The sequence below is a fragment of the Nocardia puris genome, assembly GCF_036051655.1.
Taxonomy (GTDB): domain Bacteria; phylum Actinomycetota; class Actinomycetes; order Mycobacteriales; family Mycobacteriaceae; genus Nocardia; species Nocardia puris.
Genome location: NZ_CP107943.1, coordinates 3,035,538 through 3,485,042, shown reverse-complemented (window position 1 = coordinate 3,485,042; position 449,505 = coordinate 3,035,538). Strand labels below are relative to the sequence as shown.

Genomic DNA, 449,505 nt, shown 5'->3' with positions numbered 1-449,505 from the left:
GGCGTTGGACTGGTCCTGGTCGGCCAGTTTCTGGGTCGCCAGTTTGTAGGTATCGCGCATGAGAATGACCAGGTCAATATGCTTCTTCAACTGGTTGACTGCCGAGTCTTGGTCGCCGTCGGCCTTCTTCTCGAACTTCGACTGCAATGCGGTAGCCGAGGGCAGTTCTCCAAATCCGCTGAGCTGCCGGAGGTTGGTCGCCCGCCGCAGGAGTTCGGTCCGCAGACCATCGAGCAACGTGTCGCAACGCCCCTCCAGAGCACCACCCAGCTGAGAATCCAGTTTGAATTCTCCCGATTCAGCCTTCTGCTTGTATCCGCGCCACTGCGCCAGGGACTGATCGATAGAACTTCCCTGTGTCATGAGGCCACCTCCAGACACAATCCAAGAAACTCCCCGTACATTTCGCCACCATTCACGATCATGCTGGGAGATGGGGTTCGAAGTACTCCATGTGACGGACCGCCAAATCACACGGTGGCGTATCAGCAGTAGGCTGCGGCTCACCGTACAGCCATGTGATACCGAGCTCGAACATGCCTTGCGCAGCAGGAATACTCACATGACAGGTCAGTTCATCCGGATCATCGGGATTCGTGGTCACCACACCTGCTCGCGTACCGATGGTCACGTCACGGACGAAGCGACTTCGCTCATTCGATCTGCGCTCTTCCACCGTCCTCCGCGTCGAGAAGATACTGACGCCATAGGGGCCGTCGGTGGAGTCCCAATCGCAGATCTTCCACCAGCTGGGCGGACCGTCCTGCCTGTCCACGGTCACCTGCTTGGACGCAGGATCCAGATCGGCCCCCGCCAGCACCTCATCCGACAGATCAGTACAGGGATTGAACAGCGGGATCGACTCATCATGACTGGTCGGCGCACTCCCCTGCCCTTGCTCGGTAGCCGTCCCGTCAACCGTCGACGAACACCCGGCGAGCACCGCGACCGCCGCCACCCCGACAGCCGCCAAACGCACCGCACCCCGGCTCGTTCCACCAACCATCACGCCCGCACCCTCCTGATCTCAAGCGCACCCCGCACCGGGAGCAGGACGCAACCAGGCCCCCCGCAACTCCCACTCGGGCAGGACAAGGCTAACCGACCATCGACCCCCATCCAATCGGACGGTTGCACAATCCCACCCACAAACCTCCGCGCTTGCACCCCACACTCGCTGCCCCCAGCCGCCCACCACCACGAACAGCGGTACACCCCACCCTGGATTCGCAGGCCGCAACAAGCGCATTCTCACAGGCCGCCCCCACCCGGGCCTCACGCACCCACTCGATGCACCGCCGGTGAGGTGTTCGGTGCCAGCTCGTCGGAGCCGACCCGAACACGGCCGCCGATCACGCTCGGGAACTCGGCCGCAGCCGACCGTGGTAGGGCGCGAGACGGCGGGACAGCGGACGATGAGGCCGACCTCTCCTCGCGTATCTCGGATCGGCGAAAGAGAACTCGAGAAGATACTCGGTGGCGGTCGAGCCGCGCGGTGTGGTGGGCTGAGCGAATACGTGTGGACTCCGGATGATTCCTTCGCGGGACGTGCCGGCGGTGGATGGCGAGGGCTGTTGTGCGGATAGATGATGCTGCCTGGCAGGTGATTCTCGGCGCCGCCAGCGTTCCGGGGCAGCCTCCGACGACGCCGAACGAAATTCTCCGGCACTTCGGCGTCGAGGACGGGAAGCGACTCGGGCTCGACCTGATGGAAAGCACTGCGGCGCGGCGTGATCCCGACGATCTCGAAGCGGCCATGATCGTGGCGAGTCTCTTCGGGATCGATGCGGACCACGTCGAGATCTATCTCCGGCTGGCGACGGAAAATTGGCATCGAGCGCAGGAGAGCATCACGTTCCAGCTGGGCCTGTTCGGCGATCCCCGCGCGGTCGACGTGCTGCTCCGGCTGTGCGAATGGGTGCCGGATCACCTGGCCTGGGACGACAATCGGGCGCTGGCCTCGAAGGCTGTGCACGCCCTGGCGCGGATACCCGGCGACGACGCCGAGCGAGCGTTGCTGTCGGTGCTGTCGTCCGAGGATCCGACCGTCCGGGCCATGGCGCGCAGACAACATGACAAGCGAACTCGCCAATAATTCGTCGACGCCGAGAGGACCACGGCCCCAGCAGTTCGTGAACGGTCTCCGGACGCACCCGCGCCTCTCCGGCATCGAGGGCACGGGATACGACGTATACGTGGCCTTCCTGCCGGGCCTTCACTCGCGCACGGGATGGCCCCTGGCTCTACGACTTCCGCGAATACCTCGCCGACAGGTTCGGTGACGAGTGAGGCACACCCGAACGGCGCAGTCCAACGACGGATCGATGAAGTGAGAGTCCTGAACAGAGCAGTCCCCGGTAGTCTGCATCGAATCCATGAGCCTCAGTCGTCGCTGACGGCTCCGGTCTTCGACTGGCTTGCCGGGGGCCTGGCCGGATCTCTGGAGGATGTTTCGCGTTCTCCGAACGTCTTCTTCGAGCGTTGCGCACCCTTCGGTGTTCCGGTGTAGTTCCAGTGTCCTCCTCATCCGGCGGGAGTCAAGGGGTGGTCGCGGGAGATTTGCCCGGGGTTCGGTCCCGGTCCGGGACCCTCCGGCACCTCGGTGGAGTCGATGCTCAGGCGGCCCGCGCGGACCAGCCGTGATGGGTTTCCCGGGTGCGGGCGGGGACGGTGGCGACGGGTGCGCCGGAGCAGTCGTCGCTCGCGAAGACGAGGTAGCTGCGGGAGCTGCGGTTGTCGACGTCGATGTCGCGGGGGAAGCCGGAGGCCCAGCATTCGTCGAGGTTGCTGATCTCGAGCACGCCGTCGATGATCACCACCTGCCTGCCGTCACCGAACGAACCGGTGGGGATCGCCGACGCGGTGGGTGCGACGACGGCCGCGGCGGCGAGGACGAGCGCGCTTGTGCAAGACAGCATTCCGAGTTTCACACCGAGCATGCTACGAGCGCGAGGTGGGCACGTGCATCCGCCTCGAGGATGACGTTCGACGCGCACGCACCACCGGCGCCGGTGCCGCGAGCAGCCCGAACCGGGCGGCGCGCCGGCGCGATTCGGCCTGGTCCGCGCGAAGCGCCGCGCCACGACCGCAAGCCACGCACTAAGGCTGGTGCTCATCGCACGGTCTCGGAGAACTCGGTCATGGCCGGGTCGTCGGTGCAACTCCGGTCGAGCGGGTCCCCGAGGTTGGTGAAGGTGCGCGACGCACGTGAATCACCTTCGGCCAGAAGTACTTTCCCCGGACTCACGCGGACGCAGAATCGCGTCCCCCGCTTCCACGTACCTCTGGAACAGGTCGGTGACGTCGTTCAACCGCTCCCGCGCCCGCGGCCCGTCGGCGAGTTCCGCACCGTCGCGCAGCACGTCCACGAACCGCCGCGCCCGCTGCTGACTGGCCGCCAGGAGGTTCTCCAACCCGCCGCACGCCTCCACGAGCAGGCGTCGGCTACCGGGCTGCGGGATGGTGCGGGCGAGCCCCCAGGACACCAGCTCGCGGACGGCGGTGCTCACCGCGCCCGCGCTGGCCCCGGTGAGCGCGCCGAGGTGGTCGAGGCCGACCGGTTCGGATTCGAGCAGCAGCCTGCCGTAGACGCGGCCGGTGGCGCGGGCGAGGTGCCAGGCGGCGAACAGGTCGCCGAGTTGCTGGGCGAACTCCTCGCGTTCGTCGGCGCTCACCGCTCGATTCCCCGCAGGAAGTCGACGAGCACCGCACCGACGGCGTCGGGGGCGTCCAGCGGCGCGAGGTGGCCCGCGTCCGGGATGACGTGGTCGGCGACCCCCTCGGCTTCCGCCCATCGCCGCATCGCCGTGGCGATATTGCCGGTCCGGTCACGCTCGCCGCGAATCAGGCAGAGCGGCAACGGAATCCGATACCCCGGATCCGGATCCACCAGGCTCGCGGTGGCCCGCCAGACCTGGACGAACTCGGCCTTGCCGATCCGCGCGAACGCCTCGGCGGCGTAGGAGCGGGCCGCGGGCGTCTCCGCCGACGCGTCGGCCATCAGCCGGGGCAGCGATCGCGCCGGGATCAGCCGCAGCATCGGCGCCGCCAGGCGCAACAGCGCACGCTCCCCCGCCCGCAGCGGCCCGGAGTTCCACGTCGAGTCGATGACGACCAACCCCGCGAAGCGCTCCGGCGCCCGCCGCACCGCCGCTTGGCTCAGATTCCCACCCAGCGAATGCCCGACGAGCACCGGCCGGTCCAGGTCGAGGTGGTCGATCAACGCGGTGAGATCGGCCAGCGCCCGCTCGGCGGTGAATCCCGCGCGGTCCGGGCGCGATTCACCGTGGCCGCGCAGGTCCCAGCTCACCGCGCGGAAACCGGCCCGCACCACCGCGTCCACCTGCTGGTCGAACATGCGCGCATCGACACCGGCCCCGTGGGTGAACACCACCGGCAGACCTGTCTCGCCGCTGTCGCGGAACCGGAGGTCGCAACCCGAAAGAGCAAGCGTGTGCGTCATATTCATAATATTCTGAATATAGCGCAGATTGAAGGAGATGTCCGGTCGAACGGCACCCGGGAGGGACAGGTGCCGCCGACCGGGAACACGCTGGTTTCAGCTGACCTCGTCGAGCACTTCGTGGAGGACCCGGGCGAACGCCTCCGGCTCCCCCGCGTAGCCGGACTCGGGGCCCGTGAACCCGCCGTGATGGCTGGGGAAGACCGCCGGCTCGAGACCGAGCCGCGCGGCGACCGCCGTCGAAGTGCGTTCGGTGACCGTGCCCCTCGACTCCTCGCCGTAGCCGAGCACGATCCGGGTCGGCGCCGCGGTGAGCGCGGCGATATCGGGGCGGTAGCCGACGACGGCCCGGGACCGCTCCGACAGCAGCGGGTCGTCGCGCGAGCCGTCGTCCTCGGTGGGCAGGCCGAACATCGCGGGGTCCGCGGCGGGCGCGGCGAAGTACTCGTCGGTGTATTCGCCCTGCCAGGACGTCATCGCGATGAACGCCGCCATGCCCGCGCCGAAACCTTTGGCGGCGTAGGCGTTGCGGTATCCGTCGGCGGCGCGTTCGGCCGCCGCGGCGTCGGGGAGCACGGACAGCAGGGGCGGTTCGTGCGCGATGAGGGTGGTCACGTCGTCGGCGTGCGCGGTGACGAGCGCGAGCGCGACGATGGCCCCGCCGCTGCTGGCGAAGATCTCGACCGGGCCGGCGTCGAGGGCGCGGACGACGGCGTGCACGTCCTCGGCGTGGACGGCCGGGTCGTTGTCGACCGCGCCGTCGGTGCGGACGCTGCGCCCGAGGCCGCGCGGGTCGTAGGTGACAACCGTGCGCTCGGGGAAGTACGAGGCGAGCGTGGCGAACCCGCTCGCGTCCATCGGGAGTCCGGTCATGAGCAGCGGCGGCCGCCCGTCGGCGGTCGGGATGGGCCCGTGGACGTCGTAGGTGAGCGTGGCGCCGGGCACTTCGAGCTTGTGTGTCGTCATGCCGGTAGTGACGGGGCGGGTGGCGAGAACTCATCGGCGAGTGCCCGATCTTTGCCCGCGCCGGCGCGACGCCTGGACCGTCGACAACCCGGACATCCCTCGCCGCCCGACTTCGCCAGGGACCGATACTCGATCGAGCGGCGTCCTCGCCGGCATTCACGGATCACGCAACGTGCCGACGCTTCACGAACTCCTACAGCGACGCCGCCCCGCGCCCCGGATCGCGAGTGTCGATCCCCGCCTCGGCCCACGCATCCCGCAGCGCCCCCGCACCGCGCACCCGGACCCACGCGGCCTCCGTCGCCGTCACCGGCGTAACCGTCAGGTACCGAACGGGTTCCGCAGGTTCGGGCAGCGCCACGGCGGGAATGTCGCTGTCCCCCAGCAATACCGCGGTGAACACCGCGCCCTGCCACAGCGGTTCGCCCAGGTCCAGCAGCGCATCCGGTTGCAGGACAACACCTTCCACGGCGGGCGTCGCGACCAGGATGCCGAGCGATTTGGGCAGTCCCGGCTGCGCGGTGCCGATCCGCAGGCTCAGCACCAGCTCGGCGCGCGGCCCGCGCACCGGGTCGGCGTGCAGGTCGCCCGGATCGCCCATCGGGTGGCGGGAACCGCCGAGGGTGACGTAGTGGACGATCTCGCCGTCCGGAATGCGCAGGATCTCGATCGGCTCGAGCCCGAGAAAGGTCACCGAGGCGGAGTCGATGGCGCCGCGCTCCACCCCGAAGTGGTCCAGCACGCCGGTGCGGACCGCGTCGATCACGTCCATGCGCTCAGATCGCCAACCGCGCCAGCATGTCCCGCGCCTGCTCGGCCGACTTCGGGTCGCACAGCACGTCGTAACGGCCCGCCACCAGTTGCATGGTGGAGGCGAAGTCGCGCTGGCCCTTGGTGGCCGCGTACGGGATCGACGTCGAGATGACGCCGAAGATGATGCCGCCGACCAGGCCGACGAGCAGCGGGCCGAGGGTGCCGCTGGTGGTGAACAGGCTCAGCAGCAGACCGAGGAACAGGCCCAGCCACGCGCCCGACACCACGCCGCCGCCGATCACCTTGCCCCAGTTCAGGCGGTAGAGCACGCGCTCGACCTGCATGAGGTCGACGCCGACGATGGTCACGTCCTGCACCGGGAACTGGCTGTCGGCCAGGTAGTCGACCGCCCGCTGCGCCTCGGCGTAGGTCGGGTACGAGCCGACCGGCCACCCCGACGGCGGGGTCGGCAGGCCCTGGCGGGCACGATTCGAGTTCCCCAAGGGATTCGTCATAACACCATTCTGCTATCCGGAACCGTAGTTGGGTGGTGTGAAACGCGTCGTTCGCGCCATCCCGGCGGCCCGGCCCTTCTCGGCGATCACCTGCGCCATCTTGGCGCTGGCCTCATCGATCATCTCCGCACCCAGCATCACCGCGCCGCGCGCGCCGCCCTCGATCGACGTATGAAAGGCATAGGCGTCCAGGATTTCTTCCGCGCGATCGTAATCCGACTGGCGGGGGCTGAAGATCTCGTTGGCCGCGTCGATCTGGCCCGGGTGCAGCACCCACTTGCCGTCGAAACCCAGGGCGGCCGTGCGGGCCGCCGCCCGGCGGAAGCCGTCCACGTCGCGGATCTGCAGGTACGGGCCGTCGATGGCCTGCAACCCGTGCGCGCGGGCGGTGAGCAGGATCGTCATGAGGATGTGGTGGTAGGCGTCGCCGGTGTCGTAGCCCTCCGGCTGCTCGCCCACCACGAGTGTGCGCATGTTGATGCTGGCCATGAAGTCGGCGGGCCCGAACACCAGCGCCTGCACGCGCGGGCTCGCGGTGGCGATCTCGTCGATATTGCGCAGGCCGAGCGCGTTCTCCAGCTGCGGCTCGATGCCGATGCGGCCCGGCTCCAGGCCGTTGGCCTTCTCCAACTGCGTGAGCAGCAGGTCCAGTGCGCGCACCTGGCCGCCGTCGGTGACCTTGGGGAGCAGGATCGCGTCGATGGCCGAGCCCGCGCCGTCCACCGCGGCGATCACATCGGCGTAGGTCCACGGCGTGGTCCAGTCGTTGACGCGCACCACCCGCAACTGCCCGCCCCAGCCGGGCTGGTTCAGCGCCGCGACGATGTTCGCGCGGGCCGCCGCCTTGGCGGCGGGCGCGACCGCGTCCTCCAGATCCAGGAAGACCTCGTCGACGGGCAAGCCCTTGGCTTTCTCGATCATCTTCGGGTTGCTGCCGGGGACGGCGAGCACCGAACGACGCGGCCTCATCGAACACTCCTCCCGTGCCGTGGTGCGGTCTCCCGGCACGTCAACCTCTAGCCTGGGCAGCATGGCAGCTACCAGGGTGTACGTCGCCAGGCTTGCCGGATTGGCGGTTCTGGGACCCGACGGCGAGTCTATCGGCAGGGTCCGCGACGTCGTCGTGGCCGTCCGCTACGACCGTCAGCAACCCCGCGTGCACGGCTTGGTCGTCGAATTGCCGACCAGGCGAAGGATCTTCGTCCCGATGTTGCGCGTCACCTCGATCGAGCCCGGTTCCATCGCGCTCAACACCGGCACCGTGAGCCTGCGCCGCTTCCAGCAACGGCCCGGCGAGATGCTGGCGCTGGCGCAGATCGTGGATTCCACGGTGCGCGTGGAGGATCCGGAACTCACCGATCTGGCGGGCGTGGACGTGTTCGTGGTCGATCTCGGGCTGGAGCTGACCCGCACCAGGGACTGGCGGGTGTCGCGGGTCGCGGTGCGCGGGCACCGCAGGATCGGGCGGCGGCGCACGGTGCACGTGGTGGACTGGTCGACGGTCTCCGGTCTCACGCCGTACGAGATCGGCAGGCCGGGCCAGGACGTGACCCAGCTGCTCGAACGATTCGAGGGCCTGCGCCCGGCCGACGTGGCGCACCAGCTGCGCGAGCTGCCGGAGAAGCGCCGCATCGAGGTGGCCGAGGCGCTCGACGACGAACGCCTCGCCGACGTGGTGCAGGAACTCCCCGACGACGACCAGGTGGATCTGCTCGGCCACCTGGAGGTGCGCCGCGCCGCCGACGTGCTCGAGGCCATGGACCCCGACGACGCCGCCGACCTCCTCGGCGAACTGCCCACCGGCGAGCGCGAATCGCTGCTGGCGCTGATGGATCCGGAGGAATCCGAACCGGTGCGCCGGCTGCTGCAGCACTCGCCCGACACCGCGGGTGGCCTGATGACGCCCAAGCCGGTGATCCTGACGCCGGCCACCACGGTGGCGGAGGCGCTGGCCAGGGTGCGCAACCCCGACCTCACGCCCGCGCTGGCGTCGATGGTGTTCGTGGTGCGCCCGCCGACGGCCACGCCCACCGGCCGCTACCTCGGCTGCGTGCACATCCAGCAGTTGCTGCGCGAGCCGCCCGCGCACCTGGTGGGCGGGATCATCGACGCCGACCTCGCGCCGTTGGGCCCCGAGGTGCCGCTCACGGCGGTCACCCGCTATTTCGCGACCTACAACTTGGTGTGCGGGCCGGTGGTGGACGACGAGAACCACTTGCTGGGCGCGGTCAGCGTCGACGACGTCCTGGACCATCTGCTGCCGGAGGACTGGCGTGAAGAAGAACGGCACCAAGGGGTCGCGGTCCATGACTGAGAAGGGCGCGTGGCCGCGGCCGGGCACGAGCTCGGCGCGCCAGCGGCTGGAGACGCCGATGGAGTCGCGGTTCCGCTTCGACTGGGATGCCGAGGCCCTGGCCCGCAGCTCCGAGCGGGTGGCCCGATTCCTCGGCACCGGCCGGTACCTGGCGATCCAGACCGTGGTCGTGATCGTCTGGATCATCCTCAACGTGACCGTGGTGGCGCTGCGGTGGGACCCTTATCCGTTCATCCTGTTGAACCTGGCGTTCTCCACCCAGGCCGCCTACGCGGCGCCGCTGATCCTGCTGGCGCAGAACCGTCAGGACAACCGCGACCGGGTGGCGCTGGAGGAGGATCGGCAGCGCGCCGCGCAGACCAAAGCCGACACCGAGTTTCTCGCCCGCGAACTCGCGGCGTTGCGGTTGGCGGTCGGCGATGTGGCCACCCGCGACTACCTGCGCCGGGAGTTGGAGGAGCTGCGCGAAGTCCTCGACCGCATCGCGGTGGCGACCACCGACGGCGCGTCCGCGACACCCGAGACCACGGCTGGAAAGGTCAAACGCAAGAAATCCTCCGGTGGACGCGCCGCAACACCCCAGGTCGCGCCGCCGGTCTCCGATGATTGACCGGAAATGCTCTACAACATCCTGACCCCTGGGTAACCTGGACAGCGTTGTCCCGAGCGGGCCGGGTCGGGGGTTGCGAGGGCCGGGTAGACGCCCGTCCCAGCCGCCCCCTGTCGACACGCTCCCGTGACGTTGAAGGATTGGTGTGGCCGAATGCGAGTATCCGCCCCGATAACCATGTCGGCCCTCGTCGTCGCTGGTCTCGTCGCCTCGGGCTCGGCCGCCCAGCACGCGACCACCAGTGAGCCCCCCGCCGCGCCGGAGGCGTTGCTCGCCGCGTCCGCCCGGCCGAACGGCACCGGCGAGGAGGCCGCCGCCGACGGGGACGCCGCATTGTCCCGGACAGTGGGACTGCTCCCGGTCACCCCTGACTCCCCCCGCAAACTGCGAGCTATGAACCCGACGGCCGACGGTCTGCCGCCGTTCGCGGGCACCGTGCCGCTGCGGGAGATCTCGCTGCCCAACACCGGCGGGGCACTCGGCATCCCCGAGGTCGTGCTCGCCGCCTACCGCAACGCCGAACTCGCCATGCAGTCCTCGCAGCCGGGCTGCGGGCTCACCTGGAACCTGCTCGCCGGCATCGGCCGCATCGAGTCCGGGCACGCGGGCAGCGGGCGCACCGACGCGGCGGGCACCACCGTCACGCCGATCTTCGGCCCGGCGCTCGACGGCACGCTGCCCGGCAACGAAATCATCAAGGCGGCCGACGGCGGTTACGTGCGGGCGATCGGGCCCATGCAGTTCCTGCCCGGCACCTGGAGCCTCTACGCCGCCGACGGCAACGGCGACGGCGTGGCCGATCCGCACAACGTCTTCGACTCCGCGCTGGCCGCGGGCAAGTACCTCTGCTCGGGCGGGCTCGACCTGCGCGATCCGGCGCAGGAACTGCGCTCGGTATTGCGCTACAACAACTCGATGTCCTACGCCGCCGACGTGCTCAGCTGGTCGGCCGCCTACCGCACCGGCGGGTCGCCCAGCCAGGTGACCATCTCGCCCGATCTCATCCCGCCCGGCTCGGCACCCATCCAGGCGGGCCCGGACATGCAGGCCGTCGGCACCACGGTGCCCGGCGCGCCCACCTCGCCCGCCGACGCGCTGCCCTCGACCACCTACGTGGTGCCGCCGCAGCAGACCCCGACCCAGGTGATGATCACCATTCCCGGCCTGCCGCCGATCCCGTGCGGCATCTTCTGCCCGCCGCCACCCCCGCCGCCGAATCCCTGTGAGCCCGTGGTGGTTCCGGCGCCGATGCCGCAGCCCGGCGAGCCCGCGCGGCCCCTCGGTCCGGACGGCAAGCCGGTCGGCACCGAGCAGGAGTTCGGCGCGCAGGGCGATCCGGCGAACGCCCCGGAGCCGAACCCCGCGTGCGCGCCCGCGCCCGAACCGGGTCAGCCCGGTCCGCAGCAGGCCCAGGAACCGGCACCCGCCGCGCCGCCCGCGCCCGAGGTCACCAAGACCCCCGAGCCCGGCCCGGCCGAGGCTCCGCAGGACGTCCCGCCGCCCCCGCCGCCGGCCCCGGGCATCACCCTGCCGTTCGGAATCGTGATCCCGCTGCCGCCCGGCCCGCCCGCTCCGCCGCAGGGCTGAGACCAAACCTCAATCCAGATCACGAAGTAGTAACAAAAACGTCTCGAATACGGTAATCTCTCCTTCGTCCACGAAGGTGACCCAGCGCTCCCCGCGCACGGACACTTCGCGGAACGCAGAGCCTCAGCGCTATTGGAGGAGGGTCACCACACCGTGGGGCGTCACCGCAAGCAATCGCCTGCCACCGTCAAACGCGGCTCCGTTCTCGCACTGACAGGATTGGTTCCCACCGGATTCGTGGCCTGCGCCGCGGCATCCGATCTGAATTCCGGCCACACCGCCGTCCAGGAGGTCGCCGAGGAGGGCGGTCTCCTCGGCGCCCTCGGCGCCGCGGAGGTCACCGACGACGGTTACGTCGAACACGCGATGGCCGCACAGGGCGTCGCGGCCAAGCCGGTCGTGAAAACCGTTGCGCTGCCCACTGATCGGGCGAAGGCCGAACTCCCCGCCGGGCCGGGCGGCATCCCTGGCGTCGCGGTGGCGGCGTACCAGAACGCCGAGCAGTTGCTCGCCGCGCAGAACCCGGTCTGCAACATGGAGTGGACCCTGCTGGCCGGCATCGGCCGCGTCGAGTCCACGCACGTCTTCGGCGGCAAGGCCGATGCCGAGGGCAATCCGCTCGACCCCGTCTACGGTCCCGTCCTGGACGGCTCGCTGGCGGGCAACGCGGTCATCCACGACAGCGACGGCGGTGCCCTCGACGGGCTCGGCGGCTACGACCGCGCCGTGGGCCCCATGCAGTTCCTGCCCGAGACCTGGACGCGATACGCCGCCGACGGCAACGGCGACGGCATCGCCGACCCGCAGAACCTCTACGACGCCGCGCTGACGGCCGGAAAGTACCTCTGCGACGGCAATCTGGACATGCGGGATCTGTCCCAGCGCTCCCGCGCGATCCTGCGCTACAACAACTCGATGGCCTACGTCGCCAACGTCATGGCCTGGGCCAACTCCTACGGCACGGGGGTCGCACCCAAGCCCGCGGAGCTCCCCCGTATCTGAAGCCCGTAAAATTCGGATATGCCAGTGGTAACGGAAACGGACGTGCGGGGCGCGCTCGCGAAGGTCGACGATCCGGAGATCCGTAAACCGATCACCGAACTCGGCATGGTGAAGAGCATCGGGATCGATGCCGAGAGCAACGTCCACGTCGAGGTGTACCTGACGACGGCCGGGTGCCCGTTGCGCACCGAGATCATCCAGCGGGTCACCAAAGCGGTGGCCGATGTGCCGGGTGTGGGTGCCATCTCGGTCGACCTCGACGTGATGAACGACGAGCAGCGCACCGAACTGCGCAAGCAGTTGCGCGGCGATTCGGCCGAGCCGGTGATCCCGTTCGCTCAGCCCGGATCGCTCACCCGCGTGTACGCGGTCGCGTCGGGCAAGGGCGGCGTCGGCAAGTCCAGCGTGACCGTCAACCTGGCGGCGGCGATGGCGGCGCGCGGCCTGTCGGTCGGCGTGCTCGACGCCGATATCTACGGCCACTCGGTGCCGCGCATGCTCGGCACCGACGCGCGGCCCACGCAGGTGGAGCGGATGATCCTGCCGCCCGTCTCACACGACGTGAAGGTCATCTCCATCGCCATGTTCACCCAGGGCAACACGCCCGTGGTGTGGCGCGGCCCGATGCTGCACCGCGCGCTGCAGCAGTTCCTGGTGGACGTGTTCTGGGGCGATCTGGACGTGCTGCTGCTCGACCTGCCGCCCGGCACCGGCGACGTGGCCATCTCGCTGGCCCAGCTGATCCCCAACGCCGAGATCCTGGTGGTCACCACACCGCAGCTGGCCGCCGCCGAGGTGGCCGAGCGGGCCGGGTCGATCGCCCTGCAGACGCGGCAGCGGATCGTCGGCGTGGTGGAGAACATGTCGTGGCTGGACCTGCCCGACGGCACCCGCATGGACCTCTACGGCTCGGGCGGTGGCCAGACCGTGGCCGACAGCCTCACCCGCGCGGTCGGCGCGAATGTGCCGCTGCTGGGCCAGATCCCGATCGAGCAGGCGCTGCGCGAGGCGGGCGACGAAGGCACCCCGATCGTACTGCGCGACCCCGACAGCGCCTCGGCCAAGGCCCTGCTCTCCGTCGCCGACAAACTCGCCGTCCGCCGCCGCGGACTCGCGGGCATGTCGCTGGGCATCGATACCACCCGCCACCTGTAGGGGTCCGCGCCGGCGGGCTCTCGACCGGGGCAGTCGCGATCGCCGCTGGAGGGGTCTGCCCCGGCGAGCTCCCGGCCGGTCCGGTCGCGATCGCCGGGCGGTGAATTGGTGCTGCGGTGCTCGGTGCTGGAGAACCCGTTCGGCAGCGGGGGCGCGCGGTAGAAGGGTGCGCCCGTCCCGGGTGTCGGCGCGGCCAAATAAGCTCGGGGCATGCTCACGCTGCTGATGTACGTGGTGTTCGTCGGGCTGGTGGCCGCGGCGCTGTTCTTCGTCGCGAGCGCGATCTTCGGACGGGGTGAGGAACTGGGCCCGTTGCCGGAGGGCACGACGGCCACCGTGCTGCCCGCCGAGGGGATCACCGGCGCCGATGTGCGCGCGCTGCGGTTCCAGCAGGTGGTGCGCGGGTACAAGGCGGCCGAGGTGGACTGGGCGCTGGCCCGGCTGGCCGCCCGCATCGACGAGTTGCAGATCGAACTCGCGCAGGCGCGCTCCGTGCCCGCCCCGCGTCCGGCGACGGGCCGCGACTCCGAATCCCGGACCGGCGGTACGGCGTCCACACCCGAGCTCGCCAAGGACGACGTGGGCTTCAACGGCACGGCCGGGCAGACGTGGACTCCGGAGGCACCGGGCGGCACCGCGACGGGCCCGGGAACCACCCCCGACAACGGTGCCTCGAGCACAGCGACCGGGTACCGATATCCCACGGCCTGGAGTGCCACCGGCGAACCGGCCACCTCCGGCTACGACCAGCAGACCACACCGGCTGGCGGCACACCGACCAGCCCGGCAGCGAGCGGTGGCGACACCGCCGGATCGTCCGAGCAGACCACCACCGGCTGGGGCACCCCGCTCAGCCGCGACGAGCCGGCCGCCCCCGCCGCGCAGCCCGGCGCGACACCGTCCTCCGACAGGTGGGGCATCCCGTTCAACCTCGCGTCCGAGCCGGCCGAGGGCTCGCGGCCGCACCGGACCTCCGGCCCGTCATGAGCGACGACTTCACCCAGCCGCCCGACGGACGCGTGCGCTGTGAGTGGGCGGACGGGTCCGATCTCTACCGCGCCTATCACGACCGCGAGTGGGGCAAGCCCGTCCACGGCGACGACGCCTTGTTCGAACGGGTCTGCCTCGAGGCATTCCAATCCGGACTGGCGTGGATCACCATTCTGCGCAAGCGCCCGGCGTTCCGCGCCGCGTTCGCCGGCTTCTCGATCGAGCGCGTGGCAGGCTTCGGCGACGACGACGTGGCGCGCCTGATGGCCGACGCGGGCATCGTCCGCAATCGCGCGAAAATCGAGGCGGCCATCACCAACGCGCGCGCCGCACTCGCCCTGCCCGACGGGCTGGACCGGCTGATCTGGTCGTTCGCGCCGCCGCCGCGCCCGCGCCCGCGCACCCTCGCCGACGTCCCCGCCACCACGCCCGAATCCGTCGCTCTGGCAAAACAATTGAAGAAACAAGGCTTTCGTTTCGTGGGACCCACCACGGCGTACGCGCTGATGCAGGCCACGGGAATGGTCGACGACCACCTCGCGGACTGCTGGGTGGGCGGCGACCCCGGCGATACCGACCCGGCGGTCACATTTCGAACTCAGGTATCCGTCCACATCGGCGATAGGGAAGAATAGGACCGGTGTAGCTCGCCGAATACCGGCGAGCTGCCTGGTTGGTGACAACTGTAGTTCCAAGAAAGTGCGCAGAAGACCGCGCAGATCTGGAGGGAGCAGAGGATGGCGGCCATGAAGCCCCGCACCGGGGACGGTCCCCTCGAGGCAACCAAAGAAGGGCGTGGAATCGTGATGCGGGTTCCACTCGAGGGTGGCGGGCGTCTGGTCGTAGAGCTCACGCCGGATGAGGCGGCGGCGCTCGGTGACGAACTGAAGAGTGTCACCAGCTAGTCCCACGACACTCGCCGAGGTGGCCGGCCTGCTGGCCTGCCCGGAGTGCCACCTCGGCCTCGAGGTGGCCGACCGGGCGCTGCGCTGCGGCCGCGGCCACAGTTTCGACCTGGCCAAGCAGGGCTACGTCAGCCTGCTGACGGGTGCGTCGACCAAGATGACCGGCGATTCCGCCGCCATGCTCGACGCCCGCGCCGCCTTCCAGAGCGAAGGACATTTCGCGCCGATCGCCGATGCGGTGGCCGCCGCCGTCGGCGGGCACGCGCCCCTGCTCGAGGTCGGCGCGGGCACAGGCTACTACCTGGCCGCCGCGCTGGACGCCGCGCCCGAGGCGCGCGGTATCGCGCTGGACGTGGCCAAACCCGCCGCGCGCCGCTGTGCTCGCTCGCATCCGCGCGCCGCCGCGGTGCTGGCCGACGCCTGGCGCGGGCTGCCGGTCCGCGACGGCGTGCTCGGTGGTGTGCTCTCGGTGTTCGCGCCGCGCAACCCGTCGGAGGTGGCGCGGGTGCTCGGCGCGGACGGACGGTTCGTGGTCGCCGCGCCCACCGACCGTCATCTCGGCGAACTGGTCGAGCACCTGGGCATGGTCGGCGTGGACCCCGACAAGGACCGCCGCCTCGCCGAGACCATGGCGGGACACTTCGCGCCCGGCGACCGCACGGTGGTCGAGTACCCGATGAAGCTGGGCCGCGCGGCGGTCGCGGCGGTGGTCGGCATGGGGCCGTCGGCGCACCACGGCACGGACGAGCGCGCGGCCCGCCTGGCCGCACTCCCCGACCGGGTGGAGGTCACCGCGTCGGTGGTCGTGACGACCTACCGCCCGGTCTGAGCGGGGCTCGCCGCCGCCCTGACCGGGGTTCGCCCCGGCACCTGCACGCGCGCCGCGCATCCGGCACCATCCGTCACCGGCTGGCGCGGCGCGTACTCAACGGCTGGTACCCGGCCCGACAGGCGCCGGCTGGGCGCGAGGCGTACGCGGCGGCTGACCTCCAGGCCCCCGCACGCCTCCCGGCCCCCGCACGTCCACCCGGCCGCGACCTGGCTACTGCCCCGGCTGACCCACCCGCTCGGCGCGCGCGTGCCGGTACACCTCGACGGTGCGTTCCGCGATCCGGGACCAGTCGAATTCCGCGATGGCGCGGGCCCGCCCGGCCGCGCCGAACTCCGCCGCGCGGATCGGATCGCCGGCGACCTCGTTCACCGCGTCGGCCAGATCGCGTTCGTACTTCTCGACGGCGCCCGGGTCGTAGTGCACCAGCCGTCCGGTGTCGCCGTCGACGACCACCTCGGGGATGCCGCCCACGTCGGAGGCCACCACGGCGGTGGCGCAGGCCATCGCCTCCAGGTTGACGATGCCGAGCGGCTCGTAGACCGACGGGCAGACGAAAACGGTGGCGGCGGCGAGGATCTGGCGGATCTGCTCGGTGGGCAGCATCTCGCGCACCCAGAACACGTTGCCACGGCGGGCGCGCAGCTCCTCGACGGCGGCCGCGGTCTCTTCGGCGAGCTCCTCGGTGTCGGGCGCGCCCGCGCACAGCACCAGTTGGATGTCGGGCGCGAAATCGCGTGCGGCGGCGAGGAGGTGCCCCACGCCCTTCTGCCGCGTGATACGCCCGACGAACGCGGCGATGGGTTGGTCGGTGCGCACGCCCAGCTCGTCGAGTATGTGCCGGGAGCCGGGCTCGGCGGGCCCGGGCTGCCACAGCGTGGCGTCGATCCCGTTGTGCACCACGTGCACCCGGGCGGGGTCGATCGCGGGATAGGCGTCGAGCACGTCCCGGCGCATGCCTTCACTGACCGCGATGACGGCGTCGGCGTGCTCCATAGCGTTGCGTTCCGACCACGACGAGAGCCGATAGCCGCCGCCCAGCTGCTCCGCCTTCCACGGCCGTCGCGGCTCCAGCGAATGCGCGGTGAGTATGTGCGGGACGCCGTAGAGCGTGGCCGCCAGATGTCCGGCGAGGCCGGTGTACCAGGTATGCGAATGCACCACATCCACCTCGCCGACGGCGTCGGCCATCCGCAACTGGGTGGACATCATCTGCAACGCGGCGTTGGCGGCGTACAGCGACGGATCGGGTTGGTGCACCACGGCATCCGCGCGCTCGGCGCCCATGCAGTGCACCGTCACCTCGCACAGCCTGCGCAGCTCGGCGGTCAGCTGCGTGACGTGCACGCCGGCGCCCCCGTACACCTCAGGGGGATATTCGCGGGTCAGCATCGCGACGCGTAACAGGTCGCCGAGCTGCCCCGTCTCGCCGGAAACCGCCGTCGAGCGCCCGCCGTCCGTGCCGAAACTCACCGGTTCAAAGTAGACGCTCGACTGCGCAGGGGCCACCCGCGCCCGCACTTCACGGTAGTTTGTGGACTGTGAGGAGCCAGCCGCACGTATTAGGGATCGTGCTCGCCGGTGGCGAGGGCAAGCGCCTGTTCCCGCTCACCGCCGACCGGGCCAAGCCCGCGGTCCCGTTCGGGGGTGCGTACCGGCTCATCGACTTCGTGCTGAGCAACCTGGTCAACGCGGGCTTCCTGCGGCTGTGCGTGCTCACCCAGTACAAGTCGCATTCGCTGGACCGCCACATCTCCCAGACCTGGCGGCTGTCCGGGTTCGGCGGCGAGTACATCACGCCGGTGCCCGCGCAGCAGCGGCTCGGCCCGCGCTGGTACACGGGCAGCGCCGACGCGATCATGCAGTCGCTGAACCTGATCTACGACGAGGACCCCGACTACATCGTGGTGTTCGGCGCCGACCACGTGTACCGGATGGACCCCGAGCAGATGCTGGCGCACCACATCGAGTCCGGCGCGGGCGTCACGGTGGCGGGCATCCGGGTGCCGCGCAGCGAGGCGAGCGCGTTCGGCTGCATCGATTCCGACGAGTCCGGGCGCATCACCCAGTTCCTGGAGAAGCCGGCGCACCCGCCGGGCACCCCCGACGACCCCAATGTCACCTTCGCCTCGATGGGCAACTACGTGTTCACCACCAAGGTGCTGGTGGACTCGATCCGCGCCGACGCCGACAACTCCGACTCCGACCACGACATGGGCGGCGACATCATCCCCGCGCTGGTCGCGGCGGGCGAGGCGGGCGTCTACGACTTCGCCGACAACGAGGTGCCCGGCGCCACCGAACGCGACCGCGGCTACTGGCGCGACGTGGGCACCATCGACGCGTTCTACGACGCGCACATGGACCTGGTCTCGGTGCACCCGGTGTTCAACCTCTACAACAAGCACTGGCCCATCCGCGGCGCGGCCGAGAACCTGCCGCCCGCCAAGTTCGCCCAGGGCGGGCTGGCCCAGGAGTGCATCGTCGGGGCGGGCAGCATCCTGTCGGCGGCCACGGTGCGCACCTCGGTGCTCAGCTCCAACGTGATGGTCGACGACGGCGCCACCGTGGAGGGCTGCGTCCTCATGCCGGGCGTGCGGATCGGGCGCGGCGCGGTGGTGCGGCACGCGATTCTGGACAAGAACGTGGTGGTGGGCGAGGGCGAGATCATCGGCGTGGACCTCGAGCGCGACCGCGATCGCTTCGCCGTCAGCAACGGCGGTGTGGTGACCGTCGGCAAGGGTGTGTGGGTGTAGCCGTCAGGGCTGCGGCGCGATGCAGAACGGCTCGCACGGGCCCGGTGTGCGGGTCACCCCGGGCGAGGGCGCCTCGTCACCGAAATCGGCGGTGGAGACCAGCGCGGCCAGCACCACGGCGATCACCAGCAGGATCCCGAACACGACGGCCGCGCCAGCCCAGTCCTCCGGCCGGTTGCGCTGCTGATCGTCGTCGTTCCTGAACATCGGCTGCTGCCCTTCCGCCCCGGACCATCCGAACACATCGGCGTCGTCGCGGAAAGACCCCACGGTGTCGTAGCGGCCGCCGGACGGGCGTGGGCTCGGGTGGGCGCGCCGGATTCGCTGCTGTCGCTTCACTGACGATCCTTCGTGCGGAATGCCACGCCTCCCGGCGCGGCGGTCTATCTGTGCGCGTTGCGGGTGACCGCGCCGTCACCGCCACGAGTGTGCACCCGCGCGGCTACCCGCGCGACGCGCACAGCAGCCCGTCGCCCACCGGGATCAGCACGCTGGTGAGTTCGGGATGTTCGGCGATCGCCCGCGTGGCCGCGCGGACCGACTGGGTGGCCGGATCGCGCTGCGCCGGATCGGGCACCCGCCCGCCCAGCAGCGCGTTGTGCAGCACGATCGCGCCGCCCTCGCGCAACAGCCGCACACCCTGTTCCACGTATTCGGGGTGCTCGAGCGGCGCGGCATCGATGAAGACCAAGTCGTAGGCGCCGTCGGCGAGGCGGGGCAGCACGTCCAGGGCGCGACCGTTGATGAGCCTGGTGCGGGCGGGCGGGATATCGGCGGCCCGGAATGCCTCCTTGGCCGCCCGCTGATGCTCCGGTTCGGAATCGATGGTGGTCAGCGTGCCGTCCTCGCGCATGCCGTCGAGCAGCCACAGGCCGCTGATGCCCGCGCCGGTGCCGACCTCGACGACCGCCCGCGCGCCCAGCAGCTGGGCGTACATGCTCAGCAGCGCACCGACCGACGGCGGTACGGGTGCCGCACCCAATTCGGTGGCGCGCTCGCGCGCGCTGACGAGGATCTCGTCCTCCACGACGGATTCCTCCACGTAGGAGAGATTTCGCTCCAGGTTCGATGCCACGGGTATGAGGCTAATGCGGTGCGGCTCTCAGCGGCGTCCCGACAACGCGCTTTCCGCGCGGATCGGTTTTCTCAGGTGTCCCTCAGGATCTCCATATCCGGGCCATATCAGGACAGGAAAGAGTGAAGGCACCAGACCAGCCGACCGTGTCACACGGGGCTCGGGAACAACGACATACAGGTAGTCGGTTGTATCTCGTACGCGAGGGTCCGTGACCCGGACCCGCGTGCCGCCCCGAGTTCTACGGTCCTTAGCAGGAGGTAGCCCCATCCACATGGTCACAGGTTCGTTCGCGGCGCAGGGGCGCTCCGAGGTCGCCAAGGCGTCGCCCGCCCTGCCACCCGAGTACGCCACGCTGCCCGAGCAGATCGTCGCGCCCGAGGACGCCGACATCGATCCCGCCGACCTCACCGGCACCGCGGCCTTCGACGCGACCGGCGACCGGTCGGTCATGCCCTCCTGGGACGAGCTGGTCCGCGAGCACGCCGACCGCGTCTACCGGCTGGCCTACCGCCTCTCCGGCGACGCGCAGGACGCCGAGGACCTCACCCAGGAGACGTTCATCCGGGTGTTCCGGTCGCTGTCGAACTACCAGCCGGGCACCTTCGAGGGCTGGCTGCACCGCATCACGACCAACCTGTTCCTGGACATGGTCCGCCGCCGCAACCGCATCCGCATGGAAGCGCTGCCCGAGGACTACGACCGGGTGCCCGCCGAGGGACCCGGCCCCGAGCAGGTCTACCACGACGCCAGGCTCGATCCCGACCTGCAATCCGCCCTCGACGCCCTGGCGCCGGAGTTCCGCGCCGCGGTCGTGCTGTGTGACATCGAGGGCCTGTCCTACGAGGAGATCGGCGCCACGCTCGGCGTGAAGCTGGGCACCGTGCGCAGCCGCATCCACCGCGGGCGTCAGGCACTGCGCGAGCACCTTGCGCATAATGGAACACACCAGCGGTTCGCCGCTGACGCGAACATCGGGTGATCGGCCGGAAGGCGTCGCCCGGATCAGAGCACGTCGTCGGAAGGGTGAGCACCGCATGAGTGGCGAGTCCAGTACGTTCGGTCATCCGCCGCACGGGGCGGACCGGCGAACGCAGGGCCGCACGCCCCGGTTCGCGCCGACCGAGCACCTGGCCAGCGAGGCGGTCGTCGCCTACGTGGACGGCGAACTGCGCATGAACGCGTATCTGCGCGCCGCCCAGCACATCTCGGTCTGCCCGGAGTGCGCGGCCGAGGTGGACGCCCAGCAGCAGGCGCGCATCGCGCTGCGCCAGTCGGGCCCGATCTCCATCCCGCGCGGGCTGCACGACAGCCTGACCCGCATCCCGCTCGCCGAACTGCCCGGCGGCACCACCGAGGGGCGCGGCGTCGGCGGAAACACCCGCAACGAGGCTGTTTTCGGTTTTCTGCCGGATTCGCGCACCGCGACCCGGTGGGCAGCGTGGTGGCGCAAGTAGAGTTTTCCGCGTGACCACCGAAGCGAGGAACACCGGACCCGTGCCGGACGGGCGGCCCACCGAGGGCGACACCCCCGATTCGGCGGCCGACAGGGGGACCCTGAGGCCGCCGGACGCGCCCGTGCTCGGCCCCCGCCCGGTGGTACGTCCCCACATCGACAACCACACCGCGCACACGTTCCGCAGGCCGTCCGGCCAGAGCGGGTCGTTCGCACCCCGCGCCGCGACGCCCGCCGCGCCCGCGGTGCCGGATCTGCCGCAGGCCCGTCCGCCCGACGCGGTGCTGGCCGAGGCGTTCGGCCGCCCCGAGGGCTCCGACGAGCTGTTGCAGCGCGATCCCGGCGCCGCGGGTTCGGCCCCGGCCACCGCCGCGCCCGCCGATCCGTGGCGCGATCCGCACGCCGCCGCCCGTCTGGGCGCGCCCGCGATCCCCACGCCCGAACCGCAGCCGCTGCCGCAGTACCGCAAGCTCACCGCCCGCGAAGTCCTCTTCGGTTCTCGCGTGGCGCCCAAGGCGCTGGCGCTGCTGGCCGCCATCGCGCTCGGCATCGGTCTCCTCGGCGGCTTGGCGGGCCGGCTCACCGCCGAGCAGACCACCAATCTCACCTCCCGCAAGGTCACCCTGGAGCAGACCGAGGGCATCGAGCAGCCGCACGGCCAGATCGCCAAGGTCGCCGACGCGGTGCTGCCGTCGGTGGTGTCGATCCGGGTCACCGTGGGCGACAACGGCGCGACCGGTTCCGGCGTCGTCATCGACGGCGCGGGCTACGTGGTGACCAATAACCACGTCATCTCGATGGCCGCGCAGGACACCAGCGGCCGCGCCGTCATCCGGCTCACCTTCGCCGACGGCAGCCGCGTGCCCGCCGAGATCGTCGGCCGCGATCCCAAGACCGACCTCGCGGTGCTGAAGGTCGACGTCAAGAACCTCACGGTCGCCACGCTGGGCAAGTCCGACGAGGTCCAGGTCGGCGACGACGTGCTGGCCGTCGGTTCGCCACTGGGGCTGAGCAAGACCGTCACCTCGGGCATCGTCAGCGCCCTGCACCGCCCGGTGAAGCTGTCCGGCGAAGGCACCGACACCAACGCGGTGATCGACGCCGTGCAGACCGACGCCTCCATCAACCCGGGTAACTCCGGTGGCGCGCTGGTGGACATGCAGGGCCGCGTGGTGGGCATCAACACCGCCATCCGCAGCGAGACCGGCGGTTCGGTGGGCCTCGGCTTCGCCATCCCGGTCGACACCATGACCGAGGTGGCGCAGACCCTGATCCGCGACGGCGTGATGCACCATCCGATGATCGGCGTGGCCGCCAACACCCGCACCGTCGCCAACGAGGTGATGAGCGGCGCGGCCGTGGCCGATGTGGTGGCGGGCGGTCCCGCCGCCAAGGCGGGCATCGTCGAGGGCGATGTGATCGTGCGGGTGGGCGACCGCGAGGTCACCGGTCCGGACGAGCTGATCGTCGCGGTGCAGTCGCACGAGATCGGCGACACGGTGAACGTGCGGTTGATCCGTGATGGCAGGCAGGTGGATGTGCCTGTGACGTTGGAGTCCGACTGACCTTTCGCGCCGAAGTGCGGGTAGCCTGGTCTCGTGTTCAGCAACATCGGGTGGGGCGAGATGATGATCCTGCTCGTCGCCGCCCTCGTCATCCTCGGGCCGGAGCGGTTGCCCGGCGCCGTGCGCTGGACCACGCAGAGCCTGCGACAGATCCGCGACTACGCCAGCGGCGCCACCGCCCAGCTGAAGAACGAGCTCGGCCCGGAGTTCGAGGATCTGCGCAAACCGCTGGCCGACCTGAACGAGCTGCGCGGGATGACGCCGCGCTCGATGGTCACCAAGCACCTGCTCAACGGCGACGACTCGGTGCTGCGCAGCCTCGAGAAGGCGGTGCCCACCAAGGACGAGTTGTACGGCGCCAACAGCGGAATGCCGGATCACCCGAAGCCGAAGCTGGAAAAACCGTTGGCGCACAATGAACGTCCGCCGATCGATTCCGACGCCACCTGACCGGTGTGTCGCCCGGCGCGTCGTCGGAAAATGCCCGGTGAGGCCGAAACAGACTGGGCCGTCGCGCAGTACGCGATGTCAACGGCTCTAGACACCTGATGCTGTTCAGCTGTCTAGACTTCGCACATGTCGGCCGATGACGTGGCGCGAGTCTTCGCAATCGAGGACAAAGTCGAAAGACTCAAGGCGGCCACCGAGGGGGTGGCGGCGGCGCAGCAGACGATCAACGAACTCACGCGGATCCGCAGGGCGGTCATCAGGGAGCTCCACGCCGAGGGGTGGACGTTCGCCAGAATCGGTGCGGCCGCGGGACTTTCCCGTGCGCGCATCCACCAGGTGAGCACGCAGGGGCCCGCACCGGAGGGGTTGTTCTTCGGGCACGGGTCGCTCACGATCCTCACCCCCGAGGTGCGGGCCGGGCGGGTGCTCGGCGCACCCGATCCCAGCGCGTCGGCGCGGTTGGTGGAGCTGTTGCGCGAACTCGGGTTCGCCGTGTCGGTGGAGACTTTTGCGCCGGGACGGCCCGTGGACCTGAACCGGGACGGGCTGATCGTGCTCGGCGGGCCCGAGCTGTCGCCCAACCTGCGCCAGCTGGTGGCCGCCGATCCGCGCTTGCGGCGCACCGTGGTTCGGGCGGGCGACGCGCGGCGCGGCATCGAGGACCGGGCGGCCCGGCGCGTGTACCGGCCCGCGGGGCCGGAACCGCACGACATCGCGTACCTGGCGCGGCTGCCGCGGCCCGACGGGCGCGGGACCTGCCTGGTGATCGACGGGCTGCATCCGCCCGGTTCACTGGGGGCGGTGCGCCTGCTGGCCACCCGGCTGGCCACCCTGCACGAACGCGCGGCGACCCACCTGTTCTCGGTGCTGGTCGCCGTGCGCTACGACCGCACCAGCGGCGAACCGGTCGACGCGGATCTGCTCACCCCGGTGTACCGCCACGACGGCGATCATCGCCCCTTGCGGCCGCGCCCGCGCCGCTGATCGGATGCCGATCGATTGCCGGTGCACCGAAAGCGCCACGGGCGCACGCAGATAGAGCCGCGGCGGTTTTCCTGTGGCGCATGTCACCCCACCCTCTTATCGTCGTCTTACGAGTCGATGTTTAGATAGCCGTCGAGTAACTGTCGTCCGGGTAGGTGAGCATTCATGGCACACGAGACACGCACACACGCCGGCCGCGGCCCGAGCCGCCGTTGCGGGGAGTCGCGATGAACGTCCTCGTGATCGCCGGACTCCTGGTGTTCCTGCTGACTTTCATCGCGGTCCTGATCGGCGTCACCCGCCGCTCGAACTCCCCCGAAGGTCAGCTCACCGTCGCAGCCCTCCAGGCTCGCCTGGCGCGCGAATCCGACGCCCCCGAACCGTCCGACGAGGACGACGCGGAGGTTTCGTCGGCCGAAATCGAGGAGCCCGCCGACCGCTGACGCGGGCCGGTAAGGCCGTCATCGAGAGCCGCCTCGTCCGAGGTGAGGGGCTGGGTCCCGTGTTCGGCGGGCACCCGCCAGGCCTGGTTGCCGTATGTCGGCGCAGGCGGTGGCCCCGCTACGATCGCCGACGGCTGCCCGCCCGCCGGAGCCAGGCGCTGTCGCGGAGTCCGACCGGATCGGATTCCGTGGTTCGTTGTCGCCGCAGGGCAAGGCCGAGGAGGAGTCGATCACCGGGGCGTGCCGACAAGAACGCGGCCGAGGCCGGCCACGGCCGCCGGATGGAACTTCGCGGCGGGATCTAGCGGTGGATCGGGCCGTCGAGGTGGATGAGGGGGCGGGCGGTGGCGTTATTGCGGTCGGCGAGGATCTGGGCGGCGATCGAGATGGCGGTTTCCTCGGGGGTGCGGGCGTCGAGGTCGAGGCCGAGGGGGCTGCGGAGGCGGCGCAGAGCCGCCTCGGGGACGCCCTCTTCGCGGAGGCGGGCCAGGCGTTCGGCGTGGGTGCGGCGGGAGCCGAGAGCGCCGACGAAGGCGAGGTCGGGCAGGGCCAGGGCGGCGGCGAGCATGGGGACGTCGAATTTCTGGTCGTGGGCGAGCACGCACACCACCGTGCCGGCGTCGACCCGCCCCGCGGCGTGTTCGGCGGCCAGGTAGCGGTGCGGCCAGTCCACCACCACGTCGTGGGCGGCCGGGAAACGCGCCGGGGTGGCGAAGGTTTCGCGGGCGTCGACCACCGTGACGCGGTAGCCCAGCTGACGACCGGTGCGGCTGAGCGCGCGCACGAACTCGTTGGCTCCGGCCAGGATCATCCGCGCCGGCGCGGCCCACACCTGCACGAAGACGCGGGGGCGCCCCGCCGCGCACTCCTCGGTGCCGACGATCCCGCTGCGCCCGGCCGCCAGCGACGCCGCCGCATCCCGCTCGACACCGCGCCACGCGCCGGAATCGCCGGGCCGCAACACCTTCCACTCCCCGGCCGAGTCGAGCACGGTCGCCAGAGCGACCGGCCGACCGGCCGCGAGTTCCGCTCGCACGGCGGACAACTCGGGCAGCCGCGCGGCATCGACGCGCTCCACGAACACCTCGATCTCGCCGCCGCAGGTGAGCCCCACCGCCATCGCGTCGGCCGCCGCGTACCCGAACCGCTCGGTCACCGCTGCCCCGTCGCGCAGCACCGCGCGCGCCGTCTCCACGACCGCGCCTTCCACGCAGCCGCCCGACAGCGACCCGAACACCTCGCCGGATGCCGTCACGATCATCGCGGCCCCGATCTCCCGCGGCCCGGCCCCGGTGGTGTCCACCACCCGCGCCACCGCCACCGGCCCCGCCGCGACGAGCCCGATCAGCCGCTCCACCATTTCCCGCATCAACCCACCGGCCCTTCCTCGAACCGGATCGGCAACCATACCGATCCGCCCGGGCGCCGTTGCCCCCATGCTAGTTGTCCTGCGAATATCTGCCACGCCACCACCATCGGCGGCACGCATCGTTATCCGTCAGCTATCAATAGGCAATCATTGCCGACGGGCCGCGCCATCGCCGCATACCCGCACCGGACACGGCCGCGCACCCACAGTCGATCGCCGGTCCGTGCGAATGCTCGGCAATGTCGACCGGGGCCAGGGTTTCGGACAACGGTCCACCCTCGCCCCCGGTACCTGAGGCGAGTGCACGACTCGCGCGCGTGGCGCCCCGACCGAGAAGGGTTGCCCCACAGAGGCATCTGCCACTGACCGGGCCGCGCGCTCCGGCCGTGCCGCTCTCGTCCCGCGGCCGCTGCGATCGAGCGGGCCACGTCGCGAATCGGCCGACCGGGATGCGCGCGCAGGGATTCCCCCGGCATCACGCGAACCCCTACCGCGCCGCCGCCTCTCGCCCTACGCCGCCACTCGCGACGGGCGCAGGGTGTTCATCGGGGGCCGGTCGGCCAGCGACACTTCCGTGCTGTGCGGGGTGAAAGCGTTTTCCACCAAGGGGAATTGGGTGAGGGCGGCGCCGGAGTCCTGGATGCCGCTGCGGCCCAGGACGGTGCCGAGGATCTGCCTGCTCATCACGCCGAGGTCGGCGAGCGGGCGGTTGCGGTGGGTGCGCACGCCCAGATTGACCTGGCCGATGGCGGACAGGCCCAGGCGGTCGTAGGTGTCGAGCAGCAGCCCGATCTCCACGCCGTAACCGGGGGCGAAGGGTACCGAGGTGAGCAGTTCGCGGGTGCCCGCGTATTCGCCGCCGAGCGGTTGCAGCACCGAGCACAGCTGCGGGCGCAACGCCGCCAGCAGCGGCCGCGCGACGAGTTCGGTGACCCGCCCGCCGCCGTGCGCGTCGACGGACATGCCCTGACGCAGCGGCCGCCGGTAGTACGCCTTCACCAGGTGCATGTCATCGACCAGCAGCAGCGGGCCGAGCAGCTTCGGCACGAACGCCGGATCGGGATCGATGAGATCGGAGTCCACGAACGCCACCAGATCGCCGTCGGTGACCGCCAGCGACCGCCACAGCACCTCGCCCTTACCGGGCATCGGTTCGAGTTCGGGCACGGCCTGCTCCCGGGTGACGACGCGCGCCCCCGCCGCCCGCGCCCGCTCGGCGGTGGCGTCGGTGGAGCCCGAGTCGAGCACCACCAGTTCGTCCACGAGCGTGCCGAGCAGCGGCCGGATGCTGGCCACCACGTCGGCGACGGTGCGTTCCTCGTTCAGCGCGGGCAACACGACCGAGACCGTGCGCCCGCCCTTGGCGTCGATGAGTTCGTCGACCGACCAGCCGGGGGTGTCCCAGGTGTTCGTGGTGGCCCAAGCGGATTCGCGGTGGTGGATTGTCATACCAGACCTCGCAGGGTTCGTGCGGGGGGCCGGATGCCCTGGATCGCGGCGATCATGTCCACGACCCGCCGGGTTTCGGCGACCTCGTGTACGCGAAAGACGCGGGCGCCCGCGGCGGCCGACCACGCTGTCGCTGCCAATGTGCCCTCCAACCGTTCGGAAAGACCGACACCAAGAGTCTCCCCGATGAAATCCTTGTTGCTGAGCGCCATCAAGACCGGCCACCCGGTTTTTACGAGAACGTCGATTCCCCGCAACAACTCGAGCCCGTGATAGGTGTTCTTGCCGAAATCGTGGGTCGGGTCGATGAGGATCGCGTCCTCGCGCACGCCCGCCGCGCGCGCGTTCTCCGCGGCCCGCACCACCGTGTCGGTGACCTCGCGCACCACGTCGGCGTAGCGCACCCGGTGCGGGCGCGTGCGCGGCACCGCGCCGCCGGTGTGACTGCACACGATGCCGACGCCGAGTTCGGCGGCCACCCCCACCAGACCGGGATCCGCGCCCGCCCAGGTGTCGTTGATCAGGTCGGCGCCCTCGGCCACCGCCGCCCGCGCCACCTCCGAACGCCACGTGTCGACGCTGATCAACAGGTCCGGGTATTTGTCGCGGATGGCCGCGACGAACGGCACCACGCGCCGCGACTCCTCGGCCGCGTCCACGGTCTCGCCCGGCCCGGCCTTCACACCGCCGATATCGACGAGGTCGGCGCCCTCGTCCACCGCGCGGCCCACCGCGTCCATGGCGGCGGCGTCGCCGAAGGTGGCGCCCCGGTCGTAGAACGAGTCGGGCGTCCGGTTCACGATAGCCATCACCAGCGCCCGATCCGTCGCCACCGGCTTGCCGCACAGCGTGGGGAGCGGCACTGCGGTCGGGCTGAGCATGTCCTCGACTGTAGCGGCCCGGTGACCGTCGCCCGGTGCGGAGCCCGCGGCGGTCGGGTGCCGCTCACCCACCCGCGTCCGGTCTTCACGCACTGCCGCTACCTCGCCGGAGATCGCCCGCACAGGCCGGTCGTCCGATCTTCGCGACCGGCGGCAGGTGTCCGCCACCGGTCGCCAGGGTCCGTAGCGCCGGCGAGCTAGGCAGTGGGGGCCTTGCCCGCCGCCACGTCGTCGGCGTACCCGTCGTAAGCCGGGACGTAGCCCTCGGACCGCCCGGCCAGCACGTAGAGGGCGGTCTCGCCGTCCGGCGCGTAGCCCTGCTTGCGCAGTTCCACCTTGCGGCTCTTGAATGTGGAGGTCTGCTCGAGTTCGTCGACCACGCGCACGAACAGCGGCACCGCGTAACCGGGCAACTGCTCGAAGGCCTTCGCGGCCAGCGCGCGGCCGTCGAACTCGGCGCCGGGCTGCAAGGTGATCGCCGCCATGCCCGCCTTGCCGTCGGTGCCCGGGATGTCCACGCCGAACACCACGGCCTGCTCGACGGATTCGTGTGCGCCGATCGCGCCCTCGACCTCGGTGGTCGCGACGTTCTCGCCCTTCCAGCGGAACGTGTCGCCGAGCCGGTCCACGAACGCGATGTGCCACCAGCCCTGGTCGCGCACCAGGTCACCGGTGTCGAACCAGGCGTCGCCCTCGGCGAACGCGTCGCGCACGAGCTTGGATTCGGTGGCGTCGGCGTCGGTGTAGCCGTCGAAGGGCTGGCGGTTGTTCACCTTGGCCAGCAGCAGGCCGACCCCGCCCGAACCCACCTTGCGCAGCCGGCCGTCGGGCCCGCGCTTGGCCTTGCCGGTGGCGTCGTCGTACTCGACGATCGCGTACGGCAGGGGACCGAATCCGGCCGTGCGGTTCACCCCGAACGCGTTGACGAACGCGATCGGCGCCTCGCTGGCCCCGTAGAACTCCACCACGCGCCGCACGCCGAACCGGCTGGTGAAGTCGTCCCACAGTTCCGGACGCAGGCCGTTGCCCACCATCAACCGCACCTTGTGCTGCCGGTCGGTGATCCGCCGCGGCTGGTTGAGCAGGTACCGGCACAGCTCGCCGATGTAGATGAACGCGGTGGCGCGCTCACGGATGACCTCGTCCCAGAAGCCCGACGCCGAGAACTTGCGCCCGAGCGCGTAGGTCGCCCCGCCCGCGAGCACCGAGGACAGCGCCACCGTGAGCGCGTTGTTGTGGTACAGCGGCAGGCAGCAGTAGAGGGTGTCGTTGCCGCGCAACCGGACCCCGAGTCCGCCCAGCCCCGACATGCTCTTGGTCCAGCGCTGGTGGGTCATCACGCTGGCCTTCGGCAGGCCCGTGGTGCCGGAGGTGAAGATCAGGAAGGCCCGCTCCCCCGCCTCGATCCGCGCGGTCACGTCGGGATCGGCGGCGTCGGCGGTGCGCGCGGCGACCGCGAGTTCCTCGCTGGACAGCACGTTCGACAGCGGTTCGGGCAGCGAGCTGAGCGCCTGCGCGCATTCGTCGCCCACCACGTTCAGCACGCTGTCGAGCAGGCCGAAGCTGTGCGCGAGCACCTGGTCGCGCTGGTTGTGGTTCAACAGCCCCACGGTCGCACCGAGCTTCACGACGGCCAGCACCGTGAACATCGTCTCGGGCCGGTTCGTCATGAGCACGCCCACCACGTCGCCGCGGCCGACCCCGCGCTGGGACAGCACATCCGCGTACCGGTTGACCTCGGCGTTGGCCTCGCCATAGGTGTAGGCGCGTCCTTCGAACCGCAGGAAAACGCGGTGGGGATGGCGGTGCGCGTTGCGCTGGAAGAAGAGCCCGATGGAGGCCTTCGTCCCCGAGCGCACCAGCATGCCGGGCGCGTTGCGCAACATGCCCGGCGCGTCCAGCGCCATCCCGGGCAGGGCCGTGAGCAGATCGCGCAGGCGCACGGTCGAACGGCTGTCGGTACTCACTCGCTTCGTCTCCTAGCTTCGCGCGGCACTGACCCCCAGTGCCGTCGGTGTCTCCGGGTCAGCCCGGTCGCAGCGCCTCGAAGGCGCCGTGCAGATCGCCGGCCACGGTGATGCGGCCCAAGGCGCGGCCGTTGACGAACCCGCGGTCGCGCAGTCCGTCCACCCAGCGGAAGAGCCCCTCGTAGAAGCCGTCCTGATCCAGCACGACCACGGGTTTGCCGTGCTGGCCGAGATACCCGCCGGTCCACGTCTCGAAGAACTCCTCGAGCGTGCCGATGCCGCCGGGCAGGGTGAGGAACGCGTCGGCGCGGTCCTCCATGATCTGTTTGCGCTCGCGCATGGTGTCGGTGACGACGAGTTCGTCGGCGTCCACGTCGGCGACTTCCTGGTGCACCAGGTGTTTCGGGATCACGCCGATGGTGTTGGCGCCGCCGGCCCGCACCGCGGTGGCGACCGCGCCCATCATCGAGACGTGTCCGCCGCCCGACACCAATTGCCAACCGCGGCGGGCGATCTCGGTGCCCACCCGGGCCGCGAGCGCGAGCGCGTCGGGATCGGTGGTGCTGGCCGAGCAGTACACGCAGACCGAGTAGGGCGCCGGGCTCACCACTTGTCCTCCGTACCGAGGGTGTCGATATCGGCGCGCTCGGCGGCGGCGCGCGCGATGATGTCGACCACGTCCTCCACCCGGTCGGTCACGTGGATGAGGTCCAGATCGGTGTGCGAGATCTTGCCGGACCCCTCCAGGGAGCCGCGCATCCAGTCGACCAGCCCGCTCCAGTATTTGGTGCCGAACAGGATGATCGGGAACCGCGTGATCTTGCGGGTCTGCACCAGGGTGAGCGCCTCGAACAGTTCGTCGAGGGTGCCGAAACCGCCGGGCAGGCAGACGAACGCCTCGGAGTACTTCACGAACATCGTCTTGCGCACGAAGAAGTAGCGGAAGTTGATGCCCAGATCGACCCACTCGTTGAGGCTCTGCTCGAACGGCAATTCGATGCCGAGCCCGATCGAATAGCCGCCCACCTCGCAGGCGCCGCGGTTGGCGGCCTCCATCGCGCCGGGGCCGCCGCCGGTGATGACGGCGAATCCCGCTTCGGCCAGCGCCGCGCCGATCGCCATGCCCGCCTGGTACTCCGGGTGGTCGACGGTCGTGCGGGCCGAACCGAACACGGTGACCGCGCGCGGCACCTCGGCCAGCGCGCCGAAACCCTCCACGAACTCGGCCTGGATCCGTAGCACCCGCCACGGATCCGTGTGCACCCAGTCGCTGTCGCCGCGGCTGTCGAGCAGGTTGCGGTCGGCGGTGCCGACCCCCGGCCTGCGGTCGCGGCGGAACATGATGGGGCCGCGGAACTTGGCTGTCGACTTCGGCTTGCTGGAGACCTCGGGATCGGCGGCGTCGGCGGACATGCGGACCACGTTACCGGTCCGTAGGTTCACCTCGCGGTGCGACCGGTGAACGCTGTGCGGACTCCCGGTGGCGGCCGTGTCAGGCGGTGCCCTCCAGGTAGCTGCGGAGCATCGCGGTGACGGCGGTGATCTGGGCGGTGGGGACGCGCTCGTCGCGTTTGTGCGCCAGATTCGGGTCTCCGGGGCCGAAGTTGACGGCGGGGATGCCGCGCGCGGCGAAGCGGGAGACGTCGGTCCAGCCGTACTTGGCGCGCACGCCGCCGCCACCGTGGCGGTTCACGGCGGCGATCAGGTCGGCGGCGGCGGGGGCGGTGAGTCCCGGCAGCGCGCCGGGGGCGGAGTCGGTGAGCGCGATCTCGAGATCGAGGCCGTCGAAGACCTCGCGCACGTGCGCGAACGCCTGGTCGACGGTGCGGTCCGGCGCGAAGCGGAAGTTGACGTGCACCTCGGCCTCGTCGGGGATCACATTGCCCGCGACACCGCCCGACACCCGTACCGCCGAGAGCCCCTCGCGGTAGACGCAACCGTCGATGTCGACCTGGCGCGCCTCGTAGTCGGCGAGCCGGCTCAGGATCGGGGCCAGCTTGTGAATCGCGTTGTCCCCCATCCACGCCCGCGCCGAATGCGCGCGCACTCCGGTGGTGCTCAGCCACGCGCGCAGCGTGCCCTGGCAGCCCGCCTCGATCCAGCCGCCGGACGGTTCGCCGAGGATCGCCAGATCACCGTCCAGCCACTCGGGCAGGTCGCGTTCGATGTGGCCGAGGCCGTTGTACTCGGCGGCGATCTCCTCGCCGTCGTAGAAGATCAGCGTGAGGTCGTGCACCGGTTCGGCCACCGTCGCGGCGAGGTGCAGGAATACGGCGTCACCGGATTTCATATCGACGGTGCCGCACCCGAACAGCACCTCGGCACCGCTCTCGTCGGTGGTGTACCGGCTCGGCACGTTGTCGGCGATCGGCACGGTGTCCAGATGCCCCGCCAGGATCACCCGGCTCGGCAACCCCCGATTCGTCCGCGCCAGCACCACATTCCCGTGCCGCACCACCTCGAACCCCGCCGCCTGCGTGCGCAACGCCGCCTCCACCACATCCGCGATCACCCTCTCCTCCAGCGAAACGCTGGGGATATCGACGAGCGCGGCGGTCAGCGCGATGGGGTCGGCGGTCAGGTCGATGCTCACCCGCTTCACCCTACGGGCGGGCGACCGGCACGGACATGCCCACCTCGCTATCGTCTGGCGAACACGACAGGACCGAGCAAGGGGGGACCGTGACCGTCGAAGCCTTGCGCGACGATGCCCGCGCAGTGTCCGATCTCGGCGATCACATCAGCCGCGCCGCTGAAGCCGCCCGATGTTCAGTCTGAATCTGCGGCGGGCCGAAACCGGCAAAGACATCGTCATCGGTGTCTCCGTGCGCGGCTACAGCGAGAGCTTCCGGGCGGTCACTGTCCGGCTGCTCGACGATCGGATCGATTGGGAGTACACCCGCGGCCGGAGTATCGCCTACACGGCGAGCTCGATTTCCCTGGCCGACGTTCTCTTCGTACACCCCGTTGAACATCCACGCGGCGCACCGGAATACCTGTGGTTCGCCGCGCCCGACAACTATCCGTTCTATTCCCGGCGGCGAAAGTGGTGGTTTGCGGGTTCGAAATCTGTCTCGCGACATCGTCATCCCGAACCGCAGGCCGGAGCTGGCGGCCGAGGTGATCGCGCGGCGGATCCGGCGGTTCGAACGGATGCGGCGCGGCGGGTGGTAGATCAGTCGGCGAAGGGGGCATGCGTGGGCAGCGGCACAGAGGTGGGCGAACACTTCTGCGGCGGTGCTCGGTACCCTCTGTGGCGTGAGCATTCAGGGAGCAGCAGCAGTCGGTATCGCCAATGTGACCGCGGACGGCACCGTCCTGGACACCTGGTACCCGAGTCCCGAGCTCGGCGAGTTCGGGGAGACCGGCACCAAGCGCCTGGACGACGCCCCCGCCGAGTACGCGGCGCTGCTCGGGCCCGATGAGGCGCGCGGCGTCGAGGTGATCGCGGTGCGCACCGTCATCGCCGATCTGTCGGCCGCGCCGGTCGACGCGCACGACGTCTACCTGCGCCTGCACCTGCTCTCGCACCGGCTGGTCAAGCCGCACGAGGTGAACCTGGACGGCCAGTTCGGCCTGCTCAGCAACGTGGTGTGGACCAACCACGGCCCGGCCGCCGTCGAAGGGTTCGAGGCCACCCGCGCCAAGCTGCGCGCCCGCGGCCCCGTCACCGTCTACAGCATCGACAAGTTCCCGCGCATGGTCGACTACGTCATCCCCGCGGGTGTGCGCATCGGCGACGCCGACCGCGTGCGCCTCGGCGCGCACCTGGCCGCGGGTACCACCGTGATGCACGAGGGCTTCGTCAACTTCAACGCGGGCACGCTCGGCGCGTCCATGGTCGAGGGTCGCATCTCGGCGGGCGTCGTCGTGGGCGACGGCTCCGACGTGGGCGGCGGCGCCTCCATCATGGGCACCCTCTCCGGCGGCGGCACCACCGTCATTTCGATCGGCGAGCGCTCCCTGCTCGGCGCCAACGCCGGCGTCGGCATCCCCCTCGGCGACGACTGCGTGATCGAAGCCGGCCTCTACGTCACCGCAGGCACCAAGGTCACCACCCCCGACGGCACCGTGGTCAAGGCGTCCGAACTCAGCGGCCGCGACAACCTCCTGTTCCGCCGCAACTCCACCACCGGCGCGGTCGAGGTCGTCCCCCGCAAGGGCACCGGCATCGAACTCAACGCCGCCCTCCACGCCAACTAAGACCCTTCCGGCCGCGACCGCTCCCCTCCCCTGGTGAACACAAAGGTTGGGAAAGCGGCAGATCGCCACCACGACCGGTTCGGATCGAGCCATTCCTCGCCCGTCTCGAGATCGTCGGCGCGGGAACGATCGCCGCGAATCCGATTCCTGCCGAGCGGGTTCGGCTAGTCCAGGCCGAAGGCGATGATGCGGTCGGGGTGGAGGCGGATGAGGGGGGCCGGCTGGTCGGACAGGTAGGTGGGGACGGCGGTGAGGGGTTCGGCGGTGCCGCGGACTTCGACGCAGCGGACGCGCCACGGGGAGACCGAGACGATGTCGTCGACGACGAAGGAGACGCGGGGGTTGGTGGCGAGGTTGCGAAACTTCTTGGAGGCGGCCAAGTTGTGGCCCGCGATGTCGATGGTGCCGAGTTCCGGGTTGTAGCGGAAGCCGACCGGGTTGTTCTGCGGTGAGCCGTCGGGGCGCACGGTGGCGAGCCGGCCCAGCCGCTGGCCGTCCAGGTAGGCGATCTGCTCGGGGGTGAAGGTTGTCATGGAAACTACGGTAGGACCTCGAGCGAACTCGAGGTCAACACCTCAGCCGAGCTTCTTCTTCTGCACCTTGCCCATGGCGTTGCGCGGCAACGCGTCCACCACGCGCACCTCGCGCGGGCGCTTGTGCACCGAAAGCTGTTCGGCCACATGGTCGATCAGCTGCTTCTCCAGCTCCGCCCCGGCTTCCCCACGCGGCACCACGAACGCGACCACGCGCTGCCCCAGGTCGTGATCGGGCAGCCCGACCACCGCCGCCTCGGCGACCGCCGGATGCCCCAGCAGCACCGTCTCCACCTCGCCCGCACCGATGCGGTAACCACCGGACTTGATGAGGTCCACCGACTCCCGGCCCACGATGCGATGGAAGCTGTCCGCGTCGATGACGGCCACGTCGCCGGTCTTGAACCAGCCGTCGTCGGTCCAGTTCTCGGCCGTCACCTCCGGCCTGCCGAAGTACCCGTCGAACAGCATCGGACCGCGCACCTGGAGACCGCCGATGCTCTCGCCGTCGTGCGGAACGTCGGCGCCCGCCTCGTCCCGCAGCCGGGTTTCCACACCCCGCACCGGGAGGCCCACCCAGCCCGGCCTGCGTTCCCCATCGGCGCGGGTGGACAGCGTGATCATCGTTTCGCTCATCCCGTACCGCTCGACGGGCGCGTGCCCGGTCAGCTCGCGCAGCCGCTCGAACACCGGCACCGGCAGCGGCGCGCTTCCCGACACCAGCAGTCGAGCACCGGCCAATTCCTTTGCGACATCGGGATCTTCGACGATGCGCGACCACACCGTCGGCACACCGAAGTACAGCGAACCCTTCGCGTCGGCGTACGCGCGCGGCGTCGGTTTGCCGGTGTGGATCAGCGGGCTGCCGACGCGCAGCGGACCCAGCACACCCAGAATCAGGCCGTGCACGTGGAACAGCGGAAGTCCGTGCACCAGAACATCCCTCGATGTCCACTGCCACGCCTCGGCCAACGCGTCCAACCCGGCGGCAATCGCACCCCGACTGAGCACGACACCCTTCGGAAGGCCCGTCGTGCCCGAGGTGTACAGGATGAAAGCCGGTGCGGCAGAAGCGGTTTCGGGGTAGGTGTGCCAGGACCGCGCGTGCAGGCGCACCGGAATCACCGGTAGTTCAGTACCTTCCGGAGCCTCACCGAGCCACGCCTGCGCACCCGAATCCGCCAGCATGTGCGCGAGTTCGGCCGCACCGGAATCGGGCGGGATCGGCACCACGGTGACGCCGGCGATGAGCGACCCGACCACCGCCAGCACCGTGCGCGCGGTGGGCCGCGCGAGCACGGCGACCCGCTCGGCCCGCGCCACGCGCTCGGCCACCGACGTCGCCGCGCCGAGCAGATCACTGCGCGAGAGGGTGACGCCGTCGATGGTGATCGCGTCGGGAATGTCCGCGCCCGCGGCGACCGCGGCCGGATTCAGGGAACGCAGCAGCAACACCCGCCCAACCTACTGCGTCGCGGGGCGGCGGGCGGCGCGCGGGCTGCACGAACCACCTCGGGTTGCCGAGAACGGTGATGGCCCGACACGCCCGCATCACCGCGTCACGACAGGAAGACGGTTGCGCGGTCCCTGTTGACACCCTCACGAGACGGTGAGAAGGTCAATACACATCCTTCTCAACGACGAGAACGGGGTCCACGATGACCGCACCGCAGCGCGCGCACACCGCGCCCCCTACGGACTTCGACATCGAAAACCACCTGGACGGTTCCGCCGCTTTCTTCGGCGCCGCCGCGAACGTCATCATGCAGCTCAGTGCGCCGCCGGTCGGTTACGGCGTGCTCGAAAGCACCGTCGACAGCGGCAAGGTCATGCTGCACCCCATCAAACGCACGCGCACCACGCTGACCTATCTCGCCGTGGCGATGATGGGCACCGACGAGGAACGCACGGCCTATCGGGAGGCGGTGAACCTTTCCCATCGAGCGGTCCGGTCCACCGCGGGCAGCCCCGTGAAGTACAACGCGTTCGATCCGCAATTGCAGTTGTGGGTGGCGGCCTGCCTGTACTGGGGTGCGCGCGATCTCTACGAACGCATGCACGGGCCGATGGACGCGGCGACCGCCGACGAGTTCTATCGTCACGCGGAACGCCTCGGGACGACCCTGCAAATGAGGCCCGAGCAGTGGCCGCCCGACCGGGCCGCTTTCGACGCCTACTGGAACGCGCACCTATCGAAGACGGTCATAGACCCTCCGGTTCGCGAGTACTTCTGGGACCTCGTGAACCTGAAGATGTTCCCGCGGCCCGTCCAACTCGCCCTGGCACCTTTTCACCGCTGGGTCACGGCGGGCCTCCTACCCCCGCACCTGCGCACCCAGATGGGCATGCACTGGACTCCGCGCGATGACCGCCGCCTCGCCCGCATGCTCACCACGATCGGTGCCGTCGAGGGCCGTATGCCCAAGCAGATCAAGGCATTTCCCGTGAACGCCTTCCTCTGGGACATGCGCCTCCGCCGCCGCCTCGGCCGCAGCTTGGTGTGAACTCAGACCTCGCCGAGATCAATCTCCACCGCGAACGGCGCGGTCACCTTGACCGTGCCCGTATACATCTCGCCCTCGCGGTACACCATCGTCGCCGGATCGAGAACGTAGGTATAGACCAACGGAACCCCGGTCACCGCCTGCTCGACCCGCCAGTAGAAGGCGATACCGGCCTTCGCGTACTGGTCGACCTTCACGATCCGGTCCGTGGTCTCCGATCCAGGCGAGACGACCTCCACGACCATCAAGACATGCTCGGGACGAGTGGGAGTCACGTCGATGGTGTCCGCGCGGTATACGACCACGTCCGGGCGGCGGTTGTTGAGCGGGACATCCTGCAACCGGACGTCGAAATCCGTGTCCGCGTTCCAGTCCGGCCCGGCGGCCGCGTCCAAGGCATTGGCGAGGATTCGCGCCAGCCGGTTGTGCTGCTTGGACGCACTCGGGCTCACGACCACCATCCCGTCCACGATCTCGATGCCTGCACACTGCTCCTCGGACCAGGAGTCGTACTCCGCTGCCGTGATCTGCTGGTGCATCCATGCAGGGGTCACGATTTCAACAGTCATGACACCGCACCTCCCATGGCACCGTCGAGCCGGATCCCGCACGGACCAGTGTAAAGCGGTTTGCACATGATCCGGCCGCTACCCGCGGAGTACTTGCTCAGTCCGCGGTGGGTACCCGGAACGACACCACCACGTGGTCCCGGGCGAACTCTCGCAGCGCGGCGTCGTCGCCGAACGGGATCACCGTTTGCGGGGTGAGGGCGAGGGAGACGGCGGTGCGCGCGATCATTTCCGCCAGGGGTTCCGGGTCGTAGGCGGGGAGCTTGCCTTCAGCCTGGAGGCGGGCGATGAATTCGGCGACGTAGTCGCGGCCGAGTTCGATGACGGGGGCGCCCTTGGTGGTGAGGTAGGGCAGGACGAGTTCGGGTTCGGTGGCGAGGAGGCGGTGCACGAGCTTGTTGTCGCGCAATCCGTTGGCGAACGCGACGAACAGTTCGACGATCTGGTCCTGCGCGCTCGCGTCGCGGTCGACTTGGCGCGCGACCACCGCGTCCACGCTCTCGATGAACTCCCGGGTCTGGCGCAGCCCCACCGCCTGGATGAGATCGCTCTTGCTGGCGAAACGCCGGTACAGCGTGGCCAGCGACAGCCCGCAGCGCCGCGCCACCTCCACCATCGAGGTCCGCTTGATCCCGAAGTCCAGGAACGCCACCAGCGCCGCGTCCAGCACCGGCGCCTGCCCGCTGTCCTCCGGCCCCGACCCCCGCACCAACGGCAGCAATCTCGTCAGCCTCGCCATACCCCCACCCTACCCACCAGAACGACATGGTGAGGTACCTTCCCTCGCACCTCCTCACGTGCGATGCGTACCCTACGACTTGCTGACCAGTGCACGGAGGAAGAAGGTGAGGTTGGCGGGGCGTTCGGCGAGGCGGCGGGTGAGGTAGCCGTACCACTCGTCGCCGTAGGGCACGTAGACGCGGACGGTGGCACCCGCCTCGGCGAGGCGGCGCTGCTCGAGGTCGCGGACGCCGTAGAGCATCTGCTGTTCGTAGCGAGCGGGGGTGCGGCCGGTCTCGGCGGCGAGGCGTTCGGTGGCGAGGATGAGGACCGGGTCGTGGGTGGCGACCATCGGGTAGCCCTCGCCGCGCAGCAAGATCTCGAGGCAGCGCAGGTAGGAGTCGGTGACCTCGGCCGAGCGCTGGAAGGCGACCTCCGCCGGTTCGCGATACGCCCCCTTGCACAGGCGGATCCGCGACTCCGGCCCGGCGAACGCGGCGCAGTCGGCCTCGGTGCGGTGCAGGTACGCCTGGAGAACCGCACCCAGCCAAGGGAATTCGGGCCGCAGCGCGCGCACCGTGGCGAGCGTGGCGTCGGTGGTGGTGTGATCCTCGGCGTCGACGGTCACCCAGACGCCCGCCTCCACCGCCTTCGTGCACAGCGTGCGCAGGTTCTCGGTGGCGATGGCGGGCCCGTCCCCCGGCAGCGCCTGCCCGAGCGCGGAGAGCTTGACCGACACCTCCACCGCCCCCGCCGGCGCCCCGAACGACGCCAGATCGTTGATGAGCGAAAGGTATTCGGCGACGGTGGCGTCGGCGCGGGCCCGGTCGGTGGTGTTCTCGCCGAGGAAGTCGACGCTCACCGACCGCCCGCTCGCCAGCAACTCCCGCACCACGGGAATCAGTTCGGCCCGCGACTCCCCCGCCACGAAGCGCCGCACGATATCGGCCGTGATCGGCGCCCCGGTGAGCACGCGCTTCATCCGGGGCGAGGCCGCCGCCGCCAGGATCACCGGACGCAACGGGTTCATCGCCTCACCTCCTGACGCTCACGAATTCATGTGCGGGTAGCGGTAATCCACGGGTGGCACGAAGGTCTCCTTGAGCGTGCGCGGCGCCACCCAGCGCAGCAGGTTCAGCGGCGAACCCGCCTTGTCGTCGGTGCCCGACGCGCGCGCCCCGCCGAACGGCTGCTGCCCCACCACCGCACCCGTCGGCTTGTCGTTGACGTAGAAGTTGCCCGCCGCGTATCGCAGTGTGGTGGCGGCCTGTTCGATGGCGTGCCGGTCGTCGGCGAAGATCGCACCGGTGAGCGCGAACGGCGCGGCCGATTCCGCCTCCGCGAGAATCGTTGTGTACGCGGCAGGTTCGGCGTCGTCGTAGACGTGCACCGACAGCACCGGGCCGAAATACTCGGTACGGAAGGCCTCGTCAGATGGGTCGTCGGACAGCAGTACGGTGGGCCGCACGAACCAGCCCTCCTCGTCGGAGTACGTGCCGCCCACGGGGATCGTCAACCCCGCCGACCTGGCGCGCTCGATCGCGGCGACGTTCTTGTCGTAGGCGCGCTCATCGATCAGCGCCCCACCGAAATTCGACAGATCCGCGACGTCGCCGTAGTCGATCTCGGCGGTCTGGGTGAGGAAGTCGTCGCCCATCTCCCGCCACACCGAGCGCGGGATGTAGGCGCGCGAGGCCGCCGAACACTTCTGGCCCTGATATTCGAAGGCACCGCGAATCAGCGCCGTACGCAACACGTCCGGGTTCGCGGAGGGGTGCGCGATGATGAAATCCTTGCCGCCCGTCTCGCCGACGAGTCGCGGATACCCGTGGTACCCGGCGATATTCGCGCCCACCTGCTGCCACAGGTACTGGAAGGTCTTGGTGGAGCCGGTGAAGTGGATGCCGGCCAGGCGCGGATCGGTGAGCGCGACCTCCGACAGGTGCACCCCGTCGCCGGTGACCATGTTGATCACACCGGGCGGCAGTCCGGCGGCCTCCAGCAGGCGCATCGTGTAGAACGCCGAAAGCGTCTGCGTGGGTGAGGGTTTCCACACGACCGTGTTGCCCATGAGCGCGGGCGCGGTGGGCAGGTTGCCCGCTATGGCGGTGAAGTTGAAGGGCGTGATCGCGTAGACGAACCCTTCCAACGGCCGGTAGTCCATCCGGTTCCACACGCCGGGACTCGACTGCGGCTGCTGCGCCAGGATGTCGCGCGCGAAGGCGACGTTGAACCGCCAGAAGTCGATCAGTTCGCACGGCGCGTCGATCTCGGCCTGGGTGACCGATTTGGACTGGCCGAGCATGGTGGCGGCGGCGAGGGTCTCGCGCCAGGGGCCGGAGAGCAGGTCGGCGGCGCGCAGCAGGACCGCGGCGCGTTCGTCGAACGGCATGGCCCGCCAGCCGGGCGCGGCGGCGACGGCGGCCTCGATGGCACTGCGGGCCTCGTCGTGGGTGGTATTCGTGTAGGTCCCCAGCACGTGGCGATGCCGGTGCGGTGCGACGATCGGGCGGCGCTCACCGATCCCGGGACGGTGCTTACCACCGATGACCAGCGGCACGTCCACGGATTCGGCGGAGATCTCGGCGAGCTCGGCGACGATGCGCTCCCGCTCGGGACTGCCCGGCGCGTAGGTGTGCACCGGCTCGTTGGCGGGCGTGGGGACAACCGTGACAGCGTCCATAACTCAGGCTAGCCCCATTCCCGCACCCCGTGCGGGCCACGCCGGACCCGCGTGTCGTCGGCACTGGTCAGGAGCTGTCTGCCGCCTGAGGTCCCCACCGGCCGCCGACTCAACGCGGCCCGACAGCGATCACTCGACCGGATCGCCCCAGCCGTACCGGCCGCTGTCGACAGCCCGCCGCAGCGCCCAACTCGCCCCGGTGCCAGACCTCGCCGCAGCCGCGAGCTGACGGCTGCTGCCCAGCCAACTCTGCCCGGGCATCGGACCGTGGTTCAGGTCGTCAACCGCTGCGCCGCCGCCGCGACCCGCTCGTCGGTCGCCGTCAGCGCGATGCGCACGTGCTCACCCGAGGTGGGCCCGTAGAAGTCGCCGGGCGCGGCGAGGATGCCGCGCTCGGCCAGCCACTCGAGGGTGACGCGACAGTTCTCGCCGCGCGTGGACCACAGGTACAGCCCCGCCTCGGAGTGGTCGATGCGGAAACCGGCCTCGCGCAAAGCGTTTCGCAGGATCTCGCGGCGAGCGCGGTAGCGTTCGCGCTGCTGCGCCTCGTGCGCGTCGTCGCCGAGGGCGGCGGTCATGGCGGCCTGGATGGGGTAGGGCACCATCATGCCGGAGTGTTTGCGCACCTCGAGCAGTTCGGCGACCAGCTCCGGATCGCCCGCCACGAACCCGGCGCGGTAGCTGGCCAGGTTCGAGGTCTTGGACAGCGAGTGCACCGCCAGCAGGCCGGTGTGGTCGCCGTCGCTGACCCGCGGGTCCAGGATGGACACCGGTTCGGCGTCCCAGGAAAGCCCCAGGTAGCACTCGTCGGAGGCGACGATCACGCCGCGCTCGCGGGCGAACTCCACCACCTTGCGCAGGTGCTCCACGCCCAGCACCTTGCCGCTGGGGTTGGCGGGCGAGTTGAGGAAGATCAGCGCGGGCGACTGCGGGCCCAGACGGGTGAGGCCGTCCGCGCGCAGCACCTGCGCCCCTGCCAGCAGCGCGCCCACCTCGTAGGTCGGGTACGCCACCTCGGGGATGACCACGAGGTCGTTGGCGCCGAGCCCGAGCAGGCGCGGCAGACCGGCGATCAATTCTTTGGTGCCGATCACCGGCAGCACGGCCGCCGGATCGAGACCCGTGATGCCGTAACGACGTTTGAGTGCGTCCACCGCGGCGGCGCGCAGTTCGGGAGTGCCGTGCGTGGTGGGGTAGCCGGGCACTTCCGCGACCGAGTTCAGCGCGGCGCGGATGAGCGGGGCGACCGGATCGACGGGCGTGCCGACGGAGAGGTCGACGAGTCCACCGGGATGCGCGGCGGCCTTCGCCTTGACGGCCGCGATGGTGTCCCAAGGGAAATCGGGCAGCAGCGCACTGACCCGCGGACGCGAACCCACCCCGCGCTCACTCACCCATCGGAGGGAGTTCTTTGACGAACGGCGGGTCGTAGTCGACCTTGCCGACCTTCGTCGCGCCGCCCGGCGAACCCAGCTCGTCGAAGAAGTCGACGTTGGCGTTCACGTAGCCGGTCCACTGGTCCGGGGTGTCGTCCTCGTAGAAGATCGCCTCCACCGGGCAGACCGGTTCACATGCACCACAGTCCACGCACTCGTCCGGATGGATGTACAGCATGCGACCACCCTCGTAGATGCAGTCCACGGGGCATTCCTCGATGCATGCCTTGTCCTTCACGTCAACGCACGGTTCAGCGATGATGTACGGCACTGCCGTTCTCCTAGTCTGTCCTCACCTGCGGGGATGGTCCGCCACGCGAAACCCTATCCCGACCATCCCACGTTACTACCGGTCAGCCTGTCCTAACTTCCGCCGGCTCCGCCCCCATGTGGGACCGGCGCCGACCACCGCCGACGCCGCTGTCCAGTACTGCCGATGGTAGGCCCGATCCGCCCCGCGTGCGGGGCACGTGACAGGTCACACGGGGCGGTCGGGGCGGCATCACGACAGCGAGAGGGAAAGCGGCTTGGGCTTGGCGGGCACCGGGCCGTAGACGGTGTTGCGTTCGCGGGTGGGACGGCCGATGCCGTCGGCGATCTCGACGAGTTCGGCGACGGTCTTGGCGGAGCCGTGCTGGGAGCCCGCCATCCGGGAGATGGTCTCCTCCATGAGGGTTCCGCCCAGGTCGTTGGCGCCGCCGTTGAGCATCATGCGGGTGCCCGCGGTGCCGAGCTTCACCCAGCTGGTCTGGATATTGGCGATGCGGCCGTGCAGCATGATGCGGGCCAGCGCGTGTGCGGCGCGGTTGTCGCGGATGGTGGGGCCGGGCCTGGCCGCCCCCGCGAGGTAGAGCGGGGCGCTCTGGTGCACGAACGGCAGCAGCACGAATTCGGTGAAACCGCCTGTCTCGTCCTGGATTCCGCGCAGCACGCGCAGGTGGCCCACCCAATGCTTCGGGCTGTCCACGTGCCCGTACATCATGGTCGAGCTGGACCGCAGGCCCACCTGGTGGGCGGTGGTGATGACCTCCACCCACGCCGAGGTGGGCAGTTTGCCCTTGGTGAGCACCCAGCGCACCTCGTCGTCCAGGATCTCGGCGGCCGTGCCGGGGATGGTGTCGAGCCCGGCCTCCTTCAGCGCGACCAGCCAGTCCCGGATGCTCTGCCCGCCGCGCGAAGCCCCGTTGACGATCTCCATCGGGCTGAACGCGTGCACGTGCATCGACGGCACCCGCCGCTTCACCGCGCGCACCAGGTCGGCGTACCCGGTGACGGGCAGGTCGGGGTCGATGCCGCCCTGCATGCACACCTCGGTGGCGCCGTCCACGTGCGCTTCCCAGGCCCGGTCGGCGACCTCGTCGGTGCTCAGGGTGAACGCGTCGGCGTCGCCCTTGCGCTGGGCGAACGCGCAGAACCGGCAGCCGGTGTAGCAGATGTTGGTGAAGTTGATGTTCCGGTTCACCACGTAGGTGACGTCGTCGCCGACGGTGTCGCGGCGCAGCTGGTCGGCCAGCGCGGCGACCGCTTCCAGATCGGGGCCGTCAGCCGTGGCCAGCGCGAGGTACTGGTCGTCGGTGAGCCCGGCCGGGTCGCGTTCGGCCGCGCGCAGGGCGGCGAGCACGTCGGAGTCCAGGCGTTCGGGGGCGGCGGTGGCCAGGTCGCGGGCCTGTTCGCGAATGGTTTCCCAGTCGCCGAACGCGCCGACCACTTCCTGCCCGAGCCCGGAGTCGCTGCGGCTCTCGGTGTTGCGGCCCTCGGTGTCGATCGCGGTGTTCAGGTCGACGCGGCCCACCGAATCCCACGATTCGTCCGGTTCCTGCCAGGGCAGGCCGACGGGGATCGCGTCGGCCTCGGCCAACCCGGTCTCGGGATCGCTGAGCGCGGCCACGTGCGCGCCGATGCGCGGGTCCACCCACGGGTTGCCCGCGCGCACGTACTTCGGGTGCGCGGAGGTGCGCTCCACCAGGGTGAAGCCGGCGGCCTCGGTGAGCTCGCGCAACGTGTCCAGATTCGGCCAGGGCCGTTCGGGGTTCACGTGGTCGGGCGTCACGGGCGACACCCCGCCCCAGTCGTCGATCCCGGCGTCGAGCAGGGCCTGGCACTCCTCGAGCGACACCAGGTTCGGCGGCGCCTGCACCGGCACGTCGGGCCCGAGCAGCAGCCGGGTGACGGCGATGGTGGCGCGGAACTCCTCCAGGTTCGCGTCGGGCGCGCCGCGCATGGCGGTGTCGCTCTTGGCGCGGAAGTTCTGGATGATCACTTCCTGGATGTGTCCGAACGCCTTGTGCTGCTTGCGAATAGCCATGATGGACTCGGCGCGTTCGGCGATCGTCTCGCCGATACCCACCAGGATGCCGGTCGTGTACGGCACCGAGAGCCGGCCCGCGTCGGTGATGGCGCGCAGCCGCACCGCCGGGTCCTTGTCGGGGCTGCCGTAGTGGCACTGCCCCTTCTCGGTGAACAGCCGGGTGGAGGTGGTCTCGAGCATCATGCCCATGGACTGCGCCACCGGCTTGAGCCGCGCGATCTCCTCCCAGCTCATCACACCGGGGTTCAGGTGCGGCAGCAGCCCGGTCTCCTCGAGCACCATGATCGACACGGCGCGCAGGTAGTCCAGGGTGGAGTCGTAGCCGCGCTCGTCGAGCCACTGCGCCGCCTCCGGCCAGCGGTCCTCGGGGCGGTCACCGAGGGTGAACAGCGCCTCCTTGCACCCCAGCGCGGCGCCGGCGCGGGCGATGTCGAGCACCTCGTCGGGTTCGAGGAACATGCCCTTGCCCTCGGCGCGCAACTTGCCGGGCACCGTGACGAAGGTGCAGTAGTGGCATTTGTCCCGACACAGGCGGGTCAGCGGGATGAAGACGTTGCGGGAATAGGTGATGGTGCCCGGCCTGCCCGCGGATTCGAGGCCCGCGTCGCGCACCCGGGCCGCACTGCGGCTCAGATCCGCCAGGTCCTCGCCGCGCGCGTGCAGCAGCACGGCGGCCTCGTCCACGTTCAGTGTCACCCCGTCACGGGCCCGGCGCAGCGCCCGGCGCATGGCCGACGGGCTGGGCGGTGCGGGTGGAACGTTCGGGCTGGGTAGCTCGGTCACGCCCTCGATCATGCGCCAACCATCCTGGACTGTCTCCCTCCAAGGCTCGTGAGCCTTGACAACCTCCGCGCCCGGCGGGGTTATTCCACGGCGCGGCGCGCCGTCGCGCGTCACCGTGCAACCATGACAGGCATGTCGCAGCCGCGCACGATCATGGCCGATCCCGCTTGGCGTCCGAGCCCGAAGGCCAAACTGCTGTGGACGATCCAGGCGGTGCTCTCCTGGATCGCGCCGTTCGTCGCGCTGGCCGTGTGGGCGGTGCTCGACGACCAGCGCCGGGGCTGGCAACTGCTTGTGCTGCTGATCGTGCTGGCGTGGGCGGTGTTCAGCGTGGCGGTGGTGCCGTGGTGGCGGTACGCGGTGCACCGATGGGAGGTCACCGAGGAGGCCGTGTACACGCGGGTCGGCTGGTTCACGCAGGAGAGCCGGGTCGCGCCGATCTCGCGGGTGCAGACGGTCGACACCGAGCGCGGGCCGCTGGAGCGGCTGCTGGGATTGGCGACCGTCACGGTGACGACCGCGTCGTCGGCGGGCGCGGTGCAGATCACCGCGCTGGACCTGCCGATCGCCGAGCAGACCGTCACGCGCCTGACCGAGATCGCCGCCAGACACCGGGGAGACGCCACGTGACCGAGCCCTACCCGGCCCCGCCCGTGACCGAACAGCTGTGGGCGCGCCTGGACAAGCGGATGCTGCTGGTGCATCCGGTGACCGAGGTCGTGAAGTTCATTCCGGTGCTGATCGGTTCGGTCATCCTCGGCACCAGCAGCGGCAATCCGCTGTGGAGCGTGATCCCGCTGATCGCGATCGTCGGATTCGCGCTCACCCGCTGGTTCACCACCACCTACCGGGTGGGGCCCACGCACGTGGAGCTGCGGACGGGGCTGGTGCAGCGCCGGAAGCTGTCGGTGCCGCGCAGCCGGATCCGGTCGGTGGACATCGAATCCGATCTGCTGCACCGGGCGCTCGGGTTGTCGGTGGTGGTGATCGGGACCGGTCAGCAGGCCGAGGGCGGGGAGAAATTCGAACTGGACGCGCTGGACGCTCGCGTGGTGCCCGCGCTGCGCACCGAGTTGCTGGCACACACGGCGGTTCCTGCTGGTGCGCAACAGGTTTCCGATAGCCCTGCGCCCGGCCCGGAGCCCGAGGGTCGCGAGATCGGACACTGGGAGCCGGGATGGGTGCGCTACGCGCCGCTTTCGCTCACCGGGTTCGCCGTGGTGGCGCCGATCGTGGGCCTGGCGTTCCAATACGGGCTCGGGGAAAGGGTTTTCGACTCCGACGCCGCCCACGACATCGGTGAGCGGGCCGCCACCGGCATCGTGATCGCCATCGGGTTGCTGGTCGGCGCGGTGGTGCTGATCGTCAGCCTCGCCGCCTGCGCCCGCTACCTCGCGACCTATCACGGGCTGCGCGTCGTGGATTCCGGACGCACCCTGCACATCCGCCACGGCCTGTTCACCACCCGCCAGATCACGTTGGACCTCGCGCGGTTCCGCGGGGCGACCGTGAACGAGCCGCTGCTGTTGCGCTGGTCGGGCGCGGCGGAGCTGGAGGCGATCATGGTGGGGGAGAATCCGCGCCAGAAGATCCTGCCGCAGGCGCCGCGCGAGGCGGTGGAGCGGACGCTGTCGGAGTTGCTGGGGCCGCGTGCCGCCCAACCGGCGGCACACGTCTCCGACGCCGAGCGCCGGACGGCCTCCACTCCGAAAACGCCGGACGCACAGGGCGATTCTCCCGCACTGCCGCAAATGGCGGTCCCCCTCACCCCACACGGCCCCGCCGCGCGCCGCCGCCGCTACACCCGCGCCCTCGCCCTGCCGGCCCTCGTCGCCCTGGCCGTGCTCGTCCTCTCCGTCACTACCGATCTGTCCGTCTGGTGGTGGCTGCTCCCCCTCACCCTCCTCGCCCTCGCGATCGCCCTCGCCGAGGACCGCTACCGGGGCCTGGGCCACGCCGTCCTCCCCCGCACCCCCGCCGGCCCCGCCTGGCTCATCACCCGCTCCGGCTCCCTCGACCGCGACCGCGACTGCCTCGAATCCCCCGGCGTCATCGGCTGGACCGTCCGCCAGACCTTCTGGCAGCGCCGCGCCGGCCTGTCCACCGTCGTCGCCGCCACCGCCGCGGGCAAGAAGCGCTACCTGGTGATCGACATCCCCGTCGACCAGGCTTGGACGCTGATCGACGCCGTCACCCCGGGCCACCTCGGAAACCGTTGAGCGGCTTGCCGACTCACCCGCTCGGGCGGAGGGAGAGGGGGTCGTCGAGGAGGGGGGTGAAGGCCAGTTCGGCGGCGCCGATGAGGGTGGCGTCGCCGGCGAGGGCGGAGGTGCGCAGGCGGACGCCGTCGCGGACGGCGCGCAGGCCGTCGGTGGCGAGGCGGCTGCGGACCTGGGCGGCGGAGGCGAGGTAGATGCCGCGCAGGACGCCGCCGAAGACCACCATCGCGGGGTTGAAGATGTTCACCAGGTTGGCGACGCCGTAGCCGAGCCAGTCCCCCACCTGGTGCAGCGCGTCGCGGGCGGCCACGTCGCCGTGGGCGGCGGCCTCCACGATGGCGTCCACCACGGCCGCGCCCGGCGGATCGGTGCGCCCCGCGGCCGCGATGAGCGCGAGTTCGCCCGCCTCGGCCTCGAGGCACCCGCGGGAGCCGCACGCGCAGGCCCGCCCGCCCGGGTTCACGATCATGTGGCCCACTTCGCCGCTGTAGCCGCCCTGGCCGCCGAGCAGGTTGCCGCCCATGATGATTCCGCCGCCGATGCCGATATCGCCGTGCAGGTACAGCAGATCCGGCACGCCCGCGGCGACCCCGCGTTCCCGCTCCGCCAGCGCGCCGAGGTTGGCGTTATTGCCGACGGCCACGCGCACACCGAGATCGAGCCGCTCGGAAAGCAATTCGCCGAACGGCACGTCGGTCCAGCCGATGTTCGGCCCGTAGCGCACCACGGCGTCGGACTCGCGCACCATCCCGCAGAACGCCACACCCACCCCGACGCACTCGGCTCCCGGCGCCACCGACGCCATCAAGCCGCGCGCCATCTCGGTGAGCGCGCCGGCCACCTGTTCCGGATCGAACGCCCCGTCACCCCGGGGCGCCTCGGCGCGGCCCAGCACCGTGCCGCCGAGCCCTACCAGACCCGCCACCAGACGGTCGGCGCTCACATCGAGCGCGAGCACATACACCCGCTCCGATTCCGGGCGCACCACCAGCGAGGGGCGGCCCGCGCGGCCGGTCTGGCCCGGCAGCTGTTCGCTGACCAGACCGGCCGCCACCAGATCGGTGGTGAGGGCGAGAATCGTGCTGCGGTTCAACCCCATCCGCTCGGCGAGCACCGCCCGCGACAGTGGACCGTCACGGTGCACATGGCGCAGCAGCACGGCGAGGTTGCGCCGCCGGATCTCGTCGGGAGCGGGTGCCGCTCGCATTCACCTGACCTTCACCGATCGTCCGTATCGGGTCATCGCTGCGGTGCGGCGCGGGTGCGTGACAGGGCGTCCACACCGGCCGCCAGCAGCAGGACGAATCCTGTCACAATGAATTTCGTCCCCGCGCTGTACCCCATCAGGCCCATGCCGTTATTGATCACCGCCACCACGGCGGCGCCGAGTACGGCGTCGAGCATGCGCCCGCGCCCGCCGAACAGGCTCGTCCCGCCGATGACAGCCGCGCCGACGGCGGTCAGCAGCACATCGCTGCCGCCGGTGTTGGGGTCCACCGAATTGGCGCGCGAGGCCGCGATCAACCCGCCAACGGCCGCCATCGTCGAGCACAGCACGAACGCGGCGATCTTGATGCGGTCCACCGGGATACCGGCCCGCCGCGCGGCTTCGGCGTTGCCGCCGACTGCGTAGATGTGCCTGCCGAATGCCGTGCGGCGCAACACGAATGTCCACAGCAACAGCAGCGCCACGAGCAGCGGGACCACGATCGGCACGCCGCGCAACGAGTTCAGATCCGGATTGCGGCTGCGTTCCTGGTTGAGCACGAACACCGCGATCCCGGCGATCAGCGCCACCGCCGCGACCCGCAGCCCGACCACGGCGAGGGTGTCGCTGGTGAGCCCGCGCGCCGTGCGGGCGCGGTACGAACGCAGTTGCACCACAGCGAATCCCGCGACCAGCACCGCGCACAGCAGCCAGCCCAGCGCCGGTGGCACGTTCTTGTTCGCGATCGCCAGGACGGTCTGATCGGTGATCGAGATGTTGCGGCCGTTGTCCATGATCTCGAGCACGACCCCTTGCAGCGCGAGGAAGGCCGCCAGCGTCACCACGAACGACGGCACGCCCACCCGCACCACGATCGCGCCGATCGTCAACCCGATCACCGCACCGGTCAGCAACGACACCGCTACAGCCGCGTACCAGGGCCACCCCTGATCGGTGAGCAGCGTCGCCAGCACGGCCGCGCACACCCCGGAGGTGAAGCCCGCCGACAGGTCGATCTCCCCGAGCAACAGCACGAAGATCAGGCCCATGGCGATCACCGCGACCGCCGCACCCTGCGTGAACAGGTTGGCGAAATTGGCCTCGGTGAGAAACGCGGGCCGCGCGAGGGAGAACACCACCGTGAGCACCACCAGCGCCACCACCGACGGCAGCGCACCCATATCGCCGCTGCGCACCCGGCGCAGATACGCGCCCGCCGTCTCCGCGACGGGCGCGAACGAGGGCGGCAGCTCCCGCACAGTTACCGTCATCGCAGCGCTCCGTTCTGGTCGAGGCCGAGTTCCCCGCTGCGCCCCGCGGTGATCAACTCGACCACCTGGGCGTGCGTGACGTCGGTGGTGCGCACCTGCGCCGCCACCCGGCCCAGGTACAGGGCGGCGATCCGGTCCGACACGGCGAACACGTCGTTCATGTTGTGCGAGATCAACACCACCGCAAGGCCTTTGTCGGCCAGCCTGCGCACCAGCTCGAGCACCTGCTGGGTCTGCGCGACGCCGAGCGCCGCCGTCGGCTCGTCGAGGATCACCACCTTGCTGTTCCACAGCACGGCCTTGGCGATGGCGACGGTCTGGCGCTGCCCGCCCGACAGGCTCGAAACCGGTTGCCGCACCGAGCGAACCGTCCGCACGCCGAGCGAGGACAGGGTGCTCGCCGCCGACTCCTCCATCGAGTACTCGTCCAGCACCGCGCCGCGGCGCAGCTCCCGGCCGAGGAACATGTTCTCGGCGATGTCGAGGTTGTCGCACAACGCCAGGTCCTGGTAGACGATCTCGATGCCGAGGGCGGCGGCGTCGCGCGGATTGCGCACGTGCACCGGCACGCCGTCGAACAGGAACTCGCCCGCGTCGATGGGATGGGTGCCGCCGATGCACTTGACCAGCGTGGATTTACCCGCGCCGTTGTCGCCGACCAGCGCGGTCACCTCCCCCGCGTGGGCGCTGAAGCAGACGCCGTGCAATACCTGGACCGCGCCGAAACGCTTGTCCACACCGCGTAATTCGATGAGTGGGGACATGCCGGCTCGTCAGATGCCGTTCTCGGCGCACAACTGCGCGAATTCGTCACGGCACAGTTCCGCCTTGTCGACGAAGCCGTCGGCGACGACGTCCTTGACCTCGGCGCGGAAGATCGGCTTGGGCTCCAGCAGCACCGAGGGCACGTCCGATCCCGAAATCGGGTCCCGCACAGTGCCGTTGGTCTCGCCGGTGCGGCCCTCGAACAGCGCGACGGCCAGCGACGCCGCCGCCCGCGCCTCCTCACGGATCGCCTTGTACACGGTGAGGCACTGGTCGCCCGCCAGCACGTTCTGCAAGCCCTGCACGGTGGCGTCCTGCCCGGTCACCGGGATCTGGCCGTTGAGGCGCTGCTTCTTCAGCACCGCGATGGCGGCGTTGGCGAGCCCGTCGTTGGCCGCGACCACGCCGGCGATATTCGGTGTGCCGGTGAGCATCTGCTCGAAGATGGTGCCCGCCTTGGTGTTGTCCCACTCCGGGACGTCCTGGTCGGGGCCCTTCACGTATTCGCCCGAGGAGAACTTCGGGGCCAGCACGCCGTCGTAGCCGCTCTTGAACAGCGCCGCGTTATTGTCGGTCGGGCCGCCGTTGAGGTAGGCCACGACGGGCGCCTGCGCGTTGCGCTCGGACAGGCAGCGGGCCAGCGCGGTCACGGACGCGGTGCGTGAAGATGTAACCCCGACAGGTCAGCGCGGGGCGAGGGTTCCTTCGTTGACGCGGAAGTACACGTAAGCCATCGGCGGCGCGAGTCCGCAGACCAGCAGCAGCAGGGTCGGCCAGTCGCTCATGAGGACCAGATCGCCGCCCGGTCCGGCGACGGTGCAGGCGAGGAAGGCGAAGGTCCACGCGACCACCGGGAGCAGAGCCACGCGCAGGCTGTCGGTGAGGGTGCGGGCGGCGGCGACCAGGGCGACGTTCAGGACGCCGGCGAGCAAAGCGGTGATCGGGAAGACGAAGACGCCGTGGCCGGCCTGGGCGGCCAGCGGCGCGGCGACCAGGGTCTCGGTGCCGGTGCGCAGATCGGTGGAGCCCAGGTAGATCGGCAGGTACAGGACCTCGAACGCGAGCGTGAACACACCGCTGAGCGTGAGCAGCACCAGCAGGATCGCGCGGACGGGGGCGGGCCAGTCCGCGTCGGGTTCGGCGGGCGCGGCGGCGCGCTTGTCGAGATCGGTCACGAGACGGGCGGGTAGCCGAGGAGGGTCAGCAGGTGGCTCTGCATGTCGGCGAACGCGTGGAGCACCGACATGTACAGCTCGTGCTGCTGCTGCGCGCCGGGGCGCAGACTGTCCACGAAGGCCGCGATCGCGTCCTGGAGCTGCCAGTTGTACACGTCAGCAGTCTAGGCGCACGGATCCGGCGACCGTTCCGCCGCCGGACCTAGTCACCGTCCACCGGAAGGTTCGCCACCACCGGGAACTCACCCGTGTACCCACGCCGTTCCTGCGCGATCGCCAACACGCGCCCGCGGCACACGAACCACCCCACGATCAACGCGGGCACGATCAGCGCCAGCGTCGCGACCGTCCACGTGCCGACCGGATAGTCGATCCCCGTGAGTACCACCACGAAGAACAGGAAGACCAGCGTGACGATCCCCGTGTACGGCGCGCCGAACAGCCGGAACGCGGGCCGCTCGACGCGCCCCTGCTTCGACCACCGCCACAGCTGCAACTGACACAGCACGATCGTCGCCCACGACGCGATGATGCCCAGCGAAGCCATGTTCAGCACGATCTCGAACGCCGAATCCGGCACCACACCGTTGAGCGCGATGCCGAACAGCGCGATCAGACTGGTCAGCAGGATGCCGCCGTAGGGCACGCCGTTGCGGCCCATCACGCCGGTGAACTTGGGCGCGCTGCCGTTCATCGACATCGACCGCAGGATGCGCCCCGTCGAGTACAGCCCGGCGTTGAGGCTGGAGAACGCGGCCGTGAGCACCACGATGTTCATCACGCTGCCGATGCCGGGCACGCCCAGCGCGGTGAAGAACGTGACGAACGGGCTCTCCTTGGACGAGTACGCGGTGTAGGGCAGCAGCAGTCCGAGCAGCACCAGCGACCCCACGTAGAACACCGCGATCCGCACGATCACGGCGTTGATGGCGCGCGGCATGATCGCCGCCGGATTCTCCGTCTCGCCCGCCGCCGTGCCCACCAATTCGACCGCCGCGTAGGCGAACACGACGCCCGACACCACGACCACCAGCGGCAGCACGCCGGTCGGGAACAGTCCGCCGTGGTCGGCGATCACCTCGGGCCCGGTGGGCGCGCCCTGCACGGTGAACCGGCCGAGCAGGAAGACGGTGCCGATGATGAGGAAGGCGCTGAGCGCGAACACCTTCACCAGCGCCGCCCAGAACTCCATCTCGCCGAACCACTTCACCGACACCAGGTTGATGCCGAGCACGAGGAGCAGCGCGATCAGCGCCAGCACCCACTGCGGCACCGAGGTGAACCCGGACCAGTAGTGGAAGTACTGCGCGATCGCGGTGGTATCGGCGATACCGGTCATGGACCAGTTCAGGAAGTACATCCACCCCGCGACGAAAGCGGCCTTCTCCCCGAAGAATTCGCGCGCGTAGGAGACGAACGAACCCGAGGAGGGCCGATGCAGCACCAGCTCACCGAGGGCCCGCAGGATCAGGAACGCGAAGAACCCGCACACCGCGTAGACCAGGAACAGCCCCGGCCCGGCATTGGCGAGGCGCCCGCCCGCGCCGAGGAACAGGCCCGTGCCGATCGCGCCGCCGATGGCGATCATTTGCAGCTGCCGGGGTTTGAGGCTCTTGTGATAGCCCTCGTCCTCGGCGCCGAGGTGATTGCGGTCGCTGACTGTCGTCATGGAGCGTGGGTTCCTCCGCGTCGGGTCGTCTTGTGGACGAAGGCACCCTACCCGCACGCCGCCTAGCAGCAGATATCCAGCTACCCGTAATGACCTGGGATAACCGGCAATTCAGACAAGACCGGCAAACAGGTCGTGCTCCCGGCCGTCCGCCCCGGACGGACCGCGCCTGCCGCGCACCAGCACGTAGTGCTCCTCCGGCAGCACCGGCTGCGCGACCCCGTTGGACAGCGCGAACTCCCGCCCCGACGGCGCCACCGTGACCTGCGTGGCATGGGCCCGCAGCGCCGCGCGCTTGGCGGCCAGCACGTCCGACACCTCCACGACCGTGGTCACCGTATGACTTGGCACACAAGCCAGTTCGCCCACCGAAGGCAGCCGCCAGCCCTTGGGCAGCGCGCCCGGCAACCCTTCGGCGGTGCGGCGGGCCAGCGTGTCGGTGTGGACGCGCAGGAGATCGGCGTCGGTGACGGTCCAGTAGAACTTCGGCACATCCCAGCCGCGTCCGGCGGCCGCCTCGACCGCTCCGGTCGTGACCTCGTGCGCGCGGATGTGGTCGGGATGACCGTAGCCGCCCCTCGGGTCGTAGCCGATCACCACGCGCGGGCGAAGTTCCAGCAATACTTCGGTCAGCGCCTCGACGGCCTCGGCGCCGGAGCGCACGAACGCGCGGGGATGCTCCGCCGATGGCGTGCCCGCCATCCCCGAATCCCGCCAGTGACCCGCGCCGCCGAGAAAACGGGGCGGGCCCGCGTCCAGCGCGTCGAGCGCCCTGGTGAGTTCCAGCACGCGGTAGCCGCCCAGCTGGTCGGCGCGGTCGGCGGTGAGCTGCGCCCACTCCTCGCCGATCACCTCGCCCTCCTCGCCGAGCGTGCAGGTCACCACCGTCACCGGCACCCCGCGACGGCGATAGTGCGCGATGGTGCCGCCCGTGGTGATGGATTCGTCGTCGGGGTGCGCGTGCACCAGGACGATCCCGCCCGTGCTCATTGGATGCGGCGCCACATCGCGGCGTCCCCGAAGATGCCGACCTGGATCGCCCCGCTCAGCGACGCGCCGTCCACCCGCGGGCCCGCCGCCGCGACCACGTTGTCCTGCACGATCGGCAGCACGGTCCCCAGCGCCCACAGCGCCGGTTCGGCCGCGCCCAACGCCGCGGGCACGTCGATGCCGTGCAGGGCGGCGTCGATGGCGGGTTGCAGCACCGGATCGCACACGCCCGAGAGGTTGCTCGGCGCACGCCGCGCCGCTTCCACCGCGGCCTGCGCATCGTCGCCGTCCTCGGTGCCCACCGGGACGGGCGGGCAGCCGAACCGCGATGCCAGCACGGTCGCGGGATCGGTCCCGGCGACCTCCCAGCCGACGATCGCCTCCACGCCGCCTTCGACGAGTTCCTTGCCGTACAGGGCGTCGGCGTCCAGACTGCGCACGCTGGCATTGATACCGGCGCTGCGCAATTGGTCGGCGGCGGTGTTGGCGACGGCCAGCGCGGTCGCGTCACCGGTGACGGCGCCGATTCGGATCTCGAGCGCCCGCCCGTCCTTGGCCACCGGCCGCGGCTGCGGGGCGGGCGAGGTGGGCGACATCACCGGCGGCGGCTCCGGCGCCCGCGCGAAACCGGCCTCCTCCAGTAGGGCGAACGCCTCGTCGGTGGTCGGGCGCGGCGGCGCGGTCGCGGTATAGCCGGGGTCGGACGGGGTGAGGATCTGCGCGCGCACCGGCTCCACCCAGCCGCCCGTCTGCGCGCCGACGGTCGCCAGCAGCGCCGGATCGAGCAGCGCGAGCAGGCCGTGGCGCACCCGCCCGTCGACCAGATCGGCGTCGCGCCCGTTGAGCACCAGTTGCAGCTCCCGCGACTGCGGCATGATCGCCGTGCGCACCGAGGGGATCGCCGCCAGTTGGGCCTGCGTGGCGATGCCGCCGTGCACCAGCGCCATCTGCGCGTCGTCGGTGCGCAGCGAGTCGGCCAGCTGCGCGGGAGTTCCGCCGCGCCGCAACAGGATCTGGTCCGGCGCGGCGGGCGTACCCCAGTAGCGATCGTTGCGTTCCAGCAGGATCTCGTCGCGGCCGATGTCGACGGACTTGATCGCGAAGTTGCCGCCCGAGACCGGGATGCCCTCGGCCAGCCCGTTCATGAACCCGCCGGGCTGATCCTTGATCAGATGCGAGGGCAGCAGATTGGCGAACAGCTCCCGCCACGCCGGATACGGCCTGCCGAGCACCACGGTCACCGTCTTCCCGCCGCCGGAGGAGCCGACGTCGGTGATCAGCCGGTAGCCCGCCGGGTCCGCCACGCCGGGCTGGGTCACCATCTGCTGCCACAGGAAGCGGAAGTCCTCCGCCGCGATGGGCGCGCCGTCGGACCAGTTCGCGTGGTTGCGCAGCTTGTAGGTGACGGTGAACGGCTCCTGGGAGGTCACCTCCGCCGACTCGAGCAGCGCGGTGTCGGGCACCCACTCCGTCGCGCCCGGCACCGCCGGACTCGGCACCGGCCGGAACGGGCTCGGCAGCACCATCGAGCTCACCGCCGAGGTGGCGGGCGACTGATTGGCACGCAGATGCGGGTTGAACCCGATCCCGATGTCGTCGATCGCCACCACGACGGTGTTCTTCGTCGGCTTGGCCGGCGTGGTCTTGGGGCTGTCGGTGCTCTCGATCGGCGGCGGCGGGTTCGCGGTGCACCCGGCGAGCACCGTCACCGAGGCCGCGAACAGAACCGATAGTGCGCGCAGCGTCGCGCGTCGTCTTGCCCCCGAGCTCACCTTCGGCACTCTACAACGCGGCCCGGTCCCGTGCCTTCCGCCGCGACAGCTCGCGTGCGCGCTCGTTGGCGTTGAGGATGACCTTGCGCACCCGCACCACCTCCGGGCCCACCTCGACGCATTCGTCGCCCGCGCAGAATTCCAGCGCGCCCTCCAGGTCGAGCACCAGCGGCCGGGCCAGGGTCTCCAGCACGTCACCGGTGGAGCTGCGCATGTTCGTCAGCTTCTTCTCGCGGGTGACGTTGATGTCGAGATCCTCGGCGCGCGGGTTGATGCCCACGACCATGCCCTCGTAGGTGTCGGCGCCCGGCTCCACGAAGAAGGTGCCGCGGTCGGCCAGCTGCAACATCGCGTAAGCGGTGACGCTGCCCGCGCGGTCGGAGACCAGCGAGCCGGTGTGGCGCGAGCGGATCTCGCCCGCCCACGGCGCGTACCCGTGCGAGACGGCGTTGGCGATGCCGGTGCCGCGGGTCTCGGTGAGGAAGTCGGTGCGGAAGCCGATGAGCCCGCGCGAGGGCACGATGAACTCCATGCGCACCCAGCCGTGACCGTGGTTGGTCATCTGGACCATCTTGCCCTTGCGGGCGGCCAGCAGCTGGGTGACGGCGCCGAGGTGCTCCTCGGGCACGTCGATGGTCAGCTCCTCGAACGGCTCGTGGATCTTGCCGTCCACCACCCGGGTCACCACCTGCGGCTTGCCGACGGTGAGTTCGAAGCCCTCGCGGCGCATGGTCTCCACCAGGATGGCCAGCGCCAGCTCGCCGCGGCCCTGCACCTCCCAGGTGTCGGGGCGCTCGGTGGGCAGCACGCGCAGCGAGACGTTGCCGATGAGCTCCTGGTCCAGGCGCGCCTTGAGCAGGCGGGCGGTGAGCTTGGTGCCGCCGTTGCGCCCCGCCAGCGGCGAGGTGTTGATGCCGACGGTCACCGAGATGGCGGGCTCGTCGACGGTGATGCGCGGCAGCGCGACCGGGTTCTCCGCGTCGGCGAGGGTGTCGCCGATCATGATCTCCGGGATGCCCGCGACGGCGACGATGTCACCGGCCTCGGCCTCCTCGGCCGGATTGCGCTCGACGCCGACGGTGGTGAGCAGCTCGGTGATCTTGACGTTCTTGGTGCCCTCGGCGCTCATCCACGCGACGTTCTGGCCCTTGCGCAGGGTGCCGTTGTGGATGCGGACCAGCGCGAGCCTGCCCAGGAACGGCGAGGCGTCGAGGTTGGTGACGTGGGCTTGCAGCGGGGCCGACGCGTCGCCCTTGGGCGCGGGGACGTACTTCAGCAGCACGTCGAACAGCGCGTCGAGGTTCGGGGCGTCGGGCGCCTGCCCGTTCTCGGGCGCCTCGGTGGAGGCCTTGCCCTCGCGGCCGGAGGCATAGAGGACGGGCAGGTCCAGCGCCAGCTCGGCGGCCTCGGCGGCCTCGTCGTCCAGATCGGAGGCCAGGTCGAGCAGCAGATCGTGGCTCTCCTCGACGACCTCGGCGATGCGGGCGTCGGGGCGGTCGGTCTTGTTCACCACCAGGATCACCGGCAGCGAGGCGGCCAGCGCCTTGCGCAGCACGAACCGGGTCTGCGGCAGCGGGCCCTCGGACGCGTCGACCAGCAGGACGACGCCGTCGACCATGGACAGGCCGCGCTCGACCTCGCCGCCGAAGTCGGCGTGGCCGGGGGTGTCGATGACGTTGATGACGGTGACCGAACCGTCGGGGTGGTGCCGGTGAACGGCGGTGTTCTTGGCGAGAATGGTGATGCCCTTCTCGCGTTCGAGATCGCCGGAGTCCATCACGCGGTCGACGGGCTCGGCCCGCTCCGCGAAAGCGCCGGATTGGCGCAGCATGGCGTCGACGAGCGTCGTCTTGCCGTGGTCCACGTGGGCCACGATGGCGACGTTGCGGAAATCGCGTGCAGACGACACGCCTGGATCCTCCTGCTGTTTCGGTGTTCGTTGGGCGGGCGAGCCCGGGACCCTTCGCACCGGCGCAGGCCGCTGCCTCCGGGTCCATAGCTCGCACCGCGCGTTGGTGCCGGCCGACCCCTGCAAACAGGTGGACAATGAAAGACGCACCGGGCATCGCGGCCAGCTACACACTACCGGCAACCGAACTCCCCCCGGGAGTCAGGCGTTCGAGTAAGGGTACGGTAACCAACTGTGGGCAAGGTGAAGGCGAGCAAGGTTTCGAAGCTGAAACCGAAGAAGAAGTGCTGTCGGAAGAAGACGCGCTGCCTGAAATGCCCGGTTGTGATCATGCGGATGAAGAAGCAGGAAGCCGCCGGGGTGAAGGGCAAAGACCTGAAGAAGGCACTGAAGCAGGCCCGTGCGGCCTGACTTTCGCCGAACCCGGTGCACGCCCGGCAAACGGGGGTAGAACCGAGGTATGGCGCTCCTATCCGAATCCGACATCGCCGAGGGGCTGGCCACGGTCCCCGAATGGACGCGCGCGGGCGCGAGCATCAGCCGCACGGTCCAGGCACCCACCTTTCTCGCGGGCATCGATCTGGTGCGCGCCGTCGCCGCGGCGGCCGAGGCCGCCGATCACCATCCCGATATCGATATCCGCTGGCGCAAAGTGACTTTCACGCTGTCCACCCATTCCGCGGGCGGGCTCACGGCGCGTGATTTCGCCCTCGCGCGCGAGATAGATCAGCTGGCCGCGCGGCCGGACTGAACGGGCTCGGCCGGCTCCGCCGGGGACCGCCGCCGCAGCGTCACGCGGGGCGACCCGGCGGGTTCGGCGCGGCGCGGGCCCATCACGATCACCCAGACGAGGAACACCAGCACGCCCGCCACGTCGACCGCGCCGAGCCAGGCCAGCAGTCCCGGCCGCGAGATCTCCCAGATCGTCGGCTGGAAGAACGAGAGCACCCACGGCACGCCGATCAGCGTGGTCACCAACCAGTAGCCGGCCAGCAACCGCGCGCCCGGGGCGTCGCGCAGCGGTCCGTAGACCAGCCACAGCACGGTCGGCAGCAGCCACACCCAGTGGTGCGACCACGAGATCGGCGAGACCATCAGGCCGAACAGCTGCACCAGCAGCAGCGTGCCCAGCCGGTCGTCGGGGCCGAGCGCGCGCCAGGCGAACCACGCCAGCGCGGCCACCACCAGCACCGCGCCGATCCACACCGGGCCCGACTCCACGTCGTAGCCGAGGACGCGGCTGAGCGCCCCGCGCAGCGACTGATTCCACACCGAGCCGACCGGGCCGATGCGGTCGGCGTCGCCGAGCAGCGTGCCGAAGTAGCGGGTGGCCTCGTGATCGTTGATCAGGTAGCTCACGCCGACCGTCGCGCCGAACACCACCGCCGACCACACCGCGGTGCCCCAGCGCCGCCGCGCCACGAAGTACAGGCCGGTGATGGCCGGGGTGAGTTTGATGCCCGCGATGACGCCCACGAGTCCGCCCGCGATCCACCAGCGCGTGCTGCGCACCGCGAGCATCGCGCCGAGCACCAGGAACACGTTGACCTGTCCGTAGTCCATGGTGGTGCGCACCGGTTCCATCCACACGCCGACCGTCGTCCAGCCGACGGCCGCCACCCGCCACGGCGTCTCGCGCATCCGCTCGCGGCCGACGAGCAGTTCCAGCGCGATCCACACCACGCCGAACAGCGCCGCCACGATGGCCAGCAGCCATCCGATGGCTATCACCGTGAAGGGCAGGTAGTGCAGGGGGAAGAAGACCAGCGCCGCGAACGGCGGGTAGGTGAACGGCAGCGGGAAGTCCGGCGTCTTCTCCGCGTAGGTGAAGTCGTAGAGGCGATCGGTGAGCAGCGCCGCGGACCCGTCGACGTAGACGTGCAGATCGACCAGGTTCATCCCGTTGGGCGAGACCAGCATCCACAGCAACCGGGCCAGCACGGACACCCCGAGCAGCAGCACCGCCCAGCGCAGCAGGACGGCCGGACGGTGGTCCGACCGGGCGCGGTCTCGGTTCAAATCGCGGGCTTTCGCGTCGGGGAGGGCCGCGCCGCCGCGGCGACCCGCCGATGTCGGGGGTGTCGGCGCTGTGCCGAATGCTGGGACTAGATTAGCGGCAGCGCCCGATCGCCCCCGCGCAGGCATCGCATCACCGGTAACATTTGCATCAACTTTCACACCAGTAACAGCACGGCGCGCTACCTTCTGATAACACTGATCGTCCACCGCACTACGTGAGAACCGCGCCCGCTGTACAACTCGTGGGCGTTGTCCTTAGAGTGACCCACGAAACAATGGGTTTTCACCCCCCATTGCCCAGATGTACCCGAGGTAAGGACGGCTAGACCAGTGCTTCGCACCCGAGGATCGCGGATCGCCTTGACCGCACTCGCCCTGGCGGCGAGCGCTTCGCTCGCCATGCCGACCGCAGTAGCGGCACCGGCGCCCGCCCCCGCCGCGGTTCCCAGCGTTCCGATGGTGCCCGAGGGCGTCCCGGTGGACGCGATCGCCGCGCTCACCCCCGCCATCGTCGGCGCGATCGCCGGTCCGGCCGATATCGCCGAGGGCCCGCAGGCCGCGATCCTCGATCAAGCCCGCGCGCTGCTGGCCACCCTGAACCTGCCGCCGCAGATCAAGGCCACCCTGGAGCGGATCATCACGTTCCTCGACGGCAGTGGCGGCGGCGGTCCGGACATCCCACCGCAGGACGGCCCGGCCATCGCGCAGTTCCTGTACCCGACCATCGGCCGCGGCTGCATCAGCCCGACCGCCGACTCGGTGGGCACCGCACTCGCCGTGCCCGGCCCGGCCACCCTGCCGCCGCCCGGCCCCGCCGCGGGTCAGACCGGTTTCGTGTTCACCGCGCTGGGCACCAAAAAGCCCACGGCCGTGCAGAACCCGCCGATGACCGTGCAGTGGCTCAACCTCGACACCCGCCAGACGGGCGTCCAGGCGCTGACCGACGAGGCCAAGATCAACCCCGACGGCCCGGCCACCCTCTCGGCCATCGCGAACACCGGCTCCGGCCGCGTCGTTGCCGTCGTCGGCGGTTCGCTGACCACGCAGGCCGACGACGCCGAGCCGCGGACCTGCTCGTTCCTGCCGACGCTCGGGTTCTTCACCGTCGCCTGATCGCACCTCGGAGCCCGGTGGTCACCGCGACCGCCGGGCTTCGTCGTGTCCCGGCCCGACACGCTGCGCCCGAATCCCGGCGGATCGGCCACGACCCCCGAGGCGGTGTGGTAGACCGAGACCATGGCCACTGTCGCACGTCAGGTCCGGTCCGGCCGCTCCGTCCGGAGCAGGCATTCGCACCGATCGATCCTCTCGATCCGGTCGGAAGGCTCGATCCTGTCCATCGGCTCGGCCTACTCGATCCTGTCCATCGGCAGCGTGGGCTCGGTGCTGTCGATCGGCTCGGTGGGCTCGTTCGCCTCGGTGATCTCCTCGGGCTCGTTCGTCAGCCTGGGGTCGGCGCTGTCGGGGCTTTCGCGCTGGTCACTGCTGTCCTGGCTGGGCAACCACGACGCCCCCGACACCCGGCCGACGCTGCGCGTGGTGCCCGACGACGAGCCGGACCTGCGGGTCGACCCGGCCTGCCACTGCCAGACCTAGGGATTCACCACTGCCCGTATTCGGGCTTCAGGATGTTGTTGAGATCGATGCCGATGCCGTCGATGGCGCGCTTGTCGATCTCGAATTGGTGCAGGTGCGCGGCCGGGTGCACATAGCCCTTGGGCGTGCCCCAATTGTGCTGCCAGAACCAGGAACCCAGCCCGGCGGCGCGGGCCAGGTCGATGGTGGGGGTGTTGGCGTAGACGCCCACGTTCCGCTTGCCGAGCACCGCCTCCCAGCCCAGCAGATACGGCGCGATCATGGTCGCGAATTCGACGGCCGTCGGGTTGTCGTCGATGGAGGCGTAGATGGGCCGATCCTCCGGTCCGCCCGCGGCCAGATGCAATTCCAATCCGCGTTCGGCGTGCTTCTTACCGGCTTCCAATCCGCCGCGCCAATCGGCCGTCGGGCCCTTTCCGAATTGATAGCACGAGACAATTTTCAGGCCGGCTTCGTTGAGCGCTTCGACCTCGTTCGCGCGCAAGGGTTTACCCGCCATCCATTCCGCGCCGGGGCGCCGATCGGAGACATAGCGAATGACGCCGAGATGCCCGGCGTCGCGGATGGCGGTGGCCGACGGGACGCCGCCGGAATAGTCGATGAGGGTGCCGAGCGAGGCGGCCGAGGCCCGGCCGGCGGTCGCCGTGATGCCGACGGCGGCGGCCGCGGCGGTGTAGGCGAACAGCTTGCGCCGGGACAGATCTGAAGAACGCATCGCAGGACTCCTTCGCGCAACCCCCATCGGCTGGCAGCGTGCCCGGCGCACCTTCCCCAAGGCTCGTGCGCGCGCCGGGAGCCTCGAACGTGGACTCATTTCACCACAATCACAGGGGAACCGCCAGACCCATCGGGCACTCTCATCCCATTCGTCACACGGGTCACGGACGGGTCAGGCGAGGCCGTCCATCCGGGCCGCCACATCGATGGTCCGGCCGGAGCTGTCGGCGAGTTCGCCGCGCACCACCTCGGCCACCTGGGCCACCACTTGCTTGCGGATTCCGGCGATCGCGCCGAGCGTGGCGGCGCGCATGCCGTGTGCTTTGTACTCGAGTGTCAGATCCGCCGGATCGGGCGGCACGACGTCGATGACGATGAGCAGCGGATCGGCCGCCCGCGCCGTCAGCCGCAACGGGATGTCGACCTCCGCGCGGTACTTGTTGGCCTTGAACACCTGCACCGTGATGTCCAGGCCCACCGGCAGTGTCAGGTCGAAGCCGACGTGTTCGACCGCGTCGCGGTCGACCAGCACCGGCCGCTCGATCGCGCCCTGCACCGTGACGGTGGCCCGGTTCTTCGGCCCGGTGCGCAGCGGCCCCACCTCGATGGGACGGCCGGTCATCTTCTCCAGCACGTCGAACACGCGGTCGCGGGTGACGATGCGCTCGAAGAACCGGTGGCCGAACTCGCCATAGTCGATCCAGGTGAACTCCGCCCGCTCGCGGTGGGTGGATTCGACGCCGTCGATGATGGCCTCCACGTCGAACACGCGCCCGCTGCGGACCTGCGGTTCGGCCAGGATCGCGTTCACCCGGTTGGCCACCTCGCGCTGGACCATCCCCGCGATCGGCTCGAGCAGCCACTCCCAGGCCGCCTCCACGGCCTGGGCGCGCAGCACGAAACTCACGTCGCGGGTGGTCAGCGGCGGGATGTCGATGACGATCAGCAGCGGGTCGGCGGTGCGCGCGTGCAGGGTCAGATCGATCTCGACCACAGCGGCCAGGCGCAGTTTGCGCCCGCCGAGCAGCACTTTCACCGCGAGCGTGAGCGGGACCGTGACCTGGAAGACGACGTGCGGATCGTGGCGCAGCACCTTCGGCTCGCCCACCTTGCCCTCGGCCACGAATCCCGCGAGCCCGGCGGGGCCCAGGTTGAACGGCCCGATCGTCATCCCGCGCCCGGCCATGCCCGACACCGCGGCCACGATGCGCTCCTCGGTCACCGCGTGGGTGACGAAGCGTTCGCCGAACTCGGCGTAGTCGATCCAGCGCGGATCGTTCGTCGTTTCTCCGGTCGGCTGCATCAGAGTTCCGAAACCCTCACCTTTCAACGGACACCCGACACGGTACGCGACGAGATCGACGGCTCGGTGGCAGCGGCGGGGCCCTGTCCTGCTGATGAGGGGGTAGCAGGACAGGGCCCATACGGCAGCGCTGCCGGGCGCCACCACCCTCCATAGTACGACCGGCGCGACGTCCCGAGGAGGGCTCGCGGACCGGAATTCCGGCTGAAAGACCAGGGTTTCGGCGCTCAGAACCGGCCGATGCCGACCACGTCGCGCACCTGCGACAGCGTGAACCGGTGCAGGCGCACCTCGCCGAACTCGTTGCCGCCGATGGTGGTGACCTCACCCCCGGACGCCGCGAGCACGATATTGGTGTGCTGGGTGAACTGACTGTCCGGCCCGTAGAGCAGCACGTCACCGGTGCGCGGCTGGTAGTCGGCCCCGATCGGGACGAATCTGCCCTGGGCCTGGTAGTACTCCTGGAGCGTGTAGACGCCCGGGATGCGCCACGACCCCGAATGCGGGTTGGCCAGCGGGCGCCCCGCCTCGCGCATCACCCAGCTCACGAAATCGGCGCACCACGGTTCCTCCACGCCCTCGGCGTATTCGGTGCCCGCGCCGGGATCGGCGTACTCGCGTTCCAGCACCTCGACCAGCGCGGATTGCGACGAGTCCAGCGCGGACCGGTCGAGCGCCGGAAACGACGACGGGCTCTCCCCCACCACCGCCGGACGGTCGGACCCGATCAGCCACCAGCCGACGGCCACCGCGACCACCCCGGCCACGACGGCGAGCGCCAGCGCGGACCACAGCCCCGCGCGCATTCGTGTGGACATCCCGCTCCCCCGTTCTGCCTGGCGGGTCCGCGTGCGACCCACTCGAAGACTAGGACGAACGGGCGGGCCGATCGGTTCCCGCCCGGCGAGATCAGGTGTCCTTCTTGCCCATCGGGATGCACGCGGTGAGCACGATGGCCACGATCGACGCCGCCACCGCGATGTAGAAGGTGGTGTGGAACCCGTCGCGCGAGGGCAGCACGTGCGCGCCGAGCGAGACGGTCATGTGGGCGAGCACCACGCTCATCACGGCGGCCGAGGTGGAGGTGCCGATGGAGCGCATGAGCGAGTTGAGCCCGTTGGCGGCGGCGGTCTCGGTGATCGGCACCGCGCCCATGATCAGGGCGGGCATGGCGGCGAAGGCCAGGCCGACGCCGCCCGCGACGATCACGCCGGCCAGCACGATCTCCCAGACGCTGTTCATCAGCAGCACCGCGCACAGATAGCCGACGCCGATCACCGCCGCGCCGAGCATGAGCGTGACCTTCGGCCCGCGCGCCGCCGACAACCGCGCCGACACCGGGGAGAGCAGCATCATCACCACGCCGCCCGGGGCCAGCGCGAGGCCGGCCTGCACCATCGACAACCCGAACCCGTACCCGGTCTCCTCCGGAGCCATCAGCAACTGCGGGAACGTCAGCGACATGCCATAGAGCGAGAAGCCGACCGCGATCGACGCGAGATTGGTGAACAGCACCCGGGGGCGCGCCGACACCCGCAGGTCGACAAGTGGTGCCGCCCTGCGCAATTCGTAGTAGCCCCAGCCGAGGAACACCACCACCGACACCGTGAACAGCGTCAGAATCGAGGCGCTGGACCAACCCCAGTCCACGCCTTTGGTGATGCCGACCAGCAGCGCGAGCAGCGCTATGGACAACCCGATCGCGCCGAAGAAGTCGAAACGCGCGGGCGTGCGCACCGGCGACTCCGGCACGAACGCGAACACCAGCGCCGCGCACAGCACACCCATGCCCGCGGCCGCCCAGAACAGCACGTGCCAGTCGGCGTTCTGCGCGATCAGCGCGGCCACCGGCAGGCCGATCGCGCCGCCGACGCCCAGCGTCGCGCTCATGATCGCCATCGCCGAACCGACGCGCTCGGGCGGCAATTCGTCGCGCATGATGCTGATGCCGAGCGGGATCGCCCCGACCGCCGCGCCCTGCAACGCGCGCCCCGCGACGGCGGGCGCCAGCGCGGAGAAGCTCGCGCAGATCACCGAGCCCGTGATCAGGAAGAGCAGGTTGATCAGCAGCACGCGCCGCTTGCCGTACATATCGCCGAGCCGGCCGCTGATCGGGGTGAACACCGCGCCCGCCAGCAGCGTCGCGGTGATCACCCAGGACGCGTTGGCCGCCGAGGTGTCGAGCAGGGACGGCAGCACCGGGATGATCGGGATGACCAGCGTCTGCATCAGCGAGACGACGACACCGACGGTGCCGAGCGTGGCGATCAGCAGTCCGGGCGACGGGCGGCGTGTGGGCGTCGCCCCGGTGGCCGTGGCGGCCGCGTCGGCTGCGAGAGACATGAATGTGTACGGTACACATCATGTGTATGGGCCACAATTTGGTGCGCGCGTGACGGGCGCGACATAGTGGACGCCATGTCCGACCGGGACCCCACCGCGCTGGCGCGCCTCGCCTTCGAGCTGACGCTGTTCTCGCGCCATTTCCCCGCCTCCGTCCTGCGCCGCCCCGGCTTCCGGCTGGACCGTTCGGCGTTCCTGATCCTCACCCGGCTCGAGATCGACAGCCCGCTCAGCCTGCGCGAACTCGCCGACGCCTTCCGCCTGGACATCTCCACCATCAACCGCCAGGTCGGCGCGATGCTCAAACAGGGCCTGGTGGAACGGGTTTCCGATCCCGACGGCGGTATCGCGCGCAAGCTGCGCGCCAGCGCGGAAGGGCTGGCGCAGCTCGCCGCGGACCGCGCGCTCAGCCGGACGAACATCGGCACCGTGGTCTCGGACTGGAGCGATGACGACATCGCCCAGCTCAGCGGGCTCATCGCCCGGTTCAACGGGTCGATCGAACAGCTCGAGGAGAATCCCTGGCCGCGCCCGCCCGACGCGCGCTGAGCCGGATTCCGCCGAAATCGCCGCGCCGCCGGCGGATCCCACTAGGCTCCCCACGGTGGCAACACATCGCCGGTCCCGCCTGGCGTGGGACAACTTCCTGGTCGGCGTCATCGGCCTGGTCTTCGCCGTCGCCTTCGGCACGGCCGCCGCGATTCTCGCCGAGGCGGGCCACTATCCCGCCGCGATAGCGCTGGCCGTGGCCGCGGTGCTGTTCGCGCTGCCCGCGACCGTGCAAGCCCTCGGCGAACTGCTCACCGGGGTGCTGATGGTCGGGATGCTGCTCGGCTCCGTGGTGTTGCTGCCCGCGCTGCTGGTCAGTCCGTCGTTGCGCCGGTGGGCGAAGCGGTACTGGGCGCGCGCGACGGCCTGACGACCACACCATCCACCACATCGACCTCGGCCGTCAGGTACGTCTGCACGGTCGGCGCGATCCACTCCACGACCTGCTGCCGATCCATCCCCGCCAGCGGCGGGAACGCGAGCACGTACCGGCACAGCGCCATCCCCAGGATCTGAGACGCCGCCAGTCCCGCGCGGATCGGCGCCGAGCGCGGGTCCGGGTCCAGCTTCGTCACGACGGGTGCGAGCTGCGCGGCGAAGATCGTGCGCATGCGCTCGGCGACCGACTCGTCGACCACGCCGGCGCGCAACAGGATGATCAGCGCCTCGTCGCGCTCCCACCGCTCCACGAAGTGGCGGGCGACGGTCTCGCCGAGACGCTCGCGCGGCACATCCGATAGATCGGGCAGCTCTAGGTCGAAGTCCACGGCCGCCGCGAACAGCCCCTCCTTGTTGCCGAAGTAGCGCATCACCATCGCGGGATCGATCGCCGCGTCCTTGGCGATGGCACGGATGGTTGCCCGGTCGTACCCGTCGGCCGCGAACCGTTCGCGTGCCGCCGCCAGGATGACCGCCTTCGTCTCTTCCGCTGATCGCCTCATGTCAACGAGTGTAGGCCAACAACTGTTGACATAGCCAGCGGCGCGGGTCTACCGTAAGTCAACAGATGTTGGCCAACGATTGTTGACAAAGGAGTGGTCATGATTCCCACCACCACGGAGGTACTGATCGTCGGGGCGGGCCCGGTCGGACTCGCCGCCGCACTCGCACTCGTCCAGCGCGGCCACGACGTCACGATCGTGGACAACCAGGCCGAGGGCGCGAACACCTCGCGCGCGGCCGTGATCCACCCGCACACCCTCGAACTGCTCGAGCCCTACGGGGTCACGCCCGCACTGGTCGCGCGGGGCGTACACATCCCCACCTTCACCATTCGCGACCGCGACCGCGTGCTGGTCGAGGTGCCGTTCGACAACCTGCCGACCGCCTACCCCTACACGCTGATGATCTCCCAGGCCGACACCGAGGCGTTCCTGCTGGCGCGGCTGGAAGAGTTGGGCGGCAAGGTGATTCGACCGGCGACCGTCACCGCGGTCACGCAGGACGCCACCTCGGTGACCGCCACCTTCCAGGACGGGCACCAGGTCACGGCGCGCTACCTCATCGGCGCGGACGGCATGCACAGCACCGTCCGGGAGCAGGCCGGGATCGAGTTCACCGGCGGCACCTACGCCGATTCGTTCGTACTGGCCGACGTCCGGCTCTCCGGCGGCGTGCCGGCCGACGAGGTGATCCTCTACTTCTCACCGGCCGGGCTGGTGGTGCTGGCGGCGTTGCCGGACAACATGTTCCGCGTCGTTGCCACCGTCGAGGACGCGCCGCGCGAACCCGGCGCCGCGTTCGTCCAGCGGCTGCTGGACCAGCGCGGGCCGGAAGCGAATCCCGTGGTGGTCGAGGAGGTCGTCTGGAGTTCGCGGTTCCGCGTGCACCACCGCGTGGCCGCATCGTTCCGCGCCGGACGCGTCCTGCTGGCGGGCGACGCCGCGCACGTGCACTCCCCCGCGGGCGGCCAGGGCATGAACCTCGGCATCGAGGACGCGATAACCCTCGGCGACAACCTCTCTCGGGTGCTCGGCGGCGCGGACGACCAGCTGCTCGACGCGCACGCCACCGCCCGTCGCGCCGTCGCCGAACAGGTGGTCGGGTTGGCGAGCAGGCTCACGAAGCTCGCGACCGCGTCGGCGGGCAAGCGGCCCGCGCGCAACCTCCTCGTGAGCCTGGCCGGGCGGCTGCCCGTATTCCGGCGCAAGCTCGCTCGCCAACTGTCCGGCCTCGAGCGCCGCTGACATCCCCGCGGAGAAAGGCAACATCATGCGAATCATCAACGACCACCTGGCCGTTCCGGCCCGCCTCGGCGAATCCGACGACAACGGCTATCTGCTGCTCGCCGCCGAGGTCGGCGGCTGGCTCGGACTTTTTCCGCTGCCGAGCAAGACGCGCGCGCGGCTGGTCGACCGGGTCGCCGAACTCGCCGAGAAGCTGGACGCCCGCGCGGATGTGGTGCAGGCGGTCGCGTTCCGCGCGATCTTCCGCACGCCCGGCGAAGGCAGCGAACTGCTGCGCCGCCACGGCGTGCGGCCCGCCCGCTACGACGTGGCGGTGCTGATCAGGACCAAGACCGTCGAGGCGATCGACGATGTGCGCGCCGACAACGACTTCCGCGCCCTACGGGCCGCGCTGGCGGAGTCCGAGCGGGTGCACGAGGTCGCGAGCCGCAATATCGCACGGATCGCCGAGGTCGCGGTGGACGATCGGAAACCGTTTCTGTTCAACTACTTCCATGCCACCGATACCGAAACACTGATCGACGTCTGGCGATACACGGCCGGCTGGTTCCAGGAGAAGACGCATCTCCCGGATTCGACGCTCCTGCGGCCGATTCCCGGCGAACCCGGGGACTACGGCATCGTGAACTTCGCCAGCTGGCCCAACGTCCGGACGTTCCTGCCCAAGCTGGTCTTCCACCCGCAGTTCCGCCGGTTCGTGCTGGCCAACTTCGCCGCGAACGGCATTGCGGCGCAGCCGATCATCTACCGGCACGTCCCGGCGCGCTAGCCGCGCCCCTTCGGACGCACGCGCAGATGGGCACGCTCCCCCTGTTTGCCGAACAGGCTCAGGATCTCCGCCGGCTGATCACCGGCGGAGCCGAACCAGTGCGGGACGTGGGTGTCGAACTCGGCGGCCTCGCCGGGGCTCATCACGAAATCGTGCTCCCCGAGGAGCACGCGGAGCCGGCCGTCGAGTACGTACATCCACTCGTAGCCCTCGTGCGTCTGCAACCGGGGCGCGCGGCCCGGATCGGCGGGCGGGAGGATGATCTTGAACGCCTGCACGCCACCGGCCCTGCGCGAGAGCGGCACCATGGTCAGGCCGTTGCTGGTGACCGGCCGCATGTGCACGCGCGGGTCGCCGGTGGGCGGTGCGTCCACCAGTTCGTCCAGCGTCACGCCGTAGGCTCTGGCCAGCGGGAACAGCAGTTCCAGGGTCGGTTTGCGCGCGCCGGACTCCAGCCGGGAGAGCGTGCTCACCGAGATGCCGGTGGTGTCCGACAGCTCGGCCAACGTGGTGCCGCGGGCGCGGCGCAGGTCGCGCAGCCGGGGGCCGACCGCGCCGAGGGCATGATCGAGATCAGTGTCCACCCCTCCAGTTTGCCACGTCGGCAAATTACTTTGCCACGCCGCTGGGAGCCGACGCATAGTCGGACGCGGAGGTGGTCCAGTTGACCGAAAAGCTGAACAGCAGCTACGAAGTGGTGGTCGTCGGTGGTGGCCCGGCCGGGTTGAACGGCGCGCTGATGCTCGCGCGATCGCGCCGCTCGGTGGTGGTGATCGACGCGGGTGCGCCGCGCAACGCACCGGCCGACCGGGTGCACGGCCTGCTCGGCCGCGAGAACACCCCGCCCGGTGAGCTGCTGGCGCGCGGGCGCGAGGAGGTGCGCTCCTACGGCGGGCAGGTGGTGTCCGGCGAGGTGGTCGACGCGCGGCCCGACGGGGACGGGTTCGTCGTCACCCTCGCGGACGGGCGCACGACCCGGGCCCGCCGGCTGCTCGTCACCACGGGCCTGGTCGACGAACTACCCGACATCACCGGCCTGCGCGAACGGTGGGGCCGCGATGTTCTGCACTGCCCGTACTGCCACGGATGGGAGGTGCGCGACCGCGCGATCGGCGTGCTCGGCACCGGGCCGATGTCGGTGCACCAAGTGCTGATGTTCCGCCAGTTGAGCCCCGAGGTCACCTTCTTCCGCAACGGACTCGAGATCTCCTCCGAGGACGAAATCCGTTTGCGGGCAAGGGATATCACCGTCGTGAACCGCGAGGTGACCGGCCTCGACGTCGCGGACGACCACCTCACCGGCGTCCGCCTCGCCGACGGCACCTCCGTCGCCCTCGACGCCCTCGCCGTCGGCACCCGCATGGTCGCGCGCAGCGGCCTCCTCGACCGCCTCGGCCTGCGCCCCGAACAACACCCGATGGGCGAGTTCTACCCGTCCGAGCCGACGGGCCGCACCTCGGTACCGGGCGTCTGGCTGGCGGGCAACGTCACCGACCTGTCCGCCTTCGTCGGCGGCGCCGCCTCCGCGGGCGCCTTCACCGGCGCCCAGATCAACGCCGACCTCATCGCCGAAGAGACGGAGAGGACGGTCGCACGTTATCGGGCGGAGGAGTTGACGCCGGCAACAGATTAGTGAAACGTGCGCTGATCCCCTTGTGCACGAGCCGATCTCGCCGGCGACGGTGACGGCGAGATCCGGCGCACACCTCATGGCGCCTCATCGGCCAGGAGGGTCGGGGTCGCTCAGACCTCGAGGTCTTCTTCGATGCCCTTGAGGCGGTGGCGGGCCAGGGCGAGGTTGGCGCGGCCGCGGTCGAGGGCCAGGTAGAGGAACAGGCCCTTGGATTTGCGGCCGGTCATGGGGCGGATGATGTGGTACTGGCCGGAGAGCGTGATGAGGATGTCCTCGATGGCATCGTTGAGCCCGAGCTGTTCCATGGTGCGCAGCTTCGCGCGCACCACTTCGGTGTTGCCGGCTCCCGCGACCTGCAGGTCGAGTCCCTTGGAGCTGCCGAGCATCCCCAGCGACATCCCGCTGGTGTAGTCGACCACGGCGGCGCCTATCGCGCCGTCGATCACCATCATGTCCTTCAGGGCGACATCCATTGCGGACATATCATTCCTTTCCATCGGTGTTCGAAACTTGTTGTCTTCGTTGGTCTTTCGTGCGAGCCGCCAGATGCTCGCCGATCGCGCGGGCGGCTGGACGCGATTCCAGGTGCAGGCGGCCGACATTCACGCCCGGCCCGGCCAGCACGGTGAGCGCGGCCGCCCACCCGGCCGCGTAGATCACGACGTTGCCCGCGGACCCGTTCACCACCACCTCGTCGAAACCACCGCCGTGCGCGGTGGTCGCGACCCGATGCGAGAGCGACAACTGCGAGGCCGTGAGTGCGGCCATCCCGTTGGGTTCGATGTGCGGCGGCAGATCGTGCGCGATGAGCAGGCCGTCGGTCGAGGCCACCAGCGTGCCGGTCAGTTCGGGCACGCGATCGCCGAGTGCTTTGAGTTCGGCCAGCACGATCGCGCTCGGTTCGGGTCCGGTCGTCGGCATCTTGGTCAGCCTTCCTATCAGTTCACCGAATCGCTTCCTGCGCACCGCTATGTCAACTCCCGCAACGCGACTCGGAGCCGGACGAGCAGGTCTCGGTCGACCGGCTGCCACCGGTCCGCGGCCGGCACCGGCACACTCGCCTGCGCGCGGCGACGCAGCGGCAGCGCCGGAGATCCGGCCTGCGGGGGCGAATGACGCACGAGGCCAACGGAATCGGAGAACTCGGCCGATTCCACCCGAGCATGCCGCGGACCACGGCGGGCAACGCCGTCGCTGCCACGCGAAACCGCCTCGGCGGGAACAGCTTCCGGCGGCGCGATGAGACCGGCTTCGGTGAGGTCGCGCACCGCCACCAGGCATCCGTACGTCGTGCGGCCCAGTTCCCTGGCGATCCCGGCGATGCTGCGGCGCGCGTCGGCGGCGGCCAGCACTTCGGCCTGCCCACCGGTGAGCGTCACCCGCTCCTGCGGCACCCGTCGCGCGGGGACGACCGGCACGCGGTCGACCAGGTCCGCCAACCAGGGCCCGGAGTCCCCCCGCCGCACGCATTCGCGGACCAAGGCGCGCGGACGCACCCGGCACACCCCGGACAACCAATGCGGAGCCGTCGGCCGGAATTCGGGAGCGGCGTCGGAGGTCAGCACGAAATAGGCCGCGTCGTACACCGAGAGCACCGCCAGCGTTTCCAGCTTCGGCTTTTTCAGCAGCGGCGCGGCATCCCCAGATCCGGCGCGCCGCCAATCCTCGGTGGTCACCACCCCCGCTTCGACGGCGAGCCGCTCCAACCCGGTCGTGCGCGGGCAATCCACCGAGGTGATCGCGCCGTCCGAGAAATGGAAGACACCGTCGCCCGCACGCAGTACGCCGGTGCTGCCCTCCTCCTCGAGGCGACACAGTTCGCCGGCCAGATCAACGCTCATCGATGCCTCCGGCGAACTCTTCGAGAATTCCCCGCAGCCGGAATCTCGCCAGCGCGAGATTCCCGGTGTCTCCGTCGAAGACGACGTGCACGAACAGCCTGCCCTCGAAGTCGCCGTCGACCAGATTCACCAGGTGGAATCCGTGATCGCCGCTGACGACGATCTCGGTGACATCGTCGCCGTGATGGCCGTTCGCGAAAGCGGGACAAGCCAAGACGGCCCGGACGACGTCGGTCGTGGCGGCCGCGTCCTCGTGCTGGTCGGTGGGGCCGGGCAGGCCGGCCGAGGCGATCGCCAACCCGCTCGCACTGTCCGCCAAGGTCGCCCCCCGGGCTCCGGGAATCTCCATGATCCGATCCAGACAACCCTCGATACCGATCACCGCATCACCATTCGCCTACCTGCCTGCCATTGGCACGAGACGCTACAGGCAACCCCTCGGGAAATCGCGGGCTACTGCCGAATTTTTCGGAAAATAGGGGAAAGAATACCTTCCGGTATTTCATACCGGAAGGTATAAGATACCCCCCGGTAGCCCGTGTTCCGATAATAAACCGTACGGAACTCTATACCTCCTGGTCGCTTACCGATCGGTATTCGGTTCGGTTCGGAAACCATTCGGGTGCGGGACATTTCGATGTCCGAACTCCACGGTTGGCAAAATCGCAGCGTCCTGGACTGCGCGGGATTCATGCCGACCGGTCGGCAATGTTCTGGCTTCTTCCGGGCCGCGATCTTTCGAGTCGACATCCCGGATGGATATCGCAGAGTGCGCGATTCAAGTAGGTGAGCTCCGTTGCGAGTCCCGCTGTGGGCCACCGTCTCGAGCAGGTCGGCCATCGGCACTCGCCGCGTTCCCGTCGAGACCGCTGAACCGGGGGCTCGGGTCCGCGCCGGGTGCGCCGATCTCGGCAACGGTGCGCCGGCCCCTTCGACCGCACCGGACGCGCCGTCGCCGTCCACCTGCGCCGCCTGCACCCGGCTGCGGATCAAGGTCTCACCCACGCAGAGCCCCATGAACGCCGACGGGATTACCGCACACGCACACCACCGCACGCATATGACCACCCCGCCACACGCGCGTGCCCACCGGACGCCCAGGATCGCCAGGCGAGCACTGGCTTGCCGAGATCAGCTCAGCACCAATAGCTCTCGCAACTGCGCCGCCCCCTCCAGCAACGCCTCGGAGCGCGCGAGGATGCTCGCATCCCGAGCGGCCAGACCTTCCGCGACCTCCTCCCACCGCCGCGCACCGCGCAACCGCGGCATCAGCTGACGCAACGGTTCGATCCCATACCCGGCCAGGCGGAGTTGATGCACGATCCGCGCGTCCCGCACAGCGGCGGGCGGGTACTTCCGCGCTGCGCCCACCGAATCACGTTCGGGAACAACGAGTTCCATAGCATCCCAGTGCCGCAACGTCGACGTGCGCACACCGAGCGCTTCCGCCAGCTCGGCGATGCTCATCTCATCCGCGGCGACCGGTTCCACGATCGGCTCGTCTGCGATGAAACGCACTGCCGCCCGCGCGGATTCGAGATCCCGCCGTTCCGCGTGCAACCGCGCGTGCACCTCGTCGAGCAGAGCGAACATGCGGGGCGGTGACTCGTGCGCGGCCCGCATGATCCGCTTCGCCTCCACCGGCCCCGCACCACGCGCCAACGCCCGATACGCGCGCGCCGCCACCACGTGCGGACGTCCGTACACCCGGTATCCACTCGCTGTGCGCGCGGCAGCCGGCAGCACACCTTGCCCCTCCAGATTCCGGATCTGCTGCACCGAGAACCCGGCGGCCCGCGCCACGTCCGCCGTCCGCAATGCACCCGATTGGAGACTTTCCACAGATCCACCTCCAGAAACCGGCCAGAAGTCCACACGAGCACTTCAATGTAACGCTGGAACCATGACCATCGACGAGATCATCACCTACCTCGAATCCCTCGGCGGCACCCTCGTCCTGCGCCCGACCGAGGGCGACGGCTCCCCGGAGATCGCCTGGGGCGACGTCTTCTTCTACTACGCGCCCGACGGCAACGTCCCCACCACAACCCAACCCTTCGCCACGATCGTCACCAAGGACTACCCCGACGAACCGGCCTCCCGCCTCGACCGCCCCGGCGCCTTCCGCCTCAACATCAACGCGGGCCGCGACGCCTTCGTCCACCACACCGGCCACACACCCCGCGAAACCCCGAACCACCCCTTCGACCCAACCGCCGAAGACACCCTGTTCCCCCACCCGACCTACTTCTCAGCAGCCTGGCTCTCGGTCGTCAACCCCGGACCCGGCACTTCGGCCTCCGTCAACGACCTCCTGCACTCCGCCCACGAACGCGCCCGTGCTCGATACGAGCGCAAGGGGTAGTGCGTGGCGAACCCACCCGGCAAGGGGCACGCCCGCGATACACACCACGCCCGTTATCGGACGCCCCTGCGGTTGCCGACCAGGCCGTCACGGGCAGCCTCGTCACCTCCATTCCGACGCGAACCGGGTCGGGGTGTCGCCGCTCCGCTCCGCCCCGGACGGATCCCATCCCGATCCGCGCCGAAATACTCAGCGCACCAAGGTGATTCCGGCGTCGGTGCCGTCGCGCGTCCCACCGCGCCGGGTCGGATATGGCGGGCCACGCCACGTCCGCAGCCACCCGCCGGAACTGGCCACAGCGCATCCAGCGACGGCCGCGCGTCCCCGACCTCTTCGATCTGCCTGCTGGTCAGATGTCCACCTCGACCTCGACCTGACCCGACGAGGGCACTACGGTCCAGGATCGTGGGCCAGCCTCCGGAAGAATCGACACCGCCGACTATCTTTCGATCTTCGTGGGCCCGTTGGGCAGAGATGTTGTTGTTGGGCTTGATAGCGGTCGGGGGCGGCTGGTTGCTACTCGTGACGACCACGCCCGGCTCGCCGCTGATGTTTCCCGTGGTGGCGCCGATCATCGTAGGATCCCTCGCCCTCCTTCTCGTGCTGGACCGCGTCATCCGTCCCACACCAGAACTGGTAGTCGATGATCAGGGGCTGACGTTCAGCCCATTCGGCCGAATCCCGTGGGCTGCGATATCGCGCATCCATCTGATCACGGCCCACGGCACGAGGTACCTGGCCGTCGAACTGGTCGATCGCGGCCCGAAGGTCACCGAAAGCCGTTGGCCCAGATGGATTCTCGGACCGATAGGCAGACTTGCGGCCGGCTACCCGCGCACCCTCGCGGAACGCTGGCTACGCCCGGTATCGCTGGACGACATCGCCGCCGAACTACACAGCCGAAACCCCAGCCTGATCATCACAAGATCCGAACGCGGAGGCTTTCGACGCACTCGTCCGTAGCCGCTCGACCAGGCGAGTCAGGATGGTCACCGCCAATGGTCCGCGCGGGCGATGCCCTGACGCCAGTGACAAGTCGCCGCAGGTCAGGCGATCTGCATCAGCGGATGAGCTGCATCCGGTCAGAGCAAGCCATTGGAGCGCGCCCATGTCGGGAATTCGGATCCCTTGCAGGGCAGCCGCAATCCACTGTCATCCAACATATCGACCAGGTTCGAGGTCTCGCCTTCGGTGAGTTTGCCGTCGCTGCAGGCGCCCGCGAGCAGCCACAGCGTGCCGTGGACTTCCAGCCCGTGGTTCCTGGCCACCTTGATAGACGCCCGATCGTCGGTGATCGCGATACCGTTCAACAGCTCCGCCGCAGCGAAGACACTCGCCTCTCCCATATCGCGACTGCCTGCACCGATGCGCCGGACTCACCCGTCGAACGCGAGAAGTGCTTCGGCCGTGTCGAGTTGCTCGACGCTCAGCCGATCCGCTTCCGACGCACGGCGATTCCGGATACTGTCCGCAGCCGCCTCGCAGCTCCTCACGGACGAACTCCGTGGTCGAGCATTCATACTCGACCAGAACACATCCCAGAACATCCACGCGGTCGATGCGGGCGAAGCGCGCGAGACACGTTGTGTCGAAGACGAGCCGAGATCGTTCGCTCACGGCTCGTCCGCGCTGTCATCCTCCACGCCCAAGTCGTCGCGCGTGACCTGGCCGTGCATCAGCTCGATCACCCGCGCGACCGTGATCAGGTTGCCGGTCCACGCGGTGAGGACCGCATCGGCATACCCCGGTGGCACCCGTACTCGATCGAAGTCCGGGGGCGGAGTCCATTCGACCGCCTGTCTGATCTCGGCGTGCGTCGGCTTCGACGACGACAGCCAGCGGACCTCGTCCGAGGGGTCGATCAAGCCGGCAACGATGGCCTGCCTGATCGCCAACGTCCACGATGTGCGATACCTGGCCGCGAGCTCGATCAGGTAGGCGCGCGGGTCCCCGGTCGGCGGACCGCTCTGCCGGATCGCCGCCACCGGCAGCAGGAGTTCGGCGGCGAACGCATCGATGACCGCCTCTCGGTCGCGCCTGGCCGAGGCGACGCCGCCACCCAGGTCGCTCGAGTACTCGTCACCGAGCACCATGTGCCCGAGTTCGTGCGCCGCGGTCGCCCGCCGCCGCCCGGGATCACGCGTACTGCTGACCACCGCGACCGCGAGGTCGTCCTCGATCAGCGAGGCGCCGTCACCGGGAACGTCGACCACGAGCACGAGCTGGCCGGCCTTTTCGCACACCGACATCATCGTTTCGATGGGCCCCCGATCGAGACCCAGCTGCTTTCGCGTCCAGTTCGCCACACCACGCGCGTCGTCCGCGGTCTCGACGCTGCCTGGGTAACGCAACAGGGACGGCGGTTTCCACGAACCGAAGCCGAGGACATCCCGGACATCGCGCAACCACGCCGCCAGAACTGCCTCGACGCGATAGGACACTTGTGCCGTGGGCGAATTCGTATCGTCGACCAGCGGTGTCCGCTGGGAGATCACCTTCGGCCGAGCGTGGAGGAAGTGCCCCAACGGCATGCCCAGTTCGGTAGCCAGCCGCGTCAGTTCCACCGCACTGATCTGCCGCGCGCCCGCCTCGATCTTGGTGATCTTGCTGCGCTCCAGCCCGACACGCTGCGCCAACTCCCCCTGGGAGAACCCCGCGGCGAGCCGGCTCTCGCGTACGCGATCGCCGATCTCCGCCCACAGGCTTTCGTCCACCATGGTGCGATTTCGCACACCAGCGCCGTGCCGTCACCCGTCTCAGCAGTACGAATTCCGGGGATCTCGTCGGCCCGATAGGCAGGGTGGAGTGAACGCCGCCGACAGACAATCCTGTGTCCTCTGGGCTGACCATCGATGCGCAGGCCTTCAGAGCTTCCGGGCGGGTCACATCCTCACAGAGGCTAGTCCTCGGGCATTCCGACGATGCCGAACACGACGAAGAGCGCCACCACCACGACGAGCAGCAGCCCACCGACGACGATTCCGCCGATCGCAAGAGTTCTGCCCTGCTCACCGGTCCGGTTGATCTGTTGCAGCGCGATGATCCCGAGCGCGATCCCCGCGATCGACGCGAGCAGAGTAGCCGCGCCGAAGAAGAGCGCGCTCGCGGCGAGCCCGACCACCGGAGCAGCCACTGCGCCGATCGCCAGCCCGTTCGTACCGGGCCGTATGCCGAAACGCTCACTCATCCGTCGATGGGTAACGCCCGCCGTCGCGGCGCCTACTCCCTGGATTCAGACCCACGACTCCGCCCCATCCACCACGATGATGCGAGCGGAGAGGGCTGGGCACGTTGCGTTGAGGACGAGCCCACCGGATCGGGTCGGAACGTCAGACGTTGAACCTGAACTCGACCACGTCCCCGTCCACCATCACGTAATCCTTCCCCTCCATCCGCACTTTGCCCGCGGCCTTGGCGGCCGCCATGGAACCGGCGGCGACGAGGTCGGTGAAGGCGACGACTTCGGCTTTGATGAAGCCGCGTTCGAAGTCGGTGTGGATGACGCCGGCGGCTTTGGGGGCGGTGTCGCCTTGGTGGATGGTCCAGGCGCGGGCTTCTTTGGGGCCCGCGGTGAGGTAGGTCTGGAGGCCGAGGGTGTGGAAGCCGGCGCGGGCCAGTGCGTGCAGGCCGGGTTCGGTCTGGCCGATGGATTCGAGGAGTTCGGCGGCGGATTCGTCGTCGAGTTCGAGGAGTTCGGCTTCGACCTTGGCGTCGAGGAAGACGGCGTCGGCGGGGGCGACGGAGGCCGTCAGTTCGGCGATCTTGGCCTCGTCGGTGAGGACGGACTCGTCGGCGTTGAAGACGTAGAGGAAGGGCTTGGTGGTGAGCAGCGACAGCTCTTTGAGCAGGTCGGTGTCGACCTCGCCCTGCGCGGCGAAGAGGGTCTTGCCGCCGTTGAGGATCTCCTGGGCGGCCTTGGCGGCGTCGGCGACCGGCTTGCGGTCCTTCTTGACCTTCGCCTCCTTGTCGAGGCGCACGACGGCCTTCTCCAGGGTCTGCAGGTCGGCGAGGATCAGCTCGGTCTCGATGACCTCGATGTCGGCGGACGGGTCGACGCGCCCGTCCACGTGCACCACGTCGTCGTCGGCGAACACGCGCACCACCTGGCAGATGGCGTCGGCCTCGCGGATATTGGCGAGGAACTTGTTGCCCAGGCCCGCGCCCTCGGAGGCGCCCTTCACGATGCCGGCGATGTCGACGAACGACACGGTGGCGGGCACGATGCGTTCGGAACCGAAGATCTTCGCCAGCTCGTCGAGCCGCGGATCGGGCAGCGGCACCACGCCGACGTTCGGCTCGATCGTCGCGAACGGGTAGTTCGCCGCCAGCACGTCGTTCTTGGTCAGCGCGTTGAACAGCGTCGACTTTCCGACGTTGGGCAGGCCGACGATTCCGAGGGTGAGACTCACGAGATGGGGAGTCTACGCGCTGGTCTCCGCCCCTCGGACGTCGCCGTCCGCCGGATCCAGCTACCGGCCGAGGGAGCAGGCGCTGCCGACCCGCTCTCGGATCGGGATGCGACGCGAAGCCCGACGTCCCCACTCACGGAACCAGCACGACCTTCCCCAGATTCGCCCGCCCGGCGATCACCGCGTGCGCCTCTCCCGCGTCGTCCAACACGAACTCGGCGTGCACGGCGGGACGCAGCTGACCGGAGGCGAAGTACTGCCAAAGCTCTTGGCGCAGGTCGTCGTACACCTCGGGCGCCAGGCGCGCGATCTGGAAACCGATGATCGACTTGGCGTCGGTGAGCAGGTCGTCGGTGCCGACGGCGCCGCCACCGGAGCCGAACGCGACAAGTCGCCCACCCGGAGCGAGCGCGGACAGTGCCGGTGCCAGATGCCCGACACCGTCGAGGGCGTAGTCGACCGGCTCGGCCGGCGGCTCGGCGTAGACGATCACGTCGTCCACGCCGAGGTCGCGCAGGAAATCGCCCTTGGCCGGATCGGAGACCGCCGCGACCACGCGCTTGGCGCCGCGCACCCGCGCCAACTGCACCGCGAGATGACCGACACCGCTCGCCGCAGCCGTGACCAGCGCCGATTCCCCCGATTGGGGACTCGCCGCGTCGAGTGCGCCGAGCGCGACCAGTCCACCGCGCACCAGGGCGACGGCGTCGACGGCCGACGCGCCGTCGGGGATCGGCGAGGCCAGATCCTCGCGCAGGATCGCGTACTCGGCGTAGGCGTGCCCGGTACAGAGCCCGGTGACGCGGAAGCCGGGCGCGCAGGTGGTGACGCCCTCGCCGACCGCGATCACCTCGCCCGCGATCTCACCGGCGAGCACGGCCGGGTCGCGCACGACGGGCAGGGTGACGCCGATCGCGTCGACCTTCACCAGAAGTTCGCCGGCACCGGGCACCGGTGTCTCCGCCGTCTCCGGTTCGAGCACGTCACGACCACCATGGCGCTCATAACGGATTCGACGCATGACACCTCCACTCTTCCAGGACCGCGTAACGGTAACCGTCTGGCAACCGCATCTCACAGGCCGTGACCGGCCCGTGTGCGCGATCTCACCGCCCCGGTGAGCGCGGCGCGCGCCACTGCGCGAGCCCGCTCGAAGCCGTTTGCGGATCGCCCGCACGGGCGTACCGTGACGCGTATGGAGCCCACCACGGAGGTGGTGAGAGCACGCCCCGCGCCCGCGCTGGCCGGCTTCATCGACCACTACCTCGGCTACCGGATGACCGGTTACGCACCCGGTCTGCACCGAGGGCTGCCATCACGCCACATGACGTTCATCGTCGCGATCGGCCCGACCATAGATGTGGTGGCGCAGACCGATCCGGCACAAAGTCCGCAGGATTACCGCTGTGTGCTCAGCGGGTTGCAGGCGGCCTCGGCCTCGATCTCCCACACCGGGAATCAGGAGGGCGTCGCGATCGCGCTCACACCGTTGGGGTGCCGCACGCTGTTCAGTGCCCCCGCCCGCGCGCTGTGGAACATCTCGCTCGAATTCTCCGATCTGGTGGGCAACGTCGGGGACGAACTGTGGGAGCGCTTGCAGGGCCCGGCACCGTGGTCGCGGCGCTTCGCCATCTGCGACGAGGTGCTGACCGGGCTCGCCCACCCGGACCGCGCCGTGGGGCCCGAGCTCACCTGGGCTTGGCGCACCGTCACCCGCACCGACGGCACCGTGCCGATCGGTGCGCTCGCCGAGCGCGTCGGCTGGAGCAGACAACACCTGACCCGCCGGTTCGCGGCGGAATTCGGGCTCGGCCCGAAGCTGGCGGCGCGCATCGCCCGGTTCGAGAAGGCGCGGCGAATGCTGGAACGCACGCCCTCGTTCGTCACCATCGCGCAGGTCGCGGCCAGCTGCGGGTACTACGACCAGGCGCACCTGAACCGCGACTTCGCCGAGCTCGCCGGATGCAGCCCGACGGTGTGGCTGGGCGAGGAGATTCCATCCGTCCAAGACGAACCCGACCTGCGCGGATGAGGCTGAGACCATGACGAATACGACGAACACCACCCGTACCGCACTCTGGCCCTGTCTGTCGTTCCGCGATGCGCGGGCAATGGTCGACTTCCTCGTGAACGCCTTCGGTTTCCAGCAGACCGCGCTCTACGCGCGCGAAGGCGACCCATCCATCGTCGAACACGGTGAACTGCGCTGGCCGCTGGGCGGCGGCCTCATGTTCGGCAGCGCCGACAAGGACGACAGCCCGTTCAGCCGCCCGCCCGGCACCGACACTATTTACCTGGTCTGCGAGCACCCCGACGACCTGTTCGCCCGCGCAACGGCGGCCGGGGCCGAGGTCGTGCGCGGGATGCGCGATGAGGACTACGGCTCGCGCGGGTTCAGCGTGCGGGATCCGGAGGGCAATATCTGGAGCTTCGGGACGTACTGGGGCGAGTGATCTCCGGCGAGGTGTTGCGGTCGCGCGCGGGCTCGCGATGTTGAGGTGTGGAGCGGTTGGCTTCCACCTGCGGGCCCGCGGCGCGGGAGCGTCCGGACCGATCGGCACGGGGCGCGGTGGTGCCGGCCGTGAGCGATACGCGACCGGAGGCTGCTGATGATCACCGAAACACCCGTTCACCGCCGGGGTGACGGCATGTCCGGGAACGGGCGCGGTGATCGCGCGGCGCGGAGTCCCGGGAGATCCGCGGTGCGGACGCGCGGTTCGCGCTGCGTGGACGGGCCGTCGTGAACGACCGTCGCCCGGCCCGTGAGGTGCAGGTGTTGGTCGTGGGTGCGGGGCCCGCCGGGTTGACCGCGGCCGCGACGCTGGCCCGATACGGCGTGTCGACGTTGCTCGTGGACCGGCGCGCGGAGGTGGGTGCGGCGCCGCGCGCGACCGTGATCAGCCTGCGGTCGATGGAGATCTTCCGTGCGATGGGGTTGGAAGCCGAATTGCGTGGCGGCTCAGTCGATGTGGAGATGCTGGCCTGGCGATGTCGCACGCTCGCCGAGGTGGGGAACGGTGAGGCGTCCGATGTCGGGTTTCCGTCGCGCGGGCGGGCGGCGCGGCTGAGTCCCACCACACCGTTGTGCGCGCCGCAGGACCATCTCGAGCGGGTGCTGTCGCGCTATGTGGGCGCGTTGGCACCGGTCGAGGTGCGACGCGGGGTGGAACTCGTGGATCTGGAGGTCGGGCCGGACGGAGTGGACGCGCGGCTCTCGGATTCGACCCAGGTGCACGCGCGGTACCTCATCGCCGCCGACGGCGCGCACAGCACGGTGCGGAGCATGCTGGACATCGGAATGACCGGCCCACCAACAGAATTGACCGGGTTCACCGTCGTGATGCGGGCGCCTTTGTGGGATCGGATCGGGCCGCACCGGTATCTGATCTACAGCGTCGGTGCACCCGGAGCGGAGGGCGTATTCATTCCGGCGGGACCCGCCGACAGGTGGGTGTACGCGGCCGAGACCACCGCACCGGACTCGGAAGCCGCGGCGCTGGAACGTATTCGGGTCGCAGCCGGCGATGCTTCGCTGAGCGCGGAGATTCACGGCATCCACCGAGTGACCGCTGTTTCCCAACTCGCCGAACGCTTCCGGCACGACTCGGCGTTCCTGGTGGGCGATGCGGCGCACCGGGTGACGCCGCGCGGTGCCACCGGCATGAACACCGCCGTCCACGATGGCTTCGACCTCGGCTGGAAGCTGGGCTGGGTGCTCGCGGGGTGGGCACCCCCGCACCTGCTCGACACCTACGAGGCCGAGCGCCGCCCCGTCGCCGAACACAACGTGGCGCGCTCCGCCGACCCGACGGGCTCGTGGCGCAGTGCCGAACAGGAACTGCGCGCCGACCTCGGCGGCCGGCTCCCCCACGCCCGCCTGCGCGACGGCAGATCGACGCTGGACCTGCTCGGGCCGGGCTTGACGATCCTGCGCCGCCGCGCACCCGGCCGTCCACCGCCGCGCACTCCCGACAGCGCGGCCATGATCACGCGTCTGGTGGACGAAAAAGCCTCCCGGGCAATCGGACTCGATGAGAACGGCGTGATCGTCCGGCCCGACGGGAAGTACGTCCGCACTGCGCGCGCGGCCCGCATCAGGCACACGGCCCAATCAGACGCCGCCGTGCGCTGAGCCCGCGCCCGCCGCCTTCCGCACAAGCCCCCAACCTCACCGCCCACCCAACCCCGACATCGCCGTCCCGCGCAGGAACGCCCGCTGCGCGACGGCGTACACCGCGACCAACGGCGCGAGAATCACCATCGCCGCCGCCATCAGCAGCGGCCACTGCGAGTAGTACTGCCCTTGCAGGCGCACCAGACCCAAAGTGGCGGTGGCGTATTCATTCCGCTGGATCATCACCAGCGGCCAGAGGAAGTCGTTCCACACGGTGATCCAGGTGAGGACCGCCAGGACCATGAGGGCCGGGCGGGTGTGCGGGAGCAGGACGCGCCAGTAGACCTGCCAGGTGGTGCAGCCGTCGAGGATGGCCGCCTCCTCCAGTTCGTCGGGGAGCGTACGGAAGAACTGCCGCATGAGGTAGGTGCCGAAGGCGCTGCCGAACAGGCCGGGCACGATCATCGACCACGGCGTGTCCACCCACCCGAAGGCCCGCATGAGCAGGAACTGCGGGATAACGGTGACGGTGAGCGGCACCATCAGCGTGGCGAGGTATGCCAGGAACAGCACGTCCCGCCCGCGAAACCGCAAGCGCGCGAACGCGTATCCGGCCAGCGAGCAGAAGAACACCTGCCCCGCCGTGACGCACGCGGCGTAGACAGCGGTGTTGAGCAGCATCCGGCCCATCGGCAGCACCTCGAACACCCGCCCGAAGTTGGACCACCGCGGGCTCTCGGGCAGCACCGCCGGCTCGACGATCTCGCCGTCGGACTTCAACGCCCCCGACAGCGCCCACAGGATCGGCCCCAGCGCGCACCACGCGACGGCCACCAGCGCGAGGTAGACGCAGATGCCCTGCACCACCCTGCGCCGAACCCCCTGCTCGGCCCGGCCCTTCGGCATCACCGCCGGTCACCGGTCGCGGGCCGCCCGGACCCGGGTCCGGGTGCCCCGACAGCGTTCGGCTCGGGCACTCGCGCCTCGCGAATCAGCACCCTCACAGGTCACTCTCCGCCCGCCGCGCCAATCGCAGCTGGATCACCGTGAGCACCAGGAGAATCCCGAAGATCACCCACGCCAGCGCTGAGGCGTACCCGACCTCGTAGAACCCGAAGGCGTGCTGGAACAACATGATTCCCAGCAGGTACGTCCCCGTCTCCGGTCCGCCGTTGCCGCCGGTGAGCGCGTACGCCTGGTCAAACGCCTGCACCGAATTGATCACCGTGATCACGAAGACGAACGAGAGCGGTCCCCGGATGAGCGGCAGCGTGATCGACCGGAACCTCCGCAGCACACCCGCCCCGTCGATCTTCGCCGCCTCGTACAGCGTTTCGGGCACACCCTGCATCGCGGCCAACAGGATGACGGTCGCGAACGGCAGGCTCTTCCACACCGTGACGATGCTCAACGAGACCAGCGCCCAATCCGGATCGGTCAGCCAAGGCACGGCCGGTACGCCCGCCCAGCCGAGCATCACGTTCAGCAGCCCGCCGTCTGTGGTGAACATGAACCGCCACACCACCGCCATCGCCACAGTCGAAGCGACCAGCGGCAGGAACGCCATGGTCCGGAATACGCCTATCCCCGGCACTTTTCGATTGAGCAGACCCGCGATCCCCAACCCGATCACTACGGTCGGCACCAAGGTCAGCACCGTGAATACGGCGGTATTGCGCAGCGCGATGAGGAACAGCGGATCGGAGCCGAACAACCGACGGTAGTTCCGCAGTCCGACGAACTGCGGCGGGCTGAACAGATCCCACGAGTGGAAGCTCAGGTACAGCGAGAACACCAGCGGAAACACCAGGAACACCAGCACCGCCAGCAGATTCGGCGCGATGAACAACCACCCCGCCCGCTCCCGGGTCCGCGCGAGCGCGCCGGGACGTCCACCGGTGTCCGCCGAAGCCGGTGCCACCGCGCGCTTCTGCGACGCGCCGAGAACCCCCGCTCTCATCGCGCCTCCAGCAAAGCGTTCACGTCCGCCGTGAATCCGCCGCCCAGCGACTCCGCCGTCGCCGCGCCTCGCAGCACCCGGTTCCCGCCGCGCTCGAGCAGCGCCGACACCTTCCCCCACGTCGGCGTAATCGGCAGTGCCCGTGAACTTTCCGGCCCTTCGGTCAGCACCGCCAGGTTCGCGATATCGCGATGCGCCCGCGCGAACCCCGGCGACGCCATCGCCGATTTCAACACCGGCACGAACAATCCCGACGCCGCCACGATCTCCTGCCCCACCGGCCCCGTCGCGAACTTCACGAATTCCCAGGCCTGTTCGATACGCGGACTGTCGGCGGCGATGGCGAGCCCGGTGCAGCCCACGTCGGTGATCGCCCCGGGTCCACCGTCCGGACCGACCGGCAGTACCGTCAGATCGATGGGCAGGCCCTCGATCCCGGCGAATTCCGAATACAGCCAGTGCCCGCCCAACGCCACCCCGGCCCGCCCGCGCCGGAACAGATCGGGCGCCGAAATCGACTGCCGGTCATCGACTCTCGGCGCGACACGGTGCCGCACGGCAAGGTCGGCGTAGAACTGGAATCCCGCCGCGAATCCCGGGTCGTCGAAGTTGGCGCGCACCGGATCGACCGGGGGCGTGAACCATTCCGACCCGTTGTTCATGCCGAAGCAGGCGGCGGAGAAGTAGGGCACCCACGCGTCGGCGAAACCCCATCGCGTGCTGCGCCCGTCGTGCCGGGTGAGCGCGCGCGTGGCGTCCAGGAACTCCTCGTAGGTCCAGGCGTCGCGCCACCGCGCGGGCGGGCGCACACCGGCCGCAGCGCACAGGTCGCGGTTGTAATAGAGGAACACCCCGGACCACTGCTCGGGCAAGGCGTACTGCCCGCCTCGATAGGCGAACGTGTCGTAGAGCGTGGCATAGCTGTCGGCCCGCAGCGCCGCCGCGTACTCCGGCTCGCGGTCCAGCAGCGTGTTCAGATCCAGCAGCACACCCCGCGCCGCCAGGCCCGCGTAGAGCAGTTCCCACGCCATCAGCACGTCGGGGCATTTGCCGCCCGCGCAGTAGGTGAGCATCTGTTGCAGCGGATCGGGCCCGGACATGATCGTCCGCACCCGGATGTCGGGGTGGCGCGCCCGGAACTCGTCGATGATCCGCAGCCGCACCCGTGCCTCCTCCGGGCGGGCCTGGAAGAAGAAGGTGAGCGCGTCGTCGTCGGCGCCGCAGCCGCCCGCGAGCAGCGGCGCGGCCAGTGCCGCGCCGATCAGCGTCCGCCTGCGGAACCGGGCGGGCGACGGCGGGATCGATTCCAGTGCGGCTTCCTCCGGCGACGGCGGGCTGCGGACCGGGTGGGAGCATACGTCCGGCGGCTGTCGCGGTGGCCGACGACACACGAACAATATTTAACGGTTGTCCGGCGGCGACCCGATACGGCACGGCCCCGAACGGCGATCGGCTACCTTTTCACCTGTTTTCCGCAAGATCCTGTGCGTTTCGCAGGGGAGAGTAGGGCAGATGGCGACAATCGAATATCTGCGGACCGACCCCGGCCTGCCGCCCGTCGGCGTGGTCGACCGGACTCCGATGACTCCGGCCAAGAAGGCCGTGTTCGCGGGGATCGCGATACTCGGTGCGCTCGCCTGGGCCATCCTGGCCCTGGCGCGCGGGGAGAACGTCAACGCGGTGTGGATCGTCATCGCCGCGGTCTGCACCTACGTCATCGCCTACCGCTTCTACTCGAAATTCATCGAGTGGAAGATCACCAAACCGCGCGACGACGTCGCCACCCCGGCCGAGATCCTGGAGAACGGCAAGGATTTCATGCCGATGGACCGGCGGGTGCTCTACGGACACCACTTCGCCGCCATCGCGGGCGCCGGACCGCTGGTCGGCCCGGTGCTGGCCGCGCAGATGGGCTACCTGCCCGGCACGATCTGGATCGTGGTCGGCGTGTGCGTGGCCGGAGCGGTGCAGGACTACCTGGTGCTGTGGGCCTCCACCAAGCGCCGGGGCCGCAGCCTCGGGCAGATGGCGCGCGACGAACTCGGCGCGGTCGGCGGCGTGGCGGCCATCGTCGGCATCCTCGTCATCATGATGATCCTGCTGGCGGTGCTGGCGCTGGTCGTCGTGAACGCGCTCGGCGAGAGCCCGTGGGGCGTGTTCTCCATCGCGATGACCATCCCGATCGCGCTGTTCATGGGCGTCTACTTGCGGTACCTGCGGCCCGGCCGGGTCGGTGAGGTCTCCGCGATCGGCCTGGTCCTGCTGCTGCTGGCCATCGTGTCCGGCGGCTGGGTGGCCGAAACCGACTGGGGCACGGACTGGTTCACGCTCTCGCGCACCACCATCGCGTGGCTGCTCATCGGGTACGGGTTCCTGGCCTCGGTGCTGCCGGTGTGGCTGCTGCTGGCCCCGCGCGACTACCTGTCCACGTTCATGAAGATCGGCACCATCGCGCTGCTGGCCGTCGGCATCCTCATCACCATGCCGGTGCTCAACGCGCCCGCCGTCTCCGACTTCGCCATCTCCGGCACCGGACCGGCGTTCGCGGGCAGCCTGTTCCCGTTCCTATTCATCACCATCGCCTGCGGCGCGCTCTCCGGTTTCCACGCGCTGGTGTCCTCGGGCACCACGCCGAAACTGCTGGAGAAGGAATCCAACGCCAGGATGATCGGCTACGGCGGCATGCTGACCGAATCGTTCGTCGCGGTCATGGCGATCATCACCGCCTGCATCATCGACCAGCACCTGTACTTTGCCATGAACGCGCCGCTGGGCCTCACCGGCGGCACTCCGGAATCGGCCGCCGACTACACCAACTCGCTCGGCCTGTCCGGCCCGCCCGCGACGCCGGAGACGTTCTCCCAAGCCGCCGAGGACGTCGGCGAGGCCAGCGTCATCTCCCGCACGGGCGGCGCGCCCACCCTGGCCGTCGGCATCGCCGAGGTGTTCCACCAGTTCCTGGGCGGCGAGAGCATGAAGTCGTTCTGGTACCACTTCGCGATCATGTTCGAGGCGCTGTTCATCCTCACCACCATCGACGCGGGCACCCGCGTGGCGCGGTTCATGATGTCGGACGCGCTGGGCAACTTCGGCGGCCCGCTGCGCAAGTTCAAGGACCCGTCCTGGCGGGTGGGCGCGTGGGTGTGCTCGCTGCTCGTGGTGGCCGCGTGGGGTTCCATCCTGCTGATGGGCGTCACCGATCCGCTGGGCGGCATCAACGCCCTGTTCCCGCTGTTCGGCATCGCCAACCAGCTGCTGGCGGCGGTCGCGCTGATGGTGGTGCTCACGATCATCGTGAAGAAGGGCCTGGTGAAATGGGCCTGGATTCCCGGCATCCCGCTGGTGTGGGACCTGATCGTGACGATGACCGCGTCCTGGCAGAAGATCTTCTCCGCCGACCCCAAGGTGGGTTACTGGAAGCAGCACAGCATCTGCCAGCAGGCAAAGGAGGCCGGGCAGCTGTGCCTCACCGCCAAGACGCCCGAGGAAGTCGACACCGTCATCCGCAACACCTTCATCCAGGGCACGCTGTCCATCGTGTTCGCCGGACTGGTACTGGTGGTCACGGTGGTGGGTGCGCTGGTATGCCTGAAGGCGTGGCGTTCCGGCGGCACGTCCACCACCGAGTCGCCGGAGGAGCCGTCGAAGATCTTCGCGCCCAGCGGGTTCTTCGCGACCCCGGCGGAGAAGGCGGTGCAGAAGGAATGGGACGAGCTGATCGCCTCGGGCAAGGTGCGCGCGCCCGGCGCGGCGCTCACGAAGGCGGAGACGCACGCGTGAACGTCCCCGCGCCGCGGGACGCCCGGTCCGGACCGGGCGTCCTGCGGCGCGCGGGCGCGGGTGCGCGCGGCCTGCTGCGCTGGTTCGACGCGATCGTCGGCGGGCAGGACTACCAGCGCTACGTGGCGCACCTGCGCCGCACGCATCCGGACCGTCCGATTCCGACCGAGCGGCAGTACTGGCGCGAGCGGCACGACGCCGCCGACCGCAACCCCTCGAACCGCTGTTGCTGAGGGCGCCGGCACGGCTTCCGCGCAGGTGAGGCCACGTTCCTCGTACGCGTCCGTTTTCCGCTAGCACGGTCCGGCGGGAGCTGACATTGTGGAGGACGTGACCATCACGGGGTTGGATTTCGAACGATGCTATCGGGCGGTGTCGACGCGCGACTCGCGCTTCGACGGCCAGTTCTTCACGGCCGTGCGTACCACCGGAATCTATTGCCGCCCTTCATGTCCCGCGATCACGCCGAAGCGCGCCAACGTCACCTTCCTGCCGACGGCCGCGGCCGCGCAGCACGCGGGGTTCCGGGCCTGCCGCCGCTGCCTGCCCGACGCCGCGCCCGGTTCGCCGCTGTGGAACACGCGGGCCGATCTGGCGGCGCGGGCCATGCGGCTCATCGGCGACGGCGTCATCGAACGGGGTGGGGTGCCCGCGCTGGCCGCCACCCTCGGGTATTCGCAGCGCCAGCTCACGCGGGTGCTCACCACCGAACTCGGCGCCGGACCGCTGGCGCTGGCCAGGGCCCATCGCGCGCACACCGCGCGGCTGCTCATCCAGACCACCGACATGCCGATGTCGGATATCGCGTTCGCGGCCGGGTTCGCGAGCATCCGCCAGTTCAACGACACGGTGCGCGAGGTGTTCGCGGTGAGTCCCACCACCATGCGCACCGAGGCCCAGCGCGCGCAGCGGAATCCGGCCCGGTCCGCACCCGTGGCGAACGGCGTTCTCTCCCTGCGCCTTCCGTATCGGGAGCCGCTGGACAAGGCGTGGCTCGAATGGTTCCTCTCGGCGCACGTGGTGCCCGGTATGGAGCTGTGGGAGGACCGCGTCTACACCAGGAACCTGCGCACGCCGCACGGTCACGCGGCCGCCCGGCTCAGCTTCCAGCGCGATCACGTGCGCGCCGAGCTGGCACTGCACGACATGCGCGATCTCGCGCCGACCGTCGCCCGGGTGCGGCACCTGCTGGATCTGGACGCCGACCCGGTCGGGATCGATGAGGCGCTCGGGGTGTCGGGGCCCGACTCCGGTGGCGCCGCACCGGATGACGCCGGCGGCCGATCGAACGGTCGTTCCCGTCCCCAGCTGACGCCCGGCATCCGAGTGCCAGGCTGCCTCGACGGCCCGGAACTGTTGTTGCGCACCATGATCGGGCAGCAGATCTCGGTGTCGGCGGCCGCCACCCACACGGCCCGGCTGGTGGAGGCGCTCGGCGAACCCGTCGAGGGTCCGGTGCCGCGACTGTTCCCCACCCCGGCCGTGATCGCCGAGCGCGGAGCCGAGGTGCTCACCGGGCCCGCGCGCCGCATCCGCTCGATCGTGGGCGCGGCCGCCGCCCTGGCCTCCGGCGATCTGGTGCTGCACGCCGGGCGCACCGCCGCCGACCTGCGCCGCGACCTGCTCGCGCTGGACGGTGTGGGCCCGTGGACCGCCGATTACGTGACCATGCGCCTGCTGGCCGATCCCGACGTGCTGCTCGCCACCGACCTGGTGGTCCGCCAGGGCGCGGACCTGCTCGGCGTCGACCTCACCGACACGGGGCGCTGGGCGCCGTGGCGGTCCTATCTCTCCATGCACCTATGGCGCGCCGCGCTGCGTCAGCGCGCCGCCCGACCCTCGGATTCCCTTGCCGCACAGCCGAAAGCGAGCATCTCATGACCACCTCCAGCACCGCCGACTACGCCTTCGTCCAGACCAGGATCGGTCCGTTCACCACGATCGTGGACGGTGACGGCGCGGTCCTCGCGTCGGGCTGGACCGGCGATCCGGAGACGCTGCGAGGCCTCATCCACCCGAGCCTGCGGCCCGCCGACCTGCGGCCGCGCGACTCCCTCGGCGAGGTCACCGACGCGGTCGGCGCGTACCACGAGGGCGATATCGCGGCCATCGACGACATCCCCGTGCGCCAGCGCTCCGGCGAATTCCTCATGCACGCCTGGGACATCCTGCGCAAGGTACCCGCGGGCGCGCCCGTCACCTACACCGAGTTCGCCGCGCTCTCCGGCCGCCCCGACGCCACCCGCGCCGCCGCCAACGCCTGCGCCCGCAACGCCGCCGCCCTGTTCGTCCCGTGCCACCGGGTGACGCGCATCGGTGGTGCGCTGGGCGGGTTCCGCTGGGGATTGTACGCGAAGCGGTGGTTGCTGGCGCACGAGGAAGAGTAGGTCGGCGATCCCGACCTCTCGGTGCCGTCCGGTGCGCGCCAGCTCCCGCTGCGCCGCGAACGCCCGCTGCCAATGCTCGTCATCGGTCGGCAGGTACTCGTAGGACTCGCGACGGGCGCCGCGCACCCGCTCGTACTCCCCGGCGCCGCGCGCGCTGAACAGCTCAGGCGACAGTGGTGCGGAGGTGGGAGCCGGTGCGGTCGCGCAGGACGTGGAGGCGGCTGGGGATGCGCTGGCGCATTTCATCGACGTGGCTGACGATGCCGACGACGCGGCCGCCGGCGCGGAGTTCGTCGAGGACGCCCATGACGGCGTCGAGGGTGTCGGCGTCGAGGCCGCCGAAGCCCTCGTCGATGAACAGGGTGTCCAGGGCGATGCCGCCGGATTCGGCGGCGACGGTGTCGGCCAAGCCCAGCGCCATGGACAGCGACGCCATGAAGGTCTCGCCGCCGGAGAGGGTTTTGGCGGGGCGGATGGCGCCGGTGTAGTCGTCGCGGATGTCCAGGCCGAGGCCGCCGCGCCTGCCGTGGCGGCCCGCGCGGTCGGTGTGGACGAATTCGTAACGGCCACCGGACATTCGGCGCAGCCGCTCCGAGCCCGCCAGCGCCACTTCCTCGAGCCGGGCGGCCAGCACGTACGAGCGCAGCGACATCTTGCGGTTGTTCTCGCCGCGCCCCGCGACCACGTCGGCCACGCCCGCCAGTTCCTCGTAGGCCCGCCTGCGCGGACCGATCCGCTCCACCTCGGTCCACAGCTGGGCGCCGAGCTCCTCCAGCAACTGCACCCGCCGCGCCGCCTCGGACTGCGCGGCGGCCGCGGTCTCGAGGCGCTCGCGCGCCTCGTGCAAGCGGCGTTCCAGCTCGGCGGGGTCGTCGAGTTCGGCGGTGGCCGCGGCGGCGCTCTCCGGCTCGGCCAGAACCTGTTCGGCGTGCGCCCGGGCGTGCTCGGCGGCGGTGAGTTCGGACTCGATCTCCCGCTGTCGCTGGGGGGTTCGGGCCGCCGCCTTCACGACCGCGGCGTAGGCGGCGAGCAGGGCGATGTCGTCGCGGGGCGGGGTGGCCGAACCACGTTCCGCCGCAACGTTATCCGGTGCGGCGCCTGCCGAACCGGTCTCCGCGCGCACAGCGTCCGCCCCGGCGCGTACGCCATCCACGTGGAGTTGCGTGGAATCCGTCGCAACGGAATCGGGATCGGCGGCCGACTCCCCTTCGAGCAGGAAACCTGCGGCGCGGGCGAGGTTTTCGACGCGATCGGCGAGCGCGGTGACCTGTTCGCGGGCGGCGGTGGCGGCCGCGCGGGCGGCGCGCAGGGCGTCGGCGGCCGCGACCAGTGCGTCGAGGCGGGCACGGCGCGCTTCGACGGTCGTGTCCGCGCCCGCGGCGGCGCGCAGGCGTTCGGTGAGTTCGGCGAGGCGCGCTTCGCCGGCCGAGAGCCGGGCGGCCAGCGCGCTGCGGCGGGCTTCGGCGGCGCGCAGATCGTCGTGCAGGCGGGTTTCGTCGGTGCGCAGGCGGGTGACGTCGGCGGAGGCGGCCTCGATCTGTTCGGCGGCGTCGGCGGCGTCCTCGTAGCGGGCGGTGACGCCGCGCAGAGCGGCGGCGAGTTCGACGCGGTCGGTGTCGCCGCCGCGCGCGATCAGCGCCTCGATCTCGCGCTCCAAGCCGGTGACGACCGTCAGCGCGGTATCGCGCTCGGCTTCGGCGGCGCGCTCGGCCTCGGCCGCCTTCCGTTCCGCCGCGTCGGAGACCGCGCTCGCCCCGGGCGTCGCCGGATCGGGATGGTCCGGCGATCCGCACACCTTGCACGGATGGCCCGTGACCAACTGGCCCGCGAGCTCGGCCGCCATCCCGGACAGGCGGCGCTCGCGCAGGTCGAGCACCCGCTCCTTGGCGTCGTTGTGGGTGGCGCGGGCGGTCTCGTAGGTGACCCGGGCGCGGTCCAGATCCGTTCGGCGACCGGTCAATTCGACGGCCGCCGCGGTGGCCGATTGCAGACGTTCCAACTCGGCGCTCAGCGCGGGCAGCGTCGCGGCCGCGTCGGACACTTCGCGCATCCTGGCCTCGGCGGCGGCGATCGCCGCGGGCAACCGCTCCCGCGACGCCGCCAGCTCACCCATGCGCCGCGCCACCGCCTCCGATTCGGTGCGCAGGCCGGCCAGCTCGGCGGACAGCTGTTCGGCGGCCTTCGCGTCGGAGCGGACCTCGTCCAGCGCGCCGATGCGTTTGCCCCACCGCAAGATCGCGGCACCGAGATCGGCGTCCACGCGAATCCCCGGCTCGGTGGCGGGGCCGGCCCCTGTGCCTGATTGTTCAGGGTCGGCGGCGGATACACCGGTCAGCAGGTCCAGCCCACCGAGGTCCGCGGCGCGCGGGTCCAGCAGTGCGTCGGCGAGTTTCCGTGCGGCGGAATGCGCTTCGGATTCCCGCTTACGCGAGTTCATCACCGCGTCGCGCGCCTCATCGATGGCTTCCTTGACGGGCTGGGCGCGGCGGGCCAGGTCCAGCTCGGCGGCGAGGGCGGAGCGATGCGGCGCCCCGGCGGCGTAGTCGTCCAAACGATGCCGGGCGGCGTCCATGCGGCGGCGCTGTTCGGCGAGCCTGCGCTGTGCGTCGGCGTGCTCACTCAGGCGGGTGGATTCGGCGCGGCACCGTTCGACCTCGGCGGAGGCGGCGGTGAGGTCGGCGCGGGCGGCGGTGAGCAGGTCCTGGGACCAGCCGACGGCGTCCACGGTGCCCACCGAATCGGTCGCGCTCAGCCCGGCCGCGCCCCGGATCTGGGCGATGAGCCGCTCGATGTGCTCGCGCTGGGTGTCCAGTTCCGCGCCCGCCACGCGTTTGCGTTCCAGCAACCACTGTTCGGCGGTGCCGAAACGCTCGGTGTCGAAGAGCTTTTCGAGCAGCTTCTCGCGCTCCTCGTTCTCGGCGCGCAGGAACCGGGCGAAATCGCCCTGCGGGAGCAGCACCACCTGGAAGAACTGGTCGGCGCTCATGCCGAGCAGGCGGATGATCTCGTCGCCGATATCGCTGATGCGCGCCAGGTTGACCCCGGCGCCGTCCAGCCATTCCAGCGTGGCCTTCGCGGGCTCGGTGCGCATACCGGTGCCGCGCAGCTTCGGCCGCTCGAATTCTGGTGTGCGCGTGAGCCGCAGCCGCCGCCCGCCCAGCGTCGCCTCCAGCACCACGCGCGGCGGCGTCTGCGGGGACGCGTGATCCGAGTGCAGCCGCTTGCTCTCCCCCCGCGCGCCCGGGACCTTGCCGTACAGGGCGAACGCGATCGCGTCGAGCACGGTCGTCTTGCCCGCCCCGGTGTGCCCGTGCAGCAGGAACAGCCCGTCGGCGCCGAGGGCGTCGAAATCGACCACCGTGGGCGCGGCGAACGGGCCGAACGCCGTCATCTCCAACCGATGCAGCCTCACCTCACCACCCCGATCCCACCCGTCGAGCCGTGTGGCGGGCTCCCACGCTTCCCCGCGAACAGTGCCCGTCCTCGTCCGGGCGCTCGGGTCTCAGCGGCGGCACCGCCGCGTTCCATCGGCCGCGACATCCCTGCCGTGATCACCCACGTGCTCATGCCGCGCGCCCGCTCGTCTCGGCCACACGCGACGCACACCGGCAGCTCACCCACCCGCGCATTCATACGCACCGCGCCCGCTCGGCTCCAGCACGCGCGGAGCGCGCCAGCAGCTCACCCACGCGTCGTGCCCCCTCAGCGCAGGCGAAGCGCGTCAGCGGCTCACCCCACCCGCTCATGCCGTCAGCCCCTCCGTCACCGATCCGTCCTCGAGGACGACCGGAGCCGGCCGATCCGATTCGCGCACCGCCGCCGCCAGCGCGCGCTCCACCCACACCATCTCGCCCGCCGTGGGCTCGCGGCGCACATCGGTCAGAAAGCTCTGCGCCACTTCGGCATCGCGGCGGCCGCGCACACGCTCACGATAGTGCAGCTCCGGATTGCCGCCCGGCCGTTGCCATTCCACGTGCACGGCGTGCGGAAAACGTTCGCGCAGTTTGCGCAGCGCGTCGATCGGGCGGGTGTCGTCGGTGAGGATCGCGGACACGTAGTGGTCGACCACGGCCTCGTGCGTCGCGTCGGAAAGCAATTCCTCCAGGGTTCCGGTGAGGTTGCTCAACCCGCGCACAACGGGCAGATCGCGGCGCTCGACCGCACTCAGCCCCGACTCGTCCAGGTCCACGATCCACACGGCCTTGCGGTGGGAGTTCTCCGCGAACGAATACGGCAGGGGCGAGCCCGAATAGCGCACCGACTCCGAGAGTGCCTGTGGCGAATGCAGGTGCCCCAGCGCCACGTAATCGATGCCGTCGAACGCCGAGAGCGGGACCGTCTCGACCCCGCCCACCGAGATGGACCGCTCCGAACCGGTCGCCGCGCCGCCCACCACGAACGCGTGCGCGAGCACCACCGTGCGCACCCCCGGCCGCTCCGCGATATCGGCCCGGATCCGCGCCATCACGGCGTCGAGCACCTCGGCGTGCGAACGCGCCTGCGGCACACCGAGTTCGGCGCGCGTGACATCCGGCTCCAGGTACGGGATGCCGTAGAACGCGACCTCGCCGTGCGCGTCGGCGAGCAGCACCGGCCGGTGCGCCTCGGCGACGGTGGTGCGCAGGTGCAGCCCGCCGGCGGCCGCGAAACTCGCCCCCGCGCCCAGCCGGGTGGGCGAATCGTGATTGCCCGCCGTGGCCACGATGCGCGCGCCGGCCGCGCGGATCGCCTCGAAACCCCTATTGCACACCGCGATCGCGTCGGCACTCGGAATGGAGCGGTCGTACACGTCGCCGGGCACCACCACCACGTCCACCGATTCCGCCGCCACCAACTCGGCGACGGCCGCCAGCGAACACGCTTGATCGGCAAGCAGATCGACGCCGTGGAACGTCCGGCCGATATGCCAGTCCGAGGTGTGCAGGATCCGCATGGCCCGAAACCGTAGGCCCACCCACCGACAAGTGGCAATCGGCTGGCGTGTCGCCACGCGGACACGCGGGCAGGTCCGCGAACCTGTCGGTGGGGTGCGGCACTATCGGCGCCATGACCGCACCGATGCTCGTCGCGTTGCTGCTGGTGTTCGCCGCCGGGGCGGGCATCGGCTGGCTCGGCCACGCGGCGCGCGCGGGGCAGCGGGCCGTGGCCGCCGAGGCGCGGCTGGCGGCGGCGAGCGAGAACGAGCGGCTGCTGCGGCAATCGCTGCACGCGGCCAACGAGGATGCGGCGCGCAGGCATTCGCACGCGGTGGGCACGCTGGTGGAACCGCTGCGCGAGGCCGTCGGCGTGCTGAACCAGCAGATCCAGCAGGTGGAGCGCCACCGCGTCGACGCCTACGCCGGGCTGCGCGAGCAGGTGGCCACCATGCAGCGCACCTCGCACCAGCTGGCGGGCCAGACGAGTCAGCTGGTCGCGGCGCTGCGGGCGCCGCAGGTGCGCGGCCGGTGGGGCGAGATCCAGCTCGAGCGCGTCGTGGAACTGGCGGGGATGACCAAGCACTGTGATTTCTCCACCCAGGTGCATCGCGCGGCGGGCGACGAGCACCGCACCGGCGTGGTGCGGCCCGATCTGGTGGTGCACCTGTCCGGTGGCAGGCACATCGTGGTGGATGCCAAGGTCCCGTTCTCCGCGTATCTGGACGCGGCCACCACCGACGATCCCGACGTGCGCGCCGACCTACTCGCCCGCCACGCCAAACACTTGCGCGCCCACGTCGACCAGCTGGCCGACAAACAGTATTGGGCGGCGTTCGACCCGGCCCCCGAGTTCGTGGTGCTGTTCGTGCCCGGCGACCCGTTCCTCGACGCTGCACTCACCACCGATTCGGGCCTGCTGGAGTACGCGTTCGGCCGGAACGTGATCCTCGCTACTCCCACCACGCTCGTCGCCCTGCTGCGCACCATCGCGTTCGGCTGGCGCCAGGAGGCGGTCTCGCGGGATATGGCGGCGGTGCAGCGGCTGGGCCGCGAACTCCACACCCGGCTCGGCATGACGGGCAGGCACCTGGACCGCCTCGGCACCCAGCTGGGCAAGGCCGTGGACGCCTACAACTACGCCGTGGCCTCGGTCGAATCCCGGGTGATGGTCACCGCCCGCAAGCTCCACGACTTGGAGATCGCCGAACAGGAGGTACCCGCGATCGGCCGGGTGGACGTCCGGCCGCGAACGGTCGGTTTCGCCGACGTGGACGATCCACACTGACGGGCCGACGCCGCGCACCGCCGTAGGGAAGGCGCAGGTGCCCCTTCGGCCCTGCGTTGACACCCACCGCCGCCGTGGCGGTTAGTGTGCACTGTGTGGCTCCTTCCCAACGTGTGCGATCCGAGGTGCCCGCGCCGCAGCGTTCCATCCTGCCGACGGTGCCGGGTGTCCCGGCCTGGTCGGCGGTTCTGATCGCGGTCGCGTGCACGCTGCTCGGCTTCCTGATCGATGCCCACGGCGACCAGACCGACCTCACCGGCAGTTTCGCCGCGCTCTACGTCATCGGCTGTGTCGCCGCGGTGCTCGCCGTGCGCTACCGGGGGATCTTCACCACGCTGGTGTTACCGCCGCTGCTGTTGTTCCTCGCCGTGCCGCTGGCGTACCAGCAGCTCACCGGAAGCTCCTCCACCGGCATCAAGGACATCCTGTTCAACCTGGCGATCCCGCTGGTCAACCGGTTCCCGACGATGATGCTGGCCACCGCGCTGGTGCTGGCGATCGGCGCGGCGCGCATCCTGCTGCACCGGCGCGAGGCGGCGGCGGAGAAGTCGACCCAGGCCAGGCGGGGCACCAGCTGGGGCCGCAGTGCGATGGCGAAGCGCGAGGACAAGCGCTCGATGAAACGCGCGGAGAAGCGTCCGGAGCCGCGCGTCGCGAAGAAGGAGGCGCCGCAGGCGAAGCGCCGCCCGCGCAGGCCGCAGCCGGAGATCGATGATCCGGTGACCGACAAGTACGAACCCCCGCGCCCCGGCCGTCGCCCGCCCCGCGACGTCGCGGACGCGCCGCCCCGGGTAGGCGCGCGCGGACGGGAAGGCAGGCCCCCGGCACGCGGTGGCAGGCCCGCGGCGGTGCCGCGCGGCGAGGCCGAGCCCGCGCGCGGGGCGCGCGGACGAGCCGAGGCGCCACCCCATCCGCAGCCGAACGTCCGCTACCGCGACCGGGAACCCGGCCGCCCCCAGCGGCGCAAGCCGGAAAGTCTCTAGCGGCGGGCGGTGCGCAATTCGCGGGGCAGCGCGAACACCAGCGTCTCGTTGGCGGTGGTGACCGGCTGCACCTCGCCGAAGCCGTACTCGGCGAGCATGTCGAGCACGCCGCGCACCAGGATGTCGGGCACCGACGCGCCCGAGGTGATGCCGACCGTGCGCACGCCCTCCAGCCAGGCCGGGTCGACCTCGCGGGCGTAGTCCACCAGGTGGGCGGCCCGTGCGCCCGCGCCGAGCGCCACCTCGACCAGCCGCACCGAGTTCGACGAGTTGCGCGAGCCGACCACGATCACCAGATCGCACTCCGGCGCCATCGCCTTCACCGCGACCTGGCGGTTCTGGGTGGCGTAGCAGATGTCGTCGCTGGGCGGATCCTGCAGCGAGGGGAAGCGCTCCCGCAGCCGCTGCACGGTCTCCATGGTCTCGTCGACGCTCAGCGTGGTCTGGGAGAGCCAGATCACCTTGCTCTCGTCGCGGACGGTGACGCGGTCCACCGCGTCGGGACCGTCCACCAGCTGCACGTGGTCGGGCGCCTCACCGGCGGTGCCCTCGACCTCCTCATGGCCCTCGTGGCCGATGAGCAGGATGTCGAAGTCGTCGCGGGCGAAGCGCTTGGCCTCCTGGTGCACCTTGGTGACCAGCGGGCAGGTCGCATCGATCGTGTGCAGGTCGCGCGCGGCGGCGGCCTCGTGGACGGCCGGGGAGACGCCGTGCGCTGAGAACACCACGACCGCGCCGTGCGGCACCTCGTCGGTGTCGTCGACGAAGACCACGCCGCGCTCGCGCAGCGTCTCCACCACGTGGCGGTTGTGCACGATCTCCTTGCGCACGTAGATAGGGGCGCCGTGCTTCTCCAGCGCCTTCTCCACGGTTTCCACCGCGCGGTCGACGCCGGCGCAGTAGCCGCGCGGCTCGGCGAGCAGCACGCGCTTGCCACCGTCGGCCTCGGTTTTCACACCGCCCGCGGAGCGGGCGATTCCGACGTTCAGGGGGATGGCCGAAGACATGCCCCTCAGCTTACGTGGGCCGGGCGAGTGGCGAGCGCCCGGACGAAGGCCGGGCTGCGGCATCCGGCGGGCTTCCTACAGAATGTGTCTGTGACAGCAATTAACACTACGATCGGCGAGTACACCGGGTCACTCGACGCGCGCCCGCCCGGCCGCGGCACCCGGAGTCTTTGCAGATCACGACGTATCAGGCAGGCTATGACCATGTTTCGACCTCCGTTCGTGGCACGGGTCGCCGCCGGTGCCGCCGTCTACGCCATTGAAGAAACCCGCCGGCTACCGACCGTCGCGCTGAACTTCCCGATCACCGCGATCAGTCAGGTGCTGCAGACCACGATGCACGTCCAGCAGTTCGTGACCAGCCTCGCTCTCAAGGGCGACGGCGTGTTCGAGCGTCTGGGCGGCAAGCCGGTCGAGCAGCCCGAATGGGCCACCTTCGACGAGGATCTGACCAACGGGCAAACCTCCGGCGCCGCCGCACAGGTCAGCGCGTTCGACCTGTTCACCGCCGAGGAGCCGGTCTCGGCCAATGGCCACGCCGCCGCGCAGGCCGAGGTAACCGAGATCACACCGGAGCCGGTCGCGCCGGAGCCGGTGGAGATCGTGGTCCCCGAGATCGCGGTCCGCTACGACTACGACAACATGACCCTGGCCCAGCTGCGCGCCCGCCTGCGCATGCTGACCATCGACGACCTCACCGCGCTGCTGGACTACGAGCAGCAGACGCACGCCCGCGCGCCGTTCGTCACCATGCTGACGAACCGGATCGCCACCGTCCGGGCCCAGTGACCGCTGTCCCAGCGGCCACGCGGCGGGCCGGCCGAGCACGAACCGGTCGGACCCGCCGCGTATACCTGTCCGTATGACACAGAGCGGGCAGCAGACTCCGGCGAATTCCGCCGAGAATCCCTGGCCGGTGCGCTCGGTGGCCGTGAAGGTCATGCAGTGGATCGAGCGGCTCGGCAGCGTCTGGGTCGAGGGCCAGGTCACCCAGATCTCCCTGCGCCCCGGGGCGCGCACCGCCTTCCTGGTGCTGCGTGACCCGTCGGCCGATATGTCCCTGCAGGTCACTTGCGAGGCCGACCTGTTGCGCCGCTCACCCGTCCCGCTGCAAGAGGGCAGCCGGGTGGTGGTGTACGGCAAACTCACCTTCTTCACCGGGCGCGGCACGCTGTCGCTGCGGGTGGTCGAGATCCGGCCCGTCGGCGTCGGCGAACTGCTGGCCCGCATCGCGCGCTTGAAGGCGCTGCTGGATGCCGAGGGCCTGTTCGATCCGCGGCTCAAACGGCCCCTCCCGTTCCTGCCCCGCACCGTCGGGTTGATCACCGGACGCGCGAGCGCCGCCGAGCACGACGTGGTGAGCGTCGCCGAGAACCGGTGGCCCGCCGTGCGTTTCGCGATCCGCAACACCGCCGTGCAGGGGCCCACCGCGGTGCCGCAGATCCTGGAGGCGCTGGCCGAGCTGGATCGAGACCCGTCCGTCGACGTGATCGTGCTGGCGCGCGGCGGCGGCAGCGTGGAGGATCTGCTGCCGTTCTCCGACGAGGCGCTGTGCCGCGCCATCGTGGCCGCCACCACGCCGATCGTGAGCGCGATCGGTCACGAACCCGACAACCCGCTCTCGGACTACGTCGCCGACCTGCGCGCCGCCACCCCCACCGACGCCGCCAAACGCGTCGTGCCCGACGCCGCCGCCGAACTGGCCGGTGTGCGCGAACTGCGCGCCCGTTCGGCCGCCGCCCTGCGGGGCTGGGTGGACCGCGAGACCCGCGCGCTCGCGCAGCTGCGGTCGCGGCCCGTGCTGGCCGATCCGCTGCGCGAGATCGACCGGCGCGGCGAGGAGATCGCCCGGCTGCGCACCGCCGCCCGCCGCGATGTCGACCACCTGATCCGCGCCGAGTCCACCGCCACGCGGCATCTGCGCGAGAAGCTGACGGCGGTGGGCCCGGCCGCGACACTGGCCCGCGGCTACGCTGTCGTGCAGCGCGTGACCGGCGCCGAACGCCATGTCGTGCGCACCATCGAGGACGCGCCCGCGGGCAGCCAGCTGCGCATCCGGGTCGCCGACGGCGCGGTCACCGCCGCCGCCCTCGGTACCCGGGAACTCGGCGCCCGCCAGCACACAGGAGGGAAGTGACCTTGGCCGAGCCCGGCAAGGACGAACTGGCCGAGATCGCGACCTTCGGCTACGAACGCGCCCGCGACGAGCTGGTGAACGTCGTCAAGATGCTCGAGCAGGGCGGGCTGGACCTCGACGACTCGCTGGCGCTGTGGGAGCGCGGGGAGGCGCTGGCCAACCGGTGCGAGGAGCACCTGGCGGGCGCGCGCAAACGGGTCGAGGACGCGCTGAGCCATGGGGAATCCGAGAACGACTGACGCCGCAGACTGACCGTCCGGGGTCACGGCCACGGGTCGGTGGCGGGGTTCCTCGGCCGCACTCCGCCGCGCATCGCACACGCCGACGATCCGCGCGGTCCTCGCGACGACAACGGCCCGCGCTCCGATTCGGAACGCGGGCCGCGTATCGACGCCGATCAGGGCAGCGGCGGCACCGCGCCCTCGTCGCCGTCGAAGTCCACCGAGGAGTACTCGCGCAGCTTGGTCAGGCGGTGGTAGGCGTCGATCATGCGGACGGTGCCCGACTTGGAGCGCATCACGATCGACTGGGTGGACGCGCCGCCGCCGAAGTAGCGCACGCCGCGCAGCAGGTCGCCGTCGGTGACGCCGGTCGCGCAGAAGAAGACGTTCTCGCCGGCGACCAGGTCGGAGGTGGTGAGCACGCGGTCCAGATCGTGGCCCGCGTCGATCGCCTTCTGGCGCTCGTCGTCGTCCTTGGGGGCCAGCATGCCCTGCAGCTCGCCGCCCATGCAGCGGATCGCGGCCGCGGCGATGATGCCCTCGGGGGTGCCGCCGATACCGACCAGGATGTCGGTGCCGGATTCGGGACGGGCCGCGGCGATGGCGCCCGCGACGTCGCCGTCGGAGATGAGGCGGATGCGCGCGCCCGCGTCGCGGGTCTGCTGGATGAGCTCGGTGTGGCGGGGCCGGTCCAGGATGCAGACGGTGAGGTCGGAGACCGAGGAGTTCTTCGCCTTCGCGACGCGGCGGATGTTCTCGCCGATCGGGGCCGAGATATCGATCACATCGGCGGCCTCGGGGCCGACCGCGATCTTGTGCATGTAGAACACGGCCGACGGATCGAACATGGCGCCGCGCTCGGCCACCGCCAGCACCGAGATGGCGCCCGGCGAACCCTTCGACATCAGCGTGGTGCCGTCGATCGGGTCGACCGCGAAGTCCACGTCGGGGCCGGTGCCGTCGCCCACGGCCTCGCCGTTGTACAGCATGGGCGCCTCGTCCTTCTCGCCCTCGCCGATCACCACGACGCCGCGCATGGACACCGAACTGACCAGCTGCCGCATGGCGTCGACGGCCGCGCCGTCGCCACCTTCCTTGTCACCGCGGCCCACCCAGCGACCGGCGGCCATGGCGCCCGCCTCGGTCACGCGGACCAGTTCGAGCGCCAGGTTGCGGTCGGGCGCCTCGCGGCGGCTGGGAGCGGGGGAAGATGCCGTCATTGCGGGGTGCCTCCTCGGTTGGTACGTACCGGACGATTGTCTCATTCCGCGATGGCGCGCCCGTGCACCCCTGGTCGGAGCCGGTGGGGTGCCCGGCGACCGGCGATCCCGGCACCGTGGATACTGGGAGTGTGTCGTACCAAAAGCCACGCATCCTGCACAGCTACAAGGATCTGTTCTTCTCGCTGATCCCGCTGGTGCTGATCGTCGTGGTCTTCGCCGGGCTGGCCAGTCAGTGCACCTTCGCCGCGCAGGGCCCGACGCCGGGCCAGATCCCGAACTTCGATGTGGACGCCGCGCTCGGCTCCGACGCGCGCACGCTCTCGTTCCCGATCCGCAACCCCGACCTGCCCGAGGGCTGGACGCCGAACTCCGGCCGCCGCGACACCATCACCGGCGAGGGCGGCGGCGCCGTCAGCGTGGTCGGCTTCCTCACCCCGCAGGGCCGCTACATGCAGGTCGCGCAGAGCAGCGCCACCGAGGAGTCCTTCGCCCGGTTCCTGCTCGGCTCGCGCTACGCCACCGGCGCCGAGCAGATCGGCGAGCAGAAGTGGGTCGTGTACACCGAGCCCACCGAGGAAACCGCCTGGATCGCCGACTTCGGTGATGCCCGGATCGTCATCAAGGGCGCGGGCAACGACGAATCCTTCACCACCCTCGCCACCGCCCTCACCAACGCCACCCCCCTCCCCCGCACGCAGTAGGGACTGCCCGGCGGACAGGAGCACAGTAGGGCTGTCTCCGGGACGGGACCACCGCAGGAGCGCGCCGCTGCCCCGCACACGGCGGCGGCCGTCTCCCGGACGGGCACACTGCTGGAGCCACCTCCCGGTCGGCACACTGAAAGAGCCACGCATCCGGACAGGTACGGCCGTGGCCGGTACGCAGTAGAAGCCACCCTGGACAGGCAAAGAGCGAGAGCCGCCGCTTCCAGGGCGAGCACGGCCGCCCACGGTGACATGGTGCGCACCAATGGATCCGGGCAGGCCACCCGATAGCGGTGGTGTCGCGGCGGGATAGCGGGGATGTCGCATTGTGGATTCCGTATGGGGTTCGGGTGCGCGGGACCGGCGCGGCGGGGAAGATGGGGAGGTGATCGTCGGGCATGAATTACGTTTCAGCGCAATGGAACTCGTCAAAGAGACAGTTGCAGTGGGAGTCGGTGCGGGCGGGGGTCACGGGCCGCCCACCGTGCTGGTGGAACGGGCGGACGTTCTCGTCGTCCGGACCGGGGATGTGGTCGTGAAGGCGCACGCGACGGAAACCTGTGGGGTGGAATTGGTTTCGCGACTCACGCTGGCCGAGGAGTCGGGCGCGCACGGCCCGCTGTTGCGGCCCGTGCGGGTGGCCGGGGCCCTGATCACCTGGCGCAAGCGGCGGATGCTGACGGTGTGGCCGTACGGGAAACCGGTCGACCCGGTCGATCCCGACGTGGCGCCGTGGGAGGAGGCGGCCGCGCTCCTGGCGCGGTTACACGGAACCGAAACGCGGGGGCGGGGTTTGCCGCGAGCGGGCGGACCCGGCCGTGTGCGGCGCGCGGTGCGGCGGTTGCGGGACGCGGGCGACGCGGTGCACAGCGCCGCCGCCGAGGTCGTGTGCCACGCATTCGCTCGATTGCCGGAACTGAATTCGGCGGGCCGGGCGTTGACGCACGGCGACTTCCACCTGGGCCAGCTGGTGTGCGTGACGGACGGCGGCTGGCGGCTGATCGACATCGACGACCTCGGAATCGGCGATCCCGCTTGGGATCTCGCCCGCCCCGCCGCGATGTTCGCGGCCGGCGTGCTGGAACCGGCCGCCTGGCAGCGTTTTCTCACGGCGTACCGCGACGCGGGTGGTGTCGCGGTGCCCGCCGAGGGCGACGAATGGGCGGCGCTGGACCTCCCGGCACGAGCGGTCGCCGTGCAGGCGGCGGCGCTCGCGCTCGTCACCGCCGCCCTGTCTGGACGCGAATTGGATGATCTGGACACGGCTTTGGTGGACGCGTGCCGGCGGATTGCTGCCGTAGACGCCATATCGTGATGCGCGCATAGGTCGTCGGATCCGAGTAGCGTGGCCGGAATGCAGTGTCCGAAGTGTGGGTTTCATGCAGACCTACCACCGCAGCAGGGTGCAGATCGAGCAGTGCGGTAACTGCCGGGGGATCTCCTGGACTGCGGCGAGCTCGAGAATCTGACCCGCCTCGAGGCCGGCTACGCGGCTCCGCCGCCCCCCGGTCGCGCCCGTCGCGCCGCCCGCCGCCCCCGCCTGGGGCGCGCCCGCTCCGCACTACGGCTACGTCCATCACCACAAGCACCGCGCCTTCGGCAAGATGCTCTTCTCGTCCTGATCACTGTCCGCCGGAAACGGCAGCCGCGCACCGGCCGGAGAACGGCTCGCCGAGCAAGTCGCCCGCTCGGACCGGGGCACGCGACACGGAGCCGCCCGGGAGTCGGTTTCGACCCGACTTCCGGGGGCCGTTCCTGTGGCAAACCGCTCAGGCGTGGCAGCCCCACAGGCCCCGCGCGCGGCATAGGGTCGGGTTCATGACCGAGGAGACGCAGTACCGCATCGAGCACGACACCATGGGCGAGGTCCGGGTACCTGTGCACGCTCTGTGGCGGGCACAGACCCAGCGGGCCGTGGAGAACTTCCCGATCAGTGGACGCGGGCTGGAGCGGGCGCAGATTCGCGCGCTCGGATTGCTGAAAGCCGCGTGCGCGAAGGTGAACAAGGATCTCGGGCTGCTCGACGCCGCCAAGGCCGACGCCATCATCGCCGCCGCGACGGAGATCGCCGAGGGCAAGCACGACGACCAGTTCCCGATCGATGTGTTCCAGACCGGTTCGGGCACCAGCTCCAATATGAACGCCAACGAGGTGATCGCCTCCATCGCCAAGGCGAACGGCGTGGACGTGCACCCCAACGACGACGTGAACATGTCGCAGTCGTCCAATGACACCTTCCCCACCGCCACGCACCTGGCGGCCACCGAGGCCGTGATCAAGGAGCTGGTGCCCGCCCTGGACCACCTGCGCCTGGCGCTGCTGGACAAGTCGACCGAGTGGCGCACCGTGGTGAAGTCCGGCCGCACCCACCTGATGGACGCGGTGCCGGTGACGCTGGGCCAGGAGTTCGGCGGCTACACCCGCCAGATCGCGGCGGGCATCGAGCGCGCCATGGCCACGCTGCCGCGCGTGGGCGAACTGCCGATCGGCGGCACCGCGGTGGGCTCCGGGCTCAACGCCCCCGACAGTTTCGGCACCCGGGTGGTGGCCGAACTGGTCCGCACCACCGGCATCGACGCGCTGTCGGAGGCGCAGGACCACTTCGAGGCCCAGGCCGCCCGCGACGGCCTGGTCGAGCTGTCCGGCGCGCTGCGCGTGGTCGCGGTGAGCCTCACCAAGATCGCCAACGACATCCGCTGGATGGGGTCGGGCCCGCTCACCGGCCTGGCCGAACTCCAGCTCCCGGATCTGCAGCCGGGCAGCTCGATCATGCCGGGCAAGGTGAATCCGGTGCTGCCCGAGGCGGTGACGCAGGTGGCGGCGCAGGTGATCGGCAACGACGCGGCGGTCGCGTTCTCCGGCGCGAGCGGCGCGTTCGAGCTCAACGTCTACATCCCGGTGATGGCGCGCAACGTGCTCGAGTCGATCACGTTGCTGGCCAACGTGTCCCGCCTGTTCGCCGACAAGTGCGTGCGCGGCCTGACCGCCGACGTGGAGCGCCTGCGCACGCTGGCCGAGTCCTCGCCCTCCATCGTGACGCCGCTGAACTCGGCGATCGGCTACGAGGAGGCCGCGGCCGTGGCCAAGGAGGCGCTGAAGGAGAAGAAGACCATCCGCCAGACCGTCATCGACCGCGGCCTGATCGGCGACAAGCTCACCGAAGAGGAGCTGGACCGCCGCCTCGACGTGCTGTCCATGGCGAAGGTGCGCGAGCAGGGCTAGACACGGCGAAGGCCGGGCGGTGCGACACCGCCCGGCCTCCCACCGGATCTCACGCGGGCAGGAATTCCCGCAGGTACTCCAGCTCGGCGCGCGCCGTACGGCCCTCGTCACCGAGGTCGGTGCGCTCGAAGACGTTCCAGCGGCGCAGCAGCGGCGCGAACACCAGCTCACCCTCCTTGGCCGGATCGTAGATACCGGCCTCGGCCAGCAGCTCGTCGCTGGAACGGCCGTCGGGCAGCTGCGCGGTGGGCACGTGGAAATCGGCCACGCGATCGGCGATGGCGCGCATGGTCTGATCGGGCGTGAGCGCGAACGCCGCCGCCACCAGGTCGGCGAAGAACTCCGACTGCAGTTCGTCGTCGGCGGCGATGCGCTCGGCGATCGCGGTGACGATCGGGTTCTCGTTCAGCGCCGCGGTGTTGCGGTGCCGGATGCCGGAGGCCGCCTCCTCGAACGCGCAGTTGGCGAGCACATCGATCAGGTGCAGCGGCGGGCGGCGGAAGCCGTTGGTCATGTGCGCCATGCGCAGCCGCTCCAGTTCCACCGGATCCACCGACCGGGTGACCATGAGGTAGTTGCGGATCATGATCTCGTGCCGGTTCTCCTCGGCCGTCCAGCGGCCGACCCAGCGCCACCACGGCCCGATCCGCAGGTACTTGCCGATCTCGCGGTGGTAGGAGGGCAGGTTGTCGGCGATCAGCACGCTCACCGTCAGCGCCAGCTTGGCGACCTCGCTCAGCTCGGACTGCTCCGGCGACCAGTCGACGCCGCCGAGGAACTCGAAGTTGCGGCCGTCGTCCCAGGGCACGTAGTCGTGCGGCTGCCAGCCGTCGGCGACGGAGATGTGGCGACGCAGATTCAGTTCCACCTCGTCCGCCAGCTGCTCGAGCAGTTCGCGGTCGGTCCAGAGATTTTGCACCATGACAACCTAGCTGCTCGGGCCCCGCAGCGGGGCACTACGGACATCGAACCGTCACGACACCCGCGAACGGGCCGCGGGTGTCGTGACGAATCACTAATTCCGGGTGACGGTGATCTCGCCGTTGATCCAGGTGATGGTGCCGCCGGTGAACTCGCTCTGCTTGCCGCCGGGGACGTCGGTCTCGTCGCTGGTCGGATAGCCGAGGTCGCCGTTGGCGCCGCCGTTCTCCTCCCACGCCTCGCGGATCAGGCCCCACACGATGTGCGGTTCGCCCTCCTCCGGCTCGTAGATGGTGCCGCCGACGAAGTCCTGGTAGCGGCCGTTGTTCGGGCCGGTCTCCTCGGCCTCCTCGGGGGCGCCGAGCGGACCGGTCAGGCCGCCCGATTCGAGGTACTTCTCGTAGATGTCCCCGGAGATGGTGACCTCGGCGCCGCCCGGCGTGGCGATGGTGGTCTGCTCGCCCGCCGCACCGCCGGGGGCCGGCATCGCGGTGCCGTCCGGGGAGGTGGTGTGGTCGCCCGCGTGCGTGGTCGTGGCCGCGGCGGCGGTCGTGGTGGTGGCGCTGTCGCCGTCGCCGTCGGTGTCGTCGCCGCAACCGGCGATCAGCAGGCCGGCGGCCGCGAGTGCGATGGTGAATCCAGCCGTGCGTCGAGCGTGGTGCATGTGGTCCCCTCTCGAGTAGGCAACAACGGGCAACGGCCCGGCGAATCGTGAGACGACCCGCCGGACCGCGCCCGAACTGGGTAACTCGGCGGAGTCTACCCACCCGCTGTGGTGTGAAACACGCACCTGGCTATCACATGTTGGGCCCGTACTCCTCCAGCATCTCGGTGACGAGCGCCGCAATCGGCGAACGCTCGCTGCGGGTCAGCGTGATGTGCGCGAAAAGCGGGTGCCCCTTGAGCTTCTCGATCACCGCGGCCACACCGTCGTGCCTGCCGACGCGCAGGTTGTCGCGCTGGGCGACGTCGTGGGTGAGCACCACCCGCGATCCGGTGCCGAGCCTGCTGAGCACGGTGAGCAGCACATTGCGCTCCAGTGACTGCGCCTCGTCGACGATCACGAAGGAGTCGTGCAGCGAGCGGCCCCGAATGTGGGTGAGCGGCAACACCTCCAGCATGTCGCGGCTGAGCACCTCCTCCATCACCTCCGGCGAGGCCAGCCCGTCGAGGGTGTCGAAGACCGCCTGGGCCCACGGGCCCATCTTCTCGCTCTCGGTGCCGGGCAGGTAGCCCAGATCCTGGCCACCGACCGCGTACAGCGGGCGGAACACCACCACCTTGCGCTGGGTGCGGCGCTCCAGCACGGCCTCGAGACCGGCGGTCAGCGCCAGCGCCGACTTGCCGGTGCCCGCCTTGCCGCCGAGGGAGACGATGCCGACGCTCTCGTCGAGCAGCAGGTCCAGCGCGATGCGCTGTTCGGCGGAGCGGCCGTGCAGGCCGAACGCCTCGCGCTCGCGCACCAGCTGCACGCGCTTGTCCGCCGTGACCCGGCCCAGCGCACTGGAACTCGGGCCGAGCAGCCGGACGCCGGTGTGGCACGGCAGTTCTCGCGCCTCCTCCAGATCCACCACCGATTCGGCATAGAGCTGGTCGATGCGGTCGGTGACCACGTCGATCTCGGTCATACCGGTCCAGCCGGAGGTCACCACGTCCTGGGCGTGGTACTCGTCGGCGTGCAGACCGACCGCGCTCGCCTTGACGCGCAGCGGGATGTCCTTGGACACCATCACCACGCGGCGGCCCTCGGCGGAGAGGTTCAGCGCGCAGGCCAGGATGCGGGAATCGTTGCTGTCGGTGCGGAAGCCCACCGGGAGCACGGAGGGGTCGGTGTGATTGAGTTCCACCTGCAGCGTTCCGCCCTCGGTGCCGATCGGCACCCGCTGATCCAGCCTGCCGTGCTGCAGGCGCAGATCGTCCAGGTTGCGCAGGGCCTCCCGCGCGAACCAGCCCAGTTCGTGATGATGCCGCTTGCCTTCGAGTTCGCTGATGACGACCAGCGGAAGCACGACGTCGTGTTCGCCGAACCGGGTGAACGCCCAGGGATCGGAGAGCAGGACCGACGTATCGATGACGAACGTCTTGGCACCGGCGTGACGGGTGTGCGAGGGGCGGTCCCCCTTGGTGTCGGAAGAGACAGCGGCGTCCGAACCAGCGGAACGGGAGGGCGCCGAGGGGGCGGAAACGGAGCGTGCAGCAGTCACGGTGGGCTCCTTTTGTGTCCGCGCGGCACCCGTGCGGACGATCTCGCTGGACCGGTCCGTCCTGATGGACCCGACTTGCGTCAGATGCCACGAGGGCCGGGTGCCGGCCCCCTCGTACTGAGTAGCTCAGTCACGGTCAGGACCTCCCGTACGGACCACACCGACGCGACCCGCACCACCGACGCTACCGCCGACCACCCGGTCCGCGCTCGCCGACGAATAGGCGTGTCGGTGAAGATCCCGTTAACGGGCGCATCGCACGTCCCGTTCGCCAGGGTGTTCCCGCAGGTCACCCCCGCCGGATAGAGTCGCTGACATGGCCGGTCAGGAAGAACTCGAGAAGCTGTCGTCCAAGGAACTGCACGACCGCGCGGTGCGGCTGGCGGTGCGGCGCGGGGACGTCAAATACCTGTGGAAACTGCTCACCCGCATCCCCGCCGCGGAGGCCGCCGCGGGCAATCTCGGCGAGAGCGAGGCCGAGATCAAGTACGTGCTCCCGCTCATCGACGACTACATCCACGCCGGGGACGGGGCGCTTGCCGAACAGTTGCGGCCGTACTACCTGGACTACTTGGTCGAGCATTCCTGACGCTGGCGGCCGCGTCCCAGAGCGGCTCGTGCGGCGCCCACCGCGACCCCGCGCAGCAGGTTCTCCCAGCTGAAGTGGTCGTGCCACAGCGTGATTCGGCCGTCGCGTAGCTCGAACGTGCCCGCCACCCAGAACTCGACGCGCAGCGGGCCGAAGATCAGGATGTCGGTGCGGTCGGTGAGCACGACGTCGCGGTCGGCGGCAATGTGGTGGATGCGCACGTCGAAACCCAGCCACGGCCGCTCCAGGCCGCGCAGCACCCGCCCCACCATCGCACCGCGCATATCGGGGAGCGAGGTGTTCCGCCATACCGCGTCCGGGGCGAGCAGTTCCAGCGCCTCGTCGACGGCGCCGAGCCCGAGCGCGGCGAAGAACTCCCGCACCGTGGTGATCGAGTCCTGCTGGAGGTCGAGTTCCTCGGACATTTCTCGACTCTAGGCCGAGCCGGGCGTCGGCGGGTTCGAGATGGCCCGATTCGCGATCAGGGCGGCCAGGCCGTCGAGGATGCGGTCGATGCCGAAGTCCAGTGCGGCGCCGGAACTTTCCTGTTCGGCCTCCTCCGCGAACGCGGCGAGAACCGCGGGGTAGCGGTCGCCCGCGGCCGCGAAGGTGTCGCGATAAGCGGACTGGATGCGGTCGGCGCTGACGTCGTCGGAGGCGGTGCCCAGTTGCTGGGCGAGGGCGCGGACGTGGCCGCTGAGCAGGACGACGGTGTCGAGCCGCTCCGGGCCGGTCATCCCGGTGCCGTCCATGGCCCGCAACGCCGCGTCCAGCCAGCCCATCTCGTTCGGGCCGATCGGGCGCGGGCCGACGGCGAGTTCCAGGGCCCACGGGTGCGCGCGGTAGCGCGTGAACAACGCGTGCGCCCAGTCGCGCAGACCCGCTCGCCACGAGTCACTCGCGCGGGACGGCGGTTCCCCCATGGCCGCGTCCAGCATCAGGGCGGTGAGCTGCTCTTTTCCCGGCACGTAGCGGTACAGGGACATCTTCGTGAAGCCGAGACGCTCAGCGAGCCGCTGCATCGACAGGTTCGCCAGTCCGTCGGCGTCGGCCAGCCCGATCGCGGCGTCCACGATGCCGCCGAGCGTGAGCGCGGGTTTCGGACCGCGGCGGGCCGGTCGCGCGGTGCCCCATAGCAATTCGCCGGTGCTCGGCGACGTCATCGGCGGCTCCTCCGGGGGTTGACCAGGTAACTGTGTCTACCATACGCTAATTTGCGTCCATCGGAAACAGATTCCGTCGGACGCAGTAGATTGGAGACCTCATGCGCGCGCTCATCTCCGGTGCCGGTATCGCCGGGCCCGCGACGGCCTATTGGCTGCACGATTCGGTTGGACCGTCACCGTCGTGGAACGCGCCGCCGCGCCGCGACCGGGCGTGCAGGCCGTGGACTTCAAAGGCCGCACCCACCGCACCGTGCTGGAACGTATGGGCATCTGGGACGAGGTACATCGACAGCGCACCGGCACGACGGACTTCGTATTCGTCGACGAAAAGGATCGACGCCGCGCGACGCTGCCCGGCGAGTTCACCGGTGGCGATGTGGAGATCCAGCGCGGCGACCTCGCCGAAATCCTCTATCGCCACACGGCGGACACCTGCACGTACGTCTTCGGCGACACGATTGCGGACCTGTCGGAGGCGAGCGACGGTGTGCGGGTCACCTTCGAACACGGTGCGCCGCAGACGTTCGATCTGGTCATCGGCGCGGACGGAGTACATTCCCGGGTCAGGCATCTGGCGTTCGGGCCTGAGCGCGAACACGTCAAGCACCTGGGGTATTACAACTGCGTCGCCGCCGCGAGTCCGTGGGGTGATGAGCAGAACCGTGATCGCCTCACCGCATACGGCTTCAACGCGCCCGGCCGACTGGCGATGAGTGGCGGGCCGAAAGCCCAGCAATTCTACCTTTTCGCGTCCGACGAATTCGCCTATGCGCGACGATGTGGACGCGCAGCGACGTATCGTCCGGGAAGGCTTCGCGGGACTGGGTTGGGAGATCCCCCGCATGCTGACGCCGCTACGCCCAGCTCGGCGGGCAGACGAATCCCGGGCGGTTCCTGGCCCCGCGGACCGCGACGGGCATCCGGCTGCGCAACCGGTTCGTGAACTCGCCGCTGTTCGCGCTCATGACGCGGGGTCGGCGACAAAGCCGCCGAGGACATCGACCTGATCGACTATCCGGCCGTCGCGGCGCGGTGATCAGAGGTAGCGGTGATCAGAGGTAATCGATTGCGTTTCAGTGGAACCCGGCGGGGAGTGGGTGCGTCTATAGGGTCAAACGAGCACTGACGAAGGGGCGTCGAGATGACGGTGCGAGGCACGGACGGGCGGGCGATCACCGATCCCGAGAACGCGCACAGCCTCACCCACGCCGAGATCAAGGCCGCGGCCGACGGTATGGACCCCGGTGCGGCCGGTGCCGCGAGCCGAGCGTGGGCGGCACTGGCGGCCACGGTCGCGGGGGCGGGCGAGGAGTTCGGCGCGGCGGCGGCGCAGGCGATGGAACAGGGCTGGGAAGGCGAGGCGGCGGAGTCGGCCGCGCGGCACGTGCGCGAGTTCGTCGCGGGACTGGGAGACCTGGGCGCGGCGTTGGGGGCGCAGAGCGAGCCGATCGTCGCGGCGGGGGAAGCGGCTGCGCGGTTCAAGGCCGCCATTCCCGAACCGGGCGGGTCGGAAACTGCAGCGGGGGAACGTAATTCGGCGGAGGAACAGGCGCGCGACGATATGCACGCGCTGTATATCGAGCCGTTTCTGCGCGTCGCGGGGAGTCTGCCGACCTTGCCGGAGCCGTTCGCGTCTTCGTCGGGGGCGGGTGGTGGTTGGGGTCCGCTGCTCGGGGTGTGGAGCGGCGGATCCGGCGATCCGGGGGGCGAGGAGGGCTGGGGTACGGACGCCGGTCGCGAACCGGACAGCGGCGCGGATCAGGGAGCTGATGCCGGTCACGGAACCGGTGCGGGTCACGGAACTGATGCGGGCGAAGGAACCGGTACGGGTGCAGGCACCGATGCCGATCAGGGAATCGACGCGGATCAGGGTGCGAACTCGGAGGTGGATACGAATCCCGCCGGGGACGACGGTGACGGCGCAGGCGGGAATCGACCCGAAAATTCCACGCAAGGCTCGCAGGACTCCTTGCTGGGCGGCGACCAGCCCGGCGAACAGGGCCGGCCCGACGATCAATCCGAGGCCCAGGGCGATCCCGCCAACCAGTCGGGCGACGACCAGGCCGAGCCGGGTGCGACCCCCGAGAGCGAGTCGCCGGACCAGAACCCGGAGGATCCGGCCGCACAGGAGAATCCGAGCGGTACGGACCCCGTGACAGATCCGGACCACGCCACGGATGATCGATCGTCGGACGGTGTCCCGCGACCCGGTGGCGGCGAGACGAACTCCGGTGACCAACCGGGTAACAACCACCCGGCCCCGGGCACGTCCACACCGAACGACACCACCCCGTCGAACTCGGTTACCGCGCAGTCGCTTTCACAGCCACCCGCACACCAACCGCAGGGATACCAGCCCGGCCCAGCACCCACGTCACCCATCGGCACCACCCCCATCGCAAGCCCCACACCAACGCCCGCACCCGCATACACAGGCCAACCCGCACCGCCAGGCTTCTCCCCCACACCGGAAACCCCTTCCCGCCCAGGCATTCCGACGGGCAGCACCGGTCTCCCCACTCCCCCACCCGCGCCGGGCTCGTCGGTCGCCGCCACACCCACGACTCCCCAGCCACAGCCCGGCCAACCCCGACCTTCTCTTCCCGGCGCACCGGGTTACGCCGGTGCGTTCGCCGCCGCACCCCGGGCGCGAAAGGAGGAGGACGGCGAACACGACACGGCCCGGTACCTCCGCTCCGAAGAGCACGGTCGAGAACTGATCGGCGAGATCCCCAAGACGGTGCCGCCCGCCCTGGGGGCCGACTGATGAGCCGCTGGACGTTCTCGTCCGAGCAATTCGCGGCGCTGTGGTTCGGCACCGGACTGGATCGGATGCCGTTCCCGTTCCGCTTCACCAGCCGCTACCCCGGTCTGCGCGAATACCGCGACTACCAAAGGGATTTCCGCGCCGAACTGGAGGACGAGGAGCACACGCCGCTGCACCGCTGCCTGCACGTGCTGGCCCACCCCGACTGGCGCGTCGAACTCCTTGGCATCGACAACCGCAAGGGCGGGATCGAGATGCGCGGTATCGGCTGCGGGAACCGCGCGGGTGCGGGCATGGTCGCATTCCAGAACCCGGCGCCCGATGGCGGGAAGATCCAAGTGCGTCGCTGTCGCGTCGACCAGCTCGCTACCGAACTCGTGCGGCTGCTGCCCGATCCGCCGCCGGGCACCGTCGCCGAACGCGGCTACCTACTCGACGACATCGCAGGCGACCGCGCCGCCGACAACGACACCAGGGAGCGCTACCACCGCTTCTGGCGCCAGAAATACACCACCCGCGGCGCCGCCACCGTCCTGCTCGGCCCCCGCAATGCCACCCCACAACGCACGGGCCGCATCCGCTGGATCGACACCCCCGACGGCCGCTACTGCGAAGTCCCCGCCAACCGCTCCCTCATGATCCGCCCCGCCCGCAGCACCGACATCATCCGCTACCTGGACGAGTCCATAGTCCGCACCCGCGCCCGCCTCGACCGATGAGCGGACGCCCCGCTCGGGACAGCGATGCTCGTAACTTGCACAATCACCTGAGGGGTTCCCTGCCTGTCACTCGAATCGGTCCGGACGACGACGCCCTCGACAGGGCGACGCGTTCGATGGGAGCCACTACCGACGACGCCGTCAGCGCCGCACGCGGCGGCCTCCAGCGCGCGACGCGTGAACGCGGCGCGACGGCGGCGCGCACGCGGACAGCGTGGCGATTTCGAGCAGACGGCGACCGCGCACACTGCCGCGAAAGCCGCGCAGAAGAAGGTCTTCGAGCAGTGATCACCTGACGGCCAGCCCTTGAATTGGTCAGCTTATCTGACTATATTGATCAGATAAGCTGACCAACTCCCGAAGGGGTGACCCCATGGTGCACCGTGTGGAGCTGTTCGTCGATCCGGCGTGCCCGTACACCTGGATCGCGTACCGGTGGCTCAGCGAGGAAGTGCATCAGCGCAGGCCGATCGCGCTGCGCTTGCGCCTGATGAGCCTTCACCTGCTCAACACCGCCCCCGCACCCGACTACCGCGCGCAGCTAGCGGTCGCCGACCGGCTCACCCATCTCGCCGCCGGGATACGCGCCGCGCACGGGGAGGCCACGTTCACCCGGTTCTACCGCGAGTTCGGGCGCACATTCTTCACGCCCGCCCACACCGACATCGTCATCGCCGCCCGAGAAGATCAGCGGCCGTGGGCGACTCAGCTCACCACTGCCGTGGACGCCGCTCTCCACACCATCGGCCTCGAGCCACCGGCCGACATCACCGCCGCCGACGCCACCCTGCGCGCGGAGCACGCCGAGGCCATCGCGGCCGTCGGCACCGACGTCGGCACACCCGTCCTCCGCATCGACGGCGCGGCCTGCTTCGGCCCGGTGCTCAGCGCCGTCCCGCGCGGACGCGACGCCCTCGACCTCTTCGACGGCGTCCGCCTGCTCACCGCCCACCGGCACTTCTTCGAACTCAAACGAACCCGCCTGCGCGAGTTGAGTTTCCACTGAAACGCCGAGCGGCACCACCCACTTGTCGTCGGTTACAGCGAATCTCGGCATCCACTGAACGCCGACCGCCACCCACGTGAGCTACCGCGGAACTCGACCTCCACGGAAAACGCCGAGCGCCCCCGCACCAACGGCACGGGAGCGCTCGACGAAAACGGGCTCAGCCCAGCAGGTTCCAGTCTTCCAGACCCTGGTACAGCGGCACGCTCTGCGCGAGTTCGGTGACGCGGCCGCGCAGCGTCTCCACATCGGAACCGCCGGCGAGCGCGGTGGCGATGATGTCAGCGACCTCGGTGAACTCGGCGTCGCCGAAACCGCGGGTGGCCAGCGCGGCGGTGCCGATGCGCAGGCCGGAGGTGACCATCGGCGGGCGCGGGTCGAACGGAACGGCGTTGCGGTTCACCGTGATACCGATCTCGTGCAGCAGATCCTCGCCCTGCTGGCCGTCGAGCTGCGAGTTGCGCAGATCCACCAGCACCAGGTGCACATCGGTGCCGCCGGTCAGCACGCTGACCCCCTTGCCCGCCACATCGGCGCCGGTGAGGCGCTCGGCCAGGATCTTCGCGCCCGAGAGCGTGCGCTCCTGACGGTCACGGAACTCCGGGGTGCCCGCGATCTTGAACGCCACGGCCTTCGCGGCGATCGCGTGCATGAGCGGACCGCCCTGCTGGCCGGGGAACACGGCGCTGTTGAGCTTCTTGGCCCACTCCTGCTTGGCCAGGATCAGGCCGGAGCGCGGGCCGCCCAGGGTCTTGTGCACGGTGGAGGAGACCACGTCGGCGTAGGGCACCGGCGAGGGGTGCAGCCCGGCGGCCACCAGGCCGGCGAAGTGCGCCATATCGACCCACAGGTAGGCGCCGACCTCGTCGGCGATCTCGCGGAACGCGGCAAAATCCTGGTGGCGCGGGTAGGCCGACCAGCCCGCGACGATCACGCGCGGCTGCGCCTCCCGCGCGATCTTGCGGACCTCGTCCATGTCGATCCGGTGGTCTTCTTTGCTCACCCCGTAGGAGTGGACCTCGTAGAGCTTGCCCGAGAAGTTCAGGCGCATGCCGTGGGTCAGGTGACCGCCGTGCGCGAGGTCGAGGCCGAGCAGCTTCTCGCCGGGGTTCATCAGCGCCATCAGCACCGCGGCGTTGGCCTGCGCGCCGGAATGCGGCTGCACGTTGGCGAATTCGGCGCCGAAGAGTTCCTTGGCGCGGTCGCGGGCGAGCGTCTCGACGACGTCGACGTGCTCGCAGCCGCCGTAGTAGCGGCGGCCGGGGTAGCCCTCGGCGTACTTGTTGGTGAGCACGCTGCCCTGGGCCTGGAGCACCGCGCGGGGCACGAAGTTCTCCGAGGCGATCATCTCGAGGGTGTCGCGCTCCCTGGCGAGCTCGCCTGCCATCGCGGCAGCCAGCTCGGGATCGAGCTCACCGAGGGACTGGGAATTGACAGAGGCGGTCGTCTGCGTCACCGGCCCAGTCTATGGGGCCGCGTCGGCGCAGATCACGCGGGGTTCGACCGGTGACCGCGGGGTGATATGGCACACATCCGGCCTCAGGTCCGCGGCGGTCCGGCGTCGAGCAGCAGCGCGAGGTTGGCCGCCACGTCGTCGAGCGGGCGGGTCGTCTTGCCCGCGCGGGACTGCACGATGGCGCCCTCGATCGCGCTGATGACGAAGCTCGCCAGCGAGCGCGACCGTTCGGCGCCCACCCCGTGCTCGGCGAGAGCGGCGGCGAGCAGTTCGGTCCAGTCGCCGAAGACCTCGCCCGCAGCCGATTGCGCGCGCGGCTCCGATTCGGCCAGCGCCGCGCCCACCACCGGACAGCCCGCGGTGAAATCGCTGGTCTCCAGGGTCTGCTTCCACCAGTCGACGAGCGTCGCCAGCCAGTCGGCCGGCGCACCCTGCGCGGTGACGCCGGTGAGCAACGCCGACATCCGCCGCCCCGCCGCCTTGGTCGCCGCCTCGACCAGTTCGCCCTTGCCGGACGGGAAGTGCTGGTAGAGCGAATTGCGCGAGGTGTTGCTGCGTTCGAGCAGGGCGGCCAGTCCGGCGCCGTGCACCCCGTGTTCGCGCACCAGCTCGATGGCGCCCTCGATCAGCCGGTCGCGCGGCCCCATACCCATGCGTCGCTCCTTCCGCTTGCGTGGACCGATCGGTCCATGTTGCAATCATGACAGATGTGGACCGATCGGTTCACCGAAAGGACGGAATCACCCATGAGTACCGCCGCCCCGATCGATCCGGCCCAGCTCTCCGGGCTCGAATTGCTGCGCACCGCGCTGGCGCTGGAGGACCGCCCGCCCGTCATCGGCGATCTGCTCGGCTTCGAGGTCGAGGAGATCGAGCACGGCCGCGTGACGTTCGCGCTGCACACCCGGCCCGAGTTCGCCAACCCGCTGGGCACCACGCACGGCGGCATCTGCGCCACGCTGCTCGACTCGGTGATGGGCTGCGCCGTGCACACCACGCTGGAGGCCGGCGTCGGCTACAGCACGCTCGAACTCAAGATCAACTACATCCGCGCCGTCCCCACCGACGGGCGCAAGCTCACCGCCACCGGCACCACCATCCACGTGGGTCGCACCACCGCCACCGCCGAGGGCCGCGTCCTGGATGCCGAGGGCCGGCTCGTCGCGCACGCCACCACCACCTGCGTCATCTTCCGCTGAAGGAGCCCACCGTGCCGACCTCGACGAGTCTGCGAAAGTTCAAGCGGGAGCGGTTCATCGGCCGCTACCTCGCCAATCCGGCGGTCGCCGCGCTCGACCGCGTCGGCATCCGGTCCAAGCTGGTGTCCGAACTCGAGACGACCGGCGCGAAGACCGGACTGCCGCGCCGGGTGCCGGTGACCGCGACCTTCGACGACGACGGCGCCTGGGTCATCTGCCAGCACGGGCAGCGGGCGGGCTGGGCGCGCAATATCGCCGCCGACCCGCAGGTGCGCATCCGCCGCGGCGACCGCTGGTACACCGGCACCGCCGAATTCGTCCCGGACGACGACGTGGTGGCGCGGGCGCGGACCTTCGCCGACGGGCGGATCATGCGGTCGGCCGTCGCGTGGACGGTGCGGGCGCTGGAGACCGACCCGGTCTCGGTGCGCATCACCTTCACGTCCTGACCGGGGTCCGGCGATCACCCGTAGGCATCGCCCGGACCGAGCGAACCGCCCTGAGCTGGGAATACGTCTGTCGACCCGAATATTCGGGGCAGGACAACGGGTAACGAGAGGCCCGGCGCGGACCGGTCTACCGGGTGTACGTCACGCCCGACCATCCGAAGGAAGTGTCACCCATGCTGCACCCGGTCTCCGTGCCCAACAACCCGATCGAAGCGCTGCTGCGCACCATCTCCTGGCTGATCTGTTCGATCTCGTCCGGCCAGGGCTGCGCGATCATCCAGTGACGGCGCGGCCGCTCACATCCGGCGCACGGCGGCGGGTGTGAGCGGCTCGTCCAGCAGCCGCCGGAAGCGCTCGGCCCGGTCGTCGGCGTCGGCCGCGCGATCCAGCCACCCGCCGAGCAACCGATACCCTTCCACGTAGGTGCTGATGTAGGCCCGCCACAGCGGCGAGGAGAGGAACCGCAGCGATTGGCGCGCCCGCTCCGGCGGCAACAGATTCCACCGCTGGAGGAACTCCGCCACCTCGGTCTCGTCGAGGCGGCGGTCGTGCAGGAGCAGCGCCGCGTCCTGCCGCACACCGAGCAGTTGCGCCGACGCCTCGGCCAGCCGCTCGGCGCGTTCCCCGTCGAAACGCAAGCCGAGATCCGCGTAGATCTCCTGCGCCCACTTACCCCAGCCGGGGCCGACGATCGACCGCAGGGCCAGATCGGCCAGACCCTCCGCCATCAGGCACTGCGGCGTGTTCACCAGGAACAGCGTCTGTTCCGCCTGTCCCGCCGCCACCAACCCGGCCTCCTTGCGGCAGTGCTCGGTGTGGTGGCCCGGATAGGACTCGTGCGCGATCAGATGCGGCAGGTTCGCCATGTGCTGCTTCAGGTCCGAGTTGATCGCGACCGTCGACCGGTAATCGCCCAGGTAGTAGTTGAATCCGGACCACGGCTTGTCGCCGACCACCTCGTAGGCGACGTGTTCGTGGTCGGGCAGCGGATAGCGGGCGCGGACCAGTTCGCGCAGCGCGCCGGAGAACGCCTCCACGCAGTCGCGCAGCCGCTCCGGCGGGATCTCGTCGGCCTTGCGGTGCGCGGCGACGCGTTCGGCCAGCGTGCCGTCGCCGGCCAGCACCTCGTCCATGCGACGGTGCGCCTCGCGGTAGTCGGCCTCGTCGCCGGGCGCGATGTCGACGTCGAAGTAGGAGCGGACCTCCTCGACGAACGGGATGTCCTCGCCGGCGAACTTGCGCGCGGAGGTCTCCAGCGCGCGCAGGTGCGCGTCCAGGAATTCGGTGCGCTCCGGGACCAGGCCCGCGTCGGGCAGCGCCGAGCGCAGATCGGCGGCCTTGCGGGCCAGCTCGCGCGGCTGCGGCGCGGGTGCGTTCTCGCTGTCCCTGCGCAATTGGGGATCGCCGGTGTAGGCGTCCACGAAACCGGATTCGAGGCGATCGAAGGCTAGACCGAGCCGCAGGTACTCGGTGACGAGCGGATGCGCTTCCATACCGGCCGACCCTAGCGCGCACGCGCGCGCGTGTTAGGCGCTGTGATGATCACCGCACGTCCGGGCGGTTACCAACCGGTAGCGGGACCCCCCGTTTCACCCCGCGCCGGTACCGGGGGAACAATTCGTCCATGCGGCAAGAGCTGGACCGAATCTCACCGGGGGGACCCGACAGGAGTGCGTGTTTGCCGAAACGGAGCGTCGGGTAAGTGGCACGAATGAGCGAGCCGAGTCCGTATGTGGAATTCGACCGGAAGCAGTGGCGAACCCTTCGCAAATCGACTCCCCTGGTGCTCACCGAGGAAGAACTCATCGGTTTGCGCGGTCTCGGCGAACAGATCGACCTGGAGGAAGTGGCCGAGGTCTATCTGCCGCTCGCTCGTCTGATCCACCTCCAAGTCGCCGCCAGGCAACGGCTTTTCGCGGCCACCGCGACATTCCTCGGGGAGACGCATCCGGACCGCCAGGTGCCCTTCGTGATCGGCGTGGCGGGCAGTGTCGCGGTCGGGAAGTCCACCACGGCGCGTGTGTTGCAGGCGTTGCTGGCGCGCTGGGATCACCATCCGCGTGTGGATTTGGTCACAACCGACGGGTTCCTCTACCCGACCGCGGAACTCACCCGGCGTGGGATCATGCACCGCAAGGGATTCCCGGAGAGCTACGACCGCCGCAAGCTGCTGCGCTTCGTCACCGAGGTGAAATCCGGTGCGTCCGAGGTGTGCGCGCCGGTGTACTCGCACATCTCCTACGACATCGTGCCGGGCAAACTGCACTGCGTGCGCCATCCCGACATCCTGATCGTGGAGGGGCTCAACGTTTTACAGACGGGTCCGCGTTTGATGGTCTCGGATCTGTTCGATTTCTCCATCTACGTCGACGCCCGCATCGAGGACATCGAGAACTGGTACGTGCAAAGGTTTCTCACGCTGCGCGCCACCGCGTTCGCCGACCCCGACGCCCATTTCCACCACTACGCCAATTTCACCGACGAACAGGCCACCGCCGCCGCCAAGGAGATCTGGAACTCCACCAACCGCCCCAACCTCGTCGACAACATCCTGCCGACGCGGCCGCGCGCCACCCTCGTCCTGCGCAAGGACGCCGACCACAGCATCAACAGGCTCCGCTTGCGGAAACTCTGAAATATTCAGACATACCGGGCATTACAGGCACCGGCGCACCGAACACCCCGCGCGGCAGCGGGAATAGCTACATAGAATCGAATTCCACTGGGGTGCACAAACTCCCGATCTACAATGCCCAGGCCTGATCCAGGCGGGTCGCCACGTCGATATCGAGGACGGCGGCGATGTGAGGTTTGCGGAGTTCGGCGCTGAGATACGTGGCGACGAAGCGGCGGATCTCCTCGTCCACGCCCACCAGGTGACGAAGGAGCTGGGCGCGTTTCGTGCCCGCGGCCACGTTGACGCGCACGTCGCGCGGATGCGGGTCGGCGATGTCGATGAGCACGCGCAGGGGCTCGGCGGTGCGGGCGGCCAGGCGCAGCTGGATGGCGCCGTCCACCTCGAAGCGGTGCCGGTCGATACCGAGATCGACCAGCAGGCCCACGCGCAGCGGCAGCACCAACCCGAAGTCGATGATCTCGTCGACGCGACGGTGCACGAGCGGTTCCCCGAGCCGCACGTGGGCGGCGACCTTGGCCAGCCGGGCGGGCCCGACCCGGATCGGACCGACGTCGAAGGCGGTGCCGGTGAGCGCGGCGAACGCGGCCGCGATGCGCTCCTCGGAGACGGCGTACTCGAGGAAGCGGCGGCCGAACTCCTCGTAGCTGATCGGGCGCTCCGGTGCGGCAACCGGCACCCGCGGGGTCTGCGTCAGAACATGCACGGACCGGACGGTACTGGAATATTATCGTTTCAGATGCCGAAACGGCGATGACGGGCCGCGTAATCGCGCAACGCCCGCAAGAAGTCCACCCGGCGGAACTCCGGCCAGTACACCTCGGTGAACCAGATCTCGGAGTACGCGCTCTGCCACAGCAGGAACCCGGACAGCCGCTGCTCGCCCGAGGTGCGGATGACCAGATCCGGATCGGGCTGCCCGGAGGTGTAGAGATGCTGGCCGATGGCGTTCACCGTGATCGACTGGACCAGATCCTCCCCGGTCTCCCCCGCCGCGATCTCCTGGCGCACCAGCGAGCGCACCGCGTCGGTGATCTCCTGCCTGCCGCCGTAGCCGACCGCCACGTTCACGTGCACGCCCTGACGCCCCTCGGTGCGCTCGGCGGCGGTGCGCAGCCGCTTGGCGATCAGCTCGGGGAACCCGTCCAGCGAGCCGACGATCCGCACGCTCCACTCGCGATCCGGCGCCGACAGCTCCTCCACCACGTCGGTGATGACCTCGAAGAGCGTCTCCAGCTCGTCGGGATCGCGCTGCAGATTCTCCGTCGAGAGCAGGTAGACGGTGACCATCTCGATGCCGGCGTCCGAACACCAGCCGACCAGTTCCGCGATCTTCAGCGCGCCGACCCGATGGCCGTGGCTGACGTCGGTGAACCCGTTCTCGCGCGCCCAGCGGCGATTGCCGTCGCACATCACCGCGACGTGGCGTGGGTGTTGTTTTCCGGCCAGCTGCTTGGACAGCCGGGCCTCGTAGATGCGATACGGCAGCACGCGCACCCGACTCCGAAGCTCCACGGCGTCCAACAGTACGCCTCGCCGACGCGATACCGGCATCGACCGCGATAGCGTGGGGCGCTGGCGGAGACCGATAACCTACGCTAGCGTAGGTTACTCGCCGGTTCACCAGGAGGTTATCCGTGTCCGAACCCGTCGGCACCGCAGACCCGGAGCTGCTCGGCACGTCGCCCGCCGAAGCGCTGGCCGCGCTCGTCAAACCGAGCATGCGCGGCTGGATCCACACGTGGGCCGTCGGCATCGCCGCGATCGCGGTGGCGGTGCTGGTCGCCACCGCCGCCACCGTGTCGGCGACGGCGGGCTGGTCCACGTTCGTCTACGGCGTCACCGTGTGCGGCTTGTTCGGCATCAGCGCCGTCTACCACCGCATCACCTGGAAGTCGGTGCGCACTCGCATCCGGATGAAGCGCGCCGACCACTCGATGATCTTCCTGTTCATCGCGGGCAGCTACACCCCGTTCGCGCTGCTCGGCCTGCCGGGGCGCACCGGGCAGACGCTGCTGGCCGTGGTGTGGGCGGGCGCGCTCGCCGGCGTCGCGCTGAAGCTGCTGTGGCCCACCGCGCCACGCTGGGTGGGCGTACCGCTGTATCTGCTGCTGGGCTGGGCGATCGTGCCGGTGGCCGGGCAGCTCTACGACCGGATCGGGCTCGCGCCGCTGATCCTGCTCGTCATCGGCGGGCTCGTCTACAGCATCGGCGCCATCCTCTACGCCACCAAATGGCCCAACCCGTGGCCGGAGGTGTTCGGGCACCACGAGTTCTTCCACGCCGCCACCGTGCTCGCCGCGCTGTGCCACTACATCGCGATCTGGCTGGTCGTCTTGCGCTGACGCGTTCGCGCCCTCGGCGCGGGTGTGACGGATAAGCTCGTCGTTCGTGTCACCTGTCGCCCCGCGGCCGCCCGGCCGCACCCGTCTGCCGTGATCGCGAAGCTCGTCGTCTGGGCGCTCAAGGCGCGGTGGGGTCTGGCGACACTGTTGACCGCCGCCCACCTCAGCGGCCTCGCGGTGATCTTCACGCTGCTGGTGCTGAGCGGCTTCCTGGGCAGGCTCGGCACCGACTGGGTGCGCGCCCTGCTGATCATCGGCATCTACCCCGTGTTCGGCTTCGCGGTGGGCCTGGTGATGGCGGTGCATGACCGCGCCGCGTACTTCGGCTGGTTGGACCAGACCCGCAGACCGACCACGGAGGAGGCGCGCAGGCTGCTGCGCCTGCCGATGGCGGTGTCGCTGCGCGCGCTGGCGCTGTGGATTCCCGGCGTGGTGGTCGCGACCGTCACCTTCTCCCACCTCACCGAACACGATCCCGCCGTGACGGCCGCGCTGTTCACCATCGGCGCGTTCGAGACCGCCGCGGTGACGTTCCTGATGGTGGACCGGCTGATCCGCCCGACCATTCCCGTGCTCACGGCGGTGCTGGGCACCACCGTCCACTGGAGTTCGTCGGTGCTGGTGCGGCTGCTGCTCACCTGGGCGGTGGCGGGCGCGCTGCCGCTGCTCATGCTGATCGTGGTGCTGGCCGACAAGGTCGCCACACCCGCCGACCGCGTGCGCACCGGCATCTACCTGGCCGCCGTCAGCATCGGGGTGGGCGCGCTGGCGACGGCACTGCTGGCCCGCGCCGTCGCCTTCCCGCTGCGCACGCTGCGGTTGGCGCTGGATCTGATCGGGCGCGGCGAGCTGGAGGCGCGGGTGCCCGTCACCAGCAGCGGTGAGATCGGGCGGCTGGAGCATTCGGTGAACGAACTGGCCGCGAACCTGCGCGAACGCGAGCGCATGCGCGATCTGTTCGGCAGGCACGTCGGCGCGGAGGTGGCCGAGCGCGCGCTGGCCGGCGGCATGGACCTCACCGGCGACGTGCGGGTGGTCTCGGCGCTGTTCGTGGACGTGACGGGGTCGGTGGAGCTGTCGACCGGGCTGGCGCCGCAGGAGTTCGTGGCGAAGCTGAACCGGTTGCTCACCATCGTGGTGGCGGCCACCGAGGAGAACGGCGGGCTGGTCAACAAGTTCGAGGGCGACGCGGCGCTGTGCGTCTTCGGCGCGCCGATCGCGTTGCGCGACAACGCCACTCCCGCGCTGCGGGCGGCCCGGCGCATCCGCGACGAGGTGACCGAGGTCGGGGAACTCGACATCGGCATCGGCGTGGCGCACGGGCGGGTGTTCGCGGGCGACGTGGGCAGCGACACCCGCCTGGAATACACCGTCATCGGCGACGCCGTGAACGAAGCGGCTCGCCTGACCACCGAGGCGAAGACGGTGCCGCGTCGAATCCTGGTGAGCGGCGCGGTGATCGAGGCCGCCGACGCCGCCGAACGCGCCCGCTGGACCCGCTACGACGACATCCTGTTGCGCGGTATGGCGGAGCCGACCACCTGCTGGACCGACATCATCGGCGCGACACCGGTCCCGCCTCCGGTGGTCACGGAGGAACCGCCGGTCAGCGCGATGACCGAGATCCACGGGTCGGCGGCCGAACCCGAGGTGGGGTGATCACCTGCGGGCCAAGGACTCCTGAATCGCGTCGGCCGTCGTCACCGGGAGGTCGCACACCGAGCCCCGGCAGATGTAGGCGGCGGGGGCGGTGCCGACCAGCGGGCGTTCGGCCAGCAGCGGAGCCGAATCCGGTGGCGCGGCCAGGATCACCGAACCGCCCGGTGCCCAGTGGCGGGAGGCGGAGAGGAGTTCCGTTGCGGTGTCGGCGGTTTCGGCCGAGACGGCGATCGCGACCTGGATCGGGCCGCGCAGGGCGGCTTCGGCGACCGCCAGCCACTGACCGGCCGAGCGCGGGGCACGGGCGAGGACCACGGCACCGCGGGCGAGGGTCCGGTCGGCCAGGTCGCGGTAGCGGATCGCGCGGTCGGGGTCGCTGAGGGCCGCGGCGGTGAGCAGGGCTTCGGCAAGCGAGGACGCACCGGCCGGGGTGGCGCCGTCGACGGGATCGCGGGGGCGGGCGACGAGAACCTCCGCGTCATCGGCGGTGTCGAACCAGCTGCCGGGGGCGTCGGGATCGGCGAAATGCTCGATGGCCGAGTCCAGCAGACGTTGCGCGTCGGTGAGATGGCCCGGGTCGCCGTCGGCTTGATACAGCGCCAGCAGCCCGGTGACCAGCCACGCGTAGTCCTCCAGCACGCCGGGCGAGGCCCCCGCCCGCCCGCCGAGCGAGGCTCGCCGCACGCGACCGTCCACCACGTGCTCGGCCAGCAGGAACCGCGCGCAGCGGTCGGCGGCCGCGACCCAGTCCGGACGGCCCAGTGCCGCACCGGCTTCCGCGAGCGCGGTGATCGCCATGCCGTTCCACGCGGTGACCACCTTGTCGTCGCGCTCGGGCTGCGGGCGGGTGTCGCGTTCGGCGCTGAGCCGGGCCACCACGCGCTCGAGCAACTCGAGGTCGTCGGGGTCTCGGTAGCGGGTGAGCACCGAGGTGCCCTGCTCGAAGTTGCCTCCCGTGGAGACGCCGAAGAACTCCGCCGCCCAGGTGCCGTCGCGCGGGCCGAGCACACCGACGAGTTCGGCGGGCGTCCACACGTACGTGGCGCCCTCGACGCCGGGACCGCCCGGCTCCAGATGGGTGTCGGCGTCCAGCGCCGAGGCGAACCCGCCGTGCTCGGTGCCCAGATCCTTCAGCAGGAAGTCGACCGTCTCGCGAGCCACGCGCAGCGCCAACGCTTCTCGTTCCCCGCCGGGGAATCGGCGCGCGAGATGGGCGTAGACGCGCAGTAATTGGGCATTGTCATAGAGCATCTTCTCGAAATGCGGCACCACCCAGGCGGCGTCGACCGAGTAGCGCGCGAACCCGCCGCGCAGCTGGTCGTAGATGCCGCCGCGCGCCATCGCCTCCGCCGCGCGCCACACCACCTCGGCGATCCGGTCGTCGCCGGTGCGCTCCCAGCCGCGCAGCAGACCCTCCAGCAGCGCCGAGGGCGGGAACTTCGGCGCGCCGCCGAACCCGCCGTGCTCGGGGTCCTCGTCGCGCAGCACGGTGGCCGCGGTGTGGTTCAGCAGTTCGGCGGTGATGGTGAGATCGGCGTCGGGCAGGCCGGCGGTGTTCGCGCGCAGAGCCTCGGTGACCTGCGTCGATGCCTTGTCCACCTCGTCGCGGCGGGTGCGCCAGGTCTGGATGACGGCGGTCAGCAACTGCGTGAACGACGGCATGCCGCCGCGCGGCGCCTTCGGGTAGTACGTGCCGCAGTAGAACGGTTCCCCGGCCGGGGTGAGGAAGCACGTCATCGGCCACCCGCCCTGCCCGGTCATCGCGACGGTCGCGCTCATGTAGATCGCGTCCAGATCGGGCCGCTCCTCGCGATCCACCTTCACGCACACGTAGTTGTCGTTCATCAGCGCCGCTGTGGCCTCGTCCTCGAACGACTCGTGCGCCATCACATGGCACCAGTGGCAGCTCGCGTACCCGATCGACAGCAGAATCGGCACATCCCGCCGCGCCGCCTCCGCCAACGCCCCCGCATCCCACTCCCGCCAATGCACGGGATTGTCGGCATGCTGACGCAAATAGGGCGAGGTCGCACCGGCCAATCGATTCACCCTGCCAGCCTCCCACACCTCCCATGCGGCACACGAGATCCCGGCCAGTGCGATCCGGTCGTGACGCGAAATGGTCGTCCACGGCTCCGGCGGCGCGACGTGCGTCCTCGGACGACCGCCTCCAGCAGCGGGAACGCGCGGGTCACGGCCGGATGACGACCACTGAGCCTCCCACCAGCCCTGCGTGGGGTGCCTCCCAATCGGCGCACTCGATGATTCCCGCCCGGCATCATGCCTTCCCGGGCTCGCGGGAACTTCCCGAGAACCTACAAGTCGTCGGGCAGGAGCGTGAACGCCTTCGCCTGGGTCAGCGGGCGAATTGTTCGGAAGTCCCGGCGATCGAGTGTCAGCACCGCCTCGGTGCGGAACTTGGCGGCGAGGGCGACGCTCACCGCGACCGCCAGATCCAAATCCAAACCGGCGTAACGGCTTTGCACTGACCGAGCCAGCGGAAGCAGCTCCCGGTCCACGTCGGGGACGAGGAACCTCATACGCTCCACTTGCGTCAGGATCATGTCGATGATCTGTGTGCGTGCCGCGGAACCGAACCGCTTCTTGGCCAGATGATCGACTTCGGCCAGCACCAGGGGTGACACGATAACCGTCCCAGCCTGCTGCAGCACCGACCGGCAGGCGACCGATTCGGCGGCATTGCGATCGGAGGCGGCGATGATGCCCGATGTGTCAGCTACGAGTATCACGCCAGTCCGCCCCCTCAGCTACCGCTCTGGTCACATCATCCCCGGAAACGGGCTCCCCGTTCCCCTCGAAGGTCGGCCAGTCGAGCGATTCGTCCCACACACGATACGAGAGCGCCGCCAAATGAATGCCCTCGCGAATGATCTCCGCTTCCGCAATGCCCCGCTGCTTCGCGGCTTGCTTGATCAGCGCTAGATCCTCGGCATCGGCATAGACGTTAGTTCGCTTCATCGACATGTACCAAAGGTAGCACATGTACCAATGGCTACATACGCTACGCGGAGGCACCGCGCGACGACAACTCGTGCGATTCGCACTTTCGCAGCAACGACACGCCACGGCCTACGACACTCGCCGATTCACCGGACCCGAACACGGTTCCTGTATTCGGCTGACCAGGGAAGGCGAGGCCGCCGAAGCGGCGCTGGCGGTCTACTACTCCGCGCTGGGCCGGCGCGGTGCGCTCCAGCCTGTCGCGTTGACCGATATCGTGACGCACCCACGCGCCCTGCTCGCCCTCGCGACCGAATCGGAACCGGATGACGCGCGGGCGCATCTGTCACTGCTCGCGCTGGCGAGCCGTTTCAGGATCTCGCCGACAATGCCCAGGCGTTCATGGGTTCGCCGCAGAACGTGCGCGACCTGCACGAGGCCGACGTCGACGCCTTCCTCGCCTACGAGGACCGGCTCATCGAGTACCTGGAGCGGTTCATCAAGAATCTGGTCGGCACCGGGGCCGAGATCGCCGGTCTCGTCGTCGAACTCGACGGACGCCGGTTCGAAACCTGCTCGATCTGGCCGCGCTGCGCGAATCCGCCGAGACCGCACCGGACGGCACCGACGACTTCCGCGAGCGGGCGTTCGCGCGAGTACGGCCGAACAGGATCGGCGCCGACACACAACCCCGGGTGGACGAACTCTCGGTCCGATCAGCTCTTCACCGGCCATGAATGAGAATGCGCGGTCACCTCGACGCCGGTTTCGTGGACATACGGACGCTTGATTGGTGGTCACATAGACGGACTTCAGTGGTCGCTTGGACGCTGCCTCCAGCGTGGGCCGTGCCGCTCGGTCACCGTGCGCCCACGACGGCGATCGAAACATGGTCACCGGGCCGGCGATGAACGGCGCCGCAATCGTCCGGTCACCGATTCAGCTCGGGCCGCCGTCCGGCACCTCCACGTTCGTGTGCCACGTCCCTTCCGGATACGTGATGTACATCGGTCCCAGGTTGCACGGGTTGAGGCAGCCGGTGGGGGTGATGAGGGCGTCGGGGTGGTCGGTGCGTAGCGTGCGGTGGAGGGCGGCCGCGCCGTAGACCGTGCAGCGGGGGCCGCGGCAGACCAGGATGTGTTCGGTGTGCTCGGGGATCTGCGACCAGGCCGGGCTGCGGAAGGCGCGGGGGCTGGCGGTGACCGGGCTGCCCGGGGAATCCATCAGGCCGCGCACCACGTCGGCGAATCCGGCGGCCGCGTCGAGACTTTCGGCGATCCGCACCTCGTCATCAACCCCGCGGACCTCCTTCCAGTTCGCCACCGCCCGCGCGATCCAGGTCTCCAGGTACCGGTCGCGCGGCACGGCCAAGGGGATCAGGGTGACCGGCTCCCCCGCCGCGACCGCCTCGTCCAGCACGGTCCGGATGGTCGGCTCACCCTGATCGAGCAGGGCGTAGCCGATGCCGCACTCGGCGGCCAGCTTCTCGACGGCGGCGAGGTCGACACCCGAGGGCGTGGGCCGCGCGACCAGGACGTAGCGGCGGTTCATCGCGCCCGCACCGCCCGCGCGGCGGGGACCACCAGCGGGGTCCCGGTGGCCGGATCGTCGATGACCAGGCAGTCGAGCCCGAACACCTCGGCCACCAGGTCGGGCCGCACGACGGCCGCGGGCGCGCCGCTCGCGACGATCCCGCCGTCCTTCATCACGACCAGGTGGTCGGCGTAGCGGGCGGCCAGGTTCAGGTCGTGCAGCACTGCGATGATGGTGCGCGGCAACAGGTTTCGCAGCACCTCCAGCACGTCGAGCTGATGGGCCAGGTCCAGGAAGGTGGTCGGCTCGTCGAGCAGCATCACTTCCGGGTCCTGCGCGATGGCCAGCGCGATCCATACCCGCTGCTTCTGCCCGCCGGAGAGCAGGTCGACGGGGCGGTCGGCGAGGTCGAGGGCGTCGGTGAGTTCGAGGGCGCGGCGCACCGCGGCGTCGTCAGCGGCGGACCACTGCCGGAACCAGCGCTGATGCGGGTAGCGGCCGCGTCCGACGAGTTCGGCGACGCTGATCCCGTCGGGCGCCTGCGGCTGCTGGGGCAACATGCCGAGGCGGCGCGCCAGCGTGCGCGCCGGGGTGTCCGCGATGTCGGCGCCGTCGAGCAGCACCGCGCCCGCGGCCGGACGCACCAGCCGCGCCAAGCCGCGCAGCAGGGTCGACTTGCCGCAGCCGTTGCGTCCGACGATGACGGTGAGCTGCCCGGCGGGGAAATCCACGGTGGCGTCCGTGACGACGCGGCTGTCGCCGTAGGCGAGGCCGAGGCCCGCGGTCGTGAGATGTGCGGTCATCCTGCGTGTCCGATTCGAGTAGCGCGGGCAAGGAGATAGACGAGCACCGGCGCGCCGAGGATCGCGGTGACGACCCCGACGGGGAGCTCGGCGGGAAACAGCCGCCGGGCCGCGAGATCGGCCGCCGTCACGAGCAACGCGCCCGCCGCGGCCGCCGGAGCAAGCCCGGCACCGCGTTCGGCGAGCAACCGGCGCACGATCTGCGGCGCGACCAGCGCGACGAAGGCGATCGGCCCGGCCGCGGCGGTGGCCAGGCTCGCCGCGACGGCGGCCAGCACCGTCGAGGTCACGCGATGCGCGCCGCGCCGCCCGGCCAGGGCCGCGGCGAGATCGTCGCCCAGTTCCAGCAGCGGCAGCGTGCGGGCGAAGACCACCAGCGGCGGCACCACCGCGCCCACCGCCGCGGCGGCGAACCAGACGTGGGTCCAGTCGCGGTTGGCCAGGCTGCCGGTGAGCCACATCGCCGCCGTGTGCGCCTGGTAGGAATCGGCCCTGGTGAGCAGGAACGAGATCGCCGAGGTGAGCATGGCCGTCACCCCGACCCCGACCAGCACGAGCCGGTACCCGTGCAGACCGTCCTTCGTCGCCACCGCGACCACCAGCGCCATCGCCACGACCGCGCCGGCCAGCGCGCCCCCGACCATCGCCACCCCGGCGACGCCGAGCACGGTGCTCACCGCGAGCGCGCCGAGCGAGGCACCCGCGTTGATCCCGATGATCTCGGGACTGACCAGGGGATTCGACGCGATCCGCTGGAGGATCGCCCCCGAGATACCGAATGCCGCGCCGGTGCACAGCCCGGTGAGCACGCGGGGCAACCGGTCGGCGTAGACCACGTCGTATTCGATGAGCGTGCCGCCTCCGCCGAGCACCCGCACCACGTCGCCCGCGCCGAGCGGATAGTGCCCGACGGTCATCGACCACAGCGCCACACCCAGCGCGGCCGCCGCGAGCAGCACGGTGACCAGCACCGACCTGGTGTGCACCCGCACCACGACCCGGCGCCCGGGCGAACTCAGCAACACCGTGCCCGCGGGCAGCACTCCCTGCGCCCTCACAGCGTCGACACCTTCCGGTTGCGCACGAGGTAGAGGAAGAACGGCGACCCGGCGAGCGCGGTGACGATCCCGGCCTGGATCTCCTGCGGCGGCGCGACGACGCGCCCGAGCACATCGGCCAGCAGGAGCAGCGCCGGTCCGAGGACGGCGCACCAGGCCAGCACCCACCGGTAGTCCTGCCCGGCGAAGGCCCGCGCGACGTGCGGAACGACCAGCCCGACGAACCCGATCGGCCCGGCGATCGCCACCGCCGACCCGGCCAGCAGCACCACGCTCACCGCACCGGCCGCGCGCACCGTGGCGAGCCGGGCGCCCAGTGTGCGCGCCATATCGTCGCCGATGGCGAGGGCGTTCAGCGCCCGCGCCAGCGCCACGGCCAGCACCGCGCCCACCGCGACGAACGGCGCCGTCGCCGCCATGGTCTCGGTGTCGGCCCGGCTCAGCGACCCGACCACCCAGAACCGGAAGTCGTCGAAGACGTTGCGGTCCAGCAGGGTGACGGCCGTGGTGACCGACCCGCACAGCGCCGTGAACGCGGCCCCCGCGAGGACCAGCTTCACCGGCGTCGCGCCGCCCAGCCCCAGCGAACCGAGCGTGTAGACGAACACGGCGGCAACGGCCGCGCCGAGGAACGCGAACCAGACCAGCCCGGCCGGCGCCGTCATCCCCAGCCCGCCGATGGCCGCGACGATGGCCAGCGACGCGCCCGCGTTGATGCCGAGCAGACCGGGACCGGCCAGCGGATTGCGGGTCAGCCCCTGCATCACGGCACCCGCCAGCGCGAGCGCGGCACCGGCGAGCAGCCCGGCGACGGTGCGCGGCACCCGGATGTAGCGCACGATCCGGTCGGTGTCGGTGCCCTGGAAATCGGTGAACGCCGAGAACACCGCCGCCGGGGTGAGCGCGTGCCTGCCGACCAGCACCGACGCCAGGCAGGCGGCGGCGAGCCCGACGCCGGCGACCAGCAGGCCGACGCCGCGAGACGACGGGTTCACCCGCCGAACAGATCCGGGTGGATCAGCCGCGCCACCAGTTCGGTCGCGTGCGCGAGGCGGACCCCGGCGGCGCGGTCGGCGAACAGGAACGGGTGCACCGCGCGCTCCCGCACGGCCGTCAGGTTCGCGAACGCGGGATCGGTGAGGATCTTGTCGGCCTGCGGCTGGGCGTCGGCGCGCGTATAGGTCGCCTGGCAGCACAGGCTGGTCAGGATGATGTCCGGGTCGCGCGCGATCAGCTCCTCCGCGCCGATCTGGATATTGCGCCGTTCGGTGCGGTCCTCGAAGACGTTCACCCCGCCCGCGGCCTCGATGAGCTGGGTGACGAAGTCGATGCCGCTCGCGATGCTGTAGGTGCCGTCGTCGCGGGGCGTCACGACCGCCACCCGGGGCCGTTCGGCGCCCGCCACGGTCGCGCGCACCGCGTCGATGCGGGCGCTCAGATCGGTCACCACCTGCTCGGCCCGCTCGGACACACCCCACAGCGCGCCGAGATCGCGCAGGTCGGCGTAGACGTTGTCGAAGCGGACGGTGGCCGGGTCGATGGCCTCGTCGGCCAGGCCGTCGGCGCTCGGGCACAGCGGGCTCAGCACCCAGGTGCGCACGCCGAGACCGTGCAGGCTCGCGCGGGTGCCCACGCTGGACTGCGCCGACTCGGCGAACATCCCGTTGTAGCCGGACAGCACGAAATCCGGGTTCTGCGCGAGCAATTCGTCGCGGCTGGGCAGCCGCTCGACGTAGGCCGAGCGGGCCTGCGCCTCCTGGTACTCGGGCAGCACCGCCGCGTCCAGGAACGCCGTCCCGGCCAGCCGGTCGGTGACGCCGAGCGCGTGCGCGATCTCGATGGACGGCTGATACGCCGCGTAGATCCGCTGCGGCGGGCCGTCGACGGCGACCTCGATCCCGCAGTTCACCCGGGTCGCGGCGGCCTCGCCCGCCGCGGCCGGTTCGGGTGGTGCGGCACAACCGGCCAGCGCGAGTGCGCCGACGATGAGCGCGCCGAGACGCGGGCGCGCGAAAACAGATGGGGTCACCGTGACCGCCTTCCAGGTCCTCGTGGAGCGGGTAGCGCCGTGGCCGGTCTCCTGGCTGACGGGTGGTGCGCGGCGTATCTACCTTCCCAGGGCGGGCCCCAGTGGCTCCGGACGCGCGGGCGCCCGGGTCGATATGTCACTCCCGATCACAGTGGCGAGGGCCGCACCGGTTCCACACCGGTTTCCCGAACACCACGGCCCCGGGACCTTACCAAGGGCAATGAACCTCCGGGTGACCCAGCGGCCGTCTCACCACTTGCGGCCGGTGTAGGCGAGCAGCTTGCGGTGCGCGGGGGCGTCATCCTCGATGGGGACCTCGGCGTCGTAGATACCGGGGCGGCGGAAGACCTCGATGCCGCCGCCCGCGTACATGGCCGCGAGGAGTTCGGCGCACAGGCCGTCGTCGGCGAGGTCGGGGCGGTCGATGGCCAGGGCCAGATCGACGCCGTGGACCACCACCTCGGCCAGGTGGATGAGCGCCGCGGCGCGGCCGGGCAACGGGCCGAGCGACAGGTGCACGGTGGCGTCGGAGACGTCGGGCCGGTGCCAGGCGGCCCGGTCGACCTCGGCGGCCGCCGAATAGGCGCCCAGCGCGTCGCCGCCCAGCCAGTCGTCGCCGCGCGCCCCGCGCGGATCGATGCCGCACAGCGCCGCCGCGTGGGCGTGCATACCGCCCACGGTGTGGTTGAGCACGGCGCGCACATCCCAGTCGCTGCACGGCGTCGGCGCGGCGAGCATCTCGTCGTCGACGGCGGCGACGATCGTGCCGGTCATGTCGAGGGCGCGGTCGATCTGGCCGAGGAGAGTGTCCATGGAGGTCCTTCGGTCGAGCGGAGTTCCCGCATTGATAGCACAACCGAGTGACCACCGCCGGATGACGGAACGCGCCGTTGTGGTCCACCCCAATCGACACGAAAAGTATTGTGTCACCGCAAGTATCGCGTGGTGCGAGGTACGCGGACCGCGACCCTGGATGTCGGTGTTCGTACCGGTCCGCGAGGGTGTCCTCGATGTGAGCGGAGTCATGCCCGCCTGTCCAGATCCCTTGCCGCGCCGGCCCGGCGGCTCAGCCGGTCTGCGGCTTCCCGCCCGCTTGTGCGTCGGGCTTCTCGCGCGGCACCGCGCCGGGCTCGGTGCCTTCGTCGGCCGCTTGATCCGGCTCCGGATGCTCCGGCTCGAAGGTGTCGGGCAGGTTCTTCAGGTGGCGGTTCATCGACCGCACGAGCAGGAAGGTGCCGACGAGCAGGACGAGCACGATGGCCAGGCCCAGCGGCGAGGCCTTGCCGAACTCGGGACCGGTCGGGGTGTTCGGGGTCTGGGCGAGCAGAACGAGCATCACCGCGACGCGTCCTCGATACCGGCGAACAGATCGGTCTCCGGGATGGCCGTGCGCACGCGGGTCTTGGCCAGCTCGAACTCCTCGGTGGGCCACAGCCGCTGCTGCAACTCCAGCGGGATCGCGAAGAACGCGCCGTTCGGGTCGATCTGGGTGGCGTGCGCGCGCAGGGCGTCGTCGCGCTGCGGGAAGTACTTGCCGCACTCCACCTGGGTGGTGACCCGCGCCATCACGTCACCGCGCTCCACGGCGTGCGAGCGGATCCGGTCCAGCCAGTCCTGCAGCGGGAACGGCTCGCCCATGCGCTCGTACTCGGCGGCGAACACCTCGAGCCGCTTCATGCTGAACCCGTGGTCGTAGTAGAGCTTGAGCGGCGTCCACGGCTCCCCGGCCTCGGGGAACGCCTCCGGATCGCCCGCCGCGTCGAACGCGGCCACCGACACCTGATGGCAGCGGATGTGGTCGGGGTGCGGGTAGCCGCCGGTCTCGTCGTAGGTGGTGATGACGTGTGGTTTGAACTCGCGCACCACGCGCACCAGCGCCTCGGTGGCCTCCTCGAGCGGCACCAGCGCGAACGACCCCTCCGGCAGCGGGGGCAGCGGATCGCCCTCGGGCAGCCCCGAGTCCACGAAACCGAGCCAGGTCTGGCGCACGCCCAGCGCGCGCGCCGCCGCCGCCATCTCCTCGCGGCGCACCTCATCGATGCGTTCGAGCACGCCCGGGGTGTCCATCGCGGGGTTGAGAATGCTGCCGCGCTCACCGCCGGTCAACGTCACCACCAGGACCTCGTGGCCCTCGTCGGCGTACCGTGCGGTCGTCGCGGCTCCCTTGCTGGATTCGTCGTCCGGGTGGGCGTGCACCGCCATGAGGCGAAGGCCACTCACGTCTCGTTCACCATCGCTCTCGGTCGCGGGTGTCGGGTCTTCGTTCCCTATAGTTCCATTCGACCGACTTTCTGTTCCGACCCACCCCCGGGAGCGAGAAGATGAGCGATACTGCGCCCGGCGGCGACGCGGCCGCGCGACACGCCGACCGGTACGGCAGCGCACCGCCCGCCCGCCGCCGCGGACTCGCCATCGCGCTCGGTGTCGGTGTGCTCGCGGCCGGTGTGGGCGTCGCCTACCTGGGATTTCAGAAGTACGGGCCCGACGAGATCAACGCCGAACAGCTCGGCTACACCGTCGTCGACGATTCCACGCTGAGCGTGCGCGTGAAGGTCAGCCGCGACGATCCGGCCAAGCCCGTGGTGTGTTTCGTGCGGGCGATGGACCGCGATGGCGCCGAGGTGGGCCGGCGCGAGGTCCTGGTCGAGGCGTCGGACTCCGGCACTGTCCAGTTCACCACCACGGTCCGCGCGTCGAGCAGGCCCGCCGCGGGCAGCGTGTACGGGTGCAGTGACAGGGTGCCCGCGTACCTGCGCGCCCCGTAATCCGGCCGCCGGATTCGCGATGTCCGGCTACCGTCCCCGCGTTTTCACCCGCCCAGGCACCGCCCCCACGGGCGAAAACGCCGGGCGACGTCCGGAAAATTAACTCCGACCTGCATGTTTGTGATTCATGCTAAAATGGCGTCACACACGGTTCCGGGCCACGGAGCCGTGTTTGCTGCATTGGCGGCCAGCGCTGCTGCGTTCCGGGGTCGGGTTCACCCGGAACCGGGCCTGTCGGGGTTCGTAGAACTTCCCCAGGATCGCTCTAGCCGTCGGCTGGTGCATGCCCGCCTCCGGGTGGGTACTGCGGCAGTGATCAGGGAATCCCGGCTCGCGCCGGGAACAACTACTAGGGAGTGATCGAGATGACCGAGACGAATGTGACCTGGCTGACCCAGGAATCGCACGACAGGCTCAAGAGCGAACTCGACGCGCTCATCGCCAACCGTCCGGTCATCGCCGCCGAGATCAACGAACGCCGCGAAGAGGGCGATCTCAAGGAGAACGGCGGATACCACGCCGCGCGCGAGGAGCAGGGCCAGCAGGAGGCGCGCATCCGCCAGCTGCAGGAGCTGCTGAACAACGCCAAGGTCGGCGTCGCGCCCACCAAGTCCGGCGTCGCGCTGCCCGGCTCGGTCGTGAAGGTCTACTACGACGGCGACGAGTCCGATACCGAGACGTTCCTCATCGCGACCCGCGAGGAGGGCCTCGGCCACTCCGATCTCGAGACCTACTCGCCGAACTCCCCGCTCGGCGGCGCGCTCATCGACGCGAAGGTCGGCGAGACCAGGGAGTACACCCTGCCCAACGGCAACACCATGAAGGTCACGCTGGTCAGCGCGGAGCCGTACCACAGCTGACCGGTTCGGTCTCCGCGCCGCGGATCGGCACGACCCGCACTGCCGCATCCCGGCGCGTGGACACCGCCGCAGCACCGCGTGTCCGCCGGATCGGACCGCCGGCCGAAGGACGGTCGCCTCCTGATCGGCCGTTTCCGACCGGACGTGCGGTCTTTCCGGCGGTCTGGTGAGTGACGGACGGTCGAGCCCCGAGCTGGTTACGCCCGGGCGCCGCGACCCTCGACAGACGCGAGCGGCCGCACTCGATCTCGAGTGCGGCCGCTTCGTCGTCTTCATGCCGGTGTCAGGCCAGCGCCTGCTCGACGTCGGCCAGCAGATCGCTGACGTCCTCGATCCCCACCGAGAGCCGCACCAGATCGGCGGGCACCTCCAGCACGGACCCCTCGGTCGAGGCGTGGGTCATGGCGGCCGGATGCTCGATCAGCGACTCGACGCCGCCCAGCGATTCGGCGAGCGTGAAAATCTGTGTGCGCGAGCAGAAGTCGTGGGCCGCCTCGCGTCCGCCGTGCAGGCGCACCGAGATCATGCCGCCGAACCGGCGCATCTGCTTGTCGGCGACGCCGTGGCCGGGATGCTCGGCCAGGCCCGGGTAGATCACCTGGGAGATGGCCGGGTGGCCGGTGAAGAACTCGGCCAGCTTCTCGGCGTTGTCGCAGTGGCGCTCCATCCGCACCGCCAGCGTCTTGGTGCCGCGCAGGGTGAGGAACGCGTCGAACGGGCCGGGCACCGCGCCCGCGCCGTTCTGCAGGAAGGCGAACGCGGTGTCGAGTTCGGCGTCGTCGGTGACGAGCGCGCCGCCGACCACGTCGGAGTGGCCGCCCAGGTACTTGGTGGTGGAGTGCAGCACGATGTCGGCGCCCAGCGCCAGCGGCTGCTGCAGGTACGGGGTGGCGAAGGTGTTGTCGACCACCAGCTTCGCGCCCGCGGTGTGCGCGATGTCGGCCAGCGCGGGGATGTCACCGATGCTCAGCAACGGGTTGGTGGGCGTCTCGATCCAGACGAGCTTGGTGTTGGGGCGGATGGCCGCGCGCATCTCGTCGGTGTCGAAGACGTGCGCCGGGGAGTGCTCGATGCCCCACTGGCTGAACACCTTGTCGATGAGCCGGAAGGTGCCGCCGTAGGCGTCGTCGGGGATGACGATGTGGTCGCCGGGGCGCAGCAGGGCGCGCAGCGCACAGTCGGTGGCGGCCATGCCGGACGCGAAAGCCCTTCCGTAGCGGCCGGATTCGAGCGCGGCGAGGTTGGCTTCCAGCGCGGTGCGGGTCGGGTTGCCGGTGCGGGCGTACTCGTAGCCGCCGCGCAGGCCGCCGACGCCGTCCTGGGCGAAGGTGGAGCTCGCGTAGATGGGCACGTTGACCGCGCCGGTCTGGGGATCGGGATCGAAACCGGCGTGCACGGCCCGTGTGGAGAATCCCAGCTCACTCATGGCCACAGCCTAGATGCGGCGTTCGCGGGACTTTCGCCGGGGCACCCCCTTTCCCGCGCGAGGGTCTGCTGCGCGCCCGCGCCTGCCTTTAGGCTGAGGCCCATGGTGACTGTCGAGGAATTGTTCGCTATCGATACCCTGCTCTCCGCCGAGGAGCGCGAGATCCGGGACACGGTCGCGGCTTTCGCGGCGCAGCGGCTGCGCCCGCACATCGCGGACTGGTTCGAGGCGGGCACCTTCCCGGCCCGCGAGATCGCCCCCGAGCTGGGCAAACTCGGTCTGCTGGGGATGCATCTGGAGGGGTACGGCTGCGCCGGGATGTCGGCAACGGCGTACGGCCTGGCCTGCCAGGAGCTCGAGGCGGTGGACTCCGGCGTGCGCAGCATGGTGTCGGTGCAGGGGTCGCTGGCCATGACCGCGATTCACAAGTTCGGCTCCGAGGAGCAGAAGCAGCGGTGGTTGCCCGAGATGGCGGCGGGCACCGCGCTGGGCTGTTTCGGCCTCACCGAACCCGACTTCGGCTCCAACCCCGGCGGGATGCGCACCCGCGCGGTGCGCGACGGCGACGACTGGGTGCTCAATGGCGCGAAGATGTGGATCACCAACGGCACGGTCGCCGATGTCGCGGTGGTGTGGGCGTACGCGCACGAAGGCGACGCCAAGCCCGTGGTGCGCGGATTCCTGGTGCCGGCCGGCACGCCCGGATTCACCGCTCGTGAGATGCACCACAAGCTCTCGCTGCGGGCGTCGGTGACCGCCGAACTCGACTTCGACGACGTGCGGCTGCCCGCCGACGCGGTGCTGCCGGACTCGCGCGGGCTGAGCTCACCGCTGGCCTGCCTGAGCGAGGCGCGGTTCGGCATCGTCTTCGGGGCGCTGGGCGCGGCCCGCGACTGCCTGAGTGCGGCGATCGACTACTCCCGCACCCGCGAGGTGTTCGACAAGCCGCTGGCCGGCTACCAGCTCACCCAGGCCAAGCTGGCCGATATGGCGCTCGAGGTGGGCAAGGGGCAGCTGCTGGCGCTGCACCTGGGCCGGCTCAAGGATCGCGGCGAGATCACCGCCGAGCAGATCAGCGCGGGCAAGCTCAACAGCACCAGGGAGGCGATCGCCATCGCCCGCGAATGCCGCACCATCCTCGGCGCGAACGGCATCACGCTGGACTACCCCGTGCTGCGGCACGCGAACAATCTGGAGTCGGTGCTCACCTACGAGGGCACGGCCGAGGTGCACCAGCTCGTGCTCGGTAAGGCGCTCACCGACGCCAACGCGTTCCGCTGACCGATCGTTCACCCGAAGTGTCGCGCGCACCGGCGGCACCCCGACGCCGACCTGTTCCGCCGACCGATCGTTCGCCCAAAGTGTTCGCGCGCCGACAGCACCGCGACGCCGACGCATTCCGCTGACCCGATCGCCGGTCGTTTGCCCCAAGCGCCGCAGACGCCGCGCGGCGCTACGGGGTCACCGCGTAACCCGCTGATTGCCGGGCGCGCGGCCCGGATCAGCGAAAAGCCCTGCGGGACGGCGTGATCGAATCCGCGGGCCGGATCAGGCCGCCGCCGATCGCGACCGCCAGCGTCGCGCCCACGGTCACCAGAACCGTGACCAGGATCGGCACCGTGACCGACGCGGGAACACCGATCAGGGCCAGCGCGGCCACGGCTCCCGCGCCCCACACGAGCACCGCGGCGAACCGGCCCAGGATCCGTCCGTAGGGCGGCGCGCCCACCATCGAGGTGACGATCAGCCGCACCTCCTGTCCTACCACCGCCGCGACCACCGCGAGCACGATCGCCGCCGCGCACCTCGGCAACCAGGCCACCACGTCACCGAGCAGCGCGCCCACCGCGGTCGGCCCGAACACGCCCAGGCCGAGCCAGAGCGCGACCAGCAGAACGGTTCCGGCCGAGGCGGCCGTGAGCAGGCCGGTCGCGCCGTGACCGTACGGGAGCCCGCGCACGAGCCGGTCGAAGCCGGTCAGCCGCAGGACGCACGTCACGATCGCGGCGACGGCCCGCGCGACGAACCAGCCCGCGAGCAGGATCGCGAGGAACCCGGCGACCATGGTCAGGAAGGTCGCGACCGAACCCCACGCCTCGGCGAACCCCCACTCCGGATCGACCCCCGATCGAGAGGTGTGCACGGGCCCATCCCTTCGGAATCCGACGATGCCGAGCACGGTTGCCCGCCACGGCTCCAAGGCCGGTTATACCCCTGGAAGTGCTCGATCATAGGCAATTGCGATGAATTTGCCACATGCGTCGCCGCGACAGGCCCCGGTGCGCCGAAGCTGGACGGTCGTCCACAGCCGGACGCACGCGCTCACCGGAAAAGCCCACCGCCCGGACGCGTACGCCGACCGTCGCCGTCGGGCCCGAACTCAGGCGCCGATGCGCCCCGTGCTCAGGAACCCGAGCAGGTCGTGGCGGGTGATGACGCCCACGGGCTTGCCGTCCTCGACGACCATCAGCGCGTCGGTGTCCGACAGCGCCTTGGTGGCCGCCGAGATCGGCTCGCCCGACCCGATCAGCGGGAACGACGGGCTCATGTGCTCGGCCACCGAATCGGTGAGCTGGGCGCGGCCCTCGAACACCGCCGAGAGCAGATCGCGCTCGGTGACGCTGCCCGCCACCTCGCCCGCCATCACCGGCGGCTCCGCGCCGACGACCGGCATCTGCGACACCCCGTACTCGCGCAGGATCTCGATGGCGTCGCGCAGCGTCTCCGACGGGTGGGTGTGCACCAGGTCGGGCAGGCCGCCGGTCTTGCCGCGCAGGACGTCGCCGACCAGCGGCTCGGGGCTGCCGTCCAGGCGGCTGCGCAGGAAGCCGTAGGAGCTCATCCACCGGTCGTTGAAGATCTTCGAGAGGTAGCCGCGGCCGCCGTCGGGCAGCAGCACCACCACGACCGCGTCCGGATCGCGGCGCGCCACCTCGATGGCGGCCACCACGGCCATGCCGCAGGAGCCGCCCACCAGCAGGCCCTCCTCGCGGGCCAGCCTGCGGGTCATGTCGAAGGAGTCGGCGTCGGAGACGGCGATGATCTCGTCGGGCACGGCCGGGTCGTAGGCGGTGGGCCAGAAGTCCTCGCCCACGCCCTCCACCAAGTACGGGCGGCCGGTGCCGCCGGAGTACACCGAGCCCTCCGGATCGGCGCCGATGATCTTCACCTTCCCGCCGGAGACCTCCTTGAGGTAGCGGCCGGTGCCGGTGATGGTGCCGCCGGTGCCCACACCCGCGACGAAGTGCGTGACCTTGCCGTCGGTGTCGCGCCAGATCTCCGGGCCGGTGGTCTCGTAGTGGCTCTCGGGGCCGCCCGGGTTGGAGTACTGGTTCGGCTTCCAGGCGCCCTCGATCTCGTCGACCAGGCGGTCGGAGACGCTGTAGTAGCTGTCCGGGTGGTCCGGCGGCACGGCGGTCGGGCACACCACCACTTCGGCGCCGTAGGCGCGCAGCACGTTGCGCTTGTCCTCGGACACCTTGTCGGGGCACACGAACACGCACTTGTACCCGCGCTGCTGGGCGACCAGGGCGAGGCCGACGCCGGTGTTGCCGGACGTCGGCTCGACGATGGTGCCGCCCGGTTTCAGCAGGCCGTCCCGCTCGGCCGCCTCGATCATCTTGACGGCGATCCGGTCCTTGGAGCTGCCGCCCGGGTTGAGATATTCGATCTTGGCCGCGACCAGCCCGGCGTTCGGGCCGACGACGCTGTTCAACCGGACCAGGGGCGTGTTGCCGATGAGGTCCACGACATGATCCGCGATGCGCATTGCCCCATCGTTGCAGAAGGCTCCGGAGCGGGTTCGCCCACGCCACCCTCGAGGTGACGATTCCGACATCGAGGCACCGGCCGCGCTCCGCGCTTAGGATCGGGAGCCATGAGGCAGACCTCCATCACCAGGGCCGCCATCGTCCTCGCCGCATCGGCCGCCGCCACCGTCCTCGGATCCGGTGCGTCGGCGCACGCGGCCACCGTCGGCTTCCCGGACGTCCCGACGGTCGCGCGCGGCGGCCTGTGCTGGACCACCATCCAGACCTGGGCCGACACCAGCCCCGAATGGCCGGGCCGCGCCATCCTGAACATGCGCGCCGCGCCCGTCTCCGGCGTCGGCCCCGGCCGCTACCCGCTGGCCCCGCTGTGCGAGGTGAAGGCCACGGTGGCCTGGCGCAATGTGACCACCGGCGCGGCGGGCGTCTACGAGAACATCGTCGTCACCGGCATCTACGGCAGCATCCAGTACGCCCTGTTCCAGGACACCGGGCCCGGCCGCGTCGACGTCACCGTCACCACCGACGCGCCGAGCATCCCCGCCCACGCCTCCTTCGACGTCCCCGCCTGACCCATCCCGGCCCGCTCGCGTACCTCGTGAGCGGGCCGCTTGCTGCTCGGCGTACCGGGCGGTGCGGGCGCGTTGGCCCGACAGCCCCGAATACCGTCGACCCGCGCCGATCTCGCATCCTTCGGTCCCGGCGCGACGCGCGACCGTCGTCCCTGGTGAGCGGCCCGGGCGGGCGCGAGCACGTACCATGTCTGAACGTGGGCGCACCTAGGATCAGCTGGCGCACGGCCGCCGTGACCGGTGCCGCGACGCTGATCGCGGGATCGGGCGCGGGCACCGCGTCGTGGGTGGCGTATCGATGGTTGATGGCGCAGGCGGGGGCGGCGCGCGGCGTCATCGGACGCGACACCTCCAAGCCCCCGGAGGCCGACGGCATCTACACCGCGGGCTGCGCGGCGCCCGAACCGTGGCGCACCGGCAAGCACGCCGACCTGCACCTGATGATCTTCGGCGACTCCACCGCGGCCGGTGTGGGATGCGCCGACGCCGAGGGCGTACCCGGCGTGCGGATCGCCCGCGCGCTGACCGAGGCCACCGGCAAGCGAATCCGGTTGAGCACCAAGGCGATCTCCGGCGCCACCTCCAAGGGCCTCGCGGGCCAGGTGGACGCGATGTTCGTCGCGGGGCCGCCGCCCGACGCGGCCGTGATCTTCGTCGGCGCCAACGACATCACCAAGAAGCACTCGATCAGCGCCTCGGCGCGCAGGCTGGGCGCGGCGGTGGCCCGCCTGCACCTGGCGGGCAGCGTGGTCGTGGTGGGCACCTGTCCCGATCTGGGCACCGTCGCGGCCATCCCGCAGCCGCTGCGCACCATCGTCCACAACTGGAGCGTGCGGCTGGCCAAGGCGCAGTTCGCCGTCACCACGGCCGCGGGCGGGCACCCGGTGCAGATGGGCGTGCTCGGCCGCGAATTCCTCGCCGCGCCCGACGAGATGTTCTCCGCCGACGGCTTCCACCCGTCGGCGGCGGGCTACGAACTGGCGGCGGCGCAGATCCTTCCGGTGCTGCTCGAGGCGCTGGAACGGCGCGGCGTCGACACCGACGACGGCGCGGCGCGGGCCCGGCGCGGGCTCGCGGCGCGGCTGGTCGCGATGGTCGCCCAGAAACCGGCGGCCGACGCCGGAGCGCGCAATGGCCGGGGCGACGTTCCCGGCGCTCTCCACATTCGGTACACATAGAGGTGCCAGTACAAAACTGAGCAGCACGCACGAAGGAGCCCTCATGCCAGAGGCAGTTATCGTTTCGACCGCCCGCTCTCCCATCGGCCGCGCAGGCAAGGGTTCCCTGGTGAGCATGCGGCCGGACGACCTCGCCACCCAGATGGTCCGCGCCGCCCTGGACAAGGTGCCCGCGCTGGATCCCACCCAGATCGACGATCTGATGCTGGGCTGCGGCCAGCCCGGCGGTGAGGCCGGCTTCAACATGGCCAAGGTGGTGGCCACCCAGCTCGGCTACGACTTCCTGCCCGGCGTCACGCTGAACCGCTACTGTTCCTCGTCGCTGCAGACCACCCGCATGGCGCTGCACGCGATCAAGGCCGGCGAGGGCCACGTGTTCATCTCGGCCGGCGTCGAGACCGTGTCGCGCTTCCCGAAGGGCACCTCCGACGGCTGGCCCGACACCCACAACGAGCAGTTCGCCGAGGCCGAGGCCCGCACCGCCAAGCGCGCCGAGGGCGGCTCCGACGGCTGGGCCGACCCGCGCGAGGCGGGCGAGCTGCCCGACGTCTACATCGCGATGGGCCAGACCGCCGAGAACGTCGCCCAGTTCACCGGCATCTCCCGCGAGGACCAGGACCACTGGGGCGTGCGCTCGCAGAACCGCGCCGAGGAGGCCATCAAGTCCGGCTTCTTCGAGCGTGAGATCACTCCGGTGACGCTGCCCGACGGCACCGTCGTCTCCACCGACGACGGCCCGCGCCCCGGCACCACCTACGAGAAGATCTCGCAGCTCAAGCCGGTCTTCCGCCCCGACGGCACGGTCACCGCAGGCAACGCTTGCCCGCTCAACGACGGCGCGGCCGCGCTGGTCATCATGAGCGACGTGCGTGCCAAGGAGCTGGGCCTGACCCCGCTGGCGCGCATCGTGTCCACCGGCGTCTCGGGCCTGTCGCCCGAGATCATGGGCCTTGGCCCGATCGAGGCGGTCAAGAAGGCGCTGGCGCTGGCGGGCAAGACCGTCGGCGATATCGACCTGTTCGAGATCAACGAGGCGTTCGCCGTGCAGGTGCTCGGCTCGGCGCGCGCGCTGGGCATCGACGAGGACAAGCTGAACGTGTCCGGCGGCGCGATCGCGCTGGGCCACCCGTTCGGCATGACCGGCGCCCGCATCACCGCGACGCTGCTGAACAACCTCCAGACCTACGACAAGCAGTTCGGTGTGGAGACCATGTGCGTCGGCGGCGGCCAGGGCATGGCGATGGTGCTCGAGCGCCTGAGCTGAGCGCACCCCCGAGCCGAAGGGCGGTCACCGGTCGCGGTGGCCGCCCTTCCGCTTTACCTCGCGGGTAATCGACTCCGGCCTCGTCGCGCGGAAGTATGAAGGGCGACAAGCAACCCCATCGCCCAGGAGGCCACGATGCCCGCCTACGCCGTCGCGCATCTGCACAACGTCGATCTCGGACCCGGAATCGTCGAGTACCTCGAGCGGATCGACGCCACGCTCGCGCCGTTCGGCGGGAAGTTCCTGGTGCACGGCGCGGGCCAGGTGGTGAAGGAGGGGCCCGCCGACGGCAACGTGGTGGTGATCCAGTTCCCCGATATGGCCGCCGCGGAGGGCTGGTACGACTCGCCCGCGTACCGCGACATCCTCGCCCTGCGCACCGACAATTCGTCGGGCGTCGCGGTGCTGGCCCCGGATTGCGGCGACGACCACGTCGCCACCGACGTGTTGAAGGACCTCGGCTGAAGGTCCGGACGAACGAAGGGCGGCCACCGGAATTCCGGTGGCCGCCCTGTGCCGGTAGCGGGCGTGACCCGCGGTCGGCTAGTCGCTCTGGAAGTAGGTCAGCAGGCGCAGGATCTCGATGTAGAGCCAGACCAGCGTGACGGTCAGGCCCAGCGCCACGCCCCAGGCCGCCTTCTCCGGCGCCTGCGCGCGGATCAGCTGATCGGCGGCGTCGAAGTCGAGCAGGAAGCTGAACGCGGCGATCGCGATGCAGACCAGGCTGAAGATGATGGCGATCGGGCCGCCGTCCCGCAAGCCGAAGCCGCCGTCCATGAAGAAGCTCGCGACCAAGTTGCCCAGCATGAGCACCACGACGCCGATGGTGGCGCCGATGATCATGCGGGTGAAGCGCGGGGTGACGCGGATGGCGCCGGTCTTGTAGACCACGAGCATGCCCGCGAACACGCCGAACGTGCCGAGCACCGCCTGCGCGATCAGACCGCTGCCGCCGACGCCGCCGAAGGAGATGTCGGTGAACATGAACGACAGCGCTCCGAGGAACAAGCCCTCGGCCACCGCGTATCCCAGCACGAGGGCCGGGTTGTCCATTTTGTTGGCGAAGCTGGCGACCAGCACCAGCACCAGGCCGGTGAGGCCGCCGACGATCACGAACAGCGGCGCGAGACCGGTGTTCATCGAGGTGAGGGCGTAGGCGATGATCGCGCTGACGGCCAGGACACCCAGGGTGATGCCGGTCTTGGTCACCACGTCGTCGATGGTCATCGAGCGGGTGGCGGGGGCCTGCTGGTACGGCTGGCCGTACCCGGCGGGGTACTCACCGTACTGCTGCTGGCCGTACTGGTGCCCCATCTGGCCGGCACCCGCTACGCCCGACCCGAAGTTGGCGTAGCCGCCGCCCTCCTGCCGAGGGAGGTTTCGAAAAACCGGATTGCTTGTCGTGCGCACCGTCAGTGCCTTTCTGGAGTCGTTGCCGCTGTCTGTCGGGGCAGTGCCCGATATCCAACTGCCTTCTCCAACGTACGGGCACCCGTACCGAGTTCCCGTCACGTCGGGCGAGGCGGACAATTCGGACTCTACCGCTGCCGGACGTCGTGCAGACCACGCACCGACCGTGTCACGGTGAACTTCCGGTTCCGGCCGACCACATCGGTCCGCCCGACCATCCGCTCCACAACGCCACGATAGTCCAGATGGGTGTTGTACACAGTCCAGAGTTCGCCGCCGGGACGCAGCACCCGGCCGGTCTCGGCGAACATCTTGATGGCCGAGCCGGTGTGCACGGCCGCCCCGACGTGGAACGGCGGATTGCACAGCACCAGGTCGGCGCTGTTGTCGGCGGCCGAGGACATGGCGTCGTCGCGCACGACCGCCACCCGGTCGGCCAGGCCGTTGGCCGCGACGGTGGCGCGCGCCGAGGCGACCGCGGCGGCGGACTGGTCGGTGCCGGTGACCCGCAGCGCGGGCCGAGCCTTGGCCAGCGCCACCGCCAGGATGCCGGTGCCGCAGCCGAGATCGATGGCCTCGCGCGCGTCGGGCTTCATCAGCTTGAGGTGTTCGAGCAGGAAGCGGGTGCCGATGTCGAGCTTGGCGCCGGAGAACGCGGCCCCGTGCGCAACCACCTCGATGTCCAGCTCCCCGATTCGCTCGTACACCGGAAAGGGCGGCTCCCCAACGGTTTTCGGACCCGAGACGAACAGCGCGCGGGACTTCTGCCTGCCCAGGCTCGCGCGGACCTCCGAAAAGTATTCGCCCAGCACGTCGTTCATGGACTTGGTGAGATGCTTGTCACGCCCACCCGCGATGATGCGCACCCCGGGCGCGGCGTAACGGGCGATGGCGTCGGCGATCTCGGCGAGCCCCGACAGCGCGCGCGGCAGGCGCATCAGCACCACGGTCGCGCCGGTGAGCAGGCCGGGGCCGAGCGGATGGGCGGTGTAGCGGTCGGTGCGCCCGGCGGCTTTGGCGTTGTTCGCGAGCGCGAGTTCGCCGGTCAGCAGATCCTGGTGCACGCGCACGTCGCGCAGGTCGTGCGCGGCGATGGCGCCGAGCGTGAGCGCGCCGTAGCTGTCGCCGATAATGGCAACCTCCCCGCTACCGGCGCTCGCGAGGGTGTCGGCGGCCACGTCGAGGATCAGCCGATCGGCGGCGTCCACGGCATAGAGGTTCGCCGCCTCCACATCCGGATACCGCCGCAGGCGACCCAGCACATCCTCGACCTCGTCCACGACTCAAGTGTGCTAGATCGTTGCCCGATCGGCGCGACCACCCCGGGGATCGGGGTCGTAATGGCTTGTGCCCGCGTCGCGAGTCCGCGTTATGTCAACCGGCGCAAGCGAATTCGACAGGATCGCGCGATTACTTCCGACGCGAAAAATGCGCTGCCCCAACGACCGGCGTTCCGGACAGTGGGACGCGAACACGGTTTCGCCAGGACGCGCACGATTGCGAACCGCAACCTTCGTTTCGAATTCCGCCCGCACGCGTCCGAGACCCGTCGGGGCAGCGTCGCACCCCGCCGGAACCCCGGACGCGGAGGCGTCCGCCGTGCGGCTTTCCGGCATACCGCTGGCGACCACGCCGGCAGTCGGCGAAGCCATCGCGTTCCCCGGCAACGACTTTCACCACCCCGATGCGGGAACTTCCACTCGCGGAGCGAGTCTCGTCCTAGACTCGCGTGGGGACACATAACAGCACCACCGCCACACGCCGAGTCCCGGCGATCCCACCGCAACCCCCGCGCGTCTGAGTAGCATCTGTCACATGCGCAACAAGTTCTTGGTGGCGATCGCCGCGGTGGCGGCCCTGGTCGCGGGCTGCGACAGCGACAGCGGATCGTCCGCCGAACCCGGCACCACGGCGGTCGCGCCCACCTCGGACGCCGCACCGCCCGCCGACGCGCAGCCCAAGCGGGGCGAACACTCCCCCGGTGCCGCCCTCACCGTCACCGATATCCGCATCGGCACCCATTCCGGTTTCGACCGGGTGGTGTACGAGTTCGGCGGCACCGGGACGCCGGGCTGGCAGGTCGGCTACACCGACCGCGCGGTGCAGGACGGCAGCGGCGCCGTGCTCGACATCGCGGGTCAGTCGTTGCTGGAGGTGCGGATCACCGGCTCGGCGTATCCGTTCGACAGCGGCGTCACGCCGTACGAGGGCCCCGACCCCGCCACCGACGCCAGCGCGCCGCTCATCGCGGGCGTGTACCGCACCCTCGTCTTCGAGGGCACCACCCAGTCCTTCATCGGCGTGAACGACGAGCGCCCCGCCTTCGAGGTCACCACACTCACCAACCCCACCCGCCTGGTCATCGACATCGCCGCTCCTCACTAGCGGTTTTCGATACCAACAGGGGGTACAGGTAACCACCCACCCCACTCCTCTACACTGGCGGCCGTGGACCTCGAGCCCGCCCCGCAGCGCGCATCCGGACTCCTCCGGCTGCTGGGCCTGCTCGCCCTCATCACCGGCATCCTCGCGATGCACACGGGCCTCGTCACCGGCCACGGGTCGGCCGACGCGACGCGTGCCGGCCACCACCAGCCGGGGGCGGGCGACCTTACCGCCGCACGTTCCTCCGCCGCGTTCCCGGCCGACCCTCACCACGCTCTTCTCGACTCTCGCCAGGCGGCCACCGGCTCCGCTACGAGCTTTCCCGCCGAACCTGCGGCAGGCGCCGCCTCACTGACGTATCTGCCTGACGACGTTGCGGCCGGCGACCGCCCGCACGACCCCACCACCCTCACTCACGACCCGATCGCCGCCACCTGGGCCGAAGCTCTCACCGTGCCCGCCGACGCGTCGCTCACGCACGCCCACCACATCACCGACTCGCCAGTGAGCGAGCCAGGCTCGGCGAGCGCACCCACTGCCTTCTCCCCCGCTCCCGGGTGCGCGGACTGCGACGACAACCACGCCGGGCTGCACGCGTGCGTGTTCATCCTGACCATGCTCGCGCTGGCCGTGGCCCTCGTCGTGCTCTACCGCCTGGCCGTGGACCGGCCGGGCGGGGGTGTCACGCGGCCGCGACATTGGCGGCCGCGGCGGGAGCGCTCGCCACCGTGGACCGTGTTATCCCTGGCCGAATTGTCGATTCTGCGGATCTGATGGGCCTCCCGCGCCCGTGGCACAGCCACGCGGCGCGGTCGCAGCCTGCCCATTTCCGCACGAAGTCCCCAGGAGTACAGACATGTCCCGCACCCGTACCCGCGTCGCCGTCACCGCCGTCGCGGCCGCCGCCGCCCTGTTCGCCGCCGGCTGTAGCGACGACACCGAATCGACTACCACCGCCGACCACGGCACCCACGCGACGACCGCGTCCGCCACCACCGCACCCGCCGCGCGCACCGATTTCACCGACGCCGACGTGATGTTCCTCCAGATGATGTACCCGCATCACGCGCAGGCCGTCGAGATGGCGCAACTGGTGCCGTCGCGCACCCAGAACGCGGCGCTGCGCGATCTGGCCGCGAACGTGGAGGCGGCGCAAGCCCCCGAGATGGCGCAGATCAGCACCTTGCTGGTCGCGTTCGGCCAACCCGCGCCCACCGCCGACGCCAGCGCGCACGGCGACCACGGCATGGCGGGCATGATGACGCCGGAGCAGATGGCCGCGCTCGAGGCCGCCTCCGGTGACGCGTTCGACCGGATGTGGCTGGAGATGATGATCGAGCATCATCTCGGCGCGGTCGATATGGCGAAGACCGAACTCGCCGAAGGCGTCAATCCCGACGCCCAAGCGCTGGCCCGCACCGTGATCGCCGATCAAGAGGCGGAGATCACCACGATGCGCCAGATGCTCGGCCAGAACTGAGCCGACCTGCGCGCGGCGGGCCCCGACCGGCCCGCCGCGCACGGGGGGCGTATATCGGTTGGCCATCGATATCGGCACGCCGAGCCGACAGGGAACACCGGGAGAAGTAACGTCGAAGCCGACCCGGCGCGATCCGTTTACGCCGATGTATCGAGGGGAAGGCGAACAGACATGCGACGATTGGAACGCGCGGGCCTGACCGCCACCGTGGCCGCCACCGCTACGGGACTGATCTTTCTGGGGGCGTGTGCCGAGCAGGTGACCGGCACACCGGAGGTGAATCAGGCCGATCTGGCCGCGTACGCGTCGGAGGTCACCTCGTCGTCGGTGGCGGCGTCGTCGTCGCGGGCGGCGGCGGCCGCGCGGGCCGCCGAGAGCGCCTGCGAGACGTTCGGCACCGCGAACGAGAGTTCGGTGGACACCTTCAACGCCTACATCGACGCGGGCAATAACAATGCGCCCGACGTCGAGGCCAAGGCGAACGCCGCGGTCGAGACGCTGCGCGCGAACGCGCAGGAGGTCGACGAGGCGATCACCCGGGACCTGCCGAGCGATCTGTCGGACAAGCTGACCGCCTACCGCGACGACACCAACGCGCTCGCCGACACGCTGGAGCAGCGCGCCGACGTCGACACGCTCAACGCCGCGATCGACACGTTCAACGACACCAAGGACGCGCTGCGCGAAGCCTGCCGCGCGTACTAGGCGCTGTTGCGGGACTTCAGGCTACAGTCCAGTTCACCAGGTCGTGCCCGTGCGCGCGCCGGGCGCCGATCGCGTCCAGCACGCCCGTGAGAAACGGTGCGGGCCTTGGCAGTTCGTAGCCGGGCGGCCAGAGCCAGTGCCGTTCGTCGGCGGTGATCCTGCGCCCCTCGCTGAGCAGGGGCAGGGCGATCTGGTCACCCCATTCGGCGATCCGCACGCCCGCGTCGGCCAGGCGCGCGCGGTCGTGCGGTTCGCATTCGGGAATGCCGTCGGTCAGGAACACCCAGCGCGCGGCGGCGGGGTCGGCGTACACGGGCCCGGCGTCCTGTTCGGGCTGGAGCAGCCGCTGTACGAGTGAACCGAGCGGGTCCGGCATGGACACGGCGCCGACCGCGCCGATCCGCAGGACCACCTGTGTTCCGGCCAGCGCCACCGGTATCCGGTACAGCTGCCGGTAGGTCATGTACGTCTGCCGTACTGTCATCGTCGCAATCCGCCTTCCGAGGGACCGGCCACCGTGGCCGGGGCATCGCGACGCGGTCGCGCATACGTCGCGCAATCTCCGCTTCGATCGTGACCTGGGTCTCAGTCCTGCGGCAACGCGATCCGCGATCGCTGGGGATTTCACCAGCGGGCCGACCGCCGCCCTGGAGATCCCACAACGAGTCCTCGGGACCGGCTACTAGTATGCAACTTGTGTCTAAGACGTATTCATCGGCCGAGCAGGCCTATCGCGCGGTCAAGGAGCGCATTCTCACCGGCGCGCTGGCCGGCGGCGAGCTGATCAGCGAGGGCGAGGTCGCCGCCGAGCTGGGCACCTCGCGCACGCCCGTGCGGGAGGCGTTCCTGCGTCTGGAGACCGAGGGCTGGATGCGGCTCTACCCCAAGCGCGGCGCACTCGTGGTGCCGATCCCGCCGGACGAGGCCGAACACGTCGCGCACGCCAGGTACGTGGTCGAGACGGCGGCCGTGCGCGCACTGGCGGTCACCGACCGCGCGGGCATCGACGCGGCGCTGCGCGAGTCGCTGGCGCGGCAGCGGGAGCTCGCCACCGATCTGGACGCGTTCGCGCTCGCCGACACCGACTTCCACCGCGCCTACGTGGCCGCCGCGGGCAACCCGCTGCTCACCGGCTTCTACGACTCGCTGCGGGAGCGTCAGCGCCGGATGAACAGCCTCGCGCTGCGCCGCGGCCCGCTCGACGTGCCGCGGATCATCGACCAGCACGCGCACCTGGCCGCTCTGATCGCCGACGGCGACACCGCCGCCTTCGCGACCGCGCTCGTCGAGCACCTTTCCGGCGTGCACCAGCTCGCGCTGCGAGGGCTGTGATGGCCACGCTCACCACCACCGCCACGCCGCCCGCGCGCTCCGGCACCGCGCCGCGCGCCTGGTGGGGCGTGGCCGCCGCCGTGTTCGCCATCGCGTGGGGCGGCAACGAGTTCACACCGCTGCTCGTGATGTACAAGAGCCACGGCCTGGGGCTCACCACCGTGGACCTGCTGCTGTTCTACTACGTGCTCGGCATCGTGCCCGCGCTGCTGATCGGCGGGCCGCTCTCGGACCGATGCGGTCGCCGCCCCCTGCTGCTGCCCGCGCCGCTGATCGCGGCCACCGGCTCGCTGCTGCTCGCGTTCGGCGGGGATGCGGTGCCCGTGCTGACCGCGGGCCGGGTGCTGTGCGGCGTCGCGCTGGGGTTGGCGATGGCGGTGGGCGGCAGTTGGCTCAAGGAACTCGCCCAGCCGCCGTTCGGACCGGCGGCGCGCACCGGGGTCGGGGCACGCCGGTCGGCGATGAGCCTCACCGGCGGGTTCGCGGTCGGCGCGGGCGTGGCGGGTGTGCTGGCGCAGTGGGGGCCGCTCCCCGAGACGCTGCCGTACCTGCTCAACGCCGCCCTGTGCGTCGCCGCCGCCGCGTGGATGGCACGGGCTCCGGAAACTGTGGCACCACAGGCAGATCCGGGACGACTGGTGGACGACCTGAAGATTCCGGCGGCGGGGCAGCGGCGCTTCCTGCTGGTCGCGCTCCCCATCGCGCTGTGGCTGTTCACCTCCGCGGCCACCGCCTACGCCGTGCTGCCGACGCTCATGCTGCCGCACGTGGGCGGCGCGCCGATCGCGTTCTCCGCGTTGATCACCGTGATCACCCTCGGCTGCGGATTCGCCATCCAATCGGTGGCGCGCCGCATCGACCGGCCCGGCACCGCGCGGGCCGCCGTGGTCGGCCTGATCCTGGTCACCGCGGGCATGCTCGTCGCGAGCCTGGCCTCGGCGGCGCTCACCCTGTGGACGACGGTGCTCACCGCCGTGGTGCTCGGCGCGGGCTACGGCATCGGGCTCGTCGCGGGATTGCAGGAGATCGAGCGCCTCGCCCGCCCCGACGACCTCGCCGGCCTCACCGCGGTCTTCTACTCGGTGAGCTACCTGGGTTTCGGCATCCCCGCGGCACTGTCGTTCCTGCACCGCAGCACGGGGCTCGGCTACCCGATCATGTACGTGGGCCTGGCGGTCGTCGCGGCCGGCTGCCTGGCCACTGTGACGCGCCACTACCGGGCGCCCATGAACTCTCCGGCAAGGGAAGTCGGGGCGCAGGTGGGAGGCCGTTTCCGGTAACGCGCACCCGCCTCTTCCGATCTCACAACCGGGTCGAGGGAGACGGAGGACAGACGGTGCGGCGGTTCACGAAAATCCTTGCGGCTCTGGCTATCACACTTCTCGTGGCGACGACAGCCGGTAGTTTCCCCGGCACTGTGAGCGCCGCGCCCGCGGAGTTGCGCCGGTGCGCACTGCCCATGGGCCGCGACTTCCAGACCGCCACACCCGAGGAGGTCGGCCTCGACTCCGCCGCCCTCGCCCCGGTGCGCGCGATCATCGACGCGCCGACCCGGCTGAACGTCAAGATCTTCCGCAACAACTGCCTGATCGTCACCGGCCCGCGCAACGCCGCGACCGGCGGGCTGCCGTGGAACCTATGGAGCGCGACAAAGCCCGTGGTGGCGCTCGTCGCGGGGCTCGCGGTGGACGAGGGCCTGCTGGATCTGGACGCCCCCATCGACGCCTACCTGCCGCCCGGCCTCGGTGACGCCGAGCATCGCGCGCTTCTGGTGCGCAACCTGCTCACCGAATCGTCCGGGCTGCGAGTAGCCGTTGTCTCCGAAGGCTTTTCCGGCATCGCACACCTGGACTCGAATATCGTCGCGCAGGCTCTGGCCATTCCGTTCGAAGCGCCGCAGGGCACGGTGTGGAAGTACAGCCAGCGCGTGGTCGACCTACTCGCGTACGTCGTGCAGCAGGCGGTCGGCGAGGACTTCCAGTCCTACGCCCAGCGGAAGCTGTTCGACCCGTTGGGCATTCGACCCACCGACTACCACTGGGCGCGCGACCGCAGCGGAAACGCCTACGGCCACGCGCATCTCATCATGGCGCCCGACGATTTCGCCAAACTCGGCCTGCTCGTGGCGAATCGGGGCATGTGGAACGAGACGCGCGTACTCTCCGCCGGCTATCTCGCCGACACCGCGCGCCCGTCGGCGGCGATGCCCTGCTACGGCTATCTGTTCGTGGTGAACGGTCCGATCTGCGAACAGGAATTCCCCGGCCTGCCCGCCGACGCGCTGAAGATGAGCGGCATGATGCGCCAGGACAACTACATCGCGCCGAGCCTGGACCTGCTGGTGAGCTGGACCGGGATCACCACACCGGGCACCGACACCGCCTTCGCCTACCGCGTGATGGAGACCGTCACCGGCGCCTTCCGCGTACCCCGCCTGCCCACCCTGCCGCCGTTCATCGAGCCCACCGACGTCAGCGTCACCGACCCGATGATGACCAACCTGGACGCCACCCTCGCCGCCTTCGGCCTCGGCCCGTACGCCTACCCGGGCTGCGATCCCCTCGCCTGCCTCGGCAAACCCCTCCCGCCCCCGTTCGCGGACTGGCCCGCCGGCTGTTTCGTGATCGGCTGCTTCAACCCGCAACCCGGACGCCGCTGACCCCGTGCCGACGCGCCCGCCCACCGCCGGGCTACGGTGGTCGGGCCGTCGGTCACAGGAGCGAACTAAGGTGCGCTCCTCTTCGGAACGAATCACCCCGAACGGGTCCGTCTCCCACGTCACCGGCGACGTCGAACGCTGCCTCGCGGAGGACGGGGCGATCACCATTCCCTGTGCCGATGCCTTGCGGCGCGAATTCGATCTGCCGATATCGGTACATCACAGCGGTGAATTGCACAGAATACAAGCACCTTTGGCGGTTTGTCGCACGGAATCGTGCTACGGCTTGGCGCGGGGCTGGCTGGTTCACGAGGACGGTTCCGTTCCCGACGCGGTCGTCCTCGCCCACGAATACGACCGCGTCCGTCTCGCGCGCCTCGCGCCCGAAGCCCTCACGAATGCCGTCGTCGCGGGCGACCCGTGCTACGACCGCCTGTTCGCCAGTCGTGAACTGCGCGAACGGTATCGCGCGGTACTCGGCGCACCACCCGGCACCACGGTGGTCACACTGTCGTCCACCTGGGGCGCAGGCTCACCGCTCGGCAGGCACCCCGACCTGATCGATGATCTGATCAGCCAGCTCGACATGGACGAGCACGTCGTCGCCGCGATCGCCCACCCCAACGCGTGGTTCGCGCACGGACCGCCGCAGATGCGCGCCTGGTTCACCGACGCCCTGCGCGCCGGCCTCCGCCTCATTCCGCCGGAAAGAGGCTGGCAGCAAACGATTCTCGCGTCCGATCTGGTCACTGGCGACCACGGATCGGTCACCGGATACGCCGCCGCGCACGGCATTCCCACGATGCTTGCCTCATTCCCGCGCGAGGAGGTGGCCGGGGGGCACGGCCATCGACCTGCTCGGCCGCATCGCCCCCATGCTGGACACGGAAACCGCACTACCCGAATAGATTTCGCGGGGCATCACGACCTGCGATCGGGACGCACTCGCCCAAGTCGCACGACTCACCACCTCGCTCCCGGGTACCGGAGCCGACGCCCTGCGCACCGCCTTCTACCGGCTGATGATTCGGCGTCGGAGTCCGCCTCGGTTCCGGCGGACCTTGGTGGACGCAGAATTTCGGCACCCCCGCGTAGTTCCGAGGTCGATAGCGGCGCCCCGGTCTCGATGACCCGGGGCATCGCGCCACGACCGTGACGGCCTCGGTCTCTGCGCTCACTGCCGGACGCCCCGGCCCACAAAGGGCCGGGACGTCGCGCCACCCTTGACACCCGGTAAATGAAAGCGCACGCTTACGTATGTGACGGCTTTCGAAGATGTAGATCTGACCCTCCTCGGCGATCCGACGCGGAAGGTGATCTTCGAACGACTCGCCCGCACACCGTCCTCGGTCGGCGACCTGGCCGAGGCGCTGCCGATCACCCGGCAGGCGGTGTCTCAGCACCTTCGGGTGCTCAAGGAGGGCGGGCTCGTGATCGCGACACCGCAGGGCACCCGGCGCATCTACCGGGTGAATCCGGACGGGCTCGCCGCGTTCCAGGCGTACTTCCAGCAGCTGTGGGACCACGCGCTGAGCAGTTTCCAGAAAGCCGCCGAAACCGATTCCGAGCGGAAGGAACCGTCATGACCGTGCCCGTCTTGCGCCGCAGCACCGGCGTCGCGCTGCCCCTCGAGAAGGCCTTCGCCTTCTTCACCGAATCGTTCGGCTCCTGGTGGCCATCGGACTACCACATCGGTGCCGCCGAGGTCGCTGAGGCGATCCTCGAACCGCGCGCCGGCGGGCGCTGGTACGAGCGCGGTGTCGACGGCAGCGAATGCGACTGGGGGCGCGTCCTGGTGTGGGAGCCGCCGCACCGGCTGGTTGTCACCTGGCAGATCAACGGACAGTGGCGCTACGACCCAGATCCCGAGCGCGCCAGTGAGGTCGAGGTGCGCTTCACCGCCGACGGCCCCGACCGCACCACCGTCGAGCTCGAACACCGCCACCTCGACCGGCTCGTCGACGGCCGCGCCATGCACGACCGCGTCTCCGCCGAACCCGGCGGGTGGGGCACCTTGCTCGGCATCTTCGCCGAAACCGCAGGCGGACAAGGCTGACCGCCTACCGGGCGACTTGGATCACCGCGTACTCACCCGTCGTGCGCCAGGGTCGTCCGGTGGCGTCCAGTTCGCGGACGCACTCCGCGGTGAGTCCCGCGATCACATCGGATTTCAGGGTGCGCAGGGCGGCGACGGGAGTGGGGAAGTACGCCACGAGGTCGCCGAACACGGTGGTGGGTGGCCAGTTCCGGTCGCCCAGTAGACGCCGGTAGTTCAGGTCGCCCTTGAGGATGGTGAGAGTGGAGCGCGCCAACTCCGTCGCGAGATCTTCGGGCAGATCGCGGTAATCCAAGGGGGCGCAGAAGAATTCGTGTGTGCGGAGTTCCAGCTGCCCGTCGACCATCGCGTCGCGGAGCCGCCGCCCGATCGCCGCCGCACCCTCGAAGCGGCTGTCGATCATCACACGGAGCGTGGCCAGCAGGTCGGCCATTGTCGCATCGGAGACGTAGTAGGGCGCGGGTTTGAGATACAGCGAAACCCGCTGCGCGCGGCTGGTGTTGAGGAGGTGGTCGATCAGCACCAGGTCCGGCAGCAGTTCTCGCCCGGCATTATCGGCGATGACCGCGACTGCGGCATTTCCGTTGTGCGGCAACATATCCCAGAGCGCAGCGCTGTCGTCCACCAGCAGCGGTGCGCGGGTGGCCGCGGCGGTGACCAGTTGGAAGCTGAGGTCGGCCTGATTGCCCCACAGCGCCGACATCAGTAGCGCGGTGCGCGTCTCCTCGGTGTCGGGGAACTCCCCGAGCGCGGACAGCTCCGCCTCGACCTCGCCCCCGCACAGTTCGGCCCTCTTGGTGGGCGCGAACGGATCCACCCCGCACCAGATTCCAGGACGGTCGTACTCTACCGCCGCCAGAATCCGCCGGTAGAAATAACTCTCGCCCCACAGGAACGATGCCTCGCTCCACGGCCGCCCCCACATTCCCCGGCCCCACTCCTCCCATCGCGCCGCGTCGGCCGGATTCCCCGGAATCCGTTCGATCACGCCGCCGGTCGATTCCGCGAGCAGCTCACGCAACGCCGCCCGCTGCGCCGCCCCGTACGGGTGGGCGCCGATCACCTGCTCGATCAGCTTCGGGTGGCGTTCGTGGAACACGCTACGGGCGAACGAGTCCGGTGTTCCGAGGGAGATCGGCGGTGGCAGGTCCATGGAGATGATGGTGTCAGTTCACCGCCAGCGCGAACCACGCCGATGCGGCGAGCAGGATCACCGCGATGGCGTACACGGCGCGGGTTGTGTAGGTGTGGCGCATGATTACCCCGTTTCAGACGAAGTCGAAGCGTTCGGTGTGCACCCGTTCGGCCGGGATGCCGAGGGCGGCGAGCGCGTCTTCCACGGCGGTCACCATCGGCCCCGGCCCGCAGAGGAAGTACTGCATCCGCTCGCTGCCGGGCGGCAGGTGCCGGGCCAGCATGGCGCGGTCGAGGAATCCGCGTTCGCCCGTCCAGCCTTCGGGCGGGTGCTCCAGGACGCGGACGACCGTGACGTCCACGCGCTCTTCGAGAGCGCGGATCTCGTCGTCCAGGGTGGCGTCGGCCGGTGAGCGGTTCGCGTAGAACAGGAGGCAAGGCCTGCGGTCGCCCCGATCGGCCATGGTGCGCAGAATGCTGGTCATCGGGGTGATGCCGACGCCGCCGGCGATCAACACGAACCCCGCCCCTTCGTTGCGGTCGGGGCTGAAGACACCGTGCGGCCCGTCCACGAAAGCGCGTGTGCCCGGCGCGATTTCGCCGACCGTGGAGGTGAAGTCACCGAGCGATTTGATCGTCATCTGCACCGCGTCACGGCGTTCGGCGCTGGAGGAGAACGAGAACGGGTGCGCGGTGACCGAGAACGGCGAGCGGTCCACGACCAGCCAGCCGAACTGTCCCGGCTGGAACCGGAATCCCCCGTGGCCCACGGGTTTCAGGGTGAGCGTGTGCGCGTCGCCGCGCTCGGCGGTGACCTCGGCGACCTCCCACGGGCACCGCAACCGCAGCACGATCGGTTTCACCACCCGCACCCACGCCAGCAGACCGACCAGCGCCACCGTCATCGCGACCCACAGCAGCTTCTTCCACAGGTCGTCGAGGTAGTAGCCGACGAGCAGCATATGGGCGAGCGCGAACGCCACCACCAGGACCGACAGCCCGCCGTGCAGGACCTGCCAGGTCTCGTATCGCAACCGCAGCCGCTTGCGCCAGATCGACGTGCCGATCACGATCAGCAACAGCACCGTGGACGCCACCGCGAACCTCGCGCGCGGCGGCGCCTGCGCGAGGTTCAGCAGCGCGACGATGTCGGTGCCCGCGACCTGCAACAGCACCGGATGCGCCAGGATGAACGCCAGCGCGACGTAGGACACCTGCCGGTGGAACTGCACCAGCGCGTCCTCGCCGAACGGCGCCGCCACCGCCTGGAACCGCGCCACCAGCGCGAATTGCAGCCCCATCATGGACATGCCGACGAAGCCCAGCGCCACCGAGAATTCGGTGAGGAACCCCCGCCCCTCGGGCGCACCCCCGGCCACCGCGAACACCAGTGGCACCACCGCCACCACCAGATACAGGCCGAACCACGCGATACCACGAGTTACCAGCGACAACACATCCTCCTGACGGTCGCGCCCCGGCTACTGCAGTTCGGACACTTGCGATCGGAGATCGGTTGACGAGGAGTCTAGCTACGGGTGGTGCGGAAACGAGGGAAACGAGCCGCACTCGCCGCGCGCTCGTCGGCCTGCTTGCCGGGACCGTTCCGGTCGGAAACCCGGGACCGTTCCAGTCGGGAGCCGCAAGTCAGCGCGTCGGCCAGCACGGCGCCGACCGGGAGCCATGAGTCAGCGCTTCGGCCGGCACCGCACCGGTCGTGAGCCGCACGTCACCGCGTCGGCTGACGACCAGCGTCTCCCCCATCACCGGATGAGCCGGTGGGTGTCCTGCCTCGTCGCCTACAAAGTTCGCTCGATGAACACCCGAGCGGAGACGGCGCACAGCGGGCCACACGCTAGGAAGCGGGCAAGCCTTCCAATTCCGCTGCCGTCCTGGCGATTTCGGCGGCCTCGGCGGGCGGTACGCCCGAGGCGATGAGGGAGGCACGGGCGACGACGACGGCGGGCTGGGGGTCGGTCCAGGATTCGTTATTGCGCTCTTCGAGAAGGGTGAAGATCAAGGCGGTCTGGGTGCGGGCCAGCACATCGGGGGGTAGGTGGTCGGCGAAGTCGCCGCGCCGCTGGCCCTCGGCGATCAGTGCCCGGCACACCGCGTAGACCGGCGCGAGACGCTGTTCGATCCGCTGCTTCAGATCGGTCTCGGAGAGGCGCAGCAGCAGCCGGTACCTGTCCCCGACCTGCCACAGCGAGATCGTGTACCGCGCCGCGGTGACCCGGACCGGCTCACCGGGCTCGGGGTCGTGCAGCGCCTGCTCGATGTCGTCGAAGGCGCGGTCCACGATGCCGTCCAGCAGCGCGTCGCGGTTGGGGAAATGCCCGTAGAGCGTGCGGCGCACCACGCCCGCCGCCGCGGCGATGTCCTCCATGCTCGCCGACGGGTTCTCGGCGAGTTCGGTAGCCGCGACGTCGAGGATGCGACGCCGGTTGGCCTGGGCGCGCGCGCCACCCGGCGCGGTCATGGTTGCGGTCGAGCTCATGTGAATCCCTTCACTTCCTCCGCCGCCATAGTTGCACATCGGAGTGCAAATCTCCTAAATTGCACACAACTGAGCAATTTCACACCGGTGTGCATAAACGATGGAGGAACTCGGATGTCCCTGATAGTCACGACACCGGTCGCGCAGCTCGACCGGGCCTACGGCCGGCGCTGGGCCGCGCTCGCGGTGCTGTGCCTGAGCCTGCTCATCGTGGTGATGGCCAACACGTCGCTGATCGTGGCCGCCCCGGATATGACCATGGATCTCGGGCTGACCAGCAACGATCTGCAATGGATCATCGATGCCTACACCATCCCGTACGCCGCACTGATGCTGCTCATGGGCGCGATCGGCGACAAGTACAGCCGGCGCGGCATGCTGCTGGGCGGCCTGGCGATCTTCGCGGCGGGCGCGGTGCTCGGCTCGACCGTCGACGGCGTCACCGGCGTGATCGTCGCCAGGGCGGTGATGGGCGTGGCCGCCGCGATGATCATGCCCGCGACGCTGTCGCTACTGGTGGCGACATTCCCGAAGCGCGAGCGCGCGCTGGCGATCACCCTCTGGACCGCCACCTCGGGCTTGGCCATCGCCGCGGGCCCGCTGCTGGCCGGCGCGCTGCTGGAGGGCAACGGCTGGGCGTCGACCTTCCTGATCAACGTGCCGATCGCGCTCGCCGCCATCGTGGCGGCCGTGGCGCTGGTGCCGCCGTCGCGGGCGCAGTCGGCCGGGCAGCTGGACCTCGTCGGTGGGGCACTGTCGGTGATCGCGGTCGCGGCGCTGGTGTTCATGATCATCGAGGGGCCGCGCAACGGCTGGCACCTGTCGGCGGTCGTCGCGGGCGTCGTCTCGGCGGTCGCGCTGGCCGGGTTCGTCGCGTGGGAGCTGCGGCACCCGAATCCGATGCTCGACATCCGCAAGTTCCGCGACCGGGGCTTCGCGGGCGCGAATCTGGCGGTGCTGCTGTTCTTCCTGGCCGCCTTCGGCTCGATCTTCTTCATGGCGCAGCACCTGCAGTTCGTGCTCGGCTACAACGCGCTCGAGACCGGCATCCGGCTGCTGCCGCTGGCGGGCGCGGTGTTCGCGGGCGCCGCGATCACCGGTGTGGTGGCGCCGAAACTCGGCCTGCGGGCCACGGTCGTGACCGGGATGACGCTGGGCACCGGTTCGCTGGCGTGGCTGATCGCGGTGGACGCCGCGTCGGGCTACTCGACGTTCCTCGGGCCGCTGATCCTGCTCGGCCTGGCCATCGGACTCAGCGTCGCCCCCGCCACCGACGCCATCATGGACGCGTTCCCCGAGCGGCTGCTCGGCGTCGGCGGCGCCGTCAACGACACCTCGCTGGAGCTGGGCGGCACGCTCGGCATCGCCATCCTCGGCTCCCTGCTGTCGAGCGCCTACAGCTCCGAGCTGGCCCCGCAGGTGTCCGGCAGGCTCCCCGCCGAGGCCGCCGACGCGGCGCAGGACTCCATTGGCGGCGCCCTCATGGTCGCCGAACGGGTCAGCGCCGCGGGCATGCCCGATGCCGCCGCCCAACTGGTCGCGGCCGCCGAAACCGCTTTCGCCGGTGCGGTTTCCAGCGCCAGCGGGATCGCCGCCGTCATCCTGGCGGTGGGGACCGTGGTGGTCGCGGCGCTGCTGCCGCGCAAGAGTGCGGCGGAGCCGGATGCGGCCGACGCCGAGCCCCAGGCGGTGGTGGTACGGCAGTCGTAGGACCGGGCCGGAGCTGGTGACGGTCGGGCGGACGCAGCACCTCTAGAGTGCGAGTGCCCAGTGCACATCGATTGTGCACCGGGCATTTTCGCGTTGTCCTCCGCGAGCTACGGCACCAGCACCGCGGCCCCGTCGAACCTCCCGTGCGCGAGGTCGCGCAGCGCCTGATCGGCGCGGTCCAGGGAATAGGCGTGGGTCGAAACGTGCAGCCGATGCCCCTGGGCGAACGCCAGGAACTCGGCGGCCTGCCGCCGCGTATTCGAGGTGACGCTGCGAATCTGCCTCTCGCGGAACAGATGTCGCTGATAGTTCAACGGCGGGATGTCCGTCAGGTGGATGCCCGCCAGGGCGAGGGTGCCGCCCGCGTCCAGCGCCTCCAGCGCCGGCAACACCAGTTCCCCCACGGGTGCGAAGAGGATCGCCGAGTCCAGCGGTTCGGGCGGCGGGTCCGACGCCCCCTGCACCGAATGCGCTCCGAGCGCCGTCGCCAGTTCACGAGCCGCGGCGCCCCTGGTCATCACGTGCACCCGTGCGCCCCGCGCCAGCGCCACCTGCGCGGTGAGATGCGCACTACCGCCGAAACCGTAGATCCCCAGTACCCCCTTCTCTGGCAGATCGGCCCGCAGCAGCGCGTGATACCCGATGATCCCCGCGCACAACAGGGGCGCCACCTCTTCATCGCCGTAACCCGGCGGCAACCGCAGCGCGAAATCAGCTGACACCGTGGCATATTCGGCGTATCCACCGTCGGCGTCCCACCCGGTGTACCGCGAATTCGGACACAGATTCTCGGCGCCCCGCCGACAGTACCGACACTCCCCGCACGTGTACCGCAACCACGGAATCCCCACCCGCTCCCCCACCGTGAACCCCGCCGCCCCCTCGACCACCTCACCCACGATCTCGTGACCGGGCACCACCCCCGGCCGATGCACCGCCAGATCCCCCTCCACCACGTGCAGATCCGTCCGGCACACCCCACAAGCCAGCACCCGCACCAGCAACTCCCCGTCCCCCGCCTCCGGCACACCCACGGCCTCCATCACCACCGGCGCCCCATCCACCGGCCCCGGCTCCTTGACCCGCCATGCCCGCATCTTCCCACTGTGACAGCCCAGGCAGCCCGACGCACGCACCGCGGGCGTGCAACGGATTATCCGTCGACCCGACCGTGCGGCTGGCGCAGCCGTCCGGCCGGTCGCGTATAGGCCGTCAACGTCGAGCCACCTTCCTCGTACCGGCCGGGGAAGGTGGCTCGACGTAATCGGCGGTCACCTCACGCCAGGAAGAAGTACCACCGGCCGGACTCGAGCCAGCGATCGTTGAACTGCATCGGCGCATTCGGACTGAAGCAGTGGGAGATCGACCAGGCGAGGCCCGGGTGCGAGGATCCCGGGATCAGTTGATCCCGGGCGGCATTGCACTTCTTTGCTGTCGTAGGCACCGAAAGCGAGTTCGTCACTCCCCTTGGGAATGCAATTGACGGCGATCATTACGAGGGCGCCGCCGATCGTCGCGGCGATCGATCCGCCGGTGCCAGACCGCACGCGACTGCCATGCCAGCACATCGGCCTCGGGCGAATCGAGCAGTGCGGACGTGGCGCGCGGCCCCTCCGCGACGGCGGCGCGGCACAGCACCGCTGGACCGGCTGCTGACCGCCGTCGAGGATGTCGACACCGACGACGAACTGGACGACGAGGCGAAGGCGGCCGGTCTCCGGATCGCCGAACGACTGACACGGCGGTGGGCCGCGGACCCGAATCCGCCGATCGCGCTCGACGCCCGCCGGACCCGAATCCCGGCATGGACGACCACGATCCGCGCCGCCGCGTCCAGCACCGCGGCACCGATCCAGAAGGTGACCGACGCCGCGTCCGGACTCGAGTACATCAGGGCGCCCGGCAGCAGTTCCGGAACGCGGATCACCGTATCCGCTTCCGGCGATCTGCCTGCCGCCGCCGATCTCGTCCGTGTCCGCGTTCTGGACGGCGGAACGACACCCGATCTGCTGATCCCACTGTCCCCCACGGAGAACGACCGCCTCGCGGGCCGCGTCATCACCACCCGCATCGCGATGTCGGACGAACTCGAAGGGTCGATCGCCGACGTGTCGTCTCTGGACGCCGCGGACGCCCTCGCCATCACCGAATCCGTGCACGCGGCGCCGATCGCGGGCCGCAACGCCTGGCGCCGGATCGCCAAACGGTACCCCGACGACCACCCCGTCCGGGCGGCGGTCCTGGAGGGGCTCCGACGCCGGTGATCGGATCGGCGTCGCTGATCCACATGGTCACCGACGCCGACACATTCACCGCCGCGCGCGGTCGACGTCGCCGTCTCACCACAGTGATCGCCGAAGCGCTTGCCCCAGCGCATAGTTCGCACCCCATTCGACTCTCCCGGCCGGATTCGATGGCTGCCGAATTTCGGGCGGCGCGGCGTATCTACGCGTTCTTGTAGATCACCCCGTCCTTCATGATCACGTCGAAGTTGGTCGTCGGGTCGCCGATGAGGTCGATATCGGCCAGCGGGTCGCCGTTGACGAGGATCAGGTCGGCCAGGGCGTTGGGCTCGACGACGCCCAGCGTGCCTTGGTAGGGGCTGCGGAGGCCGCTGAGGGCCAGGAGGCCGGCGTTGTCGAGGGTGGCCAGGCGCAGGAGTTCGGCCGGGGCTGAACCATTCGGCGAGGGGGAGCAGGAAATTGTTCTGCTCGGCGTTCAATTCCGGCTCGAACAGGAAGTCGGTTCCCCAGGCCAGTTTCACGCCGGCGTTCTTGGCCATCGGCCAGACGACCGAATTCCCCTCCAGGACGGCTTGGCGCTTCGCGCGGCGCTCGGCCGACATGCTCTCGGTATTGGGGCGCAGGTATTGGCCGCTGAGCCAGACGCCGCGTTCGGCGAGCAGATTCACCGTCGGTTCGTCCAGCAGTTGCCCGTGCTCGACGCAGAGAACACCGGCTTCGACGGACCGCTGCACCGCTTTGGGCGTGTAGGCGTGCACCGCCACATAGGTGTTCCAGTCGCCGGCCGCGTCGACGGCGGCGCGTAATTCGTCGAGCGTGAACTGCGTGACGTCGACCGGGTCGTACGCCGAGGAGGTGCCGCCACCCGCAGTGAGTTTCAATTGGCTCGCGCCCATGCGCAGGTTCTCGCGCGCTGCCGTGAGTACTTCGTCGCGGCCGTCGACGATGAATGTCGCGCCGATTTCCTCGGCGCGCGACTGCTTTCCGGTGAAGCGGCGCGACCTTTCCTCGGGAGTGCGGAAGTCGCCGTGGCCCGAGGTCTGGGAAATCATCGCGCCCGACGGCCACACCCGCGGCCCCTTGGCCTGCCCCGCATCGATGGCCGCTTTGAGCGGGAAGATCGGGCCGCCCATATCCCGGACGGAGGTGAAACCGCGCATCAGCATCTCGCCGGCCGAGGTGAGTGCGGCGCGGGCGTAGAACTCCGGGGTCTTCTCGGGATCGTTCAGGTCGGCCATCGACGCGCTGCCGAACACCAGGTGCACGTGGTTGTCGATCAATCCGGGCATCAAGGTGCGGCCACGCCCGTCGATGACCTCGGTCTGGTCGGCGGCGGGCTGACCCGTGCCGATCGCCGAAATGGTATTGCCGCGAATCAGGACATCCGTCGGATCCCCCAGCACGCCCTGCCGGACATCGAGCACCCGCACATTGCGGAACAAGCTGTCCGGCTTGGGCGGCGGCGCGGGAGTCGTGGTCGCCTACACCGGACTCGGATCGTCCGACGTGCACGCGCTCGTCAGCACCGCGGCCCCGATCGATGCCACCCCCAGCACGGCGAAGAAATGCCGCCGAGTCAACCCTGCGGACAATCGACAGCTACACCCCGGAGATCGCGACATGGCAGCGTCCTTTTCCGTTCAGGGCCAGCACCACGTCCGGTTACCAAACAGTGAGCAGAGCGCCGGATGACCGATCGTCGAGTCCGGGGACAGATCCTTCGGGACGTGACACAACGCCGAGATGATCTTTCGGGCGTCAGAGTACGCCGCGCTGGTCGCGACCAGCGCCATTTGCTGCGAGGAAGTCCGGGGGCGACATCCGCCGGAGGAATTCGCACACCGCGCCGATGGCCTGCTCCGATTGCGGGTACACGCCGATCTCGGGGAAGAAGCCGTGAAATACCCCGTCGTAGCGAATGGCGGTGGCCGGGACTTCTTCCGCCGCCAGGCGCGCGGCGAAGGCTTCGGCGTCGTCGCGGATCGGGTCCACTTCGGCCGTCACGATCAATGCGGGCGGCAGGCCGCGTAATGATTCCGCCCGCATCGGGGCGGCCAGGGCATCGGAGAACTCGGCGCCGGCATATAGGCCGTAGCACCATTTCGCGTCGGCGGCGGTGAGCAAGGGGGCGTCGGCGAACTCCGTCCACGAGTGACGCGCGAACCGATTGTCGACGGCGGGATAGGCGAGCACCTGGGCGACCGGCATGGGCCCGCAGGCGTCGCGCTGCGCGAGACACAGTGCGGCCGCGAGGTTTCCGCCCGCCGAGTCGCCGCCGACGGCGATCGCGGCGGGATCGATCCCGAGGCTCGTCGCCGAGGCCCGGAGCCAGGCGAACGCGTCCACGGCGTCCTCGAGTGCGGCGGGGTACGGGGCTTCGGGGGCGAGCCGGTACTCGAGCGAGATCACCGCCCATCCGGTGCGCGCCGCGATCGCGCGGCACAGCTCGTCCACGCCGTCCAAGGTGCCGAGCACGAACCCGCCGCCGTGCAGATACAACAGGGCCGGCGCGCGCTCGGCCCGGCTTCGGCGATACAGGCGGGCCCTGGCCGCGCCCGCCCGGGTCGGAATCAGCATCACCTCGACCACGTCGACGGGCGTGCGCGGAGTATCCGCCGGTTGGGTCGCGAGCAGGGTTCTGGCGAGTTCCGGCCCCAGTTCGCGCAGCGGCGCGGGGAGTGCGGCGGCGATTGCCTCCGCTACCGCTCTCGCGTTGTCGTCCAAGAGATTCCAGCAGCTGGGCGGGCCCTCGCTCATCGCGGCCACCTTCCGTGTCGTTGACAAAGTGTGATCCGTACCGCACCATCATAGTCAAATGACCCAGACAAGCGACAATGTGGGACCGTGATCAACCGGCCCGCCGCGCACGCGATCCTGCCGAGTCGAAAGGACCGGAGATGACCGAAACCATCGCGCCACCGGCGCGCACCGCCGGAGCAGCCGCGGACGTCGAGGTGCGGCTCGAGGACGACGCGAGCCCGATCGTCCGCCTGATCGGCCGCACGCTGCGGGACTCGGTCCGCGCGGGCCACGCCCACACCACGTTGCGGGAGCTCAACGCCGTGGTGGCCCTTCGTTCCCACGACACACCACAGGCCGCGACGGTCGTGTTCGGGGGCGGTGTGATCGCGGTGTCGAGCGGCGTGTTCGTCGAGCCCGATGTGACGCTCGTGGTCGATCTGAACGCGCGATTCGCCCCCGCCGTCGACCCGGACGGCCCCGCCGACGTGGCGGCCGCCATCCTGGACGCCCTCCGCCCACCGGTGCCCGACTGGCGCGAGGCGGCCGCGAGCTTCTGGAGCGCCGCGCGCTCGCTGCGCGGCATCCCCGACGTGCTGATCGCGGTCGCCGCCGACGAGACGGGCGGCATCGAGACCGCCGTGCTCGGCGAGGGCGAGACCCAGTATCTGATCGCCGGTCCCCCGGACGCCCTGGCCGGGATCTTCAGCGGCGCCGACGATCTCGTCGCCGTTCTGGCGAGCGGCGCGATCGGGCTGCGCGGCACCATGTCTCAGCTATCGGTCGTGGCCGGCGCGTCCTGGAAGGTTCGTTACGATGTCTGACCTGCTCATCCCCACCGTCGAGAACGCCTCCGAGACAACGCGTCCCGGCGTGCGGGCCTACCGCCTCGAGGCCACGAACCACGACGGCTCGTTCCTCGGCAAGATGGTGGCGCCCAGGAAGTTCGCCGCGTGTTCGAGCTCGGGCTTCGCCTTCGCCGATCTCCTGTTCGGCCTCGATCTGGGCAACCAGCCGCATTTCGGCTTCGCCTACCCCTCCTGGCGCGGCCACCTCGAGGACCTCTACTTCCGCCCGGACATGGCGACGGCGGTCGCGTGGAGCCCCGAGGTGACCTCGGTGATCGGCGACTTCTGGCTGAAAACCGGTGAGCCGGTGTCGATCTGCCCGCGCAATCTGGTGCGCAAGATGGTGGACCGGCTCGGCGCGCTCGGCTACACCGCGACCATCGCCGTCGAGATCGAGACCACCCTGTTCGAGGAGTCGATCCACGAGGCGCGGGCGAAGGGCTACCGCGACCTGACGCCGCTCGGCGGCTCCGCGGGCACCGCGTATCACCTGGCCAGGTCCAAGGATTGGATCGACTACATGACGGCGGTGGAGCACCGCCTCGACGAGATCGGTCTCGAATGGGAGGCATGGAGCGACGAGGACGCGGCGGGCCAGGCCGAGCTCAATCTCGTTCCCGGAGCGCCGATCTCGGTCTGTGACGCGTGGGCGCGCGCTCGCCAGGTACTGCGCGAGGTGGCGTTCGAGCGCGGGCACACCGTGACGTTCATGGCCAAGCCCACCGCGGGCTACGGCCAGGCCTCGCACATCAACCTGTCGTTGCGGTGCGACGGCGCGAACGCGTTCTTCGCCGAGGAGGGCCCGTCGGAGGTGATGCGGCACGCCATCGGCGGCCTGCTCGCGACGATGCCGGGCGCCACCTCGATCGTGCTGCCCCAGATCACGTCGTTCCGGCGGCTCGTGGACCTCAGCGGTCCGCCGACCACCATCTCCTGGGGCATCAGCAACAAGACCACGTCGGTCCGCGCCGTCTGCGGCCACCCGGAGTACTCGCGCCTGGAGTATCGCGTGCCCGGCGCCGACGCCAACCTCTACCTGGCGGTCGCCGCCGTGCTGGCCGGCGTGATCGCCGGACTGGAACGCGCGATCGAACCGCCCGAGCCCGTGAGCGATATGGCGTGGTGCGTACCGCCGGGGCTGGGCATCGAACGGATCCCCGACACCATGTCGAAAGCGGCCGACGCCCTCGACGCGGACCCGGTCCTGCGCGAGATTCTGGGCGAGGAGTTCGTCGACTTCTGGGTCGGCTCGCGGCGCTGGGAGTGGATGCGGTTCCACACCGCGGGCGGCGATCCGTTCGCGGAGCTGTCGGAGTGGGAGTCCTTGCGCTACTTCGAGTTCCCGTGAGCGCCGACCGGAGGAAACCGCTGATCGGACTCACCGGCCGGCGGTTCCGGATGAATCTGATCAGCGGCAGCCACCCGGGCTACGGACACCGACTCACCGACAGTTTCATGTCCGATTTCGCGCACCGGATCGCGCGCGCGGGCGGCGTGCCGGTGATGCTGCCCTACGACGCCGATCCGCACGCCCTGTGCGATTGGTTGTCCGGCGTGGTGATCACCGGCGGCCAGGACGTGCACCCGAGCTGCTGGGGCGGAGACGAGTCGGCGGTCCGCGATATCGACCCGCTCTCGGATCCCGGCGTCCACGACCTGGACCGGGACATGTTCGAGACCGCGCTGACCACGGCCGCGCTGGACCGCGAGCTCCCGCTGCTCGGCGTGTGCCGCGGCATGCAGGTGCTCAACGTGACGCTCGGCGGCACGCTGATCCCCGACCTGCCCGCGGGCCCCGTGCGTCACCTCATGGCGACGGGGCCGCTGTCGGACGGCGACCCCGAGCACGTGGTGACATTCGATCCCGGCACCCGCGCGCACGCGGTGTTCGGCGACCGGCTGGTGACCAATTCGTGGCACCACCAGGCGATCGACATCTGCGGCAAGGGACTGGTCGTCACCGGCCGCACCGCGGACGGCGTCGCCGAAGCGGTGGAGCTCTCCGACGCGCCAGCGCTCGGGGTCCAGTGGCATCCGGAGTGGATGGTGGGCGACGACGGCGCACTGCGCTGGATCGTCGACGCGGCCGCCGCGCGACTCTGACCGACGCGAATGCCGCTGCCGCCCAAAGATAGTGGGCAGCAGCGGCATTCCGTCAGCTGACGCTCACCCAGGAGACGAGCGAACGCTTGGCCTGCGCGGGCTCCACCTCGGGAACCACGGCGGCGGGCCCGGACCCGGCACCGAGGTTCGCCGCCATCCACACATCGAGCGCGCCGAGGACGAGGTCGATCTGCCGCCGGGCCGCCGCGCTGTCGTCGAACACCAGCCAGTTGAGGGCGAACCCGTCGGAGAGCGCGGTCACGACATAGGCCAGTTCGTCGAGGGTGTCCGAATCGACCGTCCGGCCCGAGGCCGTGGCGTCGTTCTCGAGGATCGTCCGGATGGTCGCGAACGCCTCGTTGTAGACCATTTCGGCCTGCTCGCCCTCCTGGCGTTTGGCCCAGCTGATCAGCTCGACGATCGCCGCGCAGAACTCCCGGTTCTCCAGGTACCACTCCAGCACACCGCGCATCAGCCCGCGCGCGGTGGTCTCCAGGTCGCCGTGCACATCGCTGCGCACGAGCACGTCCCGATACTGCGCGGCGACGTATTCGAAGACCGCGGAGAACAGCACTTCTTTCGAGGAGAAGCAATAGTGCAGCGTGGCCAGCGGCGCGTTCGCCGCCTCCGCGATGCGGCGCGTGGTGGCGCCGTCCACCCCGTGGGTGGCGATCACGTGCACGGCGGCCGCCACCAGTTCGGCACTGCGTTCGGCGGCGGGAATGCGAGCCATACGTCTCTCCTGTCGAGCCGGTACTGAACAGATGATCAAGTCAAATCTACGTTACCAGTGTCTTCCGTTCGAATTTATCAGTCAAATGACTGGATCATTTGACTGCAATGGGCTACTGTCTATGACAGGCCTCACAGACCGATTCCCGCCGTGGCGCGTTCCGGCTCCCGACGTCGCGATCGGCCCGTCCGTCACCGTTCCAGCCCCGGAGAACCACATGACCGAAGTCGACTCCCTTCGCACCGAGCGCGAGACCGCGCTCGATCGCCTGGCGATGGATCCGCCGATCGACACCCTCGTGGGTCTGCTGGCACACCGGGCCGCCGAGTCGCCGGACCGCGAGTTCCTCCGGTTCGAGCGGGGATCCTGGTCCTTCGGCGCGATCGAGGAGTGGACCGCGCGCCTGGCGCGGCGCTTGGCGACCGAAGACGGGGTCCGCCCCGGCGACCGGGTCGCGATCATGTTGCCCAATGTCGTGGAGTGGCCGGTCGCCTGGTTCGCGATCCTGAAGGCGGCCGGCGTGGCGGTGCCGGTGAATTCGTCGTACCGCAGCGCGGATCTCGAATTCGTGCTCCGCGATTCGGGTGCGCGCGTGGTGTTCACCGACGCCGAGCACACCCCGCTGGTCGAGGAGGTGCGCGCCGCGAACGGCGAGCTGCGCGACCTCCGCATCGTCGAGGTCGCCTCGCGGAGTGAACTCGCGGGCTTTCCGGCGGCCGGGCCGCAGGTGGTCGTCGCCGCCGAGACCCTCGCGAACCTGCAATACACCTCGGGCACCACGGGATTCCCGAAGGCGTGCATGCTGACCCACGACTACTGGGTCCGGCTGGGCTGGATCTGCGCGGGCGCGGCCGGCCTCGGGCCCGACGACGTGGTGCTCACCTCGCAGCCGTACTCGTACATGGACCCGCAGTGGAACACTGCGCTGTGCCTGACGATCGGCGCGCCGCTGGTGGTGCTCCCCCGGTTCTCGGCCTCCGGCTTCCTGGCCGATGTCCGCAGGCACCGGGCCACCTTCTGCTACGTCCTCGGCTCGATGCCCACACTGCTGTTCAAGCAGCCGCCGACCCCGCAGGACCGGGACAACGACCTGCGCCTGGTGCTGTGCTCGGCGATCCCCGCCGCGCTGCACGCGCGGCTCGAACAGCGGTGGGGCGCGCCGTGGCGGGAGATCTACGGGATGACCGAGAGCGGGGCCGACCTGGTCAGCCTACCCGGGGACACGGCCGATGTCGGCAGCGGACGACTCGGAAATCCCATCCCCACCAAGCGGATTCGGATCGTCGATCCGGAGGGTCACGAGGTGGGCGAGGGCGAACCCGGCGAGCTGATCACCTCGGGCCGCCCGATGATGCTCGGCTACTGGAATCGCCCCGAGGACACCGCGAAGGTCCTGCGCGACGGCTGGCTGCGCACCGGCGATGTCGCCGTGCGCGACGCCGGCGGCTACCGCCTGGTCGGCCGGATCAAGGACATGGTCCGCCGGGGCGGGGAGAACATCGCGAGCGCCGAGGTCGAACGCGTCCTCGAACGCGACGACACCATCGTCGCCGCGGCGGTGGTGGGCGTCCCGGACGAGTTGTTCGGTGAGGAGGTCAAGGCCTTCGTGCAGCTGAAACCCGGCGTCGAGGAGAGCCACGCGACCGCGGAGCGGATCGTGAACGCCGCGCGGAACCAGTTGGCTCGCTTCAAAGTTCCGCGCTATGTCGAGTTCGTCGCCGACTTCCCGCGCACCCCGTCCGAACGGGTCTCCAAGCCCGCGTTGAAGGCGCGCGCCGCCGAGCATCCCGGCACCACCTACGACCTGCGGCCACCGCGCACCGGCAACTGAGGAGCCAGCCATGACCGACAGCTATCTGGACGAGCGCCTCGACCGCGACGTCGCCGTGCTCACCCTGAACCGCCCGGCGAAGCTCAACGCGATGGACGTCGCCACGCGCGTGCGGCTCGCGCGGGCGATACGCCGTTACGGGACAGGCGATCTCGTGCGCGGGATCGTGCTCACCGGCACGGGACGGGCGTTCTCCGCCGGCGAGGACCTCCAGTCGGTGCCGTCCACCTACGACGAGATCCGCGAGGCGTTCGCGACGTTCCACGACATCACCCGGGCCGTCCTCGCGACGAGGGTCCCGGTGATCGCGGCCGTGAACGGGATCGCGGTCGGCGGCGCCTCGGAGATCACGCTGTGCTGCGACGCGCGGATCGGCACGCCCGCCGCCGAGTACTACCAGCCCGAAAACCACCGCGGGATCATCATCTCCAACGCATCGAGCGTGCTCATGGGTCGTTTGGTGGGCAACCACGCGATGCGCGTCATCCTGGGCTCGCCCCGGATCGACGCCGAAGAGGCCCTGCGCATCGGGCTGCTGGACGAGATCGTGGCGCCGGAGGCACTGCTGGACCACGCCATCGACACGGTCGCGCAATGGAATTCGGACCCCCGCACCACAGCGCTGCACCTGGGCCTGCTGCGGCCGCGGCCTGAGGACATCGAGGCCGCCTTCGCCCGGGAGGACGACGCCGCCCGCCAGGCGTGGGAATCCGGCGCTTTCACCGAGGGCATCGGCGGCTTCTGGGCAGCCAAGAGCACCGCGCCGACGGCGCCCGAGACCAGCAACCGAGATCGGAGCCGATTGTGATCACCACCGAGGCAGCACTGCTCACCGCGCTGAACGAGCCGCTCGAATTCACCGACATCCTCGTCGACGATCCGCAACCGCACGAAGTGCGCGTCGCGGTCTCGAATGTGGGCCTGTGCCACAGCGATCTGCACTACATGACCGGCACCGTGCACGCCGACCTGCCGGTGGTCGTGGGCCACGAGGTGGCGGGCGTCGTCGAAACGGTGGGCGAGGCCGTGACCTCGTTGCGGCCGGGCGACCGCGTGGTCGGCGCGCTCACCCCCTCGTGCGGGCTGTGTCGCAACTGCGCGGTGGGCCGCTCGACGCAATGCGAGCGCGTCGCGGAGATCCGACGGCGGCCCCGCCCGGCGTTCCAGCTACCCGACGGCCGCGCCGTCGAACGGCTCGGCGACATCGGCGCGTTCTCCCGCCACACCCTCCTGCGGGAGAACTCGCTGGTCCGGGTGCCCGACGAGGTGGGCCTGCACGTCGGGTGCCTGCTCTCGTGCTGCGTGGTCACCGGCGTCGGCGCGGTGTTCCGTGGCGCGCGGGTGCGGCCGGGCGCCACGGTGGCCGTAATCGGCTGCGGCGGTGTAGGTTCGGCCATCATTCAGGGGGCACGCCTGGCCGGCGCCTCGGCGATCGTCGCCATCGATCTGGACGACGCCCGGCTGGCGGCGGCCCGGCGGTACGGCGCCACGCACGTCGTGAACGGCACGTCCGATGTGCCCGCCGAGATTCGCGAGGCGCTCGGCGACGGGGTGGACTACGCGTTCGAGGCCGTCGGTTCCGCGCGCACCGCGGCCACCGCGCTGGCGGTGCTGCGCGCCACGGGCACCGCCTGCCTGGTGGGCATCGCGCCCGACGGCACCGAACTCACCCTGCCCGCCGCCGACTTCTTCTTCGGCGAGAAGCGCCTGGTCGGCTCGTACATGGGGTCGGGCCAGGCGCGCGAGGACATCGCGCAGTTCGCGCGCCTGTATCTCCAGGGCCGACTGCTGCTCGACGAGATGGTCACCGACGTGATCCCGTTCCGCGCGATCGACAAGGGCTTCGAGGCGATGACGTCGGGCGAGGTGACCCGCATCGTCGCCGACCTGACCGTGTGACCACACCCCGACATAGGAGGCCGCAGATGTCGAATCCGTCACTGCCCCAACCGATCAACTACATCGCCGACGAGTGGTCCGAGTGCCGGACGGTCCCGGACGCGTGGAATCTCGACCCCAACTCGGGCGAACCCGTCCACCGCACCGTCACCACCGCCCCCGAGGATGTGGAGCGGGCCCTGCGGCATGCCGAGCGGTCCTACGGTTTCGACCGCTGGGAGGACGCCGCGAGCGAGGAGCGCGCGGCCGTCCTCGAGCGCGCGGCCGCGCTGCTCGAGACCCGGATCGAGGACATCGCCAGAACCGACGCCCTCACCAGCGGCGTCCCGATCGCGAAGGCCAGGATCATCGCGGGGTTCCTCCCGCACCGGATTCGCGCGACCGCCGCGGACCTGCGCGCGCTCCCGCGGCGCACGGCGCTGAAGTCCGACGGCCGCGACGTGCGGCTGTACAAGGTGCCGTGGGGGCCCGCGGCGATCCTCACCCCGTGGAACGGGCCGAGTTTCATCCCCGCGGCGAAAGTGGTGAGCGCGCTGGCGGCCGGGTGCCCGGTCATCCTCAAACCGTCCGAGCACGCGCCGAGCAGTGCGCAGATCGTGGTGGAGTGCTTCGTCCGGGCGGGGCTGCCCGCCGGCGCGCTCCAACTCGTCCACGGCGCGGGTGAGGTGGGCGCGGCGCTCACCGGCGATCACCGGGTGAAGGTCGTCTCGTTCACCGGCGGTCCGAACGCGGGCCGCGCGATCGCCCGCGCGGCCGCCGAGGACTTCAAGGTGCTCCAGCTCGAACTGGGCGGCAACAACCCGGCTCTCGTGCTGCACGACGCCGACATCGACGTGGCCGCCGACGGGATCCTCGAAGGCATGACCAAACTCAACGGCCAGTGGTGCGAAGGTCCGGGCAAAGTGTTGGCGCACAAGGACATTGCCCAACCGCTGCTGGACGCGCTACTCGACCGCATCGCCCGCGTCGACATCGGGCATTCCCTCGACGAGAGCACGCGGCTCGGCCCGATCTCGAACGCCCCGCACTTCACCACGCTGCGCAACCGGATCGAGGAACTGCGCGCCCTCGGCGCGACGATCCATCAGCCCGCGCGGCTCCCGGCCTTCGGCGGGTTCTTCCTCTCGCCCACCGTCGCTTCGGGAATCGACCCGTCGGCGGCGACCGCCGAACTGTTCGGACCGCTGATCAGCCTGCACGCCGTCGAGTCCGACGAGGAGGCACTGCGCGCGGCCAACGCCAACCCTTCGGGCCTGGACGCGTATGTGTTCGGTGGCGATCTGGATCGCGCGATCGAGATCGGCTCCCGGGTGCTGTCGGGCGAGGTGCGCGTGAACGGCGCCAAGATCGCTGATCTCGGTGACGATTCGGCCCAGAGTTTCTGGGGCACTTCGGGAATCGGCGGGCACGGGCCCGGCGAATCCGTTCGGGTGTTCTGCGGCGACCGCGTGGTGGGCGTGGATTCGCCCGACCTCCCCCTGTAGCGCGCACCCACCTCGGAACCCAGGGACACGCACACGCCGCGAATTAAGTCAATTGATCCAGTCTTAAGACCACTATTCAGAAAGTGCCGATGCCATGAACTCCACCCCCACCCCGGCTCCCGCGGTCGTCGATGTCATCGGCGTCGGCGCCGGCTTCTCCGGCCTCTACCTCGCGCACCGGCTCACCAACGCCGGCTGGACCTTCGCCGGTTTCGAAGCCGGACCCAGCGTCGGCGGCACCTGGTTCTGGAACACCTATCCAGGCGCCCGCTGCGACGTCGAGAGCATCTACTACTCGTACTCGTTCGATGAAGCGCTGCAACAGGAGTGGACGTGGAGCCAGCGGTTCGCGCCGCAGTCCGAGATCCTCGCCTACATCAATCACGTCGCCGACCGCTTCGACCTGCGCAAGCACTTCACGTTCGGCACACGCGTGGTCGGCGCCACCTGGCACGCGGACGAGCGGCTGTGGGAGGTGCGGCTGGACAGCGGCGAGACGCGGCGCGGCCGGTATCTGATCTCCGGAGCGGGCGGGCTGTCCACGCCCAAGGATTTCGACGTGCCTGGCCTCGAGAACTTCGCCGGCCTCCAGGTGTCGACCAGCAGCTGGAACATCTCGCTCGACGAGCTCGCGGGCAAGCGCGTCGCGGTGATCGGCACCGGATCTTCCGGCGTGCAGGCCATTCCGCTGATCGCGGAGGTCGCCGAGCACCTCACGGTCTTCCAGCGCACGCCGAACTACGTGATGCCCGCCCGCAACGCCGAACTCACGCCGGAGCAGGTGGAGGCGATCAAGAGCGCGTACCCGGAGATCCGTGAGGAATGCCGGCACTCCCCCGGCGGCATCCCCGACCGCCCCGCCACCGACCGGGCGTTCGACGTCTCGGACGAGGAGCGGCGGCGGCGCTACGAACGGGCCTACGAACTCAGCGGATTCAACGGCGTCGGCGCCGAATTCGCCGACCTGCTCACCGATCCCGAGGCGAACCGGACCGCCTCGGAGTTCATCCACGACAAGATCCGCGAGATCGTCCGTGACCCGGCCACCGCCGAACTGCTGGTGCCCAAGTACCACCCGCTGGGCGCCAAGCGCAGCTGTTTCGGCACGGCCTACTACGAGACCTACAACCGGCCGAACGTGTCGCTGGTGTCGTTGCGCCAGGAGCCGATTCAGACGATGACCGCGAACGCGATCGTCACGGCGGAGGGCACGTACGAGGTGGACGCCGTGGTGCTGGCCATCGGGTTCGACGCCTTCACCGGCCCGTTGTACGGGCTCAACCTCACCGGAGCTTCCGGACGGATGCTCCAGGAGGCGTGGCGCGACGGAGTCCGCACCTACCTCGGCATGATGACCGCCGACTTCCCCAATTTCTTCATGGTGGGTGGTCCGCTGAGCCCCGCGCTGGCCAGCAACGTGGTGATGACCATCGAACAGGCCGTCGACTGGATCGCCGACCTGCTCGACCACGCCCGCGAAGTCGGCGCCACCGTGGTCGAGGCGACCCCCGAGGGCCAGGACGACTGGGTGAACATCACCGAGGAGACCGTGGCCGCCACGCTGTACGCCACCACCGACTCCTGGTATCGCGGCTCCAACGTCGACGGCAAACCCAACACCTTCATGGGCTACGTGGGCGGCGTGGGCAAGTACCGCCGCATGTGCACCGAAATCGCCAAACGCGGCTATCCCGGCGTCGCGATCGACGGCGAAGCACAGGCCCGCACCCTCGGCCCGATCCACCAGGAGATCTCATGAGCACGGTCACGCATCGGCGCTACGTCGCCTTTTCCGACGCGCACTACGCCGGGAACCTGGTCGACGGCGCCTTCGCCTTGAAACTGTTCGGTGACGTCGGGACCAACCTGGCGATCGAGATCGACGGCCACGAAGGACTTTTCGCCGGCTACTCGTCGGTCGAGTTCCTCGAACCGGTGCGCGGCGGCGATGTCGTGGAGGCCCAGGCCACGCTGGTGAAGAAGGGAAATCGCAGCCGCACGGTCGATTTCGAACTCCGCGTGCTCTGCCGCGCCGCCGACGACACCGGCCGCTCCCAGGTGCTCGAGACGCCGCTCGTCGCGGTGCGCGCCCGCGGCACGGCCGTCGTTCCCGCGCAAGGGGCGTGATCGACATGCGACTTCTCCACGACACCGGCTGGGCCGGGCAACCTGCCACCGTCGAACCCCCGCCGTCCGGCGACCTCGACTGCGAGGTAGTCGTGATCGGTGGCGGCGGAGGCGGCATGTCGGCCGCGATTCGCCTCGCCGACAAGGGGATCGACGTGGTGCTGCTCGAGGCGAAGACCCTCGGCTGGGGCGCGACCTCTCGCAACGCCGGGTACATCACCAACTCGATCGCCGCCGATCCGGCGTTGCTGGGCCTGTTGCTGAAGCCCGAGCGGCTGCGCGCGCTGTACCGGTATGCCGAGAACGCCGTGCACTTCGCCGAGAGCGCCCTCGCGCGGCACCGCATCGACTGCGGCTACCGGTCCGAGGGCATCGTGATGGCCGCAGTGTCGAAAGGCCAACTGCGACATGCCCGGCGCAACGCGAAAGTCCTTGCGGCGGCGGGCTCTTCGGCCGAGTTCGTCGAGGGCCCCGACGCGGGGCTGCCGGAGGGCTTCCTCGGCGGCCTGCGCGAGGGCGTCGGCGGCACGCTCAATCCCGGCGAGTTCGCCCTCGGGCTGCGCGCCGCGACGCTCGCGGCCGGCGTGCGCGTCCACGAGTACACCCCCGCCCTCGATGTCGTCGACACCGTCGGCGGGGTGACCGTCGAGACGCCGCGCGGGCGGGTCCGCGCCCGAAAAGCGTTGCTGACCACCAACGCTCACACTCCGAGCTTGCCCGGGGCGCCGAAGAACCTCGCCACCCCGGTGTGGACTTCCCTGGTCGAGACCGAACCCGTCGCGCCCGAGCGACTGGACGAGATCGGCTGGACCAGCCGGGCCCCGCTGGTGACGCTGCACATGATCCTCGAGAGCTATCGCGTCACCCCGCGCGGGACCATCGCTTTCGGCACCCGCCGCGTGCAGGCCGGCCGCATCCCGCTGCCGGATCGCACCCCCGCGCGCCACGTCGCCGACGACCTCGTCCGCGGCTTCCGCGAGCGCTTTCCCGGACTGCGCGATATCGAGCCGCGCCGCGCCTGGGGCGGCTGGATCGGGATGAGCTCCACCTGGTTGCCGGTCGCCGGCGAGGCCTCCGACAACGTGCTCTACTCCCTGGCCTGCAACGGCCACGGCTTCGCCCAGGCGCAGTACGTCGGCCACCTGCTGGCCGACCGCCTCGCCGGCGCGGCGCCCCACGCGGACCTGGCGGCGATCTGGCACGGCCGAAAGCGCTTCTGGCCCAGCCTCGTCAGCGGTCCCGCGCTGTACGCGGGCTGGCTCGCCGACCGCGCCTCCGACCGGCTGGCAGCCCTCACGAAATAACCCTCGACACCGTCCGACCGGCGTCACCCCCGAAGGAGAAGGTCATGACCATCCGAGAGTCGCTCTTCATGGTCGCCGACATCTGGATGATCGCCGTTGGATTCATCTACGGCGTCAAATTCATCCGGCACTACCGGAACTATCTGCTCGGCCTCGAGTGGATCATCGTCGCGACGTCGGGGACGAACTTCCTGATCTACGGCATTCTCAAAGCCGGTCACGACAGCCCGATGTACACCGCGGCGTACTTCCTGGACGCCTTCTCCCGGTCGATCGGCATCACCCTGATCCTGGTCCTCGGACTGATGAAGGTGACCCACCGCTACAAACCTTCCGCCGCCGTGGACATCGGCGCGTTCGCGCTCGCGGGCGTGGTGGGGTTCTTCCTCAGCGTGTACGCCGAGGAGATCGGCACCCCCGGCAAGATCTTCTACATCGTGGCCAACGTGCTCACCACGGCGTTCCTGATCTACTTCGTGCGGCGGCTGTGGGAGATCGGCGAGCGCGGCCACGCGGTGTGGGCGGGTGTCGCCACGGCCTGCGGATTCGTCATCTCCGCCACCTACGACTTCGTCCACATCCCGGGCGACGATTCCGAGCGGACGATCTTCTACATCTTCGCGCTGTCCACCTGGGGCTTGCAGATGTTCGCCTACTTCCGGGCCTACCGGGCGTTCGACGCCCACAACAAGCGCGTCGACGCCCGGGTGGTCGCGGTCGGCGCTCCGGTCACGGCCTGAGCCGGACCTCTCCCTTCGATCGCCCCACGGGCAGGAGTCCCCATGACAACGCATGAAGTACACGACGTGGTCGTCGTCGGCGCCGGCATGGCGGGTTTGACGGCGGCGACCACCCTCGCGCCCGACGCTGACGTGGTGGTGCTCGAATCCACCGATCGCACGGGCGGACGCGTGGAGACCGTCCGGCGGGGCGACTACTGGATCAACCTCGGCACCCAATTCACCGAGGGCACCGGCACTTTGATCAAGGCGCTGCGCAGGCACGGCATCGAGATGGGCTCGCTGGCGGACAAGAGTGTCGCGCTCTACTTGAACGGCGCGATGGTCGATACCTCGAATCCCGCGCAGCTCGTGTTCGGTTCGCGGATGAGCCTGCTGGACCGGATCGGGATGGCCGTCGTCGGCGCGCGCATCCTCGCGGTCACACCGTTCATGGAGTCGGAAAGCCTTGTGGCGCAGCGTGTTCGGGCGAGGCTCGATACCAAGCTGGCCTCGTACCTGTTGAAGGGCGTCCGGTCGGAACTGGCCGCCACCGTCGTCCGGTCGTGGTCGGCGCAGTGGATGGGCTGCGAGGTGGAGGAGACGGCCGCCACGCAGTTCGTCACGTCGGTCGGCATCGCGCTGGCCGATCCCGCGAAAGTCCCGAACTTCTCACTTCCGGTGGGCGGCAACCAGACGCTGACCGACGTGCTGGCCGAGGACCTCGGCGACCGCATCCGACTGAACTCGACGGCGCGGTCGGTGGTCCGGGACGGTGACGGCGTGCTCGTCGACTATCTCGACGGCGATCGTCCGGTGCGGCTGCGAGCGAAGCGCGCGATCGTCACCGCGCCCGCCGACATCGCCGAGCGGATCATTCCCGACCTGCCGCAGCGGCACCGCAACGCCTTCAACGACATCACCTACGGCCGGTACGTGGTCGTCGGCTTCTTCACCGACGAAACCGGGCCGCAGCGCTGGGACGACCACTTCGCCGTCTCGACACCCCAGCTCTCCTTCCAGGCGATGTTCAACCACGCCGCGGCCCTGCGCGGCGAGGGCGACCGGAAACCGGGCGGAGCACTGGCCTGTTTCGCCGGCGGCGCGAGGGCCGACGACCTGCTCGACCGCTCCGACGACGAGATCGTGGCGCGCTTCGCCACCGACCTGCTCACCGTCTTCCCCGAGCTGGACGGGAAACTCGGCGAGGGCATCGTCCGCCGCCACCGCCGCGTGGTGCCCTTCTGGGCGCCGGGACGCCGGAATTCGCTGCCGGCACTGCGTGATCCGCTCGATGGGATCTACCTGGCCGGTGATTACCAGCTCGACCTGCCGTCGCTGGCGGATGCGGCGACGTCGGGTGAGCGGGCGGCGCAGGCGGTGCTGGAGAGTTTGGGACGTGTCCGGGGGCCACGCGGACGCCCGCACTGATCATCGCGAGGCGGAACGGCCGGCGGGCCGCGCAGTCGCGCAACGCGGCCTCGGTGGCATCGGGGTCGGCGGGCACCTGGCAGGTGATGATGTCTGACCAGCTCACGGGACCCGGTCGGTGCACGTGACGCACCCTGGTTTCGCGCTTCGACGAAAGGCCGGGTGAAGCACGCACATACATCCCGATTTGGCGCTACAGTCACGCAGCAGCGGTTCGGCGATCGGACGGAGGGCCCGATGCGAGAGGTGCAGGCGAGAGAGCAGTGGGGGTCGCGGGCCGGCTTCCTGTTGGCCGCGATCGGATCCGCGGTCGGCCTCGGCAATATCTGGCGATTTCCCTACGTCGCCTACGACAACGGTGGCGGCGCGTTTCTGCTCCCCTACCTGATCGCGCTGCTGACCGCCGGCATTCCGGTCCTGCTGTTCGAGTACGCCATCGGTCACAAGTTCCGGGGCTCGCCCCCGCGGGCCTTCCTGCGGCTGTCCCGGCCCGCGGCTGCGATCGGGTGGTGGCAGGTCGCGATCTGTTTCGTCATCGCCACCTATTACGCGGTGATCATCGCCTGGGCGGTGCGCTATGTCGGGTTCTCGGTCGGTCAGCAGTGGGGTGACGACACCGACGCCTTCTTCTCCGACTTCATCCACCAGGCCGACGAGCCGGGATTCAGCACCAACTACGTGGCCGGTGTGGCCGTACCGCTCATCGCCGTCTGGGCGATCACGCTGGGGGTGCTCGCATTCGGTGTACGGCGGGGGATCGAGACCGCCAGCAAGATCTTCATCCCGCTGCTGGCGGTGCTGTTCGCGATCTTGGTCGTGCGGGCCTTGTTCCTGCCCGGAGCGGCGCAAGGGCTGGACGCCTTCTTCACGCCCGACTGGTCGGCCATCACCGACGGCAGCGTCTGGGTCGCAGCGTACGGGCAGATCTTCTTCTCGCTGTCGGTCGGCTTCGGCATCATGATCACCTACTCCTCATACCTGCGCCGACGCGCGGATCTGACCGGTTCCGCGCTGGTGGCCGGGTTCGCCAACAGTTCGTTCGAGATCTTGGCCGGCATCGGCGTCTTCGCGGCTCTCGGGTTCATCGCCGCCCAATCCGGCGTCGCGGTGAACGAAGTCGCGACCAGCGGTATCGGGCTGGCGTTCGTAGCCTTCCCCGAAATCATCTCGCAGCTGACCTTCGGTGCGGGATGGTTCGGCCTGCTGTTCTTCGGATCGCTTGTCGTCGCCGGCCTGACGTCATTGATCAGCATCGTGCAGGTCATCATCGCCGCGGTCCAGGACCGCACCGGCATGACGCGGGTGCCGGCCGTTCTCATCGTCGGCGGCGCTACCGCCGCGGTCTCGATCGCGCTGTTCCCGACCGAAGGCGGACTGTTCCTGCTCGATGTGGCCGATCACTTCATCAATTCCTACGGCATCGCGCTCGCCGGCCTGATCGCGTTGATCGTCGTGGTGTGGCTGCTGCGCAAACTGCCGGTGCTGCAAGAGCATGTCGACGAGATCTCGGCGATCCGGCTCGGCCGAGTGTGGACGCTGACTCTCGGAGTGATCACTCCCGTCGTACTCGGCTGGATGATGATCGACACGCTGCGCGCCGAGTTCGCCGAGAACTACGGTGGGTACTCCACGGGTTTCCTGGTCATCGCGGGGTGGGGCGTCGCGATCGGCGCGGTGGTCGTCGGCGTTGTGCTGGCGATGATCCCGTGGCGCGACGTCGCCGCGGACGGTCCCGCGGTGACCCCGGAAACCGGTGGCGGTCAGGCGCAGACACGGAAGGCGGAGAACTGATGTCGGCGGGTGCGATCATCATGATGATCATCGCGATCACGGTGGTCTGGGGCGGCTTGGCCGCATCCATTCTGCTGTTGCGGCGTTTCCCTGAGGCGCCGGAGGACCAGGACTGATCGGATGCGCGGACGCTGAGCACCGGAGTGCGCGGCTACCGTGCGAGCAAGTGCGCGGTCACCGCGTTGGCCAGCCAATCGCGGTACTTGGTGGCCGGCCAAGCGCTTTCACGGCGCAGCAGCCGGAAGACGTGTGGCGAGGCGAGGGCGAAGAGGCTGTCGGCGGCGGTGTCGATGTCGATGTCCGGGCGCAGGGTGCCGCGCTCGGCGAGGCTGCGCACGAACGCCGCCCAGAAGGCCCGGGTGGCGGCCGCGCCCGCTTCGGCCCCGGATCTCATGGCGGGGTCGGCGGACGCCGCGTCCACGCCGACCATGATGAGATCCCCGGCACGTTCGAGCAGGCCAACGGTGTAGTCCACGATCCTGTCGACGGCCGCCCGCGGATCGGCTTCGGCCAGCGCGGCCTGGACTTCTGGTCGTTCGGCCACCGCGATCGGCTCCTCGTCGCCCACCGTAGCCACGTCGAGAGCGTGCCGGAACAGCGCGAGCTTGCTGGGGAAGGCGTCATAGAGTGTGCGTTCCCCGACTCCCGCCCGATGCGCGATCTCCCGCATCGGCGTGCCGGCATAGCCACGCTCGACGAACAGTTCACCGGCCGCCTGCCGAATCGCGGCCCTGGTCGCCGCGGCCCCCTCGGCGCGTTTGGTGGCCCGGTACGGCCTCTTGACGGGTTGGCTCACGAGGAGGATTCTAGCAACATTCACCGCAGTGGCACTGCGGCTAATTCGAGGAGGTGGCCCCGATGCCCGATCTCGCCGGCGTCCATCACGTCAAGATCCCGGTCTCCGACCTGCCCCGGTCGGTGCGGTGGTACCGCGAAGTCTTCGGCTTCCGCCCGACGATGCAGTTCGCCGACAGCGGCGACGGCGTTGTCCGCGGCGCGGCCGGCGACATCCCAGGCCTCGGCATGGTCGCCCTACGCGAGACGCTGACCCCTGAGAGTCCGTGGTCGCGATGCCGGATCGGACGATTCGCTCGAGCCCGGCGCCGTGCGGGAAGCCGGTGCTCGAACGGGGTTCGGACGCTGGTTGCCGGTGCCCCCAGTCGGATTCGAACCGACACTGAATGGATTTTAAGAACCTCCGGCCCGCCGTAAGCACACCCCGGCCACCTGCGTCAACAGTCGGCGCGCTGGTGCATCGCCGCAGGTGAGTGGCACTAATTGACCACCTACTGCGCATCGCTGCGCACCTACCGCGCACCGCTGACACCCCGCCCGGTGCCGGGGTGGTGCCGGGGTGCTCAGTCCTCAGGGACCGGAAGACCGTCCAGCAGTGCGCCGGGGGTCGTCTTGAGCCCGGCAGCGAACCGCACGATGTTCTCGATGCGGGAACTGCGATGCCCACGTTCCACCTGACCGAGATACGTCCAGTGGACGCCGATCTCGTGCGCGGCCCGCTCCTGACTCCAGCCCAGTTGCACGCGCGCGGCCCGTACGCGCTTGCCGTAGGCGCGCAGGGTCGCGTTGGCGGCTGGCTTCCGGTTGGGCTCTGGCATGACGAACCAAGCTCATCCGTCCCATGCACAAATGGCCAGAGCGTAAACGTCCTACTCCCAGGTGACGTGCTATTTTTCTCACACGGGTCGGGCAGTGCAGACAGCGAGGAAAACGTGAAGAAGTATGTGCTCGTCCTATGGGCGGCGGCGTTAGTCCTGAGCGGATGCGGCAACGACGACAGTGCGTCCGGCGATGCCACAGCAGCCCCGACGCCAACTACCACGACGACTACTGCGATGCCGCCGATATCGCTAGCGCAGGAGGCCCAGCCATACGCCGAAGCCGTCCATCAGCGCGTAGCGCCATGCTTTGACAACAACGGCGGGGTCAGCGCAGTACACGCGATATCACAGCAGTGCGCGGTGGCAATCACGTCGACAGTCGCCGCATTGAACGAGTGGTACGGACGCCTGCACAGCGGCGCCCCGAGTGCTCGCACGAGAATCCAGACTCACATCTCGAACCTCGAATACTGGCGCGACTTCTGCGTTCCCTCGCAGCCGAACTCGCCACAGCGGATGTCGTGCGTCACGTTCCTACCCACCAACGACATCGGTATCAGCATCATGTCGGCCTTTTCAGAGGACGCTAACCGAGGCCGGTAGCCTGCCCCGATCCCCGATGCACCGCCAAGACGCCGGCCGAGAAAGCGTTTAGCACCGCTCCGAGCCATCTACGGAGAATGCGTCGGGTACTGGCTTACGGAGTCGCCGACTGCCGGGGGACGCTTATAGCCTGGCCGGGGGTAGCGCAAGGCCATTCCCTGCGGGCCGAGTTCTTGCCTGCCGCTTGATGTGCCGCACTGGCAATGTTGGGGCGGGCTGGGCGGCTCATCGGCTTACGTCCGAACTCGACGGCCCGCCGCTCCCCTGGGAGAAGCGGCCGAGGTGCGCTTGCTGGCCTTGCTCCCGGCCGAAGCCTTCCGCGCCGGGTTCGGCTTCACCGTCACGGTGAGCGTGCGCGCAGGCTTATCCAGCTTCGGGGTGACATCCAGTTGCCGGTCAGGCTTGCCGTGGTACCCCACAATGGCTTTGGTGAGCACTCCGCGTCCGCCTGGTGTACGGAACTCCGCGCCCAGCTTCACACCCTTGTAGTCACCGCCCTGGCCGACTTCGAGATGCTTCTCGAAACTGCCGCTTACGTACGCGCCACGTGCACTGGACGCAGCCTTGCGCGCCCCTGTCGCAGCAGCCGACCGCGCCGCCCTGCGCGCTGCCGTGGCGGTTGCGCCAACCTTTGTTCCCGCCATCCGCGCGAACCGACCGCGCGCGTCGCGCTTATAGGTGCGGCGTGCCATCAGTCCTCCCCCGCAACACGTTTGCGGAGTTCCGCTAGCGCGGCAGGCTCGACCATCTTGGGCGAGATACCCCGATACCGCCCGCCCTGGCTTGGTGGAGCGTCCTCCAGACCGACCGGGGTATGCCCCCGACCCCATGAAAATTCCGCGGCGGCGTTCCGATGTGCGCTGTGCCTGTCGCGTTGCTGTGGTGTGGGCCGACTCATTGGAAATTCCTTCGGGCTGAGGCGAGTTGGGCATTCCCGCAAGCAGTCGCAAGCTGTGCCGGTCAGCGTCAGGACCACACGGGCGGGGTGTAGGTACTGTCCACAGTCACCTTGAGAACGGCAGCCGCACCCCGGTGCCGAACGCCGGTACCGAAACCACGAGCGAAGAACGAATCTTGTAGCGGGTATCGCTGATCGCGACCGGGGATGATCCGCAGACCCTGATACGCCGGATTGACATGCTGCCGCAGCGCCACCGGGTTCAGTTCGCTATTCGGCCCACCGGTCGCCACGCAGGCCACGTATCCGGCTGGCAAGTAGTACGACTGCACCACCCATGCAGGTCCATAGCTACCCGACACCGGCATCCCTGCGAACTCGCCGGGTGCGACCTGCCCAACGATGTTCTCCTCCGTGAGATAGGCGGGCGCTGCGGCACTCGGGATGAAGTCGTACTTCGGCATCACGTCACCGGTTTCGCCACCTTCGCGGGGGCGGCTCGGCTCACCACGCTTGAAGGTAGCGATGGCGTCGCCCTCAGCCGGGTTGCACAGGATGAGCAGTCGGGTGTTCAACTGAGTGCCGTAGCCCTTGCTGCGGACCGCCGTGATCAGCAACTCCAGATCGGCACTGTCGATGACGCTTGCGCCGCTGGCGAACATGTGGGTAGTGCTCCCGCTGAACTCCTGCCCGGCGAAGGGCGGCGGCACCATGCCGTCTGCGTTCCACAACGGGTACACCGGATGCTGAAATTCATTCGCGCCCTGCGCATTATCGAACAAGCGGCGCAGAATCGCACCGGTCACCAACCGGTTGTCCGCCGAAATTGCACTGTCGATGGCACCGCGCACCTGCTCGACGGTGGCATCTCGCAGGAACTTCCATGTGAAACGAGTAGCCAGGTCGTAGTCCTTGAAGTCATAACCGACTATCAGCGCCTCAGGACCCGCGCGCAGGCCGCTTGGTTCGCCGAACTCCGAAGCCTCCTCGAAATGGTCGGCGGCAATCACCTGCGGAATAGGGTCGGCTACCGATGTCGTCGCAAAACTCACCAGCGCGGCGAGCGCGGAACGGTCTCGGTTCGCCTCCGACAGGACGCCCGACAGCTCGTTCCAGATATCGTTAAGGTTCACACCGTCGCTCGTCCGGTCGACGAGGACGTCTCCTTCGGTCGCGTAGCCGCTGTCGCCGCCGAAAACCGGTAGCAGGAAAGGGTCGAGCAAGGTATCCATGGGTTCGCTCCATTCAGTGGGCCAAATTCTTAGCCTCGCAACGCGGGCACGTTGCGGGGATGGCCACGGGCCAGACAGTTCCGATCCCTGCGGGAGCACTGCTCGCATGCACCGGGCGGTACCTTCATTGTAAACCCTTGCAGTGCAACAGTTTTGACTACCAATACTGCATCGAACAGTCAACGCTTGCCACCTTTTGGCCGCACATGTATAACTGGGGTGTGTACTCGGCTGCCGCGCCGGAAGCTGAGCCAGTTCGGACCTGAGGTCCATCGCCAGGGCAGAGCCCACTGACTTCTTTCGATACTTCCGTCGAGAGCGTGTGCGCCAATGTGGCCCCTCTCGACGCATCGCCTTGAGAGGTAGTGGCAGCAAATGGGCAGAACAAACACCGTTGCTCGACGCACGGTTGAAGACTACTCGGAACTCCCGACGATCTACGGCGGCAAGGGGGTTATCGAATTCGCAGCACGCGAACTCGGCGTGTCTGTCACTCCAACACTCGTTCGCCGTGCTACGGAGGCGCGGCGCTTGCAGGTATTCAAAATCAGCACACGCAACGTCTATTCCGAACGTGGAATCTACAACTGGATTATGTCCATGGCACGGGGCGGCGCGAAATGATTTACGAACGCGGCGAGTCGCGTGAAGAGTACGTTCAGCGCATTATGAGCACCTACCGCGAGGCCACCCCGCTAGGCGAACAGATCGACGCGGCTCTTCGAGTAGGAGATTACGAGTCATTCACGCCCAGATGGGATTGCTTCCCGGAGGTAGTGAAGGCAGTCGACAGTGTGCGAAATATGCCCACGACTGTCCCTAACGAAGTGTGGTTGCGGAAGCATAGAGTCGATTGGCTGCACAGCAATCTGCCAGGGCGGAGGGTACTCCCTGCGCGATACGGCAACGGATACAACCTAACGGCCGAGTTCATCGGAAATGGAGAGAACGCCCCCGCCCGGCGCGCCGCGTTGCACGGAATCGAAGCCGAGTACGCGCGCGAGCTCGCCATTGCCATTACCGGGCCTGTGATGCCGCAGTGCGTCGCGATTTATGGCAAATCTGCACTTCGGTACGCACCGCCCGTCATAATAACCGAACTCGAAACTGGCGAGGTCGTTCGCATGAATACGTCAATTGTGGCGTGCCCAGTGCCGTACGGCTGGAGCCTTCTGCGCATTGCCCGAATGATGGCCGAACAAGCCACACATTGCTTCTGGTGCGCTCGAATTGGTGACATTGACGGCGATACTCGAATGCCCTTTGCTCTATTGGTCACGACGGGCACCCTACTACGGGTTTTTCCAGCGTGCACCAGTTGTCGCATAGCGTTCGATTCCAAATACGGATTCGACGGGCTGGACTGGCTACACCTGGACGACTGGGACCACGCAACCGGATATCCCGCCGAAGAGTTCCGCTGAATAGAGAGTGTCGGCCGGGTCATCACTACCGGCCGACACTTCCTGGAGAGCGGCTATTCTCCCTATTTCTGGCCTGGAGCGTTGGCCAATTGGTACAGCCTCCGAAAGAAGGACCATACCGTGAGCAATAGTAACACCGGCGGGTACCGCACACATACGCGTCGGATACGCGAGGGCGAATACGCAATTTCATTCCGCACCCACAATTTCCCGCCGTATATTCCCGAGGGACTGGCCGATATGCGCCCGGTCGACGCCGCCCTGGCCTACGCCGAGGCGGGATGGTACGTGCTGCCGGTGATACCCGGCACGAAGAGGCCGAGGCCGGATAAGTGGCATAAGCGTTCCAGCTTCAACCCCGAAGTGATCCGCGAGTGGTACCGAAGATGGCCGAATGACGGCGTCGCGCTGCACGCCGGTCGTTCGGGCGTCGTGATCTTCGACTTGGACAGACACGACCTAAATGAAGTTCCCGAGGAACTTCGGGAATCCTTGCGAAAAGGCAGGTTCCAACGCACTCGCGAGGGCGGAAGCGATCGCGGGCATTACGTATTCGCGGCACCGCGCGGCGAGAGCTACGGCAACGGCGCGGGGGCGTTCGCTCCATTTGGTGACGTGCGCGGGAAAAACGGTGTGATCGTCGTTGAGCCCACCACACACCCGTCTGAAGGCGGGCTGTACCACTGGCCTACGGCGGGTGCTGTACCCGCGCTGCCTGCGGCACTACAGGCGTGTCTAAAGGCTGCCAGCAACGAGGCCGAGCCCCTGCACGCGGCCGAGCTGGATGCGTTTTACGCCCGGCACACCGACAACCAGCGCCCCAAGGCGCTAGATGTATGAGGCCATGACGTTGGTGACGCCGGTGTCGAGGCGGCTGGCCGGGGGTCGGTCGCCGGCAGCAGTATGCGGCCGATGGTAGTTGTAGTGGACGTTCCAGATCCCGAGGGCCTCGCTGCGCTGCCGTTCGGAGGTCCATTCGCGGGCGTAGAGGAATTCCTCGGCCAGGATCCGGTTGTAGCGTTCCACCTTCCCGTTGTGGCGGGGCGTGTAGGGCTTGATGCGCTGGTGGCGGGCACCGTGCAGCACGGTCGCGAAGTCGTGGGCTCGGTAGCAGGACCCGTTGTCGGTGACGATCCGTTCGATGAACCTGATGCCGTGAGCAGCGAAGAACGCCCGGGCGCGGTGAGTGAATCCGATTGCTGTAGCAGCTTTCTCGTCGGTGAGTGCTTCGGTGTAGGCCAGTCTGGAGTAGCCGTCCACCGCTGAGTGGAGGTAGACGTATCCGGCTCGCGCGCCCTTCTTCTTGGCGCGGCCGACGGTTCTGGCTTGCGCTGATCCTTTGCCGTGGACGCGCCAGCCACCACCGTCGGGGATCCGTCCGACCTTCTTCACGTCCAGATGCATCATGTGACCGGGCCGGCGGGCTGTGATCCGGCGTGGTCTCCGGTTGTTCTCGCCGTTCGGGTCGATGAACCGGCGCCGGTGCAGTCCCAGGTGCTTCAACTGCCGGCCGACGGTCCGCACAGCGATCTCGACATCGTCGGTGGCGAGTTCGGTGGTGATCCGACGGGCGGACCACTTCTTGTCCCGCCGCAGCTTCTCGATCCGCACCACGACTTCTGGTCGGGTGGCCCTCGGTTGGTGGTGCGGAACGCTGGAGCGGTCCTGCAACCCGGCCTCACCGAACTGACGGTGACGGTTGACCCACTTCGATGCGCATTGCCGCGAGATGCCCATCTCGGCGGCGACATGGGCGATCGGGCGGGTTCGGCAGCGTTGCACGAGACGGCGGCGGCCTTCGATCGACAGCGGGGCATTACGGTGGGTCACGGACGGATCTTTCGGCTGGGGCGGATGGGGGATTGGCGTTTTCCATCCTGCCGCCGGGAGATCCGTCCCCCTTCAGCTCACCCCTGCCCCAGCGTCAACAACCTCATGACCCGCAACAGCTAGACGGGATTGTGAAGCGGTTCCGGGAAGAGGTGGACGACGGTAGCTCCCGACACGAAGCACTTGTGCGCGTGCTGCCGTGGGCTTTCCGCGAGGCGCGAATCGGTCGTTTTCCTGCGCAGGACGCCGCCGACCGATTGCGGGCTGCATACCTGGAGATGTTCGAAGGCGTCCCGGGGCGGCGACCCGAGCCGGGCGAATTCGACCGGCTCGCGAAATGGGCTGCTGCGCAGGCACTCACCGCCGAACCCGCCGAAATTCAGGCGCGGGTTGATCGAGACGCCCCGCCTACGCCGGAGCCGGCCGAGAAGCGGTTCACTATCTTCACGGCGGCTGAACTGGCCGAACCCGTGCCGCCGATGGAGTGGTCGGTTCGTGGGGTGTGGCCGCGCTATTCGTTCGGGCCGTGGGCTGGCGAGAAGAAGACCCTCAAGACGTACAACCTGCTCGCGCTGACGGTTGCCCTTGCCAGCGGCAAGCCGATGTTCGGGGAGTTCGAGGTTGTCGCGCCTGGCCCCGTGCTGTATTTCGTGGGTGAGGGCGGCAAGCACCCGTTCCAGCGCCGCCTACAGGCCGTGGCGCGAGCGTACGGCGTGGACCTGCGCGAGCTGGCTATTGGCGCGGTGTTCGACGTCGCTTCGCTGGCGAGTTCCGATTTCACGAATGCGCTCAAGCGCGGGCTGGACGAAATGCAGCCCGAGATGGTGATTGTCGACCCGCTGTATGCCTTTCACCCGCCGGGCGTTGAGGCGCAGAACCTGTACGAGCGCGGGCGGATGCTCGCCGAGCTGGGCGCAATCGTCAACGGCGAGACGGGGCTCATCGTTGCGGACCACTTCAAGAAGACCGGCTCCGCGGACCTGGACCTGGATTCCATCGCGCAGGCGGGCATGGGCCAATGGGCCGACAGCTGGGGACTGCAGCAGCACCGAATACCGCCTGACCTTGCCGCCGGGGAATACCGCCTTTCTGTGGAGTTCGGCTCACGGCAGTGGGGCGGCTCGCGCTACGAAATCGACTGGACCTTGCCCGCTGTGGGCGAACTCGAAGCGGGCGAAGCCACCTCCGCTGAAATCGCTTGGAGCGTCCGCCAGGGCGATGGGTCAGCGCGAAGCAAGGGAACTAGAGAAGACCTGAGCCGGGTGGTTGAGGAAATTCTGACCGACCATTCGTTTGAGCTCACCAAAACGCAGCTCATCAACGAAATGAAAGGGAACAGCAGAAAGGCGCGGGAAACCGTGGCCGCGATGATCGCCGTCGGGAAGGTGGAAATTCGCGACGTGGAGCGGGCCGAGAAGGACGGTAAAACGCGCAGTCGCAAGCTCATTGGGCTGAGCGATCAGCCGAAACTCAAGTTTGGGCGGGTTGGGTAGGCGGGCCACTGTTGGCCCGTGTTGGCCCGACCTTGACGCCGAAAGCAGCATATTGCCTGGTAGGTGGCCGTTTTGTATACGGGCCAGCGTTGGCCCGAGTACGAGCAGGCGGGTACCGGGTGCCCGGCGGCCCGGCAAACCCGGGCCACCCGGGCCAAACCCTTAGGCCCGTGTTTGTTTGGCCCGTGTTTGGCGGCAGGCCGCAAAACAGCTTTCACAACAAGGAAATTTAGGAAAAGGGAACGGAAATGGACGAGGCAACAGAGGAATTCGAGTTCGACAGGGAAGATTCGGCGGACGAGCCGAAGCAGCGACCGAAGGAGGTGGTCTGGGGCGACGGGCGGACACCCGATCCATCGCGGATTTGCAGCGCGCACCGCACCAACGGCGAACCGTGCCGAAAGACCGCGCTACGGGGGACCTATCCACCTTTGTGCGTGAGCCACGGCGCTGGCGCGCCCGCTGTGCGGCGCAGGGCGCGTATCCGCCTGGAGATGGCGGCCGACCGCATGGCGAAGGAACTGCTCGGCATCGCCACGGATGACAGCGCGCCTGTGCCCGTCAAGCTCGCTGCGATCAAGGATGCGCTGGACCGCGCAGGCGTCAGCGCCAAGACTGCGGTGGAAGTTGAGGTGACCGCGAAGCCTTATGAGAACGTGCTGGAGGCCGTACTGACGAGCGGCAGCCGGTCGGAAAGCCGTGCGGCACGGGGAATTCCGGAGAAATCGGACGGGGATCCACGGTGGGCGGAATACGTGGCGGACATCGTGGACGCGGAAGTGGTGGAGGAATACGAGCCGTCCGCACCCCCGGACCCCGCCAGCCAGAGCAGCAATCTCGGGGAGGACGACGCGCCACCACTCCTCAGCCTCGGCCTGGTCTCCATGGAGGATGCCGTGTCCGGGTTGGCCGCCCGGCAGCGTGCCGACGCGCTAGCCAAGCCGCACGAGTCGCGCGTGAGCCGCACAAGGCGCACGCAGCAGTAACCCCCGCCCCGGCAGTTGCCTACAACGCCAATCCCCGCCCCCTACCTTCGGATCTGGGGCAGTTGAGCGGCTGCCGGGTACGCGGGCCTACCTACGCGCGCAATACGCGGCATATCCGAAATCTGTTGTGTCGCAGGACTATTGATTGCATTCGAACGTATGTGCCCATACGTTGGGGCGCAGGGGGCGCACGCAGGGGCGCACCCCACGCACCCCAACAGCAGGAGGCAAGAGTGAAGGTCATCGGGTACGTGCGTGTCAGCACGAAGGAGCAAGGCGAGAGCGGGCTCGGCCTGGAGGCGCAGCGCGAAGCACTGGCGCAGTGGTGCGCAGCCCACGGACACGAACTGCTCACCGTCATCACGGACGTTATCGGCGGAGCCAAGAACGATTCCATGTTCGGGCGCGAGGTTGCTATCGCCGCAGTGGAATCAGGTGTGGCGCAAGGACTTCTGATCCGGGCACTGGACCGGGCGACCCGCGATCAGCTGGACGGCGCACAAATCATGAAGCGCGCCAACGATTATGGATGGCGGCTCGTAGATTGCGACGGCACTGACAGCGGCGACCCGAGTCAACGCCTGGTCGCAGACGTGCGGCTCGCAATGGCGGCGGAGGAACGCCGCAAGATCAGCACTCGCACCCGCGAAGCCCTCGAGCAGAAACGCAGCAAGGGCACGCCGGGCCTGATCAGCGTGAGCGCGCAGCGCCGTATCCAGGTGCTCGCCGGGCAAGGGCTCGGCGCGAAGGCGATAGCCGCCCAGCTCACCGCCGAGGGAATCCCTACCGCTACCGGCGGCGCGGTATGGCACTACAGCACCGTGCGGCGCGTGCTGGCCCGCATCAACGAAAAGGCGGCCTGACATGGCTTACCTTCGCACGCACGAAACCGCTCAGCGTCGCAACGGCAAGCCCGTGAAGCGGTACGAGGTCGTCTGGCGGGAGTTCGTCCGCGATGAGTTCGGGCTGCCGGTGCCGGTGAACCCAGACCGGCCCGAAGGCCGGAAGAAGATGCGCGCCTACCAGGAGACCTATCCCGACCGCGAGTCTGCCGAAGCCCGCCGTGACGAGTTGAACGCCGCGCGCCACACCACCGGCACAACCGCCCTGGCAGAAGCTCGCAAGGCGGGCGATCTGCCTTTCGGGTACTACGCGCGGGCGTGGTTGGACAGCCTGCAACTGAAGGTTGCGCAGGGCCGGTTGAAACAACGCACGCTCGACGGATACGAGGGATACCTCCATCGGTACGCGCTGAAAACGTTCCGCGCGAAGGCAATTGCCAGCATCACCCCGCACGACTGCGAACAGTTCCTTGCTGGGCTGGTGCGCCAGCAGTCGCGGCAAGGTTCGCAGGGCGACACGCTCTCCCCCGCCACGGTGAGACATGCATGGGGTGTGTTCGGCCGGGTGCTCAAGTATGCCATCCGGCATGACGCCATACCCTCAAATCCGGCCGACCGCGTGGACTTCGATACGCACCGCGCAACCGGCGATCATGAAGGCTTCGAACACAATCCGCTGACCGCCGAACAGGTGGCGCAAATCAGCACAGCCATCGCGGGCGAACTGGTGGTGACACCGGGCGGCGCTGAGGTGTGGCTACCCGCGTATCCCATTTACGCGCTGATGGTGGACTTCTTGGCTTACACCGGGCTGCGCGCCAGTGAGAACGCCGGGCTGGAAGTCCGAGACCTGGAGTTTCGCACCGCACCCACGACGGACTCGGCCGCCCCACAGATTCGGTGCGTGGTGCACATTCGCCGCACCAAAGAACGCAAGAACAGCGGAGTCCGCGCCAAACGCCTATGGGTAACCAGCACGCCCAAGTCCAAGCGCAGCAAGCGCGCCGTCCCCCTCCCGCCCTGGCTGGCTGCGCGCATGTATGCGTACCTGTTCGGGGGTGAGGGTGCGGACTCCGCTGTGCGGCATCCCCGTTCCGCGGAACCGACCGCACCACTGTGGCCGAGCCGCAAGAACGGAGGCGGGTACCGCCGCGCCGGACAGCGGTACGCGGTGCCGTACGACTGGACGCAGCCGATTGCGATGGGCACGTTTTACGACACCATTTTCCGCCCTGCGCTCGCGGCGGTGGGCCTGCCGGTCAGCGCGCCCACGATTCCCGCAACAGCCGACACCCCGGCGATACCAGCGACCCGCGGTGTACGGCTGCACGACCTGCGGCACACCTTCGCCGTCATGCAGTTGATGGCCGGCACGCACTTTATGCAAGTGTCGAAGTGGCTGGGGCACAGCACGTTCACCCTCACGCTGAACACCTACGGCGACTGGATTCCCGAGGAGGAGGGCGGAGGCGCAAATATGCTGCCCGAACCACCCGCCCCGGCTGTGCTTACGGCTCCGGCGGTTGAGGTTCCGTCGAATGTGGTGCCGCTTTTCGGCCGACGTACCGCTGGCTGACGACTGTCAGTTCACCTGGTCGGTCTGGGTGTTCATCTGCTGGCTGTTGTTCTGGTCGACGTTCTGGAGCTGGCCGATGGCGGCGAGATAGGCGTCGCGCATGGTTTCCACGATCTCGATGTGCTGGTCAATGCGGTACACGGCGTTGTCGTTTGCGTCGTGCTCCGGCGCACCCGCCGCCTTGGCCTCGAACTTGCGCTGGAGGTCCAGAGCGGAGGGCAGGCCGCCATACCCGCCGAGGTGGTTCAGTCGCTGGGCGTCGCGCTTGCACTCGTACAGGTTCTCTACCAGCGTGTTGCAGCGGTCCGCCAGCGCTTTGCCGATGTCGTATTCCATCTTGAAATCGCCGCTGATGCCCTGCTCTTTGTACTTCTGCCAGGTCTTCAGGTGTTCGCTCAGATTACCGTCGTCGGACATGTTGTCCCCCTTAATATTTGGCGACTACTTCGGTAGGTGCGGCTCGAGGTCTGTGGCGTGCTTAATGGCGAGTTCGCAGCGGTCGTGGGTGGGATTACTGGCCAGCCAGCCCACCGCGATTTCAAACATCCCCTGCTCGGCGGGCAGGCTCACGTAGCAGCTTTCGCCGTCCGGGTCTGATTTGTCTTGCGCGACAAGGCCGGACCGTGCATTGACCGTGATCTCGCGGAGGATGTTCAGGTTGGGGTTGGCGCGCGCCTCGTCAATAGTTTTGCTCGTGGACAGCAGGTCCATCCGGTACGGCAGATCGACCGACTTCCACCCGCAGATCCGCCACGCCGACGCGTCAGTGGGGTTGACGATGTCGCGCTCGGTGGAGGGATCGAGCCCGGTCTCGATCAGCCATTCGTCCGGGATATCGGTGCACGGGTTGAGCAGGTTGTCCGTTGCGGGCGTGGTCGGCGCGGCCGACGTCGGTTGTCCACCGATCTCGGTTCCACACCCGGCGACCAGCCCTAGGACCGCAGCCCCGGCGACAACGGCACGTGCAGCGATGGTGGTACGCATGTCCCTCCCTGGCGTCAGCAGATGGCCGTCACGATATAGGACGCAACCGGAGCGGCCACGGTTCCACCAACACGGGAACACGCGATACCTTGCCGCCGCCCCGAGCCCTCACCAACCCGCCGCCGTGCCGGGGTGGTGCCGGGGTGGTGGGGAGGGTGCGGACTGCCCACATCAACCGAAACCCGGTCTACCTGCGGTTTCATAGTGCCCCCAGTCGGATTCGAACCGACACTGAATGGATTTTAAGTCCACTGCCTCTGCCAATTGGGCTATAGGGGCTGCGCGGCCAGACTAGCCGACTCGTACGCCTGTACCGGAATGATCGGAGGGGTAGGTCTCGGAGGATGGGATCGGGCGGAGCGCCGGGGTTGCCGGAGAGCCGCCGGTTTCTAGTGGACGCCCGCCATGTAGCGACTGATCCACGGTGCCAGAGCCGCGACGATCAGGCCGACCCCGATCGCCACCGCACCGGTGATGCCAAAGTAGGCGACTTCGTTGTCCGTGTCGTAAAAACGAGCGAGAACGCCCGACATCGACGTACCAATACCGACGGAGAAGAAGTACAACGCCATCATTTGCGCCCGGAACGCCTCGGGGGCGAGCTGGGTGGTGACGGCCAGGCCGATCGGCGAGAGCAGCAGTTCCGACACCGCGAAGCCGCCCATGATGAACAGCACGAACAGCGCGGGCACCGAATCCAGCCCGGCCAGCGGCACGAACAGCAGGAACGCCGCGCCCATCCCGATCACGCCGTAGGCGAACTTGCGCGGTGTGCTGGGCGCGCGGTTGCCGAGCTTGGTCCACATCAGCGCGAACAGCGGGGAGAGCGCGATGATCCACACCGGCTCCACCGAGCCGATCCAGCTCGCCGGCGCGGTCCAGCCGAAGATGTTCCAGTTCATCCGCTCGTCGGAGTAGACCGCGAGCACGGTGAAGATCTGCTGGAACAGCGACCAGAACACCGCGTTGGCGAGGAACAGCGGGATGAACGCGCGTACCCGGCTGCGTTCGAGCTGATCCACCCTCGGGCTGGTCAGCATCACGGCGAAGTAGACGATCGAGGCCACGGCGATGACGCCCGCGGTGACGTCGGGCAAGTTGTCCAGGTCGACCAGGCCGGTCGCGAAGGCCGCCACCACGACGACGGCGGCCGCGACGACGAAACCGACGATCCGTACGATCTCGTTGCGCCGCAACGGGTTCGGCACGTCACGGCCCGCATCGCCCAGATTGCGCCGGAAGATCACGTACTGGGTGAGGCCCAGCGCCATGCCGATGGCGGCCGCGCCGAAGCCGTAGTGGAAGCCGAGGCGGGTCTGGAGCAGACCGGTGAGCAGCGGGCCGACGAACGCGCCGAGGTTGATGCCCAGATAGAACAGCGTGAATCCGCCGTCGATGCGGGCGTCGTCCTTGGGATAGAGGGTGCCCAGCAACGACGACGCGTTCGCCTTGAGCGCGCCGCTGCCCAGCGCCACCAGCACCAGACCGACGCCGACACCGGCCAATCCGGGCAGGATCGCCAGCGCGATGTGGCCGGCCATCACCACCACACCGCCGTAGAAGACGGTGCGCTCCATGCCCAGCACCCGGTCGGCAATCCAGCCGCCGAGCACGGTGGACAGGTAGACCAGGCCGCCGTAGGCGCCGACGATGCCGACGCCCGTGCTCTGGTCCAGCCCGAGCCCTCCGTCGGTCACCGAGTAGTACAGGTAGTACCCGAGGATGGTGACCATGCCGTAGAAGGAGAATCGCTCCCACAGCTCGACCCCGAACAAGTTCGTCAACCCGATCGGGTGACCGAACACCGTCCGGCCGGGTGACGGCCGGTCGGATTCCACTACTTGGGACATGACGAGCACCTTGACATAAATCGCAACTGTGCAGCAACTCACGTCTCCCGCGTCGCGCACATCGGATCACACGCCACGGGCGGCGCGGGGATTTCGGCCCTACGCTGGAACGCGGCGCCAGCCCAGACGAGCCGGAGGTGCGACCGTGTTGGATGCCGAACTGACCGTGCCGGTGAGCGCCCCCGCCGCCTTCGGCGTGCTCGCCGACGGGTGGCTCTATGCGAGCTGGGTGGTCGGCGCGTCCCACATCCGCGAGGTCGATCCCGGCTGGCCCGAGGTCGGCACCCGCATCCACTACAGCGTCGGACTGTGGCCGGTGATGGCGCGCGATGTGACCACCGTGCGCGCCGTCGACCCGCCCCGGCTGCTCGAACTGGAAGCGCGGCTGTGGCCGGTGGGCTCGGCGCGAATCCTGTTGGAGCTGGACGAGTTCCAGCCCGGCGAGACCAGGATCCGGATGACGGAGCACGCGGTGAGCGGGCCCGCCGCCCTCATTCCCGGCGACGTGCAACGCCTGGCCATCAAGCTCCGCAATCAGGAGTCCCTGTCCCGGCTGGCCCACCTCATCGTGGGCCGCGCCGCGCGCTGACGCGATCCGGCCGGATGGTCCGGCCGGATCGCGCCCGCCCTAACTGTGGATGCTGCGGTCCTTGGTCTCCACGATCAGATACGTGCACAGCACGCTGAGCGCGGAGAGTCCCGCCAGCAGCAACCCGACCCAGATCGCGCCGGGCCCGGCGATCAACGGCGCCGCGATCAGCGGGGGCAGCGCGCCGCCGAGGATGCCTGCCAGGTTGTAGCCCATGCCCGCGCCGGTGTAGCGGTAGCGCGCCTGGAACATCTCGGGCAGCAGCGCACCGGCCGGGCCGTAGGCGATCCCGAAGATCAGCAGGGTGCCGAGCAGGCCCACCGCGAAAGCCAATCCACCGCCGAGTTCCAGAATCGGGAAGAGCAGCAGCGCCCACACGACCGCGGCCGAGCAGGACACCAGGATGACCTTGCGCCGCCCGATCCGGTCCGACCACAGCGCCGAGGCCGCCGTCGACAGACCGAAGCAGACCGCGGCCACCATGCCCATGCCGAGCACGAAATCGCGGGACAGGTCCATGCTGTCGACGCCGTACTTGGTGAGGAACGCGGTGCCCATGTAGAACAGCGAGAACAGGCTGGCCAGCGCACCGGCGGCGATGAGGATCTCCCGGCTCTGGAAGCGCACCGCGTCCAGGAACGGCAGCTTGCGCGCGGCCGGTTCGGCGGCGGCGCGCTGTTCACGGAATACCGGCGTCTCGGCCACCGCGAGCCGCACCCACAGGCCCACGCCGACCAACGCGAAGGACAGGATGAACGGGATGCGCCAGCCGTAGTCGAGGAACGCGCTGGAGGAGGTGCCCAGCGTGCGGCTGGCGATCAGGAAGGTCGCGCTGGAGAGGAAGAACGCGAAGGCCGGTCCGAGCTGCGGGAACATCGCGTAGAGACCGCGTTTGCCCTGCGGCGCGTACTCGGCGGTGAGCAGTGTGGCGCCCGCCCATTCGCCGCCGACGGCGAACCCTTGCAGGAAGCGCATGGCCACCAGCAACACCGGCGCCCAGATCCCGATCCCGCCTTCGGCGAAGCCGAACACGCCGCTCTCGTAGCCGGGCAGCAGGCCGATGGCCACGGTGGCGAAACCCATGATCAGCAGGGTCCACACCAGGGTGCGCTTGCGCCCGATCCGGTCGCCGAAGTGGCCGAACAGCACCGCACCGACAGGACGGGCGAAGAACGCGACGGCGAAAGTCGCGAACGACGCCAGCGTCGCGGTGGTCGGATCGGCGGCCGGGAAGAACACCGTGGGGAAGACCAGCGCGGCGGCCGTGCCGTAGATGAAGAAGTCGTAGAACTCGATGGTCGTGCCGATGCTGCTGGCCGCCGCGACTCGGCGCAGACTGGTCTTGCCCCGCAACGTCTCCGGGGTCACCGGATCGGGCGGGGACGGCGGCGCGGATATGCGGGAGGTCGTCACCGTTGTCTCACTCTCTCGAAGCAGCCCAACGACTTCTTGGGCGTGGAGACCTCAAGGTAGTGATTCAGGTCACGTCGGGGTTACCCCCGAATGGGTGTAGGTCCGGTCCGCGCGGCAGGCGGATCAGGCGATGGACAGCGCGATCCCGTCGAGGATGTCGTGCTCGCTGACGATCAGCGCACCGATGTTCGCGCGCCGCGCGAGTTCCTCGGCGAGCACCTCGGTGATGAGCGCACCGCCGCCGATCACGTCGACCCGGCCCGGATGGATGGGCCCGAGCGCGGCGCGCTCGTCGTGGCTCATGGAGAGCAGCCGCGCGCACACGCCGTGTACGTCGTCGAGGGTGAGCTCGCTCAAATGCACACGGCTGGCGTCGTATTCGGGCAGGCGCAGCCCTACGGCGGCGAGCGTGGTCATGGTGCCCGCGACGCCGACCCAGGTGTGCGCCTGATCGACGGGCACCTTCGCGAACGCTTCGGTCAACCGCTCGGCCGCGAATTCCCGTGCGGCCGCGACCTGTTCGGCGGTGGGCGGATCGGAGTGCAAGCAGCGCTCGGTGATGCGCACGCAGCCGATGTCGGCGGAGAACGCCGCGCGCACGCCGTCACCGTCGCCGAGCACCAGTTCGGTGGAACCGCCACCCAGATCGACCACCACGAAAGGCCCTGCCGCGCTGGACAACTCACCGACCGCGCCGGTGAACGAGAGGCGCGCCTCCTCGTCGCCGGTGATCACCTCGGCCTGCGCGCCCGCCACCACGGTGCCGAGTTCGGCGCGCGCCATCGCGAAGAAGTCCTCGCGGTTGGCGGCGTCGCGGGTCGCGGAGGTGGCGACCATGCGCACCTTCGCCACACCGTGCTCGCGCATCAGCGCGACGTAGTCGGCCAGCGCGACCCGGGTGCGCTCGATGGCCTCCGGCGCGAGCGAACCCGTCGCGTCGACGCCCTGGCCCAGCCGCACGATGCGCATCTCGCGGTGCACGTCGGTGAGGCGGCCGTCGGCGCCGGAGTCCGCGATCAGCAGGCGAATGGAGTTCGTGCCGCAATCGACCGCGGCGACCCGCTCACTCATCGGTGCTTCCATCCTTCGGATAGTAGGCGGGCCAGTCGGCCGGCACCGCGGTGCCGCGCAACCCGTGATCGGCGGCGAGAGCGACGGATTCGTCGCCGAAGGGATTCACGCCCGGCCCCTTCGCGAGGCTGTGCGCGATGAGCACGTGCAGGCACTTCACCCGGTCGGGCATGCCGCCGCCGGTGAAATCGGTGCCCAGCGATTCGATGGCGTCGCGCTCGGCCAGGTAGCTCTCGTGCGCGGCGCGGTAGGCGGCGGCCAGCTCGGGATCGGCGGCCAGCCGCTCGGTCATCTCCCGCATCACCCCCGCCGACTCCTGCCTGCTCGCCTCGGCGGTGAGCCGGGGATCGGTGAGGTAGTACAGCGTCGGGAAGGGGGTGCCGTCCGGCAGGCGCGGCGCCGTCTTCACCACCGCGGGCACCCCGTCGGGGGTGCGGTAGGCGATGGCGAGCACCCCGCGCGGCTCCCGGCCGAGCTGGGCGGCGACGATCTCGAGATCGCGGTCTGTCGGTGCGGTCACCTGGGTCCTTCCGGTCCGGGCGGGGGCGGGGTGGTGGGAGACGGCGCGGGCTCGGTGGTCTGCGGCGGTTCGGAGATGGTGCGCCACAGATCCGTGTACCAGGGGTCGGGCACCTTCGACTTCGTCGGCGGGGCCGGGCGCGGCGGCGCCTCGATACCGGGCACCTGCACGATGTAGGGCGTCTCCCCCGGCATCACCAGGCGCAGCCGGTCCTTGGCCTCGGAGCGGATGTAGGCCGGATCCTGTTGCTGGGCACGGCGATCCCGCAGCCGCGCCAGATCCGCCTCCAGCTCCCTGCGCTCCTGCGCGAGCTGCGCGGCCTCGGCCCGCTGGCCGAAATAGGTGCGCATCGGCACCGACAGGGTCAGCGCCAGCGCGCACACCACCACCGCGAGCACCACGGCCTTCCCGGTGGACAGGCCCAGGATGGTGCGCTCGGGCTTGTCGGCGGAACGGGCCGCGATCTTGCGCGGCTCGGCCTTCTTCTTGTCGGCGCCCTCGCGCCTGCGGGCGCGTTTGGCGGCGGCGGGCCTGGCCGCGGACTCCGGGTCGGCGCCCGCCCGCGGGCGTGAACGCGCGGCGCGCGACGTGCGGCGGTCCCCGCGTCCGGCCGGACTGGTCCCACGCGCACGTCGCTCCGTCATCTCACACCTCGGTATCCGTGTTCACGACGCGGCCGAGGGTCTCGCGGTCGACCCGCCCCCGGACCGCATCGCCGTCAGCCCTCGAACGTGAAACGCGGGAACGCCACGTCGCCCGCGTACCTGGCCGAGTCGCCGAGCGCGTCCTCGATGCGCAGCAGCTGGTTGTACTTGGCCACCCGCTCGCTGCGCGCCGGGGCGCCGGTCTTGATCTGGCCGCTGCCGACCGCGACGGCGAGGTCGGCGATGGTGGTGTCCTCGGTCTCGCCGGACCGGTGCGACATCATCGTCTTGTAGCCGTTGCGGTGCGCGAGCTCCACCGCGTCCAGGGTCTCGGTGAGGGTGCCGATCTGGTTGACCTTCACCAGCAGCGCGTTGGCCGCGCCCTTGGCGATGCCCTCCTCGAGCCGCTCGGGGTTGGTGACGAACAGGTCGTCGCCGACGAGCTGGACCTTGTCGCCGATCTGGTCGGTCAGCACGACCCAGCCGTCCCAGTCGTCCTCCGACAGCGGGTCCTCGATGGAGACCAGCGGGTAGGCGGTGAGCAGCTCGGCGTAGAACTCCGCCATCTGGGCGGCCGTGCGGTCGCTGCCCTCGAACTTGTAGCCGGTGCCCGCGGTGTAGAACTCGGTGGCGGCCACGTCCAGCGCCAGCGCCACATCGCTGCCCAGCTTCAGGCCGGTCTTGGCGACGGCGGTGCTGATCAGGTCCAGCGCCTCGCGGGTGCCCGCCACGTCGGGGGCGAAACCGCCCTCGTCGCCGAGGCCGGTGGCCAGGCCCTTGGACTTCAGCACGGCCTTGAGCGCGTGGTAGACCTCCGCGCCCCAGCGCAGCGACTCCTTGAAGGTGGGCGCGCCGATCGGGGCGACCATGAACTCCTGCACGTCCACGCCGGTGTCGGCGTGCGCGCCGCCGTTGAGGATGTTCATCATCGGCACCGGCAGCACGTGCGCGTTCGGGCCGCCCAGGTAGCGGAACAGCTCCAGGCCCGAGGACTCGGCGGCGGCGCGGGCCACGGCCAGCGACACGCCGAGCAGGGCGTTCGCGCCGAGGCGGGACTTGTCGGGGGTGCCGTCCAGATCCAGCAGGACCTGGTCGACGGTGCGCTGCTCCACGGCGTCCAGGCCGATGACGGCGGGCGCGATCTCGTCGAGCACGCCCTCGACGGCCTTGCGCACACCCTTGCCCAGGTAGCGGTCGCCGCCGTCGCGCAGCTCGACGGCCTCGTGCTCACCGGTGGACGCGCCGGACGGGACGGCGGCACGGGTCAGCGTGCCGTCGTCGAGGGCGATTTCGACCTCGACGGTGGGGTTTCCGCGGGAATCCAGGATCTCGCGAGCTCCGACCTGTTCGATGATGGCCACGAAAACGACACTCCTTCGGCTGGCTGGCACGGTTTGTCTCACGGAAGGCCCGTGCGGTGCCGAGCCTAGCGCCCTCGGGCCGCGCGGGGTAACCGGCACTCCGGGGCGGCTCAGACGCGCCTGCCCACGCTGTAGGCGGCGGCGCGGTCGCGCACGGTGAGCAGATAGCTGTTGGAGCGGTTGTAGGTCATCAGGGCACCGTGCCAGCCGCGCTCCGAGGTGAGGTCGCCGCCGCTGGCGCACAGGTAGCGGGCGGCGGTCAGGGCCGCGTCATCGATGTTGTGCGGATCCGCGACGCCGTCGCCGTTGGCATCCACGCCCCAGCGCTGCCAGGTCTCGGGGATGAACTGCATGGGACCGACAGCGCGGTCGTAGACCGTGTCGCCGTCCAGCACGCCGTCGTCGGTGTCCTCGATGCGCGCGACACCGGGTGACCCGTCCAGCGGGATGCCGATGATGGGTGGGCTGACGTTGCCCGCGTCGTCGGCGGAGGCACCGCGGTGGGTGCCGTGCGCGCTCTCCACGCTGCCGATTCCAGCCAGCGTGGTCCAGGCTATGCCGCACTCCGGGCGGGAACGGGCCATCACCGCGGCCGCGTATCCGTACGCCTCCAACGCGATCCGGGGGATGCCGAGCGCGCCGGCCTGACCGTCGGCCCAGTCTCGCAGTTGCAGCGCGGTGCGGCCGGGACCGTCGACATCGATCAGCGGCAGCGGCACGCCGGGGCCCGGCGGGATGCCCTCGGGGATCGGTGGCAGATCACGGCCGACACCGCAACCGGCGAGCAGAACGGCCACCACAGCGGCGGCCACGGCGCCGGACTTTTTCGCGAACACCCTTTCCATCATCCAGACGCGCGGAAGTGCGCACCCGCGCGTCGCTCGCTCGCGCCGGTCACGGCGGATTTCCGCGCACGCGACCGTGTTTGTCGTCACGCTCGGGAGAATGGCGCCGGTCGCCCTGCCGACCATCGCGGGGGATTCCCTGGGCACTCACGGGCCGGATCGCGCGCGTTCCCCGCCGGAGTCGTCACGCGACCCGCGCGACCGCGGCCCGGCGCGATGGACCGGAATCGCGCCCCTGACGCACCGCCGCCGGAAGCTGCGGCACGCGCGCAATGACGACTCGCCACACCGGAAATCATTCTCGACGCCTGGAACACCCTGCCCCCGCAAGGAGTTCCACATCCGTTCGGTGCACCCAGCGACACCGCTCCAACCAGGGCAGGCTAGCCTAATTGCACTGTCCGCCTACGGATATGACGTCAGAGCGGTAGCACTCCCGCCGGTCACGGGCACGATGTCCGGGAAACGGCGTCGGCACTACCTCCGGGATTTAACCTCGGTGATACGCGCACGCTATTATCTCTCGCAGCAATTAGGCAAGCCTTGCTTAAGAGAGCAAGAGCCGCTAGCTTCGCAGATCGATCGTCACCACCCCGATTCTCGACCCGATGCGAAGAAGGGAACATCCGGTGAAAAGCGTTCTCTCCGAACGTAAGACGTTTCACCCGCATGATATCGAACGCCGCGAGCTGAGCGCCGCCACCGCCGCGGCGGTGCGCCGGATCGCCGGTGAGATCTGCGCCACATTACCGGACGGCCCGCGCGCGGCCGTGGCGCGCACCCTCACCGACCCCGCGCTGCTCACGCTGATCGAGGAAGGCACCGCCGATCTGCCCGAGGAGGTGCGCCACGCCATGCGCGCGCCGGGCGACGCGGGCGCCTGCGTGGTGCGCCGGATCCCGGTGACCGACGACGAATTCGGCCCCACCCCGCCCAGCTGGCGCGAGGCCGCCCGGTGGAGCGCGGATACCCGGCGCGGCAACTCTTTCCAGCTCGACGTCGTGCTGCTGCTGCTCGCGCGCGCCGCCGGTGAGCCGTTCGGCTGGCACGGCCAGCAGGACGGCCGCCTGGTCAATAACATCCTGCCGACGCCGGGCCACGAGGACGAGCAGTCCGGCGCGAGCAGCAAGACCCTGCTGTGCCCGCACACCGAGGACGCCTTCCACCCGGCCCGCGCCAACCTGCTGATGCTCGGCTGCCTGCGCAATCCGGACAGGGTGGGCACCACCGTGTCCTCGGTCCGCCGCGCCGAACTCACCGACGACGAGCGCGCGTTGCTGAGCACGCCGACGCTGCCGATCCTGCCCGACGTCTCCTACGGGACCGGGCACGAGAAATACACGCCGCCCCCGCTGCCGACCATGTGGGACGCCGCCGAAACGAGCGGCGGCGCTTCGGCTCCCACGCTGCGCTACGACCCCGCCTACACCCCGCTCGACGACGCCGATCCGGAATTCCGGCGCGCCTACACGCGACTCACCGCCGAATTGGAAAGGGTATGTGTCACCGCGGCGCTGGCCCCCGGCGAGCTGCTTCTGGTGGACAATGACGTCGCGGTGCACGGCCGGGTGCCGTTCACCGCGCGTTACGACGGCACCGACCGGTGGCTCAAGCGGGTCAATATCCGCTTGCCCGAACGGCCGCGCCGTCCCGCGGAAGCCGACGAGAATGGTTACGGGCAACGAATTGTCGCCCCGTTCCGGAACGGAAACGGCCGAGCGGAGACAGAGCGGGAAACGACGACACATGATCGAGGAACCGTTGAACACTCGTGATCGGAGCATGCCGCTGCGCGTGCTGAGCCGCAGCGACCTCGCGGACGTTCCCATCACCCCGCACGACGTGGTGCGCGCCGTCGAGGAGGCGTATCTCGCGCTGGCCGCGGGCGATTCGGACAACCCGCGCAAACTGAGCGTCGCCAACCCGGACGGCTGGTCGGTCGCCTACGCCATGCTCGGCCGCGACGGGCGCAGGCGCGTGGTGGCCATGAAGACCTCCTACAAGTTCGATCCGGGCCACGACCGCAGCACCAAGCGCTACTACACCACCATCACGCTCTACGACGACACCACCGGCGCGCCCATCGCGATGATGGACTGCGCCAGGGTCGGGGCGCTGCGCACGCCCGCCGTGTCGGCGCTGCTGGTGCGCGAGACCATGCGCCGCGGCGCGGAGAGCGTGCTGCTGATCGGCACCGGCACCCAGGGCCGCAACGCCCTGCCGCATCTGCTCGCCGCGAATCCGCAGCTGCGCAAGCTCATGGTGTACGGCACGCACGCCGAAGGACTCGCGGCGGTGCACAGTCATCTGGCCGCGCACAATCCGCACGCGGTGCTCGAGACCGTGCCCGACCCGCGCGCCGCCGCGGCCGCCGCCGATGTGGTGCTGGCGACCGCGGGGCCCGGCACCGAAGTGGCGCTGGAGGCCGACGATCTCGCGCCCGGCGCCACCGCCGTGCTGGTGGGATACGGCCTGGCGCCCTCCGCGCTGGTGCACGCCGACCGCGTGGTCGCCACCAGCGCCGAGCAGATGCGCCTGACCGGCACCGATATGGCGGGCCCCGACGGCACGCTGCGCGCCGTGGACGCCGAACTGCCGCACATCCTGACCCGCCGGGCCGTGGCCCGCCGCTCCGACGAGGAGAAGATCTTCGTCTACAACAGCGGTCTGGTGCTCACCGATATCGCGGTCGCGCACGCGCTCGCCGAGCGCGCCATCGCCGAGGGACGCGGCACGGAGGTGCCCCTGTGGGATTAGAGGTCGCCGCCGACAACGTCGCCGAGCCCGTCGACCCCGACGCCATGATGCTGTTCGACATCGACCCGCCACGCCAGGTGCGCGGCGGGTCCGCTGTGCCAAGCGATCGCGACGACCCGCTGCTGGAGTTCGCCCCGGTCCCTTGCCCTTTCGACGCACCCGCGCCACCGGCCCCCGGGAATCGCGACGACAGCACCTCGAACGCCTCACCGATGGATGTCGCGCTGCCGTTGCCGGAGCTGGAACATGTTGCGCCGCAGGTCATCGCGCCCGAACCGGCATCCGCGACTCCGGATCGTGCGCGCCCGCATACCGATACGCCCCCGCCGCGCACGATCGGCACCGCGCCGGAGGACAACGACACGCCCGCCCCGGAACGCGGCGGTGTGTCCGAACACGAACACGCGGAGACGAGCGCGGACCAGACGCCCACCGCCTCCGACGACTCCCCCCTGCTCGAGCTGGCGGCCGAGGAGATCGCGGCCGAGACCGCGCCCCACGGCATCACCGCCCCCGCCCTGCCCGCGCACCTGGACGAGTGGGAGCGGCGGGTGCTCGCCGATCCGGATCTGCTGGCCGATATCGCGTACGCGGTGGGCGGGCCGTTCCACCTGATGTATCCCGCGCGAGTCGGCCAGAACATCCGCGCGTTCCGTGACGCATTCGCCGCCGCGGGGGTCGACGGGGTCGTCTACTACGGCAAGAAGGCCAACAAGGCCGCGTGCGTCGCGCGGGCCTGCGCCGAGAACGGTGCGGGCATCGACGTTTCCAGCGTCGGCGAGCTGACCTCGGCGCTGGCGGGCGGGGTGCGTGGCGAGGACCTGGTGGTGACCGGTCCGGCCAAGGCGCGCGAGCTGCTGTGGCTGGCCGTGCGCCACGGCGCGCTGCTGGCCGTGGACGATCTGGACGAACTCGATCGCCTCGCCGAACTCGCCACCGCCGCGCTGCCCGCCCGGGTGCTGTTGCGCGTCCTGCCCCCGGGTTCGGCGAGCCGCTTCGGCATGTCCGCCGAGGAACTGGACGCGGCGCAGGCGGTGATCGCGGCGTCGGGTCCGGTCGGGCTGGAACCGATCCGCTTGGAGGGCTTCAGCTTCCACCTGTCCGGCTACGACGCCGTCGCCCGCGCGGAACTCGCCGCCGAGCTGATCGACCGCTGCGTCTCCGCCCGCGAATACGGCCATCCCGTCACCACCCTGTCCATCGGCGGCGGCTTCGGCGTCGACTATGTGCCGAAGGACGCGTGGGAAGAGTTCACGGAAGGCGTCGATCGCGCCTGGTTTCACGCCGGGAAGTCGTTCGGCTCCTACTACCCGTATCACTTCCCCACGCCCGGCGCCGCGATGCTCGCCGAGATTCTCGCGCACAACGACCTCGCGACAAAGCTGCGCGACAACGACATTCGCCTCGCCGTCGAACCGGGCCGCGCCCTGCTCGACCGCGCCGGCAGCACGGTGTTCCGGGTGCAGGGCGTGAGAACCCGTCGGGCGCACGGCGCCCCGTACGACTTGCTCACCGTGGACGGCAGCAGCCTGAGCCTGTCCGAGCAATGGTTCGACAGCGAATACCTGCCCGACCCGGTGCTGTGGCCGCGGCGCCCCGGCACGCCGACCCCGACGAGTGTCGGCGCGGCCAGCTGTCTGGAATCCGACATGCTCAGCTGGCGGCGGATCCCGTTGCCGCGGGCGGCCGCGGTGGGCGATCTGCTGGTCTACCCGAACACCGCCGGTTACCAGATGGATTCCAACGAATCGGGCTTCCACGAGTTGCCGATCCCGCCCAAGGTGGTACTCGCGGAAGAACCAGGCGGCCGCCGACGCTGGTCGCTGGACGCTCGATAACCCCACGCACCACAGGCCGCACCGCACCCGCCCCGGCGGTGCCGCCCGCCCGCACACCCGAGGAGACTCCCATGCCGATCGTCACGCGTGTCACGGACCTGATCGGTCGCACCCCGCTGTTCGAGCTGGCCACCACCGACACCGGCACCCGCCTGCTGCTCAAGCTCGAACCGTTCAACCCCACCGGCGCCGCCAAGATCCGGATGGCGCGCGCGATGGTGCTCGAGGCCGAGCGGCAGGGTTTGCTGCGAAGTGGCGGGCATATCATCGAGTCCACGTCCGGCAATACCGGACTCGGCCTCGCGGTGGTCGCCGCCGAACGCGGGTACCGGTTCACCGCCGTGGTCGACCACCACGCATGTAAGGACAAGCTGCGCGCGATGCGAGCGATGGGTGCGAAACTGGTGTTCGTCTCCGCCGAGGGCGACGACGACCTGGCCACCTCGGCGCGGGAGGACCTGGCCGAGGCCATGGCCGCCGAGCGCGCGGACGCCTACTTCACCGAACAGCACAACAACCCGGCCAACGCGCTGGGCTACCACGCTGTCGCCGAGGAGTTGCTGGAGGACCTGGATCGGGTCGACATCCTGCTCTCCGCGGTCGGCACCGGCGGGTCGCTGTTCGGCACCGCCGCCCGGCTGCGCCAACTCGGGCAACCCCCGTATGTCATAGGCGTGGAGCCGGTGGGCTCCATCGCGTTCGGCGGTCCCGGCGGCCCGTACTGGCAGTCCGGCACCGGCACCCCGCCCGGCGCCACCATCGGCACGGCCGTGGACTATTCGCTGCTGGACGAGGGTGTGAAGGTCTCCGACGAGGCCGCCTTCGCCACCGCGCGCGCCGTCGCCGCCAAGCTCGGACTCATGATCGGCGGGTCGGCGGGCGGCTCGGTGTACGAAGGGCTCACCCGGCTGTCCGACTTCCCGCCCGGCTCGACCATCGTCACCATCGTCTGCGACGGCGGCGAGAAATACCTCGACACCGTCTTCGACGACGAGTGGATGGCCGCGCGCGATCTGCTCGCCCCGGACACCGAACGCGCCGTGCTCGACCTCCTGGACCGCTACGCGCCCACGCGCCGAAAGCAATTGGTGGAGGTGCGGTGAACCTGGGCGAGTTCCGCGCCGACGGGCGACGGCTGGCCGCGCTGGCCACGCCGATCGCCATGACCCAACTGGCCCAGATCGCGGTGTCCACCACCAATATCGCGCTGATGGGCACGCTCGGCGTGCGGCAGGTGGCCGCGGGCGGGCTGGCGATCGTGCTGTTCAACCAGATCCGCACCATGTGCGTCGGATTGATCACCGGCACGGGCAACCAGATCGCGTCCGCGGTCAGCGCGGCGGGCAAGCGCGGCGAATCCGCCGACCGCGAGGTGCGGGAGGTGGTGCGCTCGAGCTTCCTGATCGCCACCCTCGCGGGCCTGCTCGGCGGTGTGCTGCTCGTCGGGCTGGGCTGGTCGCTGCAATGGCTCGGCCAGGACGCGGGCGTGCTCGCCGACGCGCGCCCGCTCATGGTCGCGCTCGCGCCGGGCTTGCTGCCATGCCTGTGGTTCCAGGTGCTGCGCCAGTACACCGTGGGCCTGCAACGGCCGCAGGCGCTGCTGCTGGTGACGCTCGGGTCGGTGGTGCTGAATCTGGTGCTGGCGCTGGCGTTCATGCACGGCTGGGCCGGGCTGCCCGCGCTCGGGCTCACCGGCATCGGCGTGGCCACCTCGCTGGTCTTCCTGATCACCTTCGCCGTGTTCTGGGCGATGGTGCGCCGCGACGCGGAACTCGGCCGCACGCTGGCGATCCGGCCGTGGCCGGTGCAGCGCGCCACCGTGGTGTCGGAGTTGAAGCTGGGCACGCCGATCGCGCTGACCTACGGGTCGGAGGCGGGCATGTTCTCGGTGCTGGCCCTGGTGATGGGCAGCATCGGCCCGGCGGCGCTGGCCGCGCACAATGTGGTGTACCAGATCATCTACATCGTGTTCCAGGTCGCGATCGGGCTCTCGCACGGCGCGTCCATCCTGGTCAGCCACGCCGTCGCGCGCGACGAGTACACGCACGCCAAGGCGCTGGCCTGGCTCGCCCTGCGCTACGCGGGCGTGATCGCGGTGGTCACCGGCCTGGCGTACGTGCTCGTGCCCGATCTGGTGCTGCGCCCGTTCCTCGATCCCGGCGACACCGGGACCGTCGAGTTGGCGCACACCCTGCTGTTGATCGGCATCGTGCTGCAATTCTTCGACTCGGCGCAGAACATCGGCACCGGATTGTTGCGCGGGCTCAAGGAGACCCGGATCGGATTCCGGCTCTCCCTGGTGGGGTACTGGATGGTCGGCCTGCCCAGCGCGCTGCTGCTCGCGTTCCCGGTGGGCCTGGGCGCGGCCGGTGTGTGGTGGGGCCTGACGGCCGGTCTGGCCACCACGGCCGTGCTCATGCTGTGGCGCTATTTCGCGCTGCTCGACGGCCGCGCCGCCGAATACCCGCGCCCGCTGCCCGGCCCGGCCGCCGAGCGCGAACTCACCCGGCGCCGCGGGGCCTGACCGCGACGAGAACCGCCCCCGGCTCGATCACGAACCGGGGGCGGACATCTCGCGTGGGTGCGACCTAAACGTTGACGCCGTAGTCGCGCGCGATACCGGCCAGGCCGGAGGCGTACCCCTGGCCGATGGCCCGGAACTTCCACTCCGCGCCGTGCCGGTACAGCTCGCCGAACACCATCGCGGTCTCGGTGGACGCGTCCTCGCTGAGGTCGTAACGGGCCAGCTCGGCGCCGGTGACGGCGTCGACGACGCGGATGAACGCGTTGCGGATCTGGCCGAACGACTGGCCGCGCGCGTCGGCGTCGTGGATCGAGACCGGGAAGAAGATGTTGGTGATCGTCGGCGGCGTGGCGGCCAGGTCGATGTTGATCACCTCGTCGTCACCCTCGCCCTCGCCGGTGAGGTTGTCACCGGTGTGCTCGATGGTGCCCTCCGGCGAACGCAGGTTGTTGTAGAAGATGAAGTGCTTGTCGGACAACACCTTCAGGTTCTGTCCCGTGGCGAGCGCACTCGCGTCGAGGTCGTAGTCCGCCCCCGTCGTAGTGCGCACGTCCCAGCCCAGGCCGACGGACACTTTGGTGAGATTCGGCGCCTGCTTGGACAGCGAGACGTTTCCGCCCTTGGCGAGTGTGACGCTCATGGTCCCCTTCCCTTCGGCGCGGGTGCGCCGCGTTTCCTCTTACAGTTTTACCCGGTTCAGTGGTCGTGCTCGCGCGCCCATTCCCTCAGCGTCTCGACCCGGCCCTGCAACGCCCGCAGCTCGGTCTGATCCAGCACGGTGCGCTGAATGCCCTTGTCGACCTCGAACGCCGACTGCCGGTGATCGTCGATCACCGCGACATCGATGCGCACGGCCACGTAGTCCGGCGCCTCGGGCATCGGATCGGCGATCACCTCGGCGGTGCCGCGCGCGCAGAGCGCGACGTTGCCGCCGCCGAGGATGACCAGGGCGACCTCGGGCCGCTCCCGCAGCCGGGCCAGCGAACCGCGATCGAACTTGAGGCTGATCAGGATTCGCCGGTCGCCCGCGCGCACGGGCCACGACACCGGGATGGCGTGCGGGGCCGGATCGGTGGTCACGAGGACGGCGATGGTCTCGCGGGGCCATTCCGGGAGCACGTCCAGCTCGGGATGTTCGGTCGAGTGGTCTTGACGTTGCGCTGGGCTCACTCCGGCTGCCATCTTCGTCACCTCGCGGATCGTCGCGCGCGACGGGCTGTGCCGCGCTGACAGCCAGTCTAAAACGCTGCGCCACATGCCCGCTGGCGCACCGAACTCCGAGCGGGGGATCTCAGGGAGATTTCAGGACCCGCCGGGGCCGCTCAGACGGCGGCCAGTTCGCGGATGGGCAGCGACCGCGCCCACTCGCGCGCCATGTCCTTCACCTTCACGTCGGTGGAGGCGTCGTGGCGCCCGTGCTCGCCGACTTGGACCGCGCCGCGCGCGGTCAGCTTCTCCGCGCAGATCTCGCCGCCGCGGTTGAACGTGTCCTCGTAGACCGAATCGCCCAGGCCGAACACGGCGAAGCGCAGGCCGGTGAGGTCGGGCTCGCGGGCGTCGAGCGCGTCGAAGAACGGCTCCGCGCCGGTGGGCAGGTCGCCGTCGCCGTAGGTGGAGCAGACGATGACGTGGAAGTCGGCGACGTCGAGGTCCTCGGGGTCGTAGTCGAGCATGTCGTAGAGGGACACGTCGTGGGCGGCCAGCTCGTCCGCCACGCTCTCGGCGGCGGACTCCGAGGTGCCCATCTCCGAACCGAACAGAATGACCACACGCACCGCGAACGCTCCTTTCCGTGCCGCCCCGGCCTGCGCCGGGACCCGCAGAATTCGTTTTGGCGAGGCTACCCTAATTTCGGCCCGAATGGGCAGCCGGGCCGGGCCCGATCGCCCCTGTTCGCGCCTCCGATTGACGGAATCCTCGCGCGGATGCATCATTTCTGGCAACGCCCTGTTCAACAGGGGTTCTTCTCCCGGTCGGCCGACGATTGCCCGACCGTCGCGCTGCCGCCGGTCCGGCCGCACCGCCGTATTCCGGTCCAGCGCTCCCGTCCACGTCGACGCTTCGGCGTCCCGCCGTAAGTGAGGTGAGAACTGGTGTCCCGATCGTTCGTCATCCGGCGTATCACCGCGTTCCTGCACTACGGCAGCGCTCCCCATTTCTGACTCCGCACCGCACCGGGTAAGGCCGTCCGCGACGCGACGCCGTCGCACGGCCCGCCCGGCTCCCGGTGCGGTGCGAACGAGCGCGCGGGCGAGTCATCCGACAGCGAAGTGGAGGCGAAGTGGACATCGAATCGGATACGGCGCGCGTGGGTTTCGGCACGGTCGGCGCACTGGCGGGCAATCTCGCCGTCGCGGAGACGACCGTCGCCGACCTCGGCTATCTGCGCGGACAGCTGGCGGCGGCCGAAGTGCCGTTCCTGCTGGTCCGCGACACGGGGCACCGGTTGATCCTGGCCGCCGACGCGGCGCACCGCGCCATGGTCGCGCGGGTGACCGAAGCCGCCGAGGCCGCGGGATTCGCCTGCGAGCCGGTGGGGTCCGGTGTGCTGCGGCTGGGCCGCGACCCCGATCCCGCGCACCACGTGGAGCTGGAACTGTGGGAGTACCACGGTGACACCGTCACCTGCCCGCGCCCGAACGCGTTGACGCGCACCGTATTCGACCTCGCCGATGTGGAGACGACCCAGATCCGGCTCTACGACCGGGTCTGGCCGACGCTGGCGGACATGTTCGCGCCGAATGTCACCGACGTGAACTTCGACATCGACATCGTCTTCTCCTGGGTCGACGGTTCCGATCCGGAGTTCCGCGCCCGCCGGGCCGGGATGATGGCGCAGGTCGTCGTGGGCGAGGGCGACGACGCCGACGCGCGCATCCGCCAGATCGAGGAACTGCGCTACGCGCTGCGCTCGGTGCACAAGAACGCGCCGTGGATCCGGCGCATCTTCATCGCCACCGACTCCCGCGTGCCCGACTGGCTCGCCGACCACCCGCGCGTCACGGTGGTGCGCGCCCTCGACCACTTCCGCGACACCGACGGGCTGCCCACCTTCAACTCGCACGCCGTGGAATCGCAGTTGCAGCACATCGAGGGGCTCAGCGAGCACTTCCTGTACTCCAACGACGACATGTTCTTCGCGCGGCCGGTGCGCCCGTCGATGTTCTTCACCCCGGCCGGCGTGAGCCGGTTCATCGAGGCCGACACCCGCATCGGCGCGGGCCGGAACAACGAGCGGCGCAGCGGATTCGAGAACGCCGCCCGGGTGAACCGGCAGCTGCTGGCGCGGCGTTTCGGGCACGTCATCACCCGGCACCTCGAGCACACGCCGGTGCCGCTGCGGCGAGATGTGCTGCTGGAGATGGAGACCGAGTTCGCCGAGGATTTCGCGCGCACGGCGGCGAGCCGATTCCGTTCGGCCACCGACATTTCCGTCACGAACTCGCTCTACCACTACTACGCGACGCTCACCGGGCGCGCGGTGCCGCAGGAGGCGGCGCGGGTGCGCTACGTGGACACCACCAGCCGGGCCGGCCTGGCGCTGCTCGACGAGCTGGCCGCGCACCGCGACGTGGACTTCTTCTGCCTCAACGACGGCAGCTTCCCCGAGATCCCGGAAAGCGAACGGGTGCGGGCGGTTTCGCAATTCCTGGCGCACTGGTTCCCGGAACCCGCGCCGTGGGAACGGATCAGCGCACCGCCCCGTCGCCCGCTTGCCGATCCGACGGCGGGCGCCGCATGACATGCGGGATGCGCGCGGCGGGCGGGATCACGATGCCCGCCGCGGCCAGCTTCTCGGCGGCCTGCTCGGGGGTGGCGGGCTCGCCGACGGTGGGGCCCGCGTCGATCGGGACCACCGTGTGCACCACGGTGTCCGGGTAGACGTGCACGAAGTTGAACGCCTGCGCGCCGTCGCGGCCGCGCAGGCCCCCCTCGGCGACGCCGAGGTCCTGGGTGTAGCAGGTGGCCGAGGACACCGACACCGGGATGCCCGCGAACGTGGCGAAGGTGGACAGGTGCACGTGACCGGCCAGGATCGCGCGCACGTCGGAGCCGTCCAGCACCGCGGCCAGCCTGCGCTGATCGCGTAGTTCCACGGTGACGGCCAGGTCCAGCACGCACGGCACCGGCGGGTGGTGCATGGCCAGGACGGTGCCGAACGGGGCCGGCTCGGCCAGCACCGACCGCAACCAGTCGAGCTGTCGGTCGCTGATCTCGCCGTAGTGGTGGCCGGGAACGGAGGTGTCGAGGGCGACGATCCGCAGTCCGTCGACCATGTGCACCCGGTCGAACGGCTCGTCGGAGGCGGTCTCGCCGAGCAGGCCGCTGCGCAGCGCGCCCCGGTCGTCATGATTGCCCATCACCCACACCACGGGCGCGCCGAGTTCCTCGGCGAACGGGTCCACCAGCGCGCGCAGTTTCGCGTATGCGCCGGGCTCGCCCCGGTCGGTGAGGTCGCCGGTGAACACCAGCGCGGTGGGGCGGATGCGGCTGGCCGCCGCGTGGTCGAGCAGCTGGCGCAACCGTCGCTCGGCGTCCACGGCGCCGTAGAGCGCGTCGTCACCGGCGATCAGATGGGTGTCGCTGAAATGGAAAAGCACATGATCCGGCCGCGGGTGCTCCGCGACTCTGCTGATGGGCACCGGACCGCAGTCCCTCCCGGCGGGTCTCCGCCATCGGCTTCGGGTCGCCGGACAGAATAGCGAACCCGTACCGTTCTTTTCTCCCCCACCACGGTGACGGCCCGCTTGCGCGCGGGTGAGAGTTCGGTGTCGACTCGGAATCCGCAGGTATCGCGCCCGTCGCGGGGTTGACTTGGAGTGCGCTCCAGGTCATAGCCTGGCGGCATGCGACTCGGAATTCATGTGCCGAACTTCGATATGCCCGGTGGACCGGGCGCGATCGCGCCGGAACTGGCGCGGGTGGGGGCCGCCGCCGAGGAGGCGGGCGCCGACTGGCTCTCCTTCATGGACCACTTCTTCCAGATCCCGCCGCGCGGCGAGGCCACCCAGCCGATGCTGGAGGGCTACACCTCGCTCGGCTACCTCGCGGCGCACACCTCGCGAATTCGCCTGGGCCTCTTGGTGACCGGTGTGACCTACCGGCACCCCGGCCTGCTGGCCAAGATCGTGACCACGCTCGACGTGCTGTCCGGCGGGCGGGCGACGCTCGGGATCGGCGCCGCGTGGTTCGAGCGCGAACACCTCGGGCTGGGAGTCGAGTTCCCGCCGCTGGCCGAACGGTTCGAGCGCCTGGAGGAGGCGCTGCGGATCGTCCAGCAGATGTGGGACCAGGGCGAGAACGGGCCGTTCGAGGGCAAGTACTACCGGCTCGCGGAGACGCTGTGCTCGCCGCCGCCGGTGACGCAGCCGCGCCCGCCGATCCTCATCGCGGGCGGTGGTGAACGCAAGACGCTGCGGCTGGTCGCCCAGTACGGGGACGGGTGCAACCTCTTCTTCGACACTCCCGAGGGCGTCGCGCACAAACTGGACGTGCTGCGCGCGCACTGCGACACCGTCGGCCGCGACTACGACGCGATCGAGAAGACCATGATCTACGCCGCCGGACAGCCGGGCCCCGACTTCGCCGACCGAATGAGCGATTACGCGCGGCTCGGCATCGATACGGTGATGGTCGCCCCGCCCGGCGACCACCCGGCGCAGTGGATCACCGACGTGTGCGCGCCGCTGGTACCGAAACTCGCGGATCTGCCCAGGAATTGAGCCAACGCCTTCAGTCGTAGGCGGGCCAGTGGGTGCGCCAGTCCTCCGGGGACAATGGAAGGCGTTCGCCCCGAACCGATTCCGCGGCGTCCTCGGCGGCGCGGATATCGGCGGCGAACGCCAATGTCGCCTTGCGCAGGCGTTCCTCGGCGCTCTCCGGCTCGCCGAGGTGCACGATGCGCAGGGTCTCGGGGACCAGATCGTCGGGCAGTCCGGCGCGCGCGCTGCGGGCGCGCACCTTCTCCGCCAGCGCGAGCGCGGGCTGCGCCATGGCGATGCCGTCCAGGCAGGAGCGGCGCGCCTTCTCCGTGGATTTGCGCTCCTCCCAGGCGCGTTCCTGCGCGGCGATCTTCTCCTCGACCGTCGCGTCCGGCCCCAGCTCCGACTCGCGCAGCAGCGGGCTGCGATGCACCAGCTTGGCCACCAGCGCGGCGGCCACGTCATCGACGGTGAATTCGCCTGCCGCTTCGGCGATCCGGGAGTGGAACAGCACCTGCAGCAGCAGGTCGCCCAGCTCCTCCTTGATGGTCTCGGCGTCGGCGTGCTGGATGGCGTCGAGCAGTTCGTAGGTCTCCTCGAGCAGGTAGGGGCGCAGCGAGTCGTGGGTCTGGGTGCGCTCCCAGCCGCCGAAATGCCAGAGCCGGTCCATCACCTCGACGGCGTCGGCCAGCCCCGCGGCCACCGTGCGGCGGGCCTCGTCGCGTTCGGCGCGCGTCACAGGCCCGCGCTCGCCTCGGTCGCGACCGTGAGATCCACGGCGCCCTGGGCCTTTCCGTCCAGCGCCAGCAGCAGATCCGCCACGAACTGCAACAGCCGCACGTCGCGCACCCGCTCCGCGCCCACGCTGTCCTCCACGCGCGGCAGCGGCAGCTGCACCACGCCGCTGGCGGGCTTGTAGCTCGCGCTCGGGTAGATCCGCTTGAGCCGCAGCTGTTTCGAGTCGGGCAGGTTCAGCATCGGCGAGATCTTCAATGTGGTTCCGGTGACGGCGATCTCGGTGACGCCGTACTCGCGGGCCAGCAGCCGCAGCTTGGCCACCGACACCAGCCTGCCCACCTCCACCGGCAGCGGGCCGTAGCGGTCGACCAGTTCCTCGATCACGGCGGCCAGCGCCGGATCGTCCTGTGCGGAGGCCAGTTTGCGGTATGCCTCCAGCCGCAGGCGGTCGCTGGCGATGTAGTCGGGCGGGATGTGCGCGTCCACCGGCAGATCGATGCGCACCTCCTTGACCTCCTCTTGCACGATCGGCTTGCCGTCGGCGGCCGCGCGATACGCCTCCACCGCCTCACCGACCAGCCGCACGTACAGATCGAAGCCGACGCCCGCCACGTGCCCGGACTGTTCGGCGCCCAGCACGTTGCCCGCGCCGCGAATCTCCAAGTCCTTCATGGCCACCGCCATGCCCGCGCCCAGATCGGAGTTCTGCGCGATGGTGGCCAGGCGGTCGTAGGCGGTCTCGGTGAGCGGCTTCTCCGGCGGATACAGGAAGTAGGCGTACCCGCGCTCGCGGCTGCGCCCGACGCGGCCGCGCAACTGGTGCAGCTGCGAAAGTCCCAGCGCGTCGGCGCGTTCCACGATGAGGGTGTTCGCGTTGGAGATGTCCAGGCCGGTCTCGATGATGGTGGTGCAGACCAGCACGTCGTATTCGCGCTGCCAGAAGCCCTGCACGGTCTGCTCGAGCATGTCCTCGTTCATCTGGCCGTGCGCGACCACCACCCGCGCCTCGGGCACCAGATCGCGAATCTGCTTGGCGGCCTTGTCGATCGAGGACACCCGGTTGTGCACGTAGAACACCTGGCCGTCGCGCAGCAGTTCGCGGCGGATAGCGGCGGTGACCTGTTTGTCGTTGTAGCCGCCGACGTAGGTGAGCACCGGATGGCGCTCCTCGGGCGGGGTGAGGATGGTCGACATCTCGCGGATGCCCGCCAGGCTCATCTCCAGGGTCCGCGGGATCGGGGTGGCCGACATGGTGAGCACGTCCACGTGCGTGCGCAGCGCCTTGATGTGCTCCTTGTGCTCCACACCGAAACGCTGCTCCTCGTCCACGACCACCAGGCCGAGGTTCTTCCACCGCACACCGGTCTGGAGCAGGCGGTGGGTGCCCACCACGATGTCGACGGAGCCGTCGGCCATCCCCTCCAGCACCGCGCGCGATTCGGCGGGATCGGTGAAGCGCGACAGGCCTTTCACGGTGACGGGGAAGCCCGCGACGCGCTCGGTGAACGTCTGGAGGTGCTGCTGGGCGAGCAGCGTGGTGGGCACCAGCACCACCACCTGCCTGCCGTCCTGCACGGCCTTGAACGCGGCGCGCACCGCGATCTCGGTCTTGCCGTACCCCACGTCGCCGCACACCACGCGGTCCATCGGGACCGGCTTCTCCATATCGGCCTTCACCTCGGCGATGGCCGTCATCTGGTCGACGGTCTCGGTGAACGCGAACGCGTCCTCCATCTCCTGCTGCCAGGGCGTGTCGGGTCCGAACGCGTGCCCGGGGGCCGCCTGGCGCGCGGCGTAGAGCTGCACCAGTTCGCCCGCGATCTCGCGAACGGCCTTGCGCGCCTTGCGTTTCGTGTTCGCCCAGTCCGAGCCGCCGAGTTTGGAGAGGCTGGGCATCTCACCGCCGACGTAGCGGGAGAGCTGGTCCAGCGACTCCATCGGCACGAACAGGCGATCGCCCGGCTGGCCGCGTTTGCCCGGCGCGTACTCGATGACGAGATACTCCCGGCGCGCGCCGCCGACGGTGCGCTCGATCATCTCCACGAACCGGCCGATGCCGTGCTGGTCGTGCACCACCATGTCGCCGGCATCGAGCGCGAGCGGGTCGACCTGGTTGCGCCGCTTGGCTGGCAGGCGCTTGCCCTCGGCGGGCGCGGTGACGCGGTTGCCGGTGAGGTCGGATTCGGCGACGACCACCAGTCCGGCGTCGTCGAAGATCACACCGTCGTGCAGCGAACCGCACAGCACCCCGACCACTCCGGGCGCGGGTTCGGCCCCCGGGTCCAGCGAGCCGGCAGGGACGTCGGCGTCGGACAGGCGCTCCAGCACGCGCTGCGCGGTGCCGTGACCCGCCACCACCACGACGGCGCGCCCGCCGGTGGCGACGTGCGCGCGCAGCGACGCGAAGATGGTGGCGACCAGCTCCTCGGACCCGCGCGCGGTGGGCCCGGCCAGCACCGGCAGCACCACCTCGGACGGGTCGCCCGAAGACAGCGGGCTCAGCGTCCACCAGGGCAGGCCGTGCCGGTCGGCGCTCTCGTGGATCTCGGGCAGCGCGCGATACGAGGAGGCCGCCAGGTCCAGGCCGTGCCCGCCCAGCGGGGCGGTGCCGCCGAACGACGCCGCCGTCCAGGACGCCTCCAGGAACTCCTCGCCGGTGCGCACCAGATCGGCCGCGCGGGTGCGGATCTTCTCCGGATCGCACAGCAGCACGTGCGTGCCCTCGGCCAGCTGATCGGTGAGCAGCCGCAGCTCACCGGGTTGCAGCACCGGCAGCAGCGCCTCCATGCCGTCCACGGGGATGCCCTCGGCGAGCTTGCTCAGCATCTCCACCAGCGCCGCGTCGGCGGCGTTCTCCTCCGCGACCAGGGCGGCGCGCTCCCGCACGGCCTCGGTGAGCAGCAGTTCGCGACACGGCGGGGCGACCACCACGTCGGCGGCGAGGTCGGTGAGCGAGCGCTGATCGGCGACGGCGAAGGGCCGCAGCTCGGTGATCTCGTCACCCCAGAACTCGACGCGCACCGGATGGTCGGCGGTGGGCGGGAACACGTCCAGGATGCCGCCGCGCACCGCGAACTCGCCGCGCTTGCCCACCATGTCGACCCGCGTGTAGGCGAATTCGACCAGGCGGGTGAGCAATTCGTCGAAGTCGAACTCGGCGCCGACCCGCAGCACGATCGGCTCGATGTCACCGAGGCCCGCCGCCATCGGCTGCATGAGCGAGCGCACCGTGGTCACCACCACCCGCAGCGGTTCCCCGAAGTTCGGGTCCTCGGGGTGGGCGAGGCGGCGCAGCACTTCGAGCCTGCGGCCGACGGTGTCGGCGCCCGGAGAGAGTCGCTCGTGCGGCAGCGTCTCCCAGGACGGGAACTGGGCGACCGATCCGCCGAGGATCTCGGTGAGCTCGACGGTCAGGTCGTCGGCCTCGCGGCCCGTCGCGGTCACCACGACCAGCGGGCGCTTCGCCGCCACGGCCGCCGCCACGAACGGCCGCACCGCCGAGGGCGCCACCAGCTCGACCGACGACTTGCCGACCAGCTCGGCGACGGTCCGCAGCGCGGCATCCGCACCGGCCGCCGCGGCCAGTCCTGCCAGTGGTGGACGGTGAGGCATCGACACAACTCCTGAGCTCGAGCGGGACACCCCGCCACTGGCGCGTTCACGGCCGGTCTATCAGTCGCCGCCACCACCTCCACACGACTAAGTCGGCAGGTCGAAGTGATGTTTCGGCGGTTAAAAACATACCTTGCCCGCCTCCCCGCGATTCTTGCCGGTCGTGGGAGCGGAGGCGCTTCGGGCACCGGGCCGGGGGTTGGCAGGGTGGTTGTGTTCTGGGCGTCGCATGCCCGCCTCCCCGCGATTCTCGCCGGTCGTGGGAGCGGAGGCGCTTCGGGCACCGGGCCGGGGGTTGGCAGGGTGGTTGTGTTCTGGGCGTCCCCGGTGAGTTACCCATGTTCGTGCGAAATCACGGGGGACTTGGATAGCTGGTGGGATGGGGCTCGATAGGTTTTCGTCCTGACTGGGGCAAGCACCGTTCAGTGCCAACGGGTCCCTCCGGCGTGTCCCCCGCTCCCCCGACTACGCGTCACACGGTCTCGCACGACCGTGGGTCACGCACCGGGTAGGCCCAAAAGGCTTGCAGTACACCGCTGTCGGACCTCACGCACTCCGACGACCGAGGGTTGGAAGGTGCAAAAGAACCATGTGATCTCGTACCTACATGGGTAACTCGTCGGGAACGCCCATAAGGCAACCAACCCCACCAACCGCCGGCCCGGCGAACCAACCCACCCCCACTCCCACGACCGGCGAAAAAACGCGGAGAGGCGGAGGAGCGCAGCCCTAGGGCACGTAGCGGCGGAGGCGGCGGGCGGCGAATTCCCTGAAGTACGAGAGCTTTTCCGCCGGCACGATGGACGGCAGCAGGAAGTACCAGGCCCGCTCCATGCGGGTCGCCATCTGGTCGATCGACTCCGTGCCGATGGCCACGATGTGCACGCCCGCGGTGATCTCCTGCAGCAGCATGCCGATGACCTCGGGGTCGAGGTCGGGTTCGAGATCGCCTTGGGCGATGGCGCGTTCGGACAGGACGCGGTAGGTGTCGCCCCAGTTCTTGGTGATGTTGTCACCGGAAGCGCCGCGGTAGTCACCGATCTGGTGGGTGAGCTTGAGCATGGCGCCGACCATCGGGTCGTTCATCGACAGGTCCGCCACCACGTAGGTGATGCCGATGCACGCCTCCAGCGCGGGGACCCGGGAATCGAAGAAGCCCTGGCACGAACTGACCAGTCGCTCGTTGCCCTGATCGACGACGGCACGCGCCAGTTCTTCCTTCGACCCGAAGTGAAAGTACAAGGCGCCCTTGGTCACGTTGGACTGCGCGATGATCTCGCTGAGGCTCGCGTTCGCGTACCCCAACCGCAGAAAGACATCGGCCGCGCCGGCGAGTACGGAATCGCGAGTGATCTCCGCGCGCGCTTGCCTAGCCATCAGCTCCGCCTGTCATTCCTGAAACCAGCCATCCTGAAGTAGACCGACATCTCGAACCAAGACCGACATACCGCCCGAACAGCACCCAGAGGTTGGGAGCACCGTACCACCAGCGCGGTGCGCGACAGTCACTTCGCGCGTTCCCCCCGGACGCCGGCGCAATCGTCCCGCTAATCATCGCGGCGTTCGGCCGCCGGCCATTCCGAGTCCAGCCGCGGGTCCGCCTCGAGGTGACTCAACCCGTTCCAGCACAGGTTCACCAGGTGGGCGGCCACCACCTCTTTGGAGGGTTCCCGCACGTCCAGCCACCACGTCGCCGCGGTCGACACCATGCCGACCAGCGCCTGCGCGTACAGGGTGGCCAGCCCGGTATCCAGATCACGCCGCTCGAAATCGCCCGCCAGGATGTGCGCGACCTGGTTCACGGCCTCGTTGAGCAGGCTGGAGTAGCGGCCGTCGTCGGTGGTGGCGGCCTGATCGCGCACCAGGATCCGGAACCCGTCGGTGCGCTCCTCGATATAGGTGAGCAGCGCCAACGCCACCTGCTCCAACCGCACCCGCGACCGATTCTGCGTCAACGACGAAGTGATCATGTCCAACAGCATCGACATCTCGCGGTCCACCACCACCGCGTACAGGCCTTCTTTGCCCCCGAAATGCTCGTACACCACGGGTTTCGACACCTGCGCCCGCGCGGCGATCTCCTCGATCGAGGTCGCGTCGTACCCGCGCTCGGCGAACAGGGCACGCCCGATCTCGATAAGTTGCTGCCGCCGCTGCGTACCGGTCATCCGCGGCCGCACCACTCCTCCGCCTCTCCGCGATTTTTCGCCGGTTGTAGGTGCCTCGGACGTTCGGTCGCCGGGCCGGCGGTAGGTATCCGGTCGGGTTCTGGGCGTTCCCGGCGAGTTACCCATGTACGTACGAGATCACGTGGTTCTTGTGCACCGGCAACCATTGCTGGTTGTCATGGTCGCACGGTGGGCGTCGGGCCGACAGCCATGTACGGCAAGCCTTTTGGGCCTACCTGACGGACATCCCGATCCGCGCGAGGTCAGGTGGTGCGATACGCAGACTAGCAGCGGAGACTCGGGTGGGGGACAGCTGACCCAGTCAGTCCGCCCGCTCCGCCTCCCTCTTCCTCACCGCATCCCGCGTTATCCCCGGCATCCCGCGAGAACTCGCTGGACCTGGCGAGCACCTGGACAGCCCTTCGCCCCACGAAAACGACCTGCTCCCCTCGCCCGCGTGATCTCGCGAAGACACAGGTAAACCGCCAGGAACGCCCAACATTCACCCCCACAGAAACAGCTGACCCGGGCCGAAGCCAACCACCGCCCCGCCACCAAACCTCCACCCACCCCCTCCCACCGACCCCAAAGCACCCCGTGATCTCGCAACAACATGGGTAACTCACCAGGGAACGGGCTAACCCACCCCCTCCACGACTGGACACGGCAACCAAACCCCACCCGCACCTGACGCAGCCGCCTTGAACGCGGAGAGGCGGGTTAGCCCTTGGGTGGGGTTTTGTGCGAGGATTCTTCGCGTGCCGAGGCAGCAGCGGCGGGTCGTGAGGACCGCCGGTGTGACGGTCCGCCGTAGTGTAATGGCAGCACCTCTGATTTTGGTTCAGATAGTTCAGGTTCGAGTCCTGGCGGCGGAGCACACCGGCACGGTGACTATCGTTGGCCCCGCACATCGCGACCACGCACAGCCAGCACGATGACAGGCAGCCGAGGGAGATCCATGCCACAGCAGACCGCCGTCGTCGTTCTCGCCGCCGGAGCCGGGACGCGGATGCGGTCGAAGACTCCCAAAGTTCTGCATTCGCTGGCCGGCCGGAGCATGCTCGCCCACGCGCTGCATGCCGCCGACGAGATCGACCCCGCGCACCTCATCACGGTGGTGGGCCACGACAGAGAGCAGGTGGGTGGCGCGGTCGCCGCGGTCGCCGCCGAACTCGGGCGCGAGATCACGCCCGCGCTCCAGGAGGAGCAGTTGGGCACCGGGCATGCCGTCCAGTGCGCGCTGCGGGCGTTGCCGGAGGACTTCACCGGCGATCTGCTCGTCACCTCGGCGGACGTGCCGCTGCTGGACGGGCACACGCTGTCCGCGCTGCTCGACGAACATCGCAGCTACACGCCGCGCTCGGCGGTGACGGTGCTGACGTTCGTGCCCGACGACCCGAACGGCTACGGCCGCATCGTGCGCGACGCCGACGGCGGTGTCGTCGAGATCGTCGAGCACGCCGACGCCACCCCCCAGCAGGCCGCGATCACCGAGGTGAACTCGGGTGTGTACGCGTTCGACGCGGCGGTGCTGCGCACCATGATCGGGCGCCTGTCCACGGCGAACGCCCAGCACGAGCTGTATCTCACCGATGTGCTGCGGCTGGCGCGCGAGGCCGGGCATCCGGTGCACGGCGCGCGCCTGGTGGACGCGGCGAAGGTGACCGGCGTCAACGACCGCGTGCAGTTGTCGGAGGCGGCGCGCACCCTCAACCGCTACATCCTGGAACGCCACATGCGGGCCGGTGTGACGGTCGTCGATCCGGCGACCACCTGGGTGGACGCCTCGGTGAGCATCGGCAGGGACGCGGTGCTGCGCCCCGGCGTGCAGTTGCTGGGCGCGACCGTGATCGGCGAGGACGCCGAGGTCGGCCCCGACAGCACCCTCACCGACGTGGTGGTGGGCGACGGCGCGTCCGTCGTGCGCACCCACGGGGAAGGGGCCGCGATCGGGCCCGGCGCGACCATCGGGCCGTTCGCCTACCTGCGGCCGGGCACCGTGGTGGGCGATGCCGGCAAGCTCGGCGCGTTCGTGGAGACCAAGAACGCCACCATCGGCGCGCACTCGAAGGTGCCGCACCTCACCTACGTGGGGGACGCGACGATCGGTGAGCACAGCAACATCGGCGCGTCCAGTGTGTTCGTCAACTACGACGGGGTGCGCAAACATCACACGGTCGTCGGTTCGCATGTGCGGACGGGCAGCGACACCATGTTCGTCGCGCCGGTGACGGTGGGTGACGGCGCCTATACGGCGGCGGGTACTGTACTGCGCAGAAACGTTCCACCAGGGGCGCTCGCGGTGTCGGGTGGAGCACAGCGCAATATGGAGAACTGGGTGCAGCGGAACCGGCCCGGAACCGCTGCGGCGATCGCGGCGGCGGCAGCCCTCGCGGCCGAAGAGACGTCGGGTCAGGCAATCGAGCAAAAGGATGGCAAACAGTAGTGACCGCGTCATGGATCGAAAACCAGAAGAACCTGATGCTCTTCTCGGGACGCGCTCATCCTGAGCTGGCCGAACAGGTCGCCAAGGAACTCGACGTTCACGTCACCCCGCAGATCGCGCGCGATTTCGCCAACGGCGAGACGTTCGTGCGGTTCGAGGAGTCGGTGCGCGGGTCCGACGCCTTCGTGCTGCAGAGCTTCCCGGCTCCGGTGAACCAGCACATCATGGAACAGCTCATCATGATCGACGCGCTCAAGCGCGGTTCGGCCAAGCGGATCACCGCGGTGCTGCCGTTCTACCCCTACGGGCGCCAGGACAAGAAGCACCGCGGCCGCGAGCCCATCTCGGCCCGCCTGATCGCCGACATGCTCAAGACCGCGGGCGCCGACCGCATCATCACCGTCGACCTGCACACCGACCAGATCCAGGGCTTCTTCGACGGCCCGGTCGATCACATGCACGCGCTGTTCCAGCTCTCCGAGCACGTCCGCGCCAACTACAGCCTCGACAACATCACCGTGGTGTCCCCCGACGCGGGCCGCGTGAAGGTCGCCGAGAAGTGGGCCGACGCGCTGGACGGCGCCCCGGTGGCGTTCATCCACAAGACCCGGGACCCGCTGGTGCCCAACCAGGTCAAGTCGCACCGCCCCGTCGGTGACGTGGACGGCCGCACCTGCATCCTGATCGACGACATGATCGACACCGGCGGCACCATCGCCGAGGCCGTGCGCGTACTGCGCGAGGCGGGCGCGGGTGACGTCGTGATCGCCGCGACCCACGGCGTGCTGTCGGCGCCGGCCGCCGAGCGGCTCGCGGGCTGCGGCGCCCGCGAGGTGGTGGTCACCAACACGCTGCCGATCACCGAGGACAAGAAGTTCCCGCAGCTGACGGTGCTGTCCATCGCGCCGCTGCTGGCCCGCACCATCCGCGAGGTGTTCGAGAACGGTTCGGTCACCGGCCTTTTCAACGGCAACGCCTGATTCTCCGCGCCGCACCTCGGCGCTGGATTTCCGCACGGCCCCGGCTCGACGCCGGGGCCGTGCGTGTCGCCGGGGCCGTGCGTGTCGGCGAAGTCGTTCGCACCAGCGGCCGGTCGCCTCGAACGCCGGTCCCGCGGACGGCGGTGCGCGTCGAGATCGCGCCGGGGCCGACCCGCGAAGTGGTGTGCGGCCGGTGGCTCGTGATACGCATGTGGGGCAATCGCAGACTTCGGAGGGGACTCAGATGACGACGCCGCAGGAGCCGCGGCCGGGACTCGATCTCGGCAAGGGGGGCGCGCAGGACGATCGGCGTACCGCCGAAACCCAGGTGTACCAGCCGGGATCGTCGACGGGCCCGTCCGGTGCCGCGCCGGAGACGAAGGTCTACCAACCCGGCACCGCTCCCGAGACGCAGGTGTACCAGCCGGGTGCGATGCCGGAAATGCCCGGGCTGCAAGGGGGTTCGGTGTTGGAGCCGCCCGCCTACCAGTTCGGTGCGCCGTACGACGCGCCCGCGTACCCGTCCGATCCGATTCCGCAGCCGCCCGCCGCGCCGGGGTACCAGTCGGGGTCGTCGGCTCAGCCCGCCGCCTATCCGGAGGGTGGAGTGTACGGCTATCCGCCGGTCGGGGGGACGCCGCCGGCGGGGTATCCGCAGCAGGGTGGTTATCCCCAGCAGGCGGGGTATCCCGCGGCGGCGGGGTATCCGGCACAACCCGCCTATCCCGCGCAACCGGGCTACCCGCAGCAGGGCGCGTACCCTGCCTACCCGCAACAGCCCTATGGCTATCCCCCCACGCCCGGCGGTTACGGGTACCAACCCACGCCGACGCAGACGCTGTCCATCCTCAGCTTCGTCGGTGCGGGCTTCACGGTCCTGCTCGGACTGTGCGGCCTGGCGGCACTCATATTCGGTGTCACGAGCATCGTGCTCGCCGGCGTCGCCAAGAGCAAGGGCGAGCCGCTGGGAACCCGGGCGCTGATCGTGAGTACGAGCGCGTTCGGTGTCATGGTCGCGATCCAGATCGTGATCCAGGTCCTGATACGCGTCTGACGCTCGGCGTGGTCGCCCGCGACCAGCGATCTTGTCGCGAGCGACCCGGCTGTTCGCCGCTGACCCGCCTATCCAGCGGTGATACCCCGGTCCCAGCTATCCAGCTATTTTCCGGCGAGTCAGCAGCGACACGCGGGCCGCGCGACGATACTGGTCCCCATGAACCGTGAGCCACTCGATATGGACATGGGCGACGACGAGCAGGCCGACGAGATCCGCGAGTACGAGCGCTATGTGGAGGATCCGCCCGCCGACCTCACCATCCGCAACCGCGAGAACGAGGACGACGGACGCCTCGGCATCGGCGAGGAACTCGATCAGGAGTGGACCCGGCGCGCCCAGCGCGCCGAGGACCTGGAGGCGGACGACCGGCCCGCCGAGGTGGCGGCCGTGGAGATCGTCGACGACTCCGACCTGTAGTGATTGACGCCCGCGACGAGTGGTACCCACGGTTCGGCGACCGAACTCGACAAGGAGGGCGCTGATGACCACCCCGAACGATCCCGGCGAGCCCGGCGAGAAGTCCGCCTCCGGCGACCGGCCACCGACCGGCGACCAGGAGTCCCCCTCGCTGCCCGAGCCCGGCGAGGCACCGGGGACAGGGTGGGCGACGCCCGCCGCATCGCCGGCGTGGGAGCCACCCGGATCCGACACATCAGGGGATACACCCTTCGGTGTGGGTGCGGGGGATGCGGGGGCGGCGACGCCGGGTTCCGGCACCCCCGGCGGCGCGGACCTGGGTAAAGCACCCTATGGAGCCAGCGGTAAAACGGGCACACCCAGTGGCACCCCGTCCAGCGGGGACCCGAGCCAGACGCCCTACGGCTCGGGACCTCCCGGCGCGACACCGCCAGGGTCCGAGACTCCCGGTGGCACCCCGTACGGGACGGATGCGGGCCAGACGCCCTACGGGTCGGGACCTCCCGGCGCCACGCCGCCCGGTCAAGGTGGCTGGGGCCAACCGGAATCCCCCGCCTACGGGCAGGCGCCGTACGGTTCGGGCCCGAGCGCGTACCCCGACCAGCCGGATTATCCGTCCGGGCAGCAGTACCCGTCTGATGATCAGCGCTCGTTGAGCGGGCAGAGCTACACCCCGCAGCAGCCGGGCGGATACCCGTCCTACCCGCAGGGTTACCAGCCCTACGACCAGGGCCAACCGGCCAAGCCCGGGACGCAGACGTTCTCCATCATCGGATTCGTCTGCGCCGCACTGGCTCTGGTGATCTGCCCGATCATCTTCGGACCCGCGGGCATCATCCTCGGCCTCATCGGCCACAGCAAGGGTGAACCGCTCGGCCGCTGGGCCGCCATCGCCGCGGGCGTCGCCATGCTCCTCGGCTTCGTGATCGGCTTCGCTGTCCTCAACACCGACATAGTCCCCGATCAGAGCTGACCGCGAGCCGGGCCCGATCCTTCGATCGAGCCCAGCTTTCGCCTGTCCGGGACCCCTCTCACACCCGGGTGGCGAGCAGCAGGGCGAAGCGGTCGGCGGGGTCGGTCCAGATGTGTTCGGTGCGCAAGCCCGCGGCGGCGAGTTCGGCGGTGAGGGTGCCGGGGCGGAACTTGGCCGAGATCTCGGTGCGGAGCTGTTCGCCGCGGGCGAACTGGACCGTGAGGTCGAGGTCGGTGAGGGTGACGGTCATGTCCTCGGTGGCCGCCAGGCGCATCTCGATCCACTCGCGTTCGTCGTCCCACAGCGCGATGTGCTCGAACTTCTCCGGGGTGAAGTTCGCGCCGAGGCGGTTGTTCAGCACGTACAGCACGTTGCGGTTGAATTCGGCGGTGACGCCCGCCGCGTCGTCGTAGGCGGGCACGAGGACGGCCGGGTCGATCACCAGGCCCGCGCCGAGCAGCAGGTGCTCGCCGGGTTCGAGCACGTCGTGGATGCCGCCGAGGAATTCGGCGCGTTCGGAGGGCACCAGATTGCCGAGGGTGCCGCCCAGGAAGGCGATCATGCGCCGCCCACCGCGCGGCAGGTTGTGCAGGGTGTCGGTGAAGTCGCTGACCACGCCGTGCACGGCCAGGCCCGGGAACTCCACGGCCACCCGCTCGGCCGACTCGCGCAGCGCCGCCTCCGAGACATCCTGGGGTACATAGGTTTTCAACGGCCCCTCGGCGGTGAGCGCCGACAGCAGCAGCCTGGTCTTGGCGGCCGAGCCCGCGCCCAGCTCGATCAGCGCCTCGGCGCCCGCCAGTCGCGCGATCTCCCCCGCCACGCGCTCCAGCAGGGCGCGCTCGGTACGGGTGGGGTAGTACTCGGGCAGCGCGGTGATCCGCTCGAAGAGTTCGCTGCCGCGCGCGTCGTAGAACCATTTGGGCGGCAACCACTTCGGGTCGGCGGTCAACCCGAGGCGGGCGTCCGCGCGCAGTGCCGCGGTGAGATCGGCGTCGGAGAGGTGGACTTCCAGCGTCGGTGCGGTCATGGCGGTGAGCCCTTTCGGTGTGGCTGAGTGGTGCGGATCGTGCTGCGGCGGTGCGCGTCTCAGGTGGGCGTGAGCTCGTCAACGGAGAGCTCGCCCGGTCGCGCGACCACCAGCTTCCGGTCGGCGACGGGTTGCCAGCGCGGGTCGTCGTCGTACGGCTCGGAGGCGAGGACGGCCGCGTCCTCGGTGACCAGCGCCGACAGCCCGTGGTGCACGGAGACGGCGAGGAGTTGTTCGCCGTCACCGAGCAGCAGGGTGAGCCGGGCCTCGGGCGCGTGCCGCAACACCGCCTCGGCCACCAACCGCAGTGCGGTGGCGGGCGATTCCCCGTATCCGCCCGATTCGGCGGAGGCGATCAAGTCGCTCAGCAGCACCCACAGCACCGCCGAATCGGTGAGCGCCTCCGCCTCGAGCAGCCGCGCGGTTTCGAACAGCCGGGTGGCACCGGCCCGGGTCGCTTCCACGTCCAGATCCGACGAAACGGCGGTGAGCACCTCCCGCCAGCGCGGCACGACACCGTTGTGGCTGAACGCCCACCGCCCGGCGGTGAACGGCGCGCAGGCCGACCGCTCCACCGGCATCCCGACCGTGGCCGACCGCACCGACCCGAGCACCGCGCCGGAGGTGAGCTGCGGCAGCACGTCGGTGACAGCCGGGTCGGTCCAGATCGGCGCCGGGTTGCGGTAGCGGCGCACGGCGCCCTCCTGCCACCACGCGACGCCGAACCCGTCGGCGTTGATGGTGCCGCCGCCGCGCATATCGCGCGGGGCCCACGACTGATGATGCAGCGAATGCGTTCCGCGCGTGAGGATTTCCCCGACACCGACGGACGGACCGACGTACCCCAGGTGACGGCACATCAGCGCTCGTCCCGCCGCAGGTCGCGGGCCAGCCGGAAGCCGGCGAAGATCTGGCGGCGGATCGGATGGTCCCAGTTGCGGAACGTGCCCCGGCACGCCACCGAGTCGGTGCCGAACGAACCGCCGCGCAGCACACGGTAGTCGCCGCCGAAGAACACGTCGGAGTATTCCTGGTACGGGAACGCCCGAAACCCCGGATAGGGCTCGAAACCCGAAGCGGTCCACTCCCATACGTCACCGATGAGCTGATGCACACCCGAAGGCGACGCACCCGCCGGATAGGCGCCCACATCGGCGGGCTCGAGGTGGCGCTGCCCGAGATTCGCCGTGGTGGAATCGGGTTCGGCATCGCCCCACGGATACCGGCGATCGGTCCCGGTCGCGGGGTCGTGCCGCGCGGCCTTCTCCCATTCGGCCTCGGTGGGCAACCGCTTGCCCGCCCAGGTGGCGTACGCCTCGGCCTCGAACCAGCACACGTGCACCACCGGCTGGTGCGGGCGCAGCGGCGTCATCACGCCGAACACCCGCCGCCACCAGGCGCCCGACGGGTCGCGCTCCCAGAACTGCGGCGCGGTGAGCCCGGCCTCCATCCGGTGCGCCCACCCCCGCTCCGACCACAGCTCCGGCCGGTCGTAGCCGCCATCGGCGACGAAGGCGAGGTACTGCTCGTTGGTCACGGGTGCGGCGTCGATCGCGAAACCCGGCACGTGCACGCGGTGCGCGGGGCGTTCGTTGTCCAGCGCCCACGGGTCGGTGGAGGCGCCCATCGTGAACTCCCCGGCCGGGATCACCACCTCGCCGGTCACCGGTGCCACGGCGGCGGGCGCCCCCGGCGCACTCAACACCGCCGCGCCGGAACGCAATTGGTGGGTGGCCAGCATCGTCTCGTCGTGCTGCTGTTCGTGCTGGGCGATCATGCCGAACGCGAAACCGCCGTCCACCAAGGGATCTCCGCGCAGATCGCTGCGCGCGAGCACGTCGAACACCTTGTCGCGCACGGTGCCCACGTAGTCGCGGGCCTGCGCCGGGTCGAGCAGCGGCAGTTCGGGACGGTCGGCCCTGCGGTGTTTGAACGCGTCGTAGAGCTCGTCGATATCGGCGCGGACCGGCTCGCGGCCGCCCACATCGCGCACCAGCCACAGCTCCTCCTGGTTGCCGATGTGTGCGAGGTCCCACACCAGCGGGCTCATGAGGCGGGAGTGCTGGGCGACGAGTTCGGCCTCGTCCACCACGTCGGTGAGGCCGAGGGTGCGGGTGCGGGCGGTGACGAGCGCCGCGGCGATGCGGTCGCGGAGGCGTTCGGTGTCGGAGTGGTCGGACGGTGCGGAAAAGGTGGTCACGGTACTGCTCTCCGGATTCGAGATGGGGTGCCGACGAACGATGCTGGGCGCGAGTATGTTTGGCGGTGCCCGGGGTCAGGGACCGGCCGCGACGCCGTCGGGCGTGTGCCCGCGGCGACATCGGTGCGCGGCGGCGTCGAGTTCGGCCCGCGCGGCCCGGGTGGGTGCGTGGGCGGCGGCGAGGGCGAGCACGTCGGCGGCCAGGGCGCGGATCTGCGGATCGGCCAGGCCGTGGCGCGCCGCGTCCAGCCAGGCGTCGGCCAGCGGCGCCGCCAGCTCCGCCGCCTCCGCCGCCACGGCGGGCGCGCCGAGCAGCGCGTCGACGGCATGGATGGGTGCCGTCCAGGCGCCCTCCGGCTGCGCGTCGAGGTAGCGGATCTCCAAGTGACCCGACGCGCGGACGGGCGGGAACAGCGTGGTCAGGTGGTAGTCGAGATCGTCGCGGCTCGGGCGGCGGCCGATCTCGTCGTCGAGCGCGCCCGAGAGCCAGTCGGCGAACGTCGCGCCCGGCGGGGCGCACCAGTCGGCGCCGTTCGCGCCGCACGGGCCGCGCACGCACAGCAGCGGCACGTCCAGCGCCCAGCGGCTGTAGGCGGCGACCGGGTCGGACCAGTCGGCGACGGGCGGGCGGGTGCGGGTGCCGTCGAGCCGCAGCCAGGTGCGCATCCGCTGCGAGGCCCACATACCCGCCGGTGCGCCCCGCAGCCCGGGTGAGCGGGCGAACGCCGCGATCAGCGCCGGGCCCACGGCGTGGACGGTGCGCCAGCGGGCGGTGACCTCGGCGCGGTCGGCGCCGGCGTCCACGCTGACCTGGGTGGCCGCAGTGTTGCACATCATCAGCCTGCCGAACGGGCCGATGCCGTCGAACACACGCTCCATGGCGTGATAGCGGGGGGAGGCGAGCACCCGTTCGGGGAGGCGGTGGGCGTCGGCGGCTTCCGGGACGATGCGGATGCGCTGGGTGGCGAGCAGCGCGCGAAGGGTGCGGATATCGGAGTCCAAGCGCGCGCACAGTTCCGCGGCGGTGCGGAAAGGGGCGCTGGAGAGTTCGATCTGACCACCGGGTTCGACGGTGATCCGGCTGCCACCGGGCAGCGGTAGCGCGGGCGAATCGGGGGCGACGGAAGGGGGAGCGTGCGGGCCGAGGGCGGCGGCGAAAGCGGACGAGGGCGGGCGGGGCGCCGGACACTCACCGTGCTCGGTGAGCCATTCGAGTTCGGCGCCGAGGAGCCCCGGTGGACCGAGCTTGAAACACACCCCGCCGACGTAGGCCTCGGCCACGGCGCGCGAGGTGAGATCACCCGGCGCGCGGGCCGGGCTGGTCGATTCCGGATGTTCGAGAGTGACCGCCATGCCAACCTCCACCTGGTTCGTGCACGGCGCCGGACCAGGTGTCCGGACGCCCGATCGTCGCTGTCGTCATCGGTCCCGCGAGCGGCCACGCGGGGTGGCCTCGTGTCGACCAGGGTAGCGAGAACGACCGACAGAAATCCGGCGAGAACGTGAATAATCGGCCTGACCTGCGGGTCCGTCACGGGGATTCGCGGGCGGCTAAGGTCGTCGGCATGCTGGACGACACACGCGTACGCGACGACACCCCCGGCGTCGGATCGGGCCTGGTCTTCCTCGACAGCGCGGGCTCCTCGCTGCCGCCCCGCGTCGTCGTCGACACCGTCGTCGGGCACCTGCGGCGCGAGGCCGAGATCGGCGGCTACCGTGCCGCGAACGAACGGCTCGCCGACCTCGACGGCGTGAAGACCGCGATCGCCGCACTGATCGGGGCCGAGCCCGCGTCGATCGCGCTGAGCGACAGCGCGACCCGTGCCTGGGCGGACTTCTTCTACTCGGTGCACCTCGGCCCCGGCGACCGGGTGCTCATCTCCGGCTCCGACTACGCCAGCAATGCCATCGCCGCGCTCCAGCGGGCGCGCGCGTCCGGCGCGACCGTCGAGCGAATTCCCAGCGACAGCACCGGCCAGCTGGACCTGGACGCCCTGGCGGACCTGGTGGACGAGCGCGTCAAGGTGGTGTCGCTGCTGCACGTGCCCACCAACGGCGGGCTGGTGAATCCGGCGGCCGAGGCCACCCGGATCGCGCACTCGGTGGGCGCGCTGGTGCTGCTCGACGCCTGCCAGTCGGCGGGGCAGATCCCGCTCGACGTGACCGAGCTGGACGTGGACGCGCTGTCGGTGACCGGGCGCAAATGGTTGCGCGGGCCGCGCGGCACCGGCTTCCTGTACGTGCGTCCCGAACTCGCCGCCACCATGGAGCCGGGGCGGCTCGATCTGCACTCGGCGAGCTGGACCGGGCCCGACAGCTACGAACTGGCGCCCGACGCGTCGCGCTTCGAGTTCTGGGAGTGCGACGTGGCGGGCCGGCTCGGGCTCGGGGCCGCCGTGCGCTACCTGCTCGAGCTCGGCCCGGACGCCGTGTACGACGCGATCGGGGCGCGCGCCGAATACCTGCGCAAGGCGCTGCCGGAGATCTCCGGGGTCACCGTGCGCGATCTCGGGGTGCGCCACAGCGGGATCGTGTCGTTCACCGTCGACGGGGTGGCGGCCACCGAGGTGCGCGACCGGCTCGCCGCCGAGAACATCACGGTGACAGTGAGTTTCGCGCGGTCGACGCTGCTGGATATGACCGGGCGCGGGCTCGACGCCGTGGTGCGGGCGTCACCACACTGCTTCGTGAGCTTCGACGAGCTGGATCGCTTCGTGGCCGCCGTCGCGGCGCTGTAGGTGTCGCAGCGCGAACTGGTGGTGCTGGGGACCGCCAGCCAGGTGCCGACGAAACAGCGCAACCACAACGGGTATTTGCTGCGCTGGGGCGCGGAGGGGGTGCTGTTCGATCCCGGCGAGGGGACGCAGCGGCAGATGGCGTTCGCCGGGTTGGCGGCCGGGGACATCACGCGGATCGCGATCACCCATTTCCACGGCGACCACTGCCTCGGGCTGCCCGGGATCGTGCAGCGGATCAATCTGGACCGGGTGGCGCATCTCGTCGACGCGTACTATCCCGCTTCGGGCGCAGTGTATTTCGAGCGGTTGTGCCATGCGACGGCGTTCTATCGGACCGTGGAGTTGCGGGAGCATCCGATCGCGGCGGCGGGGCCGCTGGACGCGCCGGGCGCGCCGTTCGGGCTCGAGGCGGTGGGGTTGTCGCATCCGGTGGAGTCGTTCGGCTACCGGCTGACCGAGCCCGACGGGCGGCGGATGCTGCCGGATCTGTTGCGCGCCAAGGGGATTTCCGGGCCGGACGTGGGCGGGTTACAGCGCGAGGGTGCGCTGGAAGTGGACGGCGTGCGAATCGCGCTGGACGAGGTCAGCGCACCGCGCCCCGGCCAGAGTTTCGCGTTCGTCATGGATACCCGCCTGTGCGAGGGCGTCCACGAATTGGCTTCCGGCGTAGACGTTCTCGTCATCGAGGCGACGTTCCTCGACGAGGAGGCCCACCTGGCCGAGGAGTACGGTCACCTCACCGCGGGCCAAGCCGCGCGCGCCGCCCGGGACGCGGGCGCCCACACCCTCGTCCTCACCCACTTCTCCCAGCGCTACCGCACCCTCGACGCCCACCGCGCCGAAGCCGAACGCTACTTCCCCGGCCCCCTGATCATCGCCGAAGACCTCACCCGCATCCCCTTCCCACCCCGCGGATAGGTATTCAGATGAACAGATCGTCCACGCTCTCGGCGGTGGCGGCCCGGTCGATCCACCGCCCGAGCTGCTCGAGATCCTCGCAACCCTCGATCCGGCCGCGCACATCGTCGGGCACGACGATCCGCCGAGCCGCCAACACCCGCAACAGCGCGTCGGCCTCACCGGCGACTCGCCACTTCTTGGCAAAATTGCTCTGGGGTTCGAAGTTCTTCAGCACATCGGCGTTCATCAGCGACTCCCATACGGATCGGACTGTCTCCGGCAGCCGTGAGAAGACGAAGCATTCACCGCCATGCCGTCGTCAGATGAACAGATCGTCCACGCTCTCGGCGGTGGCGGCCCGGTCGATCCACCGCCCGAGCTGCTCGAGATCCTCGCAACCCTCGATCCGGCCGCGCACATCGTCGGGCACGACGATCCGCCGAGCCGCCAACACCCGCAACAGCGCGTCGGCCTCACCGGCGACTCGCCCCTTCGAGAGGTGAGTCTTGGCAAAATTGCTCTGGGGTTCGAAGTTCTTCAGCACATCGGCGTTCATCAGCGACTCCCATACGGATCGGACTGCCTCCGGCAGCCGTGAGAAGACGAATTCATAGTATCGCGAGCCCCGGTCCGTCTCGACCTTGCCGAGGGCGGCCATGAGGGCCTCGAAGGTGGCGCGCGGGTCCGGGTAGTCGGGATGGGCGACGACCGACAGGACCGTCAGTTCCGGCAGTCGCACCGCGACCTCGGGATCCGTGATCAACGGCACCCCGCGCGGGTCCAGGACCAGTGGGCGCAGCAGCGCGGGCGGGCTGCCATAGCCGAAATCGACCGGTTCGGCGGCCCAATCAGCAGTGCGCTTGTCGGGGCACAGCACGAGCAACACGGTGGGGCATCGTAGCCGGGCGCGCAGCGTGGCCGCGTACACCGGCCACGTCCATGGCTTGTCGGGGTCCGGGCGGAGTTGGACCTCGACCACCACCGCGAACACCGGGCGATCAGCGGCGCGCAACACGACAACGGAGTCGGCGTGGAACTCCGTGACCGCCAGCGCCGGGGTTTCCTCCGAATGACTTTCCGCTCGATCGAACTTCGGCAGCGGACAACCGAGCGCGTCCAGCAACGGCGCGACGAGCCGCGGCTGGCTTCGAAACAGATCGACGATCATTTCGTGCGGAATTGAGGGCATGGCGAGCAAGCTAGCGCATCACACCGCCTCGAACAAATGCCGAAATCCGTTCGCATTCAGCAATTTTCAGCATTTCTCCGATGACATCACCAATGGTTCGATCGTTACTGATGAGGCGGTGACTATGATGGGGCCAGAGGGGTAACGCGACCCCAATATGCACCTCGCGAGCACCGAATTGGCGGGACTATCGCAACCGAATCGGCGCATTGCGGACGACTATCGTGGCGAGGCCCCGCAACGCGCTTCGGCCGGTTCACCGGGGAGTCAGGTGCGGCATCAGGGAAGGTTTCGCGGGGTGCTCGACCGGGTCCGGGGGCGGGAGAATCCACGTTGTGGCGGAAAAGGGGTTAACGCGGGCGGGGTGGGGCGGGATAGTGGGGAGAGGCCGGGTGGTCGGCCCGGCTGGTAGCTAGGAGTTCGGTTGTGAGCAAGTTCACCGACGAGATGTTTGCGACGGCGCTGTCCTCGGAGCGCGGGTTGATCACCGGGGAGCCCAGCGCGCCGCTGCGGCAGACGTGGGGCGAGATACATCGGATCGCGCGGCGCATGGCGGGTGGGCTCGCGGGGGCGGGGATCGGGCACGGGGACGCGGTCGGCGTGCTGGCCGGGATGCCGGTCGACATCGCGCCGGCCTGTCAGGCGGTGTGGATGCGGGGCGCGTCGGTCACGATGCTGCACCAGCCCACCCCGCGCACCGATCTGGCGGTCTGGGCGCGCGACACCGAGACCGTGCTCGGCATGATCGAGGCGCGCGCGGTGATCCTCGGCGCGCCGTTCGACGCCGCCGAACCCCTGCTGCGCGAGCGCGGCATCACCGTGGTGCGCATCGACCAGCTCCCCGACGGCCCCGATATCGATCCGGTGCCGACCACCGAATCCGATATCGCCCTGCAACAGCTGACGTCGGGTTCCACCGGATCACCGAAGGCCGTCCGCATCACGCACGGCAATTTCTACGTCAATGCCTACGCGATGTTCAACCGCGTGAAATTCCAGCTCGACGCCGACGTGATGGTGAGCTGGCTGCCCCTCTTCCACGATATGGGCATGGTCGGATTCCTCAGCGTCCCCATGCAATTCGGCGCGGAAGTGGTGTGCGTGACGCCGATGGACTTCCTCGCCCGCCCGCTGCTGTGGGCCGAATTGATCGGCAAGTACCGCGGAACCGTCACGGCGGCACCGAACTTCGCCTATTCCCTGCTGGCCCGCAAACTGCGCCTGGCGCCCGACGGCGCGCTCGACCTGAGCAGCGTCCGCTACATGTGGAACGGCGCCGAACCGGTCGATCCGGAGACCATGATCGCCATGGCCGAGGCCGGAAAACGCTTCGGCCTCAACCCGATGGCGCTCACCCCCGTCTACGGCATGGCCGAGACCACGCTGGCGGTCTCGGTCCCCGACGCCGGTCACGGCCAGGTGCTCGACCTGGTGGACGCCGACCTGCTGGAATCCCTCGGCAAGGCGGTGCCGGTGCCGCGCCACCACGCGGGCCTGGCCACGGTGCGCGCGCTGCCGACGCTGGGCTACCTGGTGGACGATCTGGAGGGCCGGATCGTCGACGACGACCGCAACCCGCTGCCGGTCCGCTCGGTGGGCGTCATCGAATTGCGCGGCCCCGCCGTGACTTCCGGCTACGTGACGGTGGACGGCTTCCGCCCGGCGCAGGACGAGGACGGCTGGCTCGACACCGGCGACATCGGCTACTTCACCGAGGAGGGCTTGGTGGTGGTGTGCGGCCGGGTGAAAGACGTGATCATCGTCGGCGGCCGCAACCTCTTCCCCACCGATATCGAACGCGCCGCCCTCCAAGTGCGCGGCGTGCGGCCGGGCAACGCGGTCGCGGTGCGCCTGGACGCGGGTGAGAAGCGGGAGAGTTTCGCGGTGGTGGTGGAGTCCAACGACTTCCAGGATCCCGACGAGGTCAAGCGCATCGAACGCGAGATCGTGCACGCGGTGGTGTCCGAGCTCGGGGCCCGCCCCCGCACGGTGACGGTCCTGGGTCCCGGCGCACTGCCGAAGACATCGTCGGGCAAGCTGCGCCGCGCCGCCACCGCTGTGCACTTGCGCTGAGCGGCGCGCGGGTAATAGCCGAAAATCGCGCCGACTCAGTGCAACTGGTTCTGCGCGGTCTCCAACCCCACGCGCAGCAGCAGTTCCACCGCGTCGGCGGCCTGCTCCACCACCACCGGTACTTCCTTGCGCTCCGGCGCGGAGAACGGCTTGAGCACGTAGTCGGCCGGATCCTGACGCCCCGGCGGGCGCCCGATCCCGATGCGGGTGCGCAGATAGTCCTTGGTGGCCAGCGCGCTCGACACCGACCGCAGCCCGTTGTGGCCGCCCTCGCCCCCGCCGCGCTTGAGCTTGATCGCCCCGAACGGCAGGTCGAGTTCGTCGTGCACCACCACGACCTCGGTGGGCGGCACGGAGAAGAACCGCGCGAGCGCCGCGACCGGCCTGCCGGACAGGTTCATATAGGACCGCGGTTTGGCGATCAGCACCTGACGCCCGTCCAGGCGGGCCTGCAACAGGTCGGCCCCGGACTTCTTGTGCACGGCGAAACGGCCGCCGACGCGCTCGGCGAGCACGTCGGCGACCAGGAATCCGACATTGTGCCGGGTGCGCTCGTATTCGGGGCCGGGGTTGCCCAGCCCGACGACGAGCGCGGGCCCGGTGTTCTCGGTCATCGGTGAACCGCTGGTGCTGTCCTTATTCGGCGGCTTCGGCGGCGGCCTCGGCCTCGGCTTCGGCGGCCTCGGCGGCGGTCGGCTCGGCGGCGGGCGCGGCGATGACGTTGACGACGAGCAGGTCGGGCTCGACGTTCAGGCTGACGCCGGCGGGCAGGGTCAGCTCGCCCGCGGTGATCTGGGTGCCCGGCTCGACGCCCTCGACGGAGACCTCGATGGACTCGGGCAGGTTCAGCGCCTCGGCCTCGATGGACAGCGTGGTGGACTCCTGGGTGACCAGGGTGCCCGGGGCGGCCTCACCGGTGATGGCGAGGGTGACGTCGGCGGTGACCTTCTCGCCGCGCTTCACGATGAGCAGATCGGCGTGCTCGATGTAGCGGCGGATCGGGTGCACGACAACGGATTTGGTGAGCGCAAGCTGCTTCTTGCCGTCGATCACGAGGTTCAGCACCGCGTTGGTGCCGTGCTCGCGCAGGATCGCGGCGAAGGCCTGGGCGTTGACCGACAGATGCTGCGGCTCGGCCTGGTGGCCGTACAGCACAGCGGGAACGTTGCCTGCGCGACGGGTGCGGCGCGCGGCACCCTTGCCGAACTCGGTGCGAACGGCGGCTTCGAGAACGTTGACGTCGGACATGACGGGATCTACTCCTACGGCTCTTCCGGGCTGGTCACGGTTGCCCGCCAGGGAGGGTGGCGCCCTGGACTGGGGTCTGGTCTACTCGTCGGGGCGAGACCGAACTCCGGACGGCCGGAAGCCGCGCCGCGTCGATCACGGTGTCCGCATTAACGTCTGCGGACACCCTCGCCGAGACAACCCGGACACTGTACCGCAGCCCAGCGCCCACCCTTGAATCGGGTGGTCACGGCGGGTCGGGCCGGTCGCGAGCGCCGTCGCGTAGTCTGGAGCGGTTGTCGATCCGGCCGTACGCGAAAGGTTGCCCCACGTTGACCGCCCCTGAGGACGTCGTCGCGCCCACACCGCGCGGTCTGCCCGCCGAGGTCGCCCGGCGTCGCACCTTCGCCGTGATCTCGCACCCCGACGCGGGCAAGTCGACGCTCACCGAGGCGCTGGCGCTGCACGCCAGGATGATCTCGGAGGCGGGCGCCATCCACGGCAAGGCGGGCCGCAAGTCCACCGTGTCGGACTGGATGGAGATGGAGAAGGCGCGCGGCATCTCGGTCAGCTCCACCGCGTTGCAGTTCAACTACCGGGTCGAGGGCTCGGACGTGGACAACGTCATCAACCTGGTCGACACCCCCGGTCACTCGGACTTCTCCGAGGACACCTACCGCGTGCTCACCGCCGTCGACGCCGCGGTCATGCTCATCGACGCCGCCAAGGGCCTGGAGCCGCAGACGCTCAAACTGTTCCAGGTGTGCCGCCACCGCGGCATCCCGGTCATCACCGTCATCAACAAGTGGGACCGGCCGGGCCGCGCGCCGCTGGAACTGCTGGACGAGATCGACGAGCGGATCGGCCTCACGCCGACGCCGCTGTTCCTGCCGGTCGGCATCGCGGGCGATTTCCGCGGCCTGCTGCGCCGCGGCCCCGACGGCGCCGCGCTCGAATACATCCACTTCACCCGCACCGCGGGCGGCGCGACCATCGCACCGGAGGAGTCGCTGACGGCCGAGGACGCCGAGGCCCGCGAGGGCGAAGCGTGGACCACGGCCGCCGAGGAGAGCGAACTGCTCTCGGCGACCGGGCAGGACCACGATCAGGAACTGTTCCTGGCCGGGCAGACCTCGCCGGTCATCTACGCCTCGGCGATGCTGAACTTCGGTGTGCGCCAGTTGCTGGAGACGCTGGTCGCGCTGGCGCCGGCACCCGGCCCGCGCAAGGACATGCAAGGCGTCCCGCGCGAGACCACCGATCCGTTCAGCGCCGTGGTGTTCAAGGTGCAGGCGGGCATGGACACCGCGCACCGCGACCGGTTGGCGTTCATGCGCATCGTGTCGGGCGAGTTCGAGCGCGGCATGGTGGTGACCCACGCCCAGACCGGGCGCCCGTTCGCCACCAAGTACGCGCTCACCGTGTTCGGCCGCGAACGCGCCACCGTCGACACCGCCTACCCGGGTGACGTGGTGGGCCTGGTGAACGCCACCGCGCTCGCCCCCGGCCACACGCTGTTCGTGGACAAGAAGGTGGAGTTCCCGCCGATCCCGTCGTTCGCCCCGGAGCACTTCGCGGTGCTGCGCGCGCAGAGCGCGGGCAAGTACAAGCAATTCCGCAAGGCCATCGACCAGCTCGACTCCGAGGGCGTGGTACAGGTGCTGCGCAACGACCTGCGCGGCGACGCGTCGCCGGTGCTGGCCGCCGTGGGCCCCATGCAGTTCGAGGTCGTCACCGCCCGCATGCTGGCGGAGTACAACGTCGAGACCACCATGGAGCACCTCGGCTATTCGCTGGCCCGCCGCACCGACGCCGCCTCCGCCGACGAGCTCGGCAGACAGCGCGGCGTCGAGGTGTTCACCCGCACCGACGGTGTGCTGCTCGCCCTGTTCAGCGACAAGTGGCGGTTGCAGTACATCGAGAAGGAACACCCCGGCCTCACGCTGGAACCGCTGGTCGCCGCGGCCGACAACTGATCGGTCAGGGGCGCAGCGGTTGTTCGGCCGCGGCCGGGTCGTCGACCGGCAGCGGGAACGAATGGTGTTCGTGGGAGACGACCCAGCGCTCGCCCTCCTTGCGCAAGCCGAGGGTGATGCGCAGGCGCACCGACGGATCGGCCAGCGGCGCGCCGGCCCGCCCGCATTTCAGCAGCGCGTGCGCGAACGCGACGTCGGTACCCGCCGTGACCTCCACGGCGAGCGGTTCGAACACCGCGCCGGTGGCGAGCCAGGCGAAGAACGGCGGCCAGGTCTCGCGGTAGGCGTCGAGGCCGCGCGCACCCTCGTTGGGCGGGGGCACGTCGAACATGACGATGTCGTCGGCGTGGTCGCGCAGCACTCCGTCGAGGTCGGCGGCGTTGATGGCGGCGAACCAGCGGTCGATGAGATCGCGGATGAGTTTCTCGTCGCTGGTGGTCGTGATGGTCACGAGGACTCCTCGGATTCGGTGGGCGGGGCGGTCCCGCGCACGTATAACCCGGAGCGCGACGCGAACTCATCGGTGCGCGCGCAGAAAGTCCCTCGCCGGTTCAGGACTCGACGTACTCCGGCAGCCCGAACATCGGGAACAGCGCCGGGTGCAGGAACGACACCACCTCCGTGATCGCCCCCTCGCGCACCGCGATCACGTCCAGCGCCATAGCCGCGAACACCTGGCGCTCCTCATCCCACATATAGGTGCCGAACGCGGGCTGCCCGTTCGCGGAGGCAGGCAGGAAACGCCACCGATGGTGCAGCGGACCCTCGACCAGGAAGTCGCGGATGGCCGCGTGGCCCGCGTACCACTCGGGCAGCGGCGGCATGGAGTAGCGGGCGTCGGCGCTGAGCAGATCGACGATGGCGGACACGTCGCCCGCCTCCCACGCGTCGGTATAGCGGCGGGCCAGCTCGCGCAGCTCGCCCGCACCGAAGTCGCGCAGCGCCCGCTGCTGGGTGTCGCCGGCGAGCCGATCGTCCACCGCGGCGCGCGCCCGTTGCAGCGCGCTGTTGACGGCGGCGACGCTGGTGTCGAGCAGTTCGGCGGTCTCGCGCGCCGAGAATCCCAGCACGTCACGCAAGACGAGCGCGGCCCGCTGGTTACCCGGCAGATGTTGCAGCGCGGCGACGAACGCCAGCTCCACCGCCTCGCGCGCCTCGTACCTGGCCTCGGGCGCGCGGCCGCGCACATCGGCGTCGGGATAGGGCTCCAGCCAGGCGATCTCGTTGAGCGGCGCGCCCGGCCCCAGATCGACGGGCAGTTCCCGGCGGCGCCGCGTCTCGATCAGGGTGAGACAGCGGTTGGTCGCGATCCGATACAGCCACGGCCGCACACCGGAGCGGTCGGTGAGCCGGTCCAGATGCCGCCAGGCCCGCAGCAGCGATTCCTGCACCGCGTCGTCGGCGTCGTGCACCGAACCGAGCATGCGGTAGCAGTGCAGGTGCAGCTCGGCCCGCAGCGGTTCGACCAACCGCTCGAACTCTTCGCCGGGCCCCTCGCTCACTCGGTGCCGGGCTCCCGGCGCAGCGGTGTGGTGCCGGGATCGCGCTCGACGGGGGCGATTCCGTCCTCGCGCGCGATCAGACCCCAGCGACTCGACGTGAGACGCAGGCTGGGCAGGTCGCTGAGCGAGAGCACCACCTCGTAGGTGCGCTCGTACCCGGTGTGCGCGATGCGCCACCGCCCGTCCGAGCAGCGGACGTATTCGTCGGAGTAGAAGGCCGCACCGCGCAACAGCATGTTGTGGGCGGGGATGAGCACCGTGTCGGCGAGATACCAGGTGCCGGTGGCGGAATCGCCGTCGATATCGATCTCGGGGTGATCGCAGCGATGCTCGGTGATGACGTGCGGACCGAGCGTATTGCGCATGAAGGCGAGGAAGGCGTCGCGCGATTCGAACTGCAGGTACTCGCTGTAGGTCGCGGTGGCCTCGGGAATCATGGTGTCGGCGAACTCTTCCCAGGACTTGGTGTCCAGGGCGCGCAGATAGCGGAACTTGAGGCGGCTGATATCGGCCAGATCGTCCCCGGTGGGGCCGCGGTCGCGGGGCACGGGACGCACCCGGTGCGTCGTGTCGGCGTCGCGCTCGGCGCCGTTGGGATCACCACGCCCGCCGACGGGCGCGTCCACCGCCGCGTCGCCGCGCCCCTGCTCGCCGCTGCCCTGGTCCATACGTCAACAATCCCATCAGAAGACGCCGAGCTGTACGGTTTGGGAGATTTGTATCAGATCGCTATCACCGTGCCGGGTCTTTCGACCCGGAAGATCAACTTCCGATGGTAAAGCAGGTGCGGCAGAAATCCTCGCCGAACTCGGTGAGCCGCAGACTCTTGCGCACGATCTTCGGCGCGCGGCCCGCCTTCTTCAGCGCCGCCTCCACCACCGGCTGCACCTCGAGCACCATGTAGCGGCTCAGCACCACCGGGTCCTCGGAGGTCATGGTGAGACCGAGGCGGTTGAGGTTGATCAGGTAGGAGCGCGCCCGGTCGGGGTAGCGCACGCCGGCCTGTTCGGGCACCGAGGTGAGATCGCCCTGCACCAGCTCCGAGCCGATGCCCAGCGGGCGGTTGGTGCGCACGTCGACCGCGGGCTGCGGTCCGTTGAGCGACATGAACCGCAGGATGCGCGCCTCGTCGGGGGCGATCTCGTCCAGGATGCGGTCGTAGGCCGGGTGCACGTCCTCGGTGAAATAGACGTCGGCCGAACGGGCCAGCAGCGCGTCGCCGCGCCTGCGCAGTTCCTCGGTGCTGGCCGAGCGCACGAGCGAGCCCATCGGGATGGCCTGCTGATTCGGCCCGGTCGGGGTGGGCACGTAGCTGACGATCTCGCGCACCGACCCCTCGGTGACGCCCAGGGCGCTGCGCGCGATCGAGCGCAGCGCGTTGCCGGTGCGCTCGGCGATCTCCGCCGAGGACTCGCCGTCGAGGGCGGCCTTGGTGATCTCCTTGGTGACCTCGTAGGAGGTGTTCACCGCCCACTGCCCGCCGCGCACGGCCGTGCCCGCGGCCAGTCCCGCCGCCCGGAACACGCCCCTGATCAGCCGCGCCTCATTGCTGATCTGCCGCTGTTCGACATCCGAGCTGCGCTCCACGGCGCGGGAACCGGCTCGGGTCACGTCCTGTCCGGTCCTGTCGTCTGTCACGTCTTCTCCGAAGTATCGCCGAGTGAACGAATCCGCCCACAGATTATTGCCCGACCGTCTTCCAGGCGTGGCGAACCCGATTGTTCGCCGCGTCCCGGCCGACCCCGACTCGTCGAACCGATCGCCGGCACCCTGCTCGTGTAGTCACGGCCCGGATGTGGTGCGTGCCATTCTCTCGTCCCGATAGAGACAATGCCGCATTCCGGACACGTTCTGTGACTGATGTCTCAGACACTACCCTGTGTCCTGGCACACCCCGCTGTGGACCCAGTTCCGCACCTCACAGTAGGGTCACGCTGCCTACTCGGTGTTAGTTTGGGGTGCCGGTGAGGCTGCGGTCACCGGTTTTTTCGGCAGGAGGGTGTCGTGCTAGAGAACGTTTTCGGGGTTCACCCCACGATCCTCCTGGAACTACTGACCATCCCGCTTTTCACAGGTGTGATCGGGTATATCACCAACTGGACCGGCGTGCTGATGCTGTTCCGTCCCATCGCATTCCACGGCATCAAGGTGCCGGGCCTGCGCGCGCTGTACCCGTTCCTGCCCAAGCGCATCCAGGTGCTGCCGCTGCTGTCCTACGACGGCCGATTCGGCTGGCAGGGCATCGTCCCGTCGCGCGCCGACAAGATGGCGAGCATCGCCGTCGACAAGGGCCTGGCCAAGCTGGGCAGCGTCGCCGATTTCTACCGCGAGCTCGAGCCCGACAAGCTGGCCGAACACCTGGCCAGCATCGCCGACGCGCAGATCACCGACATCGTCGAGGAGATCCTGCGCCGCGAGCATCCGCAGCTCTGGTACAACCTTCCCAGTCAGGTCCGCGAGATGGTGCACATGCGGGTGCGCCAGCAGCTGCCGGACATCCTGCGCGAGCTGACCGTCGAGCTGGGCGAGAACATCGACCAGCTGCTCGACGTGAAGCAGATGGTGATCCGCTACTTCCAGGCCCGCCCCCACCTGCTGAACACGCTGTTCCAGGTGCTGGGCGCCAAGGAACTGCGGTTCATGCAGAACTTCGGCTTCTACTTCGGCGCGCCGATGGGCGTGGTGCTGGTGGGCCTGCTGCACGTCACCAAGCCCTACCTCGGCACCTGGACCAGCTGGGTGGTGCTGCCCATCGGCGGCGTGATCATCGGCTGGGTGGTCAACTGGATCGGCATCAACATGATCTTCGCCCCGGCCTACCCCAAGTGGTGGTGCCCGTGGCGGCAGGGCCTGCTGATCAAGCGACAGTCCGAAATCACCGACGGCTACGCCGAATTGGTGTCCAGCCAGGTCATGACGGTCGCCAATATCGGCGACGAGCTGCTCAACGGCCCGCGCTCGGACCGCACCATGCAGATGCTCGAGGACACGCTGCGCCCGGCCGCCGACCGCGCGCTCGGCCCCGCTCGCCCCGCGGTGAAGTTCATGCTCGGCAGTCGCGAATACGACTCGCTGCAGGCGACATTGACCAATGAGGCCATGTCCATCGCGCCGATCGCCTTCGCCGACCCGGACTTCAACCTCCAGCAGGGCAAGCAGATCAACGACTACATCGCCAAACAGATGGCCAATCTGAAGCCCCCGGACTTCGTGGAAATGCTGCGATCGGCCATCAAACAAGATGAATGGTTGCTTTTCGTCCATGGCGGCGCGCTCGGGCTCTTCGCCGGATACGCTCACATCCTGGTCTTCGGAACAGGAGTGGCGACTTCATGGATATGACGGATCCGAGTGGCGGCGACGCGAAATCGGACGCGCGGGGTGACCAACCGAGCCCCGCGCCGTCCACCGAGGTCGCGCGCTGGGAGGCGCCCGAACTCGAACCCGTCGACCGGCAGCGCAGGCGGGTGCCCTCGCCGCGCCAGACCGTGCGCGCGGCGGGCGGGGTCGCCAAGGTCGCGCTGACCGCCGCCTCCGAGGTCACCTCCTGGACGGTGGACACCGCGCTCGGCGTCACCGGCACCGTCGTGAAGGGCAGCATGGCGGGCGTGCCGCCGCGCGAAGTGCTGGCCGAGGCCGAAGCCGAAGTGCGCGACGCGGTGCGCCGGGCCCTCGGCCTGCCACCCCAGTCCGCGCTGCGGGCCGATCCGGCCGTGCCGACGTTGCGGGAACAGGGCGCGGAACTGCTGCGCCTCTCCTCCAGCCCGCGCGGCGACGGTTCCGAGATCCACCCCGCGTTCGCGGGCATGCTCGCCGAACTCACCCCCGACGAGGCCCGCATCCTGCGCTTCGTCCACGTCGACGGACCGCAACCGTCTATCGATATCCGCGTCGGCCGCCCGCGCGCGCTCGGCGCCGACCGCTACCTGTCCGGCCTCACCCTGATCGGTGACCAGGCCGGGCTGCGCTTCCCCAACCGGGTGCCGCAATACCTGACGAACCTGCGCAGGCTCGGGCTCATCGAGTTCGCCCGCGAACCCGTCGACAACCCGAACCGTTACCAGCTCCTCGAGGCGCAGTCGCCGGTGCGAGAACTGTTGAAGCGCTCCGGTTTCGGCACCAAGGTGATGTATCGCAGCATCGTGCTGACGACGTTCGGCACGGACTTCGTGCAGACCTGTCTGCCGGTGGTCACCGAGGGACGCGAGTCGAGCTAGATCCGGGCTACGCGCCGTCGGCCAGTTCCAGCCAGCGCTCCTCGGCCGTCTCCTTCTCGGCGAGCACCTGTTTGAGTTCGGCGCCCAAGGTCATGAGACGGTCGGGTTCGGTGGCGGCGTCGGCCAGGGCCGCGTGCAGCTTCTGTTCGCGCTCGGTGAGCTTGTCGATGGCGCGCTCCAGGCGCGTGAGCTCCTTGCGTGCCGCACGGTAGGCGGCGGAATCCGTTGCGGTGGCGGGCTTCTCGGCCGACGGCCGGGCGGCGGGCGGCGCGCTCATGGCGGCCCGCTTGGTGAGGTACTCCTCGATGCCGCCGGGCAGGTTGGTCAGTTTGCCGTCGCCGAACAGCGCCCAGGTGGTGTCGCAGATGCGCTCGACCAGGTAGCGATCGTGGCTGATGACCACCAGGGTGCCCGCCCAGTTGTCGAGCAGGTCCTCGAGCTGTTGCAGGGTGTCGATGTCCAGGTCGTTGGTCGGCTCGTCGAGCAGCAGCACGTTCGGCTCGGACATGAGGATGCGCGTCAGCTGCAACCTGCGGCGCTCACCGCCGGAGAGGTCGCCCACCGGCGTGCGCTGGCGAGCCGGGGTGAAGCCGAGCCGCTCGGCCAGCTGCCCGGCCGAGATCTCCTTGTCGCCCAGCATGATTCGCTGCGCGACCTGCTGCACGGCCTCCAGCACCCGCATCTGGGTAGGCAGGTCGTCGAGTTCCTGTCGCAGCCAGCCGATCTGGACGGTCTGGCCCTGAATCCGCTTGCCCGCGGCCAGTTCCGCGTCGCCCGCGAGCGCGCGCAGCAGCGTGGTCTTGCCGGAGCCGTTCACCCCGACCAGGCCGAGGCGTTCGCCCGGCGCGAGCCGCCAGGTGAGGTCGTGCACGAGTTCGCGGCCGTCGGGGGTGGTGAGAGTGGCGTCCTCGAGCTCGATCACCACCCGGCCCAGGCGTTTACGGGCGAACGCGGCCAGCGAGACGCTGTCGCGCGGCGGCGGCACGTCGGCGATCAATGCTTCGGCGGCCTCCACGCGGTAGCGCGGTTTGGAGGTGCGGGCCTGCGGGCCGCGCCGCAACCACGCCAGTTCTTTGCGGGCCAGGTTGCGCCGCCGCGCCTCGGTGGCGTCGGCCTGGCGCGCGCGTTCAGCGCGGGCGAAGATCCAGTCGCCGTAACCGCCCTCGTAGCTCTCGACCTTGCCGCCGACGACCTCCCAGGTGTTGGTGGCGACGGTGTCGAGGAACCAGCGATCGTGGGTCACCACGATCAGGGCGCTGCGGCGGTCGATGAGGTGGCGGGCCAGCCACTGCACGCCCTCCACGTCGAGGTGGTTGGTCGGCTCGTCCAGCACCAGCAGATCCAGGTCGCGCACCAGGGCGGCGGCCAGCGCGACGCGGCGACGCTCACCGCCGGACAGGTTGCGCACCGGCGTGTCGAGGCCCAGGTTCTGGATGCCGATGCCGTCGAGCACCGAACGGATGCGCGGGTCGGAGGCCCATTCGTGTTCGGCCACCTCCCCGGAGAGCGCGTCGTCGGCGAGTCCGGCCAGCACGACCTCCCCCACCGTCGCGCCGTCGGGGAGCACGCCGCGCTGGGTGACCACGGCCATCCGCAGGCCGCCGAGCCTGCTCACCCGGCCGCTGTCGGGCTCCTCCAGACCGGTCAGCACTTCGAGCAGGGTGGTCTTGCCGCCACCGTTGAGCCCGACCACGCCGATGCGCTCCCCCGCGTGCACGCCCAGCGACACGTTGTCCAGCAGCGGTTTGATCCCGAAGCTCTTGGAGACCTGTTCCAGATTGATCAGGTTGGCCATGAACCCTGTTTCCACCTCTCGCGCGCCGACCTTACGAGCCTACTCACCGGGGGCGGGGCACTTCCGCACGGTGTGGGTGCCGAGGGCGGGGCCGACGCCGGTCGCGCGCCTCGACTACCGGGGTCGAGGTACGGAGCACTCCCGCACGGTGTGGGAGCCGAGAGTGGGGCCGACGCCAGGTCGCGTGCCCGGGGTGCGGGGCACTCCCGCGCGGTGCGGGAGCCGGGTACGGCGCGGCTGCCGGGTTTCACGTGCCCCCGGTACGTGGAGCAGTGGGACGCGGCCCGGACCCTCGTCGCGGCCCGCCCGCGCCCGCCGCCACTCGGCCTGGGTCGTCCACGCTCGACCGGGGACGTGCACCGAACCTGGGTCAGCGCTTGTGAGGGTCCGGATCGATGACGCGGGCGCCGGGAACGGGGCCGTTGGCGGTGCGGATGCCGCGCGCCACACCCGCGCCCGCGAGTTCCGCCGCCACCGAGACGGCGGCCTCCTCGGATTCGCAGAGGAACGCGCAGGTGGGGCCGGAGCCGGAGACCAGTCCGGCCAGGGCGCCCGCGGTGACGCCGCCGCGCAAGGTGCGGCGCAGTTCGGGGCGCAGGGAGACGGCGGCGGCTTGCAGATCGTTGCCGAGCAGCGGGGCGAGCTGGTGCGGGTCGCCGGAGGCCAGGGCCTGCATGAGCTGCTGGGGTTCGCCGAGGCGCGGCGGGTCGCCCTGTTCGCGCAAACGGTCCAGTTCGGCGAACACCGACGGCGTGGACAGCCCGCCCTTGGCCAGCGCGAGCACCCAGTGAAAAGTGTTGCGGGACAACACCGGGAGCAGTCGTTCACCGCGCCCGGTGCCGAGTGCGGTGCCGCCGTGCAGGGCGAAGGGCACATCGCTGCCGAGTTCGGCGGCGACGGAGGACAATTCGTCGCGGCTCAGCCCGATGTCCCACAGTTCGTTGAGGCCGACCAGCGCGGCCGCGGCGTCGGCGCTGCCGCCCGCCATCCCGCCCGCGACCGGGATGCCCTTGGCGATGGTGATTTCCACCAGCGGGGCGCGCCCGGCCAGGTGCGCCAACCGCACGGCGGCCTTCCACACCAGGTTGGCGCGGTCGGTCGGCACCTCGCTCGCGCCCTCACCCGTCACCCGGACGGTGAGCGCGGCCGCGGGCGCGAGTTCGAGATCGTCGCCGAGCGAGAGGGCCTGGAACACCGTGGTCAGATCGTGGTAACCGTCGGGGCGCAGGTCACCGACCCCCAGGTGGAGGTTCACCTTGGACGGCGCGCGCACGGTGACGGGGCTCGGCACTACTGACAACACGAGGTTCAAGCCTAATGCGTGGGTGCGACAAACGCCGGGCTCGACGACGGCCGTTCACCCGCCGGTCAGCCGCGTCACGGGCGCACCTTGCCGACAGATACCCCCATAGGGTATTTTCGCTGTCGTCGGGGATACCCCTGGACCGTATGATGTCAGCGAGCGAAGGAGTCGGACATGGCCACCACCACCTACACCGTCAAGGGCATGACCTGCGGTCACTGCGTCAGCTCGGTCAAGAGCGAGATCGGCAAGATCGACGGCGTCACCTCGGTCGACGTCGACCTGGCGACCGGACTGGTCCGCGTGGACAGCACCGGCCCGCTGGCCGACGCCGACATCAATGCCGCGGTCGACGAGGCCGGCTACGAGGTCGCCGTCTGATGCGGAACCGGCTGCGGTTCGCCGCGGTCGGCGTGGGACTCGCCGCGCTCCTGGGCGCCGCACTGGGGATCGGAGCCCTGGTCGGTGAGCCGGAGCGCGGCGCAGTCGCCTTCGACGCGAGCTACTGGCCGACCGGGTTGTCGGAGGAGGCATCCGCCTTCCGGATGTCCGAGATCAGCGCGCCCGACGTGCCAGGCCGCGCGGGCACCCTCAGCTTCCGCATCACCGGGGTGGACGGGGCGCCCTGCACCGATTTCGAGATCCGGCACGAGAAGCCGCTGCATCTCATCGTGGCGCGGTCCGACACGGCCGAGTTCCGGCATGCGCATCCGCAGATGGCGGCCGACGGGACGTGGACTGTCGACTGGACCTGGGCGAGCCCGGGGGTCTATCGCGTGTTCGCGGATTTCGCGCCGGCCGATAAGGCGCTCGCGTTCGACGGTGTGGTGCTGAGCCGCGAGTTCACCGTCGAGGGGCCCGCGCCGTCGCGGCCGCTGCCACCGCCCGCCGACGTCGCGACGGTGGACGGTTACGAAGTGCGGCTCGCGGGCGCGCTCGCCACGCACAAGGCGGACGAGCTGCGCTTCACCATCACTCGCGACGGCCGTCCGGTCACCGATCTCGAGCCGTACCTCGGCGCGTACGCGCACCTGGTCGGGCTGGAGGAGAAGACCCTCGCCTACATGCACGCGCATCCGACGGGCGAGGTCGGGAGCACGCCCGCGGGCCCGGACGTGGCCTTCTCCGTGGGCGCCCCGGCATCCGGCGAGTATCGCGTCTTCCTCGAATTCGCCCACGGCGGTTCGGTGCACCGTGCCGAGTTCACCGTTCCCGCCGCTTCCACAACGGAATTCGCGCCCGACGGGGCGCACGAGCACGGCGACGGGCACCGCTGAGCGAATCGCGATCAGCGCGTCGGCCCTGGATTCAGGCGGGCGAGTCGCCGTGAGCGGGTCGCCCGCGTCGCCGGTGTTCACCACGCCGGCGGGCTCGATGAGCATTATTTGCACCTCGCCCTCGGCGATCGGGCAGTGCTCCACGCCTTTTCGGCACCACGAACAACTGTCCCGGCCCAGGCGCAGGTCGCCGTCGCGCAGTTGGATGGTCAACTCCCCCGCGATCACGAAGAACAGCTCGTCAGTGTCGTCGTGCATGTGCCACACGAACTCTCCGCCGAGCTCGACCACCTCGACCTCGTGGTCGTTGAGCCGCGCCACGATTTTCGGCAACCACTGCTCGGAGAACAGCGCGGGCTCGACGGGCTCGTTCGGCATGGTCCGATACGACATGGGCTGCCGGACCGTGCCCCCGGCGCTAGCCCTGTTCGGCCAGGCGGACGAAGGCGGCCGTATCGAGGGTTTCGCCGCGGGCGGTGGGCGCGATGCCCGCCGCGGTGAGGCGGCGTTCGGCTTCGGCGGGGGAACCGGCCCAGCCGGCCAGCGCGGCGCGCAAGGTCTTGCGGCGCTGGGCGAACGCGGCGTCGACGACCTCGAAGACGCGGCGGCGATGCTCGGCGTCGATCGGCCACGGCGGTTCGGCGAAGCGCTCGACGCGGACCAGACCGGATTCGACGCGCGGCACCGGCCAGAACACTTGGGTCCCCACCGCGCCCGCGCGGCGCACGGTCCCGAAGAACCCGGCTTTCACGCTCGGCACGCCGTAGGTGCGGCTGCCCGGTTCGGCGGCCAGCCGGTCGGCGACCTCGGCCTGCACCATGACCAGCGCGGTGCGCAGGCTCGGCAGCTCGGCCAGCAGGTGCAGCAGCACGGGGACCGCCACGTTGTACGGCAGGTTCGCCACCAGCGCGGTCGGCTCGGCGGGCAGGTCGGCGGCGCTCACCCGCAGCGCGTCAGCTTCCACAACCCGCAGGCGGTCCGCCAGCTCCGGCGCGCGATCCGCGACCGTGGCCGGAAGATGCCGCGCCAGAACGGGATCGATCTCGACGGCGACCACCGAGTCCACCACATCGAGCAGCGCCAGCGTCAGCGACCCCAGTCCCGGCCCCACCTCGAGCACCACATCGTCGCGCCCCACCCCCGCCGCACTCACGATCCGCCGCACCGTATTCGCGTCGTGCACGAAGTTCTGCCCGAGCTGCTTCGTCGGCCGCACCCCGAACCGCTCCGCCAACACCCGCACCTCAGCGGGCCCCAACAGCGCAGCACTCCCACGAGCGGATTCCTCAGCATCGGACACCGCTAGAACCTATCAACCCGGCGAACTACGCCGGGACACCGCGCGGGTGCGCCGACACGACACGGACACCGGCGCCTCTGGCGATACTTGATGGGGAGGCAAGGAGGTGGCGGTGTGATCGATGTGTTTCGCGATGCCTTGTTCACGCCTACGGACGTGTCCCATCACCTGCTGATTCCTCGCCGCACTGTGAACAATTGGCTGGCCGACGACACACCGTCCGGACCGCTGGTCCACCACGTCCCTCCCGAACGCCGTGGGGCCGCCAGCGTGCCGTATCACTCCACCGCCCAGTACACGCGGTTCACTCCGACAGGGACGGTACGCCTATCGGAGTGAGGCCGAACGCACTGCGGCGCCGCACGGATTCCCGTGCGGCGCCGCGGTGTTCGTCTTGGAGAGTTCAGCTCAGCCCGAGGCGGCTGGTGCAGGAGGGCCAGGCGCCCCAGCCTTGGCGGGCGCGGGTGACTTCGGCGATGGCGATTTGTTCTTCGCGGGTGGCCAGGTCGGCGCGGGGGGCGTATTTGAGGCCGCCCTGGCGGGCCCAGGTGTTCTGGTCGAACTGCACGCCGCCGTAGTAGCCGTTGCCGGTGTTGATGGACCAGTTGCCGTTGGACTCGCAGCGGGCCAGGGCGTCCCAGATGTGGCCGTCGCGTACGGGCGGGACCTCGGTGCCGGGCTTGGCGCCCTTGCGCACCGTCTTCGGCTGCGCGGGGACCTGCACGCTGGCGCTCACCTGCGTGCGCTCCACCTCCTGGCCGTTGACCAGGGTCACCGCGAAGGTCACGTCGTGCACGCCCGGCGCGCCGGGATTCTCGACGATGGTGCGACTCATGTTCAGCGTGGGGTCCTCGATGACGTTCTCCGGCGGGTCGAACGGCAGCGTCTCGGTGCGCTGTTCGACGCGCTTGCGCGTCACCACGATGTGCTGGCCGTCGGTCAGCGGGGTGCTCGCGGCGGGCTCGACGGTGTCCTGCTCGATCAGCGGCACCCCGGCCACGGCCAGGAGGTCGCCGACGGTCGGCGCGGCCAGCCGCAGGTCGACCGCCTGACCGGCGCCGTCGACCAGCGTCACCGCGCGCGGGCTGGCCACGTGCAGCTTCGCGCCGTCCAGCGGCAGCGGCTCGTCGCGGGCCGGAGAGACGAACATCTCGGCGGAGAGGTTCAGCTCGTCGAGGGCCTCGCCCGCGGTCAGGCCGGTGGTCCACACCTGCTCGACCTTGCCGTCCAGGGTGAGCGCCACCTCGCGCGCCCGGTTCAGCACGATCGTCGCGCCGTCGGTCACCGACGAGCCGCGCCCGGGGCGGACCAGGTCGCGATCGGTCACGTCGTATCCGGCCGCACGCAGCACCCCGTCGACATCACGGGACATGGTGGTCAGGATCGAGCGCTCGCCGTCCACGACGACCGTGACCGTCTTGCGGTTCACGATCGCCATCGAGGCGCCGACGATCAGCGTCAGCAGCAGCGCCGCGATCGCCGCGTACAACAGCGGCGAGCGGGACTGGTTGATCCTCGTTAAGGGGGACATGGTCACAGTACGATAACGAAGCGGTCAGCGCTGGACAACCGCGCCGCCGTGACCGGTACCAGCGGTGATCACGAATTGATATCGACGCCGCAGGTAGATCACGGCCTCCGAGACCGGAAGTGACCTGAAACACATTCCGCGTTTGCCCGCGACACGCCGGGGTACGCGTCGCGCGGGCGCCCGCGTTCACTACTCCGCGCGAGCACCGCGCACGAGCACTACCGCGCGAGCGCCGACGCACGAGCACCCCGCGCCAGCGCCACGCACGAGCGCTCCACGCACCTCACCGAGCAGTTCAGCGCTCCCCGCGAACCTCACTCAGAAACCACTCCCCGCCCCTCGCTCAGAACCGATACACCCGCCGCGCATTGGCGGTCGTGATCTCCGCCAACTCCCGCGGATCCTGCCCGCGCAACTCGGCCAGCGCCCGCACCGTGTACGGCAGGCAGTACGGCTCGTTGGGCGCGCCCCGGAACGGATGCGGGGTCAGGTAGGGGGCGTCGGTCTCCACCAGAATCTGCTCGTCGGGCACCACCTTGGCGGCCTCGCGCAGCTCGTGGGCGTTCTTGAAACTCACCGTGCCGGAGAAGCTGAGCACATACCCCTCCGCGACGCAGGACAGCGCCATGTTCGTGTCGGAGGAGAAGCAGTGGAAGATCACGGTCGGCGGCGCGCCCTCGTCCAGCAGCACCGTGAGCAGGTCGTGGTCGGCCTCGCGGTTGTGGATCATGAGCGGTTTGCGCACCCGCTTGGCCAGGTCGATATGCCAGCGGAAGCCCTCGACCTGGGTCTCGATATCGGCGCAGCCGTCCAGCTTGCCGGGCCAGTAGTAGTCGAGCCCGGTCTCGCCCACCGCGACCACGCGGGGATCGCCCGCCAGGGTTTCCAACTCGGCCTTGGCCGCGTCGTCGAGCGCGTTGGCACGGGTGGGATGCAGCGCCACGGCCGCGTACACGCGCGGGTCCCAGTGCGCGGCCTCGACGGCCCACCGGGCGGCGGCCAGGTCGTCGGCCACCGTCACCACGCGGCCCACACCCACCGATTCGGCGCGGTCGACGATCACCGCGGTCGACGCCGCGTCGGTCGCACCGCACGCGTCCAGGTGGGTGTGCGCGTCCACCAGCGGGGTCAGCGGTTCGGGCAATTCGGGCGCGGAACGCTTGGCGCTCATCGGCACTCACCCGCGAGCCGGACCGGCGCGCCGGGGCCGGAGACACAGACACGGATATTCACGTGGGCGACGGAATGCACGCGCACTACAGTAGAGCCACCATGACTGCAGCCGGACGCACAGCATCCTCTGGTGCCGAGGCACCAGCCTTCTACATCACCACGGCCATCGCGTACCCGAACGGTGCGCCGCATATCGGGCACGCCTACGAGTACATCTCGGCCGACGCCCTGGCCCGGTTCAAACGGCTCGACGGGTACGACGTCTTCTTCATGACGGGTACCGACGAGCACGGCCAGAAGATGCAGCAGGCCGCGGCGGCGGAGGGCGTTCCGGTCCAGGAGCTGGCGCGGCGCAACTCCGACGTGTTCGAGCAGCTCGACAAGACCCTCGACATCTCCTACGACCGCTTCATCCGCACCACCGACGAGGATCACAAGCGCGCCAGCATCGCGATCTGGGAGCGGATGCTCGCCGCGGGCGACATCTACCTGGACAACTACTCCGGCTGGTACTCGGTGCGCGACGAGGCGTTCTACACCGAGGAGGAGACCACCCTGCTCGACGACGGCACTCGCGTCTCCACCGAGACGAACACGCCCGTCGAGTGGACCGAGGAGTCCAACTTCTTCTTCCGGCTCTCGAAGTACCAGGACCGCCTGCTCGCGCTCTACGAGGAGCACCCCGAGTTCATCGCGCCCGCCACGCGCCGCAACGAGATCGTCAGCTACGTGAAGGCCGGGCTGAAGGATCTGTCCATCTCGCGCACCACGTTCGACTGGGGCGTGCCGGTGCCCGACCATCCCGACCACGTCATGTACGTGTGGGTGGACGCGCTCACCAACTACCTCACCGGAGTCGGCTTCCCCCAGACGGATTCGGCGGCGTTCACCAAGTTCTGGCCCGCCGACGTGCACATCATCGGCAAGGACATCACCCGATTCCACACCGTGTACTGGCCGGCGTTCCTGATGTCGGCCGGCGTCGAACTGCCGAAACGCGTGTTCGTGCACGGGTTCCTGTACAACAAGGGCGAGAAGATGTCGAAGTCGGTCGGCAACGTGGTCGACCCGCTCGAGCTCGTGAACGAGTACGGCGTCGACGCGGTGCGCTTCTTCCTGCTGCGCGAGATCTCCTACGGCCAGGACGGCAGCTACAGCCACGAGGCGATCGTCTCCCGCATCAACAGCGATCTGGCCAACGAGTTCGGCAACCTGGTGCAGCGCAGTCTGACCATGGTGAACAAGAACTGCGGCGCGGCCGTGCCCACGCCCGGTGAGTTCACCGACGAGGACCGCGCACTGCTGGACCGCGCGCACGGCCTGCTGGAGCGCTGCCGCGCCGAATTCGACGCGCAGCAGATGCATTTGGCGCTCGAGGCGATCTGGCTGACGCTGGGCGAGACGAACAAGTACTTCTCCGCCCAGGCGCCGTGGGCGCTGCGCAAATCGGGCACCGAGGCGGACCTGGCCCGGATGGCGACCGTGCTGTACGTGACGCTGGAGGTGGTGCGTATCGTCGCGCTACTGGTGCAGCCGGTGCTGCCCGCGTCGTCGGCGAAGATCCTGGACCTGCTCGCGCAGGAGGGCCGCACCTTCGCCGACATCGCCACCCCACTCACGCCCGGCACCCCGCTGCCCGCACCGGAGCCCGTGTACCCGCGCTACCTGGACAAGAAGGACGCGTAATCGCTGGACGCAGATACGTGGCGCGCGGTGTTCCCGGCGGATATCGCATCTGGGACAACAAGAATCGCCGCTACCGGGGTGAGCTGTACGAGCTGTGCCCCGACGATCTGCTGACGGAGCTGAACGGGGCGCGCGACTACGCCCGGATCACCGCGTTGCTGCGGCGGTACCGGGCGTTGCGGCGGTGAGCCTCGCCCCGTCGCCCGCTCAGATCCAGCGCGCGAGCAGGCGGTTCGCCTCCTCGGCGAGGGCGGCCTGGAGGAACGGGCCGAAGCTGATGCGGGCGACGCCCTGCGCGGCGAGTTCGGCCTTGTCGGACTTGTCCGGCAGGCCGATCGCGTTGACGGGCAGCGGGAGTTCGGCGGTGAGCCTGCGCTGCACGTCGGCCGCGTGCCTGCCGACCGGGTAGAGCACGTCGGCGCCCGCGTCGGCGGCCAGCTTCAGCCGGGCGATCACGCGGTCGACCCGGTCGGACTCGTCGCCGTCCTGGCGCAGGAACAAGTCGGTGCGCGCGTTGACCACCAGGTGCACGCCCGCGGCGTCGGCGTACTCGCGCAAGCCGTGCACCAGTTCGGCGTGCTCCTCCGCGCCGCGCAGGCGCTTGCCCTCGCCGTGCACGGTGTCCTCGATATTGAGCCCCACCGCGCCCACCTCGAGCAGGCCCTCGACGAGCTGGGCCGGGCCGAGCCCGTAGCCGGATTCGATGTCGACCGAGACGGGCACGTCGACGGCGCCGGTGATCTGGCGGACCCGGGTGAGCAGTTCGGTGAAGGTCATCCCCTCGCCGTCGGCGCGCCCCACCGAATCGGCGACGGGGTGCGAGCCCAGGGTGAGCGCCGAGAATCCGGCCGCCACAGCGAGATTCGCCGACCACGCGTCCCACACGGTGGGCAGGACCACCGGGTCGCCCGGACGGTGCAGCGCGAGCAGGACATTGGCCTTGCTTTCGAGAGAGGTCATATCCCGATCATCCCCGGCGGTGCGGTACTCATGCACGGGCGACACACGAACAGCGGGTGAACCGCTCGCTCGGCGGGGAGATTCGACAACTCGGCCCGAGCCGTGCCGTCGCCGCTGCGCGGCGCCCTCGTGGCCCGGTTCGCGGCGAACGGCGTCGATCACCGCGTGGTCACCGGCACCGGGCAGCACACGGAACTGAACGCGGCGATGTGGGCGGCGATGACGGAGTTCCTGGCCCAGCTGCGCGCCGCGCCCACCGAACGCTGAGGTAGGAACCCGCACAGATAATCGGTGTCTCCCGGCGCGCGCCGTGCGGCGCGCAGTACCCTGCGGGTGCCGTATCGGGCTAGTGAGATGGGGATGCCGTGGTGCTAGGTGTGGGGCGGCGGCGGATCGGCCGCCGTGACTTCCGGGGCGCGAAAGTGCTGGTGACGGGGGCGGCCAGCGGGATAGGGCGGGCGACGGCGCTGGCGGTGGCCGAGGCGGGCGGTGAGCTGGTGCTCACCGATATCAACGCCGAGGGGCTGGCCGCCACGGTCGCCGATATCGAGGCGGCGGGCGGACAGGTGCCGGCCTGGCGCGCGTTCGACATCACCGATTACGAGGCGGTGGCCGCGTTCGCCGTCGACGTGCACGCCGCGCACGGCAGCCTGGACGTGGTGATGAACGTGGCGGGCACGTCGACCTGGGGCACGGTGGAGAACCTCGAGCACCGGCACTGGAAGCGGATGGTCGACATCAACCTGATGGGCCCGATCCACGTGATCGAGAGCTTCGTGCCGGAGATGGTGCGGGCCGGGCGGGGTGGCGCGCTGGTGAACGTGTCGTCGGCGGCTGGGCTGCTGGCGCTGCCGTGGCACGCCGCCTACAGCGCGGGCAAGTACGGCATCCGCGGGGTGTCCGATGTGCTGCGCTTCGATCTGGAACGCCACGGCATCTCGGTGCACCTGGTCGCGCCCGGCGCGGTGAACACGCCGCTGGTGCACAGCTTCGAACTGGTCGGCGTCGACAAGGACGATCCGAAGGTGCGCCGGTTCACAAAGGTGTTCACCAAGCACGCGGTCGCGCCGGAGAAGGTGGCGGCGGCGATCCTGCGCGGTGTCACGCGCAACCACTACCTGATCTACAGCTCGTTCGACATCCGGTTCGGGTACTGGTGGGCGCGCAAGTTCGCCTTCCCCTACGAGTTCGTGATCCGCAGGGCGAGTGCGCAATTCAGCAAGTTGCAGGATTCGCTGACCAAGTAGGGGGTCAGCCCGCCCGCTCGATGGACTTGCTCCCGGACACGCTCTCGATCGGAATCACCAGGGGCGCACCGGAAACCGGATCGGTGATGATCATCGCCCGCAAGCCGAACACGGCCTCGAGCAGATCCGGCGTCAGCACCTCGGCGGGCGCGCCGGTGGCCACGACCGCGCCCTCGCGCAGGACGACGAGGTGGTCGGCGTAGCGGGCGGCCTGGTTGAGGTCGTGCAGCACCAGCACCAGGGTGCGCCCGTCCTCGGCGTTGAGCCTGCGGCACAGCTCCAGCACGTCGAGCTGGTGGGCGATGTCGGGGTAGGTCGTGGGTTCGTCCAGCAGCAGCACCGGCGTGTCCTGCGCGAGCACCATGGCCAGCCAGACCCGCTGCCGCTGCCCGCCGGACAGTTCCTCGACGGGCCGGTCGGCCAGCGCGGTGATCGACGTCGCCGCCATCGCCTTCGCCACCACGCGCTCGTCCTCGGGCGACCACTGTCGCAGCAGCCGCTGGTGCGGGAACCGCCCGCGTGCGACGAGATCCGCGACGCAGATGCCGAACGGCGCGACCGAGGTCTGCGGTAGCAGGCCGAGCCGGCGCGCCACCTCCTTCGCCGAATACTTGTGGATGTCCTTGCCGTCCAGGATCACCTGCCCGGCGTCGGGGACCAGCAGGCGCGAAAGTGCCCGCAGCAGCGTCGATTTGCCGCAGGCGTTGGGCCCGAGGATGACGGTGATCGCCCCCGCCGGGATGTCGACGCTGAGATCGCTCGCCACCCGCCGCGAGTCGTAGGACAGGTCCAGTCCCACCCCGCGCAGGGGTGTGGTGTCGGCCTCTGGCATGTGATCCCTCCGCTACACCTGTTTCGACCGGCTGAGCAGCCAGATGAGATAAAGGCCGCCGACGATGCCGGTCATGCGGCCGATGGGCACGCTCGCCCCGATCGGCAGGGTCCGGGTGATCACGTCGGCGGTGACCAGCAGGAACGCGCCCATCGCCGCCGCGCTGAAGACCGGCAGCGTGGTCGATCGGGTGAGCCGCAGCACCAGTTGCGGTGCGGCGAGGGCGATGAAGGCGATCGGCCCGGCCGCGCCGGTGGCCAGCGCGGCCAGCAGGACCGCGCCGAAGATCAGCGACAGCCGGACGCGTTCGACAGGCACGCCGAGCTGGCCCGCGATGTCGTCGCCCATCTCCATCAGCGTCGAATGCCGCGCGATCACCGCGATCAGCGGGACGATCACCAGCACGCCGATCAGCACCGGCACGGCGTGCATCCACTTGCGCGACTCCAGAGAGCCGGCCAGCCACATATCGGCCGCGATCGCGTTGTCCAGATCGCCCTTCACGAGCATGAGACCGTTGAGCGCGGCCAGCACCTCGCCGACGCCGATACCGGTGAGCACCAACCGGTATCCGCCGGTAACTCCGGCTTTCACCGACAGCAGGTACACCACGACAGCGGTCGCGACGCCGCCCAGGATCGCACCGAGCGCGACCTGCAACGGGCCCGCGCCGAAGAAGACGATCTGCGCGATCGCGCCCGTCGCGGCGCCCGTGGTGAAGCCGATGACGTCGGGCGAGCCGAGCGCGTTGCGCGATACCGACTGGAACACCGCGCCCGAGACGCCGAGCGCCGCCCCCGCGCACACGGCCGTCACCACGTGCGGCAGCCGGATGTCGCGGATGATCCGCTCGTACCGGCCGCCGTCGCCGCCGGTGAGGGTGGCCAGGATGTCGGCGACCGGGATCGGCAGCGTGCCGAGCGTCATCGCGTAGACCGCGCCCGCGACCGTGAGCGCGGCGAGAATCGCGGTGACGGTGAGCACTCGGGGCCGGATGACGACGGAGTGCTTGCTCCCCCGCCACACCCGTCCCGTGGTCCGCACCGGCGCGCTCACAGCTGCACCAATCGACGGCGGCGCACCAGAGCGACGAAGAACGGTCCGCCCATGAGCGCGACCATGATGCCGACGCCCACCTCGCCGGGCGGCGCCACCACCCGGCCCAGCGTGTCGGCCGCGACCACCAGCACCGCCGAGATCAGCATCGAGTACGGCAGCACCCAGCGGTGATCGGCGCCCGCGACGAAGCGCGCGATGTGCGGCGCGGTGAGTCCGACGAAACCGATGGGCCCCGCCGCGGCCGTGGCCGCGCCGGCCAGCACGATCACCGCGACCGCCGACAGCGCCCACACCCGCAGCGGTTGCGCGCCCAGCGCCCGGCTCAGGTCGTGGCCGAGCGCGGCCGCGTCCAGCAGCCGGGCCAGCGCGGCCGCCAGGAGCAGGCCAGCGGCGACCAGCGTGACGACCGGGATCAGCACGTCGTAGCCGCGCCCTTGGAGCGAGCCGACCATCCAGTGCCGGAAGCGGTCGAACACGGCTTCCTCGCTGTTGACCAGGATCACCTGGGTGAGCGCGAGCAGCACCACGGTGAGCGCCGCGCCGGCCAGTACCACCCGCACGGGGTGGGTGCCGCGGCCGACGCCGCCGAGCAGGTAGACCGCCGCGCCGGCCAGCGCGGCGCCCGCCAGCCCGAACCACATGTACCCGCTCACGGTGGTGACGCCGAAGAAGGAGATCGCCGCCGCGATCGCGACGGTCGCGCCCGCGTTGACGCCGAGGATGCCGGGATCGGCGAGCGGGTTGCGGGTGAGCGCCTGCATGATCGTGCCCGCCACGCCGAGCGCGCAGCCGACCACGATGCCCAGCAGGGTGCGCGGGATGCGCAGGTGCCGCACCAGCAGGTGATCGCTGTCGGCGGGATCGAACGCGACGATCGCGTCCCAGGTGTCGGCGAGCGGGATCGAGGTGGTGCCGGTGATGATGCCGAGCACGACGAAGACGGCCAGCAGCGCGAGCAGCACCAGCAGGCCGTTGCGGCGCAACGCGCGCTGACGGGCGTGCGGGCGGCGGGTCGGATAGGCGACGGTGGACATGGGGCGGTCGGTGCGCCGGAACGGCCGCCCGCGCCGGGCGGGCGGCCACCCCGTCACTTGCCGAAGTTCTCGACCACGCCGTCGACGATCTCGATGGCGCTGTAGTAGTCCATGCGGAACGAGTTGAGCCCCAGGCCGTACACCTGGTTCGCCTTGACCGACGGCACATTCGCCAGCACCGGATCATCGCGGAACCCGGCGGCGCGGGCGTTGTCGGCGCTGAGGATGAACGTGGTCTCGGCGGTGAGCTTGGTCAGGTTCTCGTAGGCGGTCCACACGAAGTCGGCGCGCGGCTGCGGCTGGGTGTGCCAGCTCGGGTCCGGGTCCTCCACGGTGAAGCCGAGCGCGGTGAGCAGTTCGGCCTGCGCGCCGCCCGCCCTGGCGATCGGGTTGTCCTGGCCGGGGCCGTTGTAGGAGATGATGTTGGCCGTGCCCGCGGGCACGGTGATCTTCGCCTTCGCCTCCGCGACATTCGCGTCGAAGTCCGCGATCACCTGCTCGGCGCGCTCCTCCAGACCGGTGGCGGTGCCGAGCTGGCGCGCGAGCGACTGCCAGGTCTGGCCGCCGTAGTCGACCACGATGGTCGGCGCGATGCGCCCGAGTTCGCCGACCTGGTCGACCAGCGCGTCGCGGCCCGAGGTCACCACCACGATCAGGTCGGGCTCGGCGGCGTACACGGCCTCGACGTCGAAAGTGCCGACCGACCACAGGTTTTCGACCCCGCGCTCGGCGGCCACGTCGGCCCACTGGTCGAAGAACCTGCCCTCGGTGGCGGCGGCGCTGGCCACCACGGGCGCGTCGATCGCCAGCAGGGTGCCGGTGACCGAGACTCCGGTGGAGACGATCCGCTGCGGCTGAGCGGGGATCTCGGTGGTGGTGCCGTCGGCGTTGGTGAAGGTGCGCGGCCAGGCGCCCGACGACGCGGTGTCGCCGGTGGCGGACGTGTCGTCGGAGCCGGAGCACCCGGCAACGGCCAGCACGGCCGCCAAGAGCAGGGCGAGCAGCGCCATGAGACGCGTCCGCGGCGATCTCGACGTGGCAGGCAGGGGTGACATGGGTGCCCTTTCGTCCGACGGGCCCGGACGACCGGGTCACGCTGATGGATCGGTGGCCATACCCGGACTACTTCCAGGCTCTGCCCGCAGAAGTATAGGCTAACCTAAGCCGACCTGGTCAACTCCCCGCAACCGCCCCGTCTCAGCAGGTGGCGGGCTTCGTCGGGCAGTTCAGATGCGTGTCGAGCACGTGCGCGCCGGGGCCTTCCTCACCGAGCCGGTCGTGCTCGTTGACGAGTTTGCAGGTGCCCAGCGAGAGGCAGCCGCAGCCGATGCAGCCGGTGAGGTTGTCGCGCAGGCGGGTCAGCTGATTGATGCGATCGTCGAGGTCCTCGCGCCACAGCGTGGACACCGTCTCCCAGTCGCGACGGGTGGGCGTGCGGCTCTCCGGCAGGCGGTCCAGCGCGTCGCGGATCTGGCTCAGCGGGATGCCGACCCGCTGCGAGATGCGGATGAACGCGACCCGGCGCAGCGTCTCCCTGGTGTACCTGCGCTGATTGCCGCTGGTGCGGCGGCTGGAGATCAGACCCTCCCGTTCGTAGAAGTGCAGTGCGGACACCGCCACTCCGCTACGCTCGGAAAGCTGTCCGGGGGTCAGTTCCTTGGCTCGCCAATCGGCTGTCGACATCACGCTCCTCCATTCACCTCAACAATAGTCGAGGTTTTCTGGGGGCGGAGCGAAACCGGACACCCCGCGCCATTCGGTGGCCGATTTCCGTGCTCCCGGGCCCGCGGCGAACTACGGTCGGAGCATGGGAGCAGATGCTGTGCCCGTGAACGGCGGGACACGCTACGGAGTGACCTCCGAGGTGGGCGCCCTGCGCACGGTGCTGCTGCACCGGCCCGGCGCCGAGCTGCGCAGACTCACCCCGCGCAATAACGATCAGCTGCTGTTCGACGGCATCCCGTGGGTCGAGCGCGCGCAGCAGGAGCACGACCTGTTCGCCGATCTCCTGCGGGCGCGCGGCGTGGAGGTCCTGCTGCTCTCGGACCTGCTCACCGAGACCGTCGCGGTGAGCGGCGCGGCCCGCATCCAGGGCATCTCCAAGGCCGTCGACGCCCGGCGGCTCGGCCACCCGCTGGCCGACGAGCTCGCCGCCTACCTGCGCGGCGTGCCCGCCCCGGAGCTGGCCGAAATCCTCATGGCGGGTATGACTTTCGACGAGCTGCCGTTCGGCCACGACACCACGTCGCTGGTCCGGCGCATGCACCAGGGCGCCGACTTCGTCATCGACCCGCTGCCCAACCTGCTGTTCACCAGGGACTCCTCGTTCTGGGTCGGGCCGAGGGTGGCCATCACCTCGCTGGCGCTGCCCGCGCGGATGCGCGAGACCTCGCTCACCGACCTCATCTACGCCTTCCACCCGCGCTTCCTGGGCGTGCGCCGCGCCTACGAATCGCACACCGCGCCCATCGAGGGCGGCGACGTGCTGCTGCTCGCGCCCGGTGTGGTGGCGGTGGGCGTGGGCGAGCGCACCTCCCCCGCCGGCGCGGAGGCGCTCGCGCGCAGCCTCTTCGACGACGGGCTGGCCCACACCGTGCTGGTGCTCCCGATCGCGCAGACCCGCGCGACCATGCACCTCGATACGGTGTGCACCATGGTCGACACCGACGCCGTGGTCATGTACCCCGCCGTGCGGGACGAATTGCGCGCCTTCACGATTCGCCGCGACGACGATTACACCGCCTACGAGCACGGCGGCGTCACCATGCGCGGGCCCGACCCGTTCCTGCCCGCGGCCGCCGAGGCCATGGGCATCGGCAAACTCCGGGTGATCGACACCGGACTCGACGGCGTCACCGCCGAACGCGAACAGTGGGACGACGGCAACAACACCCTGGCCCTGGCGCCCGGCGTGGTGGTGGCCTACGAGCGCAACGAGATGACCAACGCGCGGCTCACCGACGCGGGCATCGAGGTGTTGCCGATCCCCGGTTCGGAACTGGGCTCGGGCCGCGGTGGCCCGCGCTGCCTGTCCTGCCCCTTGGCCCGCGACGACGTCTGAGGCGACCATGCTGACCACCGTCAGGATCGACCACGACTCGCCCGTTCCCCCGTACGAGCAGCTCCGGCTGGCGGTGGTGGACCGGGTGCGCTCCGGCCGCTTGACCGCGGGCACGAAGATCCCGACCGTGCGCGCGCTGGCCGCCCAACTGGGTCTCGCGCCCAACACCGTCGCCAGGGCCTACCGCGAACTGGAGGCCGACGGCGTGATCGAGACCAGGGGCAGGCAAGGCTCGTTCATCGCGTCCTCCGGCGATCCCACCCGGGACGCGGCCGGGCGCGCCGCCATCGCGTACGTGGCGACCATCCGCCGCCTCGGCCTCGACGACGACGCCGCACTCGGTTTCGTGCGCTCGGCGCTGGAGACGGCGGGCTAGCGCCAGCTCGGCAGCCAGAGGTGGTCCTGCCAGGAGCCGGGCGTGATGGACTGCCCGGTCAGGATCGGCCACAGCCAGGCGAAGTTCACGATCACCAGCGCCAGGTAGAGGCTGACCGCCAGCAGGCCGAGTCCGTAGCGTTCGCTGGGTGGGGCGGGCAGGAACGTGCCCTTGGGACTGCGCGCGACGCGCACCGGCCGCGCGGGCCCCAGGATGTCGCCGAGGACGAGCGCGATGCCCATCATCAGGAACGGGGCCAGCGGCACCGCGTAGAAGAAGTACATCTGGCGGTCCAAGGTGAGGAACCAGGGCAGCAGGCCCGCGCCGTACCCGGTGAGCACCGCCGCGTAGCGCCAGTCGCGGCGCACCACCGCGCGCCACAGCATCCAGCCGAGCACCGGCAGCGCCACCCACCAGATGGCCGGGGTGCCGACCAGCATGACGGCCTTCACGCATTGGGCCTCGCCGCAGCCGCCCACGTTGTTGTCGGCGAAGTAGTACAGCATCGGGCGCAGGCCCATCGGCCAGGTCCACGGCTTGGATTCCCAGGGGTGGTGGTTGCCCGCCGAGTTGGTGAGTTCGGAATGGAAGCGCAGGGATTCACCGCTGTAGAACCACAGCGAGCGCAGCGCGTCGGGGAAGAACGACCACGGGCCGCCTTCGCCGACCTGATTGCCGACGGCGTAGCGGTAGACGCCGGTCTCGCTGGCGAACCAGGCCCAGTAACTGGCCAGATACACCCCGAGCGGGATCACCACCAGCGCGTACAGCGCCGGGCCCACATCGCGCAGCGCGGTGCCCGACCACGGCCTGCGCACGCCGTAGGCGCGGCGGGCGGCGAGGTCGAAGCAGACGCTCATGAGGCCGAACGCGGCGATGTAGTACAGGCCCGACCATTTGGTGCCGCAGGCCAGGCCGAGCAGCACGCCCGCGCCGAACCGCCACCAGCGCACGCCCAGCCGCGGGCCGAACGCGGTGAGCCCGATGCGGCCCTCCGCGTCGACGCGGGCCATCCTGGCGCGCACCTCGTCGCGGTCCACGATCAGGCAGCCGAACGCGGCGACCACGAACACCGCCATGAAGATGTCGAGCATCGCCATGCGCGAGGTGACGAACAGCATGCCGTCGGCGATCACCAGGATGCCCGCGAACGCGCCGACCAGCGTGGAGCGGGCCATGCGCCGCACGATCCTGATCACCAGCAGCACCAGCACGGTGCCCGCCACCGCGGAGGCGAACCGCCAGCCGAAACCGTTGTAGCCGAACAGGAATTCGCCGATGGCGATCATCTGTTTGCCGACCGGCGGGTGCACGATCAGGCCGTAACCGGGGTTGTCCTCGACGCCGCCGCCGGTGAGCATCTGCCACGCGTGCGGCGCGTAGTGCTTCTCGTCGAAGACCGGGGTGCCCGCGTCGGTGGGATAGTGCAGGTTGACGAACCGGGTGATCGCCGCGATCAACGTGAGGAACCCGGTGACGAGCCAGCCGCGCAGGGTGTCGCTGGGCCCGAAATCGGGCGCGGGACGCAGCGGGGCGGGGCTCGACCAGGTGGGCACGGCCCCGGTTACGGTCGCGCGGGAGGTCACCTGGGTCACGCCCCGATCGTATTAGGTCGGTGCGCACCGGCCGCGCATCGGTGACCGAGACACCGCGCGAATCACAGGCGCGCGGTGCGGGTGCTGGGAATCCTCACTTCGCCCGGGCCGCTGCACTCACCCCGACCCGGCAGCCGCGAGCGCGCTTAGTCCGGGTTACGGCGAGAGCAATGGCCAGGCGAACGGTTCGGCATGCCGGGTGGTCCGGCGGTGTCGATAGGCTGGCTCGGGAACTGTGAACCAGAGGTGCGAAGCGGAGGCGTGGTGGCGGACGGGAACGCGGGACGGTTGGTGCTCGCGGCGACGCCGCTGGGCGATATCGGCGACGCCTCGCAGCGGTTGCGCGACGGGCTCACCACCGCCGACGTGGTCGCGGCCGAGGACACCCGGCGCACTCGCTCGCTGGCCAAGGCGCTGGGCGTGGAGATCGGCGGGCGCGTGGTGAGCTTCTACGACCACGTGGAGAACGCGCGCATCCCCGCCCTGCTCGAGGACATCGAGTCCGGCCGCACCGTGCTGCTGGTGACCGACGCGGGCATGCCGTCGGTGAGCGATCCGGGCTACCGGATGGTGGCCGCCTGCGTCGAACGCGGCCTGCCGGTGACCTGCCTGCCCGGACCGTCGGCCGTCACCACCGCGCTGGCGCTGTCCGGAATCCCGGTGGAGCGCTTCTGTTTCGACGGGTTCCCGCCGCGCAAGTCCGGCGCGCGCAAACAGTGGCTGGGCACGCTGCGCACCGAGCCGCGCGCGTGCGTGTTCTTCGAGGCGCCGCACCGGTTGGCCGACTGCCTCGCCGACGCCGTCGACGTGCTGGGACCCGACCGCCGCGCCGCCGTCTGCCGGGAACTCACCAAGACCTACGAGGAAGTCGTGCGCGGCACCCTCGCCGAGCTCGCCGCGTGGGCCGTCGAGGGCGCGCGCGGCGAGATCACGGTGGTGCTGGAGGGCGCCGTCCCCGTCGCCGCCGACCCCGCCGACCTGGTCGAAGCCGTCGAATCCCTCACCGCCGCCGAAGGGTTGCGCCTCAAGGACGCCTGCGCGCGCGTCGCGGCCACCCACAACGTGTCCCGCCGCGAGCTCTACGACGCCGTCCTGGCGTCGCGTGCGGACGACGACTAGGCGATCCCACGGCTCCGGTTCGCCCGTCAACGCCCCAGCACCGCGAGCATGCCCGCGACCGCGCGGGGCCAGGTGAACTGTTCGGCGCGGGAGCGGGCGGCGTGGCGGCGGGCCGGGGCGGGCAGGGCGAGGACGTCGGTGACGGCGCGGGCGAAGGCGCCGGGGTGGTCGGCGGCGACGGCACCGCAGTCGGCGGTGACGATGTCGGCCAAAGCGGACGAGCGGCTGGCGACGACGGGCGTGCCCGCGGCGAGGGCTTCCAGCGCGGCCAAGCCGAAGGTCTCGTGCGGGCCGGGAGCCAGCGAGACATCGGCGGTGGCAAGCAGTTTCGCGACCATCGAGCGATCGCTGATGAATCCGGTGAAGTGCACGGCCGGCTGGCCGCCCGGCAGCGGGGGCAAGGTGCGGGCGCGACGTTCCAGCGCGTCGCGGCGCGGCCCGTCGCCCGCGATCACCAGCCGCACGCCCGCCCCCGCCTTGCGCAGCGCGGCGACCGCCTCGATGCTGCGGTCCACGCGCTTCTCCACCGAGAGCCTGCCGCAGTGCACCAGCAGCGGCTGCCCCGGCACCGCCAGCTCCTCGCGCAACCGCAGGTCGCGCCGGCGCGGGCTGAACAGATCGAGGTCCACCCCCAGCGGCACCAACTCCACGTTCGGCGCGCCGATGCGATCGAACTCCGCGCGCGCGAATTCGGTGGTGCAGACCACGATGTCGTATTCGTCGGCGGTGCGCCGGTTCGCGAGGTCGGCGCCGCGGCGGGCCAGCGGGCCGGGCAGCACCTGCCCGAGCAACCGGTCCAGCCGCTCGTGCGAGATCATCACGCTCGCCACGTCACGGCGGCGCGCCCAGCGCCCGAAACCGCGCAGCGTGAGCCGGTCCGACACCTCCAGCACGTCCGGCCGCAGCCCGGCCAGCACATCGGCCACGCGGCGCGGATCGGCGGCGCGGTAGCCGCCGGTCCACGGAATCGCCAACGCGGGCAACGTGATCCGCACCGCCCCGCCCGGCAGCACCTCCTCGGCCCGCCGCGGCCCCGGCACGATCAGCACCACCTCGTGTCCCGCCGCCACGTACCCGGCGCCGAGGTGATGCAGTGCGGTGCGCAGCCCACCCGACCGCGGACCGTAGAAGTTCGCCAGCTGCACGATGCGCACCCGCCGATCGTCGCAGCGCGACGGACCCTCCCGTGCAACACGTGGTGAACAGTGGGCGAAAAGCTACCGCCCCTCCTAGTGCTTGGCGACCCCGCGCGTCACCCGAGGCAGGTCCAGATCCAGCGGGATCCGCCCCAGCGCCAGATGCGCTTCCACCTGGTCCGACGGCATGGGCCGCGCGATCAGGAACCCCTGGGCCCGGTAGCAGCCGAGACCCACCAAGGTCCGGGCGGCCACGGCGGTCTCCACGCCCTCGCCGACCACGCCCAGCCCGAACGACCCGGCCAGGCCGATGATGGACTTCACGATGGCCAGATCGTCGGTGCTCGCGCCGAGCCGCTGCACGAAACCGCGGTCGATCTTCACCGCGTCCACCGGCAGCGCCTTCAGGTGCGACAGCGAGCTGTAGCCGGTGCCGAAGTCGTCGATGGCGATCTGCACGCCCATCCGCTTGAGCCCGCGCAAGGTCACCTGGGTGCGCGCCAGATCCTGCACCACCACGTGCTCGGTGATCTCCAGGCACACCGAACTGCCGTCGATGCCGAACAGCCGCAGGATGTCCTCGATGCGCTCCACGAAATCCAGGCTCACCAACTGCACCGGCGAGACATTGATGCGCATCACCACGTTGGAAGCCAGTCCGCGCCTGCGCCACTCGGCGAACTGCGCGCAGGCCGAACGGATCACCCAGCGCCCCAGCTCACCCGCCAGGTTGGTGGCCTCGGCCACCGTGACGAACGCGCCGGGCGGCAGCAGGCCCCTGGTGGGATGCATCCACCGCACCAGCGCCTCCAGCGCGACGATCCGCCCGGTGCGCAGGTCCACCTCGGGCTGGTAATGCAACAGCAGCGACCCGTCCGACACCGCGCCGCGCAGGTTCAGCTCCACATCGTCCTGTAGTTCGAACTGCGCGCGCATGGCGTCGGTGAACACCGCGACGCCGTTGCCGCCGCCCGACTTCGCCGACAGCAGCGCGTGATCCGCGCGGCGCAGCACATCGGCGACGGTGGTCTCACCGGGGATGCCGACGGCGACACCCACGCTGGCCCCTCGGCTCACCGACTCCCCGCCGACCTCGACGCGGCGGCCGATGAGCTGCTGGATCCGGGTGGCCTCGAGTTCCGCGGCGACCGCGTCCATGGGTTTGGCGGGCACGATGACGAATTCGTCGCCGCCCAGCCGGGCGATCATGTCGTGCGAGTCGAGGTTCTCGCGCAGTCGCGAGGAGAGGGTGCGGATGAAGTTGTCACCCGCGGTGTGACCCAGGAAATCGTTGAGCGCCTTGAGCCGATCCAGATCCAGGAAGAAGGCCGCGACCGGGCCGGGGCTGCCCGCGCGTAATCGCTCCTCCATGTGCTCGAGCAGCGCGCGGCGGTTGGCCAGGCCGGTCAGGTCGTCGTGCAGGGCGATGTAGCGCAACCGCTCCTCGGCCACCACCCGGGCCTGCACCTGGGCGAACAGCGCGGCGATCGCCTGGAGCACATTGAGCTCCCTGGTGCTCCAGTCCCGGTCGCCCTGTTTGACGAAACCGAGCACGCCGGTGGATTCGCCGCGCGAGACCAGCGGCACGCAGGCCATCGCGACCTGCGGGATGCCGGAGGAGCGCTGGATCGTCTCCTGGTAGTCGGCGTAGCTGCGGCCCGGCCGCACGATCACCGGTTCGGTGGTGTGCTCGAGTTCGCGGAACACCGAATCGGCGTTCTCGAAGTGCACGACGCGCAGCGGATCGGGGTCGGGGATATCGCTGCGGTGCGGCCATTCCGCGACGAGCAGGGTCGCGCGCTGTTCGCGGTCGGTGTGGCGCAGATAGCTGAAATCGACGTCGAAATGCTCGACCAGCCACGACAGCACGCGCTCGCTCGCCGCCACCATCGTGGTGGCGTCGACGCCCATCAACTCGGCGGCGACCTGCGTCACCAGTGAGTCGAGCGTTCGCCGAGGCACCTTGTCTCCGATCGTGCTAGCCGCGGTTGCCCGCACCCGGCACCGGAAGCCGCCTGCTGCGGACCGTGGCTGCTGCCGCGTAGCTCAGGCGAAGCACCAATGCCATGATCTCATGTCCGGGCACTCCCAGCAGGTCCAGGAAACGGCCCTGAAGTGACGTTAGTGTATCCGCGAAACCCGGGGAAATCGCGATCAGCTCATCGGGGTGGCGGGCATAGAGGAACACCGGCGAGACCGGTTGCACGGCCAGACCCCGCCGTCCGGCCTCCAGCCACACCCGTTCCAGGGCCGCCCCCGCCCGCGCGTAATCGGCAAGACCGGGCGCGCGGTCGGGGCACGGCAACGTCACGGCGATCACCGCCGAACTCGATCGCACCCGGTCGCGGGTGTATTCGCCGAGCGCCCGGCCGACCGACCAGTCGCGCAGCCGCGACATCACATCGTCGCGGCCGGCGATGCGCAGCTTGGCCTGTTCGTCGGCGGCCAGTTCCATCGCGCGCACGTCGATTCCGGTGCGCAGGTCCTCGCCCGGCCAGCGCAGTTCGCCGAACATCTCCTCGTGTAGGCGCGGGGTGAGATGGCGCACGCGGTCGGATTCGCCCAGCAGTTCGGCCACCTCGGCCAGGCGCTCGGGGCTGGAGACGGCGCGCACGACACCGCCTTCGGCGGCCGCGGCGGTCTCCAGACCGGCCAGCACCGCGTCGTCGAGCGGTGCGCCGTTGCCCATCCTGCGGTTGGTCTCGCGAGCCAGCGCGGCCGGGTAGTCGCGGGCCAGCAGCGGGTCGGAGCCCACGCCGAACTCGAGCACCGCCGTGAGCCCGGTGCGCTCGTCCTCCACCAGGTGGTGCGGGCCCAGGATGCCGTGCGCCGCGGCCGCCGCGCGTGCGTTGTGCAGCGCGGCGCCGATCGCGACGGCGCTGGCGCGGTAGCCGATGTCCATCGCCGAGGAGCGATGCGGTGCGAGTTCGAGGTGCACGGCGTCACCCAGGTCGCGGATCGTCCACGGCTGGGTGTTGCCGCCCGAGGGCGCGCGCTGGGCGCATTCGAGCACGTTGATCCGGGCGGGGCCGGCGGGCTGCACGGTGGCGGCGCCGTCGTCGTCCCAGTCCAGTTCCTCGACCGGCGCGGGTTCGGCCAACCCGTCGAGCCCGCGTTCCAGGTCGATCCTGGTACGGCCCGAGGACAGCTTGTGGCCCAGGCCGATCCGGCGCACGGCGGCCGCCACGATGGCCGCGCCCAGTTGCACATCGCTGCCCAGCTGCGGCCAGGTGGTGACGGTCTCGTCGATCTCGGCCATGCTGGCCGCCATCCGCGCCGACAGTTCCTTCGGATCGAGAATGCGCATCACGTGTGGCGCCTTGTCGTGGGTGGACAGGCCACGCAGCTCGGCGGCGGTGGTCGCGCCGAGCAACCCGTGGAACGGCGGGCGGTCCGGTTCCAGGTCGTAGCGCTCCACGTCGAACAGGCCGCGGTCGCTGGTGTCCATCAGCAGCGGCAGCCGGTGGCGGCGCGCGCCCTCGCGGACCGCGAATTTCACGTCGAGGGAATCGCATTCCTCCACCACGATCGACAGCCCGTGCAGGAACGCGTCGAGGTTGCGGTCGTCCACGCCGCCGGTGAACACCTCGACCGGCAGGTAGGGGTCGAGTTCGGCGATCCGGCGCGCGGTCACGACGGCCTTGTTCACGCCCAGGTCGAACAGGTTGCCGGGCACCCGGTTCAGATTGGACAGCTCGATCTCGTCGAAGTCGGCCAGCCGCAGCGCGCCGCAGTCGCCCTCCATGGCCAGCGTGTGCGCGATGGCGTGGCCCACGCTCTGCCCGACGATGCCGACGGCCAGCCCGGACAGGCGGCGCTGTTCGGCGCGGGTGAGCTTGTTGCGGTTGCGATCCAGCCGGACCGCGCGGTAGGCGCGTTCGCCGAGCAGGCCGACCAGGGTGCGCCGCCACGGGTAGTACACCCACCGGTCCTGTTCCGGGCCGCCGACGTCACCGGGCGGATTGTGGACGCCCGCGAGTTCGGCGCGCAGCGCGTCGCGCAGGTCGAGGATCCGGATCGTCGGCGATTTGCGCAGGTCGACCAGCACCTGCGCCTGGTCGGGCACGTTCTCGTCGAGGATCAGCGGTCGATGTTCCGCGCCGGGACCGGGGTCACCGTTCATGCCTGAGCCAGTCCTCCGATCCGCGGCTCGCGCGTCGGCGTGCGGTGCGACGGCCACGGCCGGGTGCCGAGCGTCGCGCGTTCCAGGGCGAGAAGCGAACCCTGCAACTTGGTGGCGTGTGTCCGATATGCCCGAGTATCCCACCATAGCGGGACCGTTCGATACCGGTCGTCCGGATACGGCACCGGCGGAATGCCCTTGGCGATACGCCCGCCGCTGGACTCGTAGAGCCGGGCGCTGTGAGCGGCCGCGGTGACGAAACCGTAGCGGGCGCCGAGCAACCAGGCCGCGTGCACCACGCAGCGGGCCACGGCGGCGCCGAGCTGGGACCGGCAGGAGAGACCGGCGCGGGTCACCCAGACGGCCTTGGCCTCCACGACACCCTCGTCCATCCGCTCGGCCAGCGCCTCGCGCAGCGCACCCGCGCCGGGCCTGCCCGTCCACGCGCCGAGGCCGTGCACCTCGTCCGGATTCCGGTAGGGCCCCTGGGCGCGCAATCCGGCGACGACCTGGCCGTCACCGTCCACTGCCGCGAAGAACAGCGAGGTCGAGCGGCCGTCGGCGACCCGGTCGAAGTCCAGTGCGCGCTCGACCCCGTACTGCCGGTAAACGTCCAGCGCACCGGACAGGTAGCGCCGCCACAGGTCGGGGTGGGCGTCCGGGGTGGCCACCTGGACGACGAATCCGGAATGCATGTCGCGAAACCGCAACACCTCGGCATCGCGCGCATCGCCGGCGCCGATCGCGACTGTTTCGACAGTCATGGTGTTCCTACTCCGTTGCCACCGCGCCCGCGCGCGGTTTTCGAGCCGGTCTGACCCACGCTCCCGGCGACTCGCGCTCCGGGAGGGTTTGCCTAGGGCAGTATCCGTCATCTGAAAGAAATTGACCAGGCGTCTGGTTAATCTCCCGGAAACTAATCGGAAGCCCCGAAATCACCGCAGGTCACGGGGTATGAGTTGCTCGAACCCCGGAATATGGAGACCAGTCGGTTCACGAATAGCTAACACATGGCTATCACACCAGGATGGAGATGAACAACTCCACCGATTCCGCACCGCGCCAGACCTCGATCTCCTCCCGGTAGGCGCGGGTGATCTCCGCCGACGCCGTGGCGTCGTCGACTTGTGCCCATACGTCCTCGACGGGGTCGTGGTAGTCCCCGTTCGGTTCGAACCGAGCGTAGACGCCCTTGGGCACCCGCACGAGCAGATCGCCCACCGGAACCGCCGCCGGGTCGGCGTACTCGAAACACACCATGGCGTTGTAGTTTCCGGCGGGATCGGGCACGTACACCGTGTGCATCGGCGCCTCGGCGGCGCCGCGATCGCGCAGCCGGTCCTTGAGGAACTCGATCAGATCGCTGTTGCTGACCTTGAAGCTCGGCCGCACCCTCGGTACCACCAGCCCGCCGTACAGCGCTTCGGCGCGGACCGCGATCGCGTAGGTCATCGTGGATCTACCGCCAGATAGAGATCGATCTTGTAGGCGTGCGGGTAACACTCGAAATCCCCGGTGTAGGTGCGTTTTATGCGGTTGTGCTCTTCGGCGTAGGCGATCTGGGTCCACAGGTCGGTCATCACCTGCGGGAAATTGCCCACCGAGGAGAACCGCGCGTACGGGCCCGCGGGCAGTTTGGCCACCAGGTGGCCGCGGGTCACCTCGCCGAACGACGCGCACTGGTAGCCGACGATCTGGGTGTTGTAGGTGCCGAGTTCCCCGGTGTAGTCGGTGTAGGCGCTGGCGAGCGGGCCGCCGAGTTCCTGATGCAGCACCGCCGCCCAGGCCGCCTCGAGATCGTGGTCACGCAGTTCCCCGAGGGCACGTTTCGGGCTGCGCACCGGGAGCCCGGCAACCCACGTCTCGTCCCGCTCGACGATTTCAAACTGCATGGAAAGACTCTTTCGAGGTGCATCCGGAGGTCCGCCCGCATCCGGTCGGCTAGAAACGCCATGCTATCAACACGATCCCGGCGTCGATGATCACCGGCCCGGCCGGGAGCCACGCCGCGCGCCCGCGCTGAACTGGACGGATGTCCTGAACAACGCCTCCCGAGACAGCGGCGCGCGAGGTCGCGGCACACGCCGTCCACCGGCCGCGCGCGCCGGGACCCACTGCCACTCGACACCTCTCAGCGAAGTCACGGCAACCTTTCAGCGACCATCGCTCCCGGCGTGTCGCGACCCGCGCCGGTCCCCTGCCGCGCGCGGCGCCGGTTTCCTTACCCGGGCAGCGCATCCTGGTCCAGCGGGCGGATCAGGCAGGCCAGGAAACGCGGCGCGGAGCCCGGCATCCGCACGCAGTGCAATTCCACCGCCCGCCACTCCCGGCGCAATGTCAGCAGCCGCACGGCCACCCGCGCCCGGTCCAAGCGGCCGTCCACCAGTTCGCGCAGGCCGGCCAGATACGGGGCGAGGTCGTCTGGGTGTACCAGATGCGTGGTGGCCAGGTTGAATTCGCGGCCCTCGCCCGACGGGTCCAGCCCGCGCGAGGCCGGGTGGTGCCGCCACGCGATGCCCTCCAGCGGCGGCGTCAGCCATTCGACGATCTGCATGGTGCGCGTGTCGATCAGCGCGGCCGTGCCACCGAGCAGCGCGACCGCCGCGTCGTCGCGATAGGTCGGCGGCAGCGGGCCCGGCTCACGGTCGGCGGCCACCTGGATCAGCAAGCCCCGCAACAGGCCACGGTCGTCACCCCGGAAGAACCCGTACACACCGGCGGTGCCGCCGTCGGCGGTGCGCACCTGCATGGCGCCGCGCCAGCGCGGGCCGGGCCGGGGGTCGAGGGCCGCGGCCATCAACCGGTCGCGGTCCTCGCATTCGATGATCCGCGAGAGGAACCACGCGCCGTGCAGCAGTGGATGTCCCGCGGGCAGCACCGGGCCGCCGGTGCCGTCGCTGCGCAACGTCCACTGGTGACTGTCCCACACGAACGCGTCGACCGCGGGTGGCTCGGGCGGCTCCGCCCCCGCCGCGCCGGCCCACAGCCGCACGGCGAGCGGTTCACCGTCGGGGCCCGGGACCGGCAGCGCCAGCACCCGTTGCGGCTCGCCGCGCACCAGGACCTCGCGACTGCTCGGCGCCCGGTCGGCGATCGCCTGCGCGACCACCGAGCCCGCCACCGCGGCCAGCGCGGCGGGCCGGATCGCGCGATGCAGCGACCGCACCCGCGCCGAACCGTCCTTGGCCACGTGCCGGATGCCCTTGTCCGGCTCCGCGCTGTCCACCAGAAACCACATACGCCCTCCCCTTCACGTATATCGGCCGAGCGCCGGAACACCCCTACCCCTGGCGACCGTCCGCCCGCGGATCGGACCGCGGGTATCAGGACACCGACTGTAATCGGCGCAACGGGCAAATGCGCGCGATCGGCCGGCGCCGCCGCCGCGGCGCGCGAGGCCGGACTCCCGCCCGCCGCGCCGGGATATCCTGCACCCGGGGGCCGAAACGCGTTCGGCGCGGAGGGCTCTCGCGCGCCCGCGGCCGGCGGCGAGCGCGCGCCACGTCCGGACGCGCCGGCGAGGAGCCATCGTGACCAGGTTCGCCCACGCCCGCCGCCCCTTGTCCGTCGTCGTGCTGACGCTGCTGGTCGGCGCGCTCGCACTGCTCGGTGCGCCGCACGCCGGCGCCGCCGAAGTCGAGCGCCGCACCTATTCCGGCGCGACGGGCGCGCGCGACTACTACCTGCACGTCCCGGCCGGTCCCACCGCGGGCAAGCCGCTGATGATCTACCTGCACGGGTGCACCGAGCCCGAAAGGCAGCTGGCGGGCACCGGTTTCGCGCTCACCCGGCTGGCCGACGAACTCGGTTTCGTGCTCGCCTACCCGCTCCAGGATCGCGCCGCCAACGAGCGCTGGTGCTGGAACTGGTACGACACCGCGCACCAGCGGCGCGGCGACGGCGAGGCGGCGCTGATCGCGGGCCTCACCACCGCGCTGGCCGAGGAGTTCGGGCTGGACCGCTCGCGCGTCTACGTCGGCGGCTACTCCGCGGGCGGCGGGATGAGCACCGTGCTCGGCGCGGGCTACCCGGACCTCTACGCCGCGATCGCCCCCATGGCGGGCGGGCCGTACGCGCCGAGCACGCGCCCGATGCTGGCCGACCTCACCGGCGCGTCCATCGTCGACGCGATGGGCGAGCGGGCCCGCCCGATGCCCGCGCTGTTCCTCCAGGATCTCGCCGACCAGACCAGCGTGTACCCGCTCGGGCGCGCCAACCTCGCGCAGTGGCTGGCCGCAGGCCGCCGCGCCGGACTGCCTGTCGCGAATACGCCGAGCGCCGTCACCACCCGCACCGATCCGGTGCCGACGACCGTCGAGCACTACCGCGTGGGCGACTGCGAGATCGCCCGCTTCCTCACCCCCGTCGGCCCCGACCACATCGCGGGCGGCCTGATGATGCAATCCGAATGGGGCCTGCCGATGCAGCGGGAGATGATGGATTTCCTGCTCTCGCACCGGCTCGCGCCCGGGCACACCGCCTGCGGCTGACCGGATTCCGGCACAACGCCGGAGTGCCCCTTTCCGTGCAGCCGACAGCACCCCGGCAAATCATTGTGTCCTGGACCACTCCTGCGCTACAGTCGCGATCTGAGACCGGACGGTTCCACAGATCCGGACCAGCCACGGAGGGGCCTCGACGATGAGGACGACTATCCGGCTGAGCGGCGCGGCGCTCACCCTGCTGCTCGCCATAGCCCTGCTCGGCGGACGCGCGAGTGCCGAAGCGCCCACGGCGCAGGAGGAGTTCAACCATCCCGGCGCGCATCCGGTCGCCACCGAGGTGCGCACCGCGCCCTGCCGGGAGTCGATCGCGGGGATGGTCGCGCACATCACCGTGCACCTGTTCGGCAACACCGGCGATCTCGCCTGCTCCCGGGCGTTCCCTTACGGACTGGAATCGCCTGTCGGCGTGCACACCTACTACCCGGCCGACATCGCGGACCTGCCGAGCGCGCCTTTGCTCGTGTACACGCCGGGCATCACCGCCGAGCCGGGCATGTACGAGTCGTTCGCGCGGCGGTTGGCCGGGCACGGCTTCGTGGTCGTGGTGCCCTACGACTTCTTCAACTCGCTGGCCTACGTGCCCGCGCTCGGACTCGGCGCGGCGATACGGGCCGACCGCGATCCGCATTCGCCCCTGCACGGCCGAATCGACCTGAGCCGCACCTTCTTCGGCGGTCACTCCGCGGGCGGTGGCGCGTCCATGCAGATCGCACCCCTCGCCACCGCCGCCGCGGCGGCGATCGATCCCGGGTTCCGGGTGGCGGGGATCCTCGCGGTCGCGCCGGGTCCGGTCGGGATCGGCACCGCGCTGACCGCGCCCACGCTGTTCCTCACCGGCTACAACGATGCCGTGGCCCCCGACTTCGGGTGGGTGCGGTGGTGGCAGTACAACCTCACCGCGAACGCGCCCGCGTGGATCGCGAACGCCCGTGGCGTCGGCCATTTCTCACCGGTCGACGAGGTCGAGCACTTCCGTTCGGCGGGCACGGCCGTCGCCTGGTTGCGCTATCTCGCGTTCGGCGACGAGGCCGCGGCGCGCTGGTTCACTGGCCCGGACTGGCTCCTGCGCACCGATCCCACATACTTCAGCGTGGAACGCAATCCACGCGCCGACGCTCTCGCCGGATGATCCGCACCACGCACGCAGAAGGACTCCCCACCATGTACCTGCGCCGCACCGCACGGGCGACGTTGCTCACCGCGTCCACGCTCCTGACGGCCGCCCTCCTCGCCCCCGCCGCTCCGGCAGCGCCCGCCGACTGCGCCGAACCGGGGATCGGTCAGCGCGCCGAGTTCCGCGACCCCGGCGCGGTCGGGATGGACGCGGCCGCCGTCGCCGACGCGATCGAGTTCGGCAAGCGCACCGGGGCGCACGCGGTACAGGTCTACCGGCACGGCTGCCTGGTCGGCGATCACACGCCCACCGGGAACGTGCCGATGCCGCTGGCCAGCGGTTCCAAGGGCGTCGCCTCGGTGGCCGTGGGACGCGCTATCACGTTGGGGCTGTTCGGAGTGGACGATCCGCTCTCGAAGTTCTTCCCCACCGCCGACGCCGCGCACGCGGGGATCACCGTGCGGCAGGTGCTGAACCAGACCACCGGCATCCACTTCAGCTGGCCCGCCGACGTCGCCGGGCTCACCACCGACTCGGTGCTGCAAAACCTCAGTGCTCCGGTCGAATTCGAGCCCGGCACCACCTTCCAGTACGCGCAGAACGTGCTCGCGTTGCTACCCGAGATCATCGAGATCACCTCCGGCGCGGACTTCCAGGACTTCGTGCAGCGCGAAGTGATGGGCCCGCTGGGCATCGCGCGCGAGAACTGGGTGTGGCTGCGCGACCGCAGCGGCAACACCGCCGTGAACGGCGGATTGGCCATGCGCCCTGACGATCTCGCGCGCATCGGGCGACTGCTGCTGCAGGAAGGCACGTGGGGCGGGCAGCAGCTGATCGATCCCGGCTACATCCGCCGAGCCGCCTCGCCGTCGGAGGCCAACGGCGGCTACGGATTCCTGTGGTGGCTCAACGCGAGCGACACCTACCGCGGGGTGAACGTGCCGATGCCCAAGAGCTACGACCATCCCGTCTTCGTCGGCTCCCCGCGCGACATGTACGCGTTCTCCGGCGCCCTCGGCCAGTTCCTGGTGATGGTGCCCAGCCGCGACCTGGTGATCGTGCGCCTCGGCGTCCCCGCGAGCCTGGGCCGGGGCGATATCTCCAGCGTGCTCACCGGCACCGCGAACCCGGACAACCCCGAACTGTTCCGCCGCCTCTCGGCCGCCGTCACCGACGTGCCCGCCACACCGTACCGGGACCCCTACGCCTACGCCGACACCGGCGGCACGCAGAGCCGCACCCCCGAGGAACTGGCGCAACTGGCCGATCCGATGACCGTCGCCCAGATCCTGCTCGGCGCGGGACCGTACGCGTCCGCGCAATGCAACGTGCTGTGGTGCGACGGGCGACTGCTGCCGCAGGACGTGTTCCGGCTGATCCTGGATACCTCCCACCAGATCGCGGCGGCCAACGCCGCCCTGGGGAACACGCCGAGGTAGAGGTTCGCCCCCGAAATTCGGTGGCTACTCCGCGCGGCGCGCTGCTACTGTTCCGCGCACCATCGACACCGCGACCCAGTCGCACCAAGGAGGATGATCTATGACCCGGCCCGCGCCGAGAGCGCCACTGGTCCGCCTCTCCGCGTTTCTCGCCGGTCGATAGCACCGGGCTGAGTCGCTCACCGGGCTGCCTGTCGACCACTGGTCGACCTCTGGGCGTCCCCGGCGAGTTACGAGAACGCTGACGCCACTCGAGGCGCGCTCGGCCTGCTCCGCTGCTGTACGACAAGCCACGGAGTAAGGAGAATCCGGGTGTCCCCCAACATTTCTCAGCACGACGGCCCCAGTCCGTCACTACGCACCGCCACCTTCGAATGCGTGCGGTGCGGTCTGCTCGTTTCCGCGCTCACGCCCGGCGACGACAGACGCAACCACTGCCCCAGCTGCCTGCACTCACGACACACCCTCGACCACGTCGCGGGTGGCGCCTCCGACTGCGGCGCCAGGATGGCCCCGCTCTCGATCGCGGTGCTGCGCAACGGTTCCTGGGCTCTGGTCCATCGCTGCACCCGCTGTCACGAACTCGCCATGCACCCCGTGTCCGGCGACGACAACCAGCTCGTGCTCATGCGCCTGGCGGTGCGGCCCCTCGCCGAACCACCCTTCCCGCTCGAAGTCTTCGGCGATCTGTAGGGGGTGCGCGATGCCACGGCGAAAGTCGAGAAGCGTTCGCGCGCAACGCCGCAAGACCGTGCTGCACGGTCGCGGCGGCGAGGCCGGCGAGGCGTTCCGCTGCGTCGGCTGCCGCCGGGACGTGCCGCTGTGGGCGCCGGGCACGGCGCACCGCAACCACTGCCCGCACTGTCTGGCCAGCAAGCACGTGGACGGCCGCATCCCGGGCGACCGGGCCGCGACCTGCCGGGGCCGGATGGACGCGGTGAGCCTGTCGGCCCGCGACGACGGCGAATGGTTGCTCGTGCACCGGTGCGTGGCGTGCGGCACGCTCAAGGCGAACCGCATCGCGGGCGACGACAACGCCCTGGCGCTGCTGCGCCTGGCGATGCGTCCGCTGGCCGATCCAAGACCGGCGCGACAGGCGTTACTCGCGTTGTGAGGGGGCGGGGCCGGATCCTCCCGGCCCCGCCTCACCACCAACCCAGGATGGGCCCGAGCTGGCGGCCCAATTCCGGTGCGAGGGAGCGCGAATAGCTCGCGGTGAGGTGGTGCTCGTCGTGGTAGACGAGGATGTTGCCCTCCACCACCGCGCACACCTCGGGCCCGCACATCGCCCGCGTCATGTCCACGGGGAACACGTTGGGGAAAGTCGCGGCGGGCGCCAGCGCGGGATTCACCTCGTCGAGCGCGTCCGCGGTGCGGATACCGCAGCTCAGCGCGTCACCGTTCTGCGCGAGGCAGTCGATGGCGCGGTAGCGCACGCCGTCGCGGCGCAGCCACGGGGTGTCGCGCATGGCGATCACGTTGAGGCCGTGGTCGGTCAGCCGCGACCACACCGCCACGTAGTCCTCGGGCGTCTCGTCGCCGATCTGGTCGCGCGGGCGGGTGCCGGTGGTGAACACCCAGTCGGGGCGGTCCACGCCGAGCCGGTCGATCACCTCGGCCGACCAGTCCCGGCAGTCCGGGATCTGCTCGCCCTTGTACATGGGCTCGGCCGCCACCGTCAGCGGGCAGCCCATCTTCAGGTACACGCTCACCCGGAAACCCTGTTCGCGCCCCAGTTCGTCGAGCGCGGGCACCCAGTGCTCGGCGTGTGAGTTGCCGACCACCGCGAGCGTGCGCTCGGCCTCCGCGTCGCCGTAGACGCAGGTGATCACCTCGCGGGTGTCCCAATCGGAGATACAGCCGTCGCGCGTCGGGTAGGCCGAGTCGGCGGGCGCCTCGAACACCGTCGGGCGCATCTTCGCGTGCGGCACCGCCGCGCCCGCGGCCAGCGCCTCGGCGCCGGGATAGCGCTCGGGGTCCAGGTAGGCTACGGGCTGCGGTGGCAACATGGTGGTCACCGCGTCGGACCCGATCGCCACCACCGCGACCACCGCGCCGACGGCAGCCACCGTGCGCCCCGTGCGCCTGCGGTAGTCCGCCGAGGCGTCCACGGCCCCGCTGCGCAGCGGTTCCTCGATGAAGCGCAGGGTCAGGTAGGCCAGGACGAACGAGACGGCCAGCACGAACAGCCCGGCCTCCACGCCGGCGGTCGGCGTGCCGCGCTCGGCGAGCACGAAGATCAGGATCGGCCAGTGCCACAGGTACAGCGCGTAGGCCAGCTCACCCAGCCGGACCATCGGCGCCGCGGCGAGCAGCCGGTTGGGCAGCGGCTGCGCGCCCGTCGCCAGGCCCGCGCCGGACAGGATGAGCGCGATCGTCGCGCCGACCGGGATCAGCGCGTACGGGCCGGGGAAGGTGTTGGCGCCGTCGACCAGCCAGCCGCAGGTGAGCACTAACGTGGCGCCCAGCACCGCCAGCACCACGCGCAGCGCGCGGGGCAGGTCGATGCGCGGCGCGACCACGGCGAGCAGCGCGCCCGCCATCAGTTCCCAGCCGCGCGCGAAGCTGTCGTAGTAGTTCCAGCCCTGGTGCAGGTCGGTGCCGCGCGCGGCGTAGGCGAACGACAGCAGGCCCAGCACGACCAGCACCGCGGCCGTCGCGGGCCGCAACGCCGATTCGCGCGCGAACTTGCGCAGCAGGGCCACCAGCAGCGCGATCCCGGCCAGCGCGCCCAGGTAGAACTGGCCCTGCACCGACATCGACCACAGGTGCTGCAGCGGGCTCACCGACGGATCGGCGGCGAGGTAGTCCGTCCAGGAGAACGCCAGGTACCAGTTCTGGTAATAGAACAGCGAGGCCAGTGTCTGCGAGGCCAACTCGGTCCACTGCGTGTACGGCAGGATCAGCACTGTGCCCACCGCGACCGCGGCGAGCACGACCACCAGCGCGGGCAGCAGCCTGTGCGCCAGTCTGCGCGCGGTGCTCACCAGCGGGACGCCGCCGGTCGATTCGGCCCGCCGCAGCAGCGAGCCGGTGAAGAAGAAGCCGGAGAGCACCAGGAACACGTCGACGCCGCCCGACACCCGGCCCAGCCAGATATGGAAGACGACGACGAGCGCGATCGCGACGCCGCGCAGGCCGTCCAGATCGTGCCGGTAGGTGGTGCCCGTCTCGCGCCGGAGAGTGCGCGGCGCCGCGGCGGCGCCAGCCCGCTCCTCGGTCCCCCGCCGTGCCGTCATCGACCGATTCGACAGGTTCGGGCAAACACGCCGCGCGACCAGGTGCCCGTATGCCGGACAGACGGTGTAGTGACCATGAAGAACCCTCTTTATCGCGTGCGTGTACCCGGGTCCGAACGCAGACCCGTGCGCCCGCCGCGAACGGCGGAGCAACGACCTGATTACCCAGTTGTCGGTGACTGGACACTCCTGATTCTCCGACAAGTCCCCGGCCGATCGCCAATCGGCAACATCTCCGCACCCGCGGCCCGGGTCGGTCGGGTGTCCCGGAATCGGTGTCTCACCTGGGCGAGAGCGCTCCACAAGAGACCAAAAAAGACCATATGGTCTTTTATTCCTGGATCACCTTCATCCGGCCGCCACGCCGCTCCGAATCAGATTCGTAGGAATCTCAGCTCGAAAAGAGGATGCCCATGGGCACATACGAGTCACGTCTCCCTTTCCCCTCCTTCTCCCTGCGGACCGCGACGCTCGTCGCGGGGGCGCTCGCCACGGCGGTGATCACCGCGGCGCCCGCGCTGGCCGAAGCCCCACCGGCCGACCCACAGGCTCCGGTGGCGGCCGTCACCGAACCCGCGCCCGTGCTCGGGACGAGTTTCTTCGGCATACCGTTGCCCGCTCCGGCGCCCGTCGCCGAACCCGCACCGGCCCCGGATCCCGCGCCCGTCGCGCACACCCCGCAGGTTCCCATCCCCGACACCGTGATCCGGGTCGGCAATGTGGAAGTCCCCCGGCCCGATTTCGTCACCCCGGAACAGGCCACCCAGTTCAACGACGCCAGCCTCGGCGCGGAGAACGGCCTCGCCAGCGCGCTCACCGCCGCCGGAGTGGAACCCTCGCGCTCGGATCAGATCGCCGCCGAAGTCCTCGGCACCTCCGCCCAGGGCGCGGTCGTCGGCGCGGCGCTGTCCACGCCGATCGCGGCCACCGGAGCGTTGATCGGCACCGTGGCGGGGCTCGTCGCGGGACTGCCGTTCGCCCCCGCGGGTCTGGTCGTGGTCCCCGTCATCGGCGCGGCGCTCGGCGCGGCGATGATCGCGGTCCCGTTCGCGGCGGCGGGTGCGGCGGTCGGCGCCGCCGTCGGCGCGGTGGAAGGAGCGCTCGCTCCACCCCTTCCGGAAGCCACTCCCTAACCTCTATTCCTTTAGCGCACAACGCAGTACAAGGTGATCGCGGGCCCGGCACACCGGGTCCGCGAACCCTCTCGGCGTCCGGTCCTCCACAGCCGCATCAGCCGATATTCCCGCGCACAGCGAACTGTCTACCGGCGGCGCTCGAACGGAGGCGGACTGCCGCTCAGACCTCAGCCGCGCCGGTCCGACAGTGCCCAGGCGGTGGCGGAGACTACGCCGGAGACCACGGCGACCGACGGCCACGCGCCGATCTTCTCGGCCTCTCCGCGTCTTTCGCCGGTCGAATGAACCAGCCGCGCGTCCGGTGCGTGTGTTTCTCCAACGACACACCCGGAGAAGTTCGATGGCTACCTTTCTGTTCGCGTCCGTCGCGATCGAGGCGCACACCACCAACCCGATGCCGATCGCCGCGCGGCTGGTCGAGCGCGGGCACACGGTGCTCTGGTACGCGGGCAACGCCTTCCACGACCGGCTGGCGCGTACCGGGGCGAAACCGCTGCCCTACGTCGAGGCGCCCGACTTCAGCGGGGTCGATATGTTCCAGTTCTTCCCGGAGTTCCGCGGCATGTCGGGGCCGAAGATGATCGGCAAGGGTTTCGCGGAGATCTTCGTCGGCCACGCGCCGCAACGCGTCGCCGACCTGCGCCGGATCCTCGCCGACCACCCTGTGGACGCCATGCTCACCGAGGGGTTGAGCTACGGCGTGGGCATGGCGTCGGAACTGGAGAACATCCCGTGGGCGACGTTCGCCGACGGGCCGCTCCCCTACGACGATCCCGATACACCCCCGTTCGGGCCCGGGTTGCTGCCCATGCGCGGCCCTCTCGGGCCCCTGCGCAACCGCGTCATCCGCGCGGCGGCCGCACGGCTGATCTTCGCCGACGCCGAGCGCACCTACCGGCGGGTGCGGGCCGATCTCGGCCTGCCACCCGACCCGAAACCCGCTCTGGCGGCGTTGATGTCGCCGATGCTGCACCTGCAGGCGTGCACCCCGTCGTTCGAGTACCCGCGCCGGGACCTGCCCGCGCACGTCCACTGGATCGGCGCGCTGCGCCCCGACCCGCCCGCGTGGGAGCCGCCGGAGTGGTGGTCCGAGCTGGCGCGCGAGGAGCTTCCGCTGGTGCACGTCACCCAGGGCAGCCTGCGCAACGACCTCGACGAGCTGATCGTGCCCGCCCTGCGCGGACTCGACGGCGAACCGGTCCGCGTGGTCGTCACCACGGGCGGGCCTTCCCGCACCGAGGTGGAGCGCGCCTACGGCGGCCACCTGCCCGCCAACTGCGTGGTGGCCGAGTGGATTCCGTACGGCATCCTGCTCGCCCGCGCGAACGTCTTCGTGACCAACGGCGGCTACACGGGCGTCACTCTCGCACTGGCGCACGGGGTTCCGATCGTGCAGGCCGGGACCACGGAAGAGAAGGCCGAGAACGCCGCCCGCATCCAGTGGTCCGGCGCGGGCTTGCGCCTCGGCAAGACCCACCCCGCGCCCGGACGCGTCCGCGACGCCGTGCGCCGCGTGCTCACCGAACCCGGATTCCGCGCCGCCGCGGGGAAGATCAGGGACGAGATGGCCGAGCACGACGCCGCGAACGAGAGCGCGGACCTGCTGGAGAAGCTGGCCGCGACCCGAAAGCCGGTGGCGCGCACCGCGTGAGGCGACGATCCCGCTCACGGGAAGAGCGCCGCCACCTCCGTGGTGATGCGGGTCAGCACCGCGTCCTTGTCGGTGTTCGGGTTCCCATCCTTCTTGACCAGGTACACCGAAGCCGTTGGTATGGACGGGTTTTCGGGATCGATATCCGGATCCGGCACGTCCGCGATCGGCAGGTGGTAGGACAGCAGCGTCGCCTGGTCGCGCCGCGTGACAGTGCGACCTGCGACCGTCACCTCGCTCGCGGCCACATCACTGCCCGGCTCGGGCTCGGTGCCTAGCAACGACCGGGAGACGTACTCGTAGTGGATCATCGCCTGCTCACCCTCGAAGGTGAACGCGCAGACCGAACTCTGCTGTTCACCGGGCGTCGGGACGGCGTCGAGCCGTTCGAGCGCGGCGCACGGATCGGCGCCGACGAGAGCGGTGCGGGTGGGTACCTCGGAGGCCGTGGGCTCGGCCGCCCACCGCTCGAGCGCTACGCGCGCGGTCGACTCCGCGATCGCGCACGCCCGCTCCGTCGACGGCGCGTGCACGTAGGTCCCCAGTTCGACGCCCGCGGGGAGTTCCCAGCGCGCCGAGCACCCCGGCATGCGCTCGTGATCGGTGGCATCCGGGCCCGGCCGCCCCACGACCGAGCGCAACCGCCCCGACACCTCGCCCGCGGTCAACGCCGTGCCCTCGGTGGAACCGGCGCGCGCACGGGCCGCCTTCCCTGTCGCGACAGTCGTGCCGATCAGGATGCCCGGCGCATCCAACGAATCCAGCCGCGCCTCGCAGCGGTCGACATCGGCGTACCGGACCTTCACCACGGTCCCGTATTTCGCCAGTTCCTCGCCCGGCACCAGTGCGCACGGATCGATCGCCCGAGCCCGCTGGACCACCTCCCCCTCGCGCTCCCCGGATTCGGGTTTCACCGACCAGAAATCGGGCTCCTCGCGACTCTCCGCCGAACCGCCGCACCCCGCGGCGACGAGCACCAAGCCCGCGAGCACCAACCGACGAAACATTCGACCCCCTTCGCGTCCCGGAGCCGCCAGGGCTCCGCGGTCATTCGACCACGCGACCGAACTCTAGCTTGACGATCCGGTCGGCCAGCGAGAAGTACCGGTCGTCGTGGGTGATCACCACGACGGTCTTCCCGCGCCGTTTCAGGTCCGACAGGATCTCCCGGTAGAAGACCTCGCGGAAGCGGGGCTCCTGGTCGGCGGCCCATTCGTCGAACACGTAGATCTGCCGGTCCTCGAGCAGCGCGGTGAGCAGCGCCAGCCGTTTGCGCTGCCCCTGCGAGAGCGCGAGCGTGGACAGCCGCCCGTCACGCACGGTGACCTTGTCCGCGATCCGCAGCACCTCGAGGTAGTGGCGCACCTCGTCGTCGAGGTCGGGCCGGTCGAAGCCGAGGTAGTCCTCGAACAGGTGGAAGTCGGTGAACACGGCCGAGGAGTTCTGCCGGAACCACTCGATATTCTCGTGGTCGATCTTCTCGCCGTTGAGCGCCAGCGAACCGGTGCGCGGCACGTACAGGCCCGTGATCAGTTTGGCCAGCGTGGATTTGCCGCTGCCGTTGCCGCCGACCACGAACGTGATCTGCCCGGGTTCGAGCACGAGATCGATCGGGCCGAGGGTGAAGCCGTCCTCGGGGTCGCCGAGCGGGGGCGGCCCCATCGGCACCGGCCTGCCGTCGGCGCGACCGTGGTCGAGGCGGCGCGCGCCGTTCACATCCGGACGCCCGCCGGGATGCGGGCGGCCCGGCCCGCCGTGGCCCGGGGGCGGGAACGGCGGCGGTCCACCGTGCCCGCGTGGCGGAGGCCCGCCCGCGCCCACCGGCACCGGCGGGGGCGGCTCCATCAGATACGAATAGCTCACGTTCGCCAGCTCGAGCCGCGCCTCGTCCACCGGCGGGCGGTCGTCGAACGGGAGCCGGTCCTCGTCGTGGAAGGTCTCCATCGACAGGTTCATGGCGCGGATCTTGGCCAGCGCCACATCGCCGCGCAGCAGATCGGGGATGCGGTGCATGAAGTTCTGCATCGGCATGGCCAGGAAGGTCGTCACCAGGACGTAGCCGATCATCACGTCGCGCGGCAGGTCCAGCGCGGCGGCGATCACGAACAGGATCAGCGCCATGGTGGCCAGCTGCAGCAGCTGCCCGAAGCCTTGCGCCACCGAGAATTTCGTGCCCGCGTCCACGTTCTGTTCGCGCAGCTCGCCCGCGGTGCCGAGCAGGTGGCGATCCATGAAATCGCGCCTGCGGCCCCGGTGCAGTTTGAGTTCCTTGATCCCGAGGGTCACCGATTGGAACGAGCGCAGCAGCGCGTCCTCGTGCTCGCGCGCGTCCCGGTAGATGGCGCGCACGCGCTCGAGAACCATTTCCACGCAGGCGATGCCGAGCAGCGTGCCCGCCACCGTCACCAGGAAGATCGGCCCCGACACCACCGCGAGGAACACGAAGCACCCGATGATGGTGGCCACGTCGACGCAGATGGCCGGGATCGCGGTCACCGCCTGGGAGAGCGCGCGCACGTCCTCGGTGAGCGTCGCGACCAACCGGTGCATGCCGAGCCGCTCCAGATGCTCCAGTGGCGCGGCGACGATCCGGGCGCTGAGCTCGGCCCGCAGCCGGTAGATCGCGTCCTGCGCGAGCCGCACCAGCAGCACCTGCGACAGCACCCCCGCCACCAGCACCACCGCGACGGTCGCGGCGAAATGCAGCGCCAGGTGTTCGCGGTGCGGCTCCGGGGAGACGACGCTCTTGATCAGCGCCACCAGATAGGTGTTGGCCGCGCCGGTCACCAGACCGGCGAGCACGACGGCCGCGATCCGCGCCCAGGAGATGGAGATCAGGAATCTGACGAGTTGCACTGTTGCCGCCCTTGCGATTCGGCGCTACGGCCGGACGATGTCGAAGACGAAGCCTTCGAGCGTGACACCCGGCGCGAAGGAGAACCCGACGCCGGTGGACAGCGGCGCCGTCGCCTCCTGCCGGATCATCCGCTCCAGCACGAAGATCAGCGAAACGCTCAGCATGTTGCCGTACTCGGCCAGCACTTCCCAGCTCACCGCCGCCCGATCGGCGGGCAGGCCGAGCGAGCGCGCCGACTCCTCGATGATCTTGGGGCCGCCAGGGTGGATCGCCCACAGGTCGATGTCGGACTTGCGTAATCCGTTGCGCTCCAGCACTTCCGCGAGCACCGGGTCGACGCCGCGGTAGATGTAGTCGGGCAGGTTCTCCGACAGCTCGCAGGTGATGCCGTTGTCGTTGACGCCGAGCACGATGCCGTCCTCGGCGTCGTCGAACAGGTGGCTGAAGCTGTCGCGGAGCACGATGCTGCCCGCCGCGAGCGGCTGATGCACCTGGCTCGCGCCGATCACGAGCGCGCCGCAGCCGTCGCCGAACAGGCTGTGGGTGATGACATCGTTGATGTCGTCGTCGAACACCGCGTTCACCGAACTGAGTTCGAGGCAGATGACCAGCGCCTTGCGGTCGGGGTGGGCACGCACATGGTCCACTGCGGCGCGAATGCCATTCATCGCGGCCGCGCACCCCATGAAGTTCACCACTACGCGGTGCACCGTGGGCGCGAGCCCGAGCTGCTTCACCACCGCCACGTCCACACCGGGCGCGATCAGGCCCGTGCTGGTGACGAACACCAGCAACCCGATATCGGCGGGCTCGCAGCCGGCATCGGCGAGCGCCCGGCCCGCCGCGTCCACGGCCAGCGGCACGGCATGCCGGTAGAAGAGATGCATCCGGTCCCGGATGGTCGCGGATTCCCTGCTGTAGGAGAGGAATTCGGGATCGACGGGGTCGACGGCCAGGCGCCGGGTCGCTATGCGGGTTTTCTGGTAGACGCGCGGAATGCGCGCCCGCTGCGCGGGATCGGCGAACAAGCCCGCCACCAGGTCGGCGGCCGCGGCCTGATCGACGGACCGCTCCGGAGCGGCGGTGGCGACGCCCTCGATCACGCCGACCGTGGTCGGCGGGGCGGGTGGCAGCGCGTGGGCGAAGTCGTGCCCGCGCCGCGCCGTGTGCCGCGACGTCGCGGGCGCGACACCGCCTTCGTCGATGGTGACAGACACAGGAGTGGATTCCTTTCGGACAGAGTGGGTTTCGACGGGCACGCTCAGACGGTCCCGATTCCGGTGAAGCCCTGGACCGTGTACACGGCGCAGGTCTTCAGGGCGGTGGGCGAGCAGTGCTCCCGCACGAAACCCCAATCGCGTTCCTCCGCTTCGTGAGAGCGCGACATCAGGTAGGTCTTGACCAGCGCCGGGAAGCGGTCGCCGAAGAAGCTCTTGGGCGGCAGCCATTCGACGCCGAACTTCGCCGCCTCCTCGCGCACCACCTCCTCGGTGGCGATATTGGCGAATCCGCTGCGCTGGTAGGGCAATACGTGGTGCACGCGATGCGGGCTCAGGCCCGCCGAGAGGAAGCAGTCGACGTAGCGGTTGCCGACGACGGTCAGGTCGTAGGCCTGCTCGAGCTGGTTGACGCCCCAGTCCTCGGTGTCGGTGTGCAGATCCTCGGTGTCGACGTCGAAGTCGTGACTCGCCACCACGAGGAAGGTGCTGATCCACAGTGTGATCACGAATTGCAGTGCCCAGGCCCAGAAATCGCCCGCCAGGACGAACAGCACCAGCTCGGCCACCAGCAAGAAGCGCACCCCGAACGACCCGATGAAGTGCGGCAGCGCGCCGCCCCAGGTGCCGTACATGTCCTTCACGCCCACCTTGCTGGTGAGGCGGCACACGTCGAGCAGGCGGATCGTCATGCCGGTGACCGTGTGCCCGAACTTGTGCAGCGTGTGGATCGGCACCCGGTACAGCCGCGGCACCCGCATCATCATCGTGAAGACGTTCTTCTTGATGTCGACTTCGCTCTGCGTGTGCGGGTGGTGCAGCAGCGCGTGACCGTCGGCGGTGACGAACGAGAGCGCCACGTAGTTCAGGTCGAAGGCGTTGGTGTAGATCTTGTTCATGCCCTTCTGGGCACGGTGGATCGCGTAGTGACCGAACCCGGCGAGCGAGCTGCGCAGCACCACCATCAGGAAGACGAACAGCGGCAACGGCATCCACGCCGGCACCGACAACCGCAGGCCCTGCACCGCGAAGTAGGCGATGACCATCAGCACCGCCACGACGTCGAACAGGCGGTCCATGCGCTTCAGTTTCGCGGCCATCGCCGGCTCCTTCAGCCGGGCCTTGACCTTGTGCAGCAGGTCGTTCTTGTCGTCGAACCGGTACTTGGGGGTGTCGCGCCAGCTGTCGAAACCCTCCTTGAACAGGAAGTCGGGCGCGTTGTTCTTCGGGTGGATGTCCTCGGGCAGCGCGCGGCGGTCCAGCGCGTAGCGCTCGATCATCTTCCCGATCTTCTCCGGATCCTTGTGGTAGGAGCCGATGATCGAGGTGATATCGCGATTCTTGGTGCGGCCGATGAAGAATTCACCGCCGGGATGCTTCGAGATCCACTCGCTCAGGTCGTAGGCGCGCCCGTTGTAGACCCACACGTTCGACACCGGTGGCGGTCCGGGCGGACCGGGAGGCCGACGGAAGTCCCGCTCCTCGACGTCCGGGCGGTCACTCGTCGTCATCTGCATTCCTCCGTGCGCGGTCGTCCGATCGGAATCGGGCGTCCGCCGATCATGGTCATTCGCCGGTTCTGCTCCGGCACTGCGGCGTCGCGGGCTACGGCCGTGCGAACTTCCGGGCCGTAGCGTCCGCGCGACGCCTTGTATTTCACTGAACAATCGCTTAATCGGCTGCGCCGCCGCCTTTCTCACGGCAGCGCGCGTGACCGACGGCTCGGCGCCGTATCACGGTGCGCCGAGGCGTATCCCGTGAACGCGAAAGACGCCGGAACGCGGCCGGGAGTCCACGGGCAGGACTCCCGGCCGGCCGTTCGGCGGTGAACGACGGAGCGGAAACCGCTCCGGCCGTGCCGGTTTCGTCAGCCCTGCGGCTTGACGACCTCGACCTTCTTGCCCCACCCCGACAGGGTGACGGTGACGGTGCCGGAATCCTTGGTGACGACGGCGCGCACCAGGTTCGGGCCGGTGCCCGGCGACGCGTCCTGCGAGGGCAGCGACACCTCGGAGGTGGGCGGGGCGACGTCGGTGATCCACAGCGTGATCGGCATGGTGCCCGCGTTCTCCCCGACGCGCGGCACGATCGGGTCGATGACCTTCGCGTCGATGGTGCCGGTGACCTTCACGGTGTCGATGCCGTCGATCTTCTCGCGCGCTTCGGCTTTCGCGTTCTCCACGTTCGCGAGGACGTTGGCCAGACCCTTGTCCTTGTCCAGGATCACGCCCGGGTCGTACATCTTCTCGGCGTCGCCGACCGGCGCGTAGGAGGCGCCGCCGGTCTGCGCGTACAGCGTCTTGTCCACGACGATGAACTTGGAATCGATGAACGGGCCGTCGGGTTCGGTACGCACCTTGGCCTCGCCGATGGCCTGGCCCGCGCCCTGTGGCTGGTTGGTGACGTCGGCCGAGACGCTCTCCACCGGCAGGCCGGGGATGTTCGCGACCAGCAGGTCCAAGTGCACCGACTGCAACGTCTGGGTGGTCTTGGAGCTCTCCTGCACCAACTGCGCCCCCTCGGGGAGCGGTGTGCCGGGCGGCGGTCCGGCCGAAGCCGGTTCGGAGTCGGAGCCGCCGCCGCACCCGGCGACCAGCGCCGCCGCCATCGAGGCCGCCGCGACGGCCAGCAACGGCTTGCGCAAGCGCCGGGCCCGGACGCGCCCGCGAGATGCCAAGTCAGTCATGTATTTCAAACCCCCGGAGAGTTAATCCGTAAACGCATTCGCGTAGGACAGCAGCCCGCCGCCCCGACGTAGTATGCAGCACCCTCCCCGTTCCCGCCCACCGGATACCCGACCGTCCGGAAATATCGCACCGCGAACCGGTACCGGCGCAACAGCTTTCACAGCCTTTCGCTATTACGCCGCAGCGAAATCCCTGACGGAATTGCCGTTTCCCATTTCGGATATCTACGGTTCGGAGTCGTAATGGACACGCGGACAATGACGGCGGCCGCGTCGAATTGCCCGATGTCGGACCTCCGTGAATACGGCGGCAGGCAACGAATCGGCGCGCCGATCTACTGGCCGCACCGATAGTCGCAGGGACCCGGATCGGGGACGGGTGCACGCGGTGCGGTGTGCGTGAGTGACTCGGGGAGGTCGGCGGCTCAGGCCGTGCGAACGGCCCGCCGAGTGCGACGGCCAACCTCCCGATGGACGCGCCACCGCCCACGGCCCCCGGCTCGCGAAAGGTAGCTCGCACAGGAGACCGCGCGGCGAGTTACCGTGGGACCCACCTCACGCGGGCGTTCGAACGGAGAGCTCATGTGTGCTGACAAGATCGACGGTACGGCGTTGCGTGGTGTCCCGGCGACGGCGCTGTGGACGTTGCGCAATCGCGCGGTCGAAGCCCTCCGGCCCGATTCCACGTACGAGGACCCGGAGTCGGTGCGGCTGTACGAGACGATCGACTACCCGTACGACGACTTCGGCGGGCCGAGCCAGACCCATCCGCTGCGGGCGCTCACCTTCGACAACGCCATCCGCGACTTCCGTGCGGAACATCCCGACGGCGTGGTGGTCGCGCTCGGCGAGGGTTTGCAGACGAGTTTCTGGCGCCTCGCCGACCCCACCGTGCGCTGGGTGTCGGTCGACCTGCCCGAGATGATCGCCCTGCGTGAGCGGCTGCTGCCCGCCGAACCCCGCCTCACGCACGTGGCCGCGTCCGCGCTGGACCGCTCCTGGTTCGACGCCGTCGAGCCGGGCACGCCGACGTTCCTCAGCGCCGAGGGGCTGTTCATGTACTTCGAGCGCGCCGACGTCCTCTCGCTGATCGCCGACTGCGCGGCCCGCTTCCCCGGCGGCAGGCTCCTCTTCGACAGCATCCCGGCGTGGTTCAGCAAGAAGACGCTGTCGGGCATGAAGCTCGCCAAGCATTCCGACTACCAGGCCCCGCCCATGCCGTTCCACCTCTCGGTCGCCGAGGCGGCCCGGTTGGCCGGCGAGATCCCCGGCGTCGCGTCGGCCACCGACGTGGACCTCGCCCCCGGCCGCGGGCTCTGGGGTTCCCCGCTGCTCAGCTTCTTCTCCCACGCACCGGTGCTGAAGAACTACCGGCCGTGCCTCACGCTGCTGCGGTTCGCGAACTGAAGGCGGATCGTTCCGGCCCCTGAGCACTCGGCAAAAGGCGGCAACTGTGAGGTAATGGTTCATGGCCACCGTGCGGGCGGTGCCTGATCCGGCGCTCATGCCCAGCGCCTCCAGCGGTCGCCGTTCCACCCTCGGCGGCGGAGTTCACACGGTCCTCGGCGGTGCGCGGTGACCGTGCCTCCCCACCCCGGCGCTCGCGCCCGCGTGGGATCGCTTCGTCTCCCGCGCCGAGGTGCACGCCGTCGCCCTGCGCGGCGCGCCCCGCTCCGACATCACGCTCCCCCTCGCCGCCTGGCGCGGCGGCGTGGACGAATCCCGAGCGGCTCGCCTGCTCGCCGCGTAATCCGTTGCGGTTCATACCCTTCGATAAACCTCGGATACCCCGATCCCGGCCGGTGCGCGGATGCGCACCGACCGAGATCGGGCCGAGGGCAGGGATCCCTCCGCATACTCAGCGTGAGTTCTGTGTCACGCCAGCTACTTTCACTTCACCGGGAACGGTTCGTTGATGGTCGTGAAGTACTGGATCACCGCCGCCGTCGCGACCGGCGCGCCCACGAACAGCGACCCGCCGACGGCCCCGATGGGCGCCAACGCGCCCGCGCCGATGAGACAACCCGCGATCGGTCCCGCGCCGAACATCATCGCGATCGGGCTGGTCGCCGCGGCCAGCGTCACCCCGCCGACCAGGCAGCCGATCACACCCGCGCCGACGGCGCCCGCGATGCCGCCGACCACACCGGCGACCGTGATCGTGCTCGCCATCCGGGAGAACGCCGCGACCTCGCGCTCGTAGGGCGTCTTCCACGGCGCCTGATCCTGGAACGGCAGCGCGACCGGTTCGGTCCGTGCCCGGTCCGGGTCCAGGGACGGCGTCAATCGCGCTGTCCTGCCGTCGATCTCGGCGTCGATCGGGAACGCGACGTTGTTCACGTTGAACTCGAGCGGCACCCCGGCCAGCACCGTGCCGTCGTCGGCGCGGATCTGGAAGCGCCCATCGTCGACGATCAGCTGCCCCGCGTCCACGGTGATCACCGCGGTCGCACCGTTGTTGTAGGCGGTGTAGTTGACGTTCGGGGCGAGATCGACGCTCAACGGTTCCGCGTGGACCGTGCCCGCGGTAACCGAGAGGGACGCGACGGCCAGGGCCGCCGACGCGGCGAACTTACGAACCTTCATGAAAACGCATACCTTCGTTCGTACTTATTGTTGACATCAGATACAAGTTGGTGGCGCCGCGAAAGCACCCGCGACGCCACCGAACTCAGACGTAGAGGTGTTCGCCGGGAACGGCTTTCGGGTCGTTACGCACCTCGGGCGGGTTGGTCTCCTTCAGCACCCAGGCGCTGAACACCGTGATCAGACCCATCAGCGCCAGGTAGACCGACACCAGCACGGTCGTGCCGGTGTTGGCGATCAGCGCGGTCATGATGAACGGCGTGCCGCCGCTCACCGTGATGGCGGCCAACTGATACGCCAGTGACGCACCCGAATACCGCAGCCGCGGCTCGAACAGCTCGCCCATGAACGCGGCCAGCGGACCGTAGGTCATCGACTGGAAGATCGATCCCACCGCCACCGCCACGAAGAACAGCGGCAGCTGCGCGGTGTCGACGAGCAGGAAGTACGGCACGGCCCACAGCGCCAGCCCGGCGCCGCCGATCAGGATCAACGGCCTGCGCCCGACGCGATCGGACCGCGCGCCCGACCACAGGATCACCGCGCAGCCGATCAGCGAGGCGAGCAACGACATGGACAGGATGTCGTTGTGGTTCATGCCGAGATCCTTTGTGGCATAGCTGAGTACGCCCGCGATGCCGATGTAGAACGACGCGTTGGTCGCCGCGAGCAACCCGCAGCCGAGCAAGATCTTGCGCCAGTGCGACCGGACCGCCTCCGACAGCGGCGCCTGCGCCACCGCCGTGGTGCGCTTCTGCGCGACTTCCTTCTGCAATTCCCGGAATTCGGGAGTGTCCTCGACCTTGGTCTGGATATAGAGCACCACCGGGAACAGCAAAGCGCTGCACAGGAACGGAATTCGCCAGCCCCAGCTCAGGAAGGCCTCCTCGGAGAGCGCGGCGGTGGCGATCAGGAACACCACATTGCCGAGGATCACGCCCAGCGGGACGCCCATCTGCCCGAAAGTGCCTGCGAATCCCCGCTTTTTCGGACTCGCCGATTCGGTCAGCAACAGCACGATGCCGCCCCACTGCCCGCCGCACGCCATGCCCTGCACGAAGCGCAGCGAGACCAGCAGGATCGGCGCGGCGACGCCGATCGCGTTCGCGCTGGGCAGGCAGCCGATCAGGAAGGTCGCCACGCCCATCCCGATCAGGCAGACGACCACGGCCGGCTTGCGGCCGTACTTGTCGCCGAAGTGCCCGGCCAGCACGCCGCCGAGCGGCCGCGCGACGAACCCCGCCCAGAAGGTGCTGAACGAGAGCAGCGTGCCCATCAGCGCGGAGCTGTTCGGGAAGAACACCTGGGGGAACACCAGGGCGGCGGCGGTGCCGTAGAGGAAGAAGTCGTACCACTCGATCGAGCTGCCGACGAGTCCCGCGGCGAGCAGTTTGCGATGGGCGCGGCGGTTGTCGCGCGGCGGCGCGGCGGGCGCCGCGGTGCGGCCTGCGGGGTCCTGGGGTGGTGCGGTCATACGCGTGCTCCTCCGGCTGCTTCGCCCACTCCCGGCGCGAGGCCGAAAGTAAACTTGACACCAACTTCAATACGAGTGCGCCTAGTTTGAGACAGGAGCGGAGTAATGTCAATCACATCTTTTCGGCGAGCACCGCGGACCGCACCCCGGGGCCCGAGCCGAGAAGAGTTGTGTAAGTACTGTTCACAGGGCCCTTATACCGACATACCCCGCATTCGCACCTGCGAGAAGGCGAATGCGGGGTACAGCCCGGGCCACTTATCTATAGCAATGTCACATCACATTGTGGCCCAGGATCTTTCGCGAAACACTCACGGCGCCCCCTCGAGCAGGGAGCGCTGGTAGCGCCGCATCCCCCGCAACCACCGGTCGTAATCGGCGCCCTTCTGCCGGTACATGTCGAGCACCTCGGCGTGCGGCAGGATCAGGAAGCGCTCCTCGGCGACCGCGTCCAGCACCGCCTTCGCCACGTCCGCCGGTTCGAGCACCGCACCCGCCGTGGTGACCGCCCGCGACGCGGCGGCGCCGAGCCGGTCACCCGAATCCTCCCCGGCGTAAAGCAGTTTCGTGTTCACGCCCATCGGGCACAGGCAGCTCACTCGAACACCCTGGTCGCCATAGGTGACGCTCAACCACTCCGCGAACGCGACGGCGGCGTGCTTGGTCACCGCGTAGGTCGCCGAACCGATCTGCGTGAGCAAGCCGGCGGCCGAGGCGGTGCTGACGAAGTACCCCTCGCCGCGCTCCACCCAACCGGGCACCAGCAGCTGCGCGGCTCGGATGTGCGCGCGGAGATTGACCTCGAGCGAGCGATCCCAGTCCGCCTCCCCCGCGTCCAGTCCGGGCGCGCCCGCGATGCCCGCATTCGCGAAATACAGGTCTACCGGGCCGAATTCGCGTTCGGCGAGCGCGATCAGGGCTTCGATTCGCGCCGCCTCGGCGACATCGCCACCGACCCCGACCGCCACCCCATCGCGGCCGTGCGCGACAGTCCGGGCGACGTCCTCGGCCGCCGCGCCATCGATATCGGCCACCACCACGCGCGCGCCCGCGGCGACGAGTCCGGCGGCCAGCGCCGCACCGATACCCGCACCGCCACCGGTGACGATCGCGACTTTCCCTTCGAGTTGCACAGCCGATCCTCTCCTCCGCGCGGGCGCATCCTGCCGCACACCGCGTCCTGACCGCAGCCTATCTCGAATCTGACGTCAGATTCAGATACTTGGCGCACAGATCGGCGCCAGTACTTAAAATTGACATCAGATTCATATACGCTCGGTGTGGTCCAGATCACAGTGCGCACCGAAGGATCCCGCCGATGGCCACCGTCTCCGACCCCGTCCGCCGCCATGCCGCCTCGACACCGGACCGGCCCGCGGTCCGCTCCGACCGGGTCGCATGGAGTTACCGTCAACTGTTCGAACTGAGTTCGCGCTACGCGGGCGCCCTGCGCGCGGCGGGCTCGCGACCGGGCGACCGCATCCTGCTCGCGGCGCCCTCGGTGCCGGAGTTCGTGGTCGCCTACCTGGGCATCCAGATCGCGGGCGGGATCGTGGTTCCGGTGAACACGATGTCCACGCGCGCCGAGGTCGAGTACTACCTGATCGATGCCGGATGCTCGCTCGCGCTCGCCTGGGACGACCTCGGCCCCGCCGTCGCCGAGGCCGCGGCGGCGACCGGCGTGCCGTACCGGGAACTCACCGCCGGCGCTGAAGCCGACGCCGACCCGATGCCCGCGGTCGAGCGCGACCCCGCCGACACCGCCGCCATCCTCTACACCTCCGGCACCACCGGACGGCCCAAGGGCGCCCAGCTCACGGTCGGAAATCTGTTGGCGGGCGGGGAGATCGGAGTGTCGGCCGCGCGCAGCACCGCGGCCGACCGCGTGGGGACGGCCCTGCCGCTGTTCCACGTGTTCGGCCAGTCGGCGGTGATGATGTCGTGTTTCACCGCGGGCGGTTCCCTGTCGCTGCTGCGCCGGTTCGAACCCGCCGCCATGCTGACGATGCTGCGGCGCGACCGGCTCACCGTCCTGGCCGGGGTCCCCACGATGTGGAATGCGATGCTGCATGCGGCGGCCGACGCCGATCCGGCCGATTTCGCTGACTTGCGGGCGGCCATCTCGGGCGGCGCGGCGCTGCCAGGGGAGGTCGCGCGCGCCTTCGAGACGAAGTTCGGCTGCACGATCCTGGAGGGCTACGGACTCACCGAGACCACCGCGTTCGGCACCTTCAACGACCTCGGGCGCGGGCCGAAGATCGGCTACACCGGGCACGCCGTCGACCGGATGCGGGTGCAGATCCGCGACGTCGACGGAAACCTCTGTGCGGCAGGCGAAGTCGGTGAGATCTTCATCGCGGGGCCCACGATCATGAAGGGCTACTGGAACCGTCCGGAGGCCACCGCCGAAGTGCTCCTCCCCGACGGCTGGTTCCGCACCGGCGACCTGGGCGAATTCGACGCCGACGGCGATCTGCGCATCGTCGACCGCCTGAAGGACCTGATCATCCGCGGCGGCTACAACGTGTATCCGGGTGAGGTGGAGGAGGTGCTGTACGAGCACGCCGACGTCGTCGAGGCGGCCGTCGTCGGCGTGCCCGACGATCACTACGGCGAAGAGGTAGCCGCCGTGATCGTCACCGTTCCCGGCGCGGCCCTGGATGCCGCCGAGGTGTCACGATGGACGCGAGAACGGCTGTCCGCCTACAAGGTTCCGCGCATCGTCCAGTTCGCCGATGCGCTCCCCAAGGGCGCGACCGGCAAGATCCTCAAGCGCGCCATCGACCGCGAGGCGCTGCGGCGCGAGACCGTCGGCCGGTAGCGCGACGGCGCGCCGCGGATCACACCGGCGGCGCGCCGTGCACGAGGCCGATGCCGCGCACCCACAGCGTGCACAGCGTGGCCGACGCGGATTCGGCGTCGATGTCCGCGTCGGTCTTGGCCCACTGCGTGCAGAACTCGCGGACCATGCCGCACAGCGCGGTCGCGGCGTAGCGCGCGTCGACGTCGCGGGCAGCGAGGCGGTTGTCCTGCAGGCGGGTGATCATCTGCTCGGCACGGTCGATGAACAGCGCGATCTCGGCCTGTAAGAGGTCGTCCAGATCCGGGTTGAGCCCGGCGACCTCGCCCCACATCAGCATCAACCGCGCGTGGTCGCGAAACGCCGAAACATACGCGCGCACCGCCGATTCGATCGCCTCGACGGCGGTGGCGGGCGGAGCGCCGCGCCGGGCGCGCACCTTGTCGCGCATATCGGCGATGAGCTCGAGCACCACCGCGTGGAAGACGGCGTCCTTGGAGTCGAAGTAGACGTAGAACGTGCCGTGCGCGACGCCGGCTTCGGCGACGATGTCGGCGACCCTGGTCTCGACGAACCCGAGCCGGGCGAACACCACCTCGGCGGCGTCGACCAGCTTCGTGCGGGTGCGCTCACCGCGCGGCGTCAACGCCGACGTCTCCTTACCGACCCGCGTGGTCCCCGGTTCCGACACCGGCACATCGTCCCAGATCACGGCGGGCGCGGCCGACGGCGGGTTGGACGGGCGACCGGAACCGCCCGTCCCCACCGGCTGTCGCCTCGAGCCGGTTTCCCGTCCGCGAGGGCCCGCCGTGTCGCTCACGCGGCGATGCCGAACCTTTCGGCCAACTGCCGTTCGGTGTCGGCCGTGTCGGTGTGCAACACCCCGGCGATGCCCAGACGCGCCGCACCGTCGAGGTTCTGCCGCAGATCGTCGACCATCACCGCGCGCTCCGGGCGCACACCCAGTCGGGTGCAGGCGATCTCGTAGATCCGGCGTGACGGTTTACGAATCCCGACCTCCGCGGAGATCACCGCGACATCGGCGAGCGCGGCCAGGTCGAACCCGGCGTAGCAATCCCGGCCGAACGCGTTGGAGACCAGCGCCACCGGGATGCCCGCCGCGCGCAGCCGCCGGATCAGGTCGAGGCTCGCCTCGTCGGCGGTCAGTCCGCTCTGCATTCTGGCGCTCACGCCCTCGGCGTCGATATCGGCGCCGTGGGCGCGCAGCCGCTCGGCGAAACCGCGATCGAAGGCGTCGGCGTCGATACGCCCGGATTCGTGGTCGACGAGCAGGCGGCGCGCCTCGTCATCGGTGCTCAGCAACGTGATCGGCAGGTCCGGATCGCCCAGGGAGGCGCCGAAGGCGCGGAACGCGTCGAGCACGCTGCTGGTGAGCACACCGCCGAAGTCGACCAGGACGGCGTCGCGCGGGTCGATCGTCGAGGTGCTCACGGCTGGAACACGATTCGTCCGACGGTGCTGCCGTCACCGAGGCGCCCGAGACCGTCCGCGACGTCGGCCAGCGCGAGCCGCTCGCTGATCAGCGGCTTGATCGCGCCGTCGGCGGCGAGCCTGGTCAGCTCGACGTGGCAGTCCTGGATGGCCTGCGGGTCGTACTGCTTGTACAGGCCCCAGTGCAGTCCGATGATCGAATAGTTCTTGATCAGCGCGTGATTGAGCGCCGGCTCCGGAATGGTGCCGCCCGCGAATCCGATGACCAGGATACGGCCCTCGAACGCAATGCATTTCGTGGACTTGGCGTAGGCGTCGCCACCCACCGGGTCGTAGACCACGTCGACGCCGCGGCCGCCGGTGAACTCCTTCACGACGGGCAGGAAGTCCTCGCTGCGCCGGTCGATCACCAGGTCGGCGCCGAGCGCCCGGCAGTACTCCGCCTTGTCGGCGCCGCCGACGACGCCGATCACCGTCGCGCCCGCGGCCTTGCCGAGTTGGACGGCGGAACTGCCGACACCACCCGCCGCCGCGTGCACCAGCAGGGTCTCCCCCGCGCGCAGCCGCGTGCGCCGGTGCAGCGCGAACCAGCTCGTCTGGTAGCCGATGCTCAGCGCCGAGGCCTCGGCGTCGTCCAGCGCGGGTGGCGCGGGGAACGCGTTGCCTTCGTCCAGCACGGCCAGTTCCGCGAACGCGCCGCCGGGCAGATTCGGATTGCCGATCACCCGGTCGCCCACCGCGAACCGCGTGACGCCCTCGCCGAGGGCCACCACCTCACCGCACAGTTCCACGCCGGGCGTGAACGGCAGCGGCGGCGTGATCTGATACCGGCCCCGGCACAGCAGCACATCGGGGAAGTTCGCCGGCGCCGCCGACACCCGGACCAGCACCTGACCCGGGCCGGGCGCCGGATCCGCGGTCTCCTCGAGCCGCAGCACCTCGCGCGGTTCGCCGAGTTCGTGTACCCGCCAAGCTTTCACTGTCGACTCCTCGTGGTCGAATGTCTCGCCGTCCGCGCGCGGACGCTAAATCCCTGCGGCATCGGCGATTTCGGTCGCCTTACGCACCAGCGCGTCGATGCGCTCGACGGTCGGCGTGCCCGCCGCCGCCTTGTTCTGCGGCTCGTCCATGGCGCGGCGCATCACGCCCTCGGCGATCACCGCGACCTTCCACAGACCGAGCACCTGCCAGTACCACAGGGCGGCCGCGTCGCGGCCGGTCTCGGCCAGGTACTGCTCGGCCAGTTCGTCGCGGGTCGGGAACCCGGGCAGGGTGGAGGCCGGGAAGTCGCCGCCGGTGTCCTCGCCGGGTTCCGGCCAGTAGGCGAGCATGCTGCCCATATCGGCCAGCGGCTCACCGAGTGTGGAGAGTTCCCAGTCCAGGGCCGCCACCAGATCGCCGGATGCGCGGTCGGCGATGACGTTGCGCAGGTGGAAATCGCCGTGCACCAAGGTGATTTCGCGCTGTTCGGGAATGGCGGCCACCAGCCTGCGGGTGAGGGCGTCGAGTTCGGGCAGCTCCCTGGTCTTGGACTGTTCCCACTGGCCGGCCCAGCGTTTCAGCTGCCGCTGCGCGTACGGCTTGTGGCTGGCCAGATCCGACAGCCCGACGGCCTCGATGTCGACGGCGTGGATCTTCGCCAGCGTGCGCGGCAGTTCCCGCGCGATGTGGGCGCGCCGCTCGGGGGTGAGCGACCGCGCGATCTCCATCGTGTCGATGACCTGGCCGTCGACGAATTCCATCAGCACCAGCGGCACGTCCGAGACCGCCGCGTCCTGGGTGACGCCGAGGATGCGCGGCGCGGGCACGTCGGTGTGCTCCAGCGCCGCGATGATGCGCGCCTCGCGCACCACGTCGTGCGCCGAGGCCAGCAGGTGCCCGAGCGGCGGCCTGCGCAGCACCCAGCGCCGGTCGGCGGCATCGGTCACCAGGTAGGTCAGATTGGATTGGCCGAGCCCGATCCGCTGGAGCCGCAACGGTTTCGCGTGTTCGACGCCCAGCGCGTCGAGCCACTCCGCCACCGCCGCCGGATCGACCGCGGTGGTGTCCCGTACCTCAGGCATCGACCGGCACCCCCTGGCGGAACAGGGCGGCGTTGCCGAGCCGCTGACCGCCGTCGATCACCATCGTCTCGCCGGTCACCCAGTTCGCCGCGTCGGAGGCCAGGAAGGCGACGGCCGCGCCGATGTCCTCCGGTTCACCGATCCGGTTCAGCGCCGTCATCTGGGTGAGCAGGCCCTCGTGTTCCTGCCACAGCGCCGCCGCCAGTTTGGTGCGCACCACGCCCGGCGCGACCGCGTTCACCCGGATGCGCGGCGAAAGTTCCAGCGCCAGTTGCTTGGTGAGGTGGATCAGCGCGGCCTTGGTGGCGTTGTAGAGACCGAGATTCGGTTCGAAACCGAGTCCGCCGATGGAGGCGGTGTTGATCACGGAGCCGCCGTGCTCACCCATCCAGGTCTCGGCGGCCAGCGAGGTCCACAGGATCGGCGCCCACAGGTTCACGTCGAAGGTCTTGCGGAACCGGGCGTGATCCTGGTCGATCACCGGGCCGAAGGCCGGGTTGGTGCCCGCATTGTTCACGAGAATGTCCACGCTGCCGAACTTCTCGAGCGTCAGCTCGATGCACCGGCGCGCCGCGTCCTCCTCGACGGCGTGCGCGGCCACGCCCAGCGCCGAGCCGCCCACCTGCGCGGCCGCGGCGTCGGCGGACTCCTGCGAGCGCGAGGTCAGCACCACGTTGCCGCCCGCCGCCGCGATGGCGTGCGCCGCGGCGAGGCCGATGCCGCGGGAGGCGCCGGTGATGATGGCGGTGCGCCCGCTCAGATCGATACCCGTCATCACGCCGTCACCTTCTGTCCGTTGGTCGCGGCGGCCTCGGCCGCGCGGTACTTGCCGAGTTCCTGGCGCGCGATGGCGCGCTTGTGCACCTCGTCGGGGCCGTCGGCCAGCCGCAGCGTGCGCAGGTGCGCCCACGCCATGGCGAGCGGGAAGTCCTCGGTGACGCCGCCGGCGCCGTGCACCTGGATGGCGCGGTCCACGATCTTCAGCGCGATATTGGGCGCGGCCACCTTGATCGCGGCGATCTCGGTGCGCGCCTCCTTGTTGCCGACGGTGTCCATCAGGTGGGCGGCCTTGAGGGTGAGCAATCGGATCATCTCGATCTCGATGCGCGCCTCGGCGATCCAGTCCTGGATATTGGCGTTCTCGCTGATCGGCTTGCCGAAGGTGCTGCGCGACCGGGCCCGCTTGCACATCAATTCCAGTGCGCGCTCGGCCATTCCGATCGACCGCATGCAGTGGTGGATGCGGCCGGGGCCCAGGCGGGCCTGGCTGATCGCGAAGCCCTCACCCTCCCCCTTGAGCACATCCTTGGCCGGCACCCGCACGTCCTCGAACTCGATCTCGGCGTGGCCCTCGCGGTCCTGGTAGCCGAACACCGGCAGGCTGCGCACCACCGTGACGCCGGGCGCGTCGATGGGCACCACCATCATCGACTGCTGCCGGTGCGGGGCGGCGGTCGGATCGGTCTTGCCCATCACGATCAGCACCTTGCAGTTCTTGTGCATCGCGTTGGAGGCGAACCACTTCCGGCCGTTGAGCAGGTAGTCGCCGCCGTCGCGCACCATGGACAGCTCCACGTTGGTCGCGTCCGAACTCGCCACGGCGGGCTCGGTCATGGCGAACGCCGACGCCATGGTGCCCTCCAGCAGCGGCTTCAGGTATTTCTCCTTGTGCTCGTCGGTGCCGAAGAGCGTGAGCACTTCCATATTGCCGGTGTCGGGCGCGTTGCAATTACACGCCTCGGAGGCGATGACGCTGCGGCCCATGATCTCGGCCAGCGGCGCGTACTCCAGGTTCGTGAGCCCCGGGCCCCACTCCGGGTGCGGGTGGAAGAGGTTCCACAGCCCGCGGCGGCGCGCCTCGGCCTTGAGCTCCTCCAGGATCGGCGGCTGGAAGTGCGGATCACCGGATTCCCGCATCTGCCGCTCGTAGACCTCTTCGGCGGGATAGATGTGCGACTCCATGAAGTCGAGCAGATCCGCCTGATACTTCGCGGCGCGATCGGAGATATCGAACAGGGACATCCTGGCTCCTGACGGTCGGGCGGGTTGTCGGTGGGGCGCGATCCGGCGCCGGGAGACATCGGATCCGCGATCCACATCCCTCCCCAAGGGTATATCTGAAACCGGCTTCAATTTCAAGTATCGCCAGCGGAAATGGTCGTTCACCTGCGTATACGGTAGTCGAATTCTGTGCATCAGAGCGGTTGTTTCGAGGGCGGAAACCCACCGATGCGCCGCCGGCGCCGAGACGCCCGGCTTGCACTCAACCGCAGTTGAGTTGCGACCGTCGCTCGCATGGCGCTGTCGAACACCGAGGCCGACCCGCAGGCGGCCGGGCCACCACCGGAACGGCGGCCTCGCCACGCGCTCGCCTTCCCCTCGATCCTGTCGATCCCCTACACGATCGACACGACCCTGCCCCGGCTCGCCGCCGCCCTGCGGTGACATCAAGGGCCTTCCCCGAAAACGATTGCCGCTCAATGGAACACCACCGTGAGCGCGGTGTGCAGCGACGCCGCCGCCACCATGGCGGCGTGCGCCGCGTCCATCGCCACGAGCACCACTCGCTCCCCGCCACCGGAGCGCTCCCCCGGCGCGGCCACCAGCACCACGGCGGCGTCGACGGCCAGGGCTCGCGCGGGCCGCGCGCCGGTGCCCTGTTCGCCGCCGCCGATGACGTCCACGCGGTCGCCCGCGCGCAGGATCTCCGCGACGGCGGTGTCGGCGAGGCGGATCGGCACGATCCTGGCGTCGGCGCCACCCGTCGCGACGTGTGCGAGCCTCGGGCCGACCACCCGCAGGTCGGTGAAGATCTCGCCCGCGCGCATACCGCCGGTCAGCGTCGAGCCGACCAGATCGGCGGTGGAGGTGGTGGCGCCCTCGGGCAGCGTGCCGGATTCGCGCGGCACCGTGCGCAGATCACCCGGTTCGAGTAAGCGGCCCGGCGCCAGTTCGCGCTCCGCGACCACGACCTCGGTGCGGGCGGCCTCCGGGTCGCCACGCACGACGAGGATCAGCGCGAGGACGGCGAGCGCGGCGGCCAGCAGCCGCCGCAGCAGGACACCGTCGGCCCAGGACGGGCGATTGTGGAACACCGACCGCAGGGTGTCGGCGCGTCCGAGATCGGCGAGTGCGCGAGTCATGGCCGAAGCCTATGGCCGCGAGCACCCCCGGCAGGCCCCGGAAACGACCTCCTGTGGAGACCGCCGGGCCTGGGGATGAATCAGGAAATCAGCTGGCCACGGCCGTGCTGGTGGACGAACTCGCGGTGCTGGAAGACGCCGACGAACCCGAATCCGAACTCGACGAACTCGACCCGCCGTCGGACTTGGCCGGCTCGCTCGCGGTGGACGCGCCGCCGCGGCTGTCGGTGCGGTAGAAGCCGCTGCCCTTGAACACGATGCCCACGGAGTTGAACAGCTTGCGCAGCTTCCCGGAGCACTTCTCGCAGACGGTCAGCGCATCGTCGGAGAAGGACTGCACGATGTCGAAGCGGTTGTCACACTGGGTGCACGCGTATGAATAGGTTGGCACAGGATCCTCCGCAGGTTTCGTCGATCTAGCACTCTACCGCCGACAGTGCCAACGCCGCCAATCGGCCGTTCATTCCGCTGGACGGCCGCCCAGCCACCGCAGTCCGCCGCGCGGGGTCAGCGCCCAGCCCATCCGCAGGTCGTGCGGCTCTTCCGGCAGCGATTCCACCAGCTCGTCGTCGCGCACCACGGCGACCAGCAGCGCGTCCGGCCGCGCCGCGCCCAACGTCCGGTCGTAGTGCCCGGCCCCGCGACCGAGCCGCACCCCGCGCCGGTCCACAGCGAGCGCCGGAATGAGAATCAGCCCCGCTTTCCCGACCGCGTCACTCCCCAGCCGCGGTCCCGCGGGTTCCCGCAACCCATACTTCGCCGGGCGCAGGTCACGTTCCCCCGTGTACTCCGCCCAATCGAGCGGTTCCTTCCCCCCGGTCAGCGGCAGCAGCACCCGCGCTCCCCCTGCGCGCAACGCGTCCAGCATCGCGATCGACCCCGGCTCGCTCCCCACCGGGACATACGCGCACACCCACTCCGGAACGTCCAGGCCGGCGACCGTTTCCGCCAATCCCGCGGCGTCGCGGGCCCGCTCCTCCGCGGGAACAGCTGAGCGCCGAGTGAGAATCTCCGCACGCCATGCATGTTTGTCCCGCCCACCGGGCATGTTCATGAGGATCACCATAAGCTCACCGGGTGCCGCGCGGTCGCGACGACCGCCCGGCCATGGCACGGATGGATAGGGTGTGCGTATGACAGCAATGGCAGGACCGTCCGCGAACGACGCGGCGTTGTCGTGTTTCCGCACGGCCGTCGTGCCCGCGGCAGGGCTCGGGACCCGGTTCCTGCCCGCGACGAAGACGGTGCCCAAGGAACTGCTGCCCGTGGTCGACACCCCGGGCATCGAGCTCGTCGCCACCGAGGCGGCCGAATCCGGCGCCGAACGGCTGGTGATCGTGACCTCGCCGGGCAAGGACGGCGTGGTGGCGCACTTCGTCGAGGACCTGGTGCTGGAGAGCACGCTCGCCGAGCGCGGCAAATTCCAGTTGCTGGAGAAGGTCCGCAAGGCGCCCGCGCTGCTGGACGTGACCTCGGTCGTGCAGGAGGAGCCGCTCGGCCTCGGCCACGCCGTCGCCCAGGCCGAACGGGTCCTCGACGACGACGAGGACGCGATCGCCATCCTGCTCCCCGACGATCTGGTGCTGCCCTCCGGCGTGCTCGACGTGATGAGCCGGGTCCGCCGCAAGCGCGGCGGCAGCGTGCTGTGCGCCATCGACGTGCCGAAAGACCAGGTCAGCGCCTACGGCGTCTTCGACGTGGCCACCGTGCCCGACGCGGTGAACCCGAACGTGCTGCGCGTCAACGGCATGGTGGAGAAGCCCGCCCTGGCCGACGCGCCCTCCACCTTCGCCGCCGCAGGCCGCTACCTGCTCGACCGAGCCATCTTCGACGCGCTGCGCCGGATCGAGCCCGGCGCCGGGGGTGAGCTGCAACTCACCGATGCCATCGCGCTGCTGATCGCGGAGGGTCACCCGGTCCACGTGGTGGTCCACCGTGGGTCGCGCCACGATCTGGGCAACCCGGGCGGCTATCTTCGAGCTGCGGTCGATTTCGCACTGGAGCGGGAGGAATACGGCCCCGCCCTGCGGGAGTGGTTGCAGCACCGGCTCGGTCCCGACTGGGATCCGCAGCTGGTGACCGGCGAATAGCGGGCGCGCGGGACTTCCGCGCGACACGGGCCGTCGGGTAGTACAGAGGGTTCACCGGACGCGGCGGTCCGGTCGAGGTGCGGAAAGGATCGGGAAGAGCTGGATGCGCTCGGTTGAGGATCAGCAGATCAAGGTGACCGCGGCGGCGGTCGCGCCCAGGCCGGTGCGCGTCGCGATCTCCGAGGCCCAGGGCCTGCTGTGCGCCGAGGACGTGGTCACCGAGCGTCCGCTGCCCGGTTTCGACCAGGCGGCCATCGACGGATACGCGGTGCGCAGCGTCGACGTGTCCGCGGCCGGCTCCGACATCCGCGACGAGGACGGCGACCTCGTCGACCTCACGCTGCCCGTGGTCGGCGAAGTGGTGGCCGGTTCGCGCCAGCCGATCCGGCTGCAACCGCGCCAGACGGTGCGCGTCGACACGGGCGCCCCGCTGCCGACGCTGGCCGACGCCGTGCTGCCGCTGGACTTCACCGACGGCGGCCGCGCCAGGATCCGAATCTACGAGCCGGTGCGCTCCGGCGATTACGTGCGCCGCATCGGCGACGACGTGCAGCCCGGCGACGTCGCCGTGCGCGCGGGCACCATCATCGGCCCGGCCCAGGTGGGTCTGCTCGCCGCCGTCGGCCAGGACAAGGTGCTGGTGCATCCGCGCCCGCGCCTGTCGGTGATCTCGGTGGGCGGCGAACTCATCGACATCGACCGCACACCCGGCCCCGGCCAGGTCTACGACGTGAACTCCTACGCGCTGGCCGCCGCCGCGCGCGACGCGGGCGCCGACGTGAACCGCGTCGGCATCGTCAGCACCGACGCCCGCCAGCTGCGCGACGTGGTGGAGGGCCAGCTGGTGCGCTCGGAGGTCGTGGTGATCGCGGGCGCGGTCGGCGGGTCGGCCTCCGAACAGGTGCGCGAGGCGCTGGAAGGGCTCGGTGACCTCGAAATCGCCAGGGTCGCCATGCATCCCGGCTCGGTGCAGGGATTCGGCAGGCTCGGGCGCGATGAGGTGCCGACGTTCCTGCTGCCCGCCAATCCGGTCGGCGCGCTGGTGGTGTTCGAGGTGATGGTGCGGCCGCTGATCCGGATCGCGCTGGGCCGCAGACATCCGATGCGCCGCGTCATCCGGGCCAGGACCATCACGCCCATCAGCTCGATGGAAGGCCGCAAAGGTTATCTGCGGGCGCAGCTCATGCGCGACGAGACCACCGGCGACTACCTGGTGCAGCCGCTCGGCGGCTCGGGGTCCTCGCACCTGCTCACCACCATGGCCGAGGCGAACAGCCTGATCATCATCGATCCGGAGGACACCGAGGTGAGGACCGGGGACGAGGTTCAGGTCGCCTTTCTCTCCCAGCGCGGCTGAAGCGTGGAGTCGATGAACGTCTTCCGGGTCACGCAGCATCCGGGGTGGCCCGCGCACCTGGGCCCGGTGCGCGTCGCGGCGGGCAAAGTGACGTTGCGGCCGGTGCGATTGCGCGACGCGGCCGCGTGGAGCCGCATCCGGCTGCGCGACCGCGAACACCTCGAACCGTGGGAGCCGACCGGGCGCGGCGCCTGGGAGGCGCGCAACCACGCGTCGAACTGGCCGTCGCTGTGGTCGAGCCTGAAAGCCGAGGCCAGGCGCGGATCGATGATCCCGCTCGTGATCGAGGTGGACGGTACTTTCAGCGGCCAGTTGACGATCGGCAACATCGTGCGCGGGGCCTTGCGCTCGGCCTGGATCGGGTACTGGGTGGCCAAGGACCTCAGCGGGCAGGGGGTCGCGACGGCCGCGCTCGCACTCGGTCTCGACCACTGCTTCGGCCCCGTCGGACTGCACCGCGTCGAGGCGACGGTGCGGCCGGAAAACCTTGCCAGCCAGGCCGTTCTGCGCAATGTGGGCTTCCGGGAGGAAGGTCTGCTGCGGCGCTATCTCGACGTGGACGGCGCCTGGCGCGACCACCTGCTGGTCGGGCTCACCGTCGAGGAGATCAGCGGCACGGTGCTGGACCGGCTGGTGCGCGACGGGCGGGTCATCCTGCCCTGAACGCTCGAATTGGTTGCTGCCGCATAGCTGAATGGCGTGCGGCGCACCGCATCACACAATCGATAGACGGCCGGGAACGATACCGCCGTGACACGTCATGTCCGGCGCGAAACGCGGATAGGTGGGGCAGATTTGTGACGGGTGTGGCGGATGTGCACGGCGCGCCTGCCGGATTCGCGCGGTGCGCCGAATTAACCTACGGACGTCGGTGCTGCGTCCTGCGGTATCGGCAGGGAGCCAGTGCGGCGCCGGTGACCGTGGGCCGCGTCCGAGCGCGTGAGCGGGACCGAACGCACACCGCGGTGCGTCACACCGGGCACGGGCACGGCGAGGAACAGGCGGGACCGGAGGTGATGACCTGATGCCGAATTCGATTCTGTGGATCGGGCTGGTCGTGCTCTGGGTGTTCGTGCTGTTCCCGATCCTCGCCGACCGGCACCCGAGGATCAGGCGGACCACCGATGCCGCGCTGAACACCCGGGTGCTGCACCGCGGTGGCTCCAAGCGGCGCATGAAGAAGGGCCCGGCTGCCGGACACGACAGTGATCCGGACTACCGGCCCACCCGAGTCCACAGAAGGCGAATCCACAGCGATGATGCGGAGGACCGGATGAGCACACCGGCCGACGAGAACGTCACCGAGAACGACGAGAACACCGGCGCGGCGTCCGCGGGCGGGAAGACCGGGCGGGGCGGTGAGCGCCGTGGCGCCGAAGTCGCCGAATCGGATTCGACGCGGGAGCCGGACGCCGAAGAGTCGGCGGGTGCGGACTCCGAGCAGACTGTCGTCGCCTCGGAGGACGTGGTCGCCGAGGGTGCGGAGTCCGACGGCTCGGACGTGGTGGCCGATTCCGACGACGACGCGGACGTCTCGGGGACTGTGCGCGCCGATTCCGACGACACCGCCGATGCGCGCGGCGCTGCGGACGAGCGCGACACAGCTGACTCGGAGGACGCGCCTCGCGAACCGGCTACCGCGCGCATCCCACCGGCCCGTTCGGCCGCGCCCGCGCGCGTCCCCGACCTCGAATACGACGCGGACGACCCCGAATTCGACACCGACTTCGTGCCCACCCGGCGTGGCCGCGGCGGCTTCGACCCCGAAGCCGACGCCATCGCCCGCGCCGCCCGCTACACCTTCCGCCAGCGCGCCGTCCTCGGCCTGCTGCTCGCCGCCATCCTCTGCGGCGCGCTCGCCCTGGTGATCAACCCGCTGATCTGGTGGGCCTCCGGACTGTCCGCCCTCGGCCTCATCACCTACCTCGCCTACCTGCGCAAGCAGGTGCGCATGGAAGAGGAGATCCGCCGCAGGCGCTCCGCGCGCCTCGCCCGCAACCGCGACGCCGAGCACGCTCAGGACGACGACACCGAACTGCGCCGCGCCGCCCAGCGTGCCATGGACCGCGACACCGCCCGCGCCCTGCGCCGCCGCTCCGTCCTCCTCGATGCCGACGACGAAGACCCCGCGTTCGACCACCTCGACACCTTCGACCCCGCCACCGCCCGCGCCCTGCGCGACCGCACCGGCACCGCGGGCATGCGCCGAGCTGCAGGCGAATAACCCCAGCTCAGAGGTACGATTCGGAATCCTGTGACCAGTCCTGCTACAGTGTCACAGCGCGGTTCGCCCGAGCCGCACGGGGCTATAGCGCAGTTGGTAGCGCGTCTCGTTCGCATCGAGAAGGTCAGGGGTTCGATTCCCCTTAGCTCCACTCTTGCCGGGCAGGTCAGGGCTATGATGGCGACTCTCACCGAGAAGTCATCAACAGCACCGATCAACACCTGCCCGGTTTTCTGCGTTCTACGGCAGTCTCCGAGCGGCGTCGAACGGGCTCCGGGAGGAGTCGAGAAGTGTCGAGTATCCGCATCAACACCCGCCGCGATGGGTCTACCTACACCCAGATCCTGTTCCGGGAGCACGATCCCGCCAAGGGCCGCAAGGTCCAATCGTCGCTGTCGTTCGACGACCACGGCGCCGCGCTGAAGTGGCAGAAGGTGCTCGATGAGGTCGGCCCCGAACGCGTACGCGCGATGCTGGCCGCCGAGGACGAGGCGCGCGAGGAGAAGGTCGTCACCCTCAACAACGACTGGGCCGAGACCTACATCCGCGGCATCACCGGAGTGGAGGAGGCTACCCGGAACCGGTACCGCCGCTACATGGTCAACGACATCGGCCCGGCGATGGGAGACCTCCCCCTGGCGGCGTTGTGCGTCGCGGACGCCGACGAGAACTCGGTGGTGCAGCAGTGGGTGAACGAGATGGAGGCCGACGGCGTCAGCCCGAAGACCATCGCGAACAAGCACGGGTTCCTGTCCGGCTGCCTGCGGGTCGGGGTGAAGCGGAAGCTGCTCCCGTTCAACCCATGCGAGGACACCAAACTGCCCAAACGGCGGCGCGAGACGGTGTTCCTGGAGCCGGAGGAGTTCGACATCGTCTACGCGGCCGTCCCCGCGCGCTGGCGGCCGATGGTGCTGTGGCTCGTGACCACGGGCATGCGCTACTCGGAGGCCACCGCGATCCGGGTAGGCGACATCGCCCAGCACGCTGGCGATGACGGCGAGAAGTACTACACCGCTCGGATCTCGAAGGCGTGGAAGTACACCGGCACCAACGAGCGCAAGCTCGGCGGCCCGAAGACTCAGCGCGGATGGCGCACGATCAACGTGCCTGCCGAGACGATCGCCGCGCTGAACCTCGACGGGCGCGGCAAGGATCAGCTGCTGTTCCGCACCAGCCGGGACAAGCGGATCATCCCCCAGCAGTTCCACAACCTGGCGTGGAAGCCCGCCATGGAGGCGGTCGCTGAGCGGCTCGGCAAGAAGCCGCGCCCCCACGACCTGCGGCACACGTGCGCGTCGTGGATGTTGAACAACGGTGCGGAGATCACCGACGTGTCAGCGCATCTCGGTCACGAGAGCATCAAGACCACGGTGGACGTGTACGGGCACCTGGACCGCCGCTCCGGGCACAGGGCGTCGACGGCGATCTCGAAGGCGCTGGTGCGCACCGTGGTGCGCGCGGCCGCCTAGAGGTCCATGTTCCACGGCCGCCGCTGGATCAATGCCTGGTTCACCGCGGCGCGCTCGCGGTGGGTGAGGTGCCGCAGGCGCACGCGCAGAGTCAGCTCGTCGACCCAGAGTTCGTCGGCGAGCGCGGCGCGGTCTTCGAGCCCGACCCAGTGCAGCGCGTCGGTCAGCGCGCGCAATGAGATCAGTCTCCGTGCGGCGAGGTTGGCGACGATGCGCTCCTCCATGGCGGCGAACGCGGGGTGACGCGGAACCGGGCCACGCTCGAGGTGGATGATCTCGTGGGTGAGGACGCACCGGCGCTCGGTCTGGTTCAGCGTGTGCTGGAGGAAGATCGCGCGCTTGGTCCAGGTCGCGCGGAGGTTCTCAGGGAGTTCGCAGCGGATCACGGCCACATGGGGGTAGTGCTGGCCGAGATGCCGCCAGGGATGCCAAATGCGTGCTGCGCGATACGTGCCAGGCATCAATGCATTAGAACATGCGTTCGATTGAGTTGCCAGGTAATCGCGAAAAGTTAGCTGGCGCTATGGATGTCGAGTCAGCGCCCCTTGGTCAGCAGCGCCGGATCGATGGTGTCGGCGATCTGCTCGATGTGAAGTCCGGTGACGCGATCGATCGCGTCGGACTCTTTGCTGATCACCGAGTCGAGCGCTTGGGCGAATGTCTGATCTCGCGAGACCCCCAGACGCTCGAACGTCCACCGATCCCCGAAGAGCTGGGTATCCTTGCCGATCGGCAGCGACCAGATGGCGCCCTCGCCTGCGTTGTGGCTCAGCACTGCGCATCCGCCCTCGTCGAGCTGGTCGAGAATCCAGCCGATCAGGTCGTCCGGCTCGACGGCGATCAGCAGTCGTTCGGTGGTCACCAGGCGCGGCTGACGCGCTTTCTCACCCGGCCCGTAGAGGCCGGCCAGAACGGCGTGATTGAGGTGCGCAGCGGTGCGCTCACGTGCGTCGTACGTGTCGGGGTCGCTGTGGGTCCAGCGGATCAGGTATTCGTCGCCGGTTGGGTCGGTTACGAGATGCTGCTCGTGGACGTACAGCTGGTCGAAGGTCTGGCCGGGATCTTTCGCGAACTCGATGATGTCCGGGGTGTCCTGGATCAGCTCGGCGATGGTCTTGCGGCCGCCGATCAGCTCGGGGATCTGGGGGGACTCGATCGTCCATCCGTAGTCGGGCCCGGCTTCTCCGTAGATGATGTGCAGGTCAGTCAATTCCGAGCACCTCCTTCGCTTCTTCGATCGTCAGCCCGGCTTGCTTGACCAGGACGCCGCGCACGTCTTTGGGCGGGACGGTCACCTTGTTGTGGAACGCCCAGCGGATGCGGGGTCGTCCCTCGGCCTCAAGCCAAGTATGGCTGCCTTCTCCGCTCTTGGGTACCGGGCGGTAGCCGAGCTTCTTCCGCAGGATCTGCTTGAGCTTGGTCGCCTTCATCGACGGCCAGTCGTCCCTCCCCACGTCACCGCCCCTCGTCATCGTCGTTCGGCGGACCGGCCGGGTAGTCCTCATCCCCCGGCCTCGACCGCTTGACGATCTCCATCTCCTCGAGAGACATCCGCCACGCCGCCAGTTCCTCAGCCGGTTCGTAGACGGGCTTGCTGCCGTCGTCGGCGGTTGGCTCGGGGTGCTTGACGGGGTGGCGAGGTTGCGGGACGTTCCGCTTCCGGCGGCGCCGCGTATCGCCCCTCCCGCCCGCTGGCGACTGGAGTGCCGACGAAACCTTTCCTGCGTCGTGAAGTGCGGGCGGTGCCATCGCCCGTATGACCGCCAACACGGCGTCTCTCTGCTCCGCGGTCAGATCATCGGCATTACCTGGAAGCATGGCTGCAAGTTCCGACTGGCGCCGAGTAACCGGCAACCCGATCGACGCAGCGGTCGCGAGTACGACGGATGTGACATCGACTTCAAGCGCATCGGCCATCGCCCGGATCGTCGCCGGTTCGGGAAACTCCTTGATGCGGACATCGGTGCCCAGTTGCTGCCACCGCTGCGCGGACACGACATGGTCGGCGCGGGCCGAGAGCGTGCGGTACGACCATCCGCGTTCTGCGCGGCGCGCCTGAATGAGGTCTGCGAGATTGGGCATGCCGGAAGACTGCTGGCTGCTGTCATTCCCACGCAATAGACGCTCCTCGTTGGGCTCCTACCGGCATAGCGGCGTCGTCGGACGCTAAGCCGCCTACCAGTTGACAGTAGCAATCCTGTCGCATATCGGCTGACTACCAGGGATTCAGTCCGGCAACCACTTGACAGGTGCCTACCGGTAGGCGCTATGTTGCTGCTTACTACTTGACAGATAGGCGCCTACTAAGCAGGATGGAGAACGCGATGGCAACCCGCTACCGCAGACGGCCGAAGGGAACCTGGATGAGACTGCGCAGCGCAGCCCTTCTCCGGGCGCTGGTCGGGCCCGAGAAGGACAAGGTGATGTCCGGGCGCAAGCTCGCGCGCTACGCCGATGTCCACCCGAGCTTCATAGATCACCTTCTCCATGAACGCCGACGTGGCTGCGAGCCGCTGACCGCCGACCGCATCGCGGAGGCGCTCGGGGTTCCCACCGAGGTGCTTTTCGAGGAGAGGGTGTCAACTACTGAGCGCCCAAGCGTCAAACGCAAGGCGTTGGTCGCATGAGAAAGGCCCTCAACCTGGTGCAACAGGTGAGGGCCGTGAACGAAAGGAGATCGTCGGTGACCGACGATACCGCACCCGATCTGACGGCCGCCGCCGCGCGCTCACAGCGCGACGCGCTGGCTGAGCGGGTCGACGTGCTCGACAAGGTTGGGGCGCTGCGAATGCTCCCCGATGACCTGAACGTCACCACCGAATCCGTCGCCGTGTTCTATGAGGTCGGAGTCGAGGCGATCAAATCCCTCGTGAAAGACAACCGCGACGAGGTCGAGGGAGACGGCTACCGCGTCGTCGCCGGTGACGAACTCAGGTCCCTGAAGGACCTGAGTCTGATCGACCCGCGCACTCCCTCGCTCGCCCTGTTCCCCCGCCGCGCGGTCCTCCGCGTCGGGATGCTGCTGCGCGACTCGGCGGTCGCCCGTCGCGTCCGGGACATGCTCCTCGACGCCGAGGCATCCGCCGCGCCGATGCCGACCGGGCCCGAGCTGCTGGCGCACGCCGTCCTCGAGGCACAGAAGATGCTGACCGACCGGGACCGCCAGATCGCGCAGCTCACCGAGAAGGTCGCCGAGGACGCGCCGAAGGTGCACTACGTCGAGCTGTACGTGGCCGACGCCGACCTGCTGAAGCTGCGCACGGTCGCGGCGGCGAACGAGGTCGGCGAGGAGTGGCTGCGCGACCTGCTCCTCTCGAAGGGCTGGATCTACGTCGAGACCGAGTCCCGGTGGTCGAACACCAAGGGCTGCATGGAGATCCGCCGCCGCTACTCCGCGTACTCGCACAAGCGGCAGTACTTCCGGCCCGTCGAGGTGCACGAGGCCCCGCGCTTCAAGGGCGAGGTCATGCACACCCTGAAGATCACGCCCGCTGGCGCCGAGGCTGTCGCGCGGCTCATTGACCGGGAGCGTGCCGCGTGACCCCGCCCGACCTGCGTCTCTACGACCTCGCCGAAGCGGCCGAGGTCCTGCACGTCACCGAGTCGTGGCTGATGCGCCAGCTCCGCGAGCGTCGTCTCGCGGGCCGCAAGATCTCGCGCCGGTGGATGCTCACCGAGGCCGATCTGCGCGCCGCGATCGAGTCGATGGCCTCCCCCGCTATCGCCGCCCGCCCGGACCCCGCCGGCCTGACGCGCACCAGCCGGCGCAACCTCACCCGACGCCGGGCGGTCGGTGCCGCATGAGCGATTTCGTGTTCTGGTCCTGCCCTGACGAGATCGAGACCTCCGACGCGATCGTCGCGGTCGCGGGCGTTGACCGCGCTTTCGGTGATCCGGCTGCGCGGGAACGTATCGCGGTCGCGGTCACCAGTGGCGGCACCTTGGCGCGCGCTTTCCTCGACGCCGAGCAGGCCGACGCCCTGATCGAGTCCCTGACCAACGCGCGGGCGGCGCTGCAACCGCCTACTCCATGACCCCCCGTAAGACGGCCCGCCGAGCAGCATCTCGACGGGCCATGAACACCCCAACAACAGGAGATATCAGGATGTTCAAGCTCAAGAATACCGTCGCCGCCCTGGCCATCGCCGCGCTCGCGGTGCTCGGCGCGACCGCGTGCGAGCCCGTGGAGGGCAAGCCCACCCCCTCGACCACGACGGGGATCGACGCGCCCGGTCTGTGGATCGCGCCGACCAGCACCCTGCCCGTCGCCCCCGCGAAGCTCGACCCGCTGAAGTCGGAGGGCACCTGGCTGGTGCCGGGCGACATCGCACCGGGCACCTACCGCGTCACCCCGACCGGATCGTTCTCCGGATACGTCGAGTTGTGCGCGGATCTGGCGTGCGAGATCGACTTCGACGGCAGCGATTACACGGGGATGATCAGCAACGAGCTGTACTCGGGGCCGGGGTTCCTGGTGGTCCCGGATCACGCGGTCGCGGTGACGTTGCAGCGTGTCGAGCTGGAGCCGTTCCAGTGACCGGGTTCCTCGCGTTCGCTCTGATCTGGACGATCGGCGCCGCGATCCTCTCCCCGCTGCTGGCCTACCTGCTGTGGGGGTGGCGGCGATGACCGAGCCCGTGCCGTACTCCGCCGAGGAGCGGGAGATGCACCTCCGGAAGATCCAAGCGTTGCGCACCGAGGTGAAGAACCTCCGGGCGCAGCGGGACGAGCTGCGCGGCAAGCTGTTCGACAAGGTGCGCGCCGAGGTCGCGGCGCGAGTGCCGATGGCGAGGCGGTCGTGATCGCCTCCCTGCGCGCCCGTCGCCGCGCTTATCACGCCTCGGCGGGGTGGTGGCCGTTCGTGGCCGACCTGGTGCCGCCCGCGCTCGTCCTGCTGCTGATGCTCGCGCCGGCTGTGGGGTGGGTGCGGTGACGGCCGCCCTGCCGGAGCTGGCCGGCATCGAGCACCTGGACCACGAGCCGGTGTGCGAGCGTTCGGAGTACGGACGCTGCGTGCATGCCGATGCGCCTCGCGCGGACTACTGGGTGGTCATACATGGGTGCTGGGAGCGGTTCTGGTGCGCCAGGTGCTTGGAGTTCATGCGGGCATGCGAGAAGCGTTTCCTGTGCCTGGTCTGCTGGAAGACGTTCGCCGCGTTCGACCACGCCATCACCCGGGTGGTGCCGCTGCGATGACCGAGATCGTCCTGACCCCTGCCGATCTGGCACAGATCCTGTCCGGAGCGCTGAAGGCGGTGCTGCTCGCGGCCGCCGACGCGGACCCGGCGCACCAGACCGCGCTGACGCTGGCGGCGGTGGAGATCGAGACCGTCACGGATCTGCTGCCGCTGCTGTCGGGGGTCGCGACCCTGCCCATACCCGTCCCCGAGGGGACCTGATCCCGCCCGGCCAGCGGTGTCTACCCCTGCTGGCCGGGCGTCACCAAACCCAATAGCCATCCCCGCCGAGCTGCTACCTCGGCGGGAACAGAGAAGGAGTCTACCTGTGACCGACACGAATCGGGCGATCGGCGAGTGGGCGGAGGGCCTGCGGGCCGCCACCACTCCCGCCGACGCCATCACCCCGCCGGACCCGGAGACCGTGCAGGCGCGGCTGCTGGACCTGGCCCGCCAGTTGGAGTGGATGGGCGCGACCGAGCAGGCCGCCTCGGCGTCCGCCGTCGCCTCGGACCTGACCGAGCTGTTCGACAGCTACTCCCACCTGCGTGCCGACCTGGACCTGCTGGCCACCTACGCGCCGGGGATCTCCGAGTTCGTGCGCACCGAGGCCGATCGGCACCTGAGGCGGTGGACCGCGTGATCGCCCTGGGCCACATCCTCCAGATCGTCTACGTCGGCATCCTGGGCGCGATCGCGTTCGGGATCTCCATCCACCACCGGCCCGACGACCTGGTCGCCGCCGCCTGCCCGTTCTGCGCCGCTGAGGGCTGCGAGCACTGCGCCTGGTCGGGGGAGATCGAGATCGCCGAGCTGGAGCACGAGGAGGCCGCATGACGGCGGAGTTCGTGGACGAGCTGCCGCCCACATCGGGCAGGCGACGGCTGGCCGAGTTTGCGACCGAGTTGCGTGAGCAGCCGGGCCGGTGGGCGAGTTGGCCGAACCCGATCTACGCGACCTCGGCGCGCGCGATCGCGTCGAACGTGCGGCGCGGCCAGTACCGGGCGTTCCCGGGCGGTGAGTTCGAGGCCGAGCACCGCGACGGCGTGGTGTACGTCCGCTACATCGGGGGTGGGGCATGAGCAGGCGCCTCACGAGGAAGTGGTGGTGGGAGCCCTACGAGCAGCCGGGCCGCTCGGGTGAGGTCGCGGAGATGACGGTGAAGCGCCCGCCGCGGGAGACCGCGATCGGACGCTGCATTCCCGAGGCCGACGCCGACGACGAGGCGGTGCCGTTCGACCCGGATCGCGCCCGCGACTACATGATCGCCGACGAGACGGGAACGTTCTGATGGCGCGCTACACCGATCATGACGAGACGGCCGCCGAGGCGCTGGCCCTGGTGGAGGAGGTGCGTGACCGGGCGCCGCTGGCGATGTATCAGCGGGTGGCCGCGCACTGCCGACGCGATCCCGAACGCATGGCGCAGGTGCTCATGTGCCTGGCCGCGTTCGTCGACCCGGACGAACCGATTGGCGCGCTGATCGCGCGGGTCGAGGCCATCACCGCCCCGAGGGCGGTGAGCGCGTGACCGACTTCGTCCTGTCCGATGGCCTGTCGACGCTGGTGATCGAGCGCGATCCGGATGGCCGGGTGCGGATCGCGGTGCATGACCGCGAGCGTCCTGGGTTCACGGTCACCTGCGGCGCGTTCCAGGCCGGGGAGATCGCCCTGTTCCTGCGCGGGACAGAGGCCGGATGACGGCGCCGACCGCTACCGGGCTGTACCCGGACATCCCGATCGAGGTGTACCACGGTGACCTCACCTCGCTGTCGTCGTCGTGGGCGAAGAAGCTTTTGCCGCCGTCCTGCCCGGCGAAGTTCGCCGCCGAGCGCGGCAAGCCGCAGGAGTACGTCAAGCACTTCAACGACGGCCACGCCGCGCACGCCCGCGTCCTCGGTGAGGGGCCGGAGATCGTCGTCATAGACGCCCCGGACTGGCGGTCCAGCACCGCGCGTAAGGAGCGAGACGCGGCGTTGGCCGAAGACAAGATCCCGTTGCTCCCGCACGAGGACGAGATGACGCGCGCGATGGCCGAGGCCGTGCACGAACACCCTCGGGCGGCGGCGCTGCTCGTCGACGGGCTGGCCGAGCACTCCCTGTACTGGACCGACCCCACGACCTGGACGCGGCTGCGGACCCGGCCCGACTGGATCACCGTGCTCGGCGGCCGGACCGTGTTCGTCGACTACAAAACGGTCCGGTCCGCCCACCCGGGCTCTTTCCGAGCCGCAGCCAGTGATCACGGCTACCACCAGCAGGCCGCGTTCAACGTGGCCGGGGCCCGCGAGGTCCTCGGCGAGGACGTGGGCGTGGTGTTCATCGCGCAGGAGAAGGAGCCCCCGTACCTCGTGTCCGTGCACGAGTGGGAGCCCGAGGACATCGCGATCGGACACGGACTGAACCGGCTCGCCATCGACATCTACGCCGCCTGCATGGCCGAGGACTACTGGCCCGGCTACGGCGAGCACATGAACCGGATGCGCCTGACCTCGCGGGCGCGGTACTTCGCAGAGGAGCTGCTCCGATGACCGATCATCCCACCATCTTCGAGGCGCTGAGCGCGGTGATGGCCGCGGTGCGCGCCGTGGAGAAGAAGGAGCGCAACACCGCGCCGGGCGCGAACTACACCTTCCGCGGTGTCGACGCGGTCACCAACGCGGTCGGACCGGCGCTGCGCGACCACGGCGTGATCGTCGCACCCAGGGTGCTGGACTGGCAGTACGGGACGGTGGAGGCGGGCAAGAACCGCACCCAGATGAGCCATGCCCGGCTGCTGATCGAGTTCACCTGGTACGGGCCGGCCGGGGACTCGCTGGTCACCGTCGCCGCGGGGGAAGCGTTCGACTCCGGCGACAAGGCCACGGCCAAGGCGCACTCGGTGGCGTTCCGTACAGCGATGATCCAGACGCTGTGCCTGCCCACCGACGAGCCCGACCCGAACGAGCAGCACTACGAACGCTCAGCCGCGGAGTCGGTGGACCCGGCGACGGTCGCGCGCACGGACCTGCTGGCGCTGCTCAAGGAGATCGATGTCGAACCGGCCGAGGCCGCTGACCGGTTCGCCGCCGACGGTCACGGCAACATCGGGCTGTCCACCGACGCCGCCGCGATCCGCGGCCTGATCGCCCACTACAAGACGACGGCGGGCCGGTCATGAGTGTGCCGCAGAACGCGAACGAGGTGGTGCTCGCCCTGGCGAAATTGGCGCGCCAGCTCGACGAGGCCACCCGGGCCCTGAACGAGGCCGACGTGGCCGCGGTGAACGCGCGTGAGGCCGCGAAACTCGCTGAGGCGAAAGCGTTCCTGGCGGCCGAGGGGTCGGTGGAGGCGCGTAAGAACACGGCGCTCGTGGAGACCCACGAGGTGCGCCTCGCCGCCGAGGTGGCCGAGGCGGGGGTTCGGGGGTTGCAGCGCACCATCCGCACACTCCAGACCCGCATCGACGTGGGCCGCACCTACGGCGCCACGATCCGATCCGAGATCGCACTGTCCGGGGCGGGGGTGCACGGGTCATGACCTCCTGGCCGAAATCCCGCCCTCGTGCTCCGCGCCGCCGCTACACCGGTCCGTCCGCCGCGGTGCTGGATCTGGTGCGCGCCCGCTGCGGCGGCCGCTGCGAACGCTGTGCACTGCCGTTCTTCGGGCGCAACGGCGGCGACCCGCACCACCGCACCCCGCGCGGCGCCGGGGGTACGCGTGACCCGCGAATCAACTTGGCGTCCAACGTGATTGCCGTCTGCCGCCCGTGTCACGACTGGATCGAATCCCGTCGTGACGCCGCCCGGGTGGATGGGTGGCTGGTGCCGCGCGGCACCGACCCGGCCTCGGTGCCGGTGCGGTCCCGGCTGCACGGGCTGGTGCTGCTCGGCGAGGACGGCACCGTCACCGCGGTCGTGGCGACGGTGCTGGACACGGTGGCCGAGGCCACCCGCCTGAGTCGGGGGACCAATACGCACGGGAGGTGCCCTGATGGCACGTGAATACGCGCAGATCCGGCTGGCGATCTGGAACGACGACGACTTCCGGGCGTTGTCACCGGCAGCTCAGCACCTGTACTTCATGCTGCTCACCTCGCCGACGATGACGTATTGCGGTGTGGCGGACTGGCGTCCGGGCCGCACGGTGGCCAACGCCGGAGCGTGGACGGTGAGCCAGTTGCGCGCCGCCGCGGAGGAGCTGGCGTCAGGGTTGTACGTCGTGATCGACGAGAGCACCGAGGAGGTGCTGGTGCGCTCCTACATCCGGCACGACGGGCTGATGAAGAACCCGAAGACTGCGGTGTCGATGACGATCGCGTTCGCGGGCACGGCGTCGCCGGTGCTGCGCGGGGTGATCGTGCACGAGTTGCATCGGCTGCGGGAGCGGGAGCCGAATCTGGGTAGCTGGGCGCTGGAGAAGGTCGGGGAAGTGATGGCGCGCAAGGCCATCGACCCCAAGGGTTTCCCCCTGCCTTTCGAGGTGGGTTACGGGGTGGATCAGGGCCCGGATTACCCCCTGGATCACCCCCAGGGTTTACCCCTGGATCACCCAGTAGCTTTCGGTGAAGCCCAGGGGGTGGGTTTACCCCAGGGTTTCCTACCTGCTCCTGCTCCAGCTCCATTAACCAGCTCCATAGGTGGTTACGTAACTGGGGTACGTCACGTGCCCGAACCGCTTCCGCCGGCAGACGCCCCACCCCCGAAGTTCCATTCCGAGCACCCCGGCGCTCACGTCGCCGACTGCGCCGAGTGCGGCATCACCGCCGAGCGGTACGAGGCATGGCTGCGCGGGCGCCTGGCCGCCACCGAGCCGCCCCGGTTCTGCCCTCGCCATCCCGGCGGCACCAGCGACCCGTGCCACGACTGCCGGACGCTCCGCGAGCTGCACGAGCGCTGGACCGCGAGCCGCAAGCGCGCCGCCGACGCGACACGCGCCGCCGAGCGCAAGGCGAAATCCGAAATCGAGCGCCGCGCCGTCGAGGCGTGCTCGCTGTGCGACGACGACGGCTACCGCGGCACGACGCTCTGCACGCACGAACCGCCGCGAACTCGCCCGACGCTGCGCGAGCAGTTCGAGGCCCTGCGCGCCGAAACCGCCCAGCCCGCAACCGAACCCGAGGACTCTCATGCCTGAGCACCGGCCGGTGATCCTGACCGCCGACGAACGCGCTCTCCTTCGCGCCCGCCACCACGACCTCGGCGAACTGCTCGCCGCGCCCGAGGGCGCGATCGAACGCTGGCGCCAGGCCACCTACTCCGGAGGCGGAGGCGGGTTCAACTTCAGGTACCTGACCACCGCCCTCGCCGGCACCTGGCACGAATGGCACGTCATCGAGACATGGCCCGACGGCAGCGCCAAGCTCTGCAAGCCCGGCGCCCTCATCCGCGAAGTGCGGATCACCTACCGCCGCCTGCGCGCCTGGCGCGACTCCCTGCCGCCCGAGGTGCTCGCGCAGGCCCGCACATGGTGGGCGACCTGGCCGCAGAACACCCGCCGCCTCGACCGCCTGGACGCCCTCGTCCTCGCGCAACTCGCCGACCCCGCCCCGCCAACCGAGCCGACCCTGTTCGACCTCCCGCAGGAGCCCGCCCATGCCTGAGATCACCGTCTACGGCCGCCCCGGCTGCGGCCAGTGCCTGGCCACCAGTCCCCGCCAAACCACCGACACCGAAGGATCCCCCAGTGCCTGAGCCCACCAAAAGCCCCAGTCTCGCCAACGAGATCGTCATCGACCACGACCGCGGGGAGATCCGCATCGACGATGCACCCGCCCCCTGGCTCATCGCCCGCGCCCGCATCGACATCGAGGTCGACTACAGGGGCGTGTCCATCGTGCGGTTGCCGATCCTGGCTGACAACGTCCGCGTCATCGGCCTCCCCAAGGGCGGCGACCGTGCCTGACCTCACCGACGACCACCTGCGCCAGATCGCCCACGGCCAGGAACGCCCCACACTCGCGACGACCCACCGCCTCGCCGCCGACCTGGTCACCGCCCGCGACTCCCTGCGCGAGGCGCGTGAGCGGCTCGCCGCATTCGAGGGCCGGGTGTGGTCGGATCTGGCCCCGCCCGGCGGGTGGGTGTGCGCGGTGTGCGGTGTGCCGGTGGAGTCCGAGCCGTGCTCCGAGCACGAGCCGCCCGCAGTCCGGCTCGAGCTGGCTGAGGCGTGGATCGCGCACCTGGAGGGCGCCTACGGCATCCCCGCCGATGCGCGGGAGCGGTGGATGCGCCTGCGCGCTGCTGGAGCGCTCGAAAACGCCTCGCCCTCACCCGAACCCGCGACCGCCCCCGAAAGTCGCTCCACGGGGCAGTGGGGCGGCAAGACCGCCGCCCCTGTGCTGACCGTCGCCGAGCTGGAGCGGCTCCGGCGGGTGATGCTCGCCTCGTGCGGCGGGATCGAACCGGCCGCCGACCTCGAGCCGCGCCTCGCGCACTTCGCGCTCGAGCCGGATGGCGGCCTGATCGACGTGATCGACCTCGCCACCACCCTGGCGCGCCGCGTCGAGGAGCTGGAGCAGCGGGCTCTGGACTCGATGCCCGCGGGCGTCGACCAGGCAGGCGAGCTGGAGGGGTGCAGCGGGTGCACGCCCGCGCCGCTGCCGCCCGACATCGAGTCCGCGAAAGCCCGCATCGCCGAGCTGGAGGCCGAGCGAGACCAGGCACGCCGTGCGGCGGAGCACCTCGGCAACAAGCCCGATTACCCCACGTGCCCCATCTGCGATCGCGTGCAGGTTCACGGCACCGTCTATGCCGAATGTGAGTGCCCGTGATGAGCAGATTCCTGATCGGCTCGCTCTGCGGCGTCGTCTCCGGAGCGGTCACCTGGTGGCTCACCAGCGACCCCAGCATCACGACGATCGCGGCGTTGGTCGCGGCTGTTCTCGTGTGGCTGTTCGGCGGCCTGGCCCTGGTGCTGATCGATGAGTGACCCCGCGAACACCTGTCTGTACCCCCAGCGCGATCCCGACACCGCGTGCGGCTACGCCGTGCGCACCGACGACTCCGAGGAGGCCCTCGATGACGAGTGACCGCGACACCCTGGCCGAGGCGGTGAACGCCGCAATCGAGTCCTGGCCGAATCGCGCCTGGCTCGTCCTTCCCGGGCCGACCGACATCGGATCGGAGCTGGCGGGACACTTCGCCAAGGAGCTGGCGGGCTGGCGTCCACCCGCCCGCGAGATCACCGACCCGGCAGAGCTGCCGCCCGGCTCAGTCGTCATACGGGACGGCGTCGCGTACCAGCGGGAAGGCGACCACTGGTCGATGCGAGGCACCAAGACCAGATGGGACAAGCCGCACGGGAACGGCCCGATCATCCTGCTGTACGTCCCCACCGAGGAGGCCAGCCGCCCCAGCGGCGCCACCCTCCAGTGCGGTCAGTGCGGTGTCGTCGCACACGCACCCGCCTCGCCGGACGGGCGCACCGTGCCGATTCAGCCGCTGGTCGGTTGGACCGTGATCCCTGACGAGCACGTCGTGCGGTGCCCGTCGTGCCCCACCGAGGATGCCTGCCCGCACGACAGCCGTAGCGGTGCCGGCGGGCGGTGGCGGTGCGATGAGTGCGGCGCCGATTGCGGACCGAACACCTACCTCCTCTGGACACCCGAGGAGACGAACCCCGATGAGTGCACGGAGCGCCGCGAATACCGCGTCGTGGTCGCCCCCGGCACGCGCGGCGAGTGGAGCGTGTCAGTGCCCGGTGCGACCATGCGCGCCGCCCGCAGAGTCGCCGGCCAGTTCGCCGTGCCGACCCGCATCGAGGAACGCGTCATCGTCACCTACACCACCGGGTGGGAGCCCGCGGCGACGGAGGTGGACCAATGACCCTCGACCGCACCGGCGACGACATCCCAGACCGCTGCCCCTACGACTGCCGCCGTGGCTGGCTCACCCCCGACGACGCCGACGTGATGCGCGCCTGCCCCATCCACCGGCCCCGCCCCGCCCAGGCCGACACCAGTACCGGCCACATCAGCGCGCGCGCCGCCGAGGCGATCGCGCGCGCCGACCGAGAGGACCGCAATGCCTGACCGCTACCGCAAGAAGCCCGTCGAGATCGAAGCCATGCACTTCCGTGCCGACATTTCGGCCCCAGACGCCATGCGGATCTACCACTGGGTGGAGAAGAACACCCTCGGCTCATTCGATCCCCTGGAAGTGATCGAGGGGCGCAAGCCCTACCCGGCCAGCGGTGTCAGCATCGACCCACGTGACGGACGCATGATCATCTCCACGCTTGAGGGGCTGCACTGGGTCGACCGGGGCGACTGGGTGATTCGGGGAATCAAGGGCGAGTTTTACCCCTGCAAGCCGGACATCTTCGGGGCCACCTACGAGCCGGTGGGAGACGGCCATGTCTGAAACCCCCACTGCTGCCGAGCAACTCGCCGCGATCGACACCGTGCTCGAGATGCTCTCGCCCAATCGCAGGAACCTGATGAGCGAACTGCGCGGGATTCGGGAACGGATCGCCGCCCGCCTCGACCTTGAGCGCCGGATCGGCCTGGCCTACGGCCGCAGCGCAAACCTGTACCTCGACGGCGAGCCCACGCCGGAGGATCCGGCCAACCTCGGCGCGCTCATCCGCGCGGCCGTCGAATCGACCGGCGCCACCATCACCGACCCGACCCACGCAAAGGCCGAGGAGGACGACCGTGCCTGAGATCCCCGAACCCACCGTCCGCTGCACCTGCACGCACCGGCGCACCACCCACCTCCACCGCATCGGAGCCTGCCAGGGCCGAGGACTGCTCGGCGGACAGTGCCGGTGCGAGGTGTACGAGCCCGCCGAACACCACGGGGAGAGCCATGCCTGAGGCCGTGTACGCCGTACTCATGCGGATACCTGACCGGTGGCGGGCGCGGATAGCCCGCCACCTGCGCGACTTCGCAGACGAGATTCACCGCGACACCGCGCCACTCGCGTTCGGCGGCTACTGGAATCACACCCCGGACGGCATCAGGGTCGTGGTCACCGAGGGCATCCAGGTCGGCCCGAGAGTGCCGGGCTGCCCGCTGTGGTACATGGCCGACGACTATGACCGAGCCTGGGAGGGGATGCCCCATGCCTCCTGAGGCTGCCGCCGCACCTGAGCCGTTCGGTCGGTGGGCGCTCCCCGATCGGGAACGCGACCGTGGATTCCCCGCCGCCACTGAGGTGACGCGCTGGGTCCTCACTGAACACGTCCAGCAAACCGGCATCACCTGCCCGAACAGGATGGAGCGCCATGCCTGAGCCCGCCGACGAGATCCGCGCCCAAGCCGTCGAGGTGATCGGCCGCCTGATGTTCGGCGCCGACTTCCCCGATGACAGCGAGGAGTGGGAGGACTGGGCGACCCGGTATCGCCGTCACGCCGCCCCCTACGTGGATGTCCTCGCTGCCGTTGGTCTCCTGCCCACCGACATTGAGTGGGGAGTGATCGGCTATCACGACGGAGAAGAATTCAAGGACAGCATCGACGTGTACACCCGCGAGGACGCGGAGCGGAAACGCGACCGCCACTACCCGCGCGGGGCAGCAGTCCGGCAGCGCTACGTCACCGACTGGCGGGAGGCCGACCGGTGACCCGCTCCATCGTGGGCCTGGACCTGTCGCTCACCTCCACCGGCATCGCCGTCCTCCACCCCGGCCGGCCACCGTGGTGCGGCACCATCGAAACCCGAGGGAAGGCCGACGACACGTGGCCGGTCCGCTACCAGCGGCTCACCGACCTCGCCCGCCGCATCCTCCCGCCCATCCCGGACTGTGCGCTCGTCGTGATGGAAGGACCCGCCTACTCCCGCACCACCGGCTCCCAGTGGGATCGCGCGGGCTTGTGGTGGCTGATGTACGACCTGCTCGCCGGAACCACACGGCAGGTCCTGGTCGTCCCGCCGAACACGCGCGCCATGTACGGCACCGGCCGAGGCACCGCGGGCAAAGACACCGTTCTCGCCGCGGCCGTCCGCCGCTACCCGGACATCGACATCACCGGCCACGACACCGCCGACGCCGTCCTGCTCATGGCCATCGGCGCCCGCATGACCGGTGCCCCGATCGACGACCCCATGCCCGCCACCCACCTGCGGGCGCTGGCGAAACTCGCACTGCCCAAGGAGGACTGACCCATGGGCTGCGACATTCACGCCTACCTGGAACGCCACAACGGCCAGCGGTGGGAGTACGTGGCAGACGCGTTCGATGTCCGCCAGTACGGCCTGTTCGGCTGGCTCGCCGACGTTCGCAACTATTCCGCCGTTCCGCCGATCTCCCCGCCATGTGGCCTTCCCGGCGACGTCACCCGGCGGGTTCGCCGGGACTACGAGGAGTGGGGGTTCGACGCTCACACCGCCTCATGGCACCTCCTGGAAGGCCTGCTGGCCTTCGACTACGACGCCACCTTTGAGGACCGTCGCGTCAGACTCGGCAACGACTACGGCCACACCGCCGAGCCGGGTGGCGGGAAGGTCGTCACCTACCGGGAGTTCCTGGGTGGCTGGTACTTCGCGGAGCTGGAGCGCCTGAAGCTGCTCGCCGACGGCGCGCCCGCGCGCCTCGTGTTCTGGTTCGACAACTGAGGAGGAGTGACGTGGACACCCACATGTTCATCGACCGCCATGATCGCAAACTCCTGCGCGACCTGCTGGCGTCCCTCCCGCGCCTGCTCGAGGACCTGGAGACCACCATCACCAAACAAGCCCGCATCGACATCCAGGTGCGTGGCGGGCGCTCCAAGAAGCCCTCCGTTCACCCGTGGCCGTACTACGTCGACGCCGCCGAGGCACGGGCCGCGCTGCACGCCAGCCTGGTCGGGTGGGTGCGACTCACCCTCGAGCACCGAGGCATGCAGTTCGACCCGACCGACATCCGGCAGCAGTGGCACGCCCTGGGCGTCCTGCCGGGGGAGTTCGTCGGCCCCCACCATCCCGACCGCGCCCGCGCCGTGACCGTGCCCTCCGGGCCGCCCTCGACCGCCACCCTCGCGCGCTGGCTGTGGCGCCACCTCATCGCCCTCGCCATGACACCCGGAGCCGAGGGGGCGTATGAGGAGCTGGCCGGGCACCGCAAGGCGCTGGCATGGTTCGTGTGCCCGCCACCGTCCCGCATCGTCGTGAACGAGGCCAAACGACAGGAGGCCCGTGCGCTCCAGCTCAACGCGCGCGGCATCGCGGCGTTGGCCTCCGAGTTGGGTGAGGAGTACCGGAACTTGACCCAGCGGCGCGTGCGCTACCTCGCCGACCACGGGCACGTGCAGCCCATGCCCAGCCTGATGCCGTGGCGGGTGTTCCTCGTCGGCGCCGTGCTGGACGCGCACCTGGCCGTGCCGATCCGGGAGCGGCACGCGGTCGATGATGAGGCGGTGAGCGCGTGAAGACCGGCACCGGCGGGCGCCCATGGGTCGCCCTGGAGCAGCCGAAGCCCACGCCGGTGGATGACCGTTACGCGTACTGGCTGAACGCCCCGCCCGAGTCATCGGCGGCGTGTGTGTATTGGGTGCGTCAGATCGAGCGGGGGTGGCTGCCGAACCGGCGAATCTCCCAGCAGGGCTACGACTGCTCGGCGGGATGGTACGGCGTGTACATCTGGGAGTACTTGAACGTGATCTCCCTAGCAGTGGAGGCCGCGCGGACACGCTCCAGCCGCCTGACCTGCATGGGCAGGGCTAGATGTTAGGCTATCGCCATGGCGAGAGTTGACCTTGAATCTGGGTCCCTCCCCGTTCTGCCGTAGCGCGTCAAACCGGCACCCCACCGATCCGTCCGGCAAGCGCCCCAACGCACCTCGAACCCTCCGGGATTTCCGGTAGGTTCGCGTGCCGCAAGCCCGGCCCGACCTTCTTCCGGGTGGTCACGCTGCGCGCTACGACACCCCTCATGTCTCGCGAAACCGCTGGTCGCATCGAAAACGCCGGTATGTTTCGCCCGATTCGCCCGAATTTAGGAGCCTGCCATGCTGTCCACCCTCTCCGCTGCCCTGACCGCCGTCGACCTCGGTGAGGTCGCCCGCGGCGTGCTCATCATCCTCGGCGCGATCGTCGACGGCCTGCTCTGATGAGCGCCCCCAGCGTCGGCCGCATCGTCCACTTCCAGCCCCTCAGCGACAGTGTCATCCCTGCCGAGCCGTACGCCGCGATCATCGCCGCCGTGCGCTCGGAGGACGTGTTGCTGGCGGTGTTCGACCCCGACCTGGGCCCAACCCTTGTCGCCGCACGCCACGCGCTCCACGACGAGCCCACGCCGGGCCACTGGAACTGGCCGCCGAGGACCTGAGGAGCATCATGCCCAGCCCGTTCAGCGCCAAACGCATCCTCATCACCGGAGGCGCGGCACCCATCCCGGCCGCGACCTGGACCCGCGGCGAGCGCGAGTTCGTCGTCACGATCCGCAACGACGCCAGCGGCGGCGGGCCCGTGTACGTGACGAGCCTCCCGGACGGCGGCGTCGACGATGCCCACCCGATCCCGAGCGGCGACCTCATCGAGATCCGCGTCCCGGCAGCGTCACCGTTCACGCCACCGACCACCGAGACCGCGTACGTGTTCGCCGACACCAATCGGTACGCCTACGTGTTCGTAGCGCCGCATTGATGGCCGGCACGATGAGCGTCATCGGCGTCGTGGCACTGACGGTCGTGGTGCTGAGCCTGGCGGCGAACCTGTGGATCCTGTCCGAGATCAAGCGCCTCGGCCATGAAGTCCAGTCTGAGATCGACCGCGTGAAGGCGCGACAGGTGGAGATCGGCCCGATCCATTACGCATCGGGCGGCCACATCCAAAGCCCCGCCCTCCCGGACGATTCGATCCCAGCGTGGCTGGACAACGGCGCGCACAGCCTCGACGGCGGCCGCACCTGGATTGAGTCGTGACCCGTACCCCTGAGCAGGTAGCCGCCGACGACGCCCTCGCCGACGCCATCACCGCCGCCCAGCTCGCGCACCACGGCACCGCCGAGGGCGTGCTCACCACCTATGTCGTCGTCGCCAAACGGCAGTGGTGGGACGAGCAGGGCGGCCGATATGTGGCGTACTACAGGAACCTCCGGGACGACGACGTGCCCCTGGATGAGCAGCTGGGACTGCTGGAGTACGCCGCGACCCGCGTCCGCAAGCTGATCGCCGCTGACGAGGAAGCTAACTGATGGCCTGGTCCCGCGACCCCGACCGCTACCGAGGCGTGGACCGCACCACAGCACGACGCATCCGAACCCGCGACAACGTCACCTGCCAGAAGTGCGGCAACCCAGGACATCAGGTGGACCACAAGCTCAGCGTCGCCGCCGGCGGAACCGATGCCGACGACAACCTGTGGACCCTCTGCGACGACTGCCACGGAGCCAAGACCGCAGGGGAGTCGGCAGCCGGCCGAGCCCGATGGCGTCAGCGGCACAGTCGGCTCCGCGAGCCCGAGCCACACCCCGGCGCCCTCCGCCCCAGGGGTGGGGGGTGACCCTCCCGACCGGCCTGTCTGGCGAAGCAGCATTGCACCTCGGACCATGCGTGCACTCCGCTCCTGTATTTCCCCAGGTCAGCGAACCGAGCTGACCGAAGCCAGCCGCCCGGGTGGCGGTCGAGACCCTGGAGGTCACATGGCATCGAAGCCCGCCCCGCCGAAGGGGCTCAAGCCAGCCGCCCGCAATCTATGGAACTCGGTGGTTGGCAAGTGGGACCTGCGCCCGGATGAACAGCGCGTGCTGCGCGAGGCGTGCCGCGAGGTCGACCTGATCGACGCGCTCGAGGACGCGCTCTCCGGCGACAGCATCATGATCCCCGGCTCCATGGGCCAGCGGGTGGTCAACCCGCTGGTGACCGAGCTGCGTCAGCACCGTGCGACGCTCGCCCAGCTGCTACGGCAGCTGAAACTGCCCGACGCCGATGGTGGCGAGGCGGAGAAGGAAGCGCGGTCGGTCGCGGCGCGCGCGGCCGCGAATGCCCGCTGGGGCAACCGTGGCAAGAGCGCGTAGCTCTGGCCCCGCGCTCATCACATCGGTCGAGGACGAGTACCGCGAGATCATCCGCTGGTACGAGGACCTGCTCGAGACCACCGCTCCGCCGGTGGATCTGGAGTACGAGCCGATCAAGGTCGGCCCGGTGTGGCAGTGGGACAACGGCTGGCTGCTGCCCGAAGCCACGTTGGGGTGGCGGCTGCTGGCCTGGTACGGGAAGTGGCTGCGGGACAAGAACGGCCGCCCGTGGCAGTGCACACCCGAGCAGGCACGGTTCGTGCTCTGGTACTACGCGCTGGCCGAGTCCGGCGACCTGCTGTACCACTCGGCGGTGCTGCAGCGGCTGAAGGGCTGGGGCAAGGACCCGATGGCCGCGGTGATCTCGTGCGGCTCGTCCTTCGCCGAGGTCGCGTTCGACGGCTGGTCGAATGGGCGCCCGGTCGGGCGCGAGGAGCCTAACGCGTGGGTGCAGATCATCGCGGTCAGCCAGGAGCAGACGAAGAACACGATGAAGCTGTTCCCGTCGCTGATCCCGCCGGAGACTCGCCGCCACTACGGCATCCAGATCGGCAAGCTGAACGTGTACGGGCGCAGCGACACCCGCCAGATCGAGGCCGTCACCTCCTCGCCGCTGGCGATCGAGGGTGGCCGCCCGACGCAGGTGATCCGCTGCGAGACGCAGAACTGGAACTCCAGCAACGGCGGCCACGACATGGCCGGCGCGCTGGAGGGCAACGCCGCGAAGTCCGAGGGTGGCGCGGCACGGATGCTCGACATCTGCAACGCCTACCGGCCGGGCGAGGACTCGGTGGGCGAGCGGATGCGAGAAGCGCACGACGCCACCCAGGGCGAGGACGCGACAGCACGGGATTTCGGCCTGCTGTACGACTCGCTCGAAGCGCCGCCCGATGCCCCACTCACGGCGGAAGCGGCACCCGCCGTGGTGAAATCCATTGCGGGCGACTCGCATTGGCTCGATACCCGCCCGAACGGGCGCATCGTCAAGAGCATCCTGAACCCCGCGAACCCGCCGAGCGAGTCGCGGCGCAAGTGGTACAACCAGGTCGTGGCCACGGCCGACGCGTGGACGGTCCCGCAGCAGTGGGACGCGCTGGAGGCCCCGGATGTTCGCCCGCCGGCCGGTGAGGGCATCTTCCTGTTCCTGGACGGGTCGAAATCCGATGACGCGACGGCGCTGATCGGCTGTCGGCTCGACACCGGTGACGTGTTCACCGTGGGGATCTGGGAGCGCCCAGCAAACCACGACCCGAAGACGCCGTGGCTGGTCGACCGCGGCGACGTGGACTTCCGGGTGCGCGCGGCGTGCGAGCAATGGGATGTCCTGGGCCTGTGGGTCGACCCGTCCGACGCCCGTGACGACGAGTCGGGCGAGCGGTTCTGGGAGCCGCTGTGCGACGAGTGGGCCGAACTCGAGGACTGGCGGCTCCCGGCGGTCCCGAACGGCGACTACCGACACCCGGTGATTTGGGACATGCGCTGGCCGAGCCACGCCCGCCAGCACACCGAGCACGCCGAACGCACTGTCGGCGACATCAAAGAGCGCGCGTTCCGGCACGACGGCCACCGTCGCCTCCGCGCCCATGTCCACAACGCGCGCAGACGGCCGGGCAAGTACGGGATCGGGCTGGGCAAGGCGGCGCGCGGATCGGCCCGCAAGGTCGACGGCGCGGTCGCCATGGTCGGCGCCCGGCTGATGCGCGCGAAATGGCTGGTGCTCCACCCGGAGCCCAGCGGGGAAGCGATGTTCGTGTGAGAGGCGGTGATCGGTGAACCGACAGTCTGCTGTCGACGCCGTCCGGCACATGCTCCAGGGTCCGCGCTGGTATGAAGCCCAGCGGCTCGAGGTGCTGGCGGCGGCCATGCGGCCGTGGACGGCGCGAACGGCCCTGGCGGCGCTGGAGATTCGCGGCGTGACGACAGAGCAGATGGAGGGATCCCTGGCGGCGCTAGCGGGCCTCGCTCGCAAGAGTCACACCAACTTCTTGCCTTTGATCCTGGATGTTTTCGGCCAGGCGCTCAAAGTGGACAACTACCTCACCGGCGGCGAGGTGGATCCGCAGACCGGCCGGCGGATCAACCGCACGACCTCGAGTCCGTGGACGTGGTGGCAGCGCAACCAGTTCGGCGCCAAGCAGACCGGGATCAACCGCGGCGCCCTGCACTACGGGGTGTCCTACGCGACGGTTCTGCCGTCACTGGTAAGCCAGCAGACGGCGGTGCACATGCGGCCGGTGTCGCCTCGGCAGATGACCGCGCTGTACGGCGAGCCACTGGAGTGGGACCCGCGCGAGGGCGGCCCGGTGGATGACGCCTGGCCGATCGAGGCGATGGAGATGAAAGGGCCGATGATCCGGCTCTACGACGAACGCGCCGTGCATTTCATCGGAGTCAAGCAGGTTCCACAGTCGGCGCTCGGCTGGCGCGACCCGTCCTACTTGTCGGTTAACAATTTCGAGTACATCGAGGGCCGCAACCACGACGTTGGCGTGTGCCCGGTCGTGCGGTTCCAGGACCGGATCCTGCTCGACGGGGAAGAGCAGTACGGAATCATCGAACCGCTGCTGACGATCCAGGAGCGGCTCAACGAAACCACGTACGAGATGTTGGTCGCCCAGTATTGGAGCGCGTTCCGGCAGCGGTACGTAATGGGGTGGATTCCGAAGTCGCAGCAAGAAGCATTGCGGCATGCAGCCTCCGACACCTGGTACTTCAAGGACGCGAACGTGAAGGCCGGCCAGTTCGAGGCGACCGAACTGAAGAACTACATCGAATCCAAAGATTCTGGCTTGCGCGACCTTGCGGCGATCGGCCAGGTGCCCGCACAGCAACTCGGCTTGTCCGGCATCAGCAACATTTCCGAGGCATCCTTGGCCGCGCTCGAGGCGGGTAAGGACCGCAAGGTGAGCGAGATCGAGACCTCGCTCGGCGAGAGCTACGAGCAACTGCTCCGCACCGCAGCGCACATCGCCGGCGACGAGGCGGCGGCTGCCGACTTCGCCAGCGAGGTCGTCTGGGCCGACGCCACGGCGCGCAGCTTTGCGCAGACCGTTGATGGACTCGGAAAGCTCGCGACCATGCTCGATGTGCCGGAGGAGATCCTGTGGGAGGACATCCCCGGCTGGACGCGGGAGAAAGTGCTGCGCGCCAGGGAGGCCCGCGCCGCGGCGGGCGACCCGCTGATCGAGGTGTAGTCGATGCTGTCCGCAATTCTGCGGGCGCTGCACGCCGCCCTCGGCGCCGCACTCGCCAGGGTGATCCTGCGGCGGATGCGCACAGACGGGGTGCCGATCACCCCAGACCGGCAGGCGCAGATGGCGCGACGGCTCCATCGCGAGGTGGTGGCGGCGCGACGGCAGAGCTATCGCCGCACAGTGGCGGAGATCCGCCGCTTCGATCGGTCGCTGACACCAGCGCCGATCCAGCCCTACCCGATCGAGGCGGTGCAGGCGGCGATCGAACGCGCCGTCGCACCTCCGCCACCGCGCCGTCGGCCATCTCGCCCGGCACCGCTACTGAACGAGGGCGTGCGCCCGTCCGGTGAACCGTCCACCGAACCCGATCCACGCGTCCGGGTAAGCGGCCCCGAACCGCCCGCCCCCACGGGCGATTCGTCCCGCGCCACGGTCACCGCACCAGAGGGTACGCCCCGCCGGGCGGTCGTAGACGCCCCCGAAGTGGAGCGCCCCCGCTCGGGAGTGGTCACCACCGCCGACATCGACCCCGTCACCCGAACACGCGTCCGGGCGAGTGTGTCCGCGCCGACATTGGAGAACCGCACCGACCCCCGCGTGATCGCGCGAGTGTCCGAATCGCTCACGGCAACCCTGACCCGGCACGTCGCCGCGGCCAGCCGGACCGCGATCGAGCAAACCGCCGACAACGCCGGGGAGGAGATCGGGTGGGCTCGCGTGCTGTCCGGCACCGAGAACTGCCCCTGGTGCGCGATGCTCGCCAGCCGTGGCCCCGTCTATAAATCTGACAAGTCGGCGGGCTATGTCGTCGGCCAGGGTCGCGACAGTGCTGGACCACGCCGCGGTCGAGGTGGTCGCCGGCGGCAGGGCGACGGCACGCGCGGCAACCAAGCCCTCGGGCAGCCGTACCACGACAACTGCGACTGCGAAGTGGTGCTCGTCCGCCGCGGCCAGCCGTGGGAGGGGCAAACCGAGCATGAGTGGCTGGACTCGCTGTGGACGTTGACCTCCAACGCGGCCGAGGCGACCGGCGACAGCCTCGAGCAGATCTGGAGCCGCGCCTACCGGCGCATCCAGAAAGAGCCCGACCTCTACGACGAACTGATGGACCTGTGGCAGACCTCGACTGCGGGCCTGTCCGGATCGGCCGCGCTGCGCGCCTACCGCGCCGCGGTGAAGGAGAACACCCCAGCCGCCCTGGCGGCGGCCCGACGCCCCAGGAGGGCAACGTCCGATGAGTGATACCCCGCTGACCCCGGCCGACCCGGCACCCGTCGTGGATCCCGCCGAGCCCGTGTCGAGCCCCGCACCCCCGGAGCCCCCCGCCGATCCGGCGCCGCGCACCCCGGACCAGTACGAGGCCGAGATCGCGCGACTCCGCAAGGAGGCCGCGGGCTGGCGCACCAAGCTGCGTGAGGTCGAGCCGAAGGCGCAGGCCTACGACGAGGCGCAGGAAGCGCAGAAGACCGAGATCCAGAAAGCGCAGGAAGCGGCGCAGGAGGCACAGAAGCTCGCCGCCGCCCGCGAAACCGAACTCGCCGTGCTGCGCGCCGCCGCGAAACACGGCGTCCTCGAAGAGGACTACGACCTGCTGGGGTCAGGCACCCCGGAAGAGCTGGACGCCCGCGCCGCGCGCATCGTCGCGCGGTACCCGTCCAGCGCCCCGCCCCCGCCGCCGTCCGATCGGCCGGTCGAGGCGCTGAGGCCCGGTGCCTCGCCCACCCCGCCGCCCCCGGCGGATACCTCCTACCCCGCGGCATGGAAGCCGTAGGGAAACGCACACGGAAAGGACACCCTCATGGCGAATGAGGTGGCACCCCTGTTCCGGCCGGGCCGAGACATCACCGCCCAGGCCACCGCCGCCGTCACCGGCGGCCGATTCGTCGGCATCTCCGCCACCCGCGACGCGACCAGCGGCCTGATCAAGGTCGCTCACGCCACTGCTGGCGCGCGCGCCTTCGGCGTCGCCTCGGCCGACATCGCCTCCGGCGCGGTCGGCGCGATCCTGCGCGGCGGCGTCGTCCCCGTCCTCGCGGGCGGCGCGATCACCGCCGGCGCCCAGGTCGAGGTCGGCTCCGACGGCAAGGCCATCGCGCTGGCTTCGGGCATCGCGGTCGGCATCGCCGTCGAGACCGGCAGCAACAACGTCCCCGTCTTCGTCGCCCTCCACGGCGCGTAAGCACAGAAAGGAGAAGCGACGATGGCAACCGCATACTCGCAGGAATACCCCCTCGGCACACCGGTCGTCGTGGGCAACGCGCTCACCGTCGACATGATGCTGAAGGAGCCGACGCGCATCAACGCGTACCTGTCGGACCTGGCGCTCAAGGGCTACTTCGCCGAGCGCATCTTCGCCAACGGCGGCGGCGTGTCCGGCGGCGCGCTGGTCTACGACCAGCTGAAGGCGAACGACCTGTTCCCGACCCGCGCCGCGCAGCGCGTGGCCCCGGGCGCCGAGTTCCCCGAGGTGACCTTCGACCGGCCCGAGCCGAAGACCGCGCAGGTCGAGAAGCTGGGCGGCAAGTACCGCGTCACCGACGAGGCCCGCGACCGCAACGACCTCTCGGTGATCCAGAACGAGAGCGTCAAGCTGGGCAACGACATCCAGCGCCAGCTGCACGTCCGCGCCCTCACCGAGCTGGAGGCCGTGATCACCGAGGTCGGCTCCGATCTCCAGATCACCGGCAACAGCTGGGCCGACGCCACCGAGCTGACGCTGTCGACCGAGAACAAGGCGGCCCTGCCCGCGGCCGACCTCGCGGAGATCCGGCGCCGTGCGGCCGTGCACGAACTCGGCGCCGAGTTCAATCTGCTCGTGCTGCACCCCAATGAATTCGCGAACCTGTCGATCATCTACGGCGACGCCGAGGCGTGGCTGCGGTCGCAGGGATTCGGCGTCGCCGTGTCGAACACGGTCACCGCGGGCACCGCGTACGCGGTGCGGGAGGGCCAGGTCGGGCAGGTGCGCTACGAGCAGCCGCTGACCACCGTCTCCTACCGCGACGAGGGCACCGAGTCGACGTGGGTGAAGTCCTCGATCCGCAGCGTGTTCGCGGTGACGAACCCGTACAACGCGCTCAAGATCACCGGTCTGGCGGCGTGATGGCCGGCGTCGAGCGCACCATCCGCCCCGGCTCGATGGTCTACATCGACGCCGATGGTCGCCGTCGCCGCGCCGATCATGGCGCGGTGGTGCAGGTGCACCCCGATCACCTCGAGCGGTTCGATCGGCTCAACGTACTCCAGGGGCAAGCCCAGGAGGCTGCACCCGCCGAGTCGGTCGCTGCACCCAAGCCGGAACCGAAGCCGCGCACCGCGACCCGGCGCTCCAAGGAGTCCTGATGGCGTTCGCCACGCACGGCGACCTCGCAGCCCGATGGCGTCCCCTCTCCGCTGCGGAGCAGGCCCGCGCTGCCACACTGCTCGGGGACGCCGCGTGGTGGCTGGGCGTCTGGTTCCGGCCGTACGGCGATCTCGAGGCCCTGGCGGCCGGGGACGCCGAACTGGCGGAGGGCCTGCTGATCCTGTCGTGCGCGATGGTGAAGCGGGCCATGACCTCCGGCGCGATCGAAGGCGCCCAGTCGACCTACCAGGTCATGGGGCCATTCACCACGCAGATCGCCTACAAGAACCCCGACGGCTCGCTGTTCATCTACGAGTCCGAGCGAGACGCGATCCTCACCCTCCTCGGGGTGAATACCTCTGGCGCGGTCTCGATGACGGGCCTCGGGCTGTGACGCTCGAACTGCCCTACGGCGAATCGTGGCAGGTCCTGCGCGGTGCCCGCGACCGCGTCGGCGACGAAACCCCCCTGGCGGTCGTCGCGACATTGGAGCGGTGCGCCTACTGGCAGAACGCCCCCGTCGAACCCGGCGGGGCGTACCCGGCGACCGCGCGCGACCAAGCATCCCTGACCGGCACCCTGGCGGTGCCGAAGGGGTCGGACGTGCGCAGCACCGATCATGTGCGCAGGGTGTCCACCGGTCAGCGGTACCAGGTCCTCGGACCACCCCAATGGGACGGTGTCCATCCCATGACCGGGTGGGACCCGGGATACGTCACTGTGACGATCAAGGCGGTGGTCTGATGGAGCACAACATCCCGTATCGGGATGCCTCCGGGGGTGGCAGCAACCCAGCGATCGCGGGGCTGCTGCTGTCGGCGAGGATGCGCTCGCTCATGTACGAGCGTGCCGAAATCGCCCAGGCCCTGTACCGGGAGATCGTCTCCAAGCGCACCGGCCGCCTGGCGCGGTCCGCGCGCGTCGAGACGTTCATCGGGGGTGCCCGCAACGACCGTTGGTGCTCACGGCTGATCGTCGGCGGCGCGGAGGCCCCGCATGGTCTCGCTCACGAATTCGGGTACGAGATCGACCGCGACGACGAGCCGATTCAGGTCGGCGGCGCCCACGACCTGAATCTGGTGCTCAACGCCATGGGGACGCTGCTGTGATCGAGTTCCCCGACTGGTACCAGGGCGGCTTCCCCGACCGTGAGCTGGTCGTGATGGATCTCGTGCAGACGTACCTGAACCTGTGCACCCCAGCGGGATTGGCGTGCACATGGCTACCCGACAACGTCAACGCGCTCGTCGACGCGGGCACCCCGGTGGTGCGCGTCTATCGAGGCGGGCTCGGTGCTGACGGACTGTGGGACGCCGCGGCTGTACAACTCGGCGTCATCGCCGCCACCCGCGCCGACTCCTGGTCGGTCATGGAGTACCTGCGCCAGATCATGCTGTCCTACGAGCACGGCGGGCCCGTGCGCCGCGAGGACGGCTCGATCACCATGCTGCAGAGCGTCTCCGAGATCGTCGGGCCGCAGCAGCTGCCCGAGCTCAACCCTGATCACCGGCTGGTCCCGGCGACCTTCCGGGTGGAATGCCGGATCCCGCGCGATGTGCCCGACTACGCGCTCATCCGCGAATCCCTCCCTCTCTGAACCCATTCCCGACCGACGACCCCGCGTCACCGCGCGGGGTATCGGTTATGCCCGAAAGGAGGGGCCATGGCCCCGACCACCTTCCTCGCGCTCAAGGAAAAGCGCGACCCGCTCGTCTTCTCCGCGCTGGACTGGGCTCTGCTCTTCCACGACTGGAGCAGCGGCGCGTCCTACATCCCGGCCGATCTCACCGACGGTTCCGGCGTCCTCCAGGAGCTGCCCGCTGGCTGGGTGTCGGCCGGTGAGATCCAGAAGCAGGCGGGCGTCAACCTGACCCCGTCGACCCAGTCGACCAACATCGAGGGCTACGGCTCGCCTGGCCCGCGTCGCACGATCATCACCAACGAAGGCTTCGCGATCGACTTCCTCGCGCAGGAATGGCGCAAGAAGAACCTCGAGCTGTACCACAACACCGACATGTCGACGGTCGGCGCCGACCCCGGCAAGGGCTTCCGCGCGCGCAAGACCTCGCAGCTGTCGGTGCGCTACTACTCCGCGATCGCCATCGGCTACGACGGCAGCCCGACGCAGGAGCTCTACCCGTACTTCATCTACCCGAAGCTGGCAGTCACCAACCGGCAGGCAATGGCGGGCCAGCAGGGCAGCGAGCTCGGCATGCCGATGACGATGACTGTTTTCGACGACTCGGAGTTCGGCGCGCTCTACGACTTCGGTGTCGCCGGTGCGGGCTTCGACTCGATCGCGACGATGGCCGGGTTCACCGCGCCCGCGTCGAGCATCATCGTGCACCCGTCGGCCGTCGAGCTGGAGGAAGGCGAGCACCTGCAGCTCACCGTCCTGGACAACCACGGCGTCAACCGCACCGCCGAATGCACCTGGGGCTCCGGCACCCCGGCCGTCGCGACGGTGTCGTCGTCCGGTCTGGTCACCGCGGTGTCAGACGGCAGCGCCACCATCACCGCGACGCTGGGCGTGCTGACCGACACCTGCGCGGTCACCGTCCCGGTCTAACCCCGTGCGCCGTCCCCACGCCGACCTGGCGGGGCGTGGGGGCGGCTCCCGCCAGGACCCGTCAGGGACAGGAGGCATCATGCCCGCCACCCCGAAGAAAGCGCCGCGCAAGCGCGCCACTCCAGCGCGGAACACGGACCGCGCCACGGAGATCGACGCGTTCGAGGCGTTCCGTGCCCGTGCCCGCGCCGTCGACCTGCCCACTCCGACCACTCCCGACCAGCTCATCATCGGCCGCGAACACGGGTTCGATCCGCCGCTCACCGCGACCTGGCCGAAGACCGCCGTCGGCCGCAGCGCCCTCGACCTGTGCACGCGGTCCATGGACGTCAATGGGATCCTGTGGGCGCTCCTCGGCCCGCAGCAGGTGCTGCGCGTCGCCAGCCGGTTCGAAAGCCACGACGCCGCCGAGGTTGATCAGCTCATGGCGGGCCTGGCGATCTACATCCTCGAGCACATGATCGGCCCGGGCGCCGGTGATGTGCCGGGGGGTACGCGGGCCTCGTCGACCTCGTAGGTCGCCACGGGGCCGACCTGCGCTACGACCTGCACCACGAACTCGGACTCGACCTCACCGACTGGCTACGCGGCGAACGCGACTGGCGAGACCTGCTCGAACTCGTCGAGCGCCTCCCCCAGGGTGGGCACTACCGATCGGCGCGCATGGCCGATCCCGAGGTGATCGCCGCACTCGCCGAGATGCCGCCCGCCACCCCCGGGGACCTGCCGCTCGTCGGCTACGACCCGCTCGTCGCACGCCTCGCCAATCTCGAAGACCTTCTCTATCAGCTGATTTGGGTCACCGCACGCGCCGATCCATCAAACGCGCCGCGCGCGGTTCGGCCGGTGACGCCGATCGAGAAATGGCGCGACGAAGTGAAGCGCACCAAGAAGCACGGGCTACTCGCCCGCATCCTGCCGGAAGGGGGGTAAGTGGCCACAAACTTCTCCGCCGGCACCGCCAGCGTCGACATCGAGCCGAACTTCCGCCATTTCGTGCGCGACCTCAAAGCCGACCTCGAGCGCGTCGAGGCGAAGCTCGGCGTCGAAATCAAGGCCGACACAGCCGGGTTCGCGCAGGAACTCGAGACCTACCTGTCCGGGACCAAGGCGTCACTCGGCGTGGAGATCGTCGCCGACACAGCCGGATTCGCGACCGACCTCGAGGCGTACCTGTCGCGGGTCAACGCAACCCTCGGTGTCGAGATCACCGTCGACGCAGCGGGATTCACCACGGCGCTGGAGACGCACCTCCAGGGCGTGCGCGCCTCGGTCGGCATCGAAGTACACCCCGACCAGGCCAGCCTGGCAAACCTCGAGTCCGAGATCCAGGCGAAGCTAGCCGCGATGGACCTGTCCGTCGACGTACAGGTCGGCGCCGACACGAGAGTCGCGGCCGCTGAACTGGCCGGCCTCCAGGCCGCCTACCGACAGATGACGATGCGTGTCGACGCCGACACCGCTGCGGCCGCCGCGCAGATCGCGGCGCTGCGTGGCACCATACCGATCGGCGTCAACGCCCGAGGCGGCCGAGGCGGGGGACCGCTCGGCGGATTCATGGGCGCCGGCATTCTCAACGCCGGGGCGCTCGGCCTGGCCGCCCTGCCCGCCGCAGGCACCGCGCTGGCCTCGATCGGCGCTGACGTGCAGGCGCTGACGCAGGGAATCGCGCTGCTGCCCGGCCTCGCAGCTGCGGCAGGTGCGGGCATCGCGACACTGGTCGTGGGCATGCGCGGCTTCGGCGATGCTCTCGGCGACGACCCCGAGAAGGCCGCTGAGGCTATCGCCAGAATGGCGCCCGCCGCACGGGAATCGGCACTGGCGCTGCGCGAGTATCGAGACGAACTGGGGCGCATCCGCCAGGGTGCGCAGCAGAACCTGTGGGAAGGCTCCGCCGACCCGCTGCGGGGGATGCTCGACGCCCAACTGCCTGTCGTCGAGACCGGCATGGAAGGGCTCGCAGCCCGGCTCGGCGAGGGCATGCGCCTGGCCATCGGCGAACTCGGCAGCGACCGCGCCACCACGGGCGTGGCCACGATCTTCCGCAACTCCGCCGACGGTGCTCGCGAACTGAACGCCGCTGTCGTGCCGCTGATCTCGTCGCTCGGCCGCCTCGCCGAAACCGGCTCCACCTTCCTGCCGCAGTTCGGTCAAGGTGTCGCGAACCTCGCAACCCGTTTCGACGCGTTCCTCACCCGCGCCGACGAAACAGGGAACCTCACTCGATGGATGCAGCAGGGCATCGACGCCACCACGACATTCGGATCGGTCATCGCGAACCTGGGCTCGTCGCTGTCCTCGATCTTCCGAGCTGTGCGTGGCGACGGCGACGGCTTCCTCGTCACCGTCGACGCGATCACCGAGCGGTGGGCGCAGTGGCTGAAATCCACTGAGGGGCAAGTGGAACTGAAGATGTTCTTCCAGGACGGCCGCGAGCAGATGGAGCAGTGGCAGCCGGTGCTGGCCAGCCTCGGCGGCATCTTCGGCACCGTGCTGGAAGCGACCCAGGCATGGAGTGCGATCCTGTTGCCGTTCCTCCAGGCCGCGACCGGCCTGATCGCGGGCAACGAGACCGCGGTGAAGGGCCTGTTGATCGCGTGGCTGGCGTTCAAGACGCTGAGCCCCGTCATGGCGGCGGTGCAGAGCGGAATTGCCAGCGCCACTGCTGCCACCGAGCGCTATCGGGACGCATCAAACCGTGCCGCCACCGGCGGAGCCGACAACCTGAGGAGGTCCGCTGCCGGCCTTGGCGCGGCACTCGGGACCAGCGGCGTTCTTGGCCTGGGTATCGTCGCCGCCTCCATCGGCCTGAGCATGCTCGCCACCCGCCACCAAGAGGCCGCCCGCGCCGCCGAGGAGCAGAAGCGCCAGCTGGAGGCGCTGCGGCAAACCCTAGACGACCAGACCGGCGCGGTCACCGAGCAGACCATCTCGGAAACGACGCAAGACCTGCTGACCCGCGGCTTCCTCGAGAGGGCAGAGACCCTGGGCGTCAACCCCCGCGACTACGTACGCGCCGGGCTGGGCCTCGATAACGACGGTCGCACCGCGATCAACGAGCAGATCACCGGCATCATCCTGGAGCAGCGCCAGCAGAACCGCTCCGGCGGCTCCGTCTGGGAGACCGCGCGCCGCCAGTCCGGGATGACCGACGAGCAGATCGCGCAGGCACTTCAGGGCATCCCATCCGCCGTCGAGCAGTTCTCCAACTCCGGCAGCGAAATCACTCTGACCAGGCTAAAGGAGGCGCTCAACGACGTAGCCGAATCCGCGGCCACGCTCGGCGGTGAAATGAACGGCCTCGGCACCCGCACCGGGGAGGCGCGAGAGCAGCAGCGGCTGTTCAACGAGACCATCAATGGGACTCACACACTCACCGACGAGGCGAAGCAGAAGTTCGATGACCTCGGCGTCTCTGTGAAGTCGGTCCCCGACGCGCGCACGATCGAGATCGCGTCCACCACCGATGAGCAGCGGGAGAAGCTCCAAGAGCTCGGGTACACCGTGACCCACATGCCCGACGGCACGGTGAAGATCAACCTGGACGACGAGCAGGCCAAGGCTGAGATCCGCGAGATCGTCAAGCCGGAGACGAAGCCGGTGTCGATCACCTACACCGGCGAGTTCAACAAGCCCGAGGGGATGCGGCAGCCGATCCCGCGCGCCGCTGGCGGTTCGATCACCGGCGGAATCCCCGGCCAGGACAGCGTCCCGATCCTGGCGATGCCCGGCGAGCACGTGCTCACAACCTCGGATGTGGACCGCCTCGGCGGCCAGTCCGGGGTGTACAGGTTCCGCGCAGCCCTCCAGGCCGGGCTGGTGCGCGGGTACAGCACCGGCGGGGCTGTGGGCTGGTCGCGCGAGGACGAGCTGAAGCTCGAGCAGGCCCAGGTCGACGTGATCCAGGCCGAAGAGAAGGCCACCAAGGTCAACAACAACCCGAAGTCGTCCGAGGCGGACAAGCGCGAGGCGCAGATCCGCATCGAGAAGGCGCGCCTGAAGGTCCAAGAGCTGGAGAACAAGAAGGCCGGGCGTGCGTCGGGCGGGACGGACGTGCTGCCGCAGGCCCCGCTGCCGGGCCGCCGCTCCAGTGAGGAACTCGACATCGAAGACGCCCAGTCCTCGGTGGATGAGGCGAACACGAAACGCAACGCGGTCTATGCCGACCCGAACTCCACCCCAGAGGAGCGCGCCGCCGCTGACCGCGACTACCAGCGCGCCCAGAACCGGTACGAGGATCAGCTCGAATCCCGCACCAGCGAAGGCGAAACGGGCCTGCCCGAGGAGTACACACTGCCGGGCATCCTCGGCGCGGCGGGCAACATCATCGGGCAGGGCATCCTGGCTGCGTTCGGACTGGAGAACAGCATCTTGTCCGGCAGCAACCCCTACAACCGGGGGTTGAACTCGGCGCTCGATTTCTACACCAACCGCGAGCAGGGCACCGAGGGCGCTGCGACGGACGGGTATTCGTACGAGCCGAAGAATCTGCCGGTCGACAAGAGCGACGAGAGTTACGGCGATTCGTCGGTGGGTTCGTCCAGCTCGAGCGAGCACGCCTACGACCCGGCGGGCGGGGTGGAGCAGTGGCGGCCCACGTTCGCCTCGGTGCTGGCCGCGCTGAGCCTGCCTGCCTCCTGGATCGGGCTCGGCTTGGCGCAGATGAACACCGAGTCCGGCGGCAACCCCAAGGCCATCAACAACTGGGACTCCAACGCCGCCAAGGGAATCCCATCCAAGGGCCTGATGCAGGTCATCGACCCGACGTTCGCCGCCTACCGGTCGAGTCTCTACCCCAACGACATCTGGGACCCAGGCGCCAACATCGCCGCGGCGCTCCAGTACCTCGTCGCCCGCTACGGCGGTCCCGAGGGCGTGTGGGGAGTGGGACGCGGATACGCAGACGGCGGTTGGGTGTTCGGCGCGGGCGGCCCCCGCTCGGACAGCGTGCCCGCCCGGCTGAGCCCAGGCGAGTTCGTGGTCAACGCGGCGCAGGCGGCCGTGAACAGAGACTGGCTCGAGGCGGTCAACGCCGGACTCGCGATGCCCCCCGTGACGCCACTGCCCTCGGGCATGACCCCGCGCGGCGGCGACACCAGCGTGCGCACTGACCGGTCCCTCAACCTCTACGGCTCAGTGAATCTGGCCGACGCCAACGAGTTCATCCGGGAGATGGAGCGACACCAGGCGATGCAGATGCAGGGCGAAATGGCGGTGCTGCGATGAGCGCCTGGCTCAAGCTCATCCTGGTCGACCGTTTCGGGCACCGCTGGAACCTCACCGATGAGACCGAGGGCGTGCTCCTGCGGCCGGGGCCGACGAAGCTGATCGACGCTCCAGCGCAGACTTTCTGGATCGAATCGGCCACCGGAAGCCACTACCAGGGTATGCGCTTCCAGCGCAGAGACCCGGTCTTCTCGGTGCAGATCCACGACGACGACCCGCTGCGCTGGGCCGACATCGACTCACGGTTCCGCATGGGCCTGGGAATGGTCGGCGAGGACACATTCCAGCTCGAGGCGCACTCCCCGTACGGCATCCGCCGGATCACGATGCGCCTGCTGGACGACCCGAAGGCGTACGAGACCGGCGACTACGAGGGCCGCGATCCCTGGCTGACCCACGACTCCACACTCGCGATCAGCGCAGCGTGCGAGCAGCCGTTCTGGGAGTCCTCCCCGATCGAGCTGGAGTGGCAGTACACCGGCGCATCGAGCACCGGCACCGTCATGTTCGAGAACCGCGGCGACGTACCGGTCTGGTGGAAGGGGTTCGTCAACGCGCCGGGGCGCTGGCGGGTGCCGGACCGGTCCTGGGGCCAGAAGCTCTACGCGAAGCCCCAGTACCCGTTCCACCGCGCTGACGACGACGCGGCCCGGATGGAGTGGCTGCCCGAGCTACTGGCGGGCGAGGACACCGACATCGACACAGACCCCGATCAGCCCACGCTGGTCGCGGTGAACGGCGCCCCCGTCCAGGCCAGGTGGCAGTCCCGTGGACTGCTGTACCCGATCGCCCCCGGCACCCTCCCTACCCCGGTCACGGTGCAGGTAGAGGGCGCCAATCCTGGTGCGGGGATTCGGTTTTGGCTGCCACGCCGATTCTCGCGACCGTGGGGGGTGACGCTGTGACGACCACGCTCGCCGACATCCCGGCGCTGCGGGAGCAGGCCGACGAGATCCGGGAGAACCTGGCGCTGCTGCGTCGCCAGCCGCCACTGATCCGCGTGTGGCACAACGACGGAACGCCCGGCCTCTCCCTGCGGGGGCGGGTCGCCGACCACATCGCCGGGAAATTCCCGTGGCAGAACAACCGCTCCCGCGGCGGCATGACCCGGCTGCGCCTGGATCACCATCTCGCGCGCTGGCTCGTCTCCATCCCCGACGACGACGAGGCGAAGAAAAACGTCGTCATCACCGTCGACACCGTGGGCGGAAAGAAACGCTGGTCCGGCCTGCTCAAGAACTGCCGAGTCATCACCAAGAACCGCATCCACTATTTGCAAGTGGATTGGGTCGACGATCTCCAGTTCCTGAATTTCATGCTCGCACCTCCCAATCCTGCACTGCCGATTTCAATCTTCCAATTCCCGCGCGTTCTTCCGATTTTCGGGCCTGCCAAGTGGGCGATTTCCATGCTGATCCTGATGAATCTCATCCGGCTCAATGGGCACCCGTGGACGCTACCGAACGATCCGTTCAACGTGGATTCCTGGGACGATCTATTTGACTGGTCGGACTGGCAGGTCCATATCAAGGCGAACGCGTTCGATCTCGACGACAGCAGCATGTGGACGCTGCTCGCGGTGCGCATGGACAAGATCGCCGACGCCGTCACCGACGCCCTGGACGACGCCCAGCTCACCATCACCTACCGGCGCATCCTCACCGTGGACGGGGAGGAATCCCCGATCGACGGCGTACCCGATATCGCCAACGGTGCACTGGTCTTCGAGGTGGTGGACAACTCCGGCTACTACGGCCCGGACGGCACCGGCACCGGCGGCGGCATCGCTGGCGGGCTCGCCCGCACTGTCGCCAGCTTCCTCGCCGGTTTCGTGGAGGACGTTCGCCTGTTCGTGGACGACGACCAGTCCATCTGGCCTGACGAGTACTACCAGAATCACTGGCACGGAACAGTCCCATCCAGACCCCATGTCACGATCAGAGACAGCCGATATAGCCAGATCGAAACAGCCGAACTCGTATGGTCGCCAGCAACGGCCGTGAGTGTCATTGTCGGCGGCGACAATCCGCTCGCGAACAACCTGGCGAGGCTGACGATCGAATCCATCGCCGCGCTGATCGGATACTTTTTGCTCGGCGGATTCTCTGGCCTCGGGTCTATTGTCGCCGACGCCGTGATGCCGTTCCTCGTCGGGACAATATTCGCGTGGTTGCAGTGGACGAATCACACTCGCGCGCACAATCTCGGCTGGGTCCACCTCTACGAGATTTTCCATCAGGGCGGCGACAACAACGCCTGGTCGCTGTCCGCCGTCGCCGCGCTGCGTGCCGGGTTCGCCGCCACGAAAGCCCAGACCGCACACGTGCTCACCCTCCGCGAGGGCGGAGAGTACATCCCCGGCCTGGACTACGACATCGGCCACCGCATCGCCTCCACCGCATCGCACGTCACCGACAAGCTCCTGGTCGACCAGGTGGAGGAGATGGAGATCGACTGGGACTTCGAGGCCGCGCAGTTCTTCGGCTGGTCCACCACAGTCGGCAAGGCCGAGGGCGCCATGTCCATGGCCGAGCGCAGCGCCCGCCTGCTGACCAAGGCGTTCGCCACGATGCAGGGCATAGGCGTCCGGCTCGTCGGCTGAGAAAGGAAACCCGTTGCCCGACAATGACAACACTCACCCGCTGTTCCATGACGACGCCGACCAGCTCGAGATGATCGCCGCGATCCTGGACACGTTCCCCGGGCAGGCGGGGAACCCCGAGTTGCAGGTGCCTATCCATCCGCAGGTGCGACGAGCGTGGGCGGCGCAGATGATCCGCCGCGGCATCGTGCTCGTGCCCGCACTCATGGAGGAACTGCCCGTCGCTGTTGGCGGGCACCCGGAGGCCGGCTGGCTGCAACCGCACCAGTGGCTCAAGCGCGCGCAGTACGAACGCGCCCAAGCTGCCGCCGCTGAGTCTGGGTCGACGCCGGAGCAGCAGAAACGCCAGGCCGAGGACATGCTGCGCGCGATCCAGCCCAGCCTGGCCGACCGGATCGCCGCGCTCACCGACCCTGAACAGCGCGCGGCGATGGCCGCCGAGCTGGAGCAGAAGATCCCCGAGGCGATCGACCGTGTCCGCGCGGCGGAAGAACACCTCGCCCGCGCGAGATCCCGAGCGAAGGAGCAGAGTAATGGCTGATCCCCTGTGGCTCCCGGACGTGCTGCGCGCGGCCGGACTGGTGGTGCGCGAGCACCCCGGTTGGCGAGATCGTGGGCACGGTGACTTCGGGGCGATCTGGGGTGTCGTCGCGCACCACACCGGCAGCAACCCACCCAGCAACAACCCCGGGTACATCGCCCAGCACCCATCCCTCGGCCTCGCCTCCCAACTCCATCTGTCACGTGACGGCGTGTACACGGTGTGCGGCGCCGGGATCGCCTGGCACGCCGGGTCGGGTTCGTACCCCGGACTGCCGCCGAACAACGCCAATCAGGTGACGATCGGCATCGAGGCGGAGAACAACGGCCGAGAGGGCTGGTCCCCGAAGCAATACGACGCCTACGTGCGCGGCGTTGCCGCGATCCTCACGAAGCTCGGTCGGGGCGCGGGCAACGTCATCGGCCACAAGGAGTGGGCCGGACCCAGCCAGGGGAAATGGGACCCGGGCGGGATGGACATGAACAAGTTCCGGGCCGACGTGGCTGCCGCGATGAAGGGCCAGCCGCCACAGAGAGGAGAGGGCACCGTGTGGGGCGAGATGTTCAAGAACTTCAAGGGGACTCAGGTCTCGTACGCGACCGCCGTGTACTACATCGACAAGCTCGTCAACGACATCGCCGACCAGGTGACGCGGGGCTGGAAACAGCTGGGCCTCAACGAGAAAGGCGAGCCTCTGACCCTGGTGGACGCCGTGGCCGAGCTGCGGTCCGACGTGGCCGAGATCAAGCGGCTACTCGCGGAGCGTGAGGCGTGACCCGCCCAACGAACGTCGTCGACCTGGTGCGCGATCAGGTGCTCGAGCAGATCCAGGGCCGGATCGACGCCGCGGTGCGCGACGCCGAGGCCGATGCCCGGCGGAGGCTGGAGACGTTTCTGGCGGACCTGCCCCGCCCGGGTGAGGAGCCGCCCGACCCGCGTGCGGACGCCCGCGAGCGCGCGACCCGTACCGCCCTTCAGGGCGCGGTCGCGACGATCGCCGTCGCCGTGCTCCTCGCGGTCGCGGGCGTGATCGGCGGGGGCGAGTTCGACGTCACCAGCGCGGGCGACTGGAAGGCGGTGGCGGGCGCGGCGATCGGCGCGGTCATCGCGGCGGGCACCGCCTACGTGCAACGGCTCGTCTCGCCACCGCGCGGGGGCAGCGAGTGAGGCGTGCCGTCCGCTGGGTCGATGCCGAGAGCGTCCGCCACTACCAGGTGATCGTGTACGCCGCGTTCGCGTGCGCGGGCGTGCAGGCGATCTCGCTGGGTGCGCCTCCGCCCACCATCGCCGCGGCGATGGGAGAGGCGGTCGCGGTGGCGTGGGTGGCGATGCTCATCGGTGGCCCGGCCCTGACCCTGTCCGGGCTGTGGCTGGACCGGCGGCGGCGCCCGATCGGGCTGTGGATGCAGATCGCTGGTGATGCCCAGGTGACGGCCGCTGCGGCGGCTTACGCGACCGCGGTCACCCAGGCCACCTGGGCGGACCGGGCGACGTTCGCCGCGTGGCTGTCCGCCGCGATCGCCGTGTGTGCGCTGGCGATGGTCGTCCGCGATATCCGCCGTGTCGTGACTGCGGTGCGGATGGTGCGGCAGATGGAGGCGGAATGACCGATCTGGCAACCATTTTCGTGGGTGGTGGTGCGGCCTCCGTCGTCGTGGCAGTGATCGGATGGCTTGCTGCCCGCAGGCTCAACTCGGCGAACTACGCCGACATCGCGGCGCGCATGGCCAGGGAGATTGCTGATGATCTGCGGGAGGACAACGCTGCGCTCCGCAACGATGTCGAGACGTTGCAGCGCAGCGTCGACAACCTCCGTGAGCGCGTCGGAGAGCTGTCCGACACTCTGCGCATCGCCATCACGCGCCTCGACGAATACGGCCATGACACCGAGCACCTGCGCGCCGTGCTGCGCGGTGGCGGCCGGAATGGGAGACCGGTGTGACATTCCCTCCTGGCGCAGGATTCGACGGAACCGAATGGGGTGTCGGCAGTTCGGGCGCGCCCAGTATGGCGGGGCGCACCGAGACGGCGGTCACCGACCATTTGAAAACCACCATGGGAGATGGCCGGTGGGGGCAGATCGAGGGCGGGATCTTCGCGATCATCGCCGCCGCGATCGCAGCCATCCTCGGCGGCTTCGCCACGGTGCTGGACGCGATCTTCGGGATCGTCGACAACCAATACGTCAGCGACCTCCCGATCATCACCGATCACACCCAGCAGCTCGCCGACCTGGAGGCCGCTGTCCAGGCTGCCATCCTCCAGGGCGACGCGTGGGTTTTCGTCGACGGCGAGGTCTGGACACCCTCGCAGGGCGTCCTGTTTCTTGAGGTGATCCTGATCGCCGCCGGGGCGGGTGGCGGCGGCGGCCGTGGCGACGCTCTGCCGGGCCAGCGTTCAGGCGGGGCAGGTGGTGGCGGAGGCGGCGAGGTCCACTACCTACGACTCCCGGCGTCGCTGCTGCCGAAGGATGGCTCCGGCGCCTTCCTGCCCCTGGAGATCGGGATCGGTGCGGGCGGGGCGGGCGGCGCGGCCCGCACCGGCAGTGATGGCTTCGGCGGGCAGGGTGGCGGCAACACCACGTTCGGCCCGCTCGGCCAGCCCGCGTGGCTCACTGCGGGCGGCGGCAACGGCGGCGGCGGCGGACTCGGCGGCGGCATCGGCGGAGGCGGCGGCGCCGGGCGCGGCAGCCACCCCGGCCTCGGCGGCGTCGGGATGATCCCCGGCGGCGACGGCGGTGCGGGTGGTGGCGGTGACGCCGACCTGGCGATGGGCAGCCACGGCGGCGGCTCCTATGCGTCTCATGATCTCTACGGGGGCGGAGGCGGCGGGGGCGGAGGCGGCGGAAACAACATCGGGGGCAATTCGGTGGGCGGTTTCGGCGGGCAGGGCGGCATCAGCCCCGGCGGCATCACCGGTCAGCCCGGAACCTCGCCGAGCGCGGTCGTCGCCACGGGCGGTGGCGGCGGCGGTGGCGGTAGTGCCGTGCAGGCCGGTGCGGCCGGCGGCTATCCCGCTGGCGGTGGCGGAGGGGGTAGCGAGAACGCCTCCGGCGGGGCGGGCGCCAACGGTATCGCCTACATCATCGAGCGGTTCTCGTGACCGAGGAGCACCACATCATCCTCGTCATGCACGTCTACACGACGAACGACATCTGGACGCGTCCTGAGCGCCTGCTCCGCCTCGACGCGTTCATCCGCTCCGGTGGTGGCGCGGGAAGCTCCACGGTCGGCGGTGGCGGAGGGGCGGCCGTGCTCCTGGAACGCATTCCCCTGCATGACATTCCAGCGAGCAGCGCCGTGCTGGTCGGTGCCGGAGGAACCGCCGGTGGCGACGGCGGCGCGAGCCAGTTCATGGACGTGGTGGTCCCCGGCGGACTCGGCGGACTCAACGGCGGCGCAGGCGGCCTGGTTGCGGGAATGCGCGGCGGGCGCGGCGGCACGGCCGGCGAGGACGGCGAGAGCATCACCAACGCACCGTTCAGCCTGCTGTCCGGCGCGGGCGGGGGAGCTGGATCGGGCAGCCGAACCGGCGGCCGATCCGGACTCGTCCCGCCGAACACCAGCGCCCCGTCCCTCTGGGAGTGGGCGCAGACCGGCAGCGGCGGCAACACCGGCTCCCCAGGTGGATTCCCCAGCGGCGGAGGCGGCGCCGGAGCGAGCGGTGCGGCTGGCTGCGTGACCATCCTCGAATACCTCAGGGAGGAAATCTGATGCCCCACACCGCACGAGTGCATGCCCAAAACGTGCCCGGATTCTTCGGCGAGGCAAGGTGTTTCCGGCTCGACCCACCGCGGGTAATCGCGGGCGCAGAGCGAGACTTCGTCACGGTCGTGGTCGCCCCCGCGGTCGGCCAGCACGCACCGTCCGTGCGGGTCTACCCCGCCCGCGAGGACGGCGGGAGCGCCGCGCGGCAGCTCGCCGCGCAGGTCGGATCGTTCACCCCGGAGGAACCCGTCGACACCGAGGGCTGCTACGCCCTGGCACTGATGATGCTCGGCGTCACCGAGGTGACGGCATGACCGTCATCAGTTCCCCGGTCTCCAGCATCGCGGGCGCCGACGACAGCACGGTGTTCGCGTTCCGCTCCATCCTGGACCGGGAGTCCGACGACGGCACGGGCCTGATCACCGCCGCGCAGAAGACATTCCAGGCTGTCGGCGGGGTGCTGACCACCACCGAACTCGACCCCGGCCCCGCGTACGTGTGGGTCGGGCCGACCCGGTACCGGATCGAGGTCCCCGACAGCGACACCCCGATCCTGCTGTGGCCGCTGATCCAGGCCGGGCTACCCGTCCCGCCCGCGCAGGAGGCGTCCGCGGTGCGCAACGGCGGGGGAATTGCTCGGGCGCAACGGATCTCGCAGACCGCCTACGACGCTCTCGAAACCCCCGACCCCGAGACCCTGTACGTGGTGCCGTAACCACGATCCCCACCCAAGGCCCTCGCATCGCGGGAGCCTTTCGCATACCCGGAGCAAGGAGAACACCATGGCAGTCAGCGCAAAGTGGTACGGCCTCGGCTTGCAGTCGCTGGCCAACGGCGAAATCGACTGGGACACCCACACCATCAAGGTGATGCTGTGCACCAGCTCGTACACGCCGAACCAGGACACGCACCGGTACAAGTCCGACGTGACGAACGAGGTCACCGGCACCGGCTACACCGCAGGTGGCGCGACGCTAGGGTCCTGCACCGCGAGCTACAACGCCGGCACCAACACCCTGGCCCTGGACGCTGCGGACACGTCCTGGCCGAACTCCACGATCACCGCCCGCTACGCCGTCGTCTACGACGCCTCCCCCGGCTCGGACGCCACCCGAGCACTGCTGGGTTACGTGGACTTCGACCAGAACATCTCGACGACCGCGGGCACGTTCAGCATCGTGTGGGACGCGGCGGGCATCCTCACCATCTCGGCGGCCTAGGCCCACATGGGGATCTTCACCCGCGGCCAGCCCACCCAGCGCATCTACCTGGGCGAGGAGCGCATCACCCGCGTCTACCTCGGCGACCAGATGGTGTGGTCCGACCTCGCCGCCGGTGTCGTCGGGGTGGCGGCGGCGACCGCGACCGCCCTGGTGCTCGCCCCGTTGGTGACGCCGGGGTTCGGCGCGGCCCGAGCCACGGCCATGGCGGCCGCACTGCCTCCAGCGGTGTCGTCGCACGTCACCGTGTCGGTGCCGCGCGCGACCGCGTCTGCCGCGATGCGCCCAGCGGATACGCCTCGCGTTGCTGCGGCCGTGGTCGCGACCGCCACTGCGGCGATGCTGCCGCCGGGGTATGTGGACGCCGAAGTCGTCTCCGCTCCCGCCGCCGCCGCTGCGGCGTTCATGCCGCCGCCCGTGGTTGGCATCGCTGTCGCACCGCCTGCTGCCGCGGCCTCGGCGGCGGCAGGCGCTCCGGTCGTCACCGCCACAGCCACCGCAACCGCGGTAACCGCTGCGGCCACGGCAAATGCTCCCACCCCTGCGTACGTCATCGCCGTGGTTGCGCCTGCGGCAGTGGGCAGCGCGGCGGCAGGGACCCCTGTCGTGACAGCTACGTCGGCCGCCGAGGTCCTTGCGGCCACCGCGACAGCCCAAGCGCCGCCACCGGTCGTGGGCATCGCCGTCGCCCCACCGACGATGACCGCGAGCGCAGCGGCAGGCGCCCCATCGGCGACGGCGGCGAGTTCTGCCACCGCCCCAGCGGCGACAGCGACTGTGGCGGCAGTGGCGCCGACGGTGACTGCCGACGCGTCGATCGCCCCGCCAGTGGCAACGGCCGCCGCGGCGGGTCACGCGCCCGTGGTCACCGCGATCCAGTTCCAGCCCAGCGGCATGACCAAGAACGGCACCCAGCTACTCGGTACGTCCTACGCACAGATCCCGAACTGGGTCGCCGACACTGCGAACTACCCCGGGTCGACGGTGGTGGCTCATGCCCTGGTGTCGAACGGCGGCAAGTCGAATGCGACTGTGGCAGCGTCAATCCCGGTCAACAACAGCCAGTTCGCGAACGTCAACGGTCGGCTGCGGTTGATGCGCAACGGCAGCCTCCTGTTCGAGGGGGCGAACATCGCCATCCCTGCGGTCGGATCGGGCACGCTCACCGTCACCGCGACCGGTGTCACGGTCGCCGACGACGACGCCATCACCGTCGAGGGTATGGCCGCGATGGCGAGCTCGCTCACCGTGCAAACGGGAGCGAGCACGTGGGTGCGGATCACCTAGCTGCTGGCCCGGCGGACGGGGGTGTTAGGGCTGGCGTGCTGGCCGAATCAGCGCAGCGCCAGCCAGCACGATCACTCCGATCCCGGCGATTGGCCAGAAGATAACTCGACGGACAAGGGCTGCGTCGGCGCACTGTTCCGTCAGCTGCTCTCCGTGCGGCCCGCCGATCTTGGATGAGCCGTCCATTGGCTCGATCCTCAGCGCGGAGCCGCAGTCGACAGATCGGGAGCCGAACATGGCGGGCTCGGAGATCGACAGTCCCCACAGCAGACCTGCTGCGCCGACGATGATCAGGGTGACACCGACAACGGCGGCGAAGGAGCGAATAGACATGGCTCCATGATCGCCCGGTGACCGGCGGCTGTTACGTCCATCCGACTGCGCCCCATCCCCGCCGTCACGGGGTGGGGCGCTTCTCGTGTTTCCGGGCCAGCTCACCCCGCAATTCAACCGGGGGGTTGACACAGTTTCAACCGGGGGGTTAAAGTAGTGTCACCACCAACCGGAAGGCCCCGAAATGTCCGCCCTGCTCGACGCCATCGCCCACCACGAAACCCTCCCCGACACCGACTACACCCCCACCCGCCACCCCGGCGCCGTCGCCACCGTCATCTACACCTACGGCTCGGAGACCGGCCCCTACACCTACGTCGAGCACTACCGGGACATGGAGTACGCGGAGGTCTCCTACGAGGAGGACCGCGGCAGCGCCCGCGACAACCGCCGCCGCGCCGAAAAGCGAACCCCGGCCGAGATGTTCGAGGAGCACGGCGGGGACTGGATCACCGAGGTGAAGCTCAAGCGCTGGATCTGACCGCCAGGCCCCGCCTTCGGGCGGGGCTCAACCCGTTGCCTAGCGCAACGAAACAAGGAGCACCGACATGTCGTCCAGCCACTGGGCCGCCCTCGCCGAGCAGGCGCGCCGGCTCGCCGTCCTCGCCGAGGAGTCCGCCGCCCGCGACCCCCGCGCACTCGCCCCGACCGGTGACGCCGACCCGTTCGGGGAGATGATGCGGCTCGCCGCCGAGGATCTCGCCGCGCAGGTGCGGGCGTGCCGCAACGCCACATGGCGGAAGCTGCGCGCCGAGGGCGCCACCCTCGCCGAGATCGCGGCGCTGTGGGGAGTCAGCATCGCCGCGGTGTCCAAAGCCCTACAGAAGGGCTAGCGGACACCGCAGCGCTCACCGGCCCGGATCGGCTTCCTCGTCGCGCGCGACCTGGGCGCGCAGGGCGTCGGTTTCGCACTCCCAGTCCGAGGCGAGTGAGTCTTCATCACGCCTCACCGAGCCAGGCCCGCACTGTGCGGGCGCGGGACAGTCCGGTGCGTGCCGCGATCGCGGCCTCGGAGACCCCGTCCCTGGCGGAGAGGATGACGATCTGCCGCATGGCGGCGCGGGCGGCGGCCTCGTCGCGGCGTGTGCGCGCGAGTTCGTGGGCGGCGTCCTCCAGGCTGGTTTCGCCCAGTAGGTGCTGCACGGTCGCGGACAGGGCCGCGTCACGCAGATCCTGGTCGTCGGGGTCCGGGTAGCGGGCGGCGATCGCGTTGGCCGAACGCGCGAGACGTTCACGCTGCGCGCCGTCGAGTTCCGCCCAGGCGGGGCCAGCCCACGCTTCGAGTTCGTGCGGTTCGATTGGCATATCAGATCTCCTCGTCGGCGGTTTCGCAGGCCCAGCAGTCGCAGGCGTAGGGGGCGACGGTTTCGCCGCCGACCGCGCGGGCGAACGCATCCCCCTCGGGGGTACGGTGCTGCTCGGGAGCGTGGTAGATGGGCATCTGAGCGGCGGCGGTCTCGTAGAGGCGGCGGGCGATGCCCTGGCCCTGGTAGTCGGTGTTGACCTCGATATTGGCGATCTCGGCGCGCACCATGTCGACGTAGAGGGCGCCGATGACGGTGTTGTCGATGGTGGCTTCCCAGATGTGGAGGTCGCCGTCGCCGTAGTGGTCGTCGGTGCGGTAGGTGATCGCCGTCTCGCTCATGTACACCAGTGTACAGCACGTGTGCACTGGTGTACAACCCCCAGTTTCAGCCCCAGTCCGATGGCCAGAAAATCATCGCCACCACTACCGCGACCGGGATGGCGATCACCGCCGCGAGACCCACCGTCACCCAGCTCACCGCTGCACCCGCGACGGGCGGACGAATCCCGGCCCGTACCCGATGTACGGGTGGTGAGCGCCGGGTGCGATGAGGTCCGCGACGCCGGTCACCGCCAGCTCGGCTCCGTCGACGTGCTGGTGGCCGGGCGCGACGACGGCGTGCGCGCCGAGGTGGTGGACGCTCTCGATGAGCCGGTAGATCCAGCCGCTCTCGGTGCGCCGGTAGGTCATGGTGTCGGTGAGGTCGAGCCCGTGGCCGGCGGCGAGGCGCCGGAGTTGATGCCGGGCTGTCTCGGCGTCCTCGGTGAGGTCTAGGCAGATCAGGCCGAGCGCGTCGCGTGTCCCCACGGCACCTCCTGTCGCTGAGCGTCCAGTACGGCGGTGAGTGCGGCGAGCACCGACGACATCGCGGGGCGGAACGCGTCGCGCGCGGGGGTGTCCCAGCCCATCACCTCCGAGTGCGGGCCCGGCAGCGGCAGCAGGGTGCCGGTGTCGAGGACGCGCACGCCGGTGGCGCGGATCGCGGCGACCGTGGTGTCGTCGAGGTCGACCTCATCGTGGGCGCCGGTGAGGAACGTCAGCTGCCGGATGGGGTGCCAGATGATCGGCCCCGCGATCCGCCAGTCCGCGAGGTGGTCGCGGACCCGGTAGCCCCAGTACTCGGGCATGGTGACGGCGCGGAGGTTGCCGCCGATGGTGGCGATGATGCGGCCCCGGTCGTCGGCGTGGACGGGTAGGGCGGCGACGGTGCGCAGGTAGTGGCAGGTGCCGAGGGCGTCGGCGGGAACGGACATGTGGCCCCCTGGTCGCGGTCCGGTAGGACCCCGGCACCGGGGGGTCGCACGTCGGTGGGCGACCGGCTCGCGGAGCGGGAGACGCGGGCGCCCCGGTGTCGGGGGTGTCCCTCACGCTACGGCCGTGTGAACAGGCGATTGTTCGAGGAATGTTCGAAGCGAACACGGGTAGTCTGGCGGGTATGCAGTCCGGAGATTCTGTCGGCGCGCGGATCGCGCAGTGGCGCAAGACGCGCGGCCTCACCCAGCACCAGCTCGCGACGGCGGCGAACGTCTCGCGGTCGATGCTCGCACAGGTCGAGCGCGGCCACAGCTCGGCCTCGTCGGTGTGGATCGGCGCCGTCGCCCGCGCGCTCGGCGTCGACGCCTCCGTGCTGCACGGCGTCGAACCGGAGCGCCGGGAGCTGGACGTGGTGCCGATCCTGCGCCGGACGCTGGCGGCGACCGACCTGATGGACCCGTCCCTGGAGCCGATGCCGCTGTCGGAGCTGCGGCGGGTGTCGGCGCAGGTGGCGCAGTGGCGTCGCGACACCCAGTACCGCAAGATCGCACAGGTGCTGCCGGACCTGGTGGACGGGCTGCTCATCTCCGGGACCGAGCACGGCGAGCCCGCGTACGCGCTGCTGACCGACGCCTACCGGGCGGCGAACACCGTCGCCCACAAGCTTGGCTACGCGGACCTGAGCTTGACTGCGACGGAGCGGATGGAGTGGGCGGCCACCCGCTCCGGTGACCCGCTGCTGCTAGCCACCACCCACTATGTGAAGGCCGCGACCCTCGCCCGAATCGGTGCGTCCGGGGCCGCGTTGCGGCTGCTGGTGCGGTCGATGGCCGACCTCGAGCCGGTCGTGGACGACGACGCCACCGCTGCTGCCGTGTACTCCATCCTCCACATGCGGGCCGCGACGATCGCCGCGGCGACCGGGGACGCCGACACCGCCCGCACCCACCTGGCCGAGGCGCGGGTCCTCGGGAGAGGCGTACCGGACGGCACCGTGTACGGGACGCCGGTCGGGCCCGCGAACGTACGCCTGTACGAGCTGTGCGCGGAGGTGGATCTCGGGGAACCGGGGCGGGCGTTGGAGGTGGCGCGTGGGACGAGGCTGCCGGCGGGGATGGCGACCGAGCGGCAGGCACAGTACTGGCTGGACAGAGCCCGAGCGCATCTGCTGGCGGGTGATCCGGACGCGGCGATCAGCGCGCTGGCCGAGTCCCGCATGGTGGCGCCGGAGCATTTCCGAGCATCGTCGGCAGTGCGGAACATCATCACGACGACAGCGACGCAACAGCGGCGGGCGTCGGACACGCTGCGCAGCCTGGCGAACGCGGCGGGCATCGCGGACTGAACCGACCGGGTGGTCGTATCGGTGAGAGGTATGCGGCGTTTCGCGACCAGCGGTGGCACGCCGATGCTATACAGGTTCGCTACCGACAGATCCCGATCTGGCTCGAAGGGATGCGTTGACCAGACCGAAACACCCTGATAAGGACCTCGAGAAGCTGATTCGTGACCTTGAGGCTGCACACTGGACAGTGCAGAAGAACACTTACTACCGCGCAAGCTGCCCATGCGGGCAGCACCTGAGATGGATACACTGCACACCTTCCGGTCCGAACTACGCCAAGAGGTGGAGGACGTGGCTGGAGAACCAAACATGCTGGGATGGGCAATGACTACTACTTGGTACGTAGAGTTCTCGGCTACGCCGCCGACGGGGGTAGATCGGCCTCAGCTGGAGGAGCACCTCGAAGCGGTGCTGGTTGAGCTGGACAAGCTGGACGGCGTCACCGACGCTGACGCGTTCGTGGACTACAGCGAGCCGCGCGTGGTGTTCTCGATGGCAGTGCGAGCGGCCGACCACACCGGCGTGGTCGGCCAGGTCGTCTCATCCATGCGGACCGCGATCCATGCGGCGGGTGGCGGCACGAAGGGATGGGAGAAGGTGGCCGAGAGGATGTCAGCCGTTTCTCGGTACGACATCCGCCGGGAGGACGTTCCTGTGTGACCCACACTCGATACGTCTCTAGGAAAGACACCCGAGCCCTGTCAGCGCACGCTGCGGCAGGGCTTCGGCGTTTCAGCGCCGCTGGCACTTGCACACTGGCTCGTCCAGCGGTGGGTCGCAGAACTCGGCGCCGCACTCACACAGGCTGGTGCGGTGCCCGCCACGGGTGTCGGTGTGGCAGGGCGTCCACCCGATCCGGTCGATGCGTAACCGGTGTCCGGCGGGGCAGTGCACGGGCGTGGGCTCGACGCAGGACCCGTCGGGCAGCATCAGGACCACCACGCCGACTCGGGCGCGCACCAGCTCCCGGTCCGGGATGATCCGCCCGCGGTACTCGTACTCCTGGCGCATTCATTCAGGATGGCTCGAGGGTCCGACAGGGGTTTCGACGCGAGAGGTCACAGCGCCCACTCGTCGCGGTGGTCGGGGCGGTCTGCCCACCGGTGCGCGAGGCAGCGCAGCAGCCCGTCGGCGAGGTGCTCGTCCGGGACGGCGAGGGCGAGCACCTCCCCCGCCGCCGGTTCCATGCCTGTTGATGACATCAACAACCGAGCGTAAATCGCCTGGTCGCGAACACACGCCGAAGATTCTCCAGAATCACTCAGCCGCAGGTCAGGGGCTAAAAACCTCCGATTCTCAAGGGGTTCGATTCCCCTTAGCTCCACCAAAGGGTCACTACTAGAACCCAGGGCTGAATGAACGCCCTGGAGTAGGACCCCTACTCCTCCCTTCATTTGGGCGTTGCCTGATCCAGGAGTATCCCGGCTTGTCTTGTGCCGGGTTGCGCCGCATGTTCCTGTCTGTGCCCGTTGGGCGGCGTGTAGCTGTCCGAAGGGGTCGTGCAGGCGGTGGCCGTTGATCTGCTCATCGTCGATATAGAGCTGTTGGAAGATTGCCTGATTGAACAGGCGGCGCTGCTGTTCGTTGCAGCGGCGATACAGTTCTTGGGGATTCTCCAGCAGTGTGAGCGCGGCTTCGATGAGTCGGGCGCTGGATGACAGGTCTTCGGTCGTTGTTGCCAGGCGTTCGGTCAGCCGTCGCCGTTGGTGGGCGATGTCGCGGAGCTTGGCTTTGATCTTGGGCTGCGGAAGGGTGGCGTCGGCGGCCAAGTCGATGAGGTTCTCTTCCTGGGCGTCGAGTGCCTGCAGCTCGGTGGTCAGTTGCTTCTGGAGGAGCCGATCGGCGGTCTCTTGAGCGTTGATGGCTTCGGCGATCTGGTTGCGGATGCTGGTGATGAAGTCGCTGCGGAATCGGATCGTCGCGTAGTGCGCCTCGACGGCGTCTTCGACGAGTGCGACGTTGATGTGGGGCGCGTTGCAGGTGCCCTTCTGTTTGTTGCGGCAGAAGAAGTAGAGGTATTCGTTGCCGTGTCGGTTGGTTGTTCGCTGGATGATCATCCGCCCGACGGTCCCGGTCCGCTGGCAGCGTCCGCAGAACAGTGACCCTTTGAGGTAGTGGTGGTGGACTCGTCGGCGTTCGTTGGCGTTGGTGCGGGATTCGAGGATCTCTTGGACGTTGTCGAAGAGGTTCTCGTCGATCAGCGGCTCGTGTCGGCCCTGCATCTCCTCGCCCTTGTAGATGACGTAGCCGAGGTAGTAGCGGTCGCGCAGCATCTGCGAGAGCTTGTTTCTGGAAACCCGTTGGGCGGGACGGCGATGGCTCGGCCGGGTGCGCAGCCCGCGGTCGTAGAGTTCCTCGGATAGCTCGTCGAGGGTGTAGTCGCCGGTGGCGTACAGCTGAAACGCGAGCCGGACGAGCGGAGCGCGTTCGGGGTCCACACCGATGGTGCGGATCTCGCGGCCGTCGAACCGATCGAAGACATTGAGGTACCCGAGCCGGGCACGGCCGAGCGTGCCGCCGTTGCGTGCCTTCTGACCCATCTTGTAGGAGATGTCGGCGCCTGACTCGCGGGACTGGTACTCGTTGAAAGTGGCGAGGATGCCGTGCATGAGCTGGCCGACCGGCGAATCATCGATGGATTCGGTGGCGGAGACCAGGGTGACGTTTCGCTTGCGGAGGTCGGCCATGACGATGGCGTCGTCGAACCGGTTTCGGGCCATACGAGACAGTTTGTAGACGATGACGTAGTCGACGTCTTGATGGTTTCGAATTCGAGCGAGCAATCGTTGAAACTCGACTCGTTTCGACATTTCAGTCGCACTCCGACCCGGCTCGATATATTCATCGACAATGGTCAGGCCGAGTTGATTTGCCTTGTTCTGGCAGGCGACACGTTGAGCGGGAATGGATATGCCTTCGGGGTCATAGTCGGTCTTGACCTGCCCTGGCGATGATACACGTAGGTAGATGACAGCACGATCGCCCGCCTTCAACGGTGCTGGCAATGATGGGAGTTCGGATGTCAATTCGTCATCCGCATCGTTCCCCGGACCTACATACGCGCTCACCATGCTGATTCCTTATTCTCGACATCGCGGTATTATCGCGATCAATATTATTATGATTCAACAGAGGGTTATATATTCCCCTTGTGGCACTGATTCGAGATCTGTCAAATTTGCGAATCGAGGGATTTCAGGCAGCATTTTTATTGGAGTGGAATTGCGTAGTTTCATCCAGGATTGAGGAATTCTCCGGAGCTTCTGCCGCGTCTTCATTGCGTGACTCGTCTGCCGTGGTCAAGAAGCTGGACAGCAGACGAGCAAGCCTGCGGGTATCGGGAGGGTCTCGGCGGGTGTCACGTACAGAAACGCGCAGCGCTCGTGGCTTCGCCTGCCTATCACGATGTTCGTCTCGGTTGGTCGAAAGTTGAGCCGGGTGCGGCTCATCGGTTCCCGCCGGCACGGGTTCGGCAGCGGCTTCGGTCAACGAGCCGATCGGGTCGTGCCCAGATGGCAGGTTCACTCCGATATGAGGGTCGGGTCGGTTCACGGTGGTCCTCCACTGTCCAGATCTGTCCACCGACACCAAGGTGGTGCCGAGGCGGTCTCCACAGGTAACTCCTCGATTTCGGCCCCGAATTGGACACACCAACCCCCGTAAACCACTCCACCGACGGCCGAGAGGGACAGTCGGCTTCGACGTAGTGGCATGTCCGGAGGCCCTGTGTCGCGGCGGTCGAAGCACACCCTCGGCGCGGGGATGCAGAGTGGTGTGATGGTTGTGGCCTTGAGTGGCAACTGTGCGCCGGCCAGGGGCGAGGGCGCTTGAGATCAGCCCGGCGCCTCGCATCGGGCAATCGGTTTCTCCGGCTGGCTTGTTGTCTTCTCGCCCCGACTCCGGGGCTGGCGGCTTCACATGTTGATGGTCATGGCCCACATGGTGGGCCTGGCACCTACTGGTAGGTGGAAGCTTTCAGCGGTCGCGAACCCGAGTCGTTGGTAGTAGGGGATGTTGTCTTCCCGGGTGCATACGAGGTAGGCCGGGGTGCCGGGACGCGATGTCAGGAGATCGGTGATCAGGCGTGTGGCGTAGCCCTGTCCCTGTTGTGCGGATGAGGTTCCGACGTTGGCCAAGTACCAGTGTTCGGGCTGGTGGGGGTGGTGTCGATCGAGAGTACGCCGGACGGTGATCGCGGCGAATGTGCGGCTGGTGAGGGCGGGCAGGAGGTCGGGTGCGGCACGCAGGGTGGTGCTGACGGGTTGGTCCCATCGGGCAGGTGGGTCCCAGACGGCGACCGAGCGGATGACTCCGTTGGTGTCGGTGGCGACGCGAACTCCGCCGCCGGGGAGGTGGAAGTGGCGCAGGGAGGCGGTGAAGTACCTGGGCAGGGCGCGGTGGCGCTGCTGCGGGTTGGGCCAGATCGCGCTCATGAGCGGGTCGTCGCGGAATGCTTCGGCGAGTACGTGGGCGCAGTCGGTGATGTCCGCGGCGGTGGCGGCACGGGTGGTGATCGGCACGGCGGACTCCTGATGGGTTGGCACACTGATGGGTATGAAGATGGGGCGGTGCCCGTTCGCGGCGGGAATTCATGCGGTCGACGAACTTCACGAGGATCTCAGAACCAGTGAACCTGGTGTGCATGAGGCCGAGCTACCGGACGGGTCGCCGGTGTGGGTGGTCACTGGATGGGAGGCGGTGACCACGCTATTGGCCGATCCCCGGATGTCGGCGGCCAAGGCCGACTCCAGCACCGGCTTCCGGGGCCAGAACCTGCCTGCGGCGTTGGAGGCGAATCTGCTCAATATCGATGGGGAGCAGCATCGGCGTGTGCGGAAACTGGCGGCCGAGGCGTTCGCGCCCGCACATCACGCCGAGCAGGAACAGGTGGTGCGGGCTGCCGTGACGGAGCTGGTCGACGCATTGCCGGCGACTGGTGATATCGACTTGATGGGCGGGCTGTGCGAGCCGTTGCCGCCGCAGGTGATCGGTACCTTGCTCGGGTTGCCCGCCGACAAGCTCGATGCCTTCCGTGCAGCGGCCCGGCCTCTGTTCCTGATCGACACATCGACGCAAGGCGCGGCGGTGCAGGGTGCGATGGGGACGATGTTGATGCTGGTGGCCGGGGTGATCGACGACAAGCGCCGCGATCCCGGCGATGATCTGCTCTCGCGCTGGCTCGCCGCCCGCGACGGGCAGGATCGTCTCAGTGAGGACGAGCTGATCAGTTTGGCGTTCGCTGTGATCATCGGCGGATTCGAGAACGTCACCTCGCTGACGTCTGCGGTGCTGGATGAACTGGTCCGGCACCGCTGTGAGGAGGCGCGCGAGTTACTGGGGTCGCCGCCGGAGTTCGCCCGGCTGGTGCGGAAGGTGATGGGTGCCGTGGCGCCGGTGAACTATGCGTTGCGCCGGTTCCCGCTGACCGACATCGATGTCAACGGGGTCCGCATCCCCCGGGGGCACACCGTGGTCTTGTCCCTGCGGTCGGCTCATCTCGACCCCGCCCGGCGGGAACGTCACGACCTGGTATTCGGACACGGTCGACATTTCTGTATCGGTGCCGCCTTGGCGGAGATGCAAGCCGTTCATGTTGCCCGCGCGGTCTTGGAGAAGTATCCGGTATTGAAACCGGTCAAGCCGCGCGAGCAGTATCTGTTGCGGCCGTCGTGGCTCACCTATGCTCTCGCGGAGCTTTCCGTATCCACCGTGTGACCTGCGGTTCGAGCGCGGTTTCGGCGCGCTGTTCTAAGATCGGTGAAAGATTCAATCAGGAAGGAACAGCGACCTCGGAGATCGACGCGATGCCGAAAAGCGGATGGACGCTCATCGAAACCTTGGAGCCAGGTCGGCTCACCGTCGTTGCGCGCGGTCACGAAGCCCGAGATCGAACCTCCTTCGAGCGAGCCGTCACCGACCAGCTGAGAATCGGCAAAGCCCCAGGGCACGAGGCTGCACAATGGCTGGAAGCGCTGATCGCCGACATGCGGTCGCATCCCGAAGCGGCGGCCACGCAACGCGTCCTGCGCAACGGTCACACGGTCGGGGCGCGGATCGTGCCTGTGATCGGGCCGGACAATACTCTCCACGGCGCACATGTGTGGTTGGGTACCGACGGGACGAAACCACAGCAGCGGCCGGTGTCGGCCTTCGCATTCACCTGGGACTCGAACCTGCGGCTCGCGGAGTTTCCGGCGGCGCTGACCGACGGGACGCCGCGCTCGCAACTCACGGCACCGGAAATCTTTCGCTTCGTCGAACCAGCAGACGGGCTTTCGCTGATCAGGGCGCTGCTGTCGTCGCAACCGGGCGACAGCTGGAGCGGTGCGGTCACCGTAACGGTCGGTAAGAACAACAGGCCGGGTCATGTCGTCATGGCCGCTGGCACGCCCCCACAGCCTCCCGCGAAGTGGCGTGGACTGCTGTTCGAGACCTCGACTCCGATGGCCGGGATAAGTTTGGAGGCGGCGGCATTGGCGGCGATACCTCGCATGTCCCAGGTCCATATGGTGCTGGTCGACATCGCCAAGATGCGGTTGATCCGCTGGATCACCGATCCGCTACCCGACGTCCAGTGGAAAGGGCAGGTCGACCAACGCGACACCCCACATCCTGACGACGTGAAACGCATCTTCGCTGCTGCCGCCGACGTGTTCACCGGCAAGGCCGAATCCGCTGAAGTGCACGATGTGCGGTTGCGGCGCCGCGGGGGCGGATGGGTTGTCGTTGACGGTACCGGGGCCATCGTCGGAACCTCTGACGCGGGTCCGGCCCTTGCCGTGCTGCAACTGCGGGTGACAGGGCACTCTGACGAACCCGACCCGGTGGCCCCCACGGATACAGGGCATCCCGGGCTTGACGATCCTGAACAGCCGGATCCGCTCCCGCGCTGACGGAATGTGAACACCTTCCACCTCGAATAGCCGTTTGTTATGATGGCGAAGTTCTGATTCCCGGTACCAGTCTCTGACGGACGCCGGATGAGCGCTCGAGTCCTGCGGACCGAGCGCGGGTCTCATCCAGGCAAACCAGGGAGGTACCGATGAAAGGCTCGCCCATCGATCAGCGGCAATCAGCCACGATGGCCGACGAGATCATCGAGTTGCCGACGAGGGTGAACCGGCTGTTCAGCACGTTCCACTCTCGCACGGAACCCGAGCAAGACTCGGCAGATGTCGCTCGCAGTGTCAGCGCGATCGTCGGCAAGACCATACTTGCCGAGGAAATCATCGCGCTGCGGACCGGCAGCACGAGCGGTGGAGTCGACCCTACGGTGCTGCAGGCGATTGCCCAGCACTTCCACGTCCTGCCGGTGTATCTCACCGGTACCTCTGACGAGGCGCGCCCCGTCGACCGCCAGTTGCGGTTGCTCTCGGCGGCACGCGATGCCGGCGTCAGGCATATGGCGTTGCGCGGCAACGATATCGATATCACCGCTTTGATTCGCGAGCTGTCCAGGCTCGTGCCTCCAGACCACAGCGCAGCCTGACCAGAGGGACCGGGCCGTGCTTTAACACAACGCCGAATGCGAAGGAGATCGCCGCACACGCGACGCCACCGGGAGGGATGAATACCAATGAACGACACGGCAGTATATGTCCAGGAGACCGCACGGATCGTGCCGGTGCCATGGCCGTGGGATCCGAACGAGTACGTGACGCGGGTCGCGGAGTATCGGCAACGGCCGATCACGGTGTGTCCCATCGACGCGAATGCGTTGTCGGGAGCCGGGTGCGGGACCGGTAGCGGGTTGTGGATCGCTCGGGAGCACGACGACATCATCATGGTCGGGGCCGAGACCGAATGGCATGCCGGACACATCATCGCCCACGAGATCGGGCACATGCTCCTGGGACATGGCTCGTCCACTCCGGAGTCGGACGGTGATGTGCTGCCGTTGCAGGCATTGATGCCCCTGCTGGATCCGGCGTCGATCCGCAGCGTTCTCTGGCGCCGGGACTATGGGACCGCCCGCGAGCAGGCTGCCGAATCGTTCGCCGGGTTGGTGATGGTGGAGGCGACCTTGCCGCGGCGACGACCCTCGCAATTCCGATCCACGTTCTTCCTCGGGCGGCACCGATGACCTCGCCGATTCCCGGCCTGCTGGCCTGGCCCGTCCTGGTTGCGGTCATCGCGATCACCGCCGGACGGTGGTGGCTGCTGGGCGACAAGGTCGTCGATCGGCTGATCAACCGGGCTCTGCTGGCAGCGATTGCCGGACTACTGTTGCGGGAAGCGTGGGCCGAAGACCTGGCCGCGCGCCTCGTGTGGTTCGTCGGCGATGCCGAGATGGTGCAGCTGTGCCGCCAAGCTTCGTTCGGGGCAATCCTGGTGACCATCTCGTATATCTATGGCATCGCGAAATTGTGGGAAGGGGCGAATCCTGCAGATACCTGGCACCGACAGCGCGCCTATGACCTCGTCGCCCTCGCGGCGTCCGCGGTGATCCTGATCGCCGGCACCCCCGCGCGCCATGCGGATCAGCTGATCGACGAGGCATTGGGCTGGCCGGCGGTGATCGCGTGGGTGGCGTTCTATCTGCCGCTCGGGATCACCGCATGGGTGATCGCCCGCATCAGCTTCCGCGAGTTGCGCGGTGACGCGCTCCTGCGCGAGCGTGTGCTGTACCTGGGTGTACTTGTTCTCGCCACCGGCCTCGGGCTCAGTTCGCTCGCAATTCCATTCCAGACCGGGTTCGCCGTCGTGCAGAGCCAACCGTCTGCGGACCCGGAAATGAGCAGCAAAGGCTGGACCTTCTTCTTGGCCACTGTTGTCGCGTCTGCTGCGGTAGCAGTGCCGTTGATCAGCACAATCCTCATAAGAACCGGGCAGGACCGGACCAGCCGCTATTGTCGCCGCCTGCAGCCCGTGTGGCGCGACCTGACCGCCAGTGTCCCCGAGATCGTGCTCGCTCCACCCGGAGATGGCGGCGGGGTGGGACCGGCGCTGCGGCTTCACCGGATGATCGTCGAGATCCGCGACGCTCTCCTGCATCTCAAGCCTTACACCGCGGCCAGATACCCGGCTGGCCCCGAACGCGACGGCATGCTGTCCTATGCGGTGGCAATTCTCGCGGCGATCGACCAGAAGAACGCCGGGCGAGCACAGCAGGACGACCCCGGCCCCAAGCTCCAACCGGTTCGGCTCGGTCCGCGAGACTTGACCACCGACCTGAACGAACTGCTGGACCTGGCCGGTGTGTGGCCGACGGCCCGACATATCGCCTCGATCGAAACGCCCTCGAGCGCTCGGTGCGCGGCACCCTCGACCAGTAGGAGCACGATGTGATGGCGATCAGCCCGCCCCGGACCGGCAGCGACGACGCGGCAGCATTGCCGCATCCGAGGTGGAGACTTCCCGTTGTTGGTGACCTGTTCACCATGAACGTGGCCAAACCCACCCAGACATCGCTGCGGGACGCCCGAAGGCTGGGGCCGATCTTCGAGCGGCGCATCGTCGATTGGCCGATGATCGTGGTCTCCGGCGCCGACCTCATCGCCGAAATCAACGACGAACATCACTGGACCAAACACCTCGGAGTGCCCCTGCGCAAGCTGCGCCGAGTCGCGCGGGACGGACTGTTCACCGCCCGCAACGACGAACCGGCCTGGGCGGTAGCACACAACATCCTCGCGCCCGCCTTCACCCAAACAGCGATGCGCTCCTACCACCAGACGATGGCCGCCACCATCGGTGAACTGCTCGACACCTGGGGCGACACGCACCACATCGCCGACATCGCGGAGGAAATGAACCGGCTCACCTTGGAAATCATCGCCCGCACCGGGTTCGGCTACTCGTTCGATTCGTTCTCCTACACCCCCGGCCAAGCGCACCCCTTCGTCGAGGCCATGCTGCGCGGCCTGACCTACATCAACCGCAACGCCAACCTCCCACCGCTGTTGCAGAACACCCTGGGACGGCGCGCAGCCGGGCAGCATCGCCGCGACATCGCCTTCATGCACCGAACCGTCGACGACGTGATCGCCGCGCGCCAGGCCAGCGGCACCGTCGGCCAGCACGACGATCTGCTCGACCGCATGCTCACCACCACCGACCCGGACACCGGCGAGCATCTCGATGCCACCAATATCCGCAACCAGATCCTGACGTTCCTGGTCGCGGGCCACGAGACCAGCGCGGGCGCACTGGCTTTCGCGCTCTACGAGCTGGCAAAGAATCCCGAGGTCGCGGCACGAGCGCGCGCCGAGGTCGACGACCATTTCCCAGGCCGGGACCGGCCGATAACCAGCTACGAGGACGTCGCGAAGCTGCGGTATCTGCGGCGGGTGGTCGATGAAACGCTGCGGTTGTGGCCGGTCGCGCCCGGTTATTTCCGCGAGGCGCGCCATGAGGTCACGATCGGTGACGGCAAATACCGCTTCCAGCAAGGTGATTGGGTATTCGTGCTCACCTGGTATGCGCACCGCGACCCGGAAACCTGGGGGCCGGACGCAGAACGTTTCGACCCGGACCGGTGGGCCCCGCAGCGGCAGCGTGAGCTGGACCGCCGTCGCGTATACAAGCCGTTCGGGGTCGGGCACCGCGCCTGCATCGGCCGCCAATTCGCCTACCACGAAGTCCTGCTCGCCCTCGCCCACATCCTCCACCAGTACGAGATCCACATCGACGGTGACTACAGCCTCGACATCGCCGAGCAGATCACCCTCAAACCGGCTGGGCTGCGGGTACGAGTCGACCGCCGCACGGGTCTGCCGGCGCATTAACCGGCCGACCCTGCGAACAAGCGCGCCCGCCGTCCAGGCGACCTGTCGCAGCAATGCATATCGCCGGATTCAGTTCCGAGACTGGGAGGCCGTCGATTTCGGGTGTCGGGTCGACGGGCTCTCCTTTCGTGCGCCGTTGGGAGAGGCCGACCGATGGTCGGTCACATGTTCTGAGTGCAGAGCGGGTGGGACGGCGACGCCGGCGGCTTCGAACTCGCCGAACATGGTGAACATTCGGTCGAGCACGTCCTGCTGGTGCTGGTCCAGCTTGGCGAGAGCAGCGTGTACTTGATTTCGCAGCTTGGCCCCGGTAGCCAGGGTTTCGCGCGCGTCTTGGACGATCCGCTGCAGGTGGGCGAAGAACCCGCCCCGGTCGACGTATTCGAGCAACCGGTCGGCACGCCCACGACGGGCCTTGCCCGCCATCGCGTGACGTTTGTTGTCGATCACAGCCTGCCGCAACGGAATGGACATGTACGTCGCCAGGTCGGCGGCACACAGGAGGATGCCGTCGCGGATTGCGACACCATCCACCGTGGCCGGCATCGATGCGCTCACGAGCACCCCGAGACCGGCGTGATCACGATCGACATCACGGACAAGCTTAGGAATCCACGCCGAGCTGAAGTGCTTCGTTCTCTTGCACTCCCACAAAATCGATCCCCAGCTTCGGCCGTCGACACGCACGATCTGGAGGACATCACCGCCCTTCTGACCGTTCCGAATCACCGAAATCTCATCTTCGGGGTAGCGGCGCTGCAGTTCCTCAGCGAATGCGTGCTGGTAGGCGACTCCCGTCGGCTGTGGTGGCGGCCCCGGCGAAATCTTGCTCTCAGCCAGAGCAAGCTGGTCCAGCGCCCGCTTCTCCCGGTTCTGGTACTCCAGAATCACCGGACGATATCTCCGTTCCGCCTCCTGCTGCGCCCGTTTGCGTTCACTGCGAGTGACCTGATCTCGCATCCGCGACTGCGCGGCCTGCATCTGCTCGAGGTGTGCCTGAGCCTCGGCCAGCGCGACCGTCGCGGCCTGAGCCCGCTGCTTCTCCGTTGCCGCGGTTTCGTTACTTCGCTGCGCTTGGCTCCGCAGCCGATTGACCTCGTTTCGCATCCCTGCACGGACCCGTGTCAGGACGTCGTTCTCCATGGCTTTCTCTCGGGCAGCGAAATCCTCTTCCAGTTCGAGGCGCACTCTGGCGACCTGTGGTGCTGCGAGCTGTTCGATGAAGGCAGAGCCGAGCTCTGCGCCGCACCGTGGACAGATTGCTGCCGGATGGGTTACCGATCGAGACCTTGTTGTGCTCGCCATCACTTGCTCCTCGGCCGAACGATTGGGACACCAATAGTCTCCCCACCTGCACCGACATTCTGCGACCTGCGCATCCGACCGAACGATTGCGAAGCCGAGAGCGGGCTCCTGCTAGATCGGCGGCGACCGCCTCACAGTCGTCACCCGGTTGTCTATCGGCGCCGGGGGCTGCGTCCTGGGCGTCGCGCCCGCGCCGGGTTGGTCGTCTGGCGTCCGCGCGGCCTCGGGGTTCTGTCCGGGTAGGTGATGGCGGCTGTGGCGAACCGGTAGTAGGCGTGGTGGTCGAGGTGGAAGGTGGTGTGGTCGGCTGGGTCCTGGTCGGCGAGGAAGAACATCCAAGACCGGACCGAGCTGCCTGCATGTTCCCGTGCCTGTTTGGCGGCGGAGGTGATTTCCCGGCGCAGGCTGGCGCGGAGCCGGTTGTCCCAGGATGACCAGTCGATGACGACCCGGTAGGGGTTGGTGACCTTCGCTGGTGCGTCGGGGTCGCGTTCGCCTGCGTAGGGGTAGACGGTTGCGGCGGTGTCGGTGAGCACGGGGCCGATGCTCCAGGCGACCTCGGCGTAGAAGATTCGCCGGTTCGGGTAGGCGGTGATCTTTTCCTTGTCCAGGCGTTTGAAAGCGTAGAGGTATTTGTCTACGTCGACACCGGGCAGGCTGATGGACAGTTCGGCCCGGTTGTTGGGGTAGAGGATGAACGTGCGGCAGAACGGCCGGATCGTGGTCGCGGTGCTCGGTCGCCGTCCCTGGCCGCCTCCGGTGGATCCCGCTCGTTGTCTGTTGCGAGTCGATGGCCGCTCCGGTGGGTCGACAGCCGCGGGGTCGACCTGCTCGCGTTTGTCGGGTTCGACCATCCGAGCGGGATAGTCGGCGGTATCGGTGAGCTGTTCGCGGCCCGGTGCCAGCACGCCGTCGCGGCGAACCAGGGCGGGGTCGCCCGAGATCATGCAGTCGTCTAGGTGTTTCGCCCGGAAGTGTGCCGTGGTGTGTTCGGTGTGGACCGCGACCGCGGTGGCCGGCTGGAAACAACCGAGGCACTCGAACGGGCCCAGGTCTGCACCCTGGTGGTAGGCGAGTTCAGCGGCTTCGACGATCACCTGCCGCCGCACATCCCATGCCACGTCCATCTCGAGCTCCTCCCCGCTCGTGCTCGCGCTGCACCTCGTGGTGGCCGAGCCCGTCCACCAGGATGGCAGCTCCGGGTCGACCGCTGAGCGGTTATCGACGCGGTTGTGAGGCGGTGAACAGGGTGACGTCGCCGATGTCGGTCAGGTGATACTCGCCGAACGCCGCGTCGAGTGCTGCGGCGAGGTCCGCTCGGGTGTCGTGGCGGTTGTTGAAGGCGCCGACGCGCCGGTAGGTGGTGGTGAGAAGTCGGCCGAATCTGGTGTGCGGTGTGTGGTCCCCGAGGACGGTGGAGCCGAACAGCGTGCCGTCATCGGCGAGCACCCGGGCAAGGTGGGGGAACGCAATCCCCTTCGTGGTGAAATCGCCAGGGACGCAGTGTAAAACGAAGTTGATGCCGATCGAGTCGTAACCCGCTCCGGCCGGGTCGGGAGCTGGCTCGAGAACACTGGCGACGGTTTCGTGCACGATGTGTCCTGCCTTGCGCAGTCGACGGGCGGCGTAGGCAAGGGAGGTTCGGTTCAGATCCGTCAGCGTGATCTCGGCGCCGTCGGGGAATCGGGTGTGGGCCGGATACCAGCCCGAACCGGGGCCGACTTCGAGGTGGCGGCGACCGGCGTGGCGGTGATATGGGGCGAGCATGGTGTCCGCGGGGCACCGCCATCCGAATCGGTTACTCAGCCGGATCACCCAGATGTCGTAGATGGCCAGAAACGGCAGGCAGTACGGTGCCGCCGCCCTACGGACTGCATCGCTGGACACCGGAGATCCGGTGTCATCGTGGGAACCGCCCATCACCACCCCGCATTGTCTGCTCGTTGTCAGTCCCGGGACACAGCCTTGCACACGCCCACCCCGGTGCCCAGGCTGTTGTGTGGATTTCGCCAGCACCGCATTCAGTTCGGAGCGACCGCGCGAGATGTGGTCGCGGCGTCCTGGTTGCGTTTCTGGAAGCGCTGTTCGAATGCTTGCTGCAGGGCATCGTCGAGATCTTCCGCCCGTCCGATGAGCCAGCGCCGGTACAGCTTTTCCGTGGCGTCGGGGTCATCTGGGGAAACCGGTGCGGCCAGAGATTCGCCGAAGGCGATCTCGACGAGCGGATGGACTTGGGTGCCACGGTTGGCTTCGAGGATGCTCGTGACGAACGGGCCGACGATGCCGCTGATGGCGTTATCGAGCTTGTCGATCGCGTTCGGTAGCTCGGCGATGGGTGCGGTTCGGAGAAACCGTTGGGCATCCAGTAGTGGCAAGAGCTGTTCGAGGCTGAGGCTGATGTTGGATGCGCCTGGCTCGAACGCGGGAGTGTCGGACTCGACCGGCACCGGTGGCCGGCGGTCGTAGTAGGCGGCCCGCGCTGAGCCTTCCTTCCATGCGAGGCCGGTGTCGAACTTGGCGAAGGTGCTCGGCCGCACATTGGCCGACAGCTCGCAACGGTCGGCCCGCTGCTGGGCAGGGACCGCTGGTCCGCCGCGCTCGTGCACCTCCGGCATCGTCAGATTGCCCAACTGCTGACGCCGCTCGCGCACCACCCGGGCGAAGAACTCGTCGTGGGCTCCCATGAGCAGAACTGTACCCGAAAAGTTCGTAAAAGTCGCCATCAACAGCCGCGCTAGTGAGCGCATAGAGAAAAGTTACTGTTTTCTTCTTGAAAAGTGCGAGATACGTGCATAGTTTGGGTGGTGTATCTCACGACTTGGTGGGAGGAGGGGCCGCCCCGGGTCGTGACCGACGCAGAAAGCGAGGCAAGTCATGACTACATCGATGAACAGCCGTCCGGATGCTGCGGTGCCCGGTGCGGCGGTGGTGGCGGCAGCGCGTGCTGCCGGAGGGGGCCGTAGCTCCTCCGTGGGGATCTGGGTGATCTGGATGCGCGGCAGGCGAGTGGTGAGTTGCGAGGCGGTGTTCCGGCTCGACCAGGACATTCCAGCGTGCCGACCGGACGGGGTCGACGCTGCCGTGGTGGTTGTCGTCGCGCCGTCGCGGTTGGTCGACCCGGTGATCGGGCGCGCTGAGGTCATTGTCGACTACCTCGACGGGCAAGGCGTCGAGGTTCGTGTGGTGCACGTCTGCGCTTTGCATGCGGGGGCGTTGTGGACTTCGTTGCGCGGTCCTGCGGTGGGTGGGGTCGTCGGGGCGACCGGACCGGTGTTGCACTCGTCTCGGAGGCATCGGTGGCTACCGGGATTCGGGGCCTGTGCAGGGCATCGTCTAGCGATGGCCGCGCTTGTCCCGTTGGCGGCGGCGGTGTTCGCTGTACCGGTTGCGCATGCGGGTCCGGTGGGTCAGCCGGGAGTGATCTCGGACCCCGGGCCAGGACAAGCGGGCGTTGTAGGCCCCGTGGTTCCGGAACCGCCGACAAGGACCATTCCTGTCGGGCCGGACGGGTCGACTACCGATGAGAAGACCGAAACCTCGGCGCCCGCTCAGATGCCGGCCCCGATCTCACCGGGACCCCGGGTCATGCCTGAGCCGGAGGCCGTTCCCGAGCCCCGGATAGTTCCTGAACCCCAAGTGTGGCGGGAGCCCCCGTCGGTGTCCCGGCCCGAAATGGGCTATGAGCCGCAGGTCGAGCCGCAGGTGGCTGTGGAACCAGCGCAGCCAGTTGTCCAGGTATACCCGCAGACGAGCACCAGCGACGGTGACGCCGAAGTGGAGACGTCGGTGGCGGGCGAGGATTCGCTGCATCTCGGTGGGGTGAGTGTGCCGTGGCCGGGGTGGATGTCACCAGAGGTCGCGCAACGGGAACGCGACTGGAACGACATCGTGGTCACCGAGGCCGCCGAGGTCTTGGATCAGGCTGGGCTGGCGGACCCTGGTGTGGATGCTGTGCTCGGTGTCGGCACTGAGCCTGTGCCGCTACCGGTGGTGGTCGCGGAGGTCGAGGCCGCGGTACCGCAGCCGATTGTCGACGAGGTGACGGCGGTGGTGGTCAGCGAACCTGTCGCCGACGTCGTCGAGACGGTCGAGTCCCAGGCTGCGCAGGTGCTCAACGACGTGCTGGCGCAATGGCCGCCGGCGCTCGGCTGACCGAGCGGGGTGCTTCGGAGATGAGAAGGATCGACCCTCAGGACGAGTCGAACGACGACCGGCAGATCGTGCTCGACGGGCCACCGCCGACCGAAATAGCCGAATGGCTGGCCTCCGCCGGTGCGCCCGATACCGTGGAAGATCGACGCTGGCTGACTCCCGAGTACCGCACCGGTGGGCCGGGTAGGGCGCGAGGCGTCCTGGGCGGCGTGGTGATGGTCGCGGTGGTCGCTGCCACCCTGGTGGTGGCGACCATGCTCATCTCCGGCGTTGACGGTGCAGACCACGGTGTTGACGTACCGATGTCCCTCACCGCCGCGCCTTCGCCGTCTCCCGGTGGCCTCGAACGCGCACTCACCGTCACCGGGAGCACCGCCGCCTGTGGTCCCGAAACCATCGAGGCCACCGACGCCGTAGCCGGGCCTCGCCCACTTCGGCCGGCTACCGGCGCGGCGGCAATTGCTGCGTTCGAGGCCGCCTACTACCACGCCCGCGACGGCGTACTCGCTCGCGAAGTCGTCGCTGCCGACGCAGCGATATCGGATGCCGCCACCATCCAGGCCGGCATCGACTCGGCGCCGCTGGGCACCATCTACTGTGTCCGGATCCGCCGGTTGAATCCCGGCTTGTACGCGGTCGAGATCACCGACACCCCGCCCGGTGCGGCGCCGCGGGTGTGGCGGCAACGGATCTCCACCACACAACTCGACCGGCACTCGGTGATCACCGCGATCGTGTCCGAGTAGCCGGATCCCCATCCCTGTACCCCTTCGCCGACCCAAGGTGACGAATGGATCGGCGACCGACAACCAAAGGGGGCGGTGACCGTGCTGATCGCACTCACCGGACTGAATCCTCACACCGGAGTGACTACTACCGCGGTCGCCCTCGCCAACGCATGGCCGGGCGCGAAACCCGCTGTCGTGGTGGAGGCAGATCCTGCCGGGGGACGACTCGCGCAGCTCGCCGACGCCGACCCTCACCGCGGACTGGCCAGCCTTGCCGCTGCCACCACCCAGTCGCCAGGAGATTCTCCGGTTTCGACACAGTTGTGGGAGCACGTCCAGACGCTGGGTTCGGGTGTGCCGTTCCTCGCCGCACCTCCAAGTGCCGATGCCATGGCAGCGACGCTGTCGGCCCCGGTGAGCATGCCCGCCGCCGCGGTCCCAAGGCTGGCAGAGCTGGTGGTTATCGCCGACTGCGGTCTCGCCGATCCGGCCTCGCCCGCCACTCCGATCGCCGCCGGCGCCGACGTTCTGATCGTCGTGGTCCGTGGCGACCTCGCCGACCCCGTCCGCGCCGGCCGGCGCGTCCGCGAGGTCACCGCCGGCGGTCGGCGCTGCGCGGTGCTGCTGGTCGGCTCGGATCGCACGGGCGAGTTCGCCGAGCATCTCGGAGTACCGGTGCTCGGCAGGCTTCCACTCGACCGCCACGGTGCCGAAGCGCTGCTGACTGGCGCCCGATACTCCCGCCGAGGACGCAACGGGCTCGCAGCGGCTGCCCGCGTCGTTGCCGCCGCACTGCATACACAACTGACCCCTCCACACTCGAATCCGCTTCTAGGCCGGCAACCGTCGCCGTGGCCCCGGTTACCGGGCCGGCGGCGCCTCGGTCTGGGGGTCTGCATCCGGGCGGATGCGCTCCGCGTGTATCGAGTCCCCCAGCCAGTTGCCGATCGAATCCCGGGCGAGGACGCCGCCACGGCCGTGTCCCCAGTAGACGACCTCGGCTTGGAGGTCACCGATGCTGACCAGCCCGCTACGGAGGCATTGTCCGTTGCGCGTGATGCCACCCCCGTCGCCATCTCGGCGAACGAATCGGCACCGGGTGGGCCGACCCTGGCGGTCGAGGTGTTCGGGCCGCTACGTGTCAGCTGGCACCGCGACGACGGCGTTGTCGACATCACCACCCACTTGCAGCCCCGGAGCCGCGAACTGCTGGCCCTGTTGACCGTGCACCCAGAAGGGATTTCCCGCGAAGCTCTGATCGCTGATCTGTGGGGCGAACGATGCCCCCGTCGACCGGTCAACGCACTCAACACCGCGATCAGCCGACTTACCGCCGCTATCAGAGACGCGACCGACGGCACGGTGCCCCGGATTCTGGTCGGCGACCACATCCGCTATCAGCTCGAGCACGCCATCATCGCCACCGACTACCAGCAGTTCGCTCGTGCGGTACGTCAACGCCGCCACGCGGGCAACGGCACAGAGCGCGGTGAAGCGTGCCGTCACATCATCGACACCTCCTGCCGAGGAATCCTGGCCGCAGATCTCATGGCGGACTGGGTAGCACCGATCCGGGAATCCGCCCGCCGCGACACCATCACCGCGGTCGGAGCCCTGGCCGCCACCGTGGTCGACCAGGACCCACGTCGCGCCCTGAACCTCCTCGAATCCGCCCTCGACCACGACCCGCTCAACGAACTCCTGTGGCGCGACATCCTGCGCCTGCACGCCCGCCTCGGCGAACACACCGCCATCGAACGCACACTCAGCCTGCTCGCACACAAACTCTCCAAAATAGGAGAAGAACCCACCGCAGAAACACGAGAACTTGCAGAAAGACTCCAAAAACAAGCCCGGTACTGAAACCGGAGTCTTCTCACCCGAGGTGCGTAATGGCCGAGAAACACCTCGGCGAACACACGAGATGGGATAGGCGGAAACACTGGGTCGAAGGTAAAGGCTCGTCGGATGAGACGAAGGCGAGGATGGAGAAGTCCCTCGCCCGACTCGAGTGCAGCAACCACGCGGGACGAAGACCGACATTCGCCTCGGGCATTCGAGATGGTAGCCGCCGCCATTTATGGGCGGTACGCAATACTGGTCAGAAGGTGCGCGTGCTTCTCGGCATTTCGTCAGGTAAGGTATTAGCCCAGTGGGGTTTGCGGATATGTGATCGCTATTTACGGAATTCAATTGAGAATGGAATTCCGTATCGAAATTTCACTGCGCTACGGGTGGATGTTCGCAATTTCAACGGGTTTCGGAGATTTGTCGCCACGGGGTGAAGCGCGCGTTATCGCGGTCTGGCTGATCGGGGAGATCGTTAGGTGGATCGTTAGGTGGGTCCATTGGCGGGTCGATAGGTGGGTCGGTCAAACCGACCCGCCTCGATGCTGCAAACTACCAGCTAGGCGCCACTATCTGACCCAACCGGCTTCCCAGGATTACCCGCAGGGAACAGAAAGAACACGTAGGGGCGGGCGCGGCCCGCTGGCGTCGCTGCCATCGTTCGGCCGGCCCTGCTGATATGACTCCGCTATTCAACTATCGATATCCACCATCATTCATGCATTCCAATCGGGTTCAAATCAACAATTACCTCACGCGCGGTCCGCTGCCGGCCCGGCTGCGCTAACGCATTCCATCCCGTGCTTGCCGTGCAATTGTTGCCCTGATCTGCGGAAATTGGTCGAAAAAAGTGGCAAACGGGGTTGAATTCCCGAGATGAGTCGAGATAGCGTCGACCCGCACCCCGGGGAAACGAATTGTCAACCAATCCGAAACGACCACCGCGCCACCGCTATGCCAGGATCCGCCGTGAGCGGCGCAACAAAATTCGTGCAGTGCGAAGGAGAAACGAGATGACTTCCCCCACCGGCCCGGCCCCCGCACCGGCCAACCGCCTCGGCAATGGCGAACTGCGCCGCATGGTCGCCAAAATCCTCACCGACAACCCCGGCACCGAATACACACCCCGCGAAATCGCGAAACTCACCGGCCGTTCATCCGGCGCGATCGGAAACGCGATGAAAACCCTCACCGCCGCCGGACACGCCGACCAGACCAGCGCCAAACCGCTGCGCTACCGCGCCAACACGAACACCAGCAGCGCCGCGACCGGAGCCCCCACCCCGGCACCCGCCACAGGCACGCCCGCCGGAACCCCGGCCAAGCGGCCCGCCCGCCGGGCGCGTAAGGCCCCTGCCGCGCCATCGGGCACCCCGAGCCCGGCCCGCACCGGTTCGGCCGTGACACGGCCGAACGGGCAGCAATACCACCTGCGGACCCTGGCGGGCCGCGCCGATGTGGACGTGCTGCGCACCATGCGCGACCACGAGGTCCCGGTCCTGCTGTACGGCCCGCCCGGTACCGGTAAAACCTCGCTGATCGAGGCCGCCTACGGCGACCTGCTGACCGTCCAGGGCGACTGCGACACCACCGTCGCCGATTTTGTCGGGGAATACACGCAGAACCCCGACGGGACCTTCGCGTTCGTGCACGGGCCGCTGGTCCGTGCCATGCGCGAGGGCCGGGTGCTGTTCATCGATGACGCCACCCTCATCCCGCCGACCGTGCTGTCATGCGTGTACCCGGCCATGGACGGCCGCCGCGAGATCGTGATCAAAGCCAACAGCGGCGAAATCGTGACCGCCGCGCCGGGGTTCTTCGTGGTGGCCGGGCACAACCCCGGCGTGCACGGCGCGATCCTGTCCGACGCCCTCGCCAGCCGGTTCGCGTTCCAGGTACAGGTCGGCTCCGACTACGACCTCGCCAAACAGCTCGGGGTGGACCCGAAAGCAGTCCGCGCCGCGCGGAACCTGGCCACCCGACAGGACAAGGGCGAGATCGGGTGGGCACCCCAGCTGCGCGAACTGCTGGCGTTCCAGAAAATCGCCACCGCCACCGACACGAACACCGCCGCCGCGAACCTGATCGGGGCCGCACCCGAAGACGACCGCGCCATCGTCGCCGACGTGGTCCGCACCGTATTCGGCACCCGGCTGGAACCCCTGGCCCTCGGCCCCCGCATCTAACCCACCCCGGCCCGCCCGAACACGCCCCGGAAGGAACCCCCGCGATGACCGGCCACCTGATCGCCGACCCCACCACAACACCCACACCACCGCCCGCCACCGCCGGATGGGATGCCCTGTCCGCCGCCCTCACCGACGAAGCCCCACCGATCGCCGACCGCGACGACCTGGTCGTCACCATTGCCCCCGGCGCGGCGCACGGGCACCCGGCAGTGTTCATGCCCCACAGCGCCGCCATCGAAATCGACGGCACCCGCCTCGGCATCGACCCCGCCACCGCGCGGCCGGACCGCAACAGCGACCGCGCCCGCTACGCGGCCACCTGGGGCGCGTTCGTCCACGAATGCGCCCACGCCCAATATTCGGTCTGGGAAGCGCCGCCGGTGGCGAATCCGGCCGTGGTCGAGGCCGCCCTGCTGTTGGAGGAATCCCGCATCGAGGCCGCCCAGATCCGCCGCCGCCCCGACGACCGGCACTGGCTGCGCGCCAGCGCGACCGAGATCGTGATCGGCGACAACGGCGGCACCGATGCCGCCGCCCAGATCCCGCCCACCGATTACGCCGCCGCCCACAACGCCGCCCTCCTGCTGGGGCGCGTGGATGGCGGCATCCTCACCGCGTCGGAATGCGCGCCCGCCGCCGGGGTCATCGAGTCCATCCTCGGCAGCGACAAGCTCGAGAAGTTGCGCGCGATCTGGCAGCAGGCCCACACCGTGGCCGACGACGACACCAACACGATGCTCGAACTCGGGCAACGGTGGCTCGATATCGTCGGCCCCGACCCGCACGCCGACCCAGATCCGAACTCGCCCCTGTCCGCCGCGCTCGGCGACACCGTGGCCAACATCAGCAATGCCGTTGCCGCGCAACCGGTCCCGGCCGACCCCGCCGAAATGGCGGCCACCGCGCAACGAGAGGCGCGACGCGCCGCCCGGCGCGCGGCGGCACGGGCACAGAAAGTGTTCGGCAACGGCAACGGGACCGGCACCAGTGCCAGCACTCGCGCCACCCGCGTGCCGCACCCGGACGAACGCGCCGCCGCCCGCGTGCTGGCCCGTGCCCTCAACAACGCCGCACAACGCGAACGCGCCACGGTCAAAACCACCTCCGCGCTGCCGCCCGGCCGGTTGCGGATGCGCGGCGCGCTGGCCCGCGAAGCCCAACGCGCCGCCGGGGCGATCCCCACCGCCGAACCGTTCACCCGCACCAGCCGCAAAACCGTGCCGATCCCGCCGCTGCGGGTCGGTATCGCCTGCGACGTGTCCGGTTCCATGAGCGCCTACGCCGACCCGGTCGCCTCGGCCGCCTGGATCATCGCCCGCGCCGCCGAGCTGGCCACCATGCCCGCCGCCACCGCCACGGTCACCTTCGGCGCATCGGTGGCACCGATCACCTACCCGGGCACCGCGCCCACCCGGGTCACCCAATTCAGCTGCCCCGATTTCCTGCACGCGATCGACAACGCCATCGAGGCCCTCGACGGTGCCCTCGACCTGTCCCGGCCGGAAAACACCCGCCTGCTGGTGATCATCTCCGACGGCTACTACGACGGCAGCAACCGCGACCGCGCCCAGAAACTCCTCGACCGGCTCCGCGCCACCGGCTGCGCCGTGCTGTGGCTGGCACCCGACACCGGCACCGCACCCGACCCCCTCAACGGCGCAAACACGCACCTGATCACCGACCCCGCCACCACCGCCCACGCCATCGGCCGCGCGGCCACCGCCGCCGTACGTACTGCCTGACTCCGTAGCGGCCAACCACCAGCGGGATCCAATCGCCCGCACCGAACCCACACCGAACGAAGGGAAAGAACATGGACACCCACGGCACCACCCCAACAGCAGCGGAAACCCCCGATCCGCAGCCACCGACCGAATCCGACAGCGAAACCTTGATCGGATCGACTACCCGGCCGATCTGGTTCCACGGCGTACAGCTGCCGACCGGAACTCTGGTCCGCATCGTCCGATTCCGCCGCGACGGCACCGCCGAGATCATGCGCACCGACGTGTTCGGCCTGTCCAAGCGCGTCGCAACGGATGCCCTCGACTGCCCATAGCACACCGACCGAGACGAAATCGGCACACTACCAACCTCTTTAGGAGTTCGGCCATGACGAACAGCGACACCACACCGACGGTCAACCAGGTACCGGTCAGCGCGGCGAACACCACCGGCGATCAGGTCAGCCGATTCGGGGCCGAGTGCCCGATCCAGGTCGGTGACGAGGTGACCAGTCGTGACAACCCGACATGGCGCGGCCGGGTCCGCTCCATCTACCTCAACGACGAGGTCGCGGAATGCGCCATCGAAACAACCGACGGCAGGCCCGGCTTCGCGCCACCGTGGGCACTGGTGCCCGCCGATACGGAACCGTCCAGCGAATGGCGAGATCGGATGCAGACCTTCCAGAAGAGCCAACGCGACCACGCGATGGAGACGCTGCGCCGAAAGCAGCACGAGGCCGCTGAACACGCCGAAGACCTCGCCGGGCGGCTGAACTCCATGGCCACAGCACTCCGAGACGGCGACACCCCCGACCCCGGCGAACCCGTGGAAAACCTCGCCCATACCTTTGCCTTCGCGCTGCACGAAATGACCGAACTCGACGACAGGATCGTCGCCGCCGGGCTGTCAGCCACCGACGAGCCTCAGCGACACACCCCCGCCGAACCGGCCGGTCCCGACGAACTGCTCGCATGGTTCCGCGACCTGCAACAGCGCATCCGCGACGAGATCGACTCCTACAGCACCCGTGAAGACGGCACCGAGGACCCTTCTGCCTCCGCCGACCACCACGACCGGCTCGAAGCTCTGTATGCCGAGGCCAACGACACCATGGGCGCGCTCGATAACCACCTGGACACCGGCGGGCCGCTACCCGCCGCCTGGGCACACGTGCCCACGCCCCACCTCCACTGACCACCGCCCTGGCGGCCCAGCCACCTCATCCATCCGCATCCGAGTCACCTGCGGCCACCGAAACGTCCCGAGGAGCCACGTCATGAACTGGAACGAATCTGCGACGAGCAGCGCATCGGCCACTGCTCCAAGCCGCCAGCACACCGACGCACTACGCGCCCAGCTGGAAGCCGCGTACGACCTGCCCTTCGGGCGTGCACGGGAACAGCGCATCACCGACCTCGTCCTCGCGATCATCACCGCCGAGATCGGCCGTCGCAGTCCCTCGATCAGCACAGTGCTCTTCGACTGGGCACCCTACGGCGGGCTCGGCGTCGCCGGGTTCCGCGACCACAACGGCAACAACATTCGCGACCACGAACTCGACCTCGACATCAGCTTCTACGCCAGCGATATCCGCGCCACCGACAGCAACAATGCACTGACCCAGCCACCACACGAGCAGGGGCTATTCCGTCTCGACCTGCACGACACCATTCCCGCCGCCGATGAACGAGAAGAAGGGAAACAACCGCGATGACCACACCCCGCGTCGGTGACCGCATTCGTATCACCGGGCTCATGCCCGACGATCCCGCGCCGCCGGAAATCGGAACAACCGGAACGGTGACACGGATCCCCAGTTCATGCCCCGGCCAGATCTTTGTCGACTGGGACGACGGGAGAGCACTGATCCTGCTCGAATCCGACCCGTTCGAGATCCTTCCGACGCACTCGCCATCACAACCCGGCGACCGAGGACCCGCTCTACCCGGCCCGGCTGCCGCCCACACCAGGATCAGCAGACGCGGGCCATATTGACCCGCGCGGAATGCAGCACCACGATGCCCTGGGCCCGCCATACCGGCGGGCCCAGGGCATCAGCAGCGGCCTATCAGCTTTCTGCGTGCGGGGGTCTCACCATGCGCCTGGTGACCGGCTGGCCCAAATCAACTGGGCCACCAACCCCGCCGCCGGGTATGACACCGGCGAACCTGTCACCGAAGGGCCCGACTGGCGATCACCAACAGTCCTCGCCACGTTGCCACGGCGGCACGGGTACTGCCCAGCTCCCGGACTTGTCCTTTTCCCTTTCTCGCCGGAATTCGTCGCGCTCGCGGCGAACCTGGTCGGCGAGGTCGTAGATCACATCGAGGTCCGCGGTCGTGCCGCCCATCACCTCGACACCGACCATGCCGTCTTCGACCTCGTAGTCGAAGTAGACGATCGCCTCGGCAGCATGCCGCGGGCACCCGGGGACGGTGACGATAACCTCGTCATCGAAGATCCGGACGCGCACCCGGACCTCACCACCACCACATGATGAGTACCCCCAGCCCAGCCGACGGGAACGGTCCGAGCCGAGCAGGCACCCGCGACAGTGAACGGCTTCGGCCGTCATGGACAGCACGGCAGCCGAGTCCATGGCCGAATCGAGCAGGTCGCTCAGCCGCCCACCGGTGATTCGATCCAGCTCTCGCAGCTTCACATCCACCCCGTAGTAGGCGGCGGCAACGGTCCTCCACTCGACACAGCGGATCTCGGCGTCGGCACACACGCGCTTCAGGTCGTCGAGCACCTGCGTGACCTTCGTGCGGAATTCCTCGTTCAACTCGCTCTGGCTCAGTGTGTCTCGCTGCCAGTAGGGCACGACCACGGTCATCGGCGTCAACTTGGCGGACTGAAGTGCGTGGACCTTCGGCAACAACACATGAGCTGCGGCGAGGACATCCTCGCAGGTGGGATCCGCCAGGTCGTCCTGGCCCAGTTGTTCGGCATCGTCACGGCGCCAATACTTCTCGGTGCCGTCGACGCTGATCTTCAACGGACGCAGCCGTGAGTTCCTCTCGGCCTGCTCCCGTGCCTGCGCGGCCTGCTTTTCGCCGCGCCGGAGAGCTTCGGCATACGTCACGCCGTCCTCGGCTGCGATCCTGCGAGCGCGACGGCGCCGCCGCGCACTGCTGTTCTTCGGCATGTTCTCGTCCATTCCCGGCAGAGGCGCCCACGCCACCCTGCCTGTGACGAACAAGCATGCGAACAGGGGAAAGTGTGAACGCGGGCCCCGGGAAGGACCTTGGCCATCAACGTCACCGAACCGGCGTGGGCGAGGCAACTCAGGCGAGAACGAGGAGCGCGTGCGCGGCCTGTCACTCCGCAGGAGAGCTTAACCTCTCGCGCGCTCGTCAAGAACCAACTTCGCCGAGACCACCAACCACGAGCTGGGGCCCGGCGTCTGCCGGGCCCCAGCTGGCCGCCCTGCGCGGGTCCGGCCGGATTCATAGGTTCACTTGCTGTTGTCGATGCTGCTGGCGAGCCAGTCGAGGACATCCTGGACGCCGGGGCCGTAACCGGTTTGGTGTACTCCCGAGGTGTAGAACTCGGCCGCGTCGCCGCCTTGGCGGGCAAGGTCGGCCATGTCGGAGAGGGCGGCGCTGGTCTCGGGGTCGGTGCGGGCGGTGAGGTCGGCGGCCAGACCGGTGAGCTGGCTGGCTCCGTCTCCGACGAGCGCCGAGGCCGCGGTGGCGGCGAGGTCGGCGGCTACCGGGACGAGTCCGGTCAGTTCGAGGCCGGCGCCCACAGGATCGCCAAGAGCGAGTTTGTCGACGGCACGCCAGGCGACCTCTTGCGCGAGACCGATGTCGGTGGCGACACGGCCGAGGTCGACTCGAGCGATGATGTCGACAACTTGCGCGGCTACAGCGGTCCAGCCGCTGGGGTCGGCGGCTGCGGCCATCGAGAGTGCACGTGCGACGAGGTGCAGGTCGACCTCGTCGGCAATGCGAACCAACGGGCTGAACAGGTTGTTGAGTTCGCCGCTGATGCGGTGGGCGCCACCGATGTCTCCCGCCAGCACAGTGGGCGGCAGGCGCAGCACGTTGTCACCGATGGCGGGCAGGTTCGCGGCGAACTCGGCCAGACCGCCGAGCACGAGGATGACCTGCCGTGTCACCGAGGAAGGATCGAGCACACCAGTCGAAGACGAAGTGCCGGCGTCGTCGAGGAGAGAGGAGCTGCCGGTGAACGCGCGGCCGACAGCGGCGAGACCGGGCGAATCTTCCGGAGAGGTGGCGCAGTACAAATCGCCGACGGCACAAACGGTGCGCACTCGGTCGGCGAGGCTGCCGAAGTCGTCACGGGGGCCGGCGATCCCTTGCCCGTCGACCGGTTGTCCGAGCTGCGGTGTGCTCGGGTCACGATTCGGGTCGGACAACAAACCAACGCCCAGCACCCGCGAGGCCGGAATCGGATTTTGGCTGCGGCCGATGGTGGAGGTGACGTCGCCGACGACATCGGCGCCCTGCGAGTACCCGGCCATGACGACCTGAGTGGTCGGACACAGCCCCGCCAGCAGCCCGGACAGAGCGTGTACTCCGCCGGATTCCGACTGCTGGTACGGGGCGGGGGCAGCGGCATAGGCCAGGGACCGTACGTCGATGTCGTTGCCGTAGCGGGCGCGCAGCCCGTCACCGATCGGTGCCAGCATGCCCACCGATCGGGTGGGGTCAGCGCCCGGGTTCGTTTCGCCGGTGCCGGGCACCAGGACCGCGGTCCATCGGGGGCAGGCCGCGCTGCCGGGTTCTGCGGTGGCTACTCCGGTCGCGGCGGTGGTGACGGCGGTAGCGCTGACAACCACGGCAGCCGCAGCCGCCACCACACGCGCGGCGAACCGTGGTGCTGTTGCGCGGTTGCGGCGCGCGGGGGCACGCCACGGTGTGAGTCGGTGATTGAACATATGGGGCTCCCAGGGACGTCGTGTTCGGCCGTGCGGGTGAGTTCTCTCGCCGCACTGGGAACTCCGGGTTTTCAGGCGCCTTTTGGACACGACGGGTCAGCAAAGCCATCGAGAGGAACGGGACGAGCGAACAGAATGTCCCTCGGCGGTCTACCGATGGGTGTGGCCCGACTCAGAGGGGTATTCGGATGCGTTGGCCGGTGAATCGGGATGGTCAGAGTCGGCCGTACCGACGTGCGAAGCCGCGCCGACGGTTGTCGTTTGGGGCGGCCCTGGAACGGGGGGCAATGGGACCAGCGAAGCAATCGCGACGGCCTCGCGCAGCGACGCGCGAACGTCCAAGAAGAGGCCGAGAGCGGGAGTAGAGCAGCTGCCCTTGACAAGGTGGCTGCTCTACTCCCGCCGGGTGTCGGGTGGTTCAGGACTGGGAGGACGGCGCGAGTGCGAACTTCTTGGGGCGCGCAGTCGTCATCTCTGCCACCCCGGTGTCGGTGAGCCGTACGAGGGCGTTGTGGACGGCGCCGGAGGACCGGCCACCGAGCGCCTTGCCGATCTGGTGCGGGGTGAACTCCTGGCCCGGGTGATCACGCAGGTGGTCCTCGACCAGTCCCCGCAACGCACCCGGCGCGAGCTTGTCCGGATGCGGCGATCCCTCGATGGGCTGTCCGGCTGATCCCGAACCATCGTCGCTGTCGGTTGCCGGTGTGTCCAAAGCTGCTTCGCCGTCACCGGTTTCGGTGTCATTCGGCGGCAGAGTGGGGTCATCGAGATGCGAGGTGTCGGTCTCCGGTGCGGAGGACTCGGCTTCAGTAGCGTCAGGGGTTTCGTCGTCGTCGGAGGTGTCGGCGTTGTTGCCGGGTTCGGTCGGCGCGATGCTCCAGCGGGCGGCGGAATGGGGGTTGGTGTCGTCGGTGTGGCGGGAGATGCTGCCGTCGGCGGCCCACATGTTGAGGAGCTTGCGGGTCTTCGACTGACTGATTCCGGCGTCGTTCGCCAGTTCGGTGGCAGGTTTGGGGTCAGTGCTGATGACCGCCCACAGGGCGTCTTCGACGGCAGTGCGGGCAGATTCTGTCGTGGTGGACATGACATTCTCCTGGGAAATGGTGGCTGGTGGTGTGTTTCGTCATGTCCCGGCCGGGACGGCACCCCGGGAATTCGGATTCGTGGGCGCCGGTCTCCATGGACGCTCGATACAGGGTGAATTGTCAAGCGGAATCAGGAACAAAGCGGTCCATTCGGCGGGACACCACCGAAATTCCAGTGATCGCCGGGCATGGGGATTGATTTCCACCCGGGATGGTCTTGACAAACACCGGACTATCGAGCGTCCATGGTCGTGGAACCCCGTGTTTCGGCATACCTGCCGACGAATGGGCGACCGCCCCCGGCCGGGTTACCAATCTCGAATCCCTCGACCAAACCCCGGAGAAACGTCATGCCCACTGACCACGACCATCGCGAAAGCAACTGAGCCGCAGCCCCTTCCCGAGTCGGACTCGGAACACTCCTGGCGACTCTCACCAGCCGCCGGCCAGGCTTGGGCCCCTGTCGCAGAACCACGTACGCGAGGCCGACGGAGATATCCCCGTGGAATCGCCCGCGACACCCATCTTTCGGAAAGTTTGGAGACCTCTAATGGAAAACACCGTTCTCACTGCGCGTCTGGACGAGTCTTATACCGTAATCGGCACCACTGAATGCGTCCACCGCATCCGGGAAGTCACTTTTCAGGTGACTTCTACTGATGATTGTGACCACAGCGAGGGCAGAATCTGTACCGAGTGCGCGTCGTCGTGGCAGCTGGACTATGAATTCGACGAGCCGTTCCCGTTCGAGCGTGTCCGCCGGGTAACCGTCCGCGAATTGCTCGACGCGGGACGTTTGCGTGCGGGCGACCGATTGGCCAGTCCTGACAGCGAGGTCACGGCGGTGATCACTGGCTGTGGCGGCTTGATGCTGCCCGATGGCCGAATCTTCACCAACCCGTCTGCTGCCGCCAACGCCGTTGGCGGTAGCAGAACCGAATAGCCCGCAGCGCGTGACCCGCGCGGCTCGTTTCCTTCGCGAGACCCGCGCGGGTCACGCCTGTCGCCCCCACACATCGCATCCAGCACAAGCAAACGATGGGGTATTCCCCGTCTACGCCGCGATATTCGGTGCCCTTCCATCGCGGTTGGGTCTGCCGGGCGCATGTCAGGCTGCCTCCGCGCCCAGCGGGCCTGCGTGGATGCGCTTCCGGGAGCAGCGGGCACGACGGTTTCAGGGTGCGGTGTTGTCGGGATGTTCGTGATCCCAGGGGAGGGGTTCGGCGAATAGGTGCTGGGATTTCCACAGAGGGGCGCATTCGGCGCAGATCGTGTCTTGGTGCTGGCATCGGCGGGGGTCGGCGATGGGGATCTCGACTTCGTCGATGTGGTGCACGAGTTCAGTGCCGCCGGGCGGGATGTGGGCGAAGTCCGCCAGCGCGGTGACGGTGGCCGGTAGAGTCATTGAGAAGCCTCCTGTCGAGAAGTGACGGCTCGCTCCAGGAGCGATCGGTCTAGAGCTGCGGTGCCGGACCGGCAGCGGGCGGCGGCGCGAGGTCGGTGGGTCGAGTGGCCTTGTAGTAGTCATCGCCGCTCCACCGGTAGTCCGAGATTTGAACGGGCTCGTTGAATGTCGGTGCGTGCAGCATCTTCCCGGCGCCCAGGTAGATGCTGACGTGGTGGACGTCGGCGTCTGTGCCGTAGAAGAGGAGATCACCGGGCAGGAGTTGGTCCTCGGGGATGGCGGGCCCGGTGTGGACTTGGTCGTAGGTGGTGCGAGGAATGGCGATGCCCGCGCGTGCGTAGGCGGCTTGGGTGAGACCGGAGCAGTCCCAGCCTCCGGACACCTCGGGGCCGTTGCCGCCCCACACATACGGTTGCCCGAGTTGCTGGCAGGCGAACGAGATCACCATCGCGGCAGTGGGACTTGCGGCCCGCAAGTCGGCGCAGTCACCACTACCGGACGGTGGTGCGGTGGCGTGTGTGGAGTAGCGGTCGGCCTGGGCGAGAACGTCGCGGACGTACCAGTCGGCGTGGTTGTAGGCGAAGATCGCCGCGTAGAGGTCACCCGGGGCACCGGAATCGCACAGGTAATGCGCGGCTGCGTGGACGGCGTCGTGCGGGTTGTATCGCGACGGAGGCGTCGCCCCGCCAGCTGGCAGCGGATGCCGCGCGACGACGGAGTCGAAGGTGGGGGCGAGGAACTGCATCGGGCCACCGGCTCCGGCGAAATTCTCCCCGGCGGCGACGCCGGGCAAAGTGGAGCGGCCGTGGTCGGTTTCGATCTTGCCGATTGCGGCGAGTACCGACCAATCCAAGCCCGGACACGATCGGGCGCCTTGCTGATACAGCACCAGCATCTCCGGCGGGATATCGGTCAGGGCCTCGGTACTCGGCGCGGTGCTCGCGCCTGGTGCCGGAGCCGTGGTGGGGGCGTGGTCGTAGACGGCGACGGTGGCGACGACCGCGGCGATCACGACCGTGCAGAACACGATCGCGGCCGAGCCGACAGCGAGTGCTTTGGCGAACATCACGAACCTCCGGTCTCGCGGGGTGGCGTCGGTGACGGCGGGTCGAGGACTGCCGGCCCACTGGTCGTGGTCGGCGCGGAGTACTGCGGGATGCTCGCCGGGGGCGGCGTGAGATGCGGCCACGAGGCAGGGAGCTGGTGCGGCGCCAGTCGTTCGCCGCCGTGATCATCGAGCGCCAGCCAGACACGGTCGGCGGGGCTCGGATGTCCTGCGGTGGGATCGAGAAGATCGGCAGCGGCGGTAGCGACCGGCACCGCGCCGGGGTCGGGCAGCGTATGCCACGTCTCGAGGAGAGCGCGGCGGGCGGTGGTTTCGCGGCCGGTGGTCGGCACCCACAGCAGAACGGGGGTGACGATGCCGGTGGAGCGGGCGAGTTCGGCGTAGCCGGCGAGTTTGCCGGTCACCGACGACAGGGTGATGGTGCCGAGGTCGTATTCGAGGAAGAAGTCCAGGGTCGCCCCGGGGTGGGTGTAGCGGCCGTAGGCGTCGGGGCGGACGAGATCACCCCAGAGCCCTCGGCTGCGCCCTTCCGACCACCACGCCAGCACCCGCCCGTGTCCGGGAGTCGTGACGAGGGCGGTGAACCATTCGTTGATGCCGACGGTGTGTGCGAGGTGCAGGCTGTGGGCGATAGCGAGGGCGCGCTCGTGGCGGTAGCGCAAGTCACGGACCTCGATACCGGCTTCGGCGGCGACCACTGCGGCGCCGGCGGGGGCCAGGACCCAGTGCCCGGGGGCGGTGCCTCGCGCGCGCAGCGGCCGGAACCGGTCGACGACCCGATATCGGTGCAACAGGTTCAGGCGGCGGCGGGCTTTGATGATGGTGGGGAAGGCCAACTCGGCGAGTTGCGTGGTGGTCAGGACTCGATGCTCGAGCAGCATCCGCAGAATCCACCGATCCCTGCCGGTGAGCCGCACGGCCAGACCGGCGTGGCCGATCGCCGACGGTGCCCGGGGTGCTCGCAGATCCCTCTGCCTATCCGGGTGATTGATCATCAGAGCAACCTCCGAGAGTCGAAGTAGCTTGCTAGGCCGGTGAATCCGTGTGGATTCACCGGGGTCAGGACAGGCGGGGATCGCCGCCACCGGCCGGTGGAGCAGCAGGTTTGGTGAGATCCGGTCCCGGTTCGTCGTCGGGTTCTGCTGGCTCCGTGGTTGGCGGTGGTGCGGCGAGGCGAGCACGGGCAGCGGCGCGGATTTCGCGGGCGCGCCCCGGCACGGCCGGTGGCAGGGGTTGGGTGGTGAGGGTGAACGGTGGCGCCTGCTGGCCGCGGACCAAGACTCGGGCGGCGGCGTGGAAGGCGTCGAGGTGGGTCAGGTCGTGCTCGGACAACCAGGGAGCCGTGTGGCGAGCCAGGTCGCGGGCATCGTCCGGGGACGCGGTGAAGATGACCTTGTTGCGTGCATTGGCCGACACCGCGGCACGCATGTCGGTCGGCAGCTGGCCGAGGTTCTGGTGCGCGAGAACGAGCGACAGGCGCAGGCCACGAGCTTCGGCGAGCATGTCCTCGAGTGGGGTGGCGAGGTTGAGGAAGTTGTGGGCTTCGTCGAGGGCCAGGGTGGCATCGGGGCGCTGGTCGGGGTGGGTGCCGACGCGGGCGGTGGTGGCCTGCCAGGTACGCGCGACGAGCAGCGACCCCATCAGGCGGCTGGTGTCCTCGCCGAGTGAGCCTTTCGGTATCCGGGCCAGGCAGATGCCGCCGTGGTCGAGCACATCACCGAGATCGACGGTGGAGCGCCCGGCGGCGAGGGCATCGCGCACGAATTGCCGGAACAGGAAGTGCCGCAACTTGTTCAACAAAGGGCCGATGACCTGGTTGCGGGCGGAGTCGGTCAATTCCTCATACGAGGACCAGAATCCCCGCAGGATGGGGTCGGTGGTGGCGCGGGTGACCCGGGTGCGGAACGCGGCCTCGGTCAACAACCGTGGTAGATCGGTGAGGGTGGCGACGCCGGGCTGGCGGCACAGCGTGAGCAGGCTCGCCCGCAGGACGTCGTCGGTGCGCGGGCCCCACCATTGAGCGAAGGTGCGGTGGAAGATCGTGGCCAGATTGTCCACGGCGCGGTCGGTGCCCGCCCGATCTGCTGGGGTGTCGAGCGGATTCAAACAGGGTGGGCGGCTACGGGAGTCGGCGTCGAACAACACGACCCGATCGGCGCAGCGGCGGGGCAACCGGGCGAGGATGTCGGTGATGAGGTCGCCTTTGGGATCGACGACGACCACGCCGCGGTCCTGATCGGCCTCGTCGAGAATCAACCGTCCCAGCAGGGTGGACTTGCCGACGCCGGTGGGTCCCAGGACGTGCAGGTGGTGTCGGGCGTCGGCGACGCGCACGGCCACCGACCGTCCACCGGGACTGTCAGCTACACCCAGCGGCTTCGAATACGGTCCCGCCACCGGAATCTCCGGGGTTGGTGCGATGGCGCGAGCTCCGGCCCGCTGCACACCAGGAATAGCGGGATCGTGCGGAAGATGGGCGATGGCAGCCAGCTCCGGCACCGACAACAGATCGCCACGGCCCAACCGTCGCTGGGAGAGCGCCGAGCTGAGTCGCCGCTGGCGGCGGTGCCGGTAGTAGTTGTGGTCGGTGCAGGACCCGAACACGACTGCGAGGGCGTCTGCCCGGCCCCGTGCAACGTCTCGCGCCGCGCTCCGGTCACCGGTATCGGGCACTGTCACCGCATAACGGATGACGGTCTCCCAGTGCGCGCCACGGGCTTTGCCGGCGGCGGCCCGCTGCTCAGTGGTCTCGCGCATCGCGGCCTGCCGATCACTCGACTGGACCGCTACCGCGGCACGGGTGCGGCCGGCGCGGCGGACTGGGCCGGGGGTGAGCAGATCGAGCACCTCCCGCAGCAGCGGGATAGGCCATGCCGAACCGGTCCCGGTTCGGGTGCCGCGGCGCACCCGGCGGCCGGTGACCGGCCGTGCGAGAACCTGTACGCAGGCGGCCTGCCCCGGGCCCAGATCATCGGCGGCGGAGATGAGATCACGAACCAAATCCGCGCCGCCGTAGTCGGTGCGGATCGGCAGCGCCTCTCGGCGCCCGAGCCGCAGCGCACCTCCCGACAGCAGTCGACGATCCTTAAGCCCAGGAAGCGTGAGCGGCGGGGAGACGGCGTGGTCGGTGCGGGTGTGCGCACCCGGCCACGCGGAGGCCACCGCTCGCTCGACCAATCCTGGCGGAATCCGGCCGGGCACCCAGAGTCGAATCGCCACTCCGTGCTCGGGGGTGATGCTGTACTCGAACCCCAGGTGCGGTTGCCCGAACAGCATGCGCCGCCAGGACGGGCGCAGCTGTCCGGTCAGATGCGCCCACAACGCCTCCGCTCCCTTCGGATCCACCTCGGGCGGGGTGAGGACGGTGACCTGGCGGGCATCGACGGCCAGCCGGCGTCGGCGTAGCCGCTCGGCAACCTTCGCCGCGGCGAGCACGCCCACCACCAGCCCCACGGTGATCACCACCGCGGGACCGGTCACCACCTGTAGGGCGGTGTCAGTGAGTTCGCGCATCGCCGCTGCGGGGTCGAGCAGCAGCCTGCCCACCACGCCGTGGTCTGCGGCAAACAGCAAGAGGGACATGGCCTATGCCGCCTGCACATCGACGTAGAGGTCTCCGTCGCCGTCCTCGTCGTCCGCCGATGCGGCGTTGATGTCCTCGTCGTCGGTGACGTTCGGGGTGAACGGGGTGGGTTCGGTGAGATCGAGACCGGACTCCTCGGCATCGGTGGTGTCGGCGAGTTCGCTGGGGTCGGTGGTGACGAGAACGTGCTCCTCGACAGAGGCCATCGAGGCGAATACAGCCCTGTCGGTGCCGTCGAGAGCGATCAGCCCTTGCCCGCGGGCCGCCGACAACAAGAACTGTCGTTCGCCGTCGGAGAGTTTGAATGCGGTCGCGACCTCGTCGATCGCCTGCGGCGCCTGGTGCAGCAGGATCTGGGTGGCCGCGTTGGACACGATCGCCTTGCCGAGTTCGGTGCCCAGGACGTCGGCGCAGTCCTGGGTGGCGACCGTCAGTCCGGCCCAGTACTTGCGGAACGACTTCGCGGCCCGGAACAAGAACTCGGCACCGGCGGTCTGGCGCATGATCAACCACGCCTCGTCCACGGTCACCATCCGTGGCCGACGATTCGCCGGATTCGATACTCGCCGCCAGGTGGCATCCAAAACGAGCAGCGTCCCGATCGTCTTCAACTCATCCGGCAGCTCCCGCAATGAATAGGCCACCATCGCTGCGTCCGGGCTGACGGTGGTCGGCCCGTCCAGCAGTCCGGCGAACGCACCTTCGCCGACGAACGGAGCCAATGACGCGGCAAGGTCATCAGCGACGACCGAACCGAGCGCGGCCAACTGCTCGCACAGGACACCCAGGGTCGGGGCGGGCCTGGTCCACGTGGTGGGATCCTCGGTGATCCCCACGCTCGCGTAGGTGGCGGTCACGGCAGTGTCCAGCGTGGCGCGCTGCGCAGCCGTCTGATCCCCGAGAAGAACACGGATCACGGTGTGACAGAACAGTTTCCGCCGGTTCAACGCATCCGAGGGTGCGGTGCGGCGGCCGTCGGGGCGGGTGTGGACTTCCAAATCGAAGGGGTTGAGCCGGATTCCGGGAGTGCCGAGGTGGATGTAGGTGCCGCCGACTGCCTCGGTCAACGCGCGGTATTCGTTTTCGGGGTCGATGATCACTTGTTCGATCCCGCGATACAGCGACCGCAGGATGTCGGTCTTGACCAGGTAGCTCTTGCCGGCACCGGAACGGCCGAGTACGACGGCGTTGTGGTTGTGGGCCTCGGGGCCGAACCGGTCGACGAAGACCAACCCGGATGCGGCGTCGCGCCCGTAGAGCACTCCTTCTGGCGATGCCGCGCGGGCGGGATCGCCGACGGGCAGTTGTGGACTGGAGAAGGGGAACGCCGCCGCGAGGGCGTTGGTGTCGAAGGTGCGGTGCACCTTCACCAGGTCCAGTCCCAACGGAAGTGTGGAGATCCAGCCTTGGGTGGTGCGGTAGGACAGATGGCAGGTGTCGACGAGCAGGCTGGCTGCCAGAGCGCGCACAGCGGCGACCTCGTCGGCCAGCTCGGTTTCGGAGCGGGCGTGCACGGTCAGATACAGCCCGATGCGGAACAGGCGGGCTTCGGCGCGTGCCACCCGCGAGGACAGATCCGCGGCATCCTCGGCCGCGACCTCGACCAGGGGGTCGGTGCGGCGGCCGTAGCTGGCATCGTGGAACCGGGTCGATTCCAGCCGGGCGAGCTGGCGCCGCAATCGGGAGGCAGCGGTGACCGGGTCGACCGGATCGATGTGCAGGGCGACGTCGAGGCGGCCGGGGTGTGACAGCAGCGGCGCCAGCCAGCCGGCGGTGACCTCACGCGGATACCCGGTGACGGCGAGGGTTGCCACCCATCCCGTCCCGACCTCGAGGTGCCGCGCGCCGATTGCCAACGCATCCGGCCCGAATCCATGTGCGGTACCCGCGATCTGACGACCGCGACGACGCAGGAATCCTCGCCGCTGTGTCGGCTCGTTCATGTCCTCGGCAGGTTCGATGTCGCCGAAGGTCGCGGTGTCCGCGCCGTCGGTTGTGATCACGGTGTGGGGACCGGCGATGTCCGCGGAGGAGGGGACGAGACTGCCGGGATTGCAGGCACCGGTCACCACAGCGGTGGCCTGCGCGTCATCGAGCGGTGTCACGGCGACACCCATCGGGGCGAGGAGGTCGGCGGCCTCATGCACCCGCCGCAGCAGCCGGGCCTCCGCGGCACGCCGTGCGGCAGCCGACAATTCCCGGCGAGCACGCCGACGCCCCGCGACCAGCCAGCCCAGCATCGCCGCCGGCGTCGGTCCACCCAGGTGGTCGTTCGACGCCGGGAGGTCGAGAGGTTCACGCCAGACCAGCAGTACTTGCCGGTGCATCAAGTCCTCCCCGGCCGCGAGCCCGGCCAAGTGGTCGGCGTGACCGTGCGCGGCAGCGGCCAACTCCGGTGACATCTCACCGACCGAATCCCACAGACTCTGTAGCTGGCCGGTCAGATCCAGGCGCGTCGACCGCAACAGGATCTGCACCGGCTGGCGCAACGTGTGCAGCCAACCCCCGAGCTGGGAGACCAGGGCATCCTGCTCCTCGGGAGTGCGCAGGGCGAGGTTGACCGTCCCGGCCGCTGCGACCACAGCCAGCCCGTCCGGGCCCAGGTCGACCACCCCGACCCCACCGGCGCCGGTGACCGACTCGGGAAGATTTAATGCTGTGGCCGACAACGGTTGCGGCACCGGCGGCTTCTTTCCTCGCCCCGCAGCGCGGGTGAGCCACCGTGGCGCAGCAACGATCCCTTCAGGTGCAGACACCAAGTGAGAAGGCCGCAGACGCTGCCGAACGGCGGCCAACAGCAACCGGTCACCCGACAGGCCGTCACGGGTGGTCAAGATCAGCACCGCGACCGCAGTGCCGATCGGGACAGCCCCGGCCAGAAACGCTGCGGGGGCGATCACGTCACGGGTTGCGGTCCACGCGAAATACAGCAGCAGCGTGGTGACCGCGAGGACAGCGAGCTGGCGGGCGGTGAACGGGCCGATCAACCGGTCTTTGCGGTCAACATCGGCAGGAATACGAACGGGTGTGCTCATCTGGGGTTTCCTTCTCGGGGAGTGCGGCGTGCGCGGCGGCGGACGGGCAGATCGGGCAGCGGCAGATGCAGCTGACGACCTGTCGGTGTCGAGGGACGTGGCGGCGGAACCGGTGGCGGTGTGCTCACCCGCTCGGCGGGGCGGACCCGGGTTACCGGGAACGGCAGCCGGTACTGGCCGCTGCGCAGCGGCCGGTTGCCCTCATACGGGTCGGGCGGATCGAACTCGAACGCCAACTGCGTGCCCTGCCGAGGACGCGGCACCGACGAAGGCGACGCCGGTGCGGGCGCTGCGGGAGGCCCCGCAGGTGCAGGTGTCCGTCGGACCCGGCTAACAGGGATCGGCAGCGGGTACTGGCCGCGGTGATTGGCGCGAATCCCGCTGTAGGGGTCCGGCGGGGTGAAATCGAACGCGAGCTGGCGGCCTCGCGATCTCGGGCGGGTCGTCGGCGCAGGGGCGGTGCCGGGTGAGGCCGGAGCCGATGTGGTGGTGGCCGACTGCGACGGTGGTGTTGCAGGACCCTGCGTTCGCCGGACCCGGTGGACTCCTTCAAGGGGCAACATCATTTGGCCGTCCCGCGTCGACCGTGTCCGCGCGTATGGGTCGGCGCTGCCTGCGGCAGCGGCGGCACCTCGGCGGCCGTTGCCCACCCTGGTACCGGTAGATGCGTTGCCCTGTGGGGTGGGGCGTCGGATGGCCGTGGCGGCAGCCTCCTCGCCGCTCTTGAGCAGGCCGAAGGTCTTGTAGGCGACGTAGCCGCGTACCAGGGATCCGACCATGCTGCGGCCGTGGCCGATTCGCATGGTCGACATCAGCCAGAACGGGATCTTGATGAGCACGCCCATCAGGGCGAGCCCGATGATCAGGCTCACGACGCCGTCCATGTTGGGCCCGAAGAATCCCCATCCACCGGGGGTGAGGAAGACCCGCAGGGTGGTGACCAACACCAGCGACTGGACCACCTGAATTGCCAGGCACGCGGCGAATGAGCGCCACCACCAGCGTGCGATCGAGTCCAGCCCTGGCAGTGCATGACACATCAATGCCAGTGGTGCGGCGACGATCAGGATGATCGTGATCGCGACGCGCACGACGTAGGTGATGAGCAGCACCACCAGCATCACGACAAGCGCTGTTCGCAGCAGAACCAGGAAGATGCCGTTCCCGGTGACCGACCCGGTGAGCTCCTTCAGCGCGGTGGTGGCGGAGTCGGAGTCCACTCCGCTACCAGCGAATGCTTCGGCCAGCGCGTTGGCGAACACGATCGCCTGGGTCGCCAGGAGCATGCTCATCGCCCCGGCGATGAACCCAACCACAATCCGCGGCAGCAGTTCTTGCAGTGACCAGCGGGTCTGTAATGTTTCGCGGACCATCAGCAGGATGCCGGCAGCCATCACCAGCAGCCCGTACATCGCCAGCATCAGATGCCACGACGAGTTCCACAACTCACCGACCCGCGGCAGGTCTCCGGGCTCGGGGGTGGTCAACAGCGTGTGCGACAGCAGCTCCAGCAGCGGGTTGAGCGCTGAATCGACCAGGCGGTCGAAGAAGCCGTCGATCGCATTCGCGACGCAACCGGAGATATTGCGAATTCCGCAGTCGGAATCACCCGTATCCGACGGCGCGACCGGTCCTTGGTTGGGGTCGGCCGGCCAGGAACCTTGCGGAGTAGGCGATGGAGTCCCGGGCGTGGTCGGGGCTTGCGATGTAGGCGGAGGCGTCGGTGTCGGCGCGGTCGGTGTCGGTTGCTGGGGTGTCGTCGCCACCGGCGGCGGTGGCGGCGGTGGCGCAGTCGGTTCGGCGGCGGCCCTCGCGCCGATGCCGACCCCGATCACCAATATCGCGACCACGGCTGCCGCCACTCGCGACGCCCATGCTGTTCGGGTGTGCGGTGGTGAAGTGCCGATCGGGAAGGCGGCGGTCATGGTCAGGCACCCACGATCGACTTGAGAACGGCGACGATCACCGGCGCGAGCATCGCCAGGCCGTAGCCCAGGCACGCCGCGCGTAGCGCGGTCTTGGACTTCTCGACCTCGCCCGGGTCACCGGAGGCCAGCACATAGCGGGCGCCGCCGATGGTCAGAAACACCGTCGCCAGCCCGGCGAGGATGCCGACCAGCCAGTTCCGGATGTTGTCGAGTACCTGGTCGAAGGACTCGGCGATAGCAAGCACCGAAGTCGGCTCGGCCGCAGCGGAACCCGCGGCCACGACGACTGCCAGTGCCACTGTCGCGAATACCGTGGTCGCGGCAAGAGCCCGCCGGATCGAGCCGGACCGGACCGTCCGGCGCGACGAGGTCGCAGAACGAACTTCAGGGAAACCGATCATGCGCATCGGCGATTCACCTCCACCTGGGTTGCCGGTTGTGCGGGGGCAGCCGATGTCCGCCCGCACTGGCTACTCCGCGTTTGCGAGCCACATTTGGACCCGGGAGTGTCCGGAAAATCGCCAGATCGGCCAGCGCTGGACGTCGACTGCGAGGTGGTGAGGGAGATCGCCGATGCTGCGGGAGTACCTGGTGAACTCGACCGCCGCGGCATGTTCTCGCCGGCCGTTGTGGTGTCGTGCTGGCCGAGGGCGAGGACCGCCGACCCGAGCGGACTGAGGGCGTACTGCCACGGCGGCACGCCACGACGGCCGACACCAGGGCGGGTACGGCGACACCGGGTCAGCACTCCACGACGGGTCAGCGCCGTCAGTCTCTTCCGCGCGGTATCGACGCTGGGGAACAACAGATCGGCGACCTGATCGGCACTCAGACCTCGCTCAGCGTCGAGCAGTCGCAGCACCTCCAGGTCCCGCTCGGTGAGTCGCTGTCGCTGCACGGCCACTTCCGAGCCCTGGTCATCGGCCGAGCAGGACAGGAGCTGCAGAGCGCGGTGCTCGACGGTGCTGGTGCGTGCTGGGTCGGTGGCTGCCGCGCGAGCGGCCAACCAGTCGAGGAGATCGTGTTCGCCCCGTTGGCGGGTCTTGCGCAACGCCCAGTGCGACCCCGCAGCATCGCTTGCCAGGGAGGTCACCGACCACCCCTCCAGCCGAGTGGCGGCGATCAACTCGGCAACCTCGGCGGTGATCACGTTCTCCGCGACCGCCTCGGCGAGGATCTGTTCGGGGTGCCCCGCCGGAGTCCGCATCATCTGCACTGGTTCGTCGATGCCGGTGGCGGGTTCTGTTCCGGTGCCGACATCCTCGTGGGGTACCGGGGAGGCGGCCTCTCGCCGCACCCAGGCGCGACCACCACGAAACAGTGCCCACCGCAGCCGGAACCACAGAAACGGGCGCTCGACATCGATGCGCGGCAACTCGGCAAGGAACTCGGCCAACAGATCGGCCTCGACATCGTCGGTGCGGGCATCGCGCTGGCGGGGACCGAACACACTGGCCATCCCCGCCAACATCGGCGCAGCCATCCCGGCGCACGTGAGGGCCGCATCCGAACCGCGGGTTCGGGACCGGCGAATCAGCCACACCCAGACCTCGTCCACGGTCTCGATCGGCAGCGCCGGGTCCGACAGCACCTGCCGCAACTGGCCCCACGTATCCACCGGCCCGCCGAGCCCCGGCACCGGGCTCCCCACGACGGGTAGCGGGTGATCGGCTATCCGGTCGAACGCCGACCACACCACCGACAACGGCGAGGCTTCCGCACGATCCGGCCTCCCCGCAGAAATACCGTAATTCGCATTCATGACCATTCCCCTTGCTCGAGGCGTTGAGAAAATCCGACTCGGCAAGGACACAGAACGGCCGCCACCAAAAAGCCTCCAGAGAACTTCCAAACGACCTCGAGATGACCTCCGAGCGCTTACCGGTCATCGGAGTTCGGCCGCGAAAATCCGGTACGAATCACTCGGGGAAACACTCAGGAAACCGTCACTACCAGGGACTATGTACGTTTGGTGGCGCCACGGTGGCGCAGTACACCGCGCGAGAAGGTCTCTGGTGAAGCCCCCTGAAAAAAGTGCCAGAAACTGCGCTCAATATCTGCTTGTATCGAGAATTGATCACCTGAATTGCATTGTTTTCGGGACGGTTCGATGTCCAAAAACGGCGAATTCTTGAGGAGTTGACCAGTGCACACATTCCCATGCACTGGAACCGACAAGGACCGCGCCGATGACCGAACACACCCCAGCCCGCCGCCGACGCCACACCGGTGGCTCCGCCTCGCGCCGCGCTCCGGCGGTCGAGGTTCCTGCAACCATCTGGGCCGCGGGAATCAACCCGATCGAAGCCACCGACCAGTGGCCGACACCGATCGTCTCCCGCGGTGTTACCGAGTTCTCCCACCCCGGTGATCAGGTGCTGCTGGTGCCCCCGGCCTCAGCCGCCCCCGGCACCCGGCCCTTCTTGGCGCCGGACACGGCCACCGCGCTCACCATGATCGACGACCTCGGACGCCACAGCCTGATCGAACGCCCCGCCGGCTCCCCCGATGCTCGCCACCCCCAGAAACCGCACGATGAGGAATCTGTTGCCCTCATTCTGGCCAGCTTCCTGCCTCCTGAGACAACACCACCCTCGTCGGTTGGCGAGGTCGTGGCGCTCGCCGCCTCACGCCTCAACCCCGGCGGCGTGCTCGTCGTACTCACCCGCTGCACGCACACCCGCGACGGTGTCCTGCTGGATCCGACCGGCTCGACAGTAGCCGCCGCCCAGGCCGCCGACCTGCTATTCCTCCAGCACATCGTCGCCGTCCCGATCGCCGGTGACGCCGTCTCCGCACCCGCGATCAATCACACCAGGCCAGCCCAGAGACACCGCATTGTGCATGTGGATATCACTGTGCTGCTACGGCCCTGACCCCGCAGCGATGACCCTGCTCGTACCGCCCCCGGCACCCACGGCGCCGCGCATGTGGAGTGCGGTACGTAGCTCCCGACTCCCGAATCGAGGCACCCTTCGATGACCACCACCCACAAAACCGACAACGCCGGAGCCGTATCGGTTTGGCCGACCGCGCAATCCGCACCGGCCAGCCAGCGCACCAACCGCTACCACCCCGACAGCGTCAAACACCCCGCGAAAATGCTTCCCGCCATCGCCGCCCATGCCATCGAGGCATACACCCAACCTGGCGACCTGGTCCTGGACCCGATGTGCGGCATCGGCACCACTCTCGTCGAAGCCCTGCACCGAGGCCGCCGCGCTGTCGGCATCGAATACGAAACCCGGTGGGCCGACCTCGCCCGCACCAACACCGACCTTGCCCACGCCGCCGGCATCAACCTCGACGCCGCCGTCTACCAAGGCGACGCCCGAAAAGTTCCGACGCTGCTCCCCGACGACCTGCGCGGACAGATCGACCTCGTCATCACCTCACCCCCGTACGGCGACTCCACCCACGGCCACGTCCGGGTCAAGCCCGGCGAAGGCGTCCGCAAATACGACCACCGATACGGGGCGGTCCTCGACCGCGGCAATCTGGCCAACGTCGGCATCGGTCGGCTCCTGACCGGATTCACCAAAATCCTCACCGGTGTCGCCGACTACCTCAGACCCGGCGGACACGTCGTCATCACCGCCCGCCCCTGGCGGCAGCACGCCGAACTCATCGACCTACCCACCCACATCACCACCTGCGGCACCCTCGCCGGACTCACGCCCGTCGAACGATGCGTCGCGCTGCTGGGCCGCCTCGCGGAGGACGACATCATCGCCCGCAGCAGCTTCTTCCAACGCGACTTCATCGTCAAAAATCGCCGCGGAGGACTCCCAGTGCACCTGATCGCCCACGAGGACGTAATAGTTCTCCAACGCCGCGACGCGCCAGAATCGTTGCAGCTCAAGCAAACTCACCCAAGCCGCAACTTGATGTCCACGGCTGCCTGGGTCGACCGCAAATGGGCGGCATGAACTCCGACAATATCCACAGGGCGGGGCGACCGGGTTCAGCGGAACCCGGTTCGCCCCTGTCCCCGGAGGCAGCCCCGTGCGGCTGTGGCCGTGGGCAGACGGGGCCCGGCGCCGCGTTCTAGGATCAAGCCAGTGGGGAAAGATTCAGAAACCGCCCAGCTGGCCTCGTCATTGACAAGCTGGCTCGCCGACGTCCGGGTCACGGGCCTCTCAGCGCGGGAAGCGACAGCGTTGATCACCGAACAAACGGTTCGGTGGGCGCACGCCAACGGCTGGACGGTCGACCTCGAGCGCGAGGCATTGATCGCCAGGCGCACGGGACGGCGGATGTACCACGGCCACCTGGACGTCTTCTGCTGGCGCGACGACCATCTGCCGTGCATCGCCATCGAGATCGACCGCTCGAACAAGCGATGGTCGGTGGAGAAACTGCTCGCCGAGGCCGACACCGGCAACATCGCTCTCTGGGTGCGCTGGTACGGCACCACACGAATCGTCCTCCCGAACACCGTCGGCCTCGTCGACATCAGCGCGACAGCAGCGTTCGAACGCCCCCGAAGGGAACCCAGGCGGAGAGAACGACGCGCACCCCGCATATAGGGGAAAGCGCATCGAAGAGCAGGCACTTCCCAGGTGCCGGAAGGCGTCGCTATGCTCGCGCGCCATGGAGTCCGCCACCGCAGCTATCGCCGATATCGTTGCCGCCATCACGCCAATCGATGAGATCGAACAGCAACATATCCAGCAGACACTGTCCTGGCTTGCCCGAACCGACGACGTCTTCCGTCGGATTGCACCTGCGACGCCGCCGCAGCATTTGGTCGCATACGTGGTGTTGGTCGACCCCGGAGAGCGCGGCATCTACCTCGGCCGGCACCGCAAATCCGGTCTCGATCTGCCCATGGGTGGACACCTCGCGCCCGGCGAACACCCGCGCATTGCCGCGCGTCGGGAAGCGCGCGAGGAACTCGGGTTCAACCCGAGGTTCGATGTCGTGGGCGACCAGCCCCTGTTTCTGACCGTTACCCCTACCGTTGGACCAACCGCCGGGCATGTCGACGTTTCGATCTGGCATGTCGCCCGGGGCGACCGATCCCGGGACTACGACCTCGATCCCGCCGAGTTCGACGGGGGCCGCTGGTGGGACCTCGACCCACACCGACTGCCGGGCACCGATCCCCACCTCCCGCGGTTCATCCGCAAACTCGACAGCATCCTCCAACCCGCCGCCGCTCGATTACCGGTAACCACCGATATTCGACCGTGCGGAATGAGCAGCTGATGGGCAGGGATGGTGACGCAGCTCCGGCGGGTTGCTTCCGGTCAGGTCTGCCTGCGGACAAGTTCGGCGGCGTAGCCGTGGTGAGTATTTCCCGCTGCGGTGGTCCAGTTTTCGGCCGTAGGGATCGACAGGCCGAGAAGGCTACTGATCACGGCGGCAGGCAGTTCTGCCGCCAACTCCATCAGTGCGGAGTTGCGGCCGATGCGAGCCGGGATGCCGAGTGGCTGAAGCCGCTGCATCTGATGCATCGCTGTCAGATGGCGACCTGGGATGCCGCCGGGGAACAGCCACGGGTGGTCGTCGGTGTGACCGAAGGCTCCGTGGCCGCGGCGGTTGTTGACCAAGCGGAGGACCAGCTCACTCATGGGTGCGGGCAGTTGGACCGGCTTCGATCCGAGTTTGAGGTGGACGCCGTGTTCGTCGGAGATGACGTCGCTGGTCGTCAGTGTCACGGTTTTCGACAGGTGTTGGGCGTAGAGCAGCAGGAGCAGGCCGGCTACGCGGTCGCGGTCGTCGATGCTGTCGTCGTGCAGGAGGCGTCGGGCCAAGGTCCAGCGCTGGTCAGCGTCGGTGAAGACGGTGCGGTGCTCCGGGCAGGTCCGCGCCGGGACGACGAGGCGCCTGCCCGCGCCGTGTCGGGCCGCCCAGCTGAGGAACTGTCGGATTGTGAATCTGGTGGTGGGTCCGTCGTCGAGCCATGCGTCGACGTCTGTTTGGCGGCATGTTGCGAGGGTTCGGCCGTTGTCCTGCAACGAGTTCGACAGGCTGACGATGTTGCTGACCTCGACCCTGACCACGGTCTGCTGCCGATTGGTGATGGGGCTGGATCGGCGCAAGCGTCGCAGGTGAACCCAGGTGATGTATCGGCGCACGAGGCCACGGTCGGCTGTGTCGGCTATGGCTTCCAGCGTGGGCTCGAGCCATCGTTCGAGCCTGATGAGGTATTCGTCGCGGGCCGGCAGGTGTCCAGCGGTGACGAGGACTTGTCGCAGACGGAAGATTTGACGCTCGGGACTCAGAGTGTCGAGGACGGCGTGAGTCACCGGCCCGTGGGCTGCGGCCAAGCTCGTCATGACGGCGCGGCCACCAGGACTGTTGATCCACGACAGGACACTGCGAGGAGTGCTGTTGGCCAGCAGTATCCGTACCACCGGCTCGAGGTCGGGGCGGATGACTCCGTCGGGTCCGGCCAGGACTGCACGCAGCAGCGGCGGGCAGGCACAGCGTTGGCATTTGCCGTGGACCTTGGGGGACCTTACTACAACCCTGAAACCGCAGGGAGAAGCCCTGAAACGCCGGCAGAAGCCCTGGAGTTTCTGATCCAGAAGCTACCCGACCCGACAAGTCCGGCCCCGCCACCCGTGGAGCACCCCAAACCCCGGCGGGTACGGCAACTCGACGCCGAGGAAGTCGCAGAGCTGATCACCGGATACAAGGCCGGAGCGACCGTGTACGAACTGGCCAACCGATTTGGTATCGAACGACGCACAGTCAGCGGCATCCTCCACCGACACGATGTACCGATGCGCCGCCGGGGCCTGTCCCCCGACCAAGTCGACACTGCCATCCATCTCTATAGGCTCGGCTGGCCACTCGCAAAGGTCGGCAACCATCTCGACGTCAACCATACAACCGTTCTGGCCGCACTGCGTCGACGCGGAGTACCCACGAGGGATTCTCAGGGACGGGCGCGTCGGTGATCGACACCGAACCGGGTCGCGGCCGACTCGACCTTGCCTCGACAGCTTTCGGTCGAGCTCGTCGGCTGTCGAGTAGACCACGCGCGGGCGCGCAGGATCAGGCAGGTGGTGGTGGCGTGGGAGACTCGGTTGCATGAGCGCCGACGTCGGCCCGCATCGGCAACCCCGCCGCAACGATCCGCTCGAGGTGGGCGATGCCTTGCACATGAGAAAAGCCCATGTCCGGTCCAATCCCCGTGTTGTGACAGCCTTTTTCGTCCGGCATAGCTTCGGTGTAGGCGAGCCGGGCAGAAGCCGTCGACCGCGGAGTGCAGGTAGAGACATCCAGCCATTGCTCCGAGCCGTTTGGCTGCGTCGGCGGTTCCAGATGGCGCGGAACCGCGACCGTGGGCCCGCCGGCCGCCGCCATCGACGATTATCCGGGCCGGGGCATCGGCGGTGGTGGCGAGATAGTGCCGTTGGTGGTGAACCATGATCAGGTCATTCTGCCCTAACCGATCCGGCTGATCCCCGACCACAGGTCGCAATGATGCTCGGCGGCGAAGGAATCGGCGGTGCTGATCCCAGAGCTGCTCATTTCGAGAGTGGAGCCGGGGGTGGTCGGCCAGTCGACGAAGTCCGCTGTCACCGGATCGCCGGTGTGGGCGAAACGTGACCAGCTCTGCTGGATGCGGCGGGAGAGCTGGTCGCCTGCCGGAGGAAGCGGGATCGGGATGCCGAGCATCTCGGTGAACACATAAGGAAGTTCGGCCGCGTGAAAGGCGCCGGGAAGCATCGGGTTCTGGCCGAGCGGCGCTTCGTTGAAACGGTATTGCCAGACCTGGGCGCCACCGGCACGCGCGGCCTCGGTAGTGAACAGTGCTGGGCACGCGAAGAATCCGTCGGTGAGCACCTTTTCCTTTGCCTTGGCCGGGGAGGAGAAGTCGGCTGGCGGGTATCGGTGCAGAACCAGGCCGGCATTGTCGCCGAACAGTTCCTGCGCCCAAGTCAGGTAATCGGATTCATCGGGGATCATGCCTTTCAGGTAGTCGAGCAGGGCGATGAAAGTAGCGCCCTCGTCGGCATTGCTGCCTACCACCAGCGGCAGGTCGCGGGCGGCTCCGGCGGCGAGCGCCTGTTCGGGAGTGGAGGTCAACACGACCCCGTCCCGTACGGGGCTCCAGGTGACCGCCATCGAATGAAGTTCGACGCTGGGCGAATCCAGGAGCTTCTCGACCGGAAGGGCGCGCAGGCAGTTCAGTCGCGTGTGCGGATTGCGGCAACCGAGGCTCGCCGCGTAGTCGGCCGACCGCTGGAAGGCGAGTTCGGAGTCCGGCGGTGACAGCGGGCTGCGCGCGCACGACCCGCTCTGAATGATCGCCCGGTGGAAAAGGCCCCGTGCCAGCGGCGAAGCGAGCTGCGTGCACACACTCATTCCGCCGGCCGATTCGCCGAAGAGGGTGACATTGCCGGGGTCGCCACCGAACGCGGCCGCGTTCTCCTGAATCCAGCGCAGCGCGGCCTGTTGATCGAGCGTGCCGTAGGTGCCGGTGATGCCGCCGGTACTGTCGGCCAGTTCGGGTAGTGCGAGGAAACCGAACGGACCGACCCGGTAATTGGGGATCGCCACGATGACCTTGCCCTCCCGCACCAGCCGGTCTGGGGAGTCGTACTGGGCGTTGGAGCCGAGTACGAAGGCGCCACCGTAAATCCACACCATCACCGGAAGATCCGCGCCCGCAGAGTTCTCCGGCACATAGATATCGATACTCAGGCAGTCCTCGCTCGATTCCTGCACCGCCAGCCCGAACGGCGCCGGCGAAGCCTGCGGGCACTGCGGCCCATGCGCGAGGGCCGCACGCACACCTGCCCACGGAATGGCCGGTCGCGGTGGAGCGAAGCGGTATTCACCCGAGGCGGGTGCGGCGAACGGAACACCGAGGTATTCGACGATCCCATTGGTGTGCCGACCGCTGATGAGTCCGCCTGTGACGGTGACCACCGTGTCATCGGGTGCCGCCGCGGCGGGCGGAACCAACACCGCCGCACCGACACTCGCGAGGACGACGGCTGCCACCAGCAGCCAACGGAAGAATTTCGGGCTCTGCAACGCACGCTCCCACAGTGAAATACTTTTGGAACAAAACTATTGTAGGTGACCGGCCTCACAGCGGGAAGAGTGCACGACCTATTCGTCCAGCACGGACAGCAATCGTTGCAAGGCCGGAACCGCGGATTCCAGGACTTGCTGATCCTCTGGTGACAGTTTCGCCAACGAGTCCCGCAGCATCGCCGCACTGGCCCGGTCGTATCTGACCAGCAGTTCCTTGGCCCGCGCCGTCGCGACAAGCACCACCCCGCGCCCGTCCTCGGCCGACGGAACTCGATCCACCAGATCCGCCATCGTCCGCACCAGATTGCTCACCGTCGACTGCGCCACCTTGAGCTCGAACGCCGCCCGTCCCGGAGCCAGGCCATCCCGCGACACCAGCAATCTCAGCAGTTCGATCTGCGCCTCCGGCAAATCGGGCAATCCCTCCAGTACCCGCGTCCGTCGCAGCACCGCTCGCCGCAACGGTCCGAGCAACGCACTCAACTGAGCTTCGACCTCGCCTGCCATCCCGCCATTCTCCCGGCCTCGCATGACAGAGTGTGCGTGGTGTCTCGCAGGAAGCTCAGCTTCCACATCCGAGCGCACCGCCCTGTCGTCAGGCTCGCCCGTCAACCGAGCCACCGGCAACCGCGTCACCACCTCGCCGACAACGAGGCTGGATGCGGGATCACTTGTTACATTGTTCGACCGACAGTTCCGGCCGACATGGAGCGGCGGCACCGAGCGGAGCCCAGTCGCCTGATCCCGATGATCAATGCGGCAACGGACCCGAGAGCAGCGATACCCGGGCCGATAACGCGTAGCGCCGCGATCTGTTTGCGAGCAGCGGCCACCTGGGTGGCCATCTGGTCGATCGTCTGATCGTCGAATTTCAGGTCGCCATCGAAAACGGTTATCCGGTCGGGGGCATCGGCGGTGGTCGCGAGGTAGCGCAGCTGGTGCTCGTTGATGATCACGACGGCGCCGGTGGTCGGCTCGACCCAGTAATCCCGCGTTGCCGAATAGTACAACGAGACTCCGACCAGTTCATCGCCGCCCTTACCGCCCAGGAGCCTGGCCGGGAGGTCCACCCGCCCACGCATCGGGAGCAATCCGCTGAGATCGACAACCGGGATGTCAGCACGGAAGTGCAACAGTCGTAGACCGTTTCGGACGGTGGAGTCATCGACGTAGGCCATGGTCGTCTCACGCTGCGAGATCGCGTCGAAGTATGGATGATCACGCTTCGCCGTGCCGAAGGGAAACTTGTATTGCAGGCCGTGGCGGACAGTTTCGAGCGGCTTCTGATCGAGTTCGAACACGGTCATGGCTGGTCGCCGCTGAGGCATGCCAGTGGTTCTGCTGACGGTAACCTGATCGACCGACGCGTCGAGCAGTCTCGATGTATCGGTGCGATCGCGCCGAGTGACTTCGAAGGAGACGCAAAGTGTGACCACGTTCGAGTCCGTCGGAACGACGCTGTTGACCAGGGTGGTCAGCTGTACGGGAACCTCATGGTCGATGTGCACCGTTCCCTCCAGCAGTTGCCTGAAGTCCAGCACGTCTCCCGTCCCGGTCGCGACGGTGACCTGATGGATCCGGTCCGGGAATTTCACCAGACTCTTTGCCACAAGGGTGGGCAGGACGATCGCGACAAGGGCGAGAATCGTGGCGGTACCCACCGCGATATAGCCGAGACAACGGGCGCGAGACCGGGTTTCGCGGGCCGCACCCGCGGGCACGGACGCCGGCGGGCGCCGGGAATGGACAGCGTTGTCGGGCATGGTCGGTCCCTTCGAGTTCCGCTCCCGCCGGATCGGTTGCCGCTCGGGTGTCTATCGGCCGACTGCGGCGAGCGAACTCGTACAGCCGTCCGATCGGTCGGGGGGAGGTGGCTCGGTTCAGTGATGGACTCCCATCGCCGTACCACCAAGACATTGATGACGATATCGTCACATGCGACGCAAGTCTCAGTCAAGGAAATATGACGAATTCGTCACTATGTGGTGCGCACACCCATGTGCCATGGATTTCACGGCCAACCTCAGGTGCTCGATGAGACGTGGATTTTCCGGCATCAGCACCGCCGGAGCCGGATCTGCACTGCCTGTCGCCGCGCAGCCGGCAGCCTCGACGACCGCATAGGATGCGGGGTTCGTGTGTGGACCGGGTCGATTCGAGCTGGAGAGTGCGGGCGTGACGTAGGTGCGGATCGGGTATCGCCGACCTCGAACACCTCCCGGCCGACCGGCCGGGAGGTGAGGGAAAACCGCTACCGGATTTCCCCTGCTTCGGCCGCATCGCGGGCGCCGTCCGACCAATCGCAGCGGCCGCGATAGACCACTGGGCAACAGGTGTCCGGTACCGGCAGGCGGACAACCGCGTCGCACAGACGTGATAGGTCGCGGCCGGCGCACTGAACGGTGCCGTCGGGGCGGATCAGAGCTGCGCGGGCGCGCCCATGGCGCAGCCAACGATGGAGTTCCTCCCCGGCGTTGGTGATGATCAGGACCGCAGCGCGGTCCTCCACCATCGCGCGCTGGGCCGCGGTCGGTGTCTGCGAGGTGATGAGGGCGAACCGGCCCGTGATGAGGTCGTCGAGTCGCCGGCCGTCCGGTAGTGGTGGATTCGGAACGAGTCGTCCAGCGAGGCTGGTGAACCGCGCAGCCTTGGTCACCAGGCTGCTGTGGTGCAGGGCGGGGGTCTCGCCGTTTATGAAACGCCGGTCGAACCCGGGCATGCGGTGCACATACGGTGCGAAGACCCGGCGAGCTCGGCTACCGATCTCACCACCGGCGGTCATCGATGCGCCGAGCAGCATCGCGATCCGAATCATCGCCTGCGCGTGCGGCTTTCGTTCGATTTCGTAGCTGTCGAGGGCGTCGTCGCCGAGCTCGCCACTGAGTACCGCGGCCAGCTTCCAGCTCAAGTTCGCGGCATCTCGGAGTCCGGCGCCCATGCCCTGGCCGATGAAGGGTGGTGTCAGGTGCGCCGCGTCGCCCAGCAGAAAGGTGCGCCGGGAGCGCCACTGCTGGGCGACCCGTGCACAAAAGGTGTACTCGGCCACCCGAAGCAGCTCGAAATCGGCGAGCGCGACCGACTCGGTCCAGGGCCGGATCAACGGCAGCAGATCCTCCATCTTCTGATAGTCGGAGGCGGATTCGTTCGGCAGCAGCTGAAATTCCCAGCGATATCGCTGTTCCCCGATACGCATGAAGGTGGCGGCCCGGTTCGGGTCGCTGACCTGGTGTATACCGTCCCACTGTGCCAGTTCGGCGCTGGTCGCCACATCCACGACCAGCCAGCGTTGCCGGAAACCGAAGTCTCGCATGCCGACGCCCATCGATGTGCGCACGATACTGTTCGCACCGTCGCAGCCGAGCAGGTACCGGCCGCGGATCGAATTCCGAGCACCGGTCCGGCGGTCGATGTAATCGACACGGACACAATCAATTTCATCGACATATCCGATGACCTCCACCTCGCCACGGATAGTGACCTCGGAGCGGTGACCGGCATTTTCGCGCAGTATCGCTTCCAGCTCCGGTTGATCGAACAGATTGGCCTCGGGATGCCCGTTGCGGCCCGGGTTGGGGTCACGATCGAACTGCGCCAGTACATGACGCCCGGCTCCGTCGATCAAGCGCAGCCCGAGCGCGGGCCGGGAGATGGCATCGAATGCGGTGCCCACCCGCAACCGGGTCAGTATCCGGCGGACCTCACCGTCGAGATGCACCGCGCGGGGTTGCGGATAGACGCCGTTCCAGCGCTCCAAGACAACCGTTTCGATACCGTACTGCGCGAGCAGGGTCGCGGCCGTCAACCCGCTGGGCCCCGCGCCGACGACCACGACCGGAACTGCGGCAGTGCTCATCTCAGCGCGCGCCTCGCACGGTGGTGCGCTGGGTGCCGAGGTCGATGGCTCCGTCGTCGGTGCCGATCGATACTTCGATGAGGTCTCCGGGTTGGAGGTACTTCGGATTCTTGGCCTGGCGGTCGAAGAAGATCTTCCATTTCAGCTTCGGCGGCAGCAGCGATCCGATCATCTCCACGGGCTTGGGTGGTGCACTGAGCGCAGTGCCGATCGGCGTCCCGGTCAGCAACAGATCCCCGGCATCCATGCGCTGGAACCGAGTCAGGCTTCGCAGAGTCTCGACCGGCTTGTAAATCATGTCGGTCACCGTCATATCCTGGCGGATATCGCCGTTGACCCACAGGCGCAGCCTCAGTTCGTCGAATCGCTTCAACTCGTCGGCGTCCACGAGCACCAGCGCCGGACCGACCGGAGTGAAAGTCGGATATGACTTTCCCTCGTAGAACTGGGTTTTGGGGAGTTGCACATCGCGTGCGGAGATGTCGTTCGTGACAACCAGGCCGGCGACGTAGTCGGCCAGATTCGCTGCGTCGATGTGCGATCCGACCGGCATCGCCCGGCCGAAGACCAGCCCGATCTCGACCTCGTAGTCGAGCAACCGCACATGCTCGGGGCGAATCACATCGTCATAAGGCCCACTCACCGAACCGGATGACTTGCGGAAGAACGTGAGCGGAACCGACTCCGGATCGCCTCCCGAATCCTTGACATGCGACGCGAAATTCGTCATCTGCGCCACAACCCGGCACGGAGCGGTCACCGGCGACACCAGCGCGAGCTCACTGACCGGAACCAATTGCGGCGCGAGTTCGCTGATGGGAACAACTTCGCTGTTGCGGCACGCGGCGTTGATCGCGGGCCGGACAGCGAGGAGTTCGGCGGTGGTTGTCGCATCCGTATCGATCCGGGCCGCTCCTGCGGGTGTCTGCACCCACCAGGCATTAGCGGTGCGAAGAACGGTCACAGTCATGTACGGGCTACTTTCATCAGGCCGAATAACCGGCGAATGTCGAATTCGTTGTCGTTCTCACCGACTGCGCGAAGTATCGAAAGCAGCTCACGCAGCGATTCCGGGCCGGGCGATATCCCCAGGAAATCTCGCGTCGCAGGTGGACCCCATTGAGACAGGCCGGAGGCCGTCATGGGAGCCCAACCTGGCTCGAGGGTGTTGTCGAACATGTCACCGTCGCTGAAATGCTCGACCAGGAAGCCGTCGGGATCGCGCCAGTAATCGAAGATCTGGCTCCCTTGAATATGCCGCCCGATACCCCACGACCGGCGATATCCGTGATCCTGGAGATATTCACCGCCCGCAGCGAGTGTGTCCAGGTCGGCCACCTGAAACGCCGAGTGGACGTATCGATTCGAGGGACCGAGCGTCAGCGCGAGCGTATGGTGATCGACCGGGATCGACCCCTGATCGCATCGGATGAAACTCATGACCGGGCCACGATCCCGCTGCCCCGGGAAAAACAGGAAATCGCTGACGATCAAGCCGAGGTACTGCAGGTACCAATCGAGCGTCTGCCGATACCGAGTCGTCTGGACGACTACGTGCCCCAGACGCTGAATACGCGCCGGCGCTCGCGGGGAACGCTGCGTGCTGTTGATCCGAGTCAGGCGTTCCCCGAAGTTGAGGCTCAACGGAGGGGGTGCCGGTAACGAATCGAGTTCACGGGTGTCGCAGACAACTCTGACGCGAAGCCCGCTCGGGTCGACGAGCGTAACCGCCATCCCACCGACCGATTCGGGTAGCGCCACAACTCGCGACCCCACTGCGTCGCCGAGTCGCTTCAGGTCCGACGTTTCGGCGGCGCGAAAGGCCGGACCGAGGAATCGGGAGCGGGGAGCGCGGCGTACCCGAATGCATGGTGAACCAGGTTCGGTTCCACGGAGCTGCAACTCGGCCTCGGTCCGGGACGCCGTCGCGAACCCGAACGCATGGGCGAACGCCTCGGCCCGGCGGAGGTCGGGTTTTTCGAACTCCAGCCAGGCCAGATCCACGACCTTCACCACCGGGTTCACTGCCCGTCCCAGGTGTTCGCCCGGCCGGGCGCCCTCAGCGCTGTGCAGGCCCGCGTGAGCGTCGTGACGACCGTTCATCGGAGCGCGCCCGCCTGGTCGCTGTAGATACCCTCGATCGTCTCGGCGTAATTGCGGAGTACAACGGCGCGTTTCATCTTGAGGCTCGGGGTGAGTTCGCCGGATTCCACGGTCAGATCGCGTGGCAGTATCCGGTACTGTTTGATCGTTTCCCAGCGGTTGAGCCTGCAGTTGACCTCGGTGATTGCCTGCTCGACGGCGGTCGACACTGCATCGTCCGGCAGGTCACCGCGCACTTCGGGGTCGATGGTCAGCAGAATGCTCACGAAGTTGCGTCCGTCGGCGACCACAACTGCCTGCGACACCAGTGGGCAGGTGGCCACTACCGCCGATTCGATCGGGGCCGGTGCGATGAACTTTCCACCGCTGGTCTTGACCAGATCCTTTTTACGATCGGTGATCTTCAGGAACCCGTCGGCATCGACCTCACCGATATCACCGGTGGCGAACCAGCCGTCGGTGTCGATGACCTCGGCAGTTTGCTCGGGTAGACCGTGGTAGCCGCGCATGATCCCTGGGCCACGCAGCATGATCTCCCCGTCGTCGGCGATGCGGACCTCGGTTCCCGGGAAGGGCTGTCCGACGGTGCCGATACGAATATCGCCCGGCCGGTTCACGAATGCGACGCCCGTGGTCTCGGTGAGGCCGTATCCCTCGTTGATCGCCAGGCCGATGGCCGCGAACCACTCGGCGATCTGCGGCGACAATGCTGCACTACCGGAGACGAGGTACTCGATCCGTCCGCCGAAACCTCGCCGGATCCGCGCGAAAACGAGCCGGTCAGCAACGAAGAGTTGCATCCGTTGCAGCACCGAGCTGGCCCGACCGGCCGAGCGTCGGCGAACAGCGTCGACCCCGACCGCGATAGCCCAGTCGAAAAGGGCTTTCCGCATGCCCCCCTGGGCAGTGACCATGCTGACGACCCGGGCGTGAATCTTCTCGAAAACGCGCGGTGCAGCGGCCATGAAGGTCGGCCGGATGATCGGCAGGTTGTCGACGATCCGGTCTATCCGGCCGTCCACCGCCGTAACGAACCCCGTTTCGTACTGGGCGGCGAGCAGCAACTTGCCGAAGACATGGGACAACGGCAGCCACAGAAACTGCACGTGGTCGGGCCGGACAACGTCCTCACTCGCCACCGCCGCGCCCAAGTAGAGCCAGTTGGCATGGGTCAGCTCCACCCCTTTGGGTCGTCCCGTGGTGCCCGAGGTGTAGATGATCGTCGCGAGTTGATCGCGACCGACCGCCCGCACGGACTTGACAACAGCATCCGCGTCTTCTCGAAGATGCCTGCGGCCGAGCAGCGCCAGTTGCGCAAGCGTGAGGACCGAATCATCGGCAGCGTCGGCGTCGCCGTCGAACAGCACAACATGGCGCACCGCGGTTTCGGAGGCTCGAATCTTTGCCAGCTGATCACGATCCTCGGCGAAGACGACGACAGCGCCGGCGTCCGCCAGGATGTAGCCGACACCTTCGGCGTTCGTGCTCGGGTACACAGTGGTGGTCGCCGCGCCGGCCAGCGCAATGGCGAGATCGGCAAGGATCCATTCCAGACGGGTCGAGCCGGCAATGGCAACCCGGTCTTCCGCGAGCACACCCAACGCAAGCAAACCTGCGGCGAGGTCCGTGGCACGCCGAGCAGCCTCCGACCACGTCAAGGTCAGCCAGCCCGTATCCGTCTCATTGGGCGCACGGAACGCCGGTGCATGCGGCGCCCTCCCGGCCTGAGCGAGGAAACACGCGCCGACCGAGTCAAATTTGTCAACGGCGAGAGTGGTCATGTCACAGCTTTCGTGTGGTGTTTGCGAAAGACGGAAGGGACGCCGGACCCCATGCGAGATCGCAGCGCGTGCCGTGATGGTCGGCCATCGTCGCCAACCTTCACTGATGACGATATCGTCACCTACGAACAGCACGTCAGTCAAGACAATTGACAGAATCGTCATTACTGACACCACGCAGGTATGATCGACCGAGTGACCGTTCCCCAGAATCGGCTCGAACGCCGCAAGCTGAGAACTCGGACAGCGCTCATCAGCGCTGCCCAATCACTGCTCGCGGCAGGGAATCAGAACGTGCCCGTCCTGCAGATCACGCAGCTCGCCGACGTCGGGATGGGTTCCTTCTACAATCACTTCGAAACGAAGGAACAGCTGTTCGAAGCAGCGGTCGACAACGCGCTAGAGGCGCTCGGCGATGTACTCGATGCGCTGACCGACCACCTGACCGATCCGGCAGAAATCTTCGCGCAATCCGTCCGGTTGACCGGACGCCTGCATCGACTCGCACCAAAGATGAGCAAGGTCGTACTCTCGGCAGCACCCGGCCAGATGTCATCGGATCGCGGACTTGCCGCACGCGCCCGCCGCGACCTCGCCAGCGGCATCGAAGCCGGCCGCTTCTCGATCCCCGACCTCGACCTCACGCTCGTTGTGGTGTCCGGAGCCGTCGTGTTCCTCGGTCAACTGCTGCACGACCAGCCCGACCGCGACGACGCGGCCGCCAGCGACCGAATCACCGAGGATCTACTGCGTTTCGTCGGAGTTCCCGATGAGGAAGCACGTGCGATCTGCGCTCAACCACTCCCCGACCTACAACAGCTGCTCGCGGACACCGCGATCTGTTGATCAGTGGGCACGGTAATGCTCGGTCACGATCGTTCGCCGGACCCCGGATCTGGTACAGCTCACGGTCACCTACCCGGACAGCTACGCATCCAAATTCGACCTCGGCGTGTTCTGGCACGCGCAGTCGCCAGCGCTGCTAGAGGTCGGACCCGTCCTGCACCCCGACTACGCGGTAGCCGGCAATATGGACGCCCTGTTCAACCGAACAAGCCGACCACGCGATCGACCTCTACAGCCGAGGCTGGTCCCTGGCCAAGGTAGCCCGACACATCGCCGTCAACCCGACCACAGTCCTGACCCGACTGCGCGAACGCGGCGTCCGAACTCGCGACAACCCACGGACGAACCCGGCCCTGACAACCGACAGCCAGCTGGCCTGAAGGCAGCCGAGTCCTCCCGACCTAATCAACACCAGGAGCAACGAAGACACTTTAGGGGAACTAGAACCCTCACAACCAGGATTTCCCCTGCTCAGCGCCACGTCCAGGTTGAGCGTCCAGTAGCAACAGTGAACCCCCAAGTCTCTGACCTGGGGGTTCACCTATGGTGGACCTTGGGGGACCTTACTACAACCCTGAAACCGCAGGTAGAAACCCTGAAAGGCAGTTGGTAGCCCTGGAAAACCTGATCCAGAAGCTACCCGACCCGACAACTCCGGCCTCGCCAACCGTTGAGCGACCCAAACCCCAGCGGGCACGGCGACTCGACGCCGCGGAAGTCGCGGAGCTGATCACCGGATACCAGTCCGGAGCGACCGTGTATGAACTGGCCGACCGATTCGGCATCGAACGGCGCACGGTCAGCAACATCCTCCACCGACACGAGGTACCGATGCGTCGCCGGGGCCTGTCCCCCGACCAGGTCCACACCGCCATACACCTCTACAAACTCGGCTGGTCACTCGCACGCGTCGGCAACCATCTCGGCGTCAACCACACCACGGTCTTGGCTGCATTGCGTCGGGCCGGGATACCCACGCGGGATCCTCGTGGGAGAGCGCGGCTGTAATCGCACTTACTCCACCGAATGATCCCGGATCCGAACAGCAGACTTACGGCGGCGACATCGCCGATCATCAGTCGTGATCGCGGGGGCGCGTCTGCTGCGAGGCCCGGAACGATACCTGACTCAGCCGGTGCGTGGTGCGTACATGATGACCGCGACGCCGAACAAGCAGATGACGGCACCGACGATGTCCCATCGGTCGGGACGGAAGCCGTCGGCGGCCATGCCCCACACCAGGGAACCAGCGACGAAGACGCCACCGTAGGCGGCGAGGATGCGCCCGAAGTGGGCGTCGGGCTGCAGGGTGGCAACGAACCCGTAGACGCCAAGGGCGATGACCCCGGCACCGATCCAGCCCCAGCCACGATGTTCGCGCACCCCTTGCCACACCAGCCAGGCCCCGCCGATCTCGGCGACGGCGGCCAGAACAAACAACACGATCGAACGCACAACAGTCACGGGCAGAGCCTAGAAACCCGCCCTCACGATGGTGTAACCACGGTGCGGCCGAACAAGAGCTCGCGCAAGCACCCTGGAACTGTGTGGCTGTCGCATCCGATGCGGCAGCCACGCACACAGCGGGCAATCATCCGGAAACGCCGAACGCGAGAAGCGCGAAGCCCGTCGGTTCAGCAACCACCGGCGCCGGTGTCGTGGCTGGCAGCGTCGAACGGCACCGGGCAGGAAAGGCTTTCGCTGCATGTGAGCAGGTCGTCGCAACCGGCGGTAACCGCCGCGCGTAAGGTGTCGCGCACTGCAGTGAGCTCGGCCAGCCGGGCATCGATCTCAGCCAGTTTCGCCGCGGCGCGGGCCTGCAACCCGGCGTCGGTGCGGTGGCGGCGGCTCCGCTCGGTGGCCGTGAGTAGGTCGGCGACCTCGTCCAGGGTGAACCCGAGCCGCTGCGCGGCCTTGATCACCCGCAGCACAGTGACCGCATGCTCCGGATACAGCCGGTGCCTACCCAGCGACCGAGTCGGTTCGGCCAACAGCCCGCGGCGTTCGTAGTAGCGCAGCGTCTGGGCGTTGACGCCCGCGGCCTCGGCGAGCTGGCTCGTGCGCAGCCCGCTCACCAGCGCTGCCCACCGATCGCAGCGTCGACCTGAGCGGCGAACGCGTCCAGCACCTCGACATAGGCAGCGGGGACTCCGACCTGCATCACCGGCCCGATGTCGGTGACGTGGAAGACGAAGGTGAAAAACGAGCAGCAGCTGGTCTCGCGCGCCGCGAGATCGCGAGCGGCGGCCTCCGCGCCCGCGGTGAACAACAGATCCAGCCGCCTCGGCTCCGGTCGGTCGAGGCGCTGGACGGACTCGGCGAAGAACTGGTCGAACTCGGCAACTCGAACCAGCTGCTCCACCGTAGGCAGGGTGCACGCTTGCGGCACCCAAGCGCCCTGAGCTGGTGAAGTCGTCATGAATCCACGGTAAGCCTGTACCCAGGTACAGGATGCAACACGGAATTAAGTTCATTGTTTTATGAATACAGATTCTGATGTAACGTATGGGTTTATGGAGACGTTGCCGGTACTGCACACCGGCGCCTTGGCCCGGTTCGGGCACGCACTGTCGGATCCGACCCGCACACAGATTTTGTTGAGCCTGCGTACCGGACCTGGCTATCCATCGGAGATGGCCGACCGGATCGGGGTGACGCGCCAGATCCTGTCCAACCATCTGGCGTGCCTGCGCGGGTGCGGGCTGGTGGTAGCGGTACCGGAGGGGCGGCGCAGCCGCTACGAACTCGCCGACTCCCGGATCGCGGCTGCGCTGGAGGATCTGTTGGGGCTGGTACTGGCCGTGGATCCGGCGTGCTGCCCGGCGGCAGCGACCCAGGACTGCTGCTGAGAGCACTCTGTCGAGGACATGAGAGGCGAGAGAAGACGAGCGACGCGTGCTGCGGCATCGACGAACCCCGCGACAACCAGCACACTGCCGCTGAGCGGCCGGACCGGTTGTGGCAGGTGCGGGAACTGCAACTGGCCGCTGCCGCGGGCATCGCGCTGGTGGCCGGGTTTGTCGCCGACTGGACGGGTTTCGGGACAACCGCAATCGTGCTGCATCTGGCCGCCGCGGTGATCGGTGGCGTGACGTTCGTGCCGGGGACGGTGAAAGCGCTGGGACGGCGCCGGATCGGTGTGGGCACGCTGATGACGATCGCGCTGGTCGGGGCGCTGGTGCTGGGTCAGTTCGCCGAGGCGGCAATGCTGGCGTTCCTGTTCTCCATCAGCGAAGCCCTCGAAGACTATTCGCTCGCACGCACCCGCCGTGGCCTGCGAGCACTGCTCGCTTTGGTTCCGGAACGGGTCCGAGTGCTACGTGCCGAGGGCGAGGCGGTCATCGACCCGGCCGAACTACGGGTGGGCGATCGGATGCTGGCACGGGCCGGGGACCGTATCGCCAGCGATGGCATCGTGGCTGAAGGTCGCTCCAGCCTCGACACCGCCGCGGTGACCGGGGAGTCGGTGCCGGTGGAGGTCGGGTCTGGGGATGCGGTGTTCGCCGGATCGATCAACGCCCACGGCGCGCTGGTCATCGAAGCGACCGCGACCGTCGCGGACAACTCCCTGGCCAAGGTCGTGCGCGTGGTCGAGGACGCCCAGCAGCGCAAGGGCACTCGGCAGCGGCTGGCCGACCGGCTCGCCCGGCCTCTGGTGCCTGCGGTGATGGTGCTTGCTGCCGCCATCGCCGGGCTCGGCGCGATATTCGGTGATCCCGGGGTGTGGATCGAGCGGGCGCTGGTGGTGCTGGTCGCTGCCGCACCGTGCGCGCTGGCGATCTCGGTCCCGGTCACCGTGATCGCCGCCGTCGGGGCCGCCACCCGGCTCGGAGTGCTGGTCAAGGGCGGCGCCGCGCTCGAGACACTGGGCGTGGTGCGCACAGTTGCGCTCGACAAGACCGGCACCTTGACCCGCAACGAGCCCACCGTCGTGGAGATCGTGCCCGCCGCCGGGCACACCCGCGAGCAGGTCCACGCCATCGCCGCCGCCGTCGAAGCCCGCAGCGAACACCCCCTCGCCGCCGCGATCCTGGCCTCCGCACCCACGTCGGTCTCGACCGCGGCCGACGTCATGACCGTGCCGGGTGCGGGCATCGAAGGCATTGTCGATGGGCGTGCGGCCCGGCTCGGCAAACCCGGCTGGATCACTCCCGGCGCGCTGGCCGGCGATGTCGACCGGCTTCAGGACACCGGGGTCACCGTCGCCGTCGTCGAGCACGACCACATCGTGATCGGGGTGATCGGTATCCGCGATGAGCTGCGTCCCGAGGCCGCCGACGCCGTCGCCGCGCTGCGGGCCGCGGGGGTGCGGGTGGCGATGCTGACCGGTGACAACACTCGCACCGCCACCGCCCTGGCGACCCAGGCCGGTATCGACGATGTGCACGCCGAACTGCTGCCCACCGACAAGGCCGACCACATCACCAGGCTTCGTCGTGAGTGGTCCGGCGCGGTCGCGATGGTCGGCGACGGAGTCAACGACGCCCCGCATTGGCGACCGCCGATATCGGGATCGCCATGGGGGCCATGGGCACCGACGTCGCCATCGAGACGGCCGATATCGCCCTCATGGGCCACGACCTGCGCCACCTGCCCCAAGCCATCGCGCACGCACGCCGCGCACGCCGCATCATGCTACAGAACATGGGCCTGTCCGCCGCCATCGTCGTGTCGTTGGTGCCGCTCGCGGCCACCGGCATCCTCGGGCTGGCCACCGTCGTGTTCATCCATGAACTCGCCGAAGTGTTCGTCATTGCCAACGGCGTGCGCGCCGCGCGCCTACGACCCTTGCCCGGCACACCGCAACCCGGCAGCGCCGTCCCGGCTGCTGCGGCGGCACAGCCCAAGTCACTGCGGACCGTCGCCTGCGCGTGCTGCCCACCCTCGGAAACCGCCGCGCCCACCCAGGTCACCGTGGCGCGCGACAACCTGCTCGCACTCGCACCCTCACCGATCACCCTCGCATCCACCCCGGCCGGTCGCGACTGCGACTGCTGCGACTGACCAACCGACCCCGAAAGGACCTGCGATGGCCTGGATTCCGGCCGCGGCACGCACCGCCTACGACAACGAAATGCACGCCGCGAAAACCACACCCGATCCCGCGCAACGCTGGGAACATCTCGAACGCGCCCACATCCTGTCCCAGCCCGACCCCTGGCTGCACACCCGCAACCACATCGCCATGTTCACCCTCGCCGTCCGCCAACGCGACCGCCGTGAAGCCCTCGGCCAAGTCGTCCGCATCATCGTCGCCGCACCCGGATCACTGGCCCGCCTCGCCCCCGAAGGCAACACCGGCCGCGCTGCTGTGGGCCTGCGCCAAACCATGCCCACCCCACCAGAACTGGCTGCCCTGCTGAACCCAGCCGGGGCCTGAGCGGTCCGGCCTATCCAGGCTTGCGGACCAGCACCCGGAATGCGACACCACCGCGACCTGTCCGGTAGGCGAAACCGATGTCAGCCCACCACCGCACCGTCGGGCCCATAATCCAGAATCGGAGCGGATGACAACGGACTCGCCGACCTTCTCCGTGTCGCAGCAGTTTGCAGGTATGCTTCCTCGCCGCGTGATCCATGTTCTTGTTCGGTGATCCCCTACCGTTGCTTACACAGGCGGTGTCGGGTTCCGCGGAGGCTGAGGTGGACCGGTGTTGCGGTACATCGCCGTGTTGCCCCGTGTTCGCGTTCGGCCGCTTCTAGCTGGTCGATCCTGGCTTGCAGCCGAGTGATCTCTGCGTGGGGTGAGCCAGGTGCGGGGTGCACCCGATTCCGGTCGTGCAGGCGATCCCATTGGTCGCGGATGTCCTTGCGGTAGCGGCGTTCCAGCCAGACCACTACGCCCATCTCGGCGGCGCAGGCCAGCAGCACCATGAGCACGACGGTCTCGGCGGTTGTCATGGCGTGTGCACCTGCCGCTTGTCAGTCGGCGGCCTTGGCGTGAGGTTCGCCGTCATTCGGCGGGTGGGTAGGAATCGGGGTGTGCGGGCCGCGTAATCGGTCCAGTCCGTTCCGAAGCGGGCGGCCGCTTCTGTTTCCTCGCGGATCGCCAGGCGCCGGTACATCCATGCCAGTACCGGGAACATGATCAGGGTGGGCAGGGTCGGCCACATGAGCAGGAACCCGATCATGATCGCGAGGAAGCCCGCGTATTGCGGGTGGCGCACATGTCGGTAGACGCCGGAGGTGGCGAGGGTTTCGGTTCGCGCGGCTGCGTGCAGTTTGCGCCAGCCTGCGGCGATGAGGAGGAATCCGCCGACGATGAAGGCGTAGGCGGCGAGGTGGAACGGGCTGATGTGCGGGTCGAGTTTCCAGCCGATCAGGTCGTTCCAGAGGTGACCTTGGGCGTGGGTGAATCCGAGGTTGGGGAACCGGTTGCCCAGTGGTCCGGCCAGCAGGTAGATGGTGAGCGGGAAGCCGTACATCTCGGTGAACAGCGCTACCGCGAAGGCGCTGAAGCCGCCCAGGGCCCGCCAGTCGCGGCTGGTGTGCGGGTGGAAGAAGCCGGCGGCGAAGGCCACCAGCACGACCGTGTTGATCACGACCAGGGCCCAGAGGCCGTATCCGTAGTCGTTCATGGGATCTGTTCCTCAGTCGCAGTGATCGTGTCGGCGGCGTGCGCGTCGGTCACCGGTCCCGATTCGCGGCGGCGACCTGTGTCGGGGATAGGGCTTGGGCGGCACCGCAGTTCGGGCGCGAGGATCGGGCGGGCCTTCAGTAGTTCGACCACGACGGTCAGTTCGTCGCGCTCGGATCGGCATGGAGCACACTGGCTCAGGTGTGCGGCCACTGTGGCCTCCTCATCGGGTGCCAGCGCCGCGAGGGCGTAGGCGGCGAGCGATTCGCTGATCTCGCCGCATCGCGTCGTGGGATTCGCCATGGCCATCACCGCCTGCGCCGCTCGTAGTCTGCGCGGTCAGGGACGATCGTTGCGCCACGTGCTAGCGCTGTGGCCGCGCGGTTCGCCTGGGCCGGCGGTGACGTTGCTGCTCGGGTCGGTCTTCGGCTGGTGCCACAGGGTGTCGAACCGGTCGATGATCGTCGTCTTGCCGGTGGTCGGTGCGGCCTTGATCAGGTCGGGACCGTCCGGTCCGGCGGAAGAACCTTCGACCGGGGTGTTGGCCTGGCCGGCGTTCATGGTCTTCATCATGAACATCATGCTCAGTGGGCAGGCAGCGAGGATCAGCAGCGGCGCCGCGGCCAGGATCCAACCCGGCTTCAGCACCAGTACCGCGACGGCGATGAGGCCGAGGGTGAGGAGAATCTTTTTGTTGAAGCACATGGTGATCACTCCGAGGGGGATGGCCGTGGGGATCGCGGCGCCTTGTATATCGGTTGTAACGAGACGGTAGGTGTTGGCTGTGAAGAATCTGTGAGCTCGGGATGGGTGCTCGATGTGCGTCCTGATCCCACCGCGAGCGCACCGGCGGCGGGCGGTGAATCGGCTGCGGGAACAGCGGTATCCGCGGCGGCGGGCGGGCCGCTGTTCCGCTGCGGGCGGCGCACGTACAAGAAGATGGCGGCTGCGGTGAACAGCAGCGCGGCCGTCCACACGTTCAGTCGTAGTCCGAGTATCTGGTTGGCGGGGTCCACGCGCAGCATCTCGATCCCTGCCCGCCCCGCTGTATAGGCGGCGATGTAGAGGGCGAACACGCGGCCGCGGTCGAGGCGGAACCGGCGTTCGGCCCACAGGATCAGTCCCACGGCCAGCAGGTCCCAGGTGGCCTCGTAGGCGAACACCGGGTGATAGGTGTCGGCCGCCGGGGTTGCCGCGGGTCGATGTGCCGGGTCGATGACCAGCCCCCACGGCAGATCCGTGGGTCGTCCGTAGAGTTCCTGGTTGAACCAGCAGCCCACCCGCCCGATCGCCTGACCGACCAGCAAGGCTGGCGCCATGGCGTCGGCGAAGACGGCGAAGCCGCTTCCACGACGACGCAGCGCGATCCACGCGCCGAGCACACCACCGGCGACCGCACCCCAGATGCCGAGTCCGCCCTGCCAGACATACAGGGCCGCAACCAGATCGCGGCCGGGTCCGAAATAGAGCTGCCAGCTGGTGAGCACATGGTAGAGGCGACCTCCGACGACGCCGAAGGGTATGGCGATGACCGCGACGTCGATGACGGTGCCGGGTGCGCCGCCGCGCGATCGCCACCGCCACTCACCGATCGCGACGCCGACCAGGACTGCCAGGATCACCATGATCGAATACCAGTGCAGCATCAGCGGGCCCACGTCCAGGTAGGGGCTGGGCGGGCTGGGGATCGAGGCGAGATTCATCGGCCCTGATGCCCTGTCCTCGGCCCGGTGTCACGGGGTACCGCACGGGAGGCAGGACAACCGCGCGGAACGTGGCGGCGGTCAGCGCATGCCATGGTGATCGCTCTCGGCGCTGGTGCCCATCATCGGCCCCGGCATCATTCGGCCATCCATCATCGGCGCCGACATCATGCCGCCAGGGCGCATCATGTCCTGCATCATCGCTCGCGCCTGGTCGCGGTCACCGGCGGGTAGGGCGTCGGTGCAGTGGCGGATCATCGATTCCTGGGACTGCCCGGCGCCGGGATCCTGCTGCTGTGTGGTCGACGGCGGTTGTGTGCCGGGCTCGGTGGGTTCGGGTGTCTGAGCGGTGGCGATGCCGAATGCACCCGCGCCGAGCAGGGCACTCCCTGCGACCGCTGCGATTGCTGTGCGTTTCTTCATGGGTTCGCCCTCTTTCAGGTGGGGTTTCCGGGCCCTGGTTCGCGTCGATGAGCCTCGGGTGCTCTCGAAATTAGGCAGCGGCTGTGAAGAAGCCGTGAAGGGCTGATGTGGGACCGCTGTGCGCACCCCTCGACCGGTATCAGCGCCGGCACGGCGCCGGTTATACATACGGGTACCGCGCAAAGGTAGTCGATCGGTTCGACACGAAACAACGCGGTGGGCAGCGGTCTCGCGGATTGGCGAGGCACCCGGAACAATGGAGGCGAGCGCATGCGGAATCGGATTCACCGACAGCGACAACGGGCGTGCACCTCAGCGCGTCTGGTAGCGGCTCTGCAGCTGAGGAGAATGTCATGAGCGCGGACAAGATCGCAGTCCTGATTGCGTCGGCCTGCTTGATCGTGGCGTTGGCGTGGTTCTTCTTCGGGCCGCGCAAGTCGCGGACCGCGCAACTGCGGGAAGGGGTGCAGGAAATCGGTGTCACCGTCAAAGGCGGGTATGCCCCGGATCTGATCCGGGTCCGTCAGGGTGTCCCGGTACGCATGCTGTTCGACCGGCAGGAGAGCGGCGAATGCACCTCACGGGTGGTTTTTCCCGACCTCGGTGTCAGCAAGTCGCTGCCGGCGTTCGAAACGACGGCGGTCGAGTTCGTGCCGGATACGGCAGGCCGGTTCGGGTTCGCCTGCGGCATGAACATGGTCCACGGAACGCTGGTCGTCGACCCGAACGAAGAATCGAGCCAGACCCCCAGCCCTGGCCAGGCTGCCCAGCCTGCGACGGCACGGGCGGCCGGGGATGGCGCCGCGGAGGAGGACACCGAGGCCGCGGAGCGGCATGCCGAGATCAAGGATCTGTCGCGTCGGGTGTGGGTGGGTGCGGTGTTGTCGGCGCCGGTCGTGGTCGCGGTGATGCTGCACGAGCTCTTCGGGGTCGACGTGCCTGGGCTTTTGTTGAATCGCTGGTTCCAGTTCGCGCTGATCACTCCGGTGATGTTCTACACCGGTTACCCGATTCACCGGACCGGGTGGCGGGCGCTGCGTAACCGGTCGGCGGAGATGAACTCGCTGATCACGTTGGGCACCTGTGCGGCGTATGGGTACAGCGTGCTGGTCACCGTCGCGCCGGGGCTGCTGCCGGAGTCGGTGCGGGAGGTCTACTACGAGGCGGTCGGGGTCATCTTGACCCTGATCCTGCTGGGCCGGTTGTTCGAGGCGAAGGCCAAAGCCGGTACCGGGCAGGCGATCCGGGAGCTGCTGGGTCTGCAACCCAAGACCGCACGGGTCGTGCGCGACGGCGTCGAGGTCGATGTCGCGGTCGAGGAGGTCGTGGTCGGTGATGTGATCGTGGTCCGGCCCGGTGAGCAGGTGCCGGTGGACGGTGTCATCGTCGATGGCCGGTCCTCGCTGGATGAATCGATGGTGACCGGGGAGTCGATCCCGGTGACCAAGACCGTCGGTGACGAGGTGGTCGGTGCGACGGTGAATCAGACGGGTGCGTTCCGGTTGCGGGCCACCCGGGTGGGGGCGGATACCGCGCTGGCGCAGATCATTCGGCTGGTGCGCCAAGCCCAGGCGTCGCGGGCGCCGATCCAGCGGATCGCCGACCTCGTGTCGAGCTATTTCGTGCCCGCGGTCGTGTTCATCGCCATCACCGCGTTCGCGGTCTGGTATGTCGTGGGGCCCGACCCGGCGTTCACCCTCGGTCTGGTCTCGGCGGTGGCGGTGTTGATCATCGCCTGCCCGTGCGCGCTGGGGTTGGCGACCCCGCTCTCGATCATGGTCGGCACCGGCAAGGGCGCCCAAGCCGCCATTCTCATCCGCTCGGCCGAAGCTCTCGAGACCGCGCACCGGTTGCAGACCATCGTGCTGGACAAGACCGGCACCATCACCGAGGGTCGCCCCGCACTGACCGACGTCGTGCCCGCGGCGGGTTTCGACACCGACGAGCTCATCGCGCTGGTCGCCTCGGCCGAACGGTCGTCGGAGCATCCGCTCGGGCGCGCCATCGTGGACGGTGCCGTCGAGCGCGGTATCGCCACGACGGACCCGGTCGAGTTCGACTCGGTCACCGGCCAGGGCATCCTCGCCACAATCGCGGGCCGCCGGGTGCTGGTGGGTAAGGCCACGCTGCTCACCGAGGCGGGTGTGGACCTCGCGCCGCTGCGCGAGGATGCGGAGCGGCTGGCTGCTCAAGGTAAGACCGCCATCTTCGCCGCGGTCGACGGCCGCCCGGCCGGAGTGGTCGCGGTCGCCGACACCGTCAAAGCCGATTCGGCCGCCGCGGTCGCCGCCCTGAGGCGGCTCGGCCTCGACGTCGTGATGATCACCGGCGACAACCGGCACACCGCCGAAGCCATCGCCCGCGAGGTCGGCATCGGCCGGGTGCTGGCCGAGGTGCTGCCGGAGAACAAGGCGATCGAGGTCCGCCGTCTGCAGGACGAAGGTCGGCAGGTGGGCATGGTCGGCGACGGCATCAACGACGCCCCCGCCCTGGCGCAGGCCGATGTCGGGTTCGCGATCGGCACCGGCACCGACGTGGCGATCGAAGCCTCCGACATCACGCTGATCTCCGGCGCACTGGGCGGGGTGGTCACCGCGATCCGGCTGAGCCGGGCCACGATGCGCAACATCCGCCAGAACCTGGTGCTCGCGTTCGTGTACAACACCGCCGGCATTCCGCTGGCGGCCGGCGTGCTGTATCCGTTCACCGGGTGGATGCTCAGCCCGATCATCGCGGCCGCGGCGATGGCGCTGTCGTCGCTGTCGGTGGTCGGCAACGCCAACCGGCTGCGCGCCTTCACCCCGGCACCACTGCCCTCGACGCCAGTAGGCAGCATCAATGCTCGACCGGTGGAGGTGGCGACGCCGTGACGGGCGAGACGGTGCTGGTCGTCGATGACGAAGCCAAGCTTCGGGCGCTAGTGCGTGACTACCTGGAACGCGACGGATACCGCGTGCTGGAGGCGGTCGAGGGCCGCGGGGCGCTCGACCTGGCGCGCACCGCGCAACCCGATCTGATCATCCTGGATCTGGGCCTGCCGGGACTGCCCGGTGATGAGGTCGCCCGGCTGCTGCGCCGCGACTGCGATGTGCCGATCGTGATGCTCACCGCCCGCGCGGCCGAGAACGACCGGGTGGCGGGGCTGCGGCTGGGCGCCGACGACTACGTGGTCAAACCGTTCAGCCCCCGAGAGCTCGTGGCGCGGGTGGAGGCAGTACTGCGCCGCGCGGGCAGCGGTCGCGCCGCTACCGAGACCGCGGTGTCCTACGGCGAAGGGGCGCTGCGGATCGACACCGAACGCCGAGAGGTCTACTCCGGGGGCGAGCCCGTGGAGCTGACCCGTTCGGAGTTCGACCTGCTCGCCGCGCTCGCGTCGCGGCCCGGACGTGCCTGGAGCCGCATGGAATTGGTCGGCCGCATCCAAGGCCACACGTTCGAGGCATATGAGCGCACGACCGACGTCCATGTGAAGAACTTGCGGCGCAAACTCGGCGACGAGGCGCCGTTCCGGATCGTGGTCACCGTGCCCGGCGTCGGCTACAAGCTGGGAGTCGAGCGCGATGCGTGAATTCTTGCGCGGCCGATTCGCCCGCCGCCTCGCGCTCGCCTTCGCAACACTCGGCGCGGGCGCGGCCCTGCTGACCGCGGTCCTGGTCAACCTCGCCTTCGGCGCCCGCTTCGACGAATACCGCGCCGCCCAGCAGCAGATCCGCCAGCAACAGCTGGTCGCCATGTTCGCCGCCGAATACACCCCAGCCGACGGCTGGAACCGCCAGAAGCTGAACGAACTCGCCCCGACAGTCACGATGACCGGCTCCCAGGTCGAGCTCCGCGCACCCGACGGCACGCAGGTGTGGTCGCTGGCCGACGCCGATGTCGACGACGCGATACTGGCGATGCACCGGGACATGATGGGCGTGGGAGACCTCGGCCCACCCCAGCAACTCCCCGTCGTCGTCGGCGGCCGTCAGGTCGGCATCCTCGACGTGCGGGTGCCACAGGGCCCGATCCCCGCGGTCGACCGCACCTTCCGCTCCGACGTCAACAAGTTGCTGATCGCCGGAGGACTCACCGCCTCGGTGATCGCGCTCGGCGTCGGCCTCTACACCGCGCGCCGCGCGACCGCGCCGATCGCCGAACTCACCCACGCCGCAGCCGATCTCGCCGACGGCCGCAAAGACCGGCGGGTCACCCGCATCCCGGACAACGAAATCGGTTTGCTGGCAACCACCTTCAACACCATGGCCGACCGCATCGAGCGAGAAGAGGAACTACGCCGCCTCTTCGCCGCCGACGTCGCCCACGAACTACGCACACCACTGGCCATCCTGCGCAGCGAACTCGAAGCAGTCCAAGACGGCGTCCGCGAACCCACGCCTGCCGTGATCTCTTCCCTGCACGAGGAGACCCTTCGCATGGGCCGGCTCATCGCCGATCTGGAAACCCTCGCCTCCGCCGACGCCGCTGCCTTCACCCTGCAACGGCGCACCCTCTCGCTCACCAACCTCGTCGCAACCACTGTCGAGGACTTCCGCGAACGATTCAGCCAGGCCGGCATCACCCTGAACACCGAACTCGCCGAGGTCTTCGTCGACGGCGACGACGACCGGCTCCGCCAGATCATCACCAACCAGCTCACCAACGCCCTGAAATTCGTTCCCCCCGACGGGACCGTCACCGTCACGGTTGAGCGTCTCAGCGGCTGGGCCGAGCTGCGGGTCAGCGACACCGGTCCGGGTATCCCCGACTCCGACCTGCCACACATCTTCGACCGCTTCTTCCGCAGCCGCACCGCCCGCGCCGACGGCTCCGGCATCGGACTCTCCGTCGCCAAAGAACTCGCCACCGCGCACGGCGGCACCATCACTGCCACCAGCGCCCCTGGCCGAGGAACCACCTTCACGACCCGGCTACCAGGGGTCGCCGTACCATCGGCCGAGGGGCTGTCTCGGTAAAAATCCACAGTCCCTCGGCCGAATTTCGGGCGGATATGGGGTAGCTGCTGGTAGTGGGTGCGGGACGGGCCGGACCCGATGAGGCTGGTCAGTTCGCGCATGGCCTGGGGGGACGGTTTGATGTAGCGGCGTAGGTTCTCGGGTTTGCGGTGGCGTGATTTGGCCATCAGTTCGAGCAGGCTGGCCTGGGATTCGCCAATGTGTGTCAGGCCGGAGTGTCGGAGTCGTGCAGGTTCCAGCCGGTGCCGGGCCCGCCGGTGGCGGCGTCGAGGAGATCGCGGACCTGGGGTCGTAGGACAGTCGCGCGAGTCCGGTGTCGGGGCACAGGTCGCGGTCGGCAAGGTATTTGCCGGGGCCCAGGTCAGCGGTGGGGCACGAATACCGGGCCGCCGCGGGTGCAACCGCGGATCAATCACGGTAGAAGCCGTGTGGTGCCGACCTCTCAGTACGCGGTTTCCAGGACGTGTTTTGGTGGGTGGCGCCGCGGCGGCAGACGCGGGGTTTGGCGCCCTTGGATTTCACTCGGGCGCACCGGCCCGGCCGGTCGAGGTCTTCGATGTCGAGTTGGAGCATTCCTCTGTGCGAGCGCAGGTTTCGCACAGCATCCGCCACAGCGACTTCTCGCGGATGTGGAGTCGCGGCGGGCGATGAGCCGGTCGATCGCGGTGCGCGAACGCACCGAGGTCTGCGAATCCGGCGGCGTAGAACGTCTGGCCGAGGCCAGAACGGTGGGTGCGTCCTATCCTTATTCGCGGCACCACCTCAGCCATTTGCCCACGGCGGCGCGGCGCGCGTTCCACGTGTTGACCGCCGCGGTATCCCACAGCGGTTCGAGGGGCGTCGCCGACTCGGCGGCGGTCACCGATGCCAGTGCCCGGCTGGTCCGATCGGCCCGTCAGGCCGCGTCCGTCGAGCTGGTCGGTGGTCTTGCCGATGGCGATGATAGGCGCGGCGGGTGCTCGTCGGGCCGATCGTGTCCAGGAACTCCTGAGCCGCTACCCGCACGGTGCGCGCGGTGCGGTGGTGCGGATCCGGTGCAGCCACCGGTCGGGCTGGGACACGATGTGGGCGCGTACAAGATCCGCCCAGCGCTGGGCGGGGTCGGGCGTGGTCTTGGCGGCTTGCATTTCCTCGTGGTAGCGGGCGCGGGCACCGGCGGGGATCTTCGCCATTGGAGTGTCCTTTCGGGGGTGGAGTGGTCGTGGGTGGCAGTCAAGCCGTCTTCGCTGGTTCCGCGGGGCCGGGCACGGTGGGCGCTTGGGGTGTTGGCTGGCAGGCGCCGTGTCGGGTGAAGGGTTCGGCGAGCTGGGCCAGGTAGCCGGTGGGGTAGTCGGGTTTGGCGGCCATGCCGAGGTCGGTGCTGGTGAACCGGCGGGCCGGGTCGTAGCTGTGCGTGCGCAGCAGGTGGTCCCAGATGAGGGTGAACAGTCCGAAGTTGACGTCGCCGATGCCGGCCCATTTCAGGTGGTGGAACCGGTGGCCCTCGTTGAGCGCCAGCACATACTTCAACGGTCCGACCCGGTAGTCGGCGTTGGAGTGCTGCAACAGCAGCTGCACCGCCACCGTCAGCGACAGTGCCGCAGCGACCGGGACCGGGAGCCCGGCCAGCAGTAGCGGGATGACCCCGGCGGTCATTTCGATGGTTTGGTGCAGGGGGTGTTTCATCAGGCCGTTGAGGCCGTAGAAGCGTTGGACGCTGTGGTGCACGGCGTGGAAGCGCCACAGGAGCCCGATCTTGTGGCTGGCGTAGTGGGCCAGGGTGATCCCGAGATCGGCGACCACGACCGCGATCAGCACCTGCACGAGGAACGGCCAATCACCGGGCCAGATCCCGTCGCCGGGCACGAGCGCGGCCAGGGCGGGGATGGCAGCGACGCTGGCCAGGATGAGGGTTTCGTTGACGAAGGTGTGGATGGTGTCGCGGCCGGTGTCGCCGTGGGGGGTGTTCCACGAGTCCTGGTAAGGCAGTAGGTGTTCGGCGGTGAACGACACCGCCACCGCGACTGCGAGCAGGACGAGTAACCAAGCCTTGTGGGCGCCGGTGGCGGCTACGGCGATACCAGCGCCGTTGATACCGAGCAGCATGAACGGCGCGTAACCGTAGCGGATGAGGGATCGGGCGAGCGTGGACATGGATTCAGCCTCGCGCCCGGGCCAGGGTGGAGCTTGAAGAAACAGGCTGACTTCGCCGCGCCGTACGTGGTGTCCGACGTGGAGGTCATCGCGGAGTGATCTGTCGGCGAGTGGCCAACGGCCCGAGTGTCGCACCGAAGGTCAGCTACATCCCGGTTACAGTCTCAAGTGACACTTCATTCTTTGGGGTGGTTGTGGTTGGTGTGATCGGTGGTGCGGTTCGGGTTGTGGTTCCGGACCGGCCGCCGCGGTTCTACCGAGGTAGGAGTACTGGTGCCGAACTACGCCCGCAAACAGCCCTTCGTGCTTCCCATGGTCGCGGTCGCTGTGGTCGCGACGCCATTCGTGGCCGGTTTCCTCGGCGCTGGGGGGCAGTACCGGTTCTCCAATGACAGCGATCCGGGCCAGAGTGCGCAAACAAGGACCACTGTGGTCGCATTGTCGCAGTCTCCGACGGCGGTGGTGCCGTTACGCGAGCTGGCGGGTATGCCGTTGCCGGACCTGCGGGTCGGTGATCTACGCCTGGTCCCGGGTGCGCCGCCGCTCCCGGAGGGTTCACGGGTCGGGCCGGTCGGTTTCATCGCCGGCGAGGGAGTCGCGCCGATCTCGGCAACAACGCCTGCGTTGGATGCCGGCGTGGTGCCCGAGCAGTTGGTCGATCGAGTCGGGGCGCAGGTCACCGAGCTCACTCATCCCGGTCGTTTCAGCATGATCGGCTTGACAGCGCCGGACTTGGGGGGCATCACCACGATGGTGCGGGCCCGCCAACTCGATGGCTCCTGGGGACCGTGGTTCGAGGCCGGAACCGACGACAGTGTTGCGGCCCGCCGCCCAGGCCCGGGGCGCGTGCAGGGCAGCGAACCTGTTTATGTCGGTGACACCGACACGGTGCAAATTCTCAGCACCCGAGCAGCCGCCGGACCGGGTGTGTCCGGACCGCAGGAGCCGCGCACGATCACCGAGCCGGTCCAACTCGGTCCCGCGCAACTGTCGGCGGTGCTGCTCGATCCAGGCCGGGGCGAGCAGGATCTGTCGGCGGTTGCGGCACCGCCGGCAGGTGGTGGTCCCCGGGTGATCAGCCGGGCACAGTGGGGCGCCGATGAGTCACTGCGGTGTGAGGAGCCGACCTACGATGACGGCCTGGGTGGGATCGTGGTGCACCACACCGCGGGGCGCAACGACTACAGCAAGGCCGAGTCGGCGGCGATTGTGCGCGGCATCTACGCCTACCATGCCGAAACGCTGGGGTGGTGCGATATCGGTTACCACACGCTGGTGGACAAGTACGGCCAGATCTTCGAGGGACACTTCGGTGGTTTGGACCGGCCCGTGCAGGGCGCGCACACCGGTGGGTTCAACGAGAACACTGCCGGGGTGGCGTTCATGGGAAATCACGAATCCGAAGAACCGTCGCAGGCGGCGATCGCCGCGATGGGGCAGTTCATCGGGTGGCGAGCGCGGGTCGCGGGGTTGGATCCGCAAGGCACCACGACCATGATCTCCGAGGGCACCGAATTCACCCCGTACGGCGAGGGCGAACAGGTGCAGTTGCCGGTGGTGTTCTCCCACCGCGATGTCGGTAACACCACCTGCGCAGGTGATGCCGCCTACGCGCTCATGGACCGTCTTCGTTCCATCGCCGCCGGTATGAGTTCGAGCGTGGGGGCCGGACGAGCTCCGGCGAGACCGGGCTCGTCACCGGTACCCGATCCTGATCCGCATCCCGATGCTGATGTGTCCTTGTTGGCGGCGTTGACGGGCAAACTGTTGGGTCTGGTGGACCGCAGTGTGGTGGCTCGGTATTGGGTCGATGCCGGTGGCCCGCAGGGGCGGCTGGGGTCGGCGGCCTCGGAGCTGATGTTCACCGCCGACGGGGCACAGTACGCCCGGTTCGTCAACGGCTACCTGTTTCAAGCTCCGCAAGGTCAGATCTATGAGGTGGCCGGGCGCATCGGGCAACGGTTTGCTCAGCTCGGCGGGATCGACGGCGTGCTGGGCGCACCCCACAGCAACGAGTACCCCGTGCCCGGTGGTGTACGAGTCGATTTCGGTGGGGGGTCGTTGGTGTTCAACCAGGAAACCGGTACCGTCACCACACTCGCACTACCCCGACCGGTTGCCGATCATCCGACGCCTTCTCCCGCGTCCTCGACGCCCGCCTCAGCAGAGCTTCCACCGGCGCCAGTACCGGCAGATGCTGCACCGGCGCCGCAGCCCCCACCGTCGTCTGGCGGGGCCGAGGCTGATCTGGGGCCCTAATGCGGTGGCCGGACTGAAGTAGTTCTCGCGTCGCGAGCAGCGTTATCCGGGTCCGGGCGGGTTGTTTGCTGGTAGCGGTCGCCATCCGGTGGCGACGAGGGCTTCGGTCGGTGAGATGCCGATCAGGTCGCGGCAGGTGGGCACTGTCGGAGAATCCCGCTGCGTGCGCGGCCCGGGCCAGGAGCCGCCGCCCCGCATGACAGCGAATCCGAGCCGCAGCCCTACCCAACGCCGCCACGCCCCATAGGGCAACCGGACCTGAGCACTGAATATGCGGGAGAGGCGACTCGCCGAAATTCCGATGTCAGCAACGAGTTCGCCCAGAGTGGGTCGCCATTCTACCCAGCCGGGTGCCCGGCGAATGCCTCGGCCACGACCGGATGCGAGGGTCGGCACGCGACCGTGGCCGTAGCGTTGTCGATGAACGCGTCGCTGCGGTGCTCCCCGTCGCCCCTGACCGGATGCTGATAAGCGGCGGGGTCGACGTGGCGGTGGAGTTGATCGTGAGGGCGTTCGTTATATGGGTAGTACGACCGCGGTGACGAATTCGTTGCGCAGCCAGCCGATGAAAACTGCCCACGCGCCGCTGACCAAGGCTGCGCCGACCAGGATCAACATGATCCCACCGGCGATCTGGATGGTCCGGGAGTGTCGGCGCAACCATCCGACACCTCGCAGAGCTTTCGCGGAGCCGAAACCGAGAACGACAAACGGTGATCCGAGTCCGACACAGTAGGCGATGATCAGCACCACGCCACGTGCGGCGGTCGTGCCTTCTGTTCCGGCTGCGACCGAGAGCACCCCCGCCAATGTCGGCCCCAGGCACGGTGTCCATCCCAACCCGAACACACCCCCGAGCAAGGGGGCACCGGCGAGCGAGGAGACCCGCAACGGGGCGAAGCGTGTGTCCTTCTGAAACGCCGGGATGAGCCCGACGAACGCCAGCCCCATCACGATCGTGACCACCCCACCGACACGCTGAAGCAGATCCTCGTTGAGCCGCAACGCTCCGATGACGCCGAACACCGACGCGGTAGCAAGGACGAAGACGACGGTGAACCCGGCGACGAACAATGCCGCCGCACCGGCGACGCGCCATCGGTCCCCGGCCGAACCTCGCTCACCGGCGCCCGCGTGCGATGTGCTGGCCCCGGAAACACCGGCGAGGTAGGACAAGTATCCGGGTACCAGCGGCACCACACACGGCGAGGCGAAGGAGACCAGACCGGCGAGCATGCAGGCGGCGAGTGCGAGCAGCAAGGGCCCGGTCGCGGCGGCGGTCTGGAAACTTGTGCCGATCCCCTGGGCCAAGGTTGTCACTGTTTCGGTTGTCACCGTTCTGCCGCCACGCGTTCGATCACGGGTTGCAGGTCCTCGGCCAGAAGGGCACGCAGGAACACCGCCGCCACCCGGTGCTGGCGATCCAGGATCAGGGTGGAGGGGATGACGCTGGTGGGATAGCTGCCGCCGAGCGCGATCAGGGTGCGCATCGAGGGGTCGTAGATGGACGGATAGCCGACTTTATAGGAGATTACGAAATCCTGTGCTTTGTCCCGCTGGGAATCGCGGACGTTGATACCCAGAAACTGCACGCCCGAATCCTTGGTGGCGGCATACACGCGTTCGAGGTCGTCGGCTTCGGCGCGGCATGGACCGCACCATTGACCCCAAAGGTTGATCACCACCACCTGTCCGGCGTAGTCGGACACCGACACCGTCTTGTCCTCGGCCATGAGATCGGGCCCGGCCAGCACCCCGATCTTGCCGCGGCTGCCCGGCGGGTCGTAGAAGATGTCGGTCTGCCCACCTGGTGACACGAATTCGAACGTGCCACCACCGGTGGCGACCGAATCGGAGCCGGAAGCGCAGCCGCTCACGGTGATGGTCAGGCACGTACACAACGCGAGCACAGCGGCCCATCGGGGTTGCCGCGTTCGTGTGCGCGTCGATCGTAGGTCTGATCGCCTGCCCAGTTGCTGGATCATCGGGTCACCTCACTGATCGCGGCCCGAATCTGGGCGGGGTCGTCGAACACGGCCGGAGCGGTGATCCGCTCGACCGAACCATCCGGTTGGACAAGGAAACTCAGTGGCAACACCGGAGGCGCGGCCAGCGCTCTGCCCACGTCGCCGGTTGTGACGAACGAGGCGTAGCCGGCGCCCAGGTCTGTCATCAGCTCCAGTGCGGCAACGGGGTCGTCTTGTACGTTGATTCCGATGACGCGGACCGAACCGGGTTGCTTCGCGTACGCGTCGAGCACGGGGATCTCTGCCCGGCACGGCCCGCACCAGGACGCCCAGAGATTGATCAGCGTCATCTCTCCGCTCAGCGCGGCGCCCAAGTCCACCGTGTCGGGCGAGCCGAGGCACCGCGCCGAGAATCCGCGCAAGCTGGCGACAGTGAACCCCGACACAGTGGGTGCCGGGCAAGGCCGCGGTGGTGTCAGTCCCGCGCGACCCACCTCGGGAGCAGTTGCGGCGGAGCCTGCGGCCGCGGTCGCAGACGCACCCGTTCGCGCAATCCGAGTCTCCGACGAGGCCGACCGCGGCCAGATTGCCACGATCAACGCGGCGATCACGACCAAGGAGAAGACGAACCAGCGAGCCCTGGGCTGCATGCACGATCCCTTCTCCACCATAAACCCGTATCTACTACACATCGTAGTACATCCTGATTTCGCGCGTTCACAGCAGCGTGCTCCAGTAGGTCCAGAAACGGATGCCGATCAAGGCAACGATCGCGAGTGCCCAGATGGTGAGCGCCACACCGTGGTACCCCGCCGAGACATCGACTAGCCGACGAACCACCACCGGTGCAGGCAGAACGCCCACGACGAGGTTTCGCAGGGTGACATAGACGAACACCGGTGTGGTCACCGCCCAGACCACTATGCAGTAGGGGCACAGGGCCCCGATGCTGTACAGGGTGTGGTAGATCAACCAGTGCACGAACACCACGCCGAAGGTGACACCTGCTTGCAGTCCCAACCAGAACCAGCGCTGAAACCGTGCACCGGCCAGCAGCCCGGCGCCCACGGCGGTGACGACCGCGAAACCGGCGATCCCCAGCAAGGGGTTGGGGAAGCCGAACGCCGTGGCCTGCGGGCTGTCCATGACCGACCCGCAGGAGATGATGGGGTTCAGGCTGCAGCTGGGCACATAGGTGGGGTTTCGCAGACGTGCCATCTTCTCCACGGTGAGCACGCTGGCTGCCGCCGTGCCGAGGAGACCGCCGATCAGCAGCAGCCACGGCAACAACTGCGGGAACGGCTCCTGATAAGCCTCACTCGCCGGCGCCCCCGTGGCAACCTCGGCCTTATTCGGCGAGTGCGGCATCGATGGCCTTCGTGAAGTCTTCAGCGGAGCGTGGTTGGAGCTTGACACCGTTGAGGAAGAACGTGGGCGTTCCCTGCACCCCGAGGGTCCGCCCGTCGGCGACGTCGTTGTTGATCCGTTGCAGGGTGGCAGGATCGTTGTAGGCGTTGTCCCACTGCGTCATGTTCAAGCCCAGCTCGCGTGCGAAACCACGGAAGACCTCGTCCTTCGCGACGCGCTGCTCGGCCCAGTCGGGCTGGGTTTCATACATCTTCTGATACATCGCCTCGAACGCGCCCTGTCCGGCGGCGGCCTCCACTGCCCGTGCCGCGCGTTCGGCGTTGAAGTGTGACGGGATCGGGAAGTAGCGCGCGACGAAGGTCACTCGCCCGCTGTAGGTTTCGCGCAGTTGCTCCACGAAAGGAAACACCGCCCCGCAGGCCTCGCATTCGAAGTCGAGAAACTCCACCAACGTGACCTTGCCGTCACCGGCGGGGCCGAGCCGATGGCTGTTGTCGCGCACGAGCATGCTCTGCGTGTCGGCCTCGGCGACGGGCTGGTCCTTGTTGTCATCGGAGCCGGAGTTGATCGCGACGAGTACCGCAGCTACCACGAGGAAGACGGCAACGACTGCCGCGGAGATCATCGCGTTCTTCCTTCGGTGAGGAGCGGGCCTTGCCTGGCGCGCCACCTTCGGGAGCTGGCTGCTGTCGTTGTTGTCTTGCCGCTGTGGCATGTCTGGTCCTTTTCGTTGCGAGTCGGGCAGGTCGCGGTGATACGCGCGTCCGGGTACCGTCAGCCGCGCTCAATTGCTGACCGCGGTTGTCCGCCGACCATGTGAGTGGCCACGATGGGCAGTTGCCTGAGCCGAATGCCCGTTCGGCCGCGTATCGGCGGTTACCGGGGTGATGGTGTGGGGTGCCGAGATCGGTCTCGGCAGTGGTACGCGCGGCTCGAGGACTGCCGGGTGCTTCTATGTGCGCAGCACGCAGAGCATCGCGAGGCTGGGCGCGTGGCAGCGTCGCTGGGCAGGCGGCGGATGCGGCCCGCTTCGAGCCGATTCGACGACGGCGGGGCTGGGGCCGGGGCCGGAACGCCACGTCACCGCGAGCAAGGCACTGAGGAGCGCAACAACGCACAGACCGAGCACCCAGTCCGGGGCCTGCGGGGCGCGTGGGTTCACGGCAGGAAGACCGGCGGCATCCTGGCGGTCTCCGAGTACTTCCGACGCCGCCATTCCCATGTCGGCGGCAGCGCTCGCGCCCCAACCGGCGGTCGAGCACACGACGTCGTGACCGACGAACGCCTCATCCGCGCACGGCGAAGTCTGCATCATCGCCAGCCCCACCAGAGCTGCGAGCACGGCGGTCAACCGAGCGAGTCCCACTCGCACAGCTTTCCTACGACGCCCGTCCTGCACGTCGCCAGGGTAGTAGATGCGCCGAGATCACTCAGGGCCGACCGTGGGCCGAGACGATTTGAGGTAGGTCCCGGGTTTGTTCTGGCTGCCTCCAGCGCCGCCCGAAGAAGTTGCTGGGTCGCCTCAGCAGCGCTTTCACCGGGACCGGCACTGGTACCGGTAGAAGCTGCACCGGCACCTCAGTCCCCAGCGTCCAGCGGGGCCGAGAATGCACCGGGCCCAGATGCGGTGGCCGGAGGGTGACCTAGTTCGGGCGTCGCGAAGAGCATTATCCGGCTCCGGGCGGGTCGTGTGCTGCTGGTGGCGGCCGCCATCCGGTGGCGATGAGGGCTTCGGTCGGTGAGATGCCGATCAGGTCGCGGCAGGTGCGGGTGAGGTGGGCACTGTCGGAGAATCCCGCTGTGTGCGCGGCCTGGGTCAGGGTTCCGCCGTCACGCACGACGGTGAATCCGAGCTGCAGTCGTATCCAACGCCGCCACGCCGCATAAGGCAACCCGACCTGAGCGCTGAATATGTGGGAGAGGCGACTCGCCGAAATTCCGATGTTGGTGGCGAGATCATTCAGCGAGGGTGGCCCTCCCACCCACTCGGTTGCCCGGCGTTGTGCCTCGACCACGACCGGATGTGAGGGCGGGCGGGTTGGCGGCGTGACCGGGCCGGCGACGGGCGGGGTCGAGGCGGGTACGGCGACGCTGACCCAAGTGGTGGCTGCCTGGCGAGGTTGCTCGCCAAGTCGGGCCAGTGCTGCGTGAGCGGTCGTGCTGTCAGGGTCGAGGAAGGCGAGGAATCCGCTGGTGCCGGGTTCGGCGTGGACCTGGTGGACTACACCGGGTGGGATGATCGCTGCGAGAGCGGGGGTGGTGAGTCCGGTCGCATCGGTCAGGGCTAGTCGACCGCGTGCAACGAAGAGCACTTGCACTGCGGCGTGTGCGTGTGCAGGCGCGTCGCCGATGTCCCCGGTGAATGTCATGAGCCCAGAGGTCAGGGAAACCCCGCCGGACCAGGGGTGCCTACCAGTACTCACCTCCGCGCCCACGGTTTGGGGCAACGCTTGGACAGCAATGGGCAGTACAGACAAGCCACTGTTCCGGCCTCCTGGCATCGTGATGTGGTTTGAGCGGACATGGGGCGAAAGCTCAGAGGCCGAATGCGCCGCCGCTGACGAGGATGACGATTCCGAGAACGATCAGCACGAGCGGGAACAGGATGTGTTCCCACCGTTCCAAGATCTCGGCGATGGCCTTGCGGGTGGTGAGGAACTTCGCGGTGAACACCAGCACGCCGACCAAGAGCAGGAACACGACCGAGTAGGCGACGATCGCCGCTGTACCCACGGTCGCGAAGACCGGGACGTAGACGCCGATGTTGTCGCCGCCGTTGGCGAAGGTCACCGCCGCCACCGTCCAGACCGCGACCTTCTTGCCCTCGAACCGTTCATCGTCGTCGCCGTTGTTGCGCCATGCTCTCCAGGCGGCGAGCAGACCGAGCAGCAGAGGAATGAGCCCGAAGTAGGCGATGGCTTCTTCGGGCAGCAGCGCCGTGACTCCCAGCGCTACGAGGACCGACGCGGCCAGGATCGCTCCGAAACCGAGATATTGTCCGGTCGCGATGGCGGCCGTTGTTCCGCGGGTTCCCGCGCCGCGGGCGAAGAACAGCGAAAGCACGATGATGTCGTCGATGTTGGTCACCAGGAAGAGTCCGATGGCCTGCAGGATCGAGGTAACCATTCCGGCGGATGCCCTTTCTCGGGGAGTGCACTGCTGATCGGCTGCCACGCAGTTGTGTCGCGTGCCGTAGCCGCTGTCATGGGAGTGGCTATTTCAGTTTCGATCACGCGCCGGTGATGTCGGCGCGGGCGCAGGAGTGTGGTTGGGGAGTTTGGCGGCGATGGCCGCGGCCAGTAGTGCGCTGATGGCGGCGCTGGCAAGGAACACTGCGGACATGGCGTGGCTGTAGGCGTGGGCGCTGGACGCGGCCAGATCGGCGCCCGCTGGGCCGGGAATCTGGGTCGCGGCAAGTTGCGCTCCGGCGATGTTGTCACGCGCCGCGCTGACCACTGGTTCGGGCAGGCCGCTCAGGTGGGGGTCGAGGTCGCGGGTGTAAACGACGGTGAGCAGGGTGCCCAGGATCGCGACGCTGAACGCGGCACCGACCTGTCGAATGGCCATCAGCAACCCAGCTCCTGCGGCGCTGCGATGCTCGGGCAGGCTCGCCATGACCGCGTCGACAGCCGGCGCCAACGCCAGCCCGGCTCCCAGGCCCACGGTCGCCAGGCACACCGCGACGAAGCCGTAGCCGGAGTCGACGGTGATGCGGGATGCGAGCACGAATCCGGCCGCGGCGATCACCATGCCGGTGACGATCGGGATTTTGGCGCCGAGTCGGGTCACGATCTTGTCCACAGCGGCTGCGGCGACGATGATCGCCAGCACCAGAGGCACCAAGCGCAGGCCGGTGC

466 protein-coding genes, 3 tRNA genes, 4 pseudogenes and 1 riboswitch (2 of these 474 running past the window's edge) are annotated in these 449,505 nt (G+C 69.2%); of the genes and pseudogenes, 247 read left to right on the top strand and 226 right to left on the bottom strand.

Translation table 11 applies throughout. The annotated features are described in order from the left end of the window. Positions 1–363, bottom strand: partial view of a hypothetical protein gene (locus OHB21_RS15970; RefSeq protein WP_195124798.1) — the 5' portion only. 27 nt of this gene lie to the left of the window's left edge; 363 of the gene's 390 nt are visible here — the first part of the coding sequence; its start codon is at positions 361–363; its stop codon lies off the left edge, out of view. Positions 364–421: 58 nt separating this feature from the next. Further along, on the bottom strand, positions 422–1,006 hold the full coding sequence (locus OHB21_RS15965) for a DUF3558 domain-containing protein (RefSeq protein ID WP_228789558.1): 585 nt from the start codon (positions 1,004–1,006) through the stop codon (positions 422–424). 597 nt (positions 1,007–1,603) lie between these two features. Between OHB21_RS15965 and OHB21_RS15960 the strand changes: the two genes are divergently transcribed. Continuing rightward, positions 1,604–2,095 (top strand): HEAT repeat domain-containing protein, encoded by a 492-nt coding sequence (locus OHB21_RS15960; protein WP_195126375.1) that lies wholly within the window; start codon positions 1,604–1,606, stop codon positions 2,093–2,095. Between the two features lie 520 nt (positions 2,096–2,615). Here the strand turns inward: OHB21_RS15960 and OHB21_RS15955 are convergent. The 7 genes from OHB21_RS15955 to OHB21_RS15925 form a co-directional block, all read right to left on the bottom strand. Next, positions 2,616–2,930 (bottom strand): hypothetical protein, encoded by a 315-nt coding sequence (locus OHB21_RS15955; protein WP_147265779.1) that lies wholly within the window; start codon positions 2,928–2,930, stop codon positions 2,616–2,618. 282 nt (positions 2,931–3,212) lie between these two features. After that, positions 3,213–3,674 (bottom strand): GbsR/MarR family transcriptional regulator, encoded by a 462-nt coding sequence (locus OHB21_RS15950; RefSeq protein WP_067513731.1) that lies wholly within the window; start codon positions 3,672–3,674, stop codon positions 3,213–3,215. Next, positions 3,671–4,462: an alpha/beta fold hydrolase gene (locus OHB21_RS15945; protein ID WP_084538134.1), complete on the bottom strand. Its 792-nt coding sequence runs from the start codon at positions 4,460–4,462 to the stop codon at positions 3,671–3,673. The genes OHB21_RS15950 and OHB21_RS15945 overlap by 4 nt, the downstream gene beginning before the upstream one ends. A gap of 96 nt (positions 4,463–4,558) precedes the next feature. After that, positions 4,559–5,428: an alpha/beta fold hydrolase gene (locus OHB21_RS15940; protein ID WP_195124795.1), complete on the bottom strand. Its 870-nt coding sequence runs from the start codon at positions 5,426–5,428 to the stop codon at positions 4,559–4,561. A 193-nt stretch (positions 5,429–5,621) separates the two neighbouring features. After that, positions 5,622–6,200: a suppressor of fused domain protein gene (locus tag OHB21_RS15935; protein WP_084538126.1), complete on the bottom strand. Its 579-nt coding sequence runs from the start codon at positions 6,198–6,200 to the stop codon at positions 5,622–5,624. Between the two features lie 4 nt (positions 6,201–6,204). Continuing rightward, positions 6,205–6,696, bottom strand: a complete 492-nt coding sequence (locus tag OHB21_RS15930; protein ID WP_067513728.1) for a general stress protein — start codon at positions 6,694–6,696, stop codon at positions 6,205–6,207. 12 nt (positions 6,697–6,708) lie between these two features. Then, positions 6,709–7,665: an HpcH/HpaI aldolase/citrate lyase family protein gene (locus tag OHB21_RS15925; RefSeq protein ID WP_195124794.1), complete on the bottom strand. Its 957-nt coding sequence runs from the start codon at positions 7,663–7,665 to the stop codon at positions 6,709–6,711. A 61-nt stretch (positions 7,666–7,726) separates the two neighbouring features. Here OHB21_RS15925 and OHB21_RS15920 point away from each other — a divergent pair, with 61 nt between their 5' ends. From OHB21_RS15920 to OHB21_RS15880, 9 genes and pseudogenes are all read left to right on the top strand, one after another. Beyond that, positions 7,727–9,010, top strand: coding sequence for a magnesium transporter MgtE N-terminal domain-containing protein (locus OHB21_RS15920; RefSeq protein WP_067513726.1), 1,284 nt, complete (start codon positions 7,727–7,729; stop codon positions 9,008–9,010). Next, positions 9,003–9,620: a DUF1003 domain-containing protein gene (locus OHB21_RS15915; protein WP_067513753.1), complete on the top strand. Its 618-nt coding sequence runs from the start codon at positions 9,003–9,005 to the stop codon at positions 9,618–9,620. The genes OHB21_RS15920 and OHB21_RS15915 overlap by 8 nt, the downstream gene beginning before the upstream one ends. 153 nt (positions 9,621–9,773) lie before the next feature. Beyond that, positions 9,774–11,207, top strand: a complete 1,434-nt coding sequence (locus tag OHB21_RS15910; RefSeq protein ID WP_113975073.1) for a lytic transglycosylase domain-containing protein — start codon at positions 9,774–9,776, stop codon at positions 11,205–11,207. Between the two features lie 153 nt (positions 11,208–11,360). Then, positions 11,361–12,209, top strand: a complete 849-nt coding sequence (locus OHB21_RS15905) for a lytic transglycosylase domain-containing protein (RefSeq protein WP_067513725.1) — start codon at positions 11,361–11,363, stop codon at positions 12,207–12,209. A gap of 18 nt (positions 12,210–12,227) precedes the next feature. Continuing rightward, positions 12,228–13,364: an Mrp/NBP35 family ATP-binding protein gene (locus OHB21_RS15900; RefSeq protein WP_067513724.1), complete on the top strand. Its 1,137-nt coding sequence runs from the start codon at positions 12,228–12,230 to the stop codon at positions 13,362–13,364. Positions 13,365–13,574: 210 nt separating this feature from the next. After that, a pseudogene (locus tag OHB21_RS15895) lies at positions 13,575–13,937 on the top strand (DivIVA domain-containing protein); the annotation flags it as partial. Between the two features lie 410 nt (positions 13,938–14,347). Next, positions 14,348–14,989 (top strand): DNA-3-methyladenine glycosylase I, encoded by a 642-nt coding sequence (locus OHB21_RS15890; protein WP_195124793.1) that lies wholly within the window; start codon positions 14,348–14,350, stop codon positions 14,987–14,989. Between the two features lie 102 nt (positions 14,990–15,091). Beyond that, positions 15,092–15,259, top strand: a complete 168-nt coding sequence (locus OHB21_RS15885; RefSeq protein ID WP_011211259.1) for a DUF3117 domain-containing protein — start codon at positions 15,092–15,094, stop codon at positions 15,257–15,259. A 19-nt stretch (positions 15,260–15,278) separates the two neighbouring features. Then, positions 15,279–16,088, top strand: a complete 810-nt coding sequence (locus OHB21_RS15880) for a putative RNA methyltransferase (protein WP_195124792.1) — start codon at positions 15,279–15,281, stop codon at positions 16,086–16,088. A gap of 213 nt (positions 16,089–16,301) precedes the next feature. Here OHB21_RS15880 and glgA read toward each other — a convergent pair whose 3' ends face one another. Continuing rightward, complete coding sequence (gene glgA, locus OHB21_RS15875) at positions 16,302–17,480, bottom strand: glycogen synthase (RefSeq protein WP_067508507.1); 1,179 nt, start codon at positions 17,478–17,480, stop codon at positions 16,302–16,304. Positions 17,481–17,629: 149 nt separating this feature from the next. On the opposite strand from glgA, the gene glgC reads away from it, so the two are divergent. Continuing rightward, a complete protein-coding gene (glgC, locus tag OHB21_RS15870) occupies positions 17,630–18,844 on the top strand; it encodes a glucose-1-phosphate adenylyltransferase (protein WP_067508476.1) in 1,215 nt (404 codons plus the stop codon). 3 nt (positions 18,845–18,847) lie between these two features. Here glgC and OHB21_RS15865 read toward each other — a convergent pair whose 3' ends face one another. Beyond that, positions 18,848–19,183, bottom strand: coding sequence for a hypothetical protein (locus OHB21_RS15865; RefSeq protein WP_067508474.1), 336 nt, complete (start codon positions 19,181–19,183; stop codon positions 18,848–18,850). A gap of 103 nt (positions 19,184–19,286) precedes the next feature. After that, on the bottom strand, positions 19,287–19,919 hold the full coding sequence (locus tag OHB21_RS15860; protein WP_407675212.1) for an O-methyltransferase: 633 nt from the start codon (positions 19,917–19,919) through the stop codon (positions 19,287–19,289). A 274-nt stretch (positions 19,920–20,193) separates the two neighbouring features. Here OHB21_RS15860 and sigE point away from each other — a divergent pair, with 274 nt between their 5' ends. The 6 genes from sigE (at position 20,194) to OHB21_RS15830 (ending at position 24,817) form a co-directional block, all read left to right on the top strand. Continuing rightward, entirely contained in the window at positions 20,194–20,901 is a 708-nt protein-coding gene (gene sigE / locus OHB21_RS15855) for an RNA polymerase sigma factor SigE (protein WP_228789042.1), read from the top strand. A gap of 55 nt (positions 20,902–20,956) precedes the next feature. Continuing rightward, complete coding sequence (locus OHB21_RS15850; RefSeq protein ID WP_067508470.1) at positions 20,957–21,376, top strand: hypothetical protein; 420 nt, start codon at positions 20,957–20,959, stop codon at positions 21,374–21,376. A gap of 10 nt (positions 21,377–21,386) precedes the next feature. Then, entirely contained in the window at positions 21,387–22,940 is a 1,554-nt protein-coding gene (locus OHB21_RS15845) for a S1C family serine protease (protein WP_195124791.1), read from the top strand. Between the two features lie 33 nt (positions 22,941–22,973). Next, positions 22,974–23,390, top strand: coding sequence for a Sec-independent protein translocase protein TatB (tatB, locus tag OHB21_RS15840; protein ID WP_067508468.1), 417 nt, complete (start codon positions 22,974–22,976; stop codon positions 23,388–23,390). 126 nt (positions 23,391–23,516) lie between these two features. Next, entirely contained in the window at positions 23,517–24,374 is an 858-nt protein-coding gene (locus OHB21_RS15835; RefSeq protein WP_067508466.1) for a hypothetical protein, read from the top strand. A 227-nt stretch (positions 24,375–24,601) separates the two neighbouring features. After that, positions 24,602–24,817 carry a hypothetical protein gene (locus OHB21_RS15830; protein WP_067508463.1) on the top strand — a complete coding sequence of 72 codons (216 nt, stop codon included), beginning with the start codon at positions 24,602–24,604 and terminating at the stop codon, positions 24,815–24,817. Positions 24,818–25,118: 301 nt separating this feature from the next. Here OHB21_RS15830 and OHB21_RS15825 read toward each other — a convergent pair whose 3' ends face one another. From OHB21_RS15825 to OHB21_RS15790, 8 genes are all read right to left on the bottom strand, one after another. Beyond that, positions 25,119–26,186 carry an XdhC family protein gene (locus OHB21_RS15825; RefSeq protein WP_067508461.1) on the bottom strand — a complete coding sequence of 356 codons (1,068 nt, stop codon included), beginning with the start codon at positions 26,184–26,186 and terminating at the stop codon, positions 25,119–25,121. A gap of 510 nt (positions 26,187–26,696) precedes the next feature. Beyond that, complete coding sequence (locus OHB21_RS15820) at positions 26,697–27,635, bottom strand: glucosyl-3-phosphoglycerate synthase (RefSeq protein WP_195124790.1); 939 nt, start codon at positions 27,633–27,635, stop codon at positions 26,697–26,699. After that, positions 27,632–28,516 carry a dihydropteroate synthase gene (folP, locus tag OHB21_RS15815; protein ID WP_067508456.1) on the bottom strand — a complete coding sequence of 295 codons (885 nt, stop codon included), beginning with the start codon at positions 28,514–28,516 and terminating at the stop codon, positions 27,632–27,634. The genes OHB21_RS15820 and folP overlap by 4 nt, the downstream gene beginning before the upstream one ends. 197 nt (positions 28,517–28,713) lie before the next feature. Beyond that, positions 28,714–30,483, bottom strand: coding sequence for a long-chain-acyl-CoA synthetase (locus tag OHB21_RS15810; RefSeq protein ID WP_195124789.1), 1,770 nt, complete (start codon positions 30,481–30,483; stop codon positions 28,714–28,716). 58 nt (positions 30,484–30,541) lie between these two features. Continuing rightward, positions 30,542–31,093 carry an LOG family protein gene (locus tag OHB21_RS15805; RefSeq protein ID WP_407675207.1) on the bottom strand — a complete coding sequence of 184 codons (552 nt, stop codon included), beginning with the start codon at positions 31,091–31,093 and terminating at the stop codon, positions 30,542–30,544. Then, positions 31,087–31,896, bottom strand: coding sequence for an LOG family protein (locus tag OHB21_RS15800; protein ID WP_067508449.1), 810 nt, complete (start codon positions 31,894–31,896; stop codon positions 31,087–31,089). The genes OHB21_RS15805 and OHB21_RS15800 overlap by 7 nt, the downstream gene beginning before the upstream one ends. 79 nt (positions 31,897–31,975) lie before the next feature. Then, entirely contained in the window at positions 31,976–33,076 is a 1,101-nt protein-coding gene (dapE, locus tag OHB21_RS15795) for a succinyl-diaminopimelate desuccinylase (protein ID WP_195124787.1), read from the bottom strand. A 142-nt stretch (positions 33,077–33,218) separates the two neighbouring features. Then, positions 33,219–33,749, bottom strand: a complete 531-nt coding sequence (locus OHB21_RS15790) for a hypothetical protein (protein WP_147265780.1) — start codon at positions 33,747–33,749, stop codon at positions 33,219–33,221. Between OHB21_RS15790 and dapD the strand changes: the two genes are divergently transcribed. Continuing rightward, the gene (gene dapD / locus OHB21_RS15785) at positions 33,742–34,686 is read left to right on the top strand and encodes a 2,3,4,5-tetrahydropyridine-2,6-dicarboxylate N-succinyltransferase (protein ID WP_067508445.1); all 945 of its coding nucleotides are present in this window, start codon (positions 33,742–33,744) and stop codon (positions 34,684–34,686) included. The two genes, OHB21_RS15790 and dapD, sit on opposite strands and share 8 nt — an antisense overlap. Before the next feature lie 164 nt (positions 34,687–34,850). Here dapD and OHB21_RS15780 read toward each other — a convergent pair whose 3' ends face one another. Together OHB21_RS15780 and OHB21_RS15775 are read right to left on the bottom strand one after the other, a co-directional pair. Then, a complete protein-coding gene (locus OHB21_RS15780; RefSeq protein WP_195124786.1) occupies positions 34,851–35,219 on the bottom strand; it encodes a PPOX class F420-dependent oxidoreductase in 369 nt (122 codons plus the stop codon). Positions 35,220–35,261: 42 nt separating this feature from the next. Next, positions 35,262–36,671: an acyl-CoA synthetase gene (locus tag OHB21_RS15775; RefSeq protein ID WP_195124884.1), complete on the bottom strand. Its 1,410-nt coding sequence runs from the start codon at positions 36,669–36,671 to the stop codon at positions 35,262–35,264. A 206-nt stretch (positions 36,672–36,877) separates the two neighbouring features. Between OHB21_RS15775 and OHB21_RS15770 the strand changes: the two genes are divergently transcribed. Beyond that, positions 36,878–37,723: an oxygenase MpaB family protein gene (locus OHB21_RS15770; RefSeq protein ID WP_067508441.1), complete on the top strand. Its 846-nt coding sequence runs from the start codon at positions 36,878–36,880 to the stop codon at positions 37,721–37,723. A gap of 2 nt (positions 37,724–37,725) precedes the next feature. Here the strand turns inward: OHB21_RS15770 and OHB21_RS15765 are convergent, their stop codons facing one another. From OHB21_RS15765 to OHB21_RS15735, 7 genes are all read right to left on the bottom strand, one after another. Then, positions 37,726–38,292 (bottom strand): Uma2 family endonuclease, encoded by a 567-nt coding sequence (locus OHB21_RS15765; RefSeq protein ID WP_328439400.1) that lies wholly within the window; start codon positions 38,290–38,292, stop codon positions 37,726–37,728. A 97-nt stretch (positions 38,293–38,389) separates the two neighbouring features. After that, positions 38,390–39,031 (bottom strand): TetR/AcrR family transcriptional regulator, encoded by a 642-nt coding sequence (locus OHB21_RS15760; RefSeq protein WP_067508436.1) that lies wholly within the window; start codon positions 39,029–39,031, stop codon positions 38,390–38,392. Between the two features lie 72 nt (positions 39,032–39,103). Then, complete coding sequence (locus tag OHB21_RS15755; protein WP_195124784.1) at positions 39,104–40,042, bottom strand: proline dehydrogenase family protein; 939 nt, start codon at positions 40,040–40,042, stop codon at positions 39,104–39,106. 18 nt (positions 40,043–40,060) lie between these two features. Next, positions 40,061–41,695, bottom strand: a complete 1,635-nt coding sequence (pruA, locus tag OHB21_RS15750) for an L-glutamate gamma-semialdehyde dehydrogenase (protein ID WP_195124783.1) — start codon at positions 41,693–41,695, stop codon at positions 40,061–40,063. 272 nt (positions 41,696–41,967) lie between these two features. Continuing rightward, the gene (gene dapC, locus OHB21_RS15745) at positions 41,968–43,089 is read right to left on the bottom strand and encodes a succinyldiaminopimelate transaminase (protein ID WP_407675203.1); all 1,122 of its coding nucleotides are present in this window, start codon (positions 43,087–43,089) and stop codon (positions 41,968–41,970) included. Further along, positions 43,082–43,402, bottom strand: a complete 321-nt coding sequence (gene fdxA / locus OHB21_RS15740; RefSeq protein WP_067508428.1) for a ferredoxin — start codon at positions 43,400–43,402, stop codon at positions 43,082–43,084. Before fdxA ends, dapC begins: the two co-directional genes overlap by 8 nt. Positions 43,403–43,633: 231 nt before the next feature. After that, a complete protein-coding gene (locus OHB21_RS15735) occupies positions 43,634–46,234 on the bottom strand; it encodes a bifunctional FO biosynthesis protein CofGH (protein ID WP_195124782.1) in 2,601 nt (866 codons plus the stop codon). A 120-nt stretch (positions 46,235–46,354) separates the two neighbouring features. Here OHB21_RS15735 and OHB21_RS15730 point away from each other — a divergent pair, with 120 nt between their 5' ends. Then, on the top strand, positions 46,355–46,852 hold the full coding sequence (locus tag OHB21_RS15730) for a PH domain-containing protein (protein WP_195124882.1): 498 nt from the start codon (positions 46,355–46,357) through the stop codon (positions 46,850–46,852). A gap of 59 nt (positions 46,853–46,911) precedes the next feature. Next, entirely contained in the window at positions 46,912–48,441 is a 1,530-nt protein-coding gene (locus tag OHB21_RS15725; RefSeq protein WP_084537547.1) for a PH domain-containing protein, read from the top strand. 13 nt (positions 48,442–48,454) lie between these two features. Here OHB21_RS15725 and OHB21_RS15720 read toward each other — a convergent pair whose 3' ends face one another. The 10 genes from OHB21_RS15720 to typA all read right to left on the bottom strand — a co-directional run bounded on the left by OHB21_RS15720 (position 48,455) and on the right by typA (position 59,199). Next, the gene (locus tag OHB21_RS15720) at positions 48,455–49,648 is read right to left on the bottom strand and encodes an ROK family transcriptional regulator (RefSeq protein ID WP_067508420.1); all 1,194 of its coding nucleotides are present in this window, start codon (positions 49,646–49,648) and stop codon (positions 48,455–48,457) included. Positions 49,649–49,680: 32 nt separating this feature from the next. Beyond that, the gene (locus OHB21_RS15715) at positions 49,681–50,919 is read right to left on the bottom strand and encodes a sugar ABC transporter permease (protein WP_195124781.1); all 1,239 of its coding nucleotides are present in this window, start codon (positions 50,917–50,919) and stop codon (positions 49,681–49,683) included. After that, positions 50,916–51,683, bottom strand: coding sequence for an ATP-binding cassette domain-containing protein (locus OHB21_RS15710; RefSeq protein ID WP_067508416.1), 768 nt, complete (start codon positions 51,681–51,683; stop codon positions 50,916–50,918). Before OHB21_RS15710 ends, OHB21_RS15715 begins: the two co-directional genes overlap by 4 nt. Before the next feature lie 9 nt (positions 51,684–51,692). After that, positions 51,693–52,334, bottom strand: a complete 642-nt coding sequence (locus OHB21_RS15705) for a substrate-binding domain-containing protein (RefSeq protein ID WP_195124780.1) — start codon at positions 52,332–52,334, stop codon at positions 51,693–51,695. A gap of 33 nt (positions 52,335–52,367) precedes the next feature. After that, complete coding sequence (locus tag OHB21_RS15700; protein WP_195124779.1) at positions 52,368–52,859, bottom strand: hypothetical protein; 492 nt, start codon at positions 52,857–52,859, stop codon at positions 52,368–52,370. Further along, entirely contained in the window at positions 52,856–53,014 is a 159-nt protein-coding gene (locus OHB21_RS15695; RefSeq protein WP_170160737.1) for a hypothetical protein, read from the bottom strand. Before OHB21_RS15695 ends, OHB21_RS15700 begins: the two co-directional genes overlap by 4 nt. Before the next feature lie 47 nt (positions 53,015–53,061). Next, positions 53,062–54,528 (bottom strand): amino acid permease, encoded by a 1,467-nt coding sequence (locus OHB21_RS15690; protein ID WP_067508410.1) that lies wholly within the window; start codon positions 54,526–54,528, stop codon positions 53,062–53,064. A gap of 111 nt (positions 54,529–54,639) precedes the next feature. Further along, complete coding sequence (gene mshB, locus OHB21_RS15685) at positions 54,640–55,518, bottom strand: N-acetyl-1-D-myo-inositol-2-amino-2-deoxy-alpha-D-glucopyranoside deacetylase (protein ID WP_195124778.1); 879 nt, start codon at positions 55,516–55,518, stop codon at positions 54,640–54,642. Then, on the bottom strand, positions 55,515–57,299 hold the full coding sequence (locus OHB21_RS15680) for an ABC transporter family substrate-binding protein (protein WP_113975076.1): 1,785 nt from the start codon (positions 57,297–57,299) through the stop codon (positions 55,515–55,517). Before OHB21_RS15680 ends, mshB begins: the two co-directional genes overlap by 4 nt. A gap of 1 nt (position 57,300) precedes the next feature. Further along, the gene (typA, locus tag OHB21_RS15675; RefSeq protein ID WP_195124777.1) at positions 57,301–59,199 is read right to left on the bottom strand and encodes a translational GTPase TypA; all 1,899 of its coding nucleotides are present in this window, start codon (positions 59,197–59,199) and stop codon (positions 57,301–57,303) included. A gap of 234 nt (positions 59,200–59,433) precedes the next feature. Between typA and OHB21_RS15670 the strand changes: the two genes are divergently transcribed. Beyond that, positions 59,434–59,610 carry a hypothetical protein gene (locus tag OHB21_RS15670; protein ID WP_170160738.1) on the top strand — a complete coding sequence of 59 codons (177 nt, stop codon included), beginning with the start codon at positions 59,434–59,436 and terminating at the stop codon, positions 59,608–59,610. 49 nt (positions 59,611–59,659) lie between these two features. Then, positions 59,660–59,950: a 4a-hydroxytetrahydrobiopterin dehydratase gene (locus OHB21_RS15665; protein ID WP_067508403.1), complete on the top strand. Its 291-nt coding sequence runs from the start codon at positions 59,660–59,662 to the stop codon at positions 59,948–59,950. On the opposite strand, the gene OHB21_RS15660 is transcribed toward OHB21_RS15665, so the two are convergent. Continuing rightward, positions 59,926–61,218, bottom strand: coding sequence for a mannosyltransferase (locus OHB21_RS15660; RefSeq protein ID WP_228789040.1), 1,293 nt, complete (start codon positions 61,216–61,218; stop codon positions 59,926–59,928). The two genes, OHB21_RS15665 and OHB21_RS15660, sit on opposite strands and share 25 nt — an antisense overlap. Positions 61,219–61,548: 330 nt before the next feature. Here OHB21_RS15660 and OHB21_RS15655 point away from each other — a divergent pair, with 330 nt between their 5' ends. After that, positions 61,549–62,331: an Rv1157c family protein gene (locus OHB21_RS15655; RefSeq protein WP_067508401.1), complete on the top strand. Its 783-nt coding sequence runs from the start codon at positions 61,549–61,551 to the stop codon at positions 62,329–62,331. Between the two features lie 123 nt (positions 62,332–62,454). Next, entirely contained in the window at positions 62,455–62,814 is a 360-nt protein-coding gene (locus tag OHB21_RS15650; protein WP_067508399.1) for a hypothetical protein, read from the top strand. Positions 62,815–62,818: 4 nt separating this feature from the next. On the opposite strand, the gene OHB21_RS15645 is transcribed toward OHB21_RS15650, so the two are convergent. From OHB21_RS15645 to OHB21_RS15630, 4 genes are all read right to left on the bottom strand, one after another. Further along, the gene (locus tag OHB21_RS15645) at positions 62,819–63,529 is read right to left on the bottom strand and encodes a DUF1906 domain-containing protein (protein WP_067508397.1); all 711 of its coding nucleotides are present in this window, start codon (positions 63,527–63,529) and stop codon (positions 62,819–62,821) included. A 174-nt stretch (positions 63,530–63,703) separates the two neighbouring features. Next, entirely contained in the window at positions 63,704–64,834 is a 1,131-nt protein-coding gene (locus OHB21_RS15640; protein ID WP_195124776.1) for a hypothetical protein, read from the bottom strand. A gap of 227 nt (positions 64,835–65,061) precedes the next feature. Beyond that, positions 65,062–65,652, bottom strand: coding sequence for a CHAP domain-containing protein (locus tag OHB21_RS15635; protein ID WP_067508395.1), 591 nt, complete (start codon positions 65,650–65,652; stop codon positions 65,062–65,064). A gap of 91 nt (positions 65,653–65,743) precedes the next feature. Next, complete coding sequence (locus tag OHB21_RS15630) at positions 65,744–67,177, bottom strand: MFS transporter (protein WP_067508394.1); 1,434 nt, start codon at positions 67,175–67,177, stop codon at positions 65,744–65,746. Between the two features lie 75 nt (positions 67,178–67,252). Here OHB21_RS15630 and OHB21_RS15625 point away from each other — a divergent pair, with 75 nt between their 5' ends. Further along, positions 67,253–67,726 (top strand): MarR family winged helix-turn-helix transcriptional regulator, encoded by a 474-nt coding sequence (locus OHB21_RS15625; protein ID WP_067508494.1) that lies wholly within the window; start codon positions 67,253–67,255, stop codon positions 67,724–67,726. 55 nt (positions 67,727–67,781) lie between these two features. After that, positions 67,782–68,096, top strand: coding sequence for a hypothetical protein (locus OHB21_RS15620; RefSeq protein WP_067508392.1), 315 nt, complete (start codon positions 67,782–67,784; stop codon positions 68,094–68,096). Here OHB21_RS15620 and OHB21_RS15615 read toward each other — a convergent pair. Then, the gene (locus OHB21_RS15615; protein ID WP_084537542.1) at positions 68,041–68,667 is read right to left on the bottom strand and encodes a TetR/AcrR family transcriptional regulator; all 627 of its coding nucleotides are present in this window, start codon (positions 68,665–68,667) and stop codon (positions 68,041–68,043) included. The genes OHB21_RS15620 and OHB21_RS15615 overlap by 56 nt on opposite strands. Positions 68,668–68,766: 99 nt before the next feature. On the opposite strand from OHB21_RS15615, the gene OHB21_RS15610 reads away from it, so the two are divergent. Further along, on the top strand, positions 68,767–69,912 hold the full coding sequence (locus OHB21_RS15610) for an FAD-dependent oxidoreductase (RefSeq protein ID WP_195124775.1): 1,146 nt from the start codon (positions 68,767–68,769) through the stop codon (positions 69,910–69,912). A 25-nt stretch (positions 69,913–69,937) separates the two neighbouring features. Beyond that, a complete protein-coding gene (locus tag OHB21_RS15605) occupies positions 69,938–70,681 on the top strand; it encodes a hypothetical protein (protein ID WP_067508390.1) in 744 nt (247 codons plus the stop codon). Here OHB21_RS15605 and OHB21_RS15600 read toward each other — a convergent pair. Next, positions 70,678–71,265 (bottom strand): helix-turn-helix domain-containing protein, encoded by a 588-nt coding sequence (locus tag OHB21_RS15600; protein ID WP_067508388.1) that lies wholly within the window; start codon positions 71,263–71,265, stop codon positions 70,678–70,680. The genes OHB21_RS15605 and OHB21_RS15600 overlap by 4 nt on opposite strands. 80 nt (positions 71,266–71,345) lie before the next feature. Here OHB21_RS15600 and OHB21_RS15595 point away from each other — a divergent pair, with 80 nt between their 5' ends. Further along, positions 71,346–72,314 (top strand): NAD(P)/FAD-dependent oxidoreductase, encoded by a 969-nt coding sequence (locus OHB21_RS15595; protein WP_195124774.1) that lies wholly within the window; start codon positions 71,346–71,348, stop codon positions 72,312–72,314. Positions 72,315–72,424: 110 nt separating this feature from the next. Here OHB21_RS15595 and OHB21_RS15590 read toward each other — a convergent pair whose 3' ends face one another. From OHB21_RS15590 to OHB21_RS15570, 5 genes are all read right to left on the bottom strand, one after another. Then, positions 72,425–72,796 carry a hypothetical protein gene (locus OHB21_RS15590; protein ID WP_067508386.1) on the bottom strand — a complete coding sequence of 124 codons (372 nt, stop codon included), beginning with the start codon at positions 72,794–72,796 and terminating at the stop codon, positions 72,425–72,427. A gap of 1 nt (position 72,797) precedes the next feature. Beyond that, positions 72,798–73,235 (bottom strand): roadblock/LC7 domain-containing protein, encoded by a 438-nt coding sequence (locus tag OHB21_RS15585; RefSeq protein WP_067508485.1) that lies wholly within the window; start codon positions 73,233–73,235, stop codon positions 72,798–72,800. Positions 73,236–73,282: 47 nt separating this feature from the next. Beyond that, the gene (locus OHB21_RS15580) at positions 73,283–74,155 is read right to left on the bottom strand and encodes a hypothetical protein (RefSeq protein WP_195124773.1); all 873 of its coding nucleotides are present in this window, start codon (positions 74,153–74,155) and stop codon (positions 73,283–73,285) included. Beyond that, positions 74,145–74,504 carry a roadblock/LC7 domain-containing protein gene (locus OHB21_RS15575; RefSeq protein WP_084537546.1) on the bottom strand — a complete coding sequence of 120 codons (360 nt, stop codon included), beginning with the start codon at positions 74,502–74,504 and terminating at the stop codon, positions 74,145–74,147. Before OHB21_RS15575 ends, OHB21_RS15580 begins: the two co-directional genes overlap by 11 nt. 782 nt (positions 74,505–75,286) lie before the next feature. Beyond that, positions 75,287–75,997, bottom strand: coding sequence for a MerR family transcriptional regulator (locus tag OHB21_RS15570; protein ID WP_195124772.1), 711 nt, complete (start codon positions 75,995–75,997; stop codon positions 75,287–75,289). Positions 75,998–76,058: 61 nt separating this feature from the next. Between OHB21_RS15570 and OHB21_RS15565 the strand changes: the two genes are divergently transcribed. Together OHB21_RS15565 and OHB21_RS15560 are read left to right on the top strand one after the other, a co-directional pair. After that, on the top strand, positions 76,059–76,520 hold the full coding sequence (locus OHB21_RS15565) for a DUF6194 family protein (protein WP_195124771.1): 462 nt from the start codon (positions 76,059–76,061) through the stop codon (positions 76,518–76,520). A gap of 522 nt (positions 76,521–77,042) precedes the next feature. Next, a complete protein-coding gene (locus OHB21_RS15560) occupies positions 77,043–77,483 on the top strand; it encodes a hypothetical protein (RefSeq protein WP_147265781.1) in 441 nt (146 codons plus the stop codon). 119 nt (positions 77,484–77,602) lie between these two features. Here the strand turns inward: OHB21_RS15560 and OHB21_RS15555 are convergent, their stop codons facing one another. The 5 genes from OHB21_RS15555 to OHB21_RS15535 form a co-directional block, all read right to left on the bottom strand. Next, on the bottom strand, positions 77,603–77,866 hold the full coding sequence (locus tag OHB21_RS15555) for a hypothetical protein (RefSeq protein ID WP_067508374.1): 264 nt from the start codon (positions 77,864–77,866) through the stop codon (positions 77,603–77,605). A 267-nt stretch (positions 77,867–78,133) separates the two neighbouring features. Continuing rightward, positions 78,134–79,252: a helix-turn-helix domain-containing protein gene (locus tag OHB21_RS15550; RefSeq protein ID WP_324196553.1), complete on the bottom strand. Its 1,119-nt coding sequence runs from the start codon at positions 79,250–79,252 to the stop codon at positions 78,134–78,136. Positions 79,253–79,419: 167 nt separating this feature from the next. Further along, positions 79,420–79,707 (bottom strand): DUF4190 domain-containing protein, encoded by a 288-nt coding sequence (locus OHB21_RS15545; RefSeq protein WP_067508372.1) that lies wholly within the window; start codon positions 79,705–79,707, stop codon positions 79,420–79,422. 142 nt (positions 79,708–79,849) lie between these two features. Then, the gene (gene ychF, locus OHB21_RS15540; RefSeq protein ID WP_067508370.1) at positions 79,850–80,929 is read right to left on the bottom strand and encodes a redox-regulated ATPase YchF; all 1,080 of its coding nucleotides are present in this window, start codon (positions 80,927–80,929) and stop codon (positions 79,850–79,852) included. 133 nt (positions 80,930–81,062) lie between these two features. Further along, complete coding sequence (locus OHB21_RS15535; protein ID WP_195124770.1) at positions 81,063–81,950, bottom strand: quinone oxidoreductase family protein; 888 nt, start codon at positions 81,948–81,950, stop codon at positions 81,063–81,065. 174 nt (positions 81,951–82,124) lie between these two features. Between OHB21_RS15535 and OHB21_RS15530 the strand changes: the two genes are divergently transcribed. From OHB21_RS15530 to OHB21_RS15520, 3 genes are all read left to right on the top strand, one after another. Beyond that, positions 82,125–82,961: an AraC family transcriptional regulator gene (locus OHB21_RS15530; RefSeq protein ID WP_067508365.1), complete on the top strand. Its 837-nt coding sequence runs from the start codon at positions 82,125–82,127 to the stop codon at positions 82,959–82,961. A gap of 10 nt (positions 82,962–82,971) precedes the next feature. Beyond that, positions 82,972–83,382: a VOC family protein gene (locus OHB21_RS15525; protein WP_195124769.1), complete on the top strand. Its 411-nt coding sequence runs from the start codon at positions 82,972–82,974 to the stop codon at positions 83,380–83,382. Positions 83,383–83,669: 287 nt separating this feature from the next. Next, the gene (locus tag OHB21_RS15520) at positions 83,670–85,061 is read left to right on the top strand and encodes an FAD-dependent monooxygenase (protein WP_195124768.1); all 1,392 of its coding nucleotides are present in this window, start codon (positions 83,670–83,672) and stop codon (positions 85,059–85,061) included. A gap of 36 nt (positions 85,062–85,097) precedes the next feature. Here OHB21_RS15520 and OHB21_RS15515 read toward each other — a convergent pair whose 3' ends face one another. From OHB21_RS15515 to OHB21_RS15505, 3 genes are all read right to left on the bottom strand, one after another. Continuing rightward, positions 85,098–85,949: a carbohydrate ABC transporter permease gene (locus tag OHB21_RS15515; RefSeq protein WP_195124767.1), complete on the bottom strand. Its 852-nt coding sequence runs from the start codon at positions 85,947–85,949 to the stop codon at positions 85,098–85,100. 94 nt (positions 85,950–86,043) lie between these two features. Further along, positions 86,044–87,003 (bottom strand): carbohydrate ABC transporter permease, encoded by a 960-nt coding sequence (locus OHB21_RS15510; RefSeq protein WP_084537539.1) that lies wholly within the window; start codon positions 87,001–87,003, stop codon positions 86,044–86,046. Continuing rightward, on the bottom strand, positions 87,000–88,304 hold the full coding sequence (locus tag OHB21_RS15505; RefSeq protein ID WP_195124881.1) for an ABC transporter substrate-binding protein: 1,305 nt from the start codon (positions 88,302–88,304) through the stop codon (positions 87,000–87,002). Before OHB21_RS15505 ends, OHB21_RS15510 begins: the two co-directional genes overlap by 4 nt. 211 nt (positions 88,305–88,515) lie before the next feature. Here OHB21_RS15505 and OHB21_RS15500 point away from each other — a divergent pair, with 211 nt between their 5' ends. The 4 genes from OHB21_RS15500 (at position 88,516) to OHB21_RS15485 (ending at position 93,170) form a co-directional block, all read left to right on the top strand. Then, the gene (locus tag OHB21_RS15500; RefSeq protein ID WP_067508356.1) at positions 88,516–90,783 is read left to right on the top strand and encodes a carbon starvation CstA family protein; all 2,268 of its coding nucleotides are present in this window, start codon (positions 88,516–88,518) and stop codon (positions 90,781–90,783) included. Positions 90,784–90,824: 41 nt separating this feature from the next. Continuing rightward, on the top strand, positions 90,825–91,016 hold the full coding sequence (locus OHB21_RS15495; protein ID WP_228789499.1) for a YbdD/YjiX family protein: 192 nt from the start codon (positions 90,825–90,827) through the stop codon (positions 91,014–91,016). 88 nt (positions 91,017–91,104) lie between these two features. After that, positions 91,105–92,664 carry an Ada metal-binding domain-containing protein gene (locus OHB21_RS15490; RefSeq protein ID WP_067508354.1) on the top strand — a complete coding sequence of 520 codons (1,560 nt, stop codon included), beginning with the start codon at positions 91,105–91,107 and terminating at the stop codon, positions 92,662–92,664. Beyond that, positions 92,661–93,170 carry a methylated-DNA--[protein]-cysteine S-methyltransferase gene (locus OHB21_RS15485; RefSeq protein WP_067508352.1) on the top strand — a complete coding sequence of 170 codons (510 nt, stop codon included), beginning with the start codon at positions 92,661–92,663 and terminating at the stop codon, positions 93,168–93,170. Before OHB21_RS15490 ends, OHB21_RS15485 begins: the two co-directional genes overlap by 4 nt. Positions 93,171–93,333: 163 nt before the next feature. Here OHB21_RS15485 and OHB21_RS15480 read toward each other — a convergent pair whose 3' ends face one another. Both OHB21_RS15480 and OHB21_RS15475 read right to left on the bottom strand, forming a co-directional pair. Further along, a complete protein-coding gene (locus OHB21_RS15480; RefSeq protein WP_195124765.1) occupies positions 93,334–96,582 on the bottom strand; it encodes an AAA family ATPase in 3,249 nt (1,082 codons plus the stop codon). 330 nt (positions 96,583–96,912) lie between these two features. Next, positions 96,913–98,103, bottom strand: a complete 1,191-nt coding sequence (locus tag OHB21_RS15475) for an exonuclease SbcCD subunit D (protein WP_067508348.1) — start codon at positions 98,101–98,103, stop codon at positions 96,913–96,915. Between the two features lie 113 nt (positions 98,104–98,216). Between OHB21_RS15475 and OHB21_RS15470 the strand changes: the two genes are divergently transcribed. Next, complete coding sequence (locus OHB21_RS15470; protein ID WP_067508346.1) at positions 98,217–99,371, top strand: DNA recombination protein RmuC; 1,155 nt, start codon at positions 98,217–98,219, stop codon at positions 99,369–99,371. Positions 99,372–99,466: 95 nt separating this feature from the next. Further along, positions 99,467–100,354, top strand: a complete 888-nt coding sequence (locus OHB21_RS15465; RefSeq protein WP_113975078.1) for a DUF6542 domain-containing protein — start codon at positions 99,467–99,469, stop codon at positions 100,352–100,354. On the opposite strand, the gene OHB21_RS15460 is transcribed toward OHB21_RS15465, so the two are convergent. Beyond that, positions 100,351–101,361 carry a 4-hydroxy-3-methylbut-2-enyl diphosphate reductase gene (locus OHB21_RS15460; protein WP_067508305.1) on the bottom strand — a complete coding sequence of 337 codons (1,011 nt, stop codon included), beginning with the start codon at positions 101,359–101,361 and terminating at the stop codon, positions 100,351–100,353. The two genes, OHB21_RS15465 and OHB21_RS15460, sit on opposite strands and share 4 nt — an antisense overlap. Positions 101,362–101,565: 204 nt before the next feature. On the opposite strand from OHB21_RS15460, the gene OHB21_RS15455 reads away from it, so the two are divergent. The 3 genes from OHB21_RS15455 to OHB21_RS15445 all read left to right on the top strand — a co-directional run bounded on the left by OHB21_RS15455 (position 101,566) and on the right by OHB21_RS15445 (position 103,737). After that, a complete protein-coding gene (locus OHB21_RS15455) occupies positions 101,566–102,150 on the top strand; it encodes a lipid droplet-associated protein (protein ID WP_084537537.1) in 585 nt (194 codons plus the stop codon). A gap of 73 nt (positions 102,151–102,223) precedes the next feature. After that, positions 102,224–103,498 carry an exodeoxyribonuclease VII large subunit gene (gene xseA, locus OHB21_RS15450; RefSeq protein WP_195124764.1) on the top strand — a complete coding sequence of 425 codons (1,275 nt, stop codon included), beginning with the start codon at positions 102,224–102,226 and terminating at the stop codon, positions 103,496–103,498. Positions 103,499–103,500: 2 nt separating this feature from the next. Further along, positions 103,501–103,737, top strand: a complete 237-nt coding sequence (locus OHB21_RS15445) for an exodeoxyribonuclease VII small subunit (RefSeq protein WP_067508343.1) — start codon at positions 103,501–103,503, stop codon at positions 103,735–103,737. A 158-nt stretch (positions 103,738–103,895) separates the two neighbouring features. Here OHB21_RS15445 and glpX read toward each other — a convergent pair whose 3' ends face one another. Further along, positions 103,896–104,939, bottom strand: a complete 1,044-nt coding sequence (gene glpX, locus OHB21_RS15440; RefSeq protein ID WP_067508299.1) for a class II fructose-bisphosphatase — start codon at positions 104,937–104,939, stop codon at positions 103,896–103,898. Between the two features lie 131 nt (positions 104,940–105,070). Between glpX and OHB21_RS15435 the strand changes: the two genes are divergently transcribed. The 4 genes from OHB21_RS15435 to OHB21_RS15420 all read left to right on the top strand — a co-directional run bounded on the left by OHB21_RS15435 (position 105,071) and on the right by OHB21_RS15420 (position 108,868). Further along, positions 105,071–105,643 carry a DUF4245 domain-containing protein gene (locus tag OHB21_RS15435; protein WP_067508342.1) on the top strand — a complete coding sequence of 191 codons (573 nt, stop codon included), beginning with the start codon at positions 105,071–105,073 and terminating at the stop codon, positions 105,641–105,643. 421 nt (positions 105,644–106,064) lie between these two features. After that, entirely contained in the window at positions 106,065–106,961 is an 897-nt protein-coding gene (locus OHB21_RS15430) for an aminoglycoside phosphotransferase family protein (RefSeq protein ID WP_228789038.1), read from the top strand. A 7-nt stretch (positions 106,962–106,968) separates the two neighbouring features. Continuing rightward, positions 106,969–107,115, top strand: a complete 147-nt coding sequence (locus OHB21_RS37505; protein WP_407675243.1) for a zf-TFIIB domain-containing protein — start codon at positions 106,969–106,971, stop codon at positions 107,113–107,115. A gap of 349 nt (positions 107,116–107,464) precedes the next feature. Continuing rightward, positions 107,465–108,868, top strand: coding sequence for a class II fumarate hydratase (locus OHB21_RS15420; RefSeq protein WP_195141995.1), 1,404 nt, complete (start codon positions 107,465–107,467; stop codon positions 108,866–108,868). A 49-nt stretch (positions 108,869–108,917) separates the two neighbouring features. Here OHB21_RS15420 and OHB21_RS15415 read toward each other — a convergent pair whose 3' ends face one another. The 3 genes from OHB21_RS15415 to OHB21_RS15405 all read right to left on the bottom strand — a co-directional run bounded on the left by OHB21_RS15415 (position 108,918) and on the right by OHB21_RS15405 (position 111,993). After that, a complete protein-coding gene (locus tag OHB21_RS15415) occupies positions 108,918–109,790 on the bottom strand; it encodes an acyl-ACP desaturase (RefSeq protein ID WP_067508293.1) in 873 nt (290 codons plus the stop codon). A gap of 93 nt (positions 109,791–109,883) precedes the next feature. Further along, positions 109,884–110,453 (bottom strand): LGFP repeat-containing protein, encoded by a 570-nt coding sequence (locus OHB21_RS15410; protein ID WP_195124763.1) that lies wholly within the window; start codon positions 110,451–110,453, stop codon positions 109,884–109,886. A gap of 133 nt (positions 110,454–110,586) precedes the next feature. After that, positions 110,587–111,993, bottom strand: a complete 1,407-nt coding sequence (locus tag OHB21_RS15405) for a PhoH family protein (RefSeq protein WP_067508288.1) — start codon at positions 111,991–111,993, stop codon at positions 110,587–110,589. A 316-nt stretch (positions 111,994–112,309) separates the two neighbouring features. On the opposite strand from OHB21_RS15405, the gene OHB21_RS15400 reads away from it, so the two are divergent. Continuing rightward, positions 112,310–112,582, top strand: a complete 273-nt coding sequence (locus tag OHB21_RS15400) for a hypothetical protein (protein ID WP_067508286.1) — start codon at positions 112,310–112,312, stop codon at positions 112,580–112,582. Here the strand turns inward: OHB21_RS15400 and OHB21_RS15395 are convergent. Next, a complete protein-coding gene (locus OHB21_RS15395; RefSeq protein ID WP_067508284.1) occupies positions 112,561–113,007 on the bottom strand; it encodes a limonene-1,2-epoxide hydrolase family protein in 447 nt (148 codons plus the stop codon). The two genes, OHB21_RS15400 and OHB21_RS15395, sit on opposite strands and share 22 nt — an antisense overlap. Positions 113,008–113,016: 9 nt before the next feature. After that, positions 113,017–113,745 (bottom strand): TetR/AcrR family transcriptional regulator, encoded by a 729-nt coding sequence (locus OHB21_RS15390; RefSeq protein WP_195141994.1) that lies wholly within the window; start codon positions 113,743–113,745, stop codon positions 113,017–113,019. A 184-nt stretch (positions 113,746–113,929) separates the two neighbouring features. Between OHB21_RS15390 and OHB21_RS15385 the strand changes: the two genes are divergently transcribed. The 4 genes from OHB21_RS15385 to OHB21_RS15370 all read left to right on the top strand — a co-directional run bounded on the left by OHB21_RS15385 (position 113,930) and on the right by OHB21_RS15370 (position 118,240). Further along, positions 113,930–114,691 (top strand): FAD-dependent monooxygenase, encoded by a 762-nt coding sequence (locus tag OHB21_RS15385; RefSeq protein ID WP_324191971.1) that lies wholly within the window; start codon positions 113,930–113,932, stop codon positions 114,689–114,691. A gap of 198 nt (positions 114,692–114,889) precedes the next feature. Next, positions 114,890–116,515, top strand: coding sequence for a hypothetical protein (locus OHB21_RS15380; protein ID WP_195141993.1), 1,626 nt, complete (start codon positions 114,890–114,892; stop codon positions 116,513–116,515). Further along, positions 116,515–117,234 (top strand): ESX secretion-associated protein EspG, encoded by a 720-nt coding sequence (locus tag OHB21_RS15375; RefSeq protein ID WP_195141992.1) that lies wholly within the window; start codon positions 116,515–116,517, stop codon positions 117,232–117,234. Before OHB21_RS15380 ends, OHB21_RS15375 begins: the two co-directional genes overlap by 1 nt. A gap of 373 nt (positions 117,235–117,607) precedes the next feature. After that, entirely contained in the window at positions 117,608–118,240 is a 633-nt protein-coding gene (locus OHB21_RS15370; protein WP_067508276.1) for a mycothiol-dependent nitroreductase Rv2466c family protein, read from the top strand. Positions 118,241–118,400: 160 nt separating this feature from the next. On the opposite strand, the gene glyA is transcribed toward OHB21_RS15370, so the two are convergent. Both glyA and OHB21_RS15360 read right to left on the bottom strand, forming a co-directional pair. Then, positions 118,401–119,696: a serine hydroxymethyltransferase gene (gene glyA / locus OHB21_RS15365; protein WP_067508274.1), complete on the bottom strand. Its 1,296-nt coding sequence runs from the start codon at positions 119,694–119,696 to the stop codon at positions 118,401–118,403. An 83-nt stretch (positions 119,697–119,779) separates the two neighbouring features. Continuing rightward, a complete protein-coding gene (locus OHB21_RS15360; RefSeq protein WP_228789034.1) occupies positions 119,780–120,349 on the bottom strand; it encodes a TetR/AcrR family transcriptional regulator in 570 nt (189 codons plus the stop codon). 93 nt (positions 120,350–120,442) lie between these two features. On the opposite strand from OHB21_RS15360, the gene OHB21_RS15355 reads away from it, so the two are divergent. Next, the gene (locus tag OHB21_RS15355; protein ID WP_195141991.1) at positions 120,443–120,895 is read left to right on the top strand and encodes a PaaI family thioesterase; all 453 of its coding nucleotides are present in this window, start codon (positions 120,443–120,445) and stop codon (positions 120,893–120,895) included. Positions 120,896–120,906: 11 nt separating this feature from the next. Then, a complete protein-coding gene (locus OHB21_RS15350; protein ID WP_232331723.1) occupies positions 120,907–121,344 on the top strand; it encodes a nitroreductase/quinone reductase family protein in 438 nt (145 codons plus the stop codon). Between the two features lie 296 nt (positions 121,345–121,640). Here OHB21_RS15350 and OHB21_RS15345 read toward each other — a convergent pair whose 3' ends face one another. Next, on the bottom strand, positions 121,641–122,837 hold the full coding sequence (locus OHB21_RS15345) for a DUF885 domain-containing protein (RefSeq protein WP_067508271.1): 1,197 nt from the start codon (positions 122,835–122,837) through the stop codon (positions 121,641–121,643). 209 nt (positions 122,838–123,046) lie between these two features. Here OHB21_RS15345 and coaA point away from each other — a divergent pair, with 209 nt between their 5' ends. After that, complete coding sequence (gene coaA / locus OHB21_RS15340) at positions 123,047–123,979, top strand: type I pantothenate kinase (protein ID WP_067508269.1); 933 nt, start codon at positions 123,047–123,049, stop codon at positions 123,977–123,979. A 109-nt stretch (positions 123,980–124,088) separates the two neighbouring features. Here the strand turns inward: coaA and OHB21_RS15335 are convergent, their stop codons facing one another. Both OHB21_RS15335 and OHB21_RS15330 read right to left on the bottom strand, forming a co-directional pair. Further along, on the bottom strand, positions 124,089–124,685 hold the full coding sequence (locus tag OHB21_RS15335) for a hypothetical protein (protein ID WP_324191970.1): 597 nt from the start codon (positions 124,683–124,685) through the stop codon (positions 124,089–124,091). 29 nt (positions 124,686–124,714) lie between these two features. Next, the gene (locus OHB21_RS15330) at positions 124,715–125,533 is read right to left on the bottom strand and encodes an isoprenyl transferase (protein WP_067508267.1); all 819 of its coding nucleotides are present in this window, start codon (positions 125,531–125,533) and stop codon (positions 124,715–124,717) included. Between the two features lie 116 nt (positions 125,534–125,649). Between OHB21_RS15330 and trhA the strand changes: the two genes are divergently transcribed. Together trhA and OHB21_RS15320 are read left to right on the top strand one after the other, a co-directional pair. Then, complete coding sequence (gene trhA / locus OHB21_RS15325) at positions 125,650–126,324, top strand: PAQR family membrane homeostasis protein TrhA (RefSeq protein ID WP_324191991.1); 675 nt, start codon at positions 125,650–125,652, stop codon at positions 126,322–126,324. Between the two features lie 90 nt (positions 126,325–126,414). Beyond that, positions 126,415–127,983 (top strand): adenylate/guanylate cyclase domain-containing protein, encoded by a 1,569-nt coding sequence (locus OHB21_RS15320; protein ID WP_084537531.1) that lies wholly within the window; start codon positions 126,415–126,417, stop codon positions 127,981–127,983. On the opposite strand, the gene OHB21_RS15315 is transcribed toward OHB21_RS15320, so the two are convergent. The 3 genes from OHB21_RS15315 to OHB21_RS15305 form a co-directional block, all read right to left on the bottom strand. Then, positions 127,984–130,032, bottom strand: coding sequence for a thioredoxin domain-containing protein (locus OHB21_RS15315; RefSeq protein WP_232331721.1), 2,049 nt, complete (start codon positions 130,030–130,032; stop codon positions 127,984–127,986). A gap of 266 nt (positions 130,033–130,298) precedes the next feature. Continuing rightward, positions 130,299–130,733, bottom strand: coding sequence for a PIN domain-containing protein (locus OHB21_RS15310; protein ID WP_195141990.1), 435 nt, complete (start codon positions 130,731–130,733; stop codon positions 130,299–130,301). Continuing rightward, entirely contained in the window at positions 130,717–130,968 is a 252-nt protein-coding gene (locus OHB21_RS15305; RefSeq protein WP_195141989.1) for a ribbon-helix-helix domain-containing protein, read from the bottom strand. Before OHB21_RS15305 ends, OHB21_RS15310 begins: the two co-directional genes overlap by 17 nt. Positions 130,969–131,346: 378 nt before the next feature. Between OHB21_RS15305 and OHB21_RS15300 the strand changes: the two genes are divergently transcribed. Beyond that, positions 131,347–131,685, top strand: a complete 339-nt coding sequence (locus OHB21_RS15300; protein ID WP_067508261.1) for a DUF2397 family protein — start codon at positions 131,347–131,349, stop codon at positions 131,683–131,685. 198 nt (positions 131,686–131,883) lie between these two features. Here the strand turns inward: OHB21_RS15300 and OHB21_RS15295 are convergent, their stop codons facing one another. The 8 genes from OHB21_RS15295 to mca all read right to left on the bottom strand — a co-directional run bounded on the left by OHB21_RS15295 (position 131,884) and on the right by mca (position 138,569). After that, complete coding sequence (locus tag OHB21_RS15295; protein ID WP_067508259.1) at positions 131,884–132,495, bottom strand: (2Fe-2S) ferredoxin domain-containing protein; 612 nt, start codon at positions 132,493–132,495, stop codon at positions 131,884–131,886. Continuing rightward, complete coding sequence (locus tag OHB21_RS15290; RefSeq protein ID WP_067508257.1) at positions 132,492–133,280, bottom strand: ABC transporter ATP-binding protein; 789 nt, start codon at positions 133,278–133,280, stop codon at positions 132,492–132,494. The genes OHB21_RS15295 and OHB21_RS15290 overlap by 4 nt, the downstream gene beginning before the upstream one ends. Beyond that, complete coding sequence (locus OHB21_RS15285) at positions 133,277–134,338, bottom strand: FecCD family ABC transporter permease (protein ID WP_232331720.1); 1,062 nt, start codon at positions 134,336–134,338, stop codon at positions 133,277–133,279. The genes OHB21_RS15290 and OHB21_RS15285 overlap by 4 nt, the downstream gene beginning before the upstream one ends. Continuing rightward, positions 134,335–135,333, bottom strand: coding sequence for a FecCD family ABC transporter permease (locus tag OHB21_RS15280; protein WP_324191969.1), 999 nt, complete (start codon positions 135,331–135,333; stop codon positions 134,335–134,337). The genes OHB21_RS15285 and OHB21_RS15280 overlap by 4 nt, the downstream gene beginning before the upstream one ends. After that, a complete protein-coding gene (locus tag OHB21_RS15275) occupies positions 135,330–136,367 on the bottom strand; it encodes an ABC transporter substrate-binding protein (protein WP_324191968.1) in 1,038 nt (345 codons plus the stop codon). Before OHB21_RS15275 ends, OHB21_RS15280 begins: the two co-directional genes overlap by 4 nt. A gap of 24 nt (positions 136,368–136,391) precedes the next feature. Further along, a riboswitch (cobalamin riboswitch) is annotated at positions 136,392–136,579 on the bottom strand. Between the two features lie 37 nt (positions 136,580–136,616). Continuing rightward, positions 136,617–137,180 carry a TIGR03086 family metal-binding protein gene (locus OHB21_RS15270; RefSeq protein ID WP_067508253.1) on the bottom strand — a complete coding sequence of 188 codons (564 nt, stop codon included), beginning with the start codon at positions 137,178–137,180 and terminating at the stop codon, positions 136,617–136,619. Positions 137,181–137,433: 253 nt separating this feature from the next. Beyond that, complete coding sequence (locus OHB21_RS15265) at positions 137,434–137,703, bottom strand: hypothetical protein (RefSeq protein WP_067508251.1); 270 nt, start codon at positions 137,701–137,703, stop codon at positions 137,434–137,436. Further along, positions 137,703–138,569, bottom strand: a complete 867-nt coding sequence (gene mca / locus OHB21_RS15260) for a mycothiol conjugate amidase Mca (RefSeq protein WP_113975079.1) — start codon at positions 138,567–138,569, stop codon at positions 137,703–137,705. The genes OHB21_RS15265 and mca overlap by 1 nt, the downstream gene beginning before the upstream one ends. A 119-nt stretch (positions 138,570–138,688) precedes the next feature. Here mca and OHB21_RS15255 point away from each other — a divergent pair, with 119 nt between their 5' ends. Both OHB21_RS15255 and greA read left to right on the top strand, forming a co-directional pair. Then, entirely contained in the window at positions 138,689–139,132 is a 444-nt protein-coding gene (locus OHB21_RS15255; protein WP_067508247.1) for a DUF4307 domain-containing protein, read from the top strand. 365 nt (positions 139,133–139,497) lie between these two features. After that, complete coding sequence (gene greA, locus OHB21_RS15250; RefSeq protein ID WP_067508245.1) at positions 139,498–139,992, top strand: transcription elongation factor GreA; 495 nt, start codon at positions 139,498–139,500, stop codon at positions 139,990–139,992. A 283-nt stretch (positions 139,993–140,275) separates the two neighbouring features. On the opposite strand, the gene OHB21_RS15245 is transcribed toward greA, so the two are convergent. Further along, complete coding sequence (locus tag OHB21_RS15245; protein WP_067508243.1) at positions 140,276–141,418, bottom strand: cystathionine gamma-synthase; 1,143 nt, start codon at positions 141,416–141,418, stop codon at positions 140,276–140,278. Positions 141,419–141,520: 102 nt separating this feature from the next. Between OHB21_RS15245 and OHB21_RS15240 the strand changes: the two genes are divergently transcribed. Beyond that, entirely contained in the window at positions 141,521–142,699 is a 1,179-nt protein-coding gene (locus OHB21_RS15240) for an acyl-CoA dehydrogenase family protein (RefSeq protein ID WP_067508241.1), read from the top strand. A 220-nt stretch (positions 142,700–142,919) separates the two neighbouring features. Here OHB21_RS15240 and OHB21_RS15235 read toward each other — a convergent pair whose 3' ends face one another. Beyond that, positions 142,920–143,561, bottom strand: coding sequence for a mechanosensitive ion channel family protein (locus OHB21_RS15235; RefSeq protein WP_195141988.1), 642 nt, complete (start codon positions 143,559–143,561; stop codon positions 142,920–142,922). Between the two features lie 237 nt (positions 143,562–143,798). Next, entirely contained in the window at positions 143,799–145,187 is a 1,389-nt protein-coding gene (locus OHB21_RS15230; RefSeq protein WP_067508237.1) for a cystathionine beta-synthase, read from the bottom strand. Positions 145,188–145,295: 108 nt separating this feature from the next. Between OHB21_RS15230 and OHB21_RS15225 the strand changes: the two genes are divergently transcribed. The 4 genes from OHB21_RS15225 to OHB21_RS15210 all read left to right on the top strand — a co-directional run bounded on the left by OHB21_RS15225 (position 145,296) and on the right by OHB21_RS15210 (position 148,664). After that, positions 145,296–145,757 (top strand): hypothetical protein, encoded by a 462-nt coding sequence (locus OHB21_RS15225; protein ID WP_067508235.1) that lies wholly within the window; start codon positions 145,296–145,298, stop codon positions 145,755–145,757. Positions 145,758–145,954: 197 nt separating this feature from the next. Beyond that, a complete protein-coding gene (locus OHB21_RS15220) occupies positions 145,955–146,935 on the top strand; it encodes an SGNH/GDSL hydrolase family protein (RefSeq protein WP_195141987.1) in 981 nt (326 codons plus the stop codon). 43 nt (positions 146,936–146,978) lie between these two features. Beyond that, positions 146,979–148,199 (top strand): acetyl-CoA C-acetyltransferase, encoded by a 1,221-nt coding sequence (locus tag OHB21_RS15215; protein WP_067508231.1) that lies wholly within the window; start codon positions 146,979–146,981, stop codon positions 148,197–148,199. A gap of 135 nt (positions 148,200–148,334) precedes the next feature. Beyond that, entirely contained in the window at positions 148,335–148,664 is a 330-nt protein-coding gene (locus OHB21_RS15210; protein WP_067508229.1) for a DUF1330 domain-containing protein, read from the top strand. 78 nt (positions 148,665–148,742) lie between these two features. Here OHB21_RS15210 and OHB21_RS15205 read toward each other — a convergent pair whose 3' ends face one another. Both OHB21_RS15205 and OHB21_RS15200 read right to left on the bottom strand, forming a co-directional pair. Beyond that, on the bottom strand, positions 148,743–149,609 hold the full coding sequence (locus OHB21_RS15205) for a Bax inhibitor-1/YccA family protein (RefSeq protein ID WP_195124757.1): 867 nt from the start codon (positions 149,607–149,609) through the stop codon (positions 148,743–148,745). Positions 149,610–149,737: 128 nt separating this feature from the next. Next, the gene (locus tag OHB21_RS15200; protein ID WP_067508226.1) at positions 149,738–150,889 is read right to left on the bottom strand and encodes a class I SAM-dependent methyltransferase; all 1,152 of its coding nucleotides are present in this window, start codon (positions 150,887–150,889) and stop codon (positions 149,738–149,740) included. Between the two features lie 535 nt (positions 150,890–151,424). Here OHB21_RS15200 and OHB21_RS15195 point away from each other — a divergent pair. The 4 genes from OHB21_RS15195 to OHB21_RS15180 all read left to right on the top strand — a co-directional run bounded on the left by OHB21_RS15195 (position 151,425) and on the right by OHB21_RS15180 (position 154,179). After that, complete coding sequence (locus OHB21_RS15195; protein ID WP_195141986.1) at positions 151,425–151,994, top strand: AMIN-like domain-containing (lipo)protein; 570 nt, start codon at positions 151,425–151,427, stop codon at positions 151,992–151,994. A gap of 63 nt (positions 151,995–152,057) precedes the next feature. Continuing rightward, complete coding sequence (locus OHB21_RS15190; protein WP_195141985.1) at positions 152,058–152,768, top strand: DUF6153 family protein; 711 nt, start codon at positions 152,058–152,060, stop codon at positions 152,766–152,768. Positions 152,769–152,850: 82 nt separating this feature from the next. After that, positions 152,851–153,474 carry a DUF305 domain-containing protein gene (locus tag OHB21_RS15185; RefSeq protein WP_195124755.1) on the top strand — a complete coding sequence of 208 codons (624 nt, stop codon included), beginning with the start codon at positions 152,851–152,853 and terminating at the stop codon, positions 153,472–153,474. 171 nt (positions 153,475–153,645) lie between these two features. Next, positions 153,646–154,179 carry a hypothetical protein gene (locus tag OHB21_RS15180; RefSeq protein ID WP_067508219.1) on the top strand — a complete coding sequence of 178 codons (534 nt, stop codon included), beginning with the start codon at positions 153,646–153,648 and terminating at the stop codon, positions 154,177–154,179. 16 nt (positions 154,180–154,195) lie between these two features. Here the strand turns inward: OHB21_RS15180 and OHB21_RS15175 are convergent, their stop codons facing one another. After that, complete coding sequence (locus OHB21_RS15175; RefSeq protein WP_147265784.1) at positions 154,196–154,663, bottom strand: hypothetical protein; 468 nt, start codon at positions 154,661–154,663, stop codon at positions 154,196–154,198. A 203-nt stretch (positions 154,664–154,866) separates the two neighbouring features. Between OHB21_RS15175 and OHB21_RS15170 the strand changes: the two genes are divergently transcribed. The 6 genes from OHB21_RS15170 to OHB21_RS15145 all read left to right on the top strand — a co-directional run bounded on the left by OHB21_RS15170 (position 154,867) and on the right by OHB21_RS15145 (position 160,226). Further along, entirely contained in the window at positions 154,867–155,511 is a 645-nt protein-coding gene (locus tag OHB21_RS15170) for a GntR family transcriptional regulator (RefSeq protein ID WP_067508215.1), read from the top strand. Next, positions 155,511–156,791, top strand: coding sequence for an MFS transporter (locus OHB21_RS15165; protein ID WP_195141984.1), 1,281 nt, complete (start codon positions 155,511–155,513; stop codon positions 156,789–156,791). The genes OHB21_RS15170 and OHB21_RS15165 overlap by 1 nt, the downstream gene beginning before the upstream one ends. 104 nt (positions 156,792–156,895) lie before the next feature. Continuing rightward, positions 156,896–158,170 (top strand): serine hydrolase domain-containing protein, encoded by a 1,275-nt coding sequence (locus OHB21_RS15160; protein ID WP_328439316.1) that lies wholly within the window; start codon positions 156,896–156,898, stop codon positions 158,168–158,170. A gap of 4 nt (positions 158,171–158,174) precedes the next feature. Continuing rightward, positions 158,175–159,326, top strand: a complete 1,152-nt coding sequence (locus OHB21_RS15155; RefSeq protein WP_195141982.1) for a hypothetical protein — start codon at positions 158,175–158,177, stop codon at positions 159,324–159,326. A 103-nt stretch (positions 159,327–159,429) separates the two neighbouring features. Then, positions 159,430–159,756, top strand: coding sequence for an ArsR/SmtB family transcription factor (locus OHB21_RS15150; RefSeq protein ID WP_067508207.1), 327 nt, complete (start codon positions 159,430–159,432; stop codon positions 159,754–159,756). Further along, on the top strand, positions 159,753–160,226 hold the full coding sequence (locus OHB21_RS15145) for an SRPBCC family protein (protein ID WP_195124752.1): 474 nt from the start codon (positions 159,753–159,755) through the stop codon (positions 160,224–160,226). Before OHB21_RS15150 ends, OHB21_RS15145 begins: the two co-directional genes overlap by 4 nt. 4 nt (positions 160,227–160,230) lie before the next feature. Here OHB21_RS15145 and OHB21_RS15140 read toward each other — a convergent pair whose 3' ends face one another. The 3 genes from OHB21_RS15140 to OHB21_RS15130 form a co-directional block, all read right to left on the bottom strand. Beyond that, positions 160,231–161,379 (bottom strand): damage-control phosphatase ARMT1 family protein, encoded by a 1,149-nt coding sequence (locus tag OHB21_RS15140; RefSeq protein ID WP_195124751.1) that lies wholly within the window; start codon positions 161,377–161,379, stop codon positions 160,231–160,233. 115 nt (positions 161,380–161,494) lie between these two features. Beyond that, complete coding sequence (locus tag OHB21_RS15135; RefSeq protein ID WP_195124750.1) at positions 161,495–162,814, bottom strand: ferredoxin reductase family protein; 1,320 nt, start codon at positions 162,812–162,814, stop codon at positions 161,495–161,497. Positions 162,815–163,215: 401 nt separating this feature from the next. After that, entirely contained in the window at positions 163,216–163,857 is a 642-nt protein-coding gene (locus tag OHB21_RS15130) for a TetR/AcrR family transcriptional regulator (RefSeq protein ID WP_170160740.1), read from the bottom strand. A 114-nt stretch (positions 163,858–163,971) separates the two neighbouring features. On the opposite strand from OHB21_RS15130, the gene OHB21_RS15125 reads away from it, so the two are divergent. After that, on the top strand, positions 163,972–165,567 hold the full coding sequence (locus OHB21_RS15125) for an MFS transporter (RefSeq protein WP_195124749.1): 1,596 nt from the start codon (positions 163,972–163,974) through the stop codon (positions 165,565–165,567). A gap of 107 nt (positions 165,568–165,674) precedes the next feature. Here the strand turns inward: OHB21_RS15125 and OHB21_RS15120 are convergent, their stop codons facing one another. Next, on the bottom strand, positions 165,675–166,664 hold the full coding sequence (locus tag OHB21_RS15120) for a zinc-binding alcohol dehydrogenase family protein (RefSeq protein ID WP_195141981.1): 990 nt from the start codon (positions 166,662–166,664) through the stop codon (positions 165,675–165,677). 492 nt (positions 166,665–167,156) lie between these two features. Here OHB21_RS15120 and OHB21_RS15115 point away from each other — a divergent pair, with 492 nt between their 5' ends. Next, positions 167,157–167,831 (top strand): hypothetical protein, encoded by a 675-nt coding sequence (locus tag OHB21_RS15115; protein ID WP_067508195.1) that lies wholly within the window; start codon positions 167,157–167,159, stop codon positions 167,829–167,831. 536 nt (positions 167,832–168,367) lie between these two features. Here OHB21_RS15115 and OHB21_RS15110 read toward each other — a convergent pair. Together OHB21_RS15110 and OHB21_RS15105 are read right to left on the bottom strand one after the other, a co-directional pair. Next, positions 168,368–169,048 (bottom strand): annotated as a pseudogene (locus tag OHB21_RS15110) (amidohydrolase family protein); the annotation flags it as partial. A gap of 520 nt (positions 169,049–169,568) precedes the next feature. Next, a complete protein-coding gene (locus OHB21_RS15105; RefSeq protein WP_067508193.1) occupies positions 169,569–170,567 on the bottom strand; it encodes an alpha/beta hydrolase in 999 nt (332 codons plus the stop codon). A 140-nt stretch (positions 170,568–170,707) separates the two neighbouring features. Here OHB21_RS15105 and OHB21_RS15100 point away from each other — a divergent pair, with 140 nt between their 5' ends. The 3 genes from OHB21_RS15100 to OHB21_RS15090 are packed head-to-tail and all read left to right on the top strand — an operon-like array spanning position 170,708 to position 173,500. Continuing rightward, positions 170,708–171,373 (top strand): hypothetical protein, encoded by a 666-nt coding sequence (locus OHB21_RS15100; protein ID WP_067508191.1) that lies wholly within the window; start codon positions 170,708–170,710, stop codon positions 171,371–171,373. After that, complete coding sequence (locus OHB21_RS15095; protein WP_067508189.1) at positions 171,366–172,745, top strand: glutamine synthetase family protein; 1,380 nt, start codon at positions 171,366–171,368, stop codon at positions 172,743–172,745. The genes OHB21_RS15100 and OHB21_RS15095 overlap by 8 nt, the downstream gene beginning before the upstream one ends. Before the next feature lie 50 nt (positions 172,746–172,795). Next, on the top strand, positions 172,796–173,500 hold the full coding sequence (locus OHB21_RS15090) for a gamma-glutamyl-gamma-aminobutyrate hydrolase family protein (RefSeq protein WP_084537535.1): 705 nt from the start codon (positions 172,796–172,798) through the stop codon (positions 173,498–173,500). A gap of 52 nt (positions 173,501–173,552) precedes the next feature. Here OHB21_RS15090 and OHB21_RS15085 read toward each other — a convergent pair whose 3' ends face one another. Next, the gene (locus OHB21_RS15085) at positions 173,553–174,233 is read right to left on the bottom strand and encodes a TetR/AcrR family transcriptional regulator (RefSeq protein WP_067508185.1); all 681 of its coding nucleotides are present in this window, start codon (positions 174,231–174,233) and stop codon (positions 173,553–173,555) included. Between the two features lie 217 nt (positions 174,234–174,450). On the opposite strand from OHB21_RS15085, the gene OHB21_RS15080 reads away from it, so the two are divergent. The 11 genes from OHB21_RS15080 to OHB21_RS15030 all read left to right on the top strand — a co-directional run bounded on the left by OHB21_RS15080 (position 174,451) and on the right by OHB21_RS15030 (position 186,935). Then, the gene (locus OHB21_RS15080; RefSeq protein WP_195141980.1) at positions 174,451–176,064 is read left to right on the top strand and encodes a class I adenylate-forming enzyme family protein; all 1,614 of its coding nucleotides are present in this window, start codon (positions 174,451–174,453) and stop codon (positions 176,062–176,064) included. Positions 176,065–176,074: 10 nt separating this feature from the next. Beyond that, positions 176,075–176,872 carry an enoyl-CoA hydratase/isomerase family protein gene (locus OHB21_RS15075; RefSeq protein ID WP_067508180.1) on the top strand — a complete coding sequence of 266 codons (798 nt, stop codon included), beginning with the start codon at positions 176,075–176,077 and terminating at the stop codon, positions 176,870–176,872. Continuing rightward, positions 176,869–177,963 carry a Zn-dependent alcohol dehydrogenase gene (locus OHB21_RS15070; protein ID WP_067508178.1) on the top strand — a complete coding sequence of 365 codons (1,095 nt, stop codon included), beginning with the start codon at positions 176,869–176,871 and terminating at the stop codon, positions 177,961–177,963. The genes OHB21_RS15075 and OHB21_RS15070 overlap by 4 nt, the downstream gene beginning before the upstream one ends. Before the next feature lie 26 nt (positions 177,964–177,989). Beyond that, positions 177,990–179,447, top strand: coding sequence for an aldehyde dehydrogenase family protein (locus tag OHB21_RS15065; protein ID WP_067508176.1), 1,458 nt, complete (start codon positions 177,990–177,992; stop codon positions 179,445–179,447). A gap of 94 nt (positions 179,448–179,541) precedes the next feature. After that, entirely contained in the window at positions 179,542–181,206 is a 1,665-nt protein-coding gene (locus OHB21_RS15060) for a flavin-containing monooxygenase (RefSeq protein ID WP_195141979.1), read from the top strand. Beyond that, positions 181,203–181,574: a hotdog fold domain-containing protein gene (locus OHB21_RS15055; protein ID WP_195124746.1), complete on the top strand. Its 372-nt coding sequence runs from the start codon at positions 181,203–181,205 to the stop codon at positions 181,572–181,574. Before OHB21_RS15060 ends, OHB21_RS15055 begins: the two co-directional genes overlap by 4 nt. A gap of 5 nt (positions 181,575–181,579) precedes the next feature. Then, positions 181,580–182,878 (top strand): NAD(P)/FAD-dependent oxidoreductase, encoded by a 1,299-nt coding sequence (locus OHB21_RS15050; RefSeq protein WP_195124745.1) that lies wholly within the window; start codon positions 181,580–181,582, stop codon positions 182,876–182,878. Positions 182,879–182,922: 44 nt separating this feature from the next. Further along, positions 182,923–183,618 (top strand): transporter, encoded by a 696-nt coding sequence (locus OHB21_RS15045; RefSeq protein WP_195141978.1) that lies wholly within the window; start codon positions 182,923–182,925, stop codon positions 183,616–183,618. 42 nt (positions 183,619–183,660) lie between these two features. Next, positions 183,661–185,028: a flavin monoamine oxidase family protein gene (locus OHB21_RS15040; RefSeq protein ID WP_195124744.1), complete on the top strand. Its 1,368-nt coding sequence runs from the start codon at positions 183,661–183,663 to the stop codon at positions 185,026–185,028. Positions 185,029–185,265: 237 nt separating this feature from the next. Beyond that, positions 185,266–186,819 carry a sodium-dependent transporter gene (locus OHB21_RS15035; protein WP_195124743.1) on the top strand — a complete coding sequence of 518 codons (1,554 nt, stop codon included), beginning with the start codon at positions 185,266–185,268 and terminating at the stop codon, positions 186,817–186,819. Then, on the top strand, positions 186,819–186,935 hold the full coding sequence (locus OHB21_RS15030; protein ID WP_084537526.1) for a methionine/alanine import family NSS transporter small subunit: 117 nt from the start codon (positions 186,819–186,821) through the stop codon (positions 186,933–186,935). The genes OHB21_RS15035 and OHB21_RS15030 overlap by 1 nt, the downstream gene beginning before the upstream one ends. A gap of 35 nt (positions 186,936–186,970) precedes the next feature. Here the strand turns inward: OHB21_RS15030 and OHB21_RS15025 are convergent, their stop codons facing one another. Beyond that, a complete protein-coding gene (locus tag OHB21_RS15025; RefSeq protein WP_195141977.1) occupies positions 186,971–187,615 on the bottom strand; it encodes a TetR/AcrR family transcriptional regulator in 645 nt (214 codons plus the stop codon). Positions 187,616–187,677: 62 nt separating this feature from the next. On the opposite strand from OHB21_RS15025, the gene OHB21_RS15020 reads away from it, so the two are divergent. Next, positions 187,678–188,031 (top strand): VOC family protein, encoded by a 354-nt coding sequence (locus OHB21_RS15020; protein WP_195141976.1) that lies wholly within the window; start codon positions 187,678–187,680, stop codon positions 188,029–188,031. A gap of 146 nt (positions 188,032–188,177) precedes the next feature. On the opposite strand, the gene OHB21_RS15015 is transcribed toward OHB21_RS15020, so the two are convergent. The 3 genes from OHB21_RS15015 to OHB21_RS15005 form a co-directional block, all read right to left on the bottom strand. Then, the gene (locus OHB21_RS15015) at positions 188,178–188,432 is read right to left on the bottom strand and encodes a helix-turn-helix domain-containing protein (protein ID WP_195141975.1); all 255 of its coding nucleotides are present in this window, start codon (positions 188,430–188,432) and stop codon (positions 188,178–188,180) included. Between the two features lie 839 nt (positions 188,433–189,271). Next, positions 189,272–189,730 carry a hypothetical protein gene (locus OHB21_RS15010; RefSeq protein ID WP_195141974.1) on the bottom strand — a complete coding sequence of 153 codons (459 nt, stop codon included), beginning with the start codon at positions 189,728–189,730 and terminating at the stop codon, positions 189,272–189,274. A gap of 274 nt (positions 189,731–190,004) precedes the next feature. Beyond that, the gene (locus tag OHB21_RS15005; RefSeq protein WP_195141973.1) at positions 190,005–191,168 is read right to left on the bottom strand and encodes a hypothetical protein; all 1,164 of its coding nucleotides are present in this window, start codon (positions 191,166–191,168) and stop codon (positions 190,005–190,007) included. A 375-nt stretch (positions 191,169–191,543) separates the two neighbouring features. On the opposite strand from OHB21_RS15005, the gene OHB21_RS15000 reads away from it, so the two are divergent. From OHB21_RS15000 to OHB21_RS14990, 3 genes are all read left to right on the top strand, one after another. Next, positions 191,544–191,792 (top strand): hypothetical protein, encoded by a 249-nt coding sequence (locus OHB21_RS15000; RefSeq protein ID WP_195141972.1) that lies wholly within the window; start codon positions 191,544–191,546, stop codon positions 191,790–191,792. Further along, the gene (locus OHB21_RS14995; protein ID WP_195141971.1) at positions 191,789–192,592 is read left to right on the top strand and encodes a hypothetical protein; all 804 of its coding nucleotides are present in this window, start codon (positions 191,789–191,791) and stop codon (positions 192,590–192,592) included. Before OHB21_RS15000 ends, OHB21_RS14995 begins: the two co-directional genes overlap by 4 nt. Before the next feature lie 120 nt (positions 192,593–192,712). Further along, the gene (locus tag OHB21_RS14990; RefSeq protein ID WP_328439299.1) at positions 192,713–193,432 is read left to right on the top strand and encodes a bifunctional DNA primase/polymerase; all 720 of its coding nucleotides are present in this window, start codon (positions 192,713–192,715) and stop codon (positions 193,430–193,432) included. Here the strand turns inward: OHB21_RS14990 and OHB21_RS14985 are convergent. Next, entirely contained in the window at positions 193,421–194,422 is a 1,002-nt protein-coding gene (locus OHB21_RS14985) for an IS481 family transposase (RefSeq protein ID WP_328439297.1), read from the bottom strand. The genes OHB21_RS14990 and OHB21_RS14985 overlap by 12 nt on opposite strands. A gap of 32 nt (positions 194,423–194,454) precedes the next feature. Here OHB21_RS14985 and OHB21_RS14980 point away from each other — a divergent pair, with 32 nt between their 5' ends. The 4 genes from OHB21_RS14980 to OHB21_RS14965 all read left to right on the top strand — a co-directional run bounded on the left by OHB21_RS14980 (position 194,455) and on the right by OHB21_RS14965 (position 199,319). Beyond that, the gene (locus OHB21_RS14980) at positions 194,455–195,915 is read left to right on the top strand and encodes an ATP-binding protein (RefSeq protein ID WP_328439295.1); all 1,461 of its coding nucleotides are present in this window, start codon (positions 194,455–194,457) and stop codon (positions 195,913–195,915) included. 248 nt (positions 195,916–196,163) lie between these two features. After that, complete coding sequence (locus OHB21_RS14975) at positions 196,164–196,901, top strand: hypothetical protein (protein ID WP_195141969.1); 738 nt, start codon at positions 196,164–196,166, stop codon at positions 196,899–196,901. A gap of 233 nt (positions 196,902–197,134) precedes the next feature. Next, positions 197,135–197,764: a recombinase family protein gene (locus OHB21_RS14970; RefSeq protein WP_195141968.1), complete on the top strand. Its 630-nt coding sequence runs from the start codon at positions 197,135–197,137 to the stop codon at positions 197,762–197,764. Between the two features lies 1 nt (position 197,765). After that, on the top strand, positions 197,766–199,319 hold the full coding sequence (locus OHB21_RS14965) for a tyrosine-type recombinase/integrase (RefSeq protein WP_195141967.1): 1,554 nt from the start codon (positions 197,766–197,768) through the stop codon (positions 199,317–199,319). A gap of 6 nt (positions 199,320–199,325) precedes the next feature. Here OHB21_RS14965 and OHB21_RS14960 read toward each other — a convergent pair whose 3' ends face one another. The 4 genes from OHB21_RS14960 to OHB21_RS14945 all read right to left on the bottom strand — a co-directional run bounded on the left by OHB21_RS14960 (position 199,326) and on the right by OHB21_RS14945 (position 202,153). Further along, entirely contained in the window at positions 199,326–199,736 is a 411-nt protein-coding gene (locus OHB21_RS14960) for a hypothetical protein (protein WP_195141966.1), read from the bottom strand. Between the two features lie 24 nt (positions 199,737–199,760). Then, positions 199,761–200,303 (bottom strand): DUF3558 domain-containing protein, encoded by a 543-nt coding sequence (locus OHB21_RS14955; RefSeq protein WP_195141965.1) that lies wholly within the window; start codon positions 200,301–200,303, stop codon positions 199,761–199,763. Between the two features lie 205 nt (positions 200,304–200,508). Next, a tRNA-Leu gene (locus OHB21_RS14950) sits at positions 200,509–200,582 on the bottom strand. 110 nt (positions 200,583–200,692) lie between these two features. Further along, a complete protein-coding gene (locus tag OHB21_RS14945; protein ID WP_195124742.1) occupies positions 200,693–202,153 on the bottom strand; it encodes a peptide MFS transporter in 1,461 nt (486 codons plus the stop codon). 145 nt (positions 202,154–202,298) lie between these two features. Here OHB21_RS14945 and OHB21_RS14940 point away from each other — a divergent pair, with 145 nt between their 5' ends. Further along, positions 202,299–202,742 carry an SRPBCC family protein gene (locus OHB21_RS14940; RefSeq protein ID WP_195124741.1) on the top strand — a complete coding sequence of 148 codons (444 nt, stop codon included), beginning with the start codon at positions 202,299–202,301 and terminating at the stop codon, positions 202,740–202,742. Positions 202,743–202,781: 39 nt separating this feature from the next. On the opposite strand, the gene OHB21_RS14935 is transcribed toward OHB21_RS14940, so the two are convergent. From OHB21_RS14935 to OHB21_RS14910, 6 genes are all read right to left on the bottom strand, one after another. Beyond that, a complete protein-coding gene (locus tag OHB21_RS14935) occupies positions 202,782–204,155 on the bottom strand; it encodes an MFS transporter (protein ID WP_407675195.1) in 1,374 nt (457 codons plus the stop codon). Positions 204,156–204,278: 123 nt separating this feature from the next. Further along, positions 204,279–205,226 carry a Ppx/GppA phosphatase family protein gene (locus OHB21_RS14930; protein WP_113975080.1) on the bottom strand — a complete coding sequence of 316 codons (948 nt, stop codon included), beginning with the start codon at positions 205,224–205,226 and terminating at the stop codon, positions 204,279–204,281. Next, entirely contained in the window at positions 205,219–205,746 is a 528-nt protein-coding gene (locus OHB21_RS14925; protein ID WP_195124740.1) for a DUF501 domain-containing protein, read from the bottom strand. Before OHB21_RS14925 ends, OHB21_RS14930 begins: the two co-directional genes overlap by 8 nt. Further along, a complete protein-coding gene (locus OHB21_RS14920) occupies positions 205,743–206,390 on the bottom strand; it encodes an FtsB family cell division protein (protein ID WP_067508156.1) in 648 nt (215 codons plus the stop codon). The genes OHB21_RS14925 and OHB21_RS14920 overlap by 4 nt, the downstream gene beginning before the upstream one ends. Before the next feature lie 74 nt (positions 206,391–206,464). After that, on the bottom strand, positions 206,465–207,751 hold the full coding sequence (eno, locus tag OHB21_RS14915; protein ID WP_195124739.1) for a phosphopyruvate hydratase: 1,287 nt from the start codon (positions 207,749–207,751) through the stop codon (positions 206,465–206,467). A gap of 110 nt (positions 207,752–207,861) precedes the next feature. Then, positions 207,862–208,596, bottom strand: coding sequence for a lytic transglycosylase domain-containing protein (locus OHB21_RS14910; protein WP_228789423.1), 735 nt, complete (start codon positions 208,594–208,596; stop codon positions 207,862–207,864). Between the two features lie 629 nt (positions 208,597–209,225). Between OHB21_RS14910 and OHB21_RS14905 the strand changes: the two genes are divergently transcribed. The 5 genes from OHB21_RS14905 (at position 209,226) to OHB21_RS14885 (ending at position 215,715) form a co-directional block, all read left to right on the top strand. Further along, the gene (locus tag OHB21_RS14905) at positions 209,226–210,371 is read left to right on the top strand and encodes a TauD/TfdA family dioxygenase (protein WP_067508149.1); all 1,146 of its coding nucleotides are present in this window, start codon (positions 209,226–209,228) and stop codon (positions 210,369–210,371) included. Beyond that, positions 210,343–211,353, top strand: a complete 1,011-nt coding sequence (locus OHB21_RS14900) for an ornithine cyclodeaminase family protein (protein WP_195124738.1) — start codon at positions 210,343–210,345, stop codon at positions 211,351–211,353. Before OHB21_RS14905 ends, OHB21_RS14900 begins: the two co-directional genes overlap by 29 nt. Further along, complete coding sequence (locus OHB21_RS14895) at positions 211,344–213,191, top strand: type III PLP-dependent enzyme domain-containing protein (protein WP_324191965.1); 1,848 nt, start codon at positions 211,344–211,346, stop codon at positions 213,189–213,191. Before OHB21_RS14900 ends, OHB21_RS14895 begins: the two co-directional genes overlap by 10 nt. A gap of 71 nt (positions 213,192–213,262) precedes the next feature. Further along, positions 213,263–214,294 (top strand): PLP-dependent cysteine synthase family protein, encoded by a 1,032-nt coding sequence (locus OHB21_RS14890; protein WP_195141964.1) that lies wholly within the window; start codon positions 213,263–213,265, stop codon positions 214,292–214,294. Beyond that, positions 214,291–215,715 carry an MATE family efflux transporter gene (locus OHB21_RS14885; RefSeq protein WP_195124736.1) on the top strand — a complete coding sequence of 475 codons (1,425 nt, stop codon included), beginning with the start codon at positions 214,291–214,293 and terminating at the stop codon, positions 215,713–215,715. The genes OHB21_RS14890 and OHB21_RS14885 overlap by 4 nt, the downstream gene beginning before the upstream one ends. A gap of 64 nt (positions 215,716–215,779) precedes the next feature. On the opposite strand, the gene OHB21_RS14880 is transcribed toward OHB21_RS14885, so the two are convergent. The 3 genes from OHB21_RS14880 to OHB21_RS14870 form a co-directional block, all read right to left on the bottom strand. After that, complete coding sequence (locus OHB21_RS14880) at positions 215,780–216,355, bottom strand: TerD family protein (protein ID WP_067508145.1); 576 nt, start codon at positions 216,353–216,355, stop codon at positions 215,780–215,782. A 56-nt stretch (positions 216,356–216,411) separates the two neighbouring features. Further along, positions 216,412–216,897: a pyridoxamine 5'-phosphate oxidase family protein gene (locus OHB21_RS14875; protein WP_067508310.1), complete on the bottom strand. Its 486-nt coding sequence runs from the start codon at positions 216,895–216,897 to the stop codon at positions 216,412–216,414. A gap of 140 nt (positions 216,898–217,037) precedes the next feature. Beyond that, complete coding sequence (locus OHB21_RS14870; protein WP_067508143.1) at positions 217,038–217,490, bottom strand: flavodoxin domain-containing protein; 453 nt, start codon at positions 217,488–217,490, stop codon at positions 217,038–217,040. A 506-nt stretch (positions 217,491–217,996) separates the two neighbouring features. On the opposite strand from OHB21_RS14870, the gene OHB21_RS14865 reads away from it, so the two are divergent. Then, positions 217,997–219,457, top strand: coding sequence for a stealth family protein (locus OHB21_RS14865; RefSeq protein WP_407675194.1), 1,461 nt, complete (start codon positions 217,997–217,999; stop codon positions 219,455–219,457). On the opposite strand, the gene OHB21_RS14860 is transcribed toward OHB21_RS14865, so the two are convergent. After that, complete coding sequence (locus OHB21_RS14860) at positions 219,405–220,358, bottom strand: phosphodiesterase (RefSeq protein ID WP_067508139.1); 954 nt, start codon at positions 220,356–220,358, stop codon at positions 219,405–219,407. The genes OHB21_RS14865 and OHB21_RS14860 overlap by 53 nt on opposite strands. Before the next feature lie 204 nt (positions 220,359–220,562). Here OHB21_RS14860 and OHB21_RS14855 point away from each other — a divergent pair, with 204 nt between their 5' ends. Then, entirely contained in the window at positions 220,563–221,438 is an 876-nt protein-coding gene (locus tag OHB21_RS14855; protein ID WP_067508137.1) for an LLM class F420-dependent oxidoreductase, read from the top strand. Positions 221,439–221,448: 10 nt separating this feature from the next. Here OHB21_RS14855 and OHB21_RS14850 read toward each other — a convergent pair whose 3' ends face one another. The 4 genes from OHB21_RS14850 to OHB21_RS14835 form a co-directional block, all read right to left on the bottom strand. After that, positions 221,449–222,156, bottom strand: a complete 708-nt coding sequence (locus OHB21_RS14850) for a MazG family protein (protein ID WP_067508135.1) — start codon at positions 222,154–222,156, stop codon at positions 221,449–221,451. Next, entirely contained in the window at positions 222,153–225,767 is a 3,615-nt protein-coding gene (mfd, locus tag OHB21_RS14845; protein ID WP_328439283.1) for a transcription-repair coupling factor, read from the bottom strand. Before mfd ends, OHB21_RS14850 begins: the two co-directional genes overlap by 4 nt. 729 nt (positions 225,768–226,496) lie before the next feature. Further along, complete coding sequence (locus OHB21_RS14840) at positions 226,497–227,144, bottom strand: TetR/AcrR family transcriptional regulator (RefSeq protein WP_067508134.1); 648 nt, start codon at positions 227,142–227,144, stop codon at positions 226,497–226,499. Positions 227,145–227,314: 170 nt separating this feature from the next. Continuing rightward, complete coding sequence (locus tag OHB21_RS14835; RefSeq protein ID WP_067508131.1) at positions 227,315–227,935, bottom strand: TetR/AcrR family transcriptional regulator; 621 nt, start codon at positions 227,933–227,935, stop codon at positions 227,315–227,317. A gap of 804 nt (positions 227,936–228,739) precedes the next feature. Here OHB21_RS14835 and OHB21_RS14830 point away from each other — a divergent pair. From OHB21_RS14830 to OHB21_RS14805, 6 genes are all read left to right on the top strand, one after another. Next, positions 228,740–228,810, top strand: a tRNA-Gln gene (locus OHB21_RS14830). An 83-nt stretch (positions 228,811–228,893) separates the two neighbouring features. After that, complete coding sequence (gene glmU, locus OHB21_RS14825; RefSeq protein ID WP_067508129.1) at positions 228,894–230,381, top strand: bifunctional UDP-N-acetylglucosamine diphosphorylase/glucosamine-1-phosphate N-acetyltransferase GlmU; 1,488 nt, start codon at positions 228,894–228,896, stop codon at positions 230,379–230,381. After that, positions 230,381–231,361, top strand: coding sequence for a ribose-phosphate diphosphokinase (locus OHB21_RS14820; RefSeq protein WP_067508127.1), 981 nt, complete (start codon positions 230,381–230,383; stop codon positions 231,359–231,361). Before glmU ends, OHB21_RS14820 begins: the two co-directional genes overlap by 1 nt. Positions 231,362–231,605: 244 nt before the next feature. Continuing rightward, positions 231,606–232,415 (top strand): hypothetical protein, encoded by an 810-nt coding sequence (locus tag OHB21_RS14815; RefSeq protein WP_067508125.1) that lies wholly within the window; start codon positions 231,606–231,608, stop codon positions 232,413–232,415. Positions 232,416–232,574: 159 nt separating this feature from the next. Continuing rightward, positions 232,575–232,835 (top strand): hypothetical protein, encoded by a 261-nt coding sequence (locus tag OHB21_RS14810; RefSeq protein WP_067508123.1) that lies wholly within the window; start codon positions 232,575–232,577, stop codon positions 232,833–232,835. Positions 232,836–232,899: 64 nt separating this feature from the next. After that, the gene (locus OHB21_RS14805; RefSeq protein ID WP_147265787.1) at positions 232,900–233,808 is read left to right on the top strand and encodes a hypothetical protein; all 909 of its coding nucleotides are present in this window, start codon (positions 232,900–232,902) and stop codon (positions 233,806–233,808) included. A 58-nt stretch (positions 233,809–233,866) separates the two neighbouring features. Here OHB21_RS14805 and egtD read toward each other — a convergent pair whose 3' ends face one another. The 4 genes from egtD to egtA form a co-directional block, all read right to left on the bottom strand. Beyond that, positions 233,867–234,838, bottom strand: a complete 972-nt coding sequence (gene egtD, locus OHB21_RS14800) for an L-histidine N(alpha)-methyltransferase (RefSeq protein WP_067508119.1) — start codon at positions 234,836–234,838, stop codon at positions 233,867–233,869. 59 nt (positions 234,839–234,897) lie between these two features. Then, positions 234,898–235,698, bottom strand: a complete 801-nt coding sequence (egtC, locus tag OHB21_RS14795; RefSeq protein ID WP_067508117.1) for an ergothioneine biosynthesis protein EgtC — start codon at positions 235,696–235,698, stop codon at positions 234,898–234,900. Further along, positions 235,698–236,981, bottom strand: a complete 1,284-nt coding sequence (gene egtB, locus OHB21_RS14790) for an ergothioneine biosynthesis protein EgtB (RefSeq protein ID WP_407675242.1) — start codon at positions 236,979–236,981, stop codon at positions 235,698–235,700. Before egtB ends, egtC begins: the two co-directional genes overlap by 1 nt. A gap of 132 nt (positions 236,982–237,113) precedes the next feature. Then, positions 237,114–238,391, bottom strand: a complete 1,278-nt coding sequence (gene egtA / locus OHB21_RS14785) for an ergothioneine biosynthesis glutamate--cysteine ligase EgtA (RefSeq protein WP_328439276.1) — start codon at positions 238,389–238,391, stop codon at positions 237,114–237,116. A 212-nt stretch (positions 238,392–238,603) separates the two neighbouring features. On the opposite strand from egtA, the gene OHB21_RS14780 reads away from it, so the two are divergent. Both OHB21_RS14780 and OHB21_RS14775 read left to right on the top strand, forming a co-directional pair. Then, a complete protein-coding gene (locus OHB21_RS14780; protein ID WP_328439274.1) occupies positions 238,604–239,776 on the top strand; it encodes an aminotransferase class V-fold PLP-dependent enzyme in 1,173 nt (390 codons plus the stop codon). Further along, complete coding sequence (locus tag OHB21_RS14775) at positions 239,777–240,694, top strand: ribonuclease Z (protein WP_328439272.1); 918 nt, start codon at positions 239,777–239,779, stop codon at positions 240,692–240,694. A gap of 4 nt (positions 240,695–240,698) precedes the next feature. On the opposite strand, the gene OHB21_RS14770 is transcribed toward OHB21_RS14775, so the two are convergent. Together OHB21_RS14770 and OHB21_RS14765 are read right to left on the bottom strand one after the other, a co-directional pair. After that, positions 240,699–240,923: a hypothetical protein gene (locus tag OHB21_RS14770; RefSeq protein WP_195141961.1), complete on the bottom strand. Its 225-nt coding sequence runs from the start codon at positions 240,921–240,923 to the stop codon at positions 240,699–240,701. A 72-nt stretch (positions 240,924–240,995) separates the two neighbouring features. Then, positions 240,996–241,865, bottom strand: coding sequence for a hypothetical protein (locus OHB21_RS14765; protein ID WP_328439270.1), 870 nt, complete (start codon positions 241,863–241,865; stop codon positions 240,996–240,998). Between the two features lie 426 nt (positions 241,866–242,291). On the opposite strand from OHB21_RS14765, the gene OHB21_RS14760 reads away from it, so the two are divergent. Further along, a complete protein-coding gene (locus tag OHB21_RS14760) occupies positions 242,292–243,938 on the top strand; it encodes a fatty acyl-AMP ligase (protein ID WP_067513525.1) in 1,647 nt (548 codons plus the stop codon). A gap of 35 nt (positions 243,939–243,973) precedes the next feature. Here the strand turns inward: OHB21_RS14760 and pth are convergent, their stop codons facing one another. After that, positions 243,974–244,552, bottom strand: coding sequence for an aminoacyl-tRNA hydrolase (pth, locus tag OHB21_RS14755; RefSeq protein WP_067513523.1), 579 nt, complete (start codon positions 244,550–244,552; stop codon positions 243,974–243,976). Between the two features lie 22 nt (positions 244,553–244,574). Beyond that, positions 244,575–245,186 (bottom strand): 50S ribosomal protein L25/general stress protein Ctc, encoded by a 612-nt coding sequence (locus OHB21_RS14750; RefSeq protein ID WP_067513522.1) that lies wholly within the window; start codon positions 245,184–245,186, stop codon positions 244,575–244,577. A 311-nt stretch (positions 245,187–245,497) separates the two neighbouring features. Between OHB21_RS14750 and OHB21_RS14745 the strand changes: the two genes are divergently transcribed. Next, positions 245,498–247,141: a peptide chain release factor 3 gene (locus OHB21_RS14745; RefSeq protein WP_067513520.1), complete on the top strand. Its 1,644-nt coding sequence runs from the start codon at positions 245,498–245,500 to the stop codon at positions 247,139–247,141. A 4-nt stretch (positions 247,142–247,145) separates the two neighbouring features. Here OHB21_RS14745 and OHB21_RS14740 read toward each other — a convergent pair whose 3' ends face one another. From OHB21_RS14740 to OHB21_RS14725, 4 genes are all read right to left on the bottom strand, one after another. Beyond that, positions 247,146–247,592, bottom strand: a complete 447-nt coding sequence (locus OHB21_RS14740) for a nuclear transport factor 2 family protein (RefSeq protein ID WP_195142438.1) — start codon at positions 247,590–247,592, stop codon at positions 247,146–247,148. A 100-nt stretch (positions 247,593–247,692) separates the two neighbouring features. Then, a complete protein-coding gene (locus tag OHB21_RS14735; RefSeq protein ID WP_067513518.1) occupies positions 247,693–248,643 on the bottom strand; it encodes a sigma-70 family RNA polymerase sigma factor in 951 nt (316 codons plus the stop codon). After that, positions 248,640–249,158 (bottom strand): nuclear transport factor 2 family protein, encoded by a 519-nt coding sequence (locus tag OHB21_RS14730; RefSeq protein ID WP_228789393.1) that lies wholly within the window; start codon positions 249,156–249,158, stop codon positions 248,640–248,642. Before OHB21_RS14730 ends, OHB21_RS14735 begins: the two co-directional genes overlap by 4 nt. 247 nt (positions 249,159–249,405) lie before the next feature. Then, a complete protein-coding gene (locus tag OHB21_RS14725) occupies positions 249,406–250,281 on the bottom strand; it encodes an Abi-alpha family protein (protein WP_084538101.1) in 876 nt (291 codons plus the stop codon). Between the two features lie 366 nt (positions 250,282–250,647). Here OHB21_RS14725 and OHB21_RS14720 point away from each other — a divergent pair, with 366 nt between their 5' ends. Together OHB21_RS14720 and OHB21_RS14715 are read left to right on the top strand one after the other, a co-directional pair. After that, positions 250,648–251,985 (top strand): hypothetical protein, encoded by a 1,338-nt coding sequence (locus tag OHB21_RS14720; RefSeq protein ID WP_067513516.1) that lies wholly within the window; start codon positions 250,648–250,650, stop codon positions 251,983–251,985. Then, positions 251,982–252,860: an Abi-alpha family protein gene (locus OHB21_RS14715; protein WP_113975082.1), complete on the top strand. Its 879-nt coding sequence runs from the start codon at positions 251,982–251,984 to the stop codon at positions 252,858–252,860. Before OHB21_RS14720 ends, OHB21_RS14715 begins: the two co-directional genes overlap by 4 nt. A 7-nt stretch (positions 252,861–252,867) precedes the next feature. Here the strand turns inward: OHB21_RS14715 and OHB21_RS14710 are convergent, their stop codons facing one another. Together OHB21_RS14710 and OHB21_RS14705 are read right to left on the bottom strand one after the other, a co-directional pair. Then, positions 252,868–254,655, bottom strand: a complete 1,788-nt coding sequence (locus OHB21_RS14710; protein ID WP_195142437.1) for an ABC-F family ATP-binding cassette domain-containing protein — start codon at positions 254,653–254,655, stop codon at positions 252,868–252,870. Positions 254,656–255,025: 370 nt separating this feature from the next. After that, on the bottom strand, positions 255,026–255,958 hold the full coding sequence (locus OHB21_RS14705; RefSeq protein ID WP_067513547.1) for a 4-(cytidine 5'-diphospho)-2-C-methyl-D-erythritol kinase: 933 nt from the start codon (positions 255,956–255,958) through the stop codon (positions 255,026–255,028). Positions 255,959–256,132: 174 nt separating this feature from the next. On the opposite strand from OHB21_RS14705, the gene OHB21_RS14700 reads away from it, so the two are divergent. Beyond that, positions 256,133–256,339, top strand: a complete 207-nt coding sequence (locus tag OHB21_RS14700; RefSeq protein ID WP_067513510.1) for a heavy-metal-associated domain-containing protein — start codon at positions 256,133–256,135, stop codon at positions 256,337–256,339. Further along, entirely contained in the window at positions 256,339–257,235 is an 897-nt protein-coding gene (locus tag OHB21_RS14695) for a hypothetical protein (protein WP_195124728.1), read from the top strand. The genes OHB21_RS14700 and OHB21_RS14695 overlap by 1 nt, the downstream gene beginning before the upstream one ends. Positions 257,236–257,349: 114 nt before the next feature. Here OHB21_RS14695 and OHB21_RS14690 read toward each other — a convergent pair. The 4 genes and pseudogenes from OHB21_RS14690 to OHB21_RS14675 form a co-directional block, all read right to left on the bottom strand. After that, positions 257,350–257,613 (bottom strand): annotated as a pseudogene (locus tag OHB21_RS14690) (cupin domain-containing protein); the annotation flags it as partial. Between the two features lie 40 nt (positions 257,614–257,653). Next, positions 257,654–258,535, bottom strand: coding sequence for a 16S rRNA (adenine(1518)-N(6)/adenine(1519)-N(6))-dimethyltransferase RsmA (gene rsmA, locus OHB21_RS14685; protein ID WP_067513506.1), 882 nt, complete (start codon positions 258,533–258,535; stop codon positions 257,654–257,656). A 403-nt stretch (positions 258,536–258,938) separates the two neighbouring features. After that, positions 258,939–260,066, bottom strand: coding sequence for a resuscitation-promoting factor (locus tag OHB21_RS14680; RefSeq protein WP_067513505.1), 1,128 nt, complete (start codon positions 260,064–260,066; stop codon positions 258,939–258,941). A 343-nt stretch (positions 260,067–260,409) separates the two neighbouring features. Next, on the bottom strand, positions 260,410–261,237 hold the full coding sequence (locus OHB21_RS14675; protein WP_067513503.1) for a TatD family hydrolase: 828 nt from the start codon (positions 261,235–261,237) through the stop codon (positions 260,410–260,412). A 101-nt stretch (positions 261,238–261,338) separates the two neighbouring features. Here OHB21_RS14675 and metG point away from each other — a divergent pair, with 101 nt between their 5' ends. Next, entirely contained in the window at positions 261,339–262,925 is a 1,587-nt protein-coding gene (gene metG / locus OHB21_RS14670) for a methionine--tRNA ligase (RefSeq protein ID WP_067513501.1), read from the top strand. 17 nt (positions 262,926–262,942) lie between these two features. Further along, complete coding sequence (locus tag OHB21_RS14665; RefSeq protein ID WP_113975083.1) at positions 262,943–263,113, top strand: hypothetical protein; 171 nt, start codon at positions 262,943–262,945, stop codon at positions 263,111–263,113. Positions 263,114–263,132: 19 nt separating this feature from the next. Here the strand turns inward: OHB21_RS14665 and OHB21_RS14660 are convergent, their stop codons facing one another. Continuing rightward, positions 263,133–263,885, bottom strand: a complete 753-nt coding sequence (locus OHB21_RS14660) for an isocitrate lyase/PEP mutase family protein (RefSeq protein ID WP_067513499.1) — start codon at positions 263,883–263,885, stop codon at positions 263,133–263,135. A 102-nt stretch (positions 263,886–263,987) separates the two neighbouring features. Here OHB21_RS14660 and OHB21_RS14655 point away from each other — a divergent pair, with 102 nt between their 5' ends. Together OHB21_RS14655 and OHB21_RS14650 are read left to right on the top strand one after the other, a co-directional pair. Then, on the top strand, positions 263,988–264,152 hold the full coding sequence (locus tag OHB21_RS14655; RefSeq protein WP_195124725.1) for a hypothetical protein: 165 nt from the start codon (positions 263,988–263,990) through the stop codon (positions 264,150–264,152). Positions 264,153–264,277: 125 nt separating this feature from the next. Continuing rightward, positions 264,278–265,132, top strand: coding sequence for an SDR family oxidoreductase (locus tag OHB21_RS14650; protein ID WP_067513544.1), 855 nt, complete (start codon positions 264,278–264,280; stop codon positions 265,130–265,132). A 4-nt stretch (positions 265,133–265,136) separates the two neighbouring features. Here OHB21_RS14650 and OHB21_RS14645 read toward each other — a convergent pair whose 3' ends face one another. From OHB21_RS14645 to soxR, 5 genes are all read right to left on the bottom strand, one after another. Beyond that, positions 265,137–265,964, bottom strand: coding sequence for an ABC transporter ATP-binding protein (locus OHB21_RS14645; RefSeq protein WP_195142436.1), 828 nt, complete (start codon positions 265,962–265,964; stop codon positions 265,137–265,139). 12 nt (positions 265,965–265,976) lie between these two features. Continuing rightward, entirely contained in the window at positions 265,977–267,020 is a 1,044-nt protein-coding gene (locus tag OHB21_RS14640) for a FecCD family ABC transporter permease (RefSeq protein ID WP_324192283.1), read from the bottom strand. Next, positions 267,017–268,057 (bottom strand): FecCD family ABC transporter permease, encoded by a 1,041-nt coding sequence (locus tag OHB21_RS14635; protein ID WP_084538105.1) that lies wholly within the window; start codon positions 268,055–268,057, stop codon positions 267,017–267,019. The genes OHB21_RS14640 and OHB21_RS14635 overlap by 4 nt, the downstream gene beginning before the upstream one ends. A gap of 53 nt (positions 268,058–268,110) precedes the next feature. Beyond that, the gene (gene fepB, locus OHB21_RS14630) at positions 268,111–269,067 is read right to left on the bottom strand and encodes a Fe2+-enterobactin ABC transporter substrate-binding protein (protein WP_195124723.1); all 957 of its coding nucleotides are present in this window, start codon (positions 269,065–269,067) and stop codon (positions 268,111–268,113) included. 187 nt (positions 269,068–269,254) lie between these two features. Continuing rightward, entirely contained in the window at positions 269,255–269,740 is a 486-nt protein-coding gene (gene soxR / locus OHB21_RS14625; protein WP_195124722.1) for a redox-sensitive transcriptional activator SoxR, read from the bottom strand. Between the two features lie 124 nt (positions 269,741–269,864). Between soxR and arcA the strand changes: the two genes are divergently transcribed. Further along, complete coding sequence (gene arcA / locus OHB21_RS14620) at positions 269,865–271,118, top strand: arginine deiminase (protein WP_195124721.1); 1,254 nt, start codon at positions 269,865–269,867, stop codon at positions 271,116–271,118. A 7-nt stretch (positions 271,119–271,125) separates the two neighbouring features. Then, a complete protein-coding gene (locus OHB21_RS14615; protein ID WP_067513492.1) occupies positions 271,126–271,494 on the top strand; it encodes a GntR family transcriptional regulator in 369 nt (122 codons plus the stop codon). Here the strand turns inward: OHB21_RS14615 and OHB21_RS14610 are convergent. After that, positions 271,491–273,089 carry a dolichyl-phosphate-mannose--protein mannosyltransferase gene (locus OHB21_RS14610; protein ID WP_195142434.1) on the bottom strand — a complete coding sequence of 533 codons (1,599 nt, stop codon included), beginning with the start codon at positions 273,087–273,089 and terminating at the stop codon, positions 271,491–271,493. The two genes, OHB21_RS14615 and OHB21_RS14610, sit on opposite strands and share 4 nt — an antisense overlap. Positions 273,090–273,353: 264 nt before the next feature. Between OHB21_RS14610 and rsmI the strand changes: the two genes are divergently transcribed. After that, positions 273,354–274,208, top strand: a complete 855-nt coding sequence (rsmI, locus tag OHB21_RS14605; protein ID WP_067513541.1) for a 16S rRNA (cytidine(1402)-2'-O)-methyltransferase — start codon at positions 273,354–273,356, stop codon at positions 274,206–274,208. A 26-nt stretch (positions 274,209–274,234) separates the two neighbouring features. On the opposite strand, the gene OHB21_RS14600 is transcribed toward rsmI, so the two are convergent. From OHB21_RS14600 to OHB21_RS14570, 7 genes are all read right to left on the bottom strand, one after another. Continuing rightward, entirely contained in the window at positions 274,235–275,362 is a 1,128-nt protein-coding gene (locus tag OHB21_RS14600) for a glycosyltransferase (protein ID WP_195142433.1), read from the bottom strand. Between the two features lie 75 nt (positions 275,363–275,437). After that, positions 275,438–277,306 (bottom strand): putative bifunctional diguanylate cyclase/phosphodiesterase, encoded by a 1,869-nt coding sequence (locus tag OHB21_RS14595; RefSeq protein ID WP_267898904.1) that lies wholly within the window; start codon positions 277,304–277,306, stop codon positions 275,438–275,440. A gap of 16 nt (positions 277,307–277,322) precedes the next feature. After that, entirely contained in the window at positions 277,323–279,467 is a 2,145-nt protein-coding gene (locus tag OHB21_RS14590; RefSeq protein WP_195124719.1) for an Rv1355c family protein, read from the bottom strand. Continuing rightward, on the bottom strand, positions 279,464–280,231 hold the full coding sequence (locus tag OHB21_RS14585; RefSeq protein ID WP_195124718.1) for a hypothetical protein: 768 nt from the start codon (positions 280,229–280,231) through the stop codon (positions 279,464–279,466). Before OHB21_RS14585 ends, OHB21_RS14590 begins: the two co-directional genes overlap by 4 nt. Before the next feature lie 253 nt (positions 280,232–280,484). Beyond that, a complete protein-coding gene (locus OHB21_RS14580; protein WP_067513484.1) occupies positions 280,485–280,919 on the bottom strand; it encodes an effector binding domain-containing protein in 435 nt (144 codons plus the stop codon). Next, positions 280,916–281,359, bottom strand: a complete 444-nt coding sequence (locus OHB21_RS14575; protein WP_067513482.1) for a GyrI-like domain-containing protein — start codon at positions 281,357–281,359, stop codon at positions 280,916–280,918. Before OHB21_RS14575 ends, OHB21_RS14580 begins: the two co-directional genes overlap by 4 nt. A gap of 329 nt (positions 281,360–281,688) precedes the next feature. Then, positions 281,689–282,705: a GAF domain-containing protein gene (locus OHB21_RS14570; protein ID WP_195142432.1), complete on the bottom strand. Its 1,017-nt coding sequence runs from the start codon at positions 282,703–282,705 to the stop codon at positions 281,689–281,691. A 292-nt stretch (positions 282,706–282,997) separates the two neighbouring features. Here OHB21_RS14570 and OHB21_RS14565 point away from each other — a divergent pair, with 292 nt between their 5' ends. The 5 genes from OHB21_RS14565 to OHB21_RS14545 all read left to right on the top strand — a co-directional run bounded on the left by OHB21_RS14565 (position 282,998) and on the right by OHB21_RS14545 (position 287,639). Further along, complete coding sequence (locus OHB21_RS14565; RefSeq protein ID WP_147265788.1) at positions 282,998–283,957, top strand: extracellular catalytic domain type 1 short-chain-length polyhydroxyalkanoate depolymerase; 960 nt, start codon at positions 282,998–283,000, stop codon at positions 283,955–283,957. 151 nt (positions 283,958–284,108) lie between these two features. Further along, positions 284,109–285,101 carry a poly(ethylene terephthalate) hydrolase family protein gene (locus OHB21_RS14560; protein ID WP_067513859.1) on the top strand — a complete coding sequence of 331 codons (993 nt, stop codon included), beginning with the start codon at positions 284,109–284,111 and terminating at the stop codon, positions 285,099–285,101. Then, positions 285,098–286,525 carry a serine hydrolase domain-containing protein gene (locus OHB21_RS14555; RefSeq protein ID WP_067513860.1) on the top strand — a complete coding sequence of 476 codons (1,428 nt, stop codon included), beginning with the start codon at positions 285,098–285,100 and terminating at the stop codon, positions 286,523–286,525. Before OHB21_RS14560 ends, OHB21_RS14555 begins: the two co-directional genes overlap by 4 nt. Before the next feature lie 312 nt (positions 286,526–286,837). Then, positions 286,838–287,218 (top strand): RNHCP domain-containing protein, encoded by a 381-nt coding sequence (locus OHB21_RS14550; protein WP_067513861.1) that lies wholly within the window; start codon positions 286,838–286,840, stop codon positions 287,216–287,218. A gap of 10 nt (positions 287,219–287,228) precedes the next feature. After that, entirely contained in the window at positions 287,229–287,639 is a 411-nt protein-coding gene (locus OHB21_RS14545; protein WP_067513862.1) for an RNHCP domain-containing protein, read from the top strand. Between the two features lie 31 nt (positions 287,640–287,670). Here the strand turns inward: OHB21_RS14545 and OHB21_RS14540 are convergent, their stop codons facing one another. Continuing rightward, positions 287,671–289,764, bottom strand: a complete 2,094-nt coding sequence (locus OHB21_RS14540) for an acyltransferase family protein (RefSeq protein ID WP_195124714.1) — start codon at positions 289,762–289,764, stop codon at positions 287,671–287,673. Between the two features lie 413 nt (positions 289,765–290,177). Between OHB21_RS14540 and OHB21_RS14535 the strand changes: the two genes are divergently transcribed. Together OHB21_RS14535 and OHB21_RS14530 are read left to right on the top strand one after the other, a co-directional pair. Continuing rightward, the gene (locus OHB21_RS14535) at positions 290,178–290,897 is read left to right on the top strand and encodes a hypothetical protein (RefSeq protein ID WP_067513864.1); all 720 of its coding nucleotides are present in this window, start codon (positions 290,178–290,180) and stop codon (positions 290,895–290,897) included. A gap of 343 nt (positions 290,898–291,240) precedes the next feature. After that, the gene (locus tag OHB21_RS14530) at positions 291,241–292,551 is read left to right on the top strand and encodes a glycosyltransferase (RefSeq protein ID WP_195142431.1); all 1,311 of its coding nucleotides are present in this window, start codon (positions 291,241–291,243) and stop codon (positions 292,549–292,551) included. A 14-nt stretch (positions 292,552–292,565) separates the two neighbouring features. Here OHB21_RS14530 and OHB21_RS14525 read toward each other — a convergent pair whose 3' ends face one another. The 5 genes from OHB21_RS14525 to OHB21_RS14505 form a co-directional block, all read right to left on the bottom strand. After that, positions 292,566–293,558, bottom strand: a complete 993-nt coding sequence (locus OHB21_RS14525) for a hypothetical protein (RefSeq protein WP_147265789.1) — start codon at positions 293,556–293,558, stop codon at positions 292,566–292,568. Positions 293,559–293,598: 40 nt separating this feature from the next. Next, positions 293,599–295,407 (bottom strand): ATP-binding cassette domain-containing protein, encoded by a 1,809-nt coding sequence (locus OHB21_RS14520; protein WP_067513867.1) that lies wholly within the window; start codon positions 295,405–295,407, stop codon positions 293,599–293,601. Positions 295,408–295,431: 24 nt separating this feature from the next. After that, positions 295,432–296,625: a type III polyketide synthase gene (locus OHB21_RS14515; RefSeq protein WP_067513868.1), complete on the bottom strand. Its 1,194-nt coding sequence runs from the start codon at positions 296,623–296,625 to the stop codon at positions 295,432–295,434. 44 nt (positions 296,626–296,669) lie between these two features. Beyond that, a complete protein-coding gene (locus OHB21_RS14510) occupies positions 296,670–298,136 on the bottom strand; it encodes a fatty acid desaturase (RefSeq protein WP_067513884.1) in 1,467 nt (488 codons plus the stop codon). A gap of 356 nt (positions 298,137–298,492) precedes the next feature. After that, positions 298,493–299,311: an LppX_LprAFG lipoprotein gene (locus tag OHB21_RS14505; protein WP_067513869.1), complete on the bottom strand. Its 819-nt coding sequence runs from the start codon at positions 299,309–299,311 to the stop codon at positions 298,493–298,495. A gap of 582 nt (positions 299,312–299,893) precedes the next feature. Here OHB21_RS14505 and OHB21_RS14500 point away from each other — a divergent pair. Then, on the top strand, positions 299,894–300,718 hold the full coding sequence (locus OHB21_RS14500; RefSeq protein WP_067513870.1) for a class I SAM-dependent methyltransferase: 825 nt from the start codon (positions 299,894–299,896) through the stop codon (positions 300,716–300,718). Between the two features lie 483 nt (positions 300,719–301,201). On the opposite strand, the gene OHB21_RS14495 is transcribed toward OHB21_RS14500, so the two are convergent. The 3 genes from OHB21_RS14495 to OHB21_RS14485 all read right to left on the bottom strand — a co-directional run bounded on the left by OHB21_RS14495 (position 301,202) and on the right by OHB21_RS14485 (position 304,504). Further along, on the bottom strand, positions 301,202–301,897 hold the full coding sequence (locus OHB21_RS14495) for a hypothetical protein (RefSeq protein ID WP_067513871.1): 696 nt from the start codon (positions 301,895–301,897) through the stop codon (positions 301,202–301,204). Between the two features lie 85 nt (positions 301,898–301,982). After that, positions 301,983–303,371: an MFS transporter gene (locus tag OHB21_RS14490; RefSeq protein ID WP_084538156.1), complete on the bottom strand. Its 1,389-nt coding sequence runs from the start codon at positions 303,369–303,371 to the stop codon at positions 301,983–301,985. 311 nt (positions 303,372–303,682) lie between these two features. Continuing rightward, a complete protein-coding gene (locus OHB21_RS14485; protein ID WP_195124709.1) occupies positions 303,683–304,504 on the bottom strand; it encodes an SDR family oxidoreductase in 822 nt (273 codons plus the stop codon). A 185-nt stretch (positions 304,505–304,689) separates the two neighbouring features. Here OHB21_RS14485 and OHB21_RS14480 point away from each other — a divergent pair, with 185 nt between their 5' ends. Further along, on the top strand, positions 304,690–306,192 hold the full coding sequence (locus OHB21_RS14480; RefSeq protein ID WP_195142430.1) for an AMP-binding protein: 1,503 nt from the start codon (positions 304,690–304,692) through the stop codon (positions 306,190–306,192). Between the two features lie 19 nt (positions 306,193–306,211). Here the strand turns inward: OHB21_RS14480 and OHB21_RS14475 are convergent, their stop codons facing one another. The 6 genes from OHB21_RS14475 to OHB21_RS14450 are packed head-to-tail and all read right to left on the bottom strand — an operon-like array spanning position 306,212 to position 311,708. Further along, positions 306,212–306,937 carry a TetR/AcrR family transcriptional regulator gene (locus OHB21_RS14475; RefSeq protein WP_170160742.1) on the bottom strand — a complete coding sequence of 242 codons (726 nt, stop codon included), beginning with the start codon at positions 306,935–306,937 and terminating at the stop codon, positions 306,212–306,214. Between the two features lie 50 nt (positions 306,938–306,987). After that, complete coding sequence (locus tag OHB21_RS14470; RefSeq protein ID WP_195142429.1) at positions 306,988–307,623, bottom strand: HAD family hydrolase; 636 nt, start codon at positions 307,621–307,623, stop codon at positions 306,988–306,990. Next, a complete protein-coding gene (locus OHB21_RS14465) occupies positions 307,620–308,603 on the bottom strand; it encodes an NADPH:quinone oxidoreductase family protein (protein WP_067513875.1) in 984 nt (327 codons plus the stop codon). Before OHB21_RS14465 ends, OHB21_RS14470 begins: the two co-directional genes overlap by 4 nt. Before the next feature lie 45 nt (positions 308,604–308,648). Beyond that, positions 308,649–309,686 carry a phosphotransferase family protein gene (locus OHB21_RS14460; protein WP_195142428.1) on the bottom strand — a complete coding sequence of 346 codons (1,038 nt, stop codon included), beginning with the start codon at positions 309,684–309,686 and terminating at the stop codon, positions 308,649–308,651. Further along, positions 309,679–310,461 carry an SDR family oxidoreductase gene (locus tag OHB21_RS14455; RefSeq protein WP_195142427.1) on the bottom strand — a complete coding sequence of 261 codons (783 nt, stop codon included), beginning with the start codon at positions 310,459–310,461 and terminating at the stop codon, positions 309,679–309,681. Before OHB21_RS14455 ends, OHB21_RS14460 begins: the two co-directional genes overlap by 8 nt. After that, positions 310,461–311,708, bottom strand: a complete 1,248-nt coding sequence (locus tag OHB21_RS14450) for an acyl-CoA dehydrogenase family protein (protein ID WP_067513878.1) — start codon at positions 311,706–311,708, stop codon at positions 310,461–310,463. Before OHB21_RS14450 ends, OHB21_RS14455 begins: the two co-directional genes overlap by 1 nt. A gap of 273 nt (positions 311,709–311,981) precedes the next feature. Between OHB21_RS14450 and OHB21_RS14445 the strand changes: the two genes are divergently transcribed. Then, the gene (locus tag OHB21_RS14445; RefSeq protein WP_195124705.1) at positions 311,982–312,131 is read left to right on the top strand and encodes a hypothetical protein; all 150 of its coding nucleotides are present in this window, start codon (positions 311,982–311,984) and stop codon (positions 312,129–312,131) included. Positions 312,132–312,163: 32 nt separating this feature from the next. Here OHB21_RS14445 and OHB21_RS14440 read toward each other — a convergent pair whose 3' ends face one another. The 3 genes from OHB21_RS14440 to OHB21_RS14430 form a co-directional block, all read right to left on the bottom strand. Continuing rightward, positions 312,164–312,829: an SAF domain-containing protein gene (locus OHB21_RS14440; RefSeq protein ID WP_195124704.1), complete on the bottom strand. Its 666-nt coding sequence runs from the start codon at positions 312,827–312,829 to the stop codon at positions 312,164–312,166. Positions 312,830–312,917: 88 nt separating this feature from the next. Then, positions 312,918–313,220 (bottom strand): FmdB family zinc ribbon protein, encoded by a 303-nt coding sequence (locus OHB21_RS14435; protein ID WP_067513880.1) that lies wholly within the window; start codon positions 313,218–313,220, stop codon positions 312,918–312,920. 69 nt (positions 313,221–313,289) lie between these two features. After that, the gene (locus OHB21_RS14430; protein ID WP_228789021.1) at positions 313,290–313,883 is read right to left on the bottom strand and encodes a 5-formyltetrahydrofolate cyclo-ligase; all 594 of its coding nucleotides are present in this window, start codon (positions 313,881–313,883) and stop codon (positions 313,290–313,292) included. A gap of 88 nt (positions 313,884–313,971) precedes the next feature. Between OHB21_RS14430 and OHB21_RS14425 the strand changes: the two genes are divergently transcribed. The 6 genes from OHB21_RS14425 to OHB21_RS14400 all read left to right on the top strand — a co-directional run bounded on the left by OHB21_RS14425 (position 313,972) and on the right by OHB21_RS14400 (position 319,969). Next, positions 313,972–314,919, top strand: a complete 948-nt coding sequence (locus tag OHB21_RS14425) for a UTP--glucose-1-phosphate uridylyltransferase (RefSeq protein ID WP_113975087.1) — start codon at positions 313,972–313,974, stop codon at positions 314,917–314,919. Positions 314,920–315,022: 103 nt separating this feature from the next. Further along, positions 315,023–316,276 (top strand): molybdotransferase-like divisome protein Glp, encoded by a 1,254-nt coding sequence (gene glp, locus OHB21_RS14420; RefSeq protein WP_195142426.1) that lies wholly within the window; start codon positions 315,023–315,025, stop codon positions 316,274–316,276. Between the two features lie 12 nt (positions 316,277–316,288). After that, entirely contained in the window at positions 316,289–316,939 is a 651-nt protein-coding gene (locus OHB21_RS14415) for a GNAT family N-acetyltransferase (protein WP_067513888.1), read from the top strand. A 361-nt stretch (positions 316,940–317,300) separates the two neighbouring features. Further along, the gene (gene sepX, locus OHB21_RS14410) at positions 317,301–318,500 is read left to right on the top strand and encodes a divisome protein SepX/GlpR (protein WP_195142425.1); all 1,200 of its coding nucleotides are present in this window, start codon (positions 317,301–317,303) and stop codon (positions 318,498–318,500) included. A 78-nt stretch (positions 318,501–318,578) separates the two neighbouring features. Continuing rightward, positions 318,579–318,651: transfer RNA gene (locus OHB21_RS14405), tRNA-Ala, on the top strand. Positions 318,652–318,790: 139 nt separating this feature from the next. After that, the gene (locus tag OHB21_RS14400) at positions 318,791–319,969 is read left to right on the top strand and encodes a tyrosine-type recombinase/integrase (RefSeq protein ID WP_328439217.1); all 1,179 of its coding nucleotides are present in this window, start codon (positions 318,791–318,793) and stop codon (positions 319,967–319,969) included. On the opposite strand, the gene OHB21_RS14395 is transcribed toward OHB21_RS14400, so the two are convergent. The 4 genes from OHB21_RS14395 to OHB21_RS14380 all read right to left on the bottom strand — a co-directional run bounded on the left by OHB21_RS14395 (position 319,966) and on the right by OHB21_RS14380 (position 322,051). Continuing rightward, the gene (locus OHB21_RS14395) at positions 319,966–320,430 is read right to left on the bottom strand and encodes a hypothetical protein (RefSeq protein WP_328439215.1); all 465 of its coding nucleotides are present in this window, start codon (positions 320,428–320,430) and stop codon (positions 319,966–319,968) included. The two genes, OHB21_RS14400 and OHB21_RS14395, sit on opposite strands and share 4 nt — an antisense overlap. Before the next feature lie 74 nt (positions 320,431–320,504). Then, a complete protein-coding gene (locus OHB21_RS14390) occupies positions 320,505–321,179 on the bottom strand; it encodes a hypothetical protein (RefSeq protein ID WP_328439213.1) in 675 nt (224 codons plus the stop codon). After that, positions 321,172–321,423: a type II toxin-antitoxin system HicA family toxin gene (locus tag OHB21_RS14385; protein ID WP_328439211.1), complete on the bottom strand. Its 252-nt coding sequence runs from the start codon at positions 321,421–321,423 to the stop codon at positions 321,172–321,174. Before OHB21_RS14385 ends, OHB21_RS14390 begins: the two co-directional genes overlap by 8 nt. A 1-nt stretch (position 321,424) precedes the next feature. Next, positions 321,425–322,051, bottom strand: coding sequence for a hypothetical protein (locus OHB21_RS14380; RefSeq protein ID WP_328439209.1), 627 nt, complete (start codon positions 322,049–322,051; stop codon positions 321,425–321,427). 281 nt (positions 322,052–322,332) lie between these two features. Between OHB21_RS14380 and OHB21_RS14375 the strand changes: the two genes are divergently transcribed. The 69 genes from OHB21_RS14375 to OHB21_RS14035 all read left to right on the top strand — a co-directional run bounded on the left by OHB21_RS14375 (position 322,333) and on the right by OHB21_RS14035 (position 362,754). Beyond that, a complete protein-coding gene (locus OHB21_RS14375) occupies positions 322,333–322,596 on the top strand; it encodes an XRE family transcriptional regulator (protein ID WP_328439207.1) in 264 nt (87 codons plus the stop codon). 56 nt (positions 322,597–322,652) lie between these two features. Beyond that, entirely contained in the window at positions 322,653–323,510 is an 858-nt protein-coding gene (locus OHB21_RS14370) for a phage antirepressor KilAC domain-containing protein (RefSeq protein ID WP_328439206.1), read from the top strand. Then, positions 323,507–323,773: a helix-turn-helix domain-containing protein gene (locus OHB21_RS14365; RefSeq protein WP_328439204.1), complete on the top strand. Its 267-nt coding sequence runs from the start codon at positions 323,507–323,509 to the stop codon at positions 323,771–323,773. Before OHB21_RS14370 ends, OHB21_RS14365 begins: the two co-directional genes overlap by 4 nt. Further along, positions 323,770–324,003 (top strand): hypothetical protein, encoded by a 234-nt coding sequence (locus OHB21_RS14360; RefSeq protein WP_328439202.1) that lies wholly within the window; start codon positions 323,770–323,772, stop codon positions 324,001–324,003. The genes OHB21_RS14365 and OHB21_RS14360 overlap by 4 nt, the downstream gene beginning before the upstream one ends. Positions 324,004–324,074: 71 nt before the next feature. Then, the gene (locus OHB21_RS14355; protein ID WP_328439200.1) at positions 324,075–324,506 is read left to right on the top strand and encodes a hypothetical protein; all 432 of its coding nucleotides are present in this window, start codon (positions 324,075–324,077) and stop codon (positions 324,504–324,506) included. Positions 324,507–324,594: 88 nt separating this feature from the next. Then, entirely contained in the window at positions 324,595–324,771 is a 177-nt protein-coding gene (locus tag OHB21_RS14350; RefSeq protein ID WP_195142230.1) for a hypothetical protein, read from the top strand. After that, a complete protein-coding gene (locus OHB21_RS14345; RefSeq protein WP_328439197.1) occupies positions 324,768–324,902 on the top strand; it encodes a hypothetical protein in 135 nt (44 codons plus the stop codon). Before OHB21_RS14350 ends, OHB21_RS14345 begins: the two co-directional genes overlap by 4 nt. Continuing rightward, positions 324,899–325,165: a hypothetical protein gene (locus tag OHB21_RS14340; protein WP_328439195.1), complete on the top strand. Its 267-nt coding sequence runs from the start codon at positions 324,899–324,901 to the stop codon at positions 325,163–325,165. Before OHB21_RS14345 ends, OHB21_RS14340 begins: the two co-directional genes overlap by 4 nt. After that, the gene (locus OHB21_RS14335; RefSeq protein ID WP_067508037.1) at positions 325,162–325,368 is read left to right on the top strand and encodes a hypothetical protein; all 207 of its coding nucleotides are present in this window, start codon (positions 325,162–325,164) and stop codon (positions 325,366–325,368) included. Before OHB21_RS14340 ends, OHB21_RS14335 begins: the two co-directional genes overlap by 4 nt. 106 nt (positions 325,369–325,474) lie before the next feature. Further along, on the top strand, positions 325,475–325,789 hold the full coding sequence (locus OHB21_RS14330) for a hypothetical protein (protein ID WP_328439192.1): 315 nt from the start codon (positions 325,475–325,477) through the stop codon (positions 325,787–325,789). Next, a complete protein-coding gene (locus OHB21_RS14325; RefSeq protein WP_328439190.1) occupies positions 325,786–325,983 on the top strand; it encodes a hypothetical protein in 198 nt (65 codons plus the stop codon). The genes OHB21_RS14330 and OHB21_RS14325 overlap by 4 nt, the downstream gene beginning before the upstream one ends. After that, positions 325,980–326,228, top strand: coding sequence for a hypothetical protein (locus OHB21_RS14320; protein ID WP_328439188.1), 249 nt, complete (start codon positions 325,980–325,982; stop codon positions 326,226–326,228). The genes OHB21_RS14325 and OHB21_RS14320 overlap by 4 nt, the downstream gene beginning before the upstream one ends. Beyond that, a complete protein-coding gene (locus OHB21_RS14315) occupies positions 326,225–326,437 on the top strand; it encodes a hypothetical protein (protein WP_328439186.1) in 213 nt (70 codons plus the stop codon). Before OHB21_RS14320 ends, OHB21_RS14315 begins: the two co-directional genes overlap by 4 nt. After that, positions 326,437–326,676 (top strand): hypothetical protein, encoded by a 240-nt coding sequence (locus tag OHB21_RS14310; protein ID WP_328439184.1) that lies wholly within the window; start codon positions 326,437–326,439, stop codon positions 326,674–326,676. Before OHB21_RS14315 ends, OHB21_RS14310 begins: the two co-directional genes overlap by 1 nt. After that, positions 326,673–326,846 carry a hypothetical protein gene (locus tag OHB21_RS14305; protein WP_328439182.1) on the top strand — a complete coding sequence of 58 codons (174 nt, stop codon included), beginning with the start codon at positions 326,673–326,675 and terminating at the stop codon, positions 326,844–326,846. Before OHB21_RS14310 ends, OHB21_RS14305 begins: the two co-directional genes overlap by 4 nt. Further along, positions 326,843–327,676 (top strand): PD-(D/E)XK nuclease-like domain-containing protein, encoded by an 834-nt coding sequence (locus OHB21_RS14300; RefSeq protein WP_328439180.1) that lies wholly within the window; start codon positions 326,843–326,845, stop codon positions 327,674–327,676. The genes OHB21_RS14305 and OHB21_RS14300 overlap by 4 nt, the downstream gene beginning before the upstream one ends. Beyond that, positions 327,673–328,305: an ERF family protein gene (locus OHB21_RS14295; protein WP_328439178.1), complete on the top strand. Its 633-nt coding sequence runs from the start codon at positions 327,673–327,675 to the stop codon at positions 328,303–328,305. The genes OHB21_RS14300 and OHB21_RS14295 overlap by 4 nt, the downstream gene beginning before the upstream one ends. Continuing rightward, complete coding sequence (locus OHB21_RS14290) at positions 328,302–328,664, top strand: hypothetical protein (protein ID WP_328439176.1); 363 nt, start codon at positions 328,302–328,304, stop codon at positions 328,662–328,664. The genes OHB21_RS14295 and OHB21_RS14290 overlap by 4 nt, the downstream gene beginning before the upstream one ends. Further along, positions 328,661–329,128, top strand: coding sequence for an HNH endonuclease (locus OHB21_RS14285; RefSeq protein ID WP_328439174.1), 468 nt, complete (start codon positions 328,661–328,663; stop codon positions 329,126–329,128). The genes OHB21_RS14290 and OHB21_RS14285 overlap by 4 nt, the downstream gene beginning before the upstream one ends. Next, the gene (locus OHB21_RS14280; RefSeq protein ID WP_328439172.1) at positions 329,118–330,260 is read left to right on the top strand and encodes a hypothetical protein; all 1,143 of its coding nucleotides are present in this window, start codon (positions 329,118–329,120) and stop codon (positions 330,258–330,260) included. The genes OHB21_RS14285 and OHB21_RS14280 overlap by 11 nt, the downstream gene beginning before the upstream one ends. Continuing rightward, positions 330,253–330,726, top strand: coding sequence for a hypothetical protein (locus tag OHB21_RS14275; RefSeq protein WP_328439170.1), 474 nt, complete (start codon positions 330,253–330,255; stop codon positions 330,724–330,726). The genes OHB21_RS14280 and OHB21_RS14275 overlap by 8 nt, the downstream gene beginning before the upstream one ends. 83 nt (positions 330,727–330,809) lie before the next feature. Next, positions 330,810–331,028 carry a hypothetical protein gene (locus OHB21_RS14270; RefSeq protein ID WP_328439168.1) on the top strand — a complete coding sequence of 73 codons (219 nt, stop codon included), beginning with the start codon at positions 330,810–330,812 and terminating at the stop codon, positions 331,026–331,028. Beyond that, complete coding sequence (locus tag OHB21_RS14265; protein WP_328439166.1) at positions 331,021–331,896, top strand: hypothetical protein; 876 nt, start codon at positions 331,021–331,023, stop codon at positions 331,894–331,896. Before OHB21_RS14270 ends, OHB21_RS14265 begins: the two co-directional genes overlap by 8 nt. Next, positions 331,896–332,054: a hypothetical protein gene (locus OHB21_RS14260; protein WP_328439164.1), complete on the top strand. Its 159-nt coding sequence runs from the start codon at positions 331,896–331,898 to the stop codon at positions 332,052–332,054. The genes OHB21_RS14265 and OHB21_RS14260 overlap by 1 nt, the downstream gene beginning before the upstream one ends. Positions 332,055–332,143: 89 nt before the next feature. Then, positions 332,144–332,950 (top strand): hypothetical protein, encoded by an 807-nt coding sequence (locus OHB21_RS14255; RefSeq protein ID WP_328439162.1) that lies wholly within the window; start codon positions 332,144–332,146, stop codon positions 332,948–332,950. Then, entirely contained in the window at positions 332,947–333,156 is a 210-nt protein-coding gene (locus tag OHB21_RS14250; protein ID WP_067505053.1) for a hypothetical protein, read from the top strand. The genes OHB21_RS14255 and OHB21_RS14250 overlap by 4 nt, the downstream gene beginning before the upstream one ends. Next, positions 333,149–333,487 carry a hypothetical protein gene (locus tag OHB21_RS14245; RefSeq protein ID WP_328439158.1) on the top strand — a complete coding sequence of 113 codons (339 nt, stop codon included), beginning with the start codon at positions 333,149–333,151 and terminating at the stop codon, positions 333,485–333,487. The genes OHB21_RS14250 and OHB21_RS14245 overlap by 8 nt, the downstream gene beginning before the upstream one ends. Next, entirely contained in the window at positions 333,480–333,788 is a 309-nt protein-coding gene (locus OHB21_RS14240) for a hypothetical protein (protein WP_328439156.1), read from the top strand. Before OHB21_RS14245 ends, OHB21_RS14240 begins: the two co-directional genes overlap by 8 nt. Beyond that, positions 333,781–333,942 carry a hypothetical protein gene (locus OHB21_RS14235; protein WP_328439154.1) on the top strand — a complete coding sequence of 54 codons (162 nt, stop codon included), beginning with the start codon at positions 333,781–333,783 and terminating at the stop codon, positions 333,940–333,942. Before OHB21_RS14240 ends, OHB21_RS14235 begins: the two co-directional genes overlap by 8 nt. After that, positions 333,935–334,201, top strand: a complete 267-nt coding sequence (locus OHB21_RS14230) for a hypothetical protein (protein WP_328439152.1) — start codon at positions 333,935–333,937, stop codon at positions 334,199–334,201. The genes OHB21_RS14235 and OHB21_RS14230 overlap by 8 nt, the downstream gene beginning before the upstream one ends. Positions 334,202–334,353: 152 nt before the next feature. Then, positions 334,354–334,692, top strand: coding sequence for a hypothetical protein (locus OHB21_RS14225; protein ID WP_328439150.1), 339 nt, complete (start codon positions 334,354–334,356; stop codon positions 334,690–334,692). Next, a complete protein-coding gene (locus OHB21_RS14220) occupies positions 334,689–335,231 on the top strand; it encodes a hypothetical protein (RefSeq protein WP_328439148.1) in 543 nt (180 codons plus the stop codon). Before OHB21_RS14225 ends, OHB21_RS14220 begins: the two co-directional genes overlap by 4 nt. 3 nt (positions 335,232–335,234) lie before the next feature. Continuing rightward, on the top strand, positions 335,235–335,684 hold the full coding sequence (locus OHB21_RS14215) for a hypothetical protein (protein WP_328439146.1): 450 nt from the start codon (positions 335,235–335,237) through the stop codon (positions 335,682–335,684). An 11-nt stretch (positions 335,685–335,695) separates the two neighbouring features. Beyond that, positions 335,696–336,478, top strand: a complete 783-nt coding sequence (locus OHB21_RS14210; RefSeq protein ID WP_328439144.1) for a hypothetical protein — start codon at positions 335,696–335,698, stop codon at positions 336,476–336,478. Next, positions 336,475–336,780: a hypothetical protein gene (locus OHB21_RS14205; RefSeq protein ID WP_328439142.1), complete on the top strand. Its 306-nt coding sequence runs from the start codon at positions 336,475–336,477 to the stop codon at positions 336,778–336,780. Before OHB21_RS14210 ends, OHB21_RS14205 begins: the two co-directional genes overlap by 4 nt. A gap of 377 nt (positions 336,781–337,157) precedes the next feature. Continuing rightward, the gene (locus OHB21_RS14200; RefSeq protein WP_328439140.1) at positions 337,158–337,376 is read left to right on the top strand and encodes a hypothetical protein; all 219 of its coding nucleotides are present in this window, start codon (positions 337,158–337,160) and stop codon (positions 337,374–337,376) included. Positions 337,377–337,384: 8 nt separating this feature from the next. Further along, complete coding sequence (locus OHB21_RS14195) at positions 337,385–337,693, top strand: hypothetical protein (RefSeq protein ID WP_328439138.1); 309 nt, start codon at positions 337,385–337,387, stop codon at positions 337,691–337,693. After that, positions 337,693–337,971 (top strand): hypothetical protein, encoded by a 279-nt coding sequence (locus OHB21_RS14190; protein ID WP_328439136.1) that lies wholly within the window; start codon positions 337,693–337,695, stop codon positions 337,969–337,971. The genes OHB21_RS14195 and OHB21_RS14190 overlap by 1 nt, the downstream gene beginning before the upstream one ends. Beyond that, positions 337,968–338,243, top strand: a complete 276-nt coding sequence (locus OHB21_RS14185) for a hypothetical protein (RefSeq protein WP_328439134.1) — start codon at positions 337,968–337,970, stop codon at positions 338,241–338,243. Before OHB21_RS14190 ends, OHB21_RS14185 begins: the two co-directional genes overlap by 4 nt. Beyond that, complete coding sequence (locus OHB21_RS14180) at positions 338,243–338,551, top strand: HNH endonuclease (protein ID WP_328439132.1); 309 nt, start codon at positions 338,243–338,245, stop codon at positions 338,549–338,551. The genes OHB21_RS14185 and OHB21_RS14180 overlap by 1 nt, the downstream gene beginning before the upstream one ends. Positions 338,552–338,690: 139 nt before the next feature. Continuing rightward, positions 338,691–339,065, top strand: a complete 375-nt coding sequence (locus OHB21_RS14175) for a hypothetical protein (protein ID WP_328439130.1) — start codon at positions 338,691–338,693, stop codon at positions 339,063–339,065. Beyond that, entirely contained in the window at positions 339,049–340,821 is a 1,773-nt protein-coding gene (locus OHB21_RS14170; protein ID WP_328439126.1) for a hypothetical protein, read from the top strand. The genes OHB21_RS14175 and OHB21_RS14170 overlap by 17 nt, the downstream gene beginning before the upstream one ends. 13 nt (positions 340,822–340,834) lie before the next feature. Continuing rightward, complete coding sequence (locus OHB21_RS14165) at positions 340,835–342,259, top strand: phage portal protein (protein WP_328439124.1); 1,425 nt, start codon at positions 340,835–340,837, stop codon at positions 342,257–342,259. A gap of 3 nt (positions 342,260–342,262) precedes the next feature. Next, positions 342,263–343,501, top strand: a complete 1,239-nt coding sequence (locus OHB21_RS14160) for a VG15 protein (protein WP_328439122.1) — start codon at positions 342,263–342,265, stop codon at positions 343,499–343,501. Continuing rightward, the gene (locus OHB21_RS14155; protein ID WP_195126587.1) at positions 343,494–344,030 is read left to right on the top strand and encodes a hypothetical protein; all 537 of its coding nucleotides are present in this window, start codon (positions 343,494–343,496) and stop codon (positions 344,028–344,030) included. The genes OHB21_RS14160 and OHB21_RS14155 overlap by 8 nt, the downstream gene beginning before the upstream one ends. A gap of 27 nt (positions 344,031–344,057) precedes the next feature. Then, positions 344,058–344,438, top strand: coding sequence for a capsid cement protein (locus OHB21_RS14150; protein WP_195126588.1), 381 nt, complete (start codon positions 344,058–344,060; stop codon positions 344,436–344,438). A gap of 21 nt (positions 344,439–344,459) precedes the next feature. Continuing rightward, a complete protein-coding gene (locus OHB21_RS14145; RefSeq protein ID WP_328439118.1) occupies positions 344,460–345,362 on the top strand; it encodes a major capsid protein in 903 nt (300 codons plus the stop codon). After that, positions 345,362–345,601 (top strand): hypothetical protein, encoded by a 240-nt coding sequence (locus OHB21_RS14140; protein ID WP_195126590.1) that lies wholly within the window; start codon positions 345,362–345,364, stop codon positions 345,599–345,601. The genes OHB21_RS14145 and OHB21_RS14140 overlap by 1 nt, the downstream gene beginning before the upstream one ends. Then, entirely contained in the window at positions 345,601–345,996 is a 396-nt protein-coding gene (locus OHB21_RS14135; protein WP_328439116.1) for a Gp19/Gp15/Gp42 family protein, read from the top strand. The genes OHB21_RS14140 and OHB21_RS14135 overlap by 1 nt, the downstream gene beginning before the upstream one ends. After that, positions 345,993–346,346, top strand: coding sequence for a hypothetical protein (locus OHB21_RS14130; RefSeq protein ID WP_328439115.1), 354 nt, complete (start codon positions 345,993–345,995; stop codon positions 346,344–346,346). The genes OHB21_RS14135 and OHB21_RS14130 overlap by 4 nt, the downstream gene beginning before the upstream one ends. Then, positions 346,346–346,711, top strand: a complete 366-nt coding sequence (locus OHB21_RS14125) for a hypothetical protein (RefSeq protein WP_328439113.1) — start codon at positions 346,346–346,348, stop codon at positions 346,709–346,711. The genes OHB21_RS14130 and OHB21_RS14125 overlap by 1 nt, the downstream gene beginning before the upstream one ends. Then, positions 346,708–347,199: a phage tail termination protein gene (locus tag OHB21_RS14120; RefSeq protein ID WP_328439111.1), complete on the top strand. Its 492-nt coding sequence runs from the start codon at positions 346,708–346,710 to the stop codon at positions 347,197–347,199. The genes OHB21_RS14125 and OHB21_RS14120 overlap by 4 nt, the downstream gene beginning before the upstream one ends. A 66-nt stretch (positions 347,200–347,265) precedes the next feature. Continuing rightward, on the top strand, positions 347,266–348,171 hold the full coding sequence (locus OHB21_RS14115; protein ID WP_328439109.1) for an Ig-like domain-containing protein: 906 nt from the start codon (positions 347,266–347,268) through the stop codon (positions 348,169–348,171). Between the two features lie 79 nt (positions 348,172–348,250). Then, positions 348,251–348,688 carry a hypothetical protein gene (locus tag OHB21_RS14110; protein ID WP_328439107.1) on the top strand — a complete coding sequence of 146 codons (438 nt, stop codon included), beginning with the start codon at positions 348,251–348,253 and terminating at the stop codon, positions 348,686–348,688. 146 nt (positions 348,689–348,834) lie between these two features. Continuing rightward, entirely contained in the window at positions 348,835–349,104 is a 270-nt protein-coding gene (locus OHB21_RS14105; RefSeq protein ID WP_195126596.1) for a hypothetical protein, read from the top strand. A gap of 327 nt (positions 349,105–349,431) precedes the next feature. Beyond that, a complete protein-coding gene (locus OHB21_RS14100) occupies positions 349,432–353,397 on the top strand; it encodes a transglycosylase SLT domain-containing protein (protein WP_328439105.1) in 3,966 nt (1,321 codons plus the stop codon). Further along, entirely contained in the window at positions 353,394–354,302 is a 909-nt protein-coding gene (locus OHB21_RS14095; RefSeq protein ID WP_328439103.1) for a hypothetical protein, read from the top strand. Before OHB21_RS14100 ends, OHB21_RS14095 begins: the two co-directional genes overlap by 4 nt. Further along, positions 354,299–355,999 carry a Gp37-like protein gene (locus OHB21_RS14090; protein WP_328439101.1) on the top strand — a complete coding sequence of 567 codons (1,701 nt, stop codon included), beginning with the start codon at positions 354,299–354,301 and terminating at the stop codon, positions 355,997–355,999. Before OHB21_RS14095 ends, OHB21_RS14090 begins: the two co-directional genes overlap by 4 nt. A gap of 13 nt (positions 356,000–356,012) precedes the next feature. Continuing rightward, positions 356,013–356,540, top strand: a complete 528-nt coding sequence (locus OHB21_RS14085) for a hypothetical protein (protein ID WP_195126599.1) — start codon at positions 356,013–356,015, stop codon at positions 356,538–356,540. Further along, positions 356,533–357,315 (top strand): peptidoglycan recognition protein family protein, encoded by a 783-nt coding sequence (locus OHB21_RS14080; protein WP_328439098.1) that lies wholly within the window; start codon positions 356,533–356,535, stop codon positions 357,313–357,315. The genes OHB21_RS14085 and OHB21_RS14080 overlap by 8 nt, the downstream gene beginning before the upstream one ends. Continuing rightward, a complete protein-coding gene (locus OHB21_RS14075; RefSeq protein ID WP_328439096.1) occupies positions 357,312–357,707 on the top strand; it encodes a hypothetical protein in 396 nt (131 codons plus the stop codon). Before OHB21_RS14080 ends, OHB21_RS14075 begins: the two co-directional genes overlap by 4 nt. Beyond that, positions 357,704–358,147, top strand: coding sequence for a hypothetical protein (locus OHB21_RS14070; protein WP_328439094.1), 444 nt, complete (start codon positions 357,704–357,706; stop codon positions 358,145–358,147). The genes OHB21_RS14075 and OHB21_RS14070 overlap by 4 nt, the downstream gene beginning before the upstream one ends. Further along, positions 358,144–358,482, top strand: a complete 339-nt coding sequence (locus tag OHB21_RS14065; protein ID WP_328439092.1) for a hypothetical protein — start codon at positions 358,144–358,146, stop codon at positions 358,480–358,482. The genes OHB21_RS14070 and OHB21_RS14065 overlap by 4 nt, the downstream gene beginning before the upstream one ends. Then, the gene (locus tag OHB21_RS14060) at positions 358,479–359,642 is read left to right on the top strand and encodes a hypothetical protein (protein WP_328439090.1); all 1,164 of its coding nucleotides are present in this window, start codon (positions 358,479–358,481) and stop codon (positions 359,640–359,642) included. The genes OHB21_RS14065 and OHB21_RS14060 overlap by 4 nt, the downstream gene beginning before the upstream one ends. Beyond that, positions 359,639–360,253, top strand: a complete 615-nt coding sequence (locus OHB21_RS14055) for a hypothetical protein (protein ID WP_328439088.1) — start codon at positions 359,639–359,641, stop codon at positions 360,251–360,253. The genes OHB21_RS14060 and OHB21_RS14055 overlap by 4 nt, the downstream gene beginning before the upstream one ends. Beyond that, positions 360,253–360,561: a hypothetical protein gene (locus OHB21_RS14050; protein ID WP_328439086.1), complete on the top strand. Its 309-nt coding sequence runs from the start codon at positions 360,253–360,255 to the stop codon at positions 360,559–360,561. The genes OHB21_RS14055 and OHB21_RS14050 overlap by 1 nt, the downstream gene beginning before the upstream one ends. Continuing rightward, on the top strand, positions 360,558–360,962 hold the full coding sequence (locus tag OHB21_RS14045) for a phage upper tail fiber protein (protein ID WP_328439084.1): 405 nt from the start codon (positions 360,558–360,560) through the stop codon (positions 360,960–360,962). Before OHB21_RS14050 ends, OHB21_RS14045 begins: the two co-directional genes overlap by 4 nt. A gap of 67 nt (positions 360,963–361,029) precedes the next feature. Further along, positions 361,030–361,467 carry a hypothetical protein gene (locus OHB21_RS14040; RefSeq protein WP_328439082.1) on the top strand — a complete coding sequence of 146 codons (438 nt, stop codon included), beginning with the start codon at positions 361,030–361,032 and terminating at the stop codon, positions 361,465–361,467. Positions 361,468–361,473: 6 nt separating this feature from the next. After that, the gene (locus OHB21_RS14035; protein ID WP_328439080.1) at positions 361,474–362,754 is read left to right on the top strand and encodes a hypothetical protein; all 1,281 of its coding nucleotides are present in this window, start codon (positions 361,474–361,476) and stop codon (positions 362,752–362,754) included. A 24-nt stretch (positions 362,755–362,778) separates the two neighbouring features. Here OHB21_RS14035 and OHB21_RS14030 read toward each other — a convergent pair whose 3' ends face one another. Beyond that, entirely contained in the window at positions 362,779–363,087 is a 309-nt protein-coding gene (locus tag OHB21_RS14030) for a hypothetical protein (protein WP_195126610.1), read from the bottom strand. Positions 363,088–363,271: 184 nt separating this feature from the next. Here OHB21_RS14030 and OHB21_RS14025 point away from each other — a divergent pair, with 184 nt between their 5' ends. Further along, a complete protein-coding gene (locus OHB21_RS14025; protein ID WP_328439078.1) occupies positions 363,272–363,568 on the top strand; it encodes a hypothetical protein in 297 nt (98 codons plus the stop codon). Between the two features lie 67 nt (positions 363,569–363,635). Beyond that, complete coding sequence (locus OHB21_RS14020) at positions 363,636–363,920, top strand: hypothetical protein (protein ID WP_328439076.1); 285 nt, start codon at positions 363,636–363,638, stop codon at positions 363,918–363,920. 106 nt (positions 363,921–364,026) lie between these two features. Here OHB21_RS14020 and OHB21_RS14015 read toward each other — a convergent pair whose 3' ends face one another. The 4 genes from OHB21_RS14015 to OHB21_RS14000 form a co-directional block, all read right to left on the bottom strand. Then, on the bottom strand, positions 364,027–364,392 hold the full coding sequence (locus OHB21_RS14015) for a hypothetical protein (protein ID WP_328439074.1): 366 nt from the start codon (positions 364,390–364,392) through the stop codon (positions 364,027–364,029). A 1-nt stretch (position 364,393) separates the two neighbouring features. Then, complete coding sequence (locus OHB21_RS14010) at positions 364,394–364,732, bottom strand: GNAT family N-acetyltransferase (RefSeq protein WP_328439072.1); 339 nt, start codon at positions 364,730–364,732, stop codon at positions 364,394–364,396. A gap of 135 nt (positions 364,733–364,867) precedes the next feature. Continuing rightward, positions 364,868–365,200, bottom strand: a complete 333-nt coding sequence (locus OHB21_RS14005; RefSeq protein WP_195126615.1) for a hypothetical protein — start codon at positions 365,198–365,200, stop codon at positions 364,868–364,870. Continuing rightward, complete coding sequence (locus OHB21_RS14000) at positions 365,173–365,646, bottom strand: hypothetical protein (protein WP_195126616.1); 474 nt, start codon at positions 365,644–365,646, stop codon at positions 365,173–365,175. The genes OHB21_RS14005 and OHB21_RS14000 overlap by 28 nt, the downstream gene beginning before the upstream one ends. Before the next feature lie 182 nt (positions 365,647–365,828). On the opposite strand from OHB21_RS14000, the gene OHB21_RS13995 reads away from it, so the two are divergent. Together OHB21_RS13995 and OHB21_RS13990 are read left to right on the top strand one after the other, a co-directional pair. Further along, on the top strand, positions 365,829–366,992 hold the full coding sequence (locus OHB21_RS13995; RefSeq protein WP_195126617.1) for a helix-turn-helix domain-containing protein: 1,164 nt from the start codon (positions 365,829–365,831) through the stop codon (positions 366,990–366,992). 240 nt (positions 366,993–367,232) lie between these two features. Then, complete coding sequence (locus tag OHB21_RS13990; protein WP_195126618.1) at positions 367,233–367,652, top strand: hypothetical protein; 420 nt, start codon at positions 367,233–367,235, stop codon at positions 367,650–367,652. A 72-nt stretch (positions 367,653–367,724) separates the two neighbouring features. On the opposite strand, the gene OHB21_RS13985 is transcribed toward OHB21_RS13990, so the two are convergent. The 4 genes from OHB21_RS13985 to OHB21_RS13970 form a co-directional block, all read right to left on the bottom strand. Continuing rightward, positions 367,725–368,003, bottom strand: coding sequence for a hypothetical protein (locus OHB21_RS13985; RefSeq protein WP_328439068.1), 279 nt, complete (start codon positions 368,001–368,003; stop codon positions 367,725–367,727). Positions 368,004–368,050: 47 nt separating this feature from the next. Beyond that, positions 368,051–370,063, bottom strand: a complete 2,013-nt coding sequence (locus OHB21_RS13980; protein ID WP_328439066.1) for a recombinase family protein — start codon at positions 370,061–370,063, stop codon at positions 368,051–368,053. A gap of 124 nt (positions 370,064–370,187) precedes the next feature. Further along, positions 370,188–370,544 (bottom strand): hypothetical protein, encoded by a 357-nt coding sequence (locus tag OHB21_RS13975; RefSeq protein ID WP_195142578.1) that lies wholly within the window; start codon positions 370,542–370,544, stop codon positions 370,188–370,190. 362 nt (positions 370,545–370,906) lie between these two features. Further along, positions 370,907–371,512, bottom strand: coding sequence for a GNAT family N-acetyltransferase (locus OHB21_RS13970; RefSeq protein ID WP_324192313.1), 606 nt, complete (start codon positions 371,510–371,512; stop codon positions 370,907–370,909). A gap of 34 nt (positions 371,513–371,546) precedes the next feature. Between OHB21_RS13970 and OHB21_RS13965 the strand changes: the two genes are divergently transcribed. From OHB21_RS13965 to OHB21_RS13940, 6 genes are all read left to right on the top strand, one after another. Then, positions 371,547–372,707 carry a cytochrome P450 gene (locus OHB21_RS13965; protein WP_195142579.1) on the top strand — a complete coding sequence of 387 codons (1,161 nt, stop codon included), beginning with the start codon at positions 371,547–371,549 and terminating at the stop codon, positions 372,705–372,707. After that, positions 372,704–373,885 carry a GAF domain-containing protein gene (locus OHB21_RS13960; RefSeq protein ID WP_328439063.1) on the top strand — a complete coding sequence of 394 codons (1,182 nt, stop codon included), beginning with the start codon at positions 372,704–372,706 and terminating at the stop codon, positions 373,883–373,885. Before OHB21_RS13965 ends, OHB21_RS13960 begins: the two co-directional genes overlap by 4 nt. Positions 373,886–374,034: 149 nt before the next feature. Beyond that, positions 374,035–374,481, top strand: coding sequence for a hypothetical protein (locus tag OHB21_RS13955; RefSeq protein ID WP_195142581.1), 447 nt, complete (start codon positions 374,035–374,037; stop codon positions 374,479–374,481). An 87-nt stretch (positions 374,482–374,568) separates the two neighbouring features. Then, positions 374,569–375,075 (top strand): hypothetical protein, encoded by a 507-nt coding sequence (locus OHB21_RS13950; protein ID WP_195142582.1) that lies wholly within the window; start codon positions 374,569–374,571, stop codon positions 375,073–375,075. Continuing rightward, positions 375,072–376,280 (top strand): MAB_1171c family putative transporter, encoded by a 1,209-nt coding sequence (locus OHB21_RS13945; RefSeq protein WP_195142583.1) that lies wholly within the window; start codon positions 375,072–375,074, stop codon positions 376,278–376,280. The genes OHB21_RS13950 and OHB21_RS13945 overlap by 4 nt, the downstream gene beginning before the upstream one ends. Further along, positions 376,280–377,719 carry a cytochrome P450 gene (locus tag OHB21_RS13940; RefSeq protein ID WP_195142584.1) on the top strand — a complete coding sequence of 480 codons (1,440 nt, stop codon included), beginning with the start codon at positions 376,280–376,282 and terminating at the stop codon, positions 377,717–377,719. The genes OHB21_RS13945 and OHB21_RS13940 overlap by 1 nt, the downstream gene beginning before the upstream one ends. A gap of 69 nt (positions 377,720–377,788) precedes the next feature. Here the strand turns inward: OHB21_RS13940 and OHB21_RS13935 are convergent, their stop codons facing one another. The 4 genes from OHB21_RS13935 to OHB21_RS13920 all read right to left on the bottom strand — a co-directional run bounded on the left by OHB21_RS13935 (position 377,789) and on the right by OHB21_RS13920 (position 381,708). After that, entirely contained in the window at positions 377,789–378,907 is a 1,119-nt protein-coding gene (locus tag OHB21_RS13935) for a DUF2130 domain-containing protein (protein ID WP_195142585.1), read from the bottom strand. Between the two features lie 269 nt (positions 378,908–379,176). Next, positions 379,177–380,151, bottom strand: a complete 975-nt coding sequence (locus tag OHB21_RS13930) for a hypothetical protein (protein WP_195142586.1) — start codon at positions 380,149–380,151, stop codon at positions 379,177–379,179. Between the two features lie 91 nt (positions 380,152–380,242). Beyond that, positions 380,243–380,911: a class I SAM-dependent methyltransferase gene (locus OHB21_RS13925; protein WP_324192314.1), complete on the bottom strand. Its 669-nt coding sequence runs from the start codon at positions 380,909–380,911 to the stop codon at positions 380,243–380,245. A 134-nt stretch (positions 380,912–381,045) separates the two neighbouring features. After that, the gene (locus OHB21_RS13920; protein ID WP_195142587.1) at positions 381,046–381,708 is read right to left on the bottom strand and encodes a hypothetical protein; all 663 of its coding nucleotides are present in this window, start codon (positions 381,706–381,708) and stop codon (positions 381,046–381,048) included. Positions 381,709–382,681: 973 nt separating this feature from the next. Here OHB21_RS13920 and OHB21_RS13915 point away from each other — a divergent pair. From OHB21_RS13915 to OHB21_RS37500, 9 genes are all read left to right on the top strand, one after another. Then, on the top strand, positions 382,682–383,176 hold the full coding sequence (locus tag OHB21_RS13915) for a hypothetical protein (RefSeq protein ID WP_328439054.1): 495 nt from the start codon (positions 382,682–382,684) through the stop codon (positions 383,174–383,176). Between the two features lie 20 nt (positions 383,177–383,196). Beyond that, the gene (locus tag OHB21_RS13910) at positions 383,197–383,922 is read left to right on the top strand and encodes a hypothetical protein (protein WP_195142589.1); all 726 of its coding nucleotides are present in this window, start codon (positions 383,197–383,199) and stop codon (positions 383,920–383,922) included. A 600-nt stretch (positions 383,923–384,522) separates the two neighbouring features. Beyond that, positions 384,523–385,767 (top strand): AfsR/SARP family transcriptional regulator, encoded by a 1,245-nt coding sequence (locus tag OHB21_RS13905; RefSeq protein ID WP_195142590.1) that lies wholly within the window; start codon positions 384,523–384,525, stop codon positions 385,765–385,767. A gap of 998 nt (positions 385,768–386,765) precedes the next feature. Further along, a complete protein-coding gene (locus tag OHB21_RS13900; protein ID WP_195142591.1) occupies positions 386,766–387,938 on the top strand; it encodes an AAA family ATPase in 1,173 nt (390 codons plus the stop codon). 44 nt (positions 387,939–387,982) lie between these two features. Further along, complete coding sequence (locus OHB21_RS13895) at positions 387,983–389,683, top strand: VWA domain-containing protein (RefSeq protein WP_195142592.1); 1,701 nt, start codon at positions 387,983–387,985, stop codon at positions 389,681–389,683. A 71-nt stretch (positions 389,684–389,754) separates the two neighbouring features. Further along, the gene (locus tag OHB21_RS13890) at positions 389,755–390,000 is read left to right on the top strand and encodes a hypothetical protein (RefSeq protein WP_195142593.1); all 246 of its coding nucleotides are present in this window, start codon (positions 389,755–389,757) and stop codon (positions 389,998–390,000) included. A gap of 53 nt (positions 390,001–390,053) precedes the next feature. After that, a complete protein-coding gene (locus OHB21_RS13885; RefSeq protein WP_195142594.1) occupies positions 390,054–390,863 on the top strand; it encodes a hypothetical protein in 810 nt (269 codons plus the stop codon). A gap of 82 nt (positions 390,864–390,945) precedes the next feature. Beyond that, on the top strand, positions 390,946–391,383 hold the full coding sequence (locus OHB21_RS13880) for a hypothetical protein (RefSeq protein WP_195142595.1): 438 nt from the start codon (positions 390,946–390,948) through the stop codon (positions 391,381–391,383). Continuing rightward, complete coding sequence (locus OHB21_RS37500) at positions 391,380–391,664, top strand: DUF4314 domain-containing protein (protein ID WP_195142596.1); 285 nt, start codon at positions 391,380–391,382, stop codon at positions 391,662–391,664. The genes OHB21_RS13880 and OHB21_RS37500 overlap by 4 nt, the downstream gene beginning before the upstream one ends. A gap of 199 nt (positions 391,665–391,863) precedes the next feature. Here the strand turns inward: OHB21_RS37500 and OHB21_RS13875 are convergent, their stop codons facing one another. From OHB21_RS13875 to OHB21_RS13865, 3 genes are all read right to left on the bottom strand, one after another. Next, on the bottom strand, positions 391,864–392,829 hold the full coding sequence (locus OHB21_RS13875; RefSeq protein ID WP_195142597.1) for a hypothetical protein: 966 nt from the start codon (positions 392,827–392,829) through the stop codon (positions 391,864–391,866). 297 nt (positions 392,830–393,126) lie between these two features. Continuing rightward, positions 393,127–394,326 (bottom strand): cutinase family protein, encoded by a 1,200-nt coding sequence (locus OHB21_RS13870; protein ID WP_195142598.1) that lies wholly within the window; start codon positions 394,324–394,326, stop codon positions 393,127–393,129. Positions 394,327–394,993: 667 nt separating this feature from the next. Further along, positions 394,994–395,659, bottom strand: coding sequence for a hypothetical protein (locus OHB21_RS13865; RefSeq protein ID WP_195142599.1), 666 nt, complete (start codon positions 395,657–395,659; stop codon positions 394,994–394,996). Positions 395,660–396,210: 551 nt separating this feature from the next. Between OHB21_RS13865 and OHB21_RS13860 the strand changes: the two genes are divergently transcribed. Then, positions 396,211–396,603 carry a hypothetical protein gene (locus tag OHB21_RS13860; RefSeq protein ID WP_195142600.1) on the top strand — a complete coding sequence of 131 codons (393 nt, stop codon included), beginning with the start codon at positions 396,211–396,213 and terminating at the stop codon, positions 396,601–396,603. Positions 396,604–396,834: 231 nt separating this feature from the next. Here the strand turns inward: OHB21_RS13860 and OHB21_RS13855 are convergent, their stop codons facing one another. The 8 genes from OHB21_RS13855 to OHB21_RS13820 form a co-directional block, all read right to left on the bottom strand. Beyond that, positions 396,835–397,065, bottom strand: coding sequence for a hypothetical protein (locus tag OHB21_RS13855; RefSeq protein WP_195142601.1), 231 nt, complete (start codon positions 397,063–397,065; stop codon positions 396,835–396,837). A gap of 49 nt (positions 397,066–397,114) precedes the next feature. Beyond that, complete coding sequence (locus OHB21_RS13850) at positions 397,115–398,131, bottom strand: C40 family peptidase (RefSeq protein ID WP_195142602.1); 1,017 nt, start codon at positions 398,129–398,131, stop codon at positions 397,115–397,117. Further along, a complete protein-coding gene (locus tag OHB21_RS13845; protein ID WP_195142603.1) occupies positions 398,131–399,126 on the bottom strand; it encodes a replication-relaxation family protein in 996 nt (331 codons plus the stop codon). The genes OHB21_RS13850 and OHB21_RS13845 overlap by 1 nt, the downstream gene beginning before the upstream one ends. Before the next feature lie 64 nt (positions 399,127–399,190). Then, positions 399,191–401,713, bottom strand: a complete 2,523-nt coding sequence (locus tag OHB21_RS13840; RefSeq protein ID WP_195142604.1) for a type IV secretory system conjugative DNA transfer family protein — start codon at positions 401,711–401,713, stop codon at positions 399,191–399,193. A gap of 3 nt (positions 401,714–401,716) precedes the next feature. Beyond that, entirely contained in the window at positions 401,717–404,749 is a 3,033-nt protein-coding gene (locus OHB21_RS13835; RefSeq protein ID WP_195142605.1) for a PrgI family protein, read from the bottom strand. Continuing rightward, positions 404,746–406,584, bottom strand: a complete 1,839-nt coding sequence (locus OHB21_RS13830; protein WP_328439041.1) for a hypothetical protein — start codon at positions 406,582–406,584, stop codon at positions 404,746–404,748. The genes OHB21_RS13835 and OHB21_RS13830 overlap by 4 nt, the downstream gene beginning before the upstream one ends. 92 nt (positions 406,585–406,676) lie before the next feature. Beyond that, positions 406,677–407,084, bottom strand: a complete 408-nt coding sequence (locus OHB21_RS13825) for a pilin (protein WP_228815720.1) — start codon at positions 407,082–407,084, stop codon at positions 406,677–406,679. Next, positions 407,075–408,316: a replication-relaxation family protein gene (locus OHB21_RS13820; protein WP_195142607.1), complete on the bottom strand. Its 1,242-nt coding sequence runs from the start codon at positions 408,314–408,316 to the stop codon at positions 407,075–407,077. The genes OHB21_RS13825 and OHB21_RS13820 overlap by 10 nt, the downstream gene beginning before the upstream one ends. Before the next feature lie 550 nt (positions 408,317–408,866). Here OHB21_RS13820 and OHB21_RS13815 point away from each other — a divergent pair. The 4 genes from OHB21_RS13815 to OHB21_RS13800 all read left to right on the top strand — a co-directional run bounded on the left by OHB21_RS13815 (position 408,867) and on the right by OHB21_RS13800 (position 411,888). Beyond that, a complete protein-coding gene (locus OHB21_RS13815) occupies positions 408,867–409,553 on the top strand; it encodes a hypothetical protein (protein WP_195142608.1) in 687 nt (228 codons plus the stop codon). A gap of 102 nt (positions 409,554–409,655) precedes the next feature. Continuing rightward, complete coding sequence (locus OHB21_RS13810; RefSeq protein ID WP_195142609.1) at positions 409,656–410,606, top strand: TRM11 family SAM-dependent methyltransferase; 951 nt, start codon at positions 409,656–409,658, stop codon at positions 410,604–410,606. A 132-nt stretch (positions 410,607–410,738) separates the two neighbouring features. After that, positions 410,739–411,206 (top strand): hypothetical protein, encoded by a 468-nt coding sequence (locus OHB21_RS13805; protein ID WP_195142610.1) that lies wholly within the window; start codon positions 410,739–410,741, stop codon positions 411,204–411,206. A 64-nt stretch (positions 411,207–411,270) separates the two neighbouring features. Continuing rightward, on the top strand, positions 411,271–411,888 hold the full coding sequence (locus tag OHB21_RS13800; RefSeq protein WP_195142611.1) for an NUDIX domain-containing protein: 618 nt from the start codon (positions 411,271–411,273) through the stop codon (positions 411,886–411,888). A 41-nt stretch (positions 411,889–411,929) separates the two neighbouring features. Here OHB21_RS13800 and OHB21_RS13795 read toward each other — a convergent pair whose 3' ends face one another. The 8 genes from OHB21_RS13795 to OHB21_RS13755 form a co-directional block, all read right to left on the bottom strand. Next, positions 411,930–412,961, bottom strand: coding sequence for a hypothetical protein (locus OHB21_RS13795; RefSeq protein ID WP_195142612.1), 1,032 nt, complete (start codon positions 412,959–412,961; stop codon positions 411,930–411,932). A gap of 1,117 nt (positions 412,962–414,078) precedes the next feature. Beyond that, entirely contained in the window at positions 414,079–415,677 is a 1,599-nt protein-coding gene (locus OHB21_RS13785; RefSeq protein ID WP_163845300.1) for a carboxylesterase/lipase family protein, read from the bottom strand. A gap of 78 nt (positions 415,678–415,755) precedes the next feature. Beyond that, the gene (locus OHB21_RS13780; RefSeq protein ID WP_163845299.1) at positions 415,756–416,187 is read right to left on the bottom strand and encodes a MarR family winged helix-turn-helix transcriptional regulator; all 432 of its coding nucleotides are present in this window, start codon (positions 416,185–416,187) and stop codon (positions 415,756–415,758) included. A gap of 167 nt (positions 416,188–416,354) precedes the next feature. Then, a complete protein-coding gene (locus OHB21_RS13775) occupies positions 416,355–417,443 on the bottom strand; it encodes a DUF3068 domain-containing protein (RefSeq protein ID WP_163845297.1) in 1,089 nt (362 codons plus the stop codon). Positions 417,444–417,931: 488 nt separating this feature from the next. After that, complete coding sequence (gene mhpA / locus OHB21_RS13770; RefSeq protein WP_195142461.1) at positions 417,932–419,533, bottom strand: bifunctional 3-(3-hydroxy-phenyl)propionate/3-hydroxycinnamic acid hydroxylase MhpA; 1,602 nt, start codon at positions 419,531–419,533, stop codon at positions 417,932–417,934. 1 nt (position 419,534) lies between these two features. Next, positions 419,535–420,503: a fumarylacetoacetate hydrolase family protein gene (locus tag OHB21_RS13765; protein ID WP_163845292.1), complete on the bottom strand. Its 969-nt coding sequence runs from the start codon at positions 420,501–420,503 to the stop codon at positions 419,535–419,537. Next, a complete protein-coding gene (locus tag OHB21_RS13760; protein ID WP_163845290.1) occupies positions 420,500–421,636 on the bottom strand; it encodes a VOC family protein in 1,137 nt (378 codons plus the stop codon). Before OHB21_RS13760 ends, OHB21_RS13765 begins: the two co-directional genes overlap by 4 nt. Continuing rightward, positions 421,633–423,582, bottom strand: coding sequence for an AMP-dependent synthetase/ligase (locus tag OHB21_RS13755; protein ID WP_228815644.1), 1,950 nt, complete (start codon positions 423,580–423,582; stop codon positions 421,633–421,635). Before OHB21_RS13755 ends, OHB21_RS13760 begins: the two co-directional genes overlap by 4 nt. 18 nt (positions 423,583–423,600) lie before the next feature. Here OHB21_RS13755 and OHB21_RS13750 point away from each other — a divergent pair, with 18 nt between their 5' ends. Further along, positions 423,601–424,263: a TetR/AcrR family transcriptional regulator gene (locus tag OHB21_RS13750; protein ID WP_106199274.1), complete on the top strand. Its 663-nt coding sequence runs from the start codon at positions 423,601–423,603 to the stop codon at positions 424,261–424,263. A 543-nt stretch (positions 424,264–424,806) separates the two neighbouring features. Next, positions 424,807–425,271: a hypothetical protein gene (locus OHB21_RS13745; protein WP_195142462.1), complete on the top strand. Its 465-nt coding sequence runs from the start codon at positions 424,807–424,809 to the stop codon at positions 425,269–425,271. A 120-nt stretch (positions 425,272–425,391) separates the two neighbouring features. Here OHB21_RS13745 and OHB21_RS13740 read toward each other — a convergent pair whose 3' ends face one another. The 3 genes from OHB21_RS13740 to OHB21_RS13730 form a co-directional block, all read right to left on the bottom strand. Next, positions 425,392–425,727 (bottom strand): YnfA family protein, encoded by a 336-nt coding sequence (locus OHB21_RS13740; RefSeq protein ID WP_195142463.1) that lies wholly within the window; start codon positions 425,725–425,727, stop codon positions 425,392–425,394. 170 nt (positions 425,728–425,897) lie between these two features. Continuing rightward, positions 425,898–426,338, bottom strand: a complete 441-nt coding sequence (locus OHB21_RS13735; protein ID WP_195142464.1) for a MerR family transcriptional regulator — start codon at positions 426,336–426,338, stop codon at positions 425,898–425,900. Beyond that, positions 426,335–426,682 (bottom strand): hypothetical protein, encoded by a 348-nt coding sequence (locus OHB21_RS13730; protein WP_195142465.1) that lies wholly within the window; start codon positions 426,680–426,682, stop codon positions 426,335–426,337. Before OHB21_RS13730 ends, OHB21_RS13735 begins: the two co-directional genes overlap by 4 nt. A gap of 94 nt (positions 426,683–426,776) precedes the next feature. Between OHB21_RS13730 and OHB21_RS13725 the strand changes: the two genes are divergently transcribed. From OHB21_RS13725 to OHB21_RS13715, 3 genes and pseudogenes are all read left to right on the top strand, one after another. Continuing rightward, entirely contained in the window at positions 426,777–427,112 is a 336-nt protein-coding gene (locus OHB21_RS13725; protein WP_195142466.1) for an ArsR/SmtB family transcription factor, read from the top strand. Then, positions 427,109–429,267 (top strand): annotated as a pseudogene (locus tag OHB21_RS13720) (heavy metal translocating P-type ATPase). Before OHB21_RS13725 ends, OHB21_RS13720 begins: the two are co-directional and overlap by 4 nt. Positions 429,268–429,292: 25 nt before the next feature. Further along, positions 429,293–429,643 carry a DUF3703 domain-containing protein gene (locus OHB21_RS13715; RefSeq protein ID WP_195142467.1) on the top strand — a complete coding sequence of 117 codons (351 nt, stop codon included), beginning with the start codon at positions 429,293–429,295 and terminating at the stop codon, positions 429,641–429,643. A gap of 218 nt (positions 429,644–429,861) precedes the next feature. Here OHB21_RS13715 and OHB21_RS13710 read toward each other — a convergent pair whose 3' ends face one another. From OHB21_RS13710 to OHB21_RS13685, 6 genes are all read right to left on the bottom strand, one after another. After that, positions 429,862–430,164 carry a hypothetical protein gene (locus OHB21_RS13710; protein ID WP_195142468.1) on the bottom strand — a complete coding sequence of 101 codons (303 nt, stop codon included), beginning with the start codon at positions 430,162–430,164 and terminating at the stop codon, positions 429,862–429,864. After that, a complete protein-coding gene (locus OHB21_RS13705; protein ID WP_195142469.1) occupies positions 430,161–430,841 on the bottom strand; it encodes a methyltransferase family protein in 681 nt (226 codons plus the stop codon). Before OHB21_RS13705 ends, OHB21_RS13710 begins: the two co-directional genes overlap by 4 nt. After that, positions 430,838–431,143, bottom strand: coding sequence for a zf-HC2 domain-containing protein (locus OHB21_RS13700; RefSeq protein WP_195142470.1), 306 nt, complete (start codon positions 431,141–431,143; stop codon positions 430,838–430,840). Before OHB21_RS13700 ends, OHB21_RS13705 begins: the two co-directional genes overlap by 4 nt. Positions 431,144–431,179: 36 nt before the next feature. Further along, complete coding sequence (locus tag OHB21_RS13695; protein ID WP_328439930.1) at positions 431,180–431,545, bottom strand: DUF2933 domain-containing protein; 366 nt, start codon at positions 431,543–431,545, stop codon at positions 431,180–431,182. Positions 431,546–431,550: 5 nt separating this feature from the next. Next, positions 431,551–432,543 carry a prolipoprotein diacylglyceryl transferase gene (lgt, locus tag OHB21_RS13690; protein ID WP_328439019.1) on the bottom strand — a complete coding sequence of 331 codons (993 nt, stop codon included), beginning with the start codon at positions 432,541–432,543 and terminating at the stop codon, positions 431,551–431,553. 81 nt (positions 432,544–432,624) lie between these two features. Continuing rightward, the gene (locus OHB21_RS13685) at positions 432,625–432,966 is read right to left on the bottom strand and encodes a hypothetical protein (protein ID WP_328439017.1); all 342 of its coding nucleotides are present in this window, start codon (positions 432,964–432,966) and stop codon (positions 432,625–432,627) included. Positions 432,967–433,319: 353 nt separating this feature from the next. Here OHB21_RS13685 and OHB21_RS13680 point away from each other — a divergent pair, with 353 nt between their 5' ends. From OHB21_RS13680 to OHB21_RS13670, 3 genes are read left to right on the top strand one after another with little or no spacing between them, the layout of a single operon-like run. Continuing rightward, positions 433,320–435,836: a heavy metal translocating P-type ATPase gene (locus OHB21_RS13680; protein WP_328439015.1), complete on the top strand. Its 2,517-nt coding sequence runs from the start codon at positions 433,320–433,322 to the stop codon at positions 435,834–435,836. After that, positions 435,833–436,534, top strand: coding sequence for a response regulator transcription factor (locus OHB21_RS13675; protein ID WP_328439013.1), 702 nt, complete (start codon positions 435,833–435,835; stop codon positions 436,532–436,534). The genes OHB21_RS13680 and OHB21_RS13675 overlap by 4 nt, the downstream gene beginning before the upstream one ends. Next, positions 436,527–437,921 carry a sensor histidine kinase gene (locus OHB21_RS13670; protein ID WP_328439011.1) on the top strand — a complete coding sequence of 465 codons (1,395 nt, stop codon included), beginning with the start codon at positions 436,527–436,529 and terminating at the stop codon, positions 437,919–437,921. The genes OHB21_RS13675 and OHB21_RS13670 overlap by 8 nt, the downstream gene beginning before the upstream one ends. Before the next feature lie 995 nt (positions 437,922–438,916). Here the strand turns inward: OHB21_RS13670 and OHB21_RS13665 are convergent. Both OHB21_RS13665 and OHB21_RS13660 read right to left on the bottom strand, forming a co-directional pair. After that, positions 438,917–439,093 carry a DUF3703 domain-containing protein gene (locus OHB21_RS13665; RefSeq protein WP_195142476.1) on the bottom strand — a complete coding sequence of 59 codons (177 nt, stop codon included), beginning with the start codon at positions 439,091–439,093 and terminating at the stop codon, positions 438,917–438,919. Between the two features lie 40 nt (positions 439,094–439,133). Continuing rightward, the gene (locus OHB21_RS13660) at positions 439,134–440,054 is read right to left on the bottom strand and encodes a sterol desaturase family protein (protein ID WP_328439008.1); all 921 of its coding nucleotides are present in this window, start codon (positions 440,052–440,054) and stop codon (positions 439,134–439,136) included. 273 nt (positions 440,055–440,327) lie between these two features. On the opposite strand from OHB21_RS13660, the gene OHB21_RS13655 reads away from it, so the two are divergent. Next, positions 440,328–442,313: an N-acetylmuramoyl-L-alanine amidase gene (locus OHB21_RS13655; RefSeq protein ID WP_328439006.1), complete on the top strand. Its 1,986-nt coding sequence runs from the start codon at positions 440,328–440,330 to the stop codon at positions 442,311–442,313. A 516-nt stretch (positions 442,314–442,829) separates the two neighbouring features. On the opposite strand, the gene OHB21_RS13650 is transcribed toward OHB21_RS13655, so the two are convergent. The 9 genes from OHB21_RS13650 to OHB21_RS13610 form a co-directional block, all read right to left on the bottom strand. After that, the gene (locus OHB21_RS13650; RefSeq protein ID WP_328439004.1) at positions 442,830–443,633 is read right to left on the bottom strand and encodes a cytochrome c biogenesis CcdA family protein; all 804 of its coding nucleotides are present in this window, start codon (positions 443,631–443,633) and stop codon (positions 442,830–442,832) included. 11 nt (positions 443,634–443,644) lie between these two features. After that, the gene (locus OHB21_RS13645; RefSeq protein WP_328439002.1) at positions 443,645–444,298 is read right to left on the bottom strand and encodes a redoxin domain-containing protein; all 654 of its coding nucleotides are present in this window, start codon (positions 444,296–444,298) and stop codon (positions 443,645–443,647) included. Next, on the bottom strand, positions 444,295–444,930 hold the full coding sequence (locus tag OHB21_RS13640) for a TlpA family protein disulfide reductase (RefSeq protein WP_328439928.1): 636 nt from the start codon (positions 444,928–444,930) through the stop codon (positions 444,295–444,297). The genes OHB21_RS13645 and OHB21_RS13640 overlap by 4 nt, the downstream gene beginning before the upstream one ends. Before the next feature lie 67 nt (positions 444,931–444,997). Then, on the bottom strand, positions 444,998–445,648 hold the full coding sequence (locus tag OHB21_RS13635) for a vitamin K epoxide reductase family protein (RefSeq protein WP_328439000.1): 651 nt from the start codon (positions 445,646–445,648) through the stop codon (positions 444,998–445,000). Further along, positions 445,629–446,273, bottom strand: a complete 645-nt coding sequence (locus OHB21_RS13630; RefSeq protein WP_195142502.1) for a DsbA family protein — start codon at positions 446,271–446,273, stop codon at positions 445,629–445,631. Before OHB21_RS13630 ends, OHB21_RS13635 begins: the two co-directional genes overlap by 20 nt. 327 nt (positions 446,274–446,600) lie before the next feature. Then, on the bottom strand, positions 446,601–446,999 hold the full coding sequence (locus tag OHB21_RS13625) for a hypothetical protein (protein WP_195142481.1): 399 nt from the start codon (positions 446,997–446,999) through the stop codon (positions 446,601–446,603). Positions 447,000–447,315: 316 nt separating this feature from the next. Continuing rightward, positions 447,316–448,017 carry an AraC family transcriptional regulator gene (locus OHB21_RS13620; RefSeq protein ID WP_228815646.1) on the bottom strand — a complete coding sequence of 234 codons (702 nt, stop codon included), beginning with the start codon at positions 448,015–448,017 and terminating at the stop codon, positions 447,316–447,318. Positions 448,018–448,183: 166 nt separating this feature from the next. Beyond that, positions 448,184–448,774 carry a cadmium resistance transporter gene (locus OHB21_RS13615; protein WP_195142483.1) on the bottom strand — a complete coding sequence of 197 codons (591 nt, stop codon included), beginning with the start codon at positions 448,772–448,774 and terminating at the stop codon, positions 448,184–448,186. 93 nt (positions 448,775–448,867) lie between these two features. After that, on the bottom strand, positions 448,868–449,505 hold the 3' end of the coding sequence (locus OHB21_RS13610; protein ID WP_195142484.1) for a DHA2 family efflux MFS transporter permease subunit. 940 nt of this gene lie beyond the right edge of the window; the window shows 638 of its 1,578 coding nt (coding positions 941–1,578); its start codon lies beyond the right edge, outside the window; the stop codon is at positions 448,868–448,870.

What these genes read in the sequence shown, in the direction of transcription:
- OHB21_RS14110 (WP_328439107.1), top strand. Translation starts at nt 348,251, where the DNA reads ATGCCCGCCACCCCGAAGAAAGCGCCGCGCAAGCGCGCCACTCCAGCG.
- glgA (WP_067508507.1), bottom strand. Translation starts at nt 17,480, where the DNA reads ATGCTGACCCGCGAATATCCCCCTGAGGTGTACGGGGGCGCCGGCGTG.
- OHB21_RS14840 (WP_067508134.1), bottom strand. Translation starts at nt 227,144, where the DNA reads ATGGCTAGGCAAGCGCGCGCGGAGATCACTCGCGATTCCGTACTCGCC.
- OHB21_RS13640 (WP_328439928.1), bottom strand. Translation starts at nt 444,930, where the DNA reads ATGCAGCCCAGGGCTCGCTGGTTCGTCTTCTCCTTGGTCGTGATCGCC.
- OHB21_RS14585 (WP_195124718.1), bottom strand. Translation starts at nt 280,231, where the DNA reads ATGACTGTCGAAACAGTCGCGATCGGCGCCGGCGATGCGCGCGATGCC.
- OHB21_RS14015 (WP_328439074.1), bottom strand. Translation starts at nt 364,392, where the DNA reads ATGCCAATCGAACCGCACGAACTCGAAGCGTGGGCTGGCCCCGCCTGG.
- OHB21_RS14080 (WP_328439098.1), top strand. Translation starts at nt 356,533, where the DNA reads ATGGCTGATCCCCTGTGGCTCCCGGACGTGCTGCGCGCGGCCGGACTG.
- OHB21_RS14430 (WP_228789021.1), bottom strand. Translation starts at nt 313,883, where the DNA reads ATGAACATGCCCGGTGGGCGGGACAAACATGCATGGCGTGCGGAGATT.
- OHB21_RS14645 (WP_195142436.1), bottom strand. Translation starts at nt 265,964, where the DNA reads ATGCCAGAGGCCGACACCACACCCCTGCGCGGGGTGGGACTGGACCTG.
- OHB21_RS15820 (WP_195124790.1), bottom strand. Translation starts at nt 27,635, where the DNA reads ATGACAATCCACCACCGCGAATCCGCTTGGGCCACCACGAACACCTGG.
- OHB21_RS15125 (WP_195124749.1), top strand. Translation starts at nt 163,972, where the DNA reads ATGTCCCTGATAGTCACGACACCGGTCGCGCAGCTCGACCGGGCCTAC.
- OHB21_RS15735 (WP_195124782.1), bottom strand. Translation starts at nt 46,234, where the DNA reads ATGATCGAGGGCGTGACCGAGCTACCCAGCCCGAACGTTCCACCCGCA.
- OHB21_RS15000 (WP_195141972.1), top strand. Translation starts at nt 191,544, where the DNA reads ATGGGCAGAACAAACACCGTTGCTCGACGCACGGTTGAAGACTACTCG.
- OHB21_RS15725 (WP_084537547.1), top strand. Translation starts at nt 46,912, where the DNA reads ATGCTGCTGGTGCATCCGGTGACCGAGGTCGTGAAGTTCATTCCGGTG.
- OHB21_RS14245 (WP_328439158.1), top strand. Translation starts at nt 333,149, where the DNA reads ATGCCTGACCGCTACCGCAAGAAGCCCGTCGAGATCGAAGCCATGCAC.
- OHB21_RS14380 (WP_328439209.1), bottom strand. Translation starts at nt 322,051, where the DNA reads ATGCCCAATCTCGCAGACCTCATTCAGGCGCGCCGCGCAGAACGCGGA.
- OHB21_RS14415 (WP_067513888.1), top strand. Translation starts at nt 316,289, where the DNA reads ATGAACGTCTTCCGGGTCACGCAGCATCCGGGGTGGCCCGCGCACCTG.
- OHB21_RS14680 (WP_067513505.1), bottom strand. Translation starts at nt 260,066, where the DNA reads ATGTCCCCCTTAACGAGGATCAACCAGTCCCGCTCGCCGCTGTTGTAC.
- OHB21_RS13780 (WP_163845299.1), bottom strand. Translation starts at nt 416,187, where the DNA reads ATGGCAGGCGAGGTCGAAGCTCAGTTGAGTGCGTTGCTCGGACCGTTG.
- OHB21_RS13700 (WP_195142470.1), bottom strand. Translation starts at nt 431,143, where the DNA reads ATGGCGAATCCCACGACGCGATGCGGCGAGATCAGCGAATCGCTCGCC.
- OHB21_RS13825 (WP_228815720.1), bottom strand. Translation starts at nt 407,084, where the DNA reads ATGCGCATGATCGGTTTCCCTGAAGTTCGTTCTGCGACCTCGTCGCGC.
- OHB21_RS15040 (WP_195124744.1), top strand. Translation starts at nt 183,661, where the DNA reads ATGACAACGCATGAAGTACACGACGTGGTCGTCGTCGGCGCCGGCATG.
- OHB21_RS13755 (WP_228815644.1), bottom strand. Translation starts at nt 423,582, where the DNA reads ATGACGATTCTGTCAATTGTCTTGACTGACGTGCTGTTCGTAGGTGAC.
- egtC (WP_067508117.1), bottom strand. Translation starts at nt 235,698, where the DNA reads ATGTGCCGTCACCTGGGGTACGTCGGTCCGTCCGTCGGTGTCGGGGAA.
- OHB21_RS14500 (WP_067513870.1), top strand. Translation starts at nt 299,894, where the DNA reads ATGTGTGCTGACAAGATCGACGGTACGGCGTTGCGTGGTGTCCCGGCG.
- OHB21_RS15380 (WP_195141993.1), top strand. Translation starts at nt 114,890, where the DNA reads ATGACGGTGCGAGGCACGGACGGGCGGGCGATCACCGATCCCGAGAAC.
- OHB21_RS14480 (WP_195142430.1), top strand. Translation starts at nt 304,690, where the DNA reads ATGGCCACCGTCTCCGACCCCGTCCGCCGCCATGCCGCCTCGACACCG.
- OHB21_RS15185 (WP_195124755.1), top strand. Translation starts at nt 152,851, where the DNA reads ATGTCCCGCACCCGTACCCGCGTCGCCGTCACCGCCGTCGCGGCCGCC.
- OHB21_RS13860 (WP_195142600.1), top strand. Translation starts at nt 396,211, where the DNA reads ATGGAAAACACCGTTCTCACTGCGCGTCTGGACGAGTCTTATACCGTA.
- OHB21_RS14695 (WP_195124728.1), top strand. Translation starts at nt 256,339, where the DNA reads ATGCGGAACCGGCTGCGGTTCGCCGCGGTCGGCGTGGGACTCGCCGCG.
- OHB21_RS15395 (WP_067508284.1), bottom strand. Translation starts at nt 113,007, where the DNA reads ATGTCCGAGGAACTCGACCTCCAGCAGGACTCGATCACCACGGTGCGG.
- OHB21_RS14635 (WP_084538105.1), bottom strand. Translation starts at nt 268,057, where the DNA reads ATGTCCACCGTCGCCTATCCGACCCGCCGCCCGCACGCCCGTCAGCGC.
- OHB21_RS13620 (WP_228815646.1), bottom strand. Translation starts at nt 448,017, where the DNA reads ATGACATTCACCGGGGACATCGGCGACGCGCCTGCACACGCACACGCC.
- OHB21_RS14290 (WP_328439176.1), top strand. Translation starts at nt 328,302, where the DNA reads ATGAGTGTGCCGCAGAACGCGAACGAGGTGGTGCTCGCCCTGGCGAAA.
- OHB21_RS14555 (WP_067513860.1), top strand. Translation starts at nt 285,098, where the DNA reads ATGATCCGCACCACGCACGCAGAAGGACTCCCCACCATGTACCTGCGC.
- OHB21_RS15215 (WP_067508231.1), top strand. Translation starts at nt 146,979, where the DNA reads ATGCCAGAGGCAGTTATCGTTTCGACCGCCCGCTCTCCCATCGGCCGC.
- OHB21_RS14560 (WP_067513859.1), top strand. Translation starts at nt 284,109, where the DNA reads ATGAGGACGACTATCCGGCTGAGCGGCGCGGCGCTCACCCTGCTGCTC.
- OHB21_RS14240 (WP_328439156.1), top strand. Translation starts at nt 333,480, where the DNA reads ATGTCTGAAACCCCCACTGCTGCCGAGCAACTCGCCGCGATCGACACC.
- OHB21_RS13990 (WP_195126618.1), top strand. Translation starts at nt 367,233, where the DNA reads ATGGATACACTGCACACCTTCCGGTCCGAACTACGCCAAGAGGTGGAG.
- OHB21_RS13725 (WP_195142466.1), top strand. Translation starts at nt 426,777, where the DNA reads ATGGAGACGTTGCCGGTACTGCACACCGGCGCCTTGGCCCGGTTCGGG.
- OHB21_RS13745 (WP_195142462.1), top strand. Translation starts at nt 424,807, where the DNA reads ATGGTGGACCTTGGGGGACCTTACTACAACCCTGAAACCGCAGGTAGA.
- OHB21_RS13895 (WP_195142592.1), top strand. Translation starts at nt 387,983, where the DNA reads ATGACCGGCCACCTGATCGCCGACCCCACCACAACACCCACACCACCG.
- OHB21_RS14275 (WP_328439170.1), top strand. Translation starts at nt 330,253, where the DNA reads ATGCCTGAGCACCGGCCGGTGATCCTGACCGCCGACGAACGCGCTCTC.
- OHB21_RS14750 (WP_067513522.1), bottom strand. Translation starts at nt 245,186, where the DNA reads ATGTCCGACGTCAACGTTCTCGAAGCCGCCGTTCGCACCGAGTTCGGC.
- OHB21_RS15065 (WP_067508176.1), top strand. Translation starts at nt 177,990, where the DNA reads ATGTCGAATCCGTCACTGCCCCAACCGATCAACTACATCGCCGACGAG.
- OHB21_RS15800 (WP_067508449.1), bottom strand. Translation starts at nt 31,896, where the DNA reads ATGTCCGCCGACGCCGCCGATCCCGAGGTCTCCAGCAAGCCGAAGTCG.
- OHB21_RS14455 (WP_195142427.1), bottom strand. Translation starts at nt 310,461, where the DNA reads ATGACGGGTATCGATCTGAGCGGGCGCACCGCCATCATCACCGGCGCC.
- OHB21_RS13630 (WP_195142502.1), bottom strand. Translation starts at nt 446,273, where the DNA reads ATGATCTCCGCGGCAGTCGTTGCCGTCTTCCTCGTGGTAGCTGCGGTA.
- OHB21_RS14445 (WP_195124705.1), top strand. Translation starts at nt 311,982, where the DNA reads ATGGCGCTGTCGAACACCGAGGCCGACCCGCAGGCGGCCGGGCCACCA.
- OHB21_RS14065 (WP_328439092.1), top strand. Translation starts at nt 358,144, where the DNA reads ATGACCGATCTGGCAACCATTTTCGTGGGTGGTGGTGCGGCCTCCGTC.
- OHB21_RS13765 (WP_163845292.1), bottom strand. Translation starts at nt 420,503, where the DNA reads ATGACTGTGACCGTTCTTCGCACCGCTAATGCCTGGTGGGTGCAGACA.
- OHB21_RS15240 (WP_067508241.1), top strand. Translation starts at nt 141,521, where the DNA reads ATGGTGACTGTCGAGGAATTGTTCGCTATCGATACCCTGCTCTCCGCC.
- OHB21_RS13865 (WP_195142599.1), bottom strand. Translation starts at nt 395,659, where the DNA reads ATGTCCACCACGACAGAATCTGCCCGCACTGCCGTCGAAGACGCCCTG.
- OHB21_RS15965 (WP_228789558.1), bottom strand. Translation starts at nt 1,006, where the DNA reads ATGGTTGGTGGAACGAGCCGGGGTGCGGTGCGTTTGGCGGCTGTCGGG.
- OHB21_RS13730 (WP_195142465.1), bottom strand. Translation starts at nt 426,682, where the DNA reads ATGACGACTTCACCAGCTCAGGGCGCTTGGGTGCCGCAAGCGTGCACC.
- OHB21_RS14710 (WP_195142437.1), bottom strand. Translation starts at nt 254,655, where the DNA reads ATGGCCAACCTGATCAATCTGGAACAGGTCTCCAAGAGCTTCGGGATC.
- OHB21_RS14910 (WP_228789423.1), bottom strand. Translation starts at nt 208,596, where the DNA reads ATGGAAAGGGTGTTCGCGAAAAAGTCCGGCGCCGTGGCCGCCGCTGTG.
- OHB21_RS14880 (WP_067508145.1), bottom strand. Translation starts at nt 216,355, where the DNA reads ATGAGCGTCACACTCGCCAAGGGCGGAAACGTCTCGCTGTCCAAGCAG.
- OHB21_RS14810 (WP_067508123.1), top strand. Translation starts at nt 232,575, where the DNA reads ATGAACCGTGAGCCACTCGATATGGACATGGGCGACGACGAGCAGGCC.
- OHB21_RS13685 (WP_328439017.1), bottom strand. Translation starts at nt 432,966, where the DNA reads ATGAAGAAACGCACAGCAATCGCAGCGGTCGCAGGGAGTGCCCTGCTC.
- OHB21_RS15825 (WP_067508461.1), bottom strand. Translation starts at nt 26,186, where the DNA reads ATGCGGGAAATGGTGGAGCGGCTGATCGGGCTCGTCGCGGCGGGGCCG.
- OHB21_RS15360 (WP_228789034.1), bottom strand. Translation starts at nt 120,349, where the DNA reads ATGGGTATGGGGCCGCGCGACCGGCTGATCGAGGGCGCCATCGAGCTG.
- OHB21_RS15375 (WP_195141992.1), top strand. Translation starts at nt 116,515, where the DNA reads ATGAGCCGCTGGACGTTCTCGTCCGAGCAATTCGCGGCGCTGTGGTTC.
- OHB21_RS15305 (WP_195141989.1), bottom strand. Translation starts at nt 130,968, where the DNA reads ATGTCGATGAAGCGAACTAACGTCTATGCCGATGCCGAGGATCTAGCG.
- OHB21_RS14675 (WP_067513503.1), bottom strand. Translation starts at nt 261,237, where the DNA reads ATGAGCGCCAAGCGTTCCGCGCCCGAATTGCCCGAACCGCTGACCCCG.
- OHB21_RS13775 (WP_163845297.1), bottom strand. Translation starts at nt 417,443, where the DNA reads ATGCCCGACAACGCTGTCCATTCCCGGCGCCCGCCGGCGTCCGTGCCC.
- OHB21_RS15295 (WP_067508259.1), bottom strand. Translation starts at nt 132,495, where the DNA reads ATGAACCGCCGCTACGTCCTGGTCGCGCGGCCCACGCCCTCGGGTGTC.
- OHB21_RS14460 (WP_195142428.1), bottom strand. Translation starts at nt 309,686, where the DNA reads ATGCCTGAGGTACGGGACACCACCGCGGTCGATCCGGCGGCGGTGGCG.
- OHB21_RS15255 (WP_067508247.1), top strand. Translation starts at nt 138,689, where the DNA reads ATGAGCGATACTGCGCCCGGCGGCGACGCGGCCGCGCGACACGCCGAC.
- OHB21_RS14920 (WP_067508156.1), bottom strand. Translation starts at nt 206,390, where the DNA reads ATGACGGAGCGACGTGCGCGTGGGACCAGTCCGGCCGGACGCGGGGAC.
- OHB21_RS14425 (WP_113975087.1), top strand. Translation starts at nt 313,972, where the DNA reads ATGGCAGGACCGTCCGCGAACGACGCGGCGTTGTCGTGTTTCCGCACG.
- OHB21_RS14450 (WP_067513878.1), bottom strand. Translation starts at nt 311,708, where the DNA reads ATGTCCCTGTTCGATATCTCCGATCGCGCCGCGAAGTATCAGGCGGAT.
- OHB21_RS14815 (WP_067508125.1), top strand. Translation starts at nt 231,606, where the DNA reads ATGACGACGCCGCAGGAGCCGCGGCCGGGACTCGATCTCGGCAAGGGG.
- egtD (WP_067508119.1), bottom strand. Translation starts at nt 234,838, where the DNA reads ATGACCGCACCGACGCTGGAAGTCCACCTCTCCGACGCCGATCTCACC.
- OHB21_RS15780 (WP_195124786.1), bottom strand. Translation starts at nt 35,219, where the DNA reads ATGACAACCTTCACCCCCGAGCAGATCGCCTACCTGGACGGCCAGCGG.
- OHB21_RS15830 (WP_067508463.1), top strand. Translation starts at nt 24,602, where the DNA reads ATGAACGTCCTCGTGATCGCCGGACTCCTGGTGTTCCTGCTGACTTTC.
- OHB21_RS15015 (WP_195141975.1), bottom strand. Translation starts at nt 188,432, where the DNA reads ATGCCAGAGCCCAACCGGAAGCCAGCCGCCAACGCGACCCTGCGCGCC.
- OHB21_RS14250 (WP_067505053.1), top strand. Translation starts at nt 332,947, where the DNA reads ATGACCCTCGACCGCACCGGCGACGACATCCCAGACCGCTGCCCCTAC.
- OHB21_RS15515 (WP_195124767.1), bottom strand. Translation starts at nt 85,949, where the DNA reads ATGCCGAAGGGCCGGGCCGAGCAGGGGGTTCGGCGCAGGGTGGTGCAG.
- OHB21_RS14035 (WP_328439080.1), top strand. Translation starts at nt 361,474, where the DNA reads ATGGGGATCTTCACCCGCGGCCAGCCCACCCAGCGCATCTACCTGGGC.
- OHB21_RS15650 (WP_067508399.1), top strand. Translation starts at nt 62,455, where the DNA reads ATGGCCACTGTCGCACGTCAGGTCCGGTCCGGCCGCTCCGTCCGGAGC.
- OHB21_RS15945 (WP_084538134.1), bottom strand. Translation starts at nt 4,462, where the DNA reads ATGACGCACACGCTTGCTCTTTCGGGTTGCGACCTCCGGTTCCGCGAC.
- OHB21_RS13815 (WP_195142608.1), top strand. Translation starts at nt 408,867, where the DNA reads ATGACCGAACACACCCCAGCCCGCCGCCGACGCCACACCGGTGGCTCC.
- OHB21_RS15575 (WP_084537546.1), bottom strand. Translation starts at nt 74,504, where the DNA reads ATGGAGATTCCCGGAGCCCGGGGGGCGACCTTGGCGGACAGTGCGAGC.
- OHB21_RS15270 (WP_067508253.1), bottom strand. Translation starts at nt 137,180, where the DNA reads ATGGACACTCTCCTCGGCCAGATCGACCGCGCCCTCGACATGACCGGC.
- OHB21_RS15475 (WP_067508348.1), bottom strand. Translation starts at nt 98,103, where the DNA reads ATGCGGATCCTGCACACCTCGGACTGGCATATCGGCCGGACGTTCCAC.
- OHB21_RS15170 (WP_067508215.1), top strand. Translation starts at nt 154,867, where the DNA reads ATGCAACTTGTGTCTAAGACGTATTCATCGGCCGAGCAGGCCTATCGC.
- OHB21_RS13965 (WP_195142579.1), top strand. Translation starts at nt 371,547, where the DNA reads ATGAAGATGGGGCGGTGCCCGTTCGCGGCGGGAATTCATGCGGTCGAC.
- OHB21_RS14890 (WP_195141964.1), top strand. Translation starts at nt 213,263, where the DNA reads ATGCCGATCGTCACGCGTGTCACGGACCTGATCGGTCGCACCCCGCTG.
- OHB21_RS14875 (WP_067508310.1), bottom strand. Translation starts at nt 216,897, where the DNA reads ATGGCAGCCGGAGTGAGCCCAGCGCAACGTCAAGACCACTCGACCGAA.
- OHB21_RS14045 (WP_328439084.1), top strand. Translation starts at nt 360,558, where the DNA reads ATGACCGTCATCAGTTCCCCGGTCTCCAGCATCGCGGGCGCCGACGAC.
- OHB21_RS15050 (WP_195124745.1), top strand. Translation starts at nt 181,580, where the DNA reads ATGCGACTTCTCCACGACACCGGCTGGGCCGGGCAACCTGCCACCGTC.
- OHB21_RS14765 (WP_328439270.1), bottom strand. Translation starts at nt 241,865, where the DNA reads ATGCCCTCAATTCCGCACGAAATGATCGTCGATCTGTTTCGAAGCCAG.
- OHB21_RS13930 (WP_195142586.1), bottom strand. Translation starts at nt 380,151, where the DNA reads ATGGACGTGGCATGGGATGTGCGGCGGCAGGTGATCGTCGAAGCCGCT.
- OHB21_RS13875 (WP_195142597.1), bottom strand. Translation starts at nt 392,829, where the DNA reads ATGGACGAGAACATGCCGAAGAACAGCAGTGCGCGGCGGCGCCGTCGC.
- OHB21_RS13715 (WP_195142467.1), top strand. Translation starts at nt 429,293, where the DNA reads ATGGCCTGGATTCCGGCCGCGGCACGCACCGCCTACGACAACGAAATG.
- OHB21_RS13885 (WP_195142594.1), top strand. Translation starts at nt 390,054, where the DNA reads ATGACGAACAGCGACACCACACCGACGGTCAACCAGGTACCGGTCAGC.
- OHB21_RS14225 (WP_328439150.1), top strand. Translation starts at nt 334,354, where the DNA reads ATGCCTGAGCCCGCCGACGAGATCCGCGCCCAAGCCGTCGAGGTGATC.
- OHB21_RS13645 (WP_328439002.1), bottom strand. Translation starts at nt 444,298, where the DNA reads ATGATCCAGCAACTGGGCAGGCGATCAGACCTACGATCGACGCGCACA.
- OHB21_RS14965 (WP_195141967.1), top strand. Translation starts at nt 197,766, where the DNA reads ATGGCTTACCTTCGCACGCACGAAACCGCTCAGCGTCGCAACGGCAAG.
- OHB21_RS15850 (WP_067508470.1), top strand. Translation starts at nt 20,957, where the DNA reads ATGAGTGGCGAGTCCAGTACGTTCGGTCATCCGCCGCACGGGGCGGAC.
- OHB21_RS14180 (WP_328439132.1), top strand. Translation starts at nt 338,243, where the DNA reads ATGGCCTGGTCCCGCGACCCCGACCGCTACCGAGGCGTGGACCGCACC.
- sigE (WP_228789042.1), top strand. Translation starts at nt 20,194, where the DNA reads ATGGTCACAGGTTCGTTCGCGGCGCAGGGGCGCTCCGAGGTCGCCAAG.
- OHB21_RS14660 (WP_067513499.1), bottom strand. Translation starts at nt 263,885, where the DNA reads ATGACCTCTCTCGAAAGCAAGGCCAATGTCCTGCTCGCGCTGCACCGT.
- OHB21_RS15835 (WP_067508466.1), top strand. Translation starts at nt 23,517, where the DNA reads ATGTCGGCCGATGACGTGGCGCGAGTCTTCGCAATCGAGGACAAAGTC.
- OHB21_RS14115 (WP_328439109.1), top strand. Translation starts at nt 347,266, where the DNA reads ATGGCCCCGACCACCTTCCTCGCGCTCAAGGAAAAGCGCGACCCGCTC.
- OHB21_RS14145 (WP_328439118.1), top strand. Translation starts at nt 344,460, where the DNA reads ATGGCAACCGCATACTCGCAGGAATACCCCCTCGGCACACCGGTCGTC.
- OHB21_RS15720 (WP_067508420.1), bottom strand. Translation starts at nt 49,648, where the DNA reads ATGCGAGCGGCACCCGCTCCCGACGAGATCCGGCGGCGCAACCTCGCC.
- OHB21_RS14010 (WP_328439072.1), bottom strand. Translation starts at nt 364,732, where the DNA reads ATGAGCGAGACGGCGATCACCTACCGCACCGACGACCACTACGGCGAC.
- pruA (WP_195124783.1), bottom strand. Translation starts at nt 41,695, where the DNA reads ATGGACGCTGTCACGGTTGTCCCCACGCCCGCCAACGAGCCGGTGCAC.
- OHB21_RS15060 (WP_195141979.1), top strand. Translation starts at nt 179,542, where the DNA reads ATGAACTCCACCCCCACCCCGGCTCCCGCGGTCGTCGATGTCATCGGC.
- OHB21_RS14125 (WP_328439113.1), top strand. Translation starts at nt 346,346, where the DNA reads ATGGAGCACAACATCCCGTATCGGGATGCCTCCGGGGGTGGCAGCAAC.
- OHB21_RS14030 (WP_195126610.1), bottom strand. Translation starts at nt 363,087, where the DNA reads ATGTCTATTCGCTCCTTCGCCGCCGTTGTCGGTGTCACCCTGATCATC.
- OHB21_RS15145 (WP_195124752.1), top strand. Translation starts at nt 159,753, where the DNA reads ATGACCGTGCCCGTCTTGCGCCGCAGCACCGGCGTCGCGCTGCCCCTC.
- OHB21_RS15265 (WP_067508251.1), bottom strand. Translation starts at nt 137,703, where the DNA reads ATGCTCGTTCTGCTCGCCCAGACCCCGAACACCCCGACCGGTCCCGAG.
- OHB21_RS14000 (WP_195126616.1), bottom strand. Translation starts at nt 365,646, where the DNA reads ATGTCCGTTCCCGCCGACGCCCTCGGCACCTGCCACTACCTGCGCACC.
- OHB21_RS15710 (WP_067508416.1), bottom strand. Translation starts at nt 51,683, where the DNA reads ATGTCCCCACTCATCGAATTACGCGGTGTGGACAAGCGTTTCGGCGCG.
- OHB21_RS15030 (WP_084537526.1), top strand. Translation starts at nt 186,819, where the DNA reads ATGTCGGCGGGTGCGATCATCATGATGATCATCGCGATCACGGTGGTC.
- OHB21_RS15420 (WP_195141995.1), top strand. Translation starts at nt 107,465, where the DNA reads ATGACCGAGGAGACGCAGTACCGCATCGAGCACGACACCATGGGCGAG.
- OHB21_RS13845 (WP_195142603.1), bottom strand. Translation starts at nt 399,126, where the DNA reads ATGATCAATCACCCGGATAGGCAGAGGGATCTGCGAGCACCCCGGGCA.
- OHB21_RS14770 (WP_195141961.1), bottom strand. Translation starts at nt 240,923, where the DNA reads ATGAACGCCGATGTGCTGAAGAACTTCGAACCCCAGAGCAATTTTGCC.
- OHB21_RS15345 (WP_067508271.1), bottom strand. Translation starts at nt 122,837, where the DNA reads ATGGAAGCGCATCCGCTCGTCACCGAGTACCTGCGGCTCGGTCTAGCC.
- OHB21_RS15555 (WP_067508374.1), bottom strand. Translation starts at nt 77,866, where the DNA reads ATGGGAGAGGCGAGTGTCTTCGCTGCGGCGGAGCTGTTGAACGGTATC.
- OHB21_RS15245 (WP_067508243.1), bottom strand. Translation starts at nt 141,418, where the DNA reads ATGAGTGAGCTGGGATTCTCCACACGGGCCGTGCACGCCGGTTTCGAT.
- OHB21_RS14535 (WP_067513864.1), top strand. Translation starts at nt 290,178, where the DNA reads ATGGGCACATACGAGTCACGTCTCCCTTTCCCCTCCTTCTCCCTGCGG.
- OHB21_RS14700 (WP_067513510.1), top strand. Translation starts at nt 256,133, where the DNA reads ATGGCCACCACCACCTACACCGTCAAGGGCATGACCTGCGGTCACTGC.
- OHB21_RS14190 (WP_328439136.1), top strand. Translation starts at nt 337,693, where the DNA reads ATGGCCGGCACGATGAGCGTCATCGGCGTCGTGGCACTGACGGTCGTG.
- OHB21_RS15010 (WP_195141974.1), bottom strand. Translation starts at nt 189,730, where the DNA reads ATGGCACGCCGCACCTATAAGCGCGACGCGCGCGGTCGGTTCGCGCGG.
- OHB21_RS14545 (WP_067513862.1), top strand. Translation starts at nt 287,229, where the DNA reads ATGCCACGGCGAAAGTCGAGAAGCGTTCGCGCGCAACGCCGCAAGACC.
- OHB21_RS15130 (WP_170160740.1), bottom strand. Translation starts at nt 163,857, where the DNA reads ATGAGCTCGACCGCAACCATGACCGCGCCGGGTGGCGCGCGCGCCCAG.
- OHB21_RS15765 (WP_328439400.1), bottom strand. Translation starts at nt 38,292, where the DNA reads ATGACTGTTGAAATCGTGACCCCTGCATGGATGCACCAGCAGATCACG.
- OHB21_RS14530 (WP_195142431.1), top strand. Translation starts at nt 291,241, where the DNA reads ATGGCTACCTTTCTGTTCGCGTCCGTCGCGATCGAGGCGCACACCACC.
- OHB21_RS14025 (WP_328439078.1), top strand. Translation starts at nt 363,272, where the DNA reads ATGTCCGCCCTGCTCGACGCCATCGCCCACCACGAAACCCTCCCCGAC.
- OHB21_RS14780 (WP_328439274.1), top strand. Translation starts at nt 238,604, where the DNA reads ATGCTGGACGACACACGCGTACGCGACGACACCCCCGGCGTCGGATCG.
- OHB21_RS14050 (WP_328439086.1), top strand. Translation starts at nt 360,253, where the DNA reads ATGCCCCACACCGCACGAGTGCATGCCCAAAACGTGCCCGGATTCTTC.
- mshB (WP_195124778.1), bottom strand. Translation starts at nt 55,518, where the DNA reads ATGAGCACGGGCGGGATCGTCCTGGTGCACGCGCACCCCGACGACGAA.
- OHB21_RS15400 (WP_067508286.1), top strand. Translation starts at nt 112,310, where the DNA reads ATGGCCGGTCAGGAAGAACTCGAGAAGCTGTCGTCCAAGGAACTGCAC.
- OHB21_RS15885 (WP_011211259.1), top strand. Translation starts at nt 15,092, where the DNA reads ATGGCGGCCATGAAGCCCCGCACCGGGGACGGTCCCCTCGAGGCAACC.
- arcA (WP_195124721.1), top strand. Translation starts at nt 269,865, where the DNA reads ATGGGAGCAGATGCTGTGCCCGTGAACGGCGGGACACGCTACGGAGTG.
- mhpA (WP_195142461.1), bottom strand. Translation starts at nt 419,533, where the DNA reads ATGAGCACTGCCGCAGTTCCGGTCGTGGTCGTCGGCGCGGGGCCCAGC.
- OHB21_RS15195 (WP_195141986.1), top strand. Translation starts at nt 151,425, where the DNA reads ATGCGCAACAAGTTCTTGGTGGCGATCGCCGCGGTGGCGGCCCTGGTC.
- OHB21_RS14440 (WP_195124704.1), bottom strand. Translation starts at nt 312,829, where the DNA reads ATGACTCGCGCACTCGCCGATCTCGGACGCGCCGACACCCTGCGGTCG.
- OHB21_RS13705 (WP_195142469.1), bottom strand. Translation starts at nt 430,841, where the DNA reads ATGAACGACTACGGATACGGCCTCTGGGCCCTGGTCGTGATCAACACG.
- OHB21_RS15105 (WP_067508193.1), bottom strand. Translation starts at nt 170,567, where the DNA reads ATGAGCGAGGGCCCGCCCAGCTGCTGGAATCTCTTGGACGACAACGCG.
- OHB21_RS13950 (WP_195142582.1), top strand. Translation starts at nt 374,569, where the DNA reads ATGAACGACACGGCAGTATATGTCCAGGAGACCGCACGGATCGTGCCG.
- metG (WP_067513501.1), top strand. Translation starts at nt 261,339, where the DNA reads ATGACTGCAGCCGGACGCACAGCATCCTCTGGTGCCGAGGCACCAGCC.
- OHB21_RS15175 (WP_147265784.1), bottom strand. Translation starts at nt 154,663, where the DNA reads ATGACAGTACGGCAGACGTACATGACCTACCGGCAGCTGTACCGGATA.
- OHB21_RS14160 (WP_328439122.1), top strand. Translation starts at nt 342,263, where the DNA reads ATGCTGTCCGCAATTCTGCGGGCGCTGCACGCCGCCCTCGGCGCCGCA.
- OHB21_RS13695 (WP_328439930.1), bottom strand. Translation starts at nt 431,545, where the DNA reads ATGTGCTTCAACAAAAAGATTCTCCTCACCCTCGGCCTCATCGCCGTC.
- glmU (WP_067508129.1), top strand. Translation starts at nt 228,894, where the DNA reads ATGCCACAGCAGACCGCCGTCGTCGTTCTCGCCGCCGGAGCCGGGACG.
- OHB21_RS13635 (WP_328439000.1), bottom strand. Translation starts at nt 445,648, where the DNA reads ATGCCGCACTCGCCGAATAAGGCCGAGGTTGCCACGGGGGCGCCGGCG.
- OHB21_RS13880 (WP_195142595.1), top strand. Translation starts at nt 390,946, where the DNA reads ATGAACTGGAACGAATCTGCGACGAGCAGCGCATCGGCCACTGCTCCA.
- OHB21_RS15230 (WP_067508237.1), bottom strand. Translation starts at nt 145,187, where the DNA reads ATGCGCATCGCGGATCATGTCGTGGACCTCATCGGCAACACGCCCCTG.
- OHB21_RS13850 (WP_195142602.1), bottom strand. Translation starts at nt 398,131, where the DNA reads ATGTTCGCCAAAGCACTCGCTGTCGGCTCGGCCGCGATCGTGTTCTGC.
- OHB21_RS13660 (WP_328439008.1), bottom strand. Translation starts at nt 440,054, where the DNA reads ATGTCCACGCTCGCCCGATCCCTCATCCGCTACGGTTACGCGCCGTTC.
- OHB21_RS14835 (WP_067508131.1), bottom strand. Translation starts at nt 227,935, where the DNA reads ATGACCGGTACGCAGCGGCGGCAGCAACTTATCGAGATCGGGCGTGCC.
- OHB21_RS13855 (WP_195142601.1), bottom strand. Translation starts at nt 397,065, where the DNA reads ATGACTCTACCGGCCACCGTCACCGCGCTGGCGGACTTCGCCCACATC.
- OHB21_RS14310 (WP_328439184.1), top strand. Translation starts at nt 326,437, where the DNA reads ATGGCGCGCTACACCGATCATGACGAGACGGCCGCCGAGGCGCTGGCC.
- OHB21_RS15085 (WP_067508185.1), bottom strand. Translation starts at nt 174,233, where the DNA reads ATGGCTCGCATTCCCGCCGCCGAACGCAGTGCCGAACTGGTGGCGGCC.
- OHB21_RS13900 (WP_195142591.1), top strand. Translation starts at nt 386,766, where the DNA reads ATGACTTCCCCCACCGGCCCGGCCCCCGCACCGGCCAACCGCCTCGGC.
- OHB21_RS15900 (WP_067513724.1), top strand. Translation starts at nt 12,228, where the DNA reads ATGCCAGTGGTAACGGAAACGGACGTGCGGGGCGCGCTCGCGAAGGTC.
- fepB (WP_195124723.1), bottom strand. Translation starts at nt 269,067, where the DNA reads ATGGCGCTGCTCGCCCTGCTCTTGGCGGCCGTGCTGGCCGTTGCCGGG.
- OHB21_RS13615 (WP_195142483.1), bottom strand. Translation starts at nt 448,774, where the DNA reads ATGGTTACCTCGATCCTGCAGGCCATCGGACTCTTCCTGGTGACCAAC.
- OHB21_RS14505 (WP_067513869.1), bottom strand. Translation starts at nt 299,311, where the DNA reads ATGACTGACTTGGCATCTCGCGGGCGCGTCCGGGCCCGGCGCTTGCGC.
- OHB21_RS13910 (WP_195142589.1), top strand. Translation starts at nt 383,197, where the DNA reads ATGAGAAGGATCGACCCTCAGGACGAGTCGAACGACGACCGGCAGATC.
- OHB21_RS15080 (WP_195141980.1), top strand. Translation starts at nt 174,451, where the DNA reads ATGACCGAAGTCGACTCCCTTCGCACCGAGCGCGAGACCGCGCTCGAT.
- OHB21_RS15730 (WP_195124882.1), top strand. Translation starts at nt 46,355, where the DNA reads ATGTCGCAGCCGCGCACGATCATGGCCGATCCCGCTTGGCGTCCGAGC.
- soxR (WP_195124722.1), bottom strand. Translation starts at nt 269,740, where the DNA reads ATGTCGACAGCCGATTGGCGAGCCAAGGAACTGACCCCCGGACAGCTT.
- OHB21_RS14335 (WP_067508037.1), top strand. Translation starts at nt 325,162, where the DNA reads ATGACCGAGATCGTCCTGACCCCTGCCGATCTGGCACAGATCCTGTCC.
- OHB21_RS15920 (WP_067513726.1), top strand. Translation starts at nt 7,727, where the DNA reads ATGGCAGCTACCAGGGTGTACGTCGCCAGGCTTGCCGGATTGGCGGTT.
- OHB21_RS15640 (WP_195124776.1), bottom strand. Translation starts at nt 64,834, where the DNA reads ATGCAGCCGACCGGAGAAACGACGAACGATCCGCGCTGGATCGACTAC.
- OHB21_RS15610 (WP_195124775.1), top strand. Translation starts at nt 68,767, where the DNA reads ATGATTCCCACCACCACGGAGGTACTGATCGTCGGGGCGGGCCCGGTC.
- OHB21_RS15415 (WP_067508293.1), bottom strand. Translation starts at nt 109,790, where the DNA reads ATGGTGCAAAATCTCTGGACCGACCGCGAACTGCTCGAGCAGCTGGCG.
- OHB21_RS14540 (WP_195124714.1), bottom strand. Translation starts at nt 289,764, where the DNA reads ATGACGGCACGGCGGGGGACCGAGGAGCGGGCTGGCGCCGCCGCGGCG.
- OHB21_RS15290 (WP_067508257.1), bottom strand. Translation starts at nt 133,280, where the DNA reads ATGACCGCACATCTCACGACCGCGGGCCTCGGCCTCGCCTACGGCGAC.
- OHB21_RS14855 (WP_067508137.1), top strand. Translation starts at nt 220,563, where the DNA reads ATGCGACTCGGAATTCATGTGCCGAACTTCGATATGCCCGGTGGACCG.
- OHB21_RS15485 (WP_067508352.1), top strand. Translation starts at nt 92,661, where the DNA reads ATGACCACCTCCAGCACCGCCGACTACGCCTTCGTCCAGACCAGGATC.
- OHB21_RS13800 (WP_195142611.1), top strand. Translation starts at nt 411,271, where the DNA reads ATGGAGTCCGCCACCGCAGCTATCGCCGATATCGTTGCCGCCATCACG.
- OHB21_RS13665 (WP_195142476.1), bottom strand. Translation starts at nt 439,093, where the DNA reads ATGGCGAAGATCCCCGCCGGTGCCCGCGCCCGCTACCACGAGGAAATG.
- OHB21_RS14020 (WP_328439076.1), top strand. Translation starts at nt 363,636, where the DNA reads ATGTCGTCCAGCCACTGGGCCGCCCTCGCCGAGCAGGCGCGCCGGCTC.
- OHB21_RS15590 (WP_067508386.1), bottom strand. Translation starts at nt 72,796, where the DNA reads ATGTCCGCAATGGATGTCGCCCTGAAGGACATGATGGTGATCGACGGC.
- OHB21_RS15935 (WP_084538126.1), bottom strand. Translation starts at nt 6,200, where the DNA reads ATGGACGTGATCGACGCGGTCCGCACCGGCGTGCTGGACCACTTCGGG.
- OHB21_RS15470 (WP_067508346.1), top strand. Translation starts at nt 98,217, where the DNA reads ATGACCGCACCGATGCTCGTCGCGTTGCTGCTGGTGTTCGCCGCCGGG.
- OHB21_RS15430 (WP_228789038.1), top strand. Translation starts at nt 106,065, where the DNA reads ATGGAACTCGTCAAAGAGACAGTTGCAGTGGGAGTCGGTGCGGGCGGG.
- OHB21_RS13995 (WP_195126617.1), top strand. Translation starts at nt 365,829, where the DNA reads ATGCAGTCCGGAGATTCTGTCGGCGCGCGGATCGCGCAGTGGCGCAAG.
- OHB21_RS13680 (WP_328439015.1), top strand. Translation starts at nt 433,320, where the DNA reads ATGAGCGCGGACAAGATCGCAGTCCTGATTGCGTCGGCCTGCTTGATC.
- OHB21_RS14995 (WP_195141971.1), top strand. Translation starts at nt 191,789, where the DNA reads ATGATTTACGAACGCGGCGAGTCGCGTGAAGAGTACGTTCAGCGCATT.
- OHB21_RS14315 (WP_328439186.1), top strand. Translation starts at nt 326,225, where the DNA reads ATGAGCAGGCGCCTCACGAGGAAGTGGTGGTGGGAGCCCTACGAGCAG.
- OHB21_RS14135 (WP_328439116.1), top strand. Translation starts at nt 345,601, where the DNA reads ATGGCGTTCGCCACGCACGGCGACCTCGCAGCCCGATGGCGTCCCCTC.
- OHB21_RS14490 (WP_084538156.1), bottom strand. Translation starts at nt 303,371, where the DNA reads ATGACCGCACCACCCCAGGACCCCGCAGGCCGCACCGCGGCGCCCGCC.
- folP (WP_067508456.1), bottom strand. Translation starts at nt 28,516, where the DNA reads ATGCTCAGCCCGACCGCAGTGCCGCTCCCCACGCTGTGCGGCAAGCCG.
- OHB21_RS14095 (WP_328439103.1), top strand. Translation starts at nt 353,394, where the DNA reads ATGAGCGCCTGGCTCAAGCTCATCCTGGTCGACCGTTTCGGGCACCGC.
- OHB21_RS14900 (WP_195124738.1), top strand. Translation starts at nt 210,343, where the DNA reads ATGATCGAGGAACCGTTGAACACTCGTGATCGGAGCATGCCGCTGCGC.
- OHB21_RS14260 (WP_328439164.1), top strand. Translation starts at nt 331,896, where the DNA reads ATGAGCAGATTCCTGATCGGCTCGCTCTGCGGCGTCGTCTCCGGAGCG.
- OHB21_RS14140 (WP_195126590.1), top strand. Translation starts at nt 345,362, where the DNA reads ATGGCCGGCGTCGAGCGCACCATCCGCCCCGGCTCGATGGTCTACATC.
- OHB21_RS14580 (WP_067513484.1), bottom strand. Translation starts at nt 280,919, where the DNA reads ATGACCTACGCGATCGCGGTCCGCGCCGAAGCGCTGTACGGCGGGCTG.
- OHB21_RS14715 (WP_113975082.1), top strand. Translation starts at nt 251,982, where the DNA reads ATGACGGATCCGAGTGGCGGCGACGCGAAATCGGACGCGCGGGGTGAC.
- OHB21_RS14105 (WP_195126596.1), top strand. Translation starts at nt 348,835, where the DNA reads ATGGCCGATCCCGAGGTGATCGCCGCACTCGCCGAGATGCCGCCCGCC.
- OHB21_RS15625 (WP_067508494.1), top strand. Translation starts at nt 67,253, where the DNA reads ATGTCCGACCGGGACCCCACCGCGCTGGCGCGCCTCGCCTTCGAGCTG.
- OHB21_RS15180 (WP_067508219.1), top strand. Translation starts at nt 153,646, where the DNA reads ATGCGACGATTGGAACGCGCGGGCCTGACCGCCACCGTGGCCGCCACC.
- OHB21_RS13920 (WP_195142587.1), bottom strand. Translation starts at nt 381,708, where the DNA reads ATGGGAGCCCACGACGAGTTCTTCGCCCGGGTGGTGCGCGAGCGGCGT.
- OHB21_RS15940 (WP_195124795.1), bottom strand. Translation starts at nt 5,428, where the DNA reads ATGACGACACACAAGCTCGAAGTGCCCGGCGCCACGCTCACCTACGAC.
- OHB21_RS14255 (WP_328439162.1), top strand. Translation starts at nt 332,144, where the DNA reads ATGACGAGTGACCGCGACACCCTGGCCGAGGCGGTGAACGCCGCAATC.
- OHB21_RS14215 (WP_328439146.1), top strand. Translation starts at nt 335,235, where the DNA reads ATGGGCTGCGACATTCACGCCTACCTGGAACGCCACAACGGCCAGCGG.
- OHB21_RS14280 (WP_328439172.1), top strand. Translation starts at nt 329,118, where the DNA reads ATGGCACGTGAATACGCGCAGATCCGGCTGGCGATCTGGAACGACGAC.
- OHB21_RS13670 (WP_328439011.1), top strand. Translation starts at nt 436,527, where the DNA reads ATGCGTGAATTCTTGCGCGGCCGATTCGCCCGCCGCCTCGCGCTCGCC.
- OHB21_RS13750 (WP_106199274.1), top strand. Translation starts at nt 423,601, where the DNA reads ATGATCGACCGAGTGACCGTTCCCCAGAATCGGCTCGAACGCCGCAAG.
- OHB21_RS14230 (WP_328439152.1), top strand. Translation starts at nt 333,935, where the DNA reads ATGCCTGAGGCCGTGTACGCCGTACTCATGCGGATACCTGACCGGTGG.
- glp (WP_195142426.1), top strand. Translation starts at nt 315,023, where the DNA reads ATGCGCTCGGTTGAGGATCAGCAGATCAAGGTGACCGCGGCGGCGGTC.
- OHB21_RS13840 (WP_195142604.1), bottom strand. Translation starts at nt 401,713, where the DNA reads ATGTCCCTCTTGCTGTTTGCCGCAGACCACGGCGTGGTGGGCAGGCTG.
- OHB21_RS14155 (WP_195126587.1), top strand. Translation starts at nt 343,494, where the DNA reads ATGAGTGATACCCCGCTGACCCCGGCCGACCCGGCACCCGTCGTGGAT.
- greA (WP_067508245.1), top strand. Translation starts at nt 139,498, where the DNA reads ATGACCGAGACGAATGTGACCTGGCTGACCCAGGAATCGCACGACAGG.
- OHB21_RS15045 (WP_195141978.1), top strand. Translation starts at nt 182,923, where the DNA reads ATGACCATCCGAGAGTCGCTCTTCATGGTCGCCGACATCTGGATGATC.
- OHB21_RS15535 (WP_195124770.1), bottom strand. Translation starts at nt 81,950, where the DNA reads ATGCGTCGAATCCGTTATGAGCGCCATGGTGGTCGTGACGTGCTCGAA.
- OHB21_RS14175 (WP_328439130.1), top strand. Translation starts at nt 338,691, where the DNA reads ATGGCATCGAAGCCCGCCCCGCCGAAGGGGCTCAAGCCAGCCGCCCGC.
- OHB21_RS14930 (WP_113975080.1), bottom strand. Translation starts at nt 205,226, where the DNA reads ATGAGTGAGCGGGTCGCCGCGGTCGATTGCGGCACGAACTCCATTCGC.
- OHB21_RS14350 (WP_195142230.1), top strand. Translation starts at nt 324,595, where the DNA reads ATGACCGAGCCCGTGCCGTACTCCGCCGAGGAGCGGGAGATGCACCTC.
- OHB21_RS15510 (WP_084537539.1), bottom strand. Translation starts at nt 87,003, where the DNA reads ATGAGAGCGGGGGTTCTCGGCGCGTCGCAGAAGCGCGCGGTGGCACCG.
- OHB21_RS15455 (WP_084537537.1), top strand. Translation starts at nt 101,566, where the DNA reads ATGTTTCGACCTCCGTTCGTGGCACGGGTCGCCGCCGGTGCCGCCGTC.
- mca (WP_113975079.1), bottom strand. Translation starts at nt 138,569, where the DNA reads ATGGCGGTGCACGCCCACCCGGACGACGAATCCAGCAAGGGAGCCGCG.
- OHB21_RS14575 (WP_067513482.1), bottom strand. Translation starts at nt 281,359, where the DNA reads ATGCAGTTTGAAATCGTCGAGCGGGACGAGACGTGGGTTGCCGGGCTC.
- OHB21_RS15370 (WP_067508276.1), top strand. Translation starts at nt 117,608, where the DNA reads ATGGTGCACCGTGTGGAGCTGTTCGTCGATCCGGCGTGCCCGTACACC.
- OHB21_RS15460 (WP_067508305.1), bottom strand. Translation starts at nt 101,361, where the DNA reads ATGTCTTCGGCCATCCCCCTGAACGTCGGAATCGCCCGCTCCGCGGGC.
- OHB21_RS14320 (WP_328439188.1), top strand. Translation starts at nt 325,980, where the DNA reads ATGACGGCGGAGTTCGTGGACGAGCTGCCGCCCACATCGGGCAGGCGA.
- OHB21_RS15330 (WP_067508267.1), bottom strand. Translation starts at nt 125,533, where the DNA reads ATGCCGGTATCGCGTCGGCGAGGCGTACTGTTGGACGCCGTGGAGCTT.
- OHB21_RS15910 (WP_113975073.1), top strand. Translation starts at nt 9,774, where the DNA reads ATGCGAGTATCCGCCCCGATAACCATGTCGGCCCTCGTCGTCGCTGGT.
- OHB21_RS13810 (WP_195142609.1), top strand. Translation starts at nt 409,656, where the DNA reads ATGACCACCACCCACAAAACCGACAACGCCGGAGCCGTATCGGTTTGG.
- OHB21_RS15545 (WP_067508372.1), bottom strand. Translation starts at nt 79,707, where the DNA reads ATGAGTGAGCGTTTCGGCATACGGCCCGGTACGAACGGGCTGGCGATC.
- OHB21_RS13985 (WP_328439068.1), bottom strand. Translation starts at nt 368,003, where the DNA reads ATGCGCCAGGAGTACGAGTACCGCGGGCGGATCATCCCGGACCGGGAG.
- OHB21_RS14360 (WP_328439202.1), top strand. Translation starts at nt 323,770, where the DNA reads ATGAGCGATTTCGTGTTCTGGTCCTGCCCTGACGAGATCGAGACCTCC.
- OHB21_RS15790 (WP_147265780.1), bottom strand. Translation starts at nt 33,749, where the DNA reads ATGCTCACGCCACAGAGGGTACCGAGCACCGCCGCAGAAGTGTTCGCC.
- sepX (WP_195142425.1), top strand. Translation starts at nt 317,301, where the DNA reads ATGCCGAATTCGATTCTGTGGATCGGGCTGGTCGTGCTCTGGGTGTTC.
- glpX (WP_067508299.1), bottom strand. Translation starts at nt 104,939, where the DNA reads ATGACGGCATCTTCCCCCGCTCCCAGCCGCCGCGAGGCGCCCGACCGC.
- OHB21_RS13955 (WP_195142581.1), top strand. Translation starts at nt 374,035, where the DNA reads ATGAAAGGCTCGCCCATCGATCAGCGGCAATCAGCCACGATGGCCGAC.
- OHB21_RS37500 (WP_195142596.1), top strand. Translation starts at nt 391,380, where the DNA reads ATGACCACACCCCGCGTCGGTGACCGCATTCGTATCACCGGGCTCATG.
- OHB21_RS15690 (WP_067508410.1), bottom strand. Translation starts at nt 54,528, where the DNA reads ATGACGACAGTCAGCGACCGCAATCACCTCGGCGCCGAGGACGAGGGC.
- OHB21_RS15390 (WP_195141994.1), bottom strand. Translation starts at nt 113,745, where the DNA reads ATGACGTCGCCGAGCACCGGCGAATTGCTATGGGGCACCGCGCGACCG.
- OHB21_RS15930 (WP_067513728.1), bottom strand. Translation starts at nt 6,696, where the DNA reads ATGACGAATCCCTTGGGGAACTCGAATCGTGCCCGCCAGGGCCTGCCG.
- OHB21_RS14805 (WP_147265787.1), top strand. Translation starts at nt 232,900, where the DNA reads ATGACCACCCCGAACGATCCCGGCGAGCCCGGCGAGAAGTCCGCCTCC.
- OHB21_RS15210 (WP_067508229.1), top strand. Translation starts at nt 148,335, where the DNA reads ATGCCCGCCTACGCCGTCGCGCATCTGCACAACGTCGATCTCGGACCC.
- xseA (WP_195124764.1), top strand. Translation starts at nt 102,224, where the DNA reads ATGACACAGAGCGGGCAGCAGACTCCGGCGAATTCCGCCGAGAATCCC.
- OHB21_RS15585 (WP_067508485.1), bottom strand. Translation starts at nt 73,235, where the DNA reads ATGCCGACGACCGGACCCGAACCGAGCGCGATCGTGCTGGCCGAACTC.
- OHB21_RS15755 (WP_195124784.1), bottom strand. Translation starts at nt 40,042, where the DNA reads ATGAACCCGTTGCGTCCGGTGATCCTGGCGGCGGCGGCCTCGCCCCGG.
- OHB21_RS14300 (WP_328439180.1), top strand. Translation starts at nt 326,843, where the DNA reads ATGACGGCGCCGACCGCTACCGGGCTGTACCCGGACATCCCGATCGAG.
- OHB21_RS14590 (WP_195124719.1), bottom strand. Translation starts at nt 279,467, where the DNA reads ATGAACGGTGACCCCGGTCCCGGCGCGGAACATCGACCGCTGATCCTC.
- OHB21_RS15605 (WP_067508390.1), top strand. Translation starts at nt 69,938, where the DNA reads ATGCGAATCATCAACGACCACCTGGCCGTTCCGGCCCGCCTCGGCGAA.
- OHB21_RS13980 (WP_328439066.1), bottom strand. Translation starts at nt 370,063, where the DNA reads ATGGTGAGCGCGTATGTAGGTCCGGGGAACGATGCGGATGACGAATTG.
- OHB21_RS15120 (WP_195141981.1), bottom strand. Translation starts at nt 166,664, where the DNA reads ATGCGGGCATGGCGGGTCAAGGAGCCGGGGCCGGTGGATGGGGCGCCG.
- OHB21_RS15055 (WP_195124746.1), top strand. Translation starts at nt 181,203, where the DNA reads ATGAGCACGGTCACGCATCGGCGCTACGTCGCCTTTTCCGACGCGCAC.
- OHB21_RS14355 (WP_328439200.1), top strand. Translation starts at nt 324,075, where the DNA reads ATGTTCAAGCTCAAGAATACCGTCGCCGCCCTGGCCATCGCCGCGCTC.
- OHB21_RS15075 (WP_067508180.1), top strand. Translation starts at nt 176,075, where the DNA reads ATGACCGACAGCTATCTGGACGAGCGCCTCGACCGCGACGTCGCCGTG.
- OHB21_RS13835 (WP_195142605.1), bottom strand. Translation starts at nt 404,749, where the DNA reads ATGAGCACACCCGTTCGTATTCCTGCCGATGTTGACCGCAAAGACCGG.
- OHB21_RS14570 (WP_195142432.1), bottom strand. Translation starts at nt 282,705, where the DNA reads ATGTGGTTTCTGGTGGACAGCGCGGAGCCGGACAAGGGCATCCGGCAC.
- OHB21_RS14510 (WP_067513884.1), bottom strand. Translation starts at nt 298,136, where the DNA reads ATGACGACGAGTGACCGCCCGGACGTCGAGGAGCGGGACTTCCGTCGG.
- OHB21_RS14195 (WP_328439138.1), top strand. Translation starts at nt 337,385, where the DNA reads ATGCCCAGCCCGTTCAGCGCCAAACGCATCCTCATCACCGGAGGCGCG.
- OHB21_RS14150 (WP_195126588.1), top strand. Translation starts at nt 344,058, where the DNA reads ATGGCGAATGAGGTGGCACCCCTGTTCCGGCCGGGCCGAGACATCACC.
- OHB21_RS13795 (WP_195142612.1), bottom strand. Translation starts at nt 412,961, where the DNA reads ATGACGAGCTTGGCCGCAGCCCACGGGCCGGTGACTCACGCCGTCCTC.
- OHB21_RS15410 (WP_195124763.1), bottom strand. Translation starts at nt 110,453, where the DNA reads ATGCACCACGCTCGACGCACGGCTGGATTCACCATCGCACTCGCGGCC.
- OHB21_RS14040 (WP_328439082.1), top strand. Translation starts at nt 361,030, where the DNA reads ATGGCAGTCAGCGCAAAGTGGTACGGCCTCGGCTTGCAGTCGCTGGCC.
- OHB21_RS15355 (WP_195141991.1), top strand. Translation starts at nt 120,443, where the DNA reads ATGAGTACCGCCGCCCCGATCGATCCGGCCCAGCTCTCCGGGCTCGAA.
- OHB21_RS15615 (WP_084537542.1), bottom strand. Translation starts at nt 68,667, where the DNA reads ATGAGGCGATCAGCGGAAGAGACGAAGGCGGTCATCCTGGCGGCGGCA.
- OHB21_RS13760 (WP_163845290.1), bottom strand. Translation starts at nt 421,636, where the DNA reads ATGAACGGTCGTCACGACGCTCACGCGGGCCTGCACAGCGCTGAGGGC.
- OHB21_RS15580 (WP_195124773.1), bottom strand. Translation starts at nt 74,155, where the DNA reads ATGAGCGTTGATCTGGCCGGCGAACTGTGTCGCCTCGAGGAGGAGGGC.
- lgt (WP_328439019.1), bottom strand. Translation starts at nt 432,543, where the DNA reads ATGAATCTCGCCTCGATCCCCAGCCCGCCCAGCCCCTACCTGGACGTG.
- OHB21_RS15630 (WP_067508394.1), bottom strand. Translation starts at nt 67,177, where the DNA reads ATGTCTCTCGCAGCCGACGCGGCCGCCACGGCCACCGGGGCGACGCCC.
- OHB21_RS15020 (WP_195141976.1), top strand. Translation starts at nt 187,678, where the DNA reads ATGCCCGATCTCGCCGGCGTCCATCACGTCAAGATCCCGGTCTCCGAC.
- OHB21_RS14975 (WP_195141969.1), top strand. Translation starts at nt 196,164, where the DNA reads ATGGACGAGGCAACAGAGGAATTCGAGTTCGACAGGGAAGATTCGGCG.
- OHB21_RS15890 (WP_195124793.1), top strand. Translation starts at nt 14,348, where the DNA reads ATGAGCGACGACTTCACCCAGCCGCCCGACGGACGCGTGCGCTGTGAG.
- OHB21_RS14945 (WP_195124742.1), bottom strand. Translation starts at nt 202,153, where the DNA reads ATGTCCCAAGTAGTGGAATCCGACCGGCCGTCACCCGGCCGGACGGTG.
- OHB21_RS14295 (WP_328439178.1), top strand. Translation starts at nt 327,673, where the DNA reads ATGACCGATCATCCCACCATCTTCGAGGCGCTGAGCGCGGTGATGGCC.
- OHB21_RS15715 (WP_195124781.1), bottom strand. Translation starts at nt 50,919, where the DNA reads ATGACGGTAACTGTGCGGGAGCTGCCGCCCTCGTTCGCGCCCGTCGCG.
- OHB21_RS14955 (WP_195141965.1), bottom strand. Translation starts at nt 200,303, where the DNA reads ATGCGTACCACCATCGCTGCACGTGCCGTTGTCGCCGGGGCTGCGGTC.
- OHB21_RS15035 (WP_195124743.1), top strand. Translation starts at nt 185,266, where the DNA reads ATGCGAGAGGTGCAGGCGAGAGAGCAGTGGGGGTCGCGGGCCGGCTTC.
- OHB21_RS15300 (WP_067508261.1), top strand. Translation starts at nt 131,347, where the DNA reads ATGGGTTCGCCGCAGAACGTGCGCGACCTGCACGAGGCCGACGTCGAC.
- pth (WP_067513523.1), bottom strand. Translation starts at nt 244,552, where the DNA reads ATGACCGAGAACACCGGGCCCGCGCTCGTCGTCGGGCTGGGCAACCCC.
- OHB21_RS14285 (WP_328439174.1), top strand. Translation starts at nt 328,661, where the DNA reads ATGACCTCCTGGCCGAAATCCCGCCCTCGTGCTCCGCGCCGCCGCTAC.
- OHB21_RS15100 (WP_067508191.1), top strand. Translation starts at nt 170,708, where the DNA reads ATGACCGAAACCATCGCGCCACCGGCGCGCACCGCCGGAGCAGCCGCG.
- OHB21_RS15530 (WP_067508365.1), top strand. Translation starts at nt 82,125, where the DNA reads ATGGAGCCCACCACGGAGGTGGTGAGAGCACGCCCCGCGCCCGCGCTG.
- OHB21_RS13890 (WP_195142593.1), top strand. Translation starts at nt 389,755, where the DNA reads ATGGACACCCACGGCACCACCCCAACAGCAGCGGAAACCCCCGATCCG.
- OHB21_RS15095 (WP_067508189.1), top strand. Translation starts at nt 171,366, where the DNA reads ATGTCTGACCTGCTCATCCCCACCGTCGAGAACGCCTCCGAGACAACG.
- OHB21_RS14615 (WP_067513492.1), top strand. Translation starts at nt 271,126, where the DNA reads ATGCTGACCACCGTCAGGATCGACCACGACTCGCCCGTTCCCCCGTAC.
- mfd (WP_328439283.1), bottom strand. Translation starts at nt 225,767, where the DNA reads ATGCCTCACCGTCCACCACTGGCAGGACTGGCCGCGGCGGCCGGTGCG.
- OHB21_RS14525 (WP_147265789.1), bottom strand. Translation starts at nt 293,558, where the DNA reads ATGTTTCGTCGGTTGGTGCTCGCGGGCTTGGTGCTCGTCGCCGCGGGG.
- OHB21_RS15635 (WP_067508395.1), bottom strand. Translation starts at nt 65,652, where the DNA reads ATGTCCACACGAATGCGCGCGGGGCTGTGGTCCGCGCTGGCGCTCGCC.
- egtA (WP_328439276.1), bottom strand. Translation starts at nt 238,391, where the DNA reads ATGGCGGTCACTCTCGAACATCCGGAATCGACCAGCCCGGCCCGCGCG.
- OHB21_RS15090 (WP_084537535.1), top strand. Translation starts at nt 172,796, where the DNA reads ATGAATCTGATCAGCGGCAGCCACCCGGGCTACGGACACCGACTCACC.
- OHB21_RS15565 (WP_195124771.1), top strand. Translation starts at nt 76,059, where the DNA reads ATGACCATCGACGAGATCATCACCTACCTCGAATCCCTCGGCGGCACC.
- OHB21_RS14495 (WP_067513871.1), bottom strand. Translation starts at nt 301,897, where the DNA reads ATGAAGGTTCGTAAGTTCGCCGCGTCGGCGGCCCTGGCCGTCGCGTCC.
- OHB21_RS14200 (WP_328439140.1), top strand. Translation starts at nt 337,158, where the DNA reads ATGAGCGCCCCCAGCGTCGGCCGCATCGTCCACTTCCAGCCCCTCAGC.
- OHB21_RS15500 (WP_067508356.1), top strand. Translation starts at nt 88,516, where the DNA reads ATGGCGACAATCGAATATCTGCGGACCGACCCCGGCCTGCCGCCCGTC.
- OHB21_RS13945 (WP_195142583.1), top strand. Translation starts at nt 375,072, where the DNA reads ATGACCTCGCCGATTCCCGGCCTGCTGGCCTGGCCCGTCCTGGTTGCG.
- OHB21_RS15525 (WP_195124769.1), top strand. Translation starts at nt 82,972, where the DNA reads ATGACGAATACGACGAACACCACCCGTACCGCACTCTGGCCCTGTCTG.
- OHB21_RS15665 (WP_067508403.1), top strand. Translation starts at nt 59,660, where the DNA reads ATGGCGCTCCTATCCGAATCCGACATCGCCGAGGGGCTGGCCACGGTC.
- OHB21_RS15915 (WP_067513753.1), top strand. Translation starts at nt 9,003, where the DNA reads ATGACTGAGAAGGGCGCGTGGCCGCGGCCGGGCACGAGCTCGGCGCGC.
- OHB21_RS15760 (WP_067508436.1), bottom strand. Translation starts at nt 39,031, where the DNA reads ATGGCGAGGCTGACGAGATTGCTGCCGTTGGTGCGGGGGTCGGGGCCG.
- OHB21_RS13940 (WP_195142584.1), top strand. Translation starts at nt 376,280, where the DNA reads ATGGCGATCAGCCCGCCCCGGACCGGCAGCGACGACGCGGCAGCATTG.
- OHB21_RS15005 (WP_195141973.1), bottom strand. Translation starts at nt 191,168, where the DNA reads ATGGATACCTTGCTCGACCCTTTCCTGCTACCGGTTTTCGGCGGCGAC.
- OHB21_RS14960 (WP_195141966.1), bottom strand. Translation starts at nt 199,736, where the DNA reads ATGTCCGACGACGGTAATCTGAGCGAACACCTGAAGACCTGGCAGAAG.
- OHB21_RS15770 (WP_067508441.1), top strand. Translation starts at nt 36,878, where the DNA reads ATGACCGCACCGCAGCGCGCGCACACCGCGCCCCCTACGGACTTCGAC.
- OHB21_RS15645 (WP_067508397.1), bottom strand. Translation starts at nt 63,529, where the DNA reads ATGCGTTCTTCAGATCTGTCCCGGCGCAAGCTGTTCGCCTACACCGCC.
- OHB21_RS13870 (WP_195142598.1), bottom strand. Translation starts at nt 394,326, where the DNA reads ATGCTGGCACCGATCGGTGACGGGCTGCGCGCCCGCTACGGCAACGAC.
- OHB21_RS13710 (WP_195142468.1), bottom strand. Translation starts at nt 430,164, where the DNA reads ATGACAACCGCCGAGACCGTCGTGCTCATGGTGCTGCTGGCCTGCGCC.
- OHB21_RS14395 (WP_328439215.1), bottom strand. Translation starts at nt 320,430, where the DNA reads ATGCCTGGCACGTATCGCGCAGCACGCATTTGGCATCCCTGGCGGCAT.
- OHB21_RS15225 (WP_067508235.1), top strand. Translation starts at nt 145,296, where the DNA reads ATGAGGCAGACCTCCATCACCAGGGCCGCCATCGTCCTCGCCGCATCG.
- OHB21_RS15165 (WP_195141984.1), top strand. Translation starts at nt 155,511, where the DNA reads ATGGCCACGCTCACCACCACCGCCACGCCGCCCGCGCGCTCCGGCACC.
- OHB21_RS14375 (WP_328439207.1), top strand. Translation starts at nt 322,333, where the DNA reads ATGAGACTGCGCAGCGCAGCCCTTCTCCGGGCGCTGGTCGGGCCCGAG.
- OHB21_RS15925 (WP_195124794.1), bottom strand. Translation starts at nt 7,665, where the DNA reads ATGAGGCCGCGTCGTTCGGTGCTCGCCGTCCCCGGCAGCAACCCGAAG.
- OHB21_RS15140 (WP_195124751.1), bottom strand. Translation starts at nt 161,379, where the DNA reads ATGGACCTGCCACCGCCGATCTCCCTCGGAACACCGGACTCGTTCGCC.